Annotated in this window: 390 protein-coding genes, 1 tRNA gene, 27 pseudogenes and 1 riboswitch (2 of these 419 cut by a window edge); of the genes and pseudogenes, 177 read left to right on the forward strand and 241 right to left on the reverse strand. The window is 71.6% G+C overall.

What is annotated here, in order from left to right; translation table 11 throughout:
- The 3 genes from Phou_RS11575 to Phou_RS11585 form a co-directional block, all read right to left on the reverse strand.
- Positions 1 to 647, reverse strand: the start of a protein-coding gene (locus tag Phou_RS11575) for a putative bifunctional diguanylate cyclase/phosphodiesterase (RefSeq protein ID WP_246273494.1). The gene continues 2,011 nt to the left of window position 1, outside the view; only the first 647 of its 2,658 coding nucleotides appear in the window; the start codon lies at positions 645 to 647; its stop codon lies beyond the left edge, outside the window.
- A 121-nt stretch (positions 648 to 768) separates the two neighbouring features.
- Complete coding sequence (locus tag Phou_RS11580) at positions 769 to 1,044, reverse strand: MoaD/ThiS family protein (RefSeq protein WP_173056069.1); 276 nt, start codon at positions 1,042 to 1,044, stop codon at positions 769 to 771.
- A gap of 5 nt (positions 1,045 to 1,049) precedes the next feature.
- On the reverse strand, positions 1,050 to 2,135 hold the full coding sequence (locus Phou_RS11585; protein WP_173056070.1) for a WD40/YVTN/BNR-like repeat-containing protein: 1,086 nt from the start codon (positions 2,133 to 2,135) through the stop codon (positions 1,050 to 1,052).
- Between the two features lie 57 nt (positions 2,136 to 2,192).
- Between Phou_RS11585 and Phou_RS11590 the strand changes: the two genes are divergently transcribed.
- The gene (locus Phou_RS11590; RefSeq protein ID WP_246273495.1) at positions 2,193 to 2,555 is read left to right on the forward strand and encodes a PH domain-containing protein; all 363 of its coding nucleotides are present in this window, start codon (positions 2,193 to 2,195) and stop codon (positions 2,553 to 2,555) included.
- A gap of 69 nt (positions 2,556 to 2,624) precedes the next feature.
- On the opposite strand, the gene Phou_RS11595 is transcribed toward Phou_RS11590, so the two are convergent.
- Complete coding sequence (locus Phou_RS11595) at positions 2,625 to 3,551, reverse strand: 2-hydroxyacid dehydrogenase (RefSeq protein ID WP_173056071.1); 927 nt, start codon at positions 3,549 to 3,551, stop codon at positions 2,625 to 2,627.
- A 78-nt stretch (positions 3,552 to 3,629) separates the two neighbouring features.
- Here Phou_RS11595 and Phou_RS54405 point away from each other — a divergent pair.
- The 4 genes and pseudogenes from Phou_RS54405 to Phou_RS11615 all read left to right on the forward strand — a co-directional run bounded on the left by Phou_RS54405 (position 3,630) and on the right by Phou_RS11615 (position 9,729).
- Positions 3,630 to 5,659: pseudogene (locus tag Phou_RS54405) on the forward strand (glycosyltransferase family 39 protein).
- The gene (locus tag Phou_RS11605; RefSeq protein WP_173056072.1) at positions 5,656 to 6,888 is read left to right on the forward strand and encodes a bifunctional glycosyltransferase family 2/GtrA family protein; all 1,233 of its coding nucleotides are present in this window, start codon (positions 5,656 to 5,658) and stop codon (positions 6,886 to 6,888) included. The pseudogene Phou_RS54405 and the gene Phou_RS11605 overlap by 4 nt, the downstream one beginning before the upstream one ends.
- Positions 6,889 to 6,926: 38 nt before the next feature.
- Positions 6,927 to 8,123, forward strand: coding sequence for a PQQ-dependent sugar dehydrogenase (locus tag Phou_RS11610; RefSeq protein WP_371872179.1), 1,197 nt, complete (start codon positions 6,927 to 6,929; stop codon positions 8,121 to 8,123).
- Between the two features lie 46 nt (positions 8,124 to 8,169).
- A complete protein-coding gene (locus Phou_RS11615) occupies positions 8,170 to 9,729 on the forward strand; it encodes a metallophosphoesterase family protein (RefSeq protein ID WP_173056073.1) in 1,560 nt (519 codons plus the stop codon).
- A 939-nt stretch (positions 9,730 to 10,668) separates the two neighbouring features.
- Here the strand turns inward: Phou_RS11615 and gatB are convergent.
- The 3 genes and pseudogenes from gatB to gatC form a co-directional block, all read right to left on the reverse strand.
- A complete protein-coding gene (gatB, locus tag Phou_RS11620) occupies positions 10,669 to 12,156 on the reverse strand; it encodes an Asp-tRNA(Asn)/Glu-tRNA(Gln) amidotransferase subunit GatB (RefSeq protein WP_173056074.1) in 1,488 nt (495 codons plus the stop codon).
- Positions 12,157 to 12,166: 10 nt separating this feature from the next.
- Positions 12,167 to 13,629, reverse strand: a pseudogene (gatA, locus tag Phou_RS11625) (Asp-tRNA(Asn)/Glu-tRNA(Gln) amidotransferase subunit GatA); the annotation flags it as partial.
- A 2-nt stretch (positions 13,630 to 13,631) separates the two neighbouring features.
- A complete protein-coding gene (gatC, locus tag Phou_RS11630) occupies positions 13,632 to 13,931 on the reverse strand; it encodes an Asp-tRNA(Asn)/Glu-tRNA(Gln) amidotransferase subunit GatC (RefSeq protein WP_173056075.1) in 300 nt (99 codons plus the stop codon).
- A gap of 195 nt (positions 13,932 to 14,126) precedes the next feature.
- Here gatC and Phou_RS11635 point away from each other — a divergent pair, with 195 nt between their 5' ends.
- From Phou_RS11635 to Phou_RS11655, 5 genes are read left to right on the forward strand one after another with little or no spacing between them, the layout of a single operon-like run.
- On the forward strand, positions 14,127 to 16,058 hold the full coding sequence (locus Phou_RS11635) for a sensor histidine kinase family protein (protein ID WP_173056076.1): 1,932 nt from the start codon (positions 14,127 to 14,129) through the stop codon (positions 16,056 to 16,058).
- On the forward strand, positions 16,031 to 16,252 hold the full coding sequence (locus Phou_RS11640; RefSeq protein ID WP_246273497.1) for a hypothetical protein: 222 nt from the start codon (positions 16,031 to 16,033) through the stop codon (positions 16,250 to 16,252). The genes Phou_RS11635 and Phou_RS11640 overlap by 28 nt, the downstream gene beginning before the upstream one ends.
- Position 16,253: 1 nt before the next feature.
- Positions 16,254 to 17,432 carry a poly-gamma-glutamate synthase PgsB gene (pgsB, locus tag Phou_RS11645; protein ID WP_173056078.1) on the forward strand — a complete coding sequence of 393 codons (1,179 nt, stop codon included), beginning with the start codon at positions 16,254 to 16,256 and terminating at the stop codon, positions 17,430 to 17,432.
- Entirely contained in the window at positions 17,429 to 17,920 is a 492-nt protein-coding gene (locus tag Phou_RS11650) for a poly-gamma-glutamate biosynthesis protein PgsC/CapC (RefSeq protein WP_246273498.1), read from the forward strand. The genes pgsB and Phou_RS11650 overlap by 4 nt, the downstream gene beginning before the upstream one ends.
- Positions 17,921 to 17,944: 24 nt before the next feature.
- On the forward strand, positions 17,945 to 18,922 hold the full coding sequence (locus Phou_RS11655) for an NlpC/P60 family protein (RefSeq protein WP_173056079.1): 978 nt from the start codon (positions 17,945 to 17,947) through the stop codon (positions 18,920 to 18,922).
- Positions 18,923 to 20,248: 1,326 nt separating this feature from the next.
- On the opposite strand, the gene Phou_RS11660 is transcribed toward Phou_RS11655, so the two are convergent.
- Together Phou_RS11660 and ligA are read right to left on the reverse strand one after the other, a co-directional pair.
- Complete coding sequence (locus Phou_RS11660) at positions 20,249 to 22,312, reverse strand: putative bifunctional diguanylate cyclase/phosphodiesterase (protein ID WP_173056080.1); 2,064 nt, start codon at positions 22,310 to 22,312, stop codon at positions 20,249 to 20,251.
- Between the two features lie 125 nt (positions 22,313 to 22,437).
- Complete coding sequence (ligA, locus tag Phou_RS11665) at positions 22,438 to 24,564, reverse strand: NAD-dependent DNA ligase LigA (protein ID WP_173056081.1); 2,127 nt, start codon at positions 24,562 to 24,564, stop codon at positions 22,438 to 22,440.
- A 55-nt stretch (positions 24,565 to 24,619) separates the two neighbouring features.
- Here ligA and Phou_RS52505 point away from each other — a divergent pair, with 55 nt between their 5' ends.
- Positions 24,620 to 24,829, forward strand: a complete 210-nt coding sequence (locus tag Phou_RS52505) for a hypothetical protein (RefSeq protein WP_246273499.1) — start codon at positions 24,620 to 24,622, stop codon at positions 24,827 to 24,829.
- Positions 24,830 to 25,984 carry a TrpB-like pyridoxal phosphate-dependent enzyme gene (locus Phou_RS11670; protein ID WP_246273500.1) on the forward strand — a complete coding sequence of 385 codons (1,155 nt, stop codon included), beginning with the start codon at positions 24,830 to 24,832 and terminating at the stop codon, positions 25,982 to 25,984.
- A 224-nt stretch (positions 25,985 to 26,208) separates the two neighbouring features.
- Here Phou_RS11670 and Phou_RS11675 read toward each other — a convergent pair whose 3' ends face one another.
- From Phou_RS11675 to Phou_RS11685, 3 genes are all read right to left on the reverse strand, one after another.
- Positions 26,209 to 27,180, reverse strand: a complete 972-nt coding sequence (locus Phou_RS11675; RefSeq protein WP_173056082.1) for a uroporphyrinogen decarboxylase/cobalamine-independent methonine synthase family protein — start codon at positions 27,178 to 27,180, stop codon at positions 26,209 to 26,211.
- Positions 27,173 to 28,252: a tRNA 2-thiouridine(34) synthase MnmA gene (gene mnmA / locus Phou_RS11680; RefSeq protein ID WP_218578957.1), complete on the reverse strand. Its 1,080-nt coding sequence runs from the start codon at positions 28,250 to 28,252 to the stop codon at positions 27,173 to 27,175. Before mnmA ends, Phou_RS11675 begins: the two co-directional genes overlap by 8 nt.
- Positions 28,253 to 28,340: 88 nt before the next feature.
- Positions 28,341 to 29,216, reverse strand: a complete 876-nt coding sequence (locus Phou_RS11685) for a LysR family transcriptional regulator (RefSeq protein ID WP_173056083.1) — start codon at positions 29,214 to 29,216, stop codon at positions 28,341 to 28,343.
- Positions 29,217 to 29,288: 72 nt separating this feature from the next.
- Between Phou_RS11685 and Phou_RS11690 the strand changes: the two genes are divergently transcribed.
- Entirely contained in the window at positions 29,289 to 30,134 is an 846-nt protein-coding gene (locus tag Phou_RS11690; RefSeq protein WP_173056084.1) for a DMT family transporter, read from the forward strand.
- A 53-nt stretch (positions 30,135 to 30,187) separates the two neighbouring features.
- On the opposite strand, the gene Phou_RS11695 is transcribed toward Phou_RS11690, so the two are convergent.
- The 4 genes from Phou_RS11695 to Phou_RS11710 form a co-directional block, all read right to left on the reverse strand.
- Positions 30,188 to 31,351, reverse strand: a complete 1,164-nt coding sequence (locus Phou_RS11695; protein WP_173056085.1) for a cysteine desulfurase family protein — start codon at positions 31,349 to 31,351, stop codon at positions 30,188 to 30,190.
- A gap of 65 nt (positions 31,352 to 31,416) precedes the next feature.
- Positions 31,417 to 32,373 carry an electron transfer flavoprotein subunit alpha/FixB family protein gene (locus Phou_RS11700; protein ID WP_173056086.1) on the reverse strand — a complete coding sequence of 319 codons (957 nt, stop codon included), beginning with the start codon at positions 32,371 to 32,373 and terminating at the stop codon, positions 31,417 to 31,419.
- Between the two features lie 16 nt (positions 32,374 to 32,389).
- Positions 32,390 to 33,169 (reverse strand): electron transfer flavoprotein subunit beta/FixA family protein, encoded by a 780-nt coding sequence (locus tag Phou_RS11705; RefSeq protein WP_173056087.1) that lies wholly within the window; start codon positions 33,167 to 33,169, stop codon positions 32,390 to 32,392.
- Between the two features lie 62 nt (positions 33,170 to 33,231).
- The gene (locus Phou_RS11710; RefSeq protein WP_173056088.1) at positions 33,232 to 33,657 is read right to left on the reverse strand and encodes a hypothetical protein; all 426 of its coding nucleotides are present in this window, start codon (positions 33,655 to 33,657) and stop codon (positions 33,232 to 33,234) included.
- 41 nt (positions 33,658 to 33,698) lie between these two features.
- On the opposite strand from Phou_RS11710, the gene Phou_RS11715 reads away from it, so the two are divergent.
- The 4 genes from Phou_RS11715 to Phou_RS11730 are packed head-to-tail and all read left to right on the forward strand — an operon-like array spanning position 33,699 to position 37,291.
- Entirely contained in the window at positions 33,699 to 34,085 is a 387-nt protein-coding gene (locus tag Phou_RS11715; protein ID WP_173056089.1) for a YidH family protein, read from the forward strand.
- Between the two features lie 7 nt (positions 34,086 to 34,092).
- A complete protein-coding gene (locus Phou_RS11720) occupies positions 34,093 to 34,371 on the forward strand; it encodes a DUF202 domain-containing protein (RefSeq protein ID WP_173056090.1) in 279 nt (92 codons plus the stop codon).
- A gap of 32 nt (positions 34,372 to 34,403) precedes the next feature.
- Positions 34,404 to 34,808: a PLD nuclease N-terminal domain-containing protein gene (locus Phou_RS11725; protein WP_173056091.1), complete on the forward strand. Its 405-nt coding sequence runs from the start codon at positions 34,404 to 34,406 to the stop codon at positions 34,806 to 34,808.
- Positions 34,809 to 34,843: 35 nt separating this feature from the next.
- Positions 34,844 to 37,291, forward strand: a complete 2,448-nt coding sequence (locus Phou_RS11730) for an AfsR/SARP family transcriptional regulator (protein WP_173056092.1) — start codon at positions 34,844 to 34,846, stop codon at positions 37,289 to 37,291.
- A 687-nt stretch (positions 37,292 to 37,978) separates the two neighbouring features.
- Here the strand turns inward: Phou_RS11730 and Phou_RS11735 are convergent.
- The 6 genes and pseudogenes from Phou_RS11735 to Phou_RS11760 form a co-directional block, all read right to left on the reverse strand.
- On the reverse strand, positions 37,979 to 38,776 hold the full coding sequence (locus tag Phou_RS11735) for an ABC transporter permease (RefSeq protein WP_173056093.1): 798 nt from the start codon (positions 38,774 to 38,776) through the stop codon (positions 37,979 to 37,981).
- Positions 38,773 to 39,777: an ATP-binding cassette domain-containing protein gene (locus Phou_RS11740; RefSeq protein WP_173056094.1), complete on the reverse strand. Its 1,005-nt coding sequence runs from the start codon at positions 39,775 to 39,777 to the stop codon at positions 38,773 to 38,775. The genes Phou_RS11735 and Phou_RS11740 overlap by 4 nt, the downstream gene beginning before the upstream one ends.
- Positions 39,778 to 39,867: 90 nt before the next feature.
- On the reverse strand, positions 39,868 to 40,977 hold the full coding sequence (locus Phou_RS11745) for a lytic polysaccharide monooxygenase auxiliary activity family 9 protein (protein ID WP_173056095.1): 1,110 nt from the start codon (positions 40,975 to 40,977) through the stop codon (positions 39,868 to 39,870).
- Positions 40,978 to 41,686: 709 nt separating this feature from the next.
- A pseudogene (locus Phou_RS11750) lies at positions 41,687 to 43,314 on the reverse strand (acetolactate synthase).
- Positions 43,315 to 43,334: 20 nt separating this feature from the next.
- The gene (locus Phou_RS51025; protein WP_218578960.1) at positions 43,335 to 45,200 is read right to left on the reverse strand and encodes an Hsp70 family protein; all 1,866 of its coding nucleotides are present in this window, start codon (positions 45,198 to 45,200) and stop codon (positions 43,335 to 43,337) included.
- A 54-nt stretch (positions 45,201 to 45,254) separates the two neighbouring features.
- The gene (locus Phou_RS11760) at positions 45,255 to 46,028 is read right to left on the reverse strand and encodes an enoyl-CoA hydratase/isomerase family protein (RefSeq protein ID WP_173056096.1); all 774 of its coding nucleotides are present in this window, start codon (positions 46,026 to 46,028) and stop codon (positions 45,255 to 45,257) included.
- 20 nt (positions 46,029 to 46,048) lie between these two features.
- Here Phou_RS11760 and Phou_RS11765 point away from each other — a divergent pair, with 20 nt between their 5' ends.
- Positions 46,049 to 46,510: a DUF6232 family protein gene (locus Phou_RS11765; RefSeq protein WP_173056097.1), complete on the forward strand. Its 462-nt coding sequence runs from the start codon at positions 46,049 to 46,051 to the stop codon at positions 46,508 to 46,510.
- Here Phou_RS11765 and Phou_RS11770 read toward each other — a convergent pair.
- Positions 46,503 to 46,916, reverse strand: a complete 414-nt coding sequence (locus Phou_RS11770) for an SRPBCC domain-containing protein (RefSeq protein WP_173056098.1) — start codon at positions 46,914 to 46,916, stop codon at positions 46,503 to 46,505. The two genes, Phou_RS11765 and Phou_RS11770, sit on opposite strands and share 8 nt — an antisense overlap.
- A 52-nt stretch (positions 46,917 to 46,968) precedes the next feature.
- On the opposite strand from Phou_RS11770, the gene Phou_RS11775 reads away from it, so the two are divergent.
- On the forward strand, positions 46,969 to 47,427 hold the full coding sequence (locus Phou_RS11775; RefSeq protein WP_173056099.1) for a DUF6232 family protein: 459 nt from the start codon (positions 46,969 to 46,971) through the stop codon (positions 47,425 to 47,427).
- A gap of 59 nt (positions 47,428 to 47,486) precedes the next feature.
- Entirely contained in the window at positions 47,487 to 48,263 is a 777-nt protein-coding gene (gene ddaH, locus Phou_RS11780; protein WP_173056100.1) for a dimethylargininase, read from the forward strand.
- A gap of 913 nt (positions 48,264 to 49,176) precedes the next feature.
- Here the strand turns inward: ddaH (Phou_RS11780) and Phou_RS11785 are convergent.
- The 19 genes and pseudogenes from Phou_RS11785 to Phou_RS11860 all read right to left on the reverse strand — a co-directional run bounded on the left by Phou_RS11785 (position 49,177) and on the right by Phou_RS11860 (position 66,299).
- Positions 49,177 to 49,968, reverse strand: coding sequence for an HpcH/HpaI aldolase/citrate lyase family protein (locus Phou_RS11785; protein ID WP_173056101.1), 792 nt, complete (start codon positions 49,966 to 49,968; stop codon positions 49,177 to 49,179).
- Positions 49,968 to 51,155 carry a CaiB/BaiF CoA transferase family protein gene (locus Phou_RS11790; RefSeq protein ID WP_173056102.1) on the reverse strand — a complete coding sequence of 396 codons (1,188 nt, stop codon included), beginning with the start codon at positions 51,153 to 51,155 and terminating at the stop codon, positions 49,968 to 49,970. The genes Phou_RS11785 and Phou_RS11790 overlap by 1 nt, the downstream gene beginning before the upstream one ends.
- Positions 51,152 to 51,532, reverse strand: a complete 381-nt coding sequence (locus tag Phou_RS51030) for a hypothetical protein (RefSeq protein WP_218578962.1) — start codon at positions 51,530 to 51,532, stop codon at positions 51,152 to 51,154. Before Phou_RS51030 ends, Phou_RS11790 begins: the two co-directional genes overlap by 4 nt.
- Positions 51,493 to 53,154 (reverse strand): alpha/beta hydrolase-fold protein, encoded by a 1,662-nt coding sequence (locus Phou_RS11795; RefSeq protein ID WP_218578964.1) that lies wholly within the window; start codon positions 53,152 to 53,154, stop codon positions 51,493 to 51,495. The genes Phou_RS51030 and Phou_RS11795 overlap by 40 nt, the downstream gene beginning before the upstream one ends.
- Entirely contained in the window at positions 53,151 to 53,738 is a 588-nt protein-coding gene (locus Phou_RS11800) for an SUMF1/EgtB/PvdO family nonheme iron enzyme (protein WP_246273501.1), read from the reverse strand. The genes Phou_RS11795 and Phou_RS11800 overlap by 4 nt, the downstream gene beginning before the upstream one ends.
- 68 nt (positions 53,739 to 53,806) lie before the next feature.
- A complete protein-coding gene (locus tag Phou_RS11805) occupies positions 53,807 to 55,069 on the reverse strand; it encodes a glycoside hydrolase family 18 protein (RefSeq protein WP_173056104.1) in 1,263 nt (420 codons plus the stop codon).
- Positions 55,070 to 55,188: 119 nt separating this feature from the next.
- Positions 55,189 to 56,073 carry a ribokinase gene (locus Phou_RS11810; RefSeq protein WP_173058263.1) on the reverse strand — a complete coding sequence of 295 codons (885 nt, stop codon included), beginning with the start codon at positions 56,071 to 56,073 and terminating at the stop codon, positions 55,189 to 55,191.
- Complete coding sequence (locus Phou_RS11815) at positions 56,067 to 57,452, reverse strand: ADP-ribosylglycohydrolase family protein (protein ID WP_173056105.1); 1,386 nt, start codon at positions 57,450 to 57,452, stop codon at positions 56,067 to 56,069. The genes Phou_RS11810 and Phou_RS11815 overlap by 7 nt, the downstream gene beginning before the upstream one ends.
- A complete protein-coding gene (locus Phou_RS11820; RefSeq protein WP_218578966.1) occupies positions 57,427 to 58,581 on the reverse strand; it encodes an ADP-ribosylglycohydrolase family protein in 1,155 nt (384 codons plus the stop codon). Before Phou_RS11820 ends, Phou_RS11815 begins: the two co-directional genes overlap by 26 nt.
- Before the next feature lie 2 nt (positions 58,582 to 58,583).
- A complete protein-coding gene (locus Phou_RS11825; protein WP_173056106.1) occupies positions 58,584 to 59,858 on the reverse strand; it encodes an ABC transporter substrate-binding protein in 1,275 nt (424 codons plus the stop codon).
- A gap of 12 nt (positions 59,859 to 59,870) precedes the next feature.
- A complete protein-coding gene (locus Phou_RS51035) occupies positions 59,871 to 60,119 on the reverse strand; it encodes an ABC transporter permease family protein (RefSeq protein WP_218578968.1) in 249 nt (82 codons plus the stop codon).
- A complete protein-coding gene (locus Phou_RS11830) occupies positions 60,023 to 60,703 on the reverse strand; it encodes a carbohydrate ABC transporter permease (RefSeq protein ID WP_218578970.1) in 681 nt (226 codons plus the stop codon). Before Phou_RS11830 ends, Phou_RS51035 begins: the two co-directional genes overlap by 97 nt.
- A complete protein-coding gene (locus Phou_RS11835; protein WP_173056107.1) occupies positions 60,700 to 61,599 on the reverse strand; it encodes a carbohydrate ABC transporter permease in 900 nt (299 codons plus the stop codon). The genes Phou_RS11830 and Phou_RS11835 overlap by 4 nt, the downstream gene beginning before the upstream one ends.
- The gene (locus tag Phou_RS11840) at positions 61,596 to 62,555 is read right to left on the reverse strand and encodes a LacI family DNA-binding transcriptional regulator (RefSeq protein WP_218578972.1); all 960 of its coding nucleotides are present in this window, start codon (positions 62,553 to 62,555) and stop codon (positions 61,596 to 61,598) included. Before Phou_RS11840 ends, Phou_RS11835 begins: the two co-directional genes overlap by 4 nt.
- Before the next feature lie 218 nt (positions 62,556 to 62,773).
- Complete coding sequence (locus Phou_RS54410; RefSeq protein WP_281365068.1) at positions 62,774 to 63,517, reverse strand: serine hydrolase domain-containing protein; 744 nt, start codon at positions 63,515 to 63,517, stop codon at positions 62,774 to 62,776.
- Complete coding sequence (locus Phou_RS54415) at positions 63,469 to 64,002, reverse strand: serine hydrolase domain-containing protein (RefSeq protein WP_281365023.1); 534 nt, start codon at positions 64,000 to 64,002, stop codon at positions 63,469 to 63,471. The genes Phou_RS54410 and Phou_RS54415 overlap by 49 nt, the downstream gene beginning before the upstream one ends.
- A gap of 134 nt (positions 64,003 to 64,136) precedes the next feature.
- Positions 64,137 to 64,517: a YccF domain-containing protein gene (locus tag Phou_RS11850; protein WP_173056108.1), complete on the reverse strand. Its 381-nt coding sequence runs from the start codon at positions 64,515 to 64,517 to the stop codon at positions 64,137 to 64,139.
- A gap of 22 nt (positions 64,518 to 64,539) precedes the next feature.
- Positions 64,540 to 65,438, reverse strand: a pseudogene (locus Phou_RS11855) (ribokinase).
- Between the two features lie 9 nt (positions 65,439 to 65,447).
- Positions 65,448 to 66,299 carry an ABC transporter ATP-binding protein gene (locus Phou_RS11860; protein WP_173058264.1) on the reverse strand — a complete coding sequence of 284 codons (852 nt, stop codon included), beginning with the start codon at positions 66,297 to 66,299 and terminating at the stop codon, positions 65,448 to 65,450.
- 11 nt (positions 66,300 to 66,310) lie between these two features.
- Here Phou_RS11860 and Phou_RS11865 point away from each other — a divergent pair.
- The 3 genes and pseudogenes from Phou_RS11865 (at position 66,311) to Phou_RS11875 (ending at position 71,029) form a co-directional block, all read left to right on the forward strand.
- Positions 66,311 to 67,293 (forward strand): annotated as a pseudogene (locus Phou_RS11865) (ABC transporter ATP-binding protein).
- Positions 67,290 to 68,258, forward strand: coding sequence for an ABC transporter permease (locus tag Phou_RS11870; RefSeq protein ID WP_173056109.1), 969 nt, complete (start codon positions 67,290 to 67,292; stop codon positions 68,256 to 68,258). Before Phou_RS11865 ends, Phou_RS11870 begins: the two are co-directional and overlap by 4 nt.
- Positions 68,259 to 69,856: 1,598 nt before the next feature.
- Positions 69,857 to 71,029, forward strand: a complete 1,173-nt coding sequence (locus Phou_RS11875) for an ATP-dependent nuclease (RefSeq protein WP_173056110.1) — start codon at positions 69,857 to 69,859, stop codon at positions 71,027 to 71,029.
- A gap of 86 nt (positions 71,030 to 71,115) precedes the next feature.
- Here Phou_RS11875 and Phou_RS11880 read toward each other — a convergent pair whose 3' ends face one another.
- Positions 71,116 to 71,301, reverse strand: coding sequence for a hypothetical protein (locus Phou_RS11880; protein ID WP_173056111.1), 186 nt, complete (start codon positions 71,299 to 71,301; stop codon positions 71,116 to 71,118).
- On the reverse strand, positions 71,301 to 72,485 hold the full coding sequence (locus Phou_RS11885) for a helix-turn-helix domain-containing protein (protein ID WP_173056112.1): 1,185 nt from the start codon (positions 72,483 to 72,485) through the stop codon (positions 71,301 to 71,303). The genes Phou_RS11880 and Phou_RS11885 overlap by 1 nt, the downstream gene beginning before the upstream one ends.
- A gap of 489 nt (positions 72,486 to 72,974) precedes the next feature.
- Between Phou_RS11885 and Phou_RS11890 the strand changes: the two genes are divergently transcribed.
- The gene (locus Phou_RS11890) at positions 72,975 to 73,478 is read left to right on the forward strand and encodes a hypothetical protein (protein WP_173056113.1); all 504 of its coding nucleotides are present in this window, start codon (positions 72,975 to 72,977) and stop codon (positions 73,476 to 73,478) included.
- A 294-nt stretch (positions 73,479 to 73,772) separates the two neighbouring features.
- Here the strand turns inward: Phou_RS11890 and Phou_RS11895 are convergent, their stop codons facing one another.
- A complete protein-coding gene (locus Phou_RS11895) occupies positions 73,773 to 74,126 on the reverse strand; it encodes a hypothetical protein (protein ID WP_173056114.1) in 354 nt (117 codons plus the stop codon).
- A gap of 275 nt (positions 74,127 to 74,401) precedes the next feature.
- Here Phou_RS11895 and Phou_RS11900 point away from each other — a divergent pair, with 275 nt between their 5' ends.
- The 4 genes from Phou_RS11900 to Phou_RS11910 all read left to right on the forward strand — a co-directional run bounded on the left by Phou_RS11900 (position 74,402) and on the right by Phou_RS11910 (position 75,934).
- On the forward strand, positions 74,402 to 74,722 hold the full coding sequence (locus Phou_RS11900) for an Lsr2 family DNA-binding protein (protein WP_218578974.1): 321 nt from the start codon (positions 74,402 to 74,404) through the stop codon (positions 74,720 to 74,722).
- Positions 74,715 to 75,107, forward strand: coding sequence for a hypothetical protein (locus Phou_RS11905; protein ID WP_173056115.1), 393 nt, complete (start codon positions 74,715 to 74,717; stop codon positions 75,105 to 75,107). Before Phou_RS11900 ends, Phou_RS11905 begins: the two co-directional genes overlap by 8 nt.
- A gap of 191 nt (positions 75,108 to 75,298) precedes the next feature.
- On the forward strand, positions 75,299 to 75,430 hold the full coding sequence (locus Phou_RS54420) for a hypothetical protein (RefSeq protein ID WP_281365024.1): 132 nt from the start codon (positions 75,299 to 75,301) through the stop codon (positions 75,428 to 75,430).
- 183 nt (positions 75,431 to 75,613) lie between these two features.
- Positions 75,614 to 75,934 carry a hypothetical protein gene (locus Phou_RS11910; protein WP_173056116.1) on the forward strand — a complete coding sequence of 107 codons (321 nt, stop codon included), beginning with the start codon at positions 75,614 to 75,616 and terminating at the stop codon, positions 75,932 to 75,934.
- A gap of 240 nt (positions 75,935 to 76,174) precedes the next feature.
- On the opposite strand, the gene Phou_RS11915 is transcribed toward Phou_RS11910, so the two are convergent.
- Positions 76,175 to 76,528, reverse strand: coding sequence for an STAS domain-containing protein (locus Phou_RS11915; RefSeq protein ID WP_173056117.1), 354 nt, complete (start codon positions 76,526 to 76,528; stop codon positions 76,175 to 76,177).
- Positions 76,529 to 76,541: 13 nt separating this feature from the next.
- Positions 76,542 to 77,369: a GntR family transcriptional regulator gene (locus tag Phou_RS11920; RefSeq protein WP_173056118.1), complete on the reverse strand. Its 828-nt coding sequence runs from the start codon at positions 77,367 to 77,369 to the stop codon at positions 76,542 to 76,544.
- A gap of 310 nt (positions 77,370 to 77,679) precedes the next feature.
- Here Phou_RS11920 and Phou_RS11925 point away from each other — a divergent pair, with 310 nt between their 5' ends.
- Entirely contained in the window at positions 77,680 to 78,081 is a 402-nt protein-coding gene (locus Phou_RS11925; protein ID WP_173056119.1) for a hypothetical protein, read from the forward strand.
- A gap of 43 nt (positions 78,082 to 78,124) precedes the next feature.
- Here the strand turns inward: Phou_RS11925 and Phou_RS52510 are convergent, their stop codons facing one another.
- Positions 78,125 to 78,394, reverse strand: coding sequence for a hypothetical protein (locus Phou_RS52510; RefSeq protein ID WP_246273834.1), 270 nt, complete (start codon positions 78,392 to 78,394; stop codon positions 78,125 to 78,127).
- Between Phou_RS52510 and Phou_RS52515 the strand changes: the two are divergent.
- From Phou_RS52515 to Phou_RS11950, 5 genes and pseudogenes are all read left to right on the forward strand, one after another.
- Positions 78,372 to 78,449: pseudogene (locus Phou_RS52515) on the forward strand (DUF2637 domain-containing protein); the annotation flags it as partial. The gene Phou_RS52510 and the pseudogene Phou_RS52515 sit on opposite strands and share 23 nt — an antisense overlap.
- A 499-nt stretch (positions 78,450 to 78,948) precedes the next feature.
- Complete coding sequence (locus tag Phou_RS11935) at positions 78,949 to 79,938, forward strand: hypothetical protein (RefSeq protein WP_173052346.1); 990 nt, start codon at positions 78,949 to 78,951, stop codon at positions 79,936 to 79,938.
- A gap of 263 nt (positions 79,939 to 80,201) precedes the next feature.
- Positions 80,202 to 80,468 (forward strand): hypothetical protein, encoded by a 267-nt coding sequence (locus tag Phou_RS11940; protein WP_173056120.1) that lies wholly within the window; start codon positions 80,202 to 80,204, stop codon positions 80,466 to 80,468.
- Positions 80,469 to 80,551: 83 nt separating this feature from the next.
- The gene (locus Phou_RS11945; protein ID WP_173056121.1) at positions 80,552 to 82,357 is read left to right on the forward strand and encodes an FtsK/SpoIIIE domain-containing protein; all 1,806 of its coding nucleotides are present in this window, start codon (positions 80,552 to 80,554) and stop codon (positions 82,355 to 82,357) included.
- A 519-nt stretch (positions 82,358 to 82,876) separates the two neighbouring features.
- On the forward strand, positions 82,877 to 84,811 hold the full coding sequence (locus Phou_RS11950; RefSeq protein WP_173056122.1) for a recombinase family protein: 1,935 nt from the start codon (positions 82,877 to 82,879) through the stop codon (positions 84,809 to 84,811).
- Here the strand turns inward: Phou_RS11950 and Phou_RS11955 are convergent.
- Positions 84,768 to 85,943, reverse strand: a complete 1,176-nt coding sequence (locus Phou_RS11955) for an ROK family transcriptional regulator (protein ID WP_173056123.1) — start codon at positions 85,941 to 85,943, stop codon at positions 84,768 to 84,770. The two genes, Phou_RS11950 and Phou_RS11955, sit on opposite strands and share 44 nt — an antisense overlap.
- A 123-nt stretch (positions 85,944 to 86,066) precedes the next feature.
- On the opposite strand from Phou_RS11955, the gene Phou_RS11960 reads away from it, so the two are divergent.
- The 4 genes from Phou_RS11960 to Phou_RS11975 all read left to right on the forward strand — a co-directional run bounded on the left by Phou_RS11960 (position 86,067) and on the right by Phou_RS11975 (position 90,676).
- On the forward strand, positions 86,067 to 87,524 hold the full coding sequence (locus tag Phou_RS11960) for a glycoside hydrolase family 3 N-terminal domain-containing protein (protein WP_173056124.1): 1,458 nt from the start codon (positions 86,067 to 86,069) through the stop codon (positions 87,522 to 87,524).
- A gap of 272 nt (positions 87,525 to 87,796) precedes the next feature.
- Positions 87,797 to 88,636, forward strand: coding sequence for a fumarylacetoacetate hydrolase family protein (locus Phou_RS11965; protein WP_173056125.1), 840 nt, complete (start codon positions 87,797 to 87,799; stop codon positions 88,634 to 88,636).
- A gap of 80 nt (positions 88,637 to 88,716) precedes the next feature.
- The gene (locus tag Phou_RS11970; protein ID WP_173056126.1) at positions 88,717 to 89,826 is read left to right on the forward strand and encodes a hypothetical protein; all 1,110 of its coding nucleotides are present in this window, start codon (positions 88,717 to 88,719) and stop codon (positions 89,824 to 89,826) included.
- Between the two features lie 10 nt (positions 89,827 to 89,836).
- The gene (locus tag Phou_RS11975; RefSeq protein WP_246273503.1) at positions 89,837 to 90,676 is read left to right on the forward strand and encodes a helix-turn-helix domain-containing protein; all 840 of its coding nucleotides are present in this window, start codon (positions 89,837 to 89,839) and stop codon (positions 90,674 to 90,676) included.
- On the opposite strand, the gene Phou_RS11980 is transcribed toward Phou_RS11975, so the two are convergent.
- The 3 genes and pseudogenes from Phou_RS11980 to Phou_RS11990 all read right to left on the reverse strand — a co-directional run bounded on the left by Phou_RS11980 (position 90,668) and on the right by Phou_RS11990 (position 96,823).
- A complete protein-coding gene (locus Phou_RS11980; RefSeq protein WP_173056127.1) occupies positions 90,668 to 91,039 on the reverse strand; it encodes a nuclear transport factor 2 family protein in 372 nt (123 codons plus the stop codon). The two genes, Phou_RS11975 and Phou_RS11980, sit on opposite strands and share 9 nt — an antisense overlap.
- A gap of 141 nt (positions 91,040 to 91,180) precedes the next feature.
- On the reverse strand, positions 91,181 to 91,840 hold the full coding sequence (locus tag Phou_RS11985) for a GNAT family N-acetyltransferase (protein ID WP_173056128.1): 660 nt from the start codon (positions 91,838 to 91,840) through the stop codon (positions 91,181 to 91,183).
- 56 nt (positions 91,841 to 91,896) lie between these two features.
- A pseudogene (locus Phou_RS11990) lies at positions 91,897 to 96,823 on the reverse strand (NAD-glutamate dehydrogenase).
- Positions 96,824 to 96,962: 139 nt separating this feature from the next.
- Here Phou_RS11990 and Phou_RS11995 point away from each other — a divergent pair.
- Positions 96,963 to 98,867: a penicillin-binding transpeptidase domain-containing protein gene (locus Phou_RS11995; protein ID WP_173056129.1), complete on the forward strand. Its 1,905-nt coding sequence runs from the start codon at positions 96,963 to 96,965 to the stop codon at positions 98,865 to 98,867.
- Positions 98,868 to 101,718: 2,851 nt separating this feature from the next.
- Here Phou_RS11995 and Phou_RS54950 read toward each other — a convergent pair.
- From Phou_RS54950 to Phou_RS12055, 12 genes and pseudogenes are all read right to left on the reverse strand, one after another.
- Positions 101,719 to 102,622 (reverse strand): annotated as a pseudogene (locus Phou_RS54950) (arginase family protein); the annotation flags it as partial.
- Between the two features lie 8 nt (positions 102,623 to 102,630).
- The gene (locus Phou_RS12005; protein ID WP_173056130.1) at positions 102,631 to 103,545 is read right to left on the reverse strand and encodes a tetratricopeptide repeat protein; all 915 of its coding nucleotides are present in this window, start codon (positions 103,543 to 103,545) and stop codon (positions 102,631 to 102,633) included.
- A 58-nt stretch (positions 103,546 to 103,603) separates the two neighbouring features.
- Positions 103,604 to 106,606: an ABC transporter permease family protein gene (locus Phou_RS12010; RefSeq protein ID WP_173056131.1), complete on the reverse strand. Its 3,003-nt coding sequence runs from the start codon at positions 106,604 to 106,606 to the stop codon at positions 103,604 to 103,606.
- Entirely contained in the window at positions 106,603 to 107,787 is a 1,185-nt protein-coding gene (locus Phou_RS12015) for an FtsX-like permease family protein (RefSeq protein WP_173056132.1), read from the reverse strand. The genes Phou_RS12010 and Phou_RS12015 overlap by 4 nt, the downstream gene beginning before the upstream one ends.
- Positions 107,682 to 109,607: an FtsX-like permease family protein gene (locus Phou_RS12020; protein WP_173056133.1), complete on the reverse strand. Its 1,926-nt coding sequence runs from the start codon at positions 109,605 to 109,607 to the stop codon at positions 107,682 to 107,684. Before Phou_RS12020 ends, Phou_RS12015 begins: the two co-directional genes overlap by 106 nt.
- A gap of 265 nt (positions 109,608 to 109,872) precedes the next feature.
- On the reverse strand, positions 109,873 to 110,724 hold the full coding sequence (locus Phou_RS12025) for an ABC transporter ATP-binding protein (protein WP_173056134.1): 852 nt from the start codon (positions 110,722 to 110,724) through the stop codon (positions 109,873 to 109,875).
- A gap of 13 nt (positions 110,725 to 110,737) precedes the next feature.
- Positions 110,738 to 112,408: a coenzyme B12-dependent isobutyryl-CoA mutase large subunit gene (icmA, locus tag Phou_RS12030; RefSeq protein WP_246273505.1), complete on the reverse strand. Its 1,671-nt coding sequence runs from the start codon at positions 112,406 to 112,408 to the stop codon at positions 110,738 to 110,740.
- Between the two features lie 49 nt (positions 112,409 to 112,457).
- Positions 112,458 to 112,898, reverse strand: a complete 441-nt coding sequence (locus tag Phou_RS12035) for an Asp23/Gls24 family envelope stress response protein (protein WP_246273506.1) — start codon at positions 112,896 to 112,898, stop codon at positions 112,458 to 112,460.
- A complete protein-coding gene (locus Phou_RS12040) occupies positions 112,847 to 113,191 on the reverse strand; it encodes a hypothetical protein (protein WP_173056135.1) in 345 nt (114 codons plus the stop codon). Before Phou_RS12040 ends, Phou_RS12035 begins: the two co-directional genes overlap by 52 nt.
- Before the next feature lie 88 nt (positions 113,192 to 113,279).
- Complete coding sequence (locus tag Phou_RS12045) at positions 113,280 to 113,921, reverse strand: ABC transporter ATP-binding protein (RefSeq protein WP_173058272.1); 642 nt, start codon at positions 113,919 to 113,921, stop codon at positions 113,280 to 113,282.
- A 102-nt stretch (positions 113,922 to 114,023) separates the two neighbouring features.
- The gene (gene meaB / locus Phou_RS12050; RefSeq protein WP_173056136.1) at positions 114,024 to 115,025 is read right to left on the reverse strand and encodes a methylmalonyl Co-A mutase-associated GTPase MeaB; all 1,002 of its coding nucleotides are present in this window, start codon (positions 115,023 to 115,025) and stop codon (positions 114,024 to 114,026) included.
- Positions 114,977 to 116,158: an acetyl-CoA C-acetyltransferase gene (locus tag Phou_RS12055; protein WP_173056137.1), complete on the reverse strand. Its 1,182-nt coding sequence runs from the start codon at positions 116,156 to 116,158 to the stop codon at positions 114,977 to 114,979. The genes meaB and Phou_RS12055 overlap by 49 nt, the downstream gene beginning before the upstream one ends.
- A 51-nt stretch (positions 116,159 to 116,209) precedes the next feature.
- Between Phou_RS12055 and mce the strand changes: the two genes are divergently transcribed.
- The 10 genes from mce to Phou_RS12105 all read left to right on the forward strand — a co-directional run bounded on the left by mce (position 116,210) and on the right by Phou_RS12105 (position 128,012).
- A complete protein-coding gene (mce, locus tag Phou_RS12060; protein WP_173056138.1) occupies positions 116,210 to 116,704 on the forward strand; it encodes a methylmalonyl-CoA epimerase in 495 nt (164 codons plus the stop codon).
- A gap of 47 nt (positions 116,705 to 116,751) precedes the next feature.
- Positions 116,752 to 118,101, forward strand: a complete 1,350-nt coding sequence (ccrA, locus tag Phou_RS12065; protein ID WP_173056139.1) for a crotonyl-CoA carboxylase/reductase — start codon at positions 116,752 to 116,754, stop codon at positions 118,099 to 118,101.
- A 99-nt stretch (positions 118,102 to 118,200) separates the two neighbouring features.
- Complete coding sequence (locus tag Phou_RS12070; RefSeq protein WP_173056140.1) at positions 118,201 to 119,457, forward strand: DivIVA domain-containing protein; 1,257 nt, start codon at positions 118,201 to 118,203, stop codon at positions 119,455 to 119,457.
- 325 nt (positions 119,458 to 119,782) lie between these two features.
- Positions 119,783 to 121,198, forward strand: a complete 1,416-nt coding sequence (locus tag Phou_RS12075) for a coiled-coil domain-containing protein (RefSeq protein WP_173056141.1) — start codon at positions 119,783 to 119,785, stop codon at positions 121,196 to 121,198.
- A 97-nt stretch (positions 121,199 to 121,295) separates the two neighbouring features.
- On the forward strand, positions 121,296 to 122,471 hold the full coding sequence (locus tag Phou_RS12080; protein ID WP_173056142.1) for an AI-2E family transporter: 1,176 nt from the start codon (positions 121,296 to 121,298) through the stop codon (positions 122,469 to 122,471).
- Between the two features lie 112 nt (positions 122,472 to 122,583).
- Positions 122,584 to 123,816, forward strand: a complete 1,233-nt coding sequence (locus Phou_RS12085; RefSeq protein WP_173056143.1) for a nucleotide sugar dehydrogenase — start codon at positions 122,584 to 122,586, stop codon at positions 123,814 to 123,816.
- Entirely contained in the window at positions 123,813 to 124,604 is a 792-nt protein-coding gene (locus Phou_RS12090; protein WP_173056144.1) for a glycosyltransferase family 2 protein, read from the forward strand. The genes Phou_RS12085 and Phou_RS12090 overlap by 4 nt, the downstream gene beginning before the upstream one ends.
- Positions 124,605 to 124,616: 12 nt before the next feature.
- Positions 124,617 to 125,642, forward strand: a complete 1,026-nt coding sequence (locus tag Phou_RS12095) for an NAD-dependent epimerase/dehydratase family protein (RefSeq protein ID WP_173056145.1) — start codon at positions 124,617 to 124,619, stop codon at positions 125,640 to 125,642.
- Positions 125,639 to 126,919: a hypothetical protein gene (locus Phou_RS12100; protein WP_173056146.1), complete on the forward strand. Its 1,281-nt coding sequence runs from the start codon at positions 125,639 to 125,641 to the stop codon at positions 126,917 to 126,919. Before Phou_RS12095 ends, Phou_RS12100 begins: the two co-directional genes overlap by 4 nt.
- Before the next feature lie 19 nt (positions 126,920 to 126,938).
- Entirely contained in the window at positions 126,939 to 128,012 is a 1,074-nt protein-coding gene (locus Phou_RS12105) for a glycosyltransferase family protein (RefSeq protein ID WP_173056147.1), read from the forward strand.
- Here Phou_RS12105 and Phou_RS12110 read toward each other — a convergent pair.
- Entirely contained in the window at positions 127,999 to 128,592 is a 594-nt protein-coding gene (locus Phou_RS12110; protein WP_173056148.1) for an acyltransferase, read from the reverse strand. The genes Phou_RS12105 and Phou_RS12110 overlap by 14 nt on opposite strands.
- A 357-nt stretch (positions 128,593 to 128,949) precedes the next feature.
- Between Phou_RS12110 and Phou_RS12115 the strand changes: the two genes are divergently transcribed.
- From Phou_RS12115 to Phou_RS12145, 7 genes are all read left to right on the forward strand, one after another.
- Entirely contained in the window at positions 128,950 to 130,029 is a 1,080-nt protein-coding gene (locus Phou_RS12115) for a Gfo/Idh/MocA family protein (RefSeq protein WP_173056149.1), read from the forward strand.
- Positions 130,026 to 131,006: an NAD-dependent epimerase/dehydratase family protein gene (locus Phou_RS12120; RefSeq protein WP_218578980.1), complete on the forward strand. Its 981-nt coding sequence runs from the start codon at positions 130,026 to 130,028 to the stop codon at positions 131,004 to 131,006. Before Phou_RS12115 ends, Phou_RS12120 begins: the two co-directional genes overlap by 4 nt.
- A 104-nt stretch (positions 131,007 to 131,110) precedes the next feature.
- Positions 131,111 to 132,223, forward strand: a complete 1,113-nt coding sequence (locus Phou_RS12125) for a DegT/DnrJ/EryC1/StrS family aminotransferase (protein WP_173056150.1) — start codon at positions 131,111 to 131,113, stop codon at positions 132,221 to 132,223.
- A gap of 121 nt (positions 132,224 to 132,344) precedes the next feature.
- On the forward strand, positions 132,345 to 133,019 hold the full coding sequence (locus Phou_RS12130; protein ID WP_173056151.1) for an acetyltransferase: 675 nt from the start codon (positions 132,345 to 132,347) through the stop codon (positions 133,017 to 133,019).
- Positions 133,016 to 134,110 (forward strand): DegT/DnrJ/EryC1/StrS family aminotransferase, encoded by a 1,095-nt coding sequence (locus Phou_RS12135; RefSeq protein WP_173056152.1) that lies wholly within the window; start codon positions 133,016 to 133,018, stop codon positions 134,108 to 134,110. Before Phou_RS12130 ends, Phou_RS12135 begins: the two co-directional genes overlap by 4 nt.
- 11 nt (positions 134,111 to 134,121) lie before the next feature.
- The gene (locus Phou_RS12140) at positions 134,122 to 135,375 is read left to right on the forward strand and encodes an MFS transporter (RefSeq protein WP_218578982.1); all 1,254 of its coding nucleotides are present in this window, start codon (positions 134,122 to 134,124) and stop codon (positions 135,373 to 135,375) included.
- On the forward strand, positions 135,372 to 136,388 hold the full coding sequence (locus Phou_RS12145; protein ID WP_173056153.1) for a TolB family protein: 1,017 nt from the start codon (positions 135,372 to 135,374) through the stop codon (positions 136,386 to 136,388). Before Phou_RS12140 ends, Phou_RS12145 begins: the two co-directional genes overlap by 4 nt.
- Before the next feature lie 545 nt (positions 136,389 to 136,933).
- Here the strand turns inward: Phou_RS12145 and Phou_RS12150 are convergent.
- From Phou_RS12150 to Phou_RS12170, 5 genes are all read right to left on the reverse strand, one after another.
- Positions 136,934 to 138,388: a lipopolysaccharide biosynthesis protein gene (locus tag Phou_RS12150; protein WP_173056154.1), complete on the reverse strand. Its 1,455-nt coding sequence runs from the start codon at positions 138,386 to 138,388 to the stop codon at positions 136,934 to 136,936.
- Positions 138,385 to 139,608, reverse strand: a complete 1,224-nt coding sequence (locus tag Phou_RS12155) for a glycosyltransferase family 4 protein (RefSeq protein WP_173056155.1) — start codon at positions 139,606 to 139,608, stop codon at positions 138,385 to 138,387. The genes Phou_RS12150 and Phou_RS12155 overlap by 4 nt, the downstream gene beginning before the upstream one ends.
- 12 nt (positions 139,609 to 139,620) lie before the next feature.
- Complete coding sequence (locus Phou_RS12160) at positions 139,621 to 143,514, reverse strand: DUF4082 domain-containing protein (protein WP_173056156.1); 3,894 nt, start codon at positions 143,512 to 143,514, stop codon at positions 139,621 to 139,623.
- A 306-nt stretch (positions 143,515 to 143,820) separates the two neighbouring features.
- Complete coding sequence (locus tag Phou_RS12165) at positions 143,821 to 145,287, reverse strand: O-antigen ligase family protein (RefSeq protein ID WP_173056157.1); 1,467 nt, start codon at positions 145,285 to 145,287, stop codon at positions 143,821 to 143,823.
- A complete protein-coding gene (locus Phou_RS12170; protein ID WP_173056158.1) occupies positions 145,284 to 146,306 on the reverse strand; it encodes a GumC domain-containing protein in 1,023 nt (340 codons plus the stop codon). Before Phou_RS12170 ends, Phou_RS12165 begins: the two co-directional genes overlap by 4 nt.
- Positions 146,307 to 146,662: 356 nt before the next feature.
- On the opposite strand from Phou_RS12170, the gene Phou_RS12175 reads away from it, so the two are divergent.
- Positions 146,663 to 148,510, forward strand: a complete 1,848-nt coding sequence (locus tag Phou_RS12175) for an asparagine synthetase B family protein (RefSeq protein WP_173056159.1) — start codon at positions 146,663 to 146,665, stop codon at positions 148,508 to 148,510.
- Between the two features lie 64 nt (positions 148,511 to 148,574).
- Positions 148,575 to 150,485, forward strand: coding sequence for an asparagine synthase (glutamine-hydrolyzing) (gene asnB, locus Phou_RS12180; RefSeq protein ID WP_173056160.1), 1,911 nt, complete (start codon positions 148,575 to 148,577; stop codon positions 150,483 to 150,485).
- A gap of 51 nt (positions 150,486 to 150,536) precedes the next feature.
- Here the strand turns inward: asnB and Phou_RS12185 are convergent, their stop codons facing one another.
- The gene (locus Phou_RS12185) at positions 150,537 to 151,661 is read right to left on the reverse strand and encodes a hypothetical protein (RefSeq protein ID WP_173056161.1); all 1,125 of its coding nucleotides are present in this window, start codon (positions 151,659 to 151,661) and stop codon (positions 150,537 to 150,539) included.
- Positions 151,662 to 151,872: 211 nt separating this feature from the next.
- On the opposite strand from Phou_RS12185, the gene Phou_RS12190 reads away from it, so the two are divergent.
- The 6 genes from Phou_RS12190 (at position 151,873) to Phou_RS12215 (ending at position 157,862) form a co-directional block, all read left to right on the forward strand.
- Positions 151,873 to 153,006, forward strand: a complete 1,134-nt coding sequence (locus tag Phou_RS12190) for an acyltransferase family protein (RefSeq protein ID WP_173056162.1) — start codon at positions 151,873 to 151,875, stop codon at positions 153,004 to 153,006.
- A 134-nt stretch (positions 153,007 to 153,140) separates the two neighbouring features.
- Positions 153,141 to 154,421: a glycosyltransferase family 4 protein gene (locus tag Phou_RS12195; protein ID WP_173056163.1), complete on the forward strand. Its 1,281-nt coding sequence runs from the start codon at positions 153,141 to 153,143 to the stop codon at positions 154,419 to 154,421.
- Entirely contained in the window at positions 154,418 to 155,287 is an 870-nt protein-coding gene (locus tag Phou_RS12200) for a glycosyltransferase (RefSeq protein WP_173056164.1), read from the forward strand. The genes Phou_RS12195 and Phou_RS12200 overlap by 4 nt, the downstream gene beginning before the upstream one ends.
- A gap of 12 nt (positions 155,288 to 155,299) precedes the next feature.
- Positions 155,300 to 155,968, forward strand: coding sequence for a polysaccharide deacetylase family protein (locus Phou_RS12205; RefSeq protein ID WP_173056165.1), 669 nt, complete (start codon positions 155,300 to 155,302; stop codon positions 155,966 to 155,968).
- Positions 155,959 to 157,119 carry an ATP-grasp domain-containing protein gene (locus Phou_RS12210; RefSeq protein ID WP_173056166.1) on the forward strand — a complete coding sequence of 387 codons (1,161 nt, stop codon included), beginning with the start codon at positions 155,959 to 155,961 and terminating at the stop codon, positions 157,117 to 157,119. The genes Phou_RS12205 and Phou_RS12210 overlap by 10 nt, the downstream gene beginning before the upstream one ends.
- Entirely contained in the window at positions 157,116 to 157,862 is a 747-nt protein-coding gene (locus tag Phou_RS12215) for a PHP domain-containing protein (protein ID WP_173056167.1), read from the forward strand. Before Phou_RS12210 ends, Phou_RS12215 begins: the two co-directional genes overlap by 4 nt.
- A 674-nt stretch (positions 157,863 to 158,536) precedes the next feature.
- Here Phou_RS12215 and Phou_RS12220 read toward each other — a convergent pair.
- The gene (locus Phou_RS12220; protein WP_173056168.1) at positions 158,537 to 159,472 is read right to left on the reverse strand and encodes a glycosyltransferase; all 936 of its coding nucleotides are present in this window, start codon (positions 159,470 to 159,472) and stop codon (positions 158,537 to 158,539) included.
- Between the two features lie 219 nt (positions 159,473 to 159,691).
- On the opposite strand from Phou_RS12220, the gene Phou_RS12225 reads away from it, so the two are divergent.
- Together Phou_RS12225 and Phou_RS12230 are read left to right on the forward strand one after the other, a co-directional pair.
- Positions 159,692 to 160,804, forward strand: a complete 1,113-nt coding sequence (locus Phou_RS12225) for an LCP family protein (protein WP_246273508.1) — start codon at positions 159,692 to 159,694, stop codon at positions 160,802 to 160,804.
- Between the two features lie 73 nt (positions 160,805 to 160,877).
- Positions 160,878 to 161,540, forward strand: coding sequence for a class I SAM-dependent methyltransferase (locus tag Phou_RS12230; protein WP_173056169.1), 663 nt, complete (start codon positions 160,878 to 160,880; stop codon positions 161,538 to 161,540).
- On the opposite strand, the gene Phou_RS12235 is transcribed toward Phou_RS12230, so the two are convergent.
- The 10 genes from Phou_RS12235 to Phou_RS12280 form a co-directional block, all read right to left on the reverse strand.
- On the reverse strand, positions 161,519 to 162,340 hold the full coding sequence (locus Phou_RS12235) for an alpha/beta hydrolase (protein WP_173056170.1): 822 nt from the start codon (positions 162,338 to 162,340) through the stop codon (positions 161,519 to 161,521). The two genes, Phou_RS12230 and Phou_RS12235, sit on opposite strands and share 22 nt — an antisense overlap.
- A 12-nt stretch (positions 162,341 to 162,352) precedes the next feature.
- Complete coding sequence (locus Phou_RS12240; RefSeq protein WP_173056171.1) at positions 162,353 to 162,634, reverse strand: Rv1322 family protein; 282 nt, start codon at positions 162,632 to 162,634, stop codon at positions 162,353 to 162,355.
- Positions 162,635 to 162,639: 5 nt separating this feature from the next.
- On the reverse strand, positions 162,640 to 163,389 hold the full coding sequence (locus tag Phou_RS12245) for an FkbM family methyltransferase (protein WP_173056172.1): 750 nt from the start codon (positions 163,387 to 163,389) through the stop codon (positions 162,640 to 162,642).
- 17 nt (positions 163,390 to 163,406) lie between these two features.
- Positions 163,407 to 164,561: a glycoside hydrolase family 113 gene (locus Phou_RS12250; protein WP_173056173.1), complete on the reverse strand. Its 1,155-nt coding sequence runs from the start codon at positions 164,559 to 164,561 to the stop codon at positions 163,407 to 163,409.
- Positions 164,558 to 166,087: a glycosyltransferase family 2 protein gene (locus tag Phou_RS12255; RefSeq protein ID WP_246273768.1), complete on the reverse strand. Its 1,530-nt coding sequence runs from the start codon at positions 166,085 to 166,087 to the stop codon at positions 164,558 to 164,560. The genes Phou_RS12250 and Phou_RS12255 overlap by 4 nt, the downstream gene beginning before the upstream one ends.
- Positions 166,088 to 166,089: 2 nt before the next feature.
- Entirely contained in the window at positions 166,090 to 167,676 is a 1,587-nt protein-coding gene (locus Phou_RS12260; RefSeq protein ID WP_173056174.1) for a glycosyltransferase family 39 protein, read from the reverse strand.
- A gap of 60 nt (positions 167,677 to 167,736) precedes the next feature.
- Positions 167,737 to 168,282, reverse strand: coding sequence for a hypothetical protein (locus Phou_RS12265; protein ID WP_173056175.1), 546 nt, complete (start codon positions 168,280 to 168,282; stop codon positions 167,737 to 167,739).
- On the reverse strand, positions 168,279 to 170,384 hold the full coding sequence (locus Phou_RS12270; protein ID WP_246273509.1) for a galactose oxidase early set domain-containing protein: 2,106 nt from the start codon (positions 170,382 to 170,384) through the stop codon (positions 168,279 to 168,281). The genes Phou_RS12265 and Phou_RS12270 overlap by 4 nt, the downstream gene beginning before the upstream one ends.
- A gap of 83 nt (positions 170,385 to 170,467) precedes the next feature.
- Positions 170,468 to 171,331, reverse strand: coding sequence for a sigma-70 family RNA polymerase sigma factor (locus Phou_RS12275; protein ID WP_173056176.1), 864 nt, complete (start codon positions 171,329 to 171,331; stop codon positions 170,468 to 170,470).
- A 36-nt stretch (positions 171,332 to 171,367) separates the two neighbouring features.
- Positions 171,368 to 173,143 carry a 3-hydroxyacyl-CoA dehydrogenase family protein gene (locus tag Phou_RS12280; protein WP_173056177.1) on the reverse strand — a complete coding sequence of 592 codons (1,776 nt, stop codon included), beginning with the start codon at positions 173,141 to 173,143 and terminating at the stop codon, positions 171,368 to 171,370.
- A 234-nt stretch (positions 173,144 to 173,377) separates the two neighbouring features.
- Here Phou_RS12280 and tcmP point away from each other — a divergent pair, with 234 nt between their 5' ends.
- Complete coding sequence (gene tcmP / locus Phou_RS12285; RefSeq protein WP_173056178.1) at positions 173,378 to 174,187, forward strand: three-Cys-motif partner protein TcmP; 810 nt, start codon at positions 173,378 to 173,380, stop codon at positions 174,185 to 174,187.
- Between the two features lie 165 nt (positions 174,188 to 174,352).
- Here tcmP and Phou_RS12290 read toward each other — a convergent pair whose 3' ends face one another.
- The 3 genes and pseudogenes from Phou_RS12290 to Phou_RS55425 form a co-directional block, all read right to left on the reverse strand.
- Positions 174,353 to 175,120, reverse strand: a complete 768-nt coding sequence (locus Phou_RS12290) for a DUF5131 family protein (protein WP_173056179.1) — start codon at positions 175,118 to 175,120, stop codon at positions 174,353 to 174,355.
- A 196-nt stretch (positions 175,121 to 175,316) separates the two neighbouring features.
- Positions 175,317 to 175,526 carry a TfoX/Sxy family DNA transformation protein gene (locus tag Phou_RS55420; RefSeq protein ID WP_371872107.1) on the reverse strand — a complete coding sequence of 70 codons (210 nt, stop codon included), beginning with the start codon at positions 175,524 to 175,526 and terminating at the stop codon, positions 175,317 to 175,319.
- Between the two features lie 148 nt (positions 175,527 to 175,674).
- A pseudogene (locus tag Phou_RS55425) lies at positions 175,675 to 175,986 on the reverse strand (MarR family transcriptional regulator); the annotation flags it as partial.
- A 47-nt stretch (positions 175,987 to 176,033) separates the two neighbouring features.
- On the opposite strand from Phou_RS55425, the gene Phou_RS12300 reads away from it, so the two are divergent.
- Positions 176,034 to 177,539, forward strand: coding sequence for an aldehyde dehydrogenase family protein (locus Phou_RS12300; protein WP_173056181.1), 1,506 nt, complete (start codon positions 176,034 to 176,036; stop codon positions 177,537 to 177,539).
- A gap of 196 nt (positions 177,540 to 177,735) precedes the next feature.
- On the forward strand, positions 177,736 to 178,155 hold the full coding sequence (locus tag Phou_RS12305) for a DUF6174 domain-containing protein (protein ID WP_173056182.1): 420 nt from the start codon (positions 177,736 to 177,738) through the stop codon (positions 178,153 to 178,155).
- Between the two features lie 28 nt (positions 178,156 to 178,183).
- On the opposite strand, the gene Phou_RS12310 is transcribed toward Phou_RS12305, so the two are convergent.
- Genes Phou_RS12310 through Phou_RS12320 form a run of 3 tightly spaced genes read right to left on the reverse strand, consistent with a single transcriptional unit; the run spans position 178,184 to position 180,396 of the window.
- On the reverse strand, positions 178,184 to 178,606 hold the full coding sequence (locus Phou_RS12310) for a DUF5130 family protein (protein WP_246273510.1): 423 nt from the start codon (positions 178,604 to 178,606) through the stop codon (positions 178,184 to 178,186).
- Complete coding sequence (gene ctaJ, locus Phou_RS12315) at positions 178,593 to 178,940, reverse strand: aa3-type cytochrome oxidase subunit CtaJ (RefSeq protein WP_173056183.1); 348 nt, start codon at positions 178,938 to 178,940, stop codon at positions 178,593 to 178,595. Before ctaJ ends, Phou_RS12310 begins: the two co-directional genes overlap by 14 nt.
- 16 nt (positions 178,941 to 178,956) lie before the next feature.
- Positions 178,957 to 180,396 (reverse strand): amidase, encoded by a 1,440-nt coding sequence (locus Phou_RS12320; RefSeq protein WP_173056184.1) that lies wholly within the window; start codon positions 180,394 to 180,396, stop codon positions 178,957 to 178,959.
- A gap of 19 nt (positions 180,397 to 180,415) precedes the next feature.
- Between Phou_RS12320 and kynU the strand changes: the two genes are divergently transcribed.
- The 3 genes from kynU to Phou_RS12335 are packed head-to-tail and all read left to right on the forward strand — an operon-like array spanning position 180,416 to position 182,832.
- Positions 180,416 to 181,666 (forward strand): kynureninase, encoded by a 1,251-nt coding sequence (kynU, locus tag Phou_RS12325; RefSeq protein ID WP_246273511.1) that lies wholly within the window; start codon positions 180,416 to 180,418, stop codon positions 181,664 to 181,666.
- A gap of 59 nt (positions 181,667 to 181,725) precedes the next feature.
- The gene (locus Phou_RS12330) at positions 181,726 to 182,211 is read left to right on the forward strand and encodes a GVDTG sorting domain-containing protein (protein WP_173056186.1); all 486 of its coding nucleotides are present in this window, start codon (positions 181,726 to 181,728) and stop codon (positions 182,209 to 182,211) included.
- A 6-nt stretch (positions 182,212 to 182,217) separates the two neighbouring features.
- Positions 182,218 to 182,832 (forward strand): class F sortase, encoded by a 615-nt coding sequence (locus Phou_RS12335; RefSeq protein ID WP_173056187.1) that lies wholly within the window; start codon positions 182,218 to 182,220, stop codon positions 182,830 to 182,832.
- Positions 182,833 to 182,854: 22 nt separating this feature from the next.
- On the opposite strand, the gene Phou_RS12340 is transcribed toward Phou_RS12335, so the two are convergent.
- Positions 182,855 to 183,382: an HNH endonuclease gene (locus Phou_RS12340; protein WP_173056188.1), complete on the reverse strand. Its 528-nt coding sequence runs from the start codon at positions 183,380 to 183,382 to the stop codon at positions 182,855 to 182,857.
- A 268-nt stretch (positions 183,383 to 183,650) separates the two neighbouring features.
- On the opposite strand from Phou_RS12340, the gene Phou_RS12345 reads away from it, so the two are divergent.
- From Phou_RS12345 to Phou_RS12360, 4 genes are all read left to right on the forward strand, one after another.
- Complete coding sequence (locus Phou_RS12345; protein WP_371872108.1) at positions 183,651 to 184,697, forward strand: mechanosensitive ion channel family protein; 1,047 nt, start codon at positions 183,651 to 183,653, stop codon at positions 184,695 to 184,697.
- Positions 184,698 to 184,956: 259 nt separating this feature from the next.
- On the forward strand, positions 184,957 to 186,348 hold the full coding sequence (locus Phou_RS12350; protein ID WP_246273512.1) for an MFS transporter: 1,392 nt from the start codon (positions 184,957 to 184,959) through the stop codon (positions 186,346 to 186,348).
- A complete protein-coding gene (locus tag Phou_RS12355) occupies positions 186,345 to 186,761 on the forward strand; it encodes a globin (RefSeq protein WP_173056190.1) in 417 nt (138 codons plus the stop codon). The genes Phou_RS12350 and Phou_RS12355 overlap by 4 nt, the downstream gene beginning before the upstream one ends.
- A gap of 61 nt (positions 186,762 to 186,822) precedes the next feature.
- Positions 186,823 to 188,073: a delta-60 repeat domain-containing protein gene (locus Phou_RS12360; protein WP_173056191.1), complete on the forward strand. Its 1,251-nt coding sequence runs from the start codon at positions 186,823 to 186,825 to the stop codon at positions 188,071 to 188,073.
- A 68-nt stretch (positions 188,074 to 188,141) separates the two neighbouring features.
- On the opposite strand, the gene Phou_RS12365 is transcribed toward Phou_RS12360, so the two are convergent.
- The 4 genes from Phou_RS12365 to ettA all read right to left on the reverse strand — a co-directional run bounded on the left by Phou_RS12365 (position 188,142) and on the right by ettA (position 191,695).
- The gene (locus Phou_RS12365) at positions 188,142 to 188,828 is read right to left on the reverse strand and encodes a type III secretion system chaperone family protein (protein WP_371872109.1); all 687 of its coding nucleotides are present in this window, start codon (positions 188,826 to 188,828) and stop codon (positions 188,142 to 188,144) included.
- 131 nt (positions 188,829 to 188,959) lie between these two features.
- The gene (locus tag Phou_RS12370; RefSeq protein WP_173056192.1) at positions 188,960 to 189,628 is read right to left on the reverse strand and encodes a DUF8185 domain-containing protein; all 669 of its coding nucleotides are present in this window, start codon (positions 189,626 to 189,628) and stop codon (positions 188,960 to 188,962) included.
- Entirely contained in the window at positions 189,625 to 190,026 is a 402-nt protein-coding gene (locus Phou_RS12375; protein WP_173056193.1) for an acyl-CoA thioesterase, read from the reverse strand. The genes Phou_RS12370 and Phou_RS12375 overlap by 4 nt, the downstream gene beginning before the upstream one ends.
- Entirely contained in the window at positions 190,019 to 191,695 is a 1,677-nt protein-coding gene (ettA, locus tag Phou_RS12380) for an energy-dependent translational throttle protein EttA (RefSeq protein WP_173058290.1), read from the reverse strand. Before ettA ends, Phou_RS12375 begins: the two co-directional genes overlap by 8 nt.
- Positions 191,696 to 191,994: 299 nt before the next feature.
- Here ettA and Phou_RS12385 point away from each other — a divergent pair, with 299 nt between their 5' ends.
- Together Phou_RS12385 and otsB are read left to right on the forward strand one after the other, a co-directional pair.
- Positions 191,995 to 193,389 carry an alpha,alpha-trehalose-phosphate synthase (UDP-forming) gene (locus tag Phou_RS12385; RefSeq protein WP_173056194.1) on the forward strand — a complete coding sequence of 465 codons (1,395 nt, stop codon included), beginning with the start codon at positions 191,995 to 191,997 and terminating at the stop codon, positions 193,387 to 193,389.
- A gap of 45 nt (positions 193,390 to 193,434) precedes the next feature.
- Positions 193,435 to 195,993, forward strand: coding sequence for a trehalose-phosphatase (gene otsB / locus Phou_RS12390; RefSeq protein ID WP_173056195.1), 2,559 nt, complete (start codon positions 193,435 to 193,437; stop codon positions 195,991 to 195,993).
- Here otsB and cobA read toward each other — a convergent pair.
- The 3 genes from cobA to cobC are packed head-to-tail and all read right to left on the reverse strand — an operon-like array spanning position 195,955 to position 199,282.
- Entirely contained in the window at positions 195,955 to 197,220 is a 1,266-nt protein-coding gene (gene cobA, locus Phou_RS12395; protein WP_173056196.1) for a uroporphyrinogen-III C-methyltransferase, read from the reverse strand. The two genes, otsB and cobA, sit on opposite strands and share 39 nt — an antisense overlap.
- The gene (cobT, locus tag Phou_RS12400) at positions 197,217 to 198,254 is read right to left on the reverse strand and encodes a nicotinate-nucleotide--dimethylbenzimidazole phosphoribosyltransferase (RefSeq protein ID WP_173056197.1); all 1,038 of its coding nucleotides are present in this window, start codon (positions 198,252 to 198,254) and stop codon (positions 197,217 to 197,219) included. Before cobT ends, cobA begins: the two co-directional genes overlap by 4 nt.
- Positions 198,254 to 199,282, reverse strand: a complete 1,029-nt coding sequence (gene cobC, locus Phou_RS12405; protein WP_173056198.1) for an Rv2231c family histidinol phosphate aminotransferase CobC — start codon at positions 199,280 to 199,282, stop codon at positions 198,254 to 198,256. Before cobC ends, cobT begins: the two co-directional genes overlap by 1 nt.
- 95 nt (positions 199,283 to 199,377) lie before the next feature.
- On the opposite strand from cobC, the gene Phou_RS12410 reads away from it, so the two are divergent.
- Positions 199,378 to 201,525, forward strand: coding sequence for a transglycosylase domain-containing protein (locus tag Phou_RS12410; protein WP_173056199.1), 2,148 nt, complete (start codon positions 199,378 to 199,380; stop codon positions 201,523 to 201,525).
- Between the two features lie 10 nt (positions 201,526 to 201,535).
- Here the strand turns inward: Phou_RS12410 and Phou_RS12415 are convergent, their stop codons facing one another.
- Both Phou_RS12415 and Phou_RS12420 read right to left on the reverse strand, forming a co-directional pair.
- Entirely contained in the window at positions 201,536 to 202,105 is a 570-nt protein-coding gene (locus Phou_RS12415; RefSeq protein WP_173056200.1) for a GNAT family N-acetyltransferase, read from the reverse strand.
- Complete coding sequence (locus Phou_RS12420; protein ID WP_173056201.1) at positions 202,102 to 203,583, reverse strand: cobyrinic acid a,c-diamide synthase CobB; 1,482 nt, start codon at positions 203,581 to 203,583, stop codon at positions 202,102 to 202,104. The genes Phou_RS12415 and Phou_RS12420 overlap by 4 nt, the downstream gene beginning before the upstream one ends.
- A gap of 68 nt (positions 203,584 to 203,651) precedes the next feature.
- Between Phou_RS12420 and Phou_RS12425 the strand changes: the two are divergent.
- Both Phou_RS12425 and Phou_RS12430 read left to right on the forward strand, forming a co-directional pair.
- A pseudogene (locus tag Phou_RS12425) lies at positions 203,652 to 204,382 on the forward strand (SURF1 family cytochrome oxidase biogenesis protein).
- Positions 204,379 to 204,735 carry a hypothetical protein gene (locus tag Phou_RS12430; RefSeq protein ID WP_173056202.1) on the forward strand — a complete coding sequence of 119 codons (357 nt, stop codon included), beginning with the start codon at positions 204,379 to 204,381 and terminating at the stop codon, positions 204,733 to 204,735. Before Phou_RS12425 ends, Phou_RS12430 begins: the two are co-directional and overlap by 4 nt.
- Here Phou_RS12430 and Phou_RS12435 read toward each other — a convergent pair.
- The 3 genes from Phou_RS12435 to Phou_RS12445 form a co-directional block, all read right to left on the reverse strand.
- Complete coding sequence (locus tag Phou_RS12435) at positions 204,704 to 206,776, reverse strand: putative bifunctional diguanylate cyclase/phosphodiesterase (protein ID WP_173056203.1); 2,073 nt, start codon at positions 206,774 to 206,776, stop codon at positions 204,704 to 204,706. The two genes, Phou_RS12430 and Phou_RS12435, sit on opposite strands and share 32 nt — an antisense overlap.
- 151 nt (positions 206,777 to 206,927) lie before the next feature.
- Entirely contained in the window at positions 206,928 to 208,442 is a 1,515-nt protein-coding gene (locus Phou_RS12440) for an ATP-dependent DNA ligase (protein WP_173056204.1), read from the reverse strand.
- Positions 208,443 to 208,446: 4 nt separating this feature from the next.
- Positions 208,447 to 209,871 (reverse strand): MFS transporter, encoded by a 1,425-nt coding sequence (locus tag Phou_RS12445; protein WP_173056205.1) that lies wholly within the window; start codon positions 209,869 to 209,871, stop codon positions 208,447 to 208,449.
- Between the two features lie 85 nt (positions 209,872 to 209,956).
- Here Phou_RS12445 and Phou_RS12450 point away from each other — a divergent pair, with 85 nt between their 5' ends.
- Complete coding sequence (locus tag Phou_RS12450) at positions 209,957 to 210,364, forward strand: winged helix-turn-helix transcriptional regulator (RefSeq protein ID WP_173056206.1); 408 nt, start codon at positions 209,957 to 209,959, stop codon at positions 210,362 to 210,364.
- On the opposite strand, the gene Phou_RS12455 is transcribed toward Phou_RS12450, so the two are convergent.
- From Phou_RS12455 to Phou_RS12465, 4 genes are all read right to left on the reverse strand, one after another.
- Positions 210,348 to 210,995, reverse strand: coding sequence for an NAD(P)H-binding protein (locus tag Phou_RS12455; protein WP_173056207.1), 648 nt, complete (start codon positions 210,993 to 210,995; stop codon positions 210,348 to 210,350). The genes Phou_RS12450 and Phou_RS12455 overlap by 17 nt on opposite strands.
- Complete coding sequence (locus Phou_RS12460; RefSeq protein WP_246273513.1) at positions 210,992 to 212,065, reverse strand: winged helix DNA-binding domain-containing protein; 1,074 nt, start codon at positions 212,063 to 212,065, stop codon at positions 210,992 to 210,994. Before Phou_RS12460 ends, Phou_RS12455 begins: the two co-directional genes overlap by 4 nt.
- A gap of 5 nt (positions 212,066 to 212,070) precedes the next feature.
- Complete coding sequence (locus Phou_RS54955) at positions 212,071 to 212,241, reverse strand: hypothetical protein (RefSeq protein ID WP_308784446.1); 171 nt, start codon at positions 212,239 to 212,241, stop codon at positions 212,071 to 212,073.
- Between the two features lie 118 nt (positions 212,242 to 212,359).
- Complete coding sequence (locus Phou_RS12465) at positions 212,360 to 213,172, reverse strand: epoxide hydrolase family protein (protein WP_308784447.1); 813 nt, start codon at positions 213,170 to 213,172, stop codon at positions 212,360 to 212,362.
- Between the two features lie 63 nt (positions 213,173 to 213,235).
- On the opposite strand from Phou_RS12465, the pseudogene Phou_RS12470 reads away from it, so the two are divergent.
- Positions 213,236 to 214,199, forward strand: a pseudogene (locus tag Phou_RS12470) (helix-turn-helix transcriptional regulator).
- 56 nt (positions 214,200 to 214,255) lie between these two features.
- Here the strand turns inward: Phou_RS12470 and Phou_RS12475 are convergent.
- The 6 genes and pseudogenes from Phou_RS12475 to Phou_RS12500 form a co-directional block, all read right to left on the reverse strand.
- Positions 214,256 to 215,614, reverse strand: a complete 1,359-nt coding sequence (locus Phou_RS12475; protein WP_218579126.1) for a dipeptidase — start codon at positions 215,612 to 215,614, stop codon at positions 214,256 to 214,258.
- A gap of 48 nt (positions 215,615 to 215,662) precedes the next feature.
- Positions 215,663 to 216,808: a M48 family metallopeptidase gene (locus Phou_RS12480; RefSeq protein WP_173058294.1), complete on the reverse strand. Its 1,146-nt coding sequence runs from the start codon at positions 216,806 to 216,808 to the stop codon at positions 215,663 to 215,665.
- An 88-nt stretch (positions 216,809 to 216,896) separates the two neighbouring features.
- On the reverse strand, positions 216,897 to 217,454 hold the full coding sequence (locus Phou_RS12485) for a uridine kinase family protein (protein ID WP_173056210.1): 558 nt from the start codon (positions 217,452 to 217,454) through the stop codon (positions 216,897 to 216,899).
- Positions 217,451 to 218,982, reverse strand: a pseudogene (locus Phou_RS12490) (cobyric acid synthase). Before Phou_RS12490 ends, Phou_RS12485 begins: the two are co-directional and overlap by 4 nt.
- Positions 218,983 to 219,243: 261 nt before the next feature.
- Positions 219,244 to 220,272 carry a cobalamin biosynthesis protein gene (locus Phou_RS12495; RefSeq protein ID WP_173056211.1) on the reverse strand — a complete coding sequence of 343 codons (1,029 nt, stop codon included), beginning with the start codon at positions 220,270 to 220,272 and terminating at the stop codon, positions 219,244 to 219,246.
- A gap of 919 nt (positions 220,273 to 221,191) precedes the next feature.
- Entirely contained in the window at positions 221,192 to 222,055 is an 864-nt protein-coding gene (locus Phou_RS12500; protein ID WP_173056212.1) for a single-stranded DNA-binding protein, read from the reverse strand.
- 195 nt (positions 222,056 to 222,250) lie between these two features.
- Here Phou_RS12500 and Phou_RS12505 point away from each other — a divergent pair, with 195 nt between their 5' ends.
- From Phou_RS12505 to Phou_RS12515, 3 genes are all read left to right on the forward strand, one after another.
- Positions 222,251 to 223,240 (forward strand): alpha/beta hydrolase, encoded by a 990-nt coding sequence (locus tag Phou_RS12505; RefSeq protein WP_173058296.1) that lies wholly within the window; start codon positions 222,251 to 222,253, stop codon positions 223,238 to 223,240.
- Positions 223,241 to 223,358: 118 nt separating this feature from the next.
- A tRNA-Arg gene (locus Phou_RS12510) sits at positions 223,359 to 223,431 on the forward strand.
- A 43-nt stretch (positions 223,432 to 223,474) separates the two neighbouring features.
- Positions 223,475 to 224,278: a protein phosphatase 2C domain-containing protein gene (locus tag Phou_RS12515; protein WP_173056213.1), complete on the forward strand. Its 804-nt coding sequence runs from the start codon at positions 223,475 to 223,477 to the stop codon at positions 224,276 to 224,278.
- Here Phou_RS12515 and Phou_RS54425 read toward each other — a convergent pair.
- Entirely contained in the window at positions 224,266 to 224,391 is a 126-nt protein-coding gene (locus Phou_RS54425) for a hypothetical protein (RefSeq protein ID WP_281365025.1), read from the reverse strand. The two genes, Phou_RS12515 and Phou_RS54425, sit on opposite strands and share 13 nt — an antisense overlap.
- A 71-nt stretch (positions 224,392 to 224,462) precedes the next feature.
- Here Phou_RS54425 and Phou_RS12520 point away from each other — a divergent pair, with 71 nt between their 5' ends.
- Positions 224,463 to 225,278, forward strand: coding sequence for a GNAT family N-acetyltransferase (locus Phou_RS12520; protein ID WP_246273514.1), 816 nt, complete (start codon positions 224,463 to 224,465; stop codon positions 225,276 to 225,278).
- Positions 225,279 to 225,346: 68 nt separating this feature from the next.
- On the forward strand, positions 225,347 to 225,688 hold the full coding sequence (locus tag Phou_RS12525; RefSeq protein ID WP_173056214.1) for a hypothetical protein: 342 nt from the start codon (positions 225,347 to 225,349) through the stop codon (positions 225,686 to 225,688).
- Here the strand turns inward: Phou_RS12525 and pdxR are convergent.
- Positions 225,636 to 227,084 carry a MocR-like pyridoxine biosynthesis transcription factor PdxR gene (pdxR, locus tag Phou_RS12530; RefSeq protein ID WP_173056215.1) on the reverse strand — a complete coding sequence of 483 codons (1,449 nt, stop codon included), beginning with the start codon at positions 227,082 to 227,084 and terminating at the stop codon, positions 225,636 to 225,638. The genes Phou_RS12525 and pdxR overlap by 53 nt on opposite strands.
- A gap of 166 nt (positions 227,085 to 227,250) precedes the next feature.
- On the opposite strand from pdxR, the gene Phou_RS12535 reads away from it, so the two are divergent.
- From Phou_RS12535 to Phou_RS12550, 4 genes and pseudogenes are all read left to right on the forward strand, one after another.
- Positions 227,251 to 228,564, forward strand: coding sequence for an ABC transporter substrate-binding protein (locus Phou_RS12535; RefSeq protein ID WP_173056216.1), 1,314 nt, complete (start codon positions 227,251 to 227,253; stop codon positions 228,562 to 228,564).
- 65 nt (positions 228,565 to 228,629) lie between these two features.
- Positions 228,630 to 229,607, forward strand: a complete 978-nt coding sequence (locus Phou_RS12540; RefSeq protein ID WP_173056217.1) for a carbohydrate ABC transporter permease — start codon at positions 228,630 to 228,632, stop codon at positions 229,605 to 229,607.
- Positions 229,604 to 230,440, forward strand: a complete 837-nt coding sequence (locus Phou_RS12545; protein WP_173056218.1) for a carbohydrate ABC transporter permease — start codon at positions 229,604 to 229,606, stop codon at positions 230,438 to 230,440. The genes Phou_RS12540 and Phou_RS12545 overlap by 4 nt, the downstream gene beginning before the upstream one ends.
- Positions 230,437 to 231,446 (forward strand): annotated as a pseudogene (locus Phou_RS12550) (LacI family DNA-binding transcriptional regulator). The gene Phou_RS12545 and the pseudogene Phou_RS12550 overlap by 4 nt, the downstream one beginning before the upstream one ends.
- Positions 231,447 to 231,497: 51 nt before the next feature.
- Here the strand turns inward: Phou_RS12550 and Phou_RS12555 are convergent.
- The 9 genes from Phou_RS12555 to Phou_RS12595 all read right to left on the reverse strand — a co-directional run bounded on the left by Phou_RS12555 (position 231,498) and on the right by Phou_RS12595 (position 241,867).
- The gene (locus tag Phou_RS12555) at positions 231,498 to 232,295 is read right to left on the reverse strand and encodes a hypothetical protein (protein ID WP_173056219.1); all 798 of its coding nucleotides are present in this window, start codon (positions 232,293 to 232,295) and stop codon (positions 231,498 to 231,500) included.
- 94 nt (positions 232,296 to 232,389) lie between these two features.
- Positions 232,390 to 232,887 (reverse strand): RNA polymerase sigma factor, encoded by a 498-nt coding sequence (locus Phou_RS12560; RefSeq protein ID WP_173056220.1) that lies wholly within the window; start codon positions 232,885 to 232,887, stop codon positions 232,390 to 232,392.
- A gap of 89 nt (positions 232,888 to 232,976) precedes the next feature.
- A complete protein-coding gene (locus tag Phou_RS12565; protein ID WP_173056221.1) occupies positions 232,977 to 234,398 on the reverse strand; it encodes an ATP-binding protein in 1,422 nt (473 codons plus the stop codon).
- Positions 234,395 to 235,096: an NAD(P)/FAD-dependent oxidoreductase gene (locus Phou_RS52525; protein ID WP_246273515.1), complete on the reverse strand. Its 702-nt coding sequence runs from the start codon at positions 235,094 to 235,096 to the stop codon at positions 234,395 to 234,397. The genes Phou_RS12565 and Phou_RS52525 overlap by 4 nt, the downstream gene beginning before the upstream one ends.
- Positions 235,060 to 236,052 (reverse strand): NAD(P)/FAD-dependent oxidoreductase, encoded by a 993-nt coding sequence (locus Phou_RS52530; RefSeq protein ID WP_246273516.1) that lies wholly within the window; start codon positions 236,050 to 236,052, stop codon positions 235,060 to 235,062. The genes Phou_RS52525 and Phou_RS52530 overlap by 37 nt, the downstream gene beginning before the upstream one ends.
- 18 nt (positions 236,053 to 236,070) lie before the next feature.
- Positions 236,071 to 238,242 (reverse strand): efflux permease Rv1217c-related protein, encoded by a 2,172-nt coding sequence (locus tag Phou_RS12580; RefSeq protein ID WP_246273517.1) that lies wholly within the window; start codon positions 238,240 to 238,242, stop codon positions 236,071 to 236,073.
- A complete protein-coding gene (locus Phou_RS12585) occupies positions 238,242 to 239,162 on the reverse strand; it encodes an ABC transporter ATP-binding protein (RefSeq protein WP_173056223.1) in 921 nt (306 codons plus the stop codon). The genes Phou_RS12580 and Phou_RS12585 overlap by 1 nt, the downstream gene beginning before the upstream one ends.
- Positions 239,163 to 239,246: 84 nt before the next feature.
- Positions 239,247 to 240,581 carry a M16 family metallopeptidase gene (locus Phou_RS12590; protein ID WP_173056224.1) on the reverse strand — a complete coding sequence of 445 codons (1,335 nt, stop codon included), beginning with the start codon at positions 240,579 to 240,581 and terminating at the stop codon, positions 239,247 to 239,249.
- The gene (locus Phou_RS12595) at positions 240,578 to 241,867 is read right to left on the reverse strand and encodes a M16 family metallopeptidase (RefSeq protein ID WP_173056225.1); all 1,290 of its coding nucleotides are present in this window, start codon (positions 241,865 to 241,867) and stop codon (positions 240,578 to 240,580) included. Before Phou_RS12595 ends, Phou_RS12590 begins: the two co-directional genes overlap by 4 nt.
- Positions 241,868 to 241,951: 84 nt before the next feature.
- Between Phou_RS12595 and Phou_RS12600 the strand changes: the two genes are divergently transcribed.
- On the forward strand, positions 241,952 to 243,478 hold the full coding sequence (locus tag Phou_RS12600) for a metallophosphoesterase family protein (protein ID WP_218578989.1): 1,527 nt from the start codon (positions 241,952 to 241,954) through the stop codon (positions 243,476 to 243,478).
- Between the two features lie 291 nt (positions 243,479 to 243,769).
- The gene (locus Phou_RS12605; RefSeq protein ID WP_173056227.1) at positions 243,770 to 244,825 is read left to right on the forward strand and encodes a 3-deoxy-7-phosphoheptulonate synthase; all 1,056 of its coding nucleotides are present in this window, start codon (positions 243,770 to 243,772) and stop codon (positions 244,823 to 244,825) included.
- A gap of 49 nt (positions 244,826 to 244,874) precedes the next feature.
- On the opposite strand, the gene Phou_RS12610 is transcribed toward Phou_RS12605, so the two are convergent.
- A complete protein-coding gene (locus tag Phou_RS12610; protein ID WP_173056228.1) occupies positions 244,875 to 245,153 on the reverse strand; it encodes a GlsB/YeaQ/YmgE family stress response membrane protein in 279 nt (92 codons plus the stop codon).
- Between the two features lie 129 nt (positions 245,154 to 245,282).
- On the opposite strand from Phou_RS12610, the gene Phou_RS12615 reads away from it, so the two are divergent.
- Complete coding sequence (locus Phou_RS12615; RefSeq protein WP_246273518.1) at positions 245,283 to 247,676, forward strand: penicillin-binding protein; 2,394 nt, start codon at positions 245,283 to 245,285, stop codon at positions 247,674 to 247,676.
- A gap of 276 nt (positions 247,677 to 247,952) precedes the next feature.
- On the opposite strand, the gene Phou_RS12620 is transcribed toward Phou_RS12615, so the two are convergent.
- Entirely contained in the window at positions 247,953 to 248,201 is a 249-nt protein-coding gene (locus Phou_RS12620) for a DUF6158 family protein (protein WP_173056229.1), read from the reverse strand.
- A gap of 58 nt (positions 248,202 to 248,259) precedes the next feature.
- On the opposite strand from Phou_RS12620, the gene Phou_RS12625 reads away from it, so the two are divergent.
- Both Phou_RS12625 and Phou_RS12630 read left to right on the forward strand, forming a co-directional pair.
- Positions 248,260 to 248,664 carry a hypothetical protein gene (locus Phou_RS12625; RefSeq protein WP_173056230.1) on the forward strand — a complete coding sequence of 135 codons (405 nt, stop codon included), beginning with the start codon at positions 248,260 to 248,262 and terminating at the stop codon, positions 248,662 to 248,664.
- Between the two features lie 45 nt (positions 248,665 to 248,709).
- Positions 248,710 to 249,009 (forward strand): DUF3817 domain-containing protein, encoded by a 300-nt coding sequence (locus Phou_RS12630; protein WP_173058302.1) that lies wholly within the window; start codon positions 248,710 to 248,712, stop codon positions 249,007 to 249,009.
- Here the strand turns inward: Phou_RS12630 and Phou_RS55430 are convergent.
- Together Phou_RS55430 and Phou_RS12640 are read right to left on the reverse strand one after the other, a co-directional pair.
- Positions 248,999 to 249,238: a DUF397 domain-containing protein gene (locus tag Phou_RS55430; protein WP_371872110.1), complete on the reverse strand. Its 240-nt coding sequence runs from the start codon at positions 249,236 to 249,238 to the stop codon at positions 248,999 to 249,001. The two genes, Phou_RS12630 and Phou_RS55430, sit on opposite strands and share 11 nt — an antisense overlap.
- A 206-nt stretch (positions 249,239 to 249,444) precedes the next feature.
- A complete protein-coding gene (locus Phou_RS12640; RefSeq protein WP_173056232.1) occupies positions 249,445 to 249,645 on the reverse strand; it encodes a DUF397 domain-containing protein in 201 nt (66 codons plus the stop codon).
- A gap of 337 nt (positions 249,646 to 249,982) precedes the next feature.
- On the opposite strand from Phou_RS12640, the gene Phou_RS12645 reads away from it, so the two are divergent.
- Positions 249,983 to 250,855: a helix-turn-helix domain-containing protein gene (locus Phou_RS12645; RefSeq protein ID WP_173056233.1), complete on the forward strand. Its 873-nt coding sequence runs from the start codon at positions 249,983 to 249,985 to the stop codon at positions 250,853 to 250,855.
- 83 nt (positions 250,856 to 250,938) lie between these two features.
- Positions 250,939 to 251,739 carry a helix-turn-helix domain-containing protein gene (locus Phou_RS12650; protein ID WP_218578990.1) on the forward strand — a complete coding sequence of 267 codons (801 nt, stop codon included), beginning with the start codon at positions 250,939 to 250,941 and terminating at the stop codon, positions 251,737 to 251,739.
- Between the two features lie 103 nt (positions 251,740 to 251,842).
- Here Phou_RS12650 and Phou_RS12655 read toward each other — a convergent pair whose 3' ends face one another.
- Entirely contained in the window at positions 251,843 to 252,277 is a 435-nt protein-coding gene (locus Phou_RS12655; RefSeq protein ID WP_178134959.1) for a DUF6232 family protein, read from the reverse strand.
- A gap of 587 nt (positions 252,278 to 252,864) precedes the next feature.
- Positions 252,865 to 253,024, forward strand: a riboswitch (cyclic di-AMP (ydaO/yuaA leader).
- Between the two features lie 10 nt (positions 253,025 to 253,034).
- On the opposite strand from Phou_RS12655, the gene Phou_RS12660 reads away from it, so the two are divergent.
- Complete coding sequence (locus Phou_RS12660; RefSeq protein WP_173056235.1) at positions 253,035 to 253,991, forward strand: C40 family peptidase; 957 nt, start codon at positions 253,035 to 253,037, stop codon at positions 253,989 to 253,991.
- 147 nt (positions 253,992 to 254,138) lie between these two features.
- Positions 254,139 to 255,053: a DNA-3-methyladenine glycosylase family protein gene (locus tag Phou_RS12665; protein WP_173056236.1), complete on the forward strand. Its 915-nt coding sequence runs from the start codon at positions 254,139 to 254,141 to the stop codon at positions 255,051 to 255,053.
- 109 nt (positions 255,054 to 255,162) lie between these two features.
- Here the strand turns inward: Phou_RS12665 and Phou_RS12670 are convergent, their stop codons facing one another.
- The 3 genes from Phou_RS12670 to Phou_RS12680 form a co-directional block, all read right to left on the reverse strand.
- On the reverse strand, positions 255,163 to 256,164 hold the full coding sequence (locus Phou_RS12670; RefSeq protein WP_173056237.1) for a sigma-70 family RNA polymerase sigma factor: 1,002 nt from the start codon (positions 256,162 to 256,164) through the stop codon (positions 255,163 to 255,165).
- Between the two features lie 413 nt (positions 256,165 to 256,577).
- Positions 256,578 to 257,498, reverse strand: a complete 921-nt coding sequence (gene murQ / locus Phou_RS12675) for an N-acetylmuramic acid 6-phosphate etherase (protein WP_173056238.1) — start codon at positions 257,496 to 257,498, stop codon at positions 256,578 to 256,580.
- Positions 257,495 to 258,409: a MurR/RpiR family transcriptional regulator gene (locus tag Phou_RS12680; RefSeq protein WP_173056239.1), complete on the reverse strand. Its 915-nt coding sequence runs from the start codon at positions 258,407 to 258,409 to the stop codon at positions 257,495 to 257,497. Before Phou_RS12680 ends, murQ begins: the two co-directional genes overlap by 4 nt.
- Positions 258,410 to 258,581: 172 nt before the next feature.
- Here Phou_RS12680 and Phou_RS12685 point away from each other — a divergent pair.
- Positions 258,582 to 259,261 (forward strand): annotated as a pseudogene (locus Phou_RS12685) (SDR family NAD(P)-dependent oxidoreductase).
- Here Phou_RS12685 and Phou_RS12690 read toward each other — a convergent pair.
- Complete coding sequence (locus Phou_RS12690) at positions 259,246 to 259,902, reverse strand: dTMP kinase (RefSeq protein ID WP_173056240.1); 657 nt, start codon at positions 259,900 to 259,902, stop codon at positions 259,246 to 259,248. The pseudogene Phou_RS12685 and the gene Phou_RS12690 overlap by 16 nt on opposite strands.
- Positions 259,903 to 260,062: 160 nt before the next feature.
- Between Phou_RS12690 and Phou_RS12695 the strand changes: the two genes are divergently transcribed.
- The 6 genes and pseudogenes from Phou_RS12695 (at position 260,063) to Phou_RS12720 (ending at position 263,801) form a co-directional block, all read left to right on the forward strand.
- Positions 260,063 to 260,875 (forward strand): SigB/SigF/SigG family RNA polymerase sigma factor, encoded by an 813-nt coding sequence (locus tag Phou_RS12695; protein ID WP_173056241.1) that lies wholly within the window; start codon positions 260,063 to 260,065, stop codon positions 260,873 to 260,875.
- Positions 260,876 to 261,079: 204 nt separating this feature from the next.
- Entirely contained in the window at positions 261,080 to 261,625 is a 546-nt protein-coding gene (locus Phou_RS12700; protein WP_173056242.1) for a nucleotidyltransferase family protein, read from the forward strand.
- Positions 261,622 to 261,867, forward strand: a complete 246-nt coding sequence (locus Phou_RS12705) for a hypothetical protein (protein ID WP_173056243.1) — start codon at positions 261,622 to 261,624, stop codon at positions 261,865 to 261,867. The genes Phou_RS12700 and Phou_RS12705 overlap by 4 nt, the downstream gene beginning before the upstream one ends.
- 50 nt (positions 261,868 to 261,917) lie before the next feature.
- Positions 261,918 to 262,597, forward strand: a pseudogene (locus Phou_RS12710) (metallophosphoesterase family protein).
- Between the two features lie 42 nt (positions 262,598 to 262,639).
- Positions 262,640 to 262,783, forward strand: a complete 144-nt coding sequence (locus tag Phou_RS12715) for a GPGG-motif small membrane protein (RefSeq protein WP_173056244.1) — start codon at positions 262,640 to 262,642, stop codon at positions 262,781 to 262,783.
- A gap of 151 nt (positions 262,784 to 262,934) precedes the next feature.
- Entirely contained in the window at positions 262,935 to 263,801 is an 867-nt protein-coding gene (locus Phou_RS12720; RefSeq protein WP_173056245.1) for an MHYT domain-containing protein, read from the forward strand.
- Here the strand turns inward: Phou_RS12720 and Phou_RS12725 are convergent.
- A complete protein-coding gene (locus Phou_RS12725) occupies positions 263,776 to 264,555 on the reverse strand; it encodes a M23 family metallopeptidase (protein ID WP_173056246.1) in 780 nt (259 codons plus the stop codon). The two genes, Phou_RS12720 and Phou_RS12725, sit on opposite strands and share 26 nt — an antisense overlap.
- A 113-nt stretch (positions 264,556 to 264,668) precedes the next feature.
- On the opposite strand from Phou_RS12725, the pseudogene Phou_RS51045 reads away from it, so the two are divergent.
- From Phou_RS51045 to Phou_RS12760, 6 genes and pseudogenes are all read left to right on the forward strand, one after another.
- Positions 264,669 to 265,380 (forward strand): annotated as a pseudogene (locus Phou_RS51045) (HD domain-containing protein).
- A 202-nt stretch (positions 265,381 to 265,582) separates the two neighbouring features.
- Entirely contained in the window at positions 265,583 to 266,926 is a 1,344-nt protein-coding gene (locus Phou_RS51050; RefSeq protein ID WP_173056247.1) for an ABC transporter substrate-binding protein, read from the forward strand.
- Between the two features lie 67 nt (positions 266,927 to 266,993).
- A pseudogene (locus Phou_RS12745) lies at positions 266,994 to 268,044 on the forward strand (carbohydrate ABC transporter permease).
- A 1-nt stretch (position 268,045) separates the two neighbouring features.
- The gene (locus Phou_RS12750; protein ID WP_173056249.1) at positions 268,046 to 269,008 is read left to right on the forward strand and encodes a carbohydrate ABC transporter permease; all 963 of its coding nucleotides are present in this window, start codon (positions 268,046 to 268,048) and stop codon (positions 269,006 to 269,008) included.
- A gap of 75 nt (positions 269,009 to 269,083) precedes the next feature.
- On the forward strand, positions 269,084 to 270,103 hold the full coding sequence (locus Phou_RS12755) for a LacI family DNA-binding transcriptional regulator (RefSeq protein WP_173056250.1): 1,020 nt from the start codon (positions 269,084 to 269,086) through the stop codon (positions 270,101 to 270,103).
- Between the two features lie 4 nt (positions 270,104 to 270,107).
- Positions 270,108 to 271,713: pseudogene (locus Phou_RS12760) on the forward strand (glycoside hydrolase family 13 protein).
- Here the strand turns inward: Phou_RS12760 and Phou_RS12765 are convergent.
- From Phou_RS12765 to xylA, 7 genes and pseudogenes are all read right to left on the reverse strand, one after another.
- Positions 271,691 to 273,109 carry an MFS transporter gene (locus tag Phou_RS12765; RefSeq protein WP_173056251.1) on the reverse strand — a complete coding sequence of 473 codons (1,419 nt, stop codon included), beginning with the start codon at positions 273,107 to 273,109 and terminating at the stop codon, positions 271,691 to 271,693. The pseudogene Phou_RS12760 and the gene Phou_RS12765 overlap by 23 nt on opposite strands.
- Before the next feature lie 10 nt (positions 273,110 to 273,119).
- Positions 273,120 to 274,502: an ATP-binding protein gene (locus Phou_RS12770; RefSeq protein ID WP_173056252.1), complete on the reverse strand. Its 1,383-nt coding sequence runs from the start codon at positions 274,500 to 274,502 to the stop codon at positions 273,120 to 273,122.
- A gap of 53 nt (positions 274,503 to 274,555) precedes the next feature.
- Positions 274,556 to 274,891 carry a PDDEXK-like endonuclease domain-containing protein gene (locus Phou_RS52535; protein ID WP_246273774.1) on the reverse strand — a complete coding sequence of 112 codons (336 nt, stop codon included), beginning with the start codon at positions 274,889 to 274,891 and terminating at the stop codon, positions 274,556 to 274,558.
- 162 nt (positions 274,892 to 275,053) lie between these two features.
- Positions 275,054 to 275,290: pseudogene (locus tag Phou_RS52540) on the reverse strand (hypothetical protein); the annotation flags it as partial.
- 2,378 nt (positions 275,291 to 277,668) lie between these two features.
- A pseudogene (locus tag Phou_RS54960) lies at positions 277,669 to 278,781 on the reverse strand (AAA domain-containing protein); the annotation flags it as partial.
- Positions 278,782 to 278,818: 37 nt separating this feature from the next.
- A pseudogene (xylB, locus tag Phou_RS12780) lies at positions 278,819 to 280,214 on the reverse strand (xylulokinase).
- A gap of 66 nt (positions 280,215 to 280,280) precedes the next feature.
- Positions 280,281 to 281,468 (reverse strand): xylose isomerase, encoded by a 1,188-nt coding sequence (gene xylA / locus Phou_RS12785; protein WP_173056253.1) that lies wholly within the window; start codon positions 281,466 to 281,468, stop codon positions 280,281 to 280,283.
- A 76-nt stretch (positions 281,469 to 281,544) separates the two neighbouring features.
- Between xylA and Phou_RS12790 the strand changes: the two genes are divergently transcribed.
- Positions 281,545 to 282,735 (forward strand): ROK family protein, encoded by a 1,191-nt coding sequence (locus Phou_RS12790; protein WP_173056254.1) that lies wholly within the window; start codon positions 281,545 to 281,547, stop codon positions 282,733 to 282,735.
- 394 nt (positions 282,736 to 283,129) lie between these two features.
- Here the strand turns inward: Phou_RS12790 and Phou_RS12795 are convergent.
- From Phou_RS12795 to Phou_RS12805, 3 genes and pseudogenes are all read right to left on the reverse strand, one after another.
- Positions 283,130 to 284,631, reverse strand: a pseudogene (locus Phou_RS12795) (sugar transferase).
- Between the two features lie 212 nt (positions 284,632 to 284,843).
- Positions 284,844 to 286,586, reverse strand: a complete 1,743-nt coding sequence (locus Phou_RS12800; RefSeq protein ID WP_173056255.1) for a VWA domain-containing protein — start codon at positions 286,584 to 286,586, stop codon at positions 284,844 to 284,846.
- A gap of 207 nt (positions 286,587 to 286,793) precedes the next feature.
- Positions 286,794 to 287,852 (reverse strand): lactonase family protein, encoded by a 1,059-nt coding sequence (locus Phou_RS12805; protein WP_281365069.1) that lies wholly within the window; start codon positions 287,850 to 287,852, stop codon positions 286,794 to 286,796.
- An 83-nt stretch (positions 287,853 to 287,935) separates the two neighbouring features.
- On the opposite strand from Phou_RS12805, the pseudogene Phou_RS52550 reads away from it, so the two are divergent.
- Positions 287,936 to 288,541: pseudogene (locus tag Phou_RS52550) on the forward strand (GntR family transcriptional regulator); the annotation flags it as partial.
- Here the strand turns inward: Phou_RS52550 and Phou_RS52555 are convergent.
- A complete protein-coding gene (locus tag Phou_RS52555; RefSeq protein WP_246273775.1) occupies positions 288,457 to 288,837 on the reverse strand; it encodes a lactonase family protein in 381 nt (126 codons plus the stop codon). The pseudogene Phou_RS52550 and the gene Phou_RS52555 overlap by 85 nt on opposite strands.
- A 139-nt stretch (positions 288,838 to 288,976) precedes the next feature.
- Between Phou_RS52555 and Phou_RS12815 the strand changes: the two genes are divergently transcribed.
- Genes Phou_RS12815 through Phou_RS12830 form a run of 4 tightly spaced genes read left to right on the forward strand, consistent with a single transcriptional unit; the run spans position 288,977 to position 292,343 of the window.
- Positions 288,977 to 289,729, forward strand: coding sequence for a GntR family transcriptional regulator (locus tag Phou_RS12815; protein WP_173058306.1), 753 nt, complete (start codon positions 288,977 to 288,979; stop codon positions 289,727 to 289,729).
- On the forward strand, positions 289,650 to 290,348 hold the full coding sequence (locus Phou_RS12820) for a (Fe-S)-binding protein (RefSeq protein WP_173056257.1): 699 nt from the start codon (positions 289,650 to 289,652) through the stop codon (positions 290,346 to 290,348). Before Phou_RS12815 ends, Phou_RS12820 begins: the two co-directional genes overlap by 80 nt.
- Entirely contained in the window at positions 290,345 to 291,757 is a 1,413-nt protein-coding gene (locus Phou_RS12825) for a LutB/LldF family L-lactate oxidation iron-sulfur protein (RefSeq protein ID WP_173056258.1), read from the forward strand. The genes Phou_RS12820 and Phou_RS12825 overlap by 4 nt, the downstream gene beginning before the upstream one ends.
- Positions 291,741 to 292,343, forward strand: coding sequence for a LutC/YkgG family protein (locus Phou_RS12830; protein WP_173056259.1), 603 nt, complete (start codon positions 291,741 to 291,743; stop codon positions 292,341 to 292,343). Before Phou_RS12825 ends, Phou_RS12830 begins: the two co-directional genes overlap by 17 nt.
- On the opposite strand, the gene Phou_RS12835 is transcribed toward Phou_RS12830, so the two are convergent.
- Positions 292,284 to 293,375 carry a hypothetical protein gene (locus tag Phou_RS12835; RefSeq protein ID WP_173056260.1) on the reverse strand — a complete coding sequence of 364 codons (1,092 nt, stop codon included), beginning with the start codon at positions 293,373 to 293,375 and terminating at the stop codon, positions 292,284 to 292,286. The two genes, Phou_RS12830 and Phou_RS12835, sit on opposite strands and share 60 nt — an antisense overlap.
- A 178-nt stretch (positions 293,376 to 293,553) precedes the next feature.
- Between Phou_RS12835 and Phou_RS12840 the strand changes: the two genes are divergently transcribed.
- Positions 293,554 to 294,258 (forward strand): hypothetical protein, encoded by a 705-nt coding sequence (locus tag Phou_RS12840; protein ID WP_173056261.1) that lies wholly within the window; start codon positions 293,554 to 293,556, stop codon positions 294,256 to 294,258.
- Here the strand turns inward: Phou_RS12840 and Phou_RS12845 are convergent.
- The 4 genes and pseudogenes from Phou_RS12845 to Phou_RS12860 form a co-directional block, all read right to left on the reverse strand.
- Positions 294,231 to 294,827 carry a GTP-binding protein gene (locus tag Phou_RS12845; RefSeq protein ID WP_173056262.1) on the reverse strand — a complete coding sequence of 199 codons (597 nt, stop codon included), beginning with the start codon at positions 294,825 to 294,827 and terminating at the stop codon, positions 294,231 to 294,233. The genes Phou_RS12840 and Phou_RS12845 overlap by 28 nt on opposite strands.
- Entirely contained in the window at positions 294,808 to 295,245 is a 438-nt protein-coding gene (locus tag Phou_RS12850) for a DUF742 domain-containing protein (RefSeq protein WP_173056263.1), read from the reverse strand. The genes Phou_RS12845 and Phou_RS12850 overlap by 20 nt, the downstream gene beginning before the upstream one ends.
- Positions 295,235 to 295,657: a roadblock/LC7 domain-containing protein gene (locus tag Phou_RS12855; protein ID WP_173056264.1), complete on the reverse strand. Its 423-nt coding sequence runs from the start codon at positions 295,655 to 295,657 to the stop codon at positions 295,235 to 295,237. The genes Phou_RS12850 and Phou_RS12855 overlap by 11 nt, the downstream gene beginning before the upstream one ends.
- 560 nt (positions 295,658 to 296,217) lie before the next feature.
- Positions 296,218 to 298,497: pseudogene (locus tag Phou_RS12860) on the reverse strand (sensor histidine kinase); the annotation flags it as partial.
- A 179-nt stretch (positions 298,498 to 298,676) separates the two neighbouring features.
- On the opposite strand from Phou_RS12860, the gene Phou_RS12865 reads away from it, so the two are divergent.
- The 3 genes from Phou_RS12865 to Phou_RS12875 all read left to right on the forward strand — a co-directional run bounded on the left by Phou_RS12865 (position 298,677) and on the right by Phou_RS12875 (position 302,101).
- Positions 298,677 to 299,300 carry a hypothetical protein gene (locus Phou_RS12865; protein WP_246273519.1) on the forward strand — a complete coding sequence of 208 codons (624 nt, stop codon included), beginning with the start codon at positions 298,677 to 298,679 and terminating at the stop codon, positions 299,298 to 299,300.
- Between the two features lie 14 nt (positions 299,301 to 299,314).
- Positions 299,315 to 300,334: a hypothetical protein gene (locus tag Phou_RS12870; RefSeq protein ID WP_173056266.1), complete on the forward strand. Its 1,020-nt coding sequence runs from the start codon at positions 299,315 to 299,317 to the stop codon at positions 300,332 to 300,334.
- 123 nt (positions 300,335 to 300,457) lie between these two features.
- A complete protein-coding gene (locus Phou_RS12875; RefSeq protein WP_246273520.1) occupies positions 300,458 to 302,101 on the forward strand; it encodes a DUF4331 domain-containing protein in 1,644 nt (547 codons plus the stop codon).
- A 352-nt stretch (positions 302,102 to 302,453) separates the two neighbouring features.
- On the opposite strand, the gene Phou_RS56170 is transcribed toward Phou_RS12875, so the two are convergent.
- Complete coding sequence (locus Phou_RS56170; RefSeq protein WP_173056267.1) at positions 302,454 to 303,407, reverse strand: hypothetical protein; 954 nt, start codon at positions 303,405 to 303,407, stop codon at positions 302,454 to 302,456.
- 58 nt (positions 303,408 to 303,465) lie between these two features.
- Here Phou_RS56170 and Phou_RS12885 point away from each other — a divergent pair, with 58 nt between their 5' ends.
- From Phou_RS12885 to Phou_RS12905, 5 genes and pseudogenes are all read left to right on the forward strand, one after another.
- Positions 303,466 to 304,881: a High-affinity nickel-transporter gene (locus Phou_RS12885; RefSeq protein ID WP_173056268.1), complete on the forward strand. Its 1,416-nt coding sequence runs from the start codon at positions 303,466 to 303,468 to the stop codon at positions 304,879 to 304,881.
- A 62-nt stretch (positions 304,882 to 304,943) separates the two neighbouring features.
- Positions 304,944 to 305,330 carry a VOC family protein gene (locus tag Phou_RS12890; RefSeq protein ID WP_173056269.1) on the forward strand — a complete coding sequence of 129 codons (387 nt, stop codon included), beginning with the start codon at positions 304,944 to 304,946 and terminating at the stop codon, positions 305,328 to 305,330.
- Between the two features lie 49 nt (positions 305,331 to 305,379).
- Positions 305,380 to 306,840: a flavin-containing monooxygenase gene (locus Phou_RS12895; protein ID WP_173056270.1), complete on the forward strand. Its 1,461-nt coding sequence runs from the start codon at positions 305,380 to 305,382 to the stop codon at positions 306,838 to 306,840.
- Positions 306,833 to 307,687: an SDR family oxidoreductase gene (locus Phou_RS12900; protein WP_173056271.1), complete on the forward strand. Its 855-nt coding sequence runs from the start codon at positions 306,833 to 306,835 to the stop codon at positions 307,685 to 307,687. The genes Phou_RS12895 and Phou_RS12900 overlap by 8 nt, the downstream gene beginning before the upstream one ends.
- 11 nt (positions 307,688 to 307,698) lie before the next feature.
- Positions 307,699 to 308,379: pseudogene (locus Phou_RS12905) on the forward strand (alpha/beta fold hydrolase); the annotation flags it as partial.
- A 195-nt stretch (positions 308,380 to 308,574) separates the two neighbouring features.
- Here Phou_RS12905 and Phou_RS12910 read toward each other — a convergent pair.
- The 15 genes from Phou_RS12910 to Phou_RS12970 all read right to left on the reverse strand — a co-directional run bounded on the left by Phou_RS12910 (position 308,575) and on the right by Phou_RS12970 (position 327,112).
- Entirely contained in the window at positions 308,575 to 311,256 is a 2,682-nt protein-coding gene (locus Phou_RS12910) for an EAL domain-containing protein (RefSeq protein ID WP_173056272.1), read from the reverse strand.
- Positions 311,257 to 311,409: 153 nt separating this feature from the next.
- The gene (locus Phou_RS12915; protein WP_173056273.1) at positions 311,410 to 313,206 is read right to left on the reverse strand and encodes a glycoside hydrolase family 6 protein; all 1,797 of its coding nucleotides are present in this window, start codon (positions 313,204 to 313,206) and stop codon (positions 311,410 to 311,412) included.
- A 637-nt stretch (positions 313,207 to 313,843) separates the two neighbouring features.
- On the reverse strand, positions 313,844 to 314,632 hold the full coding sequence (locus Phou_RS12920) for a methyltransferase domain-containing protein (protein WP_173056274.1): 789 nt from the start codon (positions 314,630 to 314,632) through the stop codon (positions 313,844 to 313,846).
- A 6-nt stretch (positions 314,633 to 314,638) separates the two neighbouring features.
- On the reverse strand, positions 314,639 to 315,367 hold the full coding sequence (locus Phou_RS52560) for an ABC transporter ATP-binding protein (protein ID WP_173058310.1): 729 nt from the start codon (positions 315,365 to 315,367) through the stop codon (positions 314,639 to 314,641).
- Positions 315,367 to 316,080 carry an ABC transporter ATP-binding protein gene (locus Phou_RS52565; RefSeq protein ID WP_173056275.1) on the reverse strand — a complete coding sequence of 238 codons (714 nt, stop codon included), beginning with the start codon at positions 316,078 to 316,080 and terminating at the stop codon, positions 315,367 to 315,369. The genes Phou_RS52560 and Phou_RS52565 overlap by 1 nt, the downstream gene beginning before the upstream one ends.
- A 3-nt stretch (positions 316,081 to 316,083) precedes the next feature.
- Positions 316,084 to 316,563, reverse strand: coding sequence for a branched-chain amino acid ABC transporter permease (locus tag Phou_RS51060; protein WP_281365027.1), 480 nt, complete (start codon positions 316,561 to 316,563; stop codon positions 316,084 to 316,086).
- Positions 316,564 to 316,616: 53 nt separating this feature from the next.
- Positions 316,617 to 317,021, reverse strand: a complete 405-nt coding sequence (locus tag Phou_RS51065) for an ABC transporter permease subunit (RefSeq protein WP_218578994.1) — start codon at positions 317,019 to 317,021, stop codon at positions 316,617 to 316,619.
- Positions 317,018 to 317,893, reverse strand: a complete 876-nt coding sequence (locus Phou_RS51070; RefSeq protein WP_218578996.1) for a branched-chain amino acid ABC transporter permease — start codon at positions 317,891 to 317,893, stop codon at positions 317,018 to 317,020. Before Phou_RS51070 ends, Phou_RS51065 begins: the two co-directional genes overlap by 4 nt.
- A gap of 7 nt (positions 317,894 to 317,900) precedes the next feature.
- Complete coding sequence (locus Phou_RS12940) at positions 317,901 to 319,076, reverse strand: ABC transporter substrate-binding protein (RefSeq protein ID WP_173056276.1); 1,176 nt, start codon at positions 319,074 to 319,076, stop codon at positions 317,901 to 317,903.
- 24 nt (positions 319,077 to 319,100) lie between these two features.
- Positions 319,101 to 319,505: a roadblock/LC7 domain-containing protein gene (locus Phou_RS12945; RefSeq protein ID WP_173056277.1), complete on the reverse strand. Its 405-nt coding sequence runs from the start codon at positions 319,503 to 319,505 to the stop codon at positions 319,101 to 319,103.
- Positions 319,502 to 322,192, reverse strand: coding sequence for a sensor histidine kinase (locus Phou_RS12950; RefSeq protein ID WP_173056278.1), 2,691 nt, complete (start codon positions 322,190 to 322,192; stop codon positions 319,502 to 319,504). Before Phou_RS12950 ends, Phou_RS12945 begins: the two co-directional genes overlap by 4 nt.
- 275 nt (positions 322,193 to 322,467) lie before the next feature.
- Positions 322,468 to 322,875 carry a helix-turn-helix transcriptional regulator gene (locus Phou_RS12955; RefSeq protein ID WP_173058312.1) on the reverse strand — a complete coding sequence of 136 codons (408 nt, stop codon included), beginning with the start codon at positions 322,873 to 322,875 and terminating at the stop codon, positions 322,468 to 322,470.
- Between the two features lie 173 nt (positions 322,876 to 323,048).
- Complete coding sequence (locus tag Phou_RS12960; protein WP_173056279.1) at positions 323,049 to 324,317, reverse strand: cytochrome P450; 1,269 nt, start codon at positions 324,315 to 324,317, stop codon at positions 323,049 to 323,051.
- Positions 324,318 to 324,476: 159 nt separating this feature from the next.
- Positions 324,477 to 326,147, reverse strand: a complete 1,671-nt coding sequence (locus Phou_RS12965) for an alpha-amylase family protein (RefSeq protein WP_173056280.1) — start codon at positions 326,145 to 326,147, stop codon at positions 324,477 to 324,479.
- Entirely contained in the window at positions 326,144 to 327,112 is a 969-nt protein-coding gene (locus tag Phou_RS12970; protein WP_173056281.1) for a TIGR03885 family FMN-dependent LLM class oxidoreductase, read from the reverse strand. The genes Phou_RS12965 and Phou_RS12970 overlap by 4 nt, the downstream gene beginning before the upstream one ends.
- Before the next feature lie 99 nt (positions 327,113 to 327,211).
- Here Phou_RS12970 and pgi point away from each other — a divergent pair, with 99 nt between their 5' ends.
- On the forward strand, positions 327,212 to 328,858 hold the full coding sequence (pgi, locus tag Phou_RS12975; RefSeq protein ID WP_173056282.1) for a glucose-6-phosphate isomerase: 1,647 nt from the start codon (positions 327,212 to 327,214) through the stop codon (positions 328,856 to 328,858).
- Positions 328,859 to 329,277: 419 nt separating this feature from the next.
- Here the strand turns inward: pgi and Phou_RS12980 are convergent, their stop codons facing one another.
- The 6 genes from Phou_RS12980 to Phou_RS51080 all read right to left on the reverse strand — a co-directional run bounded on the left by Phou_RS12980 (position 329,278) and on the right by Phou_RS51080 (position 335,333).
- Positions 329,278 to 330,525 carry an MFS transporter gene (locus Phou_RS12980; protein ID WP_173056283.1) on the reverse strand — a complete coding sequence of 416 codons (1,248 nt, stop codon included), beginning with the start codon at positions 330,523 to 330,525 and terminating at the stop codon, positions 329,278 to 329,280.
- A 160-nt stretch (positions 330,526 to 330,685) separates the two neighbouring features.
- Positions 330,686 to 331,756 carry a rhamnose ABC transporter substrate-binding protein gene (rhaS, locus tag Phou_RS12985; RefSeq protein ID WP_173056284.1) on the reverse strand — a complete coding sequence of 357 codons (1,071 nt, stop codon included), beginning with the start codon at positions 331,754 to 331,756 and terminating at the stop codon, positions 330,686 to 330,688.
- Positions 331,757 to 331,794: 38 nt separating this feature from the next.
- Positions 331,795 to 332,781 (reverse strand): ABC transporter permease, encoded by a 987-nt coding sequence (locus Phou_RS12990; protein WP_218578998.1) that lies wholly within the window; start codon positions 332,779 to 332,781, stop codon positions 331,795 to 331,797.
- Entirely contained in the window at positions 332,774 to 333,814 is a 1,041-nt protein-coding gene (locus Phou_RS12995) for an ABC transporter permease (RefSeq protein WP_173056286.1), read from the reverse strand. The genes Phou_RS12990 and Phou_RS12995 overlap by 8 nt, the downstream gene beginning before the upstream one ends.
- Positions 333,811 to 334,536: an ATP-binding cassette domain-containing protein gene (locus tag Phou_RS51075; RefSeq protein ID WP_218579000.1), complete on the reverse strand. Its 726-nt coding sequence runs from the start codon at positions 334,534 to 334,536 to the stop codon at positions 333,811 to 333,813. The genes Phou_RS12995 and Phou_RS51075 overlap by 4 nt, the downstream gene beginning before the upstream one ends.
- Positions 334,524 to 335,333, reverse strand: a complete 810-nt coding sequence (locus Phou_RS51080) for an ATP-binding cassette domain-containing protein (RefSeq protein ID WP_218579002.1) — start codon at positions 335,331 to 335,333, stop codon at positions 334,524 to 334,526. The genes Phou_RS51075 and Phou_RS51080 overlap by 13 nt, the downstream gene beginning before the upstream one ends.
- Before the next feature lie 284 nt (positions 335,334 to 335,617).
- Here Phou_RS51080 and Phou_RS52570 point away from each other — a divergent pair.
- Both Phou_RS52570 and Phou_RS51090 read left to right on the forward strand, forming a co-directional pair.
- Positions 335,618 to 335,665: pseudogene (locus Phou_RS52570) on the forward strand (hypothetical protein); the annotation flags it as partial.
- A gap of 155 nt (positions 335,666 to 335,820) precedes the next feature.
- Positions 335,821 to 336,603 (forward strand): annotated as a pseudogene (locus Phou_RS51090) (substrate-binding domain-containing protein); the annotation flags it as partial.
- Here Phou_RS51090 and Phou_RS13010 read toward each other — a convergent pair.
- On the reverse strand, positions 336,590 to 337,333 hold the full coding sequence (locus tag Phou_RS13010) for a bestrophin-like domain (RefSeq protein ID WP_173056287.1): 744 nt from the start codon (positions 337,331 to 337,333) through the stop codon (positions 336,590 to 336,592). The pseudogene Phou_RS51090 and the gene Phou_RS13010 overlap by 14 nt on opposite strands.
- A gap of 99 nt (positions 337,334 to 337,432) precedes the next feature.
- Here Phou_RS13010 and Phou_RS13015 point away from each other — a divergent pair, with 99 nt between their 5' ends.
- Together Phou_RS13015 and Phou_RS13020 are read left to right on the forward strand one after the other, a co-directional pair.
- The gene (locus tag Phou_RS13015) at positions 337,433 to 338,440 is read left to right on the forward strand and encodes a DUF6923 family protein (protein ID WP_173056288.1); all 1,008 of its coding nucleotides are present in this window, start codon (positions 337,433 to 337,435) and stop codon (positions 338,438 to 338,440) included.
- Positions 338,437 to 338,595 carry a hypothetical protein gene (locus tag Phou_RS13020; RefSeq protein ID WP_173056289.1) on the forward strand — a complete coding sequence of 53 codons (159 nt, stop codon included), beginning with the start codon at positions 338,437 to 338,439 and terminating at the stop codon, positions 338,593 to 338,595. Before Phou_RS13015 ends, Phou_RS13020 begins: the two co-directional genes overlap by 4 nt.
- Positions 338,596 to 338,632: 37 nt before the next feature.
- Here Phou_RS13020 and Phou_RS13025 read toward each other — a convergent pair whose 3' ends face one another.
- Positions 338,633 to 338,848 (reverse strand): hypothetical protein, encoded by a 216-nt coding sequence (locus Phou_RS13025; protein ID WP_173056290.1) that lies wholly within the window; start codon positions 338,846 to 338,848, stop codon positions 338,633 to 338,635.
- Between the two features lie 200 nt (positions 338,849 to 339,048).
- On the opposite strand from Phou_RS13025, the gene Phou_RS13030 reads away from it, so the two are divergent.
- Complete coding sequence (locus tag Phou_RS13030) at positions 339,049 to 339,327, forward strand: SHOCT domain-containing protein (protein ID WP_218579006.1); 279 nt, start codon at positions 339,049 to 339,051, stop codon at positions 339,325 to 339,327.
- 126 nt (positions 339,328 to 339,453) lie between these two features.
- Complete coding sequence (locus Phou_RS13035; RefSeq protein WP_173056291.1) at positions 339,454 to 343,134, forward strand: S8 family serine peptidase; 3,681 nt, start codon at positions 339,454 to 339,456, stop codon at positions 343,132 to 343,134.
- Positions 343,135 to 343,140: 6 nt separating this feature from the next.
- Here Phou_RS13035 and Phou_RS13040 read toward each other — a convergent pair whose 3' ends face one another.
- Both Phou_RS13040 and Phou_RS13045 read right to left on the reverse strand, forming a co-directional pair.
- Positions 343,141 to 344,118, reverse strand: coding sequence for a helix-turn-helix domain-containing protein (locus Phou_RS13040; RefSeq protein WP_173056292.1), 978 nt, complete (start codon positions 344,116 to 344,118; stop codon positions 343,141 to 343,143).
- A gap of 231 nt (positions 344,119 to 344,349) precedes the next feature.
- Positions 344,350 to 345,186, reverse strand: coding sequence for a sigma-70 family RNA polymerase sigma factor (locus Phou_RS13045; protein WP_173056293.1), 837 nt, complete (start codon positions 345,184 to 345,186; stop codon positions 344,350 to 344,352).
- 72 nt (positions 345,187 to 345,258) lie between these two features.
- Here Phou_RS13045 and Phou_RS13050 point away from each other — a divergent pair, with 72 nt between their 5' ends.
- The gene (locus Phou_RS13050) at positions 345,259 to 345,558 is read left to right on the forward strand and encodes a lysophospholipid acyltransferase family protein (protein WP_173056294.1); all 300 of its coding nucleotides are present in this window, start codon (positions 345,259 to 345,261) and stop codon (positions 345,556 to 345,558) included.
- A 1-nt stretch (position 345,559) separates the two neighbouring features.
- On the opposite strand, the gene Phou_RS13055 is transcribed toward Phou_RS13050, so the two are convergent.
- Both Phou_RS13055 and Phou_RS13060 read right to left on the reverse strand, forming a co-directional pair.
- A complete protein-coding gene (locus tag Phou_RS13055; RefSeq protein ID WP_246273521.1) occupies positions 345,560 to 347,833 on the reverse strand; it encodes an ABC transporter permease in 2,274 nt (757 codons plus the stop codon).
- Between the two features lie 80 nt (positions 347,834 to 347,913).
- Complete coding sequence (locus Phou_RS13060) at positions 347,914 to 348,618, reverse strand: ABC transporter ATP-binding protein (protein WP_218579007.1); 705 nt, start codon at positions 348,616 to 348,618, stop codon at positions 347,914 to 347,916.
- 139 nt (positions 348,619 to 348,757) lie between these two features.
- On the opposite strand from Phou_RS13060, the gene Phou_RS13065 reads away from it, so the two are divergent.
- On the forward strand, positions 348,758 to 349,555 hold the full coding sequence (locus tag Phou_RS13065; protein ID WP_173056297.1) for a sensor histidine kinase: 798 nt from the start codon (positions 348,758 to 348,760) through the stop codon (positions 349,553 to 349,555).
- Positions 349,552 to 350,244 (forward strand): response regulator, encoded by a 693-nt coding sequence (locus Phou_RS13070; RefSeq protein WP_173056298.1) that lies wholly within the window; start codon positions 349,552 to 349,554, stop codon positions 350,242 to 350,244. The genes Phou_RS13065 and Phou_RS13070 overlap by 4 nt, the downstream gene beginning before the upstream one ends.
- A gap of 3 nt (positions 350,245 to 350,247) precedes the next feature.
- Here the strand turns inward: Phou_RS13070 and Phou_RS13075 are convergent, their stop codons facing one another.
- Together Phou_RS13075 and Phou_RS13080 are read right to left on the reverse strand one after the other, a co-directional pair.
- Complete coding sequence (locus tag Phou_RS13075; RefSeq protein ID WP_173056299.1) at positions 350,248 to 352,098, reverse strand: multicopper oxidase family protein; 1,851 nt, start codon at positions 352,096 to 352,098, stop codon at positions 350,248 to 350,250.
- Positions 352,095 to 352,547, reverse strand: coding sequence for a DUF6220 domain-containing protein (locus tag Phou_RS13080; protein ID WP_178134961.1), 453 nt, complete (start codon positions 352,545 to 352,547; stop codon positions 352,095 to 352,097). The genes Phou_RS13075 and Phou_RS13080 overlap by 4 nt, the downstream gene beginning before the upstream one ends.
- Before the next feature lie 181 nt (positions 352,548 to 352,728).
- Between Phou_RS13080 and Phou_RS13085 the strand changes: the two genes are divergently transcribed.
- Genes Phou_RS13085 through Phou_RS13095 form a run of 3 tightly spaced genes read left to right on the forward strand, consistent with a single transcriptional unit; the run spans position 352,729 to position 355,833 of the window.
- Complete coding sequence (locus Phou_RS13085) at positions 352,729 to 353,895, forward strand: sensor histidine kinase (RefSeq protein ID WP_173056300.1); 1,167 nt, start codon at positions 352,729 to 352,731, stop codon at positions 353,893 to 353,895.
- Entirely contained in the window at positions 353,892 to 354,560 is a 669-nt protein-coding gene (locus Phou_RS13090) for a response regulator transcription factor (protein WP_173056301.1), read from the forward strand. Before Phou_RS13085 ends, Phou_RS13090 begins: the two co-directional genes overlap by 4 nt.
- 43 nt (positions 354,561 to 354,603) lie before the next feature.
- On the forward strand, positions 354,604 to 355,833 hold the full coding sequence (locus Phou_RS13095; RefSeq protein WP_173056302.1) for an RNA polymerase sigma factor: 1,230 nt from the start codon (positions 354,604 to 354,606) through the stop codon (positions 355,831 to 355,833).
- 40 nt (positions 355,834 to 355,873) lie between these two features.
- Here Phou_RS13095 and Phou_RS13100 read toward each other — a convergent pair whose 3' ends face one another.
- On the reverse strand, positions 355,874 to 356,830 hold the full coding sequence (locus Phou_RS13100; RefSeq protein ID WP_173056303.1) for a helix-turn-helix transcriptional regulator: 957 nt from the start codon (positions 356,828 to 356,830) through the stop codon (positions 355,874 to 355,876).
- Between the two features lie 62 nt (positions 356,831 to 356,892).
- Between Phou_RS13100 and Phou_RS13105 the strand changes: the two genes are divergently transcribed.
- The gene (locus Phou_RS13105; RefSeq protein ID WP_173056304.1) at positions 356,893 to 358,050 is read left to right on the forward strand and encodes an epoxide hydrolase family protein; all 1,158 of its coding nucleotides are present in this window, start codon (positions 356,893 to 356,895) and stop codon (positions 358,048 to 358,050) included.
- On the opposite strand, the gene Phou_RS13110 is transcribed toward Phou_RS13105, so the two are convergent.
- Positions 358,037 to 358,807, reverse strand: coding sequence for a hypothetical protein (locus Phou_RS13110; protein WP_173056305.1), 771 nt, complete (start codon positions 358,805 to 358,807; stop codon positions 358,037 to 358,039). The genes Phou_RS13105 and Phou_RS13110 overlap by 14 nt on opposite strands.
- Positions 358,808 to 358,890: 83 nt before the next feature.
- Positions 358,891 to 359,694, reverse strand: coding sequence for an alpha/beta fold hydrolase (locus Phou_RS13115; RefSeq protein ID WP_173056306.1), 804 nt, complete (start codon positions 359,692 to 359,694; stop codon positions 358,891 to 358,893).
- A gap of 147 nt (positions 359,695 to 359,841) precedes the next feature.
- Here Phou_RS13115 and Phou_RS13120 point away from each other — a divergent pair, with 147 nt between their 5' ends.
- A complete protein-coding gene (locus Phou_RS13120) occupies positions 359,842 to 360,066 on the forward strand; it encodes a hypothetical protein (protein WP_173056307.1) in 225 nt (74 codons plus the stop codon).
- Between the two features lie 3 nt (positions 360,067 to 360,069).
- Here the strand turns inward: Phou_RS13120 and Phou_RS13125 are convergent, their stop codons facing one another.
- Positions 360,070 to 361,392, reverse strand: a complete 1,323-nt coding sequence (locus Phou_RS13125; RefSeq protein WP_173056308.1) for an aminotransferase-like domain-containing protein — start codon at positions 361,390 to 361,392, stop codon at positions 360,070 to 360,072.
- 72 nt (positions 361,393 to 361,464) lie between these two features.
- Between Phou_RS13125 and Phou_RS13130 the strand changes: the two genes are divergently transcribed.
- The 4 genes from Phou_RS13130 (at position 361,465) to gnd (ending at position 365,753) form a co-directional block, all read left to right on the forward strand.
- Positions 361,465 to 362,250 (forward strand): alpha/beta fold hydrolase, encoded by a 786-nt coding sequence (locus Phou_RS13130; protein ID WP_173056309.1) that lies wholly within the window; start codon positions 361,465 to 361,467, stop codon positions 362,248 to 362,250.
- Positions 362,251 to 362,381: 131 nt separating this feature from the next.
- Positions 362,382 to 363,329 (forward strand): helix-turn-helix transcriptional regulator, encoded by a 948-nt coding sequence (locus Phou_RS13135; RefSeq protein WP_173056310.1) that lies wholly within the window; start codon positions 362,382 to 362,384, stop codon positions 363,327 to 363,329.
- A gap of 122 nt (positions 363,330 to 363,451) precedes the next feature.
- A complete protein-coding gene (locus Phou_RS13140) occupies positions 363,452 to 364,240 on the forward strand; it encodes a hypothetical protein (RefSeq protein WP_173056311.1) in 789 nt (262 codons plus the stop codon).
- 88 nt (positions 364,241 to 364,328) lie between these two features.
- Positions 364,329 to 365,753 (forward strand): NADP-dependent phosphogluconate dehydrogenase, encoded by a 1,425-nt coding sequence (gene gnd / locus Phou_RS13145; protein WP_173056312.1) that lies wholly within the window; start codon positions 364,329 to 364,331, stop codon positions 365,751 to 365,753.
- 54 nt (positions 365,754 to 365,807) lie between these two features.
- On the opposite strand, the gene Phou_RS13150 is transcribed toward gnd, so the two are convergent.
- Positions 365,808 to 366,392, reverse strand: a complete 585-nt coding sequence (locus Phou_RS13150) for a hypothetical protein (protein WP_173056313.1) — start codon at positions 366,390 to 366,392, stop codon at positions 365,808 to 365,810.
- 35 nt (positions 366,393 to 366,427) lie between these two features.
- Positions 366,428 to 367,279 carry a S1C family serine protease gene (locus tag Phou_RS13155; RefSeq protein WP_173056314.1) on the reverse strand — a complete coding sequence of 284 codons (852 nt, stop codon included), beginning with the start codon at positions 367,277 to 367,279 and terminating at the stop codon, positions 366,428 to 366,430.
- A gap of 350 nt (positions 367,280 to 367,629) precedes the next feature.
- Here Phou_RS13155 and Phou_RS13160 point away from each other — a divergent pair, with 350 nt between their 5' ends.
- Entirely contained in the window at positions 367,630 to 368,292 is a 663-nt protein-coding gene (locus Phou_RS13160; RefSeq protein WP_281365070.1) for a response regulator, read from the forward strand.
- On the opposite strand, the gene Phou_RS13165 is transcribed toward Phou_RS13160, so the two are convergent.
- On the reverse strand, positions 368,252 to 370,561 hold the full coding sequence (locus Phou_RS13165; protein ID WP_178134962.1) for a cation-translocating P-type ATPase: 2,310 nt from the start codon (positions 370,559 to 370,561) through the stop codon (positions 368,252 to 368,254). The genes Phou_RS13160 and Phou_RS13165 overlap by 41 nt on opposite strands.
- 109 nt (positions 370,562 to 370,670) lie before the next feature.
- On the opposite strand from Phou_RS13165, the gene Phou_RS13170 reads away from it, so the two are divergent.
- From Phou_RS13170 to Phou_RS13180, 3 genes are all read left to right on the forward strand, one after another.
- On the forward strand, positions 370,671 to 372,161 hold the full coding sequence (locus Phou_RS13170; RefSeq protein ID WP_173056317.1) for a sensor histidine kinase: 1,491 nt from the start codon (positions 370,671 to 370,673) through the stop codon (positions 372,159 to 372,161).
- Positions 372,162 to 372,448: 287 nt separating this feature from the next.
- Entirely contained in the window at positions 372,449 to 373,264 is an 816-nt protein-coding gene (locus tag Phou_RS13175; RefSeq protein WP_173056318.1) for a helix-turn-helix domain-containing protein, read from the forward strand.
- Positions 373,265 to 373,320: 56 nt separating this feature from the next.
- Positions 373,321 to 373,509 (forward strand): DUF397 domain-containing protein, encoded by a 189-nt coding sequence (locus Phou_RS13180; protein ID WP_371872116.1) that lies wholly within the window; start codon positions 373,321 to 373,323, stop codon positions 373,507 to 373,509.
- Between the two features lie 181 nt (positions 373,510 to 373,690).
- Here the strand turns inward: Phou_RS13180 and Phou_RS13185 are convergent, their stop codons facing one another.
- Positions 373,691 to 374,113, reverse strand: a complete 423-nt coding sequence (locus Phou_RS13185; protein ID WP_173056320.1) for a hypothetical protein — start codon at positions 374,111 to 374,113, stop codon at positions 373,691 to 373,693.
- The gene (locus Phou_RS13190; protein WP_218579010.1) at positions 374,110 to 375,033 is read right to left on the reverse strand and encodes an ABC transporter ATP-binding protein; all 924 of its coding nucleotides are present in this window, start codon (positions 375,031 to 375,033) and stop codon (positions 374,110 to 374,112) included. The genes Phou_RS13185 and Phou_RS13190 overlap by 4 nt, the downstream gene beginning before the upstream one ends.
- A 213-nt stretch (positions 375,034 to 375,246) precedes the next feature.
- Between Phou_RS13190 and Phou_RS13195 the strand changes: the two genes are divergently transcribed.
- Entirely contained in the window at positions 375,247 to 375,675 is a 429-nt protein-coding gene (locus tag Phou_RS13195) for a CBS domain-containing protein (RefSeq protein ID WP_173056322.1), read from the forward strand.
- A 35-nt stretch (positions 375,676 to 375,710) separates the two neighbouring features.
- On the opposite strand, the gene Phou_RS13200 is transcribed toward Phou_RS13195, so the two are convergent.
- Positions 375,711 to 376,076: a VOC family protein gene (locus Phou_RS13200; RefSeq protein ID WP_173056323.1), complete on the reverse strand. Its 366-nt coding sequence runs from the start codon at positions 376,074 to 376,076 to the stop codon at positions 375,711 to 375,713.
- A 44-nt stretch (positions 376,077 to 376,120) separates the two neighbouring features.
- On the opposite strand from Phou_RS13200, the gene Phou_RS13205 reads away from it, so the two are divergent.
- The gene (locus Phou_RS13205; RefSeq protein ID WP_173056324.1) at positions 376,121 to 376,591 is read left to right on the forward strand and encodes a MarR family winged helix-turn-helix transcriptional regulator; all 471 of its coding nucleotides are present in this window, start codon (positions 376,121 to 376,123) and stop codon (positions 376,589 to 376,591) included.
- A gap of 156 nt (positions 376,592 to 376,747) precedes the next feature.
- Here the strand turns inward: Phou_RS13205 and Phou_RS13210 are convergent, their stop codons facing one another.
- The 3 genes from Phou_RS13210 to Phou_RS13220 form a co-directional block, all read right to left on the reverse strand.
- A complete protein-coding gene (locus Phou_RS13210; RefSeq protein WP_218579011.1) occupies positions 376,748 to 377,698 on the reverse strand; it encodes a methyltransferase domain-containing protein in 951 nt (316 codons plus the stop codon).
- A gap of 186 nt (positions 377,699 to 377,884) precedes the next feature.
- On the reverse strand, positions 377,885 to 378,640 hold the full coding sequence (locus Phou_RS13215) for an anti-sigma factor (protein WP_173056326.1): 756 nt from the start codon (positions 378,638 to 378,640) through the stop codon (positions 377,885 to 377,887).
- 37 nt (positions 378,641 to 378,677) lie between these two features.
- A complete protein-coding gene (locus Phou_RS13220) occupies positions 378,678 to 379,259 on the reverse strand; it encodes a sigma-70 family RNA polymerase sigma factor (RefSeq protein ID WP_308784448.1) in 582 nt (193 codons plus the stop codon).
- 241 nt (positions 379,260 to 379,500) lie between these two features.
- On the opposite strand from Phou_RS13220, the gene Phou_RS13225 reads away from it, so the two are divergent.
- Entirely contained in the window at positions 379,501 to 381,558 is a 2,058-nt protein-coding gene (locus tag Phou_RS13225) for an Hsp70 family protein (RefSeq protein WP_173056327.1), read from the forward strand.
- Complete coding sequence (locus tag Phou_RS13230; protein WP_173056328.1) at positions 381,542 to 382,918, forward strand: Hsp70 family protein; 1,377 nt, start codon at positions 381,542 to 381,544, stop codon at positions 382,916 to 382,918. The genes Phou_RS13225 and Phou_RS13230 overlap by 17 nt, the downstream gene beginning before the upstream one ends.
- 280 nt (positions 382,919 to 383,198) lie before the next feature.
- On the opposite strand, the gene Phou_RS13235 is transcribed toward Phou_RS13230, so the two are convergent.
- Entirely contained in the window at positions 383,199 to 384,056 is an 858-nt protein-coding gene (locus Phou_RS13235; RefSeq protein WP_246273522.1) for a class I SAM-dependent methyltransferase, read from the reverse strand.
- A gap of 68 nt (positions 384,057 to 384,124) precedes the next feature.
- Here Phou_RS13235 and Phou_RS13240 point away from each other — a divergent pair, with 68 nt between their 5' ends.
- Both Phou_RS13240 and Phou_RS13245 read left to right on the forward strand, forming a co-directional pair.
- Positions 384,125 to 385,348 (forward strand): sensor histidine kinase, encoded by a 1,224-nt coding sequence (locus tag Phou_RS13240; RefSeq protein ID WP_246273523.1) that lies wholly within the window; start codon positions 384,125 to 384,127, stop codon positions 385,346 to 385,348.
- Entirely contained in the window at positions 385,345 to 385,992 is a 648-nt protein-coding gene (locus Phou_RS13245) for a response regulator (protein ID WP_173056329.1), read from the forward strand. Before Phou_RS13240 ends, Phou_RS13245 begins: the two co-directional genes overlap by 4 nt.
- Positions 385,993 to 386,058: 66 nt before the next feature.
- On the opposite strand, the gene erm is transcribed toward Phou_RS13245, so the two are convergent.
- From erm to Phou_RS13315, 14 genes are all read right to left on the reverse strand, one after another.
- Complete coding sequence (gene erm, locus Phou_RS13250; protein WP_173058320.1) at positions 386,059 to 386,856, reverse strand: ErmE/ErmH/ErmO/ErmR family 23S rRNA (adenine(2058)-N(6))-methyltransferase; 798 nt, start codon at positions 386,854 to 386,856, stop codon at positions 386,059 to 386,061.
- A gap of 359 nt (positions 386,857 to 387,215) precedes the next feature.
- A complete protein-coding gene (locus Phou_RS13255; RefSeq protein ID WP_173056330.1) occupies positions 387,216 to 389,729 on the reverse strand; it encodes a CHAT domain-containing protein in 2,514 nt (837 codons plus the stop codon).
- A 72-nt stretch (positions 389,730 to 389,801) separates the two neighbouring features.
- Positions 389,802 to 391,310, reverse strand: coding sequence for a S8 family peptidase (locus Phou_RS13260; protein WP_173056331.1), 1,509 nt, complete (start codon positions 391,308 to 391,310; stop codon positions 389,802 to 389,804).
- 27 nt (positions 391,311 to 391,337) lie between these two features.
- Positions 391,338 to 391,796 (reverse strand): hypothetical protein, encoded by a 459-nt coding sequence (locus Phou_RS13265; protein WP_173056332.1) that lies wholly within the window; start codon positions 391,794 to 391,796, stop codon positions 391,338 to 391,340.
- Positions 391,789 to 392,397 carry an RNA polymerase sigma factor gene (locus Phou_RS13270; RefSeq protein ID WP_173056333.1) on the reverse strand — a complete coding sequence of 203 codons (609 nt, stop codon included), beginning with the start codon at positions 392,395 to 392,397 and terminating at the stop codon, positions 391,789 to 391,791. Before Phou_RS13270 ends, Phou_RS13265 begins: the two co-directional genes overlap by 8 nt.
- Positions 392,398 to 392,718: 321 nt before the next feature.
- Positions 392,719 to 393,117: an STAS domain-containing protein gene (locus Phou_RS13275; RefSeq protein WP_173056334.1), complete on the reverse strand. Its 399-nt coding sequence runs from the start codon at positions 393,115 to 393,117 to the stop codon at positions 392,719 to 392,721.
- Positions 393,118 to 393,206: 89 nt separating this feature from the next.
- Positions 393,207 to 393,881 carry a response regulator gene (locus Phou_RS13280; RefSeq protein WP_173056335.1) on the reverse strand — a complete coding sequence of 225 codons (675 nt, stop codon included), beginning with the start codon at positions 393,879 to 393,881 and terminating at the stop codon, positions 393,207 to 393,209.
- Positions 393,878 to 395,029: a sensor histidine kinase gene (locus tag Phou_RS13285; RefSeq protein WP_173056336.1), complete on the reverse strand. Its 1,152-nt coding sequence runs from the start codon at positions 395,027 to 395,029 to the stop codon at positions 393,878 to 393,880. The genes Phou_RS13280 and Phou_RS13285 overlap by 4 nt, the downstream gene beginning before the upstream one ends.
- 9 nt (positions 395,030 to 395,038) lie before the next feature.
- Positions 395,039 to 395,818 (reverse strand): ABC transporter permease subunit, encoded by a 780-nt coding sequence (locus tag Phou_RS13290; protein ID WP_173056337.1) that lies wholly within the window; start codon positions 395,816 to 395,818, stop codon positions 395,039 to 395,041.
- Complete coding sequence (locus Phou_RS13295) at positions 395,815 to 396,711, reverse strand: ABC transporter ATP-binding protein (RefSeq protein ID WP_173056338.1); 897 nt, start codon at positions 396,709 to 396,711, stop codon at positions 395,815 to 395,817. The genes Phou_RS13290 and Phou_RS13295 overlap by 4 nt, the downstream gene beginning before the upstream one ends.
- A 75-nt stretch (positions 396,712 to 396,786) precedes the next feature.
- Positions 396,787 to 397,446 carry an ATP-dependent Clp protease proteolytic subunit gene (locus Phou_RS13300; protein WP_173056339.1) on the reverse strand — a complete coding sequence of 220 codons (660 nt, stop codon included), beginning with the start codon at positions 397,444 to 397,446 and terminating at the stop codon, positions 396,787 to 396,789.
- Positions 397,447 to 397,484: 38 nt separating this feature from the next.
- A complete protein-coding gene (locus tag Phou_RS13305) occupies positions 397,485 to 398,369 on the reverse strand; it encodes a Gfo/Idh/MocA family protein (RefSeq protein ID WP_173056340.1) in 885 nt (294 codons plus the stop codon).
- A 10-nt stretch (positions 398,370 to 398,379) separates the two neighbouring features.
- Positions 398,380 to 399,555: an MFS transporter gene (locus Phou_RS13310; protein WP_246273525.1), complete on the reverse strand. Its 1,176-nt coding sequence runs from the start codon at positions 399,553 to 399,555 to the stop codon at positions 398,380 to 398,382.
- A 33-nt stretch (positions 399,556 to 399,588) separates the two neighbouring features.
- Positions 399,589 to 400,350, reverse strand: coding sequence for a hypothetical protein (locus tag Phou_RS13315; protein WP_173056342.1), 762 nt, complete (start codon positions 400,348 to 400,350; stop codon positions 399,589 to 399,591).
- Positions 400,351 to 400,475: 125 nt separating this feature from the next.
- Between Phou_RS13315 and Phou_RS13320 the strand changes: the two genes are divergently transcribed.
- Positions 400,476 to 400,841, forward strand: a complete 366-nt coding sequence (locus Phou_RS13320; RefSeq protein WP_173056343.1) for a hypothetical protein — start codon at positions 400,476 to 400,478, stop codon at positions 400,839 to 400,841.
- Positions 400,834 to 401,244, forward strand: a complete 411-nt coding sequence (locus Phou_RS13325) for a hypothetical protein (protein WP_173056344.1) — start codon at positions 400,834 to 400,836, stop codon at positions 401,242 to 401,244. The genes Phou_RS13320 and Phou_RS13325 overlap by 8 nt, the downstream gene beginning before the upstream one ends.
- On the opposite strand, the gene fabG is transcribed toward Phou_RS13325, so the two are convergent.
- Entirely contained in the window at positions 401,213 to 401,968 is a 756-nt protein-coding gene (gene fabG / locus Phou_RS13330; RefSeq protein ID WP_173056345.1) for a 3-oxoacyl-ACP reductase FabG, read from the reverse strand. The genes Phou_RS13325 and fabG overlap by 32 nt on opposite strands.
- A gap of 155 nt (positions 401,969 to 402,123) precedes the next feature.
- Here fabG and Phou_RS13335 point away from each other — a divergent pair, with 155 nt between their 5' ends.
- Positions 402,124 to 403,128 (forward strand): LacI family DNA-binding transcriptional regulator, encoded by a 1,005-nt coding sequence (locus Phou_RS13335; RefSeq protein ID WP_173056346.1) that lies wholly within the window; start codon positions 402,124 to 402,126, stop codon positions 403,126 to 403,128.
- Between the two features lie 40 nt (positions 403,129 to 403,168).
- Here the strand turns inward: Phou_RS13335 and Phou_RS13340 are convergent, their stop codons facing one another.
- Both Phou_RS13340 and Phou_RS13345 read right to left on the reverse strand, forming a co-directional pair.
- Positions 403,169 to 404,713: a cellulose binding domain-containing protein gene (locus tag Phou_RS13340; protein ID WP_246273526.1), complete on the reverse strand. Its 1,545-nt coding sequence runs from the start codon at positions 404,711 to 404,713 to the stop codon at positions 403,169 to 403,171.
- A 14-nt stretch (positions 404,714 to 404,727) separates the two neighbouring features.
- On the reverse strand, positions 404,728 to 406,131 hold the full coding sequence (locus Phou_RS13345) for a chitinase (protein ID WP_173056347.1): 1,404 nt from the start codon (positions 406,129 to 406,131) through the stop codon (positions 404,728 to 404,730).
- A 138-nt stretch (positions 406,132 to 406,269) separates the two neighbouring features.
- On the opposite strand from Phou_RS13345, the gene Phou_RS13350 reads away from it, so the two are divergent.
- Positions 406,270 to 407,337 (forward strand): LacI family DNA-binding transcriptional regulator, encoded by a 1,068-nt coding sequence (locus tag Phou_RS13350; RefSeq protein WP_371872117.1) that lies wholly within the window; start codon positions 406,270 to 406,272, stop codon positions 407,335 to 407,337.
- A 19-nt stretch (positions 407,338 to 407,356) separates the two neighbouring features.
- Here the strand turns inward: Phou_RS13350 and Phou_RS13355 are convergent, their stop codons facing one another.
- Together Phou_RS13355 and Phou_RS13360 are read right to left on the reverse strand one after the other, a co-directional pair.
- Positions 407,357 to 408,775, reverse strand: a complete 1,419-nt coding sequence (locus Phou_RS13355; RefSeq protein WP_173056348.1) for a carbohydrate-binding protein — start codon at positions 408,773 to 408,775, stop codon at positions 407,357 to 407,359.
- Between the two features lie 80 nt (positions 408,776 to 408,855).
- Positions 408,856 to 409,440: a YidC/Oxa1 family membrane protein insertase gene (locus Phou_RS13360; protein WP_173056349.1), complete on the reverse strand. Its 585-nt coding sequence runs from the start codon at positions 409,438 to 409,440 to the stop codon at positions 408,856 to 408,858.
- 116 nt (positions 409,441 to 409,556) lie between these two features.
- Here Phou_RS13360 and Phou_RS13365 point away from each other — a divergent pair, with 116 nt between their 5' ends.
- The gene (locus tag Phou_RS13365; protein WP_443094373.1) at positions 409,557 to 410,657 is read left to right on the forward strand and encodes an Fpg/Nei family DNA glycosylase; all 1,101 of its coding nucleotides are present in this window, start codon (positions 409,557 to 409,559) and stop codon (positions 410,655 to 410,657) included.
- Between the two features lie 234 nt (positions 410,658 to 410,891).
- On the opposite strand, the gene Phou_RS13370 is transcribed toward Phou_RS13365, so the two are convergent.
- On the reverse strand, positions 410,892 to 411,992 hold the full coding sequence (locus Phou_RS13370) for a carboxylate-amine ligase (protein ID WP_173056351.1): 1,101 nt from the start codon (positions 411,990 to 411,992) through the stop codon (positions 410,892 to 410,894).
- A gap of 92 nt (positions 411,993 to 412,084) precedes the next feature.
- Between Phou_RS13370 and Phou_RS13375 the strand changes: the two genes are divergently transcribed.
- From Phou_RS13375 to rocD, 4 genes are all read left to right on the forward strand, one after another.
- Complete coding sequence (locus Phou_RS13375) at positions 412,085 to 415,240, forward strand: lysine--tRNA ligase (RefSeq protein ID WP_246273527.1); 3,156 nt, start codon at positions 412,085 to 412,087, stop codon at positions 415,238 to 415,240.
- Positions 415,241 to 415,329: 89 nt separating this feature from the next.
- Entirely contained in the window at positions 415,330 to 415,911 is a 582-nt protein-coding gene (locus tag Phou_RS13380) for a hypothetical protein (RefSeq protein ID WP_218579013.1), read from the forward strand.
- 189 nt (positions 415,912 to 416,100) lie between these two features.
- Complete coding sequence (gene ddaH, locus Phou_RS13385; protein ID WP_173058326.1) at positions 416,101 to 416,901, forward strand: dimethylargininase; 801 nt, start codon at positions 416,101 to 416,103, stop codon at positions 416,899 to 416,901.
- Complete coding sequence (rocD, locus tag Phou_RS13390) at positions 416,901 to 418,109, forward strand: ornithine--oxo-acid transaminase (RefSeq protein WP_173058328.1); 1,209 nt, start codon at positions 416,901 to 416,903, stop codon at positions 418,107 to 418,109. The genes ddaH (Phou_RS13385) and rocD overlap by 1 nt, the downstream gene beginning before the upstream one ends.
- 612 nt (positions 418,110 to 418,721) lie before the next feature.
- Here the strand turns inward: rocD and Phou_RS13395 are convergent.
- The 7 genes from Phou_RS13395 to Phou_RS13425 form a co-directional block, all read right to left on the reverse strand.
- The gene (locus Phou_RS13395) at positions 418,722 to 419,855 is read right to left on the reverse strand and encodes an FHA domain-containing protein (protein WP_173056354.1); all 1,134 of its coding nucleotides are present in this window, start codon (positions 419,853 to 419,855) and stop codon (positions 418,722 to 418,724) included.
- A 60-nt stretch (positions 419,856 to 419,915) separates the two neighbouring features.
- On the reverse strand, positions 419,916 to 420,176 hold the full coding sequence (locus tag Phou_RS13400) for a 4a-hydroxytetrahydrobiopterin dehydratase (RefSeq protein WP_173056355.1): 261 nt from the start codon (positions 420,174 to 420,176) through the stop codon (positions 419,916 to 419,918).
- The gene (locus Phou_RS13405; RefSeq protein ID WP_173056356.1) at positions 420,173 to 421,204 is read right to left on the reverse strand and encodes a cation diffusion facilitator family transporter; all 1,032 of its coding nucleotides are present in this window, start codon (positions 421,202 to 421,204) and stop codon (positions 420,173 to 420,175) included. Before Phou_RS13405 ends, Phou_RS13400 begins: the two co-directional genes overlap by 4 nt.
- Before the next feature lie 40 nt (positions 421,205 to 421,244).
- The gene (locus Phou_RS13410) at positions 421,245 to 422,267 is read right to left on the reverse strand and encodes a fatty acid desaturase family protein (protein ID WP_173056357.1); all 1,023 of its coding nucleotides are present in this window, start codon (positions 422,265 to 422,267) and stop codon (positions 421,245 to 421,247) included.
- Between the two features lie 136 nt (positions 422,268 to 422,403).
- Positions 422,404 to 422,724 (reverse strand): divalent-cation tolerance protein CutA, encoded by a 321-nt coding sequence (gene cutA, locus Phou_RS13415; RefSeq protein ID WP_173056358.1) that lies wholly within the window; start codon positions 422,722 to 422,724, stop codon positions 422,404 to 422,406.
- A gap of 25 nt (positions 422,725 to 422,749) precedes the next feature.
- Positions 422,750 to 423,757 carry a 1-acyl-sn-glycerol-3-phosphate acyltransferase gene (locus Phou_RS13420; RefSeq protein WP_173056359.1) on the reverse strand — a complete coding sequence of 336 codons (1,008 nt, stop codon included), beginning with the start codon at positions 423,755 to 423,757 and terminating at the stop codon, positions 422,750 to 422,752.
- The gene (locus tag Phou_RS13425) at positions 423,757 to 424,593 is read right to left on the reverse strand and encodes a patatin-like phospholipase family protein (RefSeq protein ID WP_173058330.1); all 837 of its coding nucleotides are present in this window, start codon (positions 424,591 to 424,593) and stop codon (positions 423,757 to 423,759) included. Before Phou_RS13425 ends, Phou_RS13420 begins: the two co-directional genes overlap by 1 nt.
- 156 nt (positions 424,594 to 424,749) lie before the next feature.
- Between Phou_RS13425 and Phou_RS13430 the strand changes: the two genes are divergently transcribed.
- On the forward strand, positions 424,750 to 426,234 hold the full coding sequence (locus Phou_RS13430; RefSeq protein ID WP_246273528.1) for a serine/threonine-protein kinase: 1,485 nt from the start codon (positions 424,750 to 424,752) through the stop codon (positions 426,232 to 426,234).
- Here Phou_RS13430 and Phou_RS13435 read toward each other — a convergent pair.
- From Phou_RS13435 to Phou_RS13495, 14 genes are all read right to left on the reverse strand, one after another.
- A complete protein-coding gene (locus Phou_RS13435; protein ID WP_218579015.1) occupies positions 426,231 to 427,778 on the reverse strand; it encodes a chitinase in 1,548 nt (515 codons plus the stop codon). The two genes, Phou_RS13430 and Phou_RS13435, sit on opposite strands and share 4 nt — an antisense overlap.
- Before the next feature lie 80 nt (positions 427,779 to 427,858).
- Entirely contained in the window at positions 427,859 to 428,203 is a 345-nt protein-coding gene (locus tag Phou_RS52585; RefSeq protein ID WP_173056360.1) for a hypothetical protein, read from the reverse strand.
- Complete coding sequence (locus tag Phou_RS13445; protein WP_281365028.1) at positions 428,137 to 428,829, reverse strand: ABC transporter ATP-binding protein; 693 nt, start codon at positions 428,827 to 428,829, stop codon at positions 428,137 to 428,139. The genes Phou_RS52585 and Phou_RS13445 overlap by 67 nt, the downstream gene beginning before the upstream one ends.
- Positions 428,826 to 429,167, reverse strand: coding sequence for an ATP-binding cassette domain-containing protein (locus tag Phou_RS54435; protein ID WP_281365029.1), 342 nt, complete (start codon positions 429,165 to 429,167; stop codon positions 428,826 to 428,828). Before Phou_RS54435 ends, Phou_RS13445 begins: the two co-directional genes overlap by 4 nt.
- A gap of 92 nt (positions 429,168 to 429,259) precedes the next feature.
- The gene (locus Phou_RS13450) at positions 429,260 to 430,537 is read right to left on the reverse strand and encodes an Os1348 family NHLP clan protein (protein WP_173056361.1); all 1,278 of its coding nucleotides are present in this window, start codon (positions 430,535 to 430,537) and stop codon (positions 429,260 to 429,262) included.
- 270 nt (positions 430,538 to 430,807) lie between these two features.
- The gene (locus Phou_RS13455) at positions 430,808 to 431,902 is read right to left on the reverse strand and encodes a hypothetical protein (RefSeq protein WP_173056362.1); all 1,095 of its coding nucleotides are present in this window, start codon (positions 431,900 to 431,902) and stop codon (positions 430,808 to 430,810) included.
- Positions 431,857 to 434,223, reverse strand: a complete 2,367-nt coding sequence (locus tag Phou_RS13460; protein WP_173056363.1) for a cyclic nucleotide-binding protein — start codon at positions 434,221 to 434,223, stop codon at positions 431,857 to 431,859. The genes Phou_RS13455 and Phou_RS13460 overlap by 46 nt, the downstream gene beginning before the upstream one ends.
- Positions 434,224 to 434,506: 283 nt before the next feature.
- Entirely contained in the window at positions 434,507 to 436,309 is a 1,803-nt protein-coding gene (locus Phou_RS13465) for a trypsin-like peptidase domain-containing protein (protein ID WP_173056364.1), read from the reverse strand.
- Between the two features lie 90 nt (positions 436,310 to 436,399).
- Entirely contained in the window at positions 436,400 to 437,980 is a 1,581-nt protein-coding gene (locus Phou_RS13470; protein WP_173056365.1) for a sensor histidine kinase, read from the reverse strand.
- A gap of 17 nt (positions 437,981 to 437,997) precedes the next feature.
- Positions 437,998 to 438,699 (reverse strand): response regulator transcription factor, encoded by a 702-nt coding sequence (locus Phou_RS13475; RefSeq protein WP_173056366.1) that lies wholly within the window; start codon positions 438,697 to 438,699, stop codon positions 437,998 to 438,000.
- Positions 438,700 to 438,788: 89 nt separating this feature from the next.
- Positions 438,789 to 439,424 (reverse strand): PadR family transcriptional regulator, encoded by a 636-nt coding sequence (locus Phou_RS13480; protein WP_173056367.1) that lies wholly within the window; start codon positions 439,422 to 439,424, stop codon positions 438,789 to 438,791.
- Positions 439,421 to 440,266, reverse strand: coding sequence for a DUF4097 family beta strand repeat-containing protein (locus tag Phou_RS13485; RefSeq protein ID WP_173056368.1), 846 nt, complete (start codon positions 440,264 to 440,266; stop codon positions 439,421 to 439,423). Before Phou_RS13485 ends, Phou_RS13480 begins: the two co-directional genes overlap by 4 nt.
- 102 nt (positions 440,267 to 440,368) lie before the next feature.
- Entirely contained in the window at positions 440,369 to 441,196 is an 828-nt protein-coding gene (locus Phou_RS13490) for a lysophospholipid acyltransferase family protein (RefSeq protein WP_173056369.1), read from the reverse strand.
- Positions 441,193 to 441,996, reverse strand: a complete 804-nt coding sequence (locus tag Phou_RS13495; protein ID WP_173056370.1) for a GNAT family N-acetyltransferase — start codon at positions 441,994 to 441,996, stop codon at positions 441,193 to 441,195. Before Phou_RS13495 ends, Phou_RS13490 begins: the two co-directional genes overlap by 4 nt.
- A 176-nt stretch (positions 441,997 to 442,172) precedes the next feature.
- On the opposite strand from Phou_RS13495, the gene Phou_RS13500 reads away from it, so the two are divergent.
- From Phou_RS13500 to Phou_RS13520, 5 genes are all read left to right on the forward strand, one after another.
- Positions 442,173 to 443,084, forward strand: coding sequence for an ABC transporter ATP-binding protein (locus tag Phou_RS13500; protein ID WP_173056371.1), 912 nt, complete (start codon positions 442,173 to 442,175; stop codon positions 443,082 to 443,084).
- Entirely contained in the window at positions 443,081 to 443,899 is an 819-nt protein-coding gene (locus Phou_RS13505; RefSeq protein ID WP_173056372.1) for an ABC transporter permease, read from the forward strand. The genes Phou_RS13500 and Phou_RS13505 overlap by 4 nt, the downstream gene beginning before the upstream one ends.
- A gap of 196 nt (positions 443,900 to 444,095) precedes the next feature.
- The gene (locus Phou_RS13510; protein WP_173056373.1) at positions 444,096 to 447,821 is read left to right on the forward strand and encodes a multifunctional oxoglutarate decarboxylase/oxoglutarate dehydrogenase thiamine pyrophosphate-binding subunit/dihydrolipoyllysine-residue succinyltransferase subunit; all 3,726 of its coding nucleotides are present in this window, start codon (positions 444,096 to 444,098) and stop codon (positions 447,819 to 447,821) included.
- On the forward strand, positions 447,808 to 447,981 hold the full coding sequence (locus Phou_RS13515; protein ID WP_173056374.1) for a DUF6104 family protein: 174 nt from the start codon (positions 447,808 to 447,810) through the stop codon (positions 447,979 to 447,981). The genes Phou_RS13510 and Phou_RS13515 overlap by 14 nt, the downstream gene beginning before the upstream one ends.
- Before the next feature lie 14 nt (positions 447,982 to 447,995).
- Entirely contained in the window at positions 447,996 to 448,973 is a 978-nt protein-coding gene (locus Phou_RS13520) for a pirin family protein (RefSeq protein ID WP_246273529.1), read from the forward strand.
- Positions 448,974 to 449,054: 81 nt separating this feature from the next.
- On the opposite strand, the gene mctP is transcribed toward Phou_RS13520, so the two are convergent.
- The 3 genes from mctP to Phou_RS13535 all read right to left on the reverse strand — a co-directional run bounded on the left by mctP (position 449,055) and on the right by Phou_RS13535 (position 452,381).
- On the reverse strand, positions 449,055 to 450,740 hold the full coding sequence (gene mctP / locus Phou_RS13525) for a monocarboxylate uptake permease MctP (RefSeq protein ID WP_173056375.1): 1,686 nt from the start codon (positions 450,738 to 450,740) through the stop codon (positions 449,055 to 449,057).
- Position 450,741: 1 nt separating this feature from the next.
- The gene (locus Phou_RS55440; RefSeq protein ID WP_173056376.1) at positions 450,742 to 451,152 is read right to left on the reverse strand and encodes a DUF3311 domain-containing protein; all 411 of its coding nucleotides are present in this window, start codon (positions 451,150 to 451,152) and stop codon (positions 450,742 to 450,744) included.
- A gap of 215 nt (positions 451,153 to 451,367) precedes the next feature.
- A complete protein-coding gene (locus Phou_RS13535) occupies positions 451,368 to 452,381 on the reverse strand; it encodes a glycoside hydrolase family 10 protein (protein WP_173056377.1) in 1,014 nt (337 codons plus the stop codon).
- Positions 452,382 to 452,613: 232 nt separating this feature from the next.
- Between Phou_RS13535 and Phou_RS13540 the strand changes: the two genes are divergently transcribed.
- Entirely contained in the window at positions 452,614 to 453,729 is a 1,116-nt protein-coding gene (locus tag Phou_RS13540; RefSeq protein WP_173056378.1) for a polysaccharide deacetylase family protein, read from the forward strand.
- 122 nt (positions 453,730 to 453,851) lie between these two features.
- Here the strand turns inward: Phou_RS13540 and Phou_RS13545 are convergent, their stop codons facing one another.
- Positions 453,852 to 454,796, reverse strand: a complete 945-nt coding sequence (locus tag Phou_RS13545; RefSeq protein ID WP_173056379.1) for an SDR family NAD(P)-dependent oxidoreductase — start codon at positions 454,794 to 454,796, stop codon at positions 453,852 to 453,854.
- A 111-nt stretch (positions 454,797 to 454,907) separates the two neighbouring features.
- Between Phou_RS13545 and Phou_RS13550 the strand changes: the two genes are divergently transcribed.
- Complete coding sequence (locus Phou_RS13550) at positions 454,908 to 455,483, forward strand: TetR/AcrR family transcriptional regulator (RefSeq protein WP_246273530.1); 576 nt, start codon at positions 454,908 to 454,910, stop codon at positions 455,481 to 455,483.
- Between the two features lie 8 nt (positions 455,484 to 455,491).
- Here the strand turns inward: Phou_RS13550 and Phou_RS13555 are convergent, their stop codons facing one another.
- The 4 genes from Phou_RS13555 to fxsA are packed head-to-tail and all read right to left on the reverse strand — an operon-like array spanning position 455,492 to position 459,797.
- Positions 455,492 to 456,694 carry a hypothetical protein gene (locus Phou_RS13555; RefSeq protein WP_173056380.1) on the reverse strand — a complete coding sequence of 401 codons (1,203 nt, stop codon included), beginning with the start codon at positions 456,692 to 456,694 and terminating at the stop codon, positions 455,492 to 455,494.
- 9 nt (positions 456,695 to 456,703) lie between these two features.
- The gene (locus Phou_RS13560) at positions 456,704 to 458,467 is read right to left on the reverse strand and encodes an HEXXH motif domain-containing protein (RefSeq protein WP_173056381.1); all 1,764 of its coding nucleotides are present in this window, start codon (positions 458,465 to 458,467) and stop codon (positions 456,704 to 456,706) included.
- Positions 458,464 to 459,618, reverse strand: coding sequence for an FxsB family cyclophane-forming radical SAM/SPASM peptide maturase (locus Phou_RS13565; protein ID WP_173056382.1), 1,155 nt, complete (start codon positions 459,616 to 459,618; stop codon positions 458,464 to 458,466). Before Phou_RS13565 ends, Phou_RS13560 begins: the two co-directional genes overlap by 4 nt.
- Positions 459,619 to 459,623: 5 nt before the next feature.
- Positions 459,624 to 459,797, reverse strand: coding sequence for an FxSxx-COOH cyclophane-containing RiPP peptide (gene fxsA / locus Phou_RS13570; protein ID WP_218579016.1), 174 nt, complete (start codon positions 459,795 to 459,797; stop codon positions 459,624 to 459,626).
- A 137-nt stretch (positions 459,798 to 459,934) separates the two neighbouring features.
- Here fxsA and Phou_RS13575 point away from each other — a divergent pair, with 137 nt between their 5' ends.
- Positions 459,935 to 461,101, forward strand: coding sequence for a threonine synthase (locus tag Phou_RS13575; protein WP_173056384.1), 1,167 nt, complete (start codon positions 459,935 to 459,937; stop codon positions 461,099 to 461,101).
- Between the two features lie 124 nt (positions 461,102 to 461,225).
- Positions 461,226 to 461,373 carry the beginning of an SDR family NAD(P)-dependent oxidoreductase gene (locus Phou_RS13580; protein WP_173056385.1) on the forward strand. Its footprint extends 638 nt past the window's final position, so only the first 148 of its 786 coding nucleotides appear in the window; the start codon lies at positions 461,226 to 461,228; the stop codon falls past the right edge of the window.

Raw genomic sequence — 461,373 nt, forward strand, 5'->3', positions numbered from 1 at the left:
ATCATGGTCTGGATCGCGAGGCCGAGCACCGCGGCGCCGGAGCCGCCCCCGCAGAGGATCGCGGCGCGGCGGTAGCGGGCGGCGCGCAGCGCCGTCACGGTGACGATCGAGAGCCCGCCCACCATGAAGAGGAAGCCGGCCAGCGCGGCGGGCGGCATGCCACCGGGCGGCGGCAGCAGCCAGCCGGCGAACGCGAGGCTCACACCGATGCTGACCCCGTCACAGGCGCGGCGCAGGCGCACGCCGAGCGTGGTGGCGGCGCCGGGCAGGAGGAGGACGCCGAGCACGTAGGTGGTGACGGCCGCGCCCAACCCCACCGCGCTCACGGCGGCCTGGTGGGAGGCGTCGACCTGGGGCAGCGCGACCGCGGTGAGGCCACCGGCGAGCGTGCCCATGCCCAGAAAGCCGGCACCGCGGCAGGGTCCGAAGTTGTGCTGCTTTGCGTGGATGTCCAGCGCCAGCCGCCACAGCCGGAAAGTCGCCAGCGCGGCGACACCGCCCACGCCGACCACCAAGCCGAACGCGGGTGGGGTGAGGCCGACCAGCGAGCCGGCGAAACACACCGACGCAGCGGCGGCCACGGCGATGTCCACTGTGGGGACGGCGCCGAACCGGGTGCTGGCGCCGGGGCTGTACGGCACTGTCACTGCCGGGTCCTCTTCACGAGGTTGAGGGGGACGGCGCGGTTTCGCTTTTGGCGACACCGCACCTATGACCGGTAACGAAGCGCCGGCCACACGGGTTACGGGTAAGTATCGCCTCAGATGATCAGCCTCCCGCGACCGAGGGGAGGATTCGCACCTCCCCGCCGTCGGCCACGGGTGTGTCCTGCCCAGCTGAGAGACGGCAGTCGTCGCCGTCCACGTACACATTGACATAGCGGCGCACCTCGCCCCGCTCGTCGCGGATGCGACGCTCGAGCTTCGGCCACCGCGCGCCCACCTCGTCGAGGACGGCGCGCAACGTGCCGGCGGCTGCCACATCCAAACGGGCGGCACCGCCCGCTTCGGTCCGCAGCACGCTTGGCACAAGCACGGTCACCATGCCGCTCACACCTCCGTCGCCCGGACGCACAGCACGTCGGGCAGGTGCGCGGCGACCAGCGACCACGAGTCGCCCTCGTCGCGGCTCGCGTAGACCTCGCCGGAGCGGGTGCCGAAGTACACGCCCGCCGTGTCGGCGTCGTCCGCGCACATGGCATCCCGCAGCACGGACGGATAGTACGGCTCGCGGGGCAGCCCTTCGGTGAGCGGCTCCCACGACTTGCCCGCGTCGGGCGAGCGGAACACCCGGCACCTGCGGTCCGCCGGGAAGCGCTCGACGTCGCGGGCCAGCGGGAAGTTGTACACCACCCCTCCCCGCGCCGGGTGCGCGAGGATCGCGAAGCCGAAGTCGCTCGGCAGCCCGTCCGCGATCGAGCCCCACGTGGAGCCGCCGTCGTCGGAGCGGTACACGCCATGGTGGTTCTGCGCGTAGAGGCGGTCGGGGTCGGCGGCGTCGCGGGCCACCTTGTGCACGCACTGGCCGAACTCGGGCCACTCGTCCGGCTGGAAGTACGCCCGGATGCCCGTGTTACTCGGCGCCCACGTGTGCCCGCGGTCCGCGGTGCGGTAGACCCCGCCGGTGGACATCGCCACGAGCACGCGGGACGGGTCGTCGGGGTGCGGCAGGACGGTGTGGATCGCCTGCCCGCCGTAGCCCTCGCCCCACCGCTCGCGGTGCGGGTGCTCCCACAGCCCGCGGACCAGCTCGTACGTGAGGCCGCCGTCCGTCGAGCGGAAGAGGGCGGAGGGCTGCGTGCCCGCGTACACGACCTCGGGCTCGGCGGCCGAGGCGGTGGCGAGCTGCCAGACCCGCACGAGCGTGGCGCCGGTGTCCTCCGGGAACGCGACCGGTGCGTACTCCGGCTCCCGCCACGAGCGCCCGAGGTCGTCGCTGACGGCCACGCTGGGCCCGAAGTGCGAGCTGCTGCTCGATGCCAGCAGCCGCGGCGCGCGAGGCCGCTTGTCGATGCCGACCGCGTAGATGGCGGTCATCGGAAAGTGCGGGCCGTCGACCCGCCAGGAGCGCCTGCCGTCGTCGCTGGTGGCGAGGAAGAGCCCCTTTCCCGTGCCGATCGCTAGCAATGTGCCCATACGTGCACACTATGCCCGCGGACCGGTGCGGACCTGGAGCGTGACAGTATCGTTCGGGTGAGCAGCGACCAGCCGAAACGGATCCGCTTCAGGCCGCACGGCGCGATCGCGATCGCCGCCCTAGTAGCGCTGATCGGCGCGGTCCCGCTGGCCAGCGCCGGGTGGTACTACCTACCGATACTGCTGATCCCGCTGGTGATCGTGATCTGGGTGCTCCGCGCCGGCACCGAGGTGAGCCCCGACGGGGTGCGCGTCCGCGCGCTGCTCGGCGAGCGCCGCATCGGGTGGTCCGAGATCAGCGAGCTGGGCGCCGACCAGCGCGGCCGCGTGCAGGCCCGCCTCACGGACGGCCAGATCGTGCCGCTCACCGCGGTGCGCGACCGCGACCTGCCCCGCCTGGCCGAGATGGGCAACCGCTAAAGACCAGTCCTCATAGGACAGTGAGCTACCGCGATGTCCGCGGTGGTCCGGATCTGTTTTGGCTGGGTCTCAGTAGCCGTCGCGGACCTGGTTGATCAGGGGTTCGCCGGCGGTGAAGCGACGCAGTTGCTCGCCCACGAGCCTGTACGCGCGCGGCAGCAGCCCGCGCACCGAGCCGCCCACGTGCGGGGTCAGCAGGAAGTTGGGCATGCTCCACAGTGGATGACCGGCGGGCAGGGGCTCGGGCTCGGTGACGTCCGCGGCGGCGGCGATGCGGCCGGTGGCGAGTTCGGCCACCAGCGCGTCGGTGTCGACGACCGGGCCGCGGGCGCCGTTTACCAGCAGTGCGCCGTCGGGCATCGCGGCGAGGAAGCGGGCGTCGACAAGGCCGCGCGTCTGGTCGGTGAGCGGGACGATGAGCACCACGATGTCGTGGTGCGGGAGGAGGCCGGGCAGCTCGTCGACGGCGTGTACGCCCTCGTCGGGGCGGGCGGTGCGGGCGACGTTGGTCACCGACACCTCGAAGGGTGCGAGGCGGGCCGCCAGCGCCGCGCCGATCGAGCCGGCCCCGACGATCAGGACGCGCTTGCCGGCCAGCTCGTCGGTGGGGGTGTGGTCCGCGTACGACCACTCGCCGCGCGCCTGCGCGCGCACGAACGCCGGGAAGGCGCGCAAATGCGACAGGATCGCCGTCATCACCCACTCGGCGGTCGGCGAGTCGTGTACGCCACGCGCGTCGCAGAGCACCATGCCCTCGGGCAGCTTGCCCACCCAGACCTCGGCGCCCGCGGAGAGGAGCTGCACGACCTCCAGGTCGGGCATCTTGGCCGCGAGGCTCGCCGACTCGGACTGGGCGAGGAAGGGCGGCACCCAGAAGCGCACGCCCGCGGGGTCGGAGGGAAGCGCGTCGGGCCTGACGGCCACCTCCACCGTCACCCCGGACGGCACCTCGCCGATCAAGTCGACGCCCTGCTCATGCGGTATCCACACCTTCACAGATCACGACCCTAGCCCACAGGGCGCGCACAGCCACGGGACAAGGAGAGGCCAGCTTGGGCCGACAACCTCGTCCGCATGACCTCGACACTGCCTCATGCCGTGCCGGCCCCACCGGCGCCGCCGCCTCCCCGGCGTACCCCCGTCGCCTCCCGCATCCTCCGCGGGCCCGCCGGCGACCCGGCCTGGACGCGCCCGGCGCTGCTGGTCCTCCTCGTCGCGACGGCCCTGCTCTACCTGTGGGGCCTGGGCGCCTCGGGCTGGGCCAACTCGTTCTACTCGGCCGCCGCGCAGGCGGGTTCGGCGAGCTGGAAGGCGTTCTTCTTCGGCTCCTCCGACGCCTCCAACGCGATCACCGTGGACAAGCCGCCCGCCTCGCTGTGGGCGATGGCGCTGTCCGTCCGGGTCTTCGGGCTCAGCTCGTGGAGCATCCTTGTGCCGCAGGCGCTGATGGGCGTCGGGTCGGTGGCGCTGCTCTTCGCCACCGTCCGCCGCTGGTCCGGGCCGGTCGCGGGCCTGCTCGCCGGCGCGATCCTGGCGACCACGCCGGTGGCGGTGCTGATGTTCCGGTTCAACAATCCGGACGCGCTGCTGGTGCTGCTGCTGGTGGCCGCCGCGTACGCGACCGTGCGCGCGATCGAGACCGCCGGCACGCGCTGGCTGGTGCTGGCCGGTGCGCTCGTCGGCTTCGGCTTCCTGACCAAGATGCTGCAGGCACTGCTTGTGGTGCCCGCGTTCGCGCTCGCGTACCTGATCGCGGCGCCCACCTCACTGCGCCGCCGCGTCGTGCAGGTGCTGTGGGGCGGGCTGGCCATGGTGGCCGCGGCCGGCTGGTGGGTGGCGATCGTGGAGCTGGTGCCCGCGCGCTACCGCCCGTACGTGGGCGGCTCGCAGAACAACAGCGTCCTCGAGCTCACCCTCGGCTACAACGGCCTCGGGCGGCTCAACGGCAACGAGACCGGCAGTGTCGGCGGCGGACCGGGTGGCGGCTGGGGGCAGACCGGCCTCACCCGCCTCTTCGACGCGGAAAACGGCGGCCAGATCGCGTGGCTCCTGCCCGCGGCGCTGATGCTGCTGGTGACGGCGTTCGCTCTGCTGAGGCGGGCGCCGCGCACCGACCGGACGCGCGCGAGCCTGATCCTCTGGGGCGGGTGGCTGCTGATCACCGGGCTGGTCTTCAGCATGATGCAGGGCATCTTCCACGCGTACTACAACGTGGCGCTCGCGCCCGCCGTCGGCGCCGTGGTGGCCGTCGGCGCGACCGTGCTGTGGCGGGAGCGCAAGAGTCCCGCGATCGCCGTGATCCTGGCCGGCACCACCGCGATCACCGCGCTGTGGGCGTGGGTGCTGCTGGGCCGCAGTGCCGACTGGCACCCGTGGCTGCGGGCGCTCGTGCTGGTGGTCGGCCTCGTTTCGGCCGGCGGGTTCCTGCTGGCCGGACGCCTGGCCAGGTGGGCGGTCACGCTCGTCGCGGCCGGCGCTGTCGGCGCCGGTTTGTTCGGACCCATCGGGTACGCGCTGAGCACCGCCAGCACCCCGCACACCGGCTCGATCCCCACCGCCGGTCCCGCGGTGGCCGGCGGCCGCGGCTTCGGCGGTGGCGGCGGTCCTGGCGGTGGTGGCGGTCCCGGCGGCGGCTTCCGGGGCGGTTTTCCGGGCGGCGGCCAGGCGCAGGGGGCTTCCCGGGCCTGCCGGGCGGCGGTCAGGCGCCGGGCGGCGGCACGACCGGAGGCGGCATGCGGGGCGGCGGCATGGGCGGGCTGCTCGACGCCACCACACCCGACGCCGAGCTTGTCGCGGCGCTGTCGGAGGACGCCGGCTCGTACACCTGGGTCGCCGCGGCCATCGGCGCCAACAACGCGGCGGGGTACCAGCTCGCCACCGAGCAGCCCGTGATGGCGATCGGCGGCTTCAACGGCAGCGACCCCTCGCCGACGCTCGCCCAGTTCCAGCGGTACGTGGCCGACGGAAAGATCCACTACTTCATCGGCAGCGGGCTGGGGCGCAGCAACGGCGGCAGCGACGCCGCGCAGCAGATCGCGACCTGGGTGGCGGAGAACTTCACCGCCACGACGGTCGGCGGCACGACCCTCTACGACCTGTCATGACGGCGACCGTCTCGCTCCCCGGGCCGGTGGCGCCGCCCGGTGGGCGTACCGATGCCGTGCTCGACGTCGTGATCCCGGTCTACAACGAGGAACGCGACCTGGAACCCTGCGTCCGCCGGCTGCACGCGCACCTCAGCGAGACGTTCCCGTACCCGTTTCGGATCACGGTCGCGGACAACGCCAGCACCGACGGCACGCTCGCGGTCGCCGAGCGGCTGGCGCGGGAGCTGCCCGAGGTGGAGGCGTTCCACCTGACGGCGAAGGGGCGCGGGCGCGCGCTGGCGGCGGCCTGGTCGGCGTCGGGCGCGCCGGTGCTGGCGTACATGGACGTGGACCTCTCCACCGACCTCGCCGCGCTCCTCCCGCTCGTGGCTCCGCTGCTGTCCGGCCACTCCGACCTGGCGATCGGCAGCCGCTTGTCGCGCGGCTCGCGGGTGGTGCGCGGGGCCAAGCGGGAGATCATCTCGCGCGGGTACAACCTGCTGCTGCGCGGCGCGCTCGCGGCCAGGTTTTCCGACGCGCAGTGCGGGTTCAAGGCGATCCGCAAGGACGTGGCGCGGCGGCTTCTCCCGCTGGTACGCGACACCGGCTGGTTCTTCGACACCGAGCTGCTGGTGCTCGCCGAGCGGGCCGGGCTGCGCATCCACGAGGTGCCGGTGGACTGGGTCGACGACCCGGACAGCCGCGTCGACATCGTGGCCACGGCGATCGCCGACCTCAAGGGGATCTGGCGGCTCGGGCGGGCCCTGGCCACCGGCCGCCTCCCACTCGGGGACCTGGCGCGGCAGCTCGGCCGGGAGCCCGCGGCACCGCCCGCCGGCGTACCGCACGGGCTGGCCGGCCAGGTGATCCGCTTCGCCGGCGTGGGGGCGGCGAGCACGCTCGCGTACCTCGTCATCTTCTGGATTTTGCGCGGCACGGCCGGCGCGCAGGCCGCGAACCTGCTCGCGCTGCTGGTCACGGCCGTCGCGAACACGGCCGCCAACCGGCGGCTCACCTTCCGGGTGAGCGGGCGGCGGGGTGCGGCGCGGCACCAGGCGCAAGGGCTCGTGGTGTTCGCGCTGGGACTGGCTCTGACCAGCGGCGCGCTCGCCACGCTGGGCGCCGCCGCGCCCGGCGCCGGGCGGGTGGTCGAGGTGACCGTGCTGGTGGCGGCCAACCTGGGCGCGACGCTGCTGCGGTTTCTGCTGATGCGGGGGTGGGTGTTCGCCCGTTCCGCCGCTCCCTGACCTGGAACCTCGCGGGTGGCGTCCGCCTCGTCCTGCGCGTGATCACCTCACCTCACAGCAGGCGCGGCTACCCTGGCCGGGTGGACGCCCGCCCCCCGTACCGTGCCACCGCCGCCGCCCTGGCCCTGACCTTGGCGGTCGGCGGCTGCACCTTCGGCCCGCCGGATCCCGACGAGGCCGGCGAGCCGCCCACGTTTCCCACCCCCTCGGTGACCGCCACGGCACCCGCCGGCAACAACCAGGAGGTGGCCGCGACAGTGCTGGCCAAGGGGCTGCGGGTGCCGTGGGGCGTCGCGTTCCTGCCCGACCGCGGCGCGCTCGTGACCGAGCGCGACACCGCCAAGATCCTCAAGGTGGGACCCGACTCCGGCAACGACGGGCTCAAGGTCACGACCATCCAGACGCTCGACGAGGTCGACGCCGCCGGTGAGGGCGGCCTGATGGGCATCGCGGTCTCCCCCAGATACGACACCGACAAGACCGTTTTCGTGTACTACTCGAGCGCCACCGACAACCGCATCGCCAAGCTCGTCCTCGGGCAGAAGCCGGTGCCGATCGTGACCGGCATCCCGCTCTCGGGCATCCACAACGGCGGGCGGCTGGCCTTCGGCCCGGACGGCTTCCTCTACGCGACCACCGGTGACGCCTCGCAGCGCGGCCTCGCCCAGGACACCCGCAGCCTCGGCGGCAAGATCCTGCGCATGACGCCGGAGGGCAAGCCGGCGCCGGGCAACCCGCTGCCCAACTCGCTCGTCTGGTCGTACGGTCACCGCAACGTGCAGGGCATCGCCTGGGACGAGGCCAAGCGGATGTACGCGGCGGAGTTCGGGCAGAGCACGTGGGACGAGATCAACCAGATCCAGCCCGGCAAGAACTACGGCTGGCCCACGGTCGAGGGGCGGGCCAACGACCCCAAGTTCGTCAACCCCCTCGTGGTGTGGTCACCGGGTGAGGCGTCCTGCTCCGGGCTGGCCGCGCTGCAGCGGCTGGTGATCGCCGCCTGCCTGCGCGGCGAGCGGCTGTGGTCCGTCGAGCTCACGCAGAGTGGCACCGTCTTCGGCCAGCCTCGCGCTCTGCTCACCGAGCAGTTCGGCCGCCTGCGTACCGCCGTGGCCGCCCCGGATGGTTCACTGTGGGTGACCACGTCAAACCACGACGGTCGCGGCGAGCCGAAGCCCGAGGACGATCGGATACTCCGGCTCGTCTTCTCCGGCGGCGGTGCCGGAAAGAGCTAGGGTCTAGTTTCGCCCGCAAGGGTCAAGGGCACGACAGAACACGGTGATGGAAGAACGTACTGAAAGCCATCGACGTGCCGCTTCGGCGGCGCGTCGCGTTGTGGGTTGGGTCAGGTCCTTCTTCGTCGCCCGCGCCACCCGCCGCATCGGCCTCGGGCTGCTGGTCTTCGCCGTCGCGCTGGTCGGCGTGGTGGTCGGTGTGCTGCTGGGCGCCCGCACGGAGACGGACGTGGGTCCGTTCCGGGCGGAGATGTCGGTCGCCCCGTCGTTCGTCGGCGACACCGAGGTCGCCATCCCACCCCTCGGCTCGCTGCACCTCGACAGCCACGACGGCCCGACGCACCTCAACGTGAGCCTCGGCGCGCTGGACCAGGGCCGCACCGAGGCGCTGATCGACGACCCGGCCGGCATCACGCGGGCCAGCCAGACCGCCGTCGACGACGTCAAGAAGGGGCTCATCCAGCTCGGCATGCGTACGGTCGCGGTGTCGGTGCTCTTCGCCATGGCGCTTGGCGCGCTGGTCTTCCGCAACGTGCGGCGGGTCGCGTGGTCGGGCGCGTTGGCGCTGGTCATCGTGGGCACCAGCCTGGGCAGCGCGTTCGCCACCCTGCACCCGGACTCGATCGAGGAGCCGCGCTACGAGGGCCTGCTGGTCAACGCGCCGGCCGTGGTCGGTGACGCGCGGCGGATCGCGGACGACTACGGCCGGTACGCCGAGCAGCTCCAGCAGCTTGTCGCCAACGTCAGCCGCATCTACACGACGGTCTCCACGCTGCCGGTCTACCAGCCGGAGGAGGGCACGACCCGCATCCTGCACGTCTCCGACCTGCACCTGAACCCCACCGGCTGGTCGATCATGCGCACGATCGTGGAGCAGTTCGGCATCGACGCCGTGATCGACACCGGCGACATCACCGACTGGGGCAGCGAGCCGGAGGCGTCGTACGTGGCCTCGATCGGCCTGCTCAAGGTCCCGTACGTCTTCATCCGCGGCAACCACGACTCGGCCGCCACGGGAGCCGCCGTCGCCCGCCAGTCCAACGCGATCGTGCTCGACAACTCGATCACCGACGTGGCCGGCCTGCGCATCGCCGGCATCGGCGACCCCCGCTTCACCCCGGACAAAGAGACCTCCCCGTCCGGCTCGGGCACCTCCAAGCAGACCGTCGAGCAGGTGATCGGCGCCGGCGAGCGGCTGGCCGCGACGATCCGCGGTTCCACCGAACCTGTCGACGTCGCCCTGGTGCACGACCCCGCCTCGGCCGGCGCGCTCTCCGGTGTCTGCCCGCTAGTCCTGGCCGGCCACACCCACCAGCGCGACGTACGCACGCTCGACCAGGTCCCCGGCCAGATGGCGACGCGCCTGATGGTGGAGGGCTCGACGGGCGGCGCCGGCCTGCGCGGGCTGGAGCACGAAGACCCGCTGCCGCTGGCGATGTCGGTGCTCTACTTCGACAAGGAGACGCGGGCGCTGCAGGCGTACGACGACATCAAGGTGGGCGGCACGGGCCAGTCGCAGGTGACGCTCGAGCGCAAGGTCATCGAGGCCGAACACCATCCGGCTCCCGCCGAGGGCCAGCGCCCGGCGCCAACACCGACCCGCTGACGGCGCGCGGCTTCAGTGTCCGGGGCCGCGCGTCGCTTCCCGGACGCCGTGGGCCAGTCGCGGTGGGCGCATTGGTGCGCCCAGGTTGAGAGCCTCGTGCGGCGCGACCCCGGCGTGGCTTCGGATGAGGGGCTGGCTCCGGCACGCGGCTCGAAAACCACGGAGCTCCGACCTGCCGCGATGTCCGGCGCCCGCCTCGACGCGGCCAAGTAGGGCGAGCGTGCGCGGCCAGTGCGAAGGCGGCGTCGACCGGGAGCGCGCGCGCCGCTGCCCGCCCTCGGCCTCGACGGGAGGCGACGAAGTCGGCGAAGCGGGTCAGCCAGTCACCGGCTCCCGGAGCGAGGGCCTGGCCACCGACGTGACCGGTGCAGGCCCAGATCATGGACCTTCAGCGCGGTGCTCAGGATCGTCGTCGCGCGGCCTCGCCGGCGCCCGGCCGACCCGGTGTGGGTGCGAGGCGGATTGGCGGGGTCAGGCAGCCTCGGAAATGGCGACCCGGATGTGCGCCGCGCGGCTGGCTGCGGCAGATCTTGGTAGTTTGTGTCGATCGACTTTCGGAGTTGGGATTGCTTGCGGCGCGACAGCTTCCGGTGTCTTCCCAGCTCACGGTTCTTTCGAGGCGGGAGTGCGCGAGTCCGCCCGCGGTTCGGCGCCTTTGTCGCGGTCTGTGACTGCCGACCAGGGTGCAGGCGGTGTGAGCTTCGAAATCTTGGTGAGTTAGCGTGCCATTTCGACGCTAACTTGCCAAGATCTGCCGGAGCGGGCTCCTGCGCGCGCCTCGACGGGGCAGCCAGGCGTAATGGTGACCAACCGCGGGCGGTGAGGCCGCGGGAGCAACGGTCCGGACCACCGCGGACATCGCGGTAGCTCAAATCCCTTGAAACCAAGGTCGTGCCTGAAGCGGGCTCCCGCGACCGGCGTCGCGGGAGCCCCGAAAGCTCAGCTCAGGCGGGAGATGATGAGGTCGCGGACGGTCTTGGCGTCGGCCTGGCCGCGCGTGGCCTTCATGACGGCGCCGACCAGCACGCCCGCGGCCGCCACCTTGCCCTCGCGGATCTTGGCGGCCACGTCGGGGTTGGCGGCGATGGCCTCGTCCACGGCGGCGGTGAGCGCGCCCGTGTCGGAGACGACGCCCAGCCCGCGGGCGGTCATGATCTCGGTGGGTGACCCCTCGCCGGCGATCACGCCCTCCAGCACGGCGCGGGCCAGCTTGTCGTTGAGCTTGCCCTCGTCGACAAGGCGCTGAAGCTCGGCCACCTGGGCCGGCGTGGCGCCGACCTCGACCAGCTCGATGCCGGCCTCGTTGGCGCGGCGGGCCAGCTCGCCCAGCCACCACTTGCGGGCGCCCTCGGGCGACGCGCCGGCCGCCACCGTCTCCTCGATCAGCTCGACCGCGCCGGCGTTGAGCACCGACTGCATGTCGAGGTCGGACAGGCCCCAGTCGGCCTGCAGGCGCTTGCGGTGCACGCGCGGCAGCTCGGGCAGCGACTCCTTCAGGGACGATACCCAGGCGGGGTCCGGGGCGAGCGGGACCAGGTCGGGCTCCGGGAAGTACCGGTAGTCGGTCGCGGTCTCCTTGGAGCGGCCGGGCCGCGTGTCGCCGGTCTCCTCGCTGAAGTGGCGGGTCTCCTGCTTGATCTTTCCGCCGGCGTCGAGGACTGAGGCCTGGCGGATCATCTCCGTGCGGACCGCGCGCTCGACCGAGCGGAGCGAGTTGACGTTTTTGGTCTCGGTGCGGGTGCCCCACTCCTCGCCCGGCAGGCTGAGCGAGGTGTTGACGTCGCAGCGCAGCGAGCCCTGCTCCATGCGCACGTCGGAGACGCCGAGCGAGCGGATCACGTCGCGCAGCTCGCTCACGTAGGCGCGCGCGACGATCGGGGCCAGCGCGCCCGTGCCGGGCACCGGCTTGGTCACGATCTCGACGAGCGGGATGCCGGCGCGGTTGTAGTCGACGAGCGACTCGGTGGCGCCGTGGATGCGGCCGCTCCCGCCCACGTGCAGCGTCTTACCGGTGTCTTCCTCGAGGTGGACGCGCTCGATCTCGACGCGTACCACCGAGCCCTCGACCTCGACGTCCAGCCAGCCGTCCACGCACAGCGGCTCGTCGTACTGGCTGATCTGGTAGTTCTTCGGCATGTCCGGATAGAAGTAGTTTTTCCGGGCGAAGCGCGACCAGGTGGCGATCGTGCAGTTGAGTGCGAGGCCGATCCGGATGGTGGCCTCGATCGCGGCCCGGTTGGCCACCGGCAGCGAGCCGGGCAGCCCCAGGCACACGGGGCAGATGCGGGTGTTGGGCTGCCCGCCGAAGTCGATCGGGCAGCCGCAGAACATCTTCGTCTTCGTGCCCAGCTCGACGTGCGTCTCCAGGCCGATCACCGGCTCGTAGCGGGCGACGACGTCTTCGTAGGGCGGCAGGGTGACGGTCATGACAGCTCCCCGGGGTCAGCGTGCCGACGGCGGACTCGAGCGCGGCTGCCACCCGGTACATCCGGTCGTCGGCGAGCGTCGGCGCCATGATCTGGAAGCCGACCGGCAGGCCCTCCGAGAGTCCACAGGGACGGAGATCGCCGGGCCACCGTAGAGGTTGGTCGGGATCGTGAACAGGTCGGCCAGGTACATCTGGTACGGGTCGGACGTGCGCGAGCCCAGCGGGAACGCCACGAACGGCGTCGTCGGCGACACAAGCACGTCCACCTGCTCGAACGCGGACGTGAAGTCGCGCGTGATCAGCGTGCGCACCTTCTGCGCCTGCCCGTAGTAGGCGTCGTAGTAGCCGCTGGACAGCGCGTACGTGCCGATGATGACCCGCCGCTTCACCTCCGGGCCGAAGCCGGCCTCGCGGGTGAGCGACATGACCTCCTCGAGCGCCTTCTGGCCGTCGTCGCCGACCCGCAGGCCGTAGCGCACGCCGTCGAAGCGCGCCAGGTTGGACGAGCACTCGCTCGGCGCGATCAGGTAGTAGGCCGGCAGCGCGTACTGGAAGTGGGGGCAGGAGACCTCGACCACCTCGGCGCCGAGCTTGGTCAGCGCGTCGAGGCCGTCGCGGAAGGCGGCCATCACGCCCGGCTCGGCACCCTCGCCGCCGAACTCGCGCACCAGGCCGAGCCGCACCCCGCTCAGGTCGCCGGTCGCGCCCCGCCGGGCGGCGCCGACCACGTCCGGCACCGGCTGCGGGATCGAGGTGGAGTCGCGCGGGTCGTGGCCGGCCAGCACCGCGTGGAGCAGGGCCGCGTCCTCGACGGTACGGGCGCACGGGCCGGGAGTGTCCAAAGAGGAGGAGAACGCCACGAGCCCGTAGCGGGACGTGCCGCCGTAGGTGGGCTTGGCGCCGACGGTGCCCGTGACGGCGCCCGGCTGGCGGATCGAGCCGCCGGTGTCGGTGCCGACGGTCAGCGGCGCCTCGTAGGCCGCGAGCGCGGCCGCGCTGCCGCCACCGGAACCGCCCGGGATGCGGGTGAGGTCCCACGGGTTGTACGTGGGGCCGTACGCCGAGTACTCGGTCGAGGAGCCCATCGCGAACTCGTCGAGGTTGGTCTTGCCGAGGATCACGAGCCCGGCCGCGCGCATCCGCTCGACGACCGTCGCGTCGTACGGCGGGCGCCAGCCTTCGAGGATCTTGGAGCCGGCGGTGGTGGGCACCCCGCGGGTGACCACGATGTCCTTGACGCCCACCGGCACGCCGGCCAGCGGCCCCAGCGGCTCACCCGCCGAGCGGCGCTCGTCCACCTCGAGCGCCGCGGCGCGGGCACCCTCGGCGTCGACGTGCAGGAACGCGTGCACCCGGTCGTCGACCGCCGCGATGCGGTCGAGGTGCGCGTCGGTGACCTCCGTCGCGGAGGCATCCCCGCTCGCGATCAGGCCCGCGAGCTGCGCCGCGCTCATCCTGGTCAAGTCACTCACGGTTACGCCTCCTCTTCCAGGATCCGAGGCACGCGGAACCGGCCCTCTTCCACGTCGGGCGCGCCGGCGAGAGCGGCCTCCGGCGTCAGGCACGGGACCTCGACGTCGTCGCGCAGCACGTTGGTCAGCGGCACGGAGTGCGAGGTCGGCGGGATGTCCTCGGCCACGACCTCGCCCACCCGGGCGACCGCCTGGAGGATCACGTCGAGCTGGCCGGCGAAGAGGTCGAGCTCCTCTTCGGTTACGGCGAGCCGCGACAGGCGCGCGAGGTGCGCGACCTCCTCGCGGGAGATGGCGGCCATGAGTGCCCCCTTTTTGAACGGTTGCGGACTGCCCGAGCGTGGCACGTGCCCGGTGACCCGAGCGAGTTTATGACCCCAGCGAGTTTAGTTAGCCACCCTCCGCCGCCCGCGAGCCGACCCCACGGAAAACGGAGGCATAGACCGAACTCCTCGCCGTCGCCGGCCGTATAACCCGGTATGCCCATACGGCGCGAGGTGATCCTGCCTGCCGCCGATCCTCTCGTCGCATGGCGTCGGATCGCACTGGACAAGCAACTGGCGGCACCGAAGTTTCCGAGTGGCATCCGCGCACCCTCCGTGGTGTTGCTGTGCGCGCTGCTCGCTCTCGCCGTGGTGTGCGCCGTCTACCTGGGCATGTTTCACGGGCGGGTGATCCCGCAGGCCGTGGTCGACTCGCAGGACCGCCTTGTCACCAGCCTCGCCCGCGGCCTCAACGCGACGGTCACCAGCGGCGTCGAGGAGATGGAGGCGGCCGCCGAGCAGGTGCCTGCGGGCGGCGACCCGGCCGCGGTGCTGGCCTCGGCGGCCGGTGGCGGCACGGCCTGGGCCGGCGCGGCGGTGCTCGACGCGGGCAGCCGGCGGCCGGTCGCGGCGCGGGGTGAGCCGGTGCCGGTGGCGAATGTTCCTCAGGATGTCCCGCGCACCACGGTCACCCCCTTGATCCAAGGCGGCGAGCCGCGCGCGCTGATCGTCGCGCCACTGCCCGACGGGCGGCTGCTCGCCGGCATGACCTCCTTGCGCGTACGCCCGCTGCGGCTGGCCCCCAACTCCCGCCAGTCCGTGCTCGTGGGGCTGCCCACCGGCGAGAGCACGGTCCTGCAGGGCGCGCCCCCCGCCGGCGGGCCGGCCAGCGACGTGATCAAGCGGACGCTCGCCGAGACCCGCGAGGGGCGCGCCGTGCGGTCGAGCGGCGGACCGGCCGGGAGCGCGCTGCTGGTGGTGGCGGCACCGGTGGGTTCGCTCGGCATCGCGGTGGCCTCGACCGTCTCCGCGCCGGTGATCGACGTCGGCTCGCCGTGGAAAGGGCTGCTGCCCGCCGCTGGGCTGGTCGTGGCCGCGCTGCTGGCATATCTGGTGGCGCGCCGCGCGCTGGTCCGCCCGGTCCGCCGGCTGCTGGAGCGCGCCAAGGCGGACGCCTGCGGCGACCCGGGTCCACGACCCAAGATCAAAGGCCCTTCCGAGGTACGCCGCATCGCCGCCGCCCTCGACGACCGCGCCCGCCCGCGCGGAGTACCGGCCGTGGTGCTGCTCCTCGGCATCCCGGCGATGGTGTTCGCCTGGTGCGGCGCCCTCGGGTACACGTTCGCCGGCGGCCCCGTGCCGGTGCCCGCGCAGGTGGTCCTGGACAGCGAAAACCAGGTGACCGCCGCGACCCGCGCGCTCGGCGACTCGCTCGACGGTGGGCTGCGGCAAGCCACGGTCACGGCCGCGCAAAACGCGCAGACGGCGCCGGCTCAGCTCACCCCCGTGCTCGGGCAGCTGGTGGAGAGCGACGACAGGTACCGCGGCGCGTACGTCACCGACCCCGAAGGGCGGGTCGTGACCACCGCCGGGCGGGAGCCGCTGCGCCAGGCGGAGAAGCTGCCTCAGGAGAGCGGCGTGCGGCTGGCGAACACGGGCGGGCGGCTGCCGGTCATCTACGCGTACGCGCACCGCCCGGACGGGCACAGCGTGGTGGTCGAGTTCGACGTGCCACGCCTCGCCGACCTGCTGCGGCGCGCCGACGGGCGGGTGCGCGTGGTCGACGCCGAGCTGCGCACGATCCTCGACACCGAGGGCTTCCGCGCGTTTCAGCCGCTGGCCGGTGGCGAGGCCCGCGAGGCGGCGACCACCGCGTCGCAGGGACGCACCGGAGCGAAGATCGCGGGGCGGGCGCTGGTCGCCGGTACCCCCTCGCCGAGCCCAGCTCCGCGGCGGGCCTGCGCTGGTCCGTGGTGGCCGAGCAGGCCGTTGGTGATCTTGCTTTGCCGGTCAACAGCCTGCGCCGCGCGAGCCTGGTCCTCGGCGGTGCCGCGGCCTTCCTCGCCGTGGTCGTGCTCGGCTGGCACTACTTCGTGCTGCTGGTGCCGCTGCGGCGGCTCGCCGCGGCGGCGGACCGCATGGCCGACGGCGACACCGAGGCGGTGATCTCGCCGCACCGAGCCGACGAGATCGGCGCGATCGCGAGCTGCCTGGAGATCTGCCGCCAGGTGCGCGTGCACGGCCCGGCCCGCCTCGGCGGCGCCGAACGCCTGCGCGGCACGGGCGCGCCGCCCACGGTCGTCGTGCGCCGCCCACCCAACCGCCAGAAGGTCGGCTCGCGCCGCGCGGGGAGGCGCTGAGGTGCTCTTCCTCTACGGCGTCTTCGCCGCAAGCTGCGTGGTGCTGCTGGTCGCCGGCATCATCGAGCAGCGGGGGCACAACGCCAACCTGCGCAAGATTCCCACCCGCATCCTCGTCAACGGCATCCGCGGCAAGAGCTCGATCACCCGCCTGTGCGCGGGCGCGTTGCGCGGCGGCGGCCTCTCCGTGGTCGCGAAGACCACCGGCACGGCGGCGCGCTTCATCTTCACCGACGGCAGCGAGGAGCCGGTCTACCGCAAGTTCGGCATCGCAAACGTGGTCGAGCAGATCGGCATCGTGCGGCGGGCCGCGATGTACCACCCGGACGCGCTGGTCATGGAGTGCATGGCGGTGATGCCGGCGCTCCAGGAGATCAACCAGGAAAAGCTGATCCGGTCGACGATCGGCGTGCTGTGCAACGTACGCGAGGACCACCTCGCCGAGATGGGGCCCACGCTCGACGACGTGGCCCGCTCGCTGAGCCGCTCCATGCCGGTGGGCGGGGTGTGCGTGACCGCCGAGCGGGACCGCCTCGAGATCCTCAAGGAGGAGGCGGCCAAGCGGCGCTGCCGGCTCATCGTGGTCGACCCGGAGACGGTCTCCGACGAGGAGATGCGCGGCTTCGGCTGGATCACGTTCAAGGAAAACGTCGCGATCGCACTCGCCGTCGCCCGCCTCGTCGGCATCGACCGGCGGGCCGCGCTGGCCGGCATGTGGGGCGCGCCGCCCGACCCGGGCGTGCTGACCGTCGAGACCTACGAGGCGAACGGGCGGCGGCTGCGCTTCGCCAACGTGTTCGCCGCCAACGACCCGGAGTCCACATTGCTCAACGTGCGCCAGCTCGCCCAGCAGGGCCTGATCCGCCGGCCGGTGCACCTGGTCATCAACTGCCGGCCCGACCGGGTCGAGCGCAACGGGCAGATGGGGGCGCTGGTGCCGCGGCTGGACCCGGACCGCGTACTGCTGATCGGCGAGCCGACCCGCAGCGCACTGTCCAAGATCCCGGAGCGCTGGCAGGGGCGGGTCCTCGACCTCGGCGGGCGGCAGCGCCCCGGCGCGATGCTGGACGCGCTGCTGGGCCAGGTGCGCGGCACGGCCTCGGTGGTCGCGGTCGGCAACATCCACGGCCAGGGCGAGGTCCTGATCGACGAGTTGGCGCGGCTGCGGGGTAAGCGGTGACCTTCCTTCCCGGCGGGGAGCTGAGCCCGCAGCTCGCGACCATGTGCCTCGGCGTGGGGCTGATCTTCGCGCTGATCTGCTATCTCACCACCAACCTCTCCCCCGGCGGCATGATCACGCCGGGCTGGGTGGCGCTCGCCATGGTCGAGGACCACCTACAGGCCGCCGTGATGGTGCTGATGACGGTGGTGACCTTCGGGCTCATGAAGGTGCTGCAGAAGATCGTCATCCTGTACGGCAAGCGCCTCTTCGCCGCCGTCGTGCTGCTGAGCGTGCTGCTCCAGGTGACCGCGTTCCTCATCATCCAGCGCGACGTACCGCTGCTGTTCGCCCACCAGACGCTCGGCTTCGTGGCGCCGGGCCTCATCGCGTACCAGCTGATCCGCCAGCCCAAGGGCGCCACCATCCTGGCGACGACCGTCGTCTCGGCGGCCACCTACGGCGTCGTGATCAGCGGCATCCTGACCGGCCTGGTGCCGGTGACGTAGAAGGTCGTGGAGGGAGTGTTGTCGATGCGCGGGATCTTCGTGAGCGCCGCCGCCGTGGTACTGCTCGCGGGCGGCGCCGCCGCCTGCCAGCGGGGCGAGGTGGAGGGCACAGCGCCGGCCGCCGCCGCCCCCGACTTCGTGTCCGCGCCTCCCGTGGAGGAGCTGCAGTTCAAGCGGGTGAGCAATCCAGCCCGCACGCTCGTCGTCGACGCGGAGGGCGCGACGCTCGCGGTCTTCACCGACAAGGCCCGCACGGTGCGCCTGACCGGCCCCTCACGCACCTTCGCCGAGGAGGCTCACACAGCAGCGACCGTCACCACGGACGCCTGGATACGGCTGGCGCCGCGCGCGTGGCAGAAGGACGCCGTTGACGACACCTGGGTGCGCCCGTGGCTGGAAAAGGCACTCGCCGACCGCAGCCCCGACGCGCTCGCCATCGCGATGGAGTACACCGAGGGCGGCAAGCGCAACGCCTCGTTCGGCCCGCTCTCGACCACCGACCCCGACGGCCGCGCCGAGCGCTCGGACTTCTACGACTACCTCGGCATCGACTGGGAGTTCCCGGACGGCAAGAAGGAACGCCCCGACCCCGACCACATCCGCAGCCTCGACTGCTCCGGCTTCCTCCGCATGGTGTACGGCTACCGCATGGGCTACCCCCTCCGCGGCACCAACACGGCCGGCACGGGCCTGCCCCGCCGCGCGTACGCGATGGCCGCGCTGGGCCCGGGCGTGCAGCTGATGCCCAACCGCGGCACGCAGGCCCGCGAGTACGAACGCCTCAACGCCGGCGACCTCGTCTTCTTCAACGGCGGCCCGGTCCTGAACGACCACATCGAGCACATGGGCATGTACCTGGGCGTGGACAGCAACGGCCGGCACCGCTTCATCTCCAGCCGCACCAAGGCCGACGGCCCGACCCTTGGCGACACCGGCGGCGACTCGCTGCTGGACGGCTCCGGCCACTACGGCGTCCGTTTCCGCACGGCCCGCCGCATCTAAACCCGCAGATTCGAGCTACCGCGACGCCCGTCGTGGTCCGGACCGTTGCTCCCGCGGCCTCACCCCCGCGGTCGGCAAGCTCACCCCAAAAGGCCTCGCTCCCGCAGATCGGCGAGCTGCAGCCCCGGGGCAAAGCGCCTCAGCCGGCGGCAGCTGGCGCCACGGGCCCGCCAGCGAGGCGCGCGCCCACCACGCCGCGCTGTGCCATCCCGCCGCCCATCGACCCACCCGTTCTTCAAGCAGGTCGGCGCCCGGGGCACCACCACGCACGCACCGCGCCCGACGAGACCAACGCTGGCGTCCCGGGCGCCGACCTGCTCCACTCCCGTAGGTCGATGGCCGGTGGGATGGCACCCCTCCCGCTGGTCGGAGCGCTCCCGCCGGAGGCAAAAGGGGTGACCGCAACCAACCACAGTGCCGCGCAACCACGGCGGGCGCGAGCAACCGCAGCGCGCGTCCCGGCGGCTCCACAACGCCGATGTCCCCAGCGTCGACCCGTGGATCGATGGCCGGTGGGATGCCCCCTCCCGCTGGGAGTCCTTTTGCGGTCAGGGTGAGCCTTTCCAAGTCCGACCCCCAGTTGGATGTGAGCTGCCGCTGTGCCCGCGGTGTCGCCTCACCCTCCGCGATCGCCCAGGTGCCCCTCCGGCAGATCTTGGTAAGTTAGCGTCGAAATAACGCGCCAACTCACCAAGATCTCGAAGCGCACACCGCCTACACCTGATCGACAGTCACGGACCGCGACGACGGTGCCGAACTGCGGGCGGACTCGCGCACCCGCCTCGAAAGATCTGCAGAAGCACGAGCGCTCCCACCGGCGGCAGGACGGCTAACCGCGACCACCACCGGGGCGCGACCGGTCTGGGAGACGCCGCGCCAAGCAGCAGACGGCGTGCGCCACGACCGACAAAGGGCTGACCGCGACCAACAGCGGCACGCGAGCAACCCAGCAAGCATCCCGGCCGTGCGCCGGACGGAGCGGCCGCACCCACCAGCAGCCGGTGCCGACCGCCAAGGGCAAAGGGCTGACCGCGACCAACAGCGGGCGCGAGCAACCCCACCGTGCGTCCCGGCGACGCGCCGGATGGAGCGGGCGCACCGAGCGACAGCCGTGCCGACCTGACCGCGACCAACAGCGGCACGCAAGCGACCCCAGCTAGCTAGCGTCCCGGCAGCGCGCCGGGCGGAGTGGCCGCACCGAGCGTGCGGCCGGCGCCGCGGGCAAAGGGGCTGACCGCGACCAACGGCGGAGGGTGAGGCCGCGGGAGCAACGGTCCGGACCACCGCGGACATCGCGGTAGCTCAAATCAAGAAAAGGACTCGGGGTCAGGCTGCGCCGTCGAGCGGGCCGTTGGGGTTGACGGCGCGGTAGCGGGAAAGCCACCTCACCAGCTCGTCCGCGGGCATCGGGCGGGCGTAGAACCAGCCCTGCGCCACGTGGCAGCCGGCGGCGTGGAGGAGGCGCCAGGTGCGTTCGTCCTCGACGCCCTCGGCGACCACGCGGAGGCCGAGCGCGCCGGCCAGCTCGATCACCGAGCGGACGATCGCGGCGTCGTCGGCGTCGGTGGCCATGCCCAGGACGAACGAGCGGTCGACCTTGACCTCGGCGAGTGGCAGGCGGCGCAGGTGCTGCATGGAGGAGTAGCCGGTGCCGAAGTCGTCCAGGGCGATGGCCACGCCGATCTTGTCCAGGCGGGCGATGGTGGCCAGGACGCGGCGGGGGTCGGCCATCAGCGCGCCCTCGGTGATCTCCAGCTGGAGGCGGTCGGCGGGGAGGGCGTAGCGGCCGAGGCGGTCGGCGATCTGGTCGGCGATCTCGCCGTCGTGCAGGTCGCGTACGGAGACGTTGAGCGCGGCGCGCAGCTTGAGGCCGGCGGCGCTCCACTTGGCCACCTGCTCGACCACGTCGTCGACGACCCGGCGGGTGAGCAGGCGCATCACGGCGCTCTGCTCGGCCACGCGGATCAGCTCCTCCGGGTCGACCATGCCGTGCCGCGGGTGCTTCCACCGCAGCAGCGCCTCGACCCCCACCACCTCGCCGGTCTCGATCGCGATCTGCGGCTGGTAGTACATGGTGATCTGGCGGCTGCCGGCCACGGAGCCGTCGTCCAGTGCGCGGCGCAGGTCTGCCAGCAGGCTCAGCCGCTCCGGCGAGTTGTGGTCGGACTCGGGCGCGTAGACGGCGATGGTGTCGCCGCGGTGCTTGGCGTCGTACATGGCCACGTCCGCGTGCCGCAGCAGCGTCGCGAAGTCTTCGCCGTGCTCGGGGTACAGCGCGACGCCCATCGAGCCGGACACGTCGAGCGGCAGCCCGTCCAGCTCGACCGGCTCGCCGAGCGCCGCCACCACGCGCGCGGCGAGGTCGCGGGCTTCATCGATGCCGGCCAGGCACGGCGCAAGGATCGCGAACTCGTCGCCGCCGAGGCGGGCGACCACGTCACCGGGGCGTACCGCGTCGGTGAGGCGGCTGCCCACCTCGATCAGCAGCCGGTCACCGACCGCGTGACCGAGCGCGTCGTTGACGTGCTTGAACCGGTCGAGGTCGAGCACCAGCAGCGCCAGGTGCCGGTCGTCCGCGCCCTTGGCGTCCCGCGCGGCGTGCGTGGGCAGCTGGTCACCCACCTCGCCGAGCAGGCCCTTGCGGTTGGCGAGGCCGGTGAGCGGGTCGACGCGGGACAGCTGCTCCTGCTCGGCGGAGAGGCGGGCCATCCGGTAGACGGCGTACAGCGGGACGACCACGAGCGGGATCAGCGCCGCGCTCGTCTCGGCCGCGGCCAGCAGCACCGGGCTGAGCAGCAGTAACGCGCCGATCGAGAGCAGCTCGAAGGGCAGGCCCTGGCGGAACATCGCCCACCACCGGCCGCCGAAGAGCAGGCGCACCGCGATGGTGACCGAGCTGTACTTGACCACGAACCAGGCCGCGGCCGCCGCCGCGAAGACGACGACGTCACCCCAGCGGATGCGGTCGAGGTCGGCGAGGCGGCTCACGGCGTAGGCGGCGGAGAGGGCCAGCGCGTACTGGGCGATGTTGAAGGCGGCGCGCCACCACACGTGACGCATGCGCCACGAGGAGACCACGACCGCCGCGGCCTGCACGGCCACGGCCGGTGCGAGACCCCAGCCCAACATGATCGCGAACGTGAAACACGTGGACGGGAAGACCGCTGAGCTCTGCCGCCGCCCCGGCGGGGTGAACGGCCGCGCGTCGACAAGCACCGCGAGACCGGCCATCACCCAGAACGCGGCCGGAAGGTCGTCCACCTGCCCCGGCAGGCGGGCCAGCGGAACCGCACACACAAGGGCGGCCACCGTGATGACCGCCAATGCGAAAGCGAAGAATGGGCGAGCCCGCTCAGGGGGAACGGAGTTCCGCGACGCTGCGGCCTCCATGCATATCCTCCCCCGCCTCGCGCCACTGCATGAGCCGTTCACCACCTTAGGTGTGGGAGCGCGCCAGGCAGGGAGTATTCGCCAACAGTCGTGACTAACTTGAGATACGCGAGTGGCACGCGACGTTATTCATCGATGGTCTGCGCCACCTCTCGCGCAGCATCGGGACCGCGCTCCAGCAACACGTCGAAACCCGCCTCGTCGAGCACGGGAACCTTGAGCGATACCGCCTTGTCGTACTTTGATCCTGGATTTTCGCCCACGACGACAAAACCGGTCTTCTTCGATACGGACCCGCTCACTTTGCCACCCCGCGCACCGATCTCTTCGGTGGCCTGGTCGCGCGAGTACGTCGACAGCGTGCCGGTCACCACGATCGTGATCCCCTCCAGCGGCCGCGGGCCCTCGTCAACCTGCTCCTCCACCATGCGCACGCCGGCCCGCCGCCACTTGTCGACCACCTCGCGGTGCCAGTCGACGGTGAACCACTCGCGCAGGCTCTCGACGATCGTCGGCCCGACACCCTCCACACCGGAGAGCTCCTCCAGCGACGCCTTTTCGATCGCGTCCATCGAGCGGAAGTGCCGGGCCAGCGCCTGCGCGGCGGTCGGGCCGACGTGCCGGATGGAGAGCGCGACGAGCACCCGCCACAGCGGACGCTCCTTGGCCTCCTGGAGATTTTCCAGCAGCTTGACCGCGTTGCTGCCGAGTGAGCCGTCCTTGTTGACGAAGAACTCGGCGCGCCCCAGGTCGTCGGCCGTCAGCCCGAACAGGTCGCCCTCGTCGTGGATGATGCCGGACTCCAGCAGCGCCACCGCCGCCTTGTAGCCCAGCACCTCGATGTCGAGCGCGCCCCGCCCAGCCAGGTGGAAGACCCGCTCGCGCAGCTGCGCCGGGCACGAGCGGTTGTTGGGGCAGCGGATGTCGATGTCGCCCTCTTTGGCCGGCGCCAGTGGCGAGCCGCACTCCGGGCACCGCTCCGGCATCTCGAAAGCGCGTGCGTCGTCGGGTCGCAGCTCCATCACCGGGCCCAGCACCTCGGGGATCACGTCGCCCGCCTTGCGGATGACCACGGTGTCTCCGATCAGCACGCCCTTGCGCTCGACCTCGCGAGCATTGTGGAGGGTGGCCAGCGCGACCGTCGAGCCGGCCACCCGCACCGGCTCCAGCACCGCGAACGGCGTGACCCGGCCGGTGCGCCCCACGTTGACGCGGATGTCGAGGAGCTTGGTGTTGACCTCCTCCGGCGGGTACTTGAACGCGATCGCCCAGCGCGGCGCGCGGCTTGTCGAGCCGAGCCGGCCCTGGATGCTCACCGCGTCGACCTTGACGACCACGCCGTCGATCTCGTGCTCGACGTCGTGGCGGTGCTCGCGGTAGTAGTCGATGAACTCGCGCACCCCAGCCATGTCGGGCTTGACCTGCCACCGCTCGCTGACCGGCAGGCCCCAGCCCTTCATCACCTCGTACGCCGTGCTCTGCGCGGTGGGCTGGAAGCCGCGTCGCGCGCCGATGCCGTGCACGACCATGCGCAGGCCGCGGGAGGCGGTGACCCGGGGGTCCTTCTGCCGCAGGCTGCCGGCCGCCGCGTTGCGCGGGTTGGCGAACGGCGGCTTGCCCTGCTCGACGAGCCCCGCGTTGAGGTCGCCGAACGCGGAGACCGGGAAGTAGACCTCGCCGCGCACCTCGAGCAGGTCGGGCACGTCGTCGCCGGCGAGCTGCTCGGGCACGTCACGGATGGTGCGCACGTTGGGCGTCACGTCTTCGCCGGTGCGCCCGTCACCGCGCGTGGCGGCGCGGACGAGGCGACCCTTCTCGTACGTCAAGTTGATCGCGAGGCCGTCGACCTTGAGCTCGCACACGTAGGTCACCGGCCCGCCGGCGTCCCGCTCGACCCGCTCGGCCCAAGCGGAGAGCTCCTCGTCGTCGAACGCGTTGTCCAGCGACATCATCCGCTCGGCGTGCTCGACCGGCGTGAACTGCGTGGAGAACGTGCCACCCACCCGCTGGGTCGGCGAGTCGGGCGTGCGGAGGGCGGGAAACTCCTCCTCGATCGCCTCCAGCTCGCGCAGCAGCCGGTCGAACTCGGCGTCGGAGATGGTCGGCGCGTCGAGCACGTAGTACCGGTACTGATGGTCGGAAAGCTCGGCGGCGAGCGCGGCGTGGCGCTCGCGGACATCGACGGGTGGCTCTTTGCCCGCCGCCGCGACCTGCTCCGGGGTGACCTGCTGCTGGATGACTTCCTCAGACACCTCTGCACCGTAACCGCTTGGTATGACACCGGTGGGTACGACTAACGTGCTGACCATGAGTGAGCCGACCAAGATCTTGCTGGACGAGTCGGAGATGCCTCGTCGCTGGTACAACGTGCTCGCCGACCTGCCGAGCCCTCCGCCGCCGGTGCTGCACCCCGGCACGCTCCAGCCGGTCGGTCCGGACGACCTCGCGCCGCTCTTCCCGATGGACCTGATCCTTCAGGAGGTGGCCACCGACCGGTACGTGGACATCCCCGACTAGGTGCTGGATGTCTACAAGCTGTGGCGGCCCTCGCCCCTCTTCCGCGCGCACCGGCTGGAGAAGGCGCTCGGCACTCCCGCCAAGATCTTCTACAAGTACGAGGGCGTGTCGCCGGCCGGCTCGCACAAGCCCAACACCGCGGTGCCGCAGGCGTACTACAACGCGGCCGCCGGCATCCGCCGCCTCACCACGGAGACCGGCGCCGGGCAGTGGGGCACCGCGCTCGCGTTCGCCTGCTCGCAGTACGGGCTGGACTGCGAGGTGTGGCAGGTGCGCGCCTCGTACGACCAGAAGCCGTACCGCAAGATCATGATCGAGACGTTCGGCGGCGTCATCCATCCGTCCCCTTCGGACCTGACCGCCGCCGGCCGCGCGATCCTCGCCAAGCACCCCGACTCCCCCGGCTCGCTCGGCATCGCCATCTCCGAGGCGGTCGAGGTGGCCGCGCAGAACGACGACACCAACTACGCGCTGGGCAGCGTGCTCAACCACGTTCTGCTGCACCAGACGGTGATCGGTGAGGAGGCGATAGCCCAGTTCGCCAAGGTGGGGCTCACGCCCGACGTGATCGTCGGCTGCACCGGCGGCGGCTCGAACTTCGGCGGCCTCGCGTTCCCCTTCCTGCGCGAGAAGCTGGCCGGCCGCATGGACGTGACGATCCGCGCGGTCGAGCCGGCCAGCTGCCCGTCGCTGACCAAGGGCGTGTACGCGTACGACTTCGGCGACACCGCCGGCATGACCCCGCTGATGAAGATGCACACGCTGGGCCACGACTTCATCCCCGACCCGATCCACGCCGGCGGCCTGCGTTACCACGGCATGTCACCGCTCATCTCGCACGTGTACGAGCTTGGCCTGATCGAGGCGATCTCGAAGACCCAGCGCGAGTGTTTCGAGGCGGGTGTGCGGTTCGCGCGCACCGAGGGCATCGTGCCGGCACCCGAGCCGACCCACGCGCTGGCCGCCTGCATCGAGGAGGCGCTGCGCTGCAAGGAGACCGGCGAGGAGAAGGTGATCCTGACCGCGCTGTGCGGCCACGGCCACCTGGACTTGGCGGCATATGGCGCTTACCTTGCCGGCGACCTCGTCGACCACGAGCTCTCCGAAGCCGACGTCGCCACCGCGGTAGCGGCCCTGCCGAAGGTGCCGGCCTAGCCAGAGCTACCGCGGTGTCCGTCGCGGTCTGGACCCCGCGGCCGACCGACGACGGCCGCGCGGCGTGACAAGCCATGGGCCGCCCGCGGGCCGCGACTCAGCGGCGGGCCGTGCCGGCCGGGGGTTGCGTGCGCAACGGCGGAGGGTGAGGCCGCGGGAGCAACGGTCCGGACCACGACGGGCGTCGCGGTAGCCCAAGTCTTCGGGATCCCCGGCCCTGCGGCTCAGACCTCCTGGAGGCGCTGCGACGCCTCGCGGACGGCGGTCAGTGCGCGCCGCGCGTCGGCGGCCGGCGTGCCGGCGAGGCCGCAGGCCGGCGTCACCACGACCTGGTCGGGCAGGCGCTGATCGGGGAAGCCCAGCTGCCGCCACACGCCGCGCACCTGGTCGGCGACCGCGGCGGAGGTGGCCTGGCCGGAGCCGGCGAAGAGGCCGAGCCCGGCGTCGATCGCCTCGCCCAGCGGGTCGAGCTTGTCCACGAGCGACATGTCGAGCGCCACCGCGGCCGCGCCGCTCGCGCGGACCACGTCGAGAGGTACGTCGGGCGCGCAGCAGTGCAGCACCACCGGCGCGGCGGCCGCCTCCACGACCGTGCGCAGCAGCGAGCCGGCGGTGGTGGACTCGATCGAGCGGTAGGTGTACAGCCCGCTCTCCGTCGCGATCCGCCCGCCCAGCGCCGCGGGCAGGGACGGCTCGTCGAGCTGGAGCAGGATGGTGGCGGCGGGCAGCCGGCGGCGTACGTCGGCCACGTGCGTGCGCAGCCCCTCGGCGAGCGACTCGCTCAGGTCGCGCACCGCACCGTGGTCGCGCAGGATGCGGCCGCCGAGCGCGAGGTCGATGTTGGCGGCGAGCGTGAAGGGCCCGGCCGCCTGCACCTTGAACGTGCCGGCGAACCCGTCGGCCTGCTCGGTCATCTGGTCGAGGTCGCGTTCGAGCAGGTCGAGGGCGCGGCGGCGGTCCCGGCCGGGGCGGGAGGCGACGCGCCAGCGGGCCGCGTAGAGCTCGACGGGCAGCTCGACCAGGAACGCGGCGCCCCGCCCGACCATGTCCGCGCCGGGGCCGCGGTCGGGCAGCTCGGGCAGGTGCGGGAGGTTGGGCAGCTCACCGAGCACGATCTTCTGCGCTTCGGCGACGTCGGTGCCGGGCAGCGAGCCGATGCCCGTCGCCGAACCGCGCGGCCAGGGAAAGTCAGTCACGGCTGCCAATCGTCGCTGAGCCGAGCACGATGTCGCCGGCGGGGTCCGGCCGGTACGCGACGAGCGCCTGCCCGGCCGCCACACCGCGGGCCGGGCGGCGCAGGGCGGCGAGCATGCGGCCGCCGGTCAGCTCGACGGTGGCCGGCACGACCTCGCCGTGCGCGCGCAGCTGGACCTCGCACTCGATCGGGCCCTCCGGCGGCGGGCCACCGGTCCACACCGGACGGTCGGCGGTGACGTCCGAGACGTCGAGCATCTCGGCCGAGCCGACGGTCACGGTGTTGGTGACCGGCGTGATCGACAGCACGTAGCGGGGACGACCGTCCGGCGCCGGCTCGCGGAGGGCGAGGCCGCGGCGCTGCCCCACGGTGTACGCGTACGCCCCTGAGTGCGCACCGAGCACCGCGCCCGTCCGCGCGTCGACGATGTCGCCGGGCGCCTCGCCCAGCCGCTCGGCCAGGAAACGGCGGGTGTCTCCGTCGGCGATGAAGCAGATGTCGTGCGAGTCCGGCTTTTCCGCCACGGCCAGCCCGCGCTCGGCCGCCTCGACGCGCACCTGCGCCTTTGTCGTGTCGCCGAGCGGAAACATCGAGCGGTCGAGCTGGTCGCGGCGGAGCACGGCCAGCACGTAGGACTGGTCTTTGGCCAGGTCGACGCTGCGGCGCAGGAGACCGTCCGCACCGAGGCGCGCGTGGTGGCCGGTCACCACGGCGTCAAAACCGAGGGCCACCGCCCGATCCAGCACCGCGGCAAACTTGATCTTTTCGTTGCAGCGCAGGCAGGGATTGGGGGTACGGCCCGCCGCGTACTCCGCGACGAAATCATCGACCACGTCTTCGTGGAAGCGGTCGGCCATGTCCCACACGTAGAACGGGATGCCGATCACGTCGGCGGCACGGCGGGCGTCCCGGGCGTCTTCGAGCGTGCAGCACCCGCGGGCCCCCGAACGGTAGGTCTGCGGGTTGCGCGCCAGCGCCAAATGGACGCCGGTGACGTCGTGACCGGCGTCGGCCGCCCGTGCGGCCGCCACCGCCGAGTCGACCCCGCCGGACATCGCGGCCAGGACTCTCACCCGACAACCGTAACCGGCAGCGCCAGCCGGCTCGGCTCCGCCTCACTCCGGCGGTGACCGGCATGGCGGCTGCGCGGCCTGGCGAGGCTCACTCGCGGCCCGTCGCGCCGTCTTCGTCCACGAAGTCGAGGAAGGCCCTGGCGAGGGCGGAGGGTCGCCCGCCCGGGCGGTGACCGATGCGCAGCGTGCGCGGCACGCGGGGGTTGAGCGGGATCGGCACCACCCCGGCCGGGTCGCCGTCGAGCATGAGCGAGGGCAGGAGCGCCACGCCCATGCCGGCTCGGACCATGGTCACGATCGTGCTGAGCTGGGTGACCCGGTGGGTTGGGCGGAACACAAGCCCGTGGCTCCCGAAGATCGACTCGACCAGCGGCTCGCACCCGCTCTTGCTGGTCACGAACGCGTCGTCGAGCAGATCCTCGACCCGCACGGCCGCCTCGCCGGCGAGCGGGTGCTCAGGGTGCACAAGCGCCACGAACTCGTCCTCAGCCAGCACCGGCCCCTCGACCACGCCCAGGCCCACGACCACGCAGCTGAGGTCGACGAGGCCGCGCTCCAGCCAGTCGACCATCTCGTCGTCGGTGCCCTCCAGCAGCGAGACGCGGGCCCCCGGGTGCCGCCGCGCGAAGCGGCGCTGGAGCGCGGGGAGCACGGCAAGGTTGGTGCTCGGCATCCCACCCAGGCGCAGCTCCCCCACAAGCTCACCGGCGCTGGCCGCGGCCCGCTCGGCCACCCGGTCGGCCGCACGCACCGCATCCCGCGCGTCGTCGACCACGGCCTTGCCCACCGCGGTGAGCACCGCGCCCACCCGCTCCCGGTCGACGAGGCGCTGACCGAGGTCACGCTCCAGGGCGGCGACGGCGTGCGAGACCGCCGACTGGGTGAGGCCCAGGTCGCGCGCGGCGCGGGTGAAGCTGCCGCGGTCGGCCACCGCGACGAGGGCGCGCAGCTGAGCGAGGTGCATGCAGACTCCTCATGCCGACTATGAGTCATATGAGTTTGACTTGTGGATGCAGCACAGCGTACCCCTGAGGGCATGTCTCGCAAGGATCTGGCGATCCTGCTGTCGGTCGCCGCCGTGTTCGGCGCCTCGTTCCTGTTCATCCGGGTCGCCTCCCCGGTGCTCGGCCCGCTGCCGGTCTCGGCCGGCCGGGTGGCGCTGGGCGCGCTGGTGCCGCTCGTGTTGATCGCGGTGACGCGCCAGCGGCTGGCCGCCGAGCTGCGCGGGCGCTACCGGGACCTGATGGTGGTGGGCTTCCTGCTGGCGGCGCTGCCGTTCACGCTCTTCGCCGTGGCTGAGCTGCGCCTGCCCGCCTCGCTGGCCGCCGTGCTCAACGCCACCACGCCGATCTGGGGCATCGTGGTCGCCCGCATCTGGCTCGGGCAGGCCGCGAGCGGCCGGCGCCTGCTGGGTGGTGCGGTCGGTCTGGCCGGGGTGGCCGCGGCGGTCGGGCTGGGCTCGCTGCCGCTGGACGGCGTCACGCTGGCCGCCACCGGCGCGTGCCTGCTCGCCTCCCTGTCGTACGCGGTGGGCAGCGTGTGGACCGCCCGCCGGCTCGGCGGCACCCCGCCGCTGGTGCTCGCCGCCGGCCAGCAGATCGGTGCCGCGGTGCTGCTGGCCGCCCCGGTCACGGTGGCCGGCACGGCGCACCCGCCGACGGCCAAGGCGGTGGCGGCCGTGGCTGTTCTGGGCCTGGTGTGCACGGGAGTGGCGTTCGTGCTGTGGTTCCGCCTGCTGGCCCGGGTGGGGCCGGTGGCCGCGGTGACGGTGACGCTGCTGGCGCCGGTGTTCGGCGTGCTGTGGGGGCGCTGCTGCTGGGCGAGCCGGTCACGCTCGGCCTGGTGGCCGGCATGGCCGCGGTGCTCGCCGGCGTCTACCTGATCGTCGCCAAGCCGCCGTCGCCTGCGCCGCCGCGATCGGGTGGAGGGCCGGCCTCAGCGGGCAGCGGCCCGCCGCGCCCGCTCGACAGCGCCGGGGAGGGCGGCGACCAGCGCGTCCACGTCGGCGCGCGTCGAGGTGTGGCCGAGCGTGAAGCGGAGCGATGACCGCGCGCGGTCGTCGTCGGCGCCCATCGCCAGCAGTACGTGCGACGGCTGGGCGACCCCCGCCGAGCAGGCCGAGCCGGTCGAGCAGGCGATGTCCTGGGCGTCGAGCAGGAGCAGCAGCGCGTCACCCTCGCAGCCGGGGAAGGACAGGTGCGCGTTGCCCGGCAGCCGGTGGGTCGGGTCGCCGTTGTAGATCGCGTCCGGCACCGCCTGCCGCACCCGGGAGACCAGGTCGTCGCGGAGGGCGCCGAGCCTTGCCGCGGTCTCCTGCTGGGTCTTGACCGCGCTCTCGACCGCGACGGCGAAGGCCGCGATGGCCGGTACGTCGAGCGTGCCGGAGCGCACGTCCCGCTCCTGCCCGCCGCCGTGCAGCAGCGGGGTGCAGGCGATGTCGCGGCCGAGCAGCAGCGCGCCGACGCCGGTGGGGCCGCCAAGCTTGTGGCCGCTGATGGAGAGCGCGGCGGCCCCGCTGGCCGCGAAGTCGACCGGCACCTGGCCGACCGCCTGGACCGCGTCGGTGTGAAACGGCACCCCCGCCTCGGCCGCGAGCGCGGCGAGTGCGGCGGCGGGCTGGAGCGTGCCGACCTCGTTGTTGGCCCACATCGCGGTGACGACGGTGGCCTGGTCGCCGTGCGCGGAGAGGGCGTCGCGCAGCGCCTCGACCGGCACCCGACCCTGCTGGTCGACCTCCAGCCAGGTGACGTCGGCGCCCTCGTGCTCCTCCAGCCAGCGCACCGAGTCGAGCACCGCATGGTGCTCGACCGCGCTGGCGATCACCCGGTTGCGCCCGGCGGCGCGGTCACGGCGGGCCCAGTGCATGCCCTTGACCGCGAGGTTGTCGCTTTCCGTACCGCTACCGGTGAAGATCACCTCGGACGGGCGAGCACCGAGCGCGGCGGCGATCCGCTCCCGCGACTCCTCGACGGTGCGGCGAGCCCGCCGCCCCGGCGCGTGCAGCGAGGAGGCGTTTCCGACGTCGCGGGCGGCGGCGACATACGCCTCGATCGCCTCGCTGAGCATCGGCGTGGTCGCGGCGTGATCCATGTAGGCCATCGCATATCAGCCTAATGCGCCGGGCCGGGGTCATCCCCCGGCCCGGCATGTGACGTGCGCACGCTCTATTTACGTTTGCGGATTTCTTCGGTGGCTTGTGGGACGACTTTGAACAGGTCGCCGACGACGCCGTAGTCGGCGAGTTCGAAGATGGGTGCTTCGGCGTCTTTGTTGACCGCGACGATGGTCTTGGAGGTTTGCATCCCGGCCCGGTGCTGGATCGCGCCGGAGATACCCAACGCCACGTACAGCTGGGGGGAGACGGTCTTACCGGTCTGCCCGACCTGGAACTGGTGCGGGTAGAAACCGGAGTCGACCGCGGCCCGGGACGCGCCGACCGCACCGCCGAGCAGGTCGGCGAGCTCCTCGACGAGTTTGAAGTTGTCGCCGCTGCCCACGCCACGGCCGCCGGAGACGACCACGGACGCCTCGGTCAGCTCCGGCCGGGCACCCTTCGGCTCGACCTTGCGCTCGAGCACCCGGGCCAGCTTCGCCGACTGCTCCACCACCACATCCACCGCCGACACCCGCACGCTGGCCGGCGCCGGGGTCGGGGTCAGCGAGTTGGGGCGGACAGTGACCAGCGGCAACCCGCGAGTCACCCGCGACTTGACGATCGTGGAGCCGGCGAACACCACCTGCGTCGCCACCCCGTCCGCGTCCAGCCCACTAACGTCGGTCAGCAGACCGTTGTCGAGCTTGACCGCGAGCCGGCCGGCGATCTCCTTACCCTCCTGGGTCGAGCCGAGCAGCACCGCGGCCGGCTGCACCGACCGGACCAGCCCGGCCAGCACGGCAGCCTTCGGCGCGACCAGGAACCCGTCCAGATCCTCACTCTCGGCGGCATACACCGTCGCCGCGCCGAACTCGCCCAGCTTTTCGGTCAGAGGAGCGGCCACGCCCGGGCCGCCGAGCACCACCGCCGCCGGGGTGCCCAGCTCACGGGCCAACGTGAGCATCTCCAGGGTGACCTTCTTAACCTCACCACCGGAATGCTCCACGACAACCAAAACCTCAGCCATCGAAACCCCTCCCCTTTTACACAAACTTCTCGGAGGCCAGGAACTCGACCAGCTTCACGCCGCCATCGCCCTCATCAGCGACCTTCTGCCCACCCGAACGCGGCGGCCGCTTACTGTGCTGCACCACCACCGACGACGCACCCGCAAACCCCACCTCAGACGCGGCGATCCCCAGATCGGCCACCGACAGCGTCTGCACCGGCTTCTTCTTCGCCGCCATGATCCCCTTGAACGACGGATACCGCGGCTCGTTGATCGTGTCCCACACCGACACCACCGCCGGCGTCGAAGCGGCCACCACCTCGAAGCCTTCCTCGGTCTGCCGCTCGATCGTCAACGACGCACCGTCCACGGTCAGCTTCCGCGCACCGGTCAACGCGGCGATCCCCAGCCGCTCAGCCAGCATGTGCGCCATCACCTGCACCCGCCCATCGGTCGCCTCCGCACCACACAGCACCAGGTCGGGATTGAGGGTGCCCAACGCCGCCGCCAGCACCTTCGACGTGGCTACCGCGCACGAGCCGTGCAACGCATCGTCCAGCACATGCACCGCCCGGTCCGGACCCATCGACAACGCCTTACGAATCGACTCCGAAGCACCCTGCGGCCCCATCGTCAAGATCGTGACCTCACCACCATGCGCCGCCTGAACCCGCAACGCCTCCTCAATGGCATACTCATCCATCTCATTGATGACATTGCTCGCCGACCCACGGTCGACCGTATTATCACCAGCCCGCAGCGAACGCTCCGCGCTCGAATCCGGCACCTGCTTGACGAGCACCACGATGTTCATCGCGCTTCCAGGACCTCCTGCTTGGGTTAACGCACGTTAACTGAAGTTACCCACCGTCTAGGTTACTCGCCAGTAATAGTGGGATCGGCCACGACCCCCACAGCCGCCTTGACCTTGGCCAGTGCGTCTGCTTCGCGGGCGTTGACGCCATGAGTGGCCTTCGCGGCCTGCTCGACCGCGGTGATCACCGCGGCCTGGTAGTTGTCCACCTCGGACGGTGCCTTCTCCCGCAGGATCGCCATCGACCTCTCCAGCGCGGGCAGCACGAACGCCTCCACCTCAGCGGTGGACGCGCGCGGAAGCTTGGGCAGCGGGCCGGTGCTCAGCACCTCTTTGACCAGCCCGGTCGCCCCGGCCAGCGCGTCGGAGGCGGCGAAGCTCTCGCGGAGCATCGCGAAAAAACCCGGATCGGCGTCGGAGACCAGGAAGACCGCGCCGAATGCGGCCGTCTTCAGGGTGGACTTTTCGTCGGCGGTCAACTCGGTCACGCACACAGGTTACGGGCGAGGCCGGCGGGATAATGGCAGGCGTGCTGGGCGCGATCAAGCGATGGTTCGATCCCGAGGAGGTACGCCGGGTCGGCGCGACGCCCGACTACCGCTTCTCGCTGGCCAACGAGCGCACCTTCCTTGCCTGGATACGCACTGGCCTGGCCCTTGTGGCGGGCGGCCTGGCCACCGCACAGTTCCTGCCGCCGCTGCGGGTCGCCCACCTGCGTGAGGTGATCTCCATCGCACTGCTGCTGTTGGGCGGTGCGGTCGCCGTGCGCGCGGTGGACCGCTGGGCTCGCACCGAGCGGGCGATGCGCCTCGGACGCGACCTGCCCGCCTCCCGCTTCCCCGCCCTGCTCGCGATCCTGGTCGGTGCCGGCGCGGCGCTGCTCGTCGTCGTCGTACTCGTGCAGGCCTTCGATTGATCGACCGATGAGCGACCCCGGGCTGGCCCGCGAGCGCACGTGGCTCGCCTGGTGGCGCACGCTGCTCCTCGCCGGCGGTGTCGCCGTTCTCCTGGCCCGTCTGGCCGCGATCGACGGCGACCTGCTGATCGTGGCGGCCGCCCTGGCCGGCTGGACAGCGCTGTTCGCCGTGGCCTTCTGGCGGTACCGGTCCCGCCGCCCCGGGCCGGGCCCGGCCCTGCCTCTCGTCGCCCTGTTCACGGCCGGCTACGCGGCCCTCGGCACGCTGCTGGTGCTGATCCGTTAGCCAGGGTGGCCATCAGGGGCCATCATTGCGGGATGGCCCGCCTGTACGTGCTCCTCTTCCTGGTACAGATCATCCTCGCTGTCCTCGCGCTGATCAGCTGCCTATCAGCCGAGGAGGACGAGATCCGGGCGCTGCCTCGGCTCGTCTGGGTGCTGATCATCCTGTTCTTCCCGCTGATCGGGTCCATCGCCTGGTTCCTCGCCGGCCGGCCGGCGCGCGAGGGCTCTCCCGGTGGCGGCTGGCGGGCCGCGGGCGGCTTCCCGGAGCCCAAGCGGTCGCGGCCGGTGGCACCGGACGACGATCCGGAGTTCCTTAAGTCGCTGGATGCCGGCAAGTCGCAGCACGACCGGGAGCTGTTCGAAAAGTGGGAGGAAGACCTTCGCCGCCGCGAAGACGAGATGCGCCGCCGCGAAAGCGGTGAGGAGAGCACCTCCTGACCCGACCCCCACACAATCCGGGGGAGAATCGTTTCGTGCAGATCGCGCTGCTCGGTCCGCTCGAGGTGCGCGCCGACTCCGGCGCGTCCCTTGAGGTGGGTGGCGCGCGCCTGCGCAGCCTCCTGATCCGGCTCGCGCTCGACCCCGGCCGGGTCGTCACTACCAGCGCGCTGATCGACTCGCTCTGGGAGGAGGAGCCGCCGGCCGGCGCGTCAAACGCACTCCAGGCCGTGATCTCCCGGCTGCGCCGCGCCCTGCCCGAGGGCGCGATCGAGTCGACCCCGGCCGGCTACCGGCTGGCGGTGCCGCCCGAGGCGGTGGACGCCTGCCGCTTCGAGCGCGACGTGGCCGCCGGGCGGGCCCGCCTTCGCACCGACCCCGCCGGCGCCGCCGTGACGCTGGCCGCCGCACTGGCGCTGTGGCGCGGGCCGGCACTGGCCGACGTCGCGGACGCCGCCTTCGCCCGCGCGCCCGCCGCCCGCCTCAACGAACTGCGGCTGGCCGCGATCGAAGATCGGGTGGACGCCGCGCTGGCACTCGGCGACGGGGGCGGCTTCGTGCCCGAGCTGGAGTCGCTGGCGCTGGCCCACCCGCTGCGCGAGCGCCTGGCCGGGCAGCTGATCCGGGCGCTGCGGGGCGCCGGCCGGCCGGCGGAGGCGCTCGCGGCGTACGACCGGCTGCGCTCCTCGCTCGCCGAGTCGCTCGGCACCGACCCGTCACCCGAGCTGGCGGCCCTGCATCTCACGTTGCTGAAGGACACGGACGCGCCGCCGGCACCCCTGCCGACCACCAACCTGCCCGCGACGCTGACCAGCTTCGTCGGCCGCGACGACGACGTGACGAAGGTCACGAAGGTGATCGCTGAGTCCCGCCTCACCACGCTGATCGGGCCGGGCGGCGCGGGCAAGACAAGGCTCGCCATGGAGTCCGGACGGGCGATGCTCGACCAGGCGCCGGACGGGGTGTGGCTGGTCGAGTTCGCGCCGCTGACCGACGGCGCCGAGCTCGCCTCGATCGTGCTGTCAACGCTCGGCCTCCGCGAGTACCCGCTGGTCTCGGGGCGCGGCCAGATGCCGCAGGAGAGCGTCGACGCGCTCACCCGGCTGCAGGGCGCGTTGGGCGATCGGCGGGCGCTGCTCATCCTGGACAACTGCGAGCACCTCGTGGCGGCCGCCGCCCCGCTGGCCGAGAGCCTGCTGGTGCGCTGCCCGCACCTGCGCGTGCTCGCCACAAGCCGCGAGCCGCTGGGCATCACCGGCGAAGCGCTGTTTCCGGTCGAGCCGCTGGCCCTGCCGCCCGACGGGGTGGCCGCGGCCGACGCGCTCGCGTATCCGGCCGTGCGCCTCTTCGCCGACCGCGCGGCGGCGGTGCGCCCGAGGCTCACGGTCACCGACGCGGTGGTCGAGATCTGCCGCGCGCTCGACGGCATGCCGCTCGCCATCGAGCTGGCCGCCGCCCGGCTGCGCGCGCTCACACCCGAGCAGGTCGCGGTCCGCCTCACCGACCGTTTCCGGCTGCTGAACGCGGGCAGCCGCACCGCGCTTCCCCGCCACCAGACGCTCCGCGGGGTCATCGACTGGAGCTGGGAGCTGCTCGACGACGCCGAGCGCGCGCTGTGGTGCAGGCTGGCCGTCTTTTCCGGCTCGGCGAGCCTTCCGGCGATCGAGGAGGTGTGCGGCGGCGAGGCGCTCGACGAGCTGGCGGCGCTGGTCGACAAGTCCCTCGTGGTCGCGGATCCCGACGGCCGGTACCGGATGCTGGAGACCATCAAGGCGTACGGGCTGGAGCGGCTCGGCGAGTCCGGCCTGACACAGGCCACGCGCCGGGCACACGCCCGGTACTTCCTGCGCCTGGCCCGCAGCGCCGACCGCCACCTGCGCTCGCGCGCCCAGGTGGAGTGGCTGGCCCGCCTCGACGCCGACCACGACAACGTGCACGCGGCGGCGCGGTGGGCGATCGCCGCGGGCGAGGCACGCCTGGCGGTGGGCTTCGCGGCCGCGCTCGGCTGGTACTGGTGGATGGGCGGCCGCCGCGCCGAGGGGCCGAGCTGGCCATGGAGGCGCTGGCCGTCCCTGGCCGGGTCGCCAGGCCGCTCGTCGCCGCGGCCATGGGTACCGCCGCGCTCAACGTCGTGGCCGGCCTCTTCCAGCTGGAACAGGGCCAGCGGCTGCTCCGGGAGGCGGCCGAGCTGGCACGCGGCTACGAAGACCGGCACCCGATCCTCCGCCTGGTCGGCCCGATCTCGTCCCTCTTCGGCAACCCGCCGGAAAACGAGCGGGCGATGGCCGGCCTGGCGAGCCTCTTCACGCACCCCGACCCGTGGGTACGCGGCGTCGCCCGGGTCATGTACGGCCACGCCGAGGCCAACCTCGGCCTGCACGAGCGCGACTCGGAGGGGCACTTCGAGGCGGCGCTCGTGGAGTTTCGGGCGCTGGGCGATCGGTGGGGCACCGCCACCACCCTCGCCGGCCTGGCGCACATGACGTCCACCGACGGCGATCACGCGCGCGCGGCGGCGTACTTCCGGGAGGCGCTGGACGAGATGGCACCGCTCGGCGCCGCCGAGGACGTGCCGGAGATGCAGGCGCGGTACGCGTACGAGCTGTGGATGCTCGGCGAGACGGAGGAAGCGTTCGCGACGCTCGACGAGGCGCGGCGGGCCGCCGAACGGGTCGGCAGCGACGAGGGTCGGGCGGCCGTCTCGTACCACCACGGCGAGATCCTCCGCGCGATGGGCGAGCTGAAGCGTTCCCGCACGGAGCTGATGCGCGCCGAGGCGGTGGCGACCGGACACGCCTCGGCACCGCAGTGGGTCGCGCTCATCGTCGCCGCCATCGGGCAGATCGACGCCGCCGAGGGTGACCTCGTCGCGGCTCGCTCCCGCACCGACGCCGCACTCGAGCTCGCCAACTCCTCCCGCGACATGCCGGTGGTCGGCCTGGTGCTGATGGCGTACGCGGACGTCGCCCTCCACTGTGGAGAGCCGGAGCGGGCCGCCAGCTTCGTCGGCGCGGCGTACGGCGTGCGCGGCGGGCCTGACCGGTCCACTGTGGATGCCCGCCGCGTGGAGGCCGCCGCGCGCGAACGCCTCGGCGAAGAGCGCTTCACCGAGGCATTCGAGCGGGGCCGGCGGGCCGCGAAGTCCAGCGACATCCGCGAGGCTGCCCGCGTCATACTCGGCGCTTGAACGTGCTGACGGCGAGCGGCGCGAAGACAGCCGCGATCGCCGCGGCCCACAGCAGCGACTGGCCCACGTGGCTCGCCGCCGCGCCACCGGCGAGCAGCTCGCGCACGGCGTCGGCGAGGATCGTGACCGGGTTGACGTCCACCCACGCCTGAAGCCAGCCGGGCATCGTGTCGGTCGGCACGAAAGCGTTGCTGGTGAAGGTGAGCGGAAAGACGACCACGAAGGCGAAGATCTGCACCTTCTCCGGCTCGCTGGCAAGCAGTCCCACGAGCACCGCAATCCAGGACACGGCCAGGCTGAAGACCAGCAGCAGCGCGAACGCGGCGAGCATGCCCGCCACGCCGCCGTGGATGCGGAAGCCGAGGATCACGCCGAGGCCGAGGATCAGCGCGATCGACCACGCCTGCTTGACCGTGTCCGCGATGATCCGCCCGGCCAGCGGAGCGGAGCGCGCGATCGGCAGGGACCGCAGCCGGTCGAAGACGCCCTTGGTCAGGTCGGTGTTGAGCCCCACGCCGGTGGTGACCGAGGCGAAGAGCGCGTTCTGCACGATGATGCCGGGCAGGGCGAACATCAGGTAGTCGCCCGTGCTGCCCGAGATCGCGCCGCCGAAGACGTACGTGAAGAGCACCACGAACATGATCGGCTGGATGCTGAGGTCGAGCAGCTCCATCGGGTTGTGCTTGAGCTGCACGAGGCTGCGCCAGGCGAGCGTAAACGTGTGTCGTACCCCGTCGATGGGGTTGACCCGGCGCGGCAGTGCGACGGCGGCGGTCGTCATGCGGGGATCTCCTCTGTCTCGTAGCGGCCTGCGGGCTCGTTCTGGTCTTCGGTCCGGTCCTCGGCACGGTGACCGGTGAGCGCGAGGAACACCTCGTCGAGGCTGGAGCCGCGCAGCGCGAGCTCGCCGATCGGGACCTCGGCCTCGTCGAGCCGGCGCACGACGGCCGGCAGTACGGCCGCGTCGGTCACCGGCACGGCGAGCACGCCGCCCTGCGCCTCGGGTGCCCGCCCGGCCACCTGGGCCACGATCGACTCCACGATCGGGGTGTCGGCGGCGTGCTTGGCCCGTACCGTGAGCGTCTGCGCACCGACCCGGCCCTTCAGCTCGTCCGGGGTGCCGGTGGCGATCACCCGGCCGTGGTCGATGACCACGATCTCCTCGGCCAGCAGGTCGGCCTCTTCCAGGTACTGCGTGGTGAGCATGACGGTGACCCCGTCCGAGACAAGGTCACGGACGATGTCCCACATCTCGTTGCGGCTGCGCGGGTCGAGGCCCGTGGTCGGCTCGTCCAGGTAGAGCACCTGCGGGCGGCCGACGAGGCTCGCGGCGAGGTCGAGGCGGCGGCGCATGCCACCGGAGTACGCCTTGGCGGCCTTGTTGGCCGCGTCCTCCAGACGGAACTCGGCGAGCAGCTCACGCCCCCGCGCCCGCGCGTCGGTGCGGGACAGGCCGAGGAGGCGGCCGATGAGGATGAGGTTTTCGAGGCCGGTGAGCGTCTCGTCGACCGAGGCGTACTGGCCGGTGAGACCGATCAGCCCGCGCACCTGGTGGGCGTCGCGGACGACGTCGTACCCGCCGACGGTGGCCCGCCCCGCGTCCGGCCGCAGCAGCGTGGCCAGGATGCGGACGGCGGTGGTCTTGCCCGCCCCGTTCGGGCCGAGCAGACCGAGCACGGTGCCGCGGCGTACGGCGAGGTCGACCCCGCCCAGCGCGGTGGTGTCACCGAAGCGCTTGACCAGCCCTTCGGCGAGTATCGCGTGTGTGGTCTGTTCGTTCATGCGACCACCGTGCGGCACGGCCCTGACGACCTGCTGACGGTGGCGCGGGGGCGCTGACAGACCGCTGACAGCGCCCCCGCGAGGGTGGTTCTAGGTGGTCGCGGTGCAGGTGGGGGTTGGTGCGGTGTTCGTACCGGTCGACGAGCCGATCAGGCCGAACGTGGTGCTCGCACCGGCGCCGAGACTGCCGTTGTACGCGGCGTTCGTCGCGGTGACGCTCGATCCACTGGAAGTTATGGTGGCGCCCCACGACTGGGCGACCGTCTGCCCGTTCGCGTAGGTCCACCGCACGGTCCAGCCACGGATCGCCGACGAACCGGCGGTCACCCGCACCTCGGCCTGGAAGCCGCCGTTCCACTGGCCGGTGACCGCGTACGACACGGAGCAGCTGCCGTTACCCGGCGCCGGTGTGGTGGGCGGCGGGGCGGTCGTGGGCGGAGGCGTGGTGGGCGGAGGCGTGGTGGGCGGAGGGGTCGTGGGCGGAGGCGTGGGGTTGGAGGTGCCGCCGAAGTTCACATCGCTGCAGAAGTAGTAGTTCTGGTCGGCGTGGCTGGCCTTCCAGATCGCGTACACGATGTGCCGGCCGCTGCGGCCGGGGGCGGTGACGTTGGCGGAGATGGTGACGCCGTTGAGCACGGGGTCGGTCTCGCGCGCGCCGACGCCGGGCAGGATGCGTCCGGTGTCGTGGCGCAGCTCCAGATCGCTCCACCGGAGCGCCTGGGTGAGCGGGTTGTAGCCCTGGCGCGTCACGTAGATGCGGATGTAGTCCGCGCCGTGCAGCGCCTGGTCGTGCATCCGCCACGTGAACGAGGTGCTCAGGTTGGTGGCCCGCCAGTTGCCGGGGTTGTCCAGCGCGGCGTAGCGCGTGCCGCCGGTCCGCCCGGCACTGCACAGCTGGCCGTCCGGCACGTGCGCCTGGTGGTTGCCGGCGACCTCTTCGCGGTAGAGCGAGTTCCAGTTCCACATCGCGGTGGAGTCCGCCTGCCAGGCCTGCCAGCACATCGGGTCCTGGGTGGCCATGGCCGGGTTCTGGAAGTCGCTGCCCCAGCGCTTCCAGCAGCCGTAGTTGCGGGACTCGGGGCCGATCGCCGAGCCGTGTGCAGAGGCGGTGCCTGGCGTACTCACGAGTGCGGTGGTGAGCAGGATCAGGGCGGCAAACACGACCGTCGCGGTGCGGCGCGCGTGTCTGACTGTCGACATTGGACCTCCACGGTACGCAGGTACAAGCGAGGCGCGGGAAGTTGCCCTACTCCCCACGCCGGCTACGTTGCGGCTCCCGCAGCGGTCGCGCGTTAACAATAGTTTGACGTATCGACAAACTCAAGTATTTAATTACGCACTCCGGACGCCGGCGTGCGTGACCGCCCTCGGCAGGTGGCACGTGCACTCCACGCTGGGCGGGGCCACTCAGGCGCACGAAGCCGTCGGCCTCCACGGCGCACGGGTGAGCATCCGGTGCAGGAGGCCGTCGACCGGGCGGCGGGATGGGGTGGGCTGCCCGCCTGATCAGCACGTCGGTGCGCCCGGTCACGACTGATCGACGCGCCGCCCGCCCCGCCGCTCACTGCCGGCGACCACAGCCGCCAGGTCCCGACTGACCCACGCCCGACCCGACGGCCGCACACGATCTGGCCACCGCGGCCGAGACCTCCTGTCCAACTTGGACGGCCCACCCAGCCCAGGCGACACCGCACACAGAGCCTTCGGGTTTGAGGCCGATGCGTCCGTCCACAGTGCAACTCCGCCGCGGCCGTCCCTGGTGGTGGGCCGCGGATCGCGGAGGGTGAGGCCGCGGGAACGCACCCCAAGAAAAGGCTCCGCTGCGCTCCACGTTTCCTCGGGGCCCCGCGCAACGGTCCGGACTACGACGGACGTCGCGGTAGCCCAAAGCTGTTGACCAGCTTGTCCTCTACGCCAGGTTGGAGGACCTCGGGTAGGCGTCCTCGGGGTCGGTGAGGACGTTGACCAGGTACGGCACGCCGGCGTCGAAGGCTCGGGCCAGCGCCGCCCCAGGTCGCTCGCCTTGGCCACCGTCTCGCCCGCGCCGCCCAGTGCCTTCACCACGTCGTCGTACCGCAGCTCCGGCTGGAGGTCGGCGGCCACGTCGTAGCCGTACATCGCGCGCATGGGGTGCTTTTCCAGTCCCCAGATGCCGTTGTTGCCGACCACGATCACGACCGGCAGGCGCTGGCGGGCCAGTGACTCGGCGTCCATCAGCGAGAAGCCCGAAGCGCCGTCGCCCATCAGCACGCAGACCTGGCGGTCGGGGTAGGTGATCCTCGCGCCCATCGCGTAGCCCATGCCGGTGCCCAGGCAGCCGTACGGGCCGGGGTCGAGCCACGTGCCGGGCTCGGCGGGCTCGAGGTACCTGCCGGCGTACGACACGAAGTCGCCGCCGTCGCCGATCGTCACCGCGTCGCGGGCGAGGACCTTGCGCAGCTCGCCGTAGACGCGGGCGGGGCGGATCGGGTCGGTCTCGGCGGCCATCTCCTCGGCGTCGCGGGCCTTCGCGGCGTCCTCGGCCACGCGGAGGGTGGCGATCCAGTCGGCGTGGTCCTCGCGGACGCCCTCGTAGTCGGCGAGTGCGGACAGGATCAGCCGCAGGTCGCCGGCGGGCGAGGCGGCCGGGGTGACGTGCGAGGCGCGCTGGGTGGGCGCGTCCACGATGTGTACGACCTGGGCGCTGCCGAAGTCGCCGAAGCTGAGCCGGAAGTCGAGCGGCGTGCCGATCACCGCGATCACGTCGGCGCCCTTGAGCGCCGTGCGGCGCGACTTGGCGAACGCCAGCTGGTGCTCGGGCGGCAGCGCGCCGCGGCCCATCCCGTTGGTGAAGACCGGCACGTGGAGCGTCTCGGCCGCCTCGCGGAGGGCGGCCACCGCGTCCCCGGCGTAGACGTCGGAGCCGGCGATGATGACCGGGCGTTCGGCGGAGGCGATCAGCTGCGCGGCCCGGGCGACCTCGTCGGGGTCGGGCTCCACCAGGGGTACGTCCGGCGCGGCCGGTGCGTCGGCGTCGGTGGCCGAGAAGATCACTTCGAGCGGGAGGTCGAGGAAGGCGGGACCCCGGTGGGCGGTGAGCGCTGCCGTCAGCGCGGTGGCCACGGCGCCCGGGATCTCCTCGCCCGAGCCGACCGTGGCGGCGTACTTGGTCACCGGCGCGACCAGCGGCAGGTGGTCGATCTCCTGCAGGCTGCCCGAGCCCCAGCGGAACGCGGGCGCCCGGCCGCCGATCACCAGCACGGGTGAGCCGTTGAAGTACGCACTTGTCAGCCCCGAGATGCCGTTTGTGACACCCGGCCCGGCGGTGAGCACGGCGAGTCCCGGACGGCGCTGCAGCTTGGCAACCGCCTCGGCCGCGAAGACCGCCGACTGCTCGTGCCGCACGTCGTAGAGCGGGAAGCCGGTCTTGTGCGCCGCGTCGTAGAGCGGGAAGACGTGGCCACCGGAGAGGGTGAACATCTCCCTGACGCCGTACGCCCGCAACGCCGCCAGCGCCAGCTCGCCGCCGTGTCCCTCGATCCGCTCGGGTGATGTCATGGGCGTAGGTTACCGCCCAGTCACTCCAGGCCGGCGAACCCCTGGATCCAATCGACGAGGTTTTGGAGGACGTCGCTGGGAGCCTGGTTGCGGGCGGCGGCGTAGGCGAAGATGCCGGCACCGATCGGCACGACGATCAGCAGCGTGGTGATCACGAGTGCGCGGATCGCGCGCACGATGAAGCCCGGACGCCGCCGGACCGCCGCCTGCCGCACCACCGGCTGCGGGCTGCGCGGAGCGGCGAGGGGCGCCCGCGGTACTCGGGGTGGCGTGTAGCGAGGCTGTGCGGGCGGCGTGTACCGCGGCTGCGGCGCCGCGGGTGGCGAGTACGGCTGGCTGGCCGGGGCGTAGCCCCCTGCCGGTGGGTATGCCGGCGAGGTGGGCGGCGCGGTCGGCTCCTCGTAGCGCGGGAGCGGCTTGGTCGCGGCCGGCGGCGGCACTTGGGCGCGGGGGCGGCCGGACGGCGGCTGGGCCCCGGGAACGATCACTCGCCCGACCGTGCGTGGCGGGCTCGCCGGTGGCGCTCCTCCGCTGATCGGGCTCGGCGCGGGTGGAGCCGCACCGCCACTCGGGCTCGCCGTCCGCGGCGCTCCCGCGGTGGGTGCGCTCGCCGCCGCCGGCGCGGTGACACCGGCCGACGGGATCTCCTCCGGGGGCAGCACGCGGGTCGAGCCGGGCGCCAGCGAACCGCCGGCGGGCGGCGCGGAAACGACCGGCTGCGGCGGCGGGCCGGCCGGCGAGACCGGGCGCATCATCGAGGTGGCCGGTCCCGGCGCGGGCGGCGCGCTCGCCAGCAGCGCCTCGCCGGCGAGGATGCTCCCCTCGGCCACCACGAGCTCGGGCTGCTCGATCACCGCTGGCGCCTCCCCCAGCGCGCGGTGCAGCAGCGTCGCCATCAGCGGCATCCGGCTGGAGCCGCCGACCAGGAAGACGCCCGCCACCTGCCCCTCGGGCAGCTTGGCCCAGCGCATGACGCCCTGCGTCACCCGCACGGTCTGCTCCAGGATCGGCGTCGCCAGCTGCTCCAACTCGACCCGGGTGAGATGCACGTCGAGGTCGAGCAGCGGCAGCATCAGGTCGGCCGACGGGCTGCGGGACAGGCGCTCCTTGGCCACCCGCACGTCGTCCCAGAGCTGGCGCTTGGCCCGCCTCTCCTCGGCGGTGGACGGGTTTTCCAGCCGTGCCCAGGCGGCCCTGTCGCGGTCCGCGTAGGTCTTTTCGAGGTGCGAGATGATCGCCGCGTCGACGTCGAGGCCACCGATGTCGTCGCGGCCGTCGACGGCGAGCACCTCGAAGCCGGTCGCCTTGCGGGCCACCACGCTCGCGTCGAAGGTGCCCGCCCCGAAGTCGTGCACCACCACGACCGACCCGATCGGCACGTCGCGGCCGAGCACCTTGGCGAAGTAGGTGGCGGCGGCGACCGGCTCGGCCACCAGCCGTACCCCCTCGAAGCCGGCGGCCGCGGCAGCACCGGCGAGCAGCCGGCGGCGAGTGGCACCCCACATGGCCGGGCAGGTCAGCGTGATCTCCGGCCGGGCCCGGCCGACCGTGCGGTCCCACTCCTCGGCGACCCGCGCGAGCACCGCCCTGACCAGCTCGCCCACCGGCACCTCGCGGTCGCCGAGCAGCAGCGTGCCGTCGTCGATGCGGCGCTTGGGGTTGGGCTCGAAGCGGGCCGGGTCGAGGCGCGCGCTGTGCACGGCGTCGCGCCCGACGATCAGGCCGCCGCCCGGCTCCGCGTAGACCGCGGAGGGCAGCAGCGGGGAGCCGTCGACCAGCAGCGGGCGCCCCCGCCCGTCCGGCCACCGCACGAACGCCACGGTGTGCGAAGTGCCGAAGTCGATCCCCAGGGCATGGCCTGAGGTCGGCGTCCGGTCCGCTGGCATGGCGATCAGTCTACGAGCCGGCTCCTATCCGGAAGCGTCCGATGAACGACGCCGTCACCGTCCCGTGAAGCGCGGCTTCCGCTTCTCCACGAAAGCGGTCATACCCTCCCGCTTGTCTTCGGTGGCGAAGAGCGCCGCGAACAGCTGGCTCTCCCAGGCCAGGCCCGAGGTGAGGTCCATGTCCAGGCCGCCGTCGATGGCCAGCTTCGCGGCGCGCACGGCCTGTGCCGGACCCTCGGTGTACGGGCGGACCAGCGCGACCGCCGTGTCGTACACCTCGGCGGCCGGCACCACCCGGTCGGCGAGCCCGATGCGCAGCGCCTCCTCGGCGTCCACCATGCGGCCGGAGAGCACGAGGTCCTTCGCGCGTGCCGGGCCGACCAGGCGGGCCAGCCGCTGGGTGCCGCCCGCGCCGGGGATGATGCCCAGCTTGATCTCCGGCTGGCCGAGCTTGGCGTCGTCGGCCACCACCCGCCAGTCGCACGCGAGGGCGAGCTCACAGCCGCCGCCCAGCGCGTACCCGGTGATCGCGGCGACCACCGGCTTGGGGATGCGGGCGAACACGCCGAGTGCGGAGGAGAGGTCGGCGGCGCGGGCGGACATGTCCACGTACGACATGTCGGCCATCTCCTTGATGTCCGCGCCGGCGGCGAAGACCTTCTCCCCGCCGTACACGATGACCGCGCGGACCTCGGGGTCGGCGGACGCCGCGGTGGCGGCCTCGCGCAACTCCTCCTGCACCTGCGTGTTCAGCGCGTTCATGGGGGGACGGTCCAGCCGGATGGTGCCGATACCGTCCTTGATCTCCACGCGCACAAAGTCAGCCATGCCAGTAGGCTAGTTGTGCCATGGTCACGTACTACAGCGACAAGTCGGTGCAGATCACCTCAGATGCCATCCGCATCGGTGGTCGCCGTTACCCGCTGCGTGAGCTGGCCCGCGTGTGGCACTCCAAGGGCGCCCGCTCGTGGCGTGCGATCGCCGGCCGCGGCGCCATCGGCATGGCGCTGCTCGGCCCGCTCGCGGCGGCCGCGATCGGCATCGTGATCGCGCTCAGCGTGCACGCCTCGCTCGACGTGACCATCGCGATCGTCGGCGTGTCCTGCCTGATCGGGCTCGGTGTCGGCCCGCTGGCCGACTTCATGCTGGAGCGCATGGACCGGTCGTATGCGCGGGGCTCCCGCTCGCTGGAGATCTGGGCCACCTGGCGGGGCCAGCAGGTGCTGCTGCTGCAGACGGGCGACGCGCTCCGCTTCGGCCAGATCTACCGGGCGCTGCAGCGCGCGCTCGAGGGCTCCACGGTCAGGTGATTCGCGCGATGGCGTCGTGCCACTCGCGCAGAAACTCCGGATAGTGCTCGGCAAAGCCCGCCAGCTCGGGCCGCGCGTCCTCGGTGAGGGCGGTCAGCTCGTACGTCACCGTGACCTCGCTGCCGCCTTCCGCCTCGTCGAGCACCACCTCGACCGTACCGGCCGTGCCCTGGGCGATCCGCGCGTAGCGCACGCGGCGTCCCGGCTCGCGGTCGACCACGACCCAGGTCGTCGTGCCGCCGTGGCCGGTGGTCTGGAAGACCGTGCCGGGCGCGGAGTCGTCCTCGACCGGGTCGGGAAAGTGCGGCTCCCAGTGGTCCACCCATTCGCGCTCACCCAGCGGGGTGAAGAGGCGGAACGCCTCCTTCGGCGGGAGCGCCACGCTCAGCTTTCCGGTGCGGATCATGCGCGTCCTTTTGCGGGGATCGACCTGTGCTCGGATAGGTAACACTGGGCGAGTGGCCGTTTACTATCGCGACGACACCGTGCGTGTGACGTCGTCGTGGGTGCAAGCGTACGGACTCACGTACCCGCTTTCAGATCTTTCTTATGTGTGGCACCGGCGCACCCGGCGCGACCTGCGTGTAGGTGGCCGCATCGCCGGCCGATGGGCGCTGGTCACGCTGCTCACGCTGCCGGTCGCCGTCGGCGCGCTCTGGATCCTCACCGACTGGGGCAGCAAGATCGGCCTCGCGCTGGTCGTGGTCGCGGTGGCGCTCGGCCTGATCTTCACGCTGACGCCGCTGTCGGAGTTTCCGCTGATGGCGCTCGAACGGTCATACGATCGCGGCTCGTCGGTCCACGAGATCTGGGTCCAGTGCCGCGGAATGGACGTGCTGCTCCTGCGGACAAACGACGCTTTACGTTTCGGGCAGATTTACCGCGCGTTACAGCGCGCCTTGGAGCAGAGTGAGTAATTCCACGCCTTGGGCGTGACATGATGTGGACCCCCATGATCCAGGAGGTCCCACATCCCATGAGCCGTGGCATCGCGCTCGTGCGGCGGCCCAGCAGCCGCCTCGCCGAAGGGCTGGTCACCCACATCGAACGGTCGACTGTGGACGTCGACCTCGCCCGGCGCCAGCACGACGCGTACTGCGCCGCTCTCGCCGACGCCGGCTGGAGCGTGCTCGACGTGGTACCCGCCGACCACTGCCCCGACTCCGTCTTCGTCGAGGACACCGTCGTGGTGAGCGGTTCGCGGGCCATCCTCGCCCGACCGGGCGCCCCGCAGCGCCGCCCGGAGGTGGCCGGCACCGAGTCCGCCGTACGCGCGGTGGGCCTTGAGGTCGACAAGATCACCTCGCCGGGCACCCTCGACGGCGGCGACGTGCTGCAGATCGGCGACACCGTCTACGTCGGCCAGGGCGGCCGCACGAACGGCTCCGCGATCCGCCAGATGCGCGGGCTGCTCCCCGACCGCCGCGTGGTGGCGGTGCCACTCGGACGTGTACTCCACCTCAAGTCGGCGGTCACCGCCCTGCCGGACGGCACAGTGGTCGCCTCGCCCGGCCTTGTCGACGTCGGCATCTTCCCCGCGGTGCGCACGGTCGAGGAGGGGGCCGGCTGCCACGTGATCTGCCTGGGCGGCGACAAGGTGATGATCAGCGCCGCCGCACCGAAGACCACGTCGCTGCTGGAAGACCTCGGCTTCACGCCCGTCGTGGTCGACGTGAGCGAGTTCGAGAAGCTGGAGGGCTGCGTAACCTGCCTGAGCGTCCTGGTGCCCGGCGTGACCGGCCCCCACCACTAGACCCTCTCGCGGTCAGGGTGAGCCCTTCTGGAAAGTTCAAACCGAAGGAGATGTGAGCTGCCGCGATGTCCGCGGTGGTCCGGACCGTTGCGCGGGGCCTCGGGGAAACGTGGAGCGTCTTCTTGGGGGTGCGTTCCCGCGGCCTCACCCTGCGCGGTCGCCAGGCTCAATCCAACGCCGAGCCCGCCCACGATGCGGCGCCGTCTTTGAGGGCTCATTACCGTCAGCGCCATCCGTCGCACGCAAGCGGCACCGCAGTCGAGACCTTGGTGAGTTAGCGCGTTATTTCGACGCCAACTTGCCAAGATCTGCCGGAACGGGCTCCCGGGTTGAGCCGGGCGACCACAGAGGGTGAGGCGGCACCCGCGGGCATAGCGGCAGCTCCCAGCTAACTCGGGTCGGACTCTGTCGTGTCCGAGCCGCTGCTGCTGCGGCGCGGCCACCGAACCACGGGCTCGGCCGGTGATCGCCGGCATTGTGCAGTGCCCCGGGTGCGGTCAAGGTGGTGAGGGCTTCGCAGGGTGTGGCGATCGCGGTGTGGATCGGCCCCTGTAGGGGCGAATCGGTACCACGATCTGCCGGCGAGGCGAGCTGAGCGCCGGCTGCCTGGTCCGTGGCGACAAAGCGCCCGCACCGACGAAGGCTCCTGCGCGAACCGCCTAACGCACAAGGGGGTTCAGGTCCCCACCGCGGAGGGTGAGGCCGCGGGAGCAACGGTCCGGACCACCGCGGACATCGCGGTAGCCCAAAATCAGCCCATGATCAGGCGGCCGTGGGCAGCGCGGGCGGCGGGCGGTGCGGGCGGCGCGGGCGTGAGGAGCGGGGTGGCTGGGCGCATTGGTGCGCCCAGCTTGAGAGGCGCTGTGCCGCGACGCACCAGCGATGGGTGCGGAGGGTGAGGCCGCGAGAGCGGTCAGGCGTAGCGGGCGGCGAGGTCGAGCACGCGTTGGGCGGCGCCGACCATGGCGCGGTCGGCGAAAGTGCCGTCGGGCAGGACCACCGTGCCCTCGCCGGCCTCTGCCGCATGCGCGACGCCGGCGAGCAGGGCCACGGCCCGCGCCACCTCCTCCGGCTCCGGGCGGAAGGCGGCCTCGATCACCGGCAGCTGGCGGGGGTGGATGGCGGCGCGGCCCAGGAAGCCCTGCCCGCGTCCTAGCCGGCACGAGGCTGCCAGACCGTCCACATCGGACACGTCGGGGTACACGGACATCGCCGGCGGTGGCAGGCCGGCCGCTCGTGCCGCCACCACCACGCGGCCGCGCGGCCAGGCGAGTGCGGTCTCGTCGGTCACGCCGAGGTCCGAGCGCAGGTCGGCTTCGCCGAGGCCGATGCTGGCCACCGCCGGGTGCGCTGTCGCTATCCGGTAGGCGTTCTCGACGCCGGCCGCTGACTCGATGAGCGGGTGCAGTTCCACGGCGGTGAGCGCGGCGATGGCCCGTACCTGCTCGGCCGTCTCGACCTTGGGCAGGCGCAGGCCGGTCGCGCCGGCGGCTGCCGGCAGGTCGGCGGTGGAGGCGATGCGCACGTACACGGGCAGGTCGTGGCGCTGCGTCAGGAAGTCGGCGACCGCCGCCCGGGCGTACTCCTTGCGGGGCGCCGCCACCGCGTCCTCCAGGTCGAGGATCACCGCGTCCGCGCCCGAGGCGACCGCCTTGGCGAAGCGGTCCGGGCGGTCTCCGGGCACGTACAGCCAGGTGAGCAGCATCAGACCACCCCGCGCTCGCGCAGCCCTTCGATCTGCTCGGACGTGTACCCGAGCGACGTGAGCACCTCCACCGTGTCCTGCCCGTGCGCCCGCCCCGCGTGCCGGATCGCGCCCGGCGTGGCGGACATGCGGAACGGGACGTTCTGCATCCGCACCGTGCCGAGGTCCTCGTCCGGCACCTCGACCGCGGTGCCCAACGCCGTGTACTGGGGGTCGGCCAGGATGTCCCGCACGTCGTACACCGGCGCGACCGCGGCCTCCGCCGCCTCGAACGCGGCCACCACCTCGTCCCGGTCGCGGGCGGCGACCCAGGAGGCCACCGCCGCGTCCAGCTCGTCGGCGTGCGCGGCCCGACCCGAGCCGGTGGCAAACCACGGCTGGTCCACCAGGTCAGCCCGACCGACCAGCCGCACGACCCGCTCGGCGATGCTCAGCGCGCTGGTCGAGACCGCGACCCAGCGCCCGTCCGCGCAGCGGTACGTGTTGCGCGGCGCGTTGTTGTCCGACCGGTTGCCCCGCCGCGGCTGCACGTAGCCGAGCTGGTCGTACCAGGTGATCTGGGGCCCGAGCATCGCCATGATCGGCTCGATGATGGCGAGGTCGACGACCTGGCCCGCGCCGGTGCGCTGGCGGGCGTGCAGGGCGAGCATCACCGCGTAGGCGGTGGCGAGCGCGGTCACCGAGTCGGCCAGCCCGAACGGCGGCAGCGTCGGCGGACCGTCCGGCTCACCGGTCGCCGCCGCGAAGCCGCTCATCGCCTCGGCGAGAGTGCCGAAGCCGGGGCGCCGCGCGTACGGGCCGATCTGGCCGAAGCCGGAGATCCGCGCGATCACCAGGCCGGGGTTGTCCTCGTGCAGCACCTCCGGCCCGATCCCCCACCGCTCCAGCGTGCCGGGGCGGAAGTTTTCGACAAGCACGTCCGCCCCTCCGGCGAGGCGCCGCAGTAGCGCGGCGCCCTCGGGCACCGACAGGTCGAGGGTGACCGTGCGCTTGTTGCGCCCGAGCACCTTCCACCACAGACCCTGACCGTCCTTCGCCGGCCCGTGACCGCGGGACGGGTCGGGCTTGGCCGGGTGTTCGACCTTCACCACGTCCGCGCCGAAGTCGCCGAGGAAAGCGGCGGCGAGCGGGCCGGCAAAGAGCGTCGCCGTCTCGATCACGCGTACGCCGTTGAGCGCCGGATTCACGGCTCGACCTCGGCCACGAACACGTCGCCGCTGGTACGGCCCGTGATCAGCAGGTGCTCGCCGGACCGGACGGCGTACAGGTTCTCCTCGCCGAACTCGTCCGCACCGTCGTCGCGAGGAGTGCCGAGCTGGGCCACCGCCTGCTGCTTGCCGCGGCTGGAGAGGCGCAGCGCGAAGACGTCCGCGCCGCCGGCCGGTACCCCGAAGGCGCTGCTGGTGAAACCGACCACCGCGACCTCGCCGCCGGCGAGCGCGACCACCTCGGCGCCCGCGTCGGCACCTCGACCGGCCGTGACCGTCCGCCACCGCTGTGTCCCGCCACTGCTGTACGCGGTAGTCAGCACGTCGCCGCCGGCCGCCCCGGTCGCCACGACCACCCCCGCGGTCGTGACCGCCACCCCCCGAAGAGGTCGCCGTCGGCCGCGACCCACCGCGGAGTGCCGTCCGTGCCGAACGCCGCGACGAAGCCGTCGGTGCCGCCGAGGTACGGCGCGCCGGGCAGCCCGGCCGACGTCACGCCCGCGACGTACACGCCGCTCGCGGCGGCCGCCACCGCGTACGCCTTGTCCTCGCCGGCTCCGCCGAGCTGGCGGGTCCAGGCGACCGCGCCGTCCGCACCGACGCGGGCCAGCACCAGGTCCTTGTCGCCCGCGCTCGGTCCGGCCAGCGCACCGCTGGTGTAGCCGGCGACGTAGGCACCGCCGTCCGGCGCCGCCGCGAGACCGTAGAAGCGGTCGGCCTTCGTCGCGTCGCCGAGCTGGGTCAGCCACGCCCGCTCCCCCGTCGCCGTGAACCGGGCCACGAACCCGTCGTCGGCCGGGCTGCCCGGGTGCTTGCCGTCGAGGTCGCCACGGGTGTACCCGGCGACGATCACGCCACCGTCGGGTGTGGACACCGCGCCGTACAGGCGGTCGTTTGCCGGCGTGCCGAACTGCCTCGTCCACTGTGGCGCCTCCACCACCGCGTCGAGCCCGCCCGCGTAGGGCTGCCCGTCCACCGGGCCCGGCGCGGCGTACGCGACAGTGCCGTCCGCGGCGACGCCACCCGCCCAGTCGGTGCCGGGCGTGCCGCGCAACGGCCCGGGGATGCCGGTCGGCGGTGTCGCGCTGAGCGTCGAGCTGAGCTCGGTGAGCCCGGCCACGAACGCGGGCCGCCACACGTCCCAGTCGTGCCCGCCGTCGAGCACCCGGAACTGCGCCGCCACCGCGTCCGAACGGCGCACGTTGTTGTAAAGCGTCGCCGCCTCGTAGTCGAGGTCGTGCGCGGCGTCCGCCGGGTCCGGGTTGGCCCACTCGTCGTCGCCGACCGCGATGAACATCCTGACCGGCAGATCAGGGTCCAATGTGGGCAGCAGTGCGGGGTAGTTGAGGCGCCGGTACACGTCGTCGACGAAGCGCTCGCCGCCCTGGCCGAACGCGCCGAACTCGCGTGCGGAGGAGTCGGCCGGCGGCAGCGGGTTGTAGACCGCCGGGCTGAGCACGAGCGCGTTGGCGAAGAGGTCCTGGTGGGCGAGGGCGTAGCGGAGCGCGCCGTACCCGCCCATCGAGTAGCCGCCGACGAGGCGGGCGCCGCGGTGCGCTGCCGTGCGGTACGTGGCATCCACATGGGACACCAGGTCGTGGGTGAGCGCCGTCTCCACCGCGGTGCCGCCGTCGTAGGCGGAGTCGACGTACCAGCTGCCCCGCTCGCTCCACGGCGCGTCCGGCAGCACCGCGATGACCGGCGCGATCGTGCCGTCGTCGATGAGCTTGTCGAGGTCCGCCTTGACCTGGGTCCACGCCTGCATGGTGTCTCCCCGGCCGTGCAGCAGGTAGAGCACCGGGTAGCGGACGGCCGCGTTCCTGGCGGCGCCGTACCCGTACGGCAGGTAGACGGTGTAGTCGATCGTGCCGGCCTTCGCGGTGGACAGCGTGCCGGCGCGGGTGCCGCCGGCCTCGGCAGCACCGGACGCGCCCACGGTGAGCACGGTGAGGACGAGGGCGAGGACGGCTTTTCTCATTGAACGCCTCCGGTCAGGTCAACGGCGCAGCGGAAGCCGACGTTCGGCGAGCGGGTCAGCCCGGCGCCGGCGATCAGCAGCTTGACGGAGACCTCGGGCGGCTGCGGGCCGCCGTCGAGGTACCAGTCGGAACCTTCGGCACGGAAGTCCGCACCACCCTTGAGAATCACGAACCTCGTGCGGCCGTCGGCGTGCTCGCTCTCGGTCAGCTCCCACACCAGCGGCGCGGTGCGGCGCAGCAGCCCCGCCTCGGCGGCCACCTGCCACTCGTCCTCGGTCGGCAGCCGCAGCCCGGCCCACGCCGCGTACGCACGCGCGTCAGCCAGGTCCACATTGGTCACCGGCCGGTCGGTCGGGCCCTGCCCGGCGGTGAACCGCTCCGGGCGCACCGGCCGGTAGCCGGTGGCGACCAGGAACGCCGCGTACTCGCCGTGGGTCACCTCGCGCTCCGCGATCGCGAACGCTCCGAGATGGACGCTGCGGTGCAGCGTGCCGACGCCGTGCAACCGCGGCGGGAGCGGCTTCCACTCGTCCACATAGGGCGCTTCACCATAAAGACCGGTCTCCCGGACCCGGTGCCGCACCACGAGATCCCGTCGCCCACCGTCGAGGGCCAGCATCCCATCCGGTACGACCCGTCGCGGCGGGACGGTCACCGGAACGCGAAGCGCCGCGCGGGCGGGAAAGCCCGGGTCGCCGCCGGCCGCGGCCTGCCGGCCCGTCCCCCGCCCACGGCGACGGCGGCGATCCCGCCGGCCGCCAGTGGCCCGCCGACCGCCACCTTCCCGTCGCCGACCGGGGTCACCGCAAGCGGCTCGCCGGTCAGCAGGTCGACGAAGCCGGGTGCCGCGCCGGTGACCAGCCACGGGCCGTCCACGTCGCCGCCCCGGTTCACGACGGTCCACAGCGGCTGTCCTTCGTGGACCCAGCGGGACGCGTACACGTCGCCGCCGGCGTGGTCGGCGAGCGGCGTCCAGTCTTCCGACCGCAGCCACTCGGCATGGCTGCGGTGCACCCGCCGCATCGCCCGCAGCACCGAGCGGTCCCGCTCGCTCCAACCGACCCAGACGCCGAAGACGCTCTCCCACACGAGGATGCCGGTGCCGTTGAGCCACGCGGAGTGCAGCTCGTCGAGGTGGCTGCGGTGCCACCGGCGGGTGTGGTGCAGCACGTGCCGGCGCTCGAACCACTTGGCCCGCAGGACGCCCGGCACCTCTGAGTCGGCAAACCACTGCGCCCACGACATCGCGTGGTCCTCGACGCGCGCGAGCGGTACCCGCGACTCCCCGGCCAGCACGACGTGCGGCGGCAGCGCGGCGCGCAGCTTGCCGGCACCCTCCTTGAGCGTGTCGAGGAAGACCCCGTCGGCGCCCAGCCAGGTGACGATCGCCGCCACCGCCTCCTCGTCTTCCACCGCCTCGCGGCGGGTGCCGGTGTCCCACGGGTTGTAGTCGACGAAGACGCGTACGCCGCGGGCCTGGAACGCGCGCACCACCTCGGGCAGCTCGGGCACGTCGCGGTAGAAGTCGAACTGGTTGCGGTCGTCGAGGCCGATGATCGGGTACGCGTGCCAGAGCACCACACCGTCGAAGCCGCCGAAGTCGCGTTCGGCCCCGTCCAGAAAGGCGTCCACGGTGAACGCGCCGCGCTCGTGGTCGTACAGCGTCTCGTCCCACAGCCAGGCGAGGCAGACGCTCAGGCAGTCGCCGGGCACCTCGTCGTAGTGCCGCCCGTCGTAGCCGAGCCGCCGCCGCGCGTCCGCCCGCCACTCGGTGAGCCGCTCCCGCCAGGCTGGCCAGAGCGCCGGGTCGTCCGGAGCCGCGAAGATCTTCGCCTCGTCCAGCTCGTCGAGGCGGGCGCCGAGCACCTCGGTCGGCCGGTCGATCGGCCGCGGCACGTACGGGTTGAAGCTCACCGCCTGATGGTTCGCTCGCTCGTGCGGCGCTGAAGGCGACGTCTTCCCTCGCGACCCCGAAACCCCGACTTCGTCGGCGGGGCCACTCGGTCCAGACGCCGCCGCGCCAACGCGCTCGCTCACGAGAGGGCCTCGATCTCGGCGCGGGTGGGCAGCGAGCTTGAAGCGCCGGGCCGGGTGGCGCAGACGGCACCGGCCGCGCAGGCCCAGCGGACCGCCTCCTCGACCGGCCGTCCCTCCGCCCAGGCGACCGCGAGCGCACCGGTGAACGCGTCACCCGCCGCCGTCGTGTCCACCGCCGTCACCGCCGGCGCGGCGACGTCGAGCCGCAGCCCGTCGCGGTCGGCGTAGGCGGCGCCCCGGGCGCCGAGGGTCATCACCACGCGGGGTACCAGGTCGAGCAGGTCGCCGGGCTCGGCGGGGCGGCCGGCGAGCACCTCGGCCTCGCCCTCGTTGACCACGAGCAGATCCACCGTCGACAGCACCGCGGCCGGCAGTGTGCGGGCCGGCGCGGCGTTGAGCACCACGACGGTGCCGTTCGCCCGGGCGGTCGCGGCCGCCTCGGCCACCGTCTCCACCGGGATCTCCAGCTGGCACAGCAGCACGTCGGCCCGGGCGACCTCGGCCCGGTCCTCGGGCGACAGGCCGGCGAGCGCCGCGTTGGCGCCGGGCGCGACAACGATGAGGTTTTCCGCGTGCTGGTCCACCGCGATCAGCGCGACGCCGGACGGGCCGGGCACGGTGCGCAGCCGGCTCACGTCGACGTCCGCCGCGACCAGGTTGTCCCGCTGGGGGCGGGCGAAGTCGTCGTCGCCGACCGCGCCGACGAAGCTGACCCGACCGCCGGCACGCGCCGCCGCGACCGCCTGGTTGGCGCCCTTGCCGCCCGGCACGGTCGTGAACTCGCCGCCGAGCACCGTCTCCCCGGGGCGGGGCAGGGCCGGCGCGGTCACCACGAGGTCGAGGTTGGCGCTGCCCACCACGACCACCCGCGCGGTCATGATGACTCCTTCCGTTCGCGACCGCGGGGCTCGGTCGCTGGCGCTCCCTCACTCCTCGCGCTCACCGTGCTTGCCTTTCGTGACTGCGGGGCGCTCACCGGGACGATCTCCGCCGTGCGCCGGGCCAGCTCCTCGAACGTCACGCCGTCGAAGCCGGCGATGCTGCTGCGCAGCCGCCCTCGCAGCGGTGCGGTCCACTCCGGACGGATCGCCGAGGCGCCGCTCAGCGCACCGAGGATCGAGCCGACCGTGGCCCCGTTGGAGTCGGTGTCCCAGCCGCCGCTCACGACCGCGCAGACGCCCTTGTCGAAGTCGCCGCCGCTGTGCGCGAGCGCGGCGGCCACCAGCGCGGCGTTGTTGCGGGCGTGCACCCAGTGCAGGTGGCCGTGGCGCTTTTCGAGGGCGTCGAGCACCGAGTCCCAGTCGCCGGACAGTGCCCGCGCCTCGGTGACCGCCGCCGCGAACGGGCCGCCCGGTAGCACGGACTCGCCCGCGTCCAGTACCTCGTCCACGGTGGACGCCACGACGGCGGTGGCGGTCATGGCGGCCACCCACATCGCCCCCGCGACGCCGTCGCCGACGTGGCTGACCACCGCGTCCCGGTACGCCAGCGCCGCTGCCGCGCGTGGCCGACCCGGCGAGGCCCAGCCGTACGCGTCGGTGCGGATCTGCGCGCCGATCCACTCGCGGAACGGGTTGTGGTGCCGGGCGGTCGCCGGCGGCGCCAGGCCGAGCAGCAGGTTGCGGTACGCCGCCCGCTCGGCGGTGAAGACCCGCCCGGCCGGCAGCTGGTCCAGCCACGCCTGTGCCACGTCCGCGCTGGTGAAGTCGCGCCCGTGTGTCTCCAGCAGGTGGAGCGCGAGGAGGGCGAAGTTGAGGTCGTCGTCCTCGGGAGTGCCGTCGATGTTTTCCGCGAGGCTGTTGACGGCGCTGCGGCGGTTCCACGGCCAGCGCCCGGCCACGTCCGGCGGGAGCCCTTCGGCGGTGAAGTACCCGGACAGCGGCCAACGGCCGGTCACGGTGAGGATCTCCCGTATCCCGCGGCGGGGAATCTTCTCCACCGGCTTGCCGAGCACGCACCCCACGGCCCGCCCGGTCCACGCGCCGAGCAGCCGGTCGTGGTCGGTGCGCCCGCCGGTGCCGTCCTCCGGCGTCACGCCGAGCGGCGGGGTCGCCGGCGCCGGTACGGCGTCGAGCAGCTCCAGGGCCAGGGCACGCAGCGAGGGGTCGCCGGGCACCGAGGCGCCCTCGACCGGCGCCGCCAGCGCACCGCCCGCCGCCGCCCAGCGCGCCTCCACTTCGGACACGTCGTGCCCCTCGTCGCGCTGCGCCATCAGCTCGTACGGCAGCAGCTCCTCAGGGAGCGTCCAGGTCAGCCTCACGACAGTCCCTTGAAGCGGTCGGCGCGGCGGGCGAAGCGGTCGGCGTCCGCGGCGTACACCTCGGCGGCGACGGCGGCCAGCACCCGCGCCGGCTCCGCGAGGTCCACCCTGGACGCCTCGGCCACGGCGGTGGCCCACTCGGCGGGGACGGCCGGCGCGCCCCCAGCGCGCCGGCTATCGCCCCCGCCATGGTGGCGGTCGAATCGGCGTCCCGGCCGTAGTTGACCGCCCCCAGAACCGCTTCCCGGTATCCCCCGTCGGCGATGACGAGCATGCCGAGCGCGACCGGCAGCTCCTCGATGGAGTGCAGCCGGCTCGGGCGCCGTGCCCCGAGCCCCGGGTTGCGGTAGTCCTCACCCACCGTGTCGTACGGCGCCACCGCGGCACGCAGCGCGGGGATGGCGGAACGTGTCGCCTCGTACCCCCTGGCCTCCTGGACCACCGCGACGATCGCGGCGCGCGTCCCGTCCCGGGCCAGGTCGAGCGCCGCGTCCACGACGTCGCCGGCGGTCGCACCCGGCGCCATCGCGGCGGCCACCGCGGCGGCGAACACCGCGGCCGCCTCGCGGCCGTAACTGTGCTGGTGCGCGCCGCCGATCTCGACGGCCTCGGCGTACGCGCCGGCCGGGTCGCCCGCGTTGACGACGCCGACCGGTGCCATGTACATCGCGGCGCCGCAGTTGACGATGTTGCCCACGCCCGCCTCGCGCGGGTCGGCGTGCGCGTGGTGCAGGCGGGTTACGAGCCACCGTTCGGCGGCCGCGAGGCGGTGGAAGGCCACCGCCTCGCGCTCCAGGTCGGGTATCCAGACCTCCCGCTCGATCAGGTCGGGCACGAGCAGCTCGGCGACGTCGTACGCGTCGAGGTGGTCGCGCTTCTTCGCGTAGGCCCGGACCAGCGCGTGGGTCATCAACGTGTCGTCGGTGATGTGCCCGTCGCCCTTGTGGTACGGGGCGAGCGGCCGGTTGGTGGCCCAGTTCTCGTGGAACGGGGGCACGATGCCGTCCACCCAGCCGCCGTACCGCGTCCGGATCTCTTCGGGAAGGGCCGTCTCGGTGGCACCGCCGAGGGCATCGCCCACCGCGGCGCCGACGAGGCAGCCGACCGACTTGTCGAGCAGTGTGCTCATGGTTACCTCAGTACCTGCTTCCCACCATCGACGAGCTGCGTGCCCAGCTCATCCAGCGTGATCTTGTTGGCGAAGTACTGCTGGAGCGCTGGCGTCGCGTACTTCGTCTTCCACTCCGGGTACCCGCTGACCGTCTGGAACGGCGCGATCGTCAGGTCGCCGGCGCTGGCCACCGCCACGTCCCAGCCCTGCTTGCCGCCGGTCGCCTTGACCAGCTCCTCGCCGGCCTTCTTGCCGGTCGGCACGAGCCAGTCGCCCTGGGCGAGGCGAGCCTGGTTGGCGGGGTTGAGGAAGTACTCGACGAACTGCGCCGCCTGCTTCTTGCCCTCCGAGTCCTCGGAGATGGACAGGGTCTGCGGGTTGGCCGCCTGGTTGGCCGACGTGCCCTTGACCGGCGGCAGCGTCACCCACTCGAAGCCGGCCGGAGCCTGCTCCACCATCTGCTGGCGCAGGTACACGCCGCCGGGCAGCATCGCGTACTTGCCGGCGAAGAAGCCGGGCAGCGGGTCGGTGCCGCCCATGCCGACCGCGTCCGGCGAGGCGGTCTTCGACACGTAGATCATGTCGTGGATCCGGCGCGGGATCTCCTTCTCCGCGTCGCCGACCTTCACCTCGGTCTTGCCGCCCTCGGTGTAGAAGAACTTGCCGTCGAAGTTGAGCGACAGGTTCATCACCCGGTTGGTCGGCGACTTGAGCGCCCACGCGACGCCGTACGTGCCGCCCTTGGTGAGCTTCTGCGCGTTGGACTGGAACTCGTCCCAGGTCCACGCCTGGCCCGCGGCCGGCACTGTCACACCGGCGGCATCGAGCAACTTTTTGTTCGCGAGGACGACCTGCGACTCCAGCAGGAACGGCGCGCCGATCACCTTGCCGTCGACCGTGACGGTGTCCCAGATGCCCTGCTGGATCTCCGCCTTGAAGTCGTCACTCAGCAGCCCGGACAGGTCGGCCAGGTACCCCTGCTTCGCGAACTCGCCGATCGACGCGCTCTCGTACTGGAAGATGTCCGGCGCGTCCCCGCCCTCGAATGAGGTGAGCAGCTGGTCGTGCACGGAGTTCCAGTCGCCCTGCACGTACTCGACCTGGATGTCGGTGTGCTCGGCGTTCCACTTGTCGACCAGCTCGCGGTTGGCGGCCAGCGACTCCTTCTGCCACGCCAGGCTCAGGAAGCGGAGCTTGACGGGGCCGCTGCTGGTCTCCTCGTCGTCCCCTCCGCTGCCGCATCCGGACAGTCCAATGAGGAGCGCCGCGGACACGGCGACCAACTTTCTCAACATGGGGGTGTACTCCTAACCCTTGACGGCACCAGCGAGCGACCCGGACGTCAGCCGGCGCTGCAGGAATGCGAAGAAGAGAAGGCTCGGGATGGTCGCCATCAGCGAACCGGCGGCGAGGGGTCCGAGCCGCGCGATGCCCTCGACCCCGACGAACCGGGCCAGCGTCACCGGCAGGGTCGCGAGGTCAGGGCTCTTGAGCAGGACGAGCGCGAAGAAGAACTCGTTCCACGCGGAGATGAAGGCGAACAGGGACGTGGCCACCACGCCGGGGCGAGCAGCGGGGCGACCACCCGGCGCAGCGTCTGCAGCCGGGTGGCGCCGTCCACGGCGGCGGCCTCCTCCAGCTCGCGCGGGATGTTGCGGACGAAGCCCTGCAGCATCCACAGCGCGAACGGGAGTGCCCACACGACGTAGACCAGGACGAGGCCGGCGTGGGTGTTGACCAGTTCGACCTGTCGGAGGATGAGAAAAAGCGGGATAACCAGCAGCACGAACGGGAACAGCTGGGACAGCAGCACCCACCCGAGCGCGACGGTGCCGAGCCGGGTCTTGAAGCGGGCCAGCGCGTACGCGGCGGGCAGCGCCACGAGCACGGTCAGCACCGCCGTCGCGAGCGACACCTGCAGGCTGTTGAGCGCGGCGCGGCCGAGCTCCTGCTCGGTGAACGCCTCGACGTAGTTGTCCAGCGTGGGGTTGTGCGGCACGAGCGTGGGGTGGATCTCCACCATCTCGCGCGGCGGCTTGAAGCTCGTCGAGAGCATCCAGACGAGCGGGAAGCCGAGGAAGACCATGTAGCCCAGCAACGCGATGTACTGGAACGTTTTCGTCGTCCGGCTGGCTTTCATGCGTTCGCCTCCCGCAGCCGGCGCCGCAGGTACAGCGCGAGGAGGGCGACGATGATGACCACCATCACGTTGCCGAGCGCGGCGGCGTAGCCGTAGTTGCCGTAGCGGAACGCCTCCTCGTACGCGAAAAGCATCGGCAGCATCGTCCGGCCACCCGGCCCGCCCGCGGTGAGCACGTAGACGAGGCCGAACGAGTTGAAGTTCCAGATGAAGTCGAGTGAGGTGATGGCGATGATGACCGGCATCAGGTTGGGGACCGTGACGCTGCGGAAGCGCTGCCACGTCGACGCGCCGTCCACCGCGGCCGCCTCGTGCAGCTCGCGCGGCACACCTTGCAGGCCGGCGAGGAGCACGATCGTGGTCTGCGGCATGCCGGCCCAGACGCCGACGACGATGACCGCGGGCAGCGCGGTGCTGAAGTCGCCGAGCCAGTTGTGCTGCAGCCCTTCCGCGCCGCCGCGGTAGAGCACCTCGTTGAGCAGGCCGGCGTCCGGGTGGTAGACGAGCCGCCACATGATGCCGACGATCACCGGCGGCATCGCCCACGGCACCAGCGCCATCACCCGCGCGAAGCCACGGAAGCGCAGCGGCTGGTCCAGCAGCAGCGCCAGACCCAGCGCGAGGACGAACTGGATGATCGTCACCCCGAACGCCCACACCAGCCCGATCCGGAACGCGCTCCAGAACAGCTCGTCGCTCATCAGCTCGCGGTAGTTTTCGACGCCCGTGAAGCTGGTGTCGACGTTGCGGCCGGCGCGGGCATCGGTGAAGCCGAGGTAGATGCCGCGCAGCAGCGGTACCACCGAGAGGACGAGCACCGGCAGGAGCGCGGGCAGCAGCAGGAGGTAGACCGTCGTCCGGTCCGACCGCCGCCGCGCCTCCGCAAACGTCGTCATTGGACACTGCCGCTCGACGCGCGGACAGCCAGGCTCGGCGCGACGTGCTCGCGGCGAGGCGCGAGCGTGCCGTCCGCGATGCGGTCGAGCAGCAGGCCGGCGGCGAGCTGCCCGCGCTCGGCGGAGCCGAGCGAGACGGACGAGATCTGCGGAAACGACATCTGCGCCAGCTCGGTGTCGTCCATGCCCACGAGCGCGACGTCCTCGGGCACGCGGCGGCCGGCGACCAGCAGCGCGTGCAGGGCACCGACCGCGATGAGGTCGTTGGCGCAGACGATGGCGTCCGGGTCGGTCCGGGCGAGCAGGCGCTCGGCGGCGGCCCGCCCCGCCGCGTACTGGAAGTCGCCGACCTCGACCATCGCCGGATCCACTGCCAGCCCGTGGCGCGCCATCGCCGCGCGGAAGCCGGCGTCGCGGGCGGCGCCGGGCACCGTGTCCAGCGGGCCATTCACAAACCCGATCCGGGTACGGCCGGCGCCGACCAGGTGGTCGACGGCGAGCGCGACACCGGTGCGCGAGTCGGCCCGCACGTTGTCGACGGGCACGTCTTCGGGCAGCTGGCCGACCACCACCACCGGCACCGGGCTGGCGGTGAGCGCCTCCACGTGCACGTCGGTGATGCGGATCGGAGAAATGATCATGCCATCGACGTAACGGTGGGCGAGGCGGCGCAGTAACGCGGTCTCGCCGGCCACGTCACCGCCCGTGGCGTGCACCAGAAGCTGATGTCCCGACTCGGCGACCACGGCCTCGATTGCCCGCATCATCGCCACGTACACCGGGTTGCCGATGTCCTCGACGGCGAGCGCGATGAGGCCGGTCCGCTGCGACTGCAGGGAGCGGGCGATCGCGTTCGGCACGTACCCGACCGCGGCCGCCGCCTCCCGTACCCGCCGGGTGGTCTCGGGGCTACCGCCGATCCCGTTGAGCACCCGCGAGGCCGAGGCGATCGACACCCCGCCCGAGCGGCGACGGTGTGCACCGTCGGCCGACCGTCGGCAGCATCCTGTAAACGTTTACGCCCCACAGGCGCTACCTCCGAACCTCAGCTGTAAACGTTTTCAAGAGCCTGCCTCTTGATCACCCTCCGCGTCAACCCCTCGTTACGATCTCGTTTCCAAGCCGTCCGCGCGGGACCGGCCGGACGGTGCCCGGCCGGTCCCGCCGCGTGGTGTCAGTCGTCGATCGCCTGGTAGACCGTCGTCCAGAAGTCGTGGATCAGCCGCGCCGAGTTCGGCACCGAGAGCCCGACCTGGGTGAGCAGGATTCCGGTGACCTGGTTTTCCGGGTCGGCGTAGGCCGTGGCGCCGCTTCCGCCGTCCCAGCCGAACTGGCCGATGGGCGCGTAGTCACCCTGGTACGTGCGCACCGCCATCCCCAGACCCCAACCGCCGTGCTGCCCCTGCCCGAACGACACGTGGACGTTGTCGGTCGCCATCGCGGTCCGGACGGCCTGCTGCTCGGGCGTGAGGCGGTTGGTGGTCATCAGCTGGACGGCCGGCCGCGACAGGATCCGTTCGCCCCCGTGCGTCCCGCGGGCCAGCAGCATCTGGAAGTAGGCAAGGTAGTCGTCGACGGTGGAGACGAGCCCACCGCCGCCACCCGGAAACGCCGGCGGCTGGCTCCAACGCCCGCTCGCGGGCTCGTCCCACACGTGGAACTCGCCCGTCCGCGGGTCCGGGGCGTAGAGGGTGGGCAGCCGATCGATCTCGTCGGCGGGCACGTGGAAGCCGGTGTCCTTCATGCCCAGGGGGTCGAAGACACGTTCCCGGAGAAACGTCTCGAACGGCTGACCCGTGACCCTGGCGACGAGCACGCCGAGCAGGTCGCTGCTGATGTGGTACTGCCAGCGCTCGCCGGGCTGGTGCATCAGCGGAAGCGTGCCGAGGCGGCGCATCCACTCGTCCGGCTCGGGCATCGGCACCGGCAGGTCCGGCGTGAGCCCCTGCTCGAAGACCGCCCCATGATCGGGGTGCCCAGCGACGTCAGGTCCATGCCGAGCCCGAAGGTGGAGGTCAGCACGTCCCGTACGGTGATCGGCCGCCGCGCCGGCACGGTGTCGTCCAGCGGGCTGTCGATCCGCTTCAGCACGCGCCGGTCGGCGAGCTCCGGCAGCCACTGCTCCACGAGGTCGTCCAGCCGCAGCCGGCACTCGTCGAGCAGTACCATCGCCGCCGCCACCGAGACCGGCTTCGAGGTCGACGCCATCCGGAACATCGTGTCCCGCCGCATCGGCGGCCCACCGTCGTGGCGCATGGTCCCGATGGCCTCGACGTGCGTCTCACCGCCCCGGCTGACCAGCGCCACGACGCCAGGCACCTTCCCGGAGTCGACGTGCCGCGCCAGCACGCCATTCAGCCGGCGCAGCCCGGTCGCGGTAAAGCCACGGTTGCCAGTGCTCATCTTGAGTCTCCCTACCCACGGTGTCCGATCCAGCGACGCCGAACCGCTCATGACAGCCACGGTCGCCAGGCGCGCTGACACCGGGCCGCCGCCGTCCTGACACCGCCACTGACACGGGCAGGGTTTGTGGGAGATCAGTCGAGCTCGACGACCTCGCGGCCGAGCGGCCAGAAGGCGGCCGGGACGAGCTTGAAGTTCGCGATGCCAAACGGGATGCCGATGATCGTGACGCACTGGGCGATACCGGCCAGGATGTGCGTCAGGGCCAGCCACCAGCCGGCGACGACCACCCAGATCACGTTGGCGATGCCCGAGGCCAGGCCGGCGCTCGGCTTGGTGACCAGCGTCCTGCCGAACGGCCACAGCGAGTAGTACGCCAGCCGCAGCGAGGCGACGCCGAACGGGATCGTCACGATCAGGGCGAAGCAGATCAGCGCGGCCAGGCCGTACCCGATGGCCAGCACGATCCCACTCCCGAAGACCAACCAGAGCAGGTTGAGGATGAGGCGGAGCATGCCTCCAGCATGTACCAGCTGATCAAGCCGCCGAACCGAAAAGCGCGTCAATCTCGGCGCGCTGCGGCAACGCGACCGAGGCGCCCAGCCGCCGGACGCAGACCGCGCCCGCCGCGCAGGCCCACCGCACGGCCTCGACCATCTCCCGGCCTTCACCCCAGGCGACGGCGAGCGCACCGGTGAACGCGTCGCCCGCGGCCGTCGAGTCGACCGTCTCGACCTTGAACGCGGGCACATGCACGGACGTGCCGTCGCGGTCCCCGTACCACGCGCCCTCGTCGCCCAATGTGATCACCGCGCGTGGCACCACGGACAGCAACGCACCCGGGTCGTCGCGCCCTCTCCCCGTGATGGCGAACGCCTCGCCTTCGTTGACCACGAGCAGGTCGACGGCGTCGAGCAGCTCGGCGGGCAGGCTGCGGGCGGGTGCGGCGTTGAGCATGACCCGCACGCCGGCGGCGCGGGCCGCGAGCGCCGCCTCGGTCACCGTCTCGACCGGGATCTCCAGCTGGGCCACGAGCACGTCCGCCCCGCGCACCGCCGAGAGCTCCGCCTCGGTGAGCGACGTGAACGCGGCGTTGGCACCCGGCGTGGCGACGATGGTGTTTTCCCCTCGCCGTCGACGACGACCAGCGCGACGCCGGACGCCCCGTACACCACTCTCGCTTGTGCACTGTCCACACCGGACGCTGCGAGCCTCGCCCTGAGCGTCACGCCGAACGAGTCGGAGCCGATCGCTCCGAGGAAAGCACACGAGGCACCGGCCCGCGCGGCGGCGATCGCCTGGTTGGCGCCCTTGCCGCCGGGCACCATCGCGAAGTCCTTGCCGAGCACGGTCTCACCCGGCCGGGGCAGCACCGGCGCGGTGGCGACGAGGTCCATGTTGGCGCTGCCGGCGACGACCACCCGAGGCGCACGCATACGGGAGAGCTAAGCAGCCCGAGCCGTGAAGCGCGAGCCCGAACGCTCCAGCGTCAGCGGCACGTCAAACGTCTTCGACAGGTTTTCACTCGTCACCGTGTCGCCGATCAGACCCTGCGCCACCACCGCGCCGTCGCGCAGCAGGAGCGCGTGGGTGAAGCCGGGCGGGATCTCCTCGACGTGGTGGGTGACGAGCACGAGGGCGGGGGCGTCCGGGTCGTAGGCCAGCTCGGCCAGCCGGCCCACCAGGTCTTCACGGGCACCGAGGTCGAGGCCGGCGGCCGGTTCGTCGAGCAGCAGCAGCTCGGGGTCGCTCATCAGCGCGCGGGCGATCTGCACCCGCTTGCGCTCGCCCTCGGAGAGGGTCCCGTACGCCCGGTCGGCCAGTCCCGCCACGCCGAACTGCTCCAGCAGCGCCCGCGCGCGCACCTCGTCCATCGCCTCGTACCGCTCGCGCCACCGCCCCACGACGCCCCACGACGCGGTCATCACCACGTCGGCGACCCGCTCGTCGCCCGGGATCCGCTCGGCCAGCGCCGCGCTGGCAAGGCCGATGCGGGTGCGCAGCTCGTTGACGTCGGTGCGGCCGAGGCGCTCGCCGAGCACGCGGGCGGTACCGGTGCTGGGGTAGAGGCGGGCGCCGGCGATGTTCAGGAGGGTGGTCTTTCCCGCGCCGTTCGGACCGAGGACGACCCACCGTTCGTCCAGCTCGACCTTCCAGGTGAGATCCGCCAGCAGGTGCGCGCCGGTGCGCACGACACCGACGCTGTCGAGGTCAACCACGAGATCTTCGGACGATGTCACGCGACCATCCAACCACGTTTGAACTGCCGCCCCCCAAGGATGTGACCAGCACCGTATGGTTCTGGCCCATGACGGCCGTCATCCAGATCGAAGGGCTGCGCAAGACGTTCCGCACGTTGCGGGGCGGCGCGCGCGTGGCCCTCAACGGCTTCGACATGACGGTCGAGGCGGGGCAGGTTCACGGGTTCCTCGGGCCCAATGGTTCCGGCAAGACCACCACGCTGCGCACGCTGCTCGGCCTGGTCCGCGCCGACGACGGTCGCATGTCCATCCTCGGCCAGCCCGCGCCGGAGGCGCTGCCGCTGATCGCGCCGCGCGTGGGCGCGATCGTGGAGAGCCCGGCGTTCTTCGGCAACTTCACCGGCCGCCGCACGCTCCGCCTGCTGGCGCGGGCCGGTGGTGTGCCGGAGGAGCGGGTCGATGCGGTGCTCACCCAGGTGGGGCTCCGCGACCGGGGCGACGAGCGGGTCAAGGCGTACTCACTGGGCATGAAGCAGCGCCTCGCCGTGGCGTCCGCGCTCCTCAAGCAGCCCGAGCTGTTGATCCTCGACGAGCCGGCCAACGGCCTCGACCCGGCCGGCATCCGGGAGATGCGCGACCTGATGCGCGAGCTTTCGGCGGCCGGCATCACGGTGCTCGTCTCCAGCCACATCCTCGCCGAGATCCAGCTCATCTGCGACCACGTGACGATCATTTCGCGCGGCCAGCGGGTCGCGACCGGCCCGGTCACCGCGGTGCTTTCCGGCTTCGACAAGGGTGAGTACCGGGTGCGCGTGGCCGACCTCGACCGGGCCGCCGATGTGCTCACCAACGCCGGCCTCCCGGTGACCAAGCACGAGGAGCACCTCGTGGTCGCCGACGTGGGCGACTCGGCCTGGATCGCCGAGCAGCTCGGGCAGCGCGGCATGTGGGTCTCCGAGCTGACCCCGCTCACCCCGACCTCGAAAGCGTCTTCCTCCAGCTGACCGGCACCACACCCGAGCCCGGCGCGCCGAAGCAGGTGGACGAGGCGGTCCAGCCCGGCCCGATCGACCTGGGAGTCCAGCCGTGAACCTCGCACTCGCCGAGCTCAGCCGGCTGGTGGCCCGCCGGTTCGTCCAGCTGATGACCGTGCTGCTGATCGCGGCCTTCGGCGTCACGGTGGCCACCACGGTCGCCAGCTCCCACCAGCCGACCGCCGTGGAGTGGCAGCGGGCCGAGGATCAGGTCCGCCTGGCCGAGCAGCGGATCGCGGACGTCCGCGAAGACTGCGAGCGGCGGCAGGCGAGCGCCAGCTTCTGCGAGGCGTACGCGGAGCGCGACCCGCGAATCGAGGACTACCTCTTCGGCGTCTTCGTGTTCTCGGAAGAGATCACCGACCTGGTCTACTTCCTGATCGCGTTCCTCGCGCTGTTCGCCTTCCTGGTAGCCGCCTCCTTCGTGGGGGCCGAGCTCACCTCGGGCGGCATGACCAACCTCCTGCTGTGGCGGCCACAGCGCCTGACCGTGCTCGGCACCAAACTAGCCACAGTCCTCGCCGCGACGGTCGCGGTGTCAATCGCCGCGAGCGTCCTCTACATCGGCGCGTTCTACGCCATAGCCGAGGTGGCCGGCGTCCCCGGCGCGGTCGACGGCGAGTTCTGGGGCGACCTGTCCCTGACCGTCCTGCGCGGCCTGGGCATGGTGCTCTTCGCCGGCGCACTCGGCTTCGGCGCCGCCACGCTGGGCCGCCACACGGCGGCGGCGCTGGGCCTGATCGCCACGTACGCGATCGTGTGGGAGATCGGCGCCCGCATCGTCTTCGAGGTGGTCGAGGTGGGCCGCCCCGACCAGTACATGCTGACCAGCTACATCGGCGCATGGATGGCCGGCGACGTCTCCTTCTACGACCAGTACGCGTGCATCGGCAGCTTCGGCTCCCTCTGCGACGGCCAGTACGAGCTGACGTGGCTGCACGCCGCCGCCGTCTTCGCCATCACGCTGGCGGTGATCGTGGGCGGCGCCTTCGCCACCTTCCGCCACCGCGACCTGGCCTGACGACCTGATCGTCGGTCAAGGCCCGCCAACCGCAGAGACTCTGAGCTACCGCGACGTCCGCGGTGGTCCGGACCGTTGCTCCCGCGGCCTCACCCTCCGCGGTCGCACAACCCCGCCTCGGCTGGGTGCGTCTGCGGGGTCGGCGTGAGCCGCGGGGAGGGCTACCAAGCTGGACCTGTCCGCCCGGCGACGCGCGGCGGCCCAGCAACCACAGCGCCCGTTCACGCCGCGGGCCGCAAGAGACCTTCGGGTCGGGGGGTCGGATCTCCGCGGCCTTCAGCAAATCCAACCCAACGAGACGCGAGCTAGCGCGATGTCCGTTGTGGTCCGGACCGCCGCGGCCTCACCCTCCGCGGTCGCCCAGCTCACCCCGCTCGCGCAAATCGTGGAGACTAAGCGTTTTCGACTTCGGAGTTGGGATCACTTCCCGCAGTTCGGCACCGTCGTCGCGGTCGGTGACTGCCGATCAGTTGGGGCGGTGTTAGCTTCAAGACCTTGGTGAGTTGGTGCGCTATTTCGACGCTAACTTGCCAAGATCTGCCGGAGCGGGCCCCTGGTTAGAGCTGGGCGACCGCGGAGGGTGAGACGGCAACCGCGGGCACACAGCGGCAGGCCGCAAGGCAACGGTCCGGACCACGACGCACATCGCGGCAGGTCACACCTCGTTCGGATTGAACGTTCCAAACGGTGGTGGCTGCGGCGCGCGGACCCCTGGGTGCTGGCGGCACCGCGGACGGTGAGGCCGCGGGAGCGGTTGTCCAGGGAAGGCCACAGAATCCTGAACCTGGCATGTTGCTGATCAAGGCGACTGTGGAACTCCCGAAGCCGACCTACGGACGGCGTGGCGTGCACGGTTAGTGGGTGCGCTGGCCCAGATTGGGGTCAAGAGCCCTGGCTTCCCATCGGGGGCCAGGGCCCTTTTGTGTGGGGCGGGGATCATCGCGGAGCCCGGGTAGGCGAGGTCTACCCTCGATCCACAGCGGAGAAGGGCTATCGTCTCTCGTTGTCCCAACTCGACCTAGAGAACGCAATGGAGGTACCTTGACGCCGCTTCTCCATGGTTTAGCGTTGCGTGGCTACCGCAGCTTTGGGGCTGATTATCAATACTTTGGGCCACTTGCGAAAGTCAACCTAATTGCCGGGCAGAACAACGCGGGCAAATCGAATATTATTCGATATCTGGCCAAACATCTGAGAGAACACCGCACGTGGCGGCCAGAGAGTCTTGATCTTCCCCGCGTGTCTGGAAGTCCGCCACTCTTCGGTTACGCTCTCGCGCTCCCGCCGGTGGACGTTGTTCTGGACCGATTTCCGAACCTTGGGCAGTGGAGGGTTCACCTGGATCGTATATTGAGGTCTAGGGCATTCCATGCACCGGCCGGAATATCTGGCATGTGGCTAAGGTATCTTCAGTCCGAAGGTGGCAGCGGCACAGGTCCTGATTCCGACCAGCTTAGGTCTCTTTACGAGGAAGACGGAAGCTATCCTTCTCTATTCAGGAACATGAGCAACGGCTTGTACAGGTCGACTGGAGGGGCACATATTCCGACGGCATTCGCGTCTTGGGTTCAGTCGCGGATCAATTATTGATACCTCCCGTGCGGGTCATTCAAGCTTTTCGGCAGATAGCTCCGCTTGCGGGCGGACAGAATGAGCCACCAACCGGCCAAGGCTTGATAGATATCATCGATAAGTTGCAGAATCCCGAAGCGATTGAGCAGCCTGAGGCAGAACTGAAGTATTTTGCCCTGAATGAGTTTGTCTCAAGCGTCTTTGACGAGCGTGGTATGAGATTAGAGGTGCCTAGCAGTCGGCGCACTATTAACGTTCGGACACGAAACAATATGGTACTCCCTCTAGAAAACCAGGGTACAGGAGTACATCAGGTAATCATCATCGCCGCACTAGCCACCACATACGAGAACACCCTCGTATGCATAGAGGAGCCGGAGGTCAATCTTCATCCAATCTTACAGCGAAGGCTCTTGAAGTATCTCGCCGAGAACACCTCGAATCAATACGTGATTGCCACGCACTCCGCTCAGATGCTGGACCACGAGCGAGCCAACATCTTTCATTTAACGCTCTCCTCAAGCGGCACCCAAATAGCCCCCGCCACCACCCCGGCCGAGGTCGCTAACGTATGCGCCGATCTGGGATATCGGCCGTCCGATCTGCTTCAAGCCAACGCAATTATTTGGGTAGAAGGGCCAAGCGATAGGACGTATCTAAATCACTGGGTTCGGCAGATCGATCCCGGCCTTGAGGAAGGCATACATTACTCCATAATGTTCTATGGCGGCTCGCTCTTGAAAGAGCTGTCTGCGGATGACCGAATCGTAGAAGAGTTCATCAACCTCAGAAGGTTGAATCGAAATACGGCGATACTCATCGACAGTGACAGAACCTATATCGGACGACCATTGAACGACACCAAGAAGCGCGTAATTCGAGAGTTTGAGAAGTCAGAAGAAAATGGTCTCGCGTGGGTCACCCACGGCTACACCATCGAAAACTACGTGCCACCGGACATCCTTGCGGCGGCGATACGCGCCGTTCACCCACGTAAAGGCAAGGCTGTTCCGCTCCCGTCATCGCGGTGGGCAAACCCGCTCTCTAGCGTCGACTCGCCCAACAAATCGAAGATCGCCAAGTATGTGGTCGACCTGTGGCCTGACAGCATGGCGGACGCTGCACTAAAGAAGCAGGTAAATAGAGTGGTGCAGTTCATCCATCGGGCCAACGTGGGTCTCATTAGCGAGGTCCACTAAGCGTCGGCGCCCCTTCGTACTCAAGAATGGAAAGAGCAAGGAGTCTCGCCATCACCGTTGGCGAAGGGTCTCGCACGCGTCGGCGTCTACCGTTGCGGATGTCCGCCTTTCCGGTTGGGCAGGTCGCCATCACGCCGGTCATAGTGGCGGTTGTCGTACCACTGCATGTAGAACCAGGTGCCAACAACGATTGGCCCGACGGTCACAACTAGCGCAAAGACTGTTAGCGACAGGCCGTTGAGGGCATGTAGAACGATCTCCCAATCCATCATCACGTAAGTCCAACTAGATCGGTTAGTTGTCGCAGATCATCCCGACCGTTGTGCCTGTCAGGAATAATGGCGACAAGCTCCGAGACTTCCGTTTGGAACATCTTCGTACGACTGCCGGCAGGGACCGCTTTGACTGCGCTGATGGCCGTTTCTATCCCGTGTGCCAGATCCCCGCGTTTCACGTAGGCGTATGCCGTCTCGGATCGAGAAAGGCTATGCCAAATTCGAGGCACGTTAAGCTCGTTGACCATTGCCCACGTGGCTTCGTTTCTCGCTAGGCTTCCCAGGCGGGAAATGACGTAAGTGCCCGCGTGTAGGACCCTGGTTTGAGCATCGAAGGTGCTCTCCGAATCGTAGGGGACCGTTGCCGCGAGATCGAGGGCGGTCTCGTATTCGTGAATGCCGCGTGGGTCACCCATTCGAGCAAAGGTTACGGCCTTGGCGACATGACATTCTACGATGCCTATACATGGATCGCCTCCGAGGCTCAAACCTTTGTCGGCCAAGCGGATCACATCTCGCGGGGAAGCGTCCTCCCAGATCATTCGCGTGGCACTTCGTGCATGCATGAAGATTTCGAGTTTCTTGTCTCCGGATCTGCGAGCTAGATCGATTGCGGCCGAGTACCAGGGCGACCCTCCGTCTCCTAGCTCATCGGAAACACACTGGCCTTTGAGTAGCGCGAGATGAGAGGCCGCGCGTACTAGGTCGCTACCGCCGCCTGCCTTGATTCTCCTGTTCAGCTCAATCAAGTCGATAACGAGCCTATGCTTTAAATCGCCAGACGGCGTGCTGATGATTTCGCGACTGTAGTCAGACACGCGCCGTTGCCAGTCGTCATCGGCGAATTCCGCCGCCGATCGCAATAGCTCCTCGCGAATAAGTTCAGCTACTGTTTCGCCCGATGCAACTCCCAGGCCGGCAACTGCGCCAAGCTGGGAAACTAGCGCCCTGCGCTTCATGATATCGCCATCCCGTTCCGCTTGTGCAAGCGCGGCAAGTACACCTTTGGTTTGGAACTCTCTATCGACTGCCGCTGCAAATTTTGGACTGGGACGCGCTTGGCCTGTAAGCACCTCGCCAACCTGGCTGCGGGAGAAGTAGATAGCAGCAGCTAGTTTGCGAATGTTGTATCCGCGAGCCTGCATTAGGTGTCGCAGCGTCCCACGAAAAGTATCGTCCACTCGCCATTACCTCCTGCCGCTACGCGCCAAGATCCGGACTCGCATCGGACTGCCTAGCCCTTCCGACCCTCGTGTCACAGGGTGACTCTAGGAGCACGCCGCCCGGTGCGCTGCAACGAGTATCCCCGGGCAGCGCCGTTTCATCCACGCACGGGTCAACCGGCCACGGGAGGGACCACACGATGACGAGCGAACGACCTCCGACCTGCGGGTCCCGGTCGGTGACGTTGTATGCGTCTGAGGGTCAGCAGCTCCAGATTGCGCAGGAGGTGTTGGACGAGCATGTGACGTCGTCGGTGTCGGGGTGTTGTCGGGTGTGTGGTGTGCCGGGGCCGTGTTTTCGGCGGGAGACGGCGATGGCGGTGTGGTCGCGGTCGTGGCGGTTGCCAAGGCGGGTGCCGGGGTTGTCGCGGCCGGAGTTGGTGAACGCGCGGCGGGTGGCGGTGCCTGGTTCGGGGTTGTGGGCGGTGCGGGGTGTGGTGGTGGGTCATGGCGGGTGAGGTGTCGTTGTGGCCGGAGGAGCCGATGCCGGCTGGTGTGTATAACTCGCTGATTGGTGATCATCACGCGTTTGGTGTGGATCGGGATGTGGCTGATCGGTTGCGGCGGGTGGAGGCTGCCGCGCCGTTTTGGGCGGTCGCGGTCAAGTCTGGTGGGCCGGTCGGGTGTGCGGGGTGTGTCGTGACTGATGCGGCGCGGTTGGAGACACCGGATTTGCACCTTCCGGTGCGGCCGGCGTGGTGGTGTACGGATGACGGAACGCCGTGGCCGTGCGCGGTTTACAAGCGGCGGCTGTGGGCGACGGCGCGTGGCCGGTCGGTGAAGGTTGCGGAGCGGATGGGCCGGTGGATGGCGTTGGCCGGCCCGGAGTTGTCGGGGTTGTCGGAGCGGCAGTTACGGGATCGGTTCGTCGGGTGGGTCGCGGACGGGCCACCGCCGCCGCAGGTGGTGGTGATGCCCGCGCAGCAGTCGGGCACCGATCCGGGTAGCTGACGGGTCCGTCTTTTGTTTGGGCTCCCGTCGTCCGAGGGGTCGGCGGGATACGTCCCTAAAAGGGAGGCGCGGAGGGCGGGCCAAGTCCTTCGAGGTTTCTTTGGAAATCTGCGTCTGTGTTGGTTGCGGGCGATTGTCGTTTACACCCTTTTCGGGGATAGGGGCGTCGGGAAGGACCGGGTTTGAGAGGGAGATGATCAGCGGTGGTCCGGTGGATCCTTTCTGATCCTGTCCTTCCCGGCGCTTGGCACCTGGACACAACGAATGCCGAAGGTTGAACTCTTGGAGGATCGGTCAGAGAATGCGTGCCGGTCGGAGGGTGACGCGGTGAGGGCCGGGGGCAAGCGACACGGCCTTGGCGAGGTGTTGCCGCACGGTTTCACAGTCGAGCGGCTGAATAGAACGGCCAGTTGGTCCGCGCGTGGATCGAGGTGGGGATATCCGCCGTATCTGGAGAAAGTCGACCTTGCCCGTTTCGCGATTCTGGAGCATTTGTATATGTGCCCGGATCATGAGGACGTGCGGGAGAACGGTCATCCATGCAATCTGTTGCGGATTGGCCAACGGGCGATCACGCAGCACCTTCGAGACTTGGGCACGTTGCACGGTATCGCGATTAACCGTGACGGCTACGAAACCGGCGATCACCTACTCAAATACAACGTGTATTGGACCTCCACCGCGTCGCCTACCCGGTCGCCGGAGGATCCGGTGGTGGACGTGATGGCGCTAAGACAGATTTGGCCGTTGTTAGAACCGAAGTATCAGCGGGCTCTGTTGGCGTTGGCCGAACACGACACGTACGACGGAGCCGCCCAGGCTTTGGATTTGGCGTACAACTCGGTCAAGCAGTACGTGTACCAGGGCCGGGAGATGTTTTTGTGGTGGTGGCACCAGCACGAGAAGCCGTCCGGTGTGTGGGGGTGGACCAGCGACGCCGCAGAGACAACAACCGCAACATCATGTCCCGGACCTTCGGCGCCCGTAAACGGCAACGGCTGCACCAGCAGCGCAAGGCAGCCGGCCAGACGGTACCGGCAGCGCAGATCAGGGCGTGGGCCGCCGCTAACGGTGTGCACGTCAACGAACGCGGCCGGATCGCGCAAGAGGTCATCAACGCGTACACCAGAGCCACCACGACGACGGAGGCGGACGCCACCACGGCGACCACAGCGACGGATCCGCCCATGGCCGAAACGGAACTGCGGACATCCGAAAAGAGAAAAGGGGTGGCTGTTGGATGACGATGACCGGATAGCACGGCAGTTGCACGAACGGCGGGATCCGGGCGCGAAAGCGTACCCGGTTGCGAACTCGGACGATGCGGAGGTCCAGCTACGCCGGATCGTGCGAGAGAACCATCCGGGATGGGACATGCCCGTGCCGCCACCGATTTACACCGCCGCCGAGTTGCGGGACCTGACGGATGCGAGAAAAGGGGAGGCTGGCTTCGTGCCTGATGTGGGTGACGAGGTGATCGTGACCGCCGGAACCATCCAGCGGTCCAACGGCGCGGCGTGGAAAGGGGACCGCGGAACGGTCATCAACAAGAACGGCGACGGGCACCAAGTGCGATTCGGCAGCCTGATCCTCGACAACATCAAAGACAACGAGATCACCAACGCCTGAACGCCGGCCCGTCCCGCCAGGCAACTGAAGCCTTTGGGTGGAAACCTGTAACGGCTTTCGGTGATGCCTATGTGCGCCGTTGCCGGGCGATAGAGGTTCGCACCAACGCAGGGCAGACCCATTTTCATCGGAAGAAGAGAGGCGATCCCGCGATGGCGAACGCTGAAATGCGTCGAGACAAAGATGGGAAAGTGACGATGTCGGCGACCGACGGGTCCGGGAAGACGCACACGATGACCGGTGACGGCACGTCCGGCCGTACCCAGACCAGCAAGGACGGATCGGTCGTGCAGACGGACGGAAACCAGACGATCCGCGAATAGGAGTAGCTAGCCACATTTCCCCCTCCTACGGGAGGGGGCGAAAAGAGCTGGGCCGGACCACCCCTGACCCTGGCAAGAGCGAGGGTGGTCCGGCTTGGGGCCGTAACCCCGGTGCCGATGGTACCGGGGCAGTTGTGGTTGTCCATGTTCGACCAACCGCGTACACCCCGGGGATACACGCTGATGTTGGGGAGGGTTGTGCTGCGGGTGGTCGATGACGACGGGGGAAGCGATCCGGAGGCGTCCGGGGTGGCGTTGGTGGCCGGGGTGCCGTACGTGCGTGGCTGGGCCGACGCGGAAGCGGCGGCGGAGCTGCTGCGGGCGGAGCTGGCCGCGTGGGGCATCGGGGACCGCATGCGCGTCCACGCGCAGGTGTCGGCCGGCGGCGTCGGGGTGGTCGAGCTGGGCTGGGTCAGTCCCGAGGTTGCGCGGCTGCTGGCAGGATTGCTGGAGCAGGCGAGGGTGGCCACGCCATCGAGGCGGCGTCGGGCGGACGCGGCCTAGCCTGCGCTTTGGCCCGCACCAGGCAAGACGGGGGACAGCCGGTGCGGGCCAAAGACGGGCGGCGGGCGCGGGTGTTTGGCCCCGGCACGCACTGTGGACGTGGCACCCGCACCCCCACCGTCCAGTGTGCGTCCGCGACGCGGCGGTGGTCCATCGACGTTCCGGCATTGACACCACGGCCGAAGGTGCACGGTTGGTGCGGGTCACGGGCCGGGGCGGGCAGCGCCGAAACCGGTGAGCTCAGATGCCCGGGTGGTGGTCCCCGTGGCCGGTTTCCGGGAGCAGGTGCAGGGCGGTGGTGACGCCGAACAGGTCGAGGCGGCGCACCAGCCGCGGCGTGGCGGTGATGGCCAGGGTGGTTCCGGTGTGCGCGGCCTGCCGGGTGGCGTTCAGGAGCGCGCTGACGCCCTCGGAGGACACGAAGCCCACGCCGGTCAGGTCCAGGACGACACGGCCGGGACGGGCGGTCAGGGCGGCGTCGACGGCGGTGCGGAAGGCGTCCCGGGTGGTGTAGTCCAGGTCGCCGGACACGATCAGATAGGCGGCGTCCGGGCGGGCCTGCACATGCCAAGAGAACGGGGCGTACTTTTCCATCTCGGGGGACAGGCTAGCCGGTCGTGGATGCTTTGTCCTGGCGGGTGGTACCGGCAGCCCGGTTGGTGCGGCGGGGTGTGCTGACCGGGAGCGGGTATGCGGGTTCGGTCTGGTCGGCCGGGACCCGGATCTCTTCCACGGTCAGTGCCCGGCCGCCGGTGGATGCGGTGCGGGTGATGGTCAGCAGCGGGGTTTCCGGTCGCATCCGTAGCGCGCTGGTTTCGTCGCCGACCGGCATGCGCGCCCGTACCTGTTCGGTGAACGACAGCCGGTGGCCGTTGTCGTGGAGCCAGGTGTAGACGTCCGTCGCGGGCGGTAGGTGGGGGTCGTCCAGCCACGGGGTTGTCAGGTCTGCGGCGACCCGGAACGGCATGATCAGCCGCACCGACCGGCGTGCCCCGTCCGCCCGATGGTGCAGGGTGTCCCGGGTGAGCATCGGCTCTGCGGCCGCGATGCCGAACACGTCCGCGTGCCAGGCGGAGGCGTCCGCGCGGGTGAACGTCGGCCCGTCGATCATCGCCCACTGGTCTGCGCCGGGCTCGGTGACTGTCCCGTCCACGATGGACAACCCGCGTGGTTCGGCGGATGGGCGGGCGTGCGGGTCCCGTACCACGGTGCCGTAGGGGCGGCGCACGGTCACAAGTCCTTCTGTGACAAGGGTCTTGACCGCTTGCCGGATCACGGTGACGGAGACGCCGTACTCGTCGGCCAACCTCCGCTCGGGCGGTAGCGGCTGGCCCGCCGGGTAGGCGCCGGACAGGATCTGTTCGCGCAGGCGGTCGGCGACCTGGCGCCAGAGCGGCAGGGTCTGAAGCTGCGTCTTCATCGGTGGTGTGACCATCGTCACTCCTCGGGGCATTCGCCCAGCTCAATTCATTGATCGATCGGGTCGCGCCTGGTTGGTGCACCGGCACCAACGCGAATCCCTCTTGGCAAGCTACAAGCTTCAACCTACCTTGGTCAAGGTACAAGCTTCAAGCATTGAGTTGTGGAGGTGATCGGCTCTTGATCAACGACCGTCCGGGTGGGCTGGCGTTACCGGGACCGCGTTGCGGGTGCGGCGCGGTGGCCGAGCCGGGCAAGCGGTGTGTGAAGTGCCGGGCGCGTGCCCGGTGGACGCGCCGGAAGGGCAGGAACGAGGAGGTGAGCGGTTGACGGAGGTGAACGAACCCAACCAGCACGACAACGGACACGACGGCAACGAGGATCAGGCAGTGGTGCCGGTCCCGCCGTCGGTGGCGGTGCTGCTGATGTGCACCGCGGACGTGATCATGCAGGGGCTGCCCGAACCGGTCCGGGTGGACGTGACTCGTGGCGCCAAGCTGGATGTGGAGGTGTCCAGCCATACCGACCTGTCGGCGTGGTCGCAGGTGTTGGGGCTGCGGCGGTGGCCGTGGTCGAGCCAGTCCTACGTGTCGGGCGGGACGCTGTGTCAGCTGACCAACGTCTACGGCCAGTGGCGGAACGCGCCGGTTCGGGTGCACTGCCTGGAGCCGGTCGACGCGATCACCGCCCTGCACGGTGGCGATGAGCCCGGTCCGGAGCAGCCGTGACCGGACCGGAAACCGGTACGTCCCGGTCGGGGCGGGGCTGGGCCTACGCGGGCGTGGCGCTCGGCGGATGCGTGTCGGTCGCGGCGAACGTGGCCGCGACGTTCATCCCACCGCCCGACGCGACGGCCGGTTGGAGTCCGCCGGTCGGGGGTGTGGTGTCGGCGGTGTGCTGGCCGGTGCTGCTGCTGGTCGCGGTCGAGCTGTTCGCGCGGATCTTGTGGCCTGCGGGTTGGCGGTGGTGGCTGCTACGCGCGGCTGGGCTGCTGCCGGTCGCGGTGATCGCCGCCGTGGTGTCGTACCGGCACCTGTCCAAGCTGCTGCGCTTCTACGGCGAAGACCCGGTTACGGCGACCCTTGGACCGCTTGCGGTGGACGGGTTGATGGTGATGGCCACCGGGGCACTGCTCGCGGCAAGGGGTACCCGCGAGCACCGTGCTCCGGTAGCCACCCGGTCCGGGTCTGCGGGCTCCCCCGAGCGCAGGCGTGTCCGGACCGCCCCCGCACCCACCGGGCTGGCCGCCCCCCGGCGTGGCGGGACGAGATCCCCTCAGCGTACCGACGCTGACCTTGTTGACGTCCTCAAACGCGTCAAGCGTGACCGGGACGGGACCGTACCGGTACGCCGGGCCGCCAAGGCGCTGGGTACCGGCCCGGACCGGGCGCGGCGGCTGCTGCGCGATGCCGGGCTGCTGCGGGTACCGCCTGCGGTACCGGACCCACCAGTTCGGGCCACACCCACCCGTGACCTCATCGCCACGATGGACCCGCCCCCATCGACGTCCAGGAAAGCGACGTACGTTGATCCGTATGGGTCCACGGGGGACAACCGTACCGGCAACGCGGCCGGGTGCGAACATCGCGGGCGGGGTGTTGCTAGGTTGCCTGCTCGGTGTCGGCGGCGCGTGTGTGGTCGGTGCCGGGGCGGCGTACTGGGCGGGCAGCCGGATCGGGCTGCTGCCCGGCCTGTCCGCCGGTGCCGGTCTGGGCGCGATGGCGGTGTGGCTGCTGGTCGTGCTGGCCGTGGTAGCGGGGCATGTCGGGTGTTCCTGGTGGGCGTGGCGGGTGCGGCCCGGCCGTAAGGCTGTGGTGTTGACCCAGGTCCCGCACGTGGTGGTGTATGTCGGGGCGGTGGCGTGGTGGTCGGCCACCTGGACCGCGCTGTACCTGCTCTGGATCTACGCCACCCTGTCGGCCGTCGCCTGGTTGACGGTGTGGTTCCTGCGTAACCCTGCGGTGGCGCGGCGGGCGGTGGTCTACCTGTCCGCGCTGGGGTTGCTGGTCGCGGTCAACACGGCCGGGCTGCTGTCGCTGTCCTGGCAGCGTACGAACGGGTTCGGGCTACGCGGCCAGTCCACGCCATGGGCGGCGTTCACCGCCCTTACCGCCACGTCCTGCCTGACCCGGCACCCCTTCTACACGGACGGGACCAACACCATTGCGGCGAACTGCCCGACCGGCCCGGACGCCGACTTCTTCGCCGGAGCCTACGACCAACCAGGTTTCGCCGACACGCTGTGCGGGGAGCAACCCCGGCAGGCGTTCAGCAAATGGTGGCAATGGAACCGCGAATACCAAGTGTCTTTCACCCTCGACTGGGCGCAAGAGGCCACCACCGTCGACCACCAACCCATTGCACCCCCGTACCCGGAAACCATCGACGGGGCGACCGCAACAATCCAATACACCCTGAACGTCGAGAACGTGTCCACCATCGGCGCGGACCGACCCCACCAGATGCGCGCCCCACACGCACAGGAAAACTGGACCGTCCACTTCGAGCCGGTCACGCTGGGCGGCTGGAAAGTCTGCCGCATCGACATCACCAACCCGATAACGGCGACCTTCACACCCCAGTAAGCCGACACCCATGTTGTCGTGATGGGCGCGGGTCGCCATCGACCGCCCGTGACAACCCGCGCCCACCACTTCGGCAGTCCCGGTGTGAACATCCCCTGTTTCCTCAAGGGACAGGGCTGCCTTACCCGACCCTACCCGCCGTCCTTGCGTGCCGCTTGTCCCCAGTGGCCCGCCCACAACGGCACTTTCCCCTGTTGGCTGTTCGCTTTGGAGGTGATCCTTCGTTGCCCAACCCTGAAAACAAACCACACGACGACAGCGAGGTGCACGAACGCGAATTCAACCCCTTCCCCACCCCGGACGCGGCAACCGCCGCGCTCGGCGCCCAACTCGGCCAGCTCCGCCGCGAGCTTGCCCGGGTACAGCAGGCGTACGCGAACCTGGTCGCCGCGTGCCAGGCCGCGTTGACGGCCCGCCATGACGGCGAACCTGACCCGTGGTGGTTCATCGAAGACGAGCTACCCCCGACCCCACCCGGACACCCCCTCAACACCGACAGCGACAGCCGTAGGGGCGGGGGTGGACGGTGATGGCCCGCTACCGGCGCCGGTGGGGCTACTACCGGCACGACCCCTACTTCTGGCCGTACGGCTACGAACGCACCATCACCGGGATGGTGGTCGGCGCGGTGATCGGCGCGATCGGCACGATCATCGGCAGCCTTGCCGGGGCGGCCTGGCGCTACCGCTCCGAACTCGCCCCCCTCGCGGTCGCCGGCGTGGTGGCGTGGTGTGCACAGTGGACACACAGCAACACCCCGAAAGTGTGGCCGTTCATCGCGGCCGGCACCATCGCGGCGGTAGCCGTGCTAGCCGCTTTCCCCGCGCGGTGGCGGCGCCTGCCGTGGCCGTGGCTTTCCCGGGGCATCGAACGCGCCTACATCGCGCTGTGCGTCGCGATCGGGGGCGGGTGGGTGGCGGCAGCCACCCACGCCGGAATCGACGCTGCGCCGCTGCCCTGGCTGGCCCTAGCGGGCACCGTGTTGTGCGCGGTGCCGTGGTGGACCCACCGCCGACGTCGGGCCAAGGTGCGGGTCGAACGGGTCCTGGAAACCTGGCCGGACGTGGCCGATGCGGCCGGGCTGGCCGGCACCCGTGCGGTGTCCGCCGTGGTGGACGCCTGGGGGTGGACCGCCCGGATCGCGTTGCCGCGCGGGCGGACCGCTGGTGAGGTCGTCGCGGCGGTCCCGGCCGTCGAGTCGGGGTTGGGTGCGGCGCCGGGCACAGTCCGGGCCGAACCGGACCCGCGCCGCGCGGACCGGGCGTATCTGCGGGTCTTGGACAGTGACCCGCACGCGGTCCCGATCCCCTATCCGCGACCGGCGGCCGGAACAGCCTCCATCCACAAGCCGATCCCACTCGGCCTGTTCGATGACGGCACCACCGTCGCGGTTCGCTTCCTGCGCCGAAACGCCCTCATCGGCGGAGTCACCGACAGCGGCAAATCGGGGCTGCTCAACGTGATCCTCGGCTACCTGGCCCAATGCCCGGACGTGGCTATCTGGGGGATCGACCTCAAAGGCGGCATGGAGCTAGCGCCGTGGGCGCCGGTCATGCCCCGGTTCGCCGCGACCCCGGAAAAAGCAGTGGCGTTCCTGGCCGCCGCTGTAGATGAGATCAAGCTCCGGGAAGCGGAGCAGGTCGCACGCGGCGAACGGGTGTGGGAGCCCACCGCGGACCGGCCCGCCCTCGTCATCATCATCGATGAGTACGTGGAACTGCCCGAGGCGGCACACCAGCATGCCGACACGATCGCCCGACTCGGCCGCGCGGTCGCGGTCAACCTCATCGTCGCGACCCAACGCCCGACGCAGAAAGCGATGACGAACAACGCTGTCCGGTCGCAGATGGACATCCGGATCTGCCTGCGCGTGCGGGAACGACGGGATGTCACCCTCATCCTCGGTGACGGGATGCTCAGCGCCGGATGGCACGCCCACAAACTCGACCTACCCGGCAAGTTCTACGTCTCCGCCCGCGAACCGCAATTCCGAACACCCCGCCCAGCGCGCGGCTACTACATCACCGTCACCGACATCGTCCGGGTAGTGGACGAACACGGCACCTACACCCCGCACCCCGGGCCCAGCCACACCGATGAACCAGACGACGAAATAGACACCGACACACCCGACACAAACACTGACGAACCGGTGCCGGAATCCGACGGGCACCCGCCAAACGGGAACCGCGTCGCGGTTATCGAACGGCCACCCACACCGGAACGTCTCCTACTCGACGCGCTACGAAACGCGCCAGAGCAAGGAATCACCGTGCCGGAACTCGCCCAAACAACCGGCAAGCCGCGCCGCTGGGTTTACCGGCGACTCCAACAGTTCACCAGCACCGGACACGCGGAACAGGTCTCCTGGGGACACTGGCGCACCCCACCACCACCCACCGAAACTGACCCTGGGTAACTGTGCCGCTGTGCCGCTGTGCCACCCGCCTCACGCGCCTGCACCCGTTATAGGCAGTGACACAACGGCCCGGACGACACAGCGACACAATCACACGCAGTAACACCCGCGGGCGGGTCAGGAGAGGGCAGCAATGGCAGGCCCTCCCCTGACCCTCCCCACCAAAACCGCACCGGGAAGGACCCTGAAACGACGATTCCAGGAGGTGAGCGAGTATTCAGACTGCGCACAATCACCCGACCGACAACACCGAAACAGCCCCGATAGGGCAGGACACTGATGCCATTCATAGGTATGATGGCGACGCGTCACCCGCCGTAGCAGCACCCGAAAAGCCGACCGGGGACGCGCCAACGAATCCCCGCCGTCAACGACGAACGCTAGCCGTGAGCGTGCAAATCGAGTACGTGACCGGCGAAGATTTCGCTTACCGGCAATGGCAGATCATCAAGGAGGTTTTGGAATGGGTCACCGCCCATCACCCACCCGCCCCCGCCCCCAGCCCCAACGGGAGCGGCCGTGAGCGCCGTCCTGCCCGGCCCGGGTGGACCCGGTCCGGCGTCGCCGTGGTCGGCGATCACCCGCGCGTCCCTCGCCGACCGGGTACCCCTGGCTGGGCTGCTGCGGGTGTCCACCGAAGATCTACAGAACCCCCGCGCGTCGGTGCTGCGGCAGGTCGGCAACTGCACCCGTGCACTCCCGGCAGGCTGGTATATCGTCGGCTGGTTCATCGACGTCGAGTCCGGCCGCATGGAGCTAGAGGAACGCGGCGGTGGCACCGGGCACCTCGGCCTGGACCTGCCCGTGGAACGCGACGGTGGCCTACCCGACCTTCTGGCGGAAGCGAAAAGCCCTGCCGCCCGGTTCGCGGCCGTTATCTGTGAGAACACCGAACGGCTGGCCCGCTACACCTACTTCAACACCAAAGTCGAGTACGAACTCGCCAAACACGGAATCGAACTGTTCGCCTCCGACGAACCGATCGACCCAGACGGCAAACGCGCGGCGAAAGTCTTGGTCCGGCGGATCAAACAAGCCGTTGGCGAGTGGACCGCCATCAACACCTTCGAACTCGCGTGGGACGGGTTGAAGACGCACACCGAATCCGGGTACAACATCGGACGCGCCCCCTACGGATACCGCAGCAAGACGGTGCAGGAGGGCGGAAAGAACAAGTCCGTACTCATCAAGGACCCCAAACGGGGACCAGTCGTCACCCAAATGTTCCGGTGGCGGATCGAAGAACGCTTGAACTACCGGCAGATTGCCTCTCGGCTCAACGAAGATCTCATCCGCTACCCGGCGCCCACCCCCGCCCGGAAGGAAACCGCGCTGGGTGAATGGACATGGGCGGTGGTCCGCAACATTCTCAAGAATCCGAAGTACACCGGATACATGGTCTGGAACCGCACCACCACCCGCACTGGAGCAACCGTCCACCGCAAACGACGCCACCGGAACAACCGCATCGATCAATGGGTATGGTCACCGCAGCCCACCCACGAACCCCTCGTGTCACTGGCCGACTACCACACCGCCGCACAAATCAGCGACGAACAACGCGGCCACCGCGCCGACCACGAACCCAACTCCCACCCCGACACCATCCACACCTACGCACTACGCGGCTACGTCCGACACGACTGCGGCCACCGCATGGTCGGCACCACCCGCGCCGACCGCACCTACTACGGATGTCGCGGACCCAAAGACGGGCGCGGCAAACCCAAACTGCCCGACCACCCGCCATCCATCTACATCCGCGAAGACATCCTCCTACCCGCCGTACAGGCCGTCATCGCTGAACGGGTCTTCGGCCCACAGCGGCGCACCTACCTAGCCGCTCAACACGACAACGCACCACAACAAGCGGCGCAGGCACACACCGAGGCGATCACCGCCACCCGCGCCGCACTGGACGACATCACCGCCCGACAAGACAGCATCGCCACCGAGCTAGAAGAAACCCCCGCCACCGACCGGGCATGGCGCACCAAACTCCGCGAGCGCTTCAACGCCCTGGAAACGCAGCGCATCGACACCGCCGCCAAGCTCACACAACTCCACGCCGCCCAACCGCAACACCCGACCCAAGATCCCGCCCTGCTCGACGCCATGCCGCACCTCGACCAGCACCACCTAGCCGGCATGCCCACCGAGCTACAACGCAGGCTCTACGACGCCCTGAACCTCACCATCACTGTCCCCAACCCCGGCCAAGCCCACATCACCATCACCCTCGCCGCACACAGCCCCAACCAGGCACACGCACTCACCACAGCGAATCGTGAGCATCCACAGACAACCACCGGAGCAACGGTCCGGACCACAACGGACATCGCGGTAGCTCAAAAACGAAAAAGGCTTCGGACCGCGACCAACGGACGCGGCCCGAAGCTGGCAAACTGCCTCAGCCCACGGTTGAGCCGAAGACCTCGTCGCGGACGGCGTTGAGGGCGGTGCGGAGGGCGCCGATCAGGACCGGGTCGCCGCTCACCTCCGTGGCCACGACGCGCGGTGAGACCAGCGTGATCGCCGCGACCTCGTGCTGGACGCGCTCGGCCAGTGCGGTGCCGCCGGCCTGGCCCACCTCGCCGGCCAGCACGACCAGGGGTGGGTCGAGCACGACGCAGCTGCTCGCCACGCCCAGCGCGAGGCGGCGGGCGAGCTCGTCGAGGAGTGGGCCACCGCGGGTGCCGGCGGCGATCGCGGCCTTGACGGCCTCGGCGGCGCTGGAGCCGCGGAAGCCGTGCTCGCGTGCCACCGCGCGCACCGCGTCGGCGCCTGCCACCTGCTGGAACGCGCCCTTCGAGCGCCGGTACGTGTCCCGTGGGATGGGGGCGCCCGGCACCGGGAGGTAGCCGATCTCGCCGGCCGCGCCGGTGCTGCCCTCGTGCAGCCGGCCGCCGAGCATGACCGCGAGGCCCATGCCGCCGCCGGCCCAGATGAGCACGAAGTCGTCGACGCCCTTGGCCGCACCCTCGTGGGCCTCGGCCACGGCGGCGAGGTTGACGTCGTTGCCGAAGACGACCGTCGTGCTCAGGTCTTCGCGGAGGGCGGCAAGCAGGCCGCGGTGCCAGCGTGGCAGGTTCCACGCGAACGTGATGTCGCCCGTGCTCGGGTCGACCAGGCCGGGCGTGCCGAGCACCACCCGCCGCACCGCGCCGAGGTCGGCGTTGGCGCTGTCGGCGGCCTGCACCACCGCGCTGTGCACGACCTTTACCGGCTCGTCGGTGTCCTTGGTGGACAGTTCGGCGCGGCCGATCACGTTGCCGGTGATGTCCGCGCAGGAGGCGACCACGCGGTCGGCCTCGACCACCGCGCCGATGACGTAGGCGCTGCCGGGCGTGACGGCGTACAGCTGGGCGTTGGGGCCGCGGCCGCCCGCCTGCTCACCCACACGGGTGACGAGGCCGCGCTCCTCCAGCCGTTCCACCAGCTGGGACGCGGTCACCTTGCTGAGCCCGGTCAGCTCGCCAAGCTGGGCGCGAGTGAGGGGCCCGCGCGAGAGCAGGAGCTCCAGGGCGGCGCGATCGTTCAGCGCGCGCAGGAGCCGCGGCGTACCGGGTAGGCGTGGAGACCCCATCTACCGTCCTCTAGTATTTAGGAGACTTAACAGTTAAACCTTACTCACTTAACCGGGTAGGCGTAGCGTAATCGTCTAGGGCCGCTCCAGCGGTCAGCCGGCTGGACAGAAGGGGTTCCCATCATGTCGCTCGATCCTGGGCTGCGCCGGCTTGCCCTGCGTACGCTGCTCGCCGCCTTCCCCGGCACCAGCGCGCCGCAGTGGGCGGTGGACCTGGTCGGTGACGGGCTGGCCGGTTACACGCTGTTTGGATACAACATCGCAGAGCCTACGCAGGTCGCCGCCATCACCGCCGCCCTGCGCGAGGCCCGCGGCGACGTGCTGATCGCCATCGATGAGGAGGGTGGCGACGTCACCCGCCTGGCCCACGCGACCGGGAGTCCATATCCCGGAAACGCCGCTCTCGGCGCGGTGGGTGACACCTCGCTGACGCAGCGGGTGTACGAGGCGATCGGCGGCGAGCTCGCCGCGCTCGGCATCAACCTCAACCTCGCGCCCACCGTGGACGTCAACACCGCCGCCGAAAACCCGATCATCGGTACCCGCTCGTTCGGCGCCGACCCCCAGCAGGTGGCGGCACACGCCGCCGCGGCCGTGGCCGGCCTGCAGGACGCCGGGGTGGCCGCGTGCGCCAAGCACTTCCCCGGGCACGGCGCGACGGTCGCCGACTCGCACCTCGAACTGCCCACTGTGGATGCCCCGCTGGACGTGCTGCGCGGCCGCGACCTGCCGCCGTTCGCCGCGGTGGTCGAGGCCGGCACCCGATCGATCATGACGGCGCACATCCGGGTACCGGAGCTGACCGGCGACGGCCCGGCCACGTTCAGCCGCGCGGCGCTCGTCGACCTGCTCCGCGGTGAGCTGGGCTTCACCGGCGCGGTCATCACCGACGCGCTGGAGATGAAGGGCGCCGCGCTGGCGGCGGGTGGCACGGCGCGCGCCGCCGTTCCCGCGCTCGCCGCCGGCGCCGACCTGCTCTGCATCGGCGCGCAGGTGGACGCGGCTCTTGTCGAGGACGTCGCAGCCGAGATCGTGGGCGCCATCTCCGACGGGCGCCTCCCTCTCGCGCGGGTCGAGGAGGCCGCCGCCCGCGTCGACGCGCTCGCCGCGTGGGCGTCGCGGTCCGCACCGGCCCAGGTCACGACGACCGATCTCGGGTACGCGGCCGCGCGGCGCGCCGTCCAGGTGGAAGGAAGCCTGGACGGGATGGCCGGGCTCGGCGCGCCGCTGGTCGTGCAGCTCGTCGCTTCCTCGACGATCGCCGAAGGGCCGGTGCCGTGGGGGCTCGGCCCGCACATCAACGGCACCGAGCAGGTGCGCGTGGCGGCCGCCGACGCGGTCGCGGCCGATCTGCTCACGCGCGCCGGTGCCCGGCCGATCGTGGTCGTCGGGCGGCACGCGCACCGGGTGCCGGAGGCGCGCGCGCTGATCGAGGCGCTGGCCGCCTCACACCCGGTCACCGTGGTCGAGATGGGCTGGCCGTCGCAGTGGCGGCCGGTGGGCGCGCGGGCGTTCGTCACCACGTACGGCGCGAGCCACGCCAACGGTCGGGCCGCCGCCGAAGCCCTTGGCCTGGCATAACTCTGCGTAGTCGAGCGCTCCTCGGCCGAACGGACTATTTCCGCCCTTCTCCTCTTGAAAGGCCATTTACTCGCACGTAGCGTTTCCGGCACGTGAGCGAGCGAGAACGCTGGCACACAAGAGACCATGACCTGGGGAAACAAACGAACCGCGGGCCCGGTGTCCCCCGACCGGGCCCGCGGTTCGTCTCTTCCAGCCGACCGCTGGCTCAGATCCTGGAACGCACGATCTCTAGATCCACTTGGGGCTTCACCGTCGAGTAGGGTGCGCGCATGCGGCTGGCGAATCAGGGCGGGCGCCTCGTCATCGTGACGGGCGACGAGGTTGTCGACGTGGCTACGGCGAGCGAGGGCCGGTTCGGGCCCGACCCGCAGTCGGCGTACGAGGTGTGGGAAGACTTCACGGCGTGGGCGGCGCAGGGCCCCGCGCCGACCGGCAAGCTCGACGAGGCGGCGATCGGCGCGATCTCGCCGCGGCCTCGGCAGGTCTTCGCGGTCGGCCTCAACTACGCGGACCACGCGGCCGAGTCGGGCCACCCGTTGCCCGAGTACCCGATGATCTTCACGAAGTTCGTCACCGCCATCGCCGGGCCGTACGGCGACATCGTGCTGCCCAGCGCCAATGTGGACTGGGAGGTCGAGCTCGTCGCGGTGATCGGCCGGGCCGCCACCGGCGTGCGCGCCGATGACGCGTGGGCCCACGTCGCCGGCCTCGCCGTCGGGCAGGACATCTCCGAGCGAGAGGTGCAGCGGCGCGGGCAGCCGCCGCAGTTCAGCCTCGCCAAGTCGTACCCCGGCTTTGGCCCGGTGGGGCCCTACCTGGTCACGCTCGACGAGGCCGGCGACCCGGCCGACCTGGCGCTGACCTGCACCGTCAACGGCGAGGTCATGCAGGACGGCAACACGAGCTCGATGGTCTTCTCGATCCCCGAGCTGATCGAGTACCTGTCCGGCGTGTGCACGCTGCTCCCCGGCGACCTCATCTTCACCGGCACGCCGCCGGGCGTGGGCATGGGCCGCAAGCCGCCGCGCTACCTGGCGGTCGGCGACGTTCTGGAGACCACGATCCAGGGTCTGGGCACCATGCGGCACCGGTTGATCTCGCCGGCTTGACCTGCCCGGTGGGGTGACCGCGCGACGCCTTGGCGACACAGCGGTTGACAGCGCTCCGTGAGCATGGGATTCCGGAGTGCATGGCCGAACCTCACGCGCGCCAGGAAAAGACCGACCGCCGCCGCAAGCGGGTGGGCGGATGGCGAGAGATCGTCGCCGCCCGCGCCGCGCTGATCGAGGCACAGCTCGAGTCGACCAGAGTGGACACCGAGGCGTGGCGCATCACGCGCGCGTCGGTGCACAGACATCTCCGGTCCGCTCTGGAGGCCGCCGACCGGCGGCGGTGGTTTCGCGGCACGTACGACTGGTGGACGGGGGCGCACGTCACCGCCGCCTGGGCGCACCTGCACAACGCGGAGCTGCTGCTGGTGTCGGTGGCCGCCAAGGAGGACCTCTCCGCGGGGCGGCACGCCGTTATCGCGCTCCTGGAGCAGGTCTTCAGCCAGCCTGACCCGCGCCGCGCCGAAGCCCGCCGGCAGCTGATCGACGACTGGCCCAAGCCCGACGACCGGGAGCGCCCCGCCGCGGTCGAGCGCGCCGCCTACCGCACCGCGCTCCAGTGGGGCTTCACGGCCGCGGACGAGCAGTACGCGCGGGTGCGCAGCCTCCGCAACCTGATCATCGGCTCGACCCTGTTCATGCTCGCGCTCGTCCTGGCGCTGGCGTGGATCGGCGCGGCCAAGCCCGACCTGATCAACCTCTGCTTCACAAACATCGCCCCGGGCGGCGCGGAGGTGCAGAGCTGCCCGGCCGGCGCGAGCGGCCCCAGCGGCTGGGACGTCTTCCTGGTCGAGCTGCTCGGCCTGGTGGGCGGCTCGCTCAGCGCGATGGTGGCGATCCGCGGCATGCGCGGCACCTCGACCCCGTACGGGGTGCCCGTCGCGCTCGCCCTCCTCAAGCTCCCCGCCGGCGCCCTGGTGTCGCTGACCGCGTTGCTGCTGCTCGGCGGCGAGTTCTTCCCGGGACTGTCCGGTCTGGACAGTCCACAGCAGATCGTGGCGTACGCGCTCGTGCTCGGCTACGCCCAGCAGCTCGTCACCAGGCTCGTCGACCGCCAGGCCAACACCGTGCTCGACCGCGTGCCCAGCGCGGAGCCCGTGCCCCGCGAGCAGGCGCCCCCGCGACGCCGCCAGCGGCCGCGCCCGCGCCAAGGTCACCGTCCGACGCACTGGTCCCCGGCAACTCCTTAGCATCGACAGTGTGACGGTCGGACAGCTCCTGCGCCGGTGGCGCCAGACGAGGCGGCTCAGCCAGCTCGAGCTGGCCATCCAGGCCGAGGTCTCCACGCGGCACCTGAGCTTCGTGGAGACCGGCCGGGCGGCACCCAGCCGCGAGATGCTGCTGCACCTGGCCGAGCACCTCGACGTGCCGCTGCGCGAGCGCAACGAGCTGCTGGTGGCGGCCGGCTACGCGCCCGCCTACGCCGCGGCACCCCTCGACTCGCCACACCTGTCCGCCGTCCGCGCGGCGATCCGGCAGATCCTGGCCGGCCACGAGCCGTACCCGGCGGTGGTGGTCGACCGGGGCTGGCAGCTTGTCGACGCCAACAGCAGCGTGGCCTTGCTCACCGAGGGAGTCGCCCCGCACCTGCTCGCCCCGCCGGCGAACGTCATGCGGATCACCCTCCACCCCGACGGGATGGCGCCCCGTGTCGCCAACCTGCCCGAGTGGCGGGCCCACCTGCTCGAACGCCTGCGCCGCCAGCTGGTCGCCGGCGACGACGAGCTCGCGGCGCTCTACGAGGAGCTGCGCGGCTACCCCGGCGGCGAGGTGCCCGACCCCGGGGCTGGCTCGACCCGGAGCTGGACGCGAAGCGACCAGCCCGGATTGAGCCGGCATCCGGGGCCGGAGCGAGCCAGTCAGCAGAGCCCGGGCGATTTCGCGGTACCGCTGCGGCTGCGGCACCGGGAGCGGGAGCTGGCGTTCTTCAGCACGACGGCGACGTTCGGCACGCCGCTGGACATCACCGTCGCCGAGCTCGTCATCGAGAGCTTCTTCCCCGCCGACGAGGAGACGAGGAAGTACCTGCAGTCACTGTGACGCGGGCACCTTGTCGAGGAAGCCGTAGACGCCCAGGATTCGCCCGTCACCGTCCAGGACCGCCACGTCCGATCCCTCCACTACGGACTCACCGCCGGCGTCGGGCACCAGCTCCCAGGCGAACCTGCCGATCCCGTGGTGGCTGTCGACCGGGCCGAGCAGGCGGAACGTGAACCCGGGAAACTGCTCACGCGCGCCGGCGATGACCGCACCGATGCCGTCGTGCCCGGCCACCGACGCGAGCGGGTCGATGTAGGTGCCGTCCTCCGCCCACAGCGCGGCGATCGCGGCGCGGCGCGCGTCGGCGTCCGGCTCGTTCCACGTGGCGATGTACCGGTCGGCGAGTTCCTTGAAATCACTCATGATCCGACCCTGTCACGGCGCCGCGGACCCGTCGATTACCACCCAGGTAAAGCGGGCTGGAACCCGCGACCAACCGCGGACGGTGAGGCCGCGGGAGCGACGGTCTGGACCACGACGGGCGTCGCGGTAGCTCAAATTTTGCTAAACGCCGTAGACGGTCCAGCCGCGGTCGGGGAAGCCGGCCGCCTCCGCCACCTTCGCCGAGGCTGTGTTGTCGAAAGCGTGCAGGTAGGTCGGCACCGCGCCCTCGTCGAGCACCCGCCGCGCGGCCTGTGCCACGAGCCGGCGGGCCAGGCCTCGGCCGCGCGCGGCCTCCTCCGTGCCGACGGACAGCTCGTTGCCGTGGGAGTCGTGGCGCTTGATGCCCACTCCGGCAAGGTATGCCCCCGTGTCGGGGTCGCGGGCGACAAGCACGTCGCCGCCGAACGGCCACAGCCACTCCGGCACCACGGCGTGGTCGTGCGGCAGCCACTCCCCGGCGTCGGGCATCGCCTCGGGCTCCAGCGAGTAGCGGAACACGCCCCGGTAGGCCCGGCGCCCGTCGTCGAGGCCGAGTGCCGTGGGCAGCTTGGCGAGCAGGTCGTCGAGGGGCTGGTCGGCGAGCACCCGCGCGGCGGCCGCGCGGGTCGGTGCCACGGAGATGACCGTGCCGCCCGGTGCGCCGACACCCACCATCGGGTAGAGCTTGCCGTCCCAAGCCGGCTGGGTGCGCCGCTCGGAGCCGACGACAACCAGCGGCTGACCGGCGGGCCATTGGCCCAGCCAGGTCACGAGGTGGTGGTATAGGCGCTTATCGAGCATCGCCAACGACTTTACCTGTCCAGCGGCTCACCACGCGCGCCTCGTTGTGGTCCGGATCACGCCGCTGCGGCGGTCCGGACGAGCGTGCGGATCTGGCGCAGGAGTACCGAAAGCGCCGCCAGGTCGGCCCGCGAGTCGCCGAACTCCCCGATCGCGTTGCGGGTGCGGGCGATCGACGAGGCGTTCTCCTCCTCCCAGGCCCGGACGCGCTGCGGTGCCGCCACGTCGTCGGGCGTGGAGTTGAGCACCTCCGCGGTGAGCGCGGCGAGCGCGGCGTACAGGTCGTAGCGGAGCGCCATGCGGGCCAGCGTCTGCCACCGATCTTCCCGGGCAGCAGCGAGATCTTCGACAGCAGCTCGTCGACCCGGAACAGTTCCGACAGGACGAAGTAGACCTCCGCCACCCGGTCCAGCTGATGGCCTGTGCGGTTGGCGACCTCCACCACGTCGAGCAGGCCGAAGCCGTACACGAGGCGGGTGGCCTGCTCGGCGAGCGGCTCGGGCAGGCCGTGCGAGGCGAGCCCGGAGGCGTGGGCGCGCAGCGTGTCCCGCTCCGTGCCGCGGAAGAGCGTCTCCAGCTTGGGCAGGAGGGTGGTGATGCCAGGGCGCAGCCGCTCGATCTCGCCGGGCACGTCCAATGGGGACCGTCGCGAGGAGGCCAACCACCGCACGGCACGGTCGAGCAGCCGCCGGCTCTCCAGGTAAATCATTGTCTGTGCGGACGTCGACACCCGGTTGTCCAGTGCCTCCACCGCCGCCCAGAGGTCGCGGAGGCCGAAGACCTCGCGCACCACCACGTACGCCCGGATGATGTCGGCGGCCGAGGCACCGGTCTCCTCGATGGCCCGGAACACGAAGGACGTGCCGCCGCGGTTGACGACCTCGTTGACGAGCTGGGTCACCACGATCTCGCGGCGCAGCCGGTGCCCGCCCATGCGGCCGGAGCAGCGTTCGCGCAGGGGCGTGGGAAAGTACTCGACCAGCACGTCCGCCACCCACTCCTCGTCGGCGATCGGGTCGGCGAGCAGCTCCTTTTCCAGCGCGATCTTCACGTACGCGAGCAGCACCGCGAACTCGGGCGTCGTCAGCCCGCTCGCCCGCACGTCCAGCTCCTCGTCCGTGGGGAGCGCCTCGATCTGGCGGTCGAGCCCACCGGTGCGCTCCAGCTCGGTCAGCATCCGCCGGTGCACGGGCAGCAGCGAGTCGGCCTGCGCCCGCGCGTTGCCCAGCGCGCACGCCTGGTCGTAGTTGTCCCGCAGGACCAGCTCGGCGACCTCGTCGGTCATCTCGGCCAGCAGCGCGTCCCGCTCCGGCGTGGTCATATCGCCGTCGGCGACCGCGCCGCCGAGCAGGATCTTGATGTTGACCTCGTGGTCGGAGCAGTCGACACCGGCCGAGTTGTCGATGAAGTCGGTGTAGATGTGCCCGCCCTTGAGCGCGAACTCGACCCGTCCCCGCTGCGTCAGCCCGAGGTTTCCGCCTTCGCCGACCACCTTGGCGCGCAGCTGCCCACCATTGACCCGGATCGCGTCGTTGGCCTTGTCACCGACGTCCACGTTGGACTCGTCGGCCGCCTTGACGTAGGTGCCGATCCCGCCGTTCCACAGTAGATCGACCGGCGCCAGCAGGATCGAGCGCATGAGCTCCTGCGGGGTGAGGGCCTGCAGACCCTCGTCGAGGCCGAGCGCCACGCGCATCTGCGGCGTGATCGGGATGGATTTCATGGTACGGGGGAAGACTCCCCACCCTCGGAGATGAGCGTGGCGTCGTAGTCCGCCCACGACGAGCGCGGCAGCTCGAACAGTCGCCGCCGCTCCACATAGGAGGCTTCAGGGTCCGGCGTCGGGTCGACGAAGATGTGCCGGTGGTCGAAGGCGGCCACGAGCTTGATGTGGCGGGACAGCAGCATCCCGTTGCCGAAGACGTCGCCGGACATGTCACCGACCCCGACCACCGCGAAGTCCTGGGTCTGCGTGTCCACCCCGAGGTCGCGGAAGTGGCGCTTGACCGACTCCCACGCGCCGCGGGCGGTGATGCCCATCTTCTTGTGGTCGTAGCCGGCCGAGCCGCCGGAGGCGAACGCGTCGCCGAGCCAGAACCCGCGCCGCACCGAGATCTCGTTGGCGATGTCGGAGAACGTGGCGGTGCCCTTGTCGGCGGCCACCACGAGGTACGTGTCGTCGGGATCGTGGCGCACCACGTCTCGCGGCGGTGTGACCTTGCCGCCGACGATGTTGTCCGTGACGTCCAGCAGCGCGTTGATGAAGAGCTTGTAGCACTCCACCGCCTCGTCACGGTCGCCCGGCTTCTTCTTCAGCACGAAGCCGCCCTTGGCGCCCACCGGCACGATCACCGCGTTTTTCACGGACTGCGCCTTGACCAGGCCGAGCACCTCGGTGCGGAAGTCCTCACGCCTGTCTGACCAGCGCAGACCGCCGCGCGCCACCGGGCCGTAGCGCAGGTGGACGCCCTCGAAGCGGGGCGAGTACACGAAGATCTCGAACTTCGGCCGGGGCGCCGGCAGGTCCGGGATCGCCTGGGGGTCGAGCTTGAACGCGATGTACGACTTGGGCCGCTGCTCGCTGCCGCGCTGGAAGAAGGAGGTGCGGAGGGTGGCTTGGATCAGCCGCAGGTACGAGCGCAGGATGCGGTCCTGGTCGAGGCTCTCCACCGCGTCGAGCTGCTTGCCGATCTCCTCGATCAGCTCGGTGCTGCGCTCCTCGCGCTCCTGGTCGCTCAGCGCGGGGCGGGGCGCGAAGCGGGTCTCGAAGAGGCGCACCAGCAGCCCCGCGATCACCGGGTTTTCGATGAACGTGGTCTCCATGTACCGCTGCGAGAAGAAGGTGCCCGCCTGGCGCAGGTACTTCGCGTACGCCCGCAGCACCACCACCTGCCGCCAGGTCAGCCCGGCACGCAGCACCAGCTCGTTGAGGCCGTCGACCTCGGCCTCTCCCCGCCACGCGGCCGCGAACGCGTTTTCCACGTGCGGCCGCACCTCGCCGAGGTCGCGGTGTGCCTCGGGCAGCGCCAGGCCGAAGTCGTACAGGTAGACGGCGGCGTCGAGGCGGCCCAGCTCGTACGGCCGCTCGTCGATCGCCTTGACGCCCAGGGAGTGCAGCACCGGCAGGACGGCGGAGAGGACCATCGGCTCGCCGTACCGGTAAATCTTGAACCGCACGTTGCCGAAGTCCTGGTCCTTGCGGAACAGGTGCATCTCCAGCTGTCCCGGCTCGTCGAGCAGCTCCAGCTTGGCGAGGTCTTTGACCGCCTCGAACGGGGCGTGCTCGTCCTTGTACCCCTCGGGAAACGCCTCCGCGTACCGGTGGTAGAGGCGCTTGGCCTGCTCGTCGCCGAGCTTGCGCTCCAGCACCAGCCGGAAGTCGTCCTCCCACAGCCGGGTGGCGTCGGCCAGCTCTTCGGCGAGCGCGTCCGGCTCGACCTCGCCCGGCGGGTTGCCCGGCTCGGTGCGCACGATGAAATGGACGCGGGCGAGCGTGGACTCCGTCACCCGGGTGGTGTAGTCGACGCCGATGCCGTTGAGCTCGCGCAGCAGAATCTCCTGCATCTTCAGCCGGTTTTGCGTGGTGAAGCGGTCGCGCGGCAGGTAGATGAGGCAGGAGATGAAACGCCCGTACCCGTCGCGCCGTAGAAAGAGGCGCAACTGGCGGCGGCCGGCCATGCGCAGCACGCCGATGACCGCGTGGTACAGGTCGTCGGTCTTGATCTGGAAGAGCTCGTCCCTCGGGTACGTCTCCAGGATCTGGAGCAGGTCCTTGCCGGAGTGGCTGCGCGGCGAGAGGCCGGAGCGGTCGAGCACCTCGGTCACCTTGCGGCGCACGACGGGCAGGTCGCGCACGCTCGTGCGGTACGCCGCCGTGGAGAACAGGCCGAGGAAGCGCCGCTCGCCGATCACGTCACCGGCCGCGTCGAACATCTTGATGCCGATGTAGTCCAGGTACGCCGAGCGGTGGACGGTGGCGCGCGAGTTGGCCTTCGTAATGATCAAGAGGCGCTTTTCCAGCACCTTCTCGTACGCCTCCGGCGTCATCGAGGAGATCACTCGCGGCGTGGTCTGATCCTGGCGCAGGATGCCGAGGCCGGTGCCCATGACCGCCTCCAGCAGCTTTTCGTCACCCTCGCCGTCGACGAGCCTGTACTCCCGGTACCCCAAAAAGGTGAAGTGGTCGTCGGCCAACCACCGCAACAGCTCGACGGAGTCCGTGATGTCCTTTTCGGGGACCGGCGGGCGGTCCGGGGTGTTGCGCGCGGCGGCGAGCTGGTCGGCGATGGCCGTCGCCCTGCGGCGCATCTTCGGCCAGTCCTCGACGGCCTCGCGCACGTCGGTGAGCACCCGCTGCAGCTCCCGGCGCAGCTGGTCGCGGGCGACCGCGTCGCGGACCGGGTCGACCTCGATGTGCATCCAGCTCTCGACGATGTCGCCGTCGATCGCGTCGTCGGCCTCGACCTCGGAGGCGACCTCGGCCAGCTTGCCGAGCGGCTCGCGGCGCACCACGATCAGCGGGTGCACCAGCAGGTGTACGTCGAGGTGGTGGGCGGTCAGCAGCGCGGTCACCGAGTCGACGAGAAACGGCATGTCGTCGGTGACGATCTCGATCACGGTGTGGTCGTCGGCCGCGTCCGGCTCGCTGATCCGCAGCTTGAGCTCGCCCGGCACCCGCTGCTCGGCCAGCTCGCGGTGGCTGCGCGCGGCGCCGAGCATTTCGGCCGCCGTGTATCCGATCAGCTCCTCGTCCGGCGCGAACCGCCAGAACCTGTCGACGAGCGCCGCCGAGTCGAGGTCGTCGCCGGCCAGCGCCACGGCCTGTGCGACGAGGCGCTCCGTGCTCGGCACCGGCTCGTCGATCTCGGCGTCCTCCACCTCGTCGACACTCGGTAACTCTGGGAGCGGACCATCCGAAATGGTGTCGACGCTCGCGCCGGCGCCGATCCGGTCGGCCGAAGATGTGTCCGCTCGCCGGACCATGGGTGCACGCTCCCCCCTCGACCCACCACGCTGTGGGCCGTCTCTGTTCAGACTAGGCCCTTCCCAAGTACCCGGGCCTAGGCGGTATAGGCACCATGCGGGGCTCCGGTGCCCTCGGGGCCCGTACTACCGTCACGGCATGCGTGTGACTTACGGGGTGGCGGCGATTGTGCTGGCCGCGGGCGTTTTAACCGCCTGCGGAAGCGATGATGGGCCGGAAAAGAGCGTCGACGCGTTCCTGTCCGGGTGGCGCTCGGGCAATCTCGACGCGGTGGGCTTCATCAACCCGGGCGGGCAGAAGATCCCGGCCGCCGACGTGGTGACCGAGATCAAGGCGCTCTCGGGCGCGCTCGCGACCACCCCGCCGGCACTCACCCGCACGGGTGAGCCGTCGGTCACCGAAGACATCGCCACCAGCACGGTCAACGTCGACTGGACGCTGCCGGGCGGCGCGCACTGGACGTACCCGACCACCGTCCGCCTCAACAAGAGCAGCGACGACAAGTGGCAGGTGATCTGGGAGCCCAAGGTCGTCCAGGAGAAACTCACACAGGGTGACGAGTTCGCGATCGAACGGGAAACCTCCGATCGGGCGCCCATCCTCGACGCCGCGGGCAAGGCGATCGTGGAGTCCCGCCCGGTGGTCGTGGTCGGCATCGAGCCAGGCCGGGTGGTGGGCATGGAGCAGCTGGTCAAGGACCTGGACAAGATCCTCAAGTCGGCACAGGTCGACGTCGACCTGGCCGACCTCCCGGCGCGCGCGGCCGCCGCTGACCCGACCCACTTCGTCGACGTGGTCACGCTCCGCAAGGAGGTGTACCTGAAGGTCCGGGACCGGCTCCAGGCACTGCCCGGCACGCGGTACCGCGACGAGAACCGCTATCTGGCGCCCACCCGCGAGTTTGCCCGCGCGCTGCTCGGCACCGTCGACCCGGTACAGAAAGAGGACATCGACAACAATCCGGGCAAGTACGTCGTGGGTGATGTGGTTGGGCACGGTGGGCTGCAGGAGCGGTACGACGACCAGCTACGCGGCGGCAGCGGACAGATCGTCAAGATCGTGCGAAAGAGCGGCGAAGGCACCGAAAAGACCACCGAGGAGGTGGCGGAGGTGTTCCGGGCCGAGCCCAAGCCGGGTGCCCCGCTGAAGACCACCCTTGACCCGAAGATCCAGCGTGCCGCAGACAACGCGCTTCGCGGCACCGGCAAGCCCGCCGCCCTTGTCGCGGTGCGGGTGCACGACGGCACGGTGGCCGCGGTCGCCAACACGGGGGACGTCAACCTCGCGTTCGACGCGTCGGTACCGCCGGGGTCGACGTTCAAGATGGTCTCCGCGCTGGCCCTGCTCGACAAGGGCGCGGTGACGCTCGACACCAAGGTCAACTGCCCCAAGAACGCCACGGTGGACGGCCGCTCGTACAAGAACTCGCACGACATGGCCCTCGGCAACGTCCCGTTCCGCGTGGACTTCGCCCGCTCGTGCAACACCGCCTTCATCGGCCTCGCCCCCAAACTCGGCGACGACGGCCTGGCCACCGCCGGCCGCGCGCTGGGCCTGGAGGGCAAGTGGAGCCTGGGCATCGACGCGTTCAGCGGCAAGGTCTCGACCGGCGGCTCGGCGACGGAGCGCGCGTCGGCCTCGTTCGGCCAGGGCACGACGGTGGTCAGCCCGCTGGCGATGGCGGCGGCGACGGCCGGGGTGGCGCGCGGACAGTGGCAGCAGCCGACGATCCTGACCGAGCCCGCGCCGGCGGAGAAGGCCGCGCCCGGCCCCGAGCTCAACGCCGGATCGGTCGAGGCCGTCCGCACGATGATGCGCGAGGTGGTCACGGAGGGCACGGGGTCCGCGCTGAAGGACGTTCCGGGCGAGCCGGTGTACGGCAAGACCGGCACCGCCGAGTTCGACAACAATCCGGCCAACACCCACGCCTGGTGGGTGGGGTGGCAGGGCGACATCGCGTTCGCCGTTTTCGTCGAGAAGGGCGGCGACAGCGGCAAGAGCTCGGTGCCGGTAGCGGAGAGGTTCTTGCGCGGCCTCGCCTGACTTTGCCCTGATAGTGCGGCCGGATCTGGGGGATCCGGCCGCACGCTTTTGGGGGTTTGCGTTTTGGGGGCCGGCTTTAACGGCAACCGCGAGGCGATCCGCGCTGGCGTCGCCTCGCGCCCTGCCTCGCCCTGGCGGTGCCTCGTCCCGTGCTCTGCCTCGCGCCGCGCCCTGCCTCGCGCCGCGCCCTGCCTCGCGCCGCGCCCTGCCTCGCGCCGCGCCCTGCCTCGCGCCGCGCCCTGCCTCGCGGCGCGCCCTGCCTCGCGGCGCGCCCTGCCTCGCGGCGCGCCCTGCCTCGGCCCGCGTTCTGCCTCGTGCCTCGACCCAGGCCCTGCCTCGGCCCGGGCCGCGCCGATCAAGGTCTAGGCGTTTTCGCCCGGCAGGCCCTTCTTGGGGCGGCGCAGGCGACCGGGCCCCGCCTTGGCTGGCGGGCCAAACGGCTCGAACGCCGGCACGGACGTCCCCCCACCCGGCCGTGGACGCGGTTCCGGCACCTCGCCGTTGTCCCTCGCCCCCAAGTCCGCCGGCTCCGCCTGCGCGTCCTCGTCCGCGGGCGGCTGGGCCTCATCGTCCTTCCACGACGACTCGGCCTGTCCACCCCGGCGCAGCCTGCCCGGCCCGAGATCGTCGGCGCTCCGCCGCAGCCCGCCCGGCCGCTGGTCGTCGTCGCTCCGCCGCAGCTTGCCTGGCCCGTGGTCCTCGTCGCCGCTCCGTCGGAGCCTGCCTGGCCCTGCGTCGTCGTCGCTGCCGCGTCGCAGCCCGCCCGGCCCCAGATCGTCGTCGCTCCGCCGCAGCCCGCCCGGCCCTGGATCGTCGTGGCCGCTCCGTCGCAGCCCGCCCGGCCCTGGGTCGTCGTCGCCGCTCCGTCGCAGCCTGCCCGGCCCTGGGTCGTCGTCGCCGCTCCGTCGCAGCCTGCCCGGCCCTGGGTCGTCGTCGCTGCCGCGTCGCAGCCCGCCTGGCCGCTGGTCGTCGCCGCCCCTGCGGAGCTTGCCCGGCCCCAGGTCGTCATCGCCGCCCCGACGCAGCCCACCCGACCCTGGGTCACCGTCGCCGCCCCGCCGCAGCCTGCCCAGCCCCATATCGTCGTCGGCCCGGCGCAGCTTCGCCGGCAGGCGGTCCTCGTCGCTCTGGCGGGGGTTTGGCAGTCCCGGAACGTCATCGCCGCGGCCCAGCTTCGCCGGCCCCGGCTCGCCGTCGTCGCTACGCGGTGCGGCCGGCTCCGAGTCACCGTCCCTCCGCAGCCCGAACGGTCCCACCTCGCCCGCCCGCCGCGCGGCCCGCTCAGCGGGCGTGCCCCTCCGCGCGGCGAGGTCGGCCGAGACGCCCATCCACGCCGACTCGGCCTTGCGGCGCAACGTCGAGTCCGACCCGGGACGGCCACGGGGACGCGACTCCGGATCGGCCTGGTCCGGCTGGCCCGACTCCGCCTCATCCCTCGCCCGACGTGCCGGGTCAAGGCCGCCCTTCTGCGACGCCCCCGAATCCGACGCGGCCTTGAACCGCCCGGCCGAGTCCCGCTCCGGCATCGTGCGCCCTGCAGCTTTGTCGTCCGCCTTGGCGGGGTCGGGCTTTTCGTCGTCGCCGGGCTGCGGCGGCTCCGCACCCATCTGCGAGGCGGCGGTCTCACGCTGCGCACCGGTGGGCTCCGACTCCGCGTCCAACGGCGGGTCGGCGGGCTCACGCCGCGAACCGATGGGCTCCGACTCCGCGTCCAACGGCGGGTCGGCGGGCTCACGCCGCGAACCGATGGGCTCCGGCCCCGCAGCCGACTGCGAAACAGTGGGCTTGTCGTCCGGGGCCTTGCGGGCGGCGGGAGGCTTGCGGATGCCGGCAGCCGCGGCGGCAGCGGCCAACAGTTCGGCGGCGGCGCTGTCGCCGAGCAGCGGTGGGACGGATGGCGCGGTGCCCGCGCTGGATGTCGCGGAGGCCGATGCCGCGTGGGCGGCAGAGGTTATCGAGGCCGTGTCGGACTCGTAATGCGATGGCTTGCGCGCCGACGGCGTGACCGGGACGGGCCTGACCTCGGCGGGCGCCGACACGGCCGTGGACGGCTCGGTGTCGTCAGCGTCGGCAGCCTCCACATCGGACGGTGCGGTGACGGGAGCGCCATCCTGGGTGGCACCCTCCGCGCCGCCGGCCTCGGGGGAAAGCCCACCGACCTCCGGCGAAGGCCCACCGGCCTCGGGCGAAGACGAAGACCCACCCGTCTCGGACGAAGGTCGACCACCGTCCGGCGACGGTCGGCCGGCTTCCGGCGAGGATGGATCGGCGTCGTGGGAGACGTGGGCGGGCTCCAGCGGAGAGTCGTCGGTGTCCGGCTCGTCGGTCTCGGCCGCGGCGCCGTCAGCATCGGGCGAGGAGGTGCCGTCCTCGGGCCAGGGACCGTCGGGCGACGGCTCGCCAGCGTCGGGCGAAGGCGTGACGGCGTCGGGCCAGGGGCCGCCGGCCTCGGGGGATACGCCCGCCGAAAGGTCATCGTCCTCGAGCGAATCCCGGTCAGATTCCAGCCAGGGACCACGGGGCTCGGGCGGGCGAGAGCCGGAGTCGAGCCACGGGCCAGTCGTTTCGGGCGTGAGCCATCCGGCCTCCGCCGTTGGCCGGCCAGCCTCGGACGGCGAGCCACCAGCCGAGGGCGACAAGCTGCCAGCCTCCCGCGACAGGTCGCCAGCGTCAGGCGAGAGGTCGCCAGCGTCGGGCGGCGCGCCTGCGGACCCGGGCGGAAGCCCAGCCGCCGCCGACCCGGAAGAGCCGCCGGACGGCGCCCCGACCTCACCGGCATCCGCCACCGGCGAGAGCACGACGGGAGCGGCAGTGGGCGACGGAGGCGGGAGCGGGAGCGGGTCGGCCATGCGGACGGGTGACAGGCCGGCCACCACGGTGTCGACGATCTCGGCCGCGTACGAGCCGTCCGGGTCATAATCCGGGTCGAAGACAGTGAGCTCCACCCCCAGGCAGTGCGGGGTGTCCACCAGGCCGCTCAGCAGCAGCTCCAGCTCGGCGAACGCGATGCCGCCCGGGTCTGGGGCGTCCACCGCGGGCATCACCGCGGGGTCCAGCACATCCACGTCTATGTGCACCCAGTAGCCTGCGCAGTCGCTCAGCTGGTCGCGGGCCCACTGGGCGGTGCGGGCCGCGCCCTCCACGCGGAGGGCGGGCACCGGGCGGGTGATGATGCCCGCCGCCTGGAGGTCGAGCCGGTACTCATCCTGGGCGCGGATGCCCAGCACGACCACGTCGACGTCCCGGAAGTACGGGCGGCGCCCCTCGATGCCGGCCAGGTCGGCCTGGCCGCGGCCAGTGGCGAGCGCGAGGTCCTCGCCGGCCGCGGCGCCTACGTAAGAGGCGTTGCCGGGGTGGCGGAAGTCGGAGTGGCCGTCGACGAACACCAGCCCGATGCGGCCACCCACCACCTCGCCGAGCCGGTGCATCGCCAGGGCGGAGCCGAGCAGGATGGAGCAGTCGCCGCCCAGCACGACGGGAAACTCGCCACCGTCGATGATCGAGCCGATGCGGTCGGCCAAAGCCACCGAGTACGCCGCGATCTGCTCGGCGTGGCACACCCCGTCGCCCGGACGCCAGTCGCCCGGGTCGTACCGCGGTGGGGTCAGGCAGCCCGCGTCGCGGGCGGCGAGGCGGGCCACCAGGTCGTGGTCGCGCAGTGCGCCGGGCGCCTTCGCACAGCCTGGCACCGACGTCTCGGTCGGCGGGCGCAGTCCGAGGTTGGAGGGTGCGTCGAGGATGGCGATGCGGCGCATGGGCGGCACTAGAAGAGGGCGCTCGCGAGGGCCCGCCGCGCGCTGGAGACCGCCGGGTCGTCAGGTCCGGCGATCGCGAACAGCGACAGCAGATGCTTGCGGATCTCCTCGCGCTCGTCGCCCGACGTGCGGCGGACCAGGGCGACCAGCCGCTTGTACGCCTCGTCGGCGAGGCCGCTGAGCACCTCGACGTCGGCCGCGAGCAGCTGGACGGGCACGTCGTCGGGCTTGGCCTCGGCGTCGGCGAGCGCGGCACGCGGGTCGACGCCCACCACCCGGCGGGCGAGGGCGACGTGCGCCAGCCCGGCCTCGGCCGCGGCGTCGGCCGGCGACTCGGCGAGGATCTTCTTGTACGCCTGCTCGGCCGTGTCGAGGTCGCCGGTCATCAGCGCGTCGTCGGCGTCGATCAGCCGCGGGTCCTCGGGCGCGGTCGGCGGCTGCACGCCGCCCGCCTTGAGCACCGCGTCGATCCACTGGCGCAGCTGCGTCTCCGGCACGACGCCGGTGAACGCGTCGACCGGCTGGCCGCCCACCACCGCGTAGACCATCGGGATGCCCTGGACGCGGAACATCTGCGCGAGCCTCGGGTTGCTGTCGACGTCGACCTTGGCGAGCACCCACGTGCCGCCACCCTCGACGGCGAGCTTTTCGAGGATCGGCGAGAGCTGCTTGCAGGGCTGGCACCACTCGGCCCAGAAATCGATGACTACCGGTACGGTGAGCGACCGCTCCAGCACCTCTGTCTGGAACGTGGCCTCGGTGACGTCGATCACAGTGGCAGCGCCACCGCCGGGCGGTCCGCCAGGCGCGCCTTGTCGGGCCGGCGCCTCGGTGCGGCTCGGGGTGGGTGCGGGACTGCGCAGCGCGCTGAGGTCGACCGCGCCGCGGGTGAAGATCGACGGAGTGGTCCGTGGGTCGCTCATGGTTCCCTAGTCTCGCACGCGCGAGGTCCAGTCGAACCCACCCAGCGCTGCAACGCCATCACCCCAAAGTGCCTCTTGCGACGGAGCGGCGCAGCGCCGCCGCCACGCCCACCGCCGCGCCGATGAAGCCAAGCGCGGCGAGCAGCGCGGGCAGTGCCGCGGCAGACGGGGACGGCCACCGGGGCAGCGCCAGCACGAGCGAGTCGTCCACGAACACGGGCAGGTATCCGCCGGCCACCCACCACGCCACGACGGCCGCCACCGCGCCGGTCACCAGCGCCGCCGCGACCACCGGCAGGTAGCTCCAGAGCGCGGACCGCCCCACCGCCCGCGCGGGCAGGCCTTGCAGGCGGAGTGCGCGCATGTCGTCGGTGGTGCGCCGCCGGTCGACGGCCGCCATCAGGGTGAGACCGCCGAGCCCGAGCAGCACGGCAAACCCGGCCGCCAGCAGGTGGAACCAGATCGCCAGCGCCGGCGCCCGCTTGTCCAGCAGCGCCCGCGCCTCGGCCATCGTGTCGTCGCCGGCGATGACAAGGCCCTGCTCGGCGAGGCGGTCGGTGACGTCGGCCGGGGCGTCCGGGCGCAGCCAGACCTGCGGGTCGGTCAGGCGGGTGCCACCGACGGTCTGGCGTTCGAGGTACTCAAGGTCGGTCAGCACCCCGCGCGCGCCGAGTCGCGGCAGCGTGGTCGCCTCGGACACGACCTGCGGCACGGGACGGTCGGCGTCGAGCCCGGTCAGCGCCACCGTGTCCGGCAGCTGCCCGGCCGGCACCACGGGCAGCGGCGTGGGCACGTCCGGCGCCAGCACCCAGGTCTGCTGCCGCGCGCCGGTCGCGGTGACGCTGACCGCGAGCCCACCGGGGCCGGGCGTGACGTCGCCCGCGGCGGTGCCCTTCCACCCGGTGGCCAGCTGCTCGGTGGAGACGAGGCCGGGCAGCTCGCGGATGACCATGGAAGTCTTTTCCGAGCCGCTCCGCGCGTAGATCGCGTCGAAGCCGAGCAGGCGGCAGCCGCCGGCGCAGGAGCCCACCTCCGCCGTGTACGTGTGCACGCCCGGGTCGAGCACGCCGAACGTCATCCGCACCGTCGGGCTCCCGTCGAGCGGCCGCAGTGACACCGCGACCCGCAGCTGCCCCTCGCTCAGGGCGGGGCTTTCGAGGACGGCGGTGACGCGGGTGCCGCGCAGCACGTACGGCTCGGGGGTGGCCGGCCGCAGCAGCCGGGTTACCTCGCCGGCACTCGGCCCGAACTCCGGCCGCCACACCGCGACCTGCCCGAGCCGGGTGGTGTCGACTGCCAGCATCGGGCGGCCGGCGGGCGTGGCGGGCTGCACGACGGCCGCGGCCATCGCATAGCGCCCGTCGGGATCGACCTCGCGCACCGCGGCGAGCAGCCTGCCCGCGTCGACCGGCAGGACCGTGACAACCCGGTCGGCGCCGGTCTCGACGGACGCCCGCTCGGCACGGGATCGGGCCGCGACGTCGACCGCCATCGCGGCGAAGCCGAGCAGCGACACCGCCACGGCCAGCAGCACGAAGAGGCGGTGGCTGCCGGGGCGGCGGGCCACGTGCAGGGTGCCGAGCGCGAGGCCGAGGCGGCCGCGGCGCAGCGCGCGGGTGCCGAGCCGGCCGGCAAGCGGCATGAGCAGGCGGGCGGCGACGAGCGCGATGGCGACCGCGACCAGCGACGGCACGAGAAGCGACAGCCCCACCAGCTCGCCCTCGAAGCCGCGCAGCTGGAAGACCGCCACCACGGCGAGCACGACGACGATCGCCTCGATCGCGGTGGAACGCCAGCTGCCGCCCCGGGCCGGCACCCGCCGAAGCAGATCGGCCACCGGGCTGGCGAGCTGCTGGCGCTGGGCGAGCAGGGCGGCCAGGAGGGCACCGCCGGCGGCGAGCGCCGCATACGGCAGGGCTTCGCCCGACAGGGTCAGCTCTCCGCCGCCGAAGCGGGCCCTGGCCGCCAGCCACACCGCGAGCGTGCCGGCCAGGTAGCCGAGTGGGGCGCCGACCAGGATCGCGAGCGTGCTCTCGCCCGCGCTCAGCCACCAGCGCACGGGACCACGCGCACCGCGGAGGGCGACGAGGCCGAGCTCGTGGCGGCGGCCGGCCGTCCCGTACGCCACGGCGAGGAAGATGACGAACCAGCAGAGCCCGACCAGCGGCACGGCGGCCACCGGCACCACCCGCCGGGCCAGCACCTGCGCCCCGTCGATGCGGTCGAGCAGCGCGCCGAGCTCGGTGTTGAGCTGCGCGAAGAACGCCTGCGACCCGCCGGTGCCGCCGGTCAGCTCCTCGCGCAGGTCGTCGAGGTCGGCGCGGACCCTCCCGATGTGGTCGGCGTCGAGCGCGCCCGGCCCGGGCACCGCCTCCACCGAGCGCATGTCCTGCGGGTGCACGACGCCGTCGGCGGTCTGCCGGTTTACGAAGATCGGCTCACGCTCACTGTCGGCGCTGCCGGGCGCGAAGTACCCCGTCCGTCCCCAGTAGACATTCGCGGTGTCGAGCGGCTTGTAGACCCCGACGACCGACAGCAGGGCAGGCGGGCCGGCTGGCACGTAGCGGCGGGCGGGCTCGCTGTAGGTGGCGGAGGTGATGTTGATCGTCGAGCCGGGCCCGAGGCCGAGGCGGCGCGCGGTGGCCTCGCCGAGCACGATCTCACCGGTCGCCATCACGCACCGGCCGGCGACCATCCGCAGGTGCGGGCAGACGTCGGAGCGGAAGACAAGCCACGAGACGTTGGGGTCGGGCTCCATGCCGAGCACGACGTAGGACGCCGAGTAGACGACCTCGAACCGTTGCAGGTCGAGCGCCCGCGGCACGACGGAGTCGAAGCCTTCCGACGTGACCGCCTCTTCGTCGCCCACGAACGCGGACAGGCTGACCGTCTGCTCCACGCGGTCGGACTCGCCGACCTCGGTCTTCACGACGGCGCGGTCGACGGCGCGCAGGTATGTCGGGCCGGCCACGGCCGCGCCGACCGCGAAGAGGCTGAGCAGCATCACCGCGACGGCCTGCGCCTTGCGGGCGGCCAGCATGGAGAAGACGAGCGCGATCACCGGCGGCCACCGCCCGTCGCCCGCACAAGCTGACTGGCGGCCACCGCGCCGGTGAAGCCGAGCACGACGAGGCCGCCCAGCGCGGCCAGGGCGAGAGCGGGCGCCCGCGGGCCGGTGGCCACCGGCAGCACCGCCCAGTCGTCAACGAACACCGGCACCGCCGCCTCCACCAGCGTCCCGCCCAACGCCGCCGCCCCGATCCCGATCGCCACGCCGGCGACGACGAGCACCGCATAGCCCCCGTATCCGATAAGGCGCACCGCCCGCCGCGACAGGCCTTGCGTGCGCAGGGCGGAGAGCTCGGCCGCGCGGTCGGGGCGCTCCACCGCGGCGGCCACCGCCAGCGCGAGCGCGGCGAGGAAGACGCCGAGCGCACCGGCGAGGAGCTGGAAGCGGAGGGCGAGGGGTGGGCCCTGCTCGCCATACCGCGCGCGGGCCGCGTCGATCGAGTCGTCGGCGTGCACGGCAAGCCCCTGCTCGCGCAGGCGGTCGACGACCGTGTCGGGCGCGCCGTCGGCCAGCCACACCTGCGCCTCGTCACCGAGGCCGGGGTCGGCCGCGAGGCGGTCCGCAAACTCAAGGTCGACAAGGTAACCGCGCGCCTGCACCCTCGGCAGCGCGGTGACCGCGCCGGAAAAGCGCACCGGAACCTCGTCGCCGCCGAAGAGCGAGAGCCGCGGATCGCCGGGATCCCCGCTCGCCGAGGCCAGCCGGGTGTGCGCCACGGGCAGGGGCACCGGCGAGTCGACGAGGTAGGCCAACCCGGTCCGGTCGACGCCGGGCCGGGACGCGACCGGGGGTGTGGTCAGGTCCACCGCACCGTCTGCGGCGGACACCGTCGGACCCTGCCCGTCGACCCGCGCCGGGCCGCGCCACCGGCTCACGTCGACAAGCGCGGGCACTGCGGCGCCTCCGCTGGTCAGGCTGTGAAACCGGACCGGGCGGTCCGGGGGTGTATCGCCGCCCTCCGCGAGGGACGCCAGCTCGAGGGCGGCCAGCCGGCACTCGCCGCCACAACCCGAAAGATCCATTTGGTACGAGCGACGGCCGGCCGCCAACTGTCCGAAGTCGACGGTCAGCGGGGCGCCGGCGGCCGTGACCAGATGCAGCACCACGCGCAGCGGCTCACCCGCCTTGAGCAGCTCGGCGTCCAGCGCGAGCGGACCGTCGCGGAGGTGCACCGCTTCCGGCGTGGCGGGCCGCAGCCGCCCGAGGATATCGGCGAGCTGTGCGCCGTACTCCCCTGCCAGCTGGCGACCCGCGCGAACCGCTCCGTGTCGACGGCCAGCACCACCTGCCCGGCCTCTCCCGTGCCGTTGCGCACGACGGCGGCGGCCTGCGTGCCACCGGGGTCGGCGGCCCGGACCGCGGCCAGCAGGTGGGCGCGGCTGCGCGCCTGGACGGTGAGCACGCGGTCGGCGCCGATGTCGTGGGTGGCCCGCTCCTCGCGGGCGGTGGCCGCCGCCGACCACCCGCTGGCTGCCGCGCCCAGCAGCGCGACGGAGACGGCGAGCAGCGCGAACACCCGGTGCGTGCCGGGCCGCCGCGCCAGGTGCGTGGCCGCCATCGCGAGCGGGAGCCGCCCGGCCCGCAGCGCGCGGTGGCCGGCCCGCACGGCCAGCGGCGCGATCGCGCGGGCCGCGACAAGTGCCACGGCGAGCGCCACCAGCGCGGGTGCGACGAGCACGAGGCCGGTGGACTGGCCGGGATCGCGATCCGTGACATACGCCTGGTAGACCCCAGCGACCGCGACCACCACGACGACCAGGTCGATCACGTCGGCCCGCCAGCCGCGGCGCCGCGCGGGCACGTGGCGAAGCAGGTCGATCACGCCGGCGCCCATCCCGGACCGGTCGGCGGCGACCGCGGCGATCAACGCGCCGAGCACCGCCGCTCCACCGGCCGCCAGCGAGAGCGAGGCGGCGAACCCGGTGCGGTCGGGGTCCACCTCGCCGAGCAGCTGGGCGAGGGCGACGCCGGCCACGGCGCCGGCGACCGCGCCGGCAAGCATCGGCAGCACGCTCTGCTGGAAGACCAGCGCCCACACCCGCCACCGCGCACCGCCGCGGAGCTTGAGCCAGCCGATGTCGGGCCGGCGCTGCTCGGCGCTGTGCCGCACGGCGAAGAACAGCGCGAACCAGCAGAGCAGCAGAAGCTGCACCGCCGCGACGCTCACACCGAGGTTGACCAGCCACTGCTCGCGCTCGACCCGACTGACCAGCGCCGGCGCGCGGCTTTCCACCCGCCACTGCGCGCCGGCGGAGGCCTGCTGGCGGTCGATCTCGGCGGCCAGGTCGTAGCCGTCGATGCCCAGGTATGCCTCGACCGGCACGACAACGTGGTATTCGGCGAACATCTCCGCCGCATCCGCGGAGGCCACCGTCTCGACGGTCGTCAGGACCGGGTCGCCCGCGCCGGCGGCCGTGTCGGTGCCGCTGGCGCGGCCGAGCACGCTGACCGCCCAATACGCACCCAGGGGGTCGCGCAGCTGGTAGGTGCCGGTGATGCGCAGCTCGATCGGCGCCTTGCCGAGCACGGTGAACACCGCCACGTCGCCGGCAGCCACCCCGAGCCGGGTGGCGGTGCGGTCACTGACCACCGCCTCACCAAGCGCCGCCGGGCAGCGGCCCACGAGCGTGAGGTGTGCGCACATGTCGTCGCGGGCGGCGACGGTGGCGGCCTGCTTGAGGCCCTCGCGCGCCAGCTCGCCGGAGACCCGCACCGACGCGGTGCCGCTGCCGCCCTCGATGTCGACGACCCGCCCCGCCTCGGCCCGCACCTTGGCCGTCGCGGCCGGGTCGTTGTCGACCCGCGCGGTGGCCAGCACGACGCGCTGGTTGGACGGTGCGCCGGTGACGTCGGCGATGGCGACGGAGCGGGCGGCTGAAACCACATACCACGGGGCGGCGGTCGCGGCGGCCACGGCGACGGCCGTCAGCAGGAACAACGTGGCGGCCTGCGCCCGACGCGCGCGGATCGCGCCCAGCACCACCGCAAGCATGCGCAAGACCATAAACCGGCGATGCCAAGAATTTCGATCCCGAAAGCCCACCCAGTCTCAGCCCTGGCCCGGGCAGCAGAAGGCCCGGACGGCACCGTGAGTGACGATTCCGGGCTTGATCCACGGACCCGGCAGCGGAGGGCGGGGATCTCGGCGAGCCCTGGCGAGCCGCCGCCCTCCGCGTTGCCCGCGGGAGCAAACGGTCAGCGACTGGCGCGGACCGGGGCAAATCCGGATCTGTTATGCCACAAGGGAGCCAGCAGCCTCACGACTCGGCCTGGCTACCGCCGACGACCAGGGTGACCGAGCCGTCGACGTGGTCGACGGTGAAGAGCGTGCCGGGCGGAAACTCGCCGAGCACCTCGGGCGGGAGCTGGACCGTGCCGTCGCCGGCCACCACCGCGAAGTCCTGGCCGTCGCGCCCCTCGGCGCCCACCCGGCCGTCGCGGATCGTCACCGCCCGCCCGAGCCGCGCGCCCACCTCGGCGTCGTGTGTAACCACCACTATCGTGGTGCCGCGCTCGGCGTTGACCGTCTCCAGCGCGCCGAGCACCTCGTCGCGGCCGTGGGTGTCGAGCTGGCTGGTGGGCTCGTCGACAAGCAGCAGGCCGGGCGACGCGGCGATGCCCACCGCGAGCGCCGCCCGCTGCCGCGCGCCGGGCGCCAGGTCGCCGATCTTCGCGGACGCCTTGCCACGCAGGCCAACCAGGTCGAGGATCCGCTCCGGGTCGTCGAGCTCGATGCCGGCCGTGTGCGCCGCGCGGCGCTGGGCGAGCCAGACGTTGCGGTGCAGCGTCGCGTAGGGCAGCAGGTTGCGCGCGGCGCCCTGCAGCACCACGCCGATCTCGGTGCCGCGCAGCCGGGAGATCTCCGCGTCGGTGAGCTTGCCCATGTCGTACGTCCCGACGCTGACCCGCCCCGCCGACGGCCGCATCAGGCCGCCGAGCAGCGCCACCAGCGTGGACTTGCCGGATCCCGACGGGCCGACGAGGGCCAGCATCTCGCCCGGGTTGATGGACAGGTCGACGCCGGACAACGCCACGACGTCACCGCCCTCGGCGCGGTAGATGTGCACCACCCGCCGGCAAGCCACCGCCAATCCCGTCACGGCACCCATTAAAGCGGCAAAGTCAGAATCGCGCGGGCTCCCGGTACACGCCCCACTCGGCGCGGAGGGCGTCGCAGATCTCGCCCAGCGTTGCCTCGACCCGCACGGCGTCGAGCATGGCCGGCACGATGTTGGCGTCGGTGCGGGCCACGTCGACCATCCGGGAGATGGCCGCGTCGACCGCCGCCTTGTCCCGCTCGCCGCGCCGCCCGGCCAGCAGCTTGCGCTGCTCCAGCTCGACCTCGTGCGAGATGCGCAGGATCTCCAGCGGCTTGGTCACCGTGCCGGTGTGGTGGGTGACGCCGACGACGCGCTTGTCGCCCTTTTCCAGCGCCTGCTGGTAGACGAACGCGGCCTCCGCGATCTGCCCCGTGAACCACCCGTCTTCGATGCCGCGCAGGATGCCGGAGGTGATGGTGCCGTCCGAGCCCATCGACTTGATCTTCGCGAAGATCTCCTCCGCCTCGGCCTCGATGCGGTCGGTGAGCGCCTCGACGTACCACGAGCCGCCGAGCGGGTCGGCCACGTTGGTGACGCCGATCTCCTCCATCAGCACCTGCTGCGTGCGCAGCGCGATCTCCGCCGACTCGTCGGTGGGCAGCGCGAGCGTCTCGTCCAGCGCGTTTGTGTGCAGCGAGTTGGTACCGCCGAGCACCGCCGCGAGGGCCTCGACCGCGGTGCGCACGACGTTGTTCACCGGCTGCTGCGCGGTCAGCGACACCCCGGCCGTCTGCGTGTGGAAGCGGAGCCAGAGGGCTCGTTCGTCGGTGGCGCCGTACACGTCGCGCAGCCACCGCGCCCAGATCCGGCGGGCCGCCCGGAACTTCGCGATCTCCTCGAAGAAGTCGACGTGCGCGTCGAAGAAGAAGCTCAGGCCGGGCGCGAACAGGTTGACGTCGAGGCCGCGGGACAGGCCGAGCTCGACGTAGCCGAAGCCGTCGGCGAGCGTGTACGCCAGCTCCTGCGCGGCGGTCGAGCCGGCCTCGCGGATGTGGTAGCCGGAGACCGACAGGGGCTTGTAGCGCGGGATGTTGTGCGCGCAGTACTCCATCAGGTCGCCGATCAGGCGCAGGTGCGGCTCGGGCTCGAAGAGCCACTCCTTCTGCGCGATGTACTCCTTGAAGATGTCCGTCTGGAGTGTACCGTCCAGTGTGGACAGATCGGCGCCCTGGCGCTCGGCGGCCACGAGGTACATGCAGAACACCGGCACCGCGGGCCCGGAGATGGTCATGCTCGTGGTGGTGGCGGCGAGGTCGATGCCGTCGAAGAGCACGTCCATGTCGACGGCGGAGTCCACCGCCACGCCGCAGTGCCCCACCTCGCCGAGCGCCTGCGGGTCGTCGGAGTCGCGGCCCATGAGCGTCGGCATGTCGAACGCGACCGAGAGCCCGCCGCCGCCCGCACCGAGGATCATCTTGTAGCGCTCGTTTGTCTGCCGCGCGTTGCCGAAGCCGGCGAACTGGCGGATCGTCCAGGTGCGCCCCGGTAGCCGGTGGGGTAGAGACCGCGGGTGTACGGGTACTCCCCGGCCACCCGATCCGCTCGAACCCGGGCACGTCGGCACCGGGGGCGGACCGTATACCGGGTCCACCTCCAGGCCGGAGAGCGTGGTGAAGTCGGCGTCGCGCTTGCGGGCTGCGTCGTACCGGGCCTGCCACCGCTCCCGGCCCGCCGCGATCTCCTCGGCGTTCATGCAAGAGAGTCTAGAGGTAACCCTGAACGATCGCTAAGGTTGCCTATGTTTACGGCTGGTATCCCGCCGCCCGCGCCTCGTCGCCACCGACCGGGCCGGCGTCGTCGACGTGCACATCGTCCACCCTGATGTTTACCTCAGTGACCTCGAGGCCGAGCAGGTTTTCCACGGAACTGATCACCTTGGCCCGGACCTTCTCGGTCACGGAGTGGACCACGAACCCGTACTCGATCACGAGCGTGATGTTGATGACCGCGGTGCGCCCTTCGAGCCGCACCGACATGCCGCGGTCGGCGTCCTCGTCGGCGTCGCCGAGGCCGATCCGCTCCTTGACGTTGGCGAAGAAGCGGGCGACGTCGCCACCCAGGTCGTACACGCCCGGGACCTCGCGGGTCGCGATGCCGGCGATCTTTTCGACCACCTCGTCGGCGATCGACGTCATGCCACGCTCGGCGGCCAGCTCGGCGTTGTTGCGCAGGCGCTCGACCACCTGCGAGGCGACCCGCCCGAGGCCGCGGCGGCCCGCTCGACCGCGTCACCGGCCCGGTCGACGGCGTCGTTGATCTGCTCGCTGATCTGCGCGACGGTGCCGTTGCCCGCGGAGGGCGACGAGGCGGGCGCGGCGGACGGCGTCGCGGCGGGCGCCGGCGTGGTGGCCGGCAGGACCGCCGAAGGGGCGATCGCCGAAGAGGCCGAAGTGGTGGTCGCGGGCGCCTCGACGATCGTCTCGTCGGCCTTGCTCTCCTGGCGCTGTGCCGGCACCTGAGCCGCTACGTCGGTCATGACATCTCCCCCTGTGTCGCTGGCAGGCCACTGGGACCGGAGCGTACCCGCCGCGGGCGAACGCGGGGAGTGCCGTGACGCCCCGTCACTACGCGCGCACGAGCTCCGCGCGGCCGTCGACCAGGTGCAACTCAGCGTCACACGCGGCGGCCGCCTCAGGGTCGTGGGTCGCGAAGACCACCGCCGCGCCCCGCCCGGCCTCGTCGTGCAGCAGGTCCAGCACCCGCTGGCGGTTGGCCGCGTCGAGCTCGCTGGTCACCTCGTCGGCGAGCAGCACGGTGCCGCCCAGGGCCAGCCCGCGCGCGATCGCGGTGCGCTGCTGCTGGCCGCCGGACAGCTCCTCGACGAGCTGGTCGGTCTGCCCGGTCAACCCCAACCGCTCCAGCGACGCCGCGGTCAGCCGCCGCGCGTCGGACGGCGAGGCACCGGTGGCGATGAGCGCGACCTGGAGGTTTTCCCCGGCGGTGAGGATCGCGGCGAGCCCGTTGTCCTGCGGCACCAGCACCACGCCCCGGGCCACCGCGTGGTCGCGGTCGCGCAGCGCCTCACCGTCGACGGTCACGCTGCCCGCGGCGGGCGCGAGCAGGCCGGCCATGGTCGCCAGCAGGGTGGTCTTGCCCGCACCGGACGGACCGGTGACGGCCAGCACCCGCCCCGGCTCGGCGGTCACCGTGACGTCCCGCAGGACCGGCTCGCCCCGCCCGTACGCGACTGAGAGCTTGTCGACCATCACCGTCGTACCCACGGGGAGAGAGTAGCCACTGGCTACGGTTTGGGATGACCTGCTCGCACCCGGTCCTTCGCGGAGAGCCGTACCGCGAGAAGGTGTGGCTCAAGCAAGCGACGCGAGGAGTGAGGCCGCGGCGGCGTAAGGGTCTGTCTCGCCGGCCGCCACCTTCACGGCGGCGTCGCGCAGAGCGGTACCCGAGCGGATCGAGCCCAGCCGCTCACGGAGGGTGCCCAGCGCGATCGCCTCGACCTCGGCGGCGGCCCGCTTCTCGCGGCGGCGGCGCAGCTCGCCGTGCTCGACAAGCCAGGCGCGGTGCTTCTGCACGGCGGTGAGGATGTCGTCGATGCCCTGGCCGCGCGACGCGACCGCGCGCACCACCTGGGGCCGCCACTCGCCGGGGGCCCGCTCGCCGAGTCCGATCATGCCTTGGATGTCGTGATAGGTGGCGTCCGCGCCGTCGCGGTCGGCCTTGTTGACAACGAACACGTCGGCGATCTCGAGGATGCCGGCCTTTACCGCCTGGATGGCGTCGCCCATGCCGGGGGCGAGGAGCACGAGCGTGGTGTCGGCGAGCGAGGCAACCTCGACCTCGGCCTGCCCGACGCCGACGGTCTCGACCAGCACGATGTCGCAGCCGGCGCCCTCCAGCACCCGCACCGCCTGTGGCGTCGCCGCGGCCAGCCCGCCGAGGTGGCCGCGGCTGGACATCGAGCGGATGTACACGCCGGGGTCGGTCGCGTGGTCCTGCATGCGCACCCGGTCGCCGAGGATCGCCCCGCCGGTGAACGGGCTGGACGGGTCGACCGCCAGCACCCCCACCCGGTGCCCCTCGGCACGCAGCGCGCGCACGAACTCGTTGGTCGTCGTGGACTTGCCGACGCCGGGCGAGCCGGTGAGGCCGATGACCTGCGCCTTGCCGGTGTGCGGCGCGAGCGCGGCGGCCACGTCGGGCAGCAGCTCGTCGCCGGACTCGACCAGGGTGATCAGCCGGGCCACCGCGCGGGGGTCACCCTCGCGCGCGGCGGCCACGAGCGCGGCTACGTCACGGCTTCTTCTCACGGGACCTTGATGATAAGTGCGTCGCCCTGGCCACCGCCGCCGCACAGGGCCGCGGCGCCGGTGCCGCCACCGCGCCGCTTCAGCTCAAGGGCCAGCGTGAGTACCAGGCGTGCGCCGGACATGCCGATCGGGTGGCCGAGGGCGATCGCGCCGCCGTTGACGTTGACGATCTCGGGGCGGACGCCGAGCTCGCGGGTGGAGGCGATGCCGACCTGGGCGAACGCCTCGTTGATCTCGATGAGGTCGAGGTCGGACACGCTCATGCCGGCCTTGGTGAGCGCCTGCTGGATCGCGTTGGCCGGCTGGAGGTGCAGCGAGTTGTCCGGGCCGGCGACGTTGCCGTGCGCGCCGATCTCGGCCAGCCAGGTCAGCCCCAGCTCCTCGGCCTTGGCCCGGCTCATCACCACGACCGCCGCGGCACCGTCCGAGATCGGGGACGAGCTGCCCGCGGTGATCGTGCCGTCCTTGGTGAACGCGGCCCGCAGCTTGCCCAGCGACTCCGCCGTGGCGTCCGGGCGGATGCCCTCGTCCTCGGCGATCACGATCGGGTCGCCCTTGCGCTGCGGCACCTCGACCGGCGCGATCTCCTCGGCGAACGCACCGTTCTTCTGCGCCGCCGCCGCCCGCTGGTGGCTGGCCGCCGAGAAGGCGTCCTGCTCCTCCCGCGTGATGCCGAACCGGCCGCCGTGCCGCTCGGTCGACTCGCCCATCGAGCAGGCGTCCCACGTGTCGGTGAGTCCGTCCAGCGCCATGTGGTCGCGGATCACCACGTCGCCGTACTTGTACCCCTGGCGCTGCCCGAGGAGCAGGTGCGGCGCGTTGGTCATCGACTCCATGCCGCCGGCGACCACGATGTCGAACTCACCGGCCCGGATCAGCTGGTCGGCGAGCGCGATCGCGTCGAGGCCGGACAGGCACACCTTGTTGACCGTCAGCGCGGGCACGCTCATCGGGATGCCGGCGTTGACCGCGGCCTGGCGGGCGGGGATCTGCCCGGCACCGGCCTGGAGCACCTGGCCCATGATCACGTACTGCACCTGCTCGGGCGAGACACCCGCCCGCTCCAGCGCAGCCCGGATGGCGAACCCGCCCAGCGCCGTGGCTGGAAAGTCCTTGAGGTTGCCGAGCAGGCGGCCCATCGGCGTGCGCGCGCCACTCACGATCACGGAGCCGGTCATCTTGCTCACCCTCCCGCACCACTTAACGGTCGTTCGGGTCAGACTAACTCTATGAGTGAGCATGACCACGGCGAGCCCGCTGCCGACTATGTCACAGGGATCGGCCTGCTTCGCATCGACCACGTCGGCGTGGCGGTAGCCGACCTCGACGAGGCGATCGGCTTCTACGCGCGGGTCTTCGGCATGCGCTGCGTACACCGCGAGACCAACGAGGAGCAGGGAGTCGAGGAGGCGATGCTCGCGGTCGGGCCGGATCCGGCCGGCGGGCAGGTGCAGCTCCTCGCGCCGCTGTCCCCGTCGTCCACGATCGCGAAGTTCCTGGAGCGGAACGGGCCGGGCGTGCAGCAGGTGGCGTACACGGTGGCGGACGTCGAGGCGGCCTGCGCGCGGCTGCGCGAGCGCGGCATGCGGCTGCTCTACGACGAGCCGAGGCGGGGTACGGCGGGTTCGCGGATCAACTTCGTGCACCCGAAAGACGCCGGCGGAGTGTTGATCGAGCTGGTGGAACCGCCAAATGCAGTACTTCACAAAACGGTTCCGGCTTAAACTACCGTTCAGTAACATCCTGGGCCTGAACCTCCAGGAGGTGCGCGGTGCAGAAGATCCTCGAAACGATCATGTCGGCCGAGGGATCGACCGATCCGGACAAGGAGCTGGCCGGCGTCGCGGGCCTCCCGGTGCCGGAGACCTACCGCGGCGTGGTCGTGCGGGCCGACGAGACGTCGATGTTCGACGGCCTGGCCGCCAAGGACAAGGACCCGCGCAAGTCGCTCCACGTGCAGGAGGTGCCGACGCCCGAGCTCGCGCCGGGTGAGGCGCTCGTCGCGGTGATGGCCAGCGCGATCAACTACAACACCGTGTGGACGAGCATCTTCGAGCCGCTGTCCACCTTCAAGTTCCTCAAGAAGTACGGCCGCGTGTCCGCGCTCACCAAGCGCCACGACCTGCCGTACCACGTGGTCGGCTCGGACGCGGCCGGCGTCGTGCTGCGCGTCGGTCCGGGCGTGACCAAGTGGGCGGCCGGCGACGAGGTGGTCGCGCACTGCCTCTCGGTCGAGCTGGAGGACGCCGCCGGCCACGACGACACGATGCTCGATCCGCAGCAACGGATCTGGGGCTTCGAGACCAACTTCGGCGGCCTCGCCGAGCTGGCCGTCGTGAAGGCCAACCAGCTGATGCCCAAGCCGCGCCACCTCAGCTGGGAGGAGGCCGCCAGCCCGGGGTTGGTCAACTCGACGGCGTACCGGCAGCTCGTCTCCCAGCACGGCGCGCAGATGAAGCAGGGCGACGTCGTGCTGATCTGGGGCGCCTCCGGCGGGCTCGGCGGCTATGCCACGCAGTTGGCGCTCAACGGCGGCGCGATACCCGTCTGCGTGGTCTCCTCGCCGGACAAGGCCGAGCTGTGCCGGCGGATGGGCGCCGAGCTGGTGATCGACCGCAGCGACTTCCGCTTCTGGCGGGACGAGCAGACGCAGGACACGGACGAGTGGCGCCGCTTCGGCGAGCGGGTGCGCGAGCTGACCGGCGGCGAGGACCCGGACATCGTCTTCGAGCACCCGGGGCGCGAGACGTTCGGCGTGAGCGTGTACGTCGCCAAACGCGGCGGAACGATCGTCACCTGCGCATCGACGAGCGGTTTCCTGCACCAGTACGACAACCGCTACCTATGGATGAATCTCAAGCGGATCATCGGGAGCCACTTCGCCAACTACCGCGAGGCCTGGGAGGCCAACCGCCTCGTCGCACTCGGCCGGATCCATCCGACCGTGTCGCGCACCTATCCGCTGGAGCAGACCGGCCAGGCGGCGTACGAAGTGCACCGCAACGCACACCAGGGCAAGGTGGGCGTCCGATGCCTCTCACCAGCCGACGGTCTGGGTGTCCGCGACGCGGAGCTGCGGGCCCGCCACGAGGCTGAGATCAACCGCTTCCGCGGCCAGTGATCACATCTCCATTCACCCGAAAAGATGACCTTATAAGTGGGGGCGACATGGGGCCGTACGGCCTTGCGAAGCCCCCGGTGGGTCTGCCAGTATGTCCCAATGCCCCAGCAGCAGCAGCCGTCCTCCCTCGCGTTCTTCGAAAACGCGAACTCGCAACATGACTTCACCGTCGTCCTTCGGGGATACGACCGTGGGCAGGTCGACGACTTCGTCGGCCGGCTCAGCGCCGCGCTGACCCAGTCCGAGCAGGCCCGCGGCGAGGCCGAGCAGCGCATGAACGACGCGCAGCGCCGGCTCCGCCAGGCCGAGCAGCGCCTCGGGTCGCTCGAGCAGAAGCTCACCGACACCAACAAGCAGCTCGAGGAAAACAGCCGGCCGACACTCTCCGGGCTGGGCACGCGGGTCGAGCAGATCCTGCGGCTGGCCGAGGAGCAGGCCAACGACCACCGCGGCGAGGCCAAGCGCGAGTCGGAGGGCATCCTGTCCGCCGCGCGCCTCGAGGCCCGCGAGATCACTGACAAGGCGCGTGCCGAGGCCGCCGCGATGAAGGCGACCGCCGAGCGCGAGGCCGGCCAGGTGCGCACCGCCTCCGAGCGCGAGGCCGCCGAGGTGCGCGTGCAGGCCCGCCGCGAGGCCGACACCCTGCGCGCCGACGCCGACCGCGAGACCAAGCAGCTGCGCACGGTCACCGCGCACGAGGTGGCCGAGCTCAAGTCCACCGTGGAGCGTGAGGTCGCCACCCTGCGCGCCACCGCGGAGCGGGAGATCACCCAGCTGCGCGCGAAGGCGGCCCGCGAGGCCGAGGAGAAGCGCGCCGAGGCGACCAAGCTGCTGACCGACGCCCGCGACAAGCGCGACAAGGACCTCCAGGCGCTGGCGCTGGAGCTCGCCGAGCGCCGGGAGAAGTCCGAGCGCGAGGAGTCCGAGCGGCACGCCGCGCAGGTGGCGCAGACGCAGAAGCTCGTCGCCGAGGCCGAGGAGCGCGCCCGCGCCGCGGAAGACCGCGCCAAGGAGATCGAGCAGCGCGCCGAGGCCCGCCGGGTCGAGTCCGAGCGCAGCGCGAGCGAGACGATCGACAAGGCCAAGGCCCTCTCGGAGAAGACGCTCAACGAGGCCCGCGCCGAGTCGCACCGCCTCGTCAGCGAGGCCCGCACCGAGGCCGAGCTCACCACCCAGGCCGCGCGGCGCGAGGTCGAAGACCTCACCCGCCAGAAGGACGCGGTCACCGCTCAGCTCGGCCAGATGCTCTCCGGCCTCGCGGGCATCGTGCCCACGGCGCCGCAGCAGGCCAAGCCGGAGGAAGACAAGTCGGGCAAGGGCGACGGCGAGCGCGTCAACGCGGGCGCCGCGAGCTGACGTTCGGCGTGCCGCGCTGGCAACGTCCGATCCGACGAGGACGGACGGCGCTGGCGCGCACGCCGCACCTGGAAACAGCCCTGAGGGCTGATGACGGTCACGGCATCGCGGGGCAGATGCGATCGAGTACAGGCCGCACCGGTAAACCGGTGCGGCCTGTACTGGTGTGCTCACCATCTGTAGACGTGGCGCGTATCCCTCCGCCGAATGGTGGGTATCCAGGCGCCGTTCAGGCGAGCGTGTGAGGATGGACAGCATGTCGCACGGCGGAGAGCTCTTTGGTCTAAGTGATGGCACCTCGACAGAGCCGACCTTCGAGTCGGCCATGCGGGGTTACGACAAACGCCAGGTAGACCGGTATGTCGCCCGCGCCGAGGGCGAAATAGCCTCCCTCGCCGCCGAGCGGGAGCAGCTGTACGCGCAGATCCAGAGCCTCGCCGCGCAGGTCGAGCAGTTGCAGGCCGAAGTGGTCAACGTCCGGCGCCAGTCGGCGAGTGTGGACAAAGTCTCGTACCGCCACCTCGGTCCGCGCGTGGAGCAGATCCTGGCGCTCGCCGAGGAGCAGGCCGACGCGATCCGCGGCAGCGCCACCCACGAGCTCGCCGAGCAGCGGGCCGAGGCGGAGCGGGCGCTGGCCGAGGCGAGGGCGCGCGCGGCCGACGCGGTGCGTGACTTCGAGATCGCATTGGCAGCCCGCCGTTCCGATGAGGAAAAGGCGTCCGCCGAGCGCCGCGCCGCGGCCGAGTCGACGGTGGCCCAGGCCCAGGAGCAGGCCGACGCGATCCTGGCGGCCTCGCGCCAGCAGGCCGAGGCGATGCGCGCCGAGGCGGAGGCCGCGCTGGCGCAGGCCCGGCAGCGTGCGCAGCAGCTGAGCGAAGAGGCGACGCACTTCGCGGAGCAGTCCCGGGCGGAGACCGAGGCGTTCGTCCAGGCCGCCCGCAGCCAGGCCCAGCAGGAGCTGGCGCAGTGGCGCGGCAGCGTGGAGCAGGAGATCAACCAGCGCCAGGCCGAGTTCGACCGTGACTTCACCCAGCGGCGGACGGCCGCCGAGCAGGAGTTCGCACAGCGGCGGGCGGCGGCCGAGCAGGAGTTCGCGCAGTGGCGGGCGAGCGCCGAGCAGCAGGTGGCGGCGCGCAACGCCGATGCCGAGCGGTACGTGGCGGAGGTCCGGCGCCAGGTCGAGGAGCAGGCCGCCTCGGTGCGCCGGGAGGCCGAGGAGCACGCCGCGGCGATCCGGCGGCAGACCGAGGAGCAGGCCGCGACCGCGCAGGGGCACCTCGCCGCCACGCAGAAGCACCTCGCCTCGACGCAGAAGGAGACGGCCGCCGCCGGCCAGCTCCTCGCCGATGTCCAGCAGCAGGTGGCACAGGCGCAGGAGGCCTTGGCCGAGATCAAGCACCAGACCGTGGCCACCCGCCAGGAGGGCGACAAGTTCCGGCGCGCGCTCAACGAGGTGCAGGAGCAGCTCGCCACCGAGCGGCAGCGGCTCACCGAGGCGCAGCGCACGGCGGAGCAGGCCGAGCGCAAGGTGGTGGAGGCCAAGGCGACCGCCAAGAAGGCCAGCGACGCCGCCGCCGAGATGGCCGAGCCGCGCGAGCTGGAGTCCGCGTCGGAGAAGACCCAGGTGGTGGACACGGCGGCCGTCACTCAGGTGGTGAGCGTCGACGAGCCGGCCGCCGAGGACGACGAGGAAGAGTCCGGCGCGAAGGAGCGGGCGGAGACGCCGCAGAAGGTCGGTTAGCCCCGCCGTCACCCTCTCCGTGCGACCCGTGACCTGCGGGTCGCGCCACTGGCGTGCTGCCGTTACCCTGCTGCGGGGTCGGTAGCGGGGAGGTCAAGTGGCAGCTGAGGCATCAGGCGACAAGCCCGCCGAGGAGCGGGCGGTCGAGCCTGAGCCTGCGCCCGACCGGCCCGCCGGCGAAGCGGCCGAGGCCCCGGACGATGACGCGCCCGTTCCCCCGCCCACAGGCAGGTTCGGCCCGCTCGGGCGCCCGCTGGGGAGAAACGCGTTCGTCACCGGGTTCGTCGGTGGCTTGGGCGTGCTGCTGGCCTACGCGGCGTACATCGCGGTCCGCAACGCCGCTGGCGTGCTCCTGCTGATCTTCATCGCGCTCTTCCTCGCCGTCGGGCTGAACCCGGCGGTCGTGCGGCTGCGCCGGTGGGGCGTTCCGCACGGCCTGGCGGTCGGCACCGTGGCGCTCGGCATCATCCTGCTCTTCTGCGGCGGCCTCTTCGCGCTCGTGCCGCCGGTGGTCAACGAGTCCACCCAGGTGATCGACAACCTGCCGGGCTACGTCGACCAGCTCAACGACAACCCGACGATCCGCGACCTCAACGAGCGGTACGACATCATCCAGCGCGCCTCGTCGGCGGTCACCGCGGAAAACATCACCCGCGCACTCGGCGGCGTGCTGGGTGGGGCGTCGCTCGTGTTCGGCACGGTGTTCCGGGTGCTGACAGTGCTGGTGCTGACGATCTACTTCATGGCCGCCTTCGACCGCATCAAGGAAGGCGCCTACCAGCTCGTCCCGGCCTCCCGGCGGCAGCGGGTGCGGCTGATCACCGACGAGATCCTGACCAAGGTCGGCGCGTACATGGTGGGCGCGCTCGCCGTCGCGCTCCTGGCCGGCACCAGCACGTACGTCTTCTTGATCATCACCGGTGTGGCGTACCCGTTCGCCCTGGCCGTCGTGGTCGCGGTCTGTGACCTGATCCCGCAGATCGGTGCGACGCTCGGTGCGATCGTCGTGAGCATCGTCGGCTTCGCCAGCTCGCTCACGGTCGGCATCGCCTGTGTGGTCTTCTTCATCATCTACCAGCAGGTCGAAAACTATCTGATCTACCCGAAGGTGATGCGCCGCTCGGTCGAGGTCAGCGATGTCGCCGCGATCGTGGCCGCCCTGCTCGGTGCCGCCCTTTTCGGTGTCATCGGCACTCTTGTCGCGATCCCGGCGGTCGCGGCGATCCAGCTCATCCTGCGTGAGGTTGTCGTTCCCCGCCAGCAGGAGCGCTGAGTTCACCCGGTTGGCCGGTACCCCTGTCACGTTCTAGACAGTGGAATCGGACCGGCCACCGGGCCTTCATAGCATCTAGCAGTTCGCTGGACCCGTCTGGCGGTCTTTCGGTATGGCTTCGGCACGCTCAGCGGGAGGGGCGCCTGTGCGGGCACATCAGTTTTCTCGGGACGCGGTGATCGTCGGAGGTTGCGGACGGGTGGGCCTGCCACTCGGCATCGCGCTCGCCTCACGCGGACTCTCCGTCACGCTGTACGACATCAACGCGGCCGCGGTGGCGACCGTCAACGACGGCGTGATGCCGTTCGACGAAGAGGGCGCCGCACCGCTGCTCACCGAGGTGGTCAACGCGGGCCGGCTGGTCGCCACGACCGACCCGGCCAGCGTCGGCGCCGCCGAGCACGTCGTCGTCGTGGTGGGCACGCCGGTCGACGAGCACCTCAACCCCGATCTGGGCGCGGTGCCACGGGCCCTGGAGCGGTGCGCCGAGCACCTGCGTTCCGGCCAGCTCGTGATCCTGCGCTCCACCGTGTACCCGGGCGTGACCGCGCTGACGGAAAAGCTGCTCGCCGGCCTCGGCACCGGTGTCGACGTGGCCTTCTGTCCGGAGCGGATCGCCGAGGGCAAGGCGCTCACCGAGCTGTTCGACCTTCCGCAGATCGTCTCCGCGCGGACCCCCGAGGTGGTCGGGCGCGCCGAAAAGTTCTTCCGCAACCTGACCGACCAGATCGTGCCGCTGGAGCCTGAAGAGGCGGAGTTGGCGAAGCTGTTCACGAATACGTGGCGGTACATCAAGTTTGCGACGGCTAACCAGTTCTGGATGATGGCGAACGATTTCGGGTTGGATTTCGCGCGGATCCGGCATGCGATCACGTTTGACTATCCGCGGGCGGCGGATTTGCCGATGCCGGGGTTTGCGGCGGGGCCGTGTTTGTTCAAGGACACGATGCAGTTGGCGGCGTTCAACCGCAACAACTTCGTGTTGGGTCATTCCGCGATGTTGATCAACGAGGGTCTGCCGCTGTATCTGGTGTCCCGTCTTGAGGACAGTTACGACCTGTCGTCGATGACGGTGGGGATTCTGGGGATGGCGTTCAAGGGTGGTAGTGACGACCCGCGCGAGTCGTTGGCGTACAAGCTGCGCAAGATCTTGTCGTTGAAGGCGCGCGAGACGTTGTGCACCGACCCGCACATCAAGGACGAGCGGTTCGTGCCGCTCGACGAGGTCCTCGCAAAGGCCGACCTGCTCGTCATCGCCTGTCCACATCACGAGTACGCCGCCCTGGACACGCAGACCCCCGTCGTCGACATGTGGGGCCTGACCGGGCAGGGCGTGCTGGTATGACGATCACGCCCCGGATCTCCGTCGTCATCCCGGTCTACAACGAGGGCGAAGCGATCATCCGGTGCATGGAGCGCATCCTCCGCGAGGTCATGCTGCCCAGCGAGATCCTGCTCGTGCACGACATGCCCGAAGACACCACCGTGCCGTACGCGCTGCAGATCGCCGAGTCGCACCCGCAGGTGCGGCCGGTGCTCAACACGTACGGGCGGGGGCCCGCCAACGCGATCCGCTTCGGCATCGACGCGGCCCGCGCGCCGGTGACCGTGGTGACGATGGCCGACGGCTGCGACGACCCGCGGCAGATCGACGACCTCGCGCGGCTCGTCGAGCGCGGTGTCGTGGTGGCGGCCGCGTCGCGGTACATGCCGGGTGGCCAGCAGGTCGGTGGCCCGCGGCTGAAGCGGATGATGTCCCGCTGGGCCGGTCGCACCCTGTACGCGTTCACCCGCGTGGGCACCCGCGACGCGACAAACAGCTTCAAGGCGTACGACACCGACTTCGTGCGCCAGGTGGGCATCGAGTCGCGCACCGGCTTTGAGATCGGGCTGGAGCTGACCGCCAAGGCGGGACGCCTGGGCCTGCCGGTCGCGGAGATCCCGACCATCTGGCTCGACCGCCAGCTCGGCGAGTCCCACTTCGACCTGGGCCGGTTCCTCCCGTCGTACCTGCGGTGGTACCGGTTCGCTTACGGCCGCCGGCTCACGATCGAGCAGATCGCCAAGCGCCACCCGGCCGAGCCACAGACCGAGGCCGTTTCCGCACCGTCAGTCCCCGCGTCACTCAGCTAGGAGCACATTCTCGTGTCAAAGGTTTTGGTTACCGGTTCGGCCGGGTTCATCGGTGGTTACGTCGTCGAGGAGTTGCTCCGGCGTGGTCACGAGGTGGTCGGGTTGGACAACTTCTCGAAGTATGGGCCGGTGACGCACAGCTACGATGACAATCCGGGTTACCGGTTTGTCGAGGGTGATGCGCGGGATACGGCTTTGGTGACGGAGTTGGCCGCGGATTGTGATCATTTCATCGCTGGTGCGGCGATGATTGGTGGGATTTCGTATTTCCACGCGTATGCGTATGACTTGTTGGCGACGAATGAGCGGATCATGGCGGCGTCGTGTGACGCGGCGATCGCGGCGCATCGGGATGGCCGGTTGCAGAAGGTGACGTACATGTCGTCGTCGATGGTGTTCGAGTCGACGGAGACGTGGCCGTCGAAGGAGGGTGACGAGCGGCGGGTGCCGCCGCCGTTGTCGTCGTATGGTTTTCAGAAGTTGGCGGTGGAGTATTACGCGCGGGCGGCGTGGGAGCAGTACAAGTTGCCGTACACGATCGTGCGTCCGTTCAACTGTGTGGGTGTGGGTGAGGGCCGTGCTTTGGGTGAGGCCGAGGTGCTGTCCGGGAATGTGAAGCTGGCGATGTCGCATGTGGTGCCGGACCTGGTGCAGAAGATTGTGAAGGGTCAGGATCCGTTGCACATTCTGGGTGAGGGTAACCAGGTGCGGCATTACACCTATGGTGGTGATCTGGCGGCGGGGATCGTGACGGCGATGGAGCACCCGGCGGCGTTGAACGAGGACTTCAACCTTTCGACGGCGGAGTCGACGACGGTGTTGGAGTTGGCTGAGGTGATCTGGGCGAAGATCAAGGGTCCGGAGGTGCCGTTCCGGTATGTGTCGGACGATCCGTTCGAGTACGACGTGCAGAAGCGGGTGCCGGACGTGACCAAGGCGCGTGAGGTCCTCGGGTTCGAGGCGACCACCAGCCTGGACGAGATGCTCGACGAGGTCGTCCCGTGGGTGACCCAAGCCGTACACGACGGTCGGTTGTGACGATCGCGGAGACGCTGTTCGCGGCGCCGGCGCGGGTGGAGACCGCCCGCCCGGCCCGCTGGCGGGGTGTCGCGCTCGGCGCGGCGGCGGTCGCCGCGGGCACCGCGCTCGGCCTCCTGCGGCAGCCGGGTGCCGGCGCGCTCGACACGATCTGGGCCGAGGACGGTGGCGTCTTCCTCGCCGAGGCCGTGCGCCAGGGCCCCTTCGACGCGCTCGTCACGTCGTACGCCGGCTACTTCCACGCCGTACCCCGCCTGATGGCCGCGGTCGCCACGCTCTTCCCGGCAGGCGCCGCCTCGACGGTGCTGGCCCTGCAGGCGGCGCTCGCGGTGTCCCTGCTCGCCGTGCTCGTCTTCGTGGCCAGCGGGAGCCATCTCACCGGCACGCTCTCCCGCGTGCTGGTCTCGGCCGTCGTCGTGGTCGTGCCGGTGGCGCAGGGCGACGTGCTCAACTCCATCGCCAACTTCCACTGGTACGGCCTGTACGCGCTCTTCTGGATGCTTGTCTGGACACCGTCCCGGCCCACCGGGCGCGCGGTCGCGGTGGCGGTCACGCTTCTCGTGGCGGCCAGCGACATCGTGGCCGTCGTGTTCGTGCCGCTGGCGATCTGGCGCGCTGTGCGCCGGTCAGAAGGGGGCGGCCGCGACCGGCACGGCATCGCGCTGGCCGGCGGGCTCGGTGTGGGACTGCTGATCCAGTTCGTGGGGCTGCTGAGCGGGTCCAGCGAGCGCGCGCTCTCCCCCGACCCGGTGCTCGCGGTGACCGGCTTCCTGCTCCGCGCGGTGCCCGCGCCGCTGATCGGCGAACGCTGGCTGGGCGACGCCGTCGACGCCAGGTGGGTTGCGCTGGCCGCGGTCGCGTGGCTGGTGGTCGGCGCGGCCTTCCTCGTCGCGTACACCCGACGCACCCGCCCGGCCTGGACGCTGGCCATCGTGGCCGGCCTGCACGCCGCCGCGCTCTACATGGTGCCGGTGCTGCTGGCCGGCACCGCGACGCCCCGGTACGCGGTGGCGCCGGCGATGCTCGTGGTGACCGCGCTCGTCGCGCTGCTGCAGCCGGCCGGCTCGCGGCTCCCGCTGTACGCGCTGACCGCGCTGCTCGCGCTCGTGGCCGTGGTCAACCTGCGGGTCGACAACACCCGCGCCGACGGCCCCGGCTGGGACGCCGAGCTGGGCGCCGTACGCGAGGAGTGCGTGCGGCAGCCGGACGGTACTGTCGAGGTCGCCATCCCGCCTGACTGGAGCGTTTCCCTTCCGTGCTCGTACCTGTCGCGTTGACCCCTGTCCGGGAGATGTCGTGATCTCGCGCCTCGCTGGGAAAGCCAACCAACGGCTGGAGTCCTTCCGCCTGCAGCGCGAGATGCGCCGCCGCCAGCCACCCGCGCTGCACACCACACCCGCGTCGACGGCGCCCACGGTCTACTACCTGGGCCCCGACATGGACCTGCCGATCGGCGGCATCCGGGTCATCTACCGGCACGTCGACGCGCTGCGGCAGATGGGGATCGAGGCCGCGGTGCTGCACGGCACCGACGGCTTCCGCAGCACGTGGTTCGAAAACCAGACCCGCATCGAGTACACGTCGCAGGCCCGCATCGGCCCGGAGGACCTGCTCGTGGTCCCGGAGTGGTACGGGCCGACCCTCGACCGGATCCCGCGCGACATCCGCGTGGTCATCTTCAACCAGCGGGCGTACGACACGTGGGACTTCGTACCGTACGACGAGACGGGGGCGGGCGCGCCGTACGCGGGGCACGACAACGTCCTGGCGATCCTCACGGTGTCACGGGACAACGCCGACCTCCTCGGGTACGCGTTTCCGCACCTGCCGGTGCACCTGACCCGCAACGCGATCGACCCGGCCCTCTTCCACCCCGGTGACAGCCTGCCCGGGCGGCGGATCTCGTTCACCACCACGCGCCGGGCGCGCGAGCGGGAGCAGCTGCTGCACATCCTGCGTTCGCGCGACGTGCTGCGCGGGTGGGAGGTCGTGCCGATCGTCGACCGCACCGAGCGGGAGACCGCGGAGATCATGCGGGGCAGCGCGATCCACCTCAGCTTCAGCGACCGCGAGGGCTTCGGGCTGCCACCCGCGGAGGCGATGGCCAGCGGCTGCTACGTCATCGGCTACCACGGGCTGGCCGGGCGGGAGTTCTTCGACCCGGACTACAGCACGCCGGTGGAAGACGGCGACCTCGTCGCCTTCGCGCGGGCGATCACCGACGCCTGCGCCGAGTACGACGCCGACCCCGAGGCGTTCTGCAAGCGCGGCCGGACCGCGTCCGAGCGGGTGCTCGCGAAGTACTCGGCCGCACGCCTCGCCGACGACCTGCGCGCCTTCTACACCGCGATGGGCGTCAGCTCTCGGTGAGGACTCCGCCGGCCTCGGTGTAGACCGAGCCGGTGCGCGGGCACACGAACTGGCCGTCGCCCTTGGCCACCAGCGGCTCACCCGCCCGCCCGACCCAGCCGACCCGGCGGGCGGGCACGCCCACGACGAGCGCGAAGTCGGGCACGTCCTTTGTCACCACCGCACCCGCGGCGACGAGCGCCCAACGACCGATCCGCACCGGCGCGACGCAGACCGCCCGAGCGCCGATCGCGGCACCCTCGCCGACCACCACGCCGACCGCGGTCCAGTCGTCGCCGCCCTTGAGCCGGCCCTCCGGCGTGACGGCGCGCGGGTACTCGTCGTTGGTCAGCACCGCGGCGGGGCCGACGAAGACGCCGTCGGCCAGCTGCGCCGGCTCGTAGACAAGCGCGTAGTTCTGCAGCTTGACGTTGTCGCCGAGGCGGACACCGGGCCCGACGTACGCCCCGCGGCCGATGATGCAGTCCCGACCGACGGTCGCCTCCTCGCGCACCTGTGCCAGATGCCACACCCGGGTGCCGGACCCCACCTGGGCCCGCGGGTCGACGTCCGCGCTCGGCGCGACGACGGCGTCGGTCATGTCTGGGCTCCTTTCGCCGGGCCGCTGCCGGCCCGCTGCACATCCGGCGTGAGCCTACTGTCGGTGCCGGTTCGGGCGGAGTCGCCAACCCGACCCGGCGGCGGGACCGACCGGGCCGCGCGCTCCACCGACCGCGCGGGCGGTTCGCCGAGGGTGCCGGGCCGGCATCGGCCGTCAGGCTGGCCCGGAGCGCCGAACATACGGGTGACCTGGCTTTCTCTGCCGGATTTCCGTCACTGCGCTGGTCCCGATCTTCGGCCGGACGATAGCCTGCCCGAGCGGATCTGAGTCCGCCCTGCCGTGGCACGGGTTGTCAGCGGCACATTCCACCTCGATACGGACTGAATCGGGATATCTGTGACCTCACCCCATGTCCCGGCCGCCGCGCCGGTAGAACCCATCGGCGTCGCGGTCATCGGAGCGGGCTACTGGGGCCCCAACCTTGTCCGCAACTTCCAGTCCTCCAGCGCCTTCCGCCTCCGGTGGCTGTGCGACCTCGACGTCGAGCGCGCCAAGCGGGTCCTGGGTGGATACTCCACCGTGCAGACCACCGCCTCGCTCGACGAGGTGCTCGCCGACGACAAGGTGCAGGCGGTGGCGATCGCCACACCGGCCGGCACCCACCTGCCCGTCTCGCTGGCCGCCCTGCGCGCCGGCAAGCACGTGCTGGTGGAAAAGCCGCTCGCGGCCAGCCACCAGGAGGGCCGCCAGCTCGTCGACGAGGCGGACAGCCGCGGGCTCACGCTGATGTGCGACCACACCTACTGCTACACGCCGGCGGTGCTGCGCATCCGCGAGCTCCTGCACGCCGGCGAGCTGGGCGAGGTGCACTTCTTCGACTCCGTGCGGATCAACCTGGGGCTGGTGCAGCGCGACATCGACGTGCTGTGGGACCTGGCGCCGCACGACCTGTCGATCCTCGACTTCGTGCTGCCGCCCGGCGTGCGGCCGGTGGCGGTGGCGGCGCACGGTGCGGACGGCATCGGCGCGGGGCGGGCCTGCGTGGCGTACCTCACGTTGCAGCTCAACACCGGCGCGATCGCCCACATCCACGTCAACTGGCTGTCGCCGGTCAAGATCCGTACGACTATCGTGGGCGGGTCGAAGCGGACCCTGGTGTGGGACGACCTCAACCCGTCGCAGCGCCTGTCGCTCTTCGACCGCGGTGTCGACGTGGCCACGCCCGACGAGATCGGCGACGAGCTGCGGCGCGACATGCTCATCTCGTACCGGTCCGGCGACATGGTCGCGCCGGCCCTCACCGAGCGCGAGGCGCTCCGCACGATGGTCGAGGAGTACGCGCGGGCGATCCGCACCGGCACCCCGGCCCTGACCGACGGGCGCGCGGGCCTGCGCGTGCTCGGCATCCTCGAGGCGGCGTCCCGCAGCCTCGCCAACGGCGGCACGATGGTCCAGCTCAACGAGGAGGAAGTGTGACGGCGGCGGTCGAGATCGAGGGCGCGCGGGCGCTGGTCACCGGCGGGGCCGGCACGATCGGCTCGCACGTGGTCGACGAGCTCGTGCGCGGCGGCGCGGCGGACGTCGTGGTGCTGGACAACTTCGTGCGCGGCCGCAAGGACAACCTTGCCTGGGCGCTGGAGCACGGCCCGGTCCGGATGGTCGAGGGTGACATCCGTGACGCGGCGCTGGTGCGCGAGCTGACCAAGGGCAACGACCTGGTCTTCCACCTCGCCGCGATCCGCATCACGCAGTGCGCCGAGGAGCCGCGCCTGGCCAACGAGGTGCTCGTCGACGGCACGTTCAACGTGCTGGAGGCGGCCGCGGCCGAGAGCGTGCGCAAGGTGATCGCCTCGTCGTCCGCCTCGGTGTACGGGCTGGCCGAGCAGTTTCCCACGACCGAGCGCCACCACCCGTACAACAACGACACCTTCTACGGCGCCGCGAAGGCGTTCAACGAGGGCACGCTGCGCAGCTTCCACAGCATGTACGGGCTGGACTACGTCGCCCTGCGCTACTTCAACGTGTACGGGCCGCGGATGGACATCTACGGCCTCTACACCGAGGTGCTGATCCGCTGGATGGAGCGGATCGAGTCGGGCACTCCCCCGCTGATCCTCGGCGACGGCCTGCAGACGATGGACTTCGTGCACGTGGCCGACATCGCCCGCGCCAACGTGCTGGCCGCCCGCGCCGACGTGACCGACACCGTCTACAACGTGGCGAGCGGCACCGAGACGAGCCTCAAGGAGCTGGCCGCGGCGCTCAGCGAGGTGATGAAGTCCGACCTCGCTCCGGAGCACGGCCCGGCCCGCGCGGTCAACGGCGTGACCCGGCGCCTGGCCGACACCTCGTCGGCGCTCCAGGAGATCGGCTTCAAGGCGGAGATCAGCCTGCGCGAGGGACTGCAGGGCCTGGTCGAGTGGTGGCGGGCGAGCAAGGGCGCCACCGCATGAGCGGGAGTCGCGAGGCTACGGGTCTCGACCACGACGGCGGAGCGCCGAGCGGCGGAGCGCCGAGCGACGGAGCGTGGCAGGGCGAGCGCCGCAAGATCCCGGTGATGATCCCAATGCTGGGTGAGGAAGAGGCGCAGGCGGCGGCGGACGCCGTCCGCTCCGGCTGGGTCGCACAGGGTCCGCGGGTCGCCGAGTTCGAACGGCAGTTCGCCGGGCTCGTCGGCGCCGGCCACGGCGTCGCGGTCAGCTCCTGCACGACCGCGCTGCACCTGGCGCTCGTCCTGCACGAGGTCGGCCCCGGCGACGAGGTGATCGTGCCCTCGCTGTCGTTCATCGCGACGGCAAACGCCGTGCGGTACGTCGGCGCGACCCCGGTCTTCGCCGACGTCGAGCTGGCCACCGGCAACCTCACCGTCGAGACCATCGACGCCGTCCGCACGCCGCGCACGCGCGCGGTCATCGCGGTGCACCAGGGCGGCGTGCCGTTCGACACCGAGGCGCTGCGGGCCGCGGCCGGCTCGTGGGGCGTCGCGCTTGTCGAAGACGCGGCCTGCGCGGCCGGCTCGACGGCGTACGGCAAGCCGGTCGGCACCGGCGCGACGGTGGCCGCCTGGTCGTTCCACCCGCGCAAGGTGATCACCACCGGCGAGGGCGGCATGCTCACCGTCGACGACGGCGACTGGGCCACCCGGCTGCGCCGCCTACGCGAGCACGGCATGAACGTCTCCGCCGCCGACCGCCACGCCAGCGCCCAGCCGGTCCTCGAGGCGTACCTGGAGACCGCGTACAACTACCGCATGACCGACATCCAGGCCGCGGTCGGCCTGGTGCAGCTCGGCCGCCTGCCCGGGCTCGTCGCGCAGCGGCGCGAGCTGGCCGCGCGGTACCAGGAGCTGCTGGCCGGCATCGACGGCCTCGTGCCGGTCCGCGACCCGGCCTACGGCGAGACCAACTACCAGTCGTTCTGGGTGCTGCTGGAGTCGTTCCCGGTCGGGCGCGACGAGGTGCTGGCGGAGCTGGCCGCGGCCGGCGTCTCGGCGCGGCGCGGCATCATGGCCGCCCACCTCGAGCCGGCGTACGCGGACGTCACGCCGCCCGCCCTCCCGGTGACCGAGCGCCTCACCCGCGACTCGCTGATCCTGCCCCTGCACCACGCGCTCACCGAGGACGACCAGGACCACGTGGTCGGTGTGCTGCGCAAGCTGGCCGGTCAATGAGCGAGCGAGTTGGCGCGGCGGCGTCTGGACGGAGCCGGCCCGCCGACGAAGTCGGGGTTTCGGGCCGGCGGAGGAAGACGTCGCCCTCAGCGCCGCACGAGCGAGCGAACCCGGAGACACAGTGAGGGATCTGGTCATCGTCGGTGCCGGCGGGTTCGCGCGGGAGACCGCGGCGGCCGTCCGGGCGGTCAACGAGGTACGTGCGGCCTGGCGGCTGCGCGGCTTCCTCGACGACGACCCGGCGCTGCACGGCACCGAGCGCTCCGGCGTGCCGATCCTCGGCGGCATCGACCACCTCGCCGACCTGCCCGGCGCCGCCGTGCTGGTGTGCATCGGCAACCCGCGGCACTACGGCACGCGGGAGCGCGTGGTGGGCAAGCTGTCCCTGCCCCCCGACCGGTACGCGACGATCGTCCACCCCACCGCCCAGGTCGGCTCGGGCAGCCTTGTCGGGCCCGGCACCGTGCTGCTGGCCGGTGTGGTGCTGACCGCCGACGTCACAGTCGGCGCGCACGTCGCGGTGATGCCGCAGGCCGTGCTGACGCACGACGACGTGGTCGGCGACTTCGCCACGATCGCGTCCGGCGCGCGCCTGGGCGGCAGCGCACTGCTGGAGCGCGGCTCGTACATCGGTGCCGGCGCCCTCATCCGCGAAGGCGTCACGATCGGCGCCCGCTCGCTCGTCGGGATGGGCTCGGTCGTCCTCGGCGACGTGCCGCCCGACGAGATCTGGGTGGGAAACCCCGCCCGCAAGCTGCGGTCCACCTCCGACACCCTGACAGGAGCCACGTCATGATCCCTCTGGTCGATCTCGCGGCCGCACACGCCGAGGTGGCCGAGGAGGTCGAGGCCGGCTTCAAGCGGATCATCGCGGGCACGGCGTTCATCGGCGGGTCCGAGGTCGCGGCGTTCGAGCAGGAGTACGCGGCGTTCAGCGGCGTACCGCACTGCGTCGGCGTGGCCAACGGCACCGACGCGCTGGAGCTCGCCCTCCGCGCGGTCGGCGTGGGCCCGGGCAGCGAGGTGATCCTGCCGGCCAACACGTTCATCGCGACGGCCGAGGCAGTGGCCCGCGCCGGTGGCAAGGTGGTGCTCGTCGACTGCGACCCGGCCACGTACCTGATCGATGTCGACGCCGCGCTCGCCGCCGTCACGCCGGCCACCCGCGCGATCGTGCCGGTGCACCTCTACGGCCAGCTGGCCCCCGTCGAGCGGCTCCGCGAAGGGCTCGCCGGCCGGGATGTGTCCATCGTGGAGGATGCGGCCCAGTGCCAGGGTGCGACCCGGCACGGGCGCGGCGCGGGTGTCGACGGCATCGCGGCCACGAGCTTCTACCCGGGCAAAAACCTCGGCGCGTACGGTGACGCCGGCGCGGTCGTGACGTCCGACGCCGACCTCGCCACGGCGGTCCGCACGATCGGCAGCCACGGCGGGCTCCGGAAGTACGCGCACGACGTGATCGGCGTCAACAGCCGGCTGGACGCGCTGCAGGCGGTCGTGCTCCGGGCGAAACTGACCCGCCTCGCCCGCTGGAACGAGGCGCGCCGCGCGGCGGCCGCCCGCTACCACGAGCTGCTTGACGGGCTCGACGTCGTGCGCCCGGCCACCCTCGACGGCAACGAGCACGTGTGGCACATCTACTGCGTGCGCGTGCCCCGCCGCGACGAGGTGCTCGCCAAGCTCAACGCGGCCGGCGTCGGCGCGGGGATCCACTACCCGGTGCCGGTGCACCGCACTGGCGCGTTCGCGGGGCTGGGCCTGGGCGACGGCGCGTTTCCGCACGCCGAGCGGGCCGCCGGCGAGATCCTGTCGCTGCCCATCTTCCCGCAGATCACCGCCGACCAGCAGGACGCGGTCGTCCGCGAGCTGGCCGCCGCCCTGGGTTAGGCGCTCCACCCGTGTACGTGTCACTGCGCGACAAGCCGGCGGGCGAGGCCTCGCCGGCCGGCCGCACGGTGGCTCGGCGGGTCTCCTCGACGGTCGTCCTGCTCGGCGTGGTCAGCCTGCTCACCGATGTCTCCTCGGAGATGGTCGCGTCGATCATGCCGCTGTACCTCACCGCGGTCGTGGGCCTCAGCCCGGCGGCGTACGGCTTCTGGGACGGCATCTACCAGGGCGTGAGCGCGGTCGTCCGGATCGCCGGCGGGTTCGCCGCCGACCGGCGGGAGCACCCCAAGCTGGTGGCCGTGCTCGGGTACGGCGTGTCCGCGCTCAGCCGCATCGCGATGCTGCCCGCGCAGGGCTTCGCCGCGATCACGGCGGTCACCACGGCCGACCGGCTCGGCAAAGGGCTGCGCACCGCGCCCCGCGACGCGCTCATCGCCGCCTCCTCGCGGCCGGAGTCGCTGGGGCGCTCGTTCGGCGTGCACCGGGCACTGGACACGTTCGGGGCGGCGCTCGGCCCGCTGGTCGCGTTCACTCTCTTGTGGACGGTGCCGGGCAGCTACGACTCGGTGTTCGTCGTGTCGTTCGGCTTCGCGACGGCCGGCCTCGCCGTACTCCTGCTGCTCGTCCCCAACCTGCGCACGGCGTCGGGCAAGGCCCGCGTGGGCCTGCGGCGGGTGGCCCGCGAGATCAGCGGGCGGTCGCTGCGCCGGCCACTGCTCGCGGCCGGCGTGCTGGGCCTGCTGACCGTTGGCGACGGCTTCATCTACCTGTCGCTGCAGGACCGCGACGACTTCGCCGCCCTCTACTTCCCGCTGCTCTACATCGGCACCAACGCGGTGTACCTCGCGCTCGCCGTGCCCTTCGGCCGCCTCGCCGACCGCGTGGGGCGCGCCCGCGTGCTGATCGGCGGCCACGTGGCGCTGATCGCCGGCTACCTGCTTGCCGCCCGCCCCGCAGGCGGCCTGGCCTCGACGATCGCCGTGCTCGCGCTGCTGGGCATGTTCTACGCGGCCACCGACGGCGTACTTCCCGCGCTGGTCAGCCGCCTGGTCCCGGCCGAGACCCGGGGCAGCGGCATCGCGGCCGCGCAGACTGTGGTAGCGCTGGCCCGCTTCGCCGCATCACTCGGCTTCGGCATCCTCTGGCAGCTGGTGGGGCGCGGCGCCGCGCTGACCGTCGTCGCCGCCGCCCTGGCGCTCGCCGTCCCGCTCGCGGCTATGCTGCTGCGCGGTGTCGATCGGCCGGAGCGGGTGGTGACGGGATGAGCCAGCGCTGGCGGGTCGCGATCCTGGTGGCCGTCCTGCTCGTCACCGCGCTCGGCGCGACAGGCTTCGTGCTGCGCGAGCGCCGCGCGCAGGAGCGGCAGGAGGCGGCGGCGCCCGCCGTGGCGGTGCGGGAAGACCTGGCCGAGGTACGGGGCGAGCCGCACCTCGTCTTCCGCAACACCGCCCTCGGCACCGGCTACGGCGACGTCGCGATCGTGCCGCTCCGCGCCCCCGACGGCCCGCGCGCGCTCACCGGCACCTCGTGCGATCGCGTCTACGCGACGAGCGCGCAGGCCGTCTGCCTCACCGCCGACCGAGGGATCGTCACCACGTACCAGGCGAAGCTGCTCGACACCGCCTGGAAGCCCACCCGCGACCTGCCGCTGACCGGCATACCGAGCCGGGCGAGGCTGTCGCGGGACGGCAGCCTCGTCGCCACGACCACGTTCGTCTTCGGCGACTCGTACGCCAACCCCGGCCAGTTCTCCACCCGCACGGTGGTCAGCCGCACCGCCGGCGGCGTGGTCGGCGACATCGAGACGTTCAAGCTGACGGCCGGCGGCCGCGAGATCACCGCGATCGACAAAAACCTGTGGGGCGTCACCTTCGTCGACGACGACACCTTCTACGCCACGGCGGCGTCAGGAAAGAAGACCTGGCTGGTGCGCGGCACCCTGTCCAGCAAGACCGTAACCGCACTGCGCGAGGACGCCGAGTGCCCCTCACTGTCACCGGACGGCACCCGCATAGCGTTCAAGCGCCACGGCAACCTTCCGGCCGGCCAGTGGCGGCTAGCGGTGTACGACCTGGCCAGCGGCCGCGAGACGCTGCTAGCCGAGACCCGCAGCGTGGACGACCAGGCCGAGTGGCTGGACGACAGCACCATCCTCTACGGCCTGGCCCGCGGCGACGCCGGCTCGGCCAGCAGCGACATCTGGCGCGTGCCCGCCGACGGCAGCGGCGCACCCCAACTCCTGGTCAAGGACGCCTGGTCCCCCGCCGTAGTCCGCTGACCCGCCCACGCTGCCTCACCGCTTCGCAGCCGGCCAGCTCACGGCTCCCGGGCGACCCGTTCCAGGTCCGGCCCGGCAGGAAGCCCGGGGTCTCGCCACACTGCCTCTCAAGCTGGGCGCACGGATGCGCCCAGGGTTTCGGACACCGCGCCCGGCTCGTCGCGACCCCGCCCTGCCCGGATCCAAAGGCGGCGGTCGGCCGCAGCCAGGGGATTCGGATCGCCGGCTTCACGGATTGCGCCGACACTGCCGCCGTTCAAGGACCGGTCTCGGTCCGTGGGCGCATTGGTGCGCCCAGGTTGAGAGCCGCGTGCAGTGCGACACCCACTCGACGCCCGGGAGCGACCCGAGTGGGGCGGGCGGGGGCTGCGGACGGAGCGGCGGTCCAGAGCTACGCCGGGCGGTCTGGCCACGTCGAGGGGTGGGCGGCTCGCGGGCGGCGACTGGGGAGCTTGCGGGACCGCGGAGGGTGAGGCCGCGGGAGCAACGGTCTGGACCACGGCGGACGTCGCGGTAGCTCGCTGCTCCTTTGGGCTTGGGTGCTCCTACTCGGCGGTGGCGCCGACAGTGCGCAAGGAGCGTAGGACGCCGCGCATGCGGTAGCCGAGCAGTGCGATTGTCGCCAGTGCGGCCGCGCCCGCTATGGAGAGCACGACCAGGTCGATCGAGCTTAGGCGGGCGGCGAGTAGGGCGATGGCGGCGACCGCTAGTGCGCCGGCTGCGGGTAGGGCCAGGCGCCAGGTGAACGAGCCGGGCGGGATGCCCACCCGGCGCATCTCGTAGAGGTAGATCGGCAGCACGATGAGCAGGGCGACGGCTACCTGGGCGGCGCCGGCGCCCCACAGGCCGCCGGCGGTGGCGCCGAACCACAGGGCGGGCACGAGCGCGACTAGCCAGATCACCTGGACTGTGAAGACCACGCGGGTGTTGGCGATGACCACGAAGTAGTCGTATACGAGCTCGAAAACGATCCGGGCGGCGGCTAGGACGGCTAGCCAGACCAGCACGGGGGCTGAGGGCTGCCAGACGCCGCCGTAGACGAAGCGGATCAGCGGGTCGGCGACGGCGGCGAGCAGCACGCACGCCGGCAGCGTCACGGAGGCGAGCAGGCCGGCGGTGGACAGGAAGGCGGTGCGCATGGCCGGCGCGTCGCCCTGGAGGCGGGCCAGGGCGGCCGGTGCGACGGCGCGTACGGGCTGGGAGAAGATGCTGATCGGCCAGTTGGAGAGGTTGACGGCGAGCACGTAGTAGCCGAGCGCGACAGGGCCCAGCAGCGCGCCGACCATCAGGCGGTCGACGTTGGTGGCGGCGAAGACGACGATGCTCGAACCGGCCAGCGGCAGCCCGAAGCGGAGCAGCTCGCGGGCTTTGCGGCGGTTGAAGCCGAAGCGCAGCCCCTCGGGCGCGAAGCGGAAGAACAGGATCGCGCCGGCGAGCGCGCCGGTGAGCTGGCCGACCGCCAGGCTCATCGCGCCCAGGCCGGCCACCGCGCAGCCGATGGAGGTCAGCGCGCTCGACCAGTTGGTGGTCAGGTCGGCGACCGTCTTGCGGTCCTGGCGGAAGCCGCGCTGGAGCAGGGCGACCGGTGTGGCGACGAGACCGCTGATGATCACGCTCAGTGCGAGCACCCGGATCACCGGGGTGGCGGTCGGGTCGCCCATCGCGTCCGCGAAGAAAGGTGCGCCGAAGAAGCAGACGGCGTACACGAAGCAGCTGGCCGCGACCGAGATGGTGGCCACGGTCGGGGCGATCTCGCGCGGCTCGCCGGGCCACCGCACGATCGCAAGGCTCACGCCGAGCTCGTTGAAGCTGAGCACGGCAAGCAGCGCCACCATCGCGACGGCGAACGTGCCGAACTCCTCCGGGCCGAGAATGCGGGCCAGCGCGATGCCGATGACCAGCGTGCTCAGCCGGCCGAACGCCGTGCTCGCGAAGCTCCACCCGAGAGCGCGACCCGCCTTGGCGAACAGCGACGCGTCCTCGGCCACCTTGAGGCTCATGCGCGGCCCCGCCGCAGCCGCTGGCGGACCGACTCGGGCAGCATGTCGGCCGCCGCCTTGTGCATCGCGACGCGCGCGGCCTCGCCGACCCGGCGGCCGGCGGGCTGGTGCTGCTCCAGCGCCCGGGTGTACACCTCGGAGAGCTTGTCCGCCGCCGCCTTGAGGCTGAAGCGCTCGACGATCAGCCGGCGCGACCAGTCGCTCAGCCGGGCCCGGCGATCGGGATCGGCGGCGAGCACGCGAATCTGCTCGGCCAGCGGCGCGTCGTCAAGGTCGCCGTCGCCGATGCCCCAAAAGCCGGCGCTGAGGAAGTGGTCGAGCGTCTCCGGCGTGCACTCGCGGGACCAGCCCTGGATCCCCAGCACGATCAGCGGGCGCCCGAACGACATCGCCCGCAGCGCCGAACCGCCCATGCCGAGCGCGATGTCCATGCCCGCGTAGGCCGGCCGCGGGTCCTCCAGCGCACCCGGCAGCAGGATGGCCTGGCGACCGAGGGCGTCGTTGACCCGCGCGGCCTCGGCCCGCAGGTCGGCGGCGGACGGGCCGGTGCCGACCACGACAAGCCGCAGCCGCTCGTCGTCGAGGCGGCGCAGCGCGGCCATGGCCCGCAGGATCCCCTCGGCCTTCATGTCCGGCTCCAGCCGGGAGACGACGCCGAGCAGGATCTCGTCGTCGCCGATGCCGAGCGTCTCCCGGAAGATCCGGCCGTCGACCGCCGCGGCGTCGTCGGCGTCGGTGTTGACGGGCGGCTCGATCAGCGTCGGCGGCGCCCGGAACGCGGCGGCCTCGTCGACCAACTCCTGGGTGCCGACGATCAGCTCCGGGTAGCGGGGCAGCCAGCGCGGCACCGCCATGCCGTAGATGGTCACCACGACCGGGAGGCCCAGCCGCAGGTGCGGCCCGTCGAACGCGTCGAGCGCGAGCGGAAACTCATACACGTGGACCAGGTCGGCGCGGTGCGCCCTGGCCGCGGCGGTGAGGCCGCGGGAGACGGCCCGGCGGTACGGCACCACCGCGCGGTGCCGCTCCACCGGATGTCTCACCAGGGTCACCGGTAAGCCCGCCGACTGTGCCATCTCCGCCACCGGACCTGGCACTCCGGTGTGGACGCCGAACACGGCCACATCGTGGCCGTGTTCGCGCATCGTGAGTGCGAAGTCGAGGGCGTTCAGCTGGCTGCCCCCCAGCTCGAGATGGTGCAAGCCGACGAGCAGCCGCATGTCACTCTCCCGCTAGGAACCGGTGGGTTTGAAGATGACGTCGACCCAGTAGTTGTGGTTGGACGCGGCGGACGGGTGGCCACCGCCGGTGCCGTACAGGTAACCCGCCGCGGTCATCGGCGCATGCAACGGTACGTTGTCGACGCCACCGGCCTGGAAGGTGTTGGCATTGACGGCGTACCAGCCGGACGGCGTGTAGTACGAGACCGTGTACGCCGTGTTGGGCGTGATGGTGAACGGCTCGTCGAAGATGAGGTTTTGCCAGCCGGAGGCCGTCTCACCCACGAACGTGCCGGTGGCGCGCCGGGTACCGCCGGCGTCCCAGAGCGAGCCGGTGTGCGTGCCCGTGTTCTGCGGGCCCTTGTAGAACCGCACGCCCAGCACCTGCCCCGCGACGTCCGACCGGAACGTCATGCCCAGCTCGATCGGGCTCCGGTCGTCCCACTCCGCGTGGTCCGGCGTGGCGTTCGTCGGGAACAGCGTCAGCGCACCCTCCGGCAGCGGTACCGGCGGCACGGTCGGCGTCGGGCTCGGCGACGGCGTGGGGCTGCCGGTCGGGCTCGGGCTGGCCGTGGGGCTCGCGGTCGGGCTCGTCGACGGCGTCACCGTCGGGGACGGGCTCGCGCTCGGGCTCGGTGCCGGCGTGGTCGGCGTCGGCGTCGGGTTGGGGTTGCCACCACCCGACGGCATGAACAGCGGGTCGACCCAGTAGTTCGACGAGTTGTACGAGTTTTCCGGGAACGAGTCGCTGCCGTAGACGTAGACGCCGTTGGTACCGCCGGGCGCGCTCAGCGGGCCGTTGGTCCAGGTGTTGTCGAAGAAGCCCGTGTTGATCGCGTACCGGCCGTTCGGCGCGAAGTACGACACCACGTACTCCGTGCCGGCCGTGACGTTGAGCGGGTCGAACAGCGCGGTCTGCCACCCCGAGCCGCTGCCTTCGGGGAACGTCACCTGGCGCAGCCGGCTGCCCGTCGAGCTCCAGATGCTGCCGCTGTGCGTACCCGTGTTGCCCGGGCCCTGGTAGAAGCGCAGGCCGATCAGCTGGCCGTTTTGCGACGGGGTGAACCGGACGCCCAGCGTGACCGCCGAGCCGTCGCTCGCCGCCGCCGTCGCCGGAGTGGCGTCGGCCGCGAAGAGCCGGGCGACGCTCGGGTCCACGTCGGTGGTGAACGACCACGTCTCGCTGACCGGGTTGTTCTCGTTGTCGCTCGCCGAGACGGTCGCGGTGTACTCGGTCGCCGCGGCGAGCGGTGCCGATGGCGTGAACGTCACCGTCTTGGTGGTGTCGTTGTACGCCTTCGTGCCGGCGATCGTCTGGTTGGCCGGGTTTTTCAGCGTGAACTGCACCGAGACCGGCACCACCGACTTCGAGAACGTCGCGGACGGATTGACGCCGAGCGCCGCACCGGTCGCCCCGTTGAGCGGCGAGGTCGCCACGACGACCGGAGCGGAGCTGCCGCTGTCGGTGAAGAGCACGTCGACGTAGTAGTTGGTGTCCTGGTACGTCTCGGTCGGGAAGCCGGCACCCAGGCCGTACACCCCGTTACCGCCCTCCACATCGGACGCACGGGGCGCCACGAGCGGGCCGGCGGTGTGTGCGTTGAAGGTGAAGAAGTACGGGTCGGCGGCGTAGTGGCCGTTCGGCGCGTAGTAGGACGCCACGTAGGTGCGGCCTTCGATGACCGGCACCGCCGGCGAGAAGTTGAGCGTCTGCCAGCCGGTCGCCGTCTCGTTGCTGAAGGTGCCGGTCGCGAGCAGCCCGCCGTTGGCGTTCCACAGCGTGCCGTTGTGCGTACCGGTGTTGCCGGCGCCCTTGTAGAAGCGGATGCCGGAGATGTAGCCGCTGGTCTGCGGCACGACCTTGACGCCCACCTCGACCGGCGAGTCGTCACCGACCGCCGGGTTGGCCGGCACGCGGGCGCCGAAGAGCGTCGACTTGCCGGTCAGGTTGATCTGGCGGGTGGCCGGCGCCGGCTGGATGTTGGCGCTGTCGTCGACCGCCCGCACCTTCAGGGTCTGCGTGGTCACGCCGCTGGCGTAGAAGCTGTATGACCAGGCGGTGGTGCCGTTGGCCGGGTGCCAGCTGGTGCCGCCGTCGGTGGAGACCTCGACGCCGGCGACCCGGCCGCCCGTGTCGGTCGCGGTGCCCTGCACGGTCACCTGCGCGCCGTTGGCGAACGAGGCGCCCTGCGCGGGCGAGGTGACGGTCACCGACGGCGCGGTGGTGTCGGTGGAGGTGCTGACCGCGTCGAGCGTGCTCATCCGGGTGGCCGGCAGCGCGCCCATGTCCGCGAGCAGGTTGATGGTCGCCTGCTGCATGCGGTCGTCGGGGTCGGACTGCACGCCGTCGTGCTGCTCGTCGAGGCCCCACGCCCACTGGATGCTGCCCGCGGAGAAGACGAGCGCGCCGCTCTCCGCCCGGTACAGCGTCAGGTTGTGCGTGGTGGTGCCCGGCGTGACGATGCTGCCGAAGTCACGCAGGTACTCCGGGGTCTCGCCGACCGTCTTGGAGAGCCGGATGAGCCCGGCCGGACGGAAGCCGTTGTCGATGTCCTCATTGGACTCGTAGCCGACGGTGTTGGGCGCCAGCGTGGCGACCTGGGTACCGGTCAGCTGGTCCAGTCCGGTGTTGCGCCAGAGCCGCATGTCGCCCTGCTCGGCCGGCACCTGCAGCGAGAGGCTCGCGTTGTTGGACTGGAACATCGTGCCGGTGAGCGCGTTTTCCGGCTTTCCGCCGTTGGACGGCGGGCTGAAGCGCGGGTCGCGCCATGTGCCGGTCCACTCCGACGACGGGTCGATCTTGTCGTTGGCCCAGGTCTCCTTGTAGCAGACCAGCGTCCGGTACGGGTTGCCGGCGCCGTCGACGCTTGTCTCCCAGCGGGTCTTCCAGTAGACCTCGTTGCCGCTGAAGAAGGCGAGGCTCACACCCGCGTCGCGGGCCGCTTCGACGTTGGCCCGCTGCTGGCCCGACCAGTACTCGTCGTGGCCGACCGAGAGGAAGACCTGGTGGTTTTGAATCAGGTTGCCGCGGCGGTCGGAGTCGACGCCGGTGGTGTAGCTCATGTCGTACCCGTTGCGCTCCAGGAACCGGATCATCGGGTACTCGTTGCTGAACAGGTAGTCGCGCGCGGTGACGCCACCCCGGGTCGCGAACGGGCGGTTGTAGCTCAGCTTGTACGCCCGGCCGTTTTCGCCACCGCTGTAGAAGTTCGAGCCGCCGTAGCTGTTGTACGCCTGCCAGGTGGTGTCCGAGGTCTGGAAGAAGAGCGCGGAGTGGCTGGCGTCGTTGCGCACGACGAACGGGATGTGGCTGCCGTCGCTGGCGCCGGGACGCTGCAGCCGCGCGATGTAGACGCCGGAGACCGCGGTCGCGGGGACGTCCCAGAACGCGGAGACCGCCCACGTGCCGCAGTCGAAGATCTCCGTCTGGGTGTTTGTCACGCAGTCGTCGTTGTCCTGCAGCTGCGGCAGCGAGGCCGACGGGTTGACGTCGTCGACCTTGCGGGCGCCGTCGCCGTCGTACCAGCCGAGGCGGTAGATGTCGATGTCGTACGAGCTGGCCGTCGTCGAAATCTTGAAGTTGACGCGCTGGCCGGCATTGACGCTGATGTCGGTCGCGAAGCCCTGGATGGCCGGGTCACCGACGCCGTCGACGTCCCACTGGTCGCGCGGCGAGCCGTCCTTGCTGTTTTCGCAGACGATCGGATTGACCACCGGGTTGCACGGGTCGGCCGCGGCCAAGGCCGCCGGCATCGCGACGAGACCACCGCCGGTGAGCACGAGAAGCATGGTGCTGGCGGCGAGCACCAGGCGGCGAGGCGTCGTCCTGAGCCCCGAGTACCACTTCAGAGCGAGCGCGAGGCCACGCCGGCCGAACCCGACCGCACCACCCACAGCGGATCTCACCCGATCCACACTCACCGCGAACTTCCGGATCCGCTCGGTCCCCCCAGACCGTGTATCCGTCCCGTCACCTTGCTTGGTGCCCACGCAAGCTCACTTCCCACGTTTTAGTTGGCAGCCTGGTCATGACCCCCCGCGGCCTCTGCGGGACGTTAACGGGGCGAAGGGGGAATCAGCAATGAGGCAACCACCCAGAACGGGACACCAAGACGGCGCGGCGCACTCAGCCGTAGAGTCAAACCTTGACGGCGGTGCGACGGGTTCCCGACAGACGCGGGCGTGTGGTGTATCGACGATACCAATAGAGCGTTACCTACGTCGATACACCGGCGCAATTCTAATCACAGCGTCAGCGACCCGCTCCGCTTCGTGTGCGGCATCCCGCTCCGGCTGGTCGTTGTACGACACCACGGTCGAGGTGCGCACGGTCCGCGCCGGGTGAGTGAGACGCCACACAGCACCGCACACACCCATGAGAAGAAACACCGTCAGGGCGAATGTCGTAAACCACAGGGAGTCGACGGTGGCGGCGACGAGCAGCGAGACGACCTGCGCCGAGATCAGGGCGGCACAGAGGTGCCGGTCCTCCTCGATCTGGGAGCGCCGCCACGCGATCGCGGCGAGCACGATGGCCGTCAGGTGCATGAGGGCGAAGACGATGACGCCGATCAGGCCGCCGGTCACGAGCGTGTACAGCCACTGGTTGTCCAGGACCAGGCCGTCGTAGAGCTCCGGCACGAGCGTGTTGGGCCCGCGCCCCAGCCACGGCCGCTGGGAGAACCAGTGGCCGACGAGCTCGTAGTCGTCTGTCCGGCCGGAGATGCTCGGGTCCTCTTCGGCGCCGGTGAACATGTAGCTGACGGTGCCGAGCAGGCCGGGGCGGACCACCATCATGCCGGCGATCACGACGGTCCCCAGCAGGAGCATGTTGTATCGCACCCGCCAGCTCCAGGCGATCATCATGACCGCGAGGACGGCGCCGAGCGCGACGACGCCGGTACGGGAAATCGACATTGGTACCGCCACCGCGGTCAGCACGGCCACCAGGCCGGCGAAGTACCGGTGTCGCTTCAGCGCACCGTACCGCGCGAAGTGGATGGCGAACGGCAGGGCGACCGCCATGAGCGCGCTGAACTCGATGTAGTGCGCGGCGGTCGAGGCGACCCGGAAGAACTCACCGCTGCCGCGCTGTGACAGGCCGATGATGCCGCCTTTGACCTCGAGGCCCGGGACCACGAGGTATTCGGCGATGTTGATTTGTGTCGTGGACTGGATGATGCCGATGGCGGCCATGTAGCCGGCGCACCACACGAAGACGCGCAGCACACCCTTCAAGCGCTCCCAGTTGGGAATGCCGTCGGCGACCACGAGAGCGACGCCCAGAAACTGGAAGAGCTGGAGCATCGCGAAGTTTTGCGCGTTGGCCTCCAGCCCGGGCAGGCCGCGCAGCAGCCCCGCGAGGTACGAGCCCATCGTGCCGGCCAGGTAGAGGAAGGCGGCCCAGCGGATCGGCTGCGGCCCGGTCATCACCAGGCGCCGGTTGAGGCGGGTCAGCGCCCACCAGGCGAAGAGGGCGAACGCGACGAGCAGCGCCGGGCGGCCGGCGAACGACATGTTGGGCACGATGAGCGTGCCGGGGATCAGGTAGAGCAGGCAGATCATCACGCTGACCACGGCGGCCACGTCGATCCGGGCGCGGCGCCGGCGGGTCGCGTACGTGCTTTCGGCGACCAGCGACGGCTCGAGGTCGACCGGGTGGACAGCGAAGGAGGTCAACGTCCCTTGTTCTTCTCTTGGCCCGTGCGCCAGGAGACCTGGGACAGCGGCAGCACGATGGTGCTGTCCACCTCGTGCGTCGGCTGGTCGGGACGGATCAGCTCGCCGCCGGAGCCGTTGGGCTTCGACCCGTTGCTGCCGTTGGCGCCGTTGGTGCTGTTGAAGACCTTCGGCCCTTTGCCGGCCGGCTCGGCCGGCGCGCTGCGCGCCGAGGCACTCTGGTGGGTGCGCCCCATGCCGTTGGCCTGCCGCATGCGCGCGCCAAGCCCGCTGCGCGGGACGGCGGGCTCGCTGGCGACACCGTTGCCCATCGAGATGACCATCGTCGAGTCGCCGCCGGAGCCGGCGAGGCCGGTGCCGGATCCGGAACCGCTCCCCGCGTCGTCCGGCTTCCTGGTCTTGGCGCCCTTTTTCGCCCGGCGGCGCAGGAGGGCGTCCAGGCCGATGGAGAGGCCGACGCTGATCATGACGGCGATGCCGAGCCCGACGATCGTCACGCGCTTCTTCTTCGACGTGATGGCTTCGACCTTGTCGCCGTTGTCGAGTGGGAGCGTCGTGATGGAGGTGGCCCTTGTCGCGCCGAACTGCTGCTGCTGCGCCACCACGAACTCATCGAGCAGCTTCATCAGCCGCTGCACGGTCGAGGTCGCCTGGGCGGGTGTCGAGCCGACCGCCTCGATGGTGAAGTAGGTCGTCCCGTACTCCACGGCGATGGTAAAACTGTCCGTGTAGCCATCTTTGACAAGCTGTTCGAGCACCGGCTCGTCCTGCGCTTGGAGGATGACGGCCGAGCCCAGCGCCGCGAATCCGAGGTCGAGCCAGGGATTCGTGGGCTTCTTCACGGCGCCCTCGCCCGTCGTGGAGTTGGGCGGCGGGATCATCTGCAGGTGCCCGACCGCGCTGTAGTCGGGCTTGATGTTCTTCGTCATCAGAAACACAGCCAGGAGCGAAACGACCAGGAGCGGCGCGAACACGTACCAGCGCCGAAACAGCATCCTGGTCAGATCCCAGAGATCCACAGTGTCCTCTCGATTCGCCTTGGCCTCACATCTGTGACCCCGCGCAAGCACACGGTTGTCCCGCCGCCGGTCCGGCAGTTAGGGACAGGGTACGCGGCCCGGGAAGGGCTGCCCAGAGGCCGGATACCAGCCGGTCGGACACCCGACGGATCGCTTGACCCGCCCACCGGGCCTCGTAGGATAGACGGTTGTCACTGGGATTCGGTCATCGCCGCCCGTACCGGCACATCCAACCAGATAGCCACGTGCCGGGTAGAACGTGTGTCGGCTAGCCGTCACCGCTTGGCCGGTCACGCCGATTCCGTACGCGTCTACAGTGAGCCCCATGTGCCTGAACCCGCTGCCGGCCTGCTGAGATGCGCGGCTTCCTGGCCGTCTCGGTAAGCCCACACGGGCCTGCGGCGGCGCGTGTCCCGCACCGGGACGCGATCGCCCTTCTCGCCGGACCGCACGAGTCCGGACCGGTCGTCGCGACCCGGGACGGCTGGCTGGCCTTCACCGCCGCCGAGCCCGGCGACCGGCTCGGCGACGACCCGGGCACGGGCTTCACGGTCCGGCTCACCCGCTCGATCCGCGACCGCGCGGGAGACATCGACGCGGACCGCATCGCCAAGCTCCTCGGTGAGGGCACCGATCCGGACGGCGAGGCACTGACCGCCATCCTCCCGCCGTTCGCCGCCGCCCACCTGGCCCACCGCGAGGCGCCCGTGCTGCTGGCCGGCGACTGGCTCGGGCTGCGCCAGCTCTTCCGGTGGCAGGGCGAGGGTGTGGCCGCCGTCTCGACGAGCGCGCTGGCCCTCGCCGCGGTGGCCGGCGCCGGCCTGCACACCGGCGCCCTCGGCGTGCAGAGCCTGATGGGCTGGCAGGTGGGACTCGAGACCGTGTTCACCGGGGTCGAAAAACTCGGGCCGGCCGCCGTCGCCAAGCTCCGTGACGGCACGGTCACCGTCGAGCGGTACGCGAGCGACGACCTCGCTCTCGACGGCGCGCCGGGACTCGACGCCGCGGTCGAGGAGATGGCCGGGATCCTGCGCGCGTTCCACCACGCCTATCTGACCGACCATCCCGAGACCGTGCTCCAGCTCAGCGGCGGTCAGGACTCCCGCCTGCTGCTCGGTGCCGTCCCGCCGGAGCTGCGCCGCGGGATGGCCGCGTTCACATTGGACACGCACGGCGGAGCCGAGGCCCGGGTCGCCACCCGCCTCGCCACCCGGTGCGGCCTGGCGCACACCGTGCACTGGACCGACGAGCGGCCGCCGGTGGACGCGGAGGCCGGCCACCGTGCCGCGCGCGCGGCCGCCGCCGCGCTCGACTGCATGGCCAGCCCGATGGCACTCGCCCCGCTCGCGCTGATCGAGGCCGACCTGGAGCAGGGGCACCGGCTCTCCGGCGCCGGCGGCGAGCTGGCCCGCGGCTTCTACTACCCCGGGCAGCCCCGGCACGCCGGTACGGACGAGCGGATGGTGCGCCGCCTGGCCGAATGGCGGCTGTTTACCAACGAAGCGGCCGAGGCCGACGCGCTCGAGCCGGACTTCGTGGCGGCCGCCCGGTCGTACGCGCTGGACGCCGTGACCGAGCGCTTCGCCGGCTATGACCGGGACTGGCTGCGCGCCACCGACGACTTCTACCTCTGGGACCGGATGGCGCGGTGGGCCGGCGCGCAGGGCACACCGGCCGCCGTGGACAGGTTCTACGTCAACCCCTTGCTGGACCGGCGCTTCGTGCAGCTGGCGCTCGCGGTCGCGCCGGACGAAAAGCGCGACTCGCGCCTTACCGGACGGCTCATGCAGCGGCTCGACGCCGGCCTGGCGGCGATACCGCTCGACTCCGGCCTCGTCCCGGCGCGGCTGGGCCGCCCCGGGCTGTCCACCAGCGCGGCGGTCGCCCGGGTGACCGTACGGAAGACCGTCGGCAAGGTGCGGCAGCGCCTGTCCGGTGCCCGCCGGACCCAGCTGGGCGCCGGCGACGTCGCCGCCCGGGTCGTGGCGCACTGGCGCGCCAGCCCCGAGACGGCCGATCCGCTGCGCCGCGCCGGCATGGTCCGCGCGGCGTGGCTCGACGAGCTGCTCGACGGCCGCCGCGAGGCGCTGCCGGCGACGGTCGCGTTCCTGATGAACACGCTCGTGGCGACGGAAGCCACCGAGCCGGGCCGGGCCACCCGCGCCGGTACCGCCGGTGGCGCCGCGCTGCCGCACCTCGGTTAGTTCGCGCGCGCCGGTGCGGCCCGGCGCGCGTACCGCAATCGCCGCTCGATATAGAGGAGGACACGTGTGCGGTCTCGTGGGTAGATGCGCGCGGGCCACGGCCACCGTCACCGCGGACGAGATCCTGCGCGCGCTCGAACCGATCCGCCACCGCGGGCCGGACGGTGACGGCGTGTGGACGGATCCCGGCATCGGACTGGGGCACGTGCGCCTGTCGATCCTCGACCTCAGCACCGCGGCCGCGCAGCCGATGCGCTCCTTCGACGGCCGGTACGCGCTCGCCTTCAACGGCGAGATCTACAACTTCCGCGAGCTGCGTGACGAGCTGATCGCACAGGGTGTCGAGGTGCACTCGACCGGCGACACCGAGGTGCTGCTCTCGCACATCGCGGTGCACGGCTGCGCCGCCACGTTCGCCAAGCTGGAGGGCGACTGGGCGGTCGCCGTCTGGGACACCCGCGACGAGCTGCTCACGCTCGGGCGCGACGTGCACGGCGTGAAGCCGCTCTACTACGCGCAAGGCCCGGACGGCAGCCTGCGGTTCGGCTCCGAGCTCAAGGCGCTGATCGAGATCGGCACCACGGCCAGCGAGCCGAGCCCGGCCGCGGTCAACGCCGCCCTGCTGGGCTACTCGGTCACCTGGGGCGACCGCACGCTGTACCGCGGGGTGCGCGCGGTCCGCCCCGGCGAGCAGCTCACGTTCGACCGGTCCACGGGCCGGATCGAGCGCCGCTTCTTCGCGCGGGTGGTCGACTGGGTCGACGACGACCTCTACCGGGAGCTGCGCGCCGCGCCGGCGTCCGAGGTGGTGCAGCGGGTCGAAGACGCGATCACCGCGGGTGTGCGCTCCCGCCTCGTCAGCGACGCGCCCCTGGCCTGCCTCGCCAGCGGTGGCGTGGACTCCAGCCTCATCGCCACGCTCGCCAGCAAGGAGCGGGCGGACCTGCCGCTGTACCACGCGGACGTGGTCAACGACAGCGAGCGGCCGGCCGCCGAGGCGCTGGCGGCGGCGCTCGGGCTGAAGCTGCACACGGTGCGCGTCACCGACGCCGACATCATCTCCGCCATCCCGGACGTGACCTGGTACAACGACGGGCCGCTCATCTACCACCTGAACGCGCTCCCGTTCTACGCCGTGTGCGAGCTGGCCGCCGCCGACGGCATCAAGGTGCTGCTGACCGGCGAGGGCAGCGACGAGTACCTGATCGGCTACCCCAACGAGGCGTTGAAGCCCGTGCTCGACCTTGTCGACCGGGTCAAGGCGGTGCCGCGCTCCTGGCTGAACGCGCTTTCGCCGAAGGCCGCCAAGCTCTTCTGGCCCAAGTCGGACGACAGCTTCGAGCACCGGCTGCTCGAACTCAACTCGGCGTTCGAGCAGGGCATCGTCGCCGACCGCAGCGCCGCCGCGCTGGGCGGCAGCATGGGCCGGCGCGACCGCCGCTCGCGGATCACGTCGCTCAACCTGGCGCAGTCGCACCTCGTCTCGCTGCTGCACCGCAACGACCGGCTGGGCATGGCGTGGGGGCTGGAGGCGCGTTTCCCGTTCCTGGCGCCCGAGTTCGCGTCGCTGGCGGTCAACCTGCCGGACCGGTACAAGCTGCGGCGCACGATGCGGGCGCACGACAAGCGGCACCCGTTCATCATCGACAAGTGGGCGATCCGTGAGGTGGCCGCGCGGCGCCTGCCGTCGGCGCTGTCCGCCCGGCCCAAGCGTGGCTTCCCGGTCTCCATCAACCGAAGGCTCTCGGTCTCACCGAAGTTCTTCGCCGACGGCTTCGTCGCCGACCTGTACGCGCTGGACGAGGACGCCATCGCCACCGCGATCAGCGACGGGCCGAGCGAGTGGCTGACCCGGCTGATCCTGCTGGAGGTGTGGGGCAGATCTTCTTCCGCGGCGCCAGCCGGGACGCGATGCGCGAGACGCTGCTGGCGCACACCCAGACGGCGGTGCCGGCCGGTCACTGAACGGCGGTGACACGAAGCCGGCCGGGCGCTGCGCGCCCGGCCGGCTTTCGACTGTGTGGGGTCAGGACTGCGGCTTGACCGCGCCGGAGCCGTCCTGCCACGCGTTGCCACTCCACACGTTGCCCTGGTGAAACTCGAACGTCGCGACAGGTCCGTAGTAGCCGCACTTGGGGCCGTACTTCTTGCCGAACAGGTTGTTCACGTACCGGATGTTGGTGCCGATCGGATACGGCTTCGCCGACGTGGAACCGCCGTAGGTGCAGTAGCCGCCGTTGGTGTTGAAAAGGTTGCGCTCGATCAGCGCGTTGTTGATCGGCTCGAAGTCACCGTAAAGCGAGAGCGCGGCCGAGCAGCCGTCGCTGTCGCAGATCAGGTTGTTGTGGATGACCTTGTAGTTGCTGCCGCCGTTGGAGCCGATCGCGGTCTGGTGCGCGCCGTTGACGTACACCCACCCGTGCAGGTACGAGTCCTCGATATGGACGTTCTTGCGCATGTTCGCCCCGCGGCCGGTGCCGTGGATGTGACAGCGTATGCACGTGTAGTCATCGTTGCCGATCGCGGCCTCGCCGTTGGGGTCGACCTTGCCGCCGCCGTCGATCTCGACGTCGACAAGTCGCAGACCCACCAGGCTCCAGTCCGTCTTGTACGTACCGCCGACCTTGCCCAGCACCAGTGACCGGCTGATCGTGACGTTTTTTCCTTCGATCGTCAGCCCATTGGTGAATCGGCAACCGTCCAACTTGACATTGCTCTTCGTGACGGTGTTGGGACAATCGCGCAACTTGACGCCGGTGTGCTTGTAGCCCGTGCAGTTTTCGTCCGGAAACTTCGGATAGCTCGGGCACGCGGAATTGCCGATGGAGCCGGCCTTCTTCGGCGTGGCGGACGGGCTGGCGGAGGCGCTCGCGCTCGGCGCGGCGGCAAACTTGCCCTTTCCGTCCGGCACCGGCGTCTCGGTGGACACCTGTCCCTCGTCCGACGCGGTCGGCGTCGCGGTCACGTCGCCGCTGCTCGCGGATGGCTTGAAAACGAGATCAGTCGCACGGACGAAGCCGAACGTCGCCGCAAGCGCGATCACCGTACCCACAGCCACAAAAACCAACTTTTTGGACGAACCACGCGAAGAACGATGGTTCGACCCGGGGACGGGCGGCGTTTGGCGCGTTTTGTCAGAGTGACCTGTCACAGATGCTCCTACTCGAACCTGCACGCTGGCGCCTGGACTCACGCCGTTTACGCGCCGGCCTTCGCATATTGGTCATTCGCGATGAGCGCGGTAATGCTAGCACCGTAGGCATTGGTCATTCCGGCATACGGACAATGCGTGCGGCGTAAGGGATCCACGGTGTCATCATCGCGACACCCCAGCCCGGATCACTGCCAAGTATGGTGACGCGGTGACCACGGTCCGACCGGCCGCCTTGCCCCCGGCCAGCCCAGATACCGCCGGTGGCCGGCTCCCGTCGCTGACCGGGCTCCGCTTCGTCGCCGCGTTCCTCGTCTTCGGTTTCCACGTGCACATCGAGCATCTGATGGCACCCGGGGCCGTCCGGACCACAATGGAGTGGCTGTTCGGACAAGGCGCGGTTGGCGTTTCGTTTTTCTTTATTTTGAGCGGATTCGTCCTCACCTGGTCCGCACGCAAAGGCGACACCGCGGTGCGTTTCTGGCGTCGACGCATCGCGAAGATCTACCCCAACCACGTCGCCACCTGGCTGGTCGCCCTCGCCGTCGCCGTGGTCACCGGCGCGGGGCTGAGCCTGGCGGTCGTCGTCCCCAACCTGTTGCTCCTGCAGGCATGGTCGCCGGACATCGACGTCTTCTTCGGCCTCAACACCGTGAGCTGGTCGCTGGCCTGCGAGGCGTTCTTCTACGCGCTGTTCCCGCTGCTGTACCTCGGGCTTGTGCGCGTGCCCGGCCGGGGCCTGTGGCCGGCGGCCACACTCGCGCTGGGGGCGGTGTGGGCTGTCCCGGTGCTCGCTTCGCTGCTGCCCGCCGACGACCGGTACTGGGCAATCTGGATCTTCCCGGTGGCTCGGCTGCCCGAGTTCGTGGCCGGCATGCTGCTGGCCCGCATCGTCCGCGAGGGGCGCTGGCCGAGGCTGGGCGTGTGGCCGGCGACCGCGCTCGCCGCCGCGGCGTACCTGACGTCGCGGTTCCTGCCCGACGACTTCCGGCTCGTGGCGGGCACCGCGATTCCCCTCGCGCTGCTCGTGGCGGCGGTCGGAGCCGCGGACGCGACCGGGCGCCCGACACCGTGGCGAGCCGGCTGGATGATCTGGCTGGGCGAGGTCTCGTTCGCCTTCTATCTCGTGCACCAGCTCGCGTTGCGGGTCGTGCTCAAGGGCTCCGGCGTCGAGCACTCCGCGCCGACCGCGATCGGTATAGCCGTCGTGGCGCTGGCGCTCGCCCTGCTCGGGAGCTGGCTGCTCTACCGGTGCGTCGAGCTGCCCGGCATGCGCCTGCTCCGGCCGAGGCCACGGGCCCGATCGGCGTACCCCGCCACAGCCGTCCGCCCAGAGCAGGTGTAAGACATTCGACACCCACTCCCACCAGGCGGCCCATTGTCCGGACCGCCGGATTCCAGGAATGTCGGTAGGCGTGTCTGTACGCTCAGCACCGCCGAGGCGCGCATCCCGCGCGGAGTTGACGAGGTAACCGCCTGATGAAAAACCGCCGGGCCAACATCACGATCCTCATCGCCAACCTCCCGGCCGAACGGGATCGCCGAGTCATCCGCGAGTGCCTGAGCCTGGAAGAGGCGGGATACGAGGTCACCGTCATCGCCCCGCGCGGTGACAAGAGCCTCAAAGTCCTGCCGGGCAGCCGAAATACCCGGCTGCGGCCCTACCCGGTCTTCGTCTACGGCTCCGGCGTGCTGTCGTTCGCGACCGAGTTCATCTGGTCGTTCCTGTGCATCGCCGTCCGGCTGCTCGGCGAGGTCTTCGCCGGCCGGGCCCAGGCGGTGCAGGTGTGCAACCCGCCCGACGTGTACTGGCCGCTGGCACTGATGATGCGGGCCATGGGGCGCCCGTGGGTCTTCGACCACCACGACCTGTGCCCCGAGGTCTACGCCACCCGCTCCGGCGGCCAGCCAAACCGCTGGGTGTACCGGATGCTCGAGCTGCTGGAGTGGCTCACGCTCCGCACCGCCTCGGCGGTGTTCGCGACCAACGAGTCGTTCCGGGACAACGCCTTGCGCCGCGGCGTGCCGGAGGAAAAGGTCACGGTGGTGCGAAACGGGCCGGCCCTGGGCGAAATCGCGCCGGCCGGTCCCGACGGGGCGGCAGAGGGCCGGCACGGCGAGCACCACCTCGTCTACCTCGGTGTCCTCGGCCCACAGGACAACGTCGAGGGCACCGTGCTCGCGGCCGAGGAGCTCACCCGGATCCGCGGGCGCGCCGGGTGGCGGCTCAGCATCGCCGGCGACGGCGAGAGCCTGCCCGCGCTGCGCAAGCTCGTCGCCGACCGGGGGCTCGGCGACGTGGTCGAGTTCACCGGCTGGCTTGACGGTCAGGCGGTCGACGACCTGCTGCGCACCGCCACGGTCGCGATCCAGCCCGACCTGCCCACGACGATGAACCACCTGTCGACCATGGCCAAGACCGTGGAGTACGTGGCGCGTGGCCTTCCGGTCGTCGCCGCCGACCTCGTCGAGACCCGCCGGACCGCCGACGAAGCCGCGATCTACGTGCCGAACGGGACTCCCCTCGAGTACGCGATGGCGATCGACGAGCTGCTGCGCGACCGGGAGCGCCGGGAGAAGATGCGCGAGGTGGGGCTGACCCGCTTCGCCGACCACCTCGCCTGGGAGCACCAGGCCCGCGAGTACCTCAAGGTGTGGCACCGGCTGCTCGCCCGGCGGCCCGTCGACCCCACCGTGCCCCGCCCGCGCACAAGTGGCCCCGGCTCGTCCCGGGTCGCGGAGCCGGCGGGCCGGGAATGACGAGCGTCGTCATCGCCGCGCACAACGAGGCGGCGGTCATCGGTCGCTGCCTGGACGCACTGCTGGCAAGCAACCCGGGGCTCGACGTGACCGTGGTGGCCAACGGCTGTACCGACGACACCGCCGCGGTCGCGGCAGCGCGCCCAGGCGTCCGGGTTGTCGACCGGCCCGAGCCCGGCAAGGCCGGCGCGCTCAACGCCGGAGACGCGGTCGCCCAAGGCTTTCCCCGGCTGTACCTGGACGCCGACATCGTGCTGACGCCTGGTGGCGTGCACGCGCTGGCCGCCGCCGTGGCCGAGCCGTCCGGCGCGGGGCCGGCCCCGCTCGCCGCAGTGCCCCGGCGCAAGCTGGACCTGTCGGGGCGCCCGCTGCTCGTGCGCGCCTTCTTCGCGGTCAACTCCCGGCTCCCCGCCTACGACCGGGCCCTCTTCGGGCGCGGCGCCATCGCGCTGTCCGCGCAGGGGCGGGCCCGCTTCGACACGTTCCCGTCGGTGATCGCCGACGACCTCTACCTGGACTCGCTGTTCACCTACGACGAAAAGCGCGAGGTCGAGTCCGTCGTGTCGACGGTGGCGACGCCGCGCCGGACCCGCGACCTCGTGCGGCGCCTGGTCCGCGTCCGCGCCGGGAACGCGGCGATGAGGGCGGCGTCCGCGGCGGGCGATGGGCCTTCCGGGGTACGCTCCAGCGCGCGCTCGTCCTGGCTGCGCGACGTCGTGCTTCCCCGGCCCTGGCTGTGGCCGGCGGGGGCGTGCTACGCCGCGATCACCGTCACCGCCGCGGTCACCGCCAAGCGACGCGGTGGCGCGGTCGGCTGGGGCCACGACGAGTCGAGCCGGCAGGCCGAGCGGCAGCCGGCGGCATAGGGCAGGAGTCTGATGGCGACCGACAGCGTCGTTAACGTGTGCTTCCACGGTGTGGGCACGCCGCAGCGCGAGCTCGAACCCGGCGAGGACGTCTACTGGGTGGACGTCGACAGGTTCCGCCGGATCCTCGACGAGGTGGCGACCTGGCCGTCCGTGCGGATCAGCTTCGACGACGGCAACGCCTCCGATGTGGAGATCGGCCTGCCCGAGCTGGCCGAGCGCGGGCTCACCGCCGACTTCTTCGTGGTGGCCGGGCGGCTCGACAAGCCCGGCAGCCTCGGCGTCGACCACGTGCACGAGCTGCGCGACCGGGGCATGGAGATCGGCACGCACGGCATGTGGCACCGCTCGTGGCGCGGCCTCGACGAGGCCGAGTCACACGACGAGCTGGTGGCCGCCCGTGACCGGCTCACCGAGGTGGTCGGCCACGTGGTCGACAGCGCGGCGCTGCCGCTGGGCCAGTACGACAGGACCGTGCTGGGCGCCTTGCGCCGCAACGGGTACCGGCGGGTCTACAGCAGCGACCGGCGCACCGCGCGGCGCGGTTCGTGGCTGCAGCCGCGCTACAGCGTGCGCCGCCACGACACCGCCGAGGGCCTGCGCGCCGAGATCCTCTCCGCACCGCCGCTGACCCGCCGGGTCCGGGCGACCGCCGTGGGAGTGGTGAAGCGGTGGCGGTGAAGGTCCTCGCCGGCTTCGCCGAGTCGCTGGCCGCGATCGAGTCGGCCTGGTGCCTGCGCGACGCCGGGTACGAGGTCGTCGCGTTCACCCGCGCCGGAAAGCGCCCGCCGCTCGCCGCCGCCCGCGGCGTCCGAGTGCACCCCGTGCCGGCTCCGGAGACAGACGTCGCCGCCTGTGTGGAGGCGATCCGCGCGCTTGTCGACGCCGAGCGCCCCACCGCGGTCCTGCCCCTCGACGACGCCGCGCTGCTCGCCTGCGACCGCGCGGCCGAGGCCGGCGGGCGGATCCTCGGCGTGCCGGTCGCCGGAGCCACGGGTGCCGCCGCCCGCCTCGCACTCGACAAGAGCGAGCAGATCGCGCTGGCGGAAAAGGCCGGCATTCCGGTACCGCCCACCGGCTCCACCGAACCGCCCGCGGGTCCCGGGCCGTGGATGGTCAAGTCGGCACTCGCCGCCGTCGAGGTTGGCGGGCGGCTGACCCGGCCGGCCGGCGCGATCGCCCGCGAGCCCGGCGAGGTGCCGGCGATCGTCGCGAAGCTCGGCGGACCAGCGCTCGTCCAGCCCGTGCTCGACGGCATCGGCGAGGGCGTGTTCGGCATCGCGGTCGACGGCGAGGCGTACGCGCTCTCGGCCCACCGCCGCGTCCGCATGATGAACCCGCGCGGGTCCGGCTCCAGCGCCTGCCGCTCGATTCCGGTCGACCTCGACCTTGCCGGTCCGGTGCGCCGCTTCGTGGCGGAGGCGGGGTGGCACGGCATCTTCATGGTCGAGCTGCTCCGCGACGCGGATGGGCAGCCGTGGTTCATGGAGCTCAACGGGCGCACCTGGGGCAGCATGGCGCTGGCCCGGCACCGCGGCCTGCCGTACCCCGTCTGGGCCGTCCAGGCCGCGCTGGATCCCGCCTGGCGCCCGCCGGCGGTGCCGGAGGCCCCCCACCTGCTCTGCCGCCACGCCGGGCGCGAGCTGGTGCACCTGCTGGCGGTCATGCGCGGCGCGAAGGGCGCAGACGCCGGGCGCTGGCCCTCGCGCGGCGCCACGCTCAAGGCCATGCTGCGGCGCGAGCGCGGAAACCGCTGGTACCACGCGGACGAGCGAGGTGTCTTCCTGCGGGACACCTGGCACACCGTGGCCGACCAGCTGCGCCGCCGATGAAGACCGTCCGGGCCGCGGCCCACGTGCACTCGGAGTGGTCCGATGACGCCACGTGGAAGCTCGCCGACATCGCCGCCGGCTTCGCCGAGCGCGGCTACGACGTGGTGCTCCTCGCCGACCACTGCCGGGAGTTCGTGGCCTCGCGGTGGGCGGAGTACCGGGCCGCGTGCGCCGAGGCGAGCACCGGCGCGATCCTGCTGGTGCCGGGGATCGAGTACAACGACCTGGACAACACCGTGCACGTCCCGGTCTGGGGCGACGTGCCGTTCTACGGCCAGCAGGTGCCGGACATCGGCGCGCTGCTCGCCGGCGTCACCGCCGACGGCGGCACCAGCGTGTTAGCCCACCCGTGGCGGCGCGACGCGTGGCGGCGGTACAAGCCCGCCTGGAGCGCCCACCTGGCAGCGGTCGAGGTGTGGAACCGCAAGTACGACGGCATCGCGCCCAACCGCCACGCGGCCGACCTGGCCCGCCGGGAAGGGCTGCCGCAGTTCGCCGCCGTCGACTTCCACACCAGCCGGCAGTTCTTCCCGCTCGCCATGCGGCTGCGCCTCGCCAGCGACACGGTCGACCTACCGGCCGTGCACGGCGCGCTGCGCGAGGGCGCCTTCGAAGCCGCGTTCCGCGAGCGGCCGATCGCGTCGATGCTGCGCGGCCCAGCCCTGCACGCGGCCGTCGCCGCCGAGACCGCCCGCCGCGCGGTCCGCCCGGCCGTCAACCGCCTCCGCCGCCTGCGCGGCTGAGACCCGCGCTGCCGTAGGGGCCGCGGTCCCGGCGTTCTGTGTAACCCGCCCGCTCTGGGCCGCGCGGTTCGTGGCTGGGTGCGGGTTCTTGGGCGAAGGGCGGCCGATTGCGGGAGGCTCCGGAGCTGGGCGCAGCAATGCGCCCAGCGGGTGTGCTCGCTGCGTTGGGTTGGTCCGCCGAGGCGGCGCGTCTGGGTCGGTAGTCCCCCGACCGCGGGGCCCGAGGCCGCCGTTACTGCTGGGGGAGCATGACTGCTGGGAAGATCGCGGACAGTCCGGCAGAGACGCGCCGGCGCCCCGCGTCGCGATAGCGCCGTGCGGGGCAACCGATGGCCCCACCCCGGGCAGCCCGCGGCGATCAGCGGACCCGCGGCATCGGCCCCCGGCGGTGAGGGACGCCACCGCAACCCGCTCAACCGGGGCTGGGCGCATTGCTGCGCCCAGCTTGAGAGGCTCCCGCGCCGGGCGCCCCCACCGGGGCTCGCGCCGTGCGGGCCGTGCGGACCGTGCAGGCCGGGCGGATTGGGCGGACCCGGGCGGACCGGGAGCGTGCGCACCCGCGGAGGGTGAGGCCGCGGGAACGCACCCCAAGAAAACGCTCCGCTGCGCTCCACGTTTCCCCGGGGGCCCCGCGCAACGGTCTGGACCACGACGGGCGTCGCGGTAGCTCAAAATCACCTGGCGAGGGCGGCGACCAGCTCGGGGCTCGGGGTGGCCCGCAGCCGCGACGGGCTGGCCAGGGCCTTGGCGGCCGCGCGGCTCGCCCTGTTGCCCAGCGCGGCGCGGCTGGTCTCGCGCAGCAGCAGTGCCGCCCAGTAGGCCGCCGTGGGCACGCTGCCGTGGCGGCGGCGGTAGAGGCGCACGCGGTTGAGGTTGAGCAGTGCCCAGAGGCCGGGCGACTGCTTGGACTCGCCCTCAAGGTGCACGGCCAGCGCGGACGGTGCCAGGCGGGTCGGCAGGCCGGCGTCGCGGGCGCGCAGTGCGAAGTCGGTCTCCTCGGAGTAGAGGAAGAAGGACTCGTCCCACGGGCCGACCCGGGACCAGCACTCGGCGCTCAGCAGCATCGCGGAGCCGGCGGCCCAGTCGGCCTCGGTCTCGGCGCCGTAGAGGTGGTCGCTGACCACGAGCTCGCCGAACAGGCGGAACCGGCCGGCCCGGTGCGCGCCGAGCACGGCGTCGCCGAGGGCGCGCAGCGGGCTCGGCTCGCGGCGCAGCACGTGGATGACCGAGCCGTCACCCCGCTCCAGCCGCGGCACGACGATGCCGGCGGTGCTGCCGCGGAGCACGGCGAGCAACTCCAGCCCGCACTTGGGTGCCAGGCGGATGTCCGGGTTGAGCACGAGGACGGCCGTGTGCGGCCTCGCGGCGGCCACGGCTGCGTTGATGCCCGCCGCGTAACCCGCGTTGCGCCCCATCTCCACCACGACGCTGCCCGGCGCCAGCCGCTTGACCGCCGCCGCGCTCCCGTCGGCGGAGGCGTTGTCGGCCACGGTGAGGTGCCACGAGATGCCTTCCAGGCCGGGGCCGAGGGAGGCGATCAGGTCGGCGAGGAGCCGCTTGCTGTTGTAGGTGACGACGACTACCGCGATCGTCTCCTCGGCCTGGCTCAACCCGACTCCCCTGTTGCTCGCTCACGACTGGCGGCCGCGCTGATCCGGGCGCCGGCGCCACGACCATCCTGCCGTCCCGCATGGCCACCACGGTTCCGTCGTCCGGGTGAGAGAGGTGTCGGCAACCCGTCGGTCGGGGGACGGTCCATCCGGTCAGTCGTTGTTCTCCCGCCTTCGGCTGATTCGTCGGTCAGGATCATCGGCGTAGCGTCGAGCGCCATGGCCGATACTTTGCCGCCCGCACCACCGCGGGAGGCACCTTCCACCGACGCGCGGGAGGCGGAGCCCGCGACCCGCCCACTGGACGTGCTGGAGGCGCCGCCCGAGCAGGCACCCAAGGTGGCTCCCAGCCGCAAGCGGCGCTGGTGGCGGCTCGTCGCGCTCATCGTGGGGCTGTCACTCGTGCTGGGCGCGGCGGCGAGCGGGGGCGCGCTGTGGCTGTACGCGCGGTCGGTCGAGGGCGAGATCGAGCGGGTGGACGCGTTCGCGGGCGTGCCCGAGCAGGCCCGTCCGCCGGTGGTCGTCGAGGAGGCGCTCAACTACCTCGTGGTCGGCAGCGACTCCCGGGCGCCGGACAGCACCGACGGCTCGCGCACCGACGCGATCCTCCTGATGCACGTCGCGGCCGACCGCAAGAGCGGCCAGATGGTCTCCATCCCCCGCGACACGTGGGTCCAGGTGCCCAAGTCGGCCGACGGGCGGCACGGCGGCGTCCAGGCGAAGATCAACGCCAGCTTCGCGTGGGGTGGTGCGCCGCTGCTCGTACAGACGGTGGAGAGCTTCACGGGCGTACGCATCAACAACGTGATCATCGTGGACTTCGCGGGCTTCCAGGAGATCATCGACACGCTCGGTGGGGTGGACATCGACGTGGACGCCAACTTCCGCTCGATCCACGCGCCTTTCCGCAGCTTCACCAAGGGCCCCCAGCGGATGGACGGCGCGACGGCGCTGGACTACGCGCGCCAGCGCTACCAGTTCAGCGACGGCGACTTCACCCGCGTGCGGCACCAGCAGCAACTGGTCCGCGCGGTGCTCACCAAGGCGACCGAGAAGGGCCTGATGAAGGACCCGGGCCGGCTCAACGGCTTCCTCCGCGCCACCGCCCACTCGGTCAGCGTGGACAAGGGGCTCGACCTTTTCGGTACCGCGTGGGCGCTGCGCGACCTGCGCGCCGACGACATCACGTCGCTCACGAGCCCCTCCCAGTCCACCGGCATGGTGGGCGACCAGAGTGTGGTCTTTCCGGACGAAGAGGCAGCCGCCGGCCTCTACAAGGCGATCCAGAACGACGAGATGGACACCTGGCTCCTGGAGAATCCGCAGGGCTGACTGTCGGATAGCTGATGGAAGGCTGATCCGGACGGGTCTGCCGCTGGAAGTGACGGCCGAATACCCTCCACGCGTGGCTCTTCATTCGATTCGCCGGCGACTTGTCGACTCGCCGGACTCCTGGGGTGCGAAGCGCCGTGCGCGGCGGGCGCAGTGGCTGAGCGAGACGTTTCCGGATCTCGCCCAGATGTCCGTCATCGACCTTGGTGGGCGGGTCGACACCTGGGAGCGCGCGCCGGTGCGGCCCAAGCACGTCCACGTGGTCAACCTCGAGCCGATTCCCGGCGAGCTGCCGGAGTGGGCCGAGCTTGACTACGGCGACGCCTGCGCGCTGCCGGAGCACATCGCGAAGCGCCGCTACGACCTCGTCTTCTCCAACTCGGTGATCGAGCACGTCGGCGGCCACGAGCGGCGCCTGCGCTTCGCCGAGTCGATCCACGCGCTCGCCGACGCGCACTGGGTGCAGACGCCCTACCGCTACTTTCCGATCGAGCCGCACTGGGTAGCGCCCGGCATGCAGTTTCTGCCGGTCTCGCTGCGCACCACCGTCGCGCACCGGTGGCCGCTGGCGCACACGCCGGCCAAGGACCGCGACGACGCGCTGCAGTCCGTGCTCTGGACCGAGCTCATCGACAAGACGCAGATGCGCCACTACTTTCCACAGTCGACGATCCGCAGCGAGCGCATCTTCGGGCTCACCAAGTCGATGATCGCCTACAAGCTGCCGGGCGCCTGACGCTGGGCCGGACCCGCGACCGGCACGTCGGAGAAGGCGGCGACAGTCCGGTCGGCGTACGCGCTCGCGTCGCCGAACTCCATCGGACCGTCCCATGTGGACGGTAGTGGGACAGCCACGTCCGGCGCGACCCGGGAGACGATCTCGTCCAGCACCCGCTCGGCGTCGCCCACCCACAGGTGCTTGGCCCCGTCGACGCCGATGACCTCGGCCTGCGGGACGGCGGCGAAGCGCTCGCGGGCCTCCTCCGGTCGCAGGTAGTCGTCGAGCTCGGGCACCAGGGCGGTCACCGGCTTGCCGGACTCGGCCCACACCGCCAGGTCGTCGTCGGTGGCGAAGCGCAGCGGCGGGGAGAGCAGGATCGCGCCGGCCACCGACGGGTCGCAGCCATACTTCAGCACGAGGTCGGTGCCGAACGACCAGCCGACAAGCCACACGTTGGGCAGCGAGGCGAACTCCGCGTACTCGATCGCGGCGGCCACGTCGAACCGCTCGCCGACCGCCTTGTCGAACTGTCCCTCGCTCGTGCCCCGCACGCTGCTCGTGCCCCGCGTGTTGAACCGCAGCACCGCGAGCCCGGCCAGCGCGGGCAGCCGCCACGCCGCCTTGCGGAACAGGTGGCTGTCCATCATGCCGCCGTGGGTGGGCAGCGGGTGGACGCAGATCAGGGTGCCGGCCGGCGGGGTGTCACCGGCGGGGAGGGCCAGCTCGCCGACGAGCTTGAGGCCGTCGGCGGTGTGCAGCTCGATGTCCTCCCGCCGCCCTGGCAGGATCGAGTTGGCGCGGATCGGTTCGCTCACTCCCACAGTCTTTCACCGCCGCCGCTCGCGGGCCCGCCAGCAGCCGGTATGCCAGTGGCGGCGGTCACCCTCGTCGCCGCGGCCGTCGACCGGCCAGGCCACCACGTGCGGGGTGCCGGGACGGATCTCCTGGTTGCAGCCGGGACACCGGTACGTCTTCGTGGACGTTTTGCCGGGTATCGTGCGTACCGCCCACTCGCCGTCGCTCCACTGCTGCACCCGCTGCACACCCTGCCGGGCGCGGTCGAGGTCGAGCGGCGGGACGTCGTCCCGGTCGGGGTTGCGGCGTGGCATGGGTCTCAGGGCAGGCGGGCGTACACGTCACCCGAACGGCCCGACGGCCGCAGCCGCTCCAGCAGTGCCAGCAGGCCCGGCATGTCGAGCCACTCGTCGCTCACCCAGCGCGCGGTCTCGGCGAGCGAGTAGTTGTACCGGTATCCGCCGGCGGCGGCGCCGAGCTTGTCCACCATGTCGAGCGTGGCCATGGAGGCGTCGTGCGCGGACGGCACGTACTCGACGGAGAGGGCGCGCACCGGCCGGGAGAGGCCCGCCAGCACCTGGGTCTCGAAGCCTTCAACGTCGATCTTGCAGAACGCCGGCTCGCCGTACCGCTTGACGAGCTCGTCGAGCGTGACGACCTCCACCTCGACCGAGCGGTCCCACCGCACGCTCTGGAACGAGCGGTCCGCCGCGACCGAGTCCATCCACTCGCGGGACATCGAGGAGACCGTCGGGTTGGTGGTGGAGAGGGCCAGCGACGCGCGCCCGGACTGCTCGCCGACAGCGCTGGGCACGAGCGTGACGCCCTTGTCGCGCCCGAAGAACAGGCGCAGGACGCGCAGGCAGTCCGGCTGCGGCTCCACCGCGATGACCCGGGCGCCCAGCTTGCGCCACGCGCGCACCCGGCTGCCGACGTGCGCCCCGATGTCGAACCCGAGGTCGCCGGGGCCGAGGAACTCGCTGTAGAGCCGCCGCATCCGCCGATGCTTGGTCGGCTGGCCGTGGTAGATGACCAGGGAGCGGGCGATCCCCCAGACGCGGTCGAGCATGCTGCGACGCTACCCCCTCAGCTTGCTCGTTTTGGGTCCTTGGCGAAGCAGCGGGCGATGTTCTGCTCGCCCGGCCGGCCCAGGAAGTCCATCGGTGACTTGCTCGACGGCTTCGCCTTGGGGTCGGTGTCGAGGTTGATCATCCAGAAGTAGATGCCGCCCAGGTCGCGCTCGCGCATCACCTGGCACGCGGTGTCGAACCAGCGCTGCTGGATCTCCGGCTTGAGCGTGCCCTTGGCCTTCGGCGACCACGGCTCCTGGTACGCCCCCGAGCGGGCCCCGATCGCCACCTCGGCGAGCACGAGGGTGGGCAGCTCGCCGGTGCCGACGGCGTCGTCGAGCCAGTCGTTCCACCCGTCGACGAGCCGGCTCACCGAGGCGCTGTCGCCCACCTCCAACGGCGGGTACGCGTCGACGGAGAGCGTGATGCCCGGCGCCGGACCGCTTTCCTTGAGGCGGTCGTAGTTGGCGCTGTAGTCGATCTCGCCGGAGTACACCTCCTTGACGCCGGTCGCGACCGTGCGCCAGCCGGTGGTGCTGGTCTCCATCGTGTTGAGCTCGGTGCCGACCACGAACGTCGCCGACTTCGCCGCCTCGGCCACCTTCGCGTACTGGATGAGCATGTCCGTGTACGAGGCGAACCACTTCGTGCGGTTTTCCGGCCGGATCGAGCCGCGCCACATGTCCGGGTCGTCCTTGGTCAGGTTGCGCTCGTTGAGCATCGGGCGTACCGCCGTGCGCAGCCCGCGCTTGTTGGCCTCGTCGAGCACGATCTCCAGGCGGGCGGGAGACGGCGTGATGGGGTGGTCCATCCGCACCGCGTTCGCGTACGCCGAGTCCATGACGAACGAGAACGAGATGGAGACCGAGTTGGCGCCGAGCTCGACCACGTGGTCGAGGACCTTCTGCGCCTTGGCCCGCACGATCTGATCGGTGTCGTCCTGGTTGTTTTCCCAGTAGACCGCGATCCCGTACTGCCGCATGCCCTCCTGCCACGGCTCGCGCACCTTGACGACCTCGGGCTCGGCCGGCGTGCTCGCGCCGGGCTTTCCACCGGCGGCAGGCGGCGGCCCTTCGGAGAGGCGCTCCAGCGGGTCGCCCTCGCCGGACGAGCAGCCAGCGGCAAGCAGCACCGCCAGTGCGGCGGCGCAGCGGGCGACGGCGGCCCTCATATCGGCTTGGCGATCACGACGAACTGCTGCTGACCGCCGCGCAGGTAGCGGATCAGCCCGCGGATCGCGCCGATCCCCTCCATGAGCGAGAAGAACGGGACGAGCAGGATCACCGCTATCCCCTCCCACCATCGGTACTTGGCGCGGCGGGAGACGCTCACGTTGATGCGCAGGCCCTCGGAGTAGAGCCAGATCGCGAACGCCATGTTGAGCGCCCAGACCGGGAGCACGAGCAGCGTGATCGGCACGGTGTCGAACGAGCCGAGCGCCCAGCCCAGCAACAGGATCGTGCCGAGGTGCTGCAGCGGGCTGATCACCCACGTGAACGTCGAGTATCCAATGTAGAGCCTGTCGCGCAGCGGGATGCGGTCGTCGAGCGAGAGCCCGATCAGGCCCCACGCCCACCGCTCGCGCTGGCGGAAGAAGTCGCGCACGGTGGCCGGCGAGGCGCCGTAGCAGCGGCCGGCGAACCAGGCGCTGCGCCCCGGGTACCGCCGGCTGAAGATGAGCGCGAACTGCGCGTCCTCGACGATCGCCTCCGGACCGAAGTCCCAGCCGATCTCGGCCTCCACCGACGCGCGGACCAGCAGCAGCTCGCCGTGCACGCCGGCCAGCGGGTGCCCGCCGCCGGTGAACGCCGAATACACCGTCACGTCGGCGATCGGGCGGCTCGCGTCGGCCAGCCAGGTGAGGCGGCTGCGGGCGTGCTCGCGCGGGTACGTCAGGATGCCCTGTGCCATGTGGCAGGCCTTGTCGCCGAGGTCGCGCTGCTGCTCGATGAGGCGGGCCAGCGCGATCGCGGTGTCAAGGCCGACGCCGGTGTCGTCGTCCATGTGCAGCACCCAGACGTCGTCCCGGTCTTCGTGCTGGGCGATGCGCAGCTCGTGCGCGTAGTTGTTGGCGCGCGACTTGAACTTGGTGCCGTTGACCGTGTGGTAGCTCTGCGGCACGGTGACCACCCGGATGTACCGGCTGATCTCGGCCAGCTTGTGGATCTTTTCCGCCGCCTCGCAGCCCTCTTCGATCACCACGTCGACGCGGAGCTTGGGGAAGCACTCCGGCAGGTACGTGATGTACGAGTGGACGACCCGGTCGAGCGCCGGATATGTGTCGTGGCGGCCGATCGTCGGCACGACCACCACGAGCCGGTCCTTGCACCGGATGATCTGGTCGTCGGCGGCGGTGAGCCGGTCGCGGCGCAGGCGGCGCCGGGTGATGAGGGCACCCACGATGCCCACGACCGTGCCGATCACCGGGTAGGTCCACACGATCGTCACCACCGCGCCGAGCGGCCCGGTCGACTTGACGCTCAGCCACAGCGTGACGGCGAGGACGGCGAGGAACCAGACGGCCAACGGCCACATCCGCGGAAGCCAGCCGGCATGACGCTGCGCCATCGTGGTGGCACGCGGTGTGATCGGCATGCGCACGGCGGGCATGACGTGCGTCTCGCCGGGATGGTGTTGGCGGGGAATGATCTGCGTCCGCTCACCCGGCTCGTCGCGGCGCGAGGCAGCGACGTGCATCGTCACACGGCTTCCTTCCGGGTCAGCAACGCGACGGTGTAGCCCGTTGTCCACCAGCTGTCCGCGACATCATAACGTTCCTTAAGGACGTCCTTCTTGCTTCCATCGAGGTCATCGAGTGGATCTCCGTACTCCCCGAGGCGAAGCACCCACAGCCGCCGCGTCTCGCCGAGCCGGACCGCGACGTCCTGGTGCTCGCTGGCCACCATCCAGCCGTCGGTGCGCATCGGGCGGTCCATGAGCAGGTCGGTGGGGCGCCGGTTGGCCGGCAGGTAGTGCGCGATCACGTCACGGTTGAGCACGCCGGGGCCGCGGTCCTTCAGCCCGTACACAATCCCGTCGCCGGGCTGGAAGTCACGCTCGATCAGCGCCACGACCGCCTTGGTGTCCTGGTACCGGAACGCCGGCTTGCGCACCTCGGCCTGGCCGGGCAGGGTCAGCACGGCCAGCACCGCAATCGTGGCGGTCGCCGCGAGCAGCCCGCGCTTGGCCAGCAGCAGGCCGACGAGCACCGCCCAGCCGACGATCGTGTAGAGCACGTACCGCTGCTGCCACAGGTGGGCGACCGAGCCGAGGGCCATCAGCAGCGCCACCGGCACGACGCCGAGAGTGATGGCCACCACAGCGCCCCGCTCGCGGGAGACCGCCGCCACACCGAGGGCGATGACCGCGCCGCCGATGAGCGCGCCGCCGAAGAACTCCAGCCCGTACGCCTCGATCTGGTGCAGGTCGGTGAACGGGATCCAGCCGATCTGGTTTCCCTGCTGCCGGCGCCCGATCAGGATGATCGGGATGAGCGGTATCAGGCCGACGAACGCGCTCGGCCCCCACCGCCACACAAGCTTGCGCTTGAGGAGCAGGACGGCCAGGCCGTGCGCCGCGAGCATCAGCAGTGCGACGAGGTGCATGGCGCCCAGCGCGGCCACGGCGGCGCCGTAGGCGAGCGCGAGGCCGAGCGTGTAGCCCTCCAGCATGCGGATCAGCAGCAGCGTGGCCACCGCCGCGGCGAGCGTCGCCATCGCGTACGGCCGGGCCTCCTGCCCGAAACGCGTGGTGATGGGCAGGATCGCGAAGGTGAGGCCGGCGATCAGGCCGATGCGGTGCGAGCCGAGGCGGATGCCGATCAGGCCGACCACCGCCGCGGCGCCGACCATCGCGAGCAGCGACGGCAGGCGCAGTGACAGGTCGGAGTCGCCGAAAACGGTGGTCCAGATGCGGATCAGCACGTAGTACGGGCCGATGGTGGCGTCGGTGCCGTCGAGCTGGCGCCACAGCTCCGCCCACGAAACCGTGGTGATGCCCCACGTCGCGAGCTCGTCGGCCCACAGGCCGGTGCCGGTCAGCCCGACGACGCCGAGCGCGAGCGTGACCAGAGCCGGCGCGCCCCAGGCGATCCGGCGCTGCCACGCCTCCCGCCGCAGCTTGCGGTCAGCCTCTTCCTGCGACGGCGACTTCGGCAGGAGCATCGTCGCGTCCGCCGGCGGAGGCGGGTCCGGCGGGGTCACCACTCCGACCCGGCGCGGCAGGGGAATGTGCACTTCCCCGTTGGGGGTCGCCACCGGAAGTTGCGAGCGAGCGGCCCTGTTCATCGGAGCAGGATAGACCGGCGCGTCCACAAGCAAACCCCCTTGTTGGGCACGTTTATTCGGTCAGTCCCCGGCGCCACAGGCGGTCCCGTCGCCGTTGCGATCGAGGCCGTGCCGGTCACGCCCTCCAGTGATCTTAAGCGGTTTGAATCCGCGCTCTTTCAGCCAACCGCACTTGTCGGTCACTCCCGCCGGAAACTCCCACGGTACGCAAATGTCGCGATCGCCATAGGCGTGGTCGCAACCGTCCGTACCCTCCTCGATCTCGACCCCCGCCGTCGGCGAGGGCAGCGGTGCGCGGGGCTTGACCCCCGGCTGCTCCGCGAAGGGCTGCACGTACGGCGGCGGCGACTCGACCGGCGCGGCCGGCTGGCGCCCGCCGCTTTCCTGCCCTGCCTCCGGGGCCTGGCCGCTGTCCGGCGCCGTCTCGTCGGCCGGCGCCGCGGCGGGCTTGCCGTCAAACCAGAGCAGGTCACTGTCGCTCCCGCCGGCCACCGCTACGCCAGCGAGCCCCAGCACGAGCGCGGCGGCTACCGCCGCGATCCCGATACGGTCACGGCGGCTGCGGGCCCTGAGCCAGGCGGCCAGGGCCCGGTACCAACGAGTCATCCGAGCTTGACCCACTTGGCGATCGAGGGAACGCCGTTGGCGTTGTGGACAAAGAGCATGTACCACCCGGGCGGGGCCAGGTTGGGGTTGCTCGTCACGTTCAGGTCGATGGTGGTGGCGTTTCGCACCGTCATCGGCAGCTCGACGAACCGCTGGTTGGGGTCGGACGAGTGGGTCACGGCCGCCGGACGGATCAGCGACGCCCGGGTCACTCCGGAATTCACGGTGATCCGCTGGGTCGTGCCGTATCCCCAGTTGGTGTTGGCCACGGTCTGGATCGCCGGCCGCGCGCCCTTGAACATGTACGGCGGCGAGTAGATCGAGATGCGCGTGTCGAACGTGCCGTTGCCGGGGTTGTCACCGACCGCCATGACCCGGCCGTCGGGCAGCAGGAACGCCGACGAGTGGTACGTGCGCGGCACCGGGTCGGTCGCCATGCCGGCGCGGAACTTGTTGGTCTGCGGGTCGAAGATGGACGCCTCGAAGACCGGGTCGGCCCGGTTGTGCAGCCCGCCGCCGGTCTCGAAGACGGTGCCGTCCGGCAGCAGCACGAGCGAGACGTACATCTTGCCCTGGTCGCCGGTCTGCGGCGCACCGCCAGTCAGCGTGCCCTGCGGGATGAGCGGACCCGCCTGGTAGCGCGGGCTCGCCGCCTTGAGGTCGATGAGGTCGGTGAGCCGGTGCGCGGTCGCGCCGGCGTCGCCGTTGCCACCGCCGACGGTGAACACCCGCTGCGCCTGCGCGGGCGGCAGCAGCACGCTCATCGACTGGTCGCGCTCGTCCTTGCGCTGCAGGCCGGGCACGTCGGTGATGGTGCCGTTGCCGTAGTTGTAGATGGACGCCCCGCTGCCCGGCAGGCCCACGCCGAACGTGTGGCTGCCGGTGTAGAAGAGCCGGCCGTCCTGCATCAGCACCATCGCCGGGTACAGGCCCCACCACGCCCAGGTCTGCTTCGTCTCGTCCTGGCGCAGCCAGCGCCCCTCGGATGCCTTGAAGTAGTCGGTGGTGGTGCTGCCGGTCGAGTCCTCACCGAGGCCGCCGAGCGAGAGCACGTCGCCGTTGCCGAGGATCGTCGCCGACGGGTACCAGTGGCCGACGAGCATGTCGTTCGTGCGCGTGTACCTGTTTGTGGCCGGGTCGAAGATGTACGAGTTTTTCAGGCCCTTGTAGCCAACCGTGCCGTCGGCGCTCGGATAGTCCTTGTTGCCGCCCATCACCAGCACCTTGCCGTCGCGCAGCTGCACGTGCCCGGCGCAGAAGAGGTCGACGGGCGTGGCCACGTTGGTGAAGGCGCCGGTCGCCGGGTCGTACACCGCGGTCTTGAACGTGCCGGCGGCGAACGCGTTGGGGTCGTTGCCGGAGCCCGCGACGAGCAACACCTTGCCGTTGTTGAGCATCACCGCGTGGACGCCGCGCACCGCCGACTGGTACGGCATGACCTGCCACTTGCCCTTGGTGCAGCCGGCCGCGTCGGTGCAGCCGCTGGGCGTGGGCGTCGGCGTGACCACCTCGACCATCGAGTAGTCGTCGGTCGTCAGCGTGCCGAGGGCGTAAATGCTGACGCCCCAGGTGATCTGGTCGGTGTTGGCCGGGATCGGCGGCGTACGCACGACCTTCTGCGTCCAGGCGGTGGTGGCCGGCAGGGTCGCCGGATCCATCCAGTACTGCCAGCCGAGCGCGGTGTCGTGGCGGAAGAGCGTGACGGCGTTGGCCGCGGTGGTCGACTTGTAGTAGACGGACAGGTCGTACTGACGACCGGGTGCGACGCGAGGAGCACACTGCGCGTTTTCCAGCATCATCGCCTTGCGGTCGCCCGAGACGAGGCGCGTGATGCTCACCCGCATCGCCCGCGAGCCGCTGCGCGCGTCGGTGGTCACGCCCATCGTGAACGTGTTGTCACCGTGCCCCGACCGCTCCCAGCAGGTCGGAAAACCGTTGGCGTCCAACGTCTCCAGGCCCGGGTTTTGCACCAGGTTGACGGCGGCCTGCGCCGGTGTGGCGACGAAGACGCCGACGGTCAGCATGAGAGCGAAGGCGAGCAGCCGGCCGAGTCCACGGCGGAGCTCAGGGCTGAACATCGGGACGGCTTTTGCGGGAGGCACAGCGTCTCCTGTCGATCCACATCTACCTGGGCCGTCCCGCAGGCTACCGGTGATTCCCGCACTGGCCAAGACGGGTTTGTCCGTCACTGTCCGAGTGGACTTATGTCCAGCCTGGCAAGCCGATCCGGGTCCACAAGAATGTCCAATGCAGTCACCTTGCCGCCACGGATCGTAAACGCCATGACCGACGTGACCCGCTCGCCGTCGCTCGCCACCAGGCCGGGTACGCCATTGACGAGCGCGAGTACGGCCGCGCGCCCCATCCGGGAGTAGGTGACGGCGTTCGTGGCGAGTGTCCTGGCTCCGCGCACCGCGGGACCCTTGTCGGGCCGGGCGACAACGTCGGGGTCGAGCACGGCGAGCAGCGCCTCGATGTCGCCGCCGCGGGCGGCCGCGAGAAACGCTTCCACCACCGCGCGCTGGCCGGCCAGGTCGCCGTCGGACATCGGCTCCGCACCGCGCACCCGGCGGCGGGCCCGGCTGGCCAGCTGCTTGGCGGCGGCCGGCGAGCGACCGAGGATCGGCCCGATCTCCTCGAACGGCACCGCGAACGTGTCGTGGAGCACGAACGCGAGCCGCTCGGCGGGCGCCAACTGTTCGAGCACGACGAGCAGCGCCAGCCCCACCGAGTCGGCCAGCAGCGCCTCCTGCTCGGGGTCCGGCCCGTCCGCGCGGCTGATGATCGGCTCAGGCACGTGCACGCCCAGCGGCTCCTCGCGCCGCGCCCTGCGGGTGCGCAGCATGTCCAGGCACACCCGGCCGACCACGGTGGTGAGCCAGCCGCCGAGGTTGGTGACGTCGCTCGTGTCGGCGCGGGTCAGCTTGAGCCACGCCTCCTGCACCGCGTCGTCCGCCTCGCTCACCGAGCCGAGCATCCGGTACGCCACCGCGCGCAGGTGGCCGCGGTGCGCCTCGAAACGCTCGGCCATCCAGTCGTACTCGTTCATGAACTGTTGACGAGATCGGCCGCGGAAACGTAACAGCTACCGGAACCCACGGCCTACCTTGCGCCCGAGGTAGCCGGCGGTCACCAGGTGCTCCAGCAGCGGCGCCGGCGCGAAGCCCGGCTCGCGCAGCTCCAGGTACAGCTCGCGCTGGATGGCCAGCGCCACGTCCAGCCCCACCACGTCGAGCAGCTCGAACGGCCCCAACGGGTAACCGCACCCCAGCTTCATCGCGTAGTCGATGTCGTCCGCCGTCGAGTACGAGGCCTCGAGCATCCGCACCGCGTCGTTGAGGTACGGAAACAGCAGCGCGTTCACCACGAAACCGGCCCTGTCGGCGCAGACCACGCCGGTCTTGCCGAGTGCGGCCACCACCGCGCGGGCGGTGGCCAGCGCCTCTACCGAGGTACGGATCGTGTGCACCACCTCGACCAGCGACATGACCGGCGCCGGGTTGAAAAAGTGCAACCCCACGACATCGGCCGGCCGCTGGGTTGCCATCGCACACTGGATGACCGGCAGCGACGACGTGGTGGTCGCGAGCACCACGCCGGGCTTGCAGATCTCGTCCAGCAGGGCGAAGAGCGCCCGCTTCACGCTCAGCTCCTCGACGACCGCCTCGACCACGAGGTCGACGTCGGCGAGGTGGTCCAGCGTGGCCGACCAGTTGACCCGCCCCAGCGCCGCGTCGCGCTCCTGCTCGGTCAGCTTGCCCCGCACCACGCCCTTGTCGAGCGACTGCTTGACCGCCTCGCACACGCGGGCCGACTTTTCCGCGCCGCGGGTGACGGACACGACCTCGTACCCGGCCTTCGCGAACACCTCGATGATGCCGGTGGCCATGGTCCCGGACCCGACCACGCCGACCTTCGCGATCCCGCGAGCCCCGTCGGCCGCCGCCGGCTCCGCCGCGGTCGGCGTCTGATCATCCGGTACGAGTACCGGCGAACCCGGCTTCTCGTACGTGTAGAAGCCGCGCCCGGACTTGCGGCCCAGCAGCCCCGCCGTGACCATCTGCTTGATGAGCGGCGCGGGCGCGTGCCGCCGGTCCCGCCCGCCCCGGCGGTACATGGTGTCGAGGATCTCGTACGCCGTGTCGAGGCCGATCAGGTCCATCAGCGCCAGCGGGCCCATCGGCAGCCGGCAGCCGAGCTTCATGGCCGCGTCGATGTCCTCCCGGCTGGCGTAGCGCGCCTCGTACATCCCGACCGCGTGGTTGAGGTAGCCGAACAGCAGCGCGTTGGCGATGAACCCGGCGCGGTCGTTGATGGTCACGTCGACCTTGCCCAGCCGCGCGCAGAGCGCCTCCACGTCGGCGACCACCTCGGGCTCGGTGACGACCGTGCGCACCACCTCGACGAGCTTCATGATGGGCGCCGGGTTGAAGAAGTGGATGCCCACCACCTGGTTCGGCCGGTGGGTGGCCACCGAGATCTCCGTGACGCTCAGCGAAGAGGTGTTGGTGGCAAGGATCGCGGTGGGCTTACAGACCCGGTCGAGCTCCGCGAAGATCCGCTGCTTGAGGTCGAGGTGCTCGGGCACCGCCTCGATGACCAGGTCGACGTCCCGCAACGCCTCCAGCCCCACCGCAAACGTGATCCGCGTGAGCAGCGCGTCCCGGTCGCCCGGCTCCAGCTTGCCCCGCGCGACCGCCCGGTCGGTCGACCCGACAAGCGTGGACCGCCCCTTCTCCAGGGCGCCGTCGCTGATCTCCACCGCGACGACGTCGATCCCGTTGCGGGCGAAGACCTCCACGATCCCGGCACCCATAGTGCCCAAGCCGACAACGCCCACGGTATTGATCTCGCGCGCCACTGCGGTCCCCCTAACGTTCGCTAAGGTTATGCGCGCGAGTCTGCCACGTTTCGCCCTCCCACCCCCGCGGGTGGCACATCTCACCGCCGGCGCCGGACGCCCTCGCCCCTCGCGGACCTTGATACGCGGTCACCCACAGACCAACGACTATCACATTTGCGTTGGGCCCTTTACACCACGCAGTTTCTCTGAATACGGTCGCGTCACCCAACGGCGAATGTAGCGAGGACTGCAATGGCGAAGCTGTGGGGTTGGTGGACCCGACACAAGCTCCAGATCTTGGAAGACTATCTCCAAGCGTTCGCGACAGCGACGAAGTCCGTCGAGGAACGCATCTATCTGGACCTCTTTGCCGGCTGGTCGGAAAACATCAGCCGCGAGACCGACGAGCAGATCCTCGGCTCCGTGCACCGCGCGCTTCGTGCGACACCGCCGTTCACCCGTCTTTGCCTGTTCGAGGTGGAGGGCAAGGCGCAGCGGATCGAGGCCGCGATCCACAAGGCCTATCCCGGAAGGAAGGGCATCGCCGTCTACCCGGGTGACTGCAACATCCAAGTCTCACGGGCCCTCGTCGACCTACGCAGGGTGGCCTGGGCACCTACGTTCGCCTTCATCGACCAGTTCGACTCCGAGGTCCATTGGTCCACTTTGGAGAAGATAGCCAACTTCCGCCTTCGCGGCCCCAAGGCCGAGATGTGGATCCTCTTCGCAACGGGGCAGTACCCGCGCGGCCTGAACATCCACGGCGACGAACTCAACTCGACCTACGGCGACACACTCACACGAATGCTCGGCACGGAAGAGTGGATCAATATCGCCGAAGCACGCAGGCGGGGGATTCTTGACCCGGGGCGCCGCACGCGGCGAATGGGTCAATCTGATGCGTTGGCGCTTGGAGCACGCCCTCGGCTACGCCGCCTCACATGCGTTCACCATGAAGAACACCAACGGCAACGATATCTACGACATGATCTTCACGACGGATCATCCCGTCGGCGCGAAGATCATGAATCACCTATACGCCACGGCGCTTTCACAGCATGAGGCGATGCGCCAGCACGCACTGGCGTTGCGCAGAGACAGACGGCGAGAGGATGCCGGAAGCCCGTCGCTCTTTGCCGTCACCCCGGAAATGATCAGAGCACCGGCTACGGCCGCCGATCATGGATACGTACATGAACCTCCCCACGAGCCGTACCAACTACCCCGCTAGCCAGCCACCGGCAGCACCGGCTCCAACCGCCGACGCGGCATCTCGTCCCAGGTTTGGCCGTCCAATAGGCGGCCACCGGCCTTCGGCGTACGACCTCCCCACTGTTTGAAAAAGAACGCCACCTCAGCCTCGGCGCACGCCTCCCGCAATTGCCGTAGCCATGCTGCCGCCACCGGCCGCGCGTTTGGCCCCGACTCTCCGCCGGCAATCAGCCAGTCCATGCCAGTCAGATCAATCCCGTCAAGCGGCCCTAGAAGCGGCTCGGCGGAAACGAACCGTACCGCGGCGGGGACGCCGCGGAGGCGATCCAGTCGATCAAGGTGACCGGCGTCCTCCACGCTCACCCCCATCCAGACGTTGTCGGGCCACACCAGCTCAGGCGCCAGGCGACTGAGGCGGCTGGCCCGCTTCGTCAGGACCTGATAGGTGTGCCGCGGCGTGGCGGCCATGACCTCGAAAACCTTGTGCACAAAGGCGACCGGCACCCGCGCGTGAAACAGGTCGCTCATCGAGTTGACGAAGACGACGCGTGGCTCACGCCACCGCAACGGTGTTTCCAGCGCGTCCGCATGGACGGCAACGCCGAACCCAGGGCCGGAGGTGCGCGGATCCCCATCGTTCTGGTACTTCGACGAACCCATCGCCTTCAGACGTTTCGCCAACACGAGGGCATAGCAATTGTCGCAACCGGCCGACACGCGGTCACATCCCGTAGTCGGGTTCCATGTCGCCTCGGTCCATTCGATGGCGCTCCGATCCGCCACAACACCCCCTCAGATTCCCGGACAATGGTCTCGCCCAAAGTACGGTCAGATCGCCGCCACGCACTCGGTAGCCTAACGCTGATACACGATCGTGACCGTCGCCGTAGCCATTGAAGCGACGCCCGGATAAATTGCTATTTTGCTAACGCGGCTGGGAAATGCCGGCGGTACCAGTCGTCGCCAGCCCTTGTGACGGTCACCGCTTGATCCAGCGGACCCCGGCCAAGGCGCCCTCCAATGCGCGCCGAGCATGGACGCAGTCCCTCAGGCCGGCGTCAGCCAGCCGCTCCGCCACCTCCTGCGCGCCGATCAGGCGTAGCGTCTCCGCGTCCGGGACGCCGACCTGGCGCAGGTCCGCCGCCAGCTTCGGGCCGATGTTGACCAGGCTCTCCAGCTCCGTCGCCATGGGTGTATCCCTCCAGTCCGAAAAGGACGATCGCGTCGTCCAGCGCCTGCGCCAGCCGGCGCAGGGTGGTGCGGTCGGCCGGCTCGTAGCGCAGGCGCACCGGGCCGGCGAGCGGGGCGGCGCCGACCGTGCGCTCCCCGGCGGTCGTCAGACGCACAAGCCGGCGGCGGCGGTCGCCCGGGTCCGGCGACACCTCCACGAGCCCGCGGGTGGCGAGCCGGTCGAGGAGCTGGCCGAGCGTGGCCGGGTGCATCACGAGCCGCTCCCGCAGCGTCGTGAGCGCCACGCCGTCCGGGCCTGACCACTCTCCGACGATGCGCAGGATCGCCAGCTGGGCACCGGTCACGCCGTGCTCCCGCTCCAGCCGGCGGTTCAACCCGTTGATCGCCGCGTCCAGCCTCGTCCACGCCTGGATGGCGGCGAGCGCGTCAGGGTCGGTCACAAGATTATTATGTAGCACATAGCAATTGCCTTACCGGTGGGTAAGTTTGGGTTTAGACTCCGGACATGACCGCTGTGCACACGCCCGGGGCCCCGTGGATCGAAGACGGCGAGCTCGTCTCCACCAACCCCGCCACCGGTGCGGAGGCCGGCCGATTCCCGGTCGCCGACCCCGACGACGTGACCCGCGCGGTGGAGCGCGGCCGCGAGGCGGGTCTGTGGTGGGCCGGCCTTGGATTCGCCGGCCGCAAGGAGCGGCTGATGCGGTGGCGCGCGCTGCTCGCCCAGCAGATCACCGAGCTGGCAGACCTCGTCAACCGCGAGTCCGGCAAGCCGGTGGCCGAGGCGGTGGTCGAGGCGGTCGCTGCCATCGAGCACGTCGACTGGTCCGCGCGCAACGCCCGCCGCGTGCTGGGCCCGCGCAAGGTGCGCACCCGCCTTGTGCTCGCCGAGTTCTCCGCCCACCTTGAATACCAGCCGTTCGGCGTGGTCGGCGTGATCGGCCCGTGGAACTACCCGGTCGTCACCCCCCTCGGCTCGATCGCGTACGCGCTGGCCGCCGGCAACGCGGTCGTCTACAAGCCCAGCGAGTACACGCCGGCCGTCGGCCAGTGGCTTGTCGACTCGTTCGCGCGGGTGGTGCCCGAGCACCCCGTCTTCCAGATCGTGCACGGGCTGGGCGACGTGGGCGCGGCGCTATGCCGCTCGGGGGTGGGCAAGGTCGCGTTCACCGGCTCCTCGGCCACCGCCCGCAAGGTGATGGCCGCCTGCGCCGAGACGCTGACGCCGGTGCTGATGGAGGGCGGCGGCAAGGACGCGATGATCGTCGACAGCGACGCCGACCTCGACAAGGCCGCCGAGGCCGCCGTGTGGGGCGGGCTCACCAACGCGGGCCAGACGTGCATCGGCATCGAGCGGGTGTACGCGGTGGACCCGGTCTACGACGAGTTCGTCGCCAAGGTGGTGCAGCGGGCCGAAAAGCTGACCGTTGGGGCGGGCGGCGGCGCCGACATCGGCCCGATCACGATGCCCGCGCAGCTCGACATCATCCGCCGCCACATCGACGACGCGCTGGCCCGCGGCGGCCGGGCGCTGCTCGGCGGCGCCGAGGCGGTGCAGCCGCCGTACGTGAAGCCGACAATCCTCGTCGACGTCCCGGAGGACTCGGCGGCGGTGCGCGAGGAGACGTTCGGCCCGACGCTGACGATCCGCCGCGTGCGCGACGCCGACGAGGCGGTCGCGCTGGCCAACGCCGTCACCTACGGGCTCGGCGGCTCGGTCTTCGGCCACAAACGGGCGGTCGCCATCGCCCGCCGGCTCCGCTCCGGCATGAGCGCGATCAACTCGGCGCTCACCTTCGTGGGCATGTCGACGCTGCCCTTCGGTGGCGTCGGCGACTCCGGCTTCGGCCGCATCCACGGCGAAGACGGCCTGCGCGAATTCGGCCGGGCCAAGGCGATCACCCAGCGCCGCGGCCCGTCCGTGCTTCCGGCCCAGACCTTCGAGCGCACGCCCAAAGACGTCGACCGCATCGTCAAGGTCGTCAAGCTCCTCTACGGCCGCACCCGCTAGACACCATTTCAGGAGATTTGAGCTACCGCGACGTCCGCGGTGGTCCGGACCGTCGCGCGGGGCCCCCGGGGAAACGTGGAGCGCAGCGGAGCGTTTTCTTGGGGTGCGTTCCCGCAGCCTTACGCTCCGCGGTCGTTGAGCCAACCCCAACCCTCCACAGGGGAACGCGGCGGCCGCCGGCCGCGTCGAACGGGCCATGAGGATCACCGTGGGGCTGCTGGCGGCCATGTCCCTCGCCGCGTGCGGCGAGGCCACTCATACGATCGAAGCCGCGCCGGTGTGGCAGGAGCCGAGCCACTACACGTACGTCCTCGAGTCGAGCTGCGGCGAGCGCCTGCTGATCGGGCGCTTCCGCATCACGGTGGACGGCGGCAAGGTCACCAAGGCGGAAGGGCTCGACGAGCCCGGCCAGCGGGCGCTGCAGGGCAAGAGCGAGAGCCCGCCCACGCTTGGTCAGCTCCTCGAGCAGGTGCGGACCGCCCGCCGCGCGAACGCGCACAAAGCCGAGCTGACCACCGACCCCACCGACGGCCACCCGACGAAGATCACGATTGACCCGATCGAAAACGCGATCGACGACGAGTCCTGCTACGCGATCACGGAGTACCGCGCCTAGCGTGGCCTCGAAAGGCCCACCGGAAGCGCTAGTCGCGGGCTGAGCGGCCGGCGTGGGTGGCCAGCTGGTCCAGGCCGCTGATGATGCCGCCGGCAAGATCGTCGCCGCCGAAGGCCGCCACCATCGACAGCGCGGCAAGCTTGGCCTCGCGGTCGAGGATGCGCTTGCGGGCCACCGAGCCGGTGATGATCTCCAGCACCCGCTGGTTGGGCGACACCGCGACGAGCACCGAGCGGTCCGGGTCGCCGAGCTGGGCGTGAAGCTTTTCGGCGTGGCCGCGCACCGGCTCGTCCAGGTCTCCGATGTAGACGCTGAACGTCAGGCCCGTGGACCGGTCGGCCACCCGCAGCGCCTCGTCCAGGCGCAGAAGCTGCCGGGTGTTGAACGGCCCGTCGAGCACACCGGCGCGGACCGCCGTGCCGCCCTCGGCGGTGTGGTCACCAGCGGTCACTTGCGCCTCCCGTCGGTCCGACCCGCGTCGGCGCCGCGACGAGCTCGCCGCCCCGCTCCGCTGGGGACTCCACTCCGGCCGACCCCGCGGGCAGCGCCGCGTGCGACGACGTGCCGGCGGGCAGCTCACCGTGCGAAGCCTGCGAGCCAGAAGCCTGGGCACCGGCCAGCTGCTCGGGTGCGGCCAAGAACCACACCGGGGCGAACTCGAACGGGCGGCCCGGCCGGTAGCGCCTGGCCGCGCGGCCACCGCCGAGCGCGGCCAGCCCGGAGATCACAAGCACGATCGCCAGCGGTATGCCGGCGAAGACGAGCACCGTCTCGGTTACAGACACGGACAACACTCCTGACTCAGACGCCGTTCACGGTAGCGGAGGGCGTTGCCCGCCATATCTCGGGGTGCCGATCACCCCATCCGAGTGACGCTTCCAGCTCGGCGGCGGCCGTGATCAGGACGCCGTCCGCGCCGGGCCGGCCGGTCAGCAGCACCCCGACGGGCATCCCGTCGACCGGCGACACCGGGATGGACACCGATGGCTGGCCGGTGACATTGAACACCGCGCAGTACGGCGAGAACCGCCGCTGCAGGTCGAAGTCCAGCTCAGGGTCGCCCGCCTCGGTGAACGAGCCCACCCGCGCCTGGGGCGCCGCCAGTGTGGGGCAGAGCAGCAGGTCGTACCCGGCGGTGGCGCGCATGCCACGGCGGACCTGTACCTGGATCTCGGCCAGCGTGCTCATCAGCTGCGCCGCCGTGACCGCCGCACCCCGCTCCCGCATCAGCCGGGTCAGCGGCAGCAGCTCGGCCTCGCGCTCGGGTGGGACCGGGGCGAGCGCCAGCACGTACCAGAGGATCTCGAAGAGCGGCCACACCTCGGGCCCGAACGGCGCCGGGACCTCGACCACCTCGTGCCCGGCCGCGGCCAGCGCGGTGGCCGCGACGTCGACGGCGCCCGCGCACGCCGGGTCGACCGGCTGGTCCCCCACGAGCATCGGCGTGACGAAGCGGCCCACCCGCAGGCGTGGGCCGGTCCGCCGGGCCGCGGCCAGGTACCCGCCCTCGGGCGGCGGCGGCGCGGGGTACGGCTCGCCGGGCACGGGCACGGCCATCGCGTCGAGCATCGCCGCGGCGTCGGCAACTGTCCGGGCCAGCGGGCCGGGCGTGGGCAGCCCGAACGCGCCGAAGCCCAGCGGCCCGCCGGAGACCACGCCACGGCTGGGCTTGAAGCCGACCAGCCCGCACAGCGCCGCCGGTATGCGCACCGACCCTCCGCCGTCGGAACCCTGCGCGAACGGCACCAGCCCGGCCGCCACCGCCGAGGCCGCGCCGCCGCTGGAGCCGCCGGCGGTGTAGTCCAGGCCCCACGGGTTGCGGGCCGGCAGCGCGACGATCCCCTCCGAGTAGAGCGAAACGCCCAGTTCGGAGGTGGTCGTCTTGCCGAGGCTGACCGTGCCGGCCGCGCGGAGCAGGGCCACCACGTCGGCGTCCAGTGGCGGCACGAAGTCGGCGAACGCGGCCGAGCCGAACGTCGTCCGTACCCCCGCGGTCATGGTCAGATCCTTGATCGCCGTCGGCACCCCGTGCAGCCGCGGGCGTCCCTCGATCGGAACCGCGTCGGCCGCCACGGCCTGCGCCCGCGCCTGGTCGGCGGTCACCGTGACGAACGCGCCTACCGTCTCGCCGTGCGCGGCGATGCGGTCCAGGTAGTGGTCGACAAGTTCGAGGCTGGACACCTCGCGCCGGCGGATCGCGTCGGCCTGCTCAAGGGCGGTGAGGTCGTGAAGATCGGCCATGCCACCTAGTTTGTATCGCGTGACGGACTTTCTCTCCCGGGCCCGCGAACTTGACGCCGCCGACACGCTGGCCCCCTTTCGCGAACGGTTCGTCATCCCCGACGAGGACCTCGTGTACCTCGACGGCAACTCGCTCGGCCGGCTCCCTGTGTCCACAAGGGAGCGTCTACACCAGGCGATCGACGAGTGGGGCGGCGACCTGATCCGCGGGTGGGACCGGTGGATCACGCTGTCCCGCGAGGTCGGTGACGTGCTGGCCGGTGGTGTGCTGGACGCCGCACCGGGCGACGTCGTGCTCGCCGACTCGACGAGCGTCAACCTCTACAAGCTCGCGGCCGCCGCCTGCGCCGCACGGCCCGCACGCCACGTGATCGTCACCGACGACGACAACTTCCCCAGCGACCGGTACATCTTCCAGGGGCTGGCGCAGGCGCGCGGCCTGGAGCTGCGGGTGGTGAAGTCCGACATCGACCTGGGCGTGTCGGTCGAGGCGGTGCGCGAGGCGCTGGACGAGGACGTGGCGCTGGTGTCGCTCTCGCACGTCGCGTACCGCTCGGGCGCCGTCGCGGACATGGCGGCCATCACCGCCGCCGCGCACGAGGTCGGCGCCCTCACCCTCTGGGACCTCAGCCACTCGGCGGGCGCGGTCCGCGTCCCGCTGCGCTCCGCCCGGGTCGACCTCGCTGCCGGGTGTACCTACAAGCACCTCAACGCCGGCCCCGGCGCTCCCGCGTTCCTCTACGTGCGGGCCGACCTGCGGCGTGAGCTGCGCCAGCCGATCTGGGGCTGGTTCGGGCAGCGGGCGCAGTTCGACATGGCCGCCGAGTACGACCCGATGGACTCGATCGACCGCTTCCAGGTCGGTACCCCATCGGTGCTCGGCGCGTACGCGGCACTCTCGGGTGCCAAGCTCACCGCCGAGGCGGGCATCGGGGCGATCGCGGAAAAGGGCGCGGCGCTCGGGGCGTACGCGATCGAGGTGAGCGACGCGTGGCTCGCACCGCACGGGTTCACGCTCGCCTCGCCGCGCGCGGGCACCCGGCGGGGCGGGCACGTGACGCTGCACCACACGCGGGCGTGGCAGTTCAGCCAGGCGCTGCGCGCGGCCGGCGTGGTGCCCGACTTCCGTACACCGGACCGGCTGAGGCTGGGCTTCGGCGCGCTCTACACCCGTTTTGTGGACGTGTACGCCGGCCTGTCCCGACTGCGCGATATCGCCGAGGCCGGAACACACCTGGAGTTTCCGGAACAACATGCCCGAGTGACCTAGCCTCAGCTTTTGCCCGGTTTTCCGATCTTTTGAGGCGACCGGGTGCGAAGATCCGTCTCATGAGGGCTTTCACGATGGGCCGCTCCGCCGCGGCCCTGGGCATGGTGGCGATGGCTTGCCTGGCAATGCCCGCACCCGCCTACGCCGACGGCGCGTGGGTCGAGGTCAATCCCAGCAGCATCCAGGCCGGGTACCGGGTCGGCATCCGGGGCAGCTGCCAGGAAAACCTCAACGACGCGGTCGCCAAGTCAAAGGCGTTCGGCGAGGTGAAGATGGCGCCCGAGCACGGCTTCGTCGTGGCCGCCGTGACGATCCCCAGCGGCGCGCGGCCCGGTGACTACGACGTCAAGCTCTCCTGCGCAAACGGCAGTTCCGCCACCACCACCATGTACGTCCTCGGCAAGGACCACCCCACCAAGGGTCCGGCCACGGGTGGCGGCGGTACGGCCGGCGGCTCGAGCACCCCCCTCGCGCTCACCGGCGGCGGGCTGGCCGCCGTGGTGGCCGGGGTGGGGCTGCTGGCGCTGCGCCGCCGCCGGGCGTAGCCACCGATGCCCGCGGGCTCCCGGCTGCTCGCCGGGATGCTCGTGCTGGCCGGTGTGTTCGCGATCGGGCTGGGCCTGGGCCAGATCGAGCTGCCCGCGTGGTGGACGCCGGAGGGCAAGCCACCACCGAAGGCGTTCCCGGTGCTGGAGCCGAGCCGCCCGACCCGCATCGCGATCCCCTCGCTGGGGCTGCGGGCGCCCGTGCACGGCGTGGGCCTCGCCGACGACGGCACGATCGCGGTACCCGCGGCGACCCGGCGGCACGAGGCCGGCTGGTACGACGAGAGCCCCACCCCGGGGCAGTTCGGCCCGGCGATCATCGTGGGACACGTGGACACCCGCTCCGGGCCGGCGGTCTTTCACGACCTGCGGCGGCTGCGGCCTGGCGCGACGATCGAGATCACCCGCCGGGACCGCTCGGTGGCGATCTTCGAGGTGAACACGGTGGAGCACTTCGGCAAGACCGAGCTGCCCATGCGCCGTCTCTACAGTGACTTCAGCCGTCCCGGCCTCCGCCTGATCACCTGCGGCGGACGATGGGTGGGCGGCGAGACAGGCTACGAGGACAATGTGGTGGTCTTCGCCTCGCTCGTGCGCGCCAAAAACGTCAAGAGCGTGTAGGCGAAGACAACAAAAGCGGCGCCTAGGCCGCTTCGGGGAGGTCGAGCCAGTCGGCCCAGCGTGGGTCCGGGGCACGGTGCCCGAGCACGCGCCAGGCCATGCCTTTCGGCGCCGCGGGAAGCGCGTGCAGGCGCCAGCCGAGCTCCGCCGGGGTGCGGTCGCCTTTGGCGTGGTTGCACTTGGCGCAGGCGGCCACCACGTTTTCCCAGGCGTGCCCCCCGCCGCGGCTACGCGGGAAGACGTGGTCGATGGTCTCGGCCGGACCGCGGCAGTAGGCACAGCGCCAGCCGTCTCTGGCGAAGATGGCGCGCCGGGAGAGGCCGACGTGGCTGCGGTAGGGCACCCGCACGTAGCGGGTCAGCCGGACCACGGAGGGCACGGGCAGGTCGTGGCGGGCGCTATGGAGCATGCCGTCGCCGTCGGCGACGCACACCGCCTTCGCGGACAGGACAAGGATCGCGGCTCTTCGCACTGACACGACACACAGCGGCTCGTACGTGGCATTGAGGACTAATGCTCCTGAGCCCACCGAGGGTCGTATGTCAGGCATCGCGCTCACCTCTCCAGGTCCCGCAGACCAGCTCCCTGTCAGACCAGTCCGCCGCGGGCCGTCGGTGACCGCGGCCAACGCCGGCAGATCACCGGCGTCCGTGCGCCAATAGTCCCCGATGGGTAGCTGAAATGCACGTACTATTCGGGGCCTACCTCGTGAAGCTTAGGTATCCCGTGGCAAGATGACCGGTTTATCCGGTGAGAAGGGCCGCACCGGGGGCGACCCCGCCGTGCCTTCGCGCCCCGGGTGCGGTACTAAGGCACACGTGATTGCCGCCCTCCTCGCCGCCCCGCTGCCGGACCCCTCGCCCTCCCCCACCGTGGGGGCGGACTGCCGCGAGGACGCCCTCTGCCAGCGGGTGTTCGAGTGGACCGGCACCCCGTGGCTGGCCGAGAGCAGCTTCTGGATCTTCGTGAAGCCGCTCCGCATCATCCTGATCCTGCTGATCGCGCTCCTGATCCGCTGGGTCACCCACCGCATGATCAGTCGTCTGGTCCGGACCTCGACGCACACGTCGGTCCCGACGATCTTGCGGCCGCTGCGCGAGCGCGTCCCCAACGCCCCCACCGACCCGGCCACGGTCGTGCCCGAGCGGCGCCGCCAGCGCGCCGAGGCGATCGGCTCGGTACTGCGCAACACGGTGACCGCGGTGGTCTTCGCGATCGCCGTACTGCTGGTCCTCTCCGAGCTGAACTTCAACCTCGCCCCGCTGATCGCGAGTGCGGGCATCGCCGGCGTCGCACTCGGCTTCGGCGCCCAGTCGCTGGTCAAGGACGTGATCTCCGGGGTCTTCATGCTGCTCGAAGACCAGTACGGCGTGGGCGACACCGTCGATCTTGGAGAGGCGACCGGCGTCGTGGAGGCGGTCGGGCTGCGCATCACCACCGTGCGGGACGGCCGGGGCGTGCTCTGGTACATCCGCAACGGCGAGATCATCCGGGTCGGCAACAAGAGCCAGGGCTGGGCGATGGTCATCGTGGACATGCCGATCGGCTTCGCCGGCGTCGAGGAGGCCACCTCGGTCATGCGGGCCGCCGCCGTCGAGGTCGCCGAGGACCCCGAGCTGGCCGGTCACTTCGTGGAGCCGCCGGACGTGCTGGGCGTCGAGCAGATCACTGTGGACGGCGCCGTGATCCGTACCGTCGCGAAGACCACCGCCGATGGCCAGTTCGACGTCGGCCGCGAGCTGCGCCGCCGGCTGACCCAGGCGCTGGACGCCGCCGGCATCACCGCCAGGATCGCCGCAACCCGGATGTTTCCCCGCCCGTCGGCGCCGAACGGCGAGGGCGATACGCGGGGTGGGGCCACTTAGGGTGCCAGCCGCGGGGCACGGATGAGGGAACCGTGGCGCGTGGGTCGCGCGCCAGCTGGACGGTCAGGTATCGTCCGTTCGTTCAGTCGTCGAGGCGACGGACCATCCGTTCGCCCTAGCGAGTTGTCAGACGATCGGGCAGAATTCGTGAATAGCTCCATGGCGGAGCGTCACGACGATCTCGCCTTTCCGTCTAGATAGCGTTCCCCGGCGATGTCACCACAAGTGACTGCTCGGAAGGGACGATGGAGGCCCCCCGGTGTCCGACGAGGCACGCGCCGCCGCCGAACGGCAGGCCACCTTCCGTGAGGTGTTCAGCCAGCCCGAGTATCGAGCGGTCTATATCGCGAGCGCGTTGTCCTGGTTCGGTGACTATGTCGCCAAGGCCGCGGTGACCGTCCTTGTCTACGACCAGACCCAGTCCGTGGCGATGTCGGCCGCCGCCTTCGCGATCAGCTACCTGCCGTGGCTGCTCGGCGGCCCGCTGCTGGCCACCGTCGCGGAGCGTCACCCTTACCGCACGGTCATGGTCACCGCCGACCTGGTCCGCATGGTGCTTGTCGGGTCGATCGCGCTGGTCGAGATGCCGGCGCCGCTCCTGCTCGTCGTGATCTTCCTGTGCACGCTGGCAAACCCGCCGTCCCAGGCTGCCCGCTCGGCGCTGCTGCCGATGATCCTGGCCGGCGACCGCCTCGTCGTGGGCCTCTCGGTCAACCTGACCACCGGCCAGGCCGCCCAGGTCGGTGGCTACCTCGCGGGCGCCGCCATCGCGGCGGTCAACCCGCGCGTCGCGCTGGCGATCGACGCCGGGACGTACGCCGCTTCCGCTGTCCTGATCCGCCTCGGCGTCCGGGCGAGGCCACCGGCGATGGCTGCCGCGCACCGCAGCCACCTGCTGCGGGAGACCGCCGACGGCTTCCGGATCGTGTTCGGCACACCGGTGCTGCGCGCTATCGCCGTGCTCGTCTTCGCCTCCATGCTCTTCGCGATCGTGCCCGAAGGGCTGGCCGCCGCCTGGGCGGCCACGCTCGGCTCCAGCGAGACGGGGCGTGGTTTCTCCCAGGGCCTGATCATGGCCGCCAGCCCGGCCGGCTTCATCATCGGCGGCCTGGTGACCGCCCGGCTGCTCCGGCCCGACGTGCGGCGCGCGCTGATCCGGCCGTTCGCGGTGCTGGCGCCGCTCTCGCTCGTGCCCGCTCTCTTCGGACCCTCGGCCGTCGGCATCGCCGTGATGGCCGCGATCTGCGGTTTCTCCGTGGCCGGCATGATGCCCGCGGCCAACGGCCTGTTCGTCCAGGCACTGCCGCACGGGTTCCGGGCCCGCGCCTTCGGCGTGATGCAGAGCGGCACCCAGATCATGCAGGGCGCGGCCGTGCTGGCCACCGGCGTGCTCGCCGAGCACAACCCGATCCCCCGCGTCGTCGGGCTCTGGAGCCTCGCCGGCGTCGTGCTGATCCTGCTGGCCGCCACCCAGTGGCCGAGCGCCGACAGGTTCAACGCCACGGCGGCGGCCGCCGCCCGCAACCAGCCGGGCGCCGTGCCCGCGCCGGCAGACCCGCTGGACCAGCCGGTCCGGCAAAACGGCGCCCACCAGGGTGACGCACGTGACGTGGTCGAGCAGGTAAGGCTGCCTGGCAAGATAGAGCGGTGAACTTCTTCGACGCGGTCGGCGGTGAGCCGACCTTCCGCAAGCTGGTCGACGAGTTCTACGCGGGGATCGCCACCGATCCGCTGCTCCGGCCGATGTACCCCGAGGAGGACCTCGGGCCGGCGACCGAGCGGCTGACCCTCTTCCTGATGCAGTACTGGGGCGGTCCCAACACGTATTCGGCGGAGCGCGGGCACCCGCGGCTGCGGATGCGGCACGCGCCCTTCAAGGTGGGGCCCGCCGAGCGGGACGCGTGGCTGCTGCACATGCGCCGCGCCGTCGACAGCCTCGACCTGCCGCCCGAGCAGCACGCGACGCTCTGGGACTACCTGGAGCGGGCGGCGTACTTCATGGTCAACACCATGGACGACGGGCCGGGTCCGGCCGGCCCGACAAATGGGTTGAAGACCGCATAACAGCGCAGCTACCTCGGTCGTTGGTCAACGCGTACCCCAACGCCGGCCGCCGAGGGAGATCATGCGCCGCCGCCTCTTCGCCATCGCCGCCGTGGCGGCCGCCACCGTGGCCGGGGTCGTACCGGCCACCGCGCAGATCGCCCAGCCGACCGTGGTCTCCACGGACCCCGTCGACTGGACGCCGCACGTGCTCGACGGCACCGTGCACGCGATCGCGGTCGTGGGCGAGACGGTCGTCGTGGGCGGCACGTTCTCCGCCGTGGAGACCGAGGCGGGCTTCCAGTACCGGCGGGACTACCTGCTCGCGTTCAGCGCCGCAGACGGCACGCTGCGCCGCTTCGCGCCCCGCCTGGACGGCCCGGTGTACGCGCTGGCGGCCGGCCCCAACGGCACGGTCTACGCCGCCGGCGCCTTCCGCACGGTGAACGGCGTCGCGCAGCGCGGCCTCGCCCGCCTCTCGGTCGCCACCGGCGGGCGCGTGGGCAGCTTCACGCCGAGCGTCAACTGGGGCGATGTGCGGGCGCTCGCCGCCTCCGGCCGGTGGCTGTACGCGGGCGGCACGTTCTCGGCGGTCAACGGCGTTCCGCGGCTCGCTCTCGCCCGGCTGGACGCCATCTCCGGCGCGGTCGACGGCGGCTTCGACGCCGCCCTCACCGGCCGCACGGCCGAGCAGCGGGTGCGCGTGGAGGACTTCGCCCTGGCACCCGACGGGCGGCGGCTGGTGGTGGCCGGCGCGTTCGGCCGCGCGGCGGGGCAGCCTCGCGCGCAGCTCGCGCTGCTCGACACCAGCGGACCGGGTGCGGTGGCGGTCAACTGGCACACGGACGTCTACCAGGACACCTGCGACGCCGGCTACGAGACGTACCTGCGTGGCGTGGACTTCGCGCCGGACGGCTCGTACTTCGTGGTGGTGACGACCGGCAACGCGCACGGCCCGTACCGGCTGTGCGACACGGCGGCCCGCTTCAACGTGGCCGGGCCCGGCCTTCACAAGCCCGCGTGGGTCAACCACACCGGCGGCAACACGCTGCTGTCGGTCGCGGTGACCGGCAGCGCGGTCTACGTCGGCGGTCACCAGCAGTGGCTGGACAACCCGCACGGCCGCAAGAGCGCCGGCCCGGGTGCGGTGCCGAGGCCGGGAATCGGCGCCATCGACCCGCGCACCGGCAAGGCGCTGCCGTGGAACCCCACGCGCAGCCGCGGCGTGGGCGTGCGCTCATTCCTCGCGACGCCGGGCGGCCTGTGGGTGGGCTCGGATACCGACCAGCTGGGCAACGAGTACCACGGCCGCATCGGGATGTTTCCGCTCTGACTCCGCCGGCCGGTGCGACCGCACAGGGTGAGGCGGGGGAAGCAACGGTCCGGAGCGCCGCAGCGCCGCTAGAGCAGTGCACCCTCGTCGTGCAGCCAGTCGACAAACGAGGTGGCCACCGCGGCGCCGCAGTCGAGCAGCTCGACCACGAGAGCGTCGTGCGCGCCAGCGCTCAGCGGCACCTGGAGCTCGGCGTAGATGGGCAGCTGGCCGCGCTCGGTGGGATCGCCCACATACGCCTTGCAGAAGCGGCGCGTGTGGTTCCACTCGTTGACCACGCGGTATGCGCGGTCGGCCCAGTCTGGCGGGACCGTCGAGTGTGGACGGGCGCGCATCACGAGGATCTCGTCGTCGGGGCCCTCGAGCGTGAAGAGCACCGCGTGCCGCTCCCACATCGCCAGCAGGCTGCCGTCGCCGTCCGCGAGGTAGCGCACGTCGAGCAGGTCGAGTGCCTCACCGATGCGGCGGAGGGTGACGGGCGCGACCTTGACCGGCATGTCGTCGTCCATGCTGGACAGGTCGGACGGCACCTTGATGTGCCCGGGCTCGCGCTGGGCCGGGACGCCGACGCGCACCTTGCCGGGGATGGTCGTGCGCTTGCCGGAGCCACCGGTCGGCCGCGGCGCGGGACTCTGCCGCGGAGCGCTCCCCGTGCTCGCCGCCTCGGGCTCCTCCCCGATGGTCTCCTGGGTCACGCCTGGCCTCTCCAGCCTTTCGCCACCGGTGTGACCGGGGCGCCATTGCCACCACGGCATCGCTCGTGCACCTCACTCCCCAGCGGATCCAGCCGCCTACGTTGCGTTGGACCCGACGCACGACGGTACCCGGACAGCCGGCTTCAGGCATCCCCCCAACGACCCCACCAAGCTAGAAAGATGATGTGGCATCAGCCGTTCGTATGAGCCGCGGCTGGTCGTACCGCGAATTGACTCACGGGAAGTAGCCACGCCACACCGTATGGTGCCGCCAACCCAACCCACCGGCCGATAGCTTGGATACGCACTTCGCCTAGCTGTACGGGGTCGACTTCACCGGGAGCCGGGGCCGAACGGCCGAGAAACCCCATCCGTACGACGGCCTGGATCAGCCTTTGCGGCACCTCGACCCGAGACTCCGCGTCTGTGACCAGGATCGCAACATGATCCAGAAGCGCGTCCCGGAGTGCCCGCTGGCCCACGGCCCGGCCGCCGACGCCCTCCGTGCTGGCCGCACGCAGCGTGCCCGCGGCCGCGGCCGCGATGCGGTGCACCTCGGCGGCGGGCACGGTCTCCACCACCCGCGCGCCAGGCGGCGGCAGCGGCCACCGCCACTCCTGGTCCCGCCGGCCCGGCAGCGCGTCTCCCCCGCGCCCCAGCTCGGCGAGCAGGTCGGCGGCCGAGACGGTGGCGTCCCGCGGCCCGGTGCCGGCGACGGTGCGGCCGACGAGGACGGCCCACGGCAGGCGGGCCCAGAGCGCGACGTGCTCGCCGCCGCTCTTCATGCGCACCACAGCGCCCGGATCGAGGCGGGTCAGCCTGGCCAGGAAGGCACCGGCGTCCGGCGCGGAGAGGTTCATTGGTAGGCGCTCAGGAAGGCCCGCTCGGCCTCCGTGAGCCGGCGGGGTCGCTGCTCGCTCAGGTCATAGGGTGCGCACACGGTGCGGGCGCGGCTGGCCAGGACGCCACCGTCGAACAGCTCGTACGCGACGGTGAACCGGGCCGCCCGGATCTCCTCGATCCACGACTCGATGCGCACCGGGTCTCCGTAGTCGACCGGCCGCAGGTAGTCGATCTCGTGGCGGGCGATGATCACGCCCTCCTCCAGCGAGGTCAGGCCGGCCTCCCGGGCGCCGACGAACATCATCGCCACCCGGGCCTCCTCGTACAGCGTGAGGAACCGTGCGTTGTTCACGTGCCCGTACGCGTCCATGTCGGACCACCGCACGGCACAGTGGTAGACGAACCGGTCAGTCACGTGTGAGCTTGCGGTAGGTCACCCGGTGCGGCCGAGCCGCCTCGGCGCCCAGCCGGTCGATCTTGTTCTTCTCGTACGCCTCGAAGTTGCCCTCGAACCAGAACCACTTCGCCGGGTTTTCCTCGTCGCCTTCCCAGGCCAGGATGTGCGTGGCCACCCGGTCCAGGAACATCCGGTCGTGGGAGATGACCACGGCGCAGCCGGGAAACTCCAGCAGCGCGTTTTCCAGGCTGGAGAGCGTCTCGACGTCGAGGTCGTTGGTCGGCTCGTCGAGCAGGATCACGTTGCCGCCGATCTTCAGCGTCAGCGCGAGGTTGAGCCGGTTGCGCTCGCCACCGGAGAGCACCTTGGTCGGCTTCTGCTGGTCGGGACCCTTGAAGCCGAACGCCGCCACGTACGCCCGGGAGGGCATCTCGACCTTGCCCACCATGAGGTGGTCGAGACCGTCGGAGACGAGCTCCCAGACCGTCTTGTCGCCGTCGAGGCTCTCCCTGTTCTGGTCGACGTACGACAGCTGCACCGTCTCGCCGACCCTCACCGCGCCCTTGTCCGGCTGCTCCAGCCCCACGATCGTCTTGAAGAGCGTGGTCTTGCCGACGCCGTTCGGCCCGATGATGCCGACGATGCCGTTGCGCGGCAGCGAGAAGGAGAGGTTTTCGATCAGGACCCGGTCGCCGAAGCCCTTGGTGAGCCCCTGCGCCTCGATCACCGTGTTGCCCAGGCGCGGGCCCGGCGGGATCTGGATCTCCTCGAAGTCGAGCTTGCGGGTCTTCTCCGCCTCGTTGGCCATCTCGTCGTAGCGCTCAAGGCGGGCCCGCGACTTGGTCTGGCGAGCCTTCGCGTTGGAGCGGACCCACTCCAGCTCCTCGGAGAGGCGCTTCTTGAGCTTGGCGTCCTTGCGCCCCTCGACCGCGAGCCGGGCCGCCTTCTTCTCCAGGTAGGTGGAGTAGTTGCCCTCGTACCCGATCGCGCGGCCGCGGTCGAGCTCCAGGATCCAGCCCGCGACGTTGTCCAGGAAGTACCGGTCGTGGGTGATCGCCAGGACGGTGCCCGGGTACTTGGCGAGGTGCTGCTCCAGCCACTGGACGCTCTCCGCGTCGAGGTGGTTGGTGGGCTCGTCGAGCAGCAGCAGGTCGGGCGCCTCCAGCAGCAGCTTGCACAGGGCCACGCGGCGGCGCTCACCACCGGAGAGCTGGGTGACGTCGGCGTCCGGCGGCGGGCAGCGCAGGGCGTCCATCGCCAGCTCCAGCTTGGAGTCGACGTCCCACGCGTCGGCGTGGTCGAGCTCCTCCTGGAGGCGGCCCATCTCCTCCATCAGCTCGTCGGAGTAGTCGGTGGCCATCTGCTCGGCGATCTTGTTGAACCGCTCCAGCTTGGACTTCGTCTCCGCGACCGCCTCCTCGATGTTGCCGAGGACGGTCTTCGCGTCGTTGAGCGGCGGCTCCTGGGCCAGCAGCCCCACGGTGTAGCCGGGCATCAGCCGGGCCTCGCCATTGCTCGGCCGGTCGAGCCCCGCCATTATCTTGAGCAGGCTGGACTTACCCGCGCCGTTGGGGCCGACCACACCGATCTTGGCGCCCGGCAGGAAGCTCAGCGTCACATTGTCGAGCACGACCTTGTCGCCGTGCGCCTTGCGCGCCTTTTCCAGGACGTAGATGAACTGGGCCACGGTGCGGCCTACCTCCAATGGATCATGCTGTCTGCTCGGCGAACGCCACCGACAATCCTGACAGGTCCACAACCCGAGTAGCGAATCACCCCGACGGACGCGGAGCCGCCGACTCCGACCGCCATCGACATTGATGAGTAATCGGGCGTTCACGACAATGGGCCGGTTCAACCCCCGCCACCAGGGAAATCAAGCCTCGCTGGGCGCTATGTGAACCGGCATGCTCCCGCGACGCAGTGACGAAATGCCAGGCAAGTAGTCTCTGCTGGGGACCCGTCGACACCGGAGGTGTACGGAGCGTGACGGTTCGTAGCTCGTTCGTCGTTGTTGCCAACCGGCTGCCCGTCGATGAGGTGACGACACCGGAGGGGCGCGGCTGGCGGCGCAGCCCTGGTGGTCTGGTGACCGCGCTGCATCCGGTGCTCGCCCAGCACAAGGGCACCTGGGTCGGCTGGGCGGGCGGGGTGGGCGAGGCGCCCGAGCCGTTCGACCTCGAAGGCATCCACCTGCACCCGGTGCCGCTCAGCTCCGAGGAGCTCGAGCGCTACTACGAGGGCCAGTCCAACGCGACCATCTGGCCGCTCTACCACGATGCCGTGGAGCAGCCGGTCTTCAAGCGCCGCTGGCGTGAGGCGTACCGCGTGGTCAACGCCCGCTTCGCCGAGGCGGCCGCGGAGGTGGCCGCCGAGGGTGCCACGGTGTGGGTGCAGGACTACCAGTTGCAGCTGGTGCCGGCGATGCTCCGCGAGCTCCGCCCCGACCTGCGGATCGGTTTCTTCCTGCACATCCCGTTTCCGCCGATCGAGCTGTTCATGCAGATGCCGCTGCGGGCCGAGGTGCTGCGCGGGCTGCTCGGTGCCGACCTGGTCGGCTTCCAGCAGCGGCTCGCCGCGCAAAACTTCGTCCGGCTGGCGCGGCACCTGCTCGGCCTGCGCTACGAGGGTCAGACGATCGAGGTGGACGGGCGGCGGGTCAAGGCCGGCGCCTTCCCGATCTCGATCGACGTGGCCGAGATGGAGCGGATGGCGGCCGACCCGACGGTGCAGGCGCGCGCCAAGCAGATCCGCGCAGAGCTGGGCGACCCCAAGACGATCGTGCTGGGCGTCGACCGGCTCGACTACACCAAGGGCATCGAGCGCCGCCTCAAGGCCTTCCGGGAGCTGCTCGCCGACGGCAGGCTGAGCGTGCCCGAGGCGGTCATGGTGCAGGTCGCCACGCCGAGCCGGGAGCGGGTCGAGCACTACCAGGCACTCCGGGTGAAGGTCGAGCGCGAGGTCGGGCGGATCAACGGCGAGTTCGGCCGGGTGGGCGTGCCCGCGGTGCACTACCTGCACCAGTCGTACAGCCGCAGCGAGCTGTCCGCGCTCTACTGCGCCGCCGACGTGATGATGGTCACCCCGCTCCGCGACGGCATGAATCTCGTCGCCAAGGAGTACGTCGCCTCCCGCTCCGACACCGGTGGCGCGCTGGTGCTCAGCGAGTTCGCGGGGGCCGCGACCGAGCTGCGGCAGTCCTTCCTGTGCAACCCGCATGACCCCGAAGGAGTGAAAGACGCGCTGCTCAGGGCGGTGCACGTCGATGGGGTGGAGGCTCGGCGGCGCATGCGGATCATGCAGCGTCACCTCCGAACGCACGACGTGGGCCACTGGGCGCGGTCATTCCTCAACGAGTTGGGGGTCCCGGACGCGGCCTGAGCCGCTTCCAGAGCACGAATCGGGCGAACGGGGCAGCATGGAGTCATGGTCCTTGACCTTGACCAGCGCACCGTCGGCGAGATCGACCCCGACCTACGGCAGGCGGTCGGCCGGATCGCGCGCGTTCCCAACCTGCTGATCGCCTGCGACTACGACGGCACGATCGCGCCGATCGTCCTCGATCCGTCCAGAGCGGTGCCGCTGCCCGAGTCCGTCGCCGCCATCCGCGCGCTGGCCGCGCTGCCGCAGACCACCGTCGCGGTGATCTCCAGCCGGGCCCTGCGCGACCTCGCCGCCCTCTCCCGCCTGCCCTCCGAGGTGCACCTCGTGGGCAGCCACGGGTCGGAGTTCGACATCGGGTTCGTCGAGCGCCTGGCGCCCGAGCTTGTCGAGGTCCGCACGCGGCTGCAGACCGCGGTCCGCCAGATCGCCCAAAACCAGTCAGGGGTACGGCTGGAGGCGAAACCGGCCAGTGTGGCCGTGCACGTGAGAGCGGCCGAACCAGAGGTGGCCGCCCGGGTCCTCGACGCGCTCCGCGCGGGCCCCGCCACCTGGCCGGAGGTGACCGTCACGGACGGCAAGCAGGTGATGGAGCTCTCCGTACTGCCCACCAACAAGGGCGCGGCCGTCGACCAGCTGCGCACCCAGATGTCGGCGAGTGCCGCGCTGGTGATCGGCGACAGCGTGACGGACGAACGGGCGTTCGAGCGGCTGCACGGGCCCGACGTGGGCGTCAAGATCGGGCCGGGCGAGACCAAGGCGGCGTACCGGGTGGCGGAGCCGATCGAGGCGGCCCGGGTGCTCGGCCTGCTGCTCCAGATCCGCCGCACCTGGCTCTTCGGCGAGCGGGCCGTGCCGATCGAGCGCCACTCGATGCTCGCCAACGGCCGTACCGTCGCCCTGCTCACCCCCGCCGCCAAGCTCACCTGGCTCTGCCATCCGCGAGCCGACTCGGCCGCGCTCTTCGCCGACCTGCTCGGCGGCAACCCGGCCGGGCATTTCAGCGTGTCACCCGACCGGGGCGGCATGCCGCTGGGCCAGCGCTACCGCTCGGGCACGATGACGGTGGAGACGCGCTGGTCCGGGCTCAAAGTCACCGACTGGCTCGCCACACCCAGCGACGGCGGCGACTCGACGCTCGTCCGTGTGCTCGACGGCCACGGGCGGGCCCGGCTCGAGTTCGTGCCCCGGCCGGAGTTCGGGCAGGTCGGGGTGAGGCTGCAGCACCTCGGCGACGGCCTGCTCGTGCTCGGCTCCAACGAGCCCGTCGCGCTCTACTCCCCCGGCATCGAGTGGGAGCTGACCACCGACGGCGGGTACGACACCGCCCGCGCGGTGGTCGACCTGGCCGCGGCGGGCGGGCAGGTGGTCCTGGAGCTGCGGTTCGGCTCGCACAGCCTCGACCACCACGCGGTACCGGTGTCCGACCGCCAGACCACGGCCGAACGCCCCTGGCGGGACTGGGCGGGCAGCCTGCGACTGCCCGGCGTGGCCCGTGACCTGGTCCTGCGGTCCGCGCTCACCCTCCGCGCCATGTGCAACGACGCGACCGGGGGCATCCTCGCCGCGGCGACAACGTCGCTGCCGGAGGAGGTCGGCGGCGTACGCAACTGGGACTACCGCTACTGCTGGCTGCGCGACGCCGCGATGACCGCGCGGGCGCTTGTCGACCTCGGCTCGCTGAGCGAGGCCGAAGGCTTCCTGCGCTGGGTCGACGGCTGCGTGGAGCGCACCGGCGGCCACCCCGAGCGGCTGCACCCGCTCTACACCGTCGAGGGGTACGAGCTGGGCGCCGAGGCGGTCATCGACACGCTGCCCGGCTGGGCCGGCTCCCGCCCGGTGCGCGTCGGCAACCTCGCCAACCACCAGCTGCAGCTCGACGTGTTCGGCCCGGTGGTCGACCTGATCGCGGCGGTGGCCGACTCCCGCGGCTCGGTACGCGAGCAGGAGTGGCGGGTCATCGAGGCGATGGTGCAGGCCGTCGAGCGGCGGTGGCACGAGCCGGACCACGGCCTGTGGGAGGCGCGGCTTCCGCCGAGGCACCACGTGTACTCGAAGGTCATGTGCTGGCTCACAGTGGACCGCGCCCTGCACGTGCTGAGTGCCCACGGCGGAGGCGGCGACCGACCGGAGTGGGTGGAGCTGCGCGAGCGGATCGGCCACAACGTGCTGGAGCACGGCTGGCACGACGGCGCGGGCGCCTACACGGTGGCCTACGGCGACGAGGAGATGGACGCCTCCAGCCTCTGGGTCGGCCTGTCCGGCCTGCTGGCCGACGACGACCCCCGCTTCCTCGCCACTGTGCTCAAGGTCGAGGCGGACCTGCGCAGCGGCCCGGTCGTCTACCGGTACCGCTGGGACGACGGTTTGCCCGGCCGCGAAGGCGGCTTCCACGTGTGCACCGCCTGGCTGATCGAGGCGTACCTGCGCACCGGCCGCCGCAGCGACGCCGAGGAGCTCTTCGCGCAGATGCTGGACACGGCGGGGCCGACCGGCCTGCTGCCCGAGCAGTACGACCCGATCGCCGAGCGCGGCCTGGGCAACCACCCGCAGGCGTACAGCCATCTAGGCCTGATCCGCTGCGCCCTCCTCCTGGACGGCTAGCACGTCGACGACCTCGCCCACGACCACGATCGCGGGCGGGCGGAAGCCGGCCTCGGCGGTCTGCTCGGCGACCTCGGACAGCGCGCTGCGCAGCACCCGCTGGGCGCCCGTGGTGCCCTCCTGCACGACGGCGGCGGGGGTCTGCGGCGCCCGCCCGTGCGCGAGCAGGGTAGCTGTGATCTTGGGAAGGTTTTTCAGGCCCATCAGGATCACCAGCGTGCCCCGCATCCGGGCCAGGGCCGGCCAGTCCACCAGCGACGACGGATCCTCCGGCGCGACGTGCCCGCTCACCACCGTGAACTCGTGCGCCACCCCGCGGTGCGTCACCGGTATCCCGGCCACGGCCGGCGCGGCCACCGAGCTGGTCACGCCCGGTACCACCGTCACCGGCACGCCCGCCTCTGCACAGGCGATCGCCTCCTCGCCGCCGCGGCCGAAGACGTACGGGTCGCCGCCCTTGAGGCGGACCACCACCAGCCCGGCGGCGGCGCGCTCGACGAGGATGCGGTTGATCTCCTCCTGCGCCTTGGCCGGCCCGTACGGGATCTTCGAGGCGTCCACCAGCTCCACCTCGGGCCGCAGCTCGTCCAGCAGCAGCCCGGGCACCAGCCGGTCGGCGACCACGACGTCGGCCTCGGCGAGCATCCGCCGGCCCTTGACCGTGATCAGCTCCGGGTCGCCCGGCCCGGCGCCCACGAGCACCACCCGCCCGCCGCCGAGCACCTCCCGCGCCGGCGCCTCCGAGACCGCCGCCGGCGCCGCGCAACCCGGCAGGGTGCCGTCCAGCAGACCTTCCCGGATCGCGTCGCGGATCACCATGGCGCGGGGCGGGTCGCCGCCGGCCGTGACCGCGACCGTGACCGGGCCGTGCCGCGTGGTCGCGGGCGTCCAGGCGCTGGCCGCGTGCCGGTCGTCGGCGCGTACGCAGAACACCCGCCGCTCCAGCGCCGCCGCGCTCACCGCCGCCGCGGCGGCCGGGTCGTCGACCGCGACCTGCACCAGCCAGGCACCGTCCACATCGGAGGCTTGGAAGCGCCGCTCGCTCCAGTGCACCCGCCCGGCGTCGGCGAGTGCGCGCAGCGCCGGCGTGAGGTACGGGCTGACCACCTCGACGCGGGCGCCGGCGTCGAGCAGCGCCGGCACCCGCCGGGTGGCGACCACGCCGCCGCCGACGACGAGGACGCGGCGGCCCTTGAGCAGCAGGGCGAGTGGGTAAGGACTCGTCACTTCTCGGACACTCCCGCGGAGTCGAACGTCGCCACCTCGTGCAGCACCCGCACCGAGCCCGCCACGATCGGCACCGCGAGCACCGCGCCGGTGCCCTCGCCGAGCCGCAGCCCGAGGTCGATGAGCGGCTCGAGGCCGAGGTGGGCCAGCGCCACGGTCGCGCCCGGCTCGGCCGAGCGGTGGCCCGCGACCATCGCGCCGACCGCGTCCCGGGCCAGGGCCGCCGCGGCGAGCGCGGCCGACACCGCGATCACGCCATCGAGGATCACGGGTACCCGGCGGGAGGCGCCGCCCAGGATGAAGCCGGCGATCGCCGCGTGCTCCAGCCCGCCGACCGCCGCCAGCACGCCGACCGGGTCGGCCGGGTCGGGCGCGTGCGCCTCCAGCGCGGCGCGGACCACCGCCACCTTCCGGGCGTACCGATCGTCGTCGATGCCCGTGCCCCGCCCGGTGACGGCGGCCGCGTCGGCACCGGTGAACGCCGCGATCAGCGCCGCCGCCGGCGTCGTGTTGGCGATGCCCATGTCGCCGGTGACCAGCGCCCGGGCGCCCTCGTCCACCAGCGTGAACGCGACCCGCGCGCCCGCCTCCAGCGCCGCGGAGACCTCGTCGCGGGTGAGCGCCGGCTCCGCGGTCATGTCCCGCGTGCCGGCCCGCACCTTCGCCGCGACGAGGCCCGGCCCTTCACCGAGGTCTTCGAGCACCCCCACGTCCACGACGGTCACCGAGGCGCCGACCTGCCGGGCGAACGCGTTGACCACCGCGCCGCCGGCCAGGAAGTTGGCCACCATCTGGCCGGTGACCTCCTGCGGCCACGGCGTGACGCCCTGGGCGTGGACACCGTGGTCGCCGGCGAAGACGGCCACCGCGGCCGGCTCGGGTATCGGGGGCGGGCACTGGCCGGCCAGCCCGGCCAGGCGGATGGAAAGCTCCTCCAGCGCGCCCAGCGAGCCCGCCGGCTTGGTGAGCCGCGCGTGCAGGGACCGCGCCGCCTCCATCGCCGGCCCGTCGAGCGGGGAGATGCTGTCGATCATCACGCCTCCAGGTTCATTGTCTTGCGCAGGGCCGCGACGAAACCATCGGTGACCGCAGTGTCCCGCACCGCGATCCGCAGCCAGTCGGCGCCCAGCCCGGGAAAAGTGTCGCCGCGCCGCACCGCGTACCCCATCTCGCGGAGGGCCAGCCGCACGCGGCCGCCGTGCGAGGTGCGGATCAGGACGAACGACGACGCCGGCCGCCCCACCACGGCGACGCCGGGGATCGCGCGGAGTTCAGCCACCAGGTGGTCGCGGTCGGCAGCGAGCGCAGCGGCGATCTCCCGCTCGGCCGCCACGGCCGCCGGAGTCGCGCACGCGGCGGCCGCGGCGAGCGCGGGCGTCGAGACGGCCCAGAGCGGCTGCACGGCGGCGAGCCGGGTGAGCAGGTCGGCCGGGCCGAGCAGGTACCCGATCCGCAGCCCCGCCAGCCCCCACGTCTTGGTGAGGCTGCGCACGACCACGAGCCCGGGCAGGTCGCGCCGCGCGGCCAGCGACTGCGCCTCGCCGGTCGTGTCCGCGAACGCCTCGTCCACCACCAGCACCCGACCCGGGCGGGCGAGAGCGGCCACCGCCTTCGCGGGGTGAAGGACGGAGGTCGGGTTCGTGGGATTTCCGACGAAGACGAGGTCGGCGTCGTCCGGCACCAGCGCCGGGTCGAGCGCGAAGCCGGACGCCTCCGGAAGCACCACCCTGGACACCTCGTGGCCGGCGTGCCGCAGCGCCGCCTCCGGCTCGGTGAACTGCGGATGTACCACCACAGCCCGCCGCGCCCCGCGCAGCGCCTGCGCCAGCAGGACGAAGCCTTGCGCCGCGCCGGCGGTGAGCAGCACCTCGGCGGCCGGGCGCGCGTGTCGCGCGGCCACCGCGGCGGTTGCGGGGGCCGGATCCGGGTACGCGGCGAGGTCGGCCAGCGAGGCCGCGATCGGCTCGGCGAGCCACGGCGGCATCGGCGCCCGGCGCACGTTGACCGCGAGATCGACGAGGCCGGACCCGACTTCGGAGTCGCCGTGAAACCCGAGATCCATGCCCTCCAGGATGACCGAGATCAGACAGTGCCAACGCGCGGCATGTTTTGCCTCTTTAGATCATGTCTTGACTGGCTTTGTCCTACCTTTGGGTAGTGATGAAGCGCGTACTCTCCGCAACCAGTCGGATGGCACCCCTCGTCCGCACCGGACTCATCGCAGGGGTGCTGGTAGCCGCCGTCGCCTACCCCATCGCCGCCGCGGGCGGCATCGGGGCGAAGGCGGCCGCCGACTTCGTCGGCGACATGCCGTCCGTGCTGGACGTGACCCCTCCGGCACAGACCACGTACGTGTACGCGGCCGACGGCAAGACGCTGATCACGATGTTCTATGAGGAGCATCGAAAGTACGTGCCGATCAGCCAGATGTCGGTGAACATCCAACGGGCCATCGTGGCCTCCGAGGACTCGCGCTTCTACCAGCACAACGGGGTGGACGCGAAGGGCATCGCCCGCGCGTTCGTCGCCAACCACCAGGGCGGCGAGGTGCAGCAGGGCGCGTCGACGCTCACCATGCAGTACGTGCGCATGGCGCTGCGGGACGGCGCCAAGACGCCGGTCGAGGTGCAGCAGGCCACCGAGCAGACGAGCGCCCGCAAGATCCGCGAGATGCGGCTGGCCGTCGAGCTCGAGAAGCAGATCAGCAAGCAGCAGATCCTGGAGCGGTACCTCAACTCGGCCTACTTCGGCCACCGCGCCTACGGCATCTACGCCGCCGCCGAGGTCTTCTTCTCCAAGCGACCCAAGGACCTGACGCTCGTCGAGGCGGCGACCATCGCCGGTCTGGTCAAGGCGCCCACGGCGTACGACCCGGCGAGCCAGGACAAGCGGGCGGCCACCGAGCGGCGCAACTACGTGATCGACCGGATGGTGGCGCTCAAGTACGCGACGCCGGCCGAGGGCGAGAAGGCCAAGGCCACGCCCATCAAGCTGCGGCTCACCACGCCGGCGAACGACTGCGTCTCGGTCGACGACAAGCACAACGACTGGGGCTTCTTCTGCGACTACTTCAAGACGTGGTGGAACGAGCAGAAGGCGTTCGGCAACAGTGCGCAGGAGCGGGAGGACCGGCTGCGCCGCGGCGGGTACAGGATCGTGACGACGCTCGACCCGAAGATCCAGCGCAGCGCGCAGGCGAACGTGCTGGAGAAGGAGGGCAAGCGCAGCCGCTTCGCGCTCGGCATCGTCGCCATCCAGCCCGGCAGCGGCCAGGTGAAGGCGATGGCGGTCAACCGCACGTACTCGCTCGACCAGAAGGCGAACGGCGCGCACTCCGACCCCGCCAAGTCCGGCAAGATCCCGGGCAACTACCCGAACACGGTGAACCCGCTGCTCGGCGGCGGCGACATGCCCGGCTACCAGGCGGGTTCGACGTTCAAGATGTTCGTCATGCTCGCCGCGCTCGACGCGGGCATGCCGATGAGCACCTCGTTCCACGCCCCGATGCGGTACGTCTCGCAGTACCTGGCCGGCGAGGGCGAGCCGAGCAGCTGCGGCGGCCGGTGGTGCCCCTCGAACGCCTCCGGCGCGATGACCGGCCGCCAGAACATGTGGTCCGGCTTCGGCAAGTCGGTGAACACGTATTTCGTCCAGCTTGAACAGAAGGTCGGCGCCGACAAGGCGGTGCGGATGGCCGAGCGGGTGGGCCTGCGCTGGCGCACGGACATCGACAAGCTGCAGGCCTCACCGAAGAAGGCGCGCGGCTGGGGTGCGTTCACGCTTGGCGTGTCCGACGCGACGCCGCTGGAGATGTCGAACGCGTACGCCACGGTGGCGGCGGACGGCAAGTACTGCGAGCCGCTGCCCGTGCTGTCGATCGCGGCGCCGGACGGCTCGCAGGCCGCGTACAAGGGTGTCGAGGTGGCCAAGCCGCGGTGCATGCAGGCGGTCAGCCCGGCAGCCGCCCGCGCGGCGGCGGATGCGGCCCGCTGCGTGACCGGCTTCGGCGCGGCCCGCGGCTCCTGTGGCGGCTGGTCGACCGCGCCCGGCGTGTACGGCATCGTGGGCCGCCCGGTGGCCGGCAAGACCGGTACGACCGACTCGACCCGCGCGGCCTGGTTCGTCGGCATGACGCCGGACCTGGCGGCGGCCTCGTTCATCGCCGACCCGGACTACCCGTTCAACGCGGTGGGCGACGGCCAGTCGCTCAAGCCGATCAACACGGTCGCCGAGACCCTGCGCGACGGCCTGAAGGGCAAGCCCAAGCGCAACTTCATCCCGCCGCCCGCGTCGATCCTGCGCTAGGTTTCGCCGGTCAGCTCAGGTCGGCCTTGACAAGAGACCAGACCTCGAGGTCGACCCGTCCACTGTGTACATGCCCGGCGTTGCGGAGCAGGCCCTCGTAGGTGAAGCCGGCCTTCTCCGCGACCCGGCGCGACGCGGTGTTGCCCGGCGCCACCCGCAGCTCGATCCGCTGGAAACCGTGCTCCAGCAGCAGCGCTATGGCCAGCGCGTCGACCGACTCGGCGGCCACTCCAAAGCCGCGGGTGTCGGGCGCGATCGCGTACGACACCTCGGTGACCCGGGCGACCCAGTCGGTGCGCTTGGTCCACAGGCAGCCGATGAGGCGGTCGTCCTCGCGGCGCACCACGGCGTAGTGGTCGCCGTTGCCGCTGTCCCGCCGCTCCTGGGCGCTCTCGGTGCACCAGGCGATGCCCTCGATCTGCCCGAACTCGCGCGGGAACGGCAGCCACCGCTGTGTCTGCTTGTCCATGAAGACCTCGGTGACCGGCTTGGCGTCGGCGGCCTGTACCGGGCGCACGAGGACGCGCGGGGTCGACACGGTCAGCGTCGGAAACCGCCGCACCGCCACATGTCCACTCACGTCGTGACCTCACCACTGGGGCTGACGGGCGTTTGGGCATCTTGCGGGCCGGGCTGGGCGGGCAGCTGTGCGGTGTCCGCCGTCGAGGTGATCGCGGGCACCGGCGAGACCGGCGTCGCGGCGTCGGCCGGCGCGGCCGCCGCCACCAGCCGGTGGGCGATCTCCGGTGCGCCCGCCCAGTGGAGCATCAGCTGGGAGGCGTGCACGCGCCGCCACACGAAGCCCTCCGGGGTGCTGCCACCCCAGGTCCAGGCCGGTGTCTGGCCGGCGCGCGGGTTGAGCACGCCGCGGTGCTGCTTGTAGCCGACCATGCGGGCGCCGAGCTGGGCCACCGGTGTGGAGGCCCGGGCGGTCGCCTCGCGGTAGCCGACGACGACCTGGTCGGTGCTCATGCCGGTGGCCTCGACGACCCCGCACATCGGCCGGCCGTCGAACTCGCGGGCCAGCCACAGCGCGCCGGCGCCCTCGGCGATCACCGGGCGGCCGGCCTGGGCGAGCGCGGCGACCTCGGTGCACAGTCGACGGTTGGCGGACAGCTCCTCCGCGTACGACTCCGGCAGGCCACCGCCGATCACCAGCGCGTCGGTGCCTTCCGGGAGGTGCTCGTCGCGCAGCGGGTCGACCGGCACGACGTGGGCGCGGGCGGCGGCGAGGAGCTCGGCCGTCTCCGCGTACGAGTACGAGATCGTGGGACCACCCGCCAGCGCGACCACCGGCCGGCGGCCGACCGCCACGGCGGGGCTCTCCCCGCGCGCCGTCCACGGCTCGACGCCGAGCTGCGGCGCTGAGCGGGCGAGCGCGACAAGCCTGTCGAGGTCCACCGCGCCGGCGATGCCCTCGCCCAGCCGCCGGACGCCGCGGGCCGCCTCGACGCTGCGGTGCACCACCGGCACCACGCCGTCGTGCCGGGACGGCAGCGCGGCGGGCAGGTCGCGGCGGCGCAGCGCGCCGAGCACGGGCACGCCGATGTCGTCGAGCGCCTCGCGCAGAAGCTGCTCGTGGCGGTCGGAGGCGACCCGGTTGAGGATCACGCCGCCGAGCCACAGCACCTCGTCGTACGCCCGGAAGCCGTGCACAAGCGCGGCGACCGACTGGCCCATCGCGCCCACGTCGACGACGAGGATCACCGGGGCGCGCAGGGTGGCGGCGACACCGGCGGTGGAATGCGAGTCGGCACGGCCGGTGAGGCTGTCGAAGAGCCCCATCGTGCCCTCCATCACCGCGATGTCCGCGCCGTTGGCGCCGTGGGCGAAGAGCGGGGCGACCCGCGCCGAGCCGACCAGACGGGGATCGAGGTTGCGGCCGGGCCGGCCGGCGGCGAGGCCGAGGTAGGCGGCGTCGGTGTGGTCGGGTCCGATCTTGAAGCCGGCGGCGCGCATGCCCCGGCCGGCCAGGGCGGCGAGGAGGCCGACGGCCACCGCCGTCTTGCCGTGTCCGGACGATGGCGCGCTCACCACGACGCGCGGTACGGCGGTCATCGACGTCTCCTCCCCACAAACGGCCGGGACCAGCGTAGTGCCTGAGATCACACGAGTAGCCTCGTGCTGTGTACCGGTTCCTCCTGACCCCCGCTGGCTGGGCTTTGCCGCCCTCGTCGGCGTGGCGGCCGTCGTCATGGTGATGCTGGGCAACTGGCAGCTGCACCGGTACCAGGAGCGCAGTGCGACAAACGAACGGATCGACGAGTCGTCACGGGTCGCGCCGGTTCCACTGCCCGAGGAGGTGCCCGCGGCCTGGACCCGGGTGACCGTCACCGGGCAGTACGACGCGACGAACGAGATCCTCGTCCGCGGCCGCACGGTCGACGGGGCGGTCGGGTTCGAGGTGGTCACGCCGCTTGTCCGCACCGACGGGCCGACGGTGCTGGTCGATCGGGGCTGGGTGCCACCGGCGCCCGGCGGTGCCATCGCGATGCCGAAGGTGCCGGCACCGCCCACCGGCGAGGTGACGGTGGTCGGCCGCCTGCACCCCAGCGAGAGCCGGCCCGAGTCGGTGACCCGCCGCGACGGCAAGATCGAGGTGCGGCGGATCGGTGTGGACCGGCTCGCGCAGGAGCTCCCGTATTCCGTCTACGGTGCGTACCTGCTGGCCGAGGAGCCCGCCGAGGGCTTCACCGAGGTCACCATCAAGCACGAAAACTCCTGGCAGAACGCGGGGTACGTGCTGCAGTGGTGGCTCTTCGCCGCGCTGGCCGTGGCCGGCTTCGGTTGGATGGTCTACCGCGAGGCGCATCCGAAGGAGGAGTCAGTGGACCGAGCCGAGCTGGCCGACGCATGACCGAGCCCGTCGTCGCCCTCATCGGCGAGATCGCGGTCACCCCCACCACGGTCCGTACGCCGGCGGGCGAGATCCCGCTGGCCGAGTCGACGTGGCAGGTCTCCGACTTCTGGCAGACCGAGCAGAAGACCCCGACCTGGGCGATCGTGGCCGCGGTGCTGGGCTTCTGCGTGCTGACCGTGTTCAGCCTGCTCTTCCTGCTGGTAAAGCGGACGGTCTACAAAGGCACCGTGCAGGTGACGGTGACAAACGGCCCGCGCCAGTACGTGGCCCGCATCCCGGTGACCACGCAGGAGCAGGTGCAGCAGGTCCACAACCAGGTCAACTACGTCCGGTCGCTGGCCGCTCTCTGACGAGGACGACCTCCTCCGGCGCCACCGCCCGCCCGTAGTGCCAGCCCTGCGCGGTGTCGCACTCCAGCTCGCGGAGGGCCGCGGCTTGCTGAGCCGTCTCCACGCCCTCCGCCGTCACCGTCAGCTTCAGCTTGTGCGCGAGCCGGATCAGTGCGGAGAGGATCTCCTGGTCGGTCTGGTCCGGCCCGCCCGGGGCGCGGAGTCCGGCCATGAAGCGCCCGGCCAGCTTGAGCGCGTGTACCGGCAGGTCGCGCAGGTAGGCCAGGTTGGAGTAGCCCGTCCCGAAGTCGTCGATCGCGATCCGCACGCCGAGCTCTGCGAGCGCGTGCAGGGTACGCAGCGGCTGGCCGGCACTGCCCATGACCGAGCTCTCGGTCACCTCCAGCTGCAACGCCTCCGGCTCCAGGCCGGTCTCGGCGAGCACCTCCTTGACCGCGTCGACGAAGCCGGCGTCACGCACCTGGCGTACCGCGATGTTGACGCTCATCAGCAGCGGTTGGGTGGGGTGCGCGTCCCGCCACGCCCGGCCCTGCCGGCACGCCTCGGTCAGCACCCACCGGCCGAGCGGGCCGATCGCGCCGGTCTCCTCGGCCAGCTCGATGAAGCGGTTTGGGCCGAGCACGCCAAGCTCCGGGTGGCGCCACCGCACCAGGGCCTCGGTGCCGATCACGACGCCGTCGTCGAGGCGCACCAACGGTTGGTACTCCACAACAAACTGGCCCTGGGCCAGTGCCTCGGGCAGCTGGCCGGAGAGCCGGTAGCGGCTCACGTCCGAGGCGTGCCGGTCGGCGTCGAAGATCGCCCACCGGTCCCGCCCGTCTGTCTTGGCCCAGTAGAGGGTGGTGTCCGCCGCCTTCATCAGCTCGGCCGCGTCGGTGCCCTCGACCGCACGGTCGACAACACCCACGCTGGCCGAGACGTTGAGCACGTGCCCGCCCAGGTGCACCGGCGTGCGCACGGCGTCGAGGGCGAGCTCGGCGACCCGTACCACGTCGGCGGTCTCCTTGACCCGCTCGACAAGCACCACGAACTCGTCGCCGCCCATCCGTGCCACAAGGTGTCCGCTCGGCCTGAGTCGGGACGCCAGGCGGCTGGCGATGGTACGGATCAGCTCGTCCCCGGCGTCGTGGCCGAGCGTGTCGTTGATCGCCTTGAAACCGTCGAGGTCCAGGTAGCAGATGCCGACCCGCGCGTCCGGCTCGGTCGTGATCAGGGCACCGGTCAGCCGTTCGAAGAAGAGCGTGCGGTTGGGCAGGTCGGTGAGCGGGTCGTGCAGCGCCTGGTGGCGCAGCTGCTGCTGGAGCGAGCGGCGCTCGGTGACGTCCTCGACCATCGCGACCGCGTACAGCGGGGAGCCGTCGCGCCCCCGGATCAGCGAGACCACCAGGTCGATCCAGATCCGGCCGCCGTCGGCCCGGCGGTACGGGCGCTCGGTGCGGTAGTTGTCCCGGTTGCGCAGGCCGCCCGGCGGGAGGAGCGCGCCGGCCGGCAGGGCGAGAAACTGGTCCCGGCTGTACCCGAACATCGTGCACAGTGCCCTGTTGACCTCCAGGAGCCGCCCGTCCAGCGCGGCGATACCGATACCGATTCCGGCCTCGGCGAAGACGGCCTGGAAGCGCGCCTCGCTCGCGATCCGGGCCTCCTCGGCCTCGACCCGGGCGGCCAGCGCGGCGGCGTAGATGTCCTCCTGCTCGCTGAGCGTCCGCTCGCGCAGCGCCTGCGCGTACCCCGCGGCGAGCGCGCCCTGCAGCAGGCCGAGCCGGGAGCCCTTGCCGATCGACTCCGCGTACTCCCCCAGCTGCTCGTCGAGCACCACGAGCGTGCGGTCGAGCGAGGCGGGCTGGGTGAAGTGGGCGGCGACGAGGCCCGCGCCGACGTCGTGCGCCGGCTGCGGGTCGGACTTTTCCGCGATGAGCGCGTCGAGGAGGCGAGTGGCCGGCCCGGTCAGGTGGACAGCCAGCTCACCACTCGTCATCGACACGAAGCTCGTCCACGCGATAGCGCGGGCCCAGTGCTGGGCGAGCCGCTCGGCGGTCACCATCGCTGTCGCCGCATCCCTACCGTCGGACCATCGCGCCGCGTGACCGCGACCCGGTGATCCCGCCGGGGAAGACCACGGTGCCCCCCACCTTTCGGACAAAGGCCGGCAGATTACCGCCAGCATAGGGGGCAAAGTTGCTCGCGTGGAACTTTCACGTTCCGTTGTGGATCGCCCGCACGGTGTCGATGGTGTCGGCCTCCGCCGCCGGCTTGTCGTCCCTGTACCGCAGGACCCGGGCAAACCGCAAAGCCACGCCACCGGGGTATCGCGGGCTCGCCTGCACCCCGTCGAACGCGATCTCGACGACCTGCTCGGGTCGCACGGTCACGACCCAGTCGCCTTTGTGGACCGCCAACTCCAGGAAGCGTTCAGTCTGCCACCGAAGGAGCTCGTCGGTGAGGCCTTTGAAGGTCTTGCCCAGCATCACGAACCCGCCGGTCTCCGGATCCCGGGCGCCGAGGTGCAAATTGGACAGCCAACCCTTGCGCCGCCCGTGTCCCCACTCGACGGCAAGCACCACGAGGTCGAGCGTGTGTCGCGGCTTGACCTTGACCCAGGCGGCGCCGCGCCTCCCCACGTCGTACGGCGATTCGGGTGACTTCACGACCACGCCCTCCTGCCCCGCGGCAAGCGCCGCGGCGAAGGCGTCCGCCGCCTCGGCCGGTGTGGTCACGGCGGTGCGGCCGACCAGCAGCGGCTCCGGCACGGCCTCGGCGAGCGCGGCCCAGCGGTCGCGGCCGGGCGCGTCGAGCAGGTCTGCGCCGTCGAGGTGCAGCAGATCGAAGAAGTACGGCGTGAGCGCGGTGACCGGCCTGCCCCTGGTCGCGGCCCGGCTGGCCGTCTCCTGAAACGGGCGCGGCCTGCCGGTCTCGTCCAGCGCCATCGCCTCGCCGTCGAGCACGACCTCGCGGGCCGGCAGCGCGCGCACGGCGGCCACCACCTCGGGCAGCCGGGACGTGATGTCGTCGAGGCTGCGGGTGAAGACCGCGACCTCGTCGCCGGAGCGGTGCACCTGGATGCGGATCCCGTCGAGCTTGACGTCGACCACGGCGGGCACGCCGGTGGCGGCCAGCGCGTCGTCGACCGAAGCCGCGCTCTGCGCCAGCATCGGGGCCAGCGGCCGCCCCACCCGGAGCGTGAACTCCGCGAGTGCCGCCGCGCCACCGGTGAGCGCCGCGGTCGACACCTCCTTGAGGTCGCCGGCCAGCAGCAGCGCCCGCCGCACCAGCGTCACCGGCACCTCGCCGGCGCGGGCGATCGCGTCCACCAGGAGTCCGGCCTGCGCGCCCTGCCGCAGCTCGCCGCCGAAGAGCCCGATGAGGTGGCGCTGCTCGTCCGCGGTGGCGGCGCTGAACAGCGCGCCCACGAGCTCGCGGCGTCGGGCCTGCGAGCCGGCGCCGCCGACCTTGGAGATCTCCTCGATCGCCCGGTCGACGGCGCCAACGGTCAGGGTGGGCTCGCCCGCTGGTGGTGGCGCGTCCCGGAGGGTGGCCCAGCCGACGCCGGTCTGGCGCTGGCGCAGCTCACCGGCGAGGTACGCCGAGCCGGCCACGACCTCCTCCGGCCCCAGCCGGCGCAGGGCGTCGGCGAGCAGCTCGACCTTGGCCTTCCGGCTGGACGTCGCGGAGACCGCCGCCGAGGTGGCCACGAGATCAACAAAGCGCACGCCTTCACGGTAGTGGCCCGACCGACAATTCCGCGGCCACCGGCTGCGCCTCGCGCTGCTCGGCCCGCTGCAGCAGCAGGACGAGGAAAGCGCCCGCCACGGTCACCACGGCGGCCACCCAGCCGGCGGTCCGCAGCCCGGCCACCAGGTCCGCGGCCGGCGCCGCGCCCGCCTCCACGTCCAGTCCGGCATTGGCGACCGCGACGAGCGCGGCCAGCCCCACCGCGCCGCCGATCTGCTGCGACGTGGAGATCAGGGCCGACGCGACGCCCTGCTCACCGGCGGAGACGTCCGCGCCGCCGGCGAGGAAGACCATCGGGTACACCATGCCGGCGAACAGCCCGAGGAACACGATGCCGGGCAGCAGGCGCCAGTACGACCCGCCCGCCGACATGCCCGCCGCGACGGCCGCCATCGAGAGGCCGGCGCCGAGGACGCCGGTGAAGAGCGCGCCGCGCATGCCCAGGCGGCTGAGCAGCACCGGGAGCAGCTTGGCCGCGCCGACGATCGACATGAGGCTCATCGGCAGGAACGCGAGGCCGGCGCCGAGCGCGGTGTACCCGAGGACCTCCTGCACGTCCATGTAGAACAGGTAGTGCAGCGTGTTGATCGTGCCCATCAGCACGAAGATCAACGCCATCACCGTGACCAGGCTGCGCACGCCGAACAGGCGGGGCGGGGCCAGGGGGTCACGCGAGCGCCGCTCGATCAGCACGAACGCGGCGAGCAGCACGCCGCCGAGCGCCAGCGCACCCGCCCCGCGGGCCGAGCCCCAGCCCGCCTCCGGCCCACTGGCCAGCCCGAACACCACGAGCGTCGAGCCGGCCGTGGCGACCAGCGCGCCCGGCAGGTCGAAGCCGCCCCACGCGTAGCCGCCGGGGTCGGGGGCGAGTACCCGGAACGCGGCCACCACGGCGGCGAGCGTGAGCGGGGCGTTGACGAAGAAGACCCACTCCCAGCCGAGGTAGTTGGTGATCACACCGCCGGCCATCGGGCCAGCGACCGCGCCGAGGCTGCCGGCGACACCCCACAGGCTCAGCGCTCGGTTGCGGGCCGGCCCCGCGGCGAACGTGTTGTTGATCAGGGCGAGCGTGGCCGGGAAGAGCAGCGCCCCGCCCGCGCCCTGGACCACGCGGGCTCCGACCAGCACTCCCGGCGTGCTCGCCAGGCCGCCGGCGAAGGAGGCGAGCCCGAAGACCGCGAAGCCGAACACGAACATCCTCCGCGCGCCGAGCCGGTCCACCGCCCGCCCACCGAGCAGCAGGATCCCGCCAAGGCCGACCGCGTACGCGCTGACCACCCACTGCAGCGACTGCGCGGTGAAGCCAAGCTCGTGCCCGATGTCGGGGAGCGCCACGTACACGATGTTGAAGTCGATCGAAATGATGAAGGCCGCGAAGGTCAACAACGCCAGCCTGAGCCTGTTCATGGGTGACCACCCGTTCTCTTGGTGCACGACTTGTAACAGCACCCATGATGTGTGACCATGAACCCTGGCGTAAGGAGGCACTTTTATGTCCCAGGGAAACATCGGTGTGTCCGAGCAGGTCATCGACCCGACCGAGGATCAGGCCTGCACCGTGCGCCAGGTCCTCGACCGGGTCGGCGGCAAGTGGAGCATCGGCATCCTGGTGGCCGCCTCGAAGGGCCCGGTCCGCTTCACGGAGCTTGAGCGCTCGGTCGAGGGGATCAGCCGCCGCATGCTCACGCTCACGCTGCGCCAGCTGGAGCGCGACGGGCTGCTGGTGCGCACGGTCTACCCGACCGTCCCGCCCAAGGTGGAGTACCGGGCGACCGAGATCGCGCTGGAGCTCTACGACTCGCTCGTCACGCTGACGACGTGGGCCGAGCGGCACCGCGCCACGATCGCCGCCGCCCGCGAGGCGTACGACCGGGAGCACACGCTCACGCCAGTGAGTTGATGTCCTTCGGATCGAGGATCCGCTTCGGCGCGCCGTGGCGGGCGGCGTTGAGCATCGCGAGCCCGATCAGCTCGGTCGTGGTGACCTGGTTGGGAAACAGCCGCCGGATCAGTGGCGCGACCGGCCCGATCACGCGGTAGAGGATCCGGTAGAGCCGGGTCCTGGACGTCGCGCCGTACTTCGCCTGGATGAAGCCGGGGCGAAACATGACCGCCTTGGGAAACAGGTCCAGCAGCGCGGCTTCCGTCTCCCCCTTGACCTGCGCCCACATCGCCCGCCCGCCGGTGCCGGCGCCGGAGACGTACACGAACGTGAGGTCGGGGTTGTCGGCCGCCAGCACGCGGGCCGCGGCCATCGTCACGTCGTACGTGATCCGGCGGTAGTCGGCCTCGCTCATGCCCGTCGACGAGACGCCGAGGCAGAAGAAGCAGGCGTCCTGCCCGGCCAGGTCGCCCGCGATCGGCGACAGGTCGAGCAGGTCCTTGTGCACGATGTCGCGCAGCTTTTCGTGGCTGACCCCGGTCGGCGTGCGACCGACCGCGAGCACGCTCTCCACGTCGGGCGCGAGCAGGCACTCCCGCAGCACGCCCTGGCCGACCATCCCGGTGGCGCCGAAGACCACGACTCTCACGTGGCCGAACCTACCGCCACATCGGACGGCGCGGCGCCCGGCGCGACGAACGCCAGCAGCCACGCACCCTCGGCCGCCACCGCGGCCCGGTCCCGCTTGGTGAGCCGCCCGAACGGCTCGACCGCCAGCCGCCGCTTCGTGATCGTCCAGGTGCCGGCCACCACCCCGTCCACGAGGAACGCCCGCACGAGGCGGTGCCGCGACATGTACGCGCGGTGGGCGTCGGAGATCACCCGTGTGCGGTCGGCGTGCGACACGAGCAGGTTGTCGAAGTCGGCGAGGAAGCGCACCGGTGCCGGCGTGTCCGGGTCAGGGCGCGGCGCGTCCGGCAGGTCGAAGAGCTCCCGTCCCGCCTCGTCCCGGAAGCGGGCCAGCGGCAGCGCGTGCACCACGTCGCGCAGGCCGGTGAGGCCGGACCACACCTGCACGTCCTGGACGGTGGCCGGGCCGAACGCGGCCAGGTAACGGCGCACCATCTCTTCCGGCGCCATCGGCGACAGCGGGGCGCCGGTCCAGGACTCGAGAGTGGTGAGCACCGGCTGGCCGCTGCGCCCCCACAGGCCGCGTGGCGGCACCTGGACGAGCGGGAGCAGCCCGCGCACCCCGTGAGCGAGCGAGGCCGCCTCCCGGTCGGGCCACCGTTCGTGCAGTAGCGCCCCGAGATCGGTACCAGATATGGGTTGTGGCTCGGTGAGCTCGCGCCCGGCGGCGGCCAGGGCCGCGTGGTCGAGGCCGGCCAACGGCGCGGCGTGGATGGTGTTGGTCCGCAGGTCGCGGTCGTAGAGCGGCTGGACGAGCGGGCGGAGGCCGGCCGCGTCGCGGGCGGTGACCAGGTGGACCGTGCCGCGCATGAGCGCGATCCGCACCACCTGCCGGTCGCGCAGCAGCCCGCTCAACTCCTCGGGGTCGAACCCGGACAGCCGGCTCCACAGGCCGAGGTACGGCGCGTGCGGCGCCTGCCCCTGCAGGCCCACCAGGTGCTCGACCGCCTCCGCCGCGCCCAGCGGCACGCGCTCCAGCAGATGCTGGCGGGCGAGCGTGGCGCGCCCGAGGGCGCGCCACGTCAACACTTTCGTCACCGCAGGCCGTCGAAGAACTCGCGCACGTCGCCGACAAGCGTCTCGGTCGCCACGTGGGCCGCGTAGTGGCCGCCGGGCTCCTCGTACCGGTGCCAGGACACGATGTTGTGGTGGTCGCGCTCGGCGAACGTGCGCATCGACACGAAGTCACCCTCGAACATCGCCACCCCAGCGGAACGGTCGTCGGCTCGGCCGGCGCCTTGGCCTGCTCGGCGTGCGCGTCCTCGTAGTAGAAGCGGGTGGCCGAGGTGGCCGTACCGGTCAGCCAGTACAGCATCGTATTGGTCAGGATGAAGTCGTCGTCCACCTCCTCGCCGAACAGCTGGGCGTTCCAGCCGAGCAGGCCGGCGGGCGAGTCGAAGATGCCGTACGCGAGCGTCTGCGGCTGCTGCGAGTGGAGCGTGTTGAAGGACATCTTGTTCTCGTAGAACCACTGCAGCACCTCAAGGCCCTTGAACTCCTCGGGCCGAGCTTCTCCATCTCGGCCGGGTCGCCGGAGGGAAACGAGAAGATCTGCGTCACGTGCACGCCCACCACGTGTTCGGGGTCGAGGCGGCCGAGTTCGGGGCTGACGAACGAGCCGCCGTCGTTGCCCACCGCGCCGTACCGGTCGTAGCCGAGCCGCCGCATCAGCTCCGCCCACGCCTTGGCGGTGCGGTAGCGGTTCCAGCCCTTCTCGGTCGTGGGACCGGAGAAGCCGAAGCCGGGCAGCGACGGAATCACCACGTGGAAGTCGCGGGTCAGCGGCTCGATGGCACGGAGGTACTCCACGATCGACCCCGGCCACCCGTGCGTGAGGATCAGCGGGAGCGCGTCCTCCCGCTCCGAGCGGACGTGGATGAAGTGGATGTTCTGCCCGTCGATCGTGGTGGTGAACTGCGGGTACTTGTTCAGCTCCGCCTCCCACCGGCGCCAGTCGTACCCGGTGCGCCAGTACTCGGCCAGCCGCCGCACGTACCCGACCGGCACGCCGTACTCCCAACCCGCGCCGGGGATCTCGTCCGGCCAGCGGGTGCGGTCGAGGCGGTCGCGGAGGTCGTCCAGCTCGGCCTGCGGGACGTCGATGCGGAAGGGCTTGATCTCGTTGTTCTCCGTCATGCCAATAACGCTACGGACCCTTCCGGTCAGGTCCTGTCCTAAAGGTCTGGCAAGATTTTCCTCGTGCTTGAGACATCCGCGAGACTCCTGCGCCTGCTCTCGTTGCTGCAGGGCAGGCGCGACTGGTCGGGCTCCGCGCTGGCCGAGCGGCTGGAGGTGAGCGAGCGCACGGTCCGCCGCGACGTCGACCGGCTCCGCGACCTCGGCTACCCCGTGCACGCCACGCGCGGCACCGACGGCGGCTACCGCCTGGGCGCCGGCGCGGCCATGCCGCCGCTGCTGCTCGACGACGAAGAGGCGGTCGCCGTCGCGGTCGGCCTCCGCACGGCCGCCGGCGGCACCGTGGCGGGGATCGAGGAGACGTCGGTACGGGCACTCGCCAAGCTCGAACAGGTGCTGCCCTCCCGGCTACGCCACCGGGTGAACGCGCTGCAGTCGTACACCGTGCCCGTCCCGCCCGACCGGCCCGGCCCCACCGTCGACCCGTCGGTGCTCACGGCGCTGGCGGCCGCCTGCCGCGACGCCGAGCGGCTGCGCTTCGACTACCGGGGCACGACGGCTCCGCCACGGTCCGCTCGGTCGAGCCGCACCGCCTCGTCTCGTGGGGCCGCCGGTGGTACCTGGTGGCCTGGGATGTGGACCGGCAGGACTGGCGCACGTTCCGGGTGGACCGGATCGCCCCGCGCACCCCGACCGGCCCCCGCTTTCCCGCACGCGAGGGTCCACCGGGCGGCGCGGCCGCACACGTGGCGCGCGGCGTCTCCGCGGCCGCGTGGCGCCACACCGCCCGAGTGGTCGTGCACGCCCCGCCGAGGTGGTGGCGGAACGGATCAACCCGGCGGTGGGCGTGGTGGAGGCGCTGGACGCGGAGACGTGCGTGCTGAACACGGGCGCCGACACCATCGCCACCCTCGCCCTCTACCTGGGCCTGCTGGAGGCGGACTTCGAGGTCACCTCGCCGCCGGAGCTTGTCGCCTACGTCCGCTCACTGTCCGAGCGCTACGCCCGCGCGGCCCGACCCTCTTAGTTGATCAGGGAGTTGGTGAGCGTGTCGTCCGGCGCGTTTCGCCTCGAGATCCCTGATCAACTCGCCAGGGGACCCGCCGCGTCCGCAACGCTGCGCAGCAGCAGCGCCTCCGCTAGGCACACCCGGGCGAACTCGCCCAGGTGGAGGCTCTCGTTCGGCCCGTGCGCCTGTGCGTGCGGGTCCTCCACGCCGGTGACCAGGATCGCCGCGCCCGGAAACATCTCCTGGAACGTCGCGATGAACGGGATCGACCCGCCCACCCCGATGTCCACCGGGTCCACGCCGTCCCACGCCGTGCGGAACGCGTCCCGCGCCGCGTCGAACATCGGGCCGGTCGCGTCGATCACGCAGGGCGCGCCGTCGTGCTCGAACGTGACCTCCACGTGCGCACCCCACGGCACGTGCTTTTCCAGGTGCGCCTTCATCGCCGCGTACGCGCTCTTGGGATCGTCACCCGGCGCGAGGCGGACGCTGAGCTTCGCCTTGGCCGACGGCGCGAGCGCGTTGGGCGCCTCGGCGGTGCGGGGCGCGTCGATGCCCAGCACCGACACGGCAGGGCGGTGCCAGATCCGCTCCGTGAGCCGTCCCGTGCCCACGAACGACACCCCGTCGAGCAGCCCCGCCTCGACGCGCAGCCGGTCTTCCGGGTAGTCGACGGGCGTCGGTCCTGCCGAGACGAGCCCGTCGACCGCGACGTCGCCCGCGTCGTCGTGGAGCGTGGCGAGCAGCTTGGCCAGCACCGTGAGCGAGTCGGGCACCGCGCCGCCGAACATTCCACTGTGGATCGCGTGGTCGGCCGTGCGCACCTCGACGAACATGTTGACGATGCCGCGCAGCGAGGTGGTCAGCGCCGGTACGCCAATGTCCCAGTTGCCCGAGTCGGCAATCACGATGACGTCGGCGGCGAGCGCGTCGCGGTGCTCCGCGAGCAGCTGCTCCAGCGACGCCGAGCCGAACTCCTCCTCGCCCTCCACGAAGATCACGACGCCCACCGGCAGCTCGTCGCCGTACGCCCGGAGCGCCGCCACGTGCGCCATCACGCCGGCCTTGTCGTCCGCGGCGCCCCGCCCGTAGAGGCGGCCGTCGCGCTCGACCGCCACGAACGGGTCGCTCTCCCACAGCGCGAGGTCACCCACCGGCTGCACGTCGTGGTGCGCGTAGAGGAGCACGGTCGGTGCGCCGGGCGGTGCGGGCCTGCTCCCGATCACGGCGGGCAGGCCACCGCCCGAACGCACGATCCGCGTGTCGAGCCCACAGCCGCGCAGCAGCTCCGCCACCGCTTCGGCGGAACGCTCCACGTGGGAGTGGTCGAAGCCGTCGAACGCGATGCCGGGGATGCGGACAAGGCGCTCGAGATCGGCACGGACTCCAGGAAGCTCGCGCGTGATCGCCGCGCGCAGCTCAGGCTCGCTCAAGGTCATGCCGGAAATCCTACGTCCGGCCGTGTTGTGGCCGCCTCGTGATCAGGAGGCGTCGCTGCCGTTTGCCGGCGGCGGCGTGCCGTCATCCTGCCGCTGGTCACCGCGCGCCGCCCGGGCCGCCGCCTCGCCAGCCTGGTTGAACCAGGCGCGCGCCTTGCCCGCCGCCCCGCCGGCCCACTCGCCCATCTCGGTGGCACCGTCGCCGAACCGCCGCACCAGCCCGACCAGCGGGTCCTGCGTGCGCCGGAACTCCTCGCGGTACGACTCGGCCGCCGCCTTGATCTCCGTGGTCACCGAGGCTGTCGCGTCGTCCTCACGCCGCGGGTAGTCGCCGTCGAGGATCCGCTGGTATCCACCCGAGTCGATCCACTGCCGCAGCGCCGCGGCGCGGGCCACCGGCACCGGATGGGTCGACCAGAGCGTCATGCGCAGCTTGTGGAGGCTGTCCCGCACGTCGCCGCCGCCGTCGTACTCCGACGCCTGCTCCAGGAACGCCGCCGTGTCGATCTGCGACAGGTCCCCGCCGCCCGCCATCTTCATCAGCAGCCGCAGCGAAGCGGCCGTGTCCTGGCCGGCGAGCAGCCCCGCCCGGTCGGCGGAGAGCTCGGCCTTGCGCCACCACTCCAGCATCGCCGCGATGATCGCCCGCAGGGCGATCGACCCGATCGGCAGCCAGCTGATGCTCGTCGCCCACCGCGTGAGGATCATGAGGATCGTCTTGTAGACCGCGTGGCCGCTGCGCACGTGCCCCAGCTCGTGCCCCAGCAGCGCCCGCAGCTCGTCTTCGTCGAGCTGCTGCACGCTCGCCGTGGGCAGCACGATGAACGGCTTGTCGAGCCCGATCGCCTGACCGTTGAGGAACGGGGACTGCTGCACGTACAGCTCGGGCAGCTCGGGAACGTCCAGCGACTGCGCCGCCTCCGTGTACCGCTGGTACACAGCCGGGTACTGCCGGTGGTCGACCCGGATCGCGCCGGCGAGATAGGAGAGGCGGAAGCCTCGCTCATTCCACATCCCGAAGAATGCCTTGACGACGTCGTCGAAGCCCCGCAGCTCCCGCAGCGCGGTCAACGCGCCCCGGTCAGCCGGGTGCTCCCAGGCCCGCGAGCTGATGCCCGTGAGCACCAACCGCCGTCGTGCCGGGGGCTCCGCCGGTGTCGCCGTCCCGCCCGCATCCTCTGACGTCATCGTCGCTCCCCGGTAGGTGTGGTACCGCTCCTGCCGATGGTGCCCCAGCGTGTCCACCGCGTCCATGGCTGGCATCCCGGATATCTCCCTAGGTGGTCGTATCCAAGATCAAATCAGCATGGTGGGCGGTGGCGTCCGCGGCAAAGTGCGCCTCCTCGCCACGCCGCCATTTTTCGAGGTACGCCGAGAGTGTCCCGCCATCTCGGCGATCCGTGCGGCGGATCCGTTCTTCGAGCGGGGCGGTCAGGAAGATCGAAAAGGTCAGCTCCGGCCTGGCCTCCTTCCGCGCCGCCGTGACGCCCTCCAGCACCACCACGGGCGCCGGCGGCACCTCAGTCCACTCTGGAGCAAAGTGCCCCGCCACCCAGTCGTACCGCCGGTACCGCCCGGCGCGCCCCTCGCGCAGCGGGGCCAGCACCCACTCCTCCAGCCGCGGCCAGAAGGTGACCTGGTCGTCCCACCCGTCGAGCAGGTCGTCGAGGTGCACGACCGGCGTCCCCGGTCCGATCGCGCCGGCCAGCCGCGCGGCGAACGAGGTCTTGCCCGCCCCGCTCGGCCCGTCGACCGCCACGAGCCGCGTGTCACCCAGCCGGGGTGAGCGCGCCCAAATCTCGCCCGCGATGTCCGCCAGCGCGGCCCCGCTCACGCCAGCACCGCGCTGATCGACGGGAGGCGCGGCGTCCCCGACTCGATGAGCCGCCACAGCGCGCCGGTGTCCAGGTGCTCCTCCACGAGGTCGCCGAGCAGGTCCAGCGTCCGCTCCCGGGCCGCCGCGAACACCGTGTCCGGCGCCACCGCGAAGCCCGACCGCCCCGCCAGCCGCGCCGCCTCGGCCAGAAACCGCCGCCGAAACTCGTCCGACTCGAAAGCACCGTGCCAGTGCGTCCCGAACACGTTGCCCGCCACAGCCCCCTCGCCCCGGCCGTCCACGTACCGGATGAAGGGCGCGAGCCCCGGGTCGGCGCGCGAGACGTACCCGTGGTGGATCTCGTAACCCCGCACCGGCACCGACCCGAACGCCACACCCGCCGACTGGGCCAGCGTCTTGCGCGCCCCGAACGTCACCTCTACCGGCAAGAGTCCCAGCCCAGGCACGGTGCCCCGCCGGCTCTCCACCTCGTCGTGCACGAGCGCGCCGAGCATCTGGAAGCCGCCGCAGATGCCGAGCACCGGCCGCCCCGACGCCGCGTGCGCGAGCACGGCATCCGCGAGCCCCGTCTCCCGCAGCCACGCCAGATCGTCCACTGTGGACTTCGAGCCGGGCAGCACCACCAGGTCCGCATCGGCCAGCTCAGCCGGCTCGATCGTGAGCCGCACCCGCACGCCCGGCTCGGTGGCCAGCGCCTCGGCGTCGGTCGCGTTGGAGACGCGGGGCAGCCGCACGACCGCGACCCGCAGCCACTCCCGGCCGCGCGGGGAGGCGGGGCGGCCGAGCACCCGCCCGTACGCGAGGGAGTCCTCCGCGTCCAGCCACAGGTCGAGCTGCCACGGCAACACGCCCAGCACGGGCCGCCCGGTCGCCGCCCGGATCATCTCCAGCCCGGGCGCGAGCAGCCCCGGATCCCCCGAAACTTGTTGACCACGAACCCGGCCACCAGCGCCTGGTCGGCCGGCTCCAGCAGCGCCACCGTCCCGAACAGCGCCGCGAACACCCCACCCCGGTCGATGTCACCCACCACGATCGCCGGCAACCCCGCGCGCCGCGCCAACCCCATGTTGACGAAGTCGCCCTCGCGCAGGTTTATCTCCGCCGGACTGCCAGCACCCTCACAGACCACCACCTGGTACTCGTCTCGCAGCCCCGCCAGCGTGTCGAACACCGCCTCGGCCAGCCGCGGCCGCAAGGCCCGGTAGTTGCCCGCCGTCACCGTGTCGACCGCCTCGCCGAGCAACACCACCTGGCTCGACCTGTCGCTGCCCGGCTTGAGCAACACGGGGTTGAACCGCACGTCCGCGGCCACCCCACAAGCGGCCGCCTGCATCGCCTGCGCCCGCCCGATCTCACCCCCACGACCCGCACTGTCAACCACGACGGCGGAGTTGTTGGACATGTTCTGCGCCTTGAAGGGCGCCACCTTGACCCCTTGCCGGTGCAGCCAGCGGCAGATGCCCGCGGTGAGGACGCTCTTGCCCGCGTCCGACGTGGTGCCGGCCACGAGCAACCCGCCGTTCACGCCACGCCCCAGGCTCGCCGCGCGACGACCGATCCGCCGCTGCCGCTCGTCCCGCTCATGCCGCCCCCTGCCCACGTCGGGCGACCAACTCGCCGCTCGCGCCGCGCCCCCGCGCGATGGGCGGCCCGCCATCCAAACCGCGCCAAGTCGAACGCCGCGCGATGACCGACCTGCCACTCATGCCGCACCCCGCCCGCGGCGGGCGACCAACTCGCCGCTCGTGCCGCCCCGCATGCGGCGGGCGATGACCGGTCCCGCCGCTCATGTCGCGCCCTGCTCCCGGCGGGCGACCAACTCGCTGCTCGCGCCGCGTCCCGTGCGGGCCGATCGACCGTTACGGCGCGCACCGCGCGTGGCCAGGCCCACCGCCGCCGCGACCCCGGCCGCCAGGGCTGTTGCGGCCATGCCGACCGTGCCGGACAGGCGCGCCGCACGGCGGATGTCCAGCGCCGCCGGCCGCGGCCCGTCACCCAGAAATGGACGCGTCTCCGACCGTCCGAAGTAGACGTTGCGGCCACCGAGCCGGACGCCGAGCGCACCAGCCATCGCCGACTCGCAGTGGCCGGCGTTGGGGCTGGGGTGGTCGGCACCGTCCCGCCGCCAGACCCGCAGCGTCTCCGCCCGCTCCCCGTGCACCACCGGCGTGGCGGCCACCGTCAGCGCGGCGGTCAGCCGGGACGGCAGGAGGTTGAGCACATCGTCGAGCCGCGCGGCCGCCGTGCCAAACCTCGCGTAGCGCGCCGACCTGTGCCCCACCATCGCGTCGAGCGTGTTGACCGCGCGGTAGCCGACCAGCCCGGGCAGCCCGGCGACCGCACCCCAGAAGAGCGGCGCCACGACCGCGTCGGACGTGTTCTCCGCGACCGACTCCACGGTCGCGCGGGCCAGCTCCGGCTCGTCGAGCGCCGCCGGATCCCGCCCGCAGAGGTGGCTGAGACGGTCGCGGGCCGCGGGCAGATCCGCGCGCTCCAGCGCGCCCGCCATGTGGCCGGCTTCCCGCCGCAACGTACGCGCGCCCAGCACCGCCCACGTGCCGGCCGCCACGAGCGCCGCACGCGCCAACGGCCGCCGCCGCGTGGCCACACTCGCCGCCACCGCCGCCGCGACCGGCACCCCCACCGCGACCGCCGTGAACACCGCACCCGCCGCCCGGTCCGGCCGGTAGAGACGCCGCTCGAGCGCGGTCGCCGCCCGCCCGAACCCGGCCACCGGATGAAAGCGCCGCGGGTCTCCCACCAGCGCGTCGACGGCGAACCCGGCGAGCAGGCCCGCCGCATTGGCCAGGCTCATCCGGCCCCGACTCCCGGTCGCATGACCTCACCTCCTCACGCAGCCTAGGGCCTCTCCGGACCCCGCATCCGGGCCACCTGCCGCACCGCCACCTCGGCCTCTGGCTCCGGGACCCGCCGCACTCACCGACCGGCCCAGGCTCACACGTGCCACACCCACGAATGCCCACCGCATTCACCGACGCGGCCCAACCCCCGCGACCTCGCCGCACCTCGAGCCCGGCCAGGCCCGCACCCACCGATGCCCACCGCGCTCAGCAACGCAGCCCAACTCGCGGCCCACCCGCACCCGCCCCGGCCAGGCCGGCAACTGACGAACCCACCGCACTCACCGCCCTCACCGCACTCACCGATGAGGCCCAACCCCACGGCCCACCGCCAGGCCTTGGTCCATACCTGCCGCGCCCACCGACGCAGCCCGCCACGTCCGCCGCCTCGGCGAGCCCGCACCCGGCCCAATCCGGCCCGTGAAATGCCGCACGCACCCCGGCCGGCTCACCCCGCGAGCCCGCCGCACTCACCGTCTCGGCAGCGCATCCGCCCGGGCCGGCCCACGACCTGCCGCAGCGACGCCCGGCCGGCCGCCCCCGCGGTCCGCTAACCAGTCGACGCAGCGCGCGGCCGGCGAGCGGCCGCCGGGTGATGACGGGGACAAACAGAGGCCCGCCGGGACCGCGCAGGGTGGGTCCCGGCGGGCACCCGTCTCGCTCGGGCGGGCTGGTTTCCGCGCGAGACGGGCGGTGCGAGGTCGTCGGTGAGGCGGACCGACCGGCCTCGCTGGTCCTGTTGACCGGCGGTGGCCCTCCTCGGGAGGCACGAGGGCCACCGCCGGCGGCGTCCGGGCCTGGGGCAGGCCCTGACACCCACCCGCCCTTCGGGCAGCTCGTCGCCAGCCGAACCCGCGGGCGGGCGTCTCCTCCCTAGGCGGGCACCGGCGTGCGGCTCCTGCCGCGGCGACCGCGTGTCGAGCCGGCGGCGGGCGTGTCCGACCCCGCGCCGCTGTCCGGGTCGGGCAGGCCGGTCCCCGTGCGGGGCACGCCCCGGTCCGGCTCGGCGCCGTCGCCGGGCAGCATGTCGGCGCTCCCGCCGCCGGCCGGCGAGTCGGTGCTCTCCTCCGCCTCGTCCAGGTCGTCCGCGTCGTCGTCGGTGTCGTCCTCGGCGTCGGACGGGTCCGCCGCCGCGTAGGCCGGCACGAACGAGTCGAGGTCGTCGAAGTCGCGGCCACCGCGCATCGCGGCCAGCGGGTCGAACGCCGAGGCGGACGAGGCCGGCACGGCGCCGAAGTCCGGATCCGGGATGTCGTCGAACGGGTGGTCACCGAGCCGGGTGGGCACCTCGCCCTCCGGCACCGGCTCCGTCGCCTCGCCGCGCACGCGGCTCTCCGCCTCGTCGTCCTCCACCGAGCTGGTGCCCACCGCGGGGCGGGTGCGGGCGAACCGGGCACGACCGCGGGACAGGTCGTGGCCCACGGCCACGGCCTCCATCTCGTACGTCACGCGGGCGTTTCCCTCGGTGTCGCTCCAGTCGCGGGTGAACAGGCGGCCGATCACGACCACCGGGTCGCCCACCATCACGCTCGACGCCACACCCTCGGCGAGCCTGCGCCAGCAGCTCACCCGGACACGCAGGCTGTTGCCGTCGATCCACCTCCCCGACTCGCGGTCGAGGCGGCGCGCGGTCGAGGCGACCCTGAAGTTGGCCACCAAGATGCCGCTTTGGCTGGTGCGCCGCCACTCGGGCGCCGTAAGAACATTTCCGATAATCGTGAGATAAGTGTCAAACATCGCGTCTCCCCTACAGGGGTCCGAAGGGCTTGTGGTGCGAGTCGACTCGTTCGAAAGCGTGGGCCTCACGGGACGGGCCGCGCCACCGCGCGATCCCCGCCTGTGGATGGCCGCCCACCCTGTGGATAACGCCCTGATCAAGCGTGGATGTGCTAGCCACGACCATGGCGTACCGTTCCCGAAATGGAGGACGGCGTGGTGGTGGACGTGCTCGGCGAGCCGTACCGGAGCAGGGTCATCGAGCTCGGCCACGACGAAGAGGGACCGGTCGTCGCGACCCTGGTCTCCCGCCGCGCCCAAGCGCCCACCGGGCGCGCGGTGCTGTACGTGCACGGGTTCGTCGACTACTTCTTCCAGACCCACCTGGCCGACTTCTACACCGACCGCGGCTGGGACTTCTACGCGCTCGACCTGCGCAAGTACGGGCGCAGCCTCCTGCCCCACCAGACGCCCAACTTCTGCCGCACCCTCACCGAGTACTACCCCGAGCTCGACGCCGCCGCGCGAATCATCCGGGACGAGGACGGCCACGACACGCTGCTCGTCAACGGCCACTCCACCGGCGGCCTGATCATCTCGCTGTGGGCCCACGACCGCCGCGACAAGGCGCTGGTCGACGGCCTCTTCCTCAACAGCCCGTTCTTCGATTTCAACGCCCGCTGGTTGATGCGCAGACCCGTCGCGGCCGCCGTCGCGCGCGTCGGCCGCACGCGACCGCGGCGCATCGTGCCACTCGCCCTTTCCGCCGTGTACGGCGAGACGATCCACACCGAGCAGCGCGGCGAGTGGACCTACGACCTGGCGTGGAAGCCGCTCGTCGGATTTCCGGTACGGGCCGGGTGGCTCGGTGCGATTCGCGAGGCGCAGCGACGGCTGCGTGCCGGCCTGGCCATCCCGGCGCCGGTGCTACTGGCCTGTTCGGCACGGAGCTTCCGCGGCTCCACCTGGCACGAGGCGGCCGCCCTCGCCGACGCGGTACTCGACGTGGAGCACATGGTGCGGTGGGCGCCCGGCCTCGGCCCGCACGTCACGGTGGTACGCATCGACGGCGGCATGCACGACCTCACGCTCTCCGGGCCGGCGGTGCGGGCGCGCGTGTTCGACGAGTTGGAGCGCTGGATGGGCGCATACGTCGAGCGTCCCTTGGAGATCGACGAGGTCGGCCGCGCCGCCGACACCGCCTGAGGGTCGGCTGTGCATTGCCTGAGGGTCCGACACCGGCATCGGCCGTAAAGCCGGTGCTCGTCAGCCGCGCACCTGGAAACCTAGTATGTGCTGGCCAGTGTTGCCGTCATGGCGCCGTGCGCTCGTAGCTCAGCGGATAGAGCAGCTGCCTTCTAAGCAGTTGGTCGCAGGTTCGAATCCTGCCGAGCGCGCATCCAAGCTAATCCGAAACAGATTCACGTTTGATGGTGTTCCTTGCGCGTCGCAACCGCGAGCCGGCCGGCCGACCCGGCCGCGCCCAACGAAGACTGGGCGTTCGCCAGCCAGCATCTCACAGTAGTCCTCGACGGACAGACCGCACGCACCGCGACCGGCTGCGGGCACGGCGTCTCCTGGTACACGGCGACCCTCGGCGCGGCCATCGCCGCCCTCGCGGCCGACCCCGACCTGCCCCTCGGCGCCGCACTTGCCCGGGCGATCGAGCTGACGGCGGCCCGGCATCCGGCGTGTGACCTGGGACATCCGGCGACGCCCTCGGCCACCGTGGCGGTCGTCCGGCTCGGGCAACGCACGGTCGAGTACCTGGTCCTCGGCGACACCACCGTCCTCATGGACACCACCGGCGGCCTGCGGGTGGTCACCGACAGCCGGATCGAGGCCGCCGCCACCGCGGAACGCCGCGCGGCCGACCGCCACCCCATCGGCTCGCCGCAGAAGCGGGCCGCCCTCCTGCGCATGAAGCACGCGGAGCTGGCGCTGCGCAACCGCCCGGACGGCTTCTGGGTCGCCGCCGCGGACCCGGCCGCCGCCGGTCACGCGATCACCGGCGAGGAGCCCCGCGACGGCCTACGGCGGCTGGCGGTGCTGTCCGACGGGGCGGCGCGGATCGTGGCGCCGTTCGCGCGGCTGGACTGGGCGGGCGTGCTCGACCTGCTGGAGTCGCACGGTCCGGAAGGGCTGATCGAGCGGGTACGCGCCGTGGAGGCCGGCGACCCTGCCGGCGCCCGATGGCCCCGCAACAAGGCAAGCGACGACGCGACCGCCGTCTACGTGTCGTGAGAGCGCCCACCGCGGCGCCGCCACCACATCAGCCCCAGCGCCAGCGCCACCCCGGCGGTGGCCCACAGGCAGCACGAGGCGGCGATCAGGATTCCGGCGAACTCCCACTCCACCCGCGCCAGCCTGCCAGGTGCGGCGAGTAACCGATTTGCCGGACGGCGGGGTGCCAGCCACGATCGGTGGCGTGATCGAACAGCTCACCGTTGACGACCTGGACGCCTGCCTCGACCTCGCACAGGATCGGGACTGGCCGCCGGAGCGGCACAAGTGGCGCCTGCTGTTCGACATCGGCACCGTGTACGGGATCCGCGACGCCGCCGGCCGCGTCATCGCCACCACGGTCCTGACCAGCTACCAGGGCGGCCTGGCCGCGATCAGCATGGTGCTCGTCGCCAAGGATCACGAGCGGCAAGGGCTCGGCCGCGCGCTGATGGTGCACGCGATCGGCGAGGCCGGCGCCGCGACGGTCGTGCTCAACGCCACGGAGTACGGGCGCCCGCTCTACGAACGCCTCGGCTTCGTCAGCGTCGGGAGCACGTTCACGCACGTCGGGCACTTCACCGGCCCCGGCGGGCACGCCTCCCGGCCGGCCACGCCGGACGACCTGGACGCGATCCACCGCCTCGACACGGAGGTCAACGGCGCGGACCGGGCGATCCTCATCGACCGCCTGTCCGGCTTCGCGGCGCAGGTGCGCACCGTCGAGGGCAAGGCAGGCATCACGGGGTACGCCGCCGCCTGGCCAAACCACGGCAACACCGTGATCGGGCCGGTGATGGCCGGCTCTGTCGCGGAGGCCCGCGCTCTGATCGCCGACGTGGCGGCCGGTGTGGACGGTCCGGTCCGCCTCGACCTCGACGGCCGGCACCCGGAGCTGCACGCGTGGGCCGTGAAACGCGGGCTGGAGCTGCGCACCTCGACCGCGGTCATGGCGCGCGGCGGGCCGCTGCCAGGTGACCGCGGAAGGTGGTTCGTCCCGATGATGCAAGCACTGGGCTGAAGTCCTTGACAGCAGGTACCCGCGCGCCGACCCTTTGTGATGACAACCCTCTATATAGGAGGTCGCGGGTGGCCAAGGAGAAGTTCGAGCTCGTGTTCCTCGCCGGCGGCTTGCTGCTCGACGTGCTGGCCAACCGCCTGCGCCGCGACCCGGCGACGCCCCGCGAGGCGGTGGGCGCCGCGATGTTCACGCTGGATCAGACCTTCGAGGAGCGCCGCGGCCACCTTGTCGACCCGCGTGGCGTGTCCGACCAGATCGACGTGATCAAGGCCGAGCTCTGCTCCGACAAGCCGCACAAGCTGGTCCTGGAGGCATACCTCGACGAGTTGAGCGGCCGCGCCGGCGCGGACGCCGAGCTCAGTGAGGCGGTGGCTCGCCTCCGCGAGGCCGTGCGCCGCTGGCAAAGCTAGCCCGGAGGCGGCGCAGCCCTTCACCGATCCGTTCGGTGCCGATCGCGCCGTACCCGATCACCAGCCCTTCCCGCTCCGGCTCGCCGAGGTGGTAGTCGCTCAGCGCCTGCACACCCACGCCGCTGGAGCGGGCGGCGGCCACGACCGGTTCAAGCTCCACTGTGGAGAGCGCGCACAGGTGCAGGCCCGCCGCGGAGGGCACCACCCGCAGCCACGGCGCGAAGTCCCGTTCCAGCGCGGCGACGATCCGGGCGTGCCGCTCGGCGTACTGCCGGTTTGCCTTGCGCACGTGCCGCGCCAGGAGCCCTTCGTCGATAAAGCGGGCCAGCGCCGCCTGCGTGGGCAGGTCGCCGTGCCAGTCGGTGAGCAGCTTGGCGTGCGCGAGCGCGGGTTGCAGCGAGGCCGGCGCGACGAGAAAGCCGAGGCGCAGCATGGGCAGGAGCGTCTTGCTGAACGAGCCGACGTACACCACCCGCCCGCTGCGGTCCAGGCTCTGCAGCGGCTCCAGCGGCCGGTCCTCGAAGCGAAACTCGCTGTCGTAGTCGTCTTCGATCACGAGCGCGTCCCGCCGCTCGGCCCAGGCCAGCAGCGCCGCGCGCCGGGCGAGCGAGAGCGGGGTACCCATCGGAAACTGATGTGACGGCGTGACGTAGACGAGCCGGGCGGCGGCCGGGATCGCGGCCACGTCGATGCCCTCGCCGTCCACCGGCACGCCGATGACGCGCGCGCCGAGCGACTGGAAGAGCAGTCGGGCGGGCCAGTAGCCGGGCTCCTCCACCGCGACCGTGGTTCCCGGCTCGACGAGCACCCGCCCGATCAGGTCGAGTGCCTGCTGCGCCCCGTGCGTGACCAGCACGTCGTCCGCGCTGGCCCGCACCGACCGGGCCACACCGATGTGGCGGGCGATAGCGGCGCGCAGGCCGGCGTGGCCGCGCGGGTCGCCGTACGTGGCCGAGCGCACCGTGGACGCGCGCAGCTCGCGGGCGACAAGCCGCCGCCAGGTCTCGATCGGGAAGAAGCGGCCGTCCGGCACGCCGACCGCGAAGTCGTACTCCACGGTGGACTCCCTGACCGCGGGCACCGCCAGCGTGCGCCAGACCGGCCTCGGCAGCACTGTCGAGCCGGACGGCGCGGCCCGTGAGCGGAGGCGGCCGAGCGGCTCGGTCGACACGTACGTGCCGTCGCCCACCTTGCTGACCAGGAAGCCCTCGGCGGTCAGCCGCTCGTACGCCACGGCGACCGTGTTGCGGGAGACCTCCAGCCGCTGCGCGAGATCACGGGTGGGCGGCAGCCGCTCCCCCGAGCGCAGGCGTCCGTCCAGGATCGCGTCCAGCAGCTGGCGGTAGATGCCGGCCGCAAGGTCACGACGCCCGGTCAGGCTGACGTGGATGTCCATTGCCCGCAGCCTAGCTGAACCGGCGACAGCCGTGGGAGCGCTCTCACAAATGCACAGGGAATCGTTCCGTAACATCTTGAGAGCGCTCTCTTGACAAGCGCGTTACCAAGCACAACCCTGCACGTGTGAGAGCGCTCTCACTGAGCGCGGCGCGAGAGGGGCACCCATGCATGTCAACTCCCGCGGTCGCCGTATTGCGGCCGTGGCAGTCGCCGTCACTACGGCGACTTTGCTGGCCGCCTGCGGCGGCGACGATGGAGACAGCGGTAGCGGAGACGGACCGATCACGCTGACGGTCGACGTCTTCGGGCAGTTCGGATATGACGACCTCTACAAGCAGTACGAGGCGAGCCACCCCAACGTGAAGATCGTCGAGCGGGGCACCGGCAGCAACCTCGACGAGTACTCGCCGAAGCTCACCCAGTGGCTCGCGGCCGGCAAGGGCGCCGGCGACATCGTGGCGATCGAGGAGGGCCTGCTCGTCGAGTACAAGGCCAACCCCGGCAACTTCGTCAACCTGCTCGACCACGGCGCGGGCGAGCTGAAGAGCAACTTCATGGAGTGGAAGTGGAGCCAGGGCCTCACGCCGGACGGTAAGCAGCTGGTCGGCCTCGGCACCGACGTCGGTGGCATGGCGATGTGCTACCGCAAGGACCTGTTCGAGAAGGCGGGCCTGCCGACCGACCGCGAAGAGGTCTCGAAGCTCTGGCCCACCTGGCAGGACTACATCAAGGTCGGCGAGCAGTTCAAGGCGAAGAACACCGGCGCGGCGTTCCTCGACGCGGCCACCAACACGTTCAACACGATCGTGCTCCAGGAGGGTGGCGCCACCGGCGGCTACCACTACTACGACACGAGCAACAACCTCGTGGTGGACAGCAACCCGGCCGTGAAGAAGGCCTGGGACACCACGATGGACATCATCGACTCGGGCCTGTCCGGCAAGTACCAGGCCTGGTCCGACGACTGGGTGGCCGCGTTCAAGCAGGCCAAGTTCGCCACCATCGCCTGCCCCGCCTGGATGACCGGCGTCATCGAGGGCAACGCGGGCGCGGGCGCCTCCGGCAAGTGGGACATCGCCACCGTCCCCGGTAACGGCGGCAACTGGGGCGGTTCGTTCCTCGCCGTGCCCAAGCAGAGCAAGCACCAGGCCGAGGCGATCGAGCTGGCCAAGTTCCTGACCAGCGTGCAGGGCCAGATCGGCGCGTTCAAGGCGAAGGGCCCGCTGCCCTCCTCGCCGCAGGCGCTGGACGACCCGGCGATCACCGGCGCGACAAGCGCGTACTTCAGTGGCGCGCCCACCGGCAAGATCTTCGGCGCCGGCGCCAAGAGCCTCAAGCCGGTCTACATGGGACCGAAGAACCAGGCGGTGCGGACGGAGGTAGAAAACGCGGTGCGCACGGTCGAGCTCGGTCAACGCAGTCCCACAGACGGCTGGACCGATGCCGTGAACAACGCGAAGAAGGCGGCTGACAAATGAGCGCGAGGAGTGAGGGAGCGCTAGCGACCGAGCCCCGCAGTCGCGAAGAGGGACAGGCTCAGTAAGTGGCCACCAGCCTCGAACTCCGCACCCAGCCCGGGACGCCGGTCAAGCACCGGCGTCCCGGGCCACCCCGGCGGCCGCGGTTGAGCCACGTCGACGTGAAGTACTCGCCGTACCTGTACATCGCGCCGTTCTTCGTGCTCTTCGCGGTGTTCGGCGCGTACCCGCTCGTGTACACGTTCTGGGTCTCGCTGCACGAGTGGGACCTGCTCGCGCAGGAGCACCCCTTCGTTGGGCTGGCGAACTACAGCGCGTTGATGAGCGACAGCGACTTCTGGAACTCGGTGTACAACACGCTCGGGATCTTCGTGATCTCGACGGTGCCGCAGCTGCTGCTCGCGCTCTGGCTGGCCAACCTGCTCAACCGCCAGCTCCGCGCGCGCACGTTCTTCCGGATGGGTGTGCTGATCCCCAACATCACCTCGACGGCGGCCGTTGCCATCGTCTTCGGGCAGCTCTTCAGCCGCGACTTCGGCCTGATCAACTGGGCTCTCGGCCTCGTCGGCGTCGGCCCGATCGACTGGAACGCCAGCAAGCTGGGCTCCTGGATCGCCATCTCCACGATGGTCGACTGGCGGTGGACCGGGTACAACGCGCTCATCTTCCTGGCCGCGATGCAGGCGATACCGCGCGACCTCTACGAGTCCGCCTCCATCGACGGCGCGCGGCCGGCACGGCAGTTCTGGTCGATCACCGTGCCGATGCTGCGACCGACGATCATCTTCTGCGTCATCATCTCCACGATCGGCGGCCTCCAGCTCTTCACCGAGCCCCTGCTGTTCAACTCCGGCACCAACTCGATCCGCGGCGGCCCGCTGCGCGAGTCGCAAACCATGACGATGTACATGTTCGAGAACGCGTTCGCCCCCAACTACAACTTCGGGTACGGCGCCGCGGTCGCCTGGATGCTGTTCGCCCTCATCGTCGTCGTGGCCATCGTCAACGTACTGATCATCCGAAGGGCGGCCCGGTCATCATGAGTGGCGGTCTGTGGAAGGGCACGCGGCTCACCTACGTCGCCCTCTTGCTCGCCGGCGTGATGTCGGTGTTCCCGATCTACTGGATGTTCGTGGTGGCCACTCGCTCCAGTGACGCGATGGGACAGGTACCGCCGCCGATCACCCCCGGCGGCAACCTGCCCGGCAACCTGGACCGGCTCTTCGCCAATGCTGACGCCCGCTTCATCACCGGCATGATCAACTCGGCGATCGTCGCCGGCTGCGTCACGGTGAGCGTGGTGTTCTTCTCGTCGCTGGCCGGGTTCGCCTTCGCCAAGCTCCGCTTCCGCGGTTCCAACGCGCTGCTGCTCGTCATCATCGCGACGATGATGGTGCCCACGCAGCTCGGCGTCATCCCGCTGTACATGCTGATGACCGACCTCGGCTGGAACGACCGCCTGCAGGCCGTGATCGTGCCGGGGCTGGTCACCGGCTTCGGGGTCTTCATGATGCGGCAGTACGCGAGCCAGGCCGTCTCGAACGAGCTGATCGAGGCGGCGCGGGTGGACGGCTGCAGCACGTTCCGCGTCTTCCGCAGCGTGGTGGCGCCCGCGCTACGGCCGGCCGCCGCGGTGCTCGGCCTCCTCACGTTCATGACCACCTGGAACGACTTCCTGTGGCCCTACGCCGTGCTCAACGACCCGGAGAACCCGACCGTCCAGCTCTCCCTGCGCGCGCTGTCCAACGGCTACTACCAGGACATGTCGCAGGTCTTCACCGGTACCGCCATCGCCACGCTGCCGCTGCTCGTGGTCTTCATCATCTTCGGACGCCAGATCATCGGGGGGATCATGGAAGGCGCGGTCAAGGCGTGACATCCGCACGCGAGCGGCCGACGCTGGAGGAGGTGGCGCGCCGCGCGGGCGTCTCACGCGCCACCGTCTCCCGCGTGGTAAACGGCTCCACCACGGTCGCCCTGCCCATCCAGGAAGCCGTCCGCCGGGCGGTGCGCGAGCTGGGCTACGTGCCCAACCTCGCCGCCCGGACGCTGGTCACCCAACGGACGGACTCAATAGCACTGGTGCTCCCGGAGACCGCCACCCGCGTCTTCTCCGACGATCCCCTCTTCCCCGGCATCGTGCGCGGCGTCAGCCAGGAGCTGGAGGCGGCGGACCGCCAGCTGGTGCTCATGATGGCCGGCTCCGCGGCGAGCCATGACCGCATCGAGCGGTACGCGATGGGCCGCCACGTCGACGGTGTCATGTTCGCCTCGATGCACGGCATGGACCCGCTGCCGGGCGCGCTGGCCAGGATCGGCATGCCCTCGGTGTGCAGCGGCCGCCCGCTCGGCCGCGCCGCGGTGCCCTATGTGGACATCGACCACCTGGCGGGCGTGGCCAGCGCCGTCCGGCACCTGCTCGACGCCGGACGCCAGCGCATCGCCACCATCGCCGGCCCACAGGACATGGTCGCCGGCATCGAACGCCTGGCCGGCTACCGCGACGCGCTGCGCGGCTCGGACCGCCGATCGATCGTCGCGGTGGGCGACTTCACCAGGGAGTCCGGCGCCGTCGCGATGCGCCACCTGCTCGACGACGACCCCAAGCTGGACGCGGTGTTCGTCGCCTCGGACCTGATGGCCGACGGCGCGCTGCGCACCCTCCGCGAGGCGGGCCGCAGGGTGCCGGACGACGTCGCGGTGATCGGCTTCGACGACGCCGAGTTCGCCAGCTACACGGACCCCCGCTCACCACGGTGCGCCAGCCGATCATCGAGATCGGCCGCGAGATGGTGCGGCTCCTCCTGCGACTCGCCGAAGGTGAACCGGTCGAAAACGCCCTCATCCTGCCGACGCACCTGGTGGTCCGGGACAGCGCATGAGGACGCCGCCGGGCCCGAGCCCGGCGGCGTCCTGTTCACGAGGATCCGGTATCAGCAGGTTGGCGTCGTACTGCAGAGGCGGCCCGCCGCCGCGACGACGATGGCGCGGGCCTGGCTTTCGGTCGCACCGGTGTGGATTCGCAGGCGTGCCTCGACGTCACCCTGCCGCACGACCGCGTGGAACTGGACGGCTCCGTTCAGGTTTTCCCTGATCAGAACCGCGCCGTCGCCGGCGAAGTCGGTGCCGACCACGGTCAGGGTGGCCCGGCGGTTCGGGTCGCCCATGATGTCGACGGTGGTGCAGCTCGGCAGGACCTCGCGCAGGTCGTCGATGTGCCGAGCGGCCCACGTCGGCGCGTACCGGCTCACCTGTTCGAGGACGTACCGGTCGTCGTCGCGGCTGACGTTACGCTTGCGGTTGGCCACCCGGTGGTCGTCCGCGGTGGTGTAGTCGCCCTGCCCGCAGTAGCTCATCATCATCGCGATCGAACCGTGGTCGTCTCCCTCCTGCGCGTCGGAGGCGCTGTACCCGGAGCCGACGTCCGCCGGCCGAAGCATGGCGGCCGTGGGGATCGCCGTCGGCGCGGCGGGTTCGCCGGTCGACCGGCGAGGACCGCTCGGCGGCGTCGCAGGTGGGGAGCTGGCCGGTGGAACGGTGGACGGCGGAGGGACGGTCGTGGTGGGGTCCGGCAGCGTCGGTGGTACCGCCGGCGCGCTTGGTTCCGCGGGCGTGGAAGTGGTGGCGACGTCCGGTGCCGGCACCGGACCGGACAGCGCCCAAGCGGACCCCACACCGATACCCGCCACGGTCACGACGACCAGCCCGGTGACGGCGATACGCCGGACCACGCGACGGCGTTCACCACGACGACGAATCTCTGACGGCATCTGGAAACTCACCTCTCTGGTGGAGTGGATGAGAGGCGCCAGGCGCTGGCTGAGGTCAGGCATGGTCCGGCTCCTCGACATCGACGCTCAGCAGGGCGGACAGCGCGCCTCGGCCACGCGACAGCCGGGCCTTCACCGTGCCTTCGGCGACGCCGGTCTCCCGAGCCACCTGCTCGACCGTCAGCCCCATCAGGTGGTGCAGCACGATGGCGACCCGCTGAGGTTCGGGGATCTGCCGGAGCGCCGCTGTGATGGCGACAAGGTCCTCGGTGGGCCCTGGAGTCGAGTCGACAAGACCGTGCCGCCGGTGGGCGATCCTGCGCGACAGCGCCTTGCGCCACCGGTTCGTCGCCAACCTCCGTGCGACGATCCGCACCCATGACTCTGGACTGTCATAGGTGCGGACCTTCGCCCAGCGCTCCCACGCCCTCGCGTACGCGTCCTGGGTAACGTCCTGCGCTTCGGCGAGATCGCCGGTCAGCGCGTAGAGGTACGCACAGACCCGCCCCCGGGTGCTCCGGTAGAACTCGTCGAAGTCCTCAGCGTCCAGCACTGAGCCCTCCCCGTGAAACGCGCATACGTCAGACACCGGTGAGCCACGGGGAGGGTTGCGTATGACGTCGGGGAGTCGGGACGGTTACCTCAGCTGGCGGGCTCCTCCTCGACCGGGAGGATGACCGTGAATTCGGTCTTGCCGGGCTCGCTCTTCACGCGGATGTCGCCGTGGTGTTTGTTGACCACGATGCGGTACGAGATGTCCAAGCCCAGCCCGGTCCCTTCGCCCACCGGCTTCGTGGTGAAGAAGGGTTCGAAGATGCGCGGCCGGATGTCCGGGGCGATGCCCACGCCCGTGTCGCCGACCGTCACCGCCACCTGGTCGCCGTCGCGCTCGGTGCGGATCGTCAGCGTGCCCCGCTCGCCCATCGCGCCAAGCGCGTTGTCGATCAGGTTGGTCCAGACCTGGTTGAGCTCGGCCGGGTAGCAGGGGATCTCGGGCAGGGTGACGTCGTACTCCTTTACGACCGTCACGTCCGGCGAGATCTTCGCGGTCATCATGACCAGCGTCGAGTCGAGCAGCTTATGCACGTCGACCACCTGGTGCGGGGCGCGGTCCAGCTGCGAGTACTGCTTGGCGGCACCGACCAGCGCCGAGATGCGGCCGACCGACTCGTCGATCTCGCCCATGAGCAGCTCGGTCTCGATCGTGTATGTCAGCCAGCTCACCGCCGACTGCAGGTCGCTCGGGTCGACCGCTTCGGCGATCAGGTCGAGCCATGCCACGTTGGCGTCGCCGGCGACGAGGGTGGCGGCGTGGTCGTACTCGAAGCCGGGCGAGAGGTTGCGCTCCTGGAGCCAGTCGACCACCTCGTCCTCGGCGTCGCTCGACTCCAGCGCGGTGAGCTTCGGGGCGTTGGCCGCGCGCTTGACCGCCGCCTCCTGGAGCTCCACGAGACGGTGCAGCTGCTTGACGTTGATCTTGCCCTCGGCGATCATCGCGAGCTTGTGGCGCATGCCGGCGACCTTGTCGCGCAGGGTGGCGGTGGCACGCACGGCCGCGGACGCCGGGTTGTTGAGCTCGTGGGTGAGGCCGGCCGAGAGCGAGCCGAGGGCGATGAGCCGCTCCCGCTCGCTGACCGCGCTCTGCATCCGCTTCTGGCCCCAGAAGAGGCCTTCCATCAGGTGCATGGCCATCGGAAACCAGCTGCGCAGCGTCGGGCCGAACTGGTCGGCCGGCAGCTCCAGCACCTTCACCGGCGTGATGGCGACCATCGAGTTGGGGTACTTCTGGTCGACCTGGCCACCCAGAAACGCCTGGGTCGCGCCGGCGTACACCCCGAGCTGGTCGGTGCGGGTGACCTCGATCTCCTGCCCGTGCACGGTCCGGGTCAGCGTGATCGCGCCCTCCAGCAGCACGACGAAGCAGGTGGCCGGCTCACCCTCCGAGTACACGCGGCTGGTCGCCTCGTACTCGACCACGGTGCCGTGGTCCTGCACCCACTGCAGCTTCTCCTCATCGAGCGCCTCGAAGAGAAACAGCTTGCGAAGGTCGTCCTTCGAGATCATTGCGCCTCCAGGTACCTGTGCACGAGCGTGACCGCCATCGCGCCCTCGCCCACCGCGGACGCCACCCGCTTGACCGAGTTGGCCCGCACGTCGCCGGCGGCGAAGACGCCGGAGACGCTCGTCTCCAAGTGGTACGGGTCGCGGTCGAGCCGCCACCCCTTGGGCCTCTTGCCGCCGACGACCAGATCGGGGCCGGTCACCACGAAGCCCTGCGTGTCCCGCTCCACCAGGCCGTCGAGCCAGCTGGTGTGCGGCTCGGCGCCGATGAAGACGAACAGCCACGAAGCGTCGACATCCCGCGCCTGCCCCGTCGCCCGGTCGCGCAGCGTCAGCCCTTCAAGGTGCTCGGTGCCGTGCCCGGCGGTCACCTCGGTCATGGTGTGCACCTGGATCCGCGGGATGCTCTCGATCTGCTCGATCAGGTACGCGGACATCGACTGGGCGAGGTTTTCGCCGCGCACGACGAGGTGCACGCGCGAGGCGTACCGCGAGAAGTAGACCGCCGCCTGCCCGGCCGAGTTGGCGCCGCCGACGATGTAGACGTCCGAGCCCGAGCAGGACGGCGCCTCGGTGGCCGCGCTGCCGTAGAAGACGCCGCGACCGGTGAGCTCGGCGAGGCCGGGGACGTCGAGCGTCCGGTACGACACGCCGGTCGCCAGGATCACCGTGTGCGCCACGATCTGCGGCCCCCGGCGCACGTGAGCACCCGGGCGGAGCCCTTCACGTCGAGGCAGGTGACGTCCTGCGCGGTGAGCAGCTCGGCGCCGAAGCGCTGTGCCTGGCGGCGGGCCCGATCGGTCAGCTGCGCGCCCGACACCCCGTCCGGAAAGCCCAGGTAGTTTTCGATCCGGCTGCTCTGGCCGGCCTGCCCGCCGGTGGCCCGCCGCTCGACGAGGATCGTGCGCAGGCCCTCCGACGCGCCGTACACGGCGGCGCCGAGACCGCCCGGGCCCGCGCCGACCACCGCCAGGTCGTAGAACTCGGCCGCCGGGGTGGTGGTGAGCCCCACGTGGGCGGCCACCTCGGCCTCCGACGGCCGCACAAGCGTCTTTCCGTCGGGCGTGATGACGAGCGGTATGTCCGACTCGCTCGCGCCGGACGCCTTCAGCAGCCGCTGGCCTTCCGGCTCCTCCGTGAGGTACCACCGGTAGGGCACCATGTTGCGGGCCAGGAAGTCGCGGATCTCGAACGACTCGGCCGACCACCGGTGGCCCACCACGCGGGTGTCGGCCTCGGGCGACGCGGGCGTTGCCTGCCACTGGTCCAGCAGCGAGTCGAGCACCGGATAGAGCTTCTCCTCCGGCGGGTGCCAGGGCTTGAGCAGGTAGTGGTCGACGTCGACAAGGTTGATCGCGTCGATCGCCGCCTCCGTGTCCGCGTACGCCGTCAGCAGCACGCGCCGGGCCAGCGGGAAGAGGTCCATGGCGGCTTCGAGAAACTGGATGCCGTTCATCTGGGGCATCCGGTAGTCGGCGAGCAGGACCGCCACCTGCTCACCGCGCAGCTTTATCTCCTTGAGCGCATCCAGCGCCTCGGCTCCTGAACTGGCCCGCACGACGCGGTAGTCCTGACCGTAGCGGCGCCGCACATCGCGCGCGACGGCCCGGGAGACTGACGGGTCGTCGTCAACCGTCACGATCGCTGGGTTGGCCATTGCCCAATCAAAGCACGCTCAGGCGGAGCGCCGCTCCTGGCGGACCTGGTCCCACCTGCCCAGAAGCTCACCCACCGCATCCTGCATGAACAGGAAGAAGTCCCGCATCTCGGCAAGGCGCTCCCCGGCGGGCGATGTGGGGTCGCCCACCGCGTCGACGCCCTCCTGCACGACGTCCGCGACCCGCTTGTACGCGCCACCCCTCTGCTGGCTCGCCAGGTACCACGCCTGGTTCGGCAGGCGGTAGCGGTCGCTGCGCGAGCCGGGCACCGGCTCCCGGACGACCATCCCGATCTGTACCAGATAGCGCACCGCGCCCGAGATCGCCGCCGGGCTGACGCCCAGCCGCTCGCCGATCTGGCCGGCGGTGAGTGCGCCGTCGTCAGCGACCGTGAGCGCGCCGAGGACGCGGGCGGGCATCCGGGGAAAGCCAAGATCGTTCATGGTCATCGCGAAGTGCTCCACGAAGCGGCTAACCGACTGCTCGTCCCGCTGTTGTTCCATGGTCACCACCTTCGTGTCGTGCCGTGGCGGCGCCCCGAGGGCGCCGCCACGCGTTCTAGAGCGAAAGGTCCCGCCGCCGGAAGAGTGCCAGGCCGGCACCCCGAACGCCAACGCGACCGCGGTGAGGGCGATCAGCGGGCCCGCCGTCGCGCTCACCGCCGGGACAGCCGGAACGTGGGTGAAGGGCGAGATGTCGCGTACCGCCTGCGGCAGGCCCAGCAGCTCGCCGAGCTGGCCGACGATCAGGCTGACCGCGAAGGCGGCCCAGGCAAGCCCGACGGCGAGCCTGGGCAGCAGCCCGAACGCGGCGACCGCGAAGCCGGCCAGGATCAGCGCGGCCGGCAGCTGTACCAGCGCCGCGCCGGTCATCTCGACCACCTTGCCGCCGGCGTCGCTGCCGGTGAGCCCGGCCACCAGCCCGGTGGACACGCCCGCGACGAGCAGCAGCGCCGCCGCGCCCGCCACGGCCACCGCGAGGTGGCTGGCCAGCCAGGTCACCCGCCCGGTGCCGGTGGCGAGGACCGCCTCGGCGGGGCCACCGGCCTCCTCGGCGCGGGGGCGCATCAGAGCCTGTACGACGTACGCGGCGGCCATCGCGCCATAGATCGCCATCATCGCGGCGAAGAACGCGTCGATCAGGTCGGCACTGCTCCCGCCGGCCAGCTTGGTGATCGTGTCCGCCGTGCCCTGGTTTTCGCCGAGCGCGTCCTCGACGGTCTGACTCAGCGATCCGACGGCCGCGCCGTACGCCGCCATTGCCACACCCCAGCCCAGCAGCGTGCCGCGCTGCAGCCGCCACGCGAGACCGATCGGGCTGAGCAGGGCCGCTGCAGCCTTGGCCGGGCCGCGGCGCGCCGGGATCATTCCCATGCCCACGTCGCGCCGCACGGTCAGCGCGAACGCCACCCCGACGCTCAGCACGAACGTCACCAGCGGCAGAGCGAGCACCCACCAGCGGTCGCCCTCGAACTGGCGCATCTCGGTGACCCAGCCGATCGGCGAGAGCCAGGTGGGCCACGCGCTCACCACCGTGTACCCGTCGGGCTGCTTGTCGCCGAGCGCGTCGCCGAGTCCCCGTACCACATAGGCGACGCCGACCACCGCGGCGGCGATGCCGTTTGCGGCGCGTGAGGTCTGGGTGATCTGCGCGGCGATGGCCGCGACGCCTGCGAATACAAGGCCCACCGCGGCGATGCCGGCGCCGGCTCCGATCGACCCGGCGGCCGGCTGGTCGTACCCGATCAGCGCGAGCGCGATCAGGGCGCCGAGCACCACGTTGGCGCCGGCGACGACGATCAGCGCCGCGGTGAGCCCGGCGTGCCGGCCGACGACGGTCGCGCCGACCATCTCGGAGCGGCCGGTCTCCTCGTTCTGCCGGGTGTGCCGCACGACCGCGAGCGTGCTCATGAGGCCGGCGAGCACCGCCACGTAGGTGAGGAACGAGAACATGATCATCGCGCCCTCGCTCGCGCCCGTGGGGGCGGTGCGGAGCACGAGCAGCGCGGGGCTCTCGACGGCGCTGCGCAGGATCTCGACGCGGTCGGCCTCGGTCGGGTACCGGTCCCGCACCGAGGCCACCACGATCGGCACGAAGATCGCGGTCCCCAGGATCCACAGTGGAAGCTGGATCCGGTCCCGCCGGATCGCCAGCCGCACGAGGCGGGCGGTCCCCGTGAATTCGGACATCAGACCGTCGCCTCCGCCTTGACGCCGTTCCCCCGCAGCTCGTCGCCGTAGTGCCGCATGAACAGCTCCTCCAGCGAGGGCGGCGCGCTGCTCAGCGTCCGCACCTCGAAGCGGGTCAGGTACCGCAGCAGATGGTCCAGCTCGTGACTGTCCACATCGAACTTCGCGCGGCTGCCGTCGACCTTTGCGTCGTGCACGCCGGCCTGCTCCTCGAGCCCGGTGATCGGGTGGGAGGTCTCCACCGAGATCGACGTACGCGTCAGGTGGCGCAGCTGGGCCAGCGTGCCCGCCTCCACCGTCTTGCCCTGCCGGATGATGCTCACCCGGTCGCAGAGCGCCTCCACCTCGGAGAAGATGTGGCTCGACAGCAGGACCGTGCGCCCCTCCCGCTTCACGTCGCGCACGCACTCCTGGAAGACCGCCTCCATCAGCGGGTCGAGGCCCGAGGTCGGCTCGTCGAGGATGTAGAGCTCCACGTCGGACGCGAACGCGGCGACGACGGCCACCTTCTGCCGGTTGCCCTTGGAGTACGTGCGGGCCTTCTTGCTCGGGTCGAGCTGGAAACGCTCGATCAGGTCGGCGCGGCGGCGCTTGTCCAGCCCGCCCCGCAGGGCGCCGAAGAGGTCGATCGCCTCCCCGCCGGTCAGGTTCGGCCACAGGTTGACGTCGCCGGGCACGTACGCGAGGCGGCGGTGCAGCTGCACCGCGTCCCGCCACGGGTGGCCGCCGAGCAGGCTCACGTCGCCGGCGTCGGCGCGGAGCAGGCCGAGCAGCACCCGGATGGTCGTGGACTTTCCGGCGCCGTTCGGGCCCAGAAAGCCATGCACCTCACCGGTGTCGACGGACAGGTCGAGCCCGTCCAGCGCGCGGGTCTGGCCGAAGGTTTTCACCAGGCCAGCGACCGAGATCGCAGATGTCATACGGCTGACGCTACGCTCGTTTCACAAATTTGTGAAACGTCAGAAGCGTATGAATCGCGTCAAGAAGAGTGACCGCCGCCACTGTCAGAACTGGGCGTCGACCACCTCTCCCAGGCCGGACGCGACAAGCTCGTCGCGGATCAGTGCCGCGTCCCCCTCGACGACCACGGTGAGCCCCGCGGGGTTCAGGTGCTTGGCGGCCGCGGCGGAGACCGTGGCCTCGTCGGCGGCGAGGATGGCCGCGCGCAGGCTCGCGTGGTAGTCGTCCGGCAGGTCGTGCACCACGAGCGTGGCCAGCGCGCCCGCGATCGCACCCGGCGTCTGCAGCTCGACCGACAGTTGGCCGGCACGCCACGACCGGGCCACCGCCAGCTCCTCCTCGGTGACGCCCTCGGCCGCCGTACGCGAGATCTCCCCCACCGTGTCGACCAGTGCGGGCACGGTCACGGCTGTCTGCACGCCCGAGCCGACCAGCAGCCGGCCGAAGCGCCTGGACTGGCCGAACTCGCCGCGGATGCCGTACGTGTACCCGCGCACCTCGCGGATCAGATGGTTGAGCCGGGACGTGAACGCCCCGCCCAGCACCGTGGCGGCCAGCGTCATCGACACGTGGTCCGGGTGCGCGCGGTGCGGTGCCGCGTGCCCCAGCCGCAGCGTCGACTGCACCGAGCCGGGCCGGTCGACGATCACGAGCCGGCGGGCGGAGCGCGGCTCGATCGGCAGTGGCCCGCCCGCCGACTCGACCGGCTCACCCGCCCCGGCGAAGACCGTCGCGCCGAGCGCGCCGAGGTCGACGGTGGTCAGGTCGCCCGCGACAAGCAGCGTGCCCCGCTGACCGAACCAGGTCCGGTGGTACCCCACCACGTCGTCCACGCTCACGCCGGCGACCGAGTCGGGATCGCCCGAGAGCGGGCGCCCGTGCCGCTTGTCGCGCCCGAAGATGTCCGCGCGCAGCGCGGCATCGGCACGCGGCCCGGGGTCGGCCCAGTCCATGCGCAGCGCGGTGGCCTCGTCGTCGCGCACCCGGGCCACGTCGGCGGGTTCGAGGCGCGGGGTGCGGGCCGCCTCGGCGAGCAGCGCCACCGCCTCGGGCAGCCGGTCGACCGGCGCCTGCACGCCGACCCGGAACGAGTCCCAGTCCACCGAGGTGAACAGCTCCGCGCCCAGGCTCTCCAGCGCGAGCGCGTAGGCGGCCGCGTCCCGCTTGGTGGTGCCCTCTTCCAGCGCCTTGGCGACCACGGCCGCCAGCCCCTCGCTCCCGGCCGACTCGCGGCCAGCGCCCGCGTCCAGCAGCAGGGTCGCGATGGCCAGGGCCTGGCCGGGCAGGTGGGCCGCGACGACGCCGTCGCGGCGGACGACCTCGGGGAAGTGGTACGGCCGGGCCGCGCCCGGTCCGGGACGATCAGCCACGAGACTCATGCGGACTTCTCCTCGGGGAGGTAGGTGAGCGTGACGCGGGTCTCCGGGCGCAGCTCGGTGGCGGCCTGCACCACCTCGTCGCGCGTGATCGACTGCCAGGCGGGCAGCCGCTCCGCCACGCGGGCCGGGTCGCCGAACTGTGTTGCGTAGCGGCTCAGCGCGTCCGCCCGACCCGCCACTGTGGACAGCAACCGCCACCACGAGGTGGTCAGCAGCGCCTTGGCCCGGTCCAGCTCCTCCTGCTCGATCCCACCGGCCAGGCCGTCGACGACCTCGACGAGCCCGGCTTCCAGGTCAGCCGCGGCCACCCCGTCCCGGGCGGTCGCGGTCACGATCAGCGGCGCCGGCGCGTGTGCCAGGTCCACGCCGTACGCCGAGACGAAGTCCGGCTGCGCCAGGCGCGCGCCGTCGGCGAGCCGCTGGTACAGGCGGCTGCCCCGGCCGGTGCCGAGGATCGCGGCGAGCACGGTCACCGCGTCGTACCCCCGCGAGCCGAACGGGTGGGTGCGGTGCGAGAGGTAGACCCGCGGTGCGGGGACGTCACCGACCACGTCGTCGCGCATCGGCCCGGAGGGCGGCGCGGGGTTGGTGCCGTCCGGCGCCGGCGGGATGTCCGGGCGGGCCGGCAGGCCACCGAAGTACTTCTCGGCGAGCGCGAACACGTCTTCCGCAGCCGCGTCGCCGGCCACCGACAGCACCGCGTTGTTCGGCGCGTAGTACGTCGTGTGGAACGCCGCGAACGTGGGCAGGTCGGCCGCGTTTAGATCCTCCATCGAGCCGATCGTCGCGTGGTGGTACGGGTGCCCGGGCGGGTAGAGCAGCGGCAGCAGGCGCAGCCACGCGTCGCCGTACGGCACGTTGTCGTACCGCTGGCGCCGCTCGTTCTTGACCACCTCGCGCTGGTTGTCCAGCGTCTCCTGGGTCAGCGCCGGCACGAGCCCGCCCATGCGGTCCGCCTCGAGCCACAGCGCCAGCTCCAGGTGCTCGGCCGGCAAGGTCTCGAAGTAGTTGGTGCGGTCCTGGCTGGTCGTCGCGTTGAGTGAGCCGCCCGCGCCCTGGATCAGTCGCATGTGCTCGGTCTTCGCCACGTGCTCGGACCCCTCGAACATCAGGTGCTCGAAGAGGTGCGCGAACCCGGCCTGGCCGTCCGGCTCGTGCCGCGAGCCCACGTCGTACCAGATGTTGACGGCCACCACCGGGGCCGTGCGATCCTCGCTGACGACGACGCGCAGGCCGTTGTCGAGGCGGGCGGTTTCGATGGGCCACGGGTAGCCGGTCGGCGACATGCGCTCGACGGTAGCGGATCTATCGCTGTCCGCATGCAACGGTCCCTCGACGGTGGCCGGGCGGCCGCGAAGCATACTCGGGACATGCTGTGTGAGCCGTACCTGCTCGACCCGACCCCGGACGGCGTGCACGTCGTCTGGCACACCGAGGCGCCCGGCTCCCACCACGCGGTGCTCGTCGGCCCGGCCGTCGCCGGCATGACCGAGGAGCGGGCCCGCGCGGCCGCCACCGGCACGCCGGGCGAGGGCGAGGGATGGCGCCGCTTCACCGCCGGCACCACCGAGCTGTCCCGCACCCGGGAGGACCAGGAGTCTTCGGTACCGGGCCGGGTGTACCCGATCGTCACGCGCCGCCCGGTCCACCGCCACCTGGCCACCGTCACCGGGCTGGCCGCCGGGCGGACGCCGTACCGGGTGGTCTCCGGCGGCACCGTCACGCAGGCGTACACGCTCGCGCCCGCGCCGCCGCCGGACCGGCCGGTGCGGCTGCTGCTCACCAGCGACCACCAGCTCAAGCCGATGGTCCCGGCCAACCTGGCGAAGGTGGCCGAGACCGCGGGCGTGACCTTCGACGGGGTGCTGATGGCCGGCGACATGGTGAACGCGCCGGACCGGGCCAGCGAGTGGTTCGACACCACCGCGGAGCCGCCGTTCTTCCGCACGTTCGAGCGGATCCTCGCGCACTCGCCGATCTACCCCGCGATCGGCAACCACGAGGTGATGGGGCGCTGGTCCGACACGGCGACGCTGGACGCGCAGTTCAACGACCCGCAGCCGGGCGACTGGAACATCACCACATACCAGGAGATGTTCCCCTACCCGCGCAGCGAGTCCGGCGGCCAGCGCTGGTGGTCCCGCACGATCGGCGACGTGCACGTGATCTGCCTCTTCGCCACGCAGGTGTGGCGCACACCGCACCCGGAGGGGCGGGGCAAGTTCCAGGAGGCGCTCGAAGACGTCGACTGCCCCGAGCGGTGGGGCCACGGACAGTTCATCTTCGAGCCGATCAAGCGCGGCTCCAGGCAGTTCGCCTTCCTGGAAGGCGAGCTCGCGTCGCCGGCCGCCCGCGCGGCGCGCTACCGCGTGGTGATGTTCCACCACCCGAGCCATGGCCTGGGCAGCCACTCGGTGCCGCCCTACACCGACCCGGTCCGGGTGGTCGGCACCAAGTCCATCCGGTACGAGTACCCGCTCGCCGACGACTACATCCTGCGCGACGTGGAGCCGCTGCTCTCCGCGGCCGGTGTCCATCTTGTCCTCAATGGACACTCTCACGTGTGGAACCGCTTCCGGAACGCGGCCGGCGTCAACTGGCTGGAGACGTCCAATGTGGGCAACAGCTACGGCGCGTACGACGTGACCTCGGGCATGACCCGCTGGTACCCGCCGGGCTACGTGCTTCAGGGCGACCCGGGTGGCCTGCAGCCGATCGTGCCGACGGTCGCGCCGTACGTGCGCTCCGACGGCGTGCCGCTGCCGTTCGTGGCGAGCAACGAGATCACCGTCTTTTCGCTGCTCGATTCGGCCGCGGGCGTCGTGCGGTCGTACCGCCACGACACCCGCCAACCGGCGTCACCGGCCGTGCTGTTCGACGAGTTCTCCCTCACCTGAACGGCCCACACCTCGCCGGTGATCCCGCCCACCCGATCACGCCGGTGCGCAAGCGGTCCGTAGGGGTTTCAGGAATGGGATATGATGCCGAGCGTGACCCGATGGTATGCGTGCTTTAGTTGGCCGGCGCTGGCGCCGGCGACTGAGGCATGAGCGCATGACCTAGGTCACCACCCGCCAGAGCCGGCACAAGGGCAGGAGAAACTCCTGCCCTTTCGCGCGTAACAACGACGCAGAGCCGGCTTCGGCCCCGGGACGCCGGCCCCGGGGTGGCTGGCGGAAGGACTTCCAGTGACTCTCCCGAGCGTGCAGCGGGTAAGTGACCAGCGGATCGACAAGGTCGTCCCGCTGGTGTCGCCCGCACTTCTACACCATGAGCTGCCCCTAGATGATGATCTCTCGGCTGCGGTGGTCGATGGTCGGCGTGCCGTCGCCCGCGTCCTGGACCGGGAGGACGACCGCCTGATGGTCGTCGTCGGCCCGTGTTCGGTGCACGACCCCGTGGCCGCCCTCGAGTACGCGGACCGCCTCGCCGAGACAGCGGAGCGGCTTTCCGACGACCTGCTCATCGTGATGCGGGTCTACTTTGAAAAGCCCCGCTCGACCGTCGGCTGGAAGGGGCTCATCAACGACCCCGGCCTGGACGGCTCCGGCGACGTCAACACCGGCCTGCGCACCGCGCGCTCGCTGCTGCTGCAGGTGTTGCGCAAGGGACTGCCGGTGGGCTGTGAGTTCCTCGACCCGATCACGCCGCAGTACATCGCCGACACCGTCTCGTGGGGCGCGATCGGCGCCCGCACCGTCGAGAGCCAGGTGCACCGCCAGCTCGCCTCCGGCCTCTCCATGCCGATCGGGATGAAAAACCGGCCGGACGGGGCGATCTCCACGGCCGTCGACGCGATCAAGGCCGCGGCGGTGCCGCACGTGTTTCCCGGCATCGACGTGTCCGGTACACCGGCGATCCTGCACACCCGCGGCAACGCCGACTGCCACCTCGTGCTGCGCGGCGGGCGGGGCGGCCCGAACTACGGCGCCGAGGATGTGGCCGGCGCACTCGGCCTGCTCCGCGCGGCCGGGCTGCCGGAGCGGCTGATCGTTGACGCCAGCCACGACAACAGCGGCAAGGACCACACCCGCCAGCCGATCGTGGCGCAGGACGTCTCCGCGCAGCTGGCCGCCGGCCAGCGCGGTATCGCCGGCGTCATGCTCGAGTCGTTCCTGGAGCCGGGACGCCAGGACCTCGACCCCACGCGCCCGCTCGCGTACGGCAAGTCGATCACCGACGCCTGCATGGGCTGGGACACCACCGTTCAGGTGCTGGAAGGGCTGGCGTCCGCCCACCGCTGACGACTTCGCGACCTTGCACCCCGTGGCCGCGGGGTGCAAGGTCAGTGCGTCAGGCCGTTTTGCGGCGCCCGCTCGAGCCCATGACCCGGGCCGCCAGGTAGACGAACAGCACCGCGAGCGCGATCTGGATGGCGTGCCGGATCCAGTCGATGCCCTTGGTGTCGCCGACGCCCAGCCAGTCCGCGATCACGCCGCCGAGCAGCGCCGCCGCGATACCGACGCCGATCGTGACCCACACGGAAATGTTCTGCCTGCCGGGCAGCAGCAGCCGGCCCAGCATGCCGACGATGGCGCCACCGATGATGGCCCAGAGAATCGTTCCGATCATGTGGGGAGCGTATGACCGGTGCTCACCTGAAAAGTGTGGTTTGCCAGGAAAGCCCGGACCACTCGTGAAAGTGCTGTGAAGATCCGTATCAACTGCAACCCCGGCCTCACCTCTGGACGTCTTGGAGGCGTGACCGAACCACTGCTGCGCCTCTCGGCCGGGCGTGCTGCCGGCCGGCGCCGCCGCCACGCGCTCGTCAACCTGGCGTCGCTGACGCTCTGCGGCCTCCTGGCCGGCCTTGTCGTGGCCGCTGCGATGTTTCCCGCGCTGGCCGCCTCGGGCCTGGCCGCAAAAGCCGGCGCCGAGTCGTTCGAGGCACTCCCGAGCGAGCTCACGACCACCCGGGCGCCGCAGGCGACAGAGGTGTACGCCGCAGACGGCAAAACGCTCATCTCGCGCTTCTTCGACGAAAACCGGCACGACGTCACGTTCGCGCAGATCGCCGAGCCGATGCGGGAAGCGATGATCGCCGCCGAGGACCACAACTTCTACGTGCACAAGGGCGTCGACGCCAAGGGCATCGCGCGCGCCGCGCTCAACAACAGCGCTGGCGGGTCACAGCAGGGCGCGTCCACGCTCACCATGCAGTTCGTCCGCATGTCGGTCACGTACACCGCACCCACCCACGCCGACGCCGTCAAGGCCGGCGAGGACACCACCGCCCGCAAGGTCCGGGAGGCGCGGCTGGCGCTCCAGGCGGAGAAGAAGTTCACCAAAGACGAGATCCTGACCAGGTACCTCAACCTCGCCCCGTTCGGTCACAACACGTACGGCGTCTACGCGGCGAGCCAGCTCTACTTCGGCAAGGCGCCGAAGGACCTCACGATCGCCGAAGCCGCCCTGCTCGCCGCGCTGGTGCGGTCGCCCACCTTCTACGACCCGCTCGACCCGAAGGGGAAGACCCGGGCGCTGGAGCGCCGCGACTGGGTGATCGGCCAGATGGTCGAGATCAAGGCGATCACCCCCGCCGAGGGCGAGGCGGCGAAGAAGCAGAAGCTCGTCGTCAAGGGCAAGCGCCCGCCGAACGGCTGCATGGTCACCAAGCCCAACGACTGGGGCTTCTTCTGCGACTACTTCCGGCGCTGGTGGCTTGAGCAGGAGGCGTTCGGCGCCACCCAGTACGACCGGGAGCGGCGACTGAACGGCGGCGGCTACCGCGTCGTGACCACGCTGGACCCGAAGGCGCAGAAGAAGGCGCGGGACAACGTGGAGGAGCAGCTCAAGACCGGCAGCAAGCACGCGCTGATGGTCGCCGCGGTCGAGCCGGGCACCGGCCGGGTGCGCGCGCTCGCCACCAACCGCGTGTTCAAGCTCGACAACTCCGCGAACAAGCCCTCGTCCAACCCGAAGAAGTCGGGCCAGCGCGGCACGTACCCGAACACCACGAACCCGCTGCTGACCGGCGGCAGCGGCTACCAGGCCGGTTCGACCTTCAAGATCTTTACGCTCGTCGCCGCGCTCGAGAAGGGCTACCCGCTGGCCTACGCGATCAACGCGCCGCAGCGCTACCAGTCCAAGTACCACGGCGCCACCGGCAAGTCGGCCTGCCCCGGTACCGACCGCTGGTGCCCGGGCAACAGCAGCGCGAGCCTCGCCGGCATGCACAACGCCTGGACCGGCTTCGGCAAGTCCGTCAACACCTACTTCGTACCCCTGGAGGAGCTCGCCGGCGCGGCCAACACCGTGGCGGCGGCCAAGAAGCTGGGCATCCGCTTCCTGAACGAGGACGACGCCGCGATGGCCAACGACAAGGAACAGGCCGACGGGTGGGGTTCGTTCACGCTCGGCGTCTCCGGTACCACGCCGCTCGACCTGGCCAACGCGTACGCGACGCTCGCCGCGGACGGCAAGCACTGCGAGCCGATACCGGTACAGGAGATCAAGGACATCGACGGCAAGAAGCTTGATGTCGCCAACCCCCGCTGCGACCAGGCGATCGACCGTGACGTGGCACGGGCCGCGATCGACGCCGCGCGGTGCCCGGTCGGCGACCAGTCGGCGTTCGGCGAGTGCCACGGCTCCACCTCGGCGGCGGCGCGCTCGGCCATCGGTCACCCGATCGCGGGCAAGACAGGTACCACGGACAGCAAGCGCACCGCGTCGCTGGTCGTCACCACGCGGTCGATGGCGGTCGCCGGCATCCTGGCCGACCCGGACTGGCCGGAGACGACCGCGACAATGAGCCACGACATCGTCAACCCCGCCGTGTACGAAACGCTCGCCGACATCATGCGGGGCAAGCAGAAGCAGAGCTTCCCGCGGCCGAGCGAGAAGCTGGCGTACGGCGTCCAGCGCTCGATCCCGGACGTCACCTGCCAGCCTGTCGCGGCAGCAACGTCCACTTTGGAGAGTCAAGGATTCCGGGTAGAGGTAAACCCCGAGCCGGTCGGGTCGGCATGCCCGGCCGGCTCGGTCGCCCGGACCGAGCCAGCGGGCCGCACGGTCGACGGCGGACTTGTGGTACTCCGCACCAGCAACGGGATTGCCGGCTCCCCTCCCACCGCGTCGCCTCCCACGCGGTAGGCCGGTCCGCGCGGGCACTCGGGGACCCGCCGGACCGGCCGCAAAGCCGGCACGCAAAAGCGCCGCCCGGTGGAATGGCCACCGGGCGGCGCTAGGCGTCGGTGTGCAGGTCGCCTCTCGGCGAGTGGCACGACGCGGCTCCAGCCGAACGGTATTCCGCGAAGGCAATTGGGTGAGGCCCGGGGACACTGGACACACCGACAGTCATCTCAACGGCGCACCCCCGGTAAGTGTTCCGGGCGTACGAGTGGCCCGCGCCACACTCGGGGGCGGCCGTCAGTCGCGCAGGCGGTTGGGGTCGACCTCGCGCCCGGGATAGCGGGTGAGGTACTCCGTCTCCAGCTCGGCAGTGCGCCGCAGGTGGTTGGCCAAGGCGGCGTCCGAGCCGTGCCGCAGCGTGTCCAGCCTGGTCCGGTGCAGGCTGGCCACTTCCCGGAAGAGGTCTTCGTCGGTGAGCTCGGCCGGGTCGACTCCGGTGTCGAGGTCCGCCGCCGAGGCGTCGGCAAACTGTGCTGGTCCGCTCATGTCCCCCACCGTTGCCCGGACCGGAGCCGCCCAAACCCCCACCGGTACCCTCGGGCGTATGAAGCGGCTGTGGACACCGGCGTGGATCGCACGCCATGTGCTCGCGGTCGCGCTGGTGGGCGGCTTCCTCGCGCTCGGCTGGTGGCAGATCAGCCGGGCCGCCGGTGGCAACACGCTCAGCTGGGCGTACGCGTTCGAGTGGCCGCTGTTCGCCGCGTTCGTGGTGTTCATCTGGGTGCGCGAGGTGCGCCTGGCGCTTCGCGACACGCCCGAGGCACCGGTCTCGCCGGCCCCGGCCGGCACGCAGGCCACGTCCGCGACCGGCTTCCGGCGCCCGGTGCGCACCGCCCGACGCCCCGTGGGGTACGACGACGGAGGCGACCCGGAGCTCGTCGCGTACAACCGCTATCTGGCGTGGCTCAACGAAAACCCGAATGCCCGCCCGGCCGACTACCCGGGCTGACCGGCATCGGGTTGGACAAAGGAGAGTAGAAACCGTGGGGGAGCCCTGCAGCGCTACCGCGCGATCGCCTACATCGTGGGTGTGGTGTTGATCCTGCTCGTCGTGATCGGCATGCCGCTGAAGTACATCTGGGACGAGCCGGTCGTGGTCGAGACCATCGGACCGGCACACGGCTTCCTGTACATGGTCTATCTCGTCGCCGTCTTCGACCTGTTCCGCCGCACGCGCTTCGGGCTGCGCCGCATGCTGCTGGTGATGCTCGCCGGGACGATCCCGTTCGTGTCCTTCTACGCCGAGCGGGCCGTGACCCGCTGGGTGCGCGAGCCGGCTCCGGTCAACGCCTGAGGGCGCCGTCGCGCAGCGCCGCGCAGAAGGCCCTCCAGGCTGTCGCGGTGACCTCGATGAACGGCCCGTCCGGCGACGCAGAGTTACGGATCGCGACATGGGCCTCGCCAAAGGCCACCTCGACACAGTTCTGCGATTCGCACTGCATGCTCTTACGCCAGTTCGTCGGTCCATCCGCCACGGCAAACCTGCCCCTCCGCGGGCTGGTACGCGCCGGCCATGACGGCACCGCCCCGCACTCGCGCTGCTATCAAATGTTTCATGCCGAGGCATCCACAGAAAGGAGGGCGTACATGAATGAATGACCTCCTCGCCGCTACCAATGTGCCACAGGCTGTCACGGCGATCGTGAACAACAAAAGAGGGCATCCGATTCGGATGCCCTTACAGGGAGCGCAGGAGAGTCCCCGGGCGGAGAGACCCGGGGAACAGGACCTACGGAAGGTCGAACTGACCTGCACGAACGCCGCTGATGAACGCCGCCCACACCGGGCGGTCGAAAGCCAGCTGTGCGTCCGGGACCGCGCTGTTGCGAATAGCGACCTCGCCGGTGCGCTTGGCTACCTCGACGCAGTTGTGCGTCTCGCAGCGAGCGCTCTTCCGCCACACATCGGTGACGGAATGTGTCTGGGTCATCCGGTGCTCCTCTTAAGCAGCCGCAATCGTCGCGGCAGAGCGCCGTGACGCCACACTGTAGCGCATGAAGAGCGGACTCATGTGCCCAAACCGCCGCACTTACGGCCGAGTCGACCAAGCCGGTCGCGCACGAAAGCGGGCACCTTTGACGGATGCTCGGCCACCGGGTCGCAATGCTGGAAAAGCTAGCAGGGCCGGTGTAGCCTTCACAAGACTAGCTAAATGGCAGGTCGCGTCTAGCCAGGTGGCATTCTGCACAGATCATTTCTGCACGGACGGGTCTACTGCACGGTGACATCGTGGGGCGCGTGACGCGCGCAGCCGGGGAGGGTCGCCGATGACGACGGTGCACGGGCCTACTGTCGGCCGGCGCCGGCTACGGTCCGCGCTGCGCCGGGCGAGAGACGCCGCCGGGTTGACCCAAGAGCAGGTGGCAGCGGCGATGGACTGGTCGCTGTCAAAGCTGATCCGGATCGAGGCCGGCTCGGTCTCAATCTCCACCAACGACGTCAAGGCATTGCTCGGCCACTACAGAATGACCGACCAGCAGCAGGTCAGTGAGATGGTCGAGCTGGCCCGGGTCTCCAGGCGCCGCGCCTGGTGGTCGCAGTACAAAGACGCCCTCCCCAGCGCTTACGCGTCGTACATCGGGCTGGAGACGGAGGCGTCGAAGCTCTCGTTCTTCCAGCCGTCCGGCATCCCCGGTCTGCTACAGACCGACTCCTACGCTCGGGCTGCGGTCACTGCGGCCTCGACCACCATCGGCGACACGATGGACGCGGCGCAGATAGAGGTGCGGCACGCGATCCGCATGCGGCGGCAGAAAGAGGTGCTCGACCGCACCGACCGGCCAGACATCGACGTCGTTCTTGACGAGGCCGCGCTGCATCGGCAGACCGGCGGCCCAGAGGTGCTGCGGGAGCAGCTGTTGCACCTCGCGGATGTATGCCGGATGCCCCGCGTGACGATTCATGTCCTTCCGTTCACAGTCGGCGACTACGCTCCGCAAGGCCCCTTCGTGATACTCCGGTTCCCCGACGATGACGACAGTGACGTCGTCTACCTGGAAGGCGTGCTGGCGCAAGACGTGATCGACCGCCCTGCGGATGTGGCAGTTTACGGACAAACGTTCGAGCGAATGCGCGAGATGTCTCTCAACCCTCACGAGTCCCTCGCAAAGATCACGAAGGTTGCCGGCCAGCTCGGCTGACCGGCGGCGCACAACAACGCAGGAGCGTCGGCATGACTGCGACATATGGGCCCACCGTTGGTCGGCGACGGTTGCGGTCCGCATTGCGCACCGCGCGTGAGGCGGCGGGCTTCACGCAGGATCAGGTTGCCCAGGAGATGGACTGGTCGCTGTCGAAGATCATCCGCATCGAGTCCGGGGCCGTGGGCGTGTCGCCCATCGACGCGCGCGCCCTCCTCCGGCTGTACGGGGTGACTGACAAGCCCCGCATCGACGAGCTCGTCGGCCTCGCCCGCTCCTCCCGGGCCCGCCGCTGGTGGTCGTCCTACTCCAGCGCGCTCCCCGCTCCGTACACGGCGTACATCGGGCTGGAGGCGGAGACCTCGTCGGTGCTCTGCTACACGCCCACCAAGCTGCCCGCGCTCTTCCAGACAAAGGCTTACGCGGCGAAGGCCGTCCGCCGCGGCCAGGCCGGCACCGATGAGCAGAGCCAGGTCGAGGTGCGGTTGGCCCGCCAGCGCGAGGTGCTGGGCAAGGAGGATCCGCCGCATATCACCGCCGTGATCGACGAGGCGGTGGTGCAACGCATCGCCAGCGACCCGCGGACCAAGCGGGAGCAGTTGGAGCGGCTGGTCTCGCTCTGCGGCGAGCCCAACATCACGATCCAGGTGCTGCCGTTCGCCGCCGGCGTCGACGGCTTCCCCAACCCGTTCGCGATCCTGGAGTTTCCCGATCCGAGCGACGACGCCGTGATGTACCTGGAAAACGGCCTCGGCGACGACGTGGTCGACCAGCCCGACCTGGTCCGGCCGTACCGGCACGAGTTTGAGCGGCTGCGCGAGATGGCGCTGAGCCCGGCCGAGACCCGGGACATGATCAAACGGATCGTGGGCGAGCTCGACTGAGCCCGCCCACGATCGGTGTGGCCCCCGGCCCCACCGCGCCCCTGGTCCGTCCGTTGACTCCGCTTTGCCGCGCGGCGGTCCGACCCGGGGACGAAGTATTCGGTTATCGGCGCATGCGCCAGATGTTCATCGAAACCAGTGGCTCGGCCAGCCCGCCGAGCCGGTAGGCCTCCTGCGCCCGGAGCAGGGCTCGGGTGACCTGCCCGTACTGCCGCTCCTCGTCGCTGCTGAACAGCAGCACCGTCATCCCGCGGAACTCACCCCAGAGCTCGAAGGCCCGCGGCCGCAGGCGGTGGCCGATCGTCGCCACGAGGAAAGGAACGAACGCCACCGCCGTGAGCGCCAGATAGGTCTGCGCACTCAGGTGGTTGAGCTCGGTGGTCATGCCGAGCGTGATCCCGATGGTGGCCAGCACGATCGCGGTCACCGTCACCGACCGCACGGTGAGCTGATGTGCCGGGCCTCGGGCCGTGTGCAGGTGGTGCAGCTCGCCTACCGGAAACCGGCGCCCGCCCACTACGAACCAGTCACGCGTCACCAGGATGCCGGGCCGCTGGTAGAGCGGGGCAGGTGGTTTCGGGGTTGTTACGTCTACCGGCGTTACGGGCTGTGCTGCTGGTGACCGCGCGGGGTAGCGAGTAGTCTGCACTTCAATGCCTCCTACGGCTCGTGAGGCGGGCTGGTGTGGTGGTTCTTGAGATCGGCACCTGGTGGCAGCCAGGTGCCGATCGTCTTTCTCGCTCCGTGCCGCTAGATCCTCAAAGCCGCTCAGCAACTTCAAGGGCCCTGATAGCCATTGTGCGAGATGCCATCTAGTCGAGGGAAGGGGTGCAATCAGCCACCTGGCAGATCGGAAGGGGTCTCCTAGCCGTACCGCGCCAGTTTCAGGCCCGCATGTCCGGTTTGTCGCCCCCTTCGCCCACCCAACGCGCACACCGACAAATCGCCCGTCACCCATATGGCCGACGAGTCCGCGTGGACGACCTAATCACTTAGAGTGACTCGGACATTCGACTTATTGGCGGGCGTGAGCCACAAGTCACCCTCTCACCACTTTCGCCCGACCGGCCTCGACGCTAGGTTGGAGCCGCTGGTCCGGTCGTCAGCCACTCCCCGGGTGGCGCCGGTCTCGTGCCGCCGAATCGCACGACGATCACACTCCGTCAGCGAGTCGGGGACCCACCTATGCACTGGGGTGAATCCGCGGCCGCCTTCGGCGGTGCGGTAGGGCGATCTTCCCGTCCGAATCCGACAGCTAACCCGGTAGGCGGCGTTGGGGAAGAAGGGTTCACCGTTTGTCTTCCGCGCGGAAGCTGCTCCGCGCCCTCGTGCTGGTCGGCCTGGGCATCGGGCTGACCGTTCCGGCCACGGCCGCGCAGGCCGAGCCGTCACCGAGCGAGCTCACGGAGCAGATCAACAAGGCGTCGACCGAGCTTGAGAAGGTCGTCGAGTCGTACAACAAGCTCAACGAGCAGCTCAAACAGACCAAGGCCGCCTCCGCCGCGCTCAGCGCGAAGATGGGCCCGCTGGAGGCACAGCTCGCCAAGGCGGACGCCGAGGTGGGTGCGATGGCCGCGGTGGCGTACCGGACGGGTCAGGCGGGCACGGCGAGCGCGCTGCTGGAAGGCAGCGGGCCACTGGCCGACCGGCTCGGCATGCTCGACCAGCTCGCCCGCGACCGCAAGCGGCAGGTTGAGGGCTTTACCGCGGCCGAGCGCCAGTACACCGAGCAGAAGGCGAAGCTCGACGCCACCCAGGCGAAGCAGACCGCGCAGCTGAAGGAGCTCGCGGCCGGTAAGAAGAAGATCGAGGCCGACCTCGACAAGCTGTACAAGATGCGCGAAGAGGCGTACGGCTCGGCCACCACGTCCAGCGGCGGTTACACCGGGACGATCCCGTCGATCTCCGGTAAGGCCGGCGTCGCGGTGCGGTTCGCGTACAACGCGATCGGCACGCCCTACGTGTGGGCGGCCGAGGGGCCGAACGGGTACGACTGCTCAGGGCTCACGCTCGCGGCGTGGCGGGCGGCTGGAAAGTCGTTGCCGCACAACGCCGCGATGCAGTGGGACGTGGTCGCGCACATCGGCCGGGGCTCGCTCCAGCCGGGCGACCTCGTCTTCTACAGCGGCCTCGGACACGTCGCCATCTACGTGGGCAGCGGCAAGGTGATCCACGCGCCACAGGCCGGCGACAGCGTCAAACTGTCCTCAGTGGACATGATGAGCCCGTACGGCTACGGCAGGGTGCGCTAAGAAATCTTCAACATCGCCGATCAAGGGCGGCGGACGGCGGGTCTTTCGCGGACGCGCTGACCGCCGCCCTTGATCGGCGCTGAAGTCCCTGATCGGCGGCACTATCGACCGGCGCGAAGTGTCGTACCGCGGGTTCACCGTCGAGGCATGACCGAAACCGTCCTGGCGGCCACCGAGCCGTTCTCGTTCGACATGTCCCTGCGCGCCCTCGCCGCGTTCGCGCCCTGCGCCGGCGGTCACACGATCGCCGGCGGTCGCGTGCGCAAGGCGTTCCTGCTCGGCACCGAGGCGGTCGTGGCCGACGTCGGCCCGGCGGGCGGGGGCCCGGGGGTCGCGCTCACCCTCCACGCCGACCGCCATCTCTTACCCGGCGAGCGCGCCGCGGTGCACCGGGCCGTCGCGCGATGGCTCGGCCTCGACGACGACCTCGCCGCCTTCCTCGATGTCGCCGGGCGCGACCCCGCGATGGCCACGCTGCTGCGCGCCGCGCACGGCCTGCACCAGGTGCGCTTCTCCTCGCTCGCCGAGGGCGCGGTCTACTTCGCGCTGGTCCAGCGGAGCACCCAGTGGTTCGCGGCGGCCCGCAAGCGCCGTCTGGCGGCCGCGTTCGGCCCGTCCCTGACGGTCGACGGGGTCGAGCACGTCGCGTTCCCGTCGCTCGCCATGGTGGCCGAGCGGGACGACGCGGAGCTGATCCGATTCGCGGGCAACAGGCTGCGCGCCCGCCGGCTGCGCGAGGTGGTGGAAGGCGTGGCCGCGCTCGACGAGGAGTGGCTGCACACCGGGCCCTACGAGGAGGTGCGCAAGGCATTGCTCGGCGTGGCCGGCGTCGGCCCGTTCACCGCGCACGCCCTGCTTCTGCGGGTGCTCGGCCGCCCCGACGGCGTCCCGCTCGGGATGGCCCAGCTCGAAGACGCCGCCCGCGCGGTCTATGGCGATCCCCCGCCCAGCCCGGCCGAGCTGCGCGAGGCGTACGGGCCGTCGATCGGCTGGTGGGCCTATTACGTCCGCACCGCCCGTTCCTGGCAGCCCGACGACGCGGAGATCGCCGTCGCCGCATAGGCCTGCTTCGAATCCGCGCCGGGCCAGACGACGGCCAGCGTCCGGACAGGCGAGTGGCCGGGGTCCGAATCGGACGCCGGCCACTCGTGGGGCTGATGTGGGGGGTGTGTCAGGCGGCCTGCAGGCCCTCGGCCCGAGCCAGCTCGCGGAGCCGGCCCAGTGCCTGGATCTCCAGCTGGCGGATCCGCTCGCGGGAGAGGGAAAAGCGCGAAGCGACCTCGGTGAGCGAGTGCTCGCGCCCGTCCTCCAGGCCGTAGCGGGCCCGCATGATGCCGGCCGACCGGTCGTCGAGGTGGTTGAGCAGGCCCTCGATCCGCTGGCGCTCGAGGGCGGTCAGCACAACCTCCTCGGGCGACGGCGCGTCGCTGTCGGCCACGAGGTCACCGAGGTTGGTGTCGCCGTCGTCGCCGACCGGCGTGTCCAGCGACACGGTGTCCTGTGACCAGCGCACCAGCTCGTGCACCCGCTCCACCGGCACGCCCAGCGCGACCGCGATCTGCTCCGGCTCCGGGTCGGAGCCGAGCTCGCGGGTCAGCTGGCGAGCCACGTTTCGCATCCGGTTGACGTCTTCGACCAGGTGCACCGGCAGGCGCACGGTGCGCTCCTGCTGGGCGATCGCCCGGCTGATGGCCTGGCGGATCCACCACGTGGCGTACGTCGAAAACTTGAAACCGCGCTCGTAGTCGAACTTTTCCACGGCGCGCACCAGGCCGGTGTTGCCCTCCTGGATCAGGTCGAGCATCGGCATGCCGGACCGCACGTAGCGGCGGGCGATCGACACGACCAGACGGAGGTTGGCCCGGATGAAGAGATCCTTGGCGCGCTCGCCCTCGAAGACGAGCCGCTCCAGCTCTTCACGCCCGACGCCCTTCGGGATCTCGCCCTCGTCGAGCAGGTGCTCGGCGTACAGCCCGGCCTCGATGGCCTTGGAGAGATCGACCTCGGTGGCGGCGTCGAGCAGTGGCGTGCGGGAGATCTCGTGTAGGTAGACGCCGACCAGGTCGCGCTCCTCGGCGACCTCGTCGGTGCGCATCACCACATTGCTTTCCACGTTGCTCACGATCCCCTCGTTCGCCCCTGTTGCTCTCTTGCCTGCGGTCCCCACGTTCATCAGCCCTCCCCCGTAACTTCCGCTATCCCCCGCGGTGCTGACACCTACACAACAGATGAGACGCGTAAGGGATTCCATCTGCTGAGTCGAAAGTGTCACGAATGCCTGAGTACTAGCTGAGAGCGCGGTGCATAGTTGCTGTGCACTGCCCTCATCAGGGCGTTCGGGGTCCGACCCGGTGGCGGAATGCGCGGCCTCTGCGCATACTTCGCCCGAATAATGACAACATCTGGACTCCACACCGCACAGCGATCCGGGTCACTACCTGTCTGCGATCCTCGTCACTTCACAGTACGCACGTACGCCGTTGACGGTTCACTGTCGGATCTAGGATTACCCGCGTCACATCGGCGCTAACGGGAAGCCGGCGGGATCCGCCTCACAGCCCGTCCCGACCCTCTCGAACGGGCCGCTTAGAGCAGGGCGAGCGCGCCGCGCACCTGACCCGCCGAGCTTGCCAGGGCGGTGCGCGCCTCGGCCACGCTCGCACCTGAGACGAGCGCCACTAAAGCCACCTTCAGGTCGCCGTCGGCGTCGGCGAGCGCGCGGCGGCACGCCTCCTCGCCGTGCCCGGTGGCCTCCTCCAGGATCGAGATCATCCGGCCGCGCAGCTTCGCGTTTGTGGCGACCATGTCGATCATCAGGTTGGAGTAGACGCGGCCCAACCGCACCATCACCGCGGTGGAGAAGGCGTTCAGCACGAGCTTCTGCGCGGTCGCCGCCTTCATCCGGGTGGAGCCGGTCACCACCTCCGGCCCGGTGTCCACGCCGATGAAGACGTCCACCTCGGCGGCCGCCACCGCGCCCGGGTCGGCGGAGATCAGCACCGTGCCGGCGCTCACCGCGCGGGAGGAGCGCAGGGCACCCAGCACGTACGGCGTGCGCCCGCTCGCGGCAAGCCCCACGACGAGGTCGCCGGCGCGTACACACTCGGCGGCCTCCTGCGCACCGCCGCTTTCGTCGTCCTCGGCGTCCTCGACCGGCCGGAAGACCGCGTCGGTACCGCCGGCGAGGTGGGCGCAGAACCAGTCCGCGGGTGAGTTGAACGTCGGCGGCAGCTCGGCCACGTCGAGTACGCCGAGGCGCCCGGACGTACCCGCGCCGAAGTAGTGCACCCGCTGCCCGGATCGGATCGCGGCGACCGCGAGGTCGACCGCGGCGGCGATCTCGTCGAGGACCGCGGCCACCGCCGTCGGCACGGTGCGGTCCGCGTCGTTGATGACCCGCACGACGTCGCGGGTGGACATGAGGTCCAGTTCGACGCTGTCCGGGTTGCGGCGCTCGGTCGGCGACCCGACCCGGACGACCGCGCGCCCGTCCGCCTCCGCCGTCACCGGGACCGCCGGGCCGAGCCCACGCGGTGGGTCTGCACGGCCTCGGCGGTGACCTCCAGCGCGCGCCGGGCCTTGGCCCGGTTGCGAGCGGCGACGCCGACGAAGAGGCAGTCGACAACGGTCAGCTGGGCCAGACGGCTGGCCATCGCACCTGAGCGGTACGTGGTCTCGCGCGCCGCCGTGGTGAGCACGAAGTCGGCCACCTCGGTGATCGGGGATCTGGGGAAGTTTGTCAGCGCGACGGTCGTGGCACCGCGCGACTGAGCCTGCTGGAGCACCTCGATCACGTCGGAGGTGGTGCCGGAGTGCGAGATGCCGACGGCCACGTCGCCCTTACCGAGCAGGGCGGCCGAGGTGAGCGCGACGTGCACGTCCGGCCAGTAGAAGGCGGTGCGCCCGATGCGGTGCAGCTTCTGCTGAAAGTCGGAGGCCACGAAACCGCTCGCCGCTGCGCCGTAGATGTCCACCCGGCCGGCACCGTTGATCGCGTCGACCACCTGCTCGCAGACGGCGGGGTCGAGCTGCTCGGCGGTCTCCTCCACCGCGCGCGCGTCGTTGAACGCGATCGTCGCGATGATCTGCGCCATGTCGGCACCGGGCGGGATGTCGCCGCCCAGCACCCGCGCGTCCGGCGGCTCGACCCGGCGGGCCGCCTCGGCGGCGAGCCGGATGCGAAGCTGCGGGTAGCCCTCCATGCCGACCGAGCGGCAGAAGCGGATCACGGTGGCCTCGGAGGTCTCCGCGGCGGTGGCGAGGTCGGTGATGGTGCGCCGCGCGGCGTCGGCCGGGTCGGCCACGACGAGGCGCGCAACGCGTTGCTCAGCGGGCGACAGCGACGGCAGCAGGCCACTGATGTGCACGATCAGCCCGCTCGACTCGTGGGTCGCGGAAACCTTCGTCGTTTTCGCCACGGATGAAACTTACTTTCAGAGAGGCGGGACCGTCAACCGTGACCTCGGTATCTGCGACGGTACGCCGCACAGCTCGCCGTCGGGCTCGGCTTTGACCGGCCGAGCGTGCCATTCTGCACGCCCGTTCGGTCCGTCGGCACGGGCCGGGACGGTGGGGATATACGGTCTGGGCATGGCGGATCGCACCGTTTTCATCACTGGTGGCACGGGTGGTCTGGGCGGTGCCGTCACAGCCGCCTTCGTGGCCGCGGGTTGGCGCACCGTCGCGACCGCGCGCAAAGACCCGCCCGACGGCGGCGGGGCCACCTACGTCACGGCCGACCTCACCGACCCGGCGGCCGTCGAGGCGGCGGTCGCGACCGCGGTGGCCGACTGGGCGGCACCACTGCGGGCGGTGATCAACCTCGTGGGTGGGTACGCGGCGGCCGGGCTCGTGCACGAGACGCCGATCGAGGACTTCGAGCAGATGCTGGCGCTCAACCTGCGCCCCACCTACCTCGTCACCCAGGCCGCGCTGCCCCACCTTGTCGAGGCCGGCGGCGGCTCGGTGGTCTGCGTCTCCTCCCGCGCCGCGCTTTCCCCTTTCCCGGCGCCGCGGGCTACGTCACGGCGAAGGCGGCGGTGCTGGCGTTCGCCGGCGCGGTGGCAGTGGAGTACAAGGCCAAGGGCGTGCGCTGCAACACCGTCGTGCCGAGCGTCATCGACACCCCGACCAACCGCGCCGCCCAGCCGGACGCGGACACCTCACGGTGGGTACCGCCGGAGGACATCGCCACCGTGATCCGCTTCCTGGCCGGCGAGGAGTCCGCACCCACCAGCGGCGCGACGATCCCGGTCTACGGCCGGGCGTAGGCCGGGTCGGCCAGCGCGCCGAGGTGCTCGAGGATCCGGGCGGTCACCTCGTCAGGCGTGCCGTTTGCGTCGACAACCACGAAAGAGCCGAATTCCGGCAGTGACCGGTACGCGGCTGTCGACGTGGAAAGGAACTCCTCGCTTTCGTGGTCTTCGGCCCGCAGGTCGATGCGGCGCACCGCCTCGGCGGGGTCGACGGCGAGGAAGAAGGTCACGTCCGGCCGGGGAAACAGCGAGTAGGCCCGCCGGGCGAACCACTCCGCCCACCGGCTGCCGGCGTGCGCGCGGATGCTCGCGTACTGGCAGACGGCGTACCTGTCCATGACCGCGACGTGGCCGCTGAGGCGGGAGCGGAGCAGTGCGCGGGCGATGGCGAGCCAGCGCAGGATCGACTCGACGAGCAGGAGGCCGGACCGTCCGAGCAGCCGCTGGGCGTCGTTGCCACGGCCGAGGCGCCTGGCCAGCCGGCCGAACCAGCGACGGCCGCCGGCATTCTGCCAGTACGTAGCGGGAAGGCCCGTTTCGGTCAGAGCCGACGCCAATCGGTGGGCTTGGGTGGTTTTGCCAGAGCCGTCTACGCCCACCAGCGCGACGACCCGTGGCCGCCCGGTCACAGCAGGCCGAACTCTGGAGTAGATCACGGTGTTCCACGGTACTCGGGCTGCACAACATCGTACTTTCGGCTAGATTTCCCTGAACCGTTTGGTCTAAGGTGAGATAGCTGATCGGTTAGCCCGTCGTGGATGATCGGGCAGCACGAATGAGAACACGCGTCCGGAAACAGGTGCAGGGAGGATCACCATGACCGCGACACACGTGCACCAGACGAAGAGCAGTACTTCCCTGGACGAGCGCCAGGAAACCGATAACGCGGCGGACATGCTGGCCGCGATGGCCTCACTTCCGATGCACCACCCGTCCCGGGCAAAGGTGCGCGACCAGGTCATCGAGTCCTGGCTTCCGCTGGCACAGCACCTCGCCAACCGCTTCGCGGGGCGCGGGGAGCCGATCGAGGATCTGGTGCAGACGGCAACCGTCGGACTGATCAAGGCGGTGGACAAGTTCGACCCCGAGCGCGGCGTCGAGTTCGCGGCGTACGCGATTCCCACCATCATCGGTGAGATCAAGCGCCACTTCCGTGACCGCACGTGGGACATCCGGGTGCCCCGCCGCCTCCAGGAGCTGCGGCTGAGCATCTCCGAGGCGACGAGCACGCTGCTGCAGACGCTCGGCCGCTCGCCGACGGTCGCCGACATCGCTGCCCACATCGGGATCAGCGAGGAAGAGGTGCTGGAAGGGCTGGAAGGCGCCCGGGCGTACAACGCCGTGTCGCTGTCCATGCCGACCAGCGACGGCGACCGCGCCACCGAGCTGGGCGACATGCTCGGCTCCGAGGACAGCGAGTTCGAGCTCGCCGAGCTGCGCGTCGCGCTCGGCCCGGCACTCGCCGCACTCGACCAGCGCGAGCAGAAGATCCTCACGCTGCGGTTCTACGGCAACATGACCCAGTCGCAGATCGCCGACCAGATCGGCGTTTCCCAGATGCACGTGTCCCGGCTGCTCGCCCGGGCACTGGCCAAGCTACGCGGTCACCTCGGCGAGGACGCCGCCTAAGGGCGCTCGCCATCCCACAGACGCTCGGCGGCGGTTCGCCGCGCGAGCGAACCACCCGCACGGACGGACCGGTGTGCCTCTACGAAGGGGCAGAGGTCACACCGGTCCGTCCGTGCGCGTGTTCCCCGGCAGTGGCGTGTCAATCGACGGCCGCCCGGGTATCTGTTCTTCCTTCCCCCGAGCGAACAACCCCGAGGAGCCTTCATGGGAGTGGATGACGGACTGCTGATCACACTCAAGCGCGTTGCCGCCACCCTCAAACAGGCAGAGATTCCGTTCGCGCTCGGCGGCAGCTTCGCCGTCTACGCGCACGGCGGCCACTCCGGCGACCACGACGTCGACTTCCTCATCCGCGAGGAGGACGTGGAACGTGCGCTGGAAGCGTTGGTGGCGACCGGTTTCCGGGCCGAACGGCCGCCGGAGGACTGGTTGGTGAAGGTCTACGACGAGGACCGGATGGTCGACCTCATCCACCATCCACTTGACACCCCGGTGACCGTGGACACGCTCGCCGACACCGTCCCCCGGGTCGTCGACGCGATCGTCATGCCCTGCCTGACCGCCACCCAGCTGATGATCCACAAACTGCTGAGCTTCACCGAGCACTACTGCGACTTCACCCGCGGCCTGCCGCTGGCCCGGTCCCTGCGCGAGCAGATCGACTGGGACCGGGTGCGCAAGGACACCGCGGAGTCGCCGTACGCCGAGGCGTTCCTTTTGCTGCTCGAACGCCTGGAGGTGGTTTCATGATCGACGAGTACGTGGAAGCGGCGGTGCAACGGCTGCTGACCGAGCACGCCGGCCTCGCCGAACAGGGCATCACGGTGGCCCGCCGGGAGCGCACGATGGTCCTCTGCGGTGAGGTGGAGAGCCCCGCCCGCCGGGACGAGATCGTGCGGCTGGTCGAGGAAAACTTCCCTGACGTACCGCTCTGGGTCGACATCGGCATCACCCGCGCGAACCCGCCGAGCGAGCCGGAGGACCTGCTGTGATCGATGTCAACGACCCGCCGATCCGCATCGCGGCGGTGGGCGACGTCCACATGGACCAGGACGTGCTCGGCCGCTTCCGGCCCGCGCTGGAGCAGCTGCCCGAGCACGCCGACGTGCTGCTGCTCGCCGGCGACCTGACCCGCCACGGCACCGAGTCCGAGGCGCGGTGCGTGGCACAGGAGTTCGGCAACCTGGGCGTACCCGTTGTCGCCGTGCTCGGCAACCACGACTACCACTGCGACCAGGTGGACAAGGTCGTCGACGTGCTCACAAACGAGGGCGGCATCACCGTCCTCGAAGGAGACAGCACGGTGCTGGACACGCCCGCCTGCCGGCTGGGTGTGGCCGGGGCGAAGGGGTTCGGCGGCGGGTTCGCGGGGCGGTGCGCCAGCGAGTTCGGCGAGCCGGAGATGAAGGCGTTCGTGCGTACGACGAGCGTCGTGGCCGAGAAGCTCGGAGCGGCGCTGCGCGACCTCGACTGTGACGTTCGGGTGGCGCTGACGCACTACGCGCCGATACCCGACACGCTGGCCGGCGAGCCGCCCGAGATCTACCCGTTCCTCGGCTCGTACCTGCTTGGCCAGGCCATCGACTCGGCCCCACCGCGCTGGCCGTGCACGGACACGCGCACGCGGGCAGCGAGCGGGGAGCCACGCCGGGGGGCGTCCGCGTGCGGAACGTGGCCCATCCGGTCATCAAGCAGGCGTACAGCGTCTTCCGGCTGGGCTGAGAGCAGGTTTCCGCTGGCGAGCGTGGGGGTACCTCACAACACATGGAATTTCTTCTGTGGATTCTCGCAGTCGTGCTCGTGGTCGCCGGCGTCCTGGCGCTCTTCCGCCGGCAGGTCCTGTGGGGCATCGTCCTCATCATCATCGGGCTGCTTGTGGGCCCGGGTGGCGTCAGCATCTTCACGTAAACCGGCCCGGTGCTTCGCACCCCTAACCCCTGCGTTTCCGAGCGATCTGGGCGACTTGCGGCTACCCCAACGGCCGTAAGTCGCCCAGATCTCTGTAAGGAGCGCACAACCTGTGCGTGAATCCAGCCCACCGCGTGCCTCAATCACTGCCGTGGCTGAGATCCATCACCTGACGTACGGCGCCATGAACCCGGTGGTCGCGTACCTGATCGCCTTTGTCGGCTCGCTGCTCGGCCTGGTCTGCACGACCCGCGCCCGGGCCGCCCGCCACCGCCGGCGGCGTACCCGCTGGCTCGTCCTCGCCGCCATCACGATCGGCGGAGCCGCGATCTGGCTCATGCACTTCACCGCGATGTTCGGCTTCGACGTACCGGACAGCCCTGTCCGGTACAGCCCCTCGCTCACCGTCGCCAGCCTCGTCGTCGCGGTCGTTACCGTCGGCGCCGGCCTCTTCATCGTCGGGCGCGGCGAGGCCACGGGCGGCCGCATCATCCTGGGCGGCCTCCTCACCGGAGCCGGCGCCGTCGCGATGCACTACACCGGCATGGCCGCGGTCCGGGTGGCCGGGCGCATCGAGTACGACGGCGCGCTGGTCGGCGCCTCCACCCTCATCGCCGTCGCGGGCGCCACGGCGGCACTCTGGCTCGTCGTCGCGGTGCGCGGCTGGCGCGCGGTCATCGCCGGCGCGTTCACGCTGGGCATCGCCGTGTGCGGCATGCACTACACGGGCATGGCGGCGATGCGGGTACGGCTCTGGGCACCGGGTGAGACCCGTGTCGAAGGGCTCAGCCCGTCTCTGCTGATCGTGCCGATCACGGTGCTTGCCGCGGTCACGCTGATCGGTGTGGCGTTCAGCGCGCTGCAGGCGATGACCGAAGAGGAGTTCGCCGACGACCGGTGGCCGGCCTCTCGCGCGGCCGGGCGGTCCGCGCCGCTCGACCCGCACGGGCGCCCCTGGTCGGTGCGCGCCGTGCGGGCCATCGACGGTCCCTCTAACAGCGCGGGACGCTCGGTATGAAGCCGTCGTAGCCGGTGTACACGTACGCGTCGGAGACGAAGCGGCCGGTGCCGATGCGGTCCCAGATGTTGCTCGTGCCGTACGTGCCGGTGACCGACGTGCCGGTCGTCTGGCAGTGGATGGTGACGGTGGCGCCGTCGGCGACGGTGCCGACCGCGCTGTAGCCGGTGCCGGGTCCTGACCGCACGGTCAGCGGCGAGCCGGCCGTGTTGACCGTGCCGGACCCGGTGTTGCTGCCGGAGCAGGCGTTGTCGCTCGTGTACGTCCTGGTGCCCCAGTAGAGGGCGAGCCCGCCGTTGAACCGGACCTGGATGTCGGCACCGTTCAGGCGCTGCTCGTAGTGCAGGTGCGGACCGGTCGAGCCGCCCGTGGTGCCGACGTAGCCGATGACCCTGCCGTAACCGACCGTCTGTCCAACAGAGACGTTGAACCCGCTGAGGTGCGCGTAGTACGTGGTGTAGCCGCTGCCGTGGTTGATGCGCACGTACTTGCCGTAGCTCGTGTCGCCGAGGTCGGTGACCCGGTCCACGGTGCCGGGCGCGCTGGCGACGACGGGGTCGCCGGCGTCGTCCGTGCGGTTGAAGTCGACCGCGTTCGCCGGGCTGTGGTTGGTGCGGGTCTGGCCGGACCACGACTGTCCACAGGGGAATGGAACCTTGAACGTCGGTGCCGCCTGCGCCGGACCCGGCGCCACGATGATGACGGCGGCCGCGGTGGCGGTCACGGCGAGCAGCCGGAGCACGCGTCGAGCCATCGAAGTCCTCCTGTGTCGGAAACCTTCCTGCTTGGGCGGCAGTTTGACAGAAAGCTTCATCCAACGGAAGGCAGGCCGACGGAAATTGGCGTGATCCGGTATACCTGGATCACATGGCCTCCCCCGCGTACCTCGCGACCATGCCGCTGCACGCGATCACCGAGGTCTACGGGAGGACGGCCTGCGGCAGCGGTTCGCCCTGGAGGTGGCCCGCTTTCCCGTGCCGGACCGGGAGCGGCTCGAGGAGGCGCTGGAGCTCGCCGCGCGGTTGCATCGGGACGACCGCCGGGTCCGCGAGCCGTACCTCAACCACCTGCTCCGGGTCGCGATCCGGATCATGTCGCACTACGGGGTCGACGACGTCGACGTGATCGTGGCGGCGCTGCTGCACGACGCGGTCGAGGACCACCCCGACGAGCTGGGCGGCGACACCGAGGCGGCGCTCGCCGAGCTGGCCAAGCTCTTCAACCGGCGGATCGCCGACCTGGTGCGCTCGGTGACCAACCCGGCGTACGACCCGGATCGCGACCGCCACGAGCAGTACCGGACACACGTGGCCGAGAGCCTCGACCGCGACCCGTGGGCCCGGGTGATCAAGGTTTCCGACTTCACGGACAACGGCGTGGGCGTCATACACACCACCGGGCCGAAGGTGCACAGCTCAGCGACCAAGTACCGGCCGCTCGTGCCGGTCTTCCGCGAGCTGGTCGCCCGCGCGGACACGCCCCTCTCGGCCCCGCGAAGGCCCACATCATGGATCAGCTCGACCTCGCCGAGAGCCGGTTCGCCGCCATCCTCGACGGTCCGCAGACCGGCGAGGCCTGACGGTCGGGCGCCGGGCCATCCGGGCCGGCAGCGGGGTGCCACGAGCAGCTCCTGGAAGCGCTCCCGACGTTTCCTAATCGTTACGGCTTCTTTGCCGGAGAGCCTGGACGGAATGATCGTGCAAGCGCTTACATGTGTAGACGCCCCAAGTCGGGACCGGCACGTGAGCCAACGCACCGTGCCGGCGAGGAAGGAGGACGGCATGGCGGTCTTTCCAAGACGACGCCAAGCCATCGTGATCGCCACCGTGGTCGGGCTGGCGCTCAGCGCCGCCGCGTGCGGGGACGGCGACGACAGCGGAAGTGGCAACGAAAGCTCGGCGGAGTGCTCCGCCTTCGAAAAGTACAGCGGTAACGACGGCAAGAAGGTCACTATCTACGCGTCCATCCGGGACACGGAGGCCGACCTGCTGGAGCAGTCCTGGAAGCCGTTCACCGACTGCACCGGCATCGAGATCGACTATGAAGGCAGCGGCGAGTTCGAGGCGCAGCTGCAGGTCCGCGTGGACGGCGGCAACGCGCCGGACATCGCTTTCATCCCGCAGCCCGGCCTGCTGGCGACGTTCGCCAACGCCGGCAAGCTCAAGGCCGCTCCGGCCGACACCAAGGCGTCGGCGGAGGCCAACTACCCGGCTGACTGGCTGAAGTACAGCACCGTCGGCGGCACGTTCTACGGTGCGCCGCTCGGCTCCAACGTGAAGTCCTTCGTGTGGTACTCGCCGAAGACCTTCCAGGAGAAGGGCTACGCGATCCCCAAGACCTGGGACGAGCTGATCGCGCTCAGCGACAAGATCGCCGGTACCGGCGAAAAGCCCTGGTGCGCGGGTATCGAGTCCGGTGACGCCACCGGCTGGCCGGCCACCGACTGGCTCGAGGACATCATGCTCCGCGACCAGTCGCCCGAGGTCTACGACCAGTGGGTGACCCACCAGATCCCGTTCAACGACCCGAAGGTCGCCGCCGCGCTCGACCGGGCCGGCACGATCCTCAAGAACGACAAGTACGTCAACGCCGGGTTCGGCCCCGTGAAGAGCATCTCCACGACGGCCTTCCAGGAGGCCGGCCTGCCGATCCTTGAAAACAAGTGCTACCTGCACCGCCAGGCGTCCTTCTACGCCAACCAGTGGCCGCAGGGCACGAAGGTGGCCGAGGACGGCGACGTGTTCGCCTTCTACTTCCCGGCCGTCGACCCCTCCAAGGGCGAGCCGGTGCTCGCGGCCGGTGAGTTCACCGTCGCGTTCGCCGACCGTCCCGAGGTCCAGGCCGTGCAGAACTACCTGGCCACGCCCGAGTACGCCAACGCCCGGGCCAAGCTCGGCAACTGGGTCTCGGGTAACCGGGGCGCGGACATCAACAACTTCACCAACCCGATCGACAAGCTGTCGGTCCAGATCCTCCAGGACCAGAGCAAGGTGCTCCGCTTCGACGGCTCCGACCTGATGCCGTCGGCCGTCGGCGCCGGCACCCTGTGGAAGGCCATGGTCGACTGGATCAACGGTAAGGACACCGCCAGCACGCTCTCGGGCGTCGAGAGCTCCTGGAAGTAACGCATAGACGGCCGGCCCTGACCCTCTCACCAAGGGGTCGGGCCGGCCGATCCCCTCGGGAGGGCGGATGGAATTCGCGGACATTTCCCCAAAGCTCACCGTGCTGGTGTACGGCCTCGTCGCGTTCGCGGTGGTCGTCGGTGGGCTTCTGCTTCTGCTCGACGTCGTACCCACCTACTTCGCCCGGCGGCGTGAGCGCCAGCTCATCGCGGTCGCGGCGGGCGAGGCGCCGGCCCCACCCCGGGCCGACTGCGCAAGCCCCGCGAGTTCGGGTACGCGTTCTTCTTCCTCCTCCCGGTCATCGTGCTGCTGCTGATCGGGCTGGTGGTACCGGTGGTCCGCACCCTCCTGCTGTCGTTGAAGAACGGCAACAGCTCTGAGTGGGTGGGCCTGGACAACTACGGCTGGCTGTTCAGCAACGGCGACATCCTCAACGTGCTCTGGAACAGCCTGCTCTGGGTGGTCCTGGTGCCGCTGGTGGCGACCTCGGTCGGCCTGCTCTACGCCGTGATGGTCGACAAGGCCCGCCTCGAGTCGGTGGCCAAGTCGCTGATCTTCCTGCCGATGGCCATCTCGTTCGTCGGCGCGAGCATCATCTGGCGGTTCGTGTACGCGTACCGCGGCGAGGAGCAGGACCAGATCGGTCTGCTCAACCAGATCGTCGTGTGGCTGGGCGGCACGCCGCAGCAGTGGCTGCTCGAGTCCCCCTCAACACGCTGCTGCTGATCGTGGTCATGGTCTGGATCCAGGCCGGGTTCGCGATGGTGATCCTGTCGGCGGCGATCAAGGCCATCCCGGGTGACATCGTCGAGGCCGCCCGCTTGGACGGGGTCACCGCGTGGCAGATGTTCTGGCGGATCACGCTGCCGAGCATCCGGCCCGCGCTGATCGTGGTGATCGTGGCCATCACTGTGGCGACGATGAAGATCTTCGACATCGTCCGCACGATGACCAACGGCAACTACGACACCAACGTGATCGCGCTCGAGATGTACAACCAGGCGTTCCGCTACCAGGAGACCGGACAGGGGTCGGCGCTGGCCGTGTTCCTCTTCATCCTGGTCATCCCGATCGTCATCTTCCAGATCCGCAACCTCCGCCGGCAGCGGGAGGGCTGACATGGCTACCACAACTCCCGTACTTCCGTCCGCCACGGCGGAGCCGGCACCCAAGACCGTCGCCGGCCGGGTGCGCAAGCGGCTCAACACCCGTACCGCCACGGTGGTGTCGGTGCTCATCGCGCTGCTCTGGACCGTGCCGACCTTCGGCCTGTTCATCTCGTCGCTGCGCCCCGAGGACCAGATCAAGACCACCGGCTGGTGGACGTTCTTCAGCGACCCGCAGCTGACGCTCGAAAACTACAACGAAGTCCTCTTCGGACAGTCGGCCTCCTCCGGCCAGCTGGCCAACTACTTCGTCAACTCGCTCGTCATCACGATCCCGTCGGTGCTCTTCCCGGTGGCGTTCGCCGCGATGGCGGCGTACGCGCTGTCCTGGATCCAGTTCCGCGGGCGCGAGTGGGTCTACATCGGAATCTTCGCGCTGCAGATCGTGCCGCTGCAGATGGCGCTCGTGCCGCTGCTCAGCTTCTTCTCCCGCGGCGTCTCGATCGGCGGCATCACGCTGATGCCGGCGTGGCAGCTCGAAGACGAGCAGAAGTTCATCCAGGTGTGGTTCGCGCACACCTGTTTCGCCCTGCCGTTCGCCGTGTTCCTGCTGCACAACTTCGTGTCGCAGCTGCCCAGCGAGCTCATGGAGGCGGCGCGGGTCGACGGGGCCAGCCACCCGAAGATCTTCCGCACCATCGTGCTGCCGCTGATCACCCCGGCGCTGGCATCGCTGACCATCTTCCAGTTCCTGTGGGTCTGGAACGACCTGCTCGTCGCGCTCATCTTCGCGGGCGGTGGGGATGAAACAGCCCCGCTGACGGTACGGCTGGCAGAGCTGGCCGGTACCCGCGGCAACGAGTGGCAACGGCTGACGTCCGGCGCGTTCGTGTCGATCGTCATCCCGCTGATCGTGTTCCTGTCCCTCCAGCGGTACTTCGTCCGGGGTCTCCTCACCGGCAGCGTCAAGGGCTGATACGCCGTACGCGGGGTGGCGGCTCGGCCGCTGCGAGCCGCCCACCCGCCGCGATCACCCACGAGGAGGGCACGCGTGACAAAGATCGACGATGTCGCGCGGCTGGCCGGCGTATCGACGGCCACCGTTTCCCGGGCCCTGCGCGGCCTGCCCACAGTCTCACAAGCCACCCGCGACCGCGTGCTCGCGGCCGCCGCCCAGCTTGGCTACGCCGCCTCGCCCAGCGCCTCCCGGCTCGCCGGCGGCAAGACCGGGACGGTGGCGGTCGTGGTACCGCGGATCACCCGCTGGTTCTTCGCCACCGTGGTGGAGGCCGCCGAGGCGGCGCTCCACCGGGCCGGGTACGACCTGTTGCTGCACAACCTCGGCGGCAGCGAGAGCGAGCGGCAGCGCTTGCTGCACACCGCCGCGCTGCACAAGCGGGTCGACGCGCTGATGCTGGTGGCAACCCCGCTGCAGGGTCCGGACCTGCACGCGGTCACCAGCCTCGCCCTACCGGGCGTCACGGTCAGCTCGGGCACTGGTGTACCGGGCTGGCCGAGCATCCGGATCGACGACCTCGCCGCCGCGCGCACCGCGACGAACCACCTCATCGAGTGTGGCCACCGCCGGATCGCGCACATCTCCGGCGATCCCGCCGACGAGCTGGCCTTCACCACCCACATCGACCGCCGGCGCGGCTACCGGGAGGCGCTCGGCGCCGCGGGCATCACACCCGATCCCGCGCTCGACGTCGAGGCGGAGTTCACGGTGACCGGCGGCGAACGCGCGGTGGCGGAACTCCTGCGGCGCGGCACCCCACCCACGGCGATCTTCGCGGCCTGCGACGAGATCGCGATGGGTGCGATGGCGGCGCTGCGGCAAGCGGGACTCAAGGTGCCCGCGGACATCAGCGTGATCGGCATCGACGACCACGACCTGGCCGGTGTGGTCGGGCTCACAACAGTGGCCCAACCCGCCGCAGAACAGGGCCGCCGAGCGGCGAACGTCCTACTCAGCCCGCTAACCGGCGGCGAGTACCCCGGAGAGGAAACCGTGATCCTGCCAACTCACCTGATCGTTCGCGAGTCCACCGCACCACCTCGGGCAAACTAGAACGATGCCTGAGCAGACCAGCGACTGGTGGCGCACCGCGGTCATCTACCAGATCTATCCGCGATCCTTCGCCGACTCCAACGGCGACGGGATCGGCGACCTGCCCGGCATCACCGCACGGCTGGACCACCTGGTCGAGCTGGGTGTCGACGCCCTGTGGCTGTCGCCCTTCTACCCTCGCCGCAGGCCGACGCGGGCTATGACGTGGCCGACTACCGGGACGTGGATCCCATTTTCGGGCGCCTCGACGACGCGGACAAGCTCCTCGCCGCGGCTCGGGAGCGGGGCCTGCGGGTCATCGTCGACCTCGTGCCCAACCACACGTCGAGCGAGCACCCGTGGTTCAAGGCGGCGCTCGCGGCCGGCCCGGGCAGCCCGGAGCGGGCGCGCTACATCTTCCGCCCCGAAAAGCCCAACAACTGGGAGAGCACGTTCGGCGGGCCGGCGTGGACGCAGGTGCCGGACGGTGAGTGGTACCTGCACCTGTTCGACGCCGGCCAGCCGGACCTCAACTGGGATCACCCCGAGGTGCGCGCCGAGTTCCGCGACATCCTGCGCTTCTGGCTCGACCGCGGCGTCGACGGTTTCCGGGTCGACGTCGCGCACGGCCTGATCAAGCAGGCCGACCTCGCCGACTGGCACTACCCCGTCGAGCCGCTCACCGGCCCCGCCACCAAGGGCATCCGGCCGCCGATGTGGGACCAGGACGCCGTGCACGACGTCTATCGCGACTGGCGCCGGGTGCTGGAGGAGTACCCGGGCGAGCGCGTGCTCGTCGCCGAGGCGTGGGTCTCGCCGGCCGAGCGGCTCGCGGCGTATGTGCGGCCCGACGAGATGCACCAGGCGTTCAACTTCGAGTACCTGGAGGCGGCCTGGACCGCGGCGGCGCAGTCCGAGGTGATCAGGCGCTCGCTCGGCGCCAACGCGGCGGTCGGCGCGCCGACCACGTGGGTGCTGTCCAACCACGACGTGCTCCGCCACGCGTCCCGCCTCGGCCTGCCGATCGGCACCCCCCGCCCGCGCGGCATCGGCGCCGAGGACCCGCAGCCGGACCCGGTGCTCGGCCTGCGCCGGGCGCGCGCGGCGACGCTGCTGATGCTCGGGCTGCCCGGCTCGGCATACCTGTACCAGGGCGAGGAGCTCGGCCTGCCGGAGCACACCACGATGCCGGACGAGGCCCGGCAGGACCCGATGTTCCTCCGCACGCGGGGCGGGCAGAAGGGGCGCGACGGCTGCCGCGTGCCGATCCCGTGGGAGGGCGATGCCCCGTCCTACGGCTTCGGCCCGTCCGCCGCGACGTGGCTCCCCAGCCGCCGATCTTCGGCGAGCTCGCGCTCGACAAGCAGCGCGGGGTGGCCGGCTCGACGTACGAGATGTACCGGGCGGCGCTGCGCCTGCGCGCCCAGCACGGCCTCGGCGGCGGATCGCTCTCCTGGGTCGAAGGGCCGCAGGGCGTGCTCACCTTCCAAAACGGTGACGTCTACGTGCTGACCAACTTCGGCGACACGCCGGCCGCCCTGCCCGCGGGCACCCGGCCGCTGATCAGCAGCGAGCCGCTGGACGCCGACGGCAAGCTGCCGACGGACGTCACGGTGTGGGCCGCGGTGTAGCCGGATCGCTCCGCTCGGCGCGGGCCTCCAGCAACTCGTGTACGGCGGCGATGTCCGCCGGCGAGGTGCGGGAGGCCCGCCAGTACATCAGCCCGGTGGGGACGAAGAAGAGCTGGAAGGCCGCGAGCCCGACCGCGTAGTTGAGCGGCGGCGGGAGCGGCGCCTGCAGCCCCCGGAAGACGACGCCGGCCAGGCCGTTGCCGATCGCGCGGCCCACGCCGTTGGTGAGGTTGCCGAGGCTGTACACGGTGCCGCGGTGCTCGGGCGGGTTGACGTCCGCGATCAGGGCGAACCAGTTCGGCGAGTTGGCCGACGTGAGGGCGAGCGCGACAAGCGCGGTGAGGAGGCTCAGCCCCACCGTCGGCTCGGTCACCACGCTGGCGAGTACGGCCCGGACCACCGCGCCGGCGCCGGCGCCGTCCGGCACGTCGATGCGGATCGGCACGAAGAAGAGCACGAGGTACAGGGGTACCGCCGCGAGGATGCCGACGGCGGCCACCATCGCCCGCCCACCCGGGTTTCGCCGCTGCACCCGGTCGCCGATCAGCCCGCCGACGATGGAGAACCCGGCGCCGAGCTGGAACAGCGTGGCGAAGATGCTGCCGACCACGATCGCCGTGTCCTCGCTGTACCCCTGCGTCTCGGCGCGCTCCCGGAAGAGCACCGGCAGCCACACCAGCGAGCCGAACGCCACCTGAGCGGTCAGGCCCTGCAGCACCAGCCAGAAGTTTGTCCGGCGGCGCAGGATGCCGGGCAGGTCGTCGCGGCTGATCCGGTAGTCGTACTCCCCGCCGTGCGCGATCACCTCGGACAGCTCGGCGTCGCTCTGGCCGCGCCGCACGTCGTACGTGAACACGTACGCCACGGTGGCGGCGACCCCGACCACCGTGAGCACCAGGAACGGCGCCCGCCAGTCGCTGCGCCCGAGCAGCCCGCCCAGCAGCGTGCCGGCCAGTGTGCCGATCCCCTGCGAGAGCCCCCAGAAGCTCATCACCAGCCCGCGCCGGCGCGGTGAGATGAGGTCGCTGACCACCGAGAAGCCGACCGAGGCGACCGCGCCGAGCCCGATCGCGGCGAGGATCTGCGCCGCGAAGAAGGCGGCGTAGCTGCCGCTCAACGCCGTGCCGCCGGTGCCCGCCGCCCACACCAGCGTGCCGGTCATCAGCAGCGGCTTGCGGTGGTGCCGGTCGCCCGTGTACGCCCACGCGACCGCGGCGACGGCGGCGGCGAGGAACGTGATCGCGGTGACGAGGCCGATCGCGCTCTCGGCCACCCCGAACGAGTCGCTGATGCTCCCGTAGAGCGGTGGCACGAGCCCGATCGCGACGTTGTCGAGCGAGGCGAGCACGACGAAGACGGCGACACTGTAGATCCGGTGCCCCCGCCCGCCCCTCATGACCGGCACATCAGGACGGCTCTTCCAGCACGTCCGCCGGCCCGAAGACGCGGACGTCGGGGTGGCCCCGCAGCGCCTCGCTGGCCTCGCCGCGCGACCAGAAGGCGTAGGCCGTGCCGTCACCGCTGGGCAGGTAGGTCGCCTTTCGCCGCAGCTCGGCCAGGTCGCGCTCGGTCAGCGGCTTGGCCTGCCACCGGCTCTCGCCGATGAGCACCGGCTCCTGGCCACGCAGCGCCAGCACGTCGATCTCCGCCGTCTCGTCCCGCCACCACCGGCCGACGACCGCGTCCGGCGGCAGCTCGCCGGCGGCGACCATGCGCCGGGCGTGATCCCGGGCGGCCGCCTCGAAGACCTTGCCCACGTGGGTCTGCCACCGCCCGGCGTTGCGGCGGCGCACCGCCTCGCCCTGGCCACCCTCGACGAGGTCGGCGTCGTCGCGCAGCACCGCGAACCAGTACGCGAGGTAGTCGTCGGCGATCTCGTACATCGGGTCGGGTGAGCCGCGGTCTCCGATCGCCCGCACCACCCGCACGTAGCCGGCGCGCCGCAGCCGGTCGAGCGTGTAGTCGATGCGCTGCTGGGCGCGGCCGGCGATCCGGGACCGCCGGCGGGCGCCGCCGGCCATCGCGGTGAGCACCCGCTCGTATCCACCGCGCCAGTCGAGGTCCTCGGAGAGGATGTCCGGCGCGTCGCGCAGGAGCAGCGCTCCCGGCGTGAACGCGAGCTCGGTGAGGTTTTCCGCCACGCCGCGCTCCGCCGACCAGCGCCCGAGGTGCAGTGGGTAGCCACCGCATGCCGCATACGCCTCGATGAAGTCCGCCGGAGCCAGGTCGGGCTGGAACGCACGCGCCTCGGCCAGCGAGAACGGATCCATCCGGCGCTCGACCGAGGCCCTGCGGTGAAGGCCGCCGTGCGGGCCGAGCATCTCCTCCATGGCCGCGACCGCCGAGCCGGAGAGCACGAGCATCAGGCGCTGGTCGCGGACGCGATTTTCCCAAACGGCCGAGACCACGTCGGCGAAGTCGGACCGCCCGCTGGTCAGCCGCGGCGCCTCGTCGATGACGAGCAGCAGTGGCTCCCGGTCGGCCAGCCGGACCGTGAACCGGAGTGCCGCCTCCCAGTCGGCGAAGGACTCCGGCACCAGGTCGCGCACGTCCTCGCCGAGCTGCTCGCGGACCCGCTCGACGAAGCGGCGCAGCTGGCGATCCTCGCTGTCCTGGCGCGTGGCGGTGAAGTAGACCGCGCGCTTGCCCTCGGCGAAGTGGGTGAGCAGGAAGGTCTTGCCCACCCGCCGGCGGCCCCAGAGGACCACGAGCTGAGGGCTCCCCTCGGCGGCCCGCTCCCAGGCGCCGGCCAGCTCGCGCAGCTCGCGGCGGCGCCCGACCACATCCACAGCGTCACGGTACTACAAACCATTTGTAGTACAAACTGTTTGTAGTAGGCAGTCTACGTATCAGCTCGGCTGGTCACGATCAGGCCGAGCTCTTCGGCGCGCTCCCAGACCGGGCGCATCGCGGCGTCCGGGTCGCGGTGGAAGACGCTGGCCCGCAGCCGGACGAAGACGCAGTTGCCGACGCGCTCCAGGATGGCCTGGCGGCGCAGGTCGTGGGCGAACGCCTCGGCACCGTGGTAGCTGTCGCCGTCGCACTCGACGGCCAGGCGGCGGCCGTCCGGCGTGGCGATCATGAAGTCGACCTTGAAGTTGCCGATCCGGAACTGGGGCACGGCCCGCAGCCCGGCGGCGGTCAGCCGGCGGTGCACGGCGCGCTGGAAGTCGGTCACCGGCTCGCCGCCCACCTCCGGCGGCGCGGGCGGGCGCTGCGCGTACGCGAGCAGCGCGGCGCGGGCGTCGTCGGGGTGCAGGTCGGCGAGCGTGACCGAGTGGAACAGCCACAGCTGGTCGCGCGCACGCGAGGCGGCGACGTTGATGCGGCGGTGGAAGTCGCGCTTGGTGAACGCGCCGATCGCGCCGTCGGCCGAGGAGACCACCATCGAGGCGAGCACCACGTCGCGCTCGTCGCCCTGGAACGTGTACGGGTCGCCGACGCGCAGCTCGCGCCGCTCCAGCTCGTCCGGGCCGATCTCCTCGCGGAGCCGGTGCTGCAGGTACGCCGCCTGCCCGCTGCCGGAGAGCAGGCTGACCACGCCGAGCGTGCGCCCCGCGTAGGAGGGATCGGCCACGATCGCGGCGACCCGGGCGACGAGCGCCTCGGCCTCGGCGATGTTGACCTCGCCGTACTCGGGAGGGTGACCCGCTTGCCGTCCGCCACGTGCTCGGCCACGAGCGAGCGGTCAAGGCCGCTGCGGGCGGCGCGGAGCGGCTGGATCTTGCCGTCGTAGTAGGCGCCGCTGGAGAAGCCGATGATCTCGGGAACGCTGCGGAAGTGCTCGGTGAGCAGGATGCGCTGCGGCGAGCGGCGCACCGCGTGGTCGTAGAGGCTGCTCTCGGTGTCGAAGTGCTCCGCCGAGGGCACGCCCGCGGGGTGCAGGTGCGCGGCGACAAGCGCGTTGACCCGGTCGGTGGGCACGCCGACGAGCTGCGGCCCGATCTGCTGGTCGTCGCCGACCACGACCGCGCGCCGGGCGAGCGTGAGGACCGGGAGCGCGAAGAGGTCGGCCTGTGACGCCTCGTCAACGATCACCACGTCGAAGATCGGCGGGTGGCCGGGGAACTGCTCCAGCGCCCGGTCGATCGACATGATCCAGACCGGCACGGCGGTGACCGCCTCGGACATCGCCCGCTGGGCGGCCGCCTGCCAGTGCGCGGCGCTCTTGCCGGTGCCCTTTCCGATCTTGCGGAGCGCGGCGGTCCAGTCGGCGAGGGCCGCCTTGCGCCGGTCGTCGAGGGCGAGCGCGACCTCCAGCCAGGCCGAGGTGACCACCAGGTCGGCGGTGAGGCGGCGGATCTGGTCGCGGGCCCGCTCCAGCCGCCGGCCCAGGTCGGCGCCGTCGACGTCGCCGACCACCTCGTCGAACCAGGTCTGCGCCTGCCGCCACTGCCACGCCCGCAGCGCCGCGGCGCCGTCGAAGTCAGCGGAACCGGCATCGATCGCGGCGGCCCACTGCGGAGCGACCGTGGCGAGGCGGGCGTGCAGGGCGGCGTACCGCGTGGCGTCCGGCCGCAGCGTCCACAGTCGACGGATCTCGGTGAGCGTGGCGTCCCAGCCGGCGAGGTCGTCGCGATCCCAGGCCGCGGCGAGCGCCTGTAGCTGCGGCGACTCGGACGCGAAGCGGCGCAGCCAGCCGGCCATCGCGCCCCGCTCGCCCTCGAGCCGGTCGGCGAGGAACACGTTGCCGGCCGCCTCGACCGCGCCGGCCAGCTCGGCGATCTGCCGCGCGTCGACGTCGCGGGGGCAGCGTGGGAAGACGGTGACGAGCGTGGCGTGCAGCTCCGGCCAGCGGTGACTCTCCCACTCCAGCGCCGCCACCGCCGAGGAGAGCAGGCGCCCCGCCCACAGCTCCGGCTCGGTGGAGGCGTCCTGCGGTATGGGCGCGTCGAGCCGCGTGCGCCACTCGCCCCACCGCGCGGCCAACTGCTGCCGCAGCTGCTCGCGCTCCACCGTGGCCACCACGAGCTCGACGTCGTCGACGGTGCGCAGCGGCTCGCCGTCGACCTGCACCTCGGCCACCACCCGGGCAAGCTCGGCGTGGGTGAGGCGGCGTACCGGCTTGCCGGCCGCGTACCGCGCGCGGATCTCGCTGAGCTGGGTGAGCAGGCGGCGGGGCTGCGCCGCGTAGGGCTCGGGGAGGGTGATGCGGCGCCCGGCCACGAACGAGGTGCGCCGGCCCAGCTCACCGAGGAGCTGCTGGCAGGCGGCCACGTGACCGTCCCACACCGCGCGCCAGCTCGGGTCGCGGATCAGCTGGCCGAGCCGGTCGGTCCAGCTCCCCTCGCGGCGGGTCAGCTCGTCGGACGCCCCGCGCAGCGCAGCGGCCAGCTCGTCGACGGCTGTGGGCCCGATGGCTCGTACCCCTTCTATGGCCATGCCGCGGTCTCGCAGCGCGTCGACGACCTTGCGTGCGTCGCGGAGCGCGTCGCGTTGCGCGGCGATGGCCTCTCCGGTCGGGAGCTGGCCCTCGGTGGGCAGGGGTCCGAGCGCGGCTGCGCGGTCGGCGGCGGTCAGGCGCCGCGCGAGCTCGGTGAGCACCGCGAACTCGGCGGCCTCCAGCGGCGCCGGCGTGCCCGGCGGCACGGGGTCCGGCACCAGCGCGTCGGCCGCCTGCCGGCGCAACCACTCGCCCACCTCGCCGGCGCTGCGCCCGCCGTAGCGCCGCGCTTCCCGCTCGGCGCCCGCGAGCAGCTCGTCACGCGCGACGGCGAACGCCTGCTCGGCCGCCTCGACGTCGGCGAGCAGGCGCCGCACCCAGGCCGACTCGGCCTCGCTGTCCAATGTGGCGGCGCGGTCGGCGAGCTCGCGGGCGGCCACCTGGAGCTGCACGAGCTGGTCGGCGGAGCGGCCCAGCACGGCGAGGCAGAGCGGCTGGATCTCCTCCGGCAGCCCGTCGCGCAGGACCCGCAGCGGGTCCTCCTTCTGCGCCAGCACGAGCACCCGCTTGCCGTGCGCGACGAGGTGGCAGATGAGGTTGCGAATGGTGTGCGTCTTGCCGGTGCCGGGCGGGCCCTGCACGGCGACGTTGCGGTGCGCGGCCAGGCGGCGGGCGATCGACTCCTGCGCGTCGTTTGTGGCCATCGGCATCAGCAGCCGCTCGCTGGTGCGCGTCCACGCCTCCGGGTCGTCGTCGGGCATCCGCAGCCGGCTCGGCTCGTGCGCGAGCACGCCCGCGAGGGCGCCGACCTCGGGGCTGCCGCTGGTCAGGCGCTCGCGGAGCTGCTCGAGGAAGCGGCGGACCATGCGCTGGCGCGGCCGCACGAACATGACGCCGGTGTCGACGACCGCGTCCTGCTCCAGGCCGAGGCGTCGGGTGGCGCGGCGGGCGAAGTCGAGCCGCTCGGCCGCGTCCCACGGGTCGATGTCGACCTGCCCGCCGGTGCCGCCGAGGTCGAGCAGGTCGGCCACCCGCCGCCCGTCGAGATCGCCGAGCGCGTCGACCTGCAGCCGCGGCGGGCCCTGCGGGGTGACGGAGACGGTGGTGGAGTCCGGGTCGTACTCGATCGCGACCGGCGTGGCCAGCAGCGGGTAGTGGATGTCGCGGTGGCGCAGGACGAGGTGGCCCCAGACAAGCTCGACCCGGGCCGCGTCGATGTCGACGCGGTAGCGCAGGTCGTAGAGGCGGTCGTGCAGCCGGCGGGTCACCTCGGCGAGCTGGTGCTCGCGGGCCCACGGCTCCCACTGGCCGTCGCGCCACTCGGTGAAGGCGTTCTGGGTCTCCTCGGGCACTTCGCCGATCGTGGGCGGCGCGGTGTGCGACAGGTCCCACACGAGGTGGCGCAGGAGCGGAGTCGGGATGGAGGGCGGGTCCGGCGGGTCCGGGCGGCCGACCCGCAGCCAGCTCCCGCCCGGCTTGAAGGGGCCGATGCCGCACTCGACGTGGGTCGGCAGGTCGTCCTGCCAGTACGCGTCGGCGGCCGGCACGGTCCGCACCGGCTTTTCCAGCAGTGCGCGCACCGCCAGCAGGTACTCGGTGAGCGCCACCGCACGCGCGTGTACCGCTGGCGGCGAGTCGCCGCCAGCGGTCTGCTCCGGATCTTCCTGCGGTGCGGTCATACCCATCGACGGTAACCCGCGGGCGCACCGGAGCGCGCGTCGATCAACCGGTTCGGTCGATCACGTGTTCGCGTGCCTCGGCGTAGCGCTCCCGGATCGCGGGGACGGCCTTGGCCTCGTACTCGTCCACCGCGCCGGCGGTCCAGGCTGGAGGCTCGTCGCCGCCGAGCGCGACCCAGGCGGCCTGGCGGGCGGCGCCGTCGGCCACGTACTCACCCGGGGAGGCACGACCACCGGCGCGCCGAAGACCTCGGGCGCGATCCGGCGGACCGCCTCGGAGCGGGCGCCGCCGCCGACCAGGATCACCCGGTTGACCATCGCGCCCTGCGCCACCAGCGCGTCGAGGCCGTCGGCCAGCGCGCAGAGCATGCCCTCCACGGCCGCCCGGGCCAGGTGAGCCGGGGTTGAGGTGGCGAGGGTGAGGCCGTGCAGCGAGCCGGTCGAGTTCGGACGGTTGGGGGTGCGCTCGCCCTCCAGGTACGGCACGAGAGAGAGCCCATCCGCACCGGGCGGCGCGCTCAACGCCAAGCGGGACAGCTCCGCGTGGTCGACGCCGAGCAACCGCGCGGCCGCGTCCAGCACGCGGGCCGCGTTGAGCGTGGCGACAAGGGGCAGGAACCGGCCGGTGGTGTCGGCGAAGCCGGCGACCGTGCCGCTGGCGTCGGCGGCCGGGGTCTCCGCGACGCTGAACGCGGTGCCCGACGTGCCGATCGAGACGAGCACGTCACCGGGGAGGGCGCCGGCGCCCAGGGCGGCGGCGGCGTTGTCGCCCGCGCCCGGCCCGAGCGGGGCTCCGCCCGGCAGGGTACCGGCGACACCGGTCGGCCCGAGCACCTCCGGCAGGATCGGCTCCCGCCCGAACGCGAGCCGCAGCAGGTCGGGGCGGTACTGCCCGGTGGGCGTGGACCAGTAGCCGGTGCCGCTGGCGTCGCTGCGGTCGGTGCGCAGCGCGTCGAGGCGGCCGGTGCCGGCGAGCTTCCAGGTCAGCCAGTCGTGCGGCAGGCACACCGCGGCGGTGCGGTCGGCGTTGGCCGGCTCGTTTGTCGCCAGCCACCGCAGCTTGGTGATGGTGAACGAGGCCACCGGCACCAGCCCGACCGCGTCCGCCCACGCCTGCCCGCCGCCCAACTCCTCGACCAGCTCGGCCGCGGCACCGGCGGAGCGGGTGTCGTTCCACAGCAGGGCGGGCCGGACGACCTCGCCCCCTCGTCGAGGCAGACCATCCCGTGCTGCTGCCCCGCCACCGACACGGCCGCCACGTCATCGAGGCCGCCGGCCGCCTCGATCGCGGTGTTCAGCGCCGCCCACCAGGCGGCCGGATCGACCTCGGTGCCGTCCGGATGACCGGCCCGCCCTTCGCGGACGAGCGCGCCGGTCTCCGCGTCACGGACCACCACCTTGCACGACTGCGTCGACGAGTCGACTCCAGCGACGAGCATGCCGTCCCTCCCTTTCGACGGTGCCGGTCGGGGCCCCGTGGGACCCCGACCGGGCTGGGTCAGCTGTCAGCGGGCGCCGATCGCGTGCTCGGCAGCGAGCTGGTTGAGACGGACGAAGTGGTAGCCCTGCGCGCCCTTGGCGTCGGCGTCGAAGTCTTCCCACGCGCTGGTGTCGGCGAGCAGGTCGGCGATCGTCTCGCCCGCGCCGAGCGTGGGCTGGGCCAGCTCGGCGACGCGGGCGGCGGCGAGCGCCTCCTGCACCTCGGGGTCGGCGCGGAACGCCTTGGCGCGCTCCTTGAGCAGCAGGTACATCCGCATGTTGGCCTTGGCCGACTCCCACACGCCCTCGTAGTCCTCGGTGCGGGACGGCTTGTAGTCGAAGTGGCGCGGGCCCTCGTACGCCTGGCCGCCGGCCGGACCGCCGTGCTCCAGCAGGTCGACCAGCGCGAACGCGTTGAGCAGGTCGCCGTGCCCGAAGACCAGGTCCTGGTCGAACTTGATGCCGCGCTGCCCGTTGAGGTCGATGTGGAAGAGCTTGCCGGCCCACAGCGCCTGGGCGATGCCGTGCGCGAAGTTGAGCCCGGCCATCTGCTCGTGGCCCACCTCGGGGTTGAGGCCGACCATGTCGCCGTGGTCGAGCTGGGCGATGAACGCGAGCGCGTGCCCCACCGTGGGCAGCAGGATGTCGCCGCGGGGCTCGTTGGGCTTGGGCTCCAGCGCGAAGCGCAGGCCGTAGCCGCGGTCGATCACGTACTGCGCGAGGGTGTCGACGGCCTCCCGGTAGCGGTCCAGCGCGGCGCGCACGTCCTTGGCCGCGTCGTACTCCGCGCCCTCGCGGCCACCCCACATCACGAACGTCTGCGCGCCCAGCTCGGCGGCCAGGTCAATGTTGCGCAGCACCTTGCGCAGCGCGTAGCGCCGGACCGAGCGGTCGTTGCTGGTGAAGCCGCCGTCCTTGAACACCGGGTGGGTGAACAGGTTGGTGGTCACCATCGGGACGACGAGGCCGGTCTCGTCGAGCGCCTTGCGGAAGCGGGAGACGACCTCGTCGCGGCTGGAGTTGTCGGCGCCGAAGGGCACGAGGTCGTCGTCGTGGAACGTCATGCCGTAAGCACCCAGCTCGGTGAGCTTGTGGACGGCCTCGATCGGGTCGAGCGGCGTGCGGGTGGCGTCACCGAAGGGATCGCGGGCCTGCCAACCCACGGTCCAGAGGCCGAATGAGAACTTGTCGGCGCGGGTGGGCTGGACAGACATATTTTGACCTCCATGTAACATCCGCGATTTGTTCAACGGTTGAATTATTTGCCCCTGGTGTGGCACTGTCAAGGGCATGACGGACGGGCCCGTACGGCAGGCTTCGCTGCGCGAGCACAACCTGGGGCTCGTGCTGCGGCACGCCGCAAACGCCGCCCGCCCGCCGTCCCGCGCCGACATCGCCGCCGCCACAAGTCTCACCCGCGCCACCGTGTCCGCGCTGGTGGATGACCTGATCGCCGGCGGCCTGCTGACCGAGGTGGAGCCCGCGCCGAGGGCCGGCGCCGGGCGCCCCGCCGCCGGGCTCGTGCTCTCCGCGAGCGGCCCGGCCGGCCTCGGCCTCGAGATCAACGTGGACTACCTGGCGGCCTGCGTGGTCGACCTGGCCGGCACGGTGCGGCACCGCGACGTGCGCCACGCCGACCAGCGCCCCGGCCGCCCGGACGAAGTGCTGGCCGAGGTCGCCCGGCTGGCCGCCGACGCCCACGCGCACGCCGCGCGCGAGGGCTTGGTGGTGGCCGGCGCCGCGCTCGCGGTGCCCGGGCTGGTGACGCCCGACGGCGTGGTGCGCCTCGCGCCAAACCTCGGCTGGCGGGACGTCGACGTCCCCGCCGGCGTCGCGTCGGGGCTGGCGGGATCCGGCGAGCTGGCGCTCTCCGTGGACAACGAGGCCAACCTCGCCGCGCTCGGTGAGTTGCACGCGGGCCCCGCGGGTCCGGCCAGCTTCCTGTACGTCTCCGGCGAGATCGGCATCGGCGCCGGCATCGTGCTGCACGGCGCGCTCTTCCGCGGCGCGCGCGGCTGGAGCGGCGAGTTGGGGCACGTGGCGGTCCGCCCGGACGGCCCGGCGTGCCGGTGCGGGGCGCGCGGCTGCCTGGAGCAGTACGCGGGCCAGGAGGCGATCCTGCGGGCCGCCTCCGCCGGCGACACCGACGACCTGAAGGCACGCGCCGAGAGCGGCGACCCGGCGACGCTCTCGGCACTGACCGCGGCGGGTGAGGCCCTCGGTGTGGCGGTGGCCGGCGTGGTCAACCTGCTCGACGTCGAGGCCGTCGTGCTCGGCGGCATCTACGCGCCACTCGCCCCCTGGATCTGCCCCGCCGTCGTGGCGCAGATCCACTGCCGGGTGCTCACCGACGCCTGGTCGCCCGTCGACGTCCGCCCCTCGGTGCTCGGCGGCGACGCGGCCGTGGTCGGTGCCGCCGGCTCCGTGGTGCGCGCCATCCGCAACCACCCCGCCCGCTGGCTCACCCGCCCGGTTTCCTAACCCCAATCGGATCTGCCCCCGTCCGCGTCAGCTGCGGACCGCATGCTCCCGCGGGCACCGCTGCGGTCGGCGGCTCGCCAGGGCTCGCCGAAACCCCCGACCTCCGCTGCCGGATCCGCGGGACAAGCCCGCCGCGGTCCGCCGTCGCGCAGCGTGATCGCGGCCCGCGCGGTGCGTGGCTCGGTGCGGCTTGGGGTGGCGGCTGCGGAAGGCTCCGGAGCTGGGCGCGGCGATGCGCCCAGTCGGAGATGCACTCGCGGCCGATGCCGCCGGCCGGTCGGGCTTGGCGGGCGCATCCCGACTCACTCAGGCGCAGCAACGCGCGCCCCAGCTACCGATGCACCCGCAGTCACCCACGCCGCCGGCCGCCACGTGCGGAGCGTCCAAAGGACGGCTAATAGGCTCCTCGGCTGGCCATGACCGCGCCGATGGTCTTCCACATGATGACGACGTCGGTGGCGAGCGACCAGTTCTCCACGTAGTACAGGTCGAGCCGCAGACCGTCCTCCCAGGACAGATCCGAGCGGCCGCTGACCTGCCACAGGCCGGTGATGCCGGGCTTGACCAGCAGGCGGCGGGCGATGTCGCCGTCGTAGCGGGCGACCTCGGAGGGCAGCGGCGGGCGCGGGCCCACCAGGCTCATGTGGCCGAACAGCACGTTGAGCAGCTGGGGCAGCTCGTCCAGCGAGTACTTGCGCAGGATGCGCCCGACCCGGGTGACGCGCGGGTCCTTGCGCATCTTGAAGAGCAGGCCGTCGTGCTCGTTGCGGGCCGCCAGCTTGGCCAGCATCTCGTCCGCGTTGACCACCATCGTGCGGAACTTGTAGACGCCGAACTCCTCGCCGCCGCGACCGACGCGGATCTGCCGGAAGATGACCGGGCCCTTGCTGTCGAGCTTGATGGCGATCGCGATCGCGATCATCAGCGGCAGCGCGATCGTCAGGCCGAGCGTGGCGGTGAACCTGTCGACGAAGCCCTTGACGATCTTGCGGGTGCCGCGGAACTCCGGTGCCTCCACGTGGATCAGCGGCAGCCCGGCGACCGGGCGGGTGTGGATCCGCGGGCCGGCGACGTCGGTGAGGGCGGGTGCGAGCACCAGGTCGATGCCGGTGCCCTCCATCTGCCAGCCCAGCCGGCGCAGGCGGGCCGCGGTCAGCTCGCCCGATGCGGTCACCGCGACGGTGTCGACGCCGGCCGCGCGGGCCGACTCGAGGATGCTGCGGAACGAGCCCACGACCGGCACGTCGCCCAGGCGCTGCGGCACCGGCGCGAGCAGCGCGTCCGGGATGCAGGCGCCGACCACGCGATAGCCCGCGTACGGCTCGCGGCGCAGTGTGTGCACCAGCTCCAGCACGTGCGGCGCGTCGCCCACGACCAGCACGCGACGCGACCAGCCGGTGCCCTTGACGCGCGCCCGGTGCAGCCACTTGCGAGCCAGGTAGCGGCCGCCGACCAGGCCCACCGTGCCGGTCGCGAACGTCAGGGCCAGGAAGCCCCGGGCGACGCCGATGTTCGCCACGTACCCCACGATGGCTATCGCGCCGGCCAAGCGGAGGCTCGCCGAGGTGACCCGGCGGTACTCGTCCGCGCCGTATCCCAGGACGCGGTCGTCGTAGCAGCGCAGCAGCTTGAGTGAGGCGAGCCAGACCAGCACGAGGCCCGGCCCGACCACCGGGTAGGGGATCTGCGAGCCGACCGGCTCACCCCGCCAAACGGCTCCACCACCCAGTTGAACCGGCCGAAATAGCCTGCGAGCACGGCGAACGAGATGATGGCGAGGTCCAGCACCATCAATGCCCGCTCATACGTGCGGAGTCGTGCGCGCAGCAGCGCGCCCGTCGTTTCCGCCGCGCTCGGTACCCCCACCGGACGCGTCAGGAGAGTCGCCGACGTCACCAGCCCTCCCCAGCTTGTCAAGTCGACTGTGCCCTCACGGCAAGCGCCGGACCCATTTTCGGGGCCGGCGGCGCCGGAGCACCAGGACATCTTGACCTACGGCGGCACCCCGCACGGGCTTCCGACAAAAAACTGTCAGTTCATTGCGATCAACCAACCGAACGTACATGTACGCAAGGTAGTCAATTGCCTACAACAGGTATAGCCGCAGGTCAACGCGGTGCCGCGGGCCGCAATGCGAGGGCTTTGAGGAAGATGTCACCGATTTTGGTCGGGTCCTTGGTGACGAAGACACCGCCACCGGTGACGCTCGTAATCCGCTTGAGCTGCCCCTCGTCGACGCCGCTCCCGATGCCCAGGATGATCACCTGGATCGGCCGCCGCGGGTCGGCGAGATCCTTCAGCTGAGCCAGCAGCGTCTGCTCGTTGATCCCGTTGTCGTCGTCGTTTTTGCCGTCGGTGAACATCACGATCGAGTTGACCCGGTCGGCCGCCCACTCGTCCTGGACCGCCTTGTACGCGGCGAGCAGCGTGTCGTACAGCCCGGTGTCGCCGTCGGGCTTCGGCGAGATCGTCTTGAGCGCGCCGAGCATCTGCGGCCGGTTACTGCTCAGCGGCCCGATCGGCACGAGCTGGCGCCAGTCCTTGTTGCCGTCGAGCCGCGTGGAGAACGTCCACAGCCCGAGCGCCCACGAGTCGTCGAAGAGGTTGAGCCCAGCCTGCGCGGCGGCGAGCGTCACCGCCATGCGGGTGGCGTTGTCCGCCTCGGGCACCTCCTCCAGCATCGAGCCGGAGACGTCCATGACGGCGAGCATGCGGCCGGGCGCGGTGACCGCGGTCCAGGTGGCCAGCGAGCGGTCGAGCGCCGCCGGGTCCAGCCCGCCCGCCGCCTTGCCACCGGCGTTGGGTGTCGCGGACGGCGGGCCGCCGGCCGGGCTTGGCGCGCCGGTGGGTGCCACGAAGCCGGCACCCCAGGTGCCGTCGGGCGAGCGGAGACCCTGCGCGCCGAGCAGGTTGCGGAACGCACCGCTGTCGAGCGCCTCGTGCACCGCCTCGGCCGCCGCGGTCTTGGCCGGGTCGACGCCCGGCATGATGGCGAACGGGTAGTCGAGCGGCGCCGGCGTCGGCTCCACGTAGAGCGCGGCCAGCGGCACCGGCGGCTTCTTCGCGTTGTAGGCGATGACGTCTTCCTCGGACAGCGGCGCCACGTTCAGCCCGGAGGCGAGCGAGGCGGCGTCGGACGCCTGGGGAAACTTGGCCACCAGATCGTCGCGCAGTGCCGAGCGGCCGATCGCGAGCGAACGCAGCGCCGCGGTCTGCGCCTGCGGCGCACTGCCCCCGGCGGTGGCCGCGGCCGCGGCGAGCGAGAGCAGGCCCGACAGGCCGGCGGCGTCGCGGGTCGGCTCGACGATGCCGGTGCGCAGGCCGGTGCCGGTGGTGATCTGCTTGAGCAGGTCGGCCCAGCCCACCTTCTTGTCCGGCCATCCGAGGCTCTCCGCGAGCGGCTCGGGCATCGCGGCGACCACGGGGCTGCGCGCGACCGAGCCGCCGTCGGTGGGGGTGAACCCGGGTGCCAGCGTCTTGAGCCGCACCAGCCAGGTCGAGGAGTCGGGCAGCCACACGTCGGGCAGCTGGAGCGTGCCGTTGGCACTGCCGACGCCGGCCAGGCCGACGTTGTGCTGGGCGGCGATCACCGCGGCCATGTCGACCGAGTTGACCTCGCTGATGTCCACGACCACGCAGGTGCCGCCGGCCGAGCCGCCGTCGCCGCTCCACTTGTCCACCGTGGAACGCACAGCGGGTGCGATCTCGGGTGAGGCGGCCATTGCAAGCTTCACCTCGCCGGCGCACCGCGAGCCGGCGAGCTCCCGATATCCGAACCACGAGCCACCTACAACGACGACAAGCGCCATCGCGGCAGCGATGGCGCCTGCTCCGCGGTAGTTGCTACGCATGCGATGGCGGCCTGGCACGGTCCCATCCTGCTGACGCTTCCCGCACGTCGCCAGGTACGTTCGGCCGAAAGTTACGGATCAGCGACCTTCTGGCTGATATTCGGTCACAGGGTGTAGCTGTATAGCGCCGGACCGTTTAGGGAATCCCCTATATTCCGGGACCAATCCCCATTCGTTCAAGCGATGCTCTTCATTCGCGATATCGGCCTATAAGGACTTAGCGGGCAAAACGCAGGTGGGGCTGGGGACCTCCAAGGCGTTGCCCGGCTCCTGCGGAACGCCCGAGTCGCGGTCGAGATGGAAGCCGACGACGGCGTGCGACCGCTCGTTGGCCACGTACAGGTGCTCGCCCACCAACGCGAAGTGCCGTGGCCACTTGCCGCCGGTCGGCACCTCGGCCAGGTACGACGGCGGGTCCGCGTCGAGTGTGAACACCGAGACCGTGTCCGGGCCGCGGTTGGCGACGTAGAGGAAGCGGCCGTCGGCGCTCACCGCGATCTCGGAGGGCTGGCCGCCGGTAAGGCGGGTGGAAGCTACCCGACCGCGCTCGTGCAGCGCACCGGCGAGGCCGTCGATGTCGTACGCCGTCACCGTCGCGTCAAGCTCGCCCACCAGGTAAGCCCGGAGGCCGTCGGGGTGGCGGGCGATGTGCCGCGGCCCCGAGCCGGCGCGAACGTGGATCTTCGGCCCGACCGGCACGAGGCGGCCGGTGCCAACCTCCAGCGAGTACCGGTAGACCGCGTCGGTGCCCAGGTCGACCACGAGGATCGCGCCACCGACCGGGTTGGGTGAGGCCATGTGGGCGTGCGCCCGCTCCTGCCGCTTCGGGTCGGGACCGGTGCCCTCGTGCACCAGCAGGTCGGTCCGCTCGCCCAGCGCGCCGTCGTCGCCGAGCCGGTGCACGGCCACGCTGCCGCTCGTGTAGTTGGTGCTCACCAGGTACCGCCCGCCGGGCGCGACGACAAGGTGGCAGGGGTGGGCGCCACCGGTCGGGCTGGTGCCGAGCGGGCGCAGGTCGGTCTCCCCCTGCACGGCCCAGGCACTGACGCTGCCTTCGTCGAGCTCGTTGGTCGCGTACAGCACGGGGAGCGTCGGGTGCCAGGCCAGGAACGAGGGCGACGGCGTGGGGGCGACAACGCCGAGCGAGTCGAGCCGGCCGGTCGCCGGGTCACGCCGCACGGCCGTGATGCCGACCCCTTCTCCGCCCATCTCCGCCGTGTAGCACCCGATGTAGAGGAGTTGAGGGTGGGCGGGGGGCGAAGGAATGGATGTCACGCTCTGATCCAACCAGAACGCCACCGGTTGATCTAGCTTCTGCGAATCGTATAGGATCTACGATCGTGGCAACGATGCGGCCGGCGCGGCGACTGACGCTCACCGAGGACGTTTACGAGTCGGTGCAAGCGCTGATCATGGATCACGCCGTGGCGCCCGGCGCCCGTATCAACATCGACGCCCTCGCCCGCCAGTTGGAGGTCTCGCCCACGCCGGTGCGCGAAGCGCTGGCCCGGCTGGAGGCCGACGGGCTGGTCCGCAAGCGCCCGCTCGCCGGCTACACGGCCGCGCCGCTGCTCACCCGCGAGGAGTTCGAGGAGCTGGTGGAGATGCGGCTGATCCTGGAGCCGCCGGCGGCCAGCCGCGCCGCCTCGGCGGCCACGGCGTCCGATGTGGACCGGCTGCGCGCGGAGGCCGACCTTCCCGACCCGGAGCCCGCCACGGAGGGGTACCCCGCGATTGCCGCCTTCACCGCGCAGGACGCCCGCTTTCACAACCTCCTCGCCGAGACCTCCGGCAACCGCATGCTCCACGAGGCCGTGGTCCGGCTCCGCTCGCACCTGCACCTCTTCCGCCTGCACTTTCCACAGGCGCACTACGGGATCAGTGCGCAGGAGCACCACCGCGTCGTCGACGCGATCGTCGCGCGCGACCCGGACCGCGCCGCCGCCGCCATGCGCGCGCACATCGCCGCGGCCCGCGACAGGTACCGCCCGCCGGGCGCGACGACAAGGTGGCAGGGGTGGGCGCCACCGGTCGGGCTGGTGCCGAGCGGGCGCAGGTCGGTCTCCCCCTGCACGGCCCAGGCACTGACGCTGCCTTCGTCGAGCTCGTTGGTCGCGTACAGCACGGGGAGCGTCGGGTGCCAGGCCAGGAACGAGGGCGACGGCGTGGGGGCGACAACGCCGAGCGAGTCGAGCCGGCCGGTCGCCGGGTCACGCCGCACGGCCGTGATGCCGACCCCTTCTCCGCCCATCTCCGCCGTGTAGCACCCGATGTAGAGGAGTTGAGGGTGGGCGGGGGCGAAGGAATGGATGTCACGCTCTGATCCAACCAGAACGCCACCGGTTGATCTAGCTTCTGCGAATCGTATAGGATCTACGATCGTGGCAACGATGCGGCCGGCGCGGCGACTGACGCTCACCGAGGACGTTTACGAGTCGGTGCAAGCGCTGATCATGGATCACGCCGTGGCGCCCGGCGCCCGTATCAACATCGACGCCCTCGCCCGCCAGTTGGAGGTCTCGCCCACGCCGGTGCGCGAAGCGCTGGCCCGGCTGGAGGCCGACGGGCTGGTCCGCAAGCGCCCGCTCGCCGGCTACACGGCCGCGCCGCTGCTCACCCGCGAGGAGTTCGAGGAGCTGGTGGAGATGCGGCTGATCCTGGAGCCGCCGGCGGCCAGCCGCGCCGCCTCGGCGGCCACGGCGTCCGATGTGGACCGGCTGCGCGCGGAGGCCGACCTTCCCGACCCGGAGCCCGCCACGGAGGGGTACCCCGCGATTGCCGCCTTCACCGCGCAGGACGCCCGCTTTCACAACCTCCTCGCCGAGACCTCCGGCAACCGCATGCTCCACGAGGCCGTGGTCCGGCTCCGCTCGCACCTGCACCTCTTCCGCCTGCACTTTCCACAGGCGCACTACGGGATCAGTGCGCAGGAGCACCACCGCGTCGTCGACGCGATCGTCGCGCGCGACCCGGACCGCGCCGCCGCCGCCATGCGCGCGCACATCGCCGCGGCCCGCGAGCGGCATCTGCCCTACTTCTCCCGGCCCGACCTTCGGGGTTCGCATGAAAGTCGCGCTCTTCGTCACGTGCGTCAACGACCTCGTCTTCCCCGGTACCGGCCGCGCGGTCGTCGAGGTCCTTGAGCGCCTCGGCCACACCGTCGAGTTTCCGGTGGAGCAGGGGTGCTGCGGCCAGATGCACGCCAACAGCGGCTACCGCGAGGAGGCCCTGCCGCTGGTGGCCAACTTCGTGAAGACCTTCGACGGCTACGACGCGGTGGTCGGGCCCTCCGGCTCGTGCGTGGCGATGGTCCGCGACTGGTACCCGAAGCTGGCGCCGGACTCGGGTGAGGTGGTCGCCCGCACGTACGAGCTGTCCGAGTTTCTCGTCGACGTGCTCGGCGTGACCGACGTGGGGGCCACCTTCCCGCACCGGGTGACCTACCACCCCACCTGCCACGGCCTGCGCATGCTCCGCCTCGGCGACCGGCCGCGGCGGCTCCTCGAGTCGGTGCGCGGCCTGGAGCTGCTCGACCTGCCCGGCGCGGAGGAGTGCTGCGGTTTCGGCGGCACCTTCGCGATGAAGAACGCAGGCGTCTCCGGCGCGATGCTCGCCGACAAGTGCCGCTCCATCGTGGACACCGGCGCCGAGTACGTGGCGGCGGTCGACAACTCGTGCCTGGCCCACATCGGCGGCGGCCTGTCCCGCGCGGGCGGCCCGGCCAAGCCCATCCACTACGCCGAGATCCTGGCGGCATCATGAGTGGCGGAAACATCGTGGCCCGGCTGCCGTTTCCGGTGGCGGCGCGCAAGGAGTTGGGCGACGCGCAGCTGCGGGCCAACCTGCGCAACGCCACCCACACGATCCGCGACAAGCGCCTGCGCATGGTCGGCGAGGTGCCCGACTGGGAGGAGCTGCGCCGGTCTGGTGCGGCCATCAAGGACGACGTGCTCAGCCGGCTGCCGGAGCTGCTGACGCAGTTCGAGGCGGCGGCGACCGCGGCCGGTGCGACCGTGCACTGGGCCCGCGACGCGGCCGAGGCGTGCGCGGTGGTCACCGCCCTGGTGCGCGACACCGGTACCGCCGAGGTGGTCAAGGTGAAGTCGATGGTCACCCAGGAGATCGGCCTCAACGATTCGCTGGAGGCCGCCGGCATCGCCGCGGTGGAGACCGACCTCGCCGAGCTGATCGTCCAGCTGGCCGGCGACACGCCCTCGCACATCCTCGTGCCCGCGATCCACTACAACCGGTCGCAAATCCGCGACATCTTCCACCGCAACGGCCTCTCCGCGCTGACCGACGACCCGCCCGCGCTGGCCGAGGCGGCGCGGCGGCACCTGCGGGCGAAGTTCCTCTCCGCGCGGGTCGGCATCTCCGGCGCCAACTTCGCGGTCGCCGAGTCGGGCACGCTCGTGGTGGTCGAGTCCGAGGGCAACGGCCGCATGTGCCTCACCCTCCCCGAGACGCTCATCTCCGTGGTCGGCATCGAGAAGATCCTGCCCACGTTCCGTGACCTCGAGGTCTTCCTGCAGCTGCTGCCCCGCTCGTCGACGGGCGAGCGGATGAACCCGTACACCTCACTGTGGACGGGCGTCACGCCCGGCGACGGTCCGCAGACCGTCCACATCGTCCTCGTCGACAATGGGCGCACCGAGACGCTCGCCGACGACGTGGGGCGGCAGGCGCTGCGGTGCATCCGCTGCTCCGCGTGCCTCAACGTCTGCCCGGTGTACGAGCGGGTCGGCGGCCACGCCTACGGCTCCGTCTACCCTGGACCGATCGGCGCGATCCTCTCGCCCCAGCTCAGCGGCGGGGGCGCCAACCGCACCCTGCCGTACGCGTCCACGCTCTGCGGCGCCTGCTACGACGCCTGCCCGGTGCGCATCAACATCCCCGAGGTGCTCGTCCACCTGCGACAGACCGGGCCGCACCCGCCCGCCGAGCGCGCGGCGATGCGCGCGCTGTCCTGGATCATGCGGGATCGCCGCCGGTACGCGGCAGCGCTCCGTGCCGCCCGCCGCGGAGCCGCCCCGATCCGCTGGGCGACCGGCCGTCGCGGCGCGGTGCGCCACCTCCCCTGGCCGTTGTCAAAGTGGACGTCCACTCGCGACGCTCCCCTGCCGGCGAAGCAGACGTTCCGAGAGTGGTGGGCTCATGAGCGCACGCGATGAGGTGCTGCGGCGGGTCCGGACGGCGCGGCCGAGCGCTCCGGTCACGGTGCCGCGGGACTACCGGGCCGTCGACGAGGGCGACGACCTCGTCGAGCTGCTCGTCGACCGGCTGGTCGACTACAAGGCGACGGTGCGGCGATGCGGGCCACACGAGCTGGCCGGCGCGATCGGCGAGCTGCTGAGTGACGCCTCAGCGGCCGTGGTGCCGCCCGGTGCGCCGCCGGAGTGGCTCGAGGCGTACCAGGGACGGGTCCTGCGGGAGCCGCTCGCGGTGGCGGACCTCGACGCTCCCGGGGTCGCGGTGCTGACCGGGTGCGCTGTCGCCGTCGCGCGGACCGGGACGCTGATCCTCGACGCGGGACCGGACCAGGGACGCAGGGCGCTCACGCTCGTGCCCGACCACCACATCTGCGTCGTCCACACCGGACAGATCGTGGGCGGCGTGCCGGAGGCGCTGGCCCGGCTCGCCGACCCGACCCGGCCGCTCACGCTCGTCTCCGGCCCGTCGGCCACCAGCGACATCGAGCTAAACCGGGTCGAGGGCGTACACGGGCCCCGGCGGCTCGACGTCGTCGTGGTGGACTGACGTCACCTCACCGCGCAGGCGGGGCTGGTCGGCGCAGATCTTCTTGAGCAGCGCGACGATCGGCCGCAGGTGGTTGGGACGGGGGTTGGCCGTCGTCACGTGCACCTCCAGCGTGAGCCGCTCGGACTCGTGGTGCAGCGGTACCCACTTGGAGTGCTCGACGCCCGCGCCGCCGAAGCGCATGCCGGGCTTGTAAATGAGCGCGATGTCCGAGGGCGCGAGCACCAGCGGGCTCGACAGGCCGCATTCGTGCAGCAGGGCGACGCGCTCGATGACGCTGCCGATCTCGTACGTGGCGCTGGCCACCCGCCGCTCCTCGCCCGGGTCGTCTATCCGGCGCGCGGCGATCCGCTCCTCCAGCAGGATGCGGGCGCGTGAGTCCTTGGGCGGCACGTGCGAGACGCTGCGCACGAACTCGGCCAGCGGCATCGCGTCGCCCGGGTAGTCGGCGGGTACCAGGACCTCCAGCTGCGACTGGTACAGCAGGTCGGACTGCAGCTCGTCGCGGAACTCGGCCGGCGGGGGCTGTCCGATCGCGAGGTGGTACGTGCCGGTGGTGAGCGGCCAGAACGCCTGGTCGAAGAAGGACTCGTTGCCGCGGTCGCTCTGCTGAAGCTCCTCGATGCCGACCTTCTCGACGCCGGCCGGGTGCTGGGCGAGCATCTCCACGTAGAGCGTCTTGACGATCGTGGCGTGGTGCGGCAGGCACACCAGGCGGGGTACGTCCGACTCCGCGAGGCGACCTCTCTCCTCCTGGTAGAGGCTGCGGACGCGTTCACAGAAGCGCTGGAAGCGGCGCCCGCGCACGGTCAGCTCGGCCTTGCCGCGCGGGCCGACTCCCTCGCGCAGCGCCGGGCGCCCCAACCACCTGTTGATCTTCAAGAGGATGGTGCGCACGCCCTCGACCGTGATGTGCTCGTCGTACCGGTCGGCGAGCAGCCGCACGGCGCGCTGCCGGGTGCCGGCCTCCACCACCGCCATGAAGACGACGCAGTCCCACTCGTCGGGTGCGCGGTCCCTCACCTTTCCCACAGCGGAAAGTTACGGCCCACCTACCGTCCAGTTACGTGATTTGCGGAACAGCGGCGTGGCACCAGCAACCGGAGCTTGGCGGGCGCAACAAATAGTTCTTCCGATCTTGGTCGAACCACGTCGGTGGGCGCGGTCGAAAACCGGCCGATGAGATCATCACGACAGGTACAAAACGGGTGTGTTCGCCCGGCCGAGCTGGCACTCGCTCATCTTCTACGTCGGGGCCGCCAACGTTGCCCGCACGCTGCTCGCGCGCGGTCAGGGCGACCCCGAGCCGCACGCCCACGTCGGCGTGTACGCGCTCTGCGCCGCGCTGGCCGTCCTCGTCGCCCGGCTCGTCGAGCGGGCCCGCAGCGCGCTCACCTCCCGCGTGTGCAGCGCCAGCCTCGGCATGACCGGGCTGCTCTACGCGACGCTGCACGGTGACGTCCACCCGTGGGCCCCGGTGCCCGCGGCGGCGCTGCTGGTCACCGCGGTGGTCCTGGGCGAGGCCGCCTTCCGGATACGCGGCACCCGCCGCCCCTCCTGGCACTCGGTCATCTTCTTCGTCGCCTCGGCCGGGCTGAGCCGCACGGTGCTGGTCGTCTACGGCGCGGGCCTGCCGTTGCTCGTCCACTGTGGTACGTACCTGGTGTGCCTGGTGTTCGCGCTCGCGGCCGCCGGCGTCATGGTGCGCATGGAGAGCCCGCTCACGCCGCGCGTGCACAGCGGGAGCCTCGGCCTCACCGGGCTGCTGGTCGCCGCGGCGCACGCCGACACACCGGCGCACGCTCCGGTCGCGGTCACCGCGCTCGTGCTCGGGGTGACCTGCGTGGGCGAGCTCGCGTACCGCCGCCGCAGCGCCCTGCGCAGGGCTCAGGCCGGGACCGGGTGGCCGTGGTAGCCGGCCACGTGCTCGACCAGCGCGATCAGCACGAGCTTGCCGGACTGCCGGTGGCGCACGTCGCAGAGCACCACGGGCACGTCGCGGTCGAGGTCGAGCGCCTGGCGCACCGCCTCGGACGTGTACCGCCGGGCGCCGTCGAAGCAGTTGACACCCACGACGAACGGGATGCCGTGGCGCTCGAAGTAGTCGACCGAGGGGAAGCTGTCGGCCAGCCTGCGGGTGTCGGCGAGCACCACGGCGCCGAGCGCGCCGTACGCCAGCTCGTCCCAGAGGAACCAGAAGCGGTCCTGCCCGGGCGTGCCGAAGAGGTACACCTGAAGGTCTTCGTTGATGGTGATACGCCCGAAGTCCATCGCCACGGTGGTGGTGCGCTTGCCCTCCACGCCGACCAGGTCGTCGGTGCCGATGCCGGCGTGGGTGAGGACCTCCTCCGTGTGCAACGGCCGGATCTCGCTCACCGCACCCACCAAAGTGGACTTGCCGGCACCGAATCCGCCCGCGATGAGGATCTTCAGCGCGAGCGGGATCCGCCGATCGGAGTCGAGGTCAGAGTGCCCGGAGTCCATTCACCACCGCCTGGAGGACGTCGTCTTCGGGGAAGTGGGCCGCCGTGGACGGCTCGTGCATCGCGATCAGGCCGGCCGCCAGGAGGTCGCCGAGCAGCACCCGGACCACCCCGACGACAAGGTTGAGCGCGGCGGCCAGCTCGGCCACCGAGACGGGGTCCTCGGCCTTGGCGAGGATCGCGCGGTGCTCCGGCTGGAGGTACGCGGCGTCCGGCGAGCTGGCGGAGCCCGGCGCCGCCAGCACGAACGCCATCAGGTCGAACCCGCCGGTGACCGGACGCACCCGGCCACCCGTCACCGTGTACGGACGGACTACCGGCCCGGCGTCGTCGTCGAGCCAGTCATGCCGGCCTTCGCCCGGGCCAACGGGTCCGTGGCGCCCGTTGGCCGGCACAGCGCCCGCGCCCTCACCCCGCATCGGAGGGCACCGTGGGGTGGCGGCTGGGTGTGCTCATGTTTTGTCCGACCCGCGCGACCAGCATCGCCATCTCATATGCGATCAAGCCAATGTCCGAGTCGATGCCGGCCAGCAGCGCCAGGCACGCTCCTCGACCGGCGGCGGTGACGAAGAGGTACGCCCCCTCCATCTCGACCACCGTCTGGCGCACCGGGCCGGTCTCGAAGTGGCGGCTCGCCCCCTTGGCCAGGCTCTGGAAACCGGCCGCCATCGCGGAGAGGTGCTCGGCGTCTTCTCTGGTCAAGCCGTGTGACGAGCCCATGAGCAGCCCGTCGGCGGAGAGCACGACGGCATGGTGCGCGGACGGCACCCGCTCGATCAGGTCGTCGAGCAGCCAGTTGAGTCTGGCGGCCGGGCTGGTCGTCGACACCACTACTCGGCTCCTTCCGGCTCGGCGGGCGGGGTCTTGTCGCGCGTGGCCTTGCCCTCTTCACCGGTCTTCTTACCGTGACCCTTGGCGTCCGCGCGAGGTGCCGGCGGATCGGTGTCACGGGTCGGGAACGCCTCGGCACCGGCTGCACCCGGATCCCGGGTGGGCAGGTCGCCGCCGCCGATCCTGCGGAGTCGAAGCGCGTCGAGGCCGCCGCGCGCCGGCCGGGCGCCGTCGTCTCCTGTCTTGCGGCGCGGCAACCCACCGGCGGTGGACCGCCGCCCGGGCCCATCGGTGCCGGTACCGCGCTTACGGCGGGGCAGCCCGTCGATCACCTCAGGGGCGACGCCGGTCGAGGGCGGGCTCACCACCACGCCGGGTGGCGGCGTCGCGGTGCCGCGTGCCGGCGGCACCGGGACGGGGTCGTCAGCCGGCAGCGGCTCGATGGGGCGGGTCGGCCGGATGGCGAGCGGCAGGAACTGGGTCTCGCCGGCGTCGAGCTCGACCTTGTCGTCCGGGCCGCGACCGGCGAACGGCAGGTCGCCCTCGTCACGCCGGACCGGCGGGGCGGCGTGCGGCTCACGACGGGGGTGCGGGATGGCGTCGGCGGCGCGGCGGCCACGCGCGGTGCCCGCCTGGAGCGCGGCCATCGTGGCCCGCGCCTGCTCGGCGGAGCGGGGCGGCGGCTCGGCGTCGACCCGGTCGAGCGTGAGCGGGCCGGCCGGCTCACCGCGCAGCTGCGGCGCGAGGCTTGCCTGGCGCACCCGCTTGGGCAGCCCGTCGGTGGCCTGGTCGGTCGGCTCCTCGACGTCGATCGCGGGCGCGGGCACCAGCACCGGGCGGGCCACCGCCTCGATCGGGCGGCGCGCCCCCGACTCGACGCTGGCCAGCGCGCGGGCCCGGCGCATCCGCGGAGTCTCGCCGCTTCCCGGGCCCGCCGGCAGCGCGGCCGGCTCGGGCGGCGGAGTGACGAGGTCCGGCGGCACGAGCACGATCGCGGTGATCCCGCCATACGGCGAGGGGCGCAGCTGGATCTTCACGGCGTGGCGGGCACCGAGCTGGGCGACCACGAAGAGGCCGAGCCGGGCACTGTTGGCCGGGTCGAAGTCCGGCGGGCGGCTCAGCTTGCGGTTGGCTTCACCGATCGCGTCCGGCGTCATGCCGAGGCCGCGGTCCTCGATCTCGATCGCGTACCCATTGGGCACGGAAGCGCCAGTGACCTGCACCTTCGTCTCCGGCGGCGAATACGACGTCGCGTTTTCGATCAGCTCGGCCAGCAGGTGGATCACGTCGCCGACCGCGCGGCCGGCGATGTCGGCCGGCTCCACCTTCGTGATCGAGACCCGGGAGTAGTCCTCCACTTCGGACACCGCGCCGCGGATCACGTCGATCACGCCGATCGGGTTACGCCAGCCGCGGCCGGGCGCGGAGCCGGCGAGGATCACCAGGTCTTCGGCGTGCCGCCGCATGCGGGTGGCGAGGTGGTCGACGCGGAAGAGGTTTTCCAGCTCGTCCGGGTCGGTGCTGCGCCGCTCCATCGAGTCCAGGAGCGCGAGCTGGCGGTGCAGCAGCGCCTGGCTGCGCCGGGCGATGTTGAGGAACACCTCGTTGAAGCCCTGCCGCAGCGTGGCCTCGTCGACCGCGGCCTGCACGGCCGTGCGCTGCGCCTCGGTGAACGCCCGTCCGAGCTGGCCGATCTCGTCGCTGCCGTACTCCAGAGGGGGTGCCTCCTCGGCGACGTCGACCTCCTCGCCGCGCCGCAGCCGGGCGACCACCGCGGGCAGCCGCCGGTCGGCGAGGTCCATCGCGCTCTCCCGCAGGCCGCCGAGGCGCCGGATCAGCGAACGACCCACGCGCAGCGAGATCAGCAGCGACAGCGCGATCGCGGCGAGGCCGAGCAGGCCGGCCAGCGCGAGGCGGAGCAGCACGCCGACGGCGACGGGCGTGGCGCGGTCGGCGAGCGCGTCGGAGCTGGACAGCTCGAACTCGCGCAGCTGGAGGACTGCCGGCTCGTACGCGCTCTGCCACGCGGCGGCGGTGACCGGCGGCGGCGCGCCGTCGCGGCCCTGGGCGATCACCCGGTCTTCGAGCGCGCGCAGGCGGGTGAACGCCTCACCCTCGGTCATCCGCTGGTAGGCCACCCGCTCGGCGTCCGGCAGCGCGGGCAGCGCCTGCGCGAACAGGTACCGGTGCGCGCCGATGATCTGCACCAGCTGGGCGTGCTCGCCGCCGGAGAACGAACCAGCCGCGAAAGCGCCAGCCAGCAGCGCGTCGGACTGGCCGAGCACCTCGCGGGCCCGGCCCAGCGCCGTGATCGCGCGCGCCTCGCGGTTGAGCTCGTCGTCGTCGACGTCCGCCGTGATCTCGAATACCCGGAACGCGCCGTCGATCACGCCGCTGTAAAGACCGAGTGCGCCGGCCTGGTCCATCTCTCGCCGGTCGACGAAGCCCCGGCCGGTGGGGAGCAGGTCGAGCGAGGTGAAGAGCTGGTCGAGGTGGGTGCCGAGGCGACCGTCCGCGGTGTCTCGCAGGTCGGGGCTGCCGGCCCGGCGGCGAAACTCGGTCACCGCGGCGTCGGTGCGGTTGCGCTGCTCGCCGAGCGCCGGCAGCTCGCCCTTGCCAGCCAGGTACACCAACGAGAGGCGCCGCTCGCGCTGCAGCTCAGCCACCATGTTTTCACCCGGACGGCCCACCTCGTCGAGGAGCGTCTGGGCGGAGAGCAGGTTGAGCGCCGGGCCGACGGTCAGCGTCGTGGTGAAAATCCACAACGCCAAAAGGGCGGCGAGGGGCACGGTGACCAGGGCGATAATCTTCGCGCGGATCGACCAGTTGCCTGTATTCATGAGACCTCGCCCGTCGGGGTACGGTACGGCAGCCTTGGGCAGGATACATTGCCGCCGCAAGTAACAAGGCGCCCCTTCCAGCGCGAAAATGGGCACCGCAGACGCTCTCAGACGCGTTCTCCTGGAGTTTTTCGTCGCTCCGGGATTGTCGATCATGGTTGAGCGGGAACTACTACCGCATGTCAGCCACCCAGATCGTTGTCATAGTCATCGTCGTCCTCGCGGTGATCGCAGCCGCGGGTGCCGGCTGGATGTTGTACCGCCGGTGGTCCCTGCGTCACCGGTTCGGCCCCGAGTACGACCGCCTCGTCGCCGAGCGCGAGGGGCGGACGGCCGCCGAGCGCGAGCTGCGCGAGCGCCAGCGCCGTCACGCCGAACTGGACCGCAGGCCGCTCAGCCCCGAGTCCCGCGCCCGCTTCGCGGCGGAGTGGGAGGAAATCCAGATCCGCTTCGTCGAGTCGCCGGTCGAGGCCGTGAACGCCGCCGAGGACCTGGTCAGCCGCATGGCTGCCGAGCGCGGATACCCGGCGGGCGACTTCGAGGAGCAGGCCGCGTACCTGTCCGTCGAACACGCCCACTCGCTGGACCACTACCGCCAGGCGCACGCCGTCCGCGAGTCCGTCGACCGCGGCGAAAGCGACACCGAGCAGCTGCGTGAGGCGCTCGTGCACTACCGCGAGATGGTGACCGAGCTGCTCGGCCGCGAGCCGGTACCGGCCGCGCGCCACCACGAGCCCGAAAGCATGCCCGCCGAGCACGGCGAGCAGATGCCCACCACCGAGCGCTACGAGACCAACCGGTGAAGGAGGCGCACACCATGGCAAACCAGCAGACTCCTGACCGGGTCAGCTCCGAGCCCGTACCCGTGCCACCGCCCACGGACGACGTGGACCGTGACCAGGACCGGGACCCGGCCGAGGACGTCACCGACCGCGTGCCGGGCGACACGCTCGACGACCGCGGCACCTTCGACGACCCGGTGCTCGCCGGCGAGCGGAACGACCCGGACGACCTCACCGCGGTGAGCCCCGGGGCACCCGAGTACCACGACCCGGCGCCGCAGAACACGGCGTTCGGCGCGGCCACGGTCGGCGGTGCGGCCGCCGCGGCGGCGCAGGCCGGCCCGTCCCGCGAGGTCCGCGACCGCGACGGCGTCGAGGAAGGCGTGATCGACGACGGCGACCCCGACATCGTCCTGGACGACCGGCACGCGGACCACAACGGCCACGACGTGCGCGACGACTTCGACACCAATCGCGACACCGACCTCGACGCGGACCGCGCGACAGCTTTTGACGGCGACCGCGTGACGGCCGACGACAGCGACCGCACGGCCGCGTTCGAAGAGGACCGCACGGCCTTCGAGGACGAGCGCACGGCGGCCTTCGACGCCGACCGTGAGGCCGAGGAGCGGGCGTACGAAGACACCGCCGACCGGGGACACCTGTCCGCCGACGCCGAGGCCGGCGACGACTTCCGCCGCGACGAGGAGTTCGGCGGCCCGAGCGACCTGCCCGAGGCCACTCCGGCCACGGAGATCCCCGCGGAGGTGCCCGCCACGGCCGCCGTCGAGGAGCCCATCGCCGGGCTGTGGGGCGAGGGGACCGCACAGGGCTACCGGGACCGGTGGCGCGAGGTGCAGCTCCGCTTCGTCGATGACCCGCCGGCCGCGGCCCGCGAGGCCAACCAGCTGGTGGAGGAGGCCGTCGGCGCTCTGACCGCGGAGCTGTCCCGGCAGAAGGAGCAGCTCAGCGGCTGGTCCGGTGAGGACACTGAGGACCTGCGCGCCGTCGTGCGCCGCCACCGCGACTTCCTCGACCGGCTGCTCGGGCTTTAACAACTCAATTCGCATCCCGCGGCCGCGCGGATTGCTCACTGCGAGCTATCCGACAATGGCCAGTCCAACGAGCATCGGGGTTCCGAACGCCTGGCATCACTTCGCAGGGCGGAAGGAACCCCGATGTCCATACGTACCCGAATCTCCACGCGGCGCGGCGCCGCCGCACTCGCGGCGATGGCCGTGCTCGGCGGCGCAGGGCTCTACGGCCTCGGGCCGAGCGGCGCCGTCGCCTCAAGCCACCGTGAGGCACCGCTGATCGCGGCCGACCCGGCCGTCGACAACACCGACCTGTACGCGTTCGTCAGCCCCGACCGGCCGGACTACGTCACCTTCGTGGCGAACTGGATCCCGTTCGAGGAGCCCAACGGCGGGCCGAACTTCTACCCGTTCGCCACGGACGCCACGTACAACATCAACGTCGACAACGACGGCGACGCGAAGCCGGACGCGGTGTTCCGGTGGAAGTTCAAGACCCAGGACAAGCGCGGCACCAGCACGTTCCTGTACAACAACGGCCCGGTGACCTCGCTCGACGACGAAAACCTGCTGGTCCGCCAGACGTACACGCTGGAGTCCTCGTTCGGCGGCAAGCCGTTCAAGACCCGGGTGACGAACGGGCCGGTGGCACCGTCCCGCGTCGGCCCGGCGTCCATGCCGGACTATGGCAAGCTGCGCGACCAGGCGTCGATCCAGCTGCCGGGTGGCTGGAAGATCTACGCCGGCCAGGCGGACGACCCGTTCTTCCTCGACCTGCGCGTCTTCGACCTGCTGTACGGCGGCGACCTGAGCGAGACCGGCCAGGACACCGTGGCCGGCTACAACGTCAACACGATCGTGCTGCAGGTGCCGTTCAAGGACGTGGCGTTGAACGGCGACGCGAAGCGCAACCCGAACATCGGCGTCTGGACCACCACCGACCGGCCGCGCGTGCGGATCGCGGGTGGCGGCTCGTCGGGTGACCGCGTGCAGGTCTCCCGCCTCGGCAACCCGCTGGTCAACGAGGTGGTCGTGCCGGCCGGCCTCAAGGACGCGTTCAACGCATCCCGCCCCGACCAGGACGCCAAGAACCCGACCATCGTCAAGCGGGTGACCAACCCCGAGGTGCCCCAGCTGATCGAGAAGATCTACGGCATCCCGGCGCCGGCCACACCCCGGAACGACCTGGTCGAGATCTTCCTGACCGGTATCACCACCAAGGCCGGTGGGCCGATCAAGGCGGACCTCAACTCGCAGCTCAACAACAAGGACGTGAACCCGAAGCGGTTCGTCCCGTCCGAGCAGCTGCGGCTCAACCTGGGCGTTCCGGTCACCGCGGAACCCAACCGGCTCGGCGTGCTCGCCGGCGACCTGCAGGGCTTCCCGAACGGGCGGCGGCTGACCGACGACGTGCTGGACATCGAGCTTCAGGCCCTGGAGGGCGCGGCGCAGACCGGCAAGATCGTGGACGCGCTGGCCGCGGGTGACAAGGTCGACGCCAACGACCAGGAGTTCGGTGGCACCTTCCCCTACGTCGCGCTGCCCAACGGCGTCGGCGTCAACACCGGTGGCGACGGCGTGAAGCCGGCGGCCGCCAACGGTTCCTCTTCGGACGGTCCGGCCCTGACTCCGGCCGGCTTCGCCAGCAAGTCCGACGGGGACACGCCCGCCACCATCGCGGCGGCGGCTGTGGGGGTCGCGGCGAGTGCGGGCCTCGGCCTGCTGCTCCTCGCCTGGCTGTGGCGCCGCCGGGTCCGTCTCGCGGACCAGCGCACCCAGCGCTTCTGACCCCACGTTCCGGGCGCGCCGCACTCGCTCCCCGTGCGGTGCGGCGCGCCCCCTCTCACTTTTCTCGGAGGCTCCAGATGCGACGGACAGCAGTTGTCGTGGGTGCCGCGGTCGCGCTCGCTCTCGGAGTGACCGGAGTGGCGGCCATCTTCGGCCCCACCGCAGACACCCGGCGGCCGCACCGGCCGCGGCGGCCACCCCGGTCGACCCGGTCGCCCGGGCGCAGGAACGGCTCCGCCTCGTACCCGGCGACTGGCGGGCCTGGGCGGCCCTCGCGGTGGCGTACGTCGAGCGCGGGCGGATCACCGCGGACCCCACGAACTACCCCCGGGCCGAGGAGGCCGTCCGGCGGTCACTCGCCGTGCGTCCCACCGGCAACGGCGAGGCGCTGGTCGCGCAGGGCGCGCTGGCCAACGCGCGCCACGACTTCTCGGCGGCCCGCCGCTTCGCCATCGAGGCCACGAAGATCAACGGGTACGACGCGGACGCGTTCGCGGTGCTCGCCGACGCCGAGACCCAGCTGGGCAACGTGCGCGCGGCGACCGCCGCCGTGCAGCGCCAGCTGGACCTGCGGCCGGGCCTTTCCGCGTACGCCCGCGCCTCGTACGACCTTGAGCTGCGCGGACGGGTCACCGAGGCCACCGACCTGATGCGGCGCGCCCTGGACTCGGCGGTCAGCCCAGCCGACATCGGCTTCTGCCGGGTGCAGCTCGGCGATCTCGCCTGGCACTCCGGCGACCTCGCCGAGGCCACCCGGCAGTACGACGCCGGCCTCGCCGCCGACCCCGCGTCGGTCTCGCTGCGCCGGGGCAAGGCGCGCGCCGAATGGGCCGCGGGGCGTCGGGACGCCGCCATCGCCGGGTACGCCGACGTGACCCGCCGCGCGCCCACACCGTCCTATGTGCTCGAATACGCCGACCTGCTCCGCGCCGCCGGCCGGGCCGCCGAGGCGGACGCCCAGCTGGACCTCGCCCTCGCCGGCCACCGCCTCTTCACCGGCGCGGGTGGCGTCGACGGGCTGACCGGCACCGCGCTCGCGCTGGCCGCCGGCGACCCGGCCGCCGCTCTCAAGGAGGCGCGGGCCGAGTGGTCCCGCCGCAAGCACGCCGACGTCGCCGACAACCTCGCGTGGGCCCTTCACCACACCGGGCGGGACGCCGAGGCCCTGCCATACGCCCGCACGGCGGTCGGCAGCGGCGCCAAGTCCGCGCTGTACGCGTACCACCTCGGTGTGATCGAGCTGAGTCTCGGCCGCACCGGCGCGGCAGAGGCCGACCTGGCCACGGCCTTGCGCCTCAACCCGCACTTCTCCCCACCGACGCGCCGCTGGCGCGGACCCTGCTCGCGGGACCGGAGGTCACCCGATGAACCGCCGCTGGCTGCTGGCGCTCGCCGCCGCACCGCTCGCCTTTCTGCTGCTGCCGGCCGCGCCCGCGAGCGCGCACCCGCTCGGCAACTTCTCGGTCAACCAGTACACCGGCCTGGTCCTGCGTCCCGACCGGATCGACGCGACCGCGATCGTCGACTTCGCCGAGATCCCGACGCTCCAGGCCACGTCGCAGCCGACCTGCGCGGACCTCGACCTCGCCGTGACCGTCGACGGCGAAGCTCGACAGTGGACTGTCGCGTCGAGCGACTTCGCCTACGTCGACGGGACCGGTGGCCTGAAGACCAGCCGCCTGACCTGCACGCTCACCACCGAGGTCGCCCTGTCGACGGCGACGGTGACGGTCGAGAACCGGTACGCGGCCGACCGGGTCGGCTGGCGCGAGATGACCGCCCGCGGCGAGGGGGTACGGGTCGAGTCGCCCCTTCCCGCGCAGAGCGTCAGCGACGAGCTGCGCACGTACCCGGCCGACCCGCTGGCCTCCGCACCGGACGTGCGCTCGGCGACGCTGCGGGTGACGCCCGGTGACGGTACCGCCGGCGCCGCACTCCGCCGGCCCGACGACGGCTTCCTGGCGGGCATCACGGCCGGCGTCGAGCGACGCTTCCAGGAGCTGGCCGGCGGCCGCCTCACCCCGACGGTCGGGCTCCTGGCGGTGCTGCTCGCGCTGCTGCTCGGCGCCGGGCACGCGGCGCTGCCGGGGCACGGCAAGACGGTGCTCGCCGCGTACGCGGCCGCGCAGCGGCGCCGGATCCGGGACGCGCTCGCGGTGGGCGCGACGGTGACGCTCACCCACACCGGCGGGGTACTTGTGGTGGGCCTGCTGCTGGCCACGTCGAGCACGCTTGCCGGCGACCGCATCCTCGGCTACCTGGGCATCGTGAGCGGCGCCATCGTGGTCGCGGTGGGCATCGGCATGTTCGTACGCCGCCGCCGGGGCCACGGTCACCACCACCACGGGCACTCTCATTCGCACGACCACTCCCATGACCATGACCACTCCCATGACCATGACCACGGGCATGGGCACGGGCACGGGCACGGGCATCACCACCATCACCACCGGGGAGACGGGCGCCTCGGGCTGGCCGGCATCGGCATCGCCGGCGGTCTCGTGCCCAGCCCGTCCGCGATCGTGGTGCTGCTCGCCGCGATCGGCCTGGGCCGTACGGCGTTCGGCGTGCTGCTCGTGCTGGCGTACGGCGTCGGCATGGCGGCCACGCTGACCGCGGTCGGCCTGGCCCTTGTCGCCGCGCGGCGCCGCCTGGGCCGCATCCCCACGCTCCCCCGCGTGGCCCAGCGCCTGTCGAAGCTCGCCCCCGCCGGCACCGCGACGCTCGTCATGGTCGTCGGCGCGGGTGTAGCCGCACGCGCCGCCGCCGGCGTCTTCTAACGCATTCCACAACGCGTGAGCAACGTTTGGGCATAGAGTCGGCCCCGAGGGAGGTACGCACCATGAGCGGTCGAATTGTCCACTTCGAGATGCCCACCGATGACATGGAACGGGCGCAGACCTTCTATCGGGAGGCCTTCGGCTGGCAGCTGACCCCCATGCCGGAGATGTCGTACACGATGGTCACCACCACCCCCACCGACGAGCAGGGCATGCCCACGGAGCCGGGCGCGATCAACGGCGGGCTCACGCCACGCGAGGCCCCGGTCTCCGCGCCGACGCTGACCATCGGCGTCGACAGCGTCGACGAGGCGCTCGCCACTGTGGAAAAGCACGGCGGCAAGGTGGTGTCCGGCAAGATGGCCGTCGGTGACATGGGCTTCGTCGGCTACTTCAGCGACACCGAGGGCAACGTCGTCGGCCTCTGGGAGAACGCAGGCCAGGGCTGACCGGAAAAGCGGCCTTCCCCGGCGCGTTACCCGGTGGTAACTTCCGAGCATGGCGGGCCCACGGCACTACCGGATCGCGGTGATCGGAGCCGGCTTCGGCGGCCTCGGCGCCGCGATCCGTCTCAAGCAGCGGGGCTATGACGACTTCGTGGTGCTCGACCGCGGCACCGAGGTGGGCGGCACCTGGCGGGACAACACCTATCCCGGCTGCGCCTGCGACGTCCCCTCGCACCTCTACTCGTTCTCCTTCGGGCTCAACCCGGACTGGAGCCGCAGCTTCTCCGGCCAGCCGGAGATCTGGGACTACCTGCGCCGCTGCGTCGACAAGTACGGGCTGGACCGGTACCTGCGCATGGAGACCGAGGTGCGCGGCGCGGCCTGGGACGGCGGGCGGTGGGTGGTCGAGACGTCCCGCGGCACGCTCACCGCGGACGTGCTGATCTCCGCGTCCGGCCCGCTCTGCGAGCCGGCGATGCCGAAGCTGCCCGGGCTGGAGACGTTCACCGGCGAGGTCTTCCACTCCGCGCGGTGGCGCCACGACCTCGACCTGACCGGCCGGCGGGTCGCGGTCATCGGCACCGGCGCGTCGGCGATCCAGTTCGTGCCAGCAATCGCGCCCGACGTGGCGCGCCTGCACGTCTTCCAGCGCACCGCGCCGTGGGTGATGCCCAAGGCCGACCGGCCGATCAGCAGGCTGGAGCGGCGCGCCTTCCGGGCGGTGCCGGGGCTGCAGCGGCTCGCCCGCACCGGCATCTACTGGGCGCGGGAGGCCCAGGCCACCGGCTTCCTCAAACCGGTCGTCATGCGGATGGGCCAGCGGATGGCCCGCGCACACCTGCGCCGGCAGGTGCCGGATCCGGCGCTGCGCGCCAAGCTCACGCCCCACTACCGCATGGGGTGCAAGCGGGTGCTGCTCTCCAACGACTACTATCCCGCGCTCACGCGGTCCAATGTGGAGGTCGTCGACGGCGGCGTGACCGAGGTGCGGGCGGAATCGGTGGTCACCGCCGACGGCACCGAGCGCGCCGTGGACACGATCATCTTCGGTACCGGCTTCCACGTCACCGACACCCCGATCGCCCAGCAGATCCGCGGCCGCGACGGGCGCACGCTCGCCGAGGCGTGGCAGGGCTCGCCGGAGGCGTACCTGGGTACGACCGTCGCCGGCTTCCCCAACCTCTTCCTGCTGCTCGGCCCCGGCACCGGCACGGGGCACACGTCCGTGGTGTTCATGATGGAGAGCCAGCTCGCGTACGTGCTGGACGCCCTGCGCCACCTCGACCGCACCGGCGCCACCGCCATCGAGCCGACGCCGGCCGCCCAGCGCGCGTTCATCTCCACAGTGGACAGGAAGATGGCCGGTACTGTGTGGCTCGCCGGCGGTTGCAAGAGCTGGTACCAGGACACGACCGGGCGGGTCTCCGCGATCTGGCCCGGCTACTCGTGGTCGTACCGGCTGCGCACCCGCCGCTTCGACCCCGCGCACTACGAGGTGGTAGCCCGTGCTTGACGGCAAGGTCCTCTTCATCACCGGCGCCGCCCGCGGCATCGGCGAGCACACCGCGCGGCTGGCCGCAGCCCGCGGCGCGACCGTGGTGCTCGCCGGCCTGGAGCCCGACCGCCTCGCCGCCGTCGCGGCCGACACCGGCGGCGCGTGGTTCGAGGCCGACGTGACCGACCAGGCCGCACTCGACCGGGCGGCCGCCGGGGCGGTCGAGCGGTACGGGCGGATCGACGCGGTCGTCGCCAACGCCGGCATCGCGCCGCGCGGCACGATCGCGGTCGGCGACATCGAGGCGATGGCGCACACGGTGCAGGTCAACCTCACCGGCGTCATGCGCACGGTGGGAGCCACCGTCGAGCACCTCATCGCCAGCCGCGGCTACTGCCTGCTCGTGTCGTCGGCCGCCGCGTTCGCCGCGATGCCCGGCATGGCGGCGTACTGCGCGTCGAAGGCGGGCGTGGAGCACTTCGGCAACGCGATCCGCCTGGAGCTGCGGCACCGGCGCGTCTCCATCGGCACCGCGCACATGTCGTTCGTCGACACCGACCTCGTCCGGGACGTGCAGGAGGACCTGCCGGAGTTCCGCCAGACGCTGCGGAAGCTGCCGTGGCCGCTCGGCACGGTCACCTCGGTCGAGGCGTGCGCGCGGGCGTTCGTCGACGCGGTGGAGCGCCGCCGCCGCAGGGTCTACGTGCCGAAGGCGGTCGGCCTCGTGCAGGCGGTCCGCTCGCTGATGGTCAGCCCGCTCAGCGACGCGGTCATCGGCCACGGCGCGCGCACCGGCGTGCCGAAGATGGAGGAGCAGGTCCGCGCGCTGGGACGCGCGTTCGGCAGGCACGGCGGTGGGCGGTGAGCCCCGGCATCGTGTACGAGCGTCGCGGCGCCGGCACGCCGTTGGTACTGCTGCACGGGATCGGCCACCACTGGCAGGCGTGGCTGCCCGTGCTCGACCGCCTCGCCGAGGTGCACGACGTGATCGCGATCGACCTGCCCGGCTTCGGCGAGTCGCCGGTACCCACCGACGGCGCGCCCCGTGACATGGCGCGGGCGGTCGCCGGCGTAGCGGCCTTCCTCGACGAGCTCGGGCTCGACCGCCCCCACGTCGCCGGCAACAGCCTCGGTGGGGCGATGGCCCTGGAGCTGGCCAACGCCGGCCGCGTGGCGTCCGCGACCGCGCTCTCCCCCGCCGGCTTCTGGACCCCCGCCGAGCTGCGGTGGGCGATCGGCACGCTCAGCGCTCACCGGCTCGGCACGCGGCTGCCGCAGCCGTTCATGCGCAGGATGTTCCGGTACGGCGCGTTCCGCGCGCTCTGCTTCGGCATGATCTGCGCGCTGCCCGGCCGGATCACGCCGGAGGTGGCCCTCGCCGACGCGCTGGCGCTGCGCAACGGGCAGGCGTTCCGCGCGGTGGCCCGGGCCGGCCGGGCGTACCTGTACCGCGGCGCGCCAACCGTCCCGGTGACGATCGCCTGGGGCACCCGCGACCGGATCCTGCTCTACCGCCAGGCCGCGCGCGCCCGGACGGCACTGCCCGACGCCCGCCACGTCGACCTGCCCGGCTGCGGGCACGTACCGATGAGCGACAACCCCGACCTCGTCGCCTCCGTGATCCTAGAGACCACCCGCGCGGCCGCCCCCGCCGCTGACCGCCCCCCGCCCGTTGATCAGGGACTTGGTGGGCGTGTCTGCCGGCGCGCCACGGCACGAAGTCCCTGGTCAACGGCGGGAGGGGTGCCGGCGCTAGGAGATGAGGCGCTCGGCCTCGTCGGCGGGCACCGGCTCGGAGAAGAGGTGGCCCTGGCCGTAGGCGCAGCCGAGGCGGAGCAGGTGCTCGCGCTGCTCCTCGGTCTCCACGCTCTCGGCGATGAGCTGAAGCCCGAGGTTGCCGCCCATCAGCACGATCGTGTGCACGAGCGCGCTGCTCTTGGTGTCGACGCCGAGCCGCGCCACGAACGAGCGGTCGATCTTCAGCGCGTCGATCGGCAGGCGGTGCAACGCCTCCAGCGACGAGTAGCCGGTGCCGAAGTCGTCGATGTGCAGCTCGCAGCCGAGGTTGTGCAGGTCTTCGAGCATCTTGCGGGCAAGCCCGATGTTGTTCATGATCACGCCTTCGGTGATCTCGAAGGCGAGGTTGCGCGGGTGCAGGCGGGACACCCGCAGTGCCTCGGTCACGTCGTCGACGAGCCCGCCCTGCCAGAACTGGCGGTTCGAGATGTTCACGCTGATCCGCAGGTCCTCGCGGCCGGGCGTGCGCTGCCAGGCGGCCAGCTGCCGGCACGACTCCGCGATCACCCACCGGCCGATCGGGATCACCAGGCCGGTCTCCTCCGCCACCGCGAGGAAGTGCTCGGGCAGCACCAGCCCCCGGGTCGGGTGGCGCCACCGGATCAGCGCCTCGAACGCGCGCGTGCGGCCGCCGACCAGCTGCACGATCGGCTGGTAGTGCACCTCGAGCTCGCCCCGCTCGATGGCCCGCCGCAGCTCGGTCTCGATCTGGAGGCGCACGACGGCCTTCGCGTGCATGGCGACGTCGAAGAGCGCGTGCGAGCCCTTCCGCTGCGACTTGGACCAGTACATGGCGATGTCCGCGTCACGCACCAGGTCCTCGGCGTCCGCGTACCGGGCGCCGCCGAGCGTGATGCCGATCGACGCGGTGACCACGACCTCCTGCCCCTGGAGGCGGAACGGCGGCGCCAGCGCCGCGTGCATGCGCTCGGCCACCTGCGTCGGGGTGTACGGGTCGGCGACACCGTCGAGCAGGATCAGGAACTCGTCGCCGCCGAAACGGGCCGCGGTGTCCCGCTCGCGCAGGCTGTGCGAGATGCGGTTGCCGACCTGGATCAGCAGCGCGTCGCCGGCCGCGTGGCCGAGGCTGTCGTTGACCACCTTGAAGCCGTCGAGGTCGACGAAGAGCACCGCGAACTCGCGGTCCTCGCTCATCGCCTCGCGGAGCCGTTCCAGGAAGAGCGCACGGTTGGGCAGGCCGGTGAGGTGGTCGTACTGCGCGGCCATCCGCAGCCGCTCCTCCTGCTCCCGGAGCGTCGCGAGCACCTGCTGGTAGTCGAGCGCGACGGTGAGCAGCGCCGCCCAGTGGTTGATCGGCTCGCGGCCGGTACCGGTGCGGGTCTCGACCGCGTCGACCACCGCGAGCAGGCCCCAGTCGCTGCCGTCCACCTTGACCGGCACCACGAACGTGACCGCGTCGACATCCTGGCGGGCCACGTCGAGCAGGTCGGCCGGCGGGAACTCGCTCACCGGGGTCACCAGCGGCTGGGTGGCGGCCGGCTTGTCGCGCATGTAGACGCCGACAAGGTCGAGTGGCGGATCGGTGCGGTGCTTGTCGCGCTCGCTCCGCTCGCTGTCCGTCCTGGCCGGGCGGCGGCGCTCGGCCCAGAGTCCCAGGCTGCCGGCCCGCGCGCTGGTGCGGCCGAGCCAGCTCAGCCGGCGCGGGTCCTCCTCGTGCGCGCGCAGCAGGTCCATGCTCACCACGTACTGCTTGCTCAGGATGCCCTGCAGGTGGGTGCGCTCGCGGAAGTGCGCGCGTCCCTCGGCCTCGAGCCGGGCCAGCGGCGGCAGGGCACGCGGCTCGGACGCGCCGTCCCGGTGGCAGCCGCACGACTCGCGGACCACGAGCGAGGTGTCCACGGGGCGCGGCCCGCGCGGCACGTTCTCGCCGCGGATCCGGCGGACGAGCAGATCGCCGGCGGTACGGCCGATGGTGTCGACGGGGTGGTTGACGGTGGTGAGGCGGGGCAGGCTGTACTGCGCGCCGCGCACGTCGTCGAAGCCGACGACCGCGAGGTCCTCCGGCATCCGGTACCCGGCCGCGGTCATGCCCTGCATGAGGCCGATCGCGTTGGCGTCAGTGCCGGTGATGACCGCGGTGGCCGGCATGCCGGCGCCGATCAGCACGCGGGCGGCGGCCTCACCGCTGGACATCTGGTTGTCTTCGAGAGGGAAGAGCAGCCCGGGATCCGGCTCCATGCCGTGCGCCAGGAGCGCCTCGCGGTACGCCTCGTACCGCTCGCGGATGTCCTTGGCGCCCAGGTAGCCGGCGAACGCGATCCGCTCGTGGCCGTGTCCGGCCAGGTGCTCGACCGCGTCCCGGATTCCCGTGCCGTTGTCGGGCACCACCACCGGACAGTCCAGGTCCGGCACCTCGTGGCTGACGATGACGACCGGCTTGCCGGTGTCCTGGATCGCGGCGAGGTAGCTCGGGTGCACCGCGTTGATGATCACGACAAAGCCCGAGACCCGCTGCCAGGCGACCGGGTACGAAAGGTCTGAGGGCTCAACCTCGGTCTGGTCGGTGCCCGCGTCCTGCGTCTGGACGGCGACAAGCGTCGCGCCCTCCACCGCGGCGGAGCGTGCGATCCCGCGCAGCAGGCCACCGAAGTACCAGCCGCCGAGGAAGGGCGTCAACACGCCCAGGGTCAGATCTCCCGACACCTGCGAGGCTACGCCGATCTTGCGTGCGCCGCGCGGCAATCGGAAATGACCGCGGGGTCCGGGCGCGTCGCCCGGACCCCGCAGCTCTTTCATCTCACTCTGCTATCTGTGTATGCGCTCGGTCGCTTACAGGGGCGGGTACGCGTTCTGCATGAGCTGCGTGACCTGCGCCGGGAACCAAGCACCCGAGATCGGCGCGCCGGCAAGAGCACCGGACATGTTGTTGCCGTTACGAGCGTTGCCGCCGTAGGTCGGGTCGCACATGCGGTCGAAGCCCTTGCCCTCGTTGTTCGGGATCTCGGTGCTGGAGCCGTCCGACTCACCCGGAGGCTTCACCCAGACGTAGGCGTCGATGCCGGTCGCACCGGGGTTGGCCCGCGGACGCTCGCCGAGGCCGGCGCCGCTCTGGTTGCACCAGTTGCCCTTGTGGATACGGCGGTCGATCTTCGAGCCGTTGATCTGCTCGTCCAGCGTGCCCGTGGTGACCGGGCCGGTCGGACGGGCCGAGCCGCCCCAGCCGTTGCGGGAGGTGTCGATCAGCATGCCGATGCTCGACGAGAAGCCCTGCGAGATCAGCTCGGTGCGGAACGCCTGGGCGAACGACAGCTCGTCGTTGTACCGGTTCCAGTCGATCCACTTGGACGGCCGGGTCTGCTCGGTCACCGTGATGTACGGCTCCTGGAGGGCCGAGTAGTTGGCCGTGTTCGTGATGAAGCCGGTCACGTTGGCGATGGTGCTGCCCTCGGCGCGGGCGGCCTGGGCCAGCAGCTGGGCGGTCGGGCGGAAGTTGTCGTCCCAGCCCAGCCAGCCGTGGTGGCCAGCGTCGATGTAGTTGTAGACGTTCGGGCTCGCGCCGAGCTTGGCCAGCGCGTAGCCGACACCCGCGACGTAGTTGCCGTTGGACTTCATCGTGTTGCACATCGCGACCTCGGTCGGCCGGCCCGCCACGTTCGTGATCAGGTTGGGCAGCGAGTCGATCTCGATGATGTTGATGATGCGCAGGCTGCGGAACCGCGCGTCGTTCTGGTACGCGGCGATCGGGTCGATGTACTCGGTCTTGTAGCGACCGATCTCGGTCGGGCCGAGCTCACCGTTGGAGGCCAGCGCGGAGCAGTCGCGGCCGGGCAGGTTGTAGATCACGAACTGGATGTACGACGCGCCCTGGCGCACGGCCTCGAGCAGGTGGTCCTCGACGCCCATCGGGCCGTTCGAGCTGCTGCCAGCGGTGCCCTCGATCGCGGCGATCCGGTCGATCCACACTGCGGTCGGGTTGCTGGAGATCCGGCTACCGCCGGAAACGCTCTCCGCCTTGGCCTTCCACTCCGGGTTCACGTAGCCACGCCCACCCGCGTAGGGGTTGTCGACGCGCTGTCCGGGCGGGCCGGTGGTCGGCGGGTTCGAGGTCGGCGGCTGGCTGGTCGGCGGCTGGCTGGTCGGCGGCGCCGAGGTCGGCGGCCGGCTGGTCGGCGGCGCCGAGGTCGGGTTGCTCGTCACGGGCGAGCCGGTGCACGCCACCCCGTTGACCGCGAACGAGGTCGGGTTGGTGTTCGTGCCGGTGTGGCTGCCGATGAAGCCCGGGTTGACGCTGGCGCCGTTGGCAACCGAGCCGTTCCACGACTCGTTGGCCACCGTCACCTGCGTGCCGCTCTGCGTGAAGCGACCGCCCCAGCCCTGCGACACGCGCTGGCCGTTGGCGAACGAGAACGTCAGGTTCCACGAGGTCCACGCGTCACCCACGTTGCGGATGACGATGTTGCCCTGGAAGCCGTTGTTCCATGAACCGGTGACCGAGTAGGTCACGCTGCAACCCGCGGCGGCGCTGGCTGGCAAAGCCTGGATCACCGAGAGGCCGCCCAAGCCAAGCACAGCGACCGCACCAATGGCGAGGCGCTGTTTCCGGGTACGACTCGAGACGAGTCTCATTCCTGTAACTCCTACTTCGTCGCGCGGCACCAGAGCGGGAGGCTCTGGCGTGGCGGGCCGCGGGCGTTGCGGACGCGCGCGCCGCAGGCACGCCTAACGGGTAGCTCGCCGGCCCGGAAGGCAAGCTGGAGATGGAGAAAACCCCGCCCAGCCTGAAGGCTGGGGGCAGTGGTCTCGCCGTGCGGAGCGGCTGGAGGCCGGCCCGCGTGCCCTGGCGAAGCTCACTCGCATCGGCTCCCCCGAATGCGTAGAGCGAGTCTTGCATGGGAGGGCTCCCACGCACAAGCGTCCCTGCAAGAAAGCGATTCCTACCAGGGATTTCCGCAACACGACAGATCGGACGCATCGGCGCGACTCGATACGCGCACCCCTCGCGGGACCCGCGCGAAGGGTCCGATTGGGGTGGATCTGAGCAGCCAACAGCGCCGAGATCTGCGCGCGGGCCGGCGCGGGCTTGGCGCGCGGGCGCGGCAGCGCGGGTCGGGGGTTCGGCGAGCCCTGGCGAGCCGCCGACCCGCGCGGTCTCCGGCGGGAGCGACGGTCCGCCGCTGACGCGGACCCGGGACATGGATCTCGTGAAAACGCGCGGGGCCTGAGGGCGGCCCCGCGCGCGACGAAAGGGTGAGGGAAGGGAGAGCTACAGCGGCTTGCGGCCGCGCGTGGAAACGAACTGGTACGAGAGGGACGAGAACGCGGGGTCGCGGGAGAGCTGCCGGAACGCGCGCAGTTGGTCCAAAGAGATCCCCGCGGCGAGCAGGCGCGGCTCGAGGGTGCGGGAGTTGAGGTCGTGCAGTGCGGCGCCGGAGGAGCCGCCGGTCCAGCTCTGGGAATGGGTGACGGTGTCGACGTCGGTCAGGCCGGCGAGCGCCATCTCCGTGTGCACGTCCTGCGCCCACGCCAGGTCGGCGCCACCGTCGTGCAGTACCCCGAGGATCGCCTCCATCACCTGCTGGAAAAGCTTGGCCGCGTCGTCGGTCGGCGCGGTCAGCACGCGCAGCGGCGCCGTGCAGTCGAACTCCTCCACGACCAGCCACCCGCCCGGGGCCAGGACGTTGACCATCTCGGCCAGCACCTTGCGGCGCTCGGGCAGGTGGAGCAGGAGGAGGCGGGCGTGGATCAGGTCGTACGGGCCGGCTTCCGGTGGCGGCTCGGTGCGGGCGTCGTGCCGCACCACGGAGAGGTTGCCCGTGGCGGTGAGGTGAGACGGGTCGATGTCGGATGCGACGACGTGCCCCTCCGGGCCGACGGCGGTGGCCATGACGCGCGCCACCGAGCCGCCGCCCGCGCCGACCTCCCAGCAGGTCGCGCCGGCGCGCATGAGGGGACGGAGGCGGGCGCCCGTCAGCGGGTCGAGGAATGCCTCCAATGTGGCCAGTTGGGCGTCGGCCTCGGGTGCGTGGTTGTCGAACGAGTAGCCGGTCGGCACAGCGGGTCAGCTCCCTTGCGGTAGTGGCTGGTCGATGCTGAGCATCGATTGGACGGTCGTGGGGTCCGCGCGCACCTGCGCGGTTGGCGCGTCGAACACCACGCGCCCGTAATCCAGGACTGCGATCCGGTCCGCCACCTCGATCGCGTGGTCGAGCCGCTGCTCCACCAGCAGCAGGCTCAGTCCGGCCTCCGCCAGGCCGGTCATCAGGCCGCGCACCCGCTCCGCCAGGTCGAGCGCGAGCCCTTCGGACGGCTCGTCCAGCAACAGCACCCTCGGCTGGGTGAGCAGCGCGCGGGCGATCGCGAGCATCTGCTGCTCGCCGCCGGAGAGCTGGTCGCCGCGGTGCTCCAGCCGCTCACCCAGGCGGGGCAACAACTCCAGCATGCCCTTGATGGTCCACATAGGACCCTCTTGGTGCCGGGCCGCCAGCTTCAGGTGTTCGGACACGGTGAGGCTGGGAAAGACCCGCCGTCCCTGCGGGACGATCCCGACACCGGCCCGCGCCACCTGATGTGCGGGGCGACCCGCCAGGTTCGTGCCGCCGACCTCCACCACTCCGGAGTACGGGCGGAGCAGGCCGGCGATCGCGTGCACGAGCGTGGTCTTGCCCGCCCCGTTGCGGCCCACGAGCGCCTGCACGGTGCCCGCCTCGACGTTGAGCCCCACGCCGTGCAGCACCCGCCCGCCGTGGTAGCCGGCGTACAGGTCGTCGACGCGCAGCGCCGCGGCCATCACGCGACAGCTCCGCTGTACGCCTGGCGTACCGCGTGCGACACCCGGATCTCGTCGGGCGTGCCGGTGACCACGTACTGGCCGTCGCGCAGGACGGTGACCACGTCGGCGAGCGCGTACACGAGGTCGAGGCGGTGCTCGACGAGCAGCAGCGTCACCTCGCTCGGCAGGTCGCGGAGCACCTCGGCCAACCGCTCGAACTCCACAGGGGACAGTCCGGCCGCCGGCTCGTCGAGCAGGAGCAGGCGGGGCTCGCCGGCCAGCGCCATCGCGATCTCCAGCTGCCGGAGCTGGCCGTGCGAGAGCCGCCCCGCCTCCACGCCGGCCAGGTCGGCGAGGCCGAGCCGGTCGAGCAGCTCGACCGCGGGACGGCGGGACTGCCGCACGCCACCCCTGTGCCGCGCCCCCGCCACGGCCACGTTGTCCAATGTGGTCAGTGATGCCCAGGCGGCCGGGCGCTGGTGGATCCGGCCGATCCCCAGCCGCGCGCGCCGGGCCGGCCCGTACCCGGTGATGTCCCGCCCGTCGAAGCGGACCCGCCCGCCGCTGGGCCGGATCGCGCCGGCCAGCATGTCGAGCAGGGTGGTCTTGCCTGCGCCGTTGGGCCCGATGACCGCCCGCCGCTCGCCCGGCGCGATGCGCAGGTCGAGCCGGTCGACGGCGACGAGTGACCCGTACCGCCGGGTCAGTGCCTCCGTGATCAGGATGTCCACCGCTTACGCCTCCTGGTTTGCGCGTCTTGTGGCGCCCCGCACCGGCATGCGGATGTGGCGCCAGTCGAATCCCGCCACCCCGCGTGGCAGGAGGTAGGCCGTCAGCACGAACAGCACGCCGAGCAGCAGCGGCGCGTGTCCGGGCAGCAGGCCGGAGAACCAGTCGCGGGCGGCGAAGACGAGCGCTGTGCCCACGACCGCGCCGAGCATCGAGCCGGCGCCGCCGATCACCACCCCCAGCAGGAGGAGAGCGGCGGTGTCGAAGCTGAAGTCGGCCGGCGACACGTACTGCTGTGTGGTGACCAGCAGCGCGCCGCCCGCGCCCGCGATGCCGCCCGCCGCGACGTACGCCCCGGTCAGGTACGCCGTCACCGGGTGGCCGCTGGCCCGCATCCGCGCCTCGCCATCGCGACTGGCCCGCAGCAGCAGCCCCGCCGGCGAGCGGAGGGCGAGCAGCACGAGGGTGACGATCACGCCGACCACCGCCAGGGCGTACAGGTAGCGTGTCCGGTCGGTGTCGAGCGAGGGTGCCGCGATCAGGCCGTCGGTGCCCCGGTCATCGACTTCCAGCGGCTGGCCACGGTGATCGCCAGTTCCCCGATCGCCAGCGTGATCATGAGTACGTAGACGCCCCTCGCGTACACCACAAGCGGCGCGGTGAGCAGCGCGAACGCCGCGCCCACCCCGATCGCCACCATCAGCTGCGGGAGCACCGCGGCGGTGTCGAGCTGCGCGGCCGCGTACGCGCCGGCGGCGAACGGCGCTGCCTGCCCGAGCGTCGGCAGCCCGGTCACGCCGGTCAGCAGCGCCACGCTCACCCCGACGAGGCCGAGCACGAGGAGCCGGGCGAGCGTCGCCGTGGTGTAGTCGTCGACCATCCACGGCGCCGCGACGGCGACGGCCACGGCGGCGACTGTCGCGACCGGCAGGAGCCGCTTCACGCGGTACTCCACCGGCTGAGCAGCCCTCGCGCGCGGGCGGCGAGGATCAGGGCCATGGCCGCGTACAAGAGGAAAGGTGCGGCCGTCGGCAGGAGGGCGACCCCCAGGGTCTGGATCTCGCCAACCGCGAGGGCCGCGAGCAGCGTGCCCGCGACGGAGTTGAGGCCGCCCAGGACGACCACGACGAGCGAGAGGAGCAGCACGGTCGCGGCGGTGCTCGGCCCCGGCCCGATGATCGGCGCGCCCAGCACGCCGGCCAGCCCGGCGAGCGCGCCGGAGACCGCGAGCACGCCGACCCGCACGCGGGTGGGGTCGACGCCGAGGCAGGCCACCATCTGCGGGTCGTCGACCGCGGCCCGCACCAGCATGCCGGCGCGGGTGCGGGTCACGACGAGGTACAGGCCGATCGCGATCACCGCCGCGACCACGATGAAGACAAGCCGGTACGCCGCGTAGGAGTGCCCGGCGACGTCCACCGAGCGGTCCAGCGCCGCCGGCACGCGCACCGGCAGGTCTTCCGGTCCGAACGCGCTGACCAGCAGGCTTCCGCCGGCCAGCGCGAGTCCGAACGTCAGCAGCGCCTGGGTCAGATGGTCGCCCCGCTTCACCGGCGTGAGCAGCCCAGCGAGCGCGGTGCCCGCCGCCGTGGACGCGATCACCCCGGCGACCAGCGCCAGCGGCACCGCGGCCCAGCCACCGTCGGCCAGCCACGCCGCCGTGTAGGCGCCGATCGCGTAGAGGGTGCCGTGGGCCAGGTTGAGGATTCCGGCTACGCCGAAGCTCAACACCAGCCCAGCGGCGACCACGAAAAGCAGCAGGCCGTACGCGACGCCGTCCAGCGCCGGTATCAGGTACGGATCCAGCTCACCCATGCGGTTACTACTCGCCGACCGTCGCCAGGTCACCCACGACCGTGTTGGACAGCGCGCGGCCGTCCGGGCGGACCTGCCGCAGGTACCACTTCTGCACCGGCGAATGGGTCTTCTTGGAGAACTGCCACGCGCCGCGCGGGCTCTCGATCTGGCCGAGCCCGGCGATCGCGTTGTTGATGCTCGCCGCGGTCGGGCTTTCCCCGGCCGCCCCGATCGCCTTGTCCAGCACCGCGGCAGCGTCGAACGAGGCCATCGCGTACGTGGTCGGCGGCCCGTCGTGGTCGGCCTTCCACGCGGCGACGAACTCGCGGTTCTGCGCGTTGTCGAGGTCGGGCGAGTAGTTGAGCACCGAGTACACGTCGCGGGCCGAGTCGCCCTGCGCGTTGAGCACGCCGCCCTCGGTCAGGAAGCCGGCCGCGTACAGGGGCAGGTTCTTGACCTCGGACTGGGAGTACTGCTTGACGAAGTCGATCGCCGCCGCGCCCGCGTAGAACGTGTAGACCGCCGCGGCTCCGGAGGCCTTGATCTGCGCGAAGTACGGGGTGAAGTTCTTCGTCGCCGGGAAGGGCGTGAAGCGGGTCTTGCCGTCCTCGTTGGCCAGCTCGCCACCGGCCTTGGTGTAGGCGTCGGTGAAGCCGGCCAGCTGGTCCCAGCCGCCCTGGTAGTCCGGTCCGATCGCGTAGACCTTGCCGTCCACGTTGTCCTTGACGTACTGGGCGATTGCCGCGCCGGTCTCCTTCGACAGGTACGACGTGTGCCAGGTGTGGCTGATGTCCTTGAGCTCGGGGCGGCCGTTCGCGCCGATGAAGGGGACCTTCGCCTGCGCCAGCACCGGCTGGATCGCCGCGGCGGAGCCACCGCCGACGACACCCGTGAGGGCGACGACCTTGTCCTGCTTGACGAGCTTGGTGGCGGCGGGCACGGCAGTCGGCGCGCCGTCACCCTCGTCCGCGACGATCAGCTCGACCTGGTGACCGCCGAGCTTGCCACCGTGCATGTTGAGGTAGAGCTGGAAACCGTCGCGGATGTCCGTGCCGATCGCCTGGTACGTGCCGGAGAGGGAGGCGAGCAGCCCGATCTTGAGCGTGCCGCTCGCTCCGGCACTGTCGTCGGCGCAGGCCGTCGCACCGGTGGCCGCCAGGCCGAGGGCAACGAGCGCGGCGGTCATCTTGTGGATACGCATGGATGGGTACTCCGGGGGTCGGGTTCAGCGTGAGTGGGTAAGGGCGGACCGAGCTGCGGGGGTCAGAGCGTCGCCGATGCGGTTCGCGAGCTCCGTCATCTCGTACGACACCTTTCCGACGTCGCAGTTCGGGGTGGCCAGCACGAGCAGCGACGCACCGTCGTTGAAGGCCATGGAGAACATGAACCCGCCTTCGAGCTGGGTGACGTTGGAGATCACCGAGCCGGCGTCGAAGAAGGCGGCGGCGCCGCGCAGAAGGCTCACGAGCCCGCTGCCGGTGGCCGCGAGCTGGTCGGCCCGGTCCGGCGGCAGTGCGCGCGTAGCCGCCACCATGAGCCCGTCCGCCGAGATGGCGATGGCGTGGCTGACGTCCGGCGCGCGCTCGGCGAAGCTGTCGAGCATCCAGCCGAGGTCTCGTTGGTTGGTCACGAAGGCTCTCCTGTCGCGTCGTTGTTGGGCGTGGCGTTGGCCAGGGGACGGCGGCCCGCGACACCGCGGGCGTACGCGGACATGGCGGAAGCGACCTGCGCGGGGTCGCGCCGCTCGGACCGGCCCTGGTCGCCGTTGGGCGGCACCGCGCCGGGGATCAGGTGTGCCTGCGGCTTGCGGATCGGCAGGCCGGTACGGGTGGTACCGACCACCTGCGGGGTCTCGAGCTGGGACGCGGCGCGCCACCCGTCGTCACCGGGGGTGCTCCAGTTGGCCACGGCCGGCGGTACCGGCGACTCGACGGCAGGCGGGCTCGGTGCCTCGGTCGGCTCCAGCCCGACGGCGTGATCGTGATCCGCCCGGAACCAGCTGTTGACCTGCTCGAAGATGATCAGCTCCTGGGTCTGGTCGATCTCGCGGACCGGTGCCCGGCCCTGTGCCGAAATGGGGTCAGGTGGCGGCGGAGGGGCGGCCGGCCGGCTCGGAAGTGCACCGCCGTTGCGCGCGGGGATCCCACCGTTCTGGCCCTGCATGCCGTTCTGGCCCTGCATGCCGTTCTGGCCTTGCAGGCCGCTCTGGCCTTGCAGGCCGCTCTGGCCCTGGGCGCCGTTCTGCCCCAGTGCCTGCGGGCCGCCGTTCTGGCCCTGGCGGCCACCTCCGGCGCCCGGCAACGGCCCGGCGTACGGCGTGCGTGGCAGCGGGATCTGCATGCCGGCGGGCGCCGGGCTGACCGGGATCGGTCCGTCCATGCGGAGGCCGGCCTCCAGCCCACCGTTGAACAGCGACGGGCCGGCGATCGGCAGCTCCTGGTCCTCCGGCACCGGCCGGATCAGCTTGCCGGGCAGCGCGACCTCGGCGATCGTGCCGAGACGCGGGCCCGGACGCAGCTCCACCGTCGCGCCGAGGCGGATGGCGAGCTGGCCGACCACGACGAGACCCATGGCCCGCACGGCGGCGACGTCGATCGCCGGCGGCCGGGCGAGCACGTGGTTGAGCTGGGCGAGCCGTTCCTTGGGCAGCCCCACGCCCTCGTCGCTGATCTGGACGATGACCCGGTCGCCGAGGCTCCGGGCGGTCACCCAGGTCTCGCTCTCCGGCGGGGCGTACGTGGTCGCGTTGTCCATCAGCTCGGCGAGCAGGTGCACGACCTCGTCGACCGCGTCCCGCGAGACCGCGACGTCGGTGTCGACGACGCCGAGGCGTACCCGCTCGTAGTGCTCGATCTGGGAGAGCGCGGCCTGGAGCATCTTCGACAGCGGTACGTCGTCCTGCCGCATGCGGCCGACACCGACGCCGCCGAGCACCAGGAGGCTGGCGTTGATCCGCGCCATCCGGGTGGCCAGGTTGTCCAATGTGTACAGCCGCTGCAACCGCTCCGGGTCGGTCTCGTCCTGCTCGACGAGGTCGACCTGGGCCAGCACCGAGTCCACCAGGCGCTGCTCGCGGCGGCTGAGGTGGATGAAGATCTTCGCGGTGTTGGCACGCATGACGGCCTGCTCGGCGGCGGTGCGGACGGCGGCCCGGTGCACGGCGTTGAACGCCTCGCCCACTTCGCCGATCTCGTCGCCGCTGCCCCGGTCCATGCTCGTGGTCACCTGCGCGGCCAGCATCTCGGGGTGTACCGAGGCGTCGGGCCGGCGCAGCTCCTCGACCATGGCGGGCAGCTCGTCGAAGGCGACCGCGTTCGCCGCGTCCCGCAGCCGCCGCAGGCGGTGCGTGATCTGGCGGGCGACGGCCCACGTGACGAGCACGGTGAGCGCGAGCGCCACGGCCATCGCGGCCGCTTCGAGGATCGCGTTGCGCCGCTCGTCCACGCGCGCGGCGTCGATCTCGTCGAAGACCGCGCTGTCGACACGCTGCTGCACCTCGTACAGCCGGCGGGCCCAGGACTGGGTCGCGGTGATCCAGTCCGCGGTGGCGACCCGCAGCTTGCTGCCGGTCTCGGCCCGGGAGACCTGGTCCTGCAGCCGCTGCAGGCCGACGATCTCCTGTCCACTGCCGGCCTGCTCCCACCAGACCCGCCACTCGGGGCTGGCCAGGCTGAGGAACGTCAGGCTGTTTTCGGTGAAGCCGGTGCGCGATGCGGTGATGTCCTGCTGCATCGCGGGCGTCAGCTGGCCGGCGGCCAGGGCGCGCATGACCGCGACCTGCTGCTGGCCCACGGACTCGCCGGCCTTGGACAGGGCGGACGACGCGCGGATCTGGTCGGCGATCTCCGCCGACTCGACGCCCTGCGCGGTCGCCTCCCGGTACGCCAGCAGGTCCGCGATGATGATGCGGTAGCTGAAGGTCATGGCGGACACCGAGGCGTTTGCCGCGGTGCGGACCTGCGCCCGCAACGGGCCCAGGTCGTTGATGGATCCGTCGATCCGCTGCAGGACGGCCGCGGTGCCGGGTGGCACGGACGGCACGAGGGCCCGCTGCCGCCGGTATTGGGCGACCGCCTGGTCCGTCTCCGCCGTCTGCTTCGCGTACGCGTCCTCCTGGCGGGTCCCGCCAGTGGCCAGAAGATCGGCCGCGGAGACCCGCTCGCGCTGCAACTGATAAGCCAGGGCGCCCGCGTCGGCGCCGAGGCGCGCGAGGACACCGAGGTCACTGGCCCGCTCGGCTTGCTGGACGCTGCCCGCTAGCGCCAGGCCGGCGAAGCCGACGACGGCGACCAGAGGCGCGGCCACGATGATGCGCATGCGAGAGGCGATCTTCCAGCCCCGCTGCCGAGGGCCCGGTCGGGCCGCATGGGCTTTTGTACCGGACGCCAAGATTCACTCCCACGGGTGGTCGGCACAGTTCCATGTGCACGTTGCAGCTCGCAATTCCCATTGGGTCGCACATGGGGTGCGACAAACAGGGTTGCCCGTGGTACGGAAAACTGGTACCTGCATCTGTACCGCACGGAGAGGATCAACCACTCTCCGTGACAAAAGAGCCCATGACGACTGGCCGCCGTCCTGCCCCGCCCGCCCTAGCGGCGGTGGCCCCGGCTGAGGGCGCGGTCGATGACCGTGCGCAGCTCGTTGATCTCGACGACGACCTCGGTCGGGCCGAGCATCGCGCCGTTGTCGACGATCATCGCCACGATGTCGTCGGCGGGTGTGCGCGGGCGTGGCGCGGCGCGCTCACGCGGCCCGCGCCGCCCGTCCGCGGCCGCCTGCTCCCGGGCCACCTCGGGCCAGAGCGAGGCGAGCAGTCCTCCGGTGCCCAGCGCCTCGTCGCAGCGCACTGCCAGCTCACGGCTGCCGTAGCGCCGGCCGGACTCGACCGCGGCAACGGTCTCCCGGCTGAACCGGACGCGGTCGGCGAGCGCGCGCTGGGTCATCCCGTTGCGGGTGCGCCAGCGCCGCAGCTCGCGCCGGAACCGGCGGCTGGCCATCGGATCAGGGGCAGCATCAGATGGCGCACGGTCCATGTGCTCACCTTCGAGTCGACCCGGCCCAGGATCCGAAGAACGGACCCTCTGGAAAAATCCCGCCGCTCCCCATTCTGACGGCCCAGCCGACCCCTGGAAACCCACTCCAAATGATCGACTCGGATAGTAACGATCCGTCAGGCCGCGCGCGGAGTCCGATCGTCTATCTGGGCGAAGGTCTCAACGAAGACCGGCAATGCGTTGTGCGCCCGGAAACCCACATTCGGCTTGAACGAAGTGATGTGCTCGGGGGCGAGCCGCAGGCCGGGAACGGCCGCGGTCAGCTCCGTGAGCGCCACCTGCGCCTCCAGCCGGGCCAGGGCCGCACCGATGCAGAAATGCGGTCCGTAACCGAACGCCAGGTGGTCACGGACGTCCGCGCGGTTGGGGTCGAAGACGTCCGGGTGGGAGAACGTCGCCGCGTCCCGGTTGGCCGCGCCGAGCAGCAGCAGGCAACGGGAGCCGGCGGGGATCGTGGTCTCGCCGAACGTGACGTCCCGCGTGGTGAGCCGCAGCCAGCCGTCGATCGCCGGTCCGAAGCGCAGGGTCTCCTCCACGAACGCGGGCACTCCGGCCGGGTTTTCCACCAGCCGCTCCCACCGGGTGGGCACCGACAGCGCGTTGTCGAGGCCGTGCGCGATCAGGCCGGAGGTCGTCTCGTGCCCCGCCACCAGCAGGTTGAACGCGAAGCTCGCGACCTCGTTTTCGGTCAGGATCTCGTCGTCGCCGGCCCGGTAGCGCAGCGCCTTGCTGATGAAGTCTTCGCCGCCGCCGCCCTCCTGGGCACGGAGGGTGACCATCTTCTGGCAGTACCGCCAGAAGTCGAGCAGCCCGCGCGCCAGCCGCACCTGCTCCTCCGGCTCGGGCTGGCCCCAGATCAGCGCGATCTGTCCGTCGGACCAGCTCTTGATCGCCGGTACGTCCTCGGGCGGCACCCCGAGGAGGTCGACGATGACCAGCAGAGGCAGCTCGGCCGCGAACTCGGACACGAGGTCGACGACGGTGCCCCGCCGGGCGACAAGGCGGGACACCAGCTCGTCGACGCGCCGGCGCACGATCGCGCCGTACTGCTCATTGACGCGCGCGGACGTGTTCGGGAACGTCGCCCGCAGCGCGCGGCGAGTGCGCGTATGCGTCGGCGCGTCGGCCGCCGCGGTGGTCGGAGGGGCGTCGATCTCCATGACGATCGCCAGCGCCTCCGGGCACATCTCATAAATGGGCAATAGGGTCAACGCGTTGCTGAATGCTTCACTGTCGCCCAACGCGTTGCGTACATCTGCGTGTTTTGTGATCAACCACAGTCCGAGATCGTCGGCGTAATGCACCCGCTCGGGGCCGTCGAGCAGATCCCGCCAAATAGCTGCCGGGTCGGTGAGATACGTGCCAGAGAACGGCCTGAGCTCCATGCCTGCCTCCTCGGGACTTCTACCGTGCGATACCGCGGAGGCCTTAGTCAATAGCGATTCTTGATACGCAATTGGAGGTTCACGTGGGCTCAATAGATGCAAGTTGCGAATTGCACGTGAGGGCTGTTCTTTGCACGAGGACTAACGGTCGGGAGGGCGCTACGGGAGGAACACTTCGCCCGGTTTGACCACCCGCAGCCAGCGACAACCGTAGCGGTCGAGGCCCACCTTCACCTCCCCGTCCGCCACCGGCGTGCTGCCGTCGGCGAGGAGGTCGACGAGCTTGTCGCCGGGCTCCAGGCCGTCCAGCCGCAGCGTCACCTCCACCGGCTCGTCGGCGAAGTTGTGCAGCGCGACAACCGTTCCGCCGTCCTGGTCGGCGCGGTGTGCCAGCACCTGATCGGCGTCGACGGACAGCACCTCGTACCGGCCCCAGGCAAGCTCGGGAGATTGCCGGTACCGGCGGATCAGCAGTTTCATCCAGGACAGCAGCGAGGCGGGGTCGCGAAGCTGCGAGACAACGTTCACCTCGGCCGGCCCGAATTCGCCGCGCACGAGCGGGGCGACAAGCTTTTCCGGGTCGGCTTTGGAGAAGCCGCCGTTGTCGTCGTCCGACCACTGCATCGGGGTGCGGACCGCGTTACGCCCTTCCACGCTCAGCTCTTCGCTCATGCCGATCTCCTCGCCGTAGAAGAGCACCGGCGTGCCGGGAAGCGAGAAGAGCAGGCTGTAGACCATGCGGATGCGGTCGAGGTCACCGTCCAACATGGAGGGCAGGCGGCGGCGCAGGCCGCGGTCGTACAGCTGCATGCTCTTGTCCGGGCCGAACGCGTCGAAGACCTCCTGCCGCTCCTCCTTGCTCAGCTTGTCCAGCGTCAGCTCGTCGTGGTTGCGCACAAAGGTCGCCCAGTGCCCGTCCTCGGGCGGCGCCGGCCGCTCGCGCAGCGCCTCGGCGAGCGGAGCGGCCTGCTTGCGCGCGAGCGAAAGGTAGAGCCGCTGCATGCCGATGAAGTCGAAGCACATCGTGAGCTCGTCGCCGTCTTCGTCACCGAAGAAGCGCATCGTGTCCGGGTACGGCAGGTTGACCTCGCCCAGCAGCACCGCCTCGCCGTTGTGGCGGGACAGCAGGGCACGCAGGTCGCGCAGGTACTCGTGCGGGTCGGGCAGCTCCTCGGCGTCCAGCGCGCCTTCGGTCTCGAGCAGGAACGGCACCGCGTCGACCCGGAAGCCGGACAGTCCAAGGTGGAGCCAGTAGCCGAGCACGCGGGCGATCTCGTCGCGGACGGCGGGGTTGGCGACGTTGAGGTCCGGCTGGTGCTTGTAGAAGCGGTGCAGGTAGTACTGCCCAGCCTCCTCGTCGTACTCCCAGAGGCTCTTCTCCTGGTCCGGGAAGACGACGCCTTCGGGCCCGTCAGTGGGCGGCTCGTCGCGCCAGACGTACCAGTCGCGGTGCGGCGACTCGCGGCTGGACCGGGCGCTCTGAAACCACGGGTGCTGGTTGGAGGTGTGGTTGACCACCAGGTCGGCGATCACCCGGATGCCACGGTCGCGGGCGACCCGCAGGAACTCCACGAACTCGCCGCTGCTGCCCAGCCGGCTGTCGACACCGTAGAAGTCGGTGATGTCGTACCCGTCGTCGCGGTCCGGCGTGGGGTAGAACGGCATCAGCCAGATGCAGGTCACGCCCATCTCGTCGAGGTGACCGACCCGCTCGGCGAGGCCGTGGAAGTCACCGCAGCCGTCTCCGTTCGCGTCGAAGAAGGTCTCCACGTCGAGGCAGTAGATGACCGCGTTCTTCCACCACAGGTCGGCGGTAGTACTACGCCTCATGATGCGCCTCCACGCAGTTGCGGCAGCACCTTGGCGCCGAAGACGTCCAGAAACTCGTCCTGCTCCTGACCCACGTGGTGCACCATGATGGCGTCGAAGCCGAGGTCCGCGTACTCCTGGAGCCAGGCCGCGTGGCGAGCCGGGTCCGCGGAGATCCGCACGACGTCGTGCATCGCCTCCGGCGGCACGTGCTTGGCCGCCTCCTCGAAATGCTCGACCATCTCCAGGTCCCAGCAGACCGGTGGGGCGAAGACGTTGGTACGCCACTGGTCGTGCGCGATCCGCAGCGCCTCGTCCTCGTCGGCCGCGTAGCTGACGTGCACCTGCAAGCGCAGCGGCCCCCGGCCACCCGCCTCGCGGTAGGCGTCGATCATCTGCCGGAGGTGATCGTGCGGCGCGCCGACGGTGATCAGCCCGTCGGCCCACTCCGCGCACCACCGCGCGGTCTCCACGCTCACCGCCGCCCCGACCAGGGCCGGCATCTCGGCGGGCCGGGTCCACAGCTTCGCGCGATCGACCGTGACCAGGCCGTCGTGGGTCACCTCGGCGCCGGCCAGCAGCGCCCGGATCACGTCGACGCACTCGCGCAGCCGGGCGTTGCGCACATCCTTGCGCGGCCACGCCTCGCCGGTGATGTGCTCGTTGCTGTACTCGCCGGTGCCCAGGGCGGCCCAGAAGCGCCCCGGGTACATGCTGGCGAGCGTGCCGATGGCCTGCGCGGTGATCGCCGGGTGGTAGCGCTGGCCGGGCGCGGTCACGACGCCGAAGGGAAGCCGTGTGGCCTGGAGCGCGGCGCCCAGCCACGACCAGGCGAAGCCGGACTCACCTTGGCGCTCGCTCCACGGCGAGAAGTGGTCGGAGCACATCGCCGCGTCGAAGCCGGCCCGCTCGGCCCGGACGGCCGCGGCGAGCAGGCCACCCGGGTCGATCTGCTCGTGCGAGGCGTGGAAGCCGTAGAGGGTCATGAGAAGCAACGTGCCCTTCTCCGCGCAGTCTTACACCGGTCGTTCATCAGCGACGGCTAAGGTCGGGTGGGTTCCGTACCAAAAAGCCGGGAGTGAGCGATGCCTGACACAGTCCGCCTCAATGAGCTACCCGAGTGGGCCGCGCTGGCCAAGCACCGCGCGGAGCTGGGCGGGACGCACTTGCGGGAGCTGTTCGGGTCGGATCCGGCGCGCGCCGACCGGCTCACGGTGGGTGTCGGCGACCTCTACCTGGACTACTCCAAGCACCTGGTGACCGACGACACGCTGGCGCTGCTGCGCGACCTCGCGGCGGCACGGGGTGTGGCCGAGCTCCGGGACGCGATGTTCCGGGGCGAAAAGATCAACGTCACCGAGCGTCGCGCCGTCCTGCACACCGCGCTGCGGGCGCCGCGCGACGCGGTGATCGAAGTCGACGGTGAAAACATCGTGCCGGCCGTGCACGCCGTCCTGGACAAGATGGCCGCCTTCGCCGACTCCGTCCGCTCCGGCGCCTGGATCGGCGCGACCGGCAAGCGCATCCGCACGGTCGTCAACATCGGCATCGGCGGCTCGGACCTGGGGCCGGCGATGGCGTACGAGGCCCTGCGCCCGTACACGGCGCGGGCGCTCGACTTCCGCTTCGTGTCCAATGTAGACGGCGCCGACCTGCACGAGGCGACCCGCGACCTCGACCCGGCGGAGACGCTCTTCATCGTGGCGTCGAAGACGTTCACCACGATCGAGACCATCACCAACGCCACCTCCGCCCGCACCTGGCTGGTCGACGGCCTCGGCGGCGACGAGAGCGCGGTCGCCAAGCACTTCGTGGCGCTGTCGACAAACGCCAAGGAGGTGTCGGCGTTCGGGATCGACACGCAGAACATGTTCGAGTTCTGGGACTGGGTGGGCGGCCGCTACTCGTACGACTCGGCGATCGGCCTGTCCCTGATGATCGCGATCGGGCCCGAGCACTTCCGCGCGATGCTCGACGGCTTCCACACCGTCGACGAGCACTTCCGCACCGCGCCGCCGGAGTCGAACGCGCCGCTGCTGCTCGGCCTGCTCGGCGTCTGGTACGGGGCCTTCTTCGACGCGCAGTCGCACGCCGTGCTGCCGTACAGCCACTACCTCTCGAAGTTCCCGGCGTACCTGCAGCAGCTCGACATGGAGTCCAACGGCAAGTACGTCGACCGCGAGGGCCGGCCGGTCGCCTGGCAGACCGGCCCGGTGGTGTGGGGCACGCCGGGCACCAACGGCCAGCACGCCTACTACCAGCTGCTGCACCAGGGCACCAAGACGATCCCGGCCGACCTGATCGGCTTCGCCCGCCCGGTGGCCGAGCTGCCCGCGCGGCTGGCCGCACAGCACGACCTGCTGATGGCCAACCTCTTCGCGCAGGGCCAGGCGCTCGCGTTCGGCAAGACCGCCGACGAGGTGCGGGCCGAGGGGGTGCCGGAGGAGCAGGTGCCGCACCGCACGTTCCTGGGCAACCACCCGACCACGACGATCCTCGCTTCCGAGCTGTCCCCGTCGGTGCTCGGCCAGCTCGTCGCCCTGTACGAGCACAAGGTCTTCGTGCAAGGTGCGATCTGGGACATCGACTCGTTCGACCAGTGGGGCGTCGAGCTGGGCAAGGTGCTCGCCAAGCGGGTCGAGCCGGCCCTCACCGAGGGCGCTTCGGTGCCGGGCCTCGACCCGTCCACCGCCGAGCTCGTGGCGAAGTACCGCGAGCTGCGCGGCCGCTAGCTCCGGAGCCAGACCAGGAAAACGAAGACATGGGCTACCGCGATGTCCGCGGTGGTCCGGACCGCTGCTCCCGCGGCCTCACCCGCCGCTGTGCCACGGGCGCGTCTCAAGCTGGGCGCACCGGTGCGCCCAACCACCGCGGCTGGCGCGGGCGCAGCCGTGCGCCCAGCTTCAGAGGCGCACCAGGAAACACCCCGCCAGAGGGTCGAAAGGCGAATCCGTTCAGACCCCAGGCACACCGCGGACCGGTGGTGCCGCCCGCGAGCCGAGCCACAGCCGATCCGCCAGTCGTTCTTGCACCTCGGACCTGGCAGCGGGGGCCGGGGGTGTCGGCGAGCGCTGCGAGCCGCCGGCCGCCGCGGTCTCCGGCGGGAGCGACGGCCCGCCGCTGACGCGGCCCGGGACATCGGGCTTTGACCCTAGACGGTGACCAGCGCCGGGGTCCGTGGCCGGCTCGCGGCGGCTCCGGCGCGGCTGCGCTCGGCCCACCGCAGCGCCGGCGCCATGCCGAGGCCGGCGGCGAGGAACAGGGCGCCGAGCACGAGCCAGCCCGGCGTGCCCCAGCCGATCAGCAGCGTGGTCATCACGACCGGCCCGAGCATGCGGGCGATCTGCGGACCCATCCCGAAGAATCCCTGGTACTGGCCCTGCCTGCCGGCCGGCGCGAGCCCGAAGCCCAGCTCCCAGGCGGCCGCGCCCTGCATCATCTCGCCGAGCACCTGCACCGCGGCGGCCGTGAGCAGGATCGCGACCGTCGCCACCGCACCGACGCGGCCGGCGGAGAGGGCGTAGACGCCGCAGGCCGCGAGCAGGACCCAGCCGGCCCTGCCGGTGATCCGGGCGGCGGCGCGCAGGCTGGTCACCCGCTGCGCGACCCGCACCTGGAAGAGCACGACGCTCAGCATGTTGACGATCAGGAGACCGGCGGCCATCGCCTTGGGAGCGTCGGTGCGCTCGACGATCCACAGTGGAAGGCCGAGGCTGAGCAGCGGCATGTTCAGGTACATGATGGCGTTCAGCAGCGTGATCAGCGCGTACGGCCGGTCGCGCAGCACCGCCAGCCGCGGCCCGGCGTCCGGCGCGGGCGGGGCGGGCGGCACCTCGGGGAGGCGGCGCAGCACGAGCGCGGCGGCGAGGAAGCTGGCCGCGTCCATCGCGAAGACCGCCAGGTACGCCCCGGCTGTGTCGAAGGTCAGCGCGAGGCCGCCGAGCCCGGCGCCGACGGCCAGGCCCGCGTTGAGGGTCGCCTGCAGGTGTGCCCGCACGCGGGTGCGCTCGGCGGGGTCGACGAGGCCGGCCAGGAGTGCCCCGCGGGCCGAGGTGAGGCCGCCCTGGCAGCACGCGTAGAGGCAGGCGACGAGCAGGAAGAGCGGGAACGAGCGGACCACCAGGAAGCAGGTCAGCGTGCCCGCGGTGGCGACGGCGAGCACGATCGCGGCCCGGCGCGGTCCGAAGCGGTCGGCGATATATCCGAGGGGTACGCCGGCCAGCATGCCCGTGGCCCAGGCGAGGGTGAGCGCCAGGCCGACCTGTGTCGCGGAGAGCCCGACCACGCGGGTGAAGAAGAGCGCGGAGCAGGCGTAGAAGGCGCCGTCGCCGAGGGAGTTGGCGAGCTGGGCGAGGGCCAGGACGCGGGGCGGGCCGGAGGGCGGGACGAACCGTGACATGAGATCAACGTACGGACGGTCATTGGCTCGTTGAAGCGCCAATACCGGCCAAGTTGATTGGGCCAATACAGGTCCACTTGAATCGTTTTACACCCGTAATGCCCTCCGGTGCCGGCGCTGCCCCGCACATGGCCTCGCCGGCACCGGAGGAGTCTCTGGGTCAGAAGTTGAACTGGTCGATGTTGGAGGCGTCGAACACGGTCGGCGGGCCGAGCACGACGACACCGTCGGTGCCGATCGTGTATTCCCCTAGCTTGCCGGCGGTGAACTTCTCCCCTTCCTTACCCGTGATCATGCCCGAAGCCAGCGCTGCGCCGGCGTAGGCGGCCAAGTACCCGAGGTCGGCCGGGCTCCACAGGGCGAAGTTCTTGACCGTGCCGTCCTTGACGAACTCGCGCATCTGGTTCGGCGTGCCGAGGCCGGTCAGCGCGACCTTGCCCTTGTACTGCGAGCCGGACAGGTACCGGGCCGCCGCGGCCACACCGACGGTCGTGGGCGAGATGATGCCCTTCAGGTCGGGGTACGAGGACAGCAGACCCTGGGTCTCCTGGAACGACTTCTCGTCCTTGTCATCGCCGTACGCGACCGTGACCAGCTCGATCTTGGAGTACTCCGGCTTCTTCAGCTCGGTCTTCATCAGCTCGATCCAGGCGTTCTGGTTCGTCGCGTTCGCCGTCGCGGACAGGATCGCGATCTTTCCCGCGCCGCCGATCTGGTCGGAGATGAGCTTGACCTGGTTTTCCGCGATCCCCTCGGCGGTGACCTGGTTGACGAACAGGTCGCGGCAGTCCTTGTTGGTGTCGGAGTCGAAGGTGACGACCTTCGCACCGCCCTGCCGGGCCTGGTTGACGGCGCCGCAGATCGCGTTCGGGTCGTTGGCGGAGATGACGATGACGTCGCTGCCCTGCTGGGTCAGGGTGTTGATGTAGGAGACCTGCGAGGAGGCGGAGGCTTCGGACGGGCCGACCTCCTTGTACTCGCCCTTGAACTCCTCCACCGCCGACTTGCCACCGTTGTCGGAGACCGTGAAGTACGGGTTGTTGACCTGCTTGGGCAGGAAGGCGACCGACAGGCCCTCCTTTATCTGCCCCGACGCGCCCGCGCTGTTACCGGCGGCAGGAGGGTCTCCGCCCTCGTCGTCGCTGGCGCACGCCACCGCGCTCAGCATCAACGCCGACAGCGTGATGACGGAAGCCCCCAGGCGCATGCGTCGGGTCCGCATACCTCTCATGGCTCTTTCCTTCCTCGACAGGACACGTAAACAGGGCTCTAGCCGCCAGCGGCGGGCGAAACAGCGGGTCGTCGCCGGCGTAGCCGGGCGCGGAGCATGGCCGCCGCGTTCGGGCCGACGACGGAGATGATCAGGAGGGTGCCGGTGACGATGGTGAGCGTGTCGGCCGGCACGTCGGCGAGTTGGAGGGCGTTGCGCAGAGTGATCAGGAGCAGCACGCCGGCCATGACGCCGACGAGCGTGCCGCGGCCGCCGAAGATGGAGACCCCGCCGAGCAGGACGGCGGCGACGACGGAGAGTTCGAGGCCGGCGCCGTTGTCCGCGCGGGCGGAGGCGTAGCGCATGGTCCAGAAGAAGCCGGCGAGGGACGCGATGGTCGCGGTGAGGACGAACAGCCAGAACTTCGTCTTCGCGACGGAGATGCCGGAGAAGGTGGCGGCCTGGTCGTTGTTACCCATCGCGAACAGCGCCCGCCCGATCGGCGTCGCGTGCAGCACGATCCCGAAAATCACCGCGAGGACGGCCACGACCAGCGCGACCCAGGGCACTGTGGTGCCGGGCAGGGCTTCGATCATGTTGCCGGTCCAGCTGAACGGGAAGTCGGCGACCGCCTTGTCGCCGAGCACCACGTAGGCCAGGCCGCGGTAGAGGGCGAGGGTGCCGATCGTGACCGCCAGGGACGGCAGCCCGAACCCGGTGACGAACAGCCCGTTGACCGCGCCGAGCACCATCCCGAGCAGCAGGATGATCGGCAGGATCAGTGGCAGCGGGACGCCGGACATCCACAGCTGGCCCATGACCGCGCTGGACAGGCCCAACACGCTGGCCACAGACAGGTCGATCTCGCCGGTGATGACGACAAGCGTCATCGGCAGCGCGATCAACGCGATCGGGATGACGTCCAGCAGCAGGAAGCCCCAGAAGCGGGAGGTCGCGAAGCCTTCCACCGCCACCGACGACACGACCACCACGATGGCCAGGACGACGATGACAAGCACGTCCCAGGAGCCCAACCGTTTACGCACCACGCGCCCTCCTGCCCCGCAACCTGGCGGCGATCCGTGCGGTCAACGCCCGGTCAAGTCCGATCGCGGCGAGGATCAGGGCGCCGACGACGGCCTGCTGCCAGAAGGGGTCGATCCGCAGCACCGGCAGCGCCGAACCGATCATGGACAGCAGCAGTGCGCCCAGCGCCGCCCCGTACACCGAACCGGACCCGCCGAAGATCGCCACTCCGCCCACCACCACCGCGGCCACGACCTGCAACTCGATGCCGTTGCCGGCGGCGGCGTCCAGCGTGCCGAAGCGGGCGGCGTAGAGCACGCCGGCCAGGCCGGCCAGGCCGCCGGAGACGGTCATCGCGGTGAACACCCGCCACCCGACCGGGATCCCCGACAGGCGGGCCGCGGCCGGATCCGAGCCGATCGCGTACAGCTGCCGGCCGGAACGGTACGAGCGCATGTAGAACCCGGCGATCAGCAGCACCGCGACCGCGAACAGCGCCAGGACCGGCACGCCGAGCAGCGTCTGAGTGCCCATCCGCTTGAAGCCACTGGGCATGTCGGCGGCGTTGATCTGCTGTCCCGCCGCCCAGGAGTAGTCGATACCGCGGAAGACGTACAGGGTGCCGAGCGTGACGACCAGGGCGGGGACGCGGGCTATCGCGATCAGGGCACCGTTGACGACACCGCAGAGCACGCCGAGGCCGATGCCGGCCAGCAGCGCCAGGACGATGGGGGTGTCCGGCATCGCCAGGAAGAGTTTGCCGGTGGCGAAGGCGGACAGGCCGAGCACCGAGCCGACGGACAGGTCGACGTTGCGGGTGATGACCACGATCGCCTGACCCACCGCCAGAACGACAAGGATCGTGGCGCCGAGCATGAGGTCTTTGCGGGACTGTGCGTTCAGGAAGCGGGGGTTGTAGACGGTGGTCACCGCGATCAGCAGCACAAGCGCGAGGGCGATGCCCAGCTCGCGGACCACGAAAAGGCGTCGCGCGCCGCGCACGTCACCCCGGGCGCGGGTGGGCGGCGGCGCCGCCTTGGTGGCCGTGCTCACGCCGCATCACCGGAGTGCTGGCCGGTGGCGGCGAGCATCACCGACTCCTCGTCCGCGCGGTCGCGGGTGATCTCCTCGACCAGGCGGCCCTCGTGCATGACCAGCACGCGGTCGGCCATGCCCAGGACCTCGGGCAGCTCGCTGGAGACCATCAACACCGCCACACCCTCGACGGCGAGCTGGGACATCAGCCGATGCACCTCCGCCTTCGTCCCCACGTCGATGCCCCGCGTCGGCTCATCCACGATCAACACCTTCGGATCGGTGGACAGCCACTTCGCGAGCACGACCTTCTGCTGGTTGCCACCGGACAATGTGGACACTGGATCGGACAGGTGCCCCGCCTTGACCTGGAGGCGTCGGGTCCACTTGTACGCGTCCTCCCGCTCGGTGCGCGGGCCCAGCAGGCCGAGCCGGGACAGCGACCACCGGCGGGTCAGGGTGGCGTTCCGCTCGATCGACAGCTCCATCACCAGGCCCTGCTGGCGGCGGTCCTCCGGCACCAGGGCGACCCCGGCGGCCATCGCCGCGGCCGGCCTGCCTTTCGCGAGGCGCTTGCCGGCGACGAAGACCTCGCCGGAGTCGTAGCCGTCCACGCCGAAAACCGCCCGCACGACCTCGCTGCGGCCGGCGCCGACAAGGCCGGCCAGGGCGACGATCTCCCCGCCCCGCACCTCGAAGCTCACCCTGTCGAAGACACCCGCCCGGGTCAGGTCACGCACCTGCAGGACGACCTCGCCGGGGTGGTGTCCTGCTTGGGGTAGAGCTGGGAGACCTCACGGCCGACCATCCGCCGGACCACCTGCCCCACGGTGAGCTCGGCGGTGGGGTCGGTGGAGACCCAGCGGCCGTCGCGCATCACCGTCACCCGCTCGCACAGGGCGAACACCTCGTCGAACCGGTGCGAGATGAACAGCACCGCGGCGCCCGCCTCACGCAGCGAGCGGACGACCGCGAACAGCCGCTCCACCTCCACCCCGGACAGGGCGGCGGTCGGCTCGTCCATCACCAGCACCCGGGCGTCGAACGAGAGAGCCTTCGCGATCTCGACGAGCTGCTGGTCGGCGATCGACAGGCCGCGCGCGGGCCGGTCCGGGTCCATCCGCACGCCCAGCCGGGCAAACAGCTCCTCCGTGCGCTGCCGCATCGCCGCGGTGTCGATGCGGCGCAGGCTTCGCAGCGGTTGGCGGCCCATGAAGATGTTCTCCGCGACCGACAGGTCCGGAAACAGCGTCGGCTCCTGGTAGATCACCGCGATCCCCGCCGCCCGGGCATCCGCCGGACCGCCGAAGAAGACCGGCTGGCCGTCCAGCGCCATCACGCCCTCATCCGGGCCGTGCACACCGGCCAGGACCTTCACCAGCGTCGACTTGCCGGCCCCGTTTTCCCCCACCAGGGCGTGCACCTCGCCCGCACGCAGGTCCAACCGCCCATCCGCCAACGCGTGGACGGCACCGAACGACTTACGCACTCCGGCGAGGGTGAGCAGCGGCGCAGGGTGTTCGGGACCTTCGGGCACGCACGCCTCCCTGCATCGAGTCGAGATGACCGGGTTTTGTGAAACGTTTCATCCATTCGTGGGATAGACGTTAAGGGCTCGTTTCGGGATCGGTCAAGGGTTTCCAGCCGGTTACCGAATCGTTAGGCGGGCAAGGGCTTTCCCACGGCTCGCCATCGTGAGGCATTCTTGACACGATTCAGTACCCGTTCCCGCCGCCAGGCCCGGGGACGGCCGAGGCAAGGAGGGCGACGGTGTCGGAGACCCCGCTGGTCAGCATCCGGGACGTGGCCAACCACGCGGGGGTGTCCGTCGGCACCGTCTCCAACGTCCTCAACCGCCCCGACATCGTGGCGAACGCGACCCGCGCCCGCGTGCTTGCCGCGATCGCCGAGCTGGGGTTCGTGCCCAACGACGCCGCCCGCCAGCTGCGCCGCGGCCGGGCCGCACCCTCGGCCTCGTCGTCCTCGACGTCGCCAACCCCTTCTTCACCGACGTCGCCAAAGGAGTCGAAGACACCACCGGCGCCGCCGGCATGGCCGTCATCTTCTGCAACAGCGACGGCGACCTCACCAAAGAAAACGCCTACCTCGACCTCCTCGAAGAACAACGCGTCCAAGGCGTCCTCATCACACCCATCGACGACGCCAGCGAGCGACTGCACCGCCTGCGCGACCGCGGCGTCCGCGTGGTGCTCCTCGACCGCCGCTCAGCCGAGGCCGACCTCTGCTCGGTATCCGTAAACGACCGCCTCGGCGGCGAGCTGGCCATGCGCCACCTCGTGGAAAGCGGCCACCGCCGCATCGCGTTCGTCGGCGGACCACACCGCCTCGAGCAGGTCCGGGACCGGTACGACGGCGCGATTCAGGCGCTTGCCGACGCGGGGCTCGGCGAGCAGCACCTGCGCCGGTACGACACGCCCGCGCTGACCGTCGCCGCCGGCCGGGACGCCGCCGCACGGGTGCTCGGCCAGCCGCGCGGCTCCCGCGCCACGGCCGTCTTCTGCGCCAACGACCTGCTCGCGCTCGGCGTGCTCCAGGTGCTCACCCGCCAGCAGGTGCGCGTACCTGACGACATCGCCCTCGTCGGCTACGACGACATCGACTTCGCCGCCGCCGCGGCCGTGCCGCTCTCCTCCGTCCGCCAGCCCCGCCAACGCCTCGGCCAGACCGCCGCCACACTGCTGCTCGACGAGGCCAACACGCCCGAGACCCACGAGCACCAGCAGGTGGTCTTCGAGCCCGAGCTCGTCGTGCGCGAGTCCAGCCAGCGGATCCTCACGGAGGACTGACCCGGGTCAGCGTCTCCTCGTAGGCGGTCGACGGCACGCGCCCCTGGGCGAACGGGCGCTCGATCTGCTGGATCGTAAAGAGCAGCAGCGTGATCATGCTGGCCACCGTGGCGGTGAGCGCGAGCTGCGGCAGCGCCCGGTCGAACGGGAAGAAGAACATTGGCAGCCCGGCCAGCACCGCCCCGGCCAGCAGCGCAAACCAGGTCGCGTCACCGATCCGGGCGTCGGCCAGCGCGAGGCGCTCCTGCCGGGCCTGGAGCAGCGACTCCACGACCGCCGGCGCCTCCTCGACATCCTCCCCGTTGCGGGCGGCGATGTCGTGCATCTCCTGCACGAGCTGCCATCCCCGGGCGTGCTGGTCGGTGCCCACCTCGGACAGCCGCGGCCACTCCTGGTCGACCACCTCGTGCAGGTACGCCCGGCTGAGCCCCACAAGCTCGGTGCGATCCGGCTCGGGCATGCCCTTGGCCGACCAGGCCACGAGCTGTGCCGCCTCGGCCTCCGCGTAGGTCGCGTCCCGGGCCTCGTCGGCGCTGCTCCACACGTCGATGAACACGAACGCCGCCACGATCGCGAAGAGCATGCCGGCGAGCGAGAACACCGCGCTCAGCACGCTGATGTCGACGAGTGGTCCGGAGTCGCGGCGCCACCGGCGGAGCACGGCGACGACCGCGAGAGCGGCGACGGATACGCCCACCAACCAGAGCGTGCCGACCAGGTAGGTATTCATCGAGCTTCCATTTAGGATGCATCCACTTCGTTCGGGGCTTACCAGGATAGATGAGGTAACTCTGTGCCAAACCGACATGTCACCTTACGGATAGTCCCGGTGCTCGCCGCCCTCGTCGCTTTGGGGGCCGGTCCCGCACTCGCCGGACACGCCGCGGCGGCACCGGCGAAGTCCACAGTGGAGGCGTACCCGAGCGGCTGCTCAGGCGCCCTCTACCAGGTGCACACGGTGCGCAAACACGGCTCGTCCAGGCTGATCGCCATCGACCCCGCCACCGGTGCAGTGGCGCGCTCCGCCGGCCTCGACCACGCGGTCAACGCGATGGGGTACGACGCCGCGCAGGGCCTCTTCTTCGCCGTCGCCACCCGCCGCGGCGGTCACCCGATCGGGGATGGCGGGCACGTCGTCTCCATCACTCCCGAGGGTGAAACCCACGATCTGGGGCCGGTCCGCGCCGCCGCCGGTCGCAAAGGGACTGTCGCTGTCGGCGGCGCGTACAGCGGGACGGTCGTGGACGGCCGGCTGCTCCTGCTGCTCGACGGCGACCTCGTCGCGGTGGACGTGCGCGCGCAGAGCCCCACGTTCCTGCACGTGGTCCGCCGGGTCGACCTGCCGCGCCTGCCGAGCTTCGGCGACTGGGACGCGCGCCCAGGCGACGGCGGGCTCTACGCCGTGTCGACACAGGGACGCGAGCCGAGCCGGCTGGTCCGCATCGACCCGGACAGCGGCGCGGTGACCCAGACACCGGTGCCGGACCTGTCCCGCGACGGCTTCTACGGCGCGCTCGCGTTCGACGACGCCGGCACACACGCCTATGCCACGGACAACAACCAGGAAAGCGCGCTGTACCGGATCGCGCTGGACGGTACCTCGGTCAAGCTCGCCGGCGGCTCCGGCCTGCTCGGCTCGGACGCGGCCTGGTGCCGCGGCCCCGCCCGACCACACCGGCGCCGGCCACCACGAGGCCCGCGCCACCTCCCGCGCCGGCCGCCGTGCCACCCGCCGTCCCGCCGCCGGCCCCACCGCGCCCGGTGCCGCCGGCGAGCGCGCCCACCACCCCGCCGGCCACCACACCGCCGCCCTCACCCACGCCGGTCGCCGCCGTGAAGGCCAGCCGCAAGCGGATGGTGGTGGCGGAGCCCCGCGAGGACGACCGGACCACCACCGTGCGCTGGGGCATCGTGCTGCTCGTGCTCGGCCTCGGCGGGGTGGCGTTCGCCAGACCGGTCGCGAAGCCGATCGCCAAGCTCCGCGGACGCTGATGGACCGGCGGGTGCGCCGCACCCGCCGGTGTGCGGATCAGTAGCCCGGCGCCCAGAGGGCCCAACCGCCGGTGACCTGGTAACAGGAGTAGTAGTTCCAGAGCGTGCCGACGCCTCGCTGACCGGCGGCGTGGCAGGCCTCCGCGCTGGGCCAGACACCCACGACCCCGGCGCTCGCCGGCGACGCGACGGCGCCACCGAAAGCGGCCGCGAACACCGCCACGACCGCCAGCCTGTACAGCGCTCGCTTCATCGCTTCTCCCATCCAAGAGTTCGCATAGATAAAACTTTTAAGGAAGTTTACAGATTCACGGGTACCGCCAGAAGCGAAGCGCGTAAACACGCAGCTGCGTCACCGTGCGTACGTGGAATGCCGCTGCCGAGCCGACGTCGACGGCGCCGCCTCGCGACACGATTTCTCCTATCGAGGGCGAGTCGACGAAGGAGATCGCGATGATGGCAGAGCTGGCGAGCTACGCGGCGTACGCCCACCCGGGACCGGGCTGGGACGGCAACGGCTGGGACGGCGGCGGCCCCGGCTGGTGGGTGATCGTGCCCATCCTCTTCTGGGTGGTCGTGCTTTCGGCCGCCGGTTACCTGATCTACCGCTTCTCCCCGCGGCGCGCGGCGCGTACGGCGGCCGAGCGCACTCTCGCCGAGCGGTTCGCGCGCGGCGAGATCGACGCGGAGGAGCTCAACCACCGGCGGTCCGTGCTGCGCGGCAAGGGCTGAGGGCGGGCGAGGGTGGGACGGCGGCCGCCGTCCCACCCTCCACCGGATGTCCATCTGGCGACATGTCGCCTTTGCGCGCGCACGTAGGTAGTGACCCTCGCGCGCAACCGACCACAGACTCACGCCATGGTTCGTATCGCGCGCCGGGTGCTGGCCGCATTCACGGGAATCCTGGTCGCCGCCACCGCTCCGGTGGCGCTGCCCACGCCGGCGGCCGCGGCACCGGGTGGGACGGGAGGCGCGGCCACCGCCGCGACGGGGGCGTCCCGCATCACGCTGATCACCGGTGACGTCGTGGACATCGCGCCGGCCGGCGGCGGCCGCTACGCCGCGTCGGTGCGGCCCGGCCCGGGGCGCGAACGGATCACCTTCCACACCGTGGAGGCGGACGGCGGGCTGCGGCTGCTGCCCAGCGACGCCGTGCCGTACGTCTCCGCGGGCCTGCTCGACGCCGACCTCTTCGACGTCGAGGAGCTGATCGCCGACGGGTACGGCGACGCGTCGGCCGCCCGGCTGCCGCTGATCGTGCGGTACGCCGGCGGGCAGGCACCGGCGGTCAGCGCGCTGTCCGGCGCCGAGTCGGTGCGCCCGCTGCCCAGCGTGGGTGGCGCTGCCGTGGCCGCCGGCAAGGATTCGCTCGGCGAGCTGTGGCGGTCGGTCACGGCCGCACCCGCCGCCGCCCGCGCGTCCACCCCGGCGCTCGGCGGCGGCCTCACCGGCATCTGGCTCGACGGCCGGGTGCGCGCCAGCCTCGACCGCAGCGTCGCGCAGATCGGGGCGCCGGCCGCGTGGCAGGCCGGGTACGACGGGACGGGTGTCGACGTCGCGGTGCTCGACACCGGCGTCGACGCGGCACACCCGGACCTGGCCGGCAAGGTGGTGGAGCAGCGCAACTTCAGCGACGCCGCCGACACGGTCGACCGCGTCGGGCACGGCACGCACGTCGCGGCGACGATCGCGGGCACCGGTGCGGCGACCGGCGGCAGCCGGAAGGGTGTCGCGCCCGGCGCCGACCTGCTCGCCGGGAAGGTGCTCAACGACGGGGGCGTCGGGTACGACTCCTGGATCATCGCCGGCATGGAGTGGGCGGTCGCCCAGGGCGCCGAGGTGGTCAACCTCAGCCTCGGCGGCGAGGCGACCGACGGTACCGACCCGCTGAGCGAGGCGGTCAACCGCCTCACCGCCGACCACGGCACGCTCTTCGTGGTGGCCGCGGGCAACACCGGCCGGGACGCGGACGTCGGTACGCCGGCCGCCGCCACCGCCGCTCTCTCCGTGGGCGCGGTGGACCGGGACGAGAGCCTCGCCGAGTTTTCCAGCCGGGGGCCGCGCCTCGGCGACGACGCGGTGAAGCCCGAGATCACCGCGCCGGGCGTGGGCATCATCGCCGCGCGTGCGGCGGGCACCGGCATGGGTACGCCGGTCGACGACCGCTACACCGCCGCCTCCGGCACCTCGATGGCCACCCCGCACGTGGCCGGCGCGGCCGCCCTGCTCGCCCAGGCCCGTCCTGAGTGGACAGCGGTACAGCTCAAGGACGCGCTGGTGAGCACCGCCAGGGGCAACCCCGCCATCGCGGTGGACGCGCAGGGCGGCGGGCGCGTCGACGTGGCCCGGGCTATCGGCCAGGGCGTCCACGGCACGGCGACGGCGAGCCTCGGCCTGCATGACGAGCCGGCCACGGGCACCCGCGAGCAGAAGCTCGTGTACACGAACACCACCGCCGCCGCGGTCACCCTCGACCTGGCGCTCGATGTGCCCGGCTCCACCGCGTTCTCCCTCTCCGCCGGCCAGGTCACCGTCCAGCCTGGACAGTCGGCGGACGTGACCCTCACGCTGGACGCGGCAAAGCTCACCCGCGGGCGGCACACCGGCCACGTCACCGCGACCGGGCCGGGCGGCGTGGTGGTCCGCACCGCGGTCGGCGCCACGCTGGACCTGCCCATCCACAAGGTGACCTTCCGGGCCGTCGACCGGCAGGGCGTACGGACCCCGGTGCCGGTGATCCTGCTCTTCGGCGATGAGCGGCGCAAAGACCAGTCCGGGTTCATCCAGCACTGGGAGGAGGGCAAGACCGTCGAGGTGTACGAGGGCACGTACGTCCTCAACGCCCTCATCGAAGACGGCGCGCCCCTCGACGAGCAGGCCACCTTCATCACCAACCCGGAGCTGCGGATCACCGGCGACACGGAGATCCTGCTGGACGCCCGCACCGGCACCCCGATCCGGATCGAGACGCCGAAGCCGGCCGAGCAGCAGAGCATCATCAGCTACTACGAGCGGCGGATACACGCCACCGGGCGCTCCACCGCGCACGGCGTCATGCACTTCAGCACGATCCAGCAGGTCAACGTCACGCCCACCAGGCCGGTCTCCGCCGGGCAGTACGAGTTCTCCTCCCGCTGGCAGCTCGTCGCGCCGATGGTGCAGCTCAAGGTGCCGGGCGTGAGCGGCCCCGTTGACATCAACCTGCTGCACCGGTCCCCCGTGTACGACGGCACCCGCCGGTACCGTCTCGTGCCCTTCGGCAAGGACTTCCCGCGCGGCGCCGCCGCGCTGATCGTCGGCGCGGATGACGTGTCCGAGCAGGACCAGATCGTGGCCGCGGCCGAGGCGGGCGCCGCGGTGGCCATCATCGTCCGCACGCCGGACATGCCGGCCTGGACCGTGTGGCGCCCGGTCGGTGACCGGGAGCCGATCCCATCACTCGTGGTCGCCAACGACGACGGCCAGAAGCTCCTCGCGGCCGCGGGCGGCAAGACACGCCCGACCATCGACCTCACGCTCACCACCTCCAGCCCGTACCTGTACGACGTCTTCCACGTCGAACGCGGGCGGGTGCCGGACCGGATCGTGCACCGCGTGACCCGCGACAACACGACCCGGATCACCTCCCGGTACGCGGAGAGCGGCGGTTTCGGCTGGGCCAAGGAGCAGCGCTTCGGCTGGCGGCCGTGGCAGGAGTACTCCTGGAACGACACGCAGCGGTTCGTACAGACGCCCAAGGGGCGCGAGGAGTGGGTGTCGGCGGGTGACTCCGTCTGGCAGCACCGCGTGCACTACTACTACACCTGGGACGACATGAACCCTATCGGCGGAGGAATGACAGAGGTGCCGCGCAGCTACGCGGCGCGCAGCACGCGAACGGAGGGGTGGTTCACGCCGGTCGTCCGCCCCGCCGCCGTACCGGGCATGGTCTCCGCCCGTACGGCCGACACGCTCGCCCTGTGGGTGCCCGAGTTCGTCGACGCGACGCACGGGCACTTCCAGGTGGCCGACGGCGAGGCGGTGACCGCCAAGCTGTGGCGGGACGGCAAGCTCCTCGCCGAGCTGCCGGACGCGCGGCGGGACGTCGGCACGACCGCGGCGCCGGCCGGGTACCGGTTGGACCTGACCACCGCGCGGAGCGACGAGGAGTGGCGGTGGGCCACCCGCACCGAGACGTCGTGGGAGTTTCGCTCCGCACGCCCGGCGGCCGGGCGCACCGAGCCGCTGCCGCTGCTCCAGATCGGGTACGGGGTACCGGCCGACCTCACCGGCTACGTCTCCGGACGGCACCCGCACCTGCTCGGGCTGACCCTGTGGCACCAGGAAGGGCTGCGCGCGCCGCGCGGCACCACGCTGCGCGTCGAGGTGTCGCTGGACGAGGGCGCGAAGTGGCGCGGCGTACCGGTGATCCGCCACGGCGACGGCTACCGGGCGCTCATCCCGGCCGGCACCGGGAGCGTGTCGCTGCGGGTGCACGCCCGCGACGGCGCCGGCAACGCGGTGACGCAGACCGTGATCCGCGCGTACGGCCTGAAGTAGCGGCTCCTACAGCCACCCGCGCCGGGCCGCTTGGAAGGCCAGGCCCGGCCGGGTGTCGACGCCGGCGAGCGCCATCAGGCGGTCGAGGCGGCGCTGCACCGTGCGCCGGCTCACGCCCATCTGGGAGGCGATCGACTTGTCCGGTACGCCGGCGACGAGCAGCGAGAGCACGAACCGCTCGGACTCGTCCGGCAGGTCCGGCTCCTCGTCCGGCGACCCGCCGTCGATCCGCACCGGTATGGCGACGTCCCAGTGGCTCTCGAAGAGCGCGACAAGCGCGTCCAGCAGCTGGCTGCGCCCGATGATCGCCGCCGACGGCTCGCCGATGTCGCCCTCGTCACCGCGGATGAGGGGGCAGATCGCGGTCGCGCGGTCCGCGACGGCCAGCCGCACCGGCAGCGTACGCAGGCTGCGTGCCTCCTCGCCCCGGCGCACGCCCTCGGCGACGTTGGCCTGCATGCCCGGCTCCATCAGCAGCGCCCGCTCGTAGATCACCTTGTACCGCACGCCGCGGTCGAGCGCGTCGAACTCCTCGGTGTTCTCCGCGCTCTCCATCGCCACCGCGTTCGCCCGGCAGAGCCAGAGCATCTCGGACTTCGCCGAGTCCTGGAGGCGGCGGATCCGCTCCCGCAGCGCCGCCGCGCCGACGACGACCTCGACGAGCTGGTCGGCGTGGCGGCGGCGGGCGCTGGTCAGGTACTCCTCGCTCAGCGCCGCCAGCCCGCGCCGCGCCTCCTCCAGCGACTCCTGCCGGCGCAGCAGCTCGGTGCCGAGCGCCGGCTCGGGCGGCAGCGGCCGGTACACATCCGCGCCGTCGGCGGCCGCCAGCCCCTTGTCACTCAGCCCTGCCAGCAGTCGCTGCCCGTCCTCGGGCGGCAGCGACATCCGCTCCGCCACCTCACCCGCCCGGGCCGTGCCCAGGCGCACCAGCATCCGGTATGCCCACTCCTCCTCCGGCGCGAGCAGAGCCTCCCCGTTTCGCATGGCTTCCACCATGCACCCGCCCGGGGAGATTGATCAATGATCGGGTCGCCCGGGGCGGGCCTCCTCACAGATTCCTTCAGGCACATATACCCCCGTCCGCGCCACCTGCGGACCGTATGCTCCCGCGGGCACCGCTGCGGCCGGCGGCTCGCCAGGGCTCGCCGAAATCCCCGGCCTCCGCTGCCGGGTCCGCGCGACAAGCCCAGCGCGGAGTCTACATAGGACGGACGGTCACCACGGGAACACGCGAATTTCGAGCCGGCCGAGTTGTGTGGGGCCGGCGAACACGTCGATCGCTGTCACGCGGTTGCCCGTGAGGGTCAACTTCAGGGCGAGCTTCAGGTGGCCTAGCGGGGCGACCACGAGGCCTGGCGTGCCGTCGAGGAGGGCTAGGCGGGCGAACGCGGCCGGCGCGGCGTTCTTGGCCGTCTCCTCCGCCACGCGCTCGGCGCCGCGCAGTACCACGCGCCCGCCGGCGCGGCGGACCGCGTCCGGGTCGAGGACCGCGAGCAGCGCGTCGAGGTCGCCGGCGCGCGAGGCGGCCAGGAACGCCTCGACCACCGTGCGCTGCCGCGCCAGGTCGGCCGGAGGCGGCGCCGTCCCGTGTATCCGCTGGCGCGCGCGGCTGGCCAGCTTCTTCGTCGTGGCCGGCGTGCGCTCCACGATGCCCGCGATCTGCTCGAACGGCACCGCGAAGACGTCGTGCAGCACGAACGCGACCCGCTCCGCCGGGCCCAGCCGGTCGAGCACCACGAGCATCGCCAGCCCCACCGAGTCGGCGAGCGCTGCCTCCTCGGCCGGATCCTCGGCGCCACCCGGCGGCTCGAACGAGGCGAGGTCGGTGGCCTCCTCCCGGCGGCGCCGCCGCGCCCGCAGCAGGTCGAGGCAGACCCGGCCGGCGATCGTGGTGAGCCAGCCGCGCACGCTCTCGATGTCGCCGGCACTCGCGCGAGCGGCCCGCAGCCAGGTCTCCTGCACGGCGTCCTCGGCCTCGTCGAGGGAGCCGAGCATCCGGTGCGCGACCGCCCGCAGGTGGCCACGGTGCTGCTCGAAGTCTGCCGGGTCCATCGGTCACCTTTCCCCGCCGGCGGTCGTCCTACCTGGTGCAGAGAGGTGGACGGCTAGCGTGAGGAGACGCGGGTGCCCGTGCTGATGATTCACTACCAGGTTGCCGACGAGGGTATCGCAGAGGTGGTCGAGGCCGTCGAAGCGGCGTTCGAAGCGGTGGCGGAGAAGGGGCCGGCCGGCATCCGGTACGCGTACTACCGCGTGGCCGGTGGCAACGAGTTCGTCGCGCTGCTCGACCTGGACGAGGGCGTGGAAAACCCGCTCTTCGGCATCCCTGCGGCCGGGGACCTCCAGGCGACCGTGGCCAAGCGGGCTCTCGGTGAGCCGCCGACACCACGGCCGCTGGAGGTCATCGGGTCCTACTCCGGATAACTCACTCGTTGTGCAGGACCTCGGCGATCGTGGTCCGAGCCGCTGACCTGGCCGGCATCAGCGCGCCCACGGCGGCGATCACGATGCCGGCCAGCGCCAGCAGGACGAGCACCGGTGCCTGGTAGACGTCGAGCACCTCCGGCGGGAAGCCCACCTGCGCGGCGTCGGCCATCGCCGGCAGGACCACGCGGTGCGCGGCCACGCCGATCGGGATGCCGAGCAGGCCGCCCAGCGCGCCGAGCGCCGCCATCGAGGTCACGACCATCACGACGACCTGGCCGGGCGTCATCCCGATCGACTTCAGCATGCCCAGGTCGCGCCGGCGCTCACGGGTGCTGAGCACGGCCGTGTTGAAGACGCCCAGCGTGGCGACCACGGCGAGCATCAGCGTGAGCAGCGTGACGGTCACGATCGCGATCACGATGAACTGCTCGGCGCCCTCGGGTGGGGTCGCCACCAGGCCGGCCTTGCGCACCGAGTCCATGTACGCCTGCGCGTCCGTACCGTCCGTCAGCTGGATCTCGAAGCGGTCCGGAAACGCGTCGGGCGCGACGAGGGCGGCCGTCGGCCAGTCCGCGATGATCGTCTCGGTCTCGTTGAACATCACCATGCCGGTGATCCGCACCTGCGTCATCCCCTTCCCGGCCTCGATCGCGAACGTGTCGCCGATGGACAGTCCACGTTGGACCAGGAAGCGCTTGGCCACGGCCACCTCGCCCGCGCCGGTCGGCCACCGTCCTTCCAGGACCTTCTGGCCGAGCGCGGTCGTGTCTCCCTTGTAGAGCCTCAGCATCGTCTGGTCGGTGTTGCCGACCTGGCGCACGGGCATGTCGAACATGCCGAGCACGTAGCGGGTGCCGGGCAGCGACCGCAGGGTCGCCTCGTCCACGGCGCTGGCCCCGTCCGGACCGCCGTCCGGAAACGCCTCGACCTGTACCGCGCCCACACGCGCCTCGGTCTGCTGGTACCGCGTCAGCGAGTCGGCGAGGCCGATCGCCAGCGTCACGCTCGTCACGCCGAGCACCACCGCCGCCATCGTGAGGGCGCTGCGGGCCGGCCGGGCGAACGGCAGGCCGATGCCGAGGCTCACCGCCCGGGGCAGCCGGGTGCCGCTGAGCCAGCGCTGCACCAGCAGGCCGCGACCGGTGTGCTGCGCACTGCCCGCGCTGATCGCCTCGATCGCCGGCAGGCTGCGCGCCCGCAGGGCCGGCACGAAGGCGGAGAGCGCGACGATCAGCGGCACGCCGACCAGCGCCGCGACGCTCACCCAGATCGGCACGCCGACGCCCTCGCTGCCCAGGTTGCGAAACGCCTGGGACAGCAGCGGCCGGGCGAGCACGTTGCCGAGCACGGTGCCGAGCGCGCACCCCACGATCGCCGGCACCGAGACCATCGTCAGGTACACGGCCATCACCTGGGTCGGCGTGAAGCCGAGCGCCTTGAGCACCCCGATGTGCCGGAACCCGGCGACCACGGCACCGCTGACCACGTTCGCCACGATGAGGATCGCGACCGCGAGGCCGAGCACGCCGAACGCCACGAGGAACGTCACGTAGGTGGCCGCCTCGCGGGACGCCTCGTCGCGCAGGACGAGGTACGAGGTCGAGCCGAGCCACGAGCCGGCCGGCAGGCCCTTTGTCACTTCGCTTTCGGCCACGCCGACCTGGGAGGTGGTGGACGCGTGGTTGAAGCGGTACAGCATCTGGGTCGCGGTCGGCGTGAACGCCGCCATCTGGTCCGGGACGACCCACGCGTCCGCCGACCGGCTCATGCTGAACGCCTTGCCGACCACGGTGAGCCGGGTGCCGTCGGGGCCGCTGATCTGCTCGCCGATGCGGAAGAAGAAGCCGGGGCCGACCGGGTTCTGGTTGATCACAACCTCGCCGGGCGCGGTCGCCCAGCGGCCGTCCCACACGTTGAGGCGGTCGACCGATCCCGCCGGGTCGGCCCGGCCGACGACGGTGAGCGGCATGGCACGGCCCCGGCCGTCGGACGTGAGCTCAACGGTCGCCTGGGCGAACGGTCCGGCCACCCCCGCGACGCCGGTCCAGCCCGCGGCCGAGGTGAGCTGGGCGTCGGTCGCCTTCGCCCGGTCGTAGGTGACCGCGAGGTGCGCGCCGAGCTGCCGCGCGTACGCCTGGTCGAACGGCCCGGAGGAGACCGCCAGCAGCCCCAGCGCCACCAGGATCATCGTGGTGGAGACGAAGACGACGATGCCCACGACGGCGGTCTGCAGCCGCCGCCGGCGCACGGCCGCGCGCGCCGCCAACCACACCGCACTCTGTGCCCTCCACGCTCCGCCGCTCGGCGCTCGTCCACCGCCGTGGTCCATGCCCGTAGCCTCGCGACTCCCGCTCACAAGCTGCGCTCCAGACTGCGTTCACGGGCGACCTGGCCGTCGACGATCTCGATGACGCGGCTGGCGCAGCGGGTGGCGAGCCGCTCGTCGTGGGTGACCATCAGCAGCGTCTGGCCGATCTGGTTGAGGTCGAGCAGCAGGTCCATCACCTGCTCGCCGACGCGGCTGTCCAGCGCGCCGGTCGGCTCGTCGGCCAGCAGCAGCGCCGGGCGGTTCATCAGCGCCCGGGCCACCGCCACGCGCTGCCGCTCGCCGCCGCTGAGCTGGGCCGGGTACGTGTTGCGCCGGGCCGCGATGCCGAGCTCGTCGAGCAGCTCCAGCGCGCGGCGGCGGGCGTGTGTGGGTGCCACGCCGGCGAGCTGGGCGGCGAGCGCCACGTTGTCGAGGGCGGGCAGGTCGTCGATCAGGTTGAAGAACTGGAAGATCATCCCGATCCGGCGGCGGCGGAAGAGCGCCAGCCCTTTCTCGTTCAGCCGCCCCAGGTCGTCCCCGTGCACGACGACCGAACCGGAGGTTGGCCGGTCCAGCCCGGCGATCAGGTTGAGCAGGGTCGACTTGCCGCTGCCCGAGGGGCCCATCACGGCGACCGCCTCGCCGGCGCGGATCTCGAGGGAGACGCCGTTGAGGGCGATCGCGTCGCCGTACTCCTTGCGCACGCCCGACAGCTGGACGACCGCCGGCTCGTTGCCTTCGTCACTCATGGTCATAAAGACTGGCCCGCCGGACTCCCTCCGGGCATCGGCTCGCGGTGGTAACTCTCGGCGCGTCTCATCCCGTGGATGTAGGCGCTGCCTCGCCGGGATGATGTGCCTCCCGGCGGCGGCCTGAGAGAGTGGTGCCATGGTGGGTTGGCTGGTGGCGGCGGTGGCGACCGCGGTCGCCGCGCTGCTCGCGGTCCGCCTGGTCCGCACCCGGCGCGCCTTCGCCCGGGCGCTGGAGGAGCGCGGCTGGCTGCTGGAGCGGGAGCGGGAGGCGGCGGCACACGGCGCGGTCGACGCCGAGCGCGCCCGGATCGCCCGCGAGCTGCACGACATCGTCAGCCACAACGTGAGCGTGATGGTCGTGCAGGCCGGCGCCGCCCGCCAGGTGGTCGACGCCGACGCGGGCGAGGCGACGGCGGCGCTGCGGGCGGTGGAGAGCGCCGGCCGCGACACCATGACCGAGCTGCGCCACCTGCTGGGCGTGCTCGCGCCGGCGGCCAGCGGGGAAGACGAGATCGACCTCGCGCCCCAGCCGAGCCTCCGCCGGCTGACCCCGCTGGTGGACCGGATCGCCTTCGCCGGGCTGCCGGTGGAGGTCCGCATCTCCGGCGAGCCGTGCCCCCTGCCGACGGGAGTGGACCTGACCGCGTACCGGATCATCCAGGAGGCCCTCACCAACGCGCTCAAGCACGGTGACGGGGTCAAGGCCGAGGTCACCGTGCGTTACGCGGAGCGGTACCTGCGGATCGAGGTGCTCAACACCGGTCCGAGCGTGCTCTCCGGCGGCCGGCCGCGCCCGAGTGCCCAGGGCGGCGAGGGGCGCGGCCTGCTCGGCCTGCGCCAGCGGGTCGCGGTCTTCGGCGGCGACCTCGACGCCCGGCGGCGGCTCGGCGGCGGCTTCCGGGTCCGCGCCAAGATCCCCCTGGAGCGCCCGTGAGCGAGCGAGCCGCCTCCGGCGCCGCCCCGCGGGTGGTCATCGCGGACGACCAGGCGCTGGTCCGCGGCGGCTTCCGATTGATCCTGACGGCCCACGGCATCGACGTGGTGGGCGAGGCAGCCGACGGGGCCGAGGCGGTGGAGGCGGTGCGGCGGCTGCGCCCCGACGTGGCCCTGATGGACATCCGCATGCCGGGCATGGACGGCCTGGAGGCCACCCGCCGGGTGCTGGAGCACGCGCCGGAGTGCCGCGTGCTGATGCTGACGACGTTCGACCTCGACCGGTACGTGTACGCGGCACTGGCCGCCGGCGCCAGCGGCTTCCTGCTCAAGGACGTGACGCCCGAGCACCTCGTCGCCGCCGTGCGCCTCGTCGACACCGGCGACGCCCTGCTCGCGCCGTCGATCACCCGCCGGCTCGTGGAGCGATTCGCGGCCGCCGACACGACGGGTGCCGCCCCGCCCGCGATCCACCGCGACCTGGCCGGCCTGACGCCGCGCGAGCGCGAGGTGCTCACCCTCATGGGCCGCGGCCTGTCCAACGCGGAGATCGCCGCGTCGCTCACGCTGAGTGAGGCGACGGTCAAGACCCACGCCGCGCACATCTTCGGCAAGCTGAGCCTGCGCGACCGCGCACAGGCGGTGGTCCTCGCCTACGAGACCGGTCTGGTGAAGCCTGGCGGCCCGTGAGGTTCAGCCGCCGTGGTCGCCGTGAAACGGTGTCGTCACGCCGTCGTACCGCAGGTGCAGTGACATTCCCTGCGCGGCGTGGGCGAGGTTGTGGCAGTGGTTCATCCACTCGCCCGGGTTGTTCGCCCGGAAGGCGACGCGCCACACCTCGCCGGGGCGTACGTCGAACGTGTCCAGCCACAGTGGACTGCCGCTCACCCGCCGGCCGTCGCGCTCCAGCACGAGCACCCGGTGCCCGTGCAGGTGCCACGGGTGGGTGTCGAAGCCCCGGTTGGCCACGGTCAGCTCCACGAGGTCGCCCTCGCGCACGAGCTGGGTGGGCACGTTCGGTAAGGCGCGGCCGTTGACCGTGAAGGCGTACCGCGGCACGCCGTCCACCAGCGCGATGGCCCGGTCGAGCACCAGCGTGAAGCTGCGGTCGAAGCGGCTGTCCGGTCCGAATGGCGTGGTGGCCGGCGTCCCGTACCGCGTGATGTCCAGCTCCGGCCAGCCCTTCGGCGCGGGCTGCGGCTCACCCCCGCCGAGCCGCAGCCCTTCCCCGCCGTCCAGGTGGAGCGCCACCGCGGCGTCCGGCATCGTGAACGCCAGGTCGTACCGGCCGCCCGCGGGCAGGCGCAATTCCACCTCGCGCAGCTCGCCGGGGCCGCTGAGGTCGCCGCCGTCGACCGCCACCAGCCGGTACGCGGCGCCGGCGAGCGTAAACCGGTGCGGCACGCTGTCGGTGTTGACAAGGCGCAGCCGCACCGGCGTGCCCGGCGCGGCCTGCGGTGTGCCCGCGACGCCGGTGACCGTCGTGCCGCCGAACGTGTGCACGGGCACGGTCAGGTCGAGGCCCTTCGCGGGCGGCCCGACGACGAGCGTGCCGTACAGCCCCATCTTCACGCCCACGTCCGAGGCCTGGTGCGTGTGGTACCAGTACGTGCCGACCTGGTCCGCGCGGAAGCGGTAGACGAACTCCCCGCCGGGCCGGACCGCGTCCTGGGTGACACCGGGCGCGCCGTCCTCCCCCGCCGGCACGTCGTACCCGTGCCAGTGCAGCGTCACCCCGCGCGCGATGTCGTCGTTCCGGAGGGTCACCTCGATGAGGTCGCCCTGCTCCGCGGTGATCGGCGGACCGGGCACCTGGCCGTTGTACCCCCATGCCTCGACGGTGCGGCCGCCCACCTGGACCGTCGTCTGGCGCGCGGTGAGCGCGTACCGCCGCACCCGCCCGCCCGGCGCGGGCGTCGTCGGGCCGCGCAGGTCGGCCACCGACACGCCGTGCCCCTCCGGGTGGCGGGTGGTGGGGCCGCCGCCGGCGTCGAGGTCCGCCCCCGTTGCGAACCCGGCCCCGACGCCGGCCAGCCCCATGGCGAGCACCGGCAGGAATGTCCACAGTGGTGGGCCAGCGGCGGCCACCCGCCACGTCACCAACCCGGCCGCCGCCACCAATGCCACCACCACGAACGCTTCGCTCCAGGTCGCCGGGTACCCGGCGAGGAGCGGGAGGAGCAGGCCTGCCGCGCCCGCGTACCCGGCGACGAGGAGCGGCACCACGACGGTGGGTGCGTTGCCCGGCGCGCCGGCCCGCACCGCGGAGAGCAGGCGCGGGCCGGCGGACAGGACGGCGGCGAGCCCGGCCACGCCCAGCAGCGGCCCGGTCAGGACCACCCGGTCCTGCGCGAACCACCAGCCGCCGGTGGCGAGGGCGACCGCGGTCGTGACCCGCACGAGGGTGACGACGACCGCGACCGCCAGGAGGGCGAGTGCGGCACGGGCGCGCCGGGCCGCCGCCGCGACACCCGCGCTGACCCAGCCGGCCGCCGCGAGGAGCGTGACCAGCAGGTCGAGCGCGATGAGCTGCGCGGTACTCATGCCGCCGGGCTGACCGTCGGCTGTGGAGTATCTACTGTGGACTTCTCAGCTGCGAAGGCTCGGGCCCGGCGCAGCACCGCACCCGCCGCGCCCATCACGAAGAGCGCGTTGACCGCGTGCAGGCCGAGGACGAACAGCCCGGCCGGGCCGGTGTCCTCGTCCGAGCCGCCGGTGATGACGTTGCCGACCACGATGATGAGCACCTGCACCACCACGAGGCCGAGCGGGGCCAGCGACATGCCGATGAGCCGGCCGGGCGCGCGGGCGAGCGCGGCGGCGACCGCCGTGAGGATGGAGAGGAGCGGGATGATCATCATCCCGGTGACGCTGTGCAACGCGAACGAGTCGTCGTCCTGCGGCCGGTCGAACGCGCCGACCGCGGCGAAGTAGAACTGCACCAGGATGGCGAGGAACAGCAGGCCGGCAAGGACCACGAAGACCCTGCGCATGATGTACTCCCTTCGATTGGCCCCGATCCTTCGCCGTCCGCGCCGCCGGCGCGTCTGCCCGGAGGCGGCATCCGGGTACGTCGCGCAACGTCCCGCGAGCGCCCGGACGTACGCACGCTGACGTAGGCGCCTACGCCCCGAGGCGGATCTCGTGAGCCTGACCGGCGGATACGATCGCGCCATGACCGCCCTTTACCGCCCCCGCCTGCCGGTGTGGGCGCAGGACCTGCTCCTCGCGGTCTTCGTCGCCTTCATGCAGGTGCAGGGCACCAGGCAGATCGCGACGCAGGAGCAGTTCGACCGGCTGAGCGTCGTCGGCGTGTACGCGCACGCGGTCCTGCTCGTGCTCAGCGGTCTGATCCTCGTGGTGCGCCGCCGCTGGCCATTGCAGGTGTTCGTCTTCGAGGTCGCGACGAGCGTCATGTACTACGGCTCCGGCTACCCCGACGGCCCCAACTGGGTCGGCGTGTTCATCGCGCTCTACACCGTCACCGCCTACGGCGACCTGCGCTGGGCGTGGGTGGTGCGGGCCGGTCTCGTCACGCTCGTCGGCGGCTGGGTGGTCGCCGCCGTCATGTACCCGCCGGACATCGGGTGGCTGGCCTTCCGGATCGGCACCGCCACGATGGCCGCGGTGCTCGGCGCGTCCGTGCGGATGCGCCGGGAGCTCGCCGCCGAGGCGCAGGAACGGGCGGAACGGGCCGAGCGCACCCGCGAGGAGGAGGCGCGCCGCCGGGTGGACGCCGAGCGGCTGCACATCGCCCGCGAGGTGCACGACACTGTCGCGCACGCGATCGCGGTCATCAACGTGCAGGCCGGGGTGACCGCGCACGTGCTCGACAAGCGCCCCGAGCAGGTCCGGGAGACGCTGCGCACGATCGAGCTGACCAGCGCGCGGGCGCTTCGAGAGCTGCGCGCGACGCTCGGCGTGCTCCGCGACACCGAAGACGGCCGCGCGCCGACGCCGGGGCTGGACCGGGTCGAGGAGCTTGCCGGGCTGGCCCGGGAGGCGGGCCTCGATGTCAAGGTCGACGTGGCCGCCCCGCCGCGCGAGCTGCCCTCGGCTGTCGACCAGGCGGCGTACCGCATCCTCCAGGAGTCGATCACCAACGCGATCCGCCACGCCGGACCGGCCCGGGTCACCGTCGAGGTCCAGTACCAGCCGTCCGACCTGCGGATCCGGGTCACCGACGACGGCAGCGGCTGCGACGGTGGTGGCGGCGCCGGCCGGGGCATCGAGGGGATGCGGGAGCGCTGCGCCCTGCTCGGCGGCGACCTCACCGCCGGGCCACGGACCGGCGGCGGCTTCGAGGTGTACGCCCGGCTCCCGCTCGCGGACGCCGCATGACCGAGGCGCCCATCCGCGTGCTGGTCGCCGACGACCAGGTGCTCGTGCGCACCGGCTTCACGATGCTGCTCGACCTCGAAGACGACATCGCGGTCGTGGGCGAGGCGGCCGACGGCCGGGAGGCGGTGGAGCTGGCCCGCGCGCACCGCCCCGACGTGGTGCTGATGGACATCCGCATGCCGAAGCTCGACGGCATCCAGGCCACCGCCCAGATCGCCGCCACGCCGGGCCTCGCGCGGGTGCGCGTGCTGATCCTGACCACGTACGACACCGACGAGTACGTCTTCGACGCGCTCGAAGCCGGCGCCAGCGGCTTCCTGCTCAAGGACGCCGGCCCGGCCGAGCTGCTGCACGCGATCCGCGTGGTAGCCGCCGGGGAGGCGCTGCTCGCCCCGCGGATCACGCGGCGGCTGATCGGGCAGTTCACGGCCGCGCGGACCGCCCGGCAGACCGCCGATGACCGCCTCGCCGTGCTCACCCAGCGTGAGCGCGAGGTGGTCGCTCTGGTGGGGCGAGCGCTGAGCAACGAGGAGATAGCGGCCGAGCTGACGCTCAGCCCGGCCACCGCCCGCACCCACGTGAGCCGCGCGATGGTCAAGCTCGGGGCCCGCGACCGGGCGCAGTTGGTGGTCGTCGCGTACGAGACCGGTCTGGTGCGGGTTTGATCCCCAGTGCGGGTTTGATCCCCAGTGCGGGTTTAATCGGAGCGTGACCTTCGAGGCAGTGATCCGGGAGCAGGCGCCGCAGGTGCTTGGCGCGCTGGTCCGCCGGTACGGGCAGTTCGACGCCGCCGAGGACGCGGTGCAGGAGGCGCTGCTTGCCGCGGCGGTGCAGTGGCGTGAAGAGGGCGTCCCGGACAATCCGCGCGCATGGCTGATGACCGTCGCCACCCGGCGGCTGACCGACCAGTTCCGCAGCGAGAGCGCCCGCCGCCGCCGCGAGGAAAACGTCGTGGTCATGGCGCCGACCGACGAGCTCGTCGCGCCGGCCGCCGACGAGGAGCGCGGCCCGGACCGGGACGACACGCTCAAGCTGCTCTTCCTCTGCTGCCACCCGGCGCTGACGGCGGCCTCGCAGATCGCGCTCACGCTCCGGGCGGTCGGCGGCCTCACGACGGCGGAGATCGCGCACGCCTTCCTCGTACCGGAGTCGACGATGGCGCAGCGGGTCAGCCGCGCCAAGCAGCGCATCAAGTCGACCGGCAGCACCTTCCAGCTGCCGCCACCGGCGGAGCGGGAGGAGCGGCTGCAGGCGGTGCTGCACGTGCTGTACCTCATCTTCAACGAGGGGTACACCGCCACGTCCGGCGCCGAGCTGCACCGGGTCGAGCTGACCGCCGAGGCGATCCGGCTGGCCCGCGCGGTGCACAGCCTGCTCCCGGACGACGGCGAGGTGGCCGGGCTGCTCGCGCTGATGCTGCTCGTCGACGCCCGCCGCCCCGCCCGCACCGGGCCCGGTGGCGACCTCATTCCGCTCGCCGACCAGGACCGCACCCTGTGGAACAGCGCGTTCATCAAGGAGGGCGTCGCGCTGGTCACCCGCACGCTGGCCCGGGCGCCGCTCGGGCCGTACCAGCTGCAGGCGGCGATCGCGGCGGTGCATGACGAGGCGCCCCGCGCGGAGGACACCGACTGGCCGCAGATCCTCGCCCTCTACGACCTGCTCGCCGGTGTCTCGGACAACCCGATGGTCACGCTCAACCGGGCGGTGGCGGTCGCGATGGTGCGCGGCCCCGAGGCGGGGCTCGACGAACTTTCCACCTTGGACAAGGACGAGCGGGTCGCCGGCCACCATCGGCTCGACGCGGTGCGCGCGCACTTCCAGGAGCTGGCCGGCGACCGGGAAGCGGCCCGGGCCAGCTACCAGCAGGCGGCCAGGCGCACCAACAGCCTGCCGGAGCAGCAGTACCTGCAGGCACGCGCCGCCCGCCTCGCCTGATCCGGGTCACGGTGCCCTTACGCCGGCGTGCCGCGGTGCCTTACGCCGGCGCCGAGGCGTAGCGGCGGCTGAGCACCCGCAGGTGGGCAGCGAGCTCCGGCGCGGCCGCCTCGTCGAAGCTGAAGTCGGCGTCCAGCATGCCGAGGTACAGCGCAAGCATGTGCGGCGAGTCGGAGCCGACCGTGACCGCGCAGGTGCGCTCGTCCACGGGTTCGATGTGGACGGAGGGCGGAAGGCGCTCGGCGACCGCCTGGGCCGTGGCGTGCACGGTGACGCGGGCCCGGTAGCGCCAGGTGGCGGAGTCGAGGCCACGCGCCACATAGCCGGTCACGTCACCGTCCGGCGCCTCGCGCGGCGCAAACCGGGGGCCGGTCGGCACCCGCGGCGTGAGGCGGTCCACCCGGAAGGTGCGCCAGTCCGCCTTGTCCACGTCCCACGCCACGAGGTACCAACGCCGTCCGGTGTGGACCAGCCGGTGCGGCTCGGTGTCCCGCACGCTGGCGGTACCGTCGTGGTTTTCGTAGTCGAACCGGAGCCGGTGGTGGTCGCGGCAGGCGGCGGCGATGGCCGAAAGGGTCCCCGGGTCGACGGCGGGGCCGGTGTGCGGCATCGGCACCATCGACGCGGCGACGGCCTGCACGCGGTGCCGGAGGCGGGACGGGAGCACGTGTTCAAGCTTGGTGAGCGCGCGTACCGACGTCTCGGCCATGCCGGCCACGGTGCCGGCGGCGGCGGTGCGGAGGCCGACCGCGACGGCGACCGCCTCCTCGTCGTCGAGCAGCAGCGGCGGTAGTGCCGCGCCAGCACCGAGCCGGTAGCCGCCGGCCGCACCGGGCGTGGCGTGGACGGGGTAGCCGAGGGTGCGCAGCCGCTCGACGTCGTTGCGGATCGTGCGGACGGTGACGCCGAGCCGCTCGGCGAGCTGCGGGCCGGTCCAGTCGCGCGCCGACTGGAGCAGCGAAAGGAGGCGGAGCAGCCGCGCGGAGGTCTCCAACATTTCTCCAGTCTCGCAGCCAACGCGGAACGAACCTTTCCGCATTGCTTCATAGCCTCGGTGTCATGAAGAGCTTCCGCATCGAGATCCCTCAGACCGATATCGACGATCTTCGCGCCCGTCTCGCGGGGACCCGCTGGCCGGACGAGGTGCCGGGCACCGGTTGGAGCCGCGGCGTACCGCTGGGCCACCTACGGGAGCTGGCCGCCTACTGGGCCGGCGACTTCGACTGGCGGGCGCAGGAGGCCGCGCTGAACGAGCTGCCCAACCTGGTCACCGACGTGGACGGGCAGGCGATCCACCTGATCCACGTGCGCTCCCCCGAGCCGGGCGCGACGCCACTGCTGGTGACCCACGGCTGGCCGAGCTCGCCGGTCGAGTTCCTCAAGGTGATCGGGCCGCTGAGCGACCCGCGCGCGCACGGTGGCGACCCGGCCGACGCGTTCCACCTGGTGATCCCGTCGCTGCCCGGCTACGGCTTCTCCACGCCGCTGGCCGGCGAGGGCTGGGGCAACCTCTTCCGGGTCGCGGGGGCGTGGGCAGAGGTGATGAGCCGGCTGGGGTACGAGCGGTACGCCGTGTACGGCACCGACGCCGGCGCGGGCGTGGCGGGCATGCTCCCGATGGTTGCCCCGGGCCGGGTGACCGGCGTGTACCTGACCGGCACCTCGGCCGCGATGCCCTTCGGCCCGCCCATCGACCTCAATGGACTGTCTGGTGTGGACTGTGAGCGAGCCGAGCGGTTCAACCGCTTCCAGCTGGACGGCATGGGCTACCTGCACCTGCAGGCGACGAGGCCGCAGACGCTCGCCTACGCGCTGACCGACTCGCCCGTGGCCCAGCTCGCCTGGATCGTGGAGAAGGTGCACGAGTGGACCGACCCGGCGACACCGGTCGACCGCGACCAGCTGCTCACCAACGTCAGCGTCAACTGGTTCCAGCGCGCCGGCGCGTCCTCGGCACACGCCACGTACGAGGGGATCCAGGCATGGCGCGCGATGGCCGCGCACGGCGGCTCCGCGGGCGGCGAGGCACCGCCCGGGCCGCCCATGGGAGTGGCGGTGTTCGCCGCCGACAACACGGTCCGCCGGCTGATGGATCCGGCGGGTGCCTTCGCGCACTGGTCGGAGTACGACCGGGGCGGGCACTTCCCGGCGATGGAAGTGCCCGACCTCCTGGTCGACGACGTACGCGCCTTCGTGCGGGTGCTCAGATCTTCGTGAGGGTCCAAATGAGACCGTCGCCGTCGGTGTCACCCTTCAGGGTCAGGGTCGAGCCCTGGCAGCTGTACGCGCCGGCGCCCAGGATCGGGTCGGTCTCGATCACCTTCCCGCTCTGGTTGGCCGCGTCGTCGATGTAGTCACCGATCGGCGCGTTGTTGAGCAGCTGAGCCGCCACCGGCTTGGTCAGCTCCAGGGTCAGCCGCAGGGCGCTCCAGTCGATCGCCCCGACCGGCTCCCACGTGCCCTCCTCGGCCGCGGGGGCCGGAGCGGCGGTCGTGGGCGCCGCACCGGTCGCGCTCGGGCTGGCGCTGGGGACCGGCGGGGTGGCCGGCGTGGCGGGAGCGCTGGTCGTGGTGGTGCTGCCCGAGCTGCTCGCCTTGATCGTGGCGGTGCCCTGCCCGCCGTACGTGGCCGAGCCGGAGACCGAGTTGCCGGCCACGTCGGCGGTGAACGACAGCGGCTGCATGCCGCTGAAGTCGGCCCGGACCTGGCCGCTCGGGTTGATCGTGACGGTGGCGCCGCTGCCGCCGGAGATGCTGCCGCTGGCGGCGGCGCTGGAGGCCTGGCCGCTGACCTGGGTGGTGCGCCAGGTGCCGACCATGCAGCCCGAGGCCGTACCGCTCACGGTGGGCTCGGGCGCCGCTGAGCTTGTGGTGCCGGTGGTGGGGTCGGCCGCGCCAGGCTCGGTGCCGGCACACCCGCCCACGGCGAGGCCGAGCCCGGCCAGGGTCAGGACCGCGACCGTCGGGACGCGCATGATTCCTCCACACGGGAAATGAACATGTCGGTCAATGCGCATACCTGCTACCCGCGCGGCCCGGCGAGGAAACGAAGGCCTGCTCAGCGGAGGAAGGTGAGCAGCGGCTCGCGCAGTGCGTCCGGGTTGTGCAGGACGCCGTGGTCCTGGCCGGCGACGGTCAGGTAGCTGGCGCCGGGGATCGCGCCGGCCACGGCCTGCGCGGCGGCGGGAAACCACGCCGGGCTGGCGCCGCCGGCCATCGTGAGCGTGGGTACGCCGATCTTCGCCAGGCGGTCGGCCGGCAGGGCCAGGTCCGCGCCGCACACCGCCACGTCGTAGGGGAGGGTGTGCGCGAGGCCGACAAGGAACGGCCACGCGGGGCTGGCCTGCATGCCGTCGACCATCCCCGCCGGTACCGCGACCTGCTCGGTGAGGAAGAGGCGCACGGCCTCGTCGCGGCGCTCCTTGGCGACGAACGCGCGGATCTGCTCCGCGGTGCCCTCGGCCGGCAGGGGGCGGAGTCCATCCACGACGAACGGGGTCTCGTACACCGCCAGCCGCTCGACCGGCAGCCCCTGTGCCGTCGCCTCGAGCGCGAGGATGCCACCGGACGAGTGACCGAAGAGGCTGGCCCGGCCGCCGGCTGCGGCGATCAGGGCGGCCAGGTCCTCGATCTCGCGCTCCACCGCGAACGTGTCCGCGTTGTCGCCGCTGTCGCCCCGGCCGCGCCGGTCGTACACGACCGCGGTGACGTGCGGCGCGAGCGTGGCGGCCAGCGCGGCGACGGTCGTGCGGTCGTTGAAGGCGCCGCCGATGAGGATCACAGGCGGGCCGTCGCCCATCGACTCGTACGCGATCGGCGTGCCGTCTGCCGAGGCCACGATCTGCGGGCTGGTGGTGGTCATGGGTGTCCTCCGGGTCATCCGTCCTCTGGGCACTACACCATGGGGTCGGAACCGCGCGCCGGTTCTCGACACGCCTACCGGGGGTCTTTGTAGGGTGAGATCAGTTCCCGGTCACCCGGCCGGGTGATGACCCAACGTGGAGGACCTGTGGCTGTCAGTGCCGATCTCGCGAAGCTCCTCGACAAGGCGTACGAAGACAAGTCCCTCGCCGAGCTCGTGGACGCTCCGGTGGCCGCCCTCTCGGGCGTGAGCGAAGGCGACGCGCAGCTTCTCAAGAGCGCATTCAACATCACCACCATTGGCGACCTCGGTCGCAGCAAGTACTTCAAGGCCGCCCAGGCGCTGGTCAACCTCGCCGACGGCGCCAAGTAGGGATCACTCGACCCCGGCGTAGTCACCCGAGGCCACGGCTGCCAAGGCGGCCAGTGCCGCGGAGAGGGTGTCGACGGGTGGAGCCGCGAGGGCCAGGCGCACCGCGTTGGGCGCGTGCGCCGGCCCCACGGCGAACGCCGCCGCCGGGGTGACCGCGATGCCGTGGCGGGCCGCGGCGGCCACAAAGGTCTCCGCGCGCCACGGCTCCGGCAGCTCCCACCAGCAGTGATAGGCGTGCGGGTCGGCGCGCAGCGCGTACCCCCGCAGGATCTTGCCGGCCATCGCCTGGCGCTCCGCCGCATCGCGCCGCTTCGCGCGGACCAGGCCGGCGACGGTCCCGTCCGCCATCCAGCCGGTCGCGGCGGCGAGCGCGAAACCGCCGGCCGCCCATCCACCGGACCGCAGCGCGGCGGCCACCCGGTCCGCGACCGCGCCCGGCGGCGTGACCACGAAGCCAAGCGTGAGGCCGGGCGACAGGCGCTTGGAGAGGCTGTCGACGACCACCGTGCGGCCGGGTGCGAACGCCGCGAGCGGGGCGGGCTCGTCGCGCAGGAACGCGTACACCGCGTCCTCGATCGCGTAGATGTCGAGCTGGTCGAGGACGGCCGCCAGCGCGGCGCGGCGGGCCGGGGGCATCGTCACGCCGAGCGGGTTGTGCAGCGTGGGCTGCACATAGACAGCGCGCACGCGGGCCTCGCGCACCGCCTCCGGCACGAGGCCGTCGGCGTCCGTCGGCAGCGGTACGAGCGAGACGCCGAGGCGCGCGGCGATGCCCTTGACGACGGGGTAGGTCAGCGCCTCCACGCCCAGCCGCTCCCCCACCGGCACCAGCGCGGCGACGGCGGCGGCAATCGCCTGGCGGCCGTTGCCGGCGAAGAGAATGCGCTCGGGCTGGGGTGTCCAGCCCGCACGGCCCAGCACCGGCGCGGCGGCCTCACGCGCGCCGGCCGGACCGGTGATCGTGGCCGGGGCGAGCGCGGGCCCGAGGGCGGCCGGCCGCAGCAGCCGCTCCAGCCCTGGCGCGAGCAGCGCGGGCTGCTCGGGCAGCACGCTGAAGTTGAGCTCCAGGTCGACCCGCGCGCCGGCGGGCTCGGCGAGCGCCGGGTGGGACACCGGCGCGGACGCGCGGACGAACGTGCCCCGCCCCACCTCGCCGGTGGCCAGGCCGCGGCGGACGAGCTCCCCGTACACGCGGGCGGCGGTGGAGCTGGCGATGCCACGGGACCGGGCGAACGCGCGCTGCGGCGGGAGGCGGTCACCCGGACGCAGCCGGCCGGCGGCGATGTCGTCGGCCAGCTGGTCCGCGATCAGCCGGTAGTCGTCCACGCACGCCTCCCACATTGCACCGAGTGCAATGCTGTCATTGCACTTAGCTATTGCACCACATAGCCTCGATGCATGGCTATGGCGATCATCGACGACATCACGGTGGGGTACGACGACGAGGGCACCGGCGACGCGCTCGTGCTGGTGCACGGGCACCCGTTCGACCGGAGCATGTGGCGGCCACAGGTCGCGCGCTTCAGCCGCGCCGGCTGGCGGGTCATCGCTCCCGACCTGCGGGGATACGGGGAGAGCACGGTCGTGCCCGGCAAGACCACGCTGGACGTCTTCGCCCGTGACATCGCCGGGCTGCTGGACCGGCTCGGCGTGGAGCGGTTCGTCCTCGGTGGACTGTCGATGGGCGGCCAGATCGTGCTGGAGTGCCACCGCCTCTTCGCGCACCGGCTTCGCGGCCTCGTGCTGGCGGACACCTCCGCGCCGGCTGACGGCGACGAGCAGCGCGCATGGCGTGTGAGCACGGCCGAGCGGCTGGTGGCCGAGGGCATGGGGCCGTACGCGGAGGAGGTGCTCTACAAGATGGTCTCGCCGGGCGCGCCGCCCGAGGTGGCCGCGCACGTCCTGGGCATGATGCGCGGCACCGACCCCGAGGGTGCGGCGGCCGCGCTGCGCGGTCGTGCCGAGCGCCCCGACTACGTGGCGATGCTCGCCGGCGTGGCGGTGCCCGCACTGGTGGTGGTCGGTGCGGACGACGAGTTCACGCCGGTGGCCGAGGCCCGCCTGATGAGCGACGCGATCCCGGAGGCGGCGCTGGTCGTGGTCGAGGGCGCGGCGCACATGCCCAACCTGGAGCGCCCCGCCGACTTCGACGAGGCGCTCGCGGCGTTTCTCAAATCGCTCTGAAGAAGCCGGTCCCGGTCCATTCGTAGAACCTCTCGACGATCCAGGCCAACTGCCCGGTGGGCGAGTCGGTGAGCCACGATATAAAGCGCCTAGGTCAAGTTCGGTCCTAGCTTCGTGGCAACCTCAAGCGCATGTGGGAAACCTCGGCGCGCCTGCTCAAGCTCCTGTCCCTGCTGCAAAACCGGCGCGACTGGTCCGGCGCGGAGCTCGCGGAGCGGCTGGGCGTGACGCCCCGCACGGTCCGGCGGGACGTCGACCGGCTGCGCGGTCTCGGCTACCCGGTGCACGCGGTGCCCGGCGTCGCCGGCTACCGCCTGGGCCCAGGCGCCGCGCTGCCGCCGCTGCTGCTCGACGACGAGGAGGCGGTCGCCGTCGCGGTCGGCCTCCGCACGGCCGCCGGCGGCACCGTGGCAGGCATCGAGGAGACGTCGGTACGGGCACTCGCCAAGCTGGAACAGGTGCTCCCCTCCCGTCTGCGCCACCGCATCAACGCGCTGCAAAGCGTCACCGTGCCGCTCACCGCCGGCGGTGCGACGGTCGATCCCGCGACGCTGACCGCGATAGCGGCCGCCTGCCGGGACAGCCACCGCCTCCGCTTCGACTACCGGCAGCCGGACGGCACGGAGAGCCGGCGGGACGTGGAGCCGTACCGGCTGGTCCACACGGGACGCCGCTGGTACCTGGTGGCGTGGGACACCGGTCGCTCGGACTGGCGCACGTTCCGGGTCGACCGGCTCGTCCCGCGCACGCCGACCGGTCCCCGGTTCGAGCCGCGCGAGCTGCCCGCCGACGCCGCCGCGTACGTGTCCCAGTCGGTCTCCTCCTCGCCGTACCGCTACCAGGCGCGGATCCTCATGCACGCGCCGCTCGACGCGGTCGCCGAGGTGGCCTCGCCCACGGTCGGGCGGCTGGAAGCTGTCGACGAGCGCAGCTGCGTACTGCACACCGGCGCCAACTCGCTCGACGAGATCGCGATCCACGTCGGGCTGAAGGGAATCGACTTCGAGGTGCTGGAGCCGCCCGAGCTCGTCGAGCACATCAGGACGCTGGCGCGGCGACTCGCCAGAGCCGCAGGGTGACCGGTTCACCACTAGTCGTGTTTGTCATGTCCTTCATCCGCGAAAGGCGCGAATACGGCACCTTTCGACCTCCCCACGGGCCGCCATAGCGTGGCGTCTGGAGGTTTGGGTCTCTTGGGGTGATGAGCGTGTGGCGGTTCGCGGGCCGTACGGGCTTGGTGCTCGGCGTCCTCGTCGTCTCCACCGCCGTGGCCGCCTCCCCGGCGTCCGCGGCGCAGGGCGTCACTGTGCGGATCTCCGAGGTGACCGGCCGCTTCGAGGCGGGCGCCTCGCCGGCCCAGATGACCGTGGTGGCCACCAAGCGCACCCGCGAGTGCATCAAGGTGCGCTGGTCGCTGGTGGTGAGCGTGGAAAACATGAGCCTCGACCAGCTCACGGTCGACCGCCGCGAGGAAGACGGCTCGTTTCCGGTCGACTTCCAGGCCGACGGCGCCGAGGGGCGGCTGACCGACGAGCGGCTCGACCCCGGCACGCTGTGCCGCAACCGCACGGTCACCGCGCGGTACACGTTCCGGTTCGACGACGACGCCGGCGGTGGCCGCGTGTCCCTGCGCGCCGAGGCGTACGACGCCCGCAACGAGTTCCTGGAAAGCGACACCACCACCCGCAACGTCCAGGGCGACGCGCCCTCTCCCTCACCCACACCGAGCCAGGAAGAGGCGGGCGACCCGACCGAGGAGGCCGAGGCGCCGATCGCCGGCGACATCGCCGATCCGACCACACCGGTCGCCAAGACCGGGGGCTCCGGCCTGCTTCCGGTGGGCCTCGCGGTCGGCGGGATGATGGTCTTCCTCGGCCTGACGCTGCTCCTGCGCGCGCGGAGCAAGCTCCTGCGCAAGCCCGCGGGTCGCCCCGGAATGCGCGGCGACTGGCGCGGCGGCGCCGCGCGCACCATCCGGGAACGGCGCTGACCCCTGCGTTGACCTCAACTCCTGACGGGCAGACTGCGTATGTAGGGCAGAATCGAGCCGTTGCTCGGCCGTGAGGGAGGAAGACCTAATGACGGAGTTGGCGCGCATCGGGGTCACGGGGTTGGCGGTCATGGGCCGCAACCTCGCGCGTAACCTGGCGCGGCACGGCCATCCCGTGGCGGTGCACAACCGCTCGTACGGCCGGACCAAAGAGCTTGTCGAGGAGTTCGGCCACGAGGGGACCTTCCTGCCGGCCGAGACCGCTGAGCAGTTCGTCGCCAGCCTGGAGCGGCCGCGCCGCCTCGTGATCATGGTGAAGGCCGGTGCGCCCACCGACGCCGTGATCGACGAGTTCGCGCCGCTGCTTGAGGCGGGCGACATGATCGTCGACGGAGGCAACGCGCACTTCACCGACACCCGCCGCCGCGAGCAGGCGCTGCGCGAGCGTGGCATCCACTTCGTCGGCTGCGGCATCTCCGGCGGCGAGGAGGGCGCGCTGCACGGGCCCAGCATCATGCCCGGCGGCTCACCCGAGTCGTACGAGGCGCTCGGCCCGCTGCTGGAGGACATCTCCGCGAAGGTCGACGGCACGCCGTGCTGCACCCACGTCGGCCCGGACGGCGCCGGCCACTTCGTCAAGATGGTGCACAACGGCATCGAGTACGCGGACATGCAGCTCATCGCCGAGGCGTACGACCTGCTCCGCCGCGGCGCCGGCCGCGAGCCGACCGAGATCGCCGACATCTTCCGCGGCTGGAACGAGGGGCGGCTCGGCTCGTACCTCATCGAGATCACGGCCGAGGTGCTCGCGCACACCGACGTGACCACCGGCCAGCCCTTCGTCGACGTGGTGCAGGACCAGGCCGAGCAGAAGGGCACGGGCCGCTGGACCGTGCAGATCGCGCTCGACCTTGGCGTGCCGGTCAGCGGCATCGCCGAGGCCGTCTTCGCGCGCTCGCTGTCCGGCGACGCCGACCTGCGCGCCGCCGCCCGCCGGCTGCCCGGCCCGGTGCCGGCCGGCAACTCCGACCTGCTTGTCGAAGACGTGGAGCAGGCGCTGTACGCGTCGAAGATCGTCGCCTACGCGCAGGGCTTCAACCAGATCCAGGCCGGCAGCGCCGAGTACAACTGGAGCATCGACCCCGGCGCCATGTCGACGATCTGGCGCGGCGGCTGCATCATCCGGGCCAAGTTCCTCGACCGCATCAAGGCGGCCTACGACAGCAACCCGGGCCTGCCTTCGCTGCTCGTCGACGACTACTTCCAGGACGCCGTGCGGGGCGCGCAGGACGCCTGGCGCCGCGTCGTCACGTCCGCGACCTGGCTGGGCATCCCGGTGCCGGGCTTCGCTTCGGCGCTCGCGTACTACGACGGCCTTCGGGCCGAGCGGCTGCCGGCCGCGCTGGTGCAGGGCCAGCGCGACTTCTTCGGCGCCCACACGTACCGCCGCGTCGACCGCGAGGGCAGCTACCACGTGCTGTGGGGCGGTGACCGCAAGGAGGTCGCCGGCTGACGCGGATCAGTTGGAGAGCGGCGGGTCCCGGGTCGGGGCCCGCCGCTCGCATTCTTAGGAGTCGACCTCGCCCTGCGCCTTCTGGCAGGCGGTGGTCGCCTGCCGCAGCGCGGTGTCGAGCGCGGCCTCGTTGTTGGAGCCGGCCGCGTCCAGCGCCTCCACGAAGCGGCGCATGCAGGGCAGCAGCACGTCGCGCTCCTTGGTGACCTTGTCGAGCGACTCCTTGTTTTTGGTCGACTCGTCCTTCGCCTTCGTGAGGTCCGACTCGAGCTGGGTGATCTTGTCGTTGTTGGCCTTGATGGTCTCGTCGCGGTCGGAGACCTGGCTGCTCAGCGTGTCCCGGGTGTCGCCGAGCTGACTGCTCTTGGCCACGTAGAGACCGGTCATCACGCCGGCCAGCAGGAAGAGCGCGACCGCCGCCACCACCGCCACCAGCATCGGCGCCCGCCCGGGCTGCTGCTGTTGCTGCCCGTACGCGACACCGGTGGCCGGCGGCGCACCGGAGACGGCGTACGGCGGTGTGCTCGTCGCCGGCCAGCTCCCGGTGGGCTGGGGCGGCGGCGGGTAGCCGGGGTAGGCCGGCGACTGCGGCGGGTACTGCTGCTGCGGGTCTTCCGGCGGGTACCCGGGGTGGGTCATCGCTCTTCCTCCTGAGGGGCTGGACTTCGTAAGGGTCAGCAGACCCGAAACTTCGTGCAGGCGACCTGGATCGGGGTGGCCAACCCGATCCCTTCGGAATCCTTGGCCTTGAGGCTGGCGATGCCCACCACCTGTTTGGCCGTGTTGACCACCGGGCCGCCGGAGTTGCCAGGGTTGATCGAGGCGTCGAACTGGATGAGGTCTCCGGCGCCGCCCTCGCCCTTGCGCAGCGCGCTCACCACGCCGACCGTCACGCTGTCGGTCAGCCCCAGCGGCGCGCCGATCACCACGATCTGCTGCCCGGACTTGACCGGCTCGGTGGCTGTCGCGAGGCCGGCGAGCTCGAACGGCGCCGAGAGCACGGCGACGTCGTTGGCCTGGTCGACATCGGTCACCGTCGCAGAGTAGGTCTCGCCGTCGCGCTCGAGCTCCACCCGGTTGGAGCCGCTGCCCCAGACCTCCCGCACCACGTGGTACGCCGTCAGCAGCCGGCTGCTGCCCGAGCTGGGACTGCCGATCGCGAACGCGGTGCCGGTCAGCGTGCCGGCGGTGATGCGGAAGACGCTGGGCAGCACGGCCGCCGCCACCGCCTGGGGGTCGAAGACCCGGCCGGCCTGCTCACCGAGCTGGTTGACCTGGCCCTCCAGGCTGTCGAGCCGCTGGTCGTCACTTGCCTGCACACGGTCTGCGTCAGCACGGGCCGAGGCAAGGTCGCCGCGCAGGTCGCTGATCTGGCGGGCCTGGACGATCGCGACCACGCCGAGAGCGAGCGTGAACACGACCGCCACCGCGGCGAGCACGAAGCCGGCCCGGCGCGGCTTGGGCGCCGCCGGCGCACCCGATACCGCGGCGCCGGACACCGGCCGCACCACGGGCGGCGGCGCCATCACTGGCTGCGGGCCGGCAACCGGCGGCGGGCCGGCAACCGGCGGCGGGCCGGCAACCGGCGGCGGGCCGGCAACCGGCGGCGGCCCCATCACGGGCTGCGGGTAGCCGGGCGGCGGCAGGTGCGCGGGCTGGGGCTGGGGCTGAGCGGCGACGGGCGGGGTGGCTGCGTGGGCAGGGGCGGCGGTGCGGCCGCCCCACCCTGGACCGGAAACGGAATCCGACCGGTCGGCTCGTCCGAGCCCGGGCCACCTCCCCCGGGACCGTGCGCAGTGGTCACCGGTCAAGGATCGCATCGAGGCGCAAGCTCGCCCATATCGCCGCCATATCGATCAGGGCGGGTAGCGTCGGCCTGGTGATCCGCGTGCTGCTCGCTGACGACGAAGCCATGATCCGTGCCGGCGTGAAGGCGATCCTCGCCGCCGACCCCGAGATCGACGTCGTGGCCGAGGCGGGCGACGGCCGGGAGGCGGTCGACCTCACGCTCGCCCACCGCCCGCAGGTCGCGCTGCTGGACATCCGCATGCCGCGCCTCGACGGCCTCGCCGCGGCTGCCGAGATCCACCGTGTCGCGCCGGAGACGGCGGTGGTCATGCTGACCACGTTCGGCGAGGACGACTACATCGCCCGCGCGCTCGGCGAAGGCGCAAGCGGGTTTCTGCTGAAGTCCGGCGACCCGCGCGAGCTGATCACGGGCGTGCGCGCGGTGGCCGGCGGCGCCGCGTACCTCTCGCCGCGCGTGGCCCACCGCGTGATCAGCGAGCTGCGCGACGGCCGCATGACCCGCGGCGCCGCCGCCCGCACCCGCACCGACGCGCTGACCGACCGGGAGCGCGACGTGCTGGCGCTGGTCGGCGCGGGACTGTCCAATGCGGAGATCGCGAAGCGCCTCTTCCTCGTGGAGGGCACCGTCAAGAGCTACGTGAGCGCAATCCTGACCCGGCTCGGGGTACGCAACCGCGTGCAGGCGGCCATCATCGCCTACGAGGCAGGCCTCGTCGCATCAGAGCAGTGACGGCCTCCAGCAGCAGGCCCGCCGCCACCGCGATGGCCACCGCGAGCCCGGGCGCGCGGCCGCCGACCAGCTCCAGCTGGAAGAAGTCCTGCAGGAACGGGACCACCAGCACCACCGCGAAGGCGCCGCCCATCGCGGCCACGAGCAGGACCCGCCACCAGGTGTACGGCCGCGCGATGATCGCCAGCCCCCACAGCGCGACAAGGAAGAGCGTGAGCGTGGCGGCGGACGTCTCGGCGTCCAGGTTGCCGTCGTAGACGCCGCGAGCCGCAAGGTACGACGCGGTCGTGGCCGCCGCCGCGAGCACGCCCGCCGGCACCGCGAACCGCAGCACCCGCCCGACGAAGCCGCCCCTCGCCCGCTCGGTGTTGGGCGCGAGCGCGAGGAAGAACGCCGGTATGCCGATCGTCAGCGACCCGATCAGCGTCAGGTGGCGGGGCAGGAAGGGGTACGGCACCTGGCTCAGCACGACGATGACGGCGAGCAGCACCGAGTACACCGTCTTGGTGAGGAAGAGGTTGGCGACGCGCTCGATGTTGCCGATCACCCGGCGCCCCTCGGCCACCACCGAAGGGAGCGCGGCGAAGCTGTTGTCCAGCAACACGATCTGAGCCACCGCGCGGGTCGCCGGGCTGCCCGAGCCCATCGCCACGCCGATGTCGGCGTCCTTGAGCGCGAGCACGTCGTTCACCCCGTCGCCGGTCATCGCGACGGTGTGACCGCGGGCCTGCAGCGCGGCGACGATCTCGCGCTTCTGCTGCGGCCCCACCCGGCCGAAGACAGTGCCGTCCGCCACGGCGTCGGCCAGAGCCTCGCGGTCGTCCGGGAGCGTGCGCGCGTCCACCGGGCGGTCCGCGCCGGGCAGGTCCAGCGAGCGCGCGACCGCGCCGACCGACAGCGCGTTGTCGCCCGAGATCACCTTGACCGCCACGCCCTGCTCGGCAAAGTACCGCAGCGTCTCGGGCGCGTCGGCGCGCAGCCGCTGGGCGAGCACGACCAGCGCCACCGGTGTGTCGTCCCGTTTGAGGAGCAGCACGCGCAGCCCGCGCGCGCCGTACCCGTCGGCCTCGGACAGCGCCTCGTGCCCCGCCGGCAGGAGCACGTCGGGCGCGCCGAGCCGCCAGGTGGCCGTTGTCCCGTCCGGCGCGGTGAGCGTGGCCCCGCTGAAGCGGCGAGCGGAGGAGAACGGCATCCGCTCCCCCACCGTCCACTGTGGCTGCTCAGGGCATGCGGCGGCGATTGCCCGCATGCTCGGGTTTGGCCGCTCGTCCGCGGCGGCCAGCGCGCCGAGCACCGCCCCGGCCTGCGCAGCGCCCTCACCCAGCGGCCGCACCTCGGCCACGGCCATCTCCACGTCGGTGAGCGTGCCGGTCTTGTCGAGCGCGACCACGCTCACCCGGGCCAGCCCTTCGATCGCGGGCAGCTCCTGCACGAGCGTGTTGCGCCGCCCGAGCCGGATCACACCGACCGCGAACGCCACCGAGGTGAGCAGCACCAGCCCTTCCGGCACCATCGGCACCAGGCCGCCGACCATGCGGCGTACCGCCTCGGGCAGGTCGTCGGAGTTGACGGCGACCTGGCTGGCCACGAGCGCCAGCCCGGTCGGAATGATCATCCAGGTGACCACCCGCAGGATCGTGTTGATGCCGTTGCGCAGCTGCGAGTCGACGAGCGTGAAACGGCTGGCCTCCTCGGCGAGCCGGGCCGCGTAGGCCTCGCGGCCCACCTTCGTCGCGGTGAACGAGCCGGCGCCGGAGACCACGAAGCTGCCGGAGAGCACCTGGTCGCCCGCCCGCTTGACGACCGGGTCCGCCTCGCCGGTGAGCAGGGACTCGTCCACCTCCAGGTGCTCGGCCTCGGCGACCACCCCGTCCACCACGATCTTGTCGCCGGCGCCGAGCTCGATCAGGTCGTCGAGCACGATCTCCGAGGCGTCCACCTCGACCGCGAAGCCGTCCCGGCGCACCACCGGGCGGGCGGCGCCCACGATCGCCAGCCGGTCGAGCGTCCGCTTGGCCCGCAGCTCCTGGATGACGCCGATCAGGGTGTTCGCGATGATCACGCCGCCGAAGAGGGCATCCTGGATCGGACCGACCGACAAGATCATGATCAGGAGCACACCGATGATGGCGTTGATCCTGGTGAACAGGTTGGCCCGGATGATCTCGCCCACGCTCCGGCTGGACCTGGCCGGTACGTCGTTCACCTTCCCGGCGGCGATCCGCTCGGCCACCTCCGGCGCGGTCAGGCCGGTCTCCACGCGCAGCATGGGGCCACGGTAGGTGGGCGGCGGCGGGGAGCGCCCCGGCCGATCGTCGTCGGGTGACCCTGACTTTCGGCAGGGTTGGTGGCGCCGGAGCAGGGCTAACGTCGAGGCTGTGCGACGCGTGGCGACCGACATCCTGCTCTGGGTGGTGCTCGCCCTGCCCGTCGCGATCTCCTGGCCCGGCCACAACGCGTACCCCCTCTGGCTCCTCCTGCTCTCGATCGCCGCGCTCGCGGCGGCGGTGGCGGTGAGCCGGCGCTACCCGCTCGCCTCGCTCTTCGTCGTGGTCGCGCTCACCGCCGTGGACGGCAACTTCTCCTTCGCGCTGCCCGTGGTGAGCTACCTGGTCGGCCGGCGGATGGCGAGCGTGATCCCGGCCGCCGTCGGTTTCCTGGCGATCGTCGCCGTCGCCACGCCGTACGTGCTCGTTGACGCCGGCTTCATCGTCTGGACCCAGATGGCCGGCGTGCTCGTGTACGCGGGGCTCTTTCCCTGGCTCGTCGGCCGCTACCGGCGGCAGCAGCAGGATCTCGTCGCCGCCGGCTGGGAGCACGCCGAGCAGCTCGAGCGCGAGCAGCGGATGGCCGCCGACCAGGTGCGGCTGCGCGAGCGGACGCGGATCGCCGAGGACATGCACGACTCGCTCGGCCACGAGCTCAGCCTGATCGCGCTAAGGGCCGGCGCGCTGGAGCTCGACCCCGACCTCGACAAGCGGCACCGGGGTGCCGCGGCCGAACTGCGGGCCAGCGCCGGCGCCGCCACCGAGCGGCTGCGCGAGATCATCGGTGTGCTCCGGGACCAGACCGACCCGGCACCCGTGCGGCCGGTGGACGAGGACATCGCCGAGCTCGTGTGGCGGGCGAAGGACTCGGGCATGGCCGTCGACTTCGACCGCGACGGGGCGGCCGGCCCGCTGCCGCCCATGGTCGACCGGGCCGCGCACCGGGTCGTGCAGGAGTCGCTGACCAACGCCAACAAGTACGCCCCCGGCGCCCCGGTCACGGTCCGGATCGAGCGCGGCGCCACGGACACGACGGTGACCGTGCGAAACGGGCCACCGCCCGCCGGCCCCCTCCCCACGAGCGTGGCGGGCGGGCGCGGCCTGGTCGGGCTCACCGAGCGGGTGCGGCTGGCCGGCGGTACCCTCAGCGCCGCCCGCGTGCCGGACGGCGGCTTCGAGGTGGTGGCCCGCCTGCCGTACACGGCGACGCCCGCCCCGCCCGCGCCGGAGACCTCGACCGACCGGCGGCGACTCGTGCAGCGGCAGGCACGGCGCGGCCTCATCGCGGCGTTCGCGGTGCCGGTCGCGCTGGGCATCGTGATCGGCGGTACCGCGCTGGCCTACTTCGCCCACGCGACCGCAAACTCGGTGCTGCCGCCGGACGAGTACTCCCGCCTCAGCGTCGGGATGAGCCAGGCGGACGTGGAGCGGGTGCTCCCGGACCGCGAGTGGCTGGACGCGCCGGATCGCGAGGACGGTCCCGGTGACGACTGCCGCTACTACCGGTCACACGGAGACATGCTGCGCGCACGACTCGACGTCTACCGCCTCTGTTTCGCGGACGGCCGCTTGGTGGCGAAGGACGCTCTCCCCAGCGCGTGACCTGTCTCGTTTCCGACAGGTCCGCGCCGGGTGGCGACACGGGGCGCCCTTGCCCTCGGTGCCGCCGACCCGGCCGGAAATTGGTAGGAGCGGGGGCTGGAGGCAGCTTGGCAGGCTTGGCAGGAAGCCCGCCGCTCCCGTCACATGACTATGGCTTGTGCGAGTCGCATTTGCAAGAGACTCAACATGATCATTCATGGTACGTTTCGCCCGGCGGGCTTGGATCCGTGCCGCCGCGGTTGTACAAGTTCACAAAGTGTCGTGTCCCGGGTGCGGGAGGAGGAGTCGTGGAGGGCACGAGCCCGACCGTCCAGCGCCGCCGGCTCGGACTCGCTCTGCGTACATTGCGGCAGGAGCGGGGGCTGACCGGTGAGCAGGTCGGCGAGCAAGTGGAACGTTCCGCGTCGTGGATATCCCGTGTGGAGGGTGGCCGTATCGGCATCCGCGGCCGGGATCTGCGCGACCTCCTCGACCTGTACCAGGTGGACGATGCCGGCCGCCGCGCCGAGCTGCTCTCCCTCGCCGAGCGGGGGCGGGCGCGCAGCTGGTGGAGCGAGTTCAGCGGCACGATCTCCGAGGCGTACGCGACGTTCGTCGGCTTCGAGGACGAGGCGACCCGCTTCGAGTCGTACGAGCCGATGGTCGTGCCGGGCCTGCTCCAGCTCGAGTCGTACGCCCGGGCCCTGGTCGAGAGCGGCATCCCCCAGCTCAGCCGGCGCGAGGTGGAAGACCGCATCCAGGTGCGGCTGCGGCGGCAGGAGGTGCTCCGCAAGCCGGACCCGCTGCAGCTCTCGCTCGTGCTTCAGGAGGGCGTGCTGCGCCAGCGGGTCGGCAGCAGCCAGATCATGCGCGACCAGCTGCGCCACCTGATCGAGGCTGCCAATCTGCCCAACGTGGACCTGCGCATCCTGCTCGACGAGGACACCCAGCCGCTCGGCAGCTTCCACCACTTCGTCGTGATCTATCTGGAATCCGATACCCCCGAAACGGTGTACGTCGAGGATTTCGCCGGGGGCGATTTGAACGCGCCGGTAGCATCCGCCCGTATCAGGAAACGTTCGCGCGATTTAACCGTCTCGCGCTCGATCCAGGCGAGTCGATAACTAAGATCGAACTCGCCATGCAAGAAGCCCCCTAAGAATGTGAGAACGAGTCTGTGTTGACGAACTCTTGGCGCAAGAGCTCGCGCAGCTACAACAACGGTGACTGTGTGGAGGCGCGCCGTGACGCCACCACCGTCCAGATGCGAGACAGCAAGGACAGCGGAGGATCGGTGCTCGGTTTCCACCAAGACCGCTGGCAGGAGTTTTTGGAGGGTATCGCGCTGGGCGAGTTCGACCGCCGGTAGCCCTTGGAGCGGGGAGTGCGGCCGGTCGCCGCACTCCCGCAGTTCGTCTCAGGCGTATTTGTAGTGGGCGACCTCGTCTCGGAGAGCACGCCCGGAACGACTCAGGCGTCGCGCCGCCTGAGGACGGCGTAGCCGGCCGCCACGATCGCCGCCGTCCACGCCACAAGCACAAGGCCGCCGGTCACGTCGCCGTCCGCCACGAACATGCCCCCGGCGACTCCCGGCAGGTAGTCGGAGACCGGATCGGGCACCACCATGGACAGGCCGACGACCGGATAGCGCCGGTCGAGTACTCCGAGGTGATCACCAGCATGGCGAGGGCGATCAGCGCGAACTGGGCGAGCGACACCGACGCCGCCGCCGGGTCCACGACCGACTGCAGGGTGGCGGTCGTGTCCCGCACCGCCTGCTCGTCTGGGTGCTCCAGGTCGTACGCGAAGTCGTTGCCGAGCAGGAAGGCGGTGCAGCCCATCAGCAGCAGGCTGCTCGCGAGGCACCACCACGTGGAGCGCACCGTCCAGAGCTTCACCCATTCGGCACCCGCCGTCGCCGGGCCGCCGCGGAAACGTGGAGCGGAGCCGAGCGTCTTCGTTGGCTGGCTCAACGTCCCTCCCCCGGCACCGGCGTGGCGTACTCGACGCTCGCCGCGGTCAGCTCCAGATACGCCTCCTCCAAGGACGCGTCCCGCCGGCTCAGCTCGTGCAGGCGCACCCCCGCCTCGTACGCCAGGTCGCCGATGCGCTCGAGCCCCGCTCCGGTGACGGTGAGCTCGTCGGGGCCGGTGTGGCGTACCGCTATCGCCGCGGCCGCCAGCCGGTAGCGCAGGGCCTCCGCCTCGGGGGTGCGCACCCGGATGGCCGTGGTCGAACTGCCCGCGATCACCTCGGCGATCGGCGCGTCCCGGATGATCCGGCCCTTGCCGATCACGACGAGGTGGTCGGCGGTCTGCTGCATCTCGCTCATGAGGTGGCTGGAGACGAAGACCGTGCGCCCCTCGGCGGCCAGCGCCCGCATGAGCTGGCGCACCCAGCGCACTCCGTCGGGATCGAGCCCGTTGACCGGCTCGTCGAAGATCAGCACCTCGGGGTCGCCGAGCAGCGCCTCCGCGATGCCGAGCCGCTGGCTCATGCCGAGCGAGAAGCCGCCGGCCCGCTTGCGCGCCACGTGACTGAGGCCGACCGTCTCCAGGACCTCGCCCACCCGCCGCTCCGGTATGCCGTTGCTGCGCGCCATCGCCCGCAGGTGGTTGCGCGCGCTGCGGCCGGGGTGCACCGCGCGGGCGTCGAGCAGCGCACCCACTGTCCGAAGTGGATCCCTCAGCTCCGCGTACGGCTTGCCGTTGACGAGCGCGCTGCCCGCCGTGGGGCGGTCCAGGCCGAGAATCATGCGGATGGTGGTGGACTTGCCCGAGCCGTTCGGCCCGAGAAAGCCGGTAACCCGGCCCGGCGCGATCCTCAGCGAGATGTCGTGCACCGCCGTGGTCGCGCCGTACCGTTTCGTCAGTCCGGTCACGGTGATGGTCATACGGCCGACGCTACGAACGGCGGGCGCCCCACCGCAGGGCCCGATCGTCACCCCCTCACCCTGACTTTCGTCAGGTGGCCCGGCTTCCAGCTTTGCCCTTCGCGGGCCTGGCGCGGCGGCTACGGTGAGGGCTGAGGCGCTCCGCCTCGGGCAGTGCGCGAGCGCCGTTCGTCCGCCGGCCTCGGCGACGCGGCCGGAGGAAGGAGAGGCACCATGAGCACAGCTCGCGACATCATGCATGCGGGAGCCGAGTGCATCAGCGAGGACGAGACGCTGGCCAACGCGGCCCGGATGATGCGGGACATGCGCGTGGGCGCCCTGCCCATCTGCGGCAAGGACGACCGCCTGCACGGCATCATCACCGACCGCGACATCGTGATCCGGTGCATCGCCGAGGGTGGCGACCCGCGCAAGATGACCGCACGCGAGATGGCGCAGGGCACGCCCATCTGGGTCGACGTGGACGCCGACCAGGACGAGGTGCTGCGCCTGATGGAGAGCAACAAGATCCGCCGCCTGCCGGTGATGGAGGGGCAGCGCATCGTCGGCATGATCAGCGAAGCGGACCTCGCGGTGCACCTCGACGAGCACCGCCTTCACCACTTTGCCGAGAGCATCTACTCGGCTCAGCCCACCAGCTGACGGCGCCCGGCGGGGGCGCGGCCGCCGCGCCCCCGTCAGCGCTCCTGCATGAGCCCCAGCTTGTGCCCGTCGGGGTCGGCGAAAAACGACATCCACAGCTCGGTGGCGCCGTCGCGGTGCACGACGTGCGGCGTCCCGAATGACTCGACGCCCGCCGCGACAAGGCGCGCGTGCTCCGCCTCGATGTCGTCGACGCGGAAGTAGAGCGTGCAGCGGCTCGCGAACTCCTCGGACTCCGGGACGCCGAGGTAGAGCCGCACGTCGCCGCTCGCGAAGAACGCCATCGGCTGGCCCTGCACCTGGAAGAGCAGCGGGATGCCCAGCACGTCACGGTAGAACCCCACCGAACGGTCGATGTCTCGGACGCTGATGTGGATCTGGGCCACCGGACCGAGCGCCATGGCCACCTCCCGGGCGAGTGCTTAACTGTGGTAAAAGGTTAACCATGGTGAAGCAGTCGGGGCAAGCACGGCTGCCCGCCCGCCCCGCCGGCGTGCCCGCCGACGAGCGCCACGAGACGGCCAACCTGTTGCACTCCGCGGCGTTGCGCCTGCTGCGCGCGGCGCGCACGCACGACGCCGGCATGGACCTCGACGGCCCACGCGCCTCGCTGCTGTCCGTCGTCGTCTTCGCCGGCCCGCAGCCGGTCACCCGCCTGGCCGCGATCGAGCAGGTCTCACCGCCCGCGATCACCAAGCTCGTCGCCGCCCTGGAGGCCGACGGCCTGGTGGTCCGCGAGCGCTCCGCGACGGACCGCCGAGTGGTGCTGGTCACGCCGACGGCGGCGGGCAGGCGCCTGCTGGAGCGCGGCCGGGCGGCGCGGGTGCGCGCGGTGGCCGCCCTGCTGGAAGGCGCCTCCGCCCGCGACCTGGCCACCCTGCGCCGCGCCGCCCAGCTGATCGCCGCCCGCATCTGAAGAGCGCCGATCCAGGCATGGATCTGCCCGCGCCCGTGTCACCTGCGGACCGCATGCTCCCGCGGGCACCGCTCCGGCCGGCGGCTCGCCAGGGCTCGCCGAAACCCCCGCCCTCCGCTGCCGGGCCCGCGCGCCAAGACCCGCCGCAGGCACGGGTCACGGCGGGGCGGCCGCGACCACGATCTGCGCTTCGGCACCGGACAGGCGGATCGGGTAGCGGGCCAGCACCGGCCAGGGCGCCGGCGCGTGGAGCAGTGCGACAAGGCGGCCGCCCGGCCGGAGGACGCGGCGCGCCTCGGACCACAGGCGGGACGGGTCCGTGGCGAGCGCGCCCGTGGCCGGGACCTGGCGGTCCCAGGGCGGGTTCACCACGATGCGGTCCACAGTGGATGCCCGCAGTGGGAGGGCGGCGGCGTCGGCGTGGAGCCAGCGGGCGGCCAGTGCGCCCGCGTTGGCTGTCGCCGCGCGCAGGGCGGCCGGGTCCGCGTCCACACCCAGCAGGCGGGCGCCGGTGCCGCCGGCCTCGATCAGGAGCGTGCCGGCGCCACAGCACGGGTCGAGCACCACGTCGCCCGGCGCGACGGCGGCGAGCCGGACCATCGCCGCGGCCACCGGCGGGTGCAGCGTGCCGGGCACGCCCACCCGCTTGTAGTCACGCCGGTGACTCGGCCGGTCGCCCGGGCGCACCGCAACCGTGGCCCGCTTGCCCTCGATCGTCACCCGCCACGAGGTGGTGCCGGGTGGTGGGCGCACCCCGCCGCGCCGCGAGTGGTACGGCACGCCGAGCACCCTCGACAGGTGCACCCCGACGGCGTCCTCGACGTCGTACCGGCCGAAGCGGCGCGCGCCCACGACCGTGGCGGAGACGTCGAGCGGCCGGCGGGGTGCCCATGAGAGGTCGCCCAGCTCACCCAGGCGGCGGAGGTCTTCTTTCGTGTGGCCGATCCCGTGGATGACGGCGGCCACGAGCAGTACGTCGTCGGCGGTGGGCAGGGCACGGATCGCGGCAGCCGCATCCAGCGAGGTGAAGTGCACCTCGCGGTGGCCGATCAGGTCGACCTGACCGAGCCCGCGCTCGCGGATCTCGGTGGCGACCAGGGTCTCCATGCCTCGCACCGTCCGCGCCAGGAGGCGCGCGTGCATCGTTCTTCTCCCGCGGCAGGACCCGGGACGGCACGTCGCCGCCCCGCATCACCGGCGGTGGGGTCAGGCCCGCGACCCGCAGGTGGGGTCAGCGGGCGAGGAAGAAGAACGTCACAGGCCCACGTTAGCGGCGGGCGGAAGCGATATTTCTCAGCCCTCGACCGGCACGCTCGCCACCAGCGGCGCGGTCGGCGTCTTCGAGCCGGTATCGGGCTCGATCGTGACGCCGAGCGTGTCCATGCCGCGGATCCTGTCGATGAGCTTGGTCGCGCCGCCCTCGCCGGGCGTGAGCACGCCCCGCGAGTCGGGTCCGCCGCTGGTGACGGCCCACAGCTGGTACGCACGGTCGTCGCCGGGCGGCCGCGCACCCGAGAGCATGACAACACCCTCGTCCAAGCTCTCGGAGAGCACCATCGTGATCTGGCCGCCCCCGGTGACCGGCGCGGAACGCAGCCGCGCGTCGGACGCGGCGAGCACCGCCTCGACCCGGGTCGCCTCGGCGCGCAGGGCCTCGGCGGTGGCGCGCTCATCCCGTACCCGCTGCTCTTGAGCGATGTAGGAAACCGTGCCCGTGCCCGCGGCAAGGACCACGGCGGCGGCCGCGGCGGCCACGATCGGACCCCGCCGCCACCCGGCGGAGGGCGAGGTGGCGCGGGCCTTGCGGTCCGGGCGCTCGGCGGCCACCTGCCGGGTCTGGCGGATCTCGGCGAGCACGTTGTCCCGCAGGCGGGGCGGGGGCACCGACCATGCGCCGTCGGCCAGCCGCGCGGCGGTCTCCCGCAGCTCGGCGACGTCGTGCGCGCAGGACTCGCAGCCGGCGAGGTGGCGGGCGAAGGCGGCCCGCTCGACGTCGTCGAGAGCGTGCAGCGCGTACGCCCCCGCGAGCGCGTGGACGTCCGTCGTCATGCTGTCACTTCCACGCCCAGGCAGTCGCGCAGCCGGATCAGCCCGTCGCGCATGCGCGTCTTGATGGTGGGCAGCGCGGTGCCGAGCATCTCGGCGACCTCGCGGTACGTGTACCCCCGTAGTAGGCGAGCGTGATCGCCTCGCGCTGCAGGCCGGTGAGGGTCTGGATGCACCGCCGCACCTGCTGCTGCTCCAGGTGTGCGGTGGCCTGGTCGACCACCTCGTCGTACGGCGTCTCGCCCTGCGCGGCGGCCAGCTTGCGGGCCCGCTCGGCGCCGGCCTGCTCGGAACGCACGCGGTCGACGGCCCGGCGGTGGGCGATCGTGAAGATCCACGCGGTGGCCGAACCCCGCTCCGGGTCGAAGCGACCGGCGGTGCGCCACACCTCGACGAGCACCTCCTGCGCCACCTCCTCGGCCTGGGCGGGGTCGCGCACGACGCGCCGGGCCAGCCCGTACACCCGGGCGGCCACGAGGTCGTAGAGGCGCGTGAACGCGGCCTCGTCACCCCGCGCGACCGCGCGCAGCAGCTCGTTGGCCTCCGTGGAAGGGTCAGGCGGCGTGGGTACGGCCGACAGGTGCTCCGCCCGACGCAACCCTTCGTTGGCGCCGTCGCTCATGAATGCCAGCCTCTCGCCGATCATCTGCGCGCCCATATCGGTACTTCGGAGCCGTAGGGTACAGGGATTGCCCGATCGATTATTACCAACCTGTTTCCGCAGCGCGCATATCGTCCACTTAGCCTCTGCGTAGCCTTCCGGAGGGTGGACGCGGCCGTAAGACTCGCGGAAACTATGCCGGAACTCCCTGTAGTTCGAACTCCCAGCCGCCTCCAAATCAAACTCCCTCAGAGGACCGCTCATGGGCGAGCCGATTCTGGTGGTAGATGTCGGCACATTTGCCACCCGCGTCGCTCTGGTCGTCGGTGACCAGTCCGGGCTCCTGCGCGAGCCGGGCACCGGCAGCCTCGTCTGGCCCTCGTCGGTGTGCCTCGACGACGCCGGCTGCCTGGTCGGCACCGCCGCCGAGCGGCGCAAGCGGGCCATCCCGCGGCGCTACATCGACGGGCCGCGGCGAGCGGTCGACGCGCAGGCCTCGATGTGGCTGGACGGGCGGGAGGTCACCGGTGGCGAGGCGCTGGCCGCCTACCTGACGGCCGTGCGAGGCGAGGCCCGCCAGCAGTACGGCGCGGAGGTCCACCGCGTGACGCTCACCACACCCGCGGCGTACCTGACCGGAGACCCTCGCCGAGACGTGCTCACCGCCGCGGGCGAGGCGGCCGGTTTCTCCTATGTGGAGCTTGTCTCGAGCGCGGTGGCGGTCGCGCTCGACCCGGAGACCGGTGGCGGGCTGCCGGGCGGCGCGCTGGTGCTGGCCTGCACGCTGGGCGCCACCTGGACGGCGTCGCTGGTGCAGGTGCGGGGCAACCACACTGTCCAGCTTGCACAGGAGACCTCGGCCGCCGGCCACGACCTCGACGCCGTCTTGATCAATGACCTCCGCTCCGAGGGGCGTGCCTGGCTGGAGCCCTTGCTCGCCGCGCCGGGCGACGCCGGCCTGCGGGCCTACTACGACGCCGTCGACTTCGTGCGGCGGCTCAAGCACCAGCTCGCCGACGCCGAGGAGGTTTCCGACCACCTCACGCCGATCAGCCCGCCGTACCGGCTGACCCGCGAGTGGCTGGCCGCGTTCGCCGACCCGGCGCTGCGCTGGCTGGCGGCGAGCTGCCACACCGTGCTCGCCGCGGCCGGCGCCGCACCGTCCGACCTGGGCGCGGTCGTGCTCGCCGGCGGCGGTGCGCGGATGCCGGCGGCCGAGCACACCCTCCGCGCGACGCTCGGCCACCCGGTGCGCCGGGCCGCCGATCCGGAGCTCGGCGTGGTCCGCGGCGCCGCCCGGTGGTCGATCGGCGCGCTCAGCCGCGCGGTGCCCGCCGAGCGGCCGAGCTGGCGGATCGAGCCCGTGGCGTGGGACATTCCGGGCGGCCGGGGCGAGCTGGTGCGGTGGGTGGTCGGCGAAGGCGAGGCCTACCAGGCTGGCGCCGTCGTCGCTCGCGTGCGGGCGCCGGACGACCGGGTGTTCGACCTGGTGGCGCCCCAGGCCGGCACGCTGCTCGCCCATCGGGCCGCCGCCGGCCAGCAGGTCGGCCCGGTGCTCGTCGCCGCCGCGGCCAAGACACCCAAAGCGCTCGCCGAGCACCCGCCTCCCCACCAGCACCGGCTCGACGTCGCCGGCTCGTGGCTGCTGACCCCCGACCGGCAGCGGCTCGTCGAGTGCGACGGTGCCGGGCGGTACGTGCGGTACCGCACCGTCGGCGACCCCACCGTGACCGGCGAGTTCGTCCCCGAGGCAAGTGGCGCCACACCGGTGGGCGGCCGGGTGTTCGTCGGGCCGGACGGGCGGCTCTGCCTGGTCTCCTGGGACTCGGAGAGCTGGTTCCGCGTCTGGGATCTGGAGAGCGGCGGCCTGGTGACCCGGTTCCGCGACCCGGCCGGCGCCTCCGACGTGCGGGTCAACGAGGTCGAGTGGCGGCTGGCCACCGAGGCCGGCGGCAAGGCGGTGGGCCGCTACCGCCGGGCCACCTACACGATCTGGGACCTGCGCACGGGTGACCGCCTCGACAAGGTCTCCGACGACGCGTGGACCCGCCGCCACCCCGACTACTCCAGCCGCAGCCGCGGTCAGGGCTTCGGCACCACGGTCGCCAGCCCCGACGGGCAGCTGCGCGCGGCCACGCTGGAGGCGAGCGACGGCTCGTGGGTGCTGCTGGTGCACGACGTCGCGACCGAGCAGGAGGTGTTCCGGGCGGGCGAGCGGCCGGACCGCAAGGCGCTGGCCGGGTTCAGCGCCGATGGGCGCCACCTGCTCGCCAGCTGGGAGTCCGAGGGCAGGAGCCTGGTCGATGTCTGGCATGTTTGAGCCCCCGCAGTCCGTGCGCCCGCGCGACACCCCCGTGCTCGTGGTCGATCTCGGCACCACCACGTCGGCCGCCGTCGTGGTCGCCGGCGAGGAGTCGGTGCCGGTGCCCGATCCGGTGAGTGGCGCCGCCGCCTGGCCGTCCGCCGTGTTGTGGGACGGGCAGCAGATGCTCGTCGGCACGCTGGCCGAGCGGCGCAAGCGGGCCGAGCCCGAGTCGTTCGCCGCCGAGTTCAAGCGCGGGCTGGCGGCCGACGTCTCGGTGGTGCTCGGCCGCCACCGGTTTCGCCCGGTCGAGCAGGTGGTGGCGCTGCTCGCGGCGCTGCGGCTGGAGGGCGAGCGGCTCCACGGCGCACCGATCACCCGCACGCTGCTCACCGTGCCCGCCGCGTACACGAGCGCGGACCCGCGCCGCGCCCGCGTCATCGCCGCCGCGGAGGCGGCTGGCCTGGAGACGGTGGAGCTGCTGCCCGAGCCGGTCGCCGCCGCGTTCGCGCCGGTGGCGGGCCCGCCCCTCGTTCCCGGCGACCTCCTCCTCGTGTACGACCTGGGTGGCGGCACCTTCGACGCCGCCCTCCTGCGCATCGGCGAGCGGTGGCACGAGCTGCTCGGCCACGCCACCCTCGACGACTGCGGCGGCCGCGAGATCGACGCGCTGCTCGCCGCCCGCGTGCACGCCGAGGGCGAGGCGTGGCTCGCGCCGCTGCTCTCGTCCGCCGGCCCGACCGATCCGGCCACGATGCGCCTGGGCATGGCGGTCACCGACTTCGCCCAGCGGCTCAAGCACCAGCTCAGCGCCGCGCCCTCGGTCGAAGACTTCTTCCTGCCCAACGCGCCGGCCTACCGCCTCACCCAGGCCGACCTGCGCACGCTGGCCGCGCCGCTGCTCAGCCGGACCGTCACCTGCTGCACCGACCTGCTCGCCCGCCTGGGGGTGTCACCACACCAGGTCGCGGCGGTCCTCACCGTGGGCGGCGGCTCCCGCATGCCCGCCGTGAGCGACCTCCTGCAGCAGACCCTGCGGCTCCCCCTCCGCACGACCGACGACCCGGACCTCGCCGCCGTCCGCGGCGCCGCCCACTGGCTCCCCCGGAGCGGCCCTCGCCGCGTGCCCGCCGTCACCTCGCCCGAGCCGTCGATCCCGCTGTCGTTCGCCATCCCGGGCGGCTCGGCACAGCTGCTGCGCTGGCTCGTCGCGCCCGGCCAGGCCTACGTGGCGGGCGTGCCACTGGCCCGCGTCCGCCTGCCCGGCGGGGCCTTGTGGGACCTCACCGCCCGCACGCCCGGCACGCTCGACCGCTTGCTGGCCACGCCCGGCTCCGAGGTGGTTGCCCACGAGTGGCTGGCACTAGCCCGCCCCTAGCCCGCGTTTCGTAGCGGTGGCCGCGCGTCGTGCGGCCCGTGGCCCGCGCGAGTCGGCAGGCTAGTAGCCGCCCCACCGCGACGACGGCGGCGAACCGCGGGCGGACTCGCGCACTCCCGCCTCGAAGATCTGCAGAAGCACGGGGTAGGGAAGATCAGCTAGGTGGATCTTGCATCCTGCCTCATCAATTGCCTTACCGCGCGGGCACCGTGAGCTGGGAAGACACCGCACGCACCGGGGCGAAGCCGACCGCGCGACGGCGCCGAGACCGCCGCGAACTCTACGCCGCGCGGAGTCCTGTGTGGATGGTGCGGGCGTCGAGCCAGTAGAGGTCGTCGCGGAGGCCGAGCCACGCGGTGTCCGCCGAGTCCAGCAGGCAGTCCCAGGCGTCCAGGTCGGCGGGGTCCAGCAGCCCCGCCGGGCGCAGGTGGTCGACCCGGTGTGCCAGCTTGTCCAGCACGCGGTTGACCTCAGCGTCCGTAAGCGGCAGCTCGCGCTCGAAGAGCGTCGTACGGGCGGCGACCTCGGTCAGGCCGGCGCGGCGCAGGCACTCGCTCCAGCCGTACGGCATCCGCACCGACCCCGGCAGCCCCGCCCGCATCGCCGCGAACCAGCGGTCCTGCGCCGCGTCCAGCCGTACCTCAAGGCCGGGCTCGCCGACGCCAAGGTCCCACGGCAGGTGCCGCGCGGGCAGGCCGCCCTCGGCCAGTGCCAGCCGGCCGCCCCCGCCCAGGAGGCCGGCCAGCGCGTTGACCGCCGCCTGCTGGTCGCCGGCGTGGTGCACCGACGCGGACGCCCACACCAGGTCGGCCGTCTCGCCGAGCGCGGCCCGCAGGTCGGTCAGGTCGCCGTCGAGGTCGGCTGCCACGAACTCGAGGTCCGGCGCGCGCTCCTTCGCCACGGCCAGGATCGCCGGCTCGCCGTCCACGCCGACCGCGCGACCACCGGGGCCGAGGGCTGTCGCGAGTGCGCGGGTCATGCCGGCACCGCCGCACCCCACGTCCACCGCCAGGCGGTCGCCGGGGCGGACGAGGGCGGCCGCGGTGGCCGCGTACCAGCTGGCCTCCTCGCCGGCGAGACGACCGAGATGCGCAGTTTGTTCCGACCAGACCACCGTGTACGGATCCTCACTCGTCACCGGCCCATTGTGTCGTCTCCTGCCACAGCAGGAGGCCACCTTGTCCGTCAGCGGCCTACTGTTCGGATGTGGTGACCCAGTGGATCGGCCGGCTCTTCGACGAGCGGGCCTGGCCGGCGCGCCTGACGCTGCTTTTCGTGCTGACCGTCGGCTACCTGACGCTGCTGCGCGCTCCCGACTCGCCGCCGACGCTCGCCGACTGGATCATCGCGCTGGCGGCGGTGGGGGCGAGCGCGGGCGGCGGGCGGTGGCCGCTGGCGACGCCCATCGTGCAGGCCGGCCTGCTCGCCGTGGCGTACCAGGTGGGCACCCACGCCTCCGTCGTCGTGAAGGTCGCCACCGCCGTCGCCCTCTTCGAGCTCGCCATGCGCCGCACAGGCTGGAAAGTCCTGGTGGGCACGCTCGCACCCACCGCCGTGTACGTCCTGCATCCCAGCGGCGGCATCCCCTCGCTCCTCTACCGCGCCGCGGTCATGGTCGGCGCGCCGGTGCTGATCGGCGCGTACATCCGCTCGTTGCGCCAGACCGCCGCGCAGGCGCAGCAACGGGTGGCCGAGGAGGAGCGGCGCCGCCTGTCGGAGACGCGGGCGGCGCGGGCCACGGAGCGTACGGCGATTGCCCGTGAACTCCACGATGTCGTGGCACACCACGTCGCCTCGATCGTGCTGCGGGTGGGCGTGGCGCGGCACGTGCTGCCGGCGGACGACCCGCGCGTGCGCGAGGTGCTCGACGACGTGCACGGCAGCGGCACCGCGACCCTCTCCGCCCTGCGGCGGCTGGTGACGGTGCTGCGTGACCCGGAGGTGGGCGACACGCCGCCGTTCGTGGAGCCGGGCGAGCTGCACGCCGCGCTCGACGAGGTGGTGCAACGCGGCCGGCAGGTGGGCCTGGACATCGCGTCGTCGGTCGACCCGGCGGTCGGCGACCTCGATCCGGTGCGCGGGCTCGCCGTCCTCCGCCTCACCCAGGAAGGCCTCACGAACGTCGCCAAGCACGCCGGCACCGCCGCCCACGCCGAGATCTCGATGCGCCTCACACCCGACGACACGGTGCTGCTGGAGATCGTCGACGACGGCGGTACGAGCCCGCCGGCGCTGCCCACCGCGGGCGACGTGCCGGGCCACGGCCTGGTCGGCATGCGCGAGCGGGTCGAGCTGCTCGGCGGCTCGCTCTCCGTGGGCCGCGAGGGACGGGGATGGCGGCTCTCCGCGCTGCTGCCGTCGGCGTCGCCGCCCGCGCCCAGGCGGTCCGCGCGGGTCTGCCACCCCAAGACGGCGCAGGCCCCCGCGTGATCCGGGTATTGCTCGCCGACGACCAGCACCTCGTCCGCGCCGGCCTGCGCATGCTCTGCACCGCCGCGCCCGACGTCGAGGTGGTGGGCGAGGCGGACAGCGGCGCCGAGGCGGTGCGCCTCGCCGAGCAGGTGCTGCCCGACGTCATCCTCATGGACCTGCGCATGCCGGGCGTCGACGGCATCACCGCCACCGCGCGCATCCTCGCCGCGCGGCCGTCGGTGCGCGTGGTGGTGCTCACCACGTTCGACGACGACGATCACCTCTACCCCGCGCTGGCCGCCGGCGCGTGCGGCTTCCTGGTCAAGGACGCCGCCCCCGAAGACCTGCTGGACGGGGTGCGCCGGGCGGCCGCGGGCGGCTCCCCCTTCAGCCCCGCGGTGCTGCGCCGCCTCGTCGCGTCCGCGGTGCACAGCCGCTCGGCGCCCGCCGACCCGTCCCGGCCGGACTTCGGCCTCACCCCGCGCGAGACCGAGGTGCTCGCGCTCGTCGGCGAGGGCCTGTCGAACGGCGAGATCGCCGAACGCCTCCACCTCGGCGTGACCACGGTCAAGACGCACATCGCGAGCCTCATGACCAAGACCGCCACGCCAAACCGGGTGCGCCTCGCGGTGCTCGCGGTCCAATCGGGCGTCACCGCCTAGATCAAAATCCAGAAGAGGTGAGCTACCGCGATGTCCGCGGTGGTCCGGACCGTTGCTCCCGCGGCCTCACCCTCCGCGTTTGGCAAGACCCAAGCCCGGAGGCGCGCCCAGCAGGCGGAAGAGCAGCAGCCACTGCTCCGGCCACACATGACCGACCACTGTGGACATGTCGAGCCGCGCGGCCCGGAAAGCGCCGTCCACCTTGCGCGCCGGGTAGCGCTGCCGCAGCGACGCGTGCAGTGAGCCGCCGCCGCCGCCGAAGCCGAGGTCCACAAAGGACCGGTACGCCGCCCTCGCCCGGCCGGGCACGAGTGGCGCCGGCCGCCGTGAAAGGCGCAGGATGCCGGAGTCAACGCGCGGCACCGGGCGGAAGGCACGCCGGGAGATGCGGCCGTACAGCCCCCAGTGAAACTCCGGCCACGTCGCCACCGTCAGCCGGCTCCACCGTCCATAGTCGCCTGTGCGCTTGCGGGCGTACTCGAGCTGGGTCACGAGCGTCGCCGACGTGAGCGCCGGCGCGCGCAGGCACCACTGCACGATCGGTGCGGTCAGCGCGTACGGGATGTTGCCCACCACCGCGAACGGCTCGCGCGGCGGTCGGGCGGTCAGAAAGTCCTGGTGCCGCACGGCCACGTTCTCCGGCACGGCGAGGGCGGTGGCGAAGGCGGGGTCGACCTCGTACGCCACGACCCGCCCGGCCGCCTCGGCCAGCCGCCGCGTGAGCCGCCCGTCACCGGCGCCCACCTCCAGCACCAGGTCGCCGCGGCCCGGAGCGGCGGCGCGGACCACGCGGCCGAGCGCGCCCGGATCGTTCAGGAAGGTCTGCGACAGCACCCGCCGGGTGCGGTCGCGCTCGTTTCGGATGGGTTGGGTGTTGTGCGCCACTGCCGGCGTCCTCTCCCACCGGCCCACACGCGGGGCCGGCACTGCGCGGACAGGCCGTGGCGGGAGCGTGGCAGTGCGAACGCACGCGAAAGCGAGGCCTGTCCGAGACGGTTAAGGGCTCGGAGGGCCCTGGAAGAGAACGCGGAGTGAGTGTGCGGCGATCAGCCCAGGGCCGGACGCACCAGCCAAGGCCTGACAACGAAGGCAGGACCCCACGCACCCATCAGGGCGGGGGTCATGTTGAGCAGGGCGTGTGGCATGGCACCGACGCTAGCGCAATCTCGACGGAGCCTGTATCGGATTTCCGCCAGCCCGCTCTTATGTTGCATGAGCGAACGTCACCAACCGGCGCCGAAGCACACCAGCGGCGCCAGGTCCTCCTCGGCCTTGGCCGCGCTCTCGATTGCGGCCGCCAGCGCGGCGGCCGGTGACTCACCATCTCGCAGTGCCGCGTGGTGGGCCGGACCGACCTGGTAAGCGACCGCGTCGGCGATCCGCGCGACGCCGGCCACGACACTCCCCGCGCCGCCGTGCAGCAGTGCGGCGGTCATCCCCAGCGTCTCCTCGCCCGGCCGAGGCCGGGCGAGGCCCAACTCGCACGCCGACAGCACGATGTGCGCCGGCAGCCTCGGCAGCTGATGCAGCTCGTGGCCGAAGAGCGGCCCGTCGGCCAGCTCCAGGTGGGAGAAGAGCGGGTTGTCCGGCTCGTGCACACCGTGCGCGGCCACGTGCAGCACGTCCGCGGTGCGCGCCGCGTCGCGTACCCCCGCTGTGGTGGACTCCGCCGGCGAGTGCACCGACCACACCTCCGCGACCAGCCGCACCTCCTCCGCGGCCCGGGCCACCCGCGGGCCCGCGGCCAGCGCCAGCGTCGGCCGCGTCGGCAGCGCGGCCCGGTCGCGAGCGGCCAGCCACGCGGTCGCCGACGCCACGACCGCCAGCGGGCGCCCGCGCAGGGCTGGCAGGAGCGTCCACGGCACGGCCACGAGCCCGGCTGCCGGCGCCAGCAGCAGCGGCCCGTCGGCCAGGTGCCGCCGCAGCGGGTGCCAGAGCAGCTCGTCGAGGCGCTGCAGTGACCGCCGGCTCGCCGCCCGCACGCTGAGCCGCATCGGCTCCGGCAGGTTGAGCGTGGCGAGCGCGTCGAGGTCGGCGCGGACCCGGTGGAGCAGCTCGATGGCGGGCGCCGCCGGACCGAGATCGAGCAGTGCGCGCCGGCGCGGCCCGGCCACGAGCGCGTGCAGCCGGCCGCCCGAGAGAAGGTGCGCCACGTAGGTGGCGTCCGCGACCGCGAGCTGGTCCTGCACCTCGCCGAGCGGTGCGGGCGCGAGCGTCTGTCCCGGGCCCGGCGTGTACCAGGAGCGCTGCCGGATCAGCCGCTCCAGCTGGGCGCATCGGGTGCGCAACGCGGGCACGGGGTGGCCGGCGAGCACGGCGCCGCGCAGCTCGACGCGGAGGTGGCGCAGCTCCTCCAGCATGCCCGCGGCCTCGGGGTCGGTCGGCGGCACCACGGGAGGCAGGCGCGTGGAGAGTGCGCGGGCCCGCTCGGCCCAGCCGAAGACCGTCGCCGGCCGGCCGGTCGCCAGCGCGCGGGCCAGCCCCTGCTCGGCGAGGCGCCGGCCGTGGCCGCTGACCGCCGTCTGCAGGTCGAGGCTGCCGAACGACGCCTGGTACCGGTGCAGGTCGGCGAGCGCGGCCCGCAGCTCGGCATCGGCCCGCCCCGGCAGGCCCTGCGCGTCGGCCAGCCTGGCCCGCACCGACCGCGCGGCGAGTCGCGTCGCGATCGGGTCGTCGCGGCGCAGGTTGATGGCGCCAGCGGCGGCGACCCGGATCTCCTCGACGCTCCCTTGTGGACGGATGGCGAGCAGCGCCGCGATCCCGGTCAGCGTGGCCCGGCGCGCCTCGTCGTCGAGGCCCGCACTGGCCAGCTCGGCGGCCACCCGGGCGGCGTCGCCGGCGACCGACCGCATCCCGCGCCCCCGCTCCACGGCGGCCGCGAGGGCGATGTGCTGCGCGAGCAGCGTCCACGCGTCGGCACCGCGGGCGGCGAAGCGCTTGCGGGCCCGCTCGGCGAGCCGCCGCGCGTCCGGGTACCGCTCCTCCAGCAGCGCGACCTGCGCCCGGGCCAGCTCGGCCTCGGCCTGGTCCTGTGGCGCCCGAGCGCCGCGAAACAGGTCGACCGCGTGGGCGAGGTCGTCGTCGGCCTCCCGCCACAGGCCGGCCGCGAGCAGCACCTGCGCGCGGTCGATGTAGTAGACCGCCGCATACATCGGGGACTGGCTGCTCAGCGTGGACTGGACGGTGTCCATCTCGCGCAGGGCCCGGGGCAGCGCGCCGGAAAGCAGGTAGAGGTAGCCGAGGTTGTGCGCCGCCTTGGCCGCGAGCATGTCCAGGCCGTGCCGGCCGGCGACGTCGATGCACCGGCGGAAGTCGGCCCGCGCCGCGGCCAGCACACCCCGCTGCATGTGCAGGATGCCCCGGTTGAGCAGCGGCCGGCAGATGTCTTCGGGCTCCGACTCGTCCAGCAGGCTCACCGCCGCGTCGAGCGCGGCCAGCGCGTCGGGCGACCGCCCGGCACGCATGTAGAGGAGCCCTCGCTGCGCGGCGACCATGCCGCGCAGGCGCGCCGGCAGGTCGACCACCTCGTCGGCCTCACCGAGCAGGGCGAGCCCTTCGTCGAGGCTGTGCCGCTCGGCCTGGTGGTAGGCGAGGCTGATCAGGATCCGGGCGCGCAGGCCGGGCTCGGGGTCGCGGCGCAGCGCGGTGTGCAGCAACCGCCGAGCTGCGGCGTGCCGTCCGCGCTCGGTTTCCCGTACGGACTGGGCGTGCAGCTCGGCGGCGCTGGCAACGGGCACGCCCCATCATGGCACGGCGACCCGCGACCCCGACTCGACCGATGATCCGGGGTTGTCGGTGCTCCCCTTCGCTTACGGCTGCTGCGGGTGCAGCGACTCGATCGCCCGCTTCATGCGCTTGACCGGGTCGCTCTCGCTCATCATCAGCGACGCGACCCCGTTGGAGGCGATCAGCGCCTTGGCGATGCGGCCGGCCAGGATCGGCGCGGCGAACGAGGTGCCGCTGGAGATCGCGAACCCGCCGCCGAAGTCGTCCGGGTCGATGTTTTCCCGGCTCACCCCGGCAAACGGGTCCGTGTACGCCGCGCCGGCACCCATCGCGTGGTCGAACCTCGGCATCGTGCTCACCACGGCAGCGCCCGGCGCCCAGTGGTGGACCCACTGCCCGGTGTTGCTGAACAGCGCGATCGTGCCGTTGGGGTTGAGCGCGCCCACACTGGACACCGGCACGACGGGGGTGTCGACGCCCTGGGGCGGCGCCGCGTACGCCGCGGGGAACATCGGCCGCGCTGTCGCGTCGTTGCCGGCCGCGGCCACGACGGCCACACCGAGCTCGGCGAGGTCGCGGATCTCCTCGTAGAGCAGCGACATGTACGCGTCGTCGTCCGCTGACTCGTGGTAGAAGCCCAGCGAAAGCGAGATCACGTCGATCGCCTGGCCACCCGCCTCGCCGGCGGCAAACTTGCGGGCCAGCTCCTTGAGCGCCTGCAGGGCCGCGAGCAGCTCGGACTCGACGATCACGCCGTCGGAGTGGATCACCCGGACCGGCAGGATGTCGGCGTCCGGGCAGGTCTGCCGGACCAGCCCGCAGATGAACGTGCCGTGCCCGGCCAGCGGGTCGCGCATGCCGTCGAGCGGCCCGACCACGTCGCCGGTCGTGTCCAGCGCCGTGCCCGTGTCGCCACCGCCGAGCGCGTTGATCGGCGTCAGCATGCCGTCGGTGAACCAGTCGTGCTCCCCGCAACCCGTGTCGAGGACGGCGACCACCGGACGCCGCGGCGCCACGGTCGCCTGCCGTGCCGGGATCGGCAGCACAAGGTTGACCGGTTGGGTGGCGCCGAAGCCGAGCATGCCGTACTGCGCGACGGGGCCGAACGGGAACGCCGAGTGGTAAGGGAAGGCGGAGTGGTACGGGAACGCGGAGTGGTAGGGAAACGCCGAGTGGTACGGGAACGCCGAGTGGTACGGGCTGGCGGTGATCGGCGCGGTGGTCGCGAACATCAGGTGGTCGAGGCCGGCGCCGAGCGTGCGCAGCCGGCCGGAGTCCTTGGCACGCAGCGCCTGCAGCATGCGCCACGCGTCGGGCGTCGCCGGACCGCCGTTGCCCGGCGTGAGGCGCATGCAGCGGTCACCCTCGGCCGGGTCGTCGAGCCGGAGCTGGAGCCCCGCCGCCACCTCGTTGAGCACGCGGCGGTGGTCGCTCACGCCCTGGCGGCGCATCAGCAGCCGGTTGGCGACGTAGACGGTGGACTGAAGTCGCTGGTCGGGCAGCACCTGGGCCGCGACGGGGTCGAGGGCCCGTGCGCCGTACGCCGCGAGGAGCGCCGGCGGCGGTGTCGGGACATGGTTGTTGCTGGCCACGATTAACTCCCACGGAAGAGGTCGGGGCTAAAGCTGCACCGGCGGTGTCACCACCGGGCGGTGCAGGGAGACCGTCGCCCCGGTCGTCGGATGGATCATGATCTGCACCAGGCCGGACGGCACCTCCGCGAAAGCGAACCGCCCGTCGTCGTCGGCCTGGGTCTCGTGCACACCTCGCGGAGTGCGCAGCTCGACCCGCAGCGCGCCGCCTGGTGCGATCCAACCGTCGATTCGGCGCCGCTGCGGTCCCGAATCCGACACGGTCACCATCACAGTGAGGCTTTCCGCCGAAAAGGTGACCGTCGACGCGGTCTCCGGGCCACGCGCACCAGCCGGCTGGAGAGCCTCTTGCAGCCGCATGAGCTCGAATTCCAGGTCTTCCAACCGCAGCGTGAAAAGCACGCGGTCGGCCAGGTCCACGGGCGGCGGATCCAATGTGTCGTACATGTCATGGACCGCACGCAACAGCGTCAGGTCGTCAGTCACGCCGGTCACTCCACTCCGGATCGGCGGCCAGCAGGCCGCGTAGCTTGTCGAGGCAGCGCCCCCGGGTCGGACCGATGCTGCCCACCGCGATCCCCAGCTCGGTGGAGAGCGAGGCGTAGTCCGGCCGGTCCTCGAACGCGATCACCCGCAGCAGCCGCCGGCAACGCTCGGGCAGCTCCGCGATGTGGCGCCACAGGGTGTGGGCGGTGCGCTCGGCCAGCACCGTGGTGTCCGGCCCGCCCACCGGGGGTAGCGCCGCGTCGAGGGTCTGCGGCTCCGCCACGTCCACCCGCTTGCCGGCACGGGCGGTGCGCCACGCCTCGCGGCGCGCGGTGGTCGTCGTCCACCGGAGCACCGCCTGCGGGTCGCGCACCGAGTCCACATTGCGCACCAGGGCCAGCCAGGTCGTCTGCACCACGTCTTCGGCCGACTCACGATCGAGCCCATAAGCCCGGACAAGGTGCCACAACACCGGCGTCAGCAGCCGGACCAGCCGGTCCAGCGCCGCCGGGTCACCGGCCCGCCACGCGGCGAACTCGCGCGCTGCCACCTCCCAGGAGGTCGTGCCGACACCGGTGTCGTCAGAAGTCGCCGATGTCATCGCACCTCCCTCTTACCCGTCGCCTGCCGCCAGGGCAGGGCCTGACCTGCACCCCAACACACTGCGCCATCGTAGGTGGATTTCGATATCACCCAGGCGACAGTGCGCCGCGCACAAGGGAGGAGGTGATCAAAGTCGCGCTGATACCTCGGCGACAAAAGAAATTATCCGTGTATCACGGGCGCTCTTGGACGCTCCTCTACCCGGACTTCACAGAGCCGCGAGGTGCATGGGGGTGCACCGAGCGGCCCGCTCCCCCTCTGGGGCTGGGGGAGGGACGGCGGGGGTGCTTCCCGGGGGATGCACCCCCGCTGCGTTCCCTCAGATCCGCGACACCTGCCGGCTGATGGCCACGGGCGCCGGCCAGGGACGGGTGATCTCCTCGGCGACCGCCGACGAGCCCACGATCGGAATCACCCGGTTGACCCGGGTGGCGCGCAGCGTGCGGCGGACCACCGCGTTCGGATTGCAGATGACCAGCTGCCCGCCGCGGGCGCGGACGCGCAGGTGCACAGCGACAAGCACCCGGACCCCCGCGGCGGACAGGAAGTCGACTCCCCCGAGGTCGACCCGCAAGGGCGCCGGGGTGGGCGGCAAGGCCCACAACAGCGCCCGGAACTCGTCCACGTTTGCTATGTCGATCTCACCGCTGACGCGTACGTCCGTCCCCCTCGCACCGGCGGTGACCTCGGCCTTCAACTGGTGCTGACTTTCCCCCATGACCACGAGCCTAGGGAGGCGAACGGCTCGCGACGACCTACCGGATGTGGAATGTCGGGCACACTTGCTACGACCAAAGTCGTAGGGGATCACTCGGTCCCGGGGTGGACGACCCCGGTCTCGTACGCGTAGACCACCACCTGCACCCTGTCGCGCAGCGCCAGCTTTGTCAGGATCCTCCCCACATGTGTCTTGACCGTCGCCTCCGATACGACAAGCGACTGCGCGATCTCCGCGTTCGAGTGGCCGCGCGCGACCTCGACGAGCACCTCCCGTTCCCGATCGGTGAGCTGGCCCAGCCGCTCGTCGGTGGGTGACCGCCCGGTCGCCGGGTCGGGCAGGTGCCCGGCGAACGCGTCGATCAACCGGCGGGTCACGCTCGGCGCGACCACCGCGTCACCGCCCGCAACCGACCGGATGCCGCTGATCAGGTCGGCGGGCGGCACGTCCTTGAGCAGGAAGCCGCTCGCACCGGCACGCAGCGCGGCGTACACGTACTCGTCGAGGTTGAACGTGGTGAGCACCAGGACCCGCGCCGCGGAGCCGGACTCGACGATCCGCCGCGTCGCCTCGATGCCGTCGGTGCCCGGCATGCGCACGTCCATCAGCACCACATCCGGCGCCAGCGCCCGGGTCATCGCGGCGGCCTGCGCGCCGTCGCCAGCCTCACCGACCACCTCCAGGTCGGGCTGGGTCGAAAGCACCATGCGGAAGCCAAGACGCAGCAGCGCCTGGTCGTCGGCGAGGAGGATGCGGATCGTCACGCCGACCCCCCGTCGTCGAAGCGCAGCCGCGCGTGCACCCGCCACCCGCGCGCGCCTTCGCGGGGCCCGGCCGTCACCTCGCCACCGTACGCGGCGGACCGCTCCGCCATCCCGGTCAGGCCGTGACCACCGCCGGCCGCCGGCGCGGGCACCCGCCGCCCACCGTCGTCGACGACCTCCACCTCGGCCCCGCCGTCGCCGTACCGGAGTCGGACCTGCGCGCTCGCCTCCGCCCCGGCGTGCTTGAGCGTGTTTGTCAGCGCCTCCTGCACGATGCGGTACACGGCCACACCCGCGCCCCCACCCCACTCCCCCGGCACCCCGTCGACGGTCAGCACGACCCGCACACCCGCCGCGCGCACCCGCTCGACAAGCGCGTCGATGCCGTCCAGCCCCGGCTGTGGCGCGCGCCCGGCGCCCTCCTCCCGGAGCAGGCCGAGCACGCGGCGCATCTCGCCCAGCGCCTCCCGCCCGGTGGCGGCGACCATGTGCATGGTGCCCGCGGCCTGCTCGGGCGCGGCGGCAGCGGTGAGCGCGGCGCCGTCGGCGAGCGCGACCATCACGGCCAGGTTGTGCGCCACGATGTCGTGCATGTCGCGGGCGATCCGGGCCCGCTCGGCGGCCACGGCGATCTGGGCCTGCTGGTCCCGCTCACGCTCCAGCCGCCGCGCCCGCTCCTCGAGCTCCTCCATGTACGCCCGGCGGGTGCGCACCGCGATTCCCAGCAGTACCGTGGCGGCGAGCACCGACGTGACGAACCCCAGCGCCGTCCAATGTGGACCATCGGCGACAAACACCACGAGCGCCGGCACCTCGATCGCCGCGACGATCGCGACGAGCTGCCGGCGCGGGCCGTACCGCGCCGCGGTGTAGACGGCCACCGTGACGACCGACTCCGGGTACAGCCCCTCGACGCGTACGCCGACGATCGCGCCGGCCAGGATCGCCAGTGCGAACACAGCCCAGAAGACCCCGACCGGCCAACGCCGCCGCCACGCGATGGGCGCGTGCACGGCGACGAACCAGATCCACTCGTCGGCGCCCGCCCCGCGGAGCACCGCCGGCCCGGTGAAGAGGGCAAGCAGGACGGCGAGGCCGGCGTCGACCAGGCGCGGGTGCCGCGCCAGCACGGTCCGCAGGGTCCCCATGGCGGAAGGTTATGCGTCCCGGCGCAGCAGTAGGGCGACTCCACCCGCGAGAAGGAGCGCGGACCACCCCACCATGACGGCCGCCGAGGCGCCCGGCGCGAGCGTCTCGAACGGCTGCCCACCCCCGTCGATGCTGTACATGGCCTGGCCGGCGACCGTGGGCACGTACTTCATCACGTCCTTCTCCATCTCGCCGGGCAGCACCGGACCGAGCAGCACCGGGATGACGAAAAGCGCGGCGACCAGCGTGGTGATCGCGCCGGCCGTGTGCCGCACCGCCGTGCCGACGCCGAGGCCGAGCAGACCCACCAGCACCGGGGCGAGCGTCGCGCCCACGATCGCGCGGGGCACGCCGGCGTCACCCAGCGAGGCGCCGTGCTCACCGAGAAACGCCTGGCAGGCCAGAAACGAGCCGAGTGCCGTCACGGCCATCACCGGCAGCGTGACCGCCACCTGCACCACCGCCTTGGCCGCCGTCACGGGCCACCGCCTCGGCACGGCGGTGAGGGTGGCACGGATGAGGCCACTGCCGTACTCGCCGGTCATCTGGAGCACGCCGAACACGCCGAAGACCAGGACGAAGAAGTCGATCGGCAGGAACGCGGCGCCGACCACCTCGGGCAGCGCGGGTGGCGGGTCTCCGCCCTCGACCGCGTGGCGCACCCCGTACCCGATCGCGCCCGCGATGCCGACCGCGAGCACCGCCGACGTGCCGAGCGTGACCCAGGTGGAACGGAGCGAGACGAGCTTGGTCCACTCCGCCCGCACGACGCGTGGAAACGTGATCACGCGAACTCCACCGCCTCCCGGGTCAGGTCCATGTAGGCCTCTTCCAGCGACGCGCGGCGCGGCGTCAGCTCGTGCAGCGCGATCCCGTGGCGCCGGGCCAGGTCGCCGATCTCCGCGGCGCTCGCGCCGCTGACCTGGAGCAGGCCCGGCTCCGCGCTGGTCACCGCCGCGCGGCCGGCAACCAGCGCGTCGCGGAGGGCGGTGGCTTCGGGGGTACGGACGAGCACGCTGCCGACCGCCACCCGCGCGATGAGCTCCGCCACGGTGGTGTCGGCGAGCAGCCGCCCCCGACCGATGATCACCAGATGCTCGGCGGTCACCGCCATCTCGCTCATGAGGTGGCTGGAGACGAGGACCGTGCGCCCTTCGGCGGCCAGCCCTTTGAGCAGGTTGCGGATCCAGAGCACACCGTCGGGGTCGAGCCCGTTGACCGGCTCGTCGAGGATCACCGCGGCCGGGTCGCCGAGCAGCGCTGCCGCGATTCCGAGCCGCTGCCCCATACCGAGTGAGAAGCCACCGGCCCGCCGCCGGGCGACCGCCTCCAGCCCGACCGCCGCCAGCACCTCGTCCACCCGCGCGGCCGGGATGCCGTGTGTCTGTGCGAGCGCGAGCAGGTGGCTGCGCGCCGTACGTCCCTTGTGGACGGACTTGGCGTCGAGCAGCGCACCCACCTGCCGCAGCGGGGCGGTGTGCTCCCGGTAGGCCCGGCCGTTGACGGTGGCGACACCGCCGGTCGGCCGGTCCAGCCCCACGATCATGCGCATGGTGGTGGACTTGCCGGCGCCATTGGGGCCGAGAAAGCCGGTCACCTGGCCCGGCTTGACCGTGAACGAGAGCTCGTCGACGGCGAGCTTGTCGCCGAAGCGCTTGCTCAGCGCGTGTACCTCAATCATGGTCCTGACGCTAGGCTCGCGCGCCCGCCGCGCCGACCGCCTGCGGCGTGATCCCGCCGCGTGCGGGCGTCAGCCTCAGGTCTGACCCACTCCTCCCGGAGGCTGATCCGCGCCCACGATCTCGTCGATCAGCCCGTACTCCATCGCCTGCTCGGCGGTGAGCATCCGGCCGGCGGACAGATCGTCCTCGATCCGGCTGCGCGGCTGCCCGGTCGCCGTGGCGATCCGCACGGCCAACTCCTCCAGCTCGCGCAGGTACTGCCCCGCCGCCGCGGCCACCTCGTCGGCGGTGCCGCTGACCGTGGCGGAGCGCGGCTCGCTGAGGCGGATGCGCGAGTGCCGGTACGCCAGCCGCCGCGCCGACGCCGCGAGCACCCCCACGGCCGCGCCGCCGGTGAGGCTGGTGACCACCGCGTGCACCGGCGCGCCCATCGTGTCGATCACGTCGATCAGACCGAACGCGGCGGCCAGGTCGCCGTCGGGCGTGGCCAGCTGCAGCCGCACCGGCTCGCTGCCGAGCGCGTCCAGCGTCATCAGCGCGGCAGCCGCGCGGGTGGCGGCGCTGTCGTTGAGCGGACCGGTGACCACGACCATCCGCTGGTCGAAGAGGCGCTCCTGCAGCCACGGCGGCACGCCCTCGCCGGCCGGCACCTCGGGTGGCAGCGGCGGCTGGCCGGGCGAGCCGGGTCCGAGCGGCGGGTGCCACGGCCGGAGCGGATCGTGTCGCAGGTCCATGAGGGGCCTTCCTGATCGCTTGCCGCGACCGTAACCCCTCAGGCCACCGTGACCGGACGCTTTTCGCGCAGGGCGATATCGCCCGCTTCCAGAACGGCCACGACCTCCCGCCCGAAGCCGACGTCGCACGGATCGGGGCCGCCCCGCAGCAGCCGGTCGATCGCCGCGCCGAAGGCCGACACCGCGCTGCCCTCCGGTACCGGCATCGACACGACACCGTGCTCGCCGTAGAAGTCGGTGTCGCGCAGCATCGCACCGACCGGCGCGTCAAGCGTCAGGGACGCGGTCGTGACCGGGCCACCGGTGTGCCGCAGCGTCAGGTGGGTCGTGTCGCGCGGGCCGGCAACCGCGCTCACCTCGGCGACCGGCCCGAGCACCGGCAGCACCACGGAGAGCACGTGCGGGCCGATGTCCCACAGCGCGCCGCGCTCGCGCCGCCAGGCCGAGGCGCCGTACGGGCTGCCGGGCTGGAAGATCGAGGCGAACTGGGTCACCCGCGCGCCGAGCCACCCGCCGGTCGCGGCCGTCTCCTCGACGAACCGCACGATGTTGTCCCGGAAACGGTTGGTGAAGAAGACCACCGAGGAGAGGTCGCGCTCGCGGACCGCCGCGACGATCCGGTCGGCCGAGGCGGTGTCGACAGCCACCGGCTTGTCCAGCAGCAGGTGCTTGCCCGCGGTGGCCGCTCGCAGGGCCAGCTCGGCCTGCACGTGCGGCGGCAGCGCGATCGACACGGCGTCCACTTCGGACAGCAGGGCGTCGAGGTCGGTGTACGGGGTGGCGCCGTACCGCCCGGCGAGCGCCGCCGCCTTCGCGCCGTCACGGCCCCACACCGCCACGAGCTCCGCGCCCGGGTGTGCGGCAAGCGCCGCGCCCTGTGTCTCCGCCGCCCAGTGACCGGTGCCGAGCAGCCCGAATCTCATGCCCACATGATCACACTACGGGCTCCCGCGCGGCGGGCGGCCGGAGCGCCGCGGCTGTGCCCGCCACGAAGAGTGCGAGCACGACCGGGATGCCCAGCGCGACCGGCAGGCTCGTCACCTCCGCCACGCCGCCGATCAGCACCGGGCCGGTGAGGAAGCCGGCGTACCCCATGCTGGCCACGCGGGCCAGCGCCCGGCCGGCGCGGGCCGGGTTGCGGTTGCCGGCGGCCGAGAAGACCTGCGGCGCGATGCAGGACAGGCCGGCGCCCAGGCACCCGAACCCGATCACGCCGGCGACCGGGTGGCCGATGAGCAGCGCGACGCCGAGGCCGGTGGCGGCGAGCAGGCCGCAGCCGCGCACCAGGCGGACCGGGCCGAGCGCCGCGGCGAGCCGGTCGCCGACCAGCCGGCCACCGGTCATGCCGATCGAAAACGCCGCGTACGCCGCGGCGGCGAAGCCTGGCGAGCTGCCCAGGCTCTCGCGCAGGTAGACAGTGCTCCAGTCGGCCGCGGCGCCCTCGCCGACGAGGCAGCAGTACGCGAGCACGCCGAGGAACAGCACGCCGGACATCGGCCCCGTGCCCGAACCGCCGGACGCTGCCTGCGGGGCCGGCCCGCCGAGCGACGGCGCCCGCCACGCCACCGACCAGGCCGCCAGCGCCGCGGCCAGTGCTCCCACCGCCAGGAACGTGACGTCCGGTGCCACGCCGCCGTACGCGAAGAGGCCGCCGATCGCCGCGCCGAGGAAACCGCCGACGCTGTACACGGCGTGGAAGGAGGACATGATCGGGCGACCCCAGGCCCGCTCGACCTCGACCGCGCTCGCGTTCATCGCGATGTTGAGCGAGCCGTGGATAGTGCCGAAGAGGAAGAGCGCGGCGGCCAGCAGCACGAGGTCGCCGGCGAGCGCGGGCAGCACGAGCGCCGCACCCTCGGCGAACGCCACCGGCGTCGTGACCCGCTGGCTCCCCCAGCGGTCGACCACCCGGCCCATCGCCTGCATGCCGGTGATCGCACCGGCCGCGAAGACCAGCAGGCCCACGCTGAGCTGCCCGTCGCTGAGCGAGAGGTCCTGCTTGATCGCCGGGATGCGCGCGGTCCAGGTGCCCAGCGCGGTGCCGAAGAGCAGGAAGAGCAGCGACGTCGAGACCCGTGCCCGGCGGAGCGCGGCACGGTCCTCGGTCAATGTCATAGGGCAGGCTAGCGCTTGACGCCGGCTCTACTTGCCCTTGCCGGCCTTGCGCTTGCGGGTCTTGCCCTTGCGCTTGCCGGTGAACCGCTGGGTGACCAGCAGCGCCTCGTGCGCCTCGGCAGCGGCGGCGCGCGCCTCGCCGGCCATCGCCCGCGACTGCGCCTCCGCGTCCCACAGCGCCTCGGCCGCCTGCCGGGCGACGAGGGCTGCCCGCTCGTACGCCCGCCGCGCGGCGAGCTCCTCGGCCCGCAGGTGGTCGGCGCGCCGCTCGCGCTCCTCGACGTCGGGGTCCCAGTCGCCGGCCTGGCGCCACACCGCGCGCAGCTCGTCGACCGACAGCTCACCGCGCCGGTACGCCGCGAGCGCGGCCCGCGAGACGTCGCGCTGGCGCTCGGTGTCGGCGCCCTCGACGTCGCCCGCCGCGACAAGCTCCAGATCGACCGTGGCCGGCACGTCCTGCCCCGCTCGCTCGGTGCGCGCGGCCTGCGCCTCCCGCCAGGCACCCTGGTACGCGAAGCCGGCCTCCTCCTGCGCCCGCCACGCCTCCTCGCGGTCCGCCTCGGCATTGGCCAGCCGCTCGCGCGCCTCGATCGCGGCCGCGGCGGCCAGCCCGGCCACCGCGTGGGCGTGGCCGGCGTGCCTGGCCAGCTCGCGGGCTGCGGCGCTGAGCTTGGCGGGGTCGGGGCGCGGCTGGCGGCGCGGGCGCTCGGCGATCGCGGCCAGGACCAGCATCCCGAACACGACAGAGCCAGCGATCACCATCAGCGCGGAAACGGCGGTCAACTCCACGAGGGCCTCCCCGGTGACCATCGACCAACGTCAACTATAGGCGCCGGGTGCCCGATCCGTCACCGCACAGCCGGTCCGACATTGGCCCACCACACCCCTACTACCGCCGTTAGTAGAGTGTCGGCGTGAACGACATCCTCGGGTGGATCGTGACGGTCGCCGCACTGGCCGTCGCGCTGTTCTGTCTCGTCGCGGCGATCCGTGACCGGCCGCCCCACGTCAGCCACTTCGCCGGGGTGGCACTTGTCGAGGTGGCCGCGCTCGTGCTGACGGTGGTGGCCGTGATCGCGATGATCGGCGGCGAGCACCCCACCGAGGTGGGCACGTTCGTCGGCTACCTCTTCACGTTCCTGGCGCTGCCGCCCGTCGCCATCGCGCTGGCCCGGCTGGAGCCGACCCGCTGGGGTTCGGTGATCCTCACCGTGGCCATGCTCGTGATGCCGGTGCTCGTCGCGCGGCTCAACCAGATCTGGGAGGCCACCGGTGCGTGACCGGCTCAACTCGGGGCCAGGCCTGGTCCTCGTGATCGTGTACGGCATCTTCGCGCTCTCCGCCGGCGCCCGCGCCGCGGTCCAGATCGCCACAAAGTTCGACGAAGCGCCCGAGGCGTACCTGCTCTCCGCCTTCGCCGCCCTGATCTACCTGGTCGCGACCATCGGCCTGGCCCGCGGCGGCACATTCGGCCGCCGCCTGGCCCTGGTCTGCTGCTCGGTGGAGCTGATCGGCGTGCTCGTGGTGGGCACGCTGAGCATCGTGGACAAAGACGCCTTTCCGGACGACTCAGTCTGGTCGGTCTACGGCCGCGGGTACGGCTTCGTCCCGCTCATCCTCCCGCTCGTCGGCCTCTACTGGCTGCGCCGCACTAGTCGCGAGGACCGCCGGCAACGTAGATGACCTGACCGGTGACGAACGAGGCGCCTTCGCTCGCCAGGTACGACACCGTGTGCGCGACGTCGTCCGGGGTGCCGTTGCGGCGCACCGGCGTCTCCGCCGCGCGGGCCGCCTGAAACTCCGCGAAGTCGACACCCAGGCGGGCGGCCGTGGAGGCGGTCATCTCGGTGACGATGAAGCCGGGCGCGACCGCGTTGGCCGTCACGCCGAACGGGCCGAGCTCGATCGCGAGCGTCTTGGTGAAGCCCTGCATGCCGGCCTTCGCGGCCGCGTAGTTGGCCTGGCCCCGGTTGCCCAGCGCGGACGTGCTGGACAGGTTGACGACGCGGCCCCACTTCGCGGCGACCATGTGTGCCTGCGCCGCCCGGCTGAAGAGGAACGCACCGCGCAGGTGCACCGACAGCACCGTGTCCCAGTCGTCGTCGGACATCTTGAAGAGCAGGTTGTCGCGGAGCACACCGGCGTTGTTGACCAGTACGGTCGGCGGCCCCAGCTCCGCCACGACACGCTCGACGGCCGCGTCCACCTGGGCCCGGTCGGCCACGTCGGCACCGATCGCGAGCGCCCGCCCGCCGGCCGCCGCGATGCTGTCCACGGTCGCCTTGCCGGCCGCCTCGTCCAGGTCGACCACGGCTACCGCCATGCCGTCCGCGGCCAGCCGCTTGGCCGTGGCCGCCCCAATCCCGCGTGCCGCACCGGTCACGATCGCGATTCGCTGCTCAGTCATGCCGGCAGACTACCGGGCAGTAACCCGGATGACGTCGCGCGGGGGCGTTCCGTAGATGCGGGCACTACGTATCGTGTCGAGAGCGGGACATCGGAGTCCACGTGCACTCTGCGATCATTCGGGGCGGCAAGCGGGGACTTCTTGGGGGAGGTGCCATGGCGACGATCTATGACGTCGCTCGGCGGGCGGAGGTGTCACCGGCGACGGTGTCCCGGGTGGCCAACGGACACGCCAATGTGGACCCGGCGCTCGCGGAGCGGGTCCGAAACGCCATGCGCGAGCTGGCGTACCGGCCGAATGCGGTCGCCCGCAACCTGCGGCGCAGCCGTACGACGCTGTGGGCGGTCATCATCTCGGACATCGGAAACCCGTTCTTCACCTCGTTGGTGCGGGGCGTGGAAGACGTGGCACAGCGAGCCGGCTACTCGGTGGTGCTCTGCAACAGTGACGAGGACCCCGGCAAGGAGGGGCAGTACGTCGACGCCGCGCTCGCCGAGCAGATGGCCGGCGTGATCATTTCTCCGGCCGGCAAGGCCAACCACGTCAACCGGCTGGTCGACGCGCGCGTGCCGGTCGTGGTGATCGACCGCCAGCAGAGCGGCGCACACGTCGACACGGTCCTGGTCGACAACGAGCAGGGCGCGTACCTCGCCACGACGCACCTCATCGAGTCCGGCTACCAGCGGATCGCCTGCGTCAGCGGGCCCCTCGGCGTCTTCACGGCCACGCGGCGGCTGCGCGGCTACCGGCGGGCGCTGGAGGAGCACGGAAGGTCGTACCAGGACGAGCTCGTGCGGCACGGCGACTTCCGGGAGGAAGGCGGCTACCGGGCGATGGCCTCGCTGCTCGGGCTGCGGCCCAGGCCTGACGCGCTGTTCGTGGCCAACAACCTGATGACCATCGGCGCGGTGGAGTGCCTGGTCGACAGCCGGGTCACGATGGCGGGTGAGATGGGCGTGGTCGGCTTCGACGACGTGCCCTGGGCCCACCTCGTCCGCCCCTCGCTGACCACGGTCGCCCAGCCGACGTACGAGCTGGGTCGCGAGGCGGCCAGCCTCCTCACGCAGCGGATCGCCGACCCCGAGCGGCCGCCGACCACGATCACGCTGGAGACCAAGCTCCAGATCCGGGACAGCTCACTGCGCCAGCCGCAGCGCTGAGGGGCGCCCGGCGAGCCGGGCGCCCCTCGGATCAGTCTCGCTAGAACCCGGCGGTGATCCGGGTGAACTCCCAGTCAGACTGCGCGATGCCGCTGCAGTTGGAGACCACGCCGCCGCCGGGGCAGGGCCGGTCCCGGTTGACCGCCCAGAAGGCGAGCCGCGCCAGGCCGCGCGCCTTGGCCCAGTCGCGGATCTGCGTCCAGGTCGCCGGGGTGGTCAGCTCCTGCTGGTCGGAAAGGCCGTTCATGCCGGAGATGCCCATGTGGCTGTAGGCGACCGCGTCGCTCCAGCCGAAGGCGGACTTCAGCGCGTTCTTGAGCCCTTCCGAGGCGTTGACGGTGCTCTGGTACATGTTCGCGCCGCCGCTGAAGTCGAACGGCATGATCGTGAACACGTCGATGTTCGCCTGCAGCGCCGCCGCCTGGTTGATCAGCCGGATGCCGGTCGCCGACGGCCCGCTCGTGGTCGTACCGAACGTGATGATCGTCTTGATGCCCGGGTTGTTCTGCTTGACGATCTTCATCGCGTTCAGGATGCGGTCCTGCACCGTCGTGTTCTCAAACTCGTCGAAGTTTTCGATGTCGACGTCGATCGCCTTCAGGCTGAACGTGTTGATCACCTGCTGGTACGCGGCCGCCAGCGCCTGCGGCGTCGAGCAGTTCGGCCCGAGCTTGTTGCCGCTCCAGCCGCCGATCGACGGGATCACGTCACCACCGGCCGCCCGGATCGCGGCGATCGTGCTGGCGTGCGTGCCGCCGGTCAGCGGGCCGCCGTCCCAGCCGGGCGTGCAGCCGCCGGCGGAGAGGATGAACGCCATCGTGAACCAGCGGATCCCGGTCGCGCTCATCACTGTGGACGGTGCCGGCGGGTTGCCCCATCCCGGGTAGATGTACGGCGCCGCCGCCATCGGGCCGCCGCCGCTCGGGCAGCCGGTGGTGGTCGCCGACACCGCGGCGGAACGGGCCGACTCGCCGGAGGAGTTGTACGCCGCGACCGTGTAGCTGTGCGACGTGCAGGCGCCGAGCCCGGAGATCGTGGTCGAGGTGCCGGTGACCGCGGCCCGCAGGGTGGAACCCTCGTACACGCGGTAGCCGCTGACCGTGCCGGACGAGGCGTTCCAGGCCAGCGAGATCGCGGACGCCGTCGTGCCGGTGACCCGGAAGTTGCCCGGTGTGCCGGGCGCGCCGGGGTTGGTCGGTCCGCCGCCGGAGCAGGACGTGCCGTTGACCGTGCAGTTGGTCGGGTCGCCGTTGCCGGTGACGATGAAGCCGAACGACGCGGTGCCGTTGGGTCCCAGCGTCCCGTTCCACGACCGGTTCGTGAAGGTGTGGTGCTGCCCGGACGAGGTGAGCAGGGCGTCCCAGTAGGTGCCCATCGTGCTGCCCGACGGCAGGTCGAACTGCACGTTCCAGCTGGTGATCGTCGACGAGGTGTTGTTGGTGACGGTGATCTTTGCTTCGTAGCCGGTACCCCAGCTCGACGTGCGCGCGAAGGTCGCGGTCGCGGCGGAGGCGGGAGAGGCGACCGCGACGGCGGCGGCACCGGCCACCACCGACATGGCGACGAGGGTCAGGAGTCTTCTCACTGTGTACCTCCGGATCACGGGAGGGTGTTGAGGTGGGGCTTGACCGTGCGGGCGAAGTTGTTGCCGTTGGAGACGTCCCAGTTGATCGACCACGTCATCGCGCCCCGGATGCCCGGGTACGTGCGCGGCGGCCGGAAGCTGCCGCAGCTGGTGGCGCGGGCAAGGCAGTCGAGCGCCTGGTTGACCACGCTCGGCGCGACGATGCCGCCGCCGGCGGCGCCTGGTCCGGCCGGCAGGCCGAGCGCGACCTGGTCGGGACGCAGGCCGTTCTCCAGCTGGATGCAGGCGAGGGCGGTGAGGAAGTTGACCGTGCCCTGCGAGTACGCGAAGGACTGGTCGCAGCCGAGCATCGAGCCGGAGTTGTAGAACTGCGTGTGTACGACCGTGAGGATGTCGCGGATGTCCAGCGCGAGCCGGAAGTACGAGGCGCCGGTCGACTGCATGTCGATCGTCTGTGGCGCCATCGTGATGATGAGGTTCGCGCCCGCGCGGGACCGGAGCGACCGCAGCGCCTGACCCATGTAGGTGGGGTTGAGCCCGTTCTCCAGGTCGATGTCGACGCCGTCGAAGCCGTACTCCTGCATGATCGCGAAGACCGAGTTGGCGAAGTTGGTGGCGGCGCCGGAGTCACCGACGGCCACCCTGCCGGCCTCGCCGCCGACAGAGATGATGACCTTCTTGCCGCGTGCCTTGAGCGCCTGCACGTCGGCCTTGAAGTCGGCGTTCGTGTAACCGCCCAGCGCGCTCGCCAGCCCCGGATCCACGCCGAAGGTGACCGTGCCGGGCGTGCTGGCCGCCTCGGCGAAGGCGACCGCGACCAGGTCGTACTCGTTGGGAACGTCGCGCAGTCGCAGCTCGACGGCCGGGTTGACGAAGTTGTGCCAGTAGCCGGTGAGGAAGTGCTTGGGCAGCGGACCGATGGGCGGCTGGCTGGTCGGCGGCGCCGTGGTCGGCGGCGCGGTCGTGGGCGGCGCGGTCGTCGGCGGGCGCGTGGTGGGTGGCGCGGTGGTCGGTGGGGTACCGCCGCCGCACGGCTGCCCGTTCAGCGTGCAGTTCAGCGGCGAGCCCGAACCGTTGCCCAGAAAGCCGAACGACGTCGACTGGCCCGGCGCCAGCGTGCCGTTCCACGAACGGTTGGTGAACGTGTAGCGCTGGCCCGACGACGTCATCAACGCGTCCCAATAGGTCCCCACCGTCGTGCCGGACGGCAGGTCGAAGACCACCGTCCACGAGGTGATCGTCGACGAACCAGCATTCGTGATCGTGTACTTCCCCTCCCAACCGGAACCCCAGTCGGAGGTCTTGGTGAACACCGCCGTGGGCGTCGCCGCGGACGCCGCCGGCGCCAGCCAGACCGCCGCGACGCCGGCGGTCAGGGCCATCGCGAGCGTGATGAGCAGGGCTTTGGAACGGGACAAGGCAACCTCCCATGGATGGTTGCCTAATTATTAGGACTGTTAACAGTAACTGTAAAGACCCTTGAGAGGTTGACAGCCTTCGGTTTCCTCGCACCAGGCGGTCTATGCGTGGCGAGCGCGCGGGGTACCGTGCCACAGATGAGTGCTGAGGCTTCGGATCGGGTGGGTGAGAGCGGCGACGAGCGTTCGCCCCACCCGGTCCGGCGCGCGCCCGAGACCGCGCGCCGGCCGACCATGGTCGATGTCGCGCGGCACGCGGGCGTGAGCATCAAGACGGTCTCCCGCGTCATCAACAACGAGCCCAACGTGCAGCAGCAGCTCATCGACCGGGTGCTGGCGAGCGTGGCGGAGCTGGGATTCCGGCGCAACCACCTGGCGCGCACGCTGCGGTCGGGGCAGTCGACGGCCACGATCGGGCTGATCATCGAGGATCTCGCCAACCCGTTCTACTCCACGATCGCGGCGATCACGGCCGAGGCGGCCGCGCAGCACGAGACGCTGTTGATCACGGCGAGCTCGGAGGAGGACCCGCAGCGCGAGCAGCAGTTGCTCCGCGACCTCTGCTCGCGCCGCGTCGACGGGCTGCTGATCGTGCCGGCCGGATACGACCACTCGTTCCTGCGCCCCGAGGTGGAGATGGGCACTCCCGTGGTCTTCCTCGACCGGCCGGCCGGGGGCCTGCTCGCCGACACCGTGCTGCTCGACAACCGCGGCGGCGCGCATGCCGGCGTGCGGCGCCTGCTGGAGCACGGCCACCGGCGGATCGGCATCCTGCTCGACTCCGTCGCGGTCTACACGATGCGCGAGCGGGTGGGCGGCGCCCAGGAGGCGCTGGCCGAGGCCGGTATCGCGTACGACGATCGGCTTGTCGCCGAGGGCGTGCACGACCCGGAGACGGCCGCCGCGGCGGTGGCCAGGATGCTCGACGGCGCGGAGCCGCCGACCGCGTTCTTCAGCCTCAACAACCGGATCACGGTCGGCGTGCTGGAGGAGCTGTGGCGGCGCAAGAGCCAGGTCGAGGTGGTCGGCTTCGACGACTTCGAGCTGTCCTTCCTCATGCCGCAGCGATTCACCGTGGTCGCCTACGACACGCGGCAGCTCGCGCGCACGGCGGTCGACCTGCTCTTCCAGCGGATCGCCGGCGAGCGCTCATGGCCGCGCACGGTCACCCTGCCGACGACGCTGGTGGAGCGGGGCCTCTCGTAGAAGGCCCCGCTCCATTGCCTCACCTGCGGAAGTGGAACCAGTTCACGTTGACGAAGTCGGCGGGCTGGCCGCTCGCAAACTTCAGGTAGACGGTCCGGGTGCCGGTCACGCCGCCGGCCGCGCCGGGTATGGTCTGCCAGCTCTGCCAGCCGCCGGTGTTCGCCAGGGCGAAGTTGCCCAGCAGCTGCCCGGTCGGGCTGTCCAGGCGCACCTCGACGAGGCCGCTCACGCCACCGCCCGCGCCCGAGGCCACGCGCGCCACGAAGTCGCGCGGTGCCGACGAGCCGAAGTTGACGTTGTCGTAGCGGGCCCAGTCACCGTTGGCGATGTGGCTGATGTTCAGGCCACCCTCGCTGCACGTCTCGGTCTGCAGGCCGCTCTGCGCGTTGAACGACTCGGCCTGGATCGGCGAGTACGCGTCCCGACCGCCGGTGGGCGGCGGCGTGGTGGGGTTGCCGGTCGTCGGCGGTGGCGTGGTGGGGTTGGTGCCGCCGCCCGTCTGGTAGACCGCGACGTAGTCCACCAGCATCGGGACGCCCGAGACGGTCGCCGCGGTCGGCGTCTGCCCACCGGGCACCGCGTTGGGGAAGGCGCCGCCCATCGCCACGTTCAGCAGGATGAAGTAGCCGGCGTGGCTGGTCATGTTCGTCCAGTGCGGCTCGCCGACCTGGGCCTGGCTGACGGTGTGGTAGAGCTGGCCGTCCACGTACCAGCGCAGCTGCTGCGGGTTGGTGTCCCACTCGAAGCGGTACGTGTGGAACGCCGACTGGCAGGAGCTGCCCGGGCACGCGCGGTTGGCGCCGATACCGGTCGTCTCGTTGCACGGGCCGCCCGGGTTGACTCCACAGTGGAGCACGCCCCACACCGAGTTGATCCCGTTGACGTTCTCCATGATGTCGAACTCACCGATGGCCGGCCAGTTCCAGTACTGGCCGCGGTACGGCGCGCCCAGCGCCCAGAACGCGGGCCAGTAGCCGGCCGCGCCCGCGCCGGTGATGTTCGGCATCTGGATGCGGCCCTCGATGCGCAGCTCGCCGCCGGACGGTGGCTTGAAGTTGGAGCGCTGCGTCTCGATCCGCGCCGAGGTCCACTGGCCGGAGCCGCTGCGGATCGGGGTGATCACCAGGTTGCCGTTGCCGTCCTGGCGGAGGTTCGAGGTGCTGTTCGTGTACGTCTGGATCTCGCCGGTGCCCCAGTTCGCGGGGCCGCCGGGGTACTGCGTGCCGGTGTCGATGATCCAGTTGGACGAGGAGGGGAGGGTGTTCGCCGCGCCGGTGAAGTCATCGGCCCAGACGAGGCTCCAGCCGGACGGGGTCGATGGCAGGGAAGCGTTGGCGTTCATGGTCACCGCGAGCATGCCCGCGACCACTGTGGAGACCGCCGCGGCGGCGATCAGCACGCGGCCGCGCCTGGGTCTGGAGGTGCCCGTGTCTCTCATCTCTGGCCTCTCTGTGGGGGTGGTGGGCCGTGAGAGCGCTCTCACAGAGTTTTACGTCCGGGACAACAAATTGTCAACACTCATCGATATCTCCGGAGTACGCCCTGCTCCAGCGCCGTCCACGCGGTCGTGGTGACGAGATACAGCCCGGCCGCGAGCGGCACGAAGGCGGCGACGGCCAGCGTGCCGTACGGCAGCAGCACCATCAGCCGGCGCATCTGCTCCTGCATCCGCTCCACCTCGGGGCTGGGCGCGGCCGCCACCGGCGCTTCCCGCATCCGCCGCGCGGACAGCCGGGCGAGCGCGGTCAGCAGCGCGAGGAGCACGGCGTAGACGAGGACGGCGCTCAGGCTCAGCCCGTCGGTGAGGTGGTGCCCGAGGGGCACGCCGGCGAGCGTGGCGTCGAGCAGGTCGCCGGGCTTGGTGAAGAGGCGGTACATGAGGAAGAAGAACGGCGCCTGTACCAGCGCGGGCAGGCACCCGGCCAGCGGCGAGACCCGGGCGCCCCGGATCTGCGCCCAGCTCAACGGCGAGATCAGCAGCCGGACGGCGACGGTGAAGAGCACGATCGCGGCGGCCGTCGCGGCCGGCCCGAAGGCGGGCTCGACCCCGGTGGCGATCGTGGACACGGCGGAATGGGCAAGGTTGACGACGGAATCGAGCACGGTGAGACCCCTCGGTGACGACCGCGTGGACAGGACGGCATGCCGCCACGCGCCCGACCGCCCTCCGGAGCTGTCCGGGGCGGATCGCGGCTACGCGGCGGAGGGGTGAGCCGAGGGTGCTCGGGGCGCGGACGCCCGGCGGCGTCCGGATCGAGGTAGCGCGGCACGGCGGCCCGCGCCCGCACCGGCGCGGCGGCCCATCCGACCGGCCGCGGGGCGGCGGCACGCAGTGCACCGGTGAGCTGGCCGGCGATGGCGACCGCGAGGAGGCCGACCGCGACGGCGAGCGCGACCTCGGCGGGCTGCCCGGCGAACGCGAGGGCGATCGCCCACGCGCCCAGCAACCCCATCAGCGCCCTCACGCCCGCCAGCGTAGAAAGCCCGCGCCAGTGAGCTGGGTACGCTTGGTCGCTGTGCCCGAAGGCCACACCATCCACCGGCTCGCCGCCCAGCACCGTTCCCTGCTCGCGGGGCGGCGGGTGACCGTGTCCAGCCCGCAGGGGCGCTTCGCGGCCGGCGCCGCATTGATCTCCGGCACGGTGCTACTGGACACGGAGGCCTACGGCAAGCACCTCCTGCACCACTACGAGCACGGCCGCACGCTCCACGTCCACCTGGGCCTCTACGGCGTCTTCAGCGACGGCGACGTGCCGACCCCGCCGCCGGTGGGCCAGGTGCGGATGCGGCTGGAGACCGAGCGGCACTGGATCGACCTGCGCGGCCCGGCCGCCTGCGAGCTGCTCGACGACCCCGACGCCCTCCGCGCCCGCCTGGGCGCCGACCCGCTGCGGGACGACGCCGACCCGGACGCGGCGTTCGCCCGCATCCGGCGCAGCACCACGCCGCTGGCCGCGCTGCTGCTGGACCAGTCCACTGTGGCCGGCCCCGGCCTCGTCTACGTCTCCGAGGTCCTCTTCCGCGCCGGCATCCCGCCGACCCGCGCCGGCCGCCTGCTCACCCCGGCCCAGTGGGGCGACCTCTGGATCGACCTGCGCGAGCTGATGAAGGAAGGCGTCACCCGAGGCCGCATCGACACGGTGCACAGCCACCACATGCCCGAGGCGATGGGCCGCGCGCCGCGGGTCGACCGCCACGGCGGCGAGGTGTACGTCTACCGCCGCGCCGGCCAGCCCTGCCTCATCTGCGGCACCGAGATCCAGCGCGCCGGCCTCGCCGGCCGCAACTCCTACTGGTGCCCCACCTGCCAACCCGATTGAAGGCAGATTTGCCCGCGTCCGCGCCAGCTGCGCACCGCACGCTCCCGCGGGCACCGCTCCGGCCGGCGGCTCGCCAGCGCTCGCCGAATGCCCCGGCCTGCGCTGCCGGCTCCGCGCGACAAGCCCCCGAACCTCGGCGCCCGGCCGGGCTTTGTGAGCGTGACCAGGCGCGGAGGGTGAGGCCGCGGGAGCAACGGTCCGGACCACCGCGGACATCGCGGTAGCTCAAAATCTCTAGACCGGGGTCGTCGGCAGGGTGAGGTAGTCGAGGACGGCGGCCATGTCGCCGGTGCGGGCGTAGACGGCGCGCTGCCGGGACGCGCCCGTGCCCCGGGACCGCAGCCGTCCCATCAGGAGAGTCGCCAGCTCCAGGTCGCCGCTGCGCTCCAGCTCGGGCCGCACGGTCTCGAACAGGCGCTGGAAGAGGTGCCACGCGGGCCGGCTGCGCTGGTCGGCGGGGTCGGCGAGGAGGCCGGCCAGGCCGTCGTGCGCGGCGCGCCAGTGCGCGGCGGCGAGCAGGGGTTGGTCGACCTGCGGTGCCGGGCGGCCGGCCTCGATGTCCTTCAGCACCGTGCCGACAAGGCCGCGGGCCAGCGCGGCCACCAGGATCGTGTCGTCGACGCTCGGGCAGACGTCGCCAAGGCGGAGCTCGACCGTGGGGTAGCGGGCCGACAGCCTCGAGTACCAGTAGAGCATCGCCTCGTCGAGCATCGCGCCGGACGAGATGAGCCTCGACACCAGGTCCTCGTAGTGGTCGTGCGACTCAAGGAACGGCGTGGGTCCGACCGACGGCCAACGCTCCCACATCACCGACCGCCAGCTCGCGTAGCCGCTGTCGCGCCCCTCCGCGAAGGGCGAGTTTGTCGTGGCCGCGTGCAGCAGGGGGAGCCACGGGCGCAGGTGGTTGAGCACCTGGACGCCGGTGTGCGGGTCGGGGATTCCGATGTGGACGTGGAGTCCGTTGAGGCCGGGGCCGGGCGAGAGCGCGCCGAAGCGTTCGACCATGCGGTGGAAGCGCGGCTCGTCGACGACCGGTGGCTCCGGTCCGGTGACCGGGCAGCAGCCGATGGCGGCCACGCGCGCTCCGGCCCGTTCGGCGGCGGAGGCGATGCCCGCGCGCAGGAGGCCCAGCGAATGTCGCATGGCCCGCAGGTCGAGCCCTGGCGGACTGTTGATCTCGATCTGGCTGGTCAGGTACTCCCGCGCGATCTGCCCCCGCAGGTCGTCGGTCACCTCGGCCAGCACCGCGTCGACGGCCGGTGCCGCCTGGCTCTTCTCGGCGTCCAGTAGGAGGAACTCCTCCTCCACGCCCACCGTCAACTGCACCGCTGCCATGTACCCAGATCCCCCGCCGCCGGAAACACCGCCGTTTTCCGAAAAATACTCCCATAATGGGCACATCCGCCACCCTTCCGGTAGGAGGCTCTGTGACCGCGACCCTGGGCCAGCCGTTGACCCATGCCGAGACGCCCCTCGAGACCGAGCCCGCCGCACCACGACCGCGGGCGCCGCGCCTGCCCAGGATCTTCGCGTCGGTCCTGTGGGCGGTCGCGCTGGTCGCCGCGGTCGCGGCCGTCGTCGGTGTCTTCACCGACGTGGTACGCGACGACCTCGGCGCGCCACTCGTCCCGATTCCACCCAACCTCGGCTACGCCACCTTCGTCGCCGTCCTCGCCATCGCGACCGCCCACCGCAAGCGCCTCGCGTACGCGATCCTCCTCGCGTACTTCACCGTGGCCGCCACCGTCGGCGCGGTGCTGCTCGCCATGCCGACCGGCCGCCTCGACAACGCCGGCATCGGCCCGGGCGACCGCGTCGTCGCCGCTGTCAACGGCGGCGTCGCCCTGCTCGCGGTGATCGTGCTGCTGGTCGCCCGGCGGGACTTCACCGCACAGCTGCGGCCCGGCCGGCCAGGCGTGGCCGGGGTCGTGCTCGCGCTGCTGGCCGCCGTGGGAGTGGTGATCGGGTACGTGCTCGTCACGGTGTCTCCCGGCGACCTGGGCGGGGCCGGGCAGCGCTGGGCGTACGCGGCGGAAAAGGTGCTCGGCGGCGCCGTCGTCGACCCCGGTCGCGGCGCGCGGGCGCCCGGCTGGGTGGATTTCGTGCTCGGCCTGCTCGGCGGGCTGGCGGTCCTCGCGGCCCTCTGGACACACCGCCGCGCCCAGCGCGCCGAGGCCACGCTGCCGGAGGAGGACGAGGAGCGGGTCCGCGGGCTCCTGCGCCGGTACGGCGACCGCGACTCCCTCGGCTACCTCGCCACCCGCCGGGACCACCTCGCCGCCTTCTCACTCACGGGCAAGTCGGCCGTCTCCTACCGGGTCGCCAACGGCGTCGGCCTCGCAACCGGCGATCCCATCGGGGATCCCGAGGCGTGGAGACCGGCCGTGGCGACGTGGCTGGAGGAGGCCGACCGGTACGGGTGGACGCCGGCCGTCACCGGCGCCAGCGAGGAGGGCGCGACGGCGTACGCGCGCGCCGGCCTCACCGCCACCTTCGCCGGCGACGAGGCGATCCTCCACAGCGGAGAGTTCACACTGGACGGCCGGCACATGCGCCCGGTGCGGCAGGCTGTCGCGCGGGTGGAGCGGGCCGGGTACACGGCATCGGTTCGCCGGCTCTCCGAGGTACCCGAAGAGGAGCTTGAGGTGGCAGCGGCGCTGATCCGCTCATGGGGCGGTGCCGGCGCCCTCGGGCGGCTGGGTGACCCCGACGACGGCCGGTGCGTGCTGGTCGAGGCGTACGACGCCGACGACGAACCGCAGGCGCTGCTGTCTCTCGTGCCGTGGGGCGCGCACGGGCTGAGCCTCGACGTGGCGGCGAGCGCGCCGGACGCCGACCCCGGCGCGGTCGAGTTTCTCGTGGCGGAGCTGATGCGTGCGGCGCCCAGCCTGCGCGTCGACTCGGTGTCGCTCGGCGTGGGGCGGTACCCGGAGGCGGCCCGATACCAGCCACGGTGGACACCGCGGTACACGTGCGTGGCCAAGCCCGGCGACGTCCCGAAGGTGCATCGGGTGGCGGCGGCGCTCGTGGTGCCGCCGGTCGCCGGTGCGTCGCCGGCGGTGGACGTCGAGGAGGACGCGGCGACGGCGACGGACGACGAGCCCGACCGTTGCGAGCAGGCGCGCATCCGGCTCGGCAAGCGGGAACGGCTGATCGAGGCGGGCGGCGACCCGTACCCGGCGGGTTTCCCGCGCACCGACAACACGGTCGCGGTGACGATCCGGCACGAAGGGCTGCCGCCCGACACGCGTACCGGCGAGACGGCCGCGGTGGCCGGCCGCATCGTCCTGATGCGCGACCACGGCGGCGTCTGCTTCGTCACGCTGCGGGACTGGACGGGAGACCTGCAGGTGATGGTCGACGAGGACGTGGAAGCCTGGCGGTCCACGGTCGACATCGGTGACCACGTCGGCGTACGCGGCGAGGTGGTCACCAGCCGCCGCGGCGAGCTGTCCGTGCGGGCCGAGGCGTGGCAGCTGACCGCCAAGTGCCTGCGGCCGCTGCCGGACAAGCGGCACGGCCTGGCCGGACCGGAGGCGCGGGCGCGGCAGCGGTACCTCGACCTGATCACCAGCGCCGAGGCCCGCGACGTGCTGCGCGCCCGCAGCGCCGCGATCCAGAGCCTGCGCGACACGCTGATCGACCGGGGCTACCTGGAGGTCGAGACGCCGGTGCTCCAGCGCGTGCCGGCCGGGGACGCGGCACGCCCCTTCACCACCCGGGCCGGGGCCTACGACCTGCGCCTGTACCTGCGTGTGGGCCCGGGGCGCTATCTCAAGCGGCTCGTCGTGGGCGGCGTCGAGCGGGTCTTTGAGCTGGGCCGCTCGTTCCGCAACGAGGGCGTGGACGCCAAGCACAACCCGGAGTTCACGCTCCTTTCCGCCTACCAGGCGTACGCCGACCACCGCACGACGCGGATGCTCGCGCAGACGCTGGTGCAGCGGGCGGCACTCGCCGCGTACGGCTCGACAGTCGCCTACCGGCCGGGCCCGAACGGCACGCCCGTCGAGTACGACCTGACCGGCGACTGGCCGGCCGTGCCCTTCTACCAGGCGCTCTCTGACGCGCTCGGCGACTTCGTCTCGGCGGACACCGGCGACTCCGACCTGCGCCTGCTGGCCGAGGCGGCCGGCGTCGAGAGCGGTGAGCGGGTGGAGCGGGGTGCGCTGCTGCGCGCGATGTACGAGCGCCTCGTGGCCGCCCGCACCACGACGCCCACCTTCTACGTGGACTTCCCGGTGGAGCTGTCGCCGCTGGCCCGCGCGCACCCGACCGACGAGCGGCTGGCCGAGCGCTGGGACCTGGTGGCGTACGGCGCGGAGATCGGTACCGGCCGCTCCGAGCTCACCGACCCCGTCGAGCAGCGCCGCCGCCTTGCCGCCGCGGCGGCGGACGACCCGGAGCTCACCGAGCCGGACGAGGACTACCTGCAGGCGCTGGAGTACGCGATGCCACCGACCGCCGGGCTGGCGCTCGGCGCGGACCGCGTGGTGATGCTGCTGACCGGCCGCTCGATCCGGGAGACCCTGCCGTTCCCGCTGGTCCGGGAGGCACGCCGGACGCTCGGCGGGCGCGGTGCATGACTTCTCACGCATCTGGGTATGCCGATGGGCATCCCCCGCGCGGTGGCCAAAACGAAGTGCTCCGCGCCCGCATAAGGAGGTGCGCAACGGTGCGGATCCCATCCTTGACGCGCCGAGGTGAGGCGCAACGAGAAGACGCCGCCCGCGCTGAGGGCCGGGCCGAGGCTCGGGCCGAAGACCGGATCGAGCGTAAGGAAGACGAGCGGACCTTTAGCCGGGACGCGGGCCGTAACGCGGTCCGCGAGCGGCCGGCGGTCGTCGACGAGACACCGACCGAAAAGATCAAGCCGGTGGATCGGGTCGAGACCCGCCGCGAGCCGGAGCCGGTTCCCGAGCCGGTAGGCCCGCGTCCGCGCTCCAGCCTCATGGCCACGCTCGCGCTGATCGTCGGCGTCGTGGCCGCGCTGGCCACGCTCACTGGCGTGCTGGCCGGCTACGGCATCGTGGCCGGCGGGCTGGCCGTCCTGCTCGCGATCGCCGGAGTCTCGGCGACCGGGCGCCGGCACGTGGCCGGCCGCTCCGAGGCGATGCTGGCGCTCGTGCTCGGCCTGGGCGCGGTCGTCTTCGGCATCCTCGTGGTGACCGACTCGCTGTCGTGGATCACCACGGCCAGCGACAAGGTCGGCGAACTGCGCAACTGGCTCGACACCCAGACCGTCGACCGGTTCTGACGCAGAGTTGGCGGCGGCCCTACCGGGCCGCCGGGTTTTGTGGGGCGGCCCGGTAGGGCCGCCCCACAAAGTTTGCGCATGGAATGATTTGCGCATGGAAGGCGCCGAACGCGCAACGAATCGCCGCTAGAAGCAAGATTCATCGGTGGTTCCTGAAGGTCAACCGCCAATAGCGTAGAGCGCATGACGATGGACGCCACTCGCCGGCGATACCTCATGTGCCGGCCGACGTACTTCGCCGTGGAGTACGCCATCAATCCTTGGATGGACCCGAGCGCCCCGGTTGACGCCGACCTCGCGGTGCGGCAGTGGGACGCGCTGCGCGGCGTCTACCTCGACCTCGGCCACACCGTCGAGGAGATAGATCCGCTCCCGGGGCTGCCCGACATGGTCTTCGCGGCCAACGGCGCCACCGTCATCGACGGCCAGGTGCTCGCGGTGGAGTTCCGCGACCCGCAGCGTGCCGACGAGGCGCCCGCGTACGCGCACTGGTTCGAGCGGGCCGGCTTCGAGGTGCACGAGGCCAAGCACGTCAACGAGGGCGAGGGCGACATGCTGCTCGCCGGCGACCTGCTGCTGGCCGGCACCGGGTTCCGCACCACGCCCGCCGCCCACGACCGGGCGCAGGAGATCTTCGGCCGGCCGACCGTCACGTTGCAGCTGGTCGACCCGCGCTTCTACCACCTGGACACGGCGCTGTGCGTGCTCGACAAGGACACCGTGGCGTACCTGCCCGAGGCCTTCTCGCCCGGCAGCCAGGCGGTGCTGCGGCGGCTCTTCCCGGACGCGATCCACGCCTCAGCCGCGGACGCCGCGGTGCTCGGGCTCAACGCGGTCAGCGATGGGCGGCACGTCGTGCTTCCGGCGCAGGCAACCGGCCTGGCAACCGCGCTACGTGATCGCGGATACGACACAATTGGCGTTGATTTGTCAGAGTTGCGCAAAGCCGGCGGCGGCCCGAAGTGCTGCACCTTGGAGGTACGGTCGTGATCGTGGATGATCTTGTCCGCACGCCCAACGCGGTGGCGGAGGCCGAGCGGTGGACCGCGCACAACTACCACCCGCTGCCGGTAGTCATCTCCTCGGCCGACGGCTCCTGGGTCACCGACATCGACGGCAAGCGCTACCTCGACTGCCTCGCCGGCTACTCGGCGCTCAATTTCGGCCACCGCCACCCGGCGCTGATCGCGGCCGCGCACGCCCAGCTCGACCGGCTCACGCTGACCAGCAGGGCGTTCGTGCACGACCAGTTCGCCACGTTCTGCCGCGAGCTGGCCGAGCTGTGCGGCAAGGACCTCGTGCTGCCGATGAACACCGGCGCCGAGGCCGTGGAGACCGCCGTGAAGGTGGCCCGCAAGTGGGGGTACAAGGTGAAGGGCGTCCCCCACGACAAGGCCACCATCATCGTGGCTGAGGGCAACTTCCACGGGCGCACGACGACGATCGTGAGCTTCTCCACCGACCCGGACGCCCGCGACGACTTCGGGCCGTACACGCCGGGCTTCAAGGTCGTGCCCTACGGCGACCTGGAGGCGATCGCGGCCGCGATCGACGAGACCACCGTCGCCGTGCTGCTGGAGCCGATCCAGGGCGAGCAGGGCGTGATCGTGCCGCCCGAGGGCTACCTGCCCGGCGTGCGCGCGCTCTGCACGTCCCAGAACGTGCTGTTCGTGGCCGACGAGATCCAGTCCGGGCTGGGCCGCACGGGCACGACGTTCGCCTGCGACCACGAGGGCGTGGTCCCCGACATGTACGTGCTGGGCAAGGCCCTGGGCGGCGGCATAGTGCCGGTGTCCGCGGTGGCCGCCAACCAGGACGTACTGGGCGTGCTGCGGCCGGGCGAGCACGGCTCCACGTTCGGCGGCAACCCGCTGGCCTGCGCCGTAGCCACGGAGGTGGTGGGCCTGCTGAAGACCGGCGAGTTTCAGCGCCGCTCCACCGAGCTGGGCGAACGCCTGCACGCCGACCTGGGCGCCCTGGTAGGCCACGGCCTGCTGGCGGTGCGCGGACGCGGCCTGTGGGCCGGCGTCGACATCGACCCGGCCCTGATGACCGGCCGGGCCGCGTGCGAGCGCCTGGCCGAGCGCGGCGTGCTGGCCAAGGACACCCACGGCTCCACGATCCGCCTGGCCCCGCCCCTGGTGGTCCAGCCCGCCGAGCTCGACTGGGCCGTGGAGCAGCTAGCCGCCATCCTCTGACACCCGCGCCCAGCTCGGGCCCGGTGCCCACGGGCCCCAGCACCCCCGCAGCCCCGGGGTGGACGGTCGTGGGGGCTTGTGTGCGCCGCCGCCGCCCGGGTCGGCTAAAGCCGCTGGCCGAGGCGGGTGTGGCCTTGGCCGCGCGCCGCCTCTCAAGCTGGGCGCACCAATGCGCCCACCCGCAGCTACCCGCGCGCCTCCAACTGATCGACGCCGCGCAGGCACGCCGTCGCGCCGCCCAGCGAGCCCTGGAAGGCCCCGGACGCCTGGATCGCAGCGCCGGGGCTTGGCCGCCCAGGCCGGTGCGCAAGCCCGGGGTGAGCCAGAGGTTTCGGGTGGGGTGGGCGAGCAAGTCAGGGCGCCTCGACTTCGGAGTTGGGATTGCTTGCCGCGCGACAGCTTCCGGTGTCGCTGTCGGTGACTGTCGACCAGGTGCAGCGGTGTGAGCTTCGAATCTTGGTGAGTTAGCGCGATATTTCGACGCCAACTTGCCAAGATCTGCCGGAACGGGCTCCTGGGGTGAGCTGGACCAGCGGCGGAGGGTGACGCTGCGGGAGCAGCGGTCCGGACCACGACGGGCGTCGCGGTAGCTCGCTTCGGTTTGAAAGGGTGTCAGCGCTCCAGGATGCGCATGGACAGCGTCGGCGCCTCGGCCATGACCGAGACGGCGGTCAGCGGGGCGGCCGAGATGAGCGTGCGGGCCTTGCCCACGTGGACGCCGGGGTAGAGCTCGATCAGGTCGCCGGGTGACAGGACGCGGCTCTGGCGCTTGAGGGTCATGCGCTCGGCCTCGTCCATCGAGCCGCCCGGGCGGACGCCGGTGCCGTTGGTGCTCACGTCCTGGGCCACCACGTCGCCGCCGCGCATCTCGAAGCGCACGTGGCTGCGGCTGATCCACCGCCGGGCCTCCTCGCTCAGCCACTGGCCGAGCATGATGCCCTTTTCCGGCGCGCGGCCCACCACGACCGGGGTGTCCTCGGCCACGACGAAGCGGCGGCGGATCACGCCGCCCACGCGGACCGCCAGCGCCTCGGAGGGTGGCCTCGCGCCCACGTCGGTCAGCGGCGTGCCGTGCCGTGGGCAGGTGGGTGAGCCGGTGTGCAGCGTGGGCGGGGGCTGGCCGCCGGCGCGCCGCTCGGGGGCCAGGTCGGCGAAGGCGCCGCCGCCACCGCCGAAGTTGGCGCAGTTGCCCTCGGGGCAGCGCCACAGCCGGGCGAGCACCTTGGCGCCGACCGGGTCGGGGGCGCCGATCGCGGGCACCGCGCCGCCGCCGACCTGGGCGACCAGCGTGGCGCCGGTCTTGCCCGGCACCGGGGCCATCAGGCGCCCGGCCTGGCCGGCCAGCCAGCCGTAGCGCTCGCGCACGCCCTCGAACCGCATGCGGCTCAGCACCGGCAGGCCGAGCAGGTCGGCGACCTCCAGCACCCGGTCGCCGACCGTCGGCAGCACCTCGACGAGCCCGTCGTCGGCCCAGCGGCGCACGACCATGCGCTCGTTGGACGTCAGGTCGGCGTCGGAGAGCAGGCCTCGGTGGACCACCGCGTAGACGGCGGCGTTGTCCTCGGCTAGCTGGGTGGCGAGCGCGTCGACCACCAGCCCCAGCCGCAGCAAGCTGGCCGGCCGGCCGCCGTCGAGGTCGGCGTAACGCACCACCTCGGCGAGGTCGACCACGGCGCGGGCCAGCGCGGGATCGGTGGTGAGGCGCTGCTCGATGGCGTCGAGCACCTTGCTGACTTCGAACCTCACGCCGACATCCTGCCCGATCGCCGCCAGCCGCCGCGATCCGCCGCCTGCGACAGGTGCAGGTCAGGCCTGGTTTGCGACGATTTCGTCGATCCGGCGGGCCAGCTCGTAGTCGCGCTCGGTGACCTTGCCAGCCGAGTGCGTGCTGCACCGAAATGTCAGCGTCCGCCACCGGATGTCGATATCCGGGTGGTGGTTCATCTCCTCGGCGACCACCGCGACGCGGTCGACGACGGCGATCGCGTCCATGAAACCGGGCAGTTCGGCGGTGCGGGTGATTTCGGTCTCGTCGCCGCTCCAGGCCGGCAGCTCGGCCAGGCTCATGAGAGCTCCCTTCGATGATGGTGGTGTGCCACCGCTTCGTGGTGGTCACTGTCCGCGGTGGGCTCCGGGTCCGCGTGCACGATCGCGGACCCCAGCTTTGGTACCGAGTGCAGCAGGTTGTGCTCCGCCTCCACCGCGACGGCGTGCGCCTGCACGACGGTGAGCGCGGGGTCGACGACGATCTCGCACTCGGCGCGCATCCGGTGGCCGATCCAGCGCACCCGCACCGCGCCCACCCCGCGCACGCCCTCGGTGTGCCCCAGCGCGTGCTCGACCGCGTCGACGAGCTCGGGGTCGACCGCGTCCATCAGCCGCCGGTACACCTGGCGGGCGGCACCGGCGAGCACCACGAGGATGGCCGCCGTGATCGCGAGGCCCACCACGGGATCGGCCCAGCGCCAGCCGAGCGCGAGGCCACCCGCGCTGGCCAGCACGCCGAGGGAGGTGAAGCCGTCGGTGCGGGCGTGCAGCCCGTCGGCCACGAGCGCGGCGGAGCCGATGCGGCGGCCGACCCGGATGCGGTACTGGGCGACGATCTCGTTGCCGGCGAAGCCGAGCACGCCGGCAACCGCCACCGCGGCCAGGTGGTCGACGTCGGCCGGGTTGAGCAGGCGGCGGACCGCCTCGACGCCGGCGACGACCGCGGAGGCGGCGATGAAGACGACGATCACGATGCCGGCGAGGTCTTCGGCGCGGCCGAACCCGTACGTGTACCGCCGGGTGGGTGCCCGCCGCCCCAGCGCGAACGCGATCGCCAGCGGCACCGCGGTCAGCGCGTCGGCCACGTTGTGCAGGGTGTCGCCGAGGAGCGCGACCGAGCCGGACACGACGACCACGGCGGCCTGCAGCACGGCCGTGACGCCGAGCACCGCGAGCGAGATCCACACCGCGCGGGTGCCCTCGCGGCTGCTCTCCAGCTCCGAGTCGACGTGGTCGGCGGTGTCGTGCGAGTGCGGCCGGACGGCATGAACCACCCGCCGCCACCAACCGTCGTGGTGGTGGTGCGGGTGGTCGTGCCCGTCCGGCATGGCCCCCATCCTGCCGCACGGAGAGCCGCCGCGCCGCCGCTCAGCGCGGCGGGTTGCCGGCCTCGTGCAGGTGCCGCAGCGCCTGGCCGTACGAGTCGATCAAGCCGGTCTCCTCATAGGCGATGCCGTGCTCCGCGCAGAAGTCCCGCACGATCGGCTGGGCCTTGCGGAGGTTGGGCCGCGGCATGCTCGGGAAGAGGTGGTGCTCGATCTGGTAGTTGAGGCCGCCCAGCGCGAAGTCGACGACCTTGCCGCCCCGCACGTTGCGCGAGGTGAGCACCTGCTTGCGCAGGTAGTCGAGGTCGTCCTCGGCGGTGAGCACCGGCATGCCCTTGTGGTTGGGGGCGAACGAGCATCCCATGTAGACACCCCACAGTCCCTGATGGACCGCGATGAACAGCAGCGCCAGGCCGGGCGAGAGGACCGTGAAGAGGACACCGAGGTACACGGCCAGGTGCACCACCAGCAGCACCGCCTCCAGCCGCCGGTGCCGCATCGGCGTGTCCTTCAGCGCGCGGAAGCTCCCGTAGTGGAGGTTGAGCCCTTCGAGCGTGAGCAGCGGAAAGAACAGGTGTGCCTGCCAGCGGGCGAACCAGCGGCCGAAACCGCGGCGCTCCAACGCCTGCGCCTGTGTCCACACCAGAGCGCCGGCGCCCACATCCGGGTCTTCGTCCTCGTGGTTGGGGTTGGCGTGGTGGCGGGTGTGCTTGTCCATCCACCAGCCGTAGCTGAGGCCGGTGGCCAGGTTGCCCGCGATGAGGCCGGTGACCTCGCTCGGCTTGCGCGTGCGGAACATCTGGCGGTGACCCGCGTCGTGGCCGAGGAACGCCACCTGTGTGGTGGCCACGGCGAGGAACACCGCCACCAGCAGCTGCCACCATGAGTCGCCCACCGCGAAGAAGGCCACCCATCCCCCGATGAACAGCGCCGCGGTAAACGCGATCTTCGCCGCGTACCACCCGGGCCGGCGCGCCATCAGGCCAGCTGCGTTGACACGCTTCGACAGCTGAGCGTAGTCGCTGCCTCTTTTTCGGGCAGGCTCCGCCAGGACACCGACCGTCATGCCTCTCCTCACGTCGTAGGGCTTTCGCCCCGACGGGTCGGCGAGGCGCCACGCAGACAAGTCTCCGCATTGTGCCGTCGATCAGGAACCCTGGGAACCCCCGTAAGTGGGGTAGGGGTAACGCTACCCCTAAGGGTCAGTGCCGAGTTTGTTCCTGAACCCAGGCGTGATAGTCGGGATTGCCGCTGCCGACAGTGGTTACGAGGATTTCAGGCACGTCGTACGGGTGGGCCACGCGCACATGGTCGACGAGCGCGTCGAGGCGGTCCGGCGCCGTCTTGAACTGGACCGACCACTCCTGCGCGGTTTCCACGCGGCCGTCCCACCAGTACGTGCTATCCACCGGCCCGCCGACGCGCGCGGAAGCCGCGAGGCGCCCGGCGACGGCGGAAGCGGCGAGGACGTCGGCGACCGAGCGCGCGTCCACGACCGTCGTTACCAGACAGATCTGCTCCACGGGCGGACACCATACGCGAGCAGCGTTACAGGCGATACGTTTCGATCCACTTGTCGATCTGCGCCCACCAGTCGTACAGCCACGCGATCCGCTCTTCGCGCTCCTTCGGCACTTCCTCTGGCGGCACCGACCAGAAGCGCATGACCAGGCGTTTGTCCATCGGCAGCTCGCGCCACACATCGGCAACCGTCAACATGCGGTCAAGCCCTGTGTGCGCCACGAAAATCACCCCCGCGTCGGGTGCCGCATCGAGCGCGGCGAGCATCCCGCCGGGCTGTGGCGCGAGGACGTTTCGCATGCGCTCCGCGCGCGCCGCCATGTCGGCGTGCCCGCGGGCGCGCAGCCGTTCGATCGCCCGGGTGCGGCGCCGTGGGGTGAAGTTGCCACCCTCGGGAAAGATGACCAGAACGTCGTTGTCGTCCAGCCCGGTGGCCAGGTGACCGATCTGTGCCTCGATGGAGTCTCCCGGCGTACGGCCGGGTGCGATGAAGCGGTTGGGCAGCCGGTTGAGCATCACGTCGATCGCGGGATCCCACTGCAGCGTGTCTTTGAGGACGATGCGCGGCTCCCGGTCGTACCAGTTGACGAGCGCCTGGATGAGGATGAACGAGTCACCGGGCCCGGCGTGCCGGCACAGCACCACCTCGGGCCGGCCGGGTGCGGCGGTGTCCGGGTCGGTGCCGACCACGTCGATGCTCACGCGCAGCGCCCACCGCCCCTGCCAGAAGAGCGCGCGCAGGAATCGGCCGGTCAGCACGTAGTGCGCCCGCTGGAACGCGGGCGAGCGCACCTTCCACCCGAAGCCGGAGGCCAGCCACAGCGCGAAGAGCGTGACCAGCGCGACGGCGTCCCAGACGAGGTAGACCACGCCGATCCACAAGAGACGGAGCAGGCGCAGGCGGCCGGGCATGAGCGGTGAAGCGGCGGCAGCGACCAGCAGCCACAGTGGGACAGTCGTCACCGCGACGACGGCGAGCACCACCACGAGCGGACCGAGGACGATCCGGCGCACCCACCGGGGCGGCAGCCGCATCAGCTGCCATCCACATAGGACTGCAGGTAGCGGCGGGACGCCGTGTACGCCCGGCTGATCCGGCGGCCCACCGCGGCCCGGTCGCGGTACGCCCACGGGGTGTCGTCGCGGGGCTCGCCGCCCCCGGTGGGCAGCACGTGCACGTCGACGTCGTCCGGCAGCGCGGCCATCTCGCGGGCGAAGCGGTGCCGCCGGGCGATCTCGAACGCCACCTGCGCCACCTCCCACGGCCGGCGCGGCGGGCTGAGCGGTCGCTCAATGCGCCCCACCTGGAGCACGAAGACCTGTTTGGCACCGGCCGCAACAGCCTCGCCGACCGGGATCGAGTTGACGATGCCGCCGTCGACGTAGTGCTCGCCGTTGATTTCGGCGGGCGGCAGCAGTCCCGGCACGGCGGCGGAGGCGAGCACCGCCTCGACCACCGGCCCGCTCACGAACCAGTGCTCGGCCGCCCGCTCGATGCTCGCCGCGCAGCAGCGGAAGGGCACCTTGAGCTCGTCGAAACGGGTCGCCTCGCCGAGCTCACGCTCCAGCAGACGGCGCAGGGGGCGAGGCGAGTGCAGGTGTGTGCGGGCGGCGAAGCGGCGGAGCTGGCGGGCGACCGAGTCGCCGTACACCTCGCTCGCCTCTGGTGAGGCCCACAGCCGGACGAGGCGGTCGGTGACCGACTCGGTCGGCTCGGCGGCCACAAGGGCACCGTTTACCGCACCGATGGAGGTGCCGAGCACGAGATCGGGACGGATTCCGGCCCGGAAGAGGGCGCGGAGCATGCCGACCTCGACGGCACCGAGCACGCCGCCACCGCCGAGCACAAACGCCACAGGGCCGCTGACCATGTCGTTCATCGTGGCACGGGAAGTCGCGGATGCGCTTCGCGGGCGCGAGATGACGCCGCGTGATAACGGTCAGGTCTGCCCGACACGCCGTTGACAGGGCGACTCGATTCACGGAGCCTGATACGACCTCCCCACCCTGAGGCAGGTGCGACAACTATGGCAACGCCGCAGATGACGGCACCCTTGCAGCCGGGTGGCTTGCTCGCCCGGCGCTACCGGCTGATCGACAACATCGGTGCGGGTGGCATGTCCGTCATCTGGCGCGCCCGCGACGAGGTGCTCGACCGGGTCGTCGCGGTAAAGGTGCTCGCGCCGTCACTCGCCGCGGACGCCAAGTTTCGCGACATGGTGCGCGAGGAGGCCCGCGCGGCCGCCCAGCTCGTGCACCCGCATGTGACCTCGGTCCACGACTACGGCGAGGAGATCGCGCCGGACGGCACGGTCACCGCGTTCGTGGTGATGGAGCTGCTCTCCGGCGCGGAGCTGGAGACCCGGCTGACCGAGGGTCCGCTGCCGTGGACCGAGGCGGTCGAGATCTGCGCGCAGGTGGCCGAGGCGCTCGCCGCCGCGCACCGGCTCGGCATCGTGCACCGCGACGTCACGCCGTCAAACATCATGATGACCTCGGTCGGCGCCAAGGTGCTCGACTTCGGCATCGCCACGCACATCGGCGCGCCGGACGAGGACGAGGAGGGCGACACGTTCGGCACCCCGGCGTACGTGGCGCCCGAGCGGCTCGACGGCACGCCCGCGCAGCCGGCGACCGACACGTACTGCCTGGGTGTGCTGCTCTTCGAGACGCTGACCGGGCAGCCGCCGTACCCGGCGGACACGTGGGAGGACCTCACCCGCGCGCTGGAGGACCCGGAGGTGCCCCGGCTCGAGGGCGTGCCGGGGCTGCCACCCGCGGTGGCCGAGATCTGCTTCCGCTGCCTGGCCCGCAACCCGCGCGAGCGCCCGACCGCACGGCAGGTCGGCGAGGTGCTGCGCGACCAGCTGCTCCCCGCCGATCCACAGGCGGCCACGATGCTGTCGCCGACGGTCACGCTGCCGACGGTGGAGGTCACGCCGCCGCCCCCGGACGTCAAGCTGCCCGCCGAGGCGGAGCCCGAGTGGACGCCCGCGCACCGCCCACCCCGGCGTTCGCGCCGCACCAGGATCGCGGTTGCCGCGGGTGCGTCGGCGGTCGCGCTGGCATCGGCGGTACTGCTGGGAATGTCGCTGCGCGACTCGACGCCACCGCCCAGCGGCGCCGGGCACACCACGGCGGCCGTGGCACCCACGACGGCGCCGCCGCCCGCCGTCACACCTTCCGCGGAGGCCAGCCCGATCGCGCCGCCACCCTCGTCACCGCCCACGACTCCCCCGCGCCCGCCGACGGTGCGCGAGGTGATCACAGAGATCGACGTCCTGATCGAACGGGGCGTCGCCGAGGGCGCGATCCGCCCCGACGCCGGCCAGGATCTCAACAACCTCGTGCACAACCTGGAGTCGAAGCTGGCCACCGGCCCGGTGGACCTGACCGGACCGGTGGCCGAGCTCCGCTCGAAGGTCGCCCAGCGGGTGCTGGAGGGTTCGATCGACCGCGTGTACGGTGACGCGCTCGACGCCTCACTCGCCCGCCTCGCGACCGCGTCCTAAGGCAGGGAGTTCAGGAACGGCCGGTGGCTGTTGCGGAACTCCCAGCCGTAGTAGCGGTCCCAGTTGATCGACCAGGTCATCAGGCCCCGGAAGTTGGGATTGGTGCCGCTGCGCGGTGCGTACGAGCCGCAGCTCTGCCCGCGCACCAGGCAGCTGACCGCCTGCTGCACGCCGGCCGGCGCGACGTACCCGTTGCCGGCGCTCACCGACGACGGCGTGCCGAACGCGACCTGGTCCTCGCGGAGGGCCGGGAAGACGTTGGCCGTGTTGCCCGCGACCGGGAAGCCGGCCAGCAGCATGTCGGTCATCGCGATGTGGAAGTCCGCGCCGCCCATCGTGTGGTACTGGTTGTCCAGCCCCATGATCGGCCCGGAGTTGTAGTCCTGTACGTGCAGCACGGTGATGTCGTTGCGCATGGCGTAGATCACCGGCAGGTACGAGCCGGCGCGCGGGTCCTGCCCACCCCACGGGCCTGAGCCGTAGTACTGGTAGCCGAGCTGCACGAAGAACGTCTCCGGCGCCATGGTGAGGATGAAGCCGGACCCGTACCGCTGCTTGAGCGTGCGCAGCGCGGAGATGAGGTTGACGATCACCGGGGTGGTCGGGTTGCGGAAGTCGGTGTCACCGGTGTTGAGCGACAGCGAGTGGCCCTCGAAGTCGATGTCGAGCCCGTTGAGGCCGTACCGGTCGATGATCGCGCTGACCGAGCTCACGAACGCGTCCCGCGCTGCCGTGGTGGTGAGCTGGACCTGCCCGTTCTGCCCACCGATCGAGATGAGCACCTTCTTGCCGGCCTGCTGCTTGGCCCGGATCGCCGCGATGAACTCGGCCTCCGACTCGACGCCGGGACACTCGGCGGCCGGGCAGAGCCGGAAGCGGATGTCGCCGGACGTGACGCTCGTCGGCTCGCCGAACGCGAGGTTGATGATGTCCCAGTCGGCGGGTACGTCCGCCATGCGCAGGTAGCCGGAGCCGTTGGCGAAGCTGGCGTGCAGGTAGCCGATCAGCGCGTGCTTGGGCAGCCCGGTGTTCGGCGGCGGGCTGGTCGGCGGCTGTGTTGTCGGCGGCGCGGTGGTGGGAGGTGCCGTCGTCGGCGGTGCGGTGGTCGGTGGGCGCGTCGTTGGCGGCGCGGTGGTCGGCGGGGTGCCGCCGCCGCACGGCTGGCCGTTGAGCGTGCAGTTGAGCGGCGAACCGGAGCCGTTGCCGAGGAAGCCGAACGACGTCGACTGGCCGGGCGCGAGCGTGCCGTTCCACGAGCGGTTGGTGAACGTGTAGCGCTGGCCCGAGGACGTCATCAGCGCGTCCCAGTAGGTCCCCACGGTAGTGCCGGCGGGCAGGTCGAAGACCACCGTCCACGACGTGATCGTGGACGTGCCGCCGTTCGTGATCGTGTACTTCCCCTCCCAACCGGAACCCCAGTCGGAGGTCTTGGTGAAGGCGGCTGTCGGTGTGGCCGCCGACGCCGCGGGGGCCAGCCATATCGCGGCCGTCGCGGCGAGGACGCCCGCGGCCAGGGCGGTGATGAGGGTACGGGTGCGGGTCACTGCGGCCTCCCATCGAAGGATGGCCAATTATTAAGACTCTTAACAGTTTTTGTAAAGAGGGTGACCCATTGGCGGCGATCTCACGCCAGGCGGATCCGGTGACCACCCCGGTCGAAGAGCATCAGCTTGTCGAGGTCGACCTGCACTGTCATCGACTCGCCACGGCGGGGCAGCACGGGCGCCGGCACGCGGACGACGACGTCGCCGAGCGGTGGCTGGTCGGAGAGCTCGGCGTCGTAGACGGGATAGAACCCGTACTCCGTGCGGGCGGTCGCCGGCTGCGCCTCCGGCCGGGCGTGCGGCATCATGCGGGACAGCGCCTGCCGGAACGGGTGCCCGGCCGGCGGGTCCTCCGCGATCACGTCGGCCAGGTGCTGGCCGGTGTCCGGGTGCTCCAGCCGCGACTCCTCGATCGGCGTCGGCATGATGCCGGTGTCGAGGTGAACCAGCGCCTCGTGGCCGAGGTTTTCCACCAGCCGCACCTCGCCGCGCAGCACCGGCCCCGCGCGCTCTCGTCCGGCACGGGTCGCAACGCGTCGGCGCGCATGGCCACGGTGACCCGGTCATTGTGGTGGCTGGCGAGCGCCTCGGTGTGCGGCAGCTCCAGCAGCTGCGAGCCCAGGTCGATGACCGTGCGCTCGGCCTCCATGTAGATGGCGCCCTGCAGCAGGTTGGTGCGGGGCGTGCCGATGAACGCGGCGACGAAGAGGGTGGCCGGATCCCCATACACCTCGGCGGGCGGGCCGATCTGCTGGAGCACGCCACGGCGCAGCACCGCCACCCGGTCGGCCATGGTCATGGCCTCGGTCTGGTCGTGCGTCACGTAGAGCGTGGTGACGCCGAGTCGGCGGGCCAGCGCGGCCACGTCGGTGCGGAGGTCGGCGCGCAGCCCGGCGTCGAGATTGGACAGCGGCTCGTCCAGGAGGAACGCCTGCGGCTTGCGCACGATCGCGCGAGCCATCGCCACCCGCTGCCGCTGCCCGCCGGAGAGGTGGCCCGGCAGCCGGTGGAGCAGGTCGGTCACGCCCAGGTGCTCGGCCACCTCGGTCACCCGCGCCTCGGCGTCGGGGCGTGGTGGCCGGCGCGCAGCGGGAAGCCGATGTTTTGCGCGACCGTCAGATGTGGATAGAGCGCGTAGTCCTGGAAGACCATCGCCACCCGCCGATCTTTGGCCGAGAGGCGGTCGACCACCTGGCCGTCGATCAGCACGTGGCCGCTGGTCTCCTCCTCGAGGCCGGCGACCAGGCGCAAGATCGTGGACTTGCCACAGCCGGTCGGACCGAGCAGCACCAGGAACTCACCCGACGCAGCCTCGATGGTCACCTCGTCGACCGCGACGGTGCCGTCTGAGAACACCTTTGTCAGCCGGTCGGTGGCGATGGCGACCACGGATACCACCTCCCGTGACCATCGTCGTGGGAGAGCGGCCTCCGCGCTAGAGCCGACTCGCCGGGCGGCGCGTGACGCTCGCCAGGCGGCGATCAGGACATGCGAAGATGCTTGGCGATCGATGCCAAGTCGACGGTGCTGTCCACTTTCGTGTCGCCTTCTTCATCGACGACCGTGCGGTCGAGCCATCCGTCGCCGTCATCGTCGTAGCGCGTGCGCTCGAAGTGCCCGTCGCCGTCCTTGTCGTAGTCGGCGGACTCCACGTGCCCGTCAGCGTCATCGTCGTGCCCGATGATGTCGACCCGCCCGTCACCGTCACGGTCGACAAGGATGTCGACCCCACCGTCTGCCCGGCCGCGCAGGATGTGCTCGTCGTCGCGGCCGTCGCCGTCGAGGTCGAGACCGGCGTGGTAACCCTCCGGAATCGCATGGTCACCACCGCTGGCGTCGGCCTGCGGCCCACCCGGCCCGAGCGCGTCGCCGATCGCGTCCCCGAAGCCACCGAGGCCGCCGCCCGGGTGCAGCCCACCGGGGAAGATGTGTCCGGCCGGCCCGGCGCCCTGAGCGGGCGGCCAAGCGCCAGCCGGCCCACCGGCTGAGGGCCAGCCCGCGCCGGGGACACCGCCCTCTGCCGCTCCGAACCCGCCGTGGCCCTGGCTGCCCGGCGCCGCGCCGAAGCCTGCGTGCCCCTGGGTGCCGGGCGCCGCGCCGAACCCGGCGTATCCCTCGCTGCCGGATGGCGCGTGCCCTTCGCTCCCGGGCGCCGCACCGAACCCCGCGTGACCCTCCGCACCGAACCCGGCCTGGCCCGGCGGCGCGTAACCGAAGCCCTCGGTCGCCCCCGCCGGCGCGTAACCGAAGCCCTCGGTCGCCCCCGCCGGGGTGCCCCCGTCCATCGGGAAGCCTGCGCCCTGGCCGGGCACTCCCGCCACGCTCTCAGCCGGCCCGAAACCCGCATGGCCGGGCACTCCCGCCGCACCCTCGACCGGCCCGAAACTCCCCTGGCCGGGCACTCCCGCCGCACCCTCGACCGGGCCCTGGCCGGAAACGACCTGCGCCGCGCCGAAGCCCTGGTGTGCCGCCGCCCCCGAGCCGGGCGTGCCGCTCCCCGGCAGGCTGTCGGCGAGGCTGGGCAGCGCGCCGGCCATGCCGACCAGCGGGGAGAGCATGCCGAAGAGGCTTGACTGGTTGGCTCGCACCTCGACCGCGTGCTGGCCGCCGGTCTCACCGCCGACCTGGCTGTGCAGCAGCTCGATCTCGTCCGGATCGAGCCGGTAGCCGGCCAGCGCCGCGGCCGGGTCAGCCGCCAGCGCGGCCGCGAACGCCTGGTCGGTGACCAGCCGCTCCAGCACGGCATCGAAGTCGCTCATGCCGGCCACGGTAGCCCGGAACGGCAACGGGAGACATCCTCGGTTCAGTCCAGCTCTGGCATGGGTATGGGCTGCGGGCGCGGCCGGCACGTGCCGCACTGGAGAGCGTCTTCGACCACGAGACCCTCGGCGCGGCGCCGGGCCTCCGAGCGGTGCACCTCCAAGAGGAACGGCCCGAAGCGCGCGTGATCCTCACAGATGCCACGCCCACAGAACCGGCATCCCCCACGCGCCGCCTTGGCGCAAAACCAACAAAGCACCCAAGTCTCCTCAGCCGATGATGGTGCAGCTAACCGACGTTTGGCCGGAACCCGTGTTCTTCGCCTCGTCCGTTGCCGTGACAGTTATGACGACGCTAGATGCGTTTTGCCGGCCAGCTTCTGCCGGCAGGACGAAGCTGCCACCAAATTCCGCGCCGTTTCCGGCTAGATCGATCTGACCACTGAGCTCCCCCATCCGCCATGATCCTCGGACGGCGATTCGACCCGGGTCGCTCACGTCGTCCTTGGCGGAGCCCGAAACGGAGATTGTTTCGTCTGATCCACAGAAGACGCTCCTGGGAGTGGCAGCGACCGACACGGTTGGCCCGGTCGTGTCACGCGGCGGGGTCGGACTCTCCGACGGTGACGCGCTGGTCGGAGGCGGTGTCGTTCGGCCCGGAGTCGTTGGGGGGACGCCGGGGGTGGTTGGCGGCACCCCGGGAGTGGTCGGGGGCACGCCGGGCGTCGTCGGGTCACCCGGGTCACCCGGGTCGCCGGGGTTGGTCGGGTCGTCGCCCTCCGTCGGGCTGGCTGTCGGCGAAGGCGTCGGGGTCGGCGTCTCCTCCGGAATCAGCGACTCCGACGGCGACGGGCTGTCCGACGGCGTGCCCGCGGGCGGCCGGACGACCACGCCGTCGCCGCACGTGAGCGGGCGGTTGGTGATGGGCTGGCGGGTGCCGTCGACGTTGACCTTGCCGTCCGAGACTGACGCGTTGCCGCCGGTGACCGAGTACCAGGCCGGGCCGTCGTTGACCACCCGGCTGGCGCCGCTGCCGATCTCCAGCGCGAGTGACGCGAACGCTCCGCTCGTCGAGGCGGTGTCGGCCAGCACGCGTCCACTGTCGAGGGTCAGTTTGCCGTGCGGCTCCACCTGCCGCCGGCCGGTGCTCCACAGTGGACCGACGTCGGTGCGGGTCTCGCCGCAGAGTACGAGTGCTGCGCCGCCGCGGAAGGTGAGCCGGCCGGCGGACTTCGTCTGCACGCGGATGTCGCTGCCCTCGGCCACGTACAGCCGGTCGCCCTCCTCCAGCGTCACCGTGCGCCCGTCGAGGGTGGCGATCACGCGGCCGCGCTCGGCGGTGAGCAGCGCCTTGTCGCCCGGCATCTCGGCCCACGCGGGCCCGGGATGAGGTTGGCGACGCCGGTGCCGATGGCCAGCAGCAGGAAGAGCAGCACAAGCCACCACAGGCGCCGTTCGAACCGCCGGTCGACCTCCTCGTCGGCGGGCGGTGGCGGGCCGGGCGGCGAGGCGAGCGGCGGGTAGTCGGCGGCCGGGTGCACGCCGGCGGCGGGTGCCGCCTGCCCCCGCACGATCGGGGCGGCCTCGGCCGCCGCGCCGGCGGGTGAGGCGCCGAGCAGCAAGGGTAGGCCGGAGACGGCCGGGACGGTCCAGAGGCGCACGTGGGTACGCGCGTACGCGACGGGCTCGTCCATCGTGTGGCCCATCGGCCCGATCATCGTGCCGCGGCGCAGCTCGGTGCCGTCGGGAAGTACGACCACGCCGGTGGCGATGACCAGCGCGGCGTGCGCGGCCGGCAGGATCACCGGCGCGCCCGGCTCGAGGGCGGTGGGGCGCGCCTGCGCGATGAGGCCGATCTTTTCCTCGGCGGCCAGCCCGTCGAGGGCGGGGGTGTCGGCGAAGAGCGATTCCGCCTCCGCCCGATCAGCGGGTGGCGGCCCGGGCAGCCGGCCGACGGCGGCGGCGACGAGCGCGGGCGGTACGGCGAGCAGCGTCGTGCCGGCTGTGTGCCACGCGAGTGTCGCCGGCGAGCCGGTGACCGCGGCCGCGAGGCCGATCACGCCGCCTGGGCCGAGCCGCTCACGCACCGTGCCGGCCGGGTCGCCGGGGCGCCGCCCCTCCATCGCGCCGTCGACCACGACGAACACGGCGGGCTGCGCGGCGTCGGCGAAGACGAGCTGCTGCCCGGTGCGCGGATGCACCCAGGTGGCGTGGGTCGCGAGGTGGGTGAGCCGGTCGAGCGGCAGCCGCCCGAGCGCCGAGGAGCGCAGCACGTCGAGGCGGCGGGGCAGGTCGGTGGCGACGCGGCGCTCGGCCGCCCGCCTGCGCGCCTGGCGCCAGAGGCGGCCGAGCCACCCGGTGAGCAGGTACACGAGTGGCGCGGCGAGACCCACCACCACCGCGAAGAGCAGCAGCCGGGCCGGCCAGCCGGAGCGCCACAGCCCGGTTATCAGCCCTTCGACGCGGTCGGTCCAGATGCGCCAGCCGAGGTTGACGGCGATGACGAGCCAGAGGACAGCGAGCGTGCCGTACAGGGCGATGATCCGCCCCTCCCGGTCGAGCTGGCCCCAGGACGGCGGGCGGCGGCGGAGGCGGGCCACCACGTACGCCAGGCCGCGAGCGCGCAGGTTGGCGATCTCCAGCCAGTCCATCAGGAAGTAGTAGCCGTCGAGCGCGAGGAAGGGGTTGAGGTTGAACAGCGCGTTCAGGTACCAGGCGAAGGCCAGCTTGAACGCCCACGGCGCCGCCTCGGGCACGAGCAGCCCGACGATCTGGGCGAGGCCGGCGAGGATCAGGCCGGCGGCGGGCCCGGATGCGGTGGTGAGCATGCGCGCGCGCCGGCCCGCCATCCACACGTCGGTGGTGTCCACGAAGATCGACGGGATGCCGAAGTAGACGAGGAAACCGGCCGCCGGCACGCGCCGCCCGGCGTGTTTGGTGGCGAGCGCGTGGCCCAGCTCGTGGCAGGCGAGGGCGAGCACGTTGAGCGCGAGGAGCACGGCCGCGCCCGCCGCGTACGACCCGCCGGTCAGGAAGACGGCCTGCTCGCCACGCCACCACGTCCAGCCGAAGAGCACCAGCCCGAGCACCGAGACCATCGCCAGCACGAACGCCGCCGGCCGGGTGAAGAGCACCCGCCCACCGGCCCGGTACAGGAACGTGACCAGCGGGTCGATGTTGGCAAGCACCATGCGCCGGCCGCGCACGACCGCGAGCAGCGCGCGACCGAACCGCAGCGGCAAGGGCCGGCGGGCGATGGCGTCGAGCGGCCGGAACGCGTCGAGCGGCAGCTCGGCGAGCATGCGGTTGCCGGCCAGGTCGGCGACGACGCGGGTGACCTGCTCGGGCGCCAGGCGGCCGCTGAGCCGCGCGAAGTCGGCGACCAGCCGGGCCACCGTGCGCGTGCCGTCCATCAGCTGCGCGAGCTGCCACTCCTCCGGCGAAAGCCGCAGGTAGCACGCCCCGCCGCGGTCGTCCGGCGAGCGGAGCATCACGTACGGCACGTCGCGCACGTTGATCAGCTCAACCGCCTCGATGCCGAGCCGCAGAACCGGCTTGGCCCGAGCCGGATTGAGCCGCTCGACCACCGCCGCCCACAGCCCTGGGTCCGCCGGACCAGCCGGCCGACCCGGTGCTCGGCCCGCGAGCGCTTCCCACACGCTCAAGCGGGTCTCTACGACCGTCACGCGCTACCCCTCCCCCAGGTTGCGGGATGCAGAGTAGGGCCAAGACATCGACCGACGGGACAGCCAGTCCGCTACCTGACAACACCCGTACAGCTAAATCTGCCCGAAACTGCCGGTTGACGGGCCGGGAAGGCAGCGCAGGTGGACCTAATGGACGCACAAATGGTGAACGGCGGGCAACGTGGCCAACCCCCGAGGTCCACGTCGCCCGCCGCTCATTTGGGGAGGAGGCGGAGTGCCGTTGTGTGGCACCGGTCCGCCCGTAGTGCGCCGGTACTGCTTGTTAGGACGCTTCAGCCAGCGTCACGGTTGCCGTCTGCTCCTGACCATTTCGCTTGAAGGTGATCTGCACCTGGTCGCCGACCTTGCCGGACTGCACCGCGCCCACCAGGTCGTCGGAGTCGCCGATGGTCTTGTCGCCGAACTTGGTCACCACGTCGCCCTGCTGGAGGCCGGCCTTGGACGCGGGGCTGTTTTCGTTGACAGCGCCGATCAGCGCGCCGCCACCGTCCGCGTCGTTGACCGACACGCCGAGTGACGGGTGGCTAACCTTTTCGCCGTTGCGCAGGGCGTCTGCCACCGACTTGGCCTTGTTGCTCGGGATGGCAAAGCCGACGCCGATGTTTCCGTTGCCCTGGCCCGCGGTGAGGATCGCCGTGTTGATGCCGATCACCTCGCCCCGGGTGTTGACCAGAGCGCCGCCGGAGTTGCCCGGGTTGATCGGAGCGTCCGTCTGCAGCAGCCCGGAGATCGAGCTCACCGGCGCCTGCTGCTGCTGGGAGAACGGGTCCTGCTGCTGGTCGTTGCCGGTCTGGATGGTGCGGTCCTTCGAGCTGATGATGCCGGAGGTCACCGAGCCGTCGAGGCCGAGCGGGCTGCCGATGGCCAGCACTGTGTCGCCGACCTGCATGCCGTCGCTGTCGCCGAACGTCGCCGCGCTGAGGCCCGACACACCCTCGGCCTTGACCACGGCGAGGTCTGTGCGCGGGTCGGTGCCCACGACCTTGGCGTTGGCTGTCTTGCCGTCAGCGAAGGTCAGCTTGACGGTGCTGTTTTGCGCGTCGGCAACAACGTGGTTGTTTGTCAGCACGTATCCGTCTTCGCTCATCACGACGCCCGAGCCGCTCGCGTTGCCCGCGGCGATCGAGACGACGCTCCCCGCCACCTTTGCCGCGATGCCCGGAAGGTCCGCCTGGTTGAGGATGGGCGCCGCCGAATACGTCCGGTTGACCGTGGTCGGCGAGTTGTCGTCGAGGGCGGTCGCGATCGCGCCGCCGGCCACGCCGGAGCCGGCCATCAGCACGAGCGCGGCGACGCCGAGCATCGCGTAGCGCCCGAAGCGGCCGGAGCGCTCACGCTGCGGCGGTGCACCGGGCTGCTGAGCCCACACCGGCACCTGGCCGGGCGGGAGCGGGCCGTAGTGCGGCGCGCCGCTCGCGGGTGCTGGCACCGGACCGTGCATGGCGGGCCCCGGGGAGACCTGGCCGTGCGGGAGCGGGCCACCAGCGGCCGGCGGTGCGGTCACCGGCGGCACGCCAGCGCCTGCGTAGCCCGCGTTTCCAGGCCAGGTCGGCTGGTGCGCGCGGTCGGGGTGCTGCCACGGGCTGGAGGGCGGGGCATACCCACCCGGCGGCGGGCCGGTGGGCGCGGCGGCCGGCCCGGAAGGCACCGCCGGACCGCTCCAGGCCGGAGGCGCGGAAGGCACCGCCGGGCCACTCGGTGCGGGAGGCGCGGAAGGCACCGCGGGAGCGGTCGAGGCGGGAGGTGCTGAGGGCACCGACGGCGTGCTCGGGGCCGGAGGCGCGGAAGGCACCGCCGGGCCCGTCGAGGCCGGAGGGGTCGGCGGCACGGCCGGGATCTGGGCGGTCACGTCCGGCGCTGTGTTGCTTGGCGCCGGCGCGTCCGGGACCGCGGACGGGGCCGGTGTGGGCGGGGTGGACTGCTCGGAGACGACCGGGACCTGCTGGGTCTGGTCGGAGGCGGCGGACTGCTCCCGCGCGGCGGGTAGCAGCTCGGTGGTCGGGTGCGACGGCTCGGCGTCGGGGCTGACCGGCTGCCGCTGCGGGTTGGTCTCGTGCTCGCTCATGACATTTACCTTCCCCGCTCGCTCTTCAACGCGCCTGAAACCGCACTGAACGTTCCCTGTGAATCACGGGCCGTCGAGACACACGCCCGCCTACGGCTCCAGCGGCTCGCCGTCGTCGGACCCGAGCGCGTCATTTTCCTCCGGAGCCAACGGCAGTCGTACCCGGAAGGTGGCGCCTTTACCCGGGGTGGAGTCGACCTCGACCGTCCCGTTGTGCGCGGCGACAAGCGCGGCCACGATGGCCAGCCCCAGGCCGCTGCCGGTGGAGCCGTCGGCCCGCCGGGTGCGCGCGGCGTCGGCCCGGTAGAAGCGCTCGAAGACCCGCTCCGACTGCTCAGCCGACAGGCCGGGCCCGGTGTCCACCACCTCGACCATGGCCTCGAAGTCGCCGTCGCCACGCTTGACGGACTGCAGGCGCAGGGTGACGGAAGCGTCGGGCGGGGTGTGCGTCAGCGCGTTGGTCATCAGGTTGCCGATCACCTGGCGCAGCCGCGCGTCGTCGCCGAAGACGACGAGCTGCCCGGCGCCGGGGACGACCTCCAGCTGGATCTGCCGGTCCGGCGCGATCGCCCGGGCGGCCTGCACCGCGTCGGCGGCCAGCACCGGCAGCTCGACCGGCGCGAGCTCCACCGGTCGCTCGCGATCGAGCCGCGCCAGCAGCAGCAGGTCTTCGACGAGCAGGCCCATGCGGGACGCCTCGTCCTCGATCCGGCGCACCAGACGCGCGACGTCTTCCGGCGAGCTGGCCGCACCCTGGCGGTACAGCTCGGCGAAGCCACGGATCGTGGTCAGCGGGGTGCGCAGCTCGTGCGACGCGTCCGCCACGAACTGCCGCATCCGCTCCTCGGAGCGCCGCGCCCGCGACTCGGACGCCTGCGCCGCGAACGCCGCGTCACGGGCTGCCGACTCCGCCGCACGCGCGGCCGACTCGGAGTCGGCTCGGGCGGTGAACGCCGTCTCGATCTGGGCCAGCATCGCGTTGAGCGCGCGGGAGAGGCGGCCCAACTCGGTCTGCGGCTCCTCCTCCCCCGGCTCGGGGTCGGGCACGCGGCGGGTGAGGTCGCCGCCGGCAATCGCGGCGGCGGTGCGCTCGATCTCGTTCAGCGGGCCGAGGCTGCTGCGGACGATCGCCGCGCCGATCGTAGCGAGCAGGATCAGCACCGCGCCGCCGACCAGCGCGTCGACCCAGATCAGCCGGGTGACGGCCTCGTCGACGTCGACGAGGTTTTGCGCCACGGTCATGAGGCTGCCGTCGGGCAGCTGCGTGACCAGCACCCGCCACCGCACGCGCTGGTCGGAGGTCTTCGCCGTGAACGGCTCGTTGAGGTGGTCCTGGAAGCCTTCGTAGTCGGTGGGGAGGCGCGGCAGCTGGTTGGTCTTGACGAAGCGGTCGTCGTACTGCGGGCCCTCGACCGTGTCCGGCGTGTCCGGATGGGCCACCACGATCAGGTAGTCGGAGGGGAGGCCGACAACGATCCGCTTGTCGCCCGTCGCCGAGGCCTGGAGCGCGCCGCTGGCCGTGCGCAGCTCGCTATCGATCTTGTCGATCAGGTAGCTGCGCAGGGCGAACGCGCTGCCGATGCTGATCACGAGCAGCGCCATACCGACGAGCACCAGGACGGAGGTGACCAGCTTGACGCGGAGCGGGACGCGCCGGACAAACTTGAGCATGGCCGCCCACCAACTGGTCAGGTCGCCGGCTTTCGCAAGACGTACCCCACGCCACGCAGGGTGTGGATGAGGCGCGGCTGGGTCGTGTCGACCTTGCGCCGCAGGTACGAGATGTACGACTCGACGATGTTGTCATCGCCGCGGAAGTCGTAATTCCACACGTGGTCGAGGATCTGCGCCTTGGAAAGCACGCGGTTGGCGTTGAGCATCAGGTAGCGCAGCAGCTTGAACTCGGTCGGCGAGAGCTGGATGCGCTGACCGGCCCGGTAGACCTCGTGCGTCTCCTCGTCGAGCTCGAGGTCGGCGAAGGTGAGGCGGGAGGGCGACTGGTCGCCGGCGGTGGTGCGGCGGAGCACGGCCCGGATGCGGGCGGTGAGCTCCTCCAGGCTGAACGGCTTGGTGACGTAGTCGTCGCCGCCGAGCGTGAGGCCGCGGATCTTGTCGTCGGTGGCGTCCCGGGCGGTGAGGAACACCACCGGCGTGCGCGTGCCGCTCTCGCGCATCAGCCGGATGACCTCGAACCCGTCGAGGTCGGGAAGCATCACGTCGAGCACCACAAGGTCGGGGCGACGATCCTTCGCGGCGTTGACCGCCGCGCTGCCGCTGGTCGCGGTCGAGACATCGAACCCGGCGAAGCGCAGGCTGGCGGAGAGCAGCTCGAGGATGTTTGGATCGTCCTCGACGACGAGCAGTCTCGCCTCAGTCTGCGGTGCGGCCATACCAGACATCATTCCCCTCGGCGCTGGGCCGTGACTGGGGAGTGGCTGAGAAGAACCTGAGAGTAGCCAGGTGGCCACCCGCATCGGTGTCATCCGCGGAAGAGGCGCCTGAGCGTGACAAGTGAGGCGTCGAGCACCCGCGTCGCCGTGCGCGCCTGCCCCTCGGTGAGCCGCGCGTTGCGCACGAGCTGCCGCACCTCCGCCGCGAACGCTTCGATCCGCTTTTCCAGCTCGTCGAGTGCGGCACTTGACGCCCGCTCACCCCGGCCGGAGGAGCCGGCACCCGCCCACTGGAACTCCCAGTGGTAGTCCCGCCCGCCGCTGCCCCGGCGGGTCTCCCGCGCGGCCTGGTTGAGCTCGCGCTTGAGGTCGCGCACCGAGCCGCGCACCTCGTCCTGTATCTCGTTGGCCAGCGACGCGAGGTCTTCCACCGAGGCGCGAATGTCCGACTCCAGCGTGGCCAGCTCACCCGCCCGCTGGCGCAGCTCCGCGCGGCCGGCATCGGTGATCTCGTACACCTTCCGGCCGCCGGCGGCGGTGTGCGAGACCAGCCCTTCGGCCTCCATCCGCTGGAGCCGCGGGTAGATCGTGCCGGCACTTGGCGCGTACAGCCCCAGGAAGCGGTTTTCGAGCAGGCGGATCAGCTCGTAGCCGTGCTTGGGGCCGTCGTCGAGCAGCTTGAGCAGGTACAGCCGGAGCCGCCCGTGACTGAAGACAGCGGTCATATCTCGGCATCCTCGGGCTCGGCGTCGTCCGGGTCGGGAGCGGGCCTGGAGAGCAGCGCGATGCTGCCGGACGTGGTGCTCGCCCACAGCTTGCCCTCGCCGGCGCCGATCACACCCTGCGCGTCCTTTGTCCACGGCGGCCCGTCACCGGAGCGCAGCCCCGGAAAGGCGCTGGTGATCCGCCCGGACGTGGTGTGCAGGTGGACGCTGAGGTCGCTGTCCTCGCGCACCCGGACCGTCACGCTGCCGGACGTGGTGCCGAGCCGGATCTCGCTGCGCCGGGGGTTGTCGAGGTCGCAGGTGATCGAGCCGGAGACGGTGCGGGCGTGCACCCGCTCGGCCGGGCTGTCGGCAAGGATCAGCTCGCCGGAGACGGTCTCCATGGTCAGGTCGTCGGCGACACCGAGCGCCTCGACCGGGCCGGAGATCAGCTTGGCGACCGTGCGCCCACCGAGCCCCATCAGCGTGATGCGGCCCGAGGTCACGTCGACGAACGTCTCGCGGCGCAGGCCCGAGGCGATCACGGTGCCGTCGATGAGGTGCAGGTCGGCGCGGGCATCGCCGGGCACGGCGATCGAGACGTCCACGCGGTAGCGCCGGCCGAACTGGATCAGCCAGCGCAGGAAGCCCGGCCAGCGGGGAATCCGCTCGTGCCGCACCGAGAGCCGGCCGTCGCGCTCCTCCACGATGATCGGCTTGGCCCCCGCGTTGGCGATCTCGACGCGCGCCGGCCCGTCGGCGCCGACCACGTTGAGCCGGCCGGATATGAGATATACGTCAAGACGCGAGACCGGCTCCTCGAAGGTGAGCCGCTGCGGACCTTCGACCGTCCAGGTGGGCATGGCGCTCAGCCTAACGCGATACATCGCGATATGCCAGAGCCGTATCGCGACACAACAAAGCGCGCCCCCTCCCGGCCGGGAAGGGGCGCTGATCAGCAGAATTCAGGCGGCGAGGCCCATGGCGCGCTGGTACACCGGTCCCTCGGTGCGCACGGCCGCCTCGGCCACGCGCGCCAGCTGCCGCCGGGTCGCGACCGCCTCCGGGTGCAGCGCCGGCGTCGCGGTCACCGACACGAGGAGGCGCCGCACCGCGAGCACGCGGCGCAGCGACACCCACAGGCTGTCGTCGCCGAGGAACGCGACCGTGGTCGGCCGCTCGCCGTAGTTGATCGCCACGGGTACCACCTGGGCGCCCGCGTCCAGCGCGGCCTGGAACATCGCCGGGCGGAAGTGTCCGGACATCGCGCCGCACCAGGTCGTACCCTCCGGGAAGACCGCGACCACCCCGCCGCCGCGCAGTGCCGCGGCGACCTCGGCCACCGTGCCCGGAAGGGCCCTCGGCCGCGTGCGGTCCACGAAGATCGTGCCGGCCGACGCGGCCAGGCGCCCGATCACCGGCCACGCGCGCACGTCGTGCTTGGCGAGCATCCGGGCCGGCGCCACCGCGAGCACCGCGACGATGTCCAGCCACGAGATGTGGTTGGCCACGAGCAGCGCGTTCTCCGCGGGCAGCCGGCCCTTCGTGACCAGCTTCACCTCCAGGGCCGCAAGGATCGCGCGGGCCCAGGCACGTCCGGCGGCACGGCGTCCGCGCGATTTCATAAGAGGGAGTACCGGCAACAACACCACACCACCGGACAGCGCGCCGATCAGGGCGAAGAGTCGGGCCAGCTGGCGCGCCCACGAGACGCGCGTGCCCGGCTCCGGACCGGGCAGGCAGTCGGGGCCGCAGTCCGATCGGGGCTGCCAGAGCGTGCTCGCGGTGTTCATGCGCTGCCTCCGAGGCCGTGCCCGCTGCCGAGAAAATGCTTGAGGTAGCGCGGGTCGACCCGGTCGAGCGAGAGCAGCACGTACAGGTCGGCGACGCCGAAGTCCGGGTCGTACGCCGGTTCGCCGCAGATCCACGCGCCCAGCCGCAGATAGCCGCGGAGCAGGGGTGGGACGGCGGCCCGGCCGGTGTGCGCGGCGACCGCTTCGGCGGCACCCGGCTCGGCCAGCCACGGGCGCCGCGGGCGGACCCGGAGCGTGGGCGGCGAGAGGTGCTTTGCGCGGGCCAGGTGCCAGACGCCGGCCGCGACCTCCGGGCCGCCGTCCAAGGGGACCGAGGCGCAGCCGCCGAGCCAGCGAAGGTTCTTGAGGTGCAGGTAGCGGGCGATGCCGGCCCACATCAGGTTGATCACCGCGCCGCTGCGGTGCTCGGGGTGCACGCACGAGCGTCCGGTCTCGACGAGGTGGTCGCGCAGCGGGCTGAGGGCGTTCATCTCGAACTCGGTGTCGGAGTACCGGCGGCCGGCGCGGACGGCGGCCTGGGGCGGGAGCATCCGGTACGTACCGACGACCGCACCCGTCGAGTCCTCGCGCACGATGAGGTGGTCACAGAACTCGTCGAACTCGTCCACGTCGAGCCCCGAGCCGGCGGTGGGCAGCTTGGCGCCCAGTTCCGCGGCGAAGACGTCGTAGCGCAGCCGCTGTGCGGCGGCGACCTCTGCGCCGTCATCGGCGATCAGCAGCGAGTACCCGCTGGTGCCGGTGGACCCCGCGGACGCGGCGCTGGTGAGGAGTACAGCCATGCTCCCTGTGTAAGCATCCACGGTGATCAGGGAGTATCCCGAGCGTGTATCGCGCGTGGCGCTTATCTGGAATGTGAGGCTTCAGGTCATGCGGCGGGATTGAAAATCCTCTTCGCACCCGTCACCCTGTGTGCGCGCGGTCGCGGGCTTCGCGCCGTGTCCACGGGAGGAGAGAGATGTCTGACGGACAGATTGTCGTGTCCGGGCTGACGAAACACTACAAAAACGTCAGAGCGGTCGACAACTTGTCGTTTACCGTCGAGCCCGGGCGCGTGACGGGCTTCCTAGGCCCCAATGGCGCGGGTAAGACGACGACGCTGCGCATGCTGCTGAACCTGGTGAAACCCACGGCCGGTACGGCCACGATCGGTGGCCAGCGGTACGCCGACCTGTCCGATCCGCTGCACACCGTCGGGGCGGTCCTGGAGGCGTCAAGCGCGCACAAGGGGCGCACCGGCATCAACCACCTACGCGTGATCTGCGCTGCCGCCGGCTTCCCGCGCTCGCGGGCGGACGAGGCACTGGCGATGGTCGGCCTGTCGCCCGCCGCCAAGCGCAAGTTCAAGGGGTACTCGCTGGGTATGCGCCAGCGGCTCGGCATCGCCGCGGCGATGCTTGGCGACCCCAAGGTGCTCGTGCTCGACGAGCCCGCCAACGGCCTCGATCCCGAGGGCATCCGGTGGATGCGCGACCTGCTCAAGTCGCTCGCCTCACAGGGCCGCACAGTGCTCGTCTCCAGCCACCTGCTCTCCGAGATGCAGCTGCTCGCCGACGACCTGGTGATCATCGCGGCCGGAAAGCTGGTCCGCCAGGGCACGGTCGACCAGGTGATGGACTCGATGGCGCACAGCGCGGAGGTGCGAGTCCGCACGCCGCAGGTGGAGGAGCTGACCAGCGCGCTCGTCGCGTTGAACGCGACGGTCACGCCGAACGGCGAGGGTGGCCTGCTGGTCGCCGGGGTGGACGCGCCGAGCGTCGGCCGGGCCGCGCTCAAGGCGGGGGTCGAGCTGCACGAGCTGACCACCGAGCGGCCCGACCTTGAACGCGTGTTCCTCGAGCTCACCGCGGGAAAGGCGGCTATCCGATGAACCTCGTCCGCAGCGAGTTCCTGAAGATCCGCACCACCAACGCGTGGTGGCTCTTCGCGCTCGGCGCTTTCGGCATGCTGGCGCTGACCTTCTTCATCAACGCGGTGGGCGCGCACTTCACGCTGACCGAGGCGCCGCCGGAGGGTGCCGACCCACAGGTCGCGGCGACGTACAACGAGGTGTACCAGGCGGCCAACCTGTACACGTCGGGCCAGTTCTTCGGCCTGCTCTTCGTGCTGCTGCTCGGCATCGTGGTGATCACCAGCGAGTTCCAGCACCAGACGGTCACCACGACGTTCCTCACCACGCCGCACCGCACGGCCGTGATCGTCGCCAAGTTCGTCGCGTCCGCACTGGCCGGGTTCGGCTTCTGGCTGTTCACCACCGCGCTGAACATCCCGGCGACGATCATCTTCATGAGTGCCGAGGGCTTTTCCAATCATCTCGGCGACACGGCGGTGATCCGCGCGATCGGGCTCAACCTGCTCGCGTACGTCCTCTGGGGGATCCTCGGCGTCGGCTTCGGCGTGCTGATCCGCAGCCAGATCGGCGCGACCGTGACCGCGGTGGTGCTCTACCTGATCGGCACGATCGCCGGTGCGGTGTTCTTCACGCTGATCGCCAACTGGCTCGACTGGGAATGGTTCGAGGACCTGCAGTTCGGCCTCCCGTCGATCGCGTCCGGCCTGATGGTCAGCGGTACCAACATTCCGGGCCAGCCGCAGTACTGGGTCGGCGCGGTGGTGCTCGTGGCCTGGGTCGTGGCCACCGGCGTGATCGGCACGATGATCACCCGTACGCGGGACATCTCGTAGCTCTTCGCGACCACTCGTAGTTGCAGTCGGGGCGCTCCGTTACTCATGGGGCGCCCCGACCGTGTTGTGACATTTGTGAATCAGGACACGGCAAGACCGCGACCACGCACCTGTTATGCGCGAGGCGTAGCCTTGATGCCGACTTCTGACTTCCGCCCCCGAGCCGTCCACCGCGTGAAAGAGGCGATTACCGGCCGTGTCGACCCAACAGGCATCACAGGACAACCCGCTGGCGGGCTTCGGCCCGAACGAGTGGATCGTCGAGGAGATGTACCAGCGCTACCTCGCCGATCCGGCCAGCGTAGACCCTGCCTGGCACGACTTCTTCGCCGACTACAAGCCGGAGACCCCGGCCCAGCCGGCTGCCACCGAGCCCACCGCCGCCGCCGAGCCCGCCGCCGCGACGAGTGCGGCCGCCAAGTCCCCCAGTGACGGCGCCAAGCCCGCCGCCGACGGCGCGAAGCCGGGTGCGGACGCGAAGGCCGCTGTCGGCACCGCGGCGAAGGCGAGCCCGAAGGCCGCCCCCAAGGAGGCCGCGAAGCAGCCGGCGAAGCAGGCCGCCGCCGCACCCAGCGACGCGAAGACCACCACGCTGCGCGGCGTCGCCGCCCGCATCGTGCAAAACATGGACGCGTCCCTCGCCGTCCCCACGGCGACGAGCGTGCGGGCGGTGCCGGCCAAGCTCCTCGTCGACAACCGCATCGTGATCAACAACCACCTCGCGCGCGGCCGTGGCGGCAAGGTCAGCTTCACCCACCTGATCGGGTACGCGCTGATCAAGGCCCTGCACACGCATCCGGAGCTGAACAACTCGTACGCGGAGGTCGACGGCAAGCCGGCGATCGTCGAGCCCGCCCACGTCAACCTCGGCATCGCGATCGACCTGGCCAAGCCGGACGGCTCGCGCACGCTCGTCGTGCCCAGCATCAAGGGCACCGAGCAGATGGACTTCCGGCAGTTCTGGCAGGCGTACGAGGACGTGGTCCGGCGCGCCCGCCGCAACGAGCTGACCATGGAGGACTACTCCGGCACCACCATCTCGCTGACCAACCCGGGCGGCATCGGCACAGTGCACTCGATGCCACGGCTGATGACCGGACAGGGCGCGATCATCGGTGTCGGCGCGATGGAGTACCCGGCGCCCTACGCGGGCATGTCCGAGGAGACCCTCGCCGACCTCGCGGTCAGCAAGATCATCACGCTGACCAGCACGTACGACCACCGGATCATCCAGGGCGCGCAGTCCGGCGAGTTCCTCAAGAACGTGCACGAGCTGCTGCTCGGCGAGCACGGCTTCTACGACGAGGTCTTCACCTCGCTCCGCCTGCCGTACGAGCCGGTCCGCTGGGTGCGCGACGTGGTGGCCAGCTCCGAGGGCCAGATCAACAAGACCGCCCGGGTGCACGAGCTGATCCACGCGTACCGGGTGCGCGGCCACCTCATGGCCGACACCGACCCGCTGGAGTTCCAGATCCGCAAGCACCCGGATCTCGACGTCCTGGAGCACGGCCTCACGCTCTGGGACCTCGACCGGTACTTCCCGGTCGGTGGATTCGCCAGCAAGCAGCGGATGAAGCTGCGCGAGATCCTCGGCGTGCTGCGCGACTCGTACTGCCGCCGCGTCGGCGTCGAGTACATGCACATCCAGGACCCGGAAGAGCGGCGCTGGATCCAGGAGCGGATCGAGCGCAAGTACTCCAAGCCCGACGCGAGCCAGCAGAAGCACGTCCTCAACCGGCTGAACGCGGCCGAGGCGTTCGAGACGTTCCTGCAGACCAAGTACGTGGGGCAGAAGCGCTTCTCGCTGGAGGGCGCCGAGTCGCTGATTCCGCTGCTCGACGAGGTGCTGCAGGCGTCCGCCGAGGCGGAGCTCGACGAGGTCGTCATCGGCATGGCGCACCGCGGCCGGCTCAACGTGCTGGCCAACATCGTCGGCAAGCCGTACGAGAAGATCTTCTCGGAGTTCGAGGGGCACATCGACCCCAAGACCGCGCACGGCTCCGGCGACGTGAAGTACCACCTGGGCCAGGTCGGCAAGTTCACGACGCCCGACGGCGAGCACGCGATCACCGTTTCGGTGACCGCCAACCCGTCGCACCTCGAGGCAGTCGACCCCGTCATGGAGGGCATCGTCCGGGCCAAGCAGGACCGGATCGACCTCAAGCTGGAGGGCTACACCGTGCTGCCGCTCGCGGTGCACGGCGACGCCGCGTTCGCCGGCCAGGGCGTGGTCGCCGAGACGCTCAACCTCTCCCAGCTGCGCGGGTACCGCACGGGTGGCTCGGTGCACGTCGTGGTCAACAACCAGGTCGGCTTCACCACCGCCCCGGAGTACAGCCGCTCGTCGCTCTACTCCACCGACGTGGCCCGGATGATCCAGGCGCCGATCTTCCACGTCAACGGCGACGACCCCGAGGCCGTCGTGCGGGTGGCGCGGCTGGCGTTCGAGTACCGGCAGGCGTTCAACAAGGACGTCGTGATCGACCTTGTCTGCTACCGCCGGCGCGGTCACAACGAGGGCGACGACCCGTCGATGACCAACCCGCTGATGTACGCGATCATCGACAAGAAGCGCTCGGTGCGCAAGCTCTACACCGAGGAGCTGATCGGGCGCGGCGACATCACCGTCGGCGACGCCGAGGAGCTGCTCCGCGACTACCAGGCGCAGCTCGAGCAGGTGTTCAAGGCGACCCGCGACGCGGCCATGACCGAGACGCGGCCGAGCCGCAGCCGCCAGCCGGAGCCCGAGCCCGCGGTGGAGACGGCCGTCGACGCCTCGGTCGTCAAGGCGGTCGGCGACGCGCACATCAACCTGCCCGACGGCTTTACCCCGCACAAGCGCATCCAGCAGTTGCTCGACCGGCGGGCCAAGATGGCCGTCGAGGGCACGATCGACTGGGGCTTCGGCGAGATCATCGCGTTCGGCGCGCTGCTGCACGACGGCGTGACCGTCCGGCTCGCCGGCCAGGACTCCCGCCGCGGCACGTTCGTGCAGCGGCACGCGTCCATTGTGGACGCACGCACCGGCAACGACTACCTGCCGCTGTCCGCACTGGCCGAAGACCGGGCCCGGTTCTTCGTGCACGACTCGCTGCTGTCCGAGTTTGCCGCGATGGGCTTCGAGTACGGCTACTCGGTGGAAAACACCGAGGCGCTGGTGCTGTGGGAGGCCCAGTTCGGCGACTTCGCCAACGGCGCCCAGTCCGTCGTCGACGAGTTCGTCTCCTCCGGCGAGGTCAAGTGGGGCCAGCAGTCGTCGCTGACGCTGCTGCTCCCGCACGGCCACGAGGGCCAGGGCCCCGACCACACGTCCGGCCGTCCCGAGCGCTACCTGCAGCTCTGCGCGGAAGACAACATGCGGGTGTCCATACCGACCACCCCGGCCAACTACTTCCACCTGCTTCGCCGCCAAGGTCTGTCGCCCAAGCGCAAGCCGCTCGTGGTCTTCACGCCGAAGTCGCTGCTGCGCCACCGCCTGGCGGTCTCGTCGGTCGAAGACTTCACCTCCGGCACGTTCCAGCCGGTGCTCGCCGACCCGGGCGCGCCCCCGGCCGACCAGGTCAAGCGGGTGCTGCTGTGCAGCGGCAAGGTGTACTACGACCTGTTCCAGGCGCGCGCCGACCGCAAGGTGACCGACACCGTGATCCTGCGGCTGGAGCAGCTCTACCCGCTGCCGATCGAGGAGCTTCGTGTGGCGCTCGCGGCGTACCCGAACGCGGAGGACTTCGCCTGGGTGCAGGAGGAGCCGGCCAACCAGGGCGCGTGGTCGTTCATCGCGCTCAACCTGCTGGAGCACCTCGAAGGCGTGCGGCTGCGGCGGATCTCCCGCCCGGCGGCGGCCGCTCCCGCGGTGGGCTCGGCCAAGCTGCACGAAGGCGAGCAGGCCGCGCTGATGGAGGCCGCACTACATGTACTTCACTGACCGCGGCATCGAGGAGCTGGCCGAGCGACGCGGCGACGAGTCCGTGACGATGGAGTGGATGGCCGAGCGGCTGCGCGATTTCATCGACCTCAACCCGGAGTTCGAGACGCCCATCGAGCGTTTCGCCACGTGGCTGGCCCGGCTGGACGACGACGAGTAGCGAGGGGCACGCTCGTGAGCAACCTGGAGGCGGACCCGCAGGAGACGTTGTGCGGCGGCATCACGACCGTGACCGCCGCACCGACCAGCGTGATGCTGCCCGGTCACGACGTGCCCATCGGCAAGTACACGGTGGTCCGCCGCCTGCTCCCTCACCGCGAGCGCCGCATGGTCGGTGCCTGGTGCTTCGCCGACCACTTCGGCCCGGAAGACATCGGCAGCGGGCCGGGCATGCAGGTGCCGCCGCACCCGCACACCGGTCTGCAGACCGTGACCTGGCTGCTCGAAGGCGAGGTGCTGCACCGCGACAGCCTCGGCAGCTTGCAGACGATCGTGCCCGGCCAGCTCAACCTCATGACCTCCGGCCACGGCATCTCGCACTCCGAGGAGTCGCCGCCCGACCACCCGCCCGGCATGCACGGACTTCAGCTGTGGGTGGCGCTCCCCGAGGGCGCGCGGGCCAGGGAGGCGCGGTTCGAGCACCACGCGAGCATGCCGGTGCTCCGCGGCGAGGGCGTGACGGTCACGGTCGTGGTCGGCGAGCTCGGCGACCTCCGCTCACCGGCCCGGGTGCACACCCCGCTGTTCGGTGCCGACGTGGCCCTGTCGGGCGGCGCCGAGGTCTCCATCCCGCTGCGCGCCGACTTCGAGTACGCGGCGATCACGCTCACCGGCTCCGCCCTGATCGGCGACGCCCCGCTCGAGCCGGGCGCCCTTCTCTACCTCGGCAGCGGGCGAGACACTCTCACGCTGAGCGCGGCCGACGAGACGCGGCTGTTCCTGCTCGGCGGCGAGCCGTTCGAGGAGCCGCTGGTCATGTGGTGGAACTTCGTGGGCCGCTCGCACGAGGACATCGTCGCCGCCCGCGAGGAGTGGGCAGCGGCGTCGGACCGCTTCGGCGAGGTCCGCGGCTACGGCGGAGACCGCCTCCCGGCCCCCACGATGCCCACGACCCGCCTCAAGTCTCGCGACCGCCACGGCAACACGTACTAGCGCCCCGCTTGTTGATCAGGGAGTTGGTGGAGGGGCGCGCCGCGCGACCCGCCCGCCAACTCCCTGATCAACGGCTAAGGGCTAAGGCCGGCGCAGCGGGGTGAACGAGTGGCGGCCGCCGGTGGGAGTGAGTGTCTCCTCCGGGGGCGTCTCGCCGTCGATCAGCTCGGTCATGCGGCGGACCGTGGGGTCGCCCTCGTCCGCGACGTAGTCGTGCTCGCGGGTCCGGTCGACGCCGTCGGGCACACCACCGCCGCGCAGGAGCGGGGTGAGGAGCGCGGCCACCAGCAGGTTGACGGCGAGTGCCACCACGCCGACGTAGATCGTGCTGTCGGTGTCGATGCCGATGTTGCTGAGGGGCCAGGCCGAGCCGCCGAAGTGTTCGCGGAGCACCGCGCCGTTCGCGCCGCGCTGCGGGATCTGGTACAGCATCGCGAGCCCCGTAGCGAGGCCGGCGAAGATGCCCGCGACCAGCGCCCACCGGTGCAGCCACGCGGTGAACAGGCCGATCGCCACGGCGGGCAGCGTCTGCATCACGAACACGCCGCCGATCAGCTGCAGGTCGATGGCGAACTGGGTGTTCAGCATCAGGATGCAGATGACCGCGCCGAACTTCATCGCCAGCGAAGCCACCTTGCTGACGAACGTCTCCTCCTTGGCGCTGGCCTGCGGCCGGATGAACTCCTTGTACACGTCGCGGGTGAACAGGTTGGCCGCCGCGATCGACATGATCGCGGCGGGCACCATCGCGCCGACGCCGATGGCCGCGAAAGCGAGGCCCGCGCTCCAGTCCGGGAAGTTGGCGTCGAACCACAGCGGTACCACCGTGTTGCGGTCACCCGCGATCGGCTGGATGTCGCTGAGGACCGCGGCGAACCCGACGAGCATCAGCACGCCGAGCGTGAGCGTGTAAAGCGGCAGGACCGATAGGTTGCGCCGCAGCGTCGCCCGGTTGCGCGAGGCGAGCACGCCGGTGAGCGTGTGCGGGTACAGGAAGAGGGCGACCGCCGAGCCGAGCGCGAGCGTGACGTAGTTGAGCTCCTGCCCGGCGGCCAGGAGCAGGCCGTCGTTGGTGCTCGGCGAGGTCGCGTACTTTTCCTCGGCCACGCGGAAAACGCTGCTCCAGCCGCCGGAATGGGAGGCGACGATCAGGAACGCGGCGAGCACCGTCCACAGCACCAGCGCGTCCTTGACGATGGAGATCAGCGCCGGGGCGCGCAGGCCGGAGTTGAACGTGTACAGCGCCAGGACGATGAAGGCGGCGGTGAGCGGCCACCCCTCGGGCAGCCCCATCACCTTGAAGACCGCTTCGATGCCGATGAGCTGCAGCGCGATGTACGGCATCGTGGCGAGGATGCCGGTCACCGCGATGGCCAGCGCGAGAAACTTCGAGCCGAAGCGGGCGCGTACGAACTCGGCCGGCGTGACGAACCCGTGTACGTGGCAGACCGACCAGAAGCGGGCCAGCACCACGAAGAGCATCGGGTACACGATCACCAGGAACGGCATCGGGAAGAAGCCGGAGGCGCCGACACCGAAGACGAGCGTGGGCACGGCCACGAACGTGTACGCCGTGTAGACATCGCCGCTCAGCAGGAAGAACGTCACCCAGTTGCCGAACGCGCGGCCGCCGAGACCCCACTCCTCCAGCGTGTGGATGTTGTCCGGCCGCCGCCACCGCGCCGCCGCGAATCCCATGATGGTGACCAGGCCGAACATGAACGCGAAGATCCAGAACTCGACCTGGTGGTCAGCGAAGCTGGGCATGTCACCGCCGGTCCTTCGTCGCGATGTGAACGATCACTGTGGTCACCGCGGCCAACCCGGCGAAGGCCAGCTGGCACCAGTAGAAGAACGGGAGACCCAGCAGTGTCGGCTCCATGCGGTTGTAGAGCGGCGGCAGCAGCGGCACGACGATCGGGATGAGCAGCAGCCAGTTCCACGGGCTGGCGTCGGCCCGCCGCTTCCGTTTGGTGGCTTGCGGCGTGCCGACGTTGGGGTCCGGCCGGCGGGGCGGCCACGCGCCGGGACCTTGCGGGCCGCTGGGCGCCTGCCACGACTGCCGTGTTTCGGAAGGTCCCCGGCGCGGCGGGGGCGACTCGGCGGGTCCGCGCCAAGGAGGCGGTGCCTGCGGCGGGCCGGTGGGCCATGTCTCTCGCGCACGCCGATCTGCGACCATCCCTGCCTCCGTTGGGGTGGTTTGTCCGTGACGAGAGTCACGGACGACCATCGTCAGATACGCAGATGTCCGCTGGATCCTCCGATCGACCGATCGGTACTCATCTACCTGTTCGAAATGTTTCCGGTCAATTTCGCCTTTTGTCGACCCGGGCATTTCAGGTAACAATCCGCATTGAGCGGATCGCTTCGCGTAATATCGAGTGTTTTCGCGCTCTACCGTGGACGGCCGCACGGGCGGCTCGTGAGCGCCGCCAGCACCGCGTCGTAGGCCGCCTTCGGGTTGCCCGCGCCATCGAAGAGCAGCGGTGTCCCGCTGCTCCGCCACGAGTCGGTGTCCCGCACGCCCCACACCGTGATGCCGGTACAGCGGGCGACCGCCAGGCAGTCTTCGACCACGCGCCGGTACGTGCCCGCCTGCTCGGCACCGGAGCCCACCACGTCGAGCTGGCTGATCTCCACGTCCACCCCGAGTGCGGCGAAGGACGACAGCGTCGTGCGGTAGCTCGCCGGGTACGGGATGCCGAAGCCGAAGTGGGACTGGAGGCCGACGCAGTCGATCGGCACGCCCCGCTGCTTGAAGTCGCGGACCATCGCGTACACGGCCTGGGTCTTCTGCGACGCCCAGTCCTCGACGTTGTAGTCGTTGTAGCAGAGCTTCGCGCCGGGGTCGGCGGCCCGCGCGGCACGGAAGGCGGCCTCGATCCAGTCGTCGCCGGTGCGCTGGAAGTTGGAGTCGCGCCGCCGACCACCGGTGTCGGCGAACGCCTCGTCGACGACGTCCCACGAAACGACCTGGCCACGGAAGTGCGCCGCGACCTGCGTGACGTGGTTGAGCATCGCCTCGCGCAGCACCGGCCCGGTCAGGCTCTGCAGCCATCCCGGCTGGCCGCTGTGCCACAACAGCGAGTGGCCGCGCACCTTCATGCCTCGGGCCTGGGCGTGCTGCACGACCCGGTCGGCCGGCCCGAACGAAAACTGGCCGCGTTGCGGCTCCGTGGCGTCGAGCTTCATCTCGTTCTCCGGCGTGACCGAGGAGAACTCGCGGTCGAGGATGCCCACGTACGCGCTGTCGGCCAGCTTCGCCGCGGTCACGCCGGCGCCGAAGGTGCGTCCCTTCGCCGCCGCGGCGGCGCCGAGGGTCGCGGGCGCCGCCGCGCTCGCACCGGTGGGGAGCGCGACAACGACCAGCGCCAGCCCGGCCACTGCGGTACGCACATTGATGCTCATGGATGAGAAGTATTCTCGGCCCGGAAATGCCCGTCAACGCTTTCCGGAAGTTTGCCTCTCGGTCGCCTTTGGAGGCAGCGCCGCGCCACCCACAAAAGCACCCAAAGTGATCGTCCAGCAAACACTTTGAGCTGGAGACATTGATGAGTGTTTGCGTGTCGGTATGTTCCGGCTCATACTACGGAATGTTTCAGCCTGCGCCCGAGAACCCCACCCCACGCCAGGAGCCGCCATGCCGTCCACCCACCTGTCCCGGCGCACCGTCGCCGCGCTGGCCTCGCTGGCCACCGCGGCCGCGGCCGCTGTCACGCTGACCGTCGCCGCCGCGCCCTCCGCCTCCGCGGCGGACTGCAGCGGTGGCTACGTCGGCCTCACGTACGACGACGGTCCCAACACCGGCACGACAACCTCGCTGCTCAACGCGCTGACCTCGGCCGGCCTCCGGGCCACGTTCTTCAACATCGGCCAGCGCGTCCAGCAGAACCCGGCGCTCGCCCGGTCCCAGGTGAACGCCGGCATGTGGATCGCCAACCACAGCTGGACCCACCCGCACCTGCCGCAGATGAGCACCCAGCAGATCACCTCCGAGCTGTCCCAGACGCAGCAGGCGATCCAGCAGGCGACGGGGCAGACGGCGCGCCTGTTCCGCCCGCCGTACGGCGAGACGAACGCGACCATCCGCTCGATCGAGGCCCAGCTCGGCCTCACCGAGGTGCTGTGGGACGTCGACTCGCAGGACTGGAACGGCGCCAGCACCAGCGCGATCGTCCAGGCAGCCGGCCGCCTGCAGAACGGCCAGGTGATCCTGATGCACGACGGGTACCAGACGACGATCCAGGCGGTACCGCAGATCGCGTCGAACCTGGCCAGCCGCAACATGTGCGCCGGCATGATCTCGACCGCAACCGGACGCGCGGTCGCGCCGGACGGCGGCAGCCCGACCACGCCGCCCACCACTCGGCCGCCGACCACGCCGCCCACCAGCGTGCCGCCGACCACCCCGCCGGTCACCACGCCCCCGCCCGGCGGTGGCGCCTGCCGCGTGGGCTATACGGTGAACGCCTGGAACACCGGCCTCACCGCGTCGATCACGATCACGAACACGAGCAGCGCGGCGGTCAACGGCTGGACGCTCGCCTTCGCACTCCCCAGTGGACAGACGATCACGTCCGGCTGGAACGCGTCGTACTCGCCGAGCAGCGGGCAGGTGAGCGCCCGTAACGCGTCGTACAACGGAAGCATCGCGCCGAACGCCTCGGTCGGCATCGGCTTCCAGGCCACACACACCGGCAACACCGGCCGGCCCGCCTCGTTCACGCTGAACGGCACCGCCTGCACGGTCGCCTGACCCCCGGACCCAAGGGCTCGTGACACCCACGCTGGGTGTCACGGGCCTGGCGGGATCTCGGGCCGTTGATCAGGGAGTTCGTGGGCGTGTCGGTCGGCGATTCGCTCCACCAAACTCCCTGATCAACGCGCAAGGATCTCTTCGCTGACCGTCCACAGGCGTGCGGCGGCCTCGGGGTCCAGGGCGTACGCGGCCACGCCGCGGCGCGAGCCCGGCTGGAGCGGCTCGGCCTCGTTGCAGTCCTCGAAGTAGCGGCCACCCACGCCGTCGAGCAGTGGCGATGTGGCGAGCAGGACGGAGGTGGCGGCGCCCTGCTCGGGCGTCTTCCACGCCGGTGCGTCGGGGCCGGCCTGGGCGCGCAGTCGGTTGAGGTCCTCCTCGGTGACGTACCGCTGGAGGGCGGTGCGGATGCCGCCCGGGTGCAGCGCGTTCACCGTGATGCCGTCGGCGGCCCATCGCTTGCTGGCCTCCACCGCGAAGAGCACGTTGGCGGTCTTCGACTGGCCGTAGCCCTCCCACGGCGTGTACTCCCGGCGCTCGAAGTTGATGTCGTCGAAGACGATCGGCGAGCGCTGGTGCGCGGCCGAGCTGACCGAGACCACGCGAGCCCCGCCCGCCTCGGTCAGTGCGCGGTGCAGGCCGGTGGCGAGGCCGAAGTGGCCGAGGTGGTTGGTGGCGAACTGGAGCTCCCACCCCTCGGCGGTGCGGGTCAGCGGCGGCGCCATCACGCCCGCGTTGTTGACGAGGATGTGCAGCGGGCCCTCCCACGCGGTGGCGAGGGCGGCGACGGAGACGCGGTCGGCGAGCTCGAGCGGAGCCACGAACACCTGCTTGTTGCCCGTCGTCGCGATGATGTCCTCGGCGGTACGCTCGCCCGCCTCCAGGTTGCGGACCGCGAGGGTGACCTCGGCCCCGGCACCGGCCAGCGCCCGCGCGGTCTCGATGCCGATGCCGGACGCGCCGCCCGTGACGATGGCCCGACGGCCACTCAGGTCGATGCCCGCCACGACCTCGGCGGCCGTGGACTGCGCGTTGAACGGCGTGGTGATGCGTGTGGTCCCAGTCATGATCTTCCCATCTCGATCGGCGGACCCCCAGGAGCACCCAACCCTGTACGCTACAAACGGAGGGGCCTCCACTTCACCGCAACACTAAGCGGAGCCTCCTCCGATTAACAAGTGACCTGCACCACCAACGGGGGAGGAAGCACCGTGCGCGCCGACGCGCAGCGCAACCGCGAGCGGCTGCTCGACGCCGCGGTTCGCGCGTTCTCACACGACGGGCCCGACGCCACGCTCGACGCGATCGCCAAGGATGCGGGCGTGGGCATCGGCACGCTGTACCGGCACTTTCCGACCCGGGAGGCGCTGATCGAGGCGGCGTACCGCAACGAGCTGGCCCGCCTCTGCGACTCCGTCGACGAGCTGCTGGCCGCGCAGCCGCCGGACGCGGCCCTGCGTACCTGGATGGACCGCTTCGTCGACTACATGGCCACCAAGCGGGGCATGTCCGACGCGCTGCGGGTGGTGGTCGCGTCCGGTGTGAACCCGTACGCGCAGAGCCGCGACCGCCTCACCACCGCGATCACCACGCTGCTGGAGGCGGGGGTGGCGGCTGGCACGATCCGGCCGGACGCCCAGCCCGGCGACGTGCTCATCGGCCTCAGCGGCGTCTCGATGGCCGCCGGCGAGCGGGAGCAGGCCGGCCGCCTTCTCGACCTGCTGGTCGACGGCCTTCGCTACCGGGTGGGCTGAGCCGGCGCTCAGCTCGGCTTGGGCCCGGTGATGGCGGGTCGCTCGGTCGTGCCGAGGTAGAAGATGCCCGGCAGCGTCTCGAACTTGTCGCTCGGGTTGCGCCGCAGCGTGGAGTTTTCCAGCCGCAGGCTCCCGGTGCGGTCGTTGCTGACGAAGAAGACCGCGCCGCCACCCTCGCGGGCGTGGTTGCGCTCCATGAGCGTGCCGGCGATCCGCACGGTGAAGAGCCCACCGTCGAAGTACATCGCGCCGCCGTTGCCACCGCCGGGCGTGCCCGCCGGTGCCTGGTTGGCGCCGAAGCCGATCGCCTCGTTGTGGCTGAACAGGCTGTTGAGCACGATCCACGAGACGCCGATGCTGCTCAGCGCACCACCGTTAGAGCAGCGCCCGCCCTGGCCGGATGCGCCGCCGAAGGTGCTGCTCACGATGTACACCGGGCCGTCGTTGTTGATGTCGAGCGCGCGGATGGCCGCGCCGCCGAGGTCGGGGCCGCCGCTGTCGCACTTGTTGCGGACGAACTTGGTGTTTACCACCTTGAAGATGCCGCCCCGCACGTAGAGCGCGCCGCCGCCACCGCCGTTGGTCACCTCGGGGTCGGGGTCGACGCCGATGGAGCTGCCGTCGGCGAGCGTGATGTTCTGCACGGTGAGCTGGGGGTGGTCCTGCGCGGTGCAGTTGCCGCTGGTCGCGCCCTGCGCGCTGTCACACGTGTTCTGGTAGATGATCCGGCGCTTGCCGGCACCGCTCAGGGTGACCTTGCCGCCGCCGTCGATGACCACCTTGCGCACGGAGCTCCTGACCTTCGCGGTCTGCGACATCGTGATCGTGACCGGGTCCGGCCCGCACGAGAACGTGATCACCCCGCCCGCCGCCACCGCCGACACCACGGCCTTGGACGTGCAGCTCGCCGGCGTGCCGTTACCCACCACACGGTCGGGCTTGCTGGTGTCCACCGCGCGCCCCGCGGCCGGCACCGACGCCTTGCCGTTGGGGTTGCCTGCGCGCAGCACGGCGGCCGGCGGCTTCTTCGAGGCGGGCGGCTTTGTCGTCGGCGCGGCACCGAGCGCACCCTTGCCGTCCGGCGCCTCGCTGGCCGCCGCGCCGCCCTCCGTCGCTCCGGGCGGCGCCGGGTTGTCACCGCCCGTGTCGCCACCACCACACCCGGCAAGGAGGGCGGCGACCAGCAGCAACGATCCGGCTCTCAGGCGCACCCGCCGAATCTAGCGGCTCGCCGCCGTCCCGTCGGTCCCCCGTACGGGCACGAGCCACCGAGCCAGTGCGATCGGGTCGGGCGGCGATTCGCCGGATTCGCGTAGGTGGCGGTGCACCGCGAGACACAGCTCCGGAAAGTCCAGCAGCCTCGGCTCCTGCCGCTGGCAGGCAAGCGACAGGCCGATCCAGGCATCGAGACGGTCCGGGTCCGCGGCCACCTCGGCCGCGTAGGCATCGCGCGCTGCCGCGAGATCTCCGCCGGCCAGCGCGAGATCCGCGGGCGTCGCATTTGGTACGAGGCTCGCCAGTCCCGCCGGGTCGGACACGAGACCCGCGAAGCGGCTCGGATCGAGCACGCGCAGCTGGACGAGGTCGAGCCGCACGCTCTGCGCCAGCGCTCGCGGCCTCGGCTCCACGCCGATCTCCACCGTCTCGACCGGACAGTCCAATCCGGACCGCCACGCGTCAGCCAGCCGTGCCACGGCCTCCGGCGCGGGGCGGGCGTTGCGCAGCCGCCAGCCGACCCAGTGGTCCTCGGCCGCCTCGCGGGCCAGCTCGACCGTCCCGGCCGGCGCCGGCTCCGCCTGCCAATCGCGCTGCACCGCGCGCAGCCGGGACAGCAGGTGCCGCCCCACCGCGGTGAAGCGGTCCGACTCCTCCAGCACCCCGAGCGTGCGCCACACGCGGTCGCGCCACCGCACGAACTCCACCTGCGCGTACCGCGCGCGTCCGCCGCTGAGCACCCGCCGCTGCACCCGCCAGAAGTCGGTCACGCCGTGAAACGCGTACACCCCTTGGAGCAGCGCGCCGAGCGGCCGGGGGTCGTCGCGCCAGGGTGCGTAGTAGCGGGGCCGGTCGTCGCGCTCGTACAGCGGCACGAGGTCGATGAGCGCGCCGAGCTTCGCGTGCTGGAACTCGTGCAGCAGCCCCACGGCGAGCGCGACGCCGTCGGCCGGCCGGGTCAGCGACACCGCCCCGAACGCGTCCATGCTCGTCACGTTGACGCCGAGGTTGGTCCGCTCGGTGTGCAGCGGCACCAGCGTGACGAGGCCGGTCGCAATCGCCTCGGCGTACCGGCGGTGGTGTGCGGTAAGCATCGGCCACGCCTCGTCGAGCAGGTGCTGCCACCGCTCGACCTCCGCGCCGCCGCACCGGCCGGCCGCTGACAGGCGGTGGCAGTCGCGGAACGGGTCGATGTCGTCGAGGCGGACCCGCAGCTCCAGCTCGTCGGCCTTGCAGTGCAGGACGCGAAGCTCCTGCCAGCCGGTGCCGGCACCGGCGACCACCGAGCCGACCGTGAGGCGCCCACCGGCGTGGCGCACGGCGACGTCGCCCTCGCCGCTCACCCGTGCCCGGCCGAGCGTGGGCAGCATCAGCCAGCCGTCCCTGGCCAGAAGGTCCACTGTGAACTCCAGCCCGGCCCGGACCGCCGCCGCCGCGGCGACTGCCCCGAGGTGCGCCAGGTCGGCCTCGATCGGGTGCGCCCCGCTCCAGGCGCCACGCAGCCGCCGCAGCGACGACGCCAGCCACGCGCCGACGTGCGGCTCGGCCAGCGCATCCGTCACCGCGCCGGGCGAGCGGCGCTGCGCGTCGACCAGCAGCGCGTAGTAGTCGTCGAGGCGGGGCGAAGGTGCGGCGTCGAGGAGCGTGCGGAGCAGCAGCAGCCGCTTGCTCACCTGGCCGGCGCGCAACCGGCCGATGGCCTCGGCGTCTCCGTACCCCGCGCCGAGCGAGTCCACCATGGACTGTGTGAGGCTGTGCACGGCTGTCATGCCGGCCGCTTCAGCCGCTCGACATCCGCGCGCAGCCGGTCCGCCGCATGGGTGATGAGCCGCTGCAGGTCGGCGCAGTAGACCGACGGGTTGCCGAACCCACCACCGGGTCGGTAGCGGTGCGGGTAGTAGCCGCCGCCGCAGACCCGGTGCAGCGCGCACGAGCGGCAGGTGGCGGAGAGCGCCGCCACGCCGATCTGGCGCGCCTTGACCGCCGGGTGGCGCAGCGCCTCGTCGAGATCGTTGGCGAAGACGTCGAGCCCCGTGTCCACCGCGCCCGGGTACGCCGAGCGGAGCGTGTCCACCTGCTCGTAGGAACCGTCCACATTGACCACGAGCGTGGCGACCGGGCTCAGTCCCACCACCTCGGTGTGGCTCTGTCCACCCAGGACGAGGTTGAGCACCTCTTCGAAGAAGCGCACGCGGGTCTCCCGCACCGGCGCTCCGTACCACCTGTCGAAGGCGGCCACGAGCCACTCGCCGTAGGGCGCATCCGCTCCACCGCCCCAGCCGGGTGGCGGGCTGCCCCAGTTGGCGTGGGGCAGCAGAAAGTCGACCATCGGCGGCTGGTAGGCCAGCAGCGCCTCGTAGGTGGCCACCGGGTCGTTGGCCAGGTCCACAACGGACAGGATTCCGGCGTACGCGGCGGGGCGGTCCCGCAGGCGTCGCAATGCGGCGTCGACCGCGTCGAAGCTGCTGCGCCCGTTCGCGTACCGGCGGTGGCGGTCGGTCGCGACCCGGTCGCCGTCGAGTGAGACACCGACCCGGATGCCCGCACCGGAGAGCACCTCCAGCGCGTCGGCGGTCAGCAGCACGCCGTTCGTCTGCACGAGAACGTCCACTGTGGTCGGCGCCGGCACGCGGGCGCGCAGGCGGTCGGCGACCCCGGCGAGCCGGTCGGCGCCCAGCAGCATGGGCTCGCCGCCGTGCAGCACGACGCGCAGCTGCGGGATGCCGTGCGCCGTGGCGTGTTCGGCGATCCGCCGGCAGGCGGCGTCGAGCACGTCGTCGCTCATCACCGCGGTCGCCGCGCGCCAGCTCTTGTCGGCCAGCTCGTACATGTAGCAGTAGTCACAGGCGAGGTTGCAGCGCGAATGCACCTTCAGGACGAACTCCCGGAAGGGAGTCGGCCGCCAGGTGATCCCGCGCATGCCGCTCAGCCGATGGCGGCGTTCCAGCCGGCGACCGCGTCCTGTGGGCGGTCGATGTCGTCGAGGATGCGGCGCAGCGACTGGCCGAACGCGGAGCCGTCGAGCCCGCGTAGGTCGACCAAACTGATCGCATTGAGATCAATAAGGTCAAACTGGCTGTCGTCGGCGGTGGCATCCATCCCGGCCGGCATCCCTCTGTGGACGATATTGCGTGTCGACGGCAGTCCAGCCGGACAGCGTCCTTGGCGTCGCCAACCTACTCCGCCGTTCAGTCAACGTCCAGACACGACGGTGCGTGTCGAGCGAAGATTGCCTGGTGACCGCCTCGTATCTCACTCACCTGGAATGCCCCCGCTGCGGAAACCACCATGCCGCCGACCGCCCGCAGAACCTCTGCTCGTGCGGCTCGCCGCTGCTCGCGCGGTACGACCTCGCAGCCGTTCGAGCCGTGGTCGAGCCGGCCACGATCGCCACTCGACCGGCGGACCTGTGGCGCTATCGCGAGCTGTTGCCGGTCCGCGACACTGCGCACATCGCGACGCTCGGTGAGGGCTGGACTCCGCTGCTTCCCGCGGCGCGGTACGGCGCGCGGATCGGCCTGCCACGGCTGCTCGTCAAGGACGAAGGGCTCGTGCCGACCGGTTCCTTCAAGGCTCGCGGCGCGGCCGTCGGCGTATCGCGGGCGCGCGAGCTGGGCGTCCGGCACGTGGCGATGCCGACAAACGGCAACGCTGGTGCGGCATGGGCGGTCTACGCGGCTCGAGCCGGGCTGCGGGCGACGATAGCGATGCCGCTCGCGGCACCCGCGATCACGCGTAAGGAATGCGTGGTGGCGGGCGCGGAACTCCACCTTGTGGACGGCCTGATCGGTGACGCCGGCCGCCTCATCGCCGGGCTCGTCGGCGCCGAGGTCTTCGACGTCTCCACGCTCAAGGAGCCGTACCGCCTCGAAGGCAAGAAGACGATGGGGTACGAGCTCGCCGAGCAGCTCGGCTGGCGGGTGCCGGACGTCATCCTCTACCCCACCGGCGGCGGTGTGGGGCTGATAGGCATTCACAAGGCGCTCGGCGAGCTGCGCGAGCTGGGCTGGATCGGCGACAAGCTGCCCCGGCTGGTGGCCGTGCAGTCCACCGGCTGCGCGCCGATCGTCGCCGCGTTCACGGCCGGCGCCCGGCGGGCCGAGCCCTGGCCGGACGCGCACACTGTCGCGTTCGGCATCACGGTGCCCGCGCCGCTGGGTGACGAGCTGATCCTCGACGCGCTCTACGCCACCGGCGGCACGGCCATCGCCATCGACGACACGGATCTGCTGGCCGACCTGCGCGCGTTCGGTGCCGACGAGGGGCTGTGGCTCTGCCCCGAGGGCGCCGCGTGCCTGACCGCCGCCCGCGCGCTGCGCGCCTCCGGCTGGCTGAGCGAGGACGAGGAGGTCGTGGTGTTGAACACCGGCACGGGCCTCAAGTACCCGGATAGCGTGGCGTGAGCGAGCGAGTTGGCGCGGCGGCGTCTGGACGGAGCCGTCCCGCCGACGAAGTCGGGGTTTCGGGGTGGCGGAGGAAGACGTCGCCTTCAGCGCCGCACGAGCGAGCGAACCAGGAGGCAGAGAGATGACACGGATCTTGATCACGGGTGCGTCGGACGGGCTCGGGCGGGCGCTCGCGTTCGCCCTGGCCGAGCGGGGGTACGAGCTCATCCTGCACGGCCGCGACGCCGGCCGTCTCGCCGAGGTGGCCGACCGGACCGGCTCCCGGGCGA

It is taken from the genome of Phytohabitans houttuyneae, assembly GCF_011764425.1.
Classification (GTDB): Bacteria; Actinomycetota; Actinomycetes; order Mycobacteriales; family Micromonosporaceae; genus Phytohabitans; species Phytohabitans houttuyneae.

What these genes read in the sequence shown, in the direction of transcription:
- Phou_RS11580 (WP_173056069.1), bottom strand. Translation starts at nt 1,044, where the DNA reads ATGGTGACCGTGCTTGTGCCAAGCGTGCTGCGGACCGAAGCGGGCGGT.
- Phou_RS11585 (WP_173056070.1), bottom strand. Translation starts at nt 2,135, where the DNA reads ATGGGCACATTGCTAGCGATCGGCACGGGAAAGGGGCTCTTCCTCGCC.
- Phou_RS11605 (WP_173056072.1), top strand. Translation starts at nt 5,656, where the DNA reads ATGACGGCGACCGTCTCGCTCCCCGGGCCGGTGGCGCCGCCCGGTGGG.
- Phou_RS11615 (WP_173056073.1), top strand. Translation starts at nt 8,170, where the DNA reads ATGGAAGAACGTACTGAAAGCCATCGACGTGCCGCTTCGGCGGCGCGT.
- gatB (WP_173056074.1), bottom strand. Translation starts at nt 12,156, where the DNA reads ATGACCGTCACCCTGCCGCCCTACGAAGACGTCGTCGCCCGCTACGAG.
- gatC (WP_173056075.1), bottom strand. Translation starts at nt 13,931, where the DNA reads ATGGCCGCCATCTCCCGCGAGGAGGTCGCGCACCTCGCGCGCCTGTCG.
- Phou_RS11640 (WP_246273497.1), top strand. Translation starts at nt 16,031, where the DNA reads ATGGCCGACGGCGACACCGAGGCGGTGATCTCGCCGCACCGAGCCGAC.
- Phou_RS11655 (WP_173056079.1), top strand. Translation starts at nt 17,945, where the DNA reads ATGCGCGGGATCTTCGTGAGCGCCGCCGCCGTGGTACTGCTCGCGGGC.
- Phou_RS11660 (WP_173056080.1), bottom strand. Translation starts at nt 22,312, where the DNA reads ATGGAGGCCGCAGCGTCGCGGAACTCCGTTCCCCCTGAGCGGGCTCGC.
- Phou_RS52505 (WP_246273499.1), top strand. Translation starts at nt 24,620, where the DNA reads ATGAGTGAGCCGACCAAGATCTTGCTGGACGAGTCGGAGATGCCTCGT.
- Phou_RS11685 (WP_173056083.1), bottom strand. Translation starts at nt 29,216, where the DNA reads ATGCACCTCGCTCAGCTGCGCGCCCTCGTCGCGGTGGCCGACCGCGGC.
- Phou_RS11690 (WP_173056084.1), top strand. Translation starts at nt 29,289, where the DNA reads ATGTCTCGCAAGGATCTGGCGATCCTGCTGTCGGTCGCCGCCGTGTTC.
- Phou_RS11695 (WP_173056085.1), bottom strand. Translation starts at nt 31,351, where the DNA reads ATGGCCTACATGGATCACGCCGCGACCACGCCGATGCTCAGCGAGGCG.
- Phou_RS11700 (WP_173056086.1), bottom strand. Translation starts at nt 32,373, where the DNA reads ATGGCTGAGGTTTTGGTTGTCGTGGAGCATTCCGGTGGTGAGGTTAAG.
- Phou_RS11705 (WP_173056087.1), bottom strand. Translation starts at nt 33,169, where the DNA reads ATGAACATCGTGGTGCTCGTCAAGCAGGTGCCGGATTCGAGCGCGGAG.
- Phou_RS11720 (WP_173056090.1), top strand. Translation starts at nt 34,093, where the DNA reads ATGAGCGACCCCGGGCTGGCCCGCGAGCGCACGTGGCTCGCCTGGTGG.
- Phou_RS11725 (WP_173056091.1), top strand. Translation starts at nt 34,404, where the DNA reads ATGGCCCGCCTGTACGTGCTCCTCTTCCTGGTACAGATCATCCTCGCT.
- Phou_RS11735 (WP_173056093.1), bottom strand. Translation starts at nt 38,776, where the DNA reads ATGACGACCGCCGCCGTCGCACTGCCGCGCCGGGTCAACCCCATCGAC.
- Phou_RS11740 (WP_173056094.1), bottom strand. Translation starts at nt 39,777, where the DNA reads ATGAACGAACAGACCACACACGCGATACTCGCCGAAGGGCTGGTCAAG.
- Phou_RS11745 (WP_173056095.1), bottom strand. Translation starts at nt 40,977, where the DNA reads ATGTCGACAGTCAGACACGCGCGCCGCACCGCGACGGTCGTGTTTGCC.
- Phou_RS51025 (WP_218578960.1), bottom strand. Translation starts at nt 45,200, where the DNA reads ATGCCAGCGGACCGGACGCCGACCTCAGGCCATGCCCTGGGGATCGAC.
- Phou_RS11760 (WP_173056096.1), bottom strand. Translation starts at nt 46,028, where the DNA reads ATGGCTGACTTTGTGCGCGTGGAGATCAAGGACGGTATCGGCACCATC.
- Phou_RS11765 (WP_173056097.1), top strand. Translation starts at nt 46,049, where the DNA reads ATGGTCACGTACTACAGCGACAAGTCGGTGCAGATCACCTCAGATGCC.
- Phou_RS11770 (WP_173056098.1), bottom strand. Translation starts at nt 46,916, where the DNA reads ATGATCCGCACCGGAAAGCTGAGCGTGGCGCTCCCGCCGAAGGAGGCG.
- ddaH (WP_173056100.1), top strand. Translation starts at nt 47,487, where the DNA reads ATGAGCCGTGGCATCGCGCTCGTGCGGCGGCCCAGCAGCCGCCTCGCC.
- Phou_RS11785 (WP_173056101.1), bottom strand. Translation starts at nt 49,968, where the DNA reads ATGCTGCTCACCTGGCTGTACGTGCCCGGAGACCGCCCGGACCGCTTC.
- Phou_RS11795 (WP_218578964.1), bottom strand. Translation starts at nt 53,154, where the DNA reads ATGAGAAAAGCCGTCCTCGCCCTCGTCCTCACCGTGCTCACCGTGGGC.
- Phou_RS11820 (WP_218578966.1), bottom strand. Translation starts at nt 58,581, where the DNA reads ATGAGCACACTGCTCGACAAGTCGGTCGGCTGCCTCGTCGGCGCCGCG.
- Phou_RS11825 (WP_173056106.1), bottom strand. Translation starts at nt 59,858, where the DNA reads ATGTTGAGAAAGTTGGTCGCCGTGTCCGCGGCGCTCCTCATTGGACTG.
- Phou_RS11830 (WP_218578970.1), bottom strand. Translation starts at nt 60,703, where the DNA reads ATGAAAGCCAGCCGGACGACGAAAACGTTCCAGTACATCGCGTTGCTG.
- Phou_RS11835 (WP_173056107.1), bottom strand. Translation starts at nt 61,599, where the DNA reads ATGACGACGTTTGCGGAGGCGCGGCGGCGGTCGGACCGGACGACGGTC.
- Phou_RS54410 (WP_281365068.1), bottom strand. Translation starts at nt 63,517, where the DNA reads ATGCCCGAGCCGGACGAGTGGATGCGCCGCCTCGGCACGCTTCCGCTG.
- Phou_RS54415 (WP_281365023.1), bottom strand. Translation starts at nt 64,002, where the DNA reads ATGAGCACTGGCAACCGTGGCTTTACCGCGACCGGGCTGCGCCGGCTG.
- Phou_RS11850 (WP_173056108.1), bottom strand. Translation starts at nt 64,517, where the DNA reads ATGCTCCGCCTCATCCTCAACCTGCTCTGGTTGGTCTTCGGGAGTGGG.
- Phou_RS11880 (WP_173056111.1), bottom strand. Translation starts at nt 71,301, where the DNA reads ATGATGGATTGGGAGATCGTTCTACATGCCCTCAACGGCCTGTCGCTA.
- Phou_RS11890 (WP_173056113.1), top strand. Translation starts at nt 72,975, where the DNA reads ATGGCGGGTGAGGTGTCGTTGTGGCCGGAGGAGCCGATGCCGGCTGGT.
- Phou_RS11910 (WP_173056116.1), top strand. Translation starts at nt 75,614, where the DNA reads ATGTTGGGGAGGGTTGTGCTGCGGGTGGTCGATGACGACGGGGGAAGC.
- Phou_RS11915 (WP_173056117.1), bottom strand. Translation starts at nt 76,528, where the DNA reads ATGGAAAAGTACGCCCCGTTCTCTTGGCATGTGCAGGCCCGCCCGGAC.
- Phou_RS11920 (WP_173056118.1), bottom strand. Translation starts at nt 77,369, where the DNA reads ATGGTCACACCACCGATGAAGACGCAGCTTCAGACCCTGCCGCTCTGG.
- Phou_RS11945 (WP_173056121.1), top strand. Translation starts at nt 80,552, where the DNA reads ATGGTGGTCGGCGCGGTGATCGGCGCGATCGGCACGATCATCGGCAGC.
- Phou_RS11955 (WP_173056123.1), bottom strand. Translation starts at nt 85,943, where the DNA reads ATGGGGTCTCCACGCCTACCCGGTACGCCGCGGCTCCTGCGCGCGCTG.
- Phou_RS11960 (WP_173056124.1), top strand. Translation starts at nt 86,067, where the DNA reads ATGTCGCTCGATCCTGGGCTGCGCCGGCTTGCCCTGCGTACGCTGCTC.
- Phou_RS11965 (WP_173056125.1), top strand. Translation starts at nt 87,797, where the DNA reads ATGCGGCTGGCGAATCAGGGCGGGCGCCTCGTCATCGTGACGGGCGAC.
- Phou_RS11970 (WP_173056126.1), top strand. Translation starts at nt 88,717, where the DNA reads ATGGCCGAACCTCACGCGCGCCAGGAAAAGACCGACCGCCGCCGCAAG.
- Phou_RS11980 (WP_173056127.1), bottom strand. Translation starts at nt 91,039, where the DNA reads ATGAGTGATTTCAAGGAACTCGCCGACCGGTACATCGCCACGTGGAAC.
- Phou_RS11985 (WP_173056128.1), bottom strand. Translation starts at nt 91,840, where the DNA reads ATGCTCGATAAGCGCCTATACCACCACCTCGTGACCTGGCTGGGCCAA.
- Phou_RS11995 (WP_173056129.1), top strand. Translation starts at nt 96,963, where the DNA reads ATGCGTGTGACTTACGGGGTGGCGGCGATTGTGCTGGCCGCGGGCGTT.
- Phou_RS12005 (WP_173056130.1), bottom strand. Translation starts at nt 103,545, where the DNA reads ATGAGCGACCCACGGACCACTCCGTCGATCTTCACCCGCGGCGCGGTC.
- Phou_RS12020 (WP_173056133.1), bottom strand. Translation starts at nt 109,607, where the DNA reads ATGCTTGCGGTGGTGCTGGGCGCGATCCGCGCGCGTCGGGCGCAGGCC.
- Phou_RS12025 (WP_173056134.1), bottom strand. Translation starts at nt 110,724, where the DNA reads ATGGGTGCCGTGACGGGATTGGCGGTGGCTTGCCGGCGGGTGGTGCAC.
- icmA (WP_246273505.1), bottom strand. Translation starts at nt 112,408, where the DNA reads ATGAACGCCGAGGAGATCGCGGCGGGCCGGGAGCGGTGGCAGGCCCGG.
- Phou_RS12040 (WP_173056135.1), bottom strand. Translation starts at nt 113,191, where the DNA reads ATGACCGACGTAGCGGCTCAGGTGCCGGCACAGCGCCAGGAGAGCAAG.
- Phou_RS12045 (WP_173058272.1), bottom strand. Translation starts at nt 113,921, where the DNA reads ATGGTCGACAAGCTCTCAGTCGCGTACGGGCGGGGCGAGCCGGTCCTG.
- Phou_RS12055 (WP_173056137.1), bottom strand. Translation starts at nt 116,158, where the DNA reads ATGACCGGCTCCGTGATCGTGAGTGGCGCGCGCACGCCGATGGGCCGC.
- mce (WP_173056138.1), top strand. Translation starts at nt 116,210, where the DNA reads ATGAGTGAGCATGACCACGGCGAGCCCGCTGCCGACTATGTCACAGGG.
- Phou_RS12070 (WP_173056140.1), top strand. Translation starts at nt 118,201, where the DNA reads ATGCCCCAGCAGCAGCAGCCGTCCTCCCTCGCGTTCTTCGAAAACGCG.
- Phou_RS12075 (WP_173056141.1), top strand. Translation starts at nt 119,783, where the DNA reads ATGCGGGGTTACGACAAACGCCAGGTAGACCGGTATGTCGCCCGCGCC.
- Phou_RS12085 (WP_173056143.1), top strand. Translation starts at nt 122,584, where the DNA reads ATGGCTTCGGCACGCTCAGCGGGAGGGGCGCCTGTGCGGGCACATCAG.
- Phou_RS12090 (WP_173056144.1), top strand. Translation starts at nt 123,813, where the DNA reads ATGACGATCACGCCCCGGATCTCCGTCGTCATCCCGGTCTACAACGAG.
- Phou_RS12110 (WP_173056148.1), bottom strand. Translation starts at nt 128,592, where the DNA reads ATGACCGACGCCGTCGTCGCGCCGAGCGCGGACGTCGACCCGCGGGCC.
- Phou_RS12125 (WP_173056150.1), top strand. Translation starts at nt 131,111, where the DNA reads ATGATCCCAATGCTGGGTGAGGAAGAGGCGCAGGCGGCGGCGGACGCC.
- Phou_RS12135 (WP_173056152.1), top strand. Translation starts at nt 133,016, where the DNA reads ATGATCCCTCTGGTCGATCTCGCGGCCGCACACGCCGAGGTGGCCGAG.
- Phou_RS12145 (WP_173056153.1), top strand. Translation starts at nt 135,372, where the DNA reads ATGAGCCAGCGCTGGCGGGTCGCGATCCTGGTGGCCGTCCTGCTCGTC.
- Phou_RS12150 (WP_173056154.1), bottom strand. Translation starts at nt 138,388, where the DNA reads ATGAGCCTCAAGGTGGCCGAGGACGCGTCGCTGTTCGCCAAGGCGGGT.
- Phou_RS12155 (WP_173056155.1), bottom strand. Translation starts at nt 139,608, where the DNA reads ATGCGGCTGCTCGTCGGCTTGCACCATCTCGAGCTGGGGGGCAGCCAG.
- Phou_RS12175 (WP_173056159.1), top strand. Translation starts at nt 146,663, where the DNA reads ATGCGCGGCTTCCTGGCCGTCTCGGTAAGCCCACACGGGCCTGCGGCG.
- Phou_RS12195 (WP_173056163.1), top strand. Translation starts at nt 153,141, where the DNA reads ATGAAAAACCGCCGGGCCAACATCACGATCCTCATCGCCAACCTCCCG.
- Phou_RS12200 (WP_173056164.1), top strand. Translation starts at nt 154,418, where the DNA reads ATGACGAGCGTCGTCATCGCCGCGCACAACGAGGCGGCGGTCATCGGT.
- Phou_RS12205 (WP_173056165.1), top strand. Translation starts at nt 155,300, where the DNA reads ATGGCGACCGACAGCGTCGTTAACGTGTGCTTCCACGGTGTGGGCACG.
- Phou_RS12215 (WP_173056167.1), top strand. Translation starts at nt 157,116, where the DNA reads ATGAAGACCGTCCGGGCCGCGGCCCACGTGCACTCGGAGTGGTCCGAT.
- Phou_RS12225 (WP_246273508.1), top strand. Translation starts at nt 159,692, where the DNA reads ATGGCCGATACTTTGCCGCCCGCACCACCGCGGGAGGCACCTTCCACC.
- Phou_RS12240 (WP_173056171.1), bottom strand. Translation starts at nt 162,634, where the DNA reads ATGCCACGCCGCAACCCCGACCGGGACGACGTCCCGCCGCTCGACCTC.
- Phou_RS12245 (WP_173056172.1), bottom strand. Translation starts at nt 163,389, where the DNA reads ATGCTCGACCGCGTCTGGGGGATCGCCCGCTCCCTGGTCATCTACCAC.
- Phou_RS12250 (WP_173056173.1), bottom strand. Translation starts at nt 164,561, where the DNA reads ATGAGGGCCGCCGTCGCCCGCTGCGCCGCCGCACTGGCGGTGCTGCTT.
- Phou_RS12255 (WP_246273768.1), bottom strand. Translation starts at nt 166,087, where the DNA reads ATGCACGTCGCTGCCTCGCGCCGCGACGAGCCGGGTGAGCGGACGCAG.
- Phou_RS12260 (WP_173056174.1), bottom strand. Translation starts at nt 167,676, where the DNA reads ATGAACAGGGCCGCTCGCTCGCAACTTCCGGTGGCGACCCCCAACGGG.
- Phou_RS12265 (WP_173056175.1), bottom strand. Translation starts at nt 168,282, where the DNA reads ATGACTCGTTGGTACCGGGCCCTGGCCGCCTGGCTCAGGGCCCGCAGC.
- Phou_RS12275 (WP_173056176.1), bottom strand. Translation starts at nt 171,331, where the DNA reads ATGAACGAGTACGACTGGATGGCCGAGCGTTTCGAGGCGCACCGCGGC.
- tcmP (WP_173056178.1), top strand. Translation starts at nt 173,378, where the DNA reads ATGGCGAAGCTGTGGGGTTGGTGGACCCGACACAAGCTCCAGATCTTG.
- Phou_RS55420 (WP_371872107.1), bottom strand. Translation starts at nt 175,526, where the DNA reads ATGGCGACGGAGCTGGAGAGCCTGGTCAACATCGGCCCGAAGCTGGCG.
- Phou_RS12300 (WP_173056181.1), top strand. Translation starts at nt 176,034, where the DNA reads ATGACCGCTGTGCACACGCCCGGGGCCCCGTGGATCGAAGACGGCGAG.
- Phou_RS12305 (WP_173056182.1), top strand. Translation starts at nt 177,736, where the DNA reads ATGAGGATCACCGTGGGGCTGCTGGCGGCCATGTCCCTCGCCGCGTGC.
- Phou_RS12320 (WP_173056184.1), bottom strand. Translation starts at nt 180,396, where the DNA reads ATGGCCGATCTTCACGACCTCACCGCCCTTGAGCAGGCCGACGCGATC.
- Phou_RS12330 (WP_173056186.1), top strand. Translation starts at nt 181,726, where the DNA reads ATGAGGGCTTTCACGATGGGCCGCTCCGCCGCGGCCCTGGGCATGGTG.
- Phou_RS12335 (WP_173056187.1), top strand. Translation starts at nt 182,218, where the DNA reads ATGCCCGCGGGCTCCCGGCTGCTCGCCGGGATGCTCGTGCTGGCCGGT.
- Phou_RS12340 (WP_173056188.1), bottom strand. Translation starts at nt 183,382, where the DNA reads ATGCCTGACATACGACCCTCGGTGGGCTCAGGAGCATTAGTCCTCAAT.
- Phou_RS12360 (WP_173056191.1), top strand. Translation starts at nt 186,823, where the DNA reads ATGCGCCGCCGCCTCTTCGCCATCGCCGCCGTGGCGGCCGCCACCGTG.
- Phou_RS12365 (WP_371872109.1), bottom strand. Translation starts at nt 188,828, where the DNA reads ATGCCGTGGTGGCAATGGCGCCCCGGTCACACCGGTGGCGAAAGGCTG.
- Phou_RS12370 (WP_173056192.1), bottom strand. Translation starts at nt 189,628, where the DNA reads ATGAACCTCTCCGCGCCGGACGCCGGTGCCTTCCTGGCCAGGCTGACC.
- otsB (WP_173056195.1), top strand. Translation starts at nt 193,435, where the DNA reads ATGGTCCTTGACCTTGACCAGCGCACCGTCGGCGAGATCGACCCCGAC.
- cobT (WP_173056197.1), bottom strand. Translation starts at nt 198,254, where the DNA reads ATGATCGACAGCATCTCCCCGCTCGACGGGCCGGCGATGGAGGCGGCG.
- cobC (WP_173056198.1), bottom strand. Translation starts at nt 199,282, where the DNA reads ATGGATCTCGGGTTTCACGGCGACTCCGAAGTCGGGTCCGGCCTCGTC.
- Phou_RS12420 (WP_173056201.1), bottom strand. Translation starts at nt 203,583, where the DNA reads ATGACCGCCGTACCGCGCGTCGTGGTGAGCGCGCCATCGTCCGGACAC.
- Phou_RS12430 (WP_173056202.1), top strand. Translation starts at nt 204,379, where the DNA reads ATGACCGAGCCCGTCGTCGCCCTCATCGGCGAGATCGCGGTCACCCCC.
- Phou_RS12435 (WP_173056203.1), bottom strand. Translation starts at nt 206,776, where the DNA reads ATGGTGACCGCCGAGCGGCTCGCCCAGCACTGGGCCCGCGCTATCGCG.
- Phou_RS12445 (WP_173056205.1), bottom strand. Translation starts at nt 209,871, where the DNA reads ATGAACAGGCTCAGGCTGGCGTTGTTGACCTTCGCGGCCTTCATCATT.
- Phou_RS12450 (WP_173056206.1), top strand. Translation starts at nt 209,957, where the DNA reads ATGTCCCAGGGAAACATCGGTGTGTCCGAGCAGGTCATCGACCCGACC.
- Phou_RS12465 (WP_308784447.1), bottom strand. Translation starts at nt 213,172, where the DNA reads ATGACGGAGAACAACGAGATCAAGCCCTTCCGCATCGACGTCCCGCAG.
- Phou_RS12480 (WP_173058294.1), bottom strand. Translation starts at nt 216,808, where the DNA reads ATGACGTCAGAGGATGCGGGCGGGACGGCGACACCGGCGGAGCCCCCG.
- Phou_RS12495 (WP_173056211.1), bottom strand. Translation starts at nt 220,272, where the DNA reads ATGAGCCTGGCCAATGCGGCGGGCCTGCTCGCCGGGTTCGCCGTCGAC.
- Phou_RS12500 (WP_173056212.1), bottom strand. Translation starts at nt 222,055, where the DNA reads ATGTTTGACACTTATCTCACGATTATCGGAAATGTTCTTACGGCGCCC.
- pdxR (WP_173056215.1), bottom strand. Translation starts at nt 227,084, where the DNA reads ATGGACATCCACGTCAGCCTGACCGGGCGTCGTGACCTTGCGGCCGGC.
- Phou_RS12535 (WP_173056216.1), top strand. Translation starts at nt 227,251, where the DNA reads ATGCATGTCAACTCCCGCGGTCGCCGTATTGCGGCCGTGGCAGTCGCC.
- Phou_RS12545 (WP_173056218.1), top strand. Translation starts at nt 229,604, where the DNA reads ATGAGTGGCGGTCTGTGGAAGGGCACGCGGCTCACCTACGTCGCCCTC.
- Phou_RS12565 (WP_173056221.1), bottom strand. Translation starts at nt 234,398, where the DNA reads ATGATCTCGAAGGACGACCTTCGCAAGCTGTTTCTCTTCGAGGCGCTC.
- Phou_RS52530 (WP_246273516.1), bottom strand. Translation starts at nt 236,052, where the DNA reads ATGGCCAACCCAGCGATCGTGACGGTTGACGACGACCCGTCAGTCTCC.
- Phou_RS12580 (WP_246273517.1), bottom strand. Translation starts at nt 238,242, where the DNA reads ATGTCCGAATTCACGGGGACCGCCCGCCTCGTGCGGCTGGCGATCCGG.
- Phou_RS12585 (WP_173056223.1), bottom strand. Translation starts at nt 239,162, where the DNA reads ATGACATCTGCGATCTCGGTCGCTGGCCTGGTGAAAACCTTCGGCCAG.
- Phou_RS12590 (WP_173056224.1), bottom strand. Translation starts at nt 240,581, where the DNA reads ATGAGTCTCGTGGCTGATCGTCCCGGACCGGGCGCGGCCCGGCCGTAC.
- Phou_RS12595 (WP_173056225.1), bottom strand. Translation starts at nt 241,867, where the DNA reads ATGTCGCCGACCGGCTACCCGTGGCCCATCGAAACCGCCCGCCTCGAC.
- Phou_RS12600 (WP_218578989.1), top strand. Translation starts at nt 241,952, where the DNA reads ATGCTGTGTGAGCCGTACCTGCTCGACCCGACCCCGGACGGCGTGCAC.
- Phou_RS12610 (WP_173056228.1), bottom strand. Translation starts at nt 245,153, where the DNA reads ATGATCGGAACGATTCTCTGGGCCATCATCGGTGGCGCCATCGTCGGC.
- Phou_RS12620 (WP_173056229.1), bottom strand. Translation starts at nt 248,201, where the DNA reads ATGAGCGGACCAGCACAGTTTGCCGACGCCTCGGCGGCGGACCTCGAC.
- Phou_RS12625 (WP_173056230.1), top strand. Translation starts at nt 248,260, where the DNA reads ATGAAGCGGCTGTGGACACCGGCGTGGATCGCACGCCATGTGCTCGCG.
- Phou_RS12640 (WP_173056232.1), bottom strand. Translation starts at nt 249,645, where the DNA reads ATGACCCAGACACATTCCGTCACCGATGTGTGGCGGAAGAGCGCTCGC.
- Phou_RS12645 (WP_173056233.1), top strand. Translation starts at nt 249,983, where the DNA reads ATGACGACGGTGCACGGGCCTACTGTCGGCCGGCGCCGGCTACGGTCC.
- Phou_RS12665 (WP_173056236.1), top strand. Translation starts at nt 254,139, where the DNA reads ATGACCGAAACCGTCCTGGCGGCCACCGAGCCGTTCTCGTTCGACATG.
- Phou_RS12670 (WP_173056237.1), bottom strand. Translation starts at nt 256,164, where the DNA reads ATGAACGTGGGGACCGCAGGCAAGAGAGCAACAGGGGCGAACGAGGGG.
- Phou_RS12695 (WP_173056241.1), top strand. Translation starts at nt 260,063, where the DNA reads ATGACCGCGACACACGTGCACCAGACGAAGAGCAGTACTTCCCTGGAC.
- Phou_RS12700 (WP_173056242.1), top strand. Translation starts at nt 261,080, where the DNA reads ATGGGAGTGGATGACGGACTGCTGATCACACTCAAGCGCGTTGCCGCC.
- Phou_RS12705 (WP_173056243.1), top strand. Translation starts at nt 261,622, where the DNA reads ATGATCGACGAGTACGTGGAAGCGGCGGTGCAACGGCTGCTGACCGAG.
- Phou_RS12715 (WP_173056244.1), top strand. Translation starts at nt 262,640, where the DNA reads ATGGAATTTCTTCTGTGGATTCTCGCAGTCGTGCTCGTGGTCGCCGGC.
- Phou_RS12725 (WP_173056246.1), bottom strand. Translation starts at nt 264,555, where the DNA reads ATGGCTCGACGCGTGCTCCGGCTGCTCGCCGTGACCGCCACCGCGGCC.
- Phou_RS51050 (WP_173056247.1), top strand. Translation starts at nt 265,583, where the DNA reads ATGGCGGTCTTTCCAAGACGACGCCAAGCCATCGTGATCGCCACCGTG.
- Phou_RS12750 (WP_173056249.1), top strand. Translation starts at nt 268,046, where the DNA reads ATGGCTACCACAACTCCCGTACTTCCGTCCGCCACGGCGGAGCCGGCA.
- Phou_RS12765 (WP_173056251.1), bottom strand. Translation starts at nt 273,109, where the DNA reads ATGAGGGGCGGGCGGGGGCACCGGATCTACAGTGTCGCCGTCTTCGTC.
- xylA (WP_173056253.1), bottom strand. Translation starts at nt 281,468, where the DNA reads ATGTCTGTCCAGCCCACCCGCGCCGACAAGTTCTCATTCGGCCTCTGG.
- Phou_RS12790 (WP_173056254.1), top strand. Translation starts at nt 281,545, where the DNA reads ATGACGGACGGGCCCGTACGGCAGGCTTCGCTGCGCGAGCACAACCTG.
- Phou_RS12800 (WP_173056255.1), bottom strand. Translation starts at nt 286,586, where the DNA reads ATGCGTAGCAACTACCGCGGAGCAGGCGCCATCGCTGCCGCGATGGCG.
- Phou_RS52555 (WP_246273775.1), bottom strand. Translation starts at nt 288,837, where the DNA reads ATGGGCGGAGAAGGGGTCGGCATCACGGCCGTGCGGCGTGACCCGGCG.
- Phou_RS12815 (WP_173058306.1), top strand. Translation starts at nt 288,977, where the DNA reads ATGCGGCCGGCGCGGCGACTGACGCTCACCGAGGACGTTTACGAGTCG.
- Phou_RS12820 (WP_173056257.1), top strand. Translation starts at nt 289,650, where the DNA reads ATGAAAGTCGCGCTCTTCGTCACGTGCGTCAACGACCTCGTCTTCCCC.
- Phou_RS12825 (WP_173056258.1), top strand. Translation starts at nt 290,345, where the DNA reads ATGAGTGGCGGAAACATCGTGGCCCGGCTGCCGTTTCCGGTGGCGGCG.
- Phou_RS12830 (WP_173056259.1), top strand. Translation starts at nt 291,741, where the DNA reads ATGAGCGCACGCGATGAGGTGCTGCGGCGGGTCCGGACGGCGCGGCCG.
- Phou_RS12845 (WP_173056262.1), bottom strand. Translation starts at nt 294,827, where the DNA reads ATGGACTCCGGGCACTCTGACCTCGACTCCGATCGGCGGATCCCGCTC.
- Phou_RS12850 (WP_173056263.1), bottom strand. Translation starts at nt 295,245, where the DNA reads ATGCGGGGTGAGGGCGCGGGCGCTGTGCCGGCCAACGGGCGCCACGGA.
- Phou_RS12865 (WP_246273519.1), top strand. Translation starts at nt 298,677, where the DNA reads ATGTCAGCCACCCAGATCGTTGTCATAGTCATCGTCGTCCTCGCGGTG.
- Phou_RS12870 (WP_173056266.1), top strand. Translation starts at nt 299,315, where the DNA reads ATGGCAAACCAGCAGACTCCTGACCGGGTCAGCTCCGAGCCCGTACCC.
- Phou_RS12875 (WP_246273520.1), top strand. Translation starts at nt 300,458, where the DNA reads ATGTCCATACGTACCCGAATCTCCACGCGGCGCGGCGCCGCCGCACTC.
- Phou_RS12885 (WP_173056268.1), top strand. Translation starts at nt 303,466, where the DNA reads ATGAACCGCCGCTGGCTGCTGGCGCTCGCCGCCGCACCGCTCGCCTTT.
- Phou_RS12890 (WP_173056269.1), top strand. Translation starts at nt 304,944, where the DNA reads ATGAGCGGTCGAATTGTCCACTTCGAGATGCCCACCGATGACATGGAA.
- Phou_RS12895 (WP_173056270.1), top strand. Translation starts at nt 305,380, where the DNA reads ATGGCGGGCCCACGGCACTACCGGATCGCGGTGATCGGAGCCGGCTTC.
- Phou_RS12915 (WP_173056273.1), bottom strand. Translation starts at nt 313,206, where the DNA reads ATGAGACTCGTCTCGAGTCGTACCCGGAAACAGCGCCTCGCCATTGGT.
- Phou_RS52560 (WP_173058310.1), bottom strand. Translation starts at nt 315,367, where the DNA reads ATGGCCGCGGCGCTGCGCGTCGACGACCTGTACGCCGGCTACCACGGC.
- Phou_RS51070 (WP_218578996.1), bottom strand. Translation starts at nt 317,893, where the DNA reads ATGGGTGAGCTGGATCCGTACCTGATACCGGCGCTGGACGGCGTCGCG.
- Phou_RS12940 (WP_173056276.1), bottom strand. Translation starts at nt 319,076, where the DNA reads ATGCGTATCCACAAGATGACCGCCGCGCTCGTTGCCCTCGGCCTGGCG.
- Phou_RS12950 (WP_173056278.1), bottom strand. Translation starts at nt 322,192, where the DNA reads ATGCGCATCATCGTGGCCGCGCCTCTGGTCGCCGTCGTCGGCTTCGCC.
- Phou_RS12955 (WP_173058312.1), bottom strand. Translation starts at nt 322,875, where the DNA reads ATGGCCAGCCGCCGGTTCCGGCGCGAGCTGCGGCGCTGGCGCACCCGC.
- Phou_RS12960 (WP_173056279.1), bottom strand. Translation starts at nt 324,317, where the DNA reads ATGGAGCTCAGGCCGTTCTCTGGCACGTATCTCACCGACCCGGCAGCT.
- Phou_RS12965 (WP_173056280.1), bottom strand. Translation starts at nt 326,147, where the DNA reads ATGAGGCGTAGTACTACCGCCGACCTGTGGTGGAAGAACGCGGTCATC.
- Phou_RS12970 (WP_173056281.1), bottom strand. Translation starts at nt 327,112, where the DNA reads ATGACCCTCTACGGCTTCCACGCCTCGCACGAGCAGATCGACCCGGGT.
- pgi (WP_173056282.1), top strand. Translation starts at nt 327,212, where the DNA reads ATGCCTGACACAGTCCGCCTCAATGAGCTACCCGAGTGGGCCGCGCTG.
- Phou_RS12980 (WP_173056283.1), bottom strand. Translation starts at nt 330,525, where the DNA reads ATGTCACGGTTCGTCCCGCCCTCCGGCCCGCCCCGCGTCCTGGCCCTC.
- rhaS (WP_173056284.1), bottom strand. Translation starts at nt 331,756, where the DNA reads ATGAGAGGTATGCGGACCCGACGCATGCGCCTGGGGGCTTCCGTCATC.
- Phou_RS13010 (WP_173056287.1), bottom strand. Translation starts at nt 337,333, where the DNA reads ATGAATACCTACCTGGTCGGCACGCTCTGGTTGGTGGGCGTATCCGTC.
- Phou_RS13025 (WP_173056290.1), bottom strand. Translation starts at nt 338,848, where the DNA reads ATGAAGCGAGCGCTGTACAGGCTGGCGGTCGTGGCGGTGTTCGCGGCC.
- Phou_RS13030 (WP_218579006.1), top strand. Translation starts at nt 339,049, where the DNA reads ATGATGGCAGAGCTGGCGAGCTACGCGGCGTACGCCCACCCGGGACCG.
- Phou_RS13035 (WP_173056291.1), top strand. Translation starts at nt 339,454, where the DNA reads ATGGTTCGTATCGCGCGCCGGGTGCTGGCCGCATTCACGGGAATCCTG.
- Phou_RS13040 (WP_173056292.1), bottom strand. Translation starts at nt 344,118, where the DNA reads ATGCGAAACGGGGAGGCTCTGCTCGCGCCGGAGGAGGAGTGGGCATAC.
- Phou_RS13045 (WP_173056293.1), bottom strand. Translation starts at nt 345,186, where the DNA reads ATGGACCCGGCAGACTTCGAGCAGCACCGTGGCCACCTGCGGGCGGTC.
- Phou_RS13060 (WP_218579007.1), bottom strand. Translation starts at nt 348,618, where the DNA reads ATGAGTGACGAAGGCAACGAGCCGGCGGTCGTCCAGCTGTCGGGCGTG.
- Phou_RS13065 (WP_173056297.1), top strand. Translation starts at nt 348,758, where the DNA reads ATGGTGGGTTGGCTGGTGGCGGCGGTGGCGACCGCGGTCGCCGCGCTG.
- Phou_RS13075 (WP_173056299.1), bottom strand. Translation starts at nt 352,098, where the DNA reads ATGAGTACCGCGCAGCTCATCGCGCTCGACCTGCTGGTCACGCTCCTC.
- Phou_RS13080 (WP_178134961.1), bottom strand. Translation starts at nt 352,547, where the DNA reads ATGCGCAGGGTCTTCGTGGTCCTTGCCGGCCTGCTGTTCCTCGCCATC.
- Phou_RS13085 (WP_173056300.1), top strand. Translation starts at nt 352,729, where the DNA reads ATGACCGCCCTTTACCGCCCCCGCCTGCCGGTGTGGGCGCAGGACCTG.
- Phou_RS13090 (WP_173056301.1), top strand. Translation starts at nt 353,892, where the DNA reads ATGACCGAGGCGCCCATCCGCGTGCTGGTCGCCGACGACCAGGTGCTC.
- Phou_RS13100 (WP_173056303.1), bottom strand. Translation starts at nt 356,830, where the DNA reads ATGTTGGAGACCTCCGCGCGGCTGCTCCGCCTCCTTTCGCTGCTCCAG.
- Phou_RS13105 (WP_173056304.1), top strand. Translation starts at nt 356,893, where the DNA reads ATGAAGAGCTTCCGCATCGAGATCCCTCAGACCGATATCGACGATCTT.
- Phou_RS13110 (WP_173056305.1), bottom strand. Translation starts at nt 358,807, where the DNA reads ATGCGCGTCCCGACGGTCGCGGTCCTGACCCTGGCCGGGCTCGGCCTC.
- Phou_RS13115 (WP_173056306.1), bottom strand. Translation starts at nt 359,694, where the DNA reads ATGACCACCACCAGCCCGCAGATCGTGGCCTCGGCAGACGGCACGCCG.
- Phou_RS13130 (WP_173056309.1), top strand. Translation starts at nt 361,465, where the DNA reads ATGGCTATGGCGATCATCGACGACATCACGGTGGGGTACGACGACGAG.
- Phou_RS13135 (WP_173056310.1), top strand. Translation starts at nt 362,382, where the DNA reads ATGTGGGAAACCTCGGCGCGCCTGCTCAAGCTCCTGTCCCTGCTGCAA.
- Phou_RS13140 (WP_173056311.1), top strand. Translation starts at nt 363,452, where the DNA reads ATGAGCGTGTGGCGGTTCGCGGGCCGTACGGGCTTGGTGCTCGGCGTC.
- gnd (WP_173056312.1), top strand. Translation starts at nt 364,329, where the DNA reads ATGACGGAGTTGGCGCGCATCGGGGTCACGGGGTTGGCGGTCATGGGC.
- Phou_RS13150 (WP_173056313.1), bottom strand. Translation starts at nt 366,392, where the DNA reads ATGACCCACCCCGGGTACCCGCCGGAAGACCCGCAGCAGCAGTACCCG.
- Phou_RS13155 (WP_173056314.1), bottom strand. Translation starts at nt 367,279, where the DNA reads ATGGCGCCGCCGCCCGTGGTGCGGCCGGTGTCCGGCGCCGCGGTATCG.
- Phou_RS13165 (WP_178134962.1), bottom strand. Translation starts at nt 370,561, where the DNA reads ATGCTGCGCGTGGAGACCGGCCTGACCGCGCCGGAGGTGGCCGAGCGG.
- Phou_RS13190 (WP_218579010.1), bottom strand. Translation starts at nt 375,033, where the DNA reads ATGACCATCACCGTGACCGGACTGACGAAACGGTACGGCGCGACCACG.
- Phou_RS13195 (WP_173056322.1), top strand. Translation starts at nt 375,247, where the DNA reads ATGAGCACAGCTCGCGACATCATGCATGCGGGAGCCGAGTGCATCAGC.
- Phou_RS13200 (WP_173056323.1), bottom strand. Translation starts at nt 376,076, where the DNA reads ATGGCGCTCGGTCCGGTGGCCCAGATCCACATCAGCGTCCGAGACATC.
- Phou_RS13205 (WP_173056324.1), top strand. Translation starts at nt 376,121, where the DNA reads ATGGTGAAGCAGTCGGGGCAAGCACGGCTGCCCGCCCGCCCCGCCGGC.
- Phou_RS13210 (WP_218579011.1), bottom strand. Translation starts at nt 377,698, where the DNA reads ATGGAGACCCTGGTCGCCACCGAGATCCGCGAGCGCGGGCTCGGTCAG.
- Phou_RS13215 (WP_173056326.1), bottom strand. Translation starts at nt 378,640, where the DNA reads ATGACGACGGACGTCCACGCGCTCGCGGGGGCGTACGCGCTGCACGCT.
- Phou_RS13220 (WP_308784448.1), bottom strand. Translation starts at nt 379,259, where the DNA reads ATGAGCGACGGCGCCAACGAAGGGTTGCGTCGGGCGGAGCACCTGTCG.
- Phou_RS13225 (WP_173056327.1), top strand. Translation starts at nt 379,501, where the DNA reads ATGGGCGAGCCGATTCTGGTGGTAGATGTCGGCACATTTGCCACCCGC.
- Phou_RS13230 (WP_173056328.1), top strand. Translation starts at nt 381,542, where the DNA reads ATGTCTGGCATGTTTGAGCCCCCGCAGTCCGTGCGCCCGCGCGACACC.
- Phou_RS13270 (WP_173056333.1), bottom strand. Translation starts at nt 392,397, where the DNA reads ATGACATCGGCGACTTCTGACGACACCGGTGTCGGCACGACCTCCTGG.
- Phou_RS13275 (WP_173056334.1), bottom strand. Translation starts at nt 393,117, where the DNA reads ATGGGGGAAAGTCAGCACCAGTTGAAGGCCGAGGTCACCGCCGGTGCG.
- Phou_RS13285 (WP_173056336.1), bottom strand. Translation starts at nt 395,029, where the DNA reads ATGGGGACCCTGCGGACCGTGCTGGCGCGGCACCCGCGCCTGGTCGAC.
- Phou_RS13295 (WP_173056338.1), bottom strand. Translation starts at nt 396,711, where the DNA reads ATGATTGAGGTACACGCGCTGAGCAAGCGCTTCGGCGACAAGCTCGCC.
- Phou_RS13300 (WP_173056339.1), bottom strand. Translation starts at nt 397,446, where the DNA reads ATGGACCTGCGACACGATCCGCTCCGGCCGTGGCACCCGCCGCTCGGA.
- Phou_RS13305 (WP_173056340.1), bottom strand. Translation starts at nt 398,369, where the DNA reads ATGAGATTCGGGCTGCTCGGCACCGGTCACTGGGCGGCGGAGACACAG.
- fabG (WP_173056345.1), bottom strand. Translation starts at nt 401,968, where the DNA reads ATGACTGAGCAGCGAATCGCGATCGTGACCGGTGCGGCACGCGGGATT.
- Phou_RS13335 (WP_173056346.1), top strand. Translation starts at nt 402,124, where the DNA reads ATGGCGACGATCTATGACGTCGCTCGGCGGGCGGAGGTGTCACCGGCG.
- Phou_RS13350 (WP_371872117.1), top strand. Translation starts at nt 406,270, where the DNA reads ATGAGTGCTGAGGCTTCGGATCGGGTGGGTGAGAGCGGCGACGAGCGT.
- Phou_RS13355 (WP_173056348.1), bottom strand. Translation starts at nt 408,775, where the DNA reads ATGAGAGACACGGGCACCTCCAGACCCAGGCGCGGCCGCGTGCTGATC.
- Phou_RS13370 (WP_173056351.1), bottom strand. Translation starts at nt 411,992, where the DNA reads ATGGCAGCGGTGCAGTTGACGGTGGGCGTGGAGGAGGAGTTCCTCCTA.
- ddaH (WP_173058326.1), top strand. Translation starts at nt 416,101, where the DNA reads ATGGACGCCACTCGCCGGCGATACCTCATGTGCCGGCCGACGTACTTC.
- Phou_RS13400 (WP_173056355.1), bottom strand. Translation starts at nt 420,176, where the DNA reads ATGAGCCTGGCCGAGCTGCCGGCCTGGAGCGGCGACGAGACCGAAATC.
- Phou_RS13405 (WP_173056356.1), bottom strand. Translation starts at nt 421,204, where the DNA reads ATGCCGGACGGGCACGACCACCCGCACCACCACCACGACGGTTGGTGG.
- Phou_RS13410 (WP_173056357.1), bottom strand. Translation starts at nt 422,267, where the DNA reads ATGACGGTCGGTGTCCTGGCGGAGCCTGCCCGAAAAAGAGGCAGCGAC.
- Phou_RS13420 (WP_173056359.1), bottom strand. Translation starts at nt 423,757, where the DNA reads ATGCGGCTGCCGCCCCGGTGGGTGCGCCGGATCGTCCTCGGTCCGCTC.
- Phou_RS13425 (WP_173058330.1), bottom strand. Translation starts at nt 424,593, where the DNA reads ATGGTCAGCGGCCCTGTGGCGTTTGTGCTCGGCGGTGGCGGCGTGCTC.
- Phou_RS13430 (WP_246273528.1), top strand. Translation starts at nt 424,750, where the DNA reads ATGGCAACGCCGCAGATGACGGCACCCTTGCAGCCGGGTGGCTTGCTC.
- Phou_RS52585 (WP_173056360.1), bottom strand. Translation starts at nt 428,203, where the DNA reads ATGCCGACGCCGATCGAGGAGTCGCGGCTGGAGCACCCGGACACCGGC.
- Phou_RS13450 (WP_173056361.1), bottom strand. Translation starts at nt 430,537, where the DNA reads ATGAGCGACTTCGATGCCGTGCTGGAGCGGCTGGTCACCGACCAGGCG.
- Phou_RS13455 (WP_173056362.1), bottom strand. Translation starts at nt 431,902, where the DNA reads ATGCCGGGCGACAAGGCGCTGCTCACCGCCGAGCGCGGCCGCGTGATC.
- Phou_RS13465 (WP_173056364.1), bottom strand. Translation starts at nt 436,309, where the DNA reads ATGAGCGAGCACGAGACCAACCCGCAGCGGCAGCCGGTCAGCCCCGAC.
- Phou_RS13470 (WP_173056365.1), bottom strand. Translation starts at nt 437,980, where the DNA reads ATGCTCAAGTTTGTCCGGCGCGTCCCGCTCCGCGTCAAGCTGGTCACC.
- Phou_RS13475 (WP_173056366.1), bottom strand. Translation starts at nt 438,699, where the DNA reads ATGGCCGCACCGCAGACTGAGGCGAGACTGCTCGTCGTCGAGGACGAT.
- Phou_RS13480 (WP_173056367.1), bottom strand. Translation starts at nt 439,424, where the DNA reads ATGACCGCTGTCTTCAGTCACGGGCGGCTCCGGCTGTACCTGCTCAAG.
- Phou_RS13485 (WP_173056368.1), bottom strand. Translation starts at nt 440,266, where the DNA reads ATGCCCACCTGGACGGTCGAAGGTCCGCAGCGGCTCACCTTCGAGGAG.
- Phou_RS13490 (WP_173056369.1), bottom strand. Translation starts at nt 441,196, where the DNA reads ATGAACACCGCGAGCACGCTCTGGCAGCCCCGATCGGACTGCGGCCCC.
- Phou_RS13495 (WP_173056370.1), bottom strand. Translation starts at nt 441,996, where the DNA reads ATGGCTGTACTCCTCACCAGCGCCGCGTCCGCGGGGTCCACCGGCACC.
- Phou_RS13500 (WP_173056371.1), top strand. Translation starts at nt 442,173, where the DNA reads ATGTCTGACGGACAGATTGTCGTGTCCGGGCTGACGAAACACTACAAA.
- Phou_RS13505 (WP_173056372.1), top strand. Translation starts at nt 443,081, where the DNA reads ATGAACCTCGTCCGCAGCGAGTTCCTGAAGATCCGCACCACCAACGCG.
- Phou_RS13515 (WP_173056374.1), top strand. Translation starts at nt 447,808, where the DNA reads ATGTACTTCACTGACCGCGGCATCGAGGAGCTGGCCGAGCGACGCGGC.
- mctP (WP_173056375.1), bottom strand. Translation starts at nt 450,740, where the DNA reads ATGCCCAGCTTCGCTGACCACCAGGTCGAGTTCTGGATCTTCGCGTTC.
- Phou_RS55440 (WP_173056376.1), bottom strand. Translation starts at nt 451,152, where the DNA reads ATGGTCGCAGATCGGCGTGCGCGAGAGACATGGCCCACCGGCCCGCCG.
- Phou_RS13535 (WP_173056377.1), bottom strand. Translation starts at nt 452,381, where the DNA reads ATGAGCATCAATGTGCGTACCGCAGTGGCCGGGCTGGCGCTGGTCGTT.
- Phou_RS13540 (WP_173056378.1), top strand. Translation starts at nt 452,614, where the DNA reads ATGCCGTCCACCCACCTGTCCCGGCGCACCGTCGCCGCGCTGGCCTCG.
- Phou_RS13545 (WP_173056379.1), bottom strand. Translation starts at nt 454,796, where the DNA reads ATGACTGGGACCACACGCATCACCACGCCGTTCAACGCGCAGTCCACG.
- Phou_RS13560 (WP_173056381.1), bottom strand. Translation starts at nt 458,467, where the DNA reads ATGACAGCCGTGCACAGCCTCACACAGTCCATGGTGGACTCGCTCGGC.
- Phou_RS13565 (WP_173056382.1), bottom strand. Translation starts at nt 459,618, where the DNA reads ATGCGCGGGATCACCTGGCGGCCGACTCCCTTCCGGGAGTTCGTCCTG.
- fxsA (WP_218579016.1), bottom strand. Translation starts at nt 459,797, where the DNA reads ATGGATGCCACCGCCGACGACAGCCAGTTTGACCTTATTGATCTCAAT.